This window comes from Candidatus Sulfotelmatobacter sp. (assembly GCA_035504415.1).
Lineage (GTDB): Bacteria > Vulcanimicrobiota > Vulcanimicrobiia > Vulcanimicrobiales > Vulcanimicrobiaceae > Vulcanimicrobium.
The window spans coordinates 114,014-575,386 of the sequence record DATJRY010000011.1 but is presented as its reverse complement, the minus strand read 5'-3'; the positions used below and the strand labels follow the sequence as shown (position 1 = coordinate 575,386).

Here is a 461,373-nt window from a genome sequence, read left to right as displayed (position 1 = left end):
CGCGGCGCCGGTGACGAAGATCGAGCCTTCGAGCGCGTACGTCGCCGCGCCCGGCTGCAAACCGAACGCGATGGTCGAGAGCAGCCCGTGCGTGCTGCGCACGACCTGATCGCCGGTGTTGAGCACGACGAACGAACCGGTGCCGTAGGTGTTCTTGGCCATCCCGCGCGCGAAACCGGCTTGGCCGACCAGCGCCGCCTGTTGGTCGCCGGCGACGCCGCCGATGCCGATCGGTCCGCCGAAGTGGCCGGCCGCGGCGGTTCCGAAATCCGCGCTGCACGGCAGCACCTCGGGCAGCACGCTCCTGGGGACGCCGAGCGCGCGCAGCAGCTCGTCGCTCCACTGCAGCGTGTGGATGTCGAACAACATCGTGCGCGAGGCGTTGGTGAGATCGGTGACGTGACGCTTGCCGCCGGTCAGGTTCCAGATCAGCCAGCTGTCGACGGTTCCGAACGCGATCTCGCCCGCTTCGGCACGTCCGCGCAAACCGGGAACGTTGTCGAGCAGCCACGCGATCTTGGTGCCCGAGAAATACGGGTCGATCAACAGACCCGTGCGCCCGGTGACCGTCTCGCCCAAGCCGCGGCGGATGAGCTCCTCGCAGAGCGGCGCCGTGCGCCGGTCCTGCCAGACGATCGCGCGCGCCACCGGCCGGCCGCTGGCGCGTTCCCACAGGATCGTCGTCTCGCGCTGGTTGGTGATCCCGATCGACGCCACGTCGGCCGCGCCGAGGCGCGCCTTGCGCAGCGCGCCGCGCGCCACCGCCAGCTGCGAGGACCAGATGTCGGCGGCGTCGTGCTCGACCCAGCCCGGCTGCGGGAAGTGCTGCGGAAACTCTTGCTGCTCGAAGGCGACGATCTTGCCGTGCGCGTCGAACACGATCGCCCGCGAGCTCGTCGTGCCCTGGTCGAGCGCGAGGATGACGGCCATCGCGCGTTACCGCACGCTGCGCGGCGTGCCGGTCGGCAGACGAAACGCGCTGATCCCGCCGGGCTCGGGGAAGATCTTGCCCGGGTTCATGATCCCCAGCGGATCGACCGCGTCTTTGATGCGATGCATCAGCGCCAGCACGTCGCTCCCCAAGTCGAGCTCCATGAACTGCTTCTTGAGCAGCCCGATGCCGTGCTCGCCCGAGAGCGTGCCGCCCAGCGCGACGGCGGCCTCGAAGATCTCGGTCGCGGCCGCTTCGACGCGCCGCATCTCCTCGGGATCGCGCTTGTCGCAGAGCAGGTTCGGGTGCAGGTTGCCGTCGCCGATGTGGCCGTAGACCGGCAGCTCGAGCCCGTACTTGGCGCGAATCTCCGCCAGCCGTTGCAGCATCGGCAGGATCGCGCGGCGCGGCACGCAGATGTCCTCGCCGAGCCGGTTCGGGCGCCGGCGCGCCAGCGACGGGTTGATCGAACGGCGCGCGGTCCACAAACGCTCCGCGTCGGCGTCGGTCTGCGCGACCTGCACGTCGCGCGCCCCCGCGGCGCGCGCGATGCGGTCGATCGCGGCCAAGTCGTCGTTCAGCGCGGACGCGTGGTTGCCGTCGACGCCGAAGATCAGAATCGCCGCCGCGTCGAGCGGCAGTCCGACCGGCTTGTTGTCCTCGATGCAGCGCATCGTGAACTGGTCGATCATCTCGATCGCGGTCGGCAGGATGCCGGCGCCGAGCACGTCGGTCACGGCGCCGGCCGCGTCTTCGATGCGGTCGAACACCGCCAGCGCCGTGCGCGAGAACGCCGGCTTCGCCAACAGACGCAGCGTGATCTCGGTGATCGTGCCCAGCGTCCCTTCGGCACCGGTGAACAGACGGCGCAGGTCGTAGCCGGTCACGTTCTTGACCGTGCGCCCGCCGGTGCGGATGACCGTCCCGTCGGGCAGCACCACTTCGAGCGCCAGGACGTAGTCGCCGGTGACGCCGTACTTGAGGCAGCGCGCGCCGCCGGCGTTCTCGGCGACGTTGCCGCCGATCGCGCTCTGCTTGAGGCTGGAGGGGTCGGGCGGATAGAACAGCCCGCGCCGCTCGACGGCGGCTTGCAGGTCGGCGTTGATGACGCCGGCCTGCACCACGGCGACGCGGTCGATCTCGTCGATCTCGAGGATGCGGTTCATCTTGGCGACGCCGAGCACGATGCTGTGGTCGAGCGCGATCGCGCCGCCGGAGAGGCCCGAGCCCATCGCGCGCGGCGTGATGGCGGCGCGGAAGCGCGTCGCGATGCGGTGAACGGCACTGACTTGCTCGGTCGAGGTCGGCAGCACGACCAGCGGCGGCGTGTGCTCGAAGAACGTCGCGTCGAAGCCGTACGCGATCACGTCGGCGGGGTCGGTCAAGACGCCGCCCGGCACCGCCGCGCGGAGGGCGGCCAGCAGGTCGGGCGCGAGCTCGGTCACCTGCGCGCCTTCGGGGAGCGGAACCCGCCCCTCCTACAGGGGCCTCCGAAGGCCGCCGGGTAGAGGCGAAGGTGATCACGTCCGAGTACCGCCTCGCCGATGCGCCCGGCCTGACCCGTTTCGCCGCCGCCGCCCTCGAACGCGTCGGCGTCGCGCCGGCCGATGCGGCCGTCACGGCCGAGGTTTTGGTCGCCGCCGATCTGCGCGGCGTCGAGTCGCACGGCGTCGCCCGCTTGGCGTCGTACTACGTCGACCGCGTCCGCAACGGGCAGCTGGCCGCGAGGCCTACCATCGCGACGCTGCGCGAGACGCCCAGCTCGCTGGTCGTCGACGGCGGCAACGGCCTGGGACACCCGGTCTCCAAGCGGACGATGGAGGCCGTGCTCGACAAGGCCGACGCGACCGGCGCCGCGTTCGGCACGGTCTGCAACTCGAACCACTACGGTATCGCGGGCTACTACGCGATGCTCGCGCTCGAACGCGACATGATCGGCATCGCGTCGACGAACACCGTGCGCGCCGGCGCGCCGACGTTCGGGCGCGACGTGCTGCTCGGGACCAATCCGCTCGCGTTCGCGATCCCGGCGCAGAACGAGCCCGCGTTCGTGCTCGACTTCGCGACCACGACGGTGCCGCGCGGCAAGCTCGAAGTCTACGCGCGCAAAGGGAAGCCGCTCGAGTCGGGCTGGGCGATCGACGCGAACGGCGAGGAGACCCTCGACCCGAGCGCGGGGCTCAACGGCGCGCTCTTGCCGCTGGGCGGCTACGGTACCGACAGCGGCGGCCACAAGGGCTACGGGTTGGGCTTGCTCGTCGAGATCCTGTGCGGTGTGTTGGCGGGCGGCGCGTTCGGCCTGGACTTGCCGGTGCAGACCGACCCGCCGCGACCCGGCGCCATCTCGCACTTCTTCGCCGCCTTCAAGGTCGACGGCTTTCGTGACGTCGCCGAGTTCAAGCGCGACATGGACGTCGAGCTGCGCTCGTTCAAGGACTCGCGCAAAGCGGCGGGACAGGATCGCATCTATGTCGCGGGCGAGATCGAACACGAGAAGACGCTCTACAACCGCGAGCACGGCGTGCCGGTGCACGCGAAGGTCTGGGACGGTCTGCAACGGCTCGGCGAGGAGCTGGGGCTGCCGTTCGCGGTCGCGCGCTAGGTCTGCAAATCGAACGTTCCCGTGCACCGCAAGCCGTTGCAGGTGGCCGGGATGTACGACGCCGCGAGTAAGCGGGTGCGCAGCTCCTCGCGCACGGCCGGGTCGGCCGGCCCGCGCACGAACGTGACGCCGGTCGCGTGCCCGTTCTCGTCGACCTGGATCTCGATCAGGAAGCCGCGCGCGACGCCGCTGACGACGCTCGCGCGCACGTCGGGCGCGAGCGCCGGCTGGTAGGTCTCGCCGAAGTTCCCCACGCCGGCGCCTTGCTGGTCGCCCCCATCGGTGGCCGTCGTCCGGGGCGCCGGCGTGGCCGCCGCCTGCGCGGCCACCGCGGCCGGCGTCGGCGCCGGCAGCGGGGTCGCGGCGACGGGCGGTGCCGCCGCGCTCTGCTCGGGCGCACCGTACCCCACCTCACCCGAGCGAGCGCTGCTCGCGACCGGGTTGTCGGCGGCGGGCTTGACCGGTGCGGCACGGTCCGGCCGCGCCGCCTGAGGCGCGGGCGCGAGCACGATGCGGTGGATGACGACGGCCGGGCGCCGCACCGGCGCGGCGTGCGGCGGTACCGGCCGCGGCACGTGCGCCGGCTGGACGGCCGGTCGCGCGATGTGCAGCAACGAGACGTAGCTGATCGGGGATTCCGGCGCCGCGCCGGTGACCAGCGAGCGCGTCAGGATGGCCAGCACGGTCAACAGGCTGGCATGGAGGGCGAGGGAGAGTGCGACCGCGGCCCGGTCGCGTGGCCCTGCGCGGGTCATCGCCGTCCTCGCCTGCTCCGACGCGCGCGGGCACGCAACCTTTCGGCGGCGCCGCGGTCCTGGTAAAAGATGGGTCGACCGACGGACATCGTGCTCTATCAAGCCGAGTGGTGCCCCTATTGCGCGCGGGTGCGCAAGAAGCTCACCGACTTGCTGCTCGATTACAAAACGATCAACGAGCCGCACTCGCACGCCGAGCGCCGGGACACGCTGGCGGCCTCCGGTCAGACCTCGATCCCGGTCCTGGTCGACGGCGACGTCGTGCTCGACGACGACGACGACATCATCCCGTACCTCGAGAAAAAGTACGGTCGCGCGTCCCGCTCCGCCTAGCGGCGGGTCATTCGGCGGGGATCTCGATCGGCGGCCCCATGCGGCCGCGTCGGCGCTTGGGTAGCACGAACACTAGCGGGAGCAGCACGAAGGCCAGCGCGCCGAGCGCCCACTGCGCATCCGCATAGGCCATCGTGTACGCTTGCGCGACGATGTCCTGATAGAGCGTCGCCACCGCGAGCGCCGTGCTGTGGCCGGCTTGCGCCAACTGCTGGAAGGCGATATTGTCCGGCGTCGCGTTGGCGGCCAGGGTCGTCTGATGGAAGGCTTCGCGACGCGCCAGCAGCGTGACGAGCGCGGCGGTGGAGAACGAGCCGCCCAACTGCAGCGAGAGCTGCTGGAAGGCGGTCGCCTTCGGCACGACCTGCGGGGGGACGGCGCTCAGGATCGCGATCGAGAGCGGCGTGAACAGCAGCGCGAGGCCCAGACCGGCGACGATCGCCGGGCCGCACAGCTGCGCGAAGCTGGTCTGCGTCGTGGTCAAGTAGCCGAGCCAGATCTGGCTGGTGCCGATCAGCGCGAAACCGCTGACGAGCAGGATGCGCGTGTCGACCTTGCCGCTGCCGGCCAAGCGCGCCATGAACGGCGTGAGGACGGCGATGACGAGCGCGCGTACGAAGATCAAGATCCCCGAGAGCGTGGCGGTGAAGCCCAGCAGCGTCTGCACGTACTGCGGTAAGATGACCGTCGCGCCGTAGAGCACGGAGCCGATCGCGAAGCCCATCGCGCTGCCGGCCGCGATCGCACGATATTTGTAGGCGCGCAGATCGACGATCGGGCGATCGGTGCCCCACAGCGACCAGCAGATGAACGCCGCCAACCCGAGCGCCGCGGTCGCGCCGAAGAACCGGATGACCGGGTCGCTGAACCAGTCGTTGCGCTGTCCTTCGCCCAGGATGTACTGGAGCGAGCCCAGGCCGACGGCGAGCAGCGCGAGGCCGATCGCGTCGACGGGGATCGGTTTGGGATCGCTGGGGTTGCGCATCATCGTCAGCACGATCAGCGCCGCGAAGATGCCCGGGACGATGTTGATGAAGAAGACGTAGTTCCAGGAGACGTTGTCGGTCAGCCAGCCGCCGACGGTCGGACCGACCGAGGGGCCGACGAGCGCGCCGATCGCGAACAGTGCCTGTGAGGTGCCCAGCAAGTGCCGCGGGAAGGTGTCACGCAGCGCCGCCTGCCCGGTCGCGACCAGGCCGCCGCCGAACAGCCCTTGGATGATGCGATAGACGATCAGCTGCGTGATCGAGCTGGCCAGGCCGCACAGCACCGAAGCGACCGTGAACCCGATGATCGCGATCGAGTAGTACTGCCGCCGGCCGAAGCGCGCTTGCAGCCAGGGCGTGAGCGGGATGACGATGACGGCCGAGATGATGTAGCCGGTGACGACCCAGGCGCCCTCGTCCTGCGTCGCGCCCAGATTGCCCTGAATGGTGGGCAGCGCGACGTTGACGATCGTCGTGTCGAGCGTCTGCATCAGCGTCGCGAGCATGATCCCGAGCGTGATCAGGATCAGCCGCGTTCCTTTTTCGCTGACGTCCCGGTCAGCCGTCATGTGTGTCGCCATCGTCGTGCGAGCGATGCTCGCACGGACGATGAGACTGTGCCACGACTCAGGTTGGTTTCGGCACTTGCATCAGGCCCAAACGAAAGCCAGCGCCGCGCCGGCCGCCGTCGCCAGGGCGTTGACGAGGTCGTTCGACATCCAGGCGAAGCCGCGGACGCGAATGGTCGGCGACCCGCAGACGTGTGGATCGGTCTCGCACGCCCGCTCGCAGACCGGACAGCGACGCAGGTCCTGCACCGTGGCACCCAGCACCGAATCGACCAGCGCGCCGACGAAACCGATGACCGCGAAGACGACCGCGAGCGGTGATATGACGCCCGGAAGCGCGAGGGTGGCCACCGCGCCGAGCCACCAAGCGCCGACGAAGGCGCCGAACGTCCCGATGAGGCTGACGCCGCCCGAGAGCCCCGGCTCCAGCGGCCGGAAGGTCAGGATCGAGCGCGGCCGGCCGCGTGCGAGCGTTCCGATCTCGGTCGCCCACGTGTCGGCGGTCGCGGCCGCGTATGCGCCGACGAAGCCGAACGCCCAATGCGGGTCGCCGCGCAGACCGTACAGGAGGGCGCACAGCGTCGCGACGCCGCCGTTCGCCAACACTTGCGCGGCGTCGCGCGGGCCCTGTTTGCCGACGTCGACCAGCGCGCGTTTGCGCGCGCGACCGACGCGCGAGAGCAGCACCGACGGGACGAAGAAGGCCAGCAGCACGGCGGTGAAGGCCCACGTGCCGGCCGCGTAGGTGATCGTGCCGACGGCGAACGCGGCCAGCGCGCCGCCGCGGGTGAGCGCGTGCGCGCGCAGCGCGATCAGCGCGATCGCTCCGGCGAGGACGGCGCCGATCAGGAGGTCGAGCGGTCTCACGACGAGGCGGCGGTACGCAGGGCCTGCATGAGGCCCTCGACGGTGAACTCGTCGGCGACCACGTCGACGCGAATCCCCGCCTCGCGCGCCGTCTGCGCGGTGATCGGGCCGATGCAGGCGACGGTCTTGGTCACCAGCATCCGCGCGCCGTGCGGCACGTTGTCGAGGAACCCTTTGACCGTGCTGGAGCTGGTGAACGTCACCACGTCGGCGCGCTCGGCTTTCTCGGCCAGCTGCGGATCGTCGACGGCGCGCGTCGCGTAGCCGGCGACGACGTCGACGGCACGGCCGGCCTGATACAGCGTCTCGGGCAGCACCTCGCGCGCCTGATGCGCGCGGAACACCAGCACGCGGTCACCCGGGCGCGTATGCTCGAGCAGCGCGCCCGCCACCGCTTCGTTGACGTACGTCTGCGGCACGAGGTCGACCCGAATGCCGCGTGCGGTCAGCGCCGCGGCGGTCTTCGGGCCGATCGCCGCGACCTTGGCGTCGCCGAAGGCGCGCGCGTCGCGGCCCAGCTCGCCGAGCAGGTCGAAGAACGCGTCGACGCCGTTGCGGCTGGTGAACACGACCCAGGCGTAGTCGCGCACGCGCGAGACGGCCTCGCGCGCGGCCGCGGCGTCCGGCGGCGGGCCGATCGCGATCGTCGGCGCGAGGATCGGCGTCGCGCCCGCCTCCCACAGCTGCTGCGCGAAGTCGTCGGCCTGGTGCGCGGGTCGCGTGACCAGCACGCGTTTGCCGAACAGCGGCTGCGCGTCGAACCAGCGAATGCGTTCGCGCTCCTTGACGACGTCGCCGATGACGACGATCGCGGGCGCGCTGATGCCGGTGCGGGCGACCTCGTCGACCACCGTCGCGAGCGTCGCCGTCACCACTTCCTGCGTCGGCTTCGTTCCCTCGTGCACGATTCCGACCGGCGTCGCGTCGGGCAAGCCGTGCGCGCGCAGCTGCGCGACGATGCCCGCCAAGTTGCCCATCGCCATCAAGAAGATCGTCGTCGCCTTGGGGTTGGCGAGCTTGGCGAAATCGAGCGAGCTGTAGCCCTTGGTCGGATCTTCGTGGCCGGTCGCGATGGTGAAGCTGGTGTTGTGGTCGCGGTGCGTGACCGGGATGCCGGCGTAGGCCGGCGCGGCGATCGCCGACGTGATGCCGGGGACGATCTCGAACGGAACGCCGGCCTCGGCCAGCGCGTGCGCCTCCTCGCCGCCGCGCGCGAACACGAACACGTCGCCGCCCTTGAGGCGCACGACCCGCTTGCCGTCGCGCCCGAGCCGCACGATCAGCGCGGTGATCTCGTCCTGCGTGAGCGTGTGCCGGCCGGCCCGCTTGCCGACGTAGATCTTCTCGCAGTCCGGCGGTGCCAGCGCGACGATCGCTTCCGACGCCAGATAGTCGTACACGAGCACGTCGCACTGCGCGAGCGCCCGCGCACCCTTGAGGGTGAGCAGTCCGGGATCGCCCGGCCCGGCGCCGACGAGCCAGACTTTGCCGATCGTACCGCGCTGCGCCCCCGGCTCCGCGCCCCCCGTCGTGCTAGGCACAACGGGGCCCCCCGTCCGAGCTCGCAAGGAACTCGATCGCAACGGCACGATACCGCTGCGCTCGCTCCATCACCGTCCTGCTATTCGCTTTCGTCGGCGGGGGCGGGGAAGGCGGCGACGAGGTGGGCGGGATCGATTCCGTCGAGTGCCTGCAGCTCGAACAGCTCGTCGAGCATGCGCGCGTGGATCAGCGCTTCGGCGTGGTTCTCGGCGGCCTTGTCGCGGATCTTGGTGACCACGCTGTGCAGCAGCTTCGAGACGATCGTCAGCGAGGCGCCGGTGATCAGGCTGCGTTCGCGTTCCGTCAGCTCGGGGCAGCGGGCGAACAAACGGGTGACCTCGGCTTCGCGGATCGCGTCGGCCTTCTGCACCAGCGAGGCCACGACCGGGACGGCCACCCGCGCCTGATACCACAGGTGGAAGCGCTCGACGTGCGCGGCGATGATCTCTTCGACCAGCGGGATCGCTTCGCGGCGCTTTTCGAGCGTGGCGTCGATCGCGTGCTCGAGGCCGTCGATGTCGACCAGGCCGACGCCCGGGATACGGGTGACCTCGGGATCGACGTCGCGCGGCACGGCGATGTCGACGACGAACAGCGGCCGGTTCGGCCGCGCCAGCATCGCCTCGGCGACGTTGCCGGGGGTGAGGATGAAGTGCGACGCGCCGGTCGAGGTGACGACGACGTCGGCGTCCTTGAGCGCGTCGATCAGTCCGGGCAGCTCGGCCGGCCGCACGCCGTTCCCGAGCATGCCGGCGACGTCGCGCGCGCGCTTGGCCGAACGGTTGAGGACGACGATCTCGCGCGCACCGGCCGCCTTGAGGCGGCGCGCCGCGTGCGCGCCCATCTTGCCGGCGCCGACCACGAGCACGTTGGCCCCGCTCAGATCGCCGACGTGCGCGAGCGCGCAGGCGACCGCGGCGGTGGCGATCGAGGTCGAGTCGTCGCCGATCCCGGTGTTGGCGCGCGCCGCTTTGCCGGCTTCGAGCGCTTCGCGCAAGAGCGTGTGCAGCGTCTTGCCGAGCGAGTGCGCGCGCTGCGCCTGCACGTAGGCGTCCTTGACCTGGCCGAGGATCTCGGCCTCGCCGATCAGCATCGAGTCCAGCCCGGTCGTGACGCGGAACAGGTGCTCGATCGCCTCGGTGCCCAGCAGCGTGTACATGTACGAGTCCATGTCGGACACGTCGCCGTGACGGAAGTTGCCCAGGAACGCCTTGAGCTGGTGGACGCCGGACTCGTAGTCTTCGAGCTCGGCGTAGATCTCGAGTCGCCCGCAGGTCTGCACCATCAGCGCTTCGCGCACGGCTTCGTAGTCGCGCAGCGCGACCAGCGCCTCGCCCATCTTGGCGGGCGGGAACGCGTGCCGTTCGCGCACGTCGACCGGCGCGGTGTGGTGCGAGAGGCCCAGGCAGACTAGCGGCACGCGAACACCTCGGCCAGCGCGTCGTCGGCGGCCGCGAGCGTCGCGTCGATCTCGGCCTCGGTGTGGGCCAGCGAGAGGAACGCCGCCTCGTACTGCGAGGGCGCGAAGGAGAACCCGCGGTCGAGCATGGCGTGGAAGAAACGCGCGTAGAGGCCGACGTCGCTGCGCTTGGCGCTGGTCAGATCGGTTACCGGGCCGTCGTTGAAGTAGAAGCCGAACATCGAACCCACTGCGCTCGTGACGTGAGGAACGTCCCACTTGCGGAAGACCGTCCCGAGCCCTTCACACAGACGCGTCCCGAGCCGCTCGAGATGCACGTAGGTCTGCGCATCGAGCAGGTCCAGGGTCGCGATCCCGGCCGCCATGGCCAGCGGGTTCCCCGATAGCGTCCCGGCCTGGAAGACGTCCCCGTCGGGCGTCAGCCGATCCATGATGTCGGCCCGGCCGCCGAAGGCGCCGACCGGCAGGCCGCCGCCGATGACCTTGCCGAGCGTGGTCAGGTCGGGCAGCACGCCCTCGCGCTGCTGCACCCCGCCCAGGCCGACCCGAAAGCCCGTCATCACCTCGTCGAAGATCAACAGGGCGCCGAACTCGCTGGTCAGCCGCCGCAAGGCCTCGAGAAAGCCCGGCTCGGGCAGCACGAACCCCATGTTGCCGACGTACGGCTCGACGATCACCGCCGCGACGCCCTCGGGGTTGTGCTCGAACACCGCGCGCACCGCGGCCGCGTCGTTGTACGGCACGTTGATCGTGTCGCGCGCGGTACCGGCGGTGACGCCCTTGGAGTCCGGCACGCCCATCGTCAACGCGCTCGAGCCGGCCGCGATCAGGAACGGATCGGCGCAGCCGTGATAGCAGCCGGCGAACTTGATGAACTTGTCGCGCCCGGTGAACCCGCGCGCGAGGCGAATCGCGTTCGCGGTCGCCTCCGTGCCCGACGAGCAAAAGCGGACCTTTTCGACCGACGGCACCGCGCGCACGATGCGGTTCGCCAGCTCGGTCTCGGCTTCGGTCGGCGCGCCGTACGAGGTTCCGCGCAGCGCGGCGTCGCGGATCGCGGCCACGACCGCAGGGTGCGCGTGACCGGCGATCATCGGTCCCCACGAGAGGACGTAGTCGAGGTAGCGGTTCCCGTCGACGTCGGTGACGTATGCGCCCTGCGCCTCGCGGATGAACACCGGCGTTCCCCCGACGGCCTTGAAAGCGCGCACGGTCGAGTTGACGCCGCCGGGGATGACGCGGCGCGCGGCCGCGAAGGCGGCCTCGGAGCGGCTGCGGTTCATACCGCCGCGCCGCGCAGTCCGGCGTAGTCGGCCGGCGTGTTGACGTTGGTGAAGACCGCCGCGTTGCGCGCCGGCACGAAGCGCGTGCGCAGCCGGTCGATGACCAGCCGCAACGCCCCCTCGCCGCCGAGCAGAATCGGCGTCCCCTCGCGCAAGAACGCTTCGCGGCGGTAGAGCGCCGCCAGCGGCTCGATGCGCTTGGCGTCCTGGGCGTGGGCCGGCACGATCGCGTCGAGCTCGGGCGAGATCGACGTCGCGAGCTCGTCGACGAACGCGGCGTCGACGAACGGCGCGTCACCGGCGCAGGCGAACACCCAGGTGCTGCGCATCTCGCTCATCGTCGAGAGCAGCCCGGAGAGCGGTCCGCGCTTGGGCCAGCGGTCGACCACCATCGGCGCGTCCAGCTGCGCGTCGATCTCCGGCGGCAGCGAACCCTTCGTCGAGATCCACACCTCGCGGTCACGCGCCAGATTGCGGAACACGCGCACCAGCATCGGCACCTCGCCGACCTCGAGCGCGAGCTTCCCCGGCAAGCGCGTCGCTTCGCCGCCGGCGAGAATGCAGATCGTTATGTCGTGCGGCTCGCTCATCGGGTGCGCGCGAGATAGTCTTTGGCGAAGTAGGTGATGATGACGTCGGCACCGGCGCGGGCCATGGCGGTCAGCGTCTCGTCGACGATGCGTTCTTCGTCGATCCAGCCGTTGGCGGCGGCGGCCTTGATCATCGCGTACTCGCCGCTGACGTGATAGACGGCCAGCGGAAGATCGGTGCTCTGGCGCACGCGGTAGAGCACGTCGAGATACGCCATCGCCGGCTTGACCATGACGATATCGGCGCCCTCCTCGACGTCGAGCCGCACCTCTTTGAGCGCCTCGCGCGCGTTGCCGGGATCCATCTGGTAGGTGCGGCGGTCGCCGAACGAGGGCGTCGACTCGGCCGCTTCGCGGAACGGGCCGTAGAACCCCGAGGCGTACTTCGCCGCGTACGACATGATCGCGGTCTTGGTGAAGCCCTCGTCGTCGAGCGCTCCGCGAATCGCGGCCACTCGGCCGTCCATCATGTCGGACGGTGCGACGACGTCGACGCCGGCCTGCGCGTACGAGACCGCGGTCTTCGCCAGCACCTCGAGCGTGCGGTCGTTGTCGACGTCACCGGTCGGATCGAGAATGCCGCAGTGGCCGTGGTCGGTGTACTCGCAGTTGCACAGGTCGGCGATGACCACCAGATGCGGCAACGCGTCCTTGATCGCGCGCGCGGCGCGCTGCACGACGCCGTTGGGATCGGCGTTGATCGTCGCGTAGGCGTCTTTGGCGGCGCTGTCCGGGATGCCGAAGAGCAGCACGGCCTTGACGCCGACCGCCTCGAGCTCGCGGCACTCGCGCACGACGGCGTCGACCGAGTACCGGCTCACGCCCGGCATCGAGCCGATCGGCTGCACGACGTTGGTGCCTTCCACCACGAACAGCGGCTGCACCAGGCCGTCGCGATTGATCCGCGTCTCGCGGACCATGCCGCGAAACGCCGCGCTCGCGCGCGTGCGGCGCGGACGGGCGACCAGGCGGGTGCGCTGGGCCAGGTTCATCGCTCGTTCTCCAGGACGTAGAGCATCACGGACTGCACGAACGCCCCTACTTCGGCAGAGGGTGCCACAACGTCTGGTGGCCACCCGCGTGCCCCGGCGCTGGCCGAGGAGGCCGGGCCCATGGCGGCGACGAGCGGTCGCTCGCGCCGGCCGCGCAGCTCGTCCAGATAGCCGCCGATCGCCTCCACCGACCCGGACGAGGGGAACAGGATCACGCTCGGGGTCCGCGCGCCCAGGGCCGTGCGCGCCGCCGCGCTGTCGGCCGCCTCGACGACCTCGGCGCCCGCCTCGCGAAAGGCCGGGGCGATACGGCTCGGCCGCGGCTGCGTGCGCGGCAACAGGAACAGCCGGCCGGCCAGTGGGGCCGGAGCGATCAGCTCGGCCGCCCCGTCGGCCAGCAGCTCGCCGGCGAGCGCGTCGGCGAGTGCCTCGGCGCCGGCCAGGTCGTCGATCGCGATCTGGGCCTCGCGTCGGGCGCGCAGGACGGCCGCCCCGGACGGTGCCGCGACCGCCGCGCCCAGGGCGAGCCGCCCGTCGGCCCAGGTCGCGTGGACGCCGACCGGCGCCTGGCAGCCACCACGCAGAGCGCGCAGCACCGCGCGCTCGGCGGTCACCGCGAGCGTCGTGGCCGGGTCGCCCAGGATCTCCCGCACGCGCACGGCGAGCGGGTCGCCACGCCGGGTCTCGACCGCCAGGGCGCCTTGCCCGACCGCCGGGGTCAGCTCGTCGACCGGGAACGGGACGGTGTGGGTGGCGGCGACGCCCAGCCGGCGCAGCCCGGCGGCGGCCAGCACGATCGCGTCGTAGTCGCCGTCGCGCAGCTTGCGCAGCCGCGTGTCGACATTGCCGCGCACGTCGTCGTACACCAGATCAGGGCGCAGCGCGCGCAGCTGCGCGCGCCGCCGCGGCGAGGAGGTGCCGATCCGCGCGCCGGCCGGCAGCGCGGCGAACGTCGGCCAGCGCTCGCTGCAAAAGACGTCGCGCGGATCCTCGCGCGCGCCGATCGCCGCCAGCGTCATGTCGGCGGCCAGCGTACTCGGCAAATCCTTGCACGAGTGGACCGCGTAGTCGGCGCGCTTCTCGCGCAGCGCCAGCTCCAGCTCGGTGACGAACACGTTGTCGGTCCCGATCGCGGCGATCGAGCGATCCTGGACGGCGTCGCCGCGGGTCGTGACGGTGAGGATCGTCGAGGGCAGTCCGGCCCGCGCCAGCGCCGCCATGACGCCGCGCGTCTGCGTCATCGCCAGCGCGCTCGCGCGGGTCGCGCAGACCAGCGGCGCCAGCGTCGCCGGGACGACCCCGGCCAGCGTCTCGGCGGCGCGCTCGACCTCGTGCTCGACGCTGCCGGGGAGCATCGCCGCCAGCTCCTCGAGGTCGCGTTCGGCGAAATGCCGCATGACGGCGGCCCGCCGATCGGCGGGGATGACCGCCAGCACGCGCTCGCGCAGGGCCCCCAGCGTCGCGGCGGCGCGCGCGTAGCGGGCGTCGAGCTGCACCGCCAGCTCGTCGCGGACCCGCTTGGTGAAGCTCGGCGAGAGGCCGCCGGTCTCGACCGTGACGGTCAGCGGGCCGGACCGGTGGACGGCCGGGGTGGCGAAGTCGCCGCGAGCGGCGTCACCGGCGTCGTTGACCAGGATCCCGGCGGCGCGCGCTTCGGCCACCACGGCCGCGTCGACGTCCGCATCGCCGGTGGCGGCAAAGGCCAAGAGAGCGCCCGTTAGATCACCGGCGGCGTACGGCCGCACCTGCCAGCTCAAGGCGCTCGTTTCGGCCAGCGCGGTCAACCCCGGCGTCAGGGCCGGGCTGACGACGACGACGCGCGCCCCGGCCTCCAGGAGCCCGCGCACCTTTCGTTCGGCCACGGTCCCGCCGCCGACGACGACGACGCGCCGGTCACGAACCGAGAGGGCGACGGGATACACAAGCCCTATCTTCCAGCAGATGCTTTCCGTCCCCGCGCGCGCGGCACTACTCGGCGCGCTCTTCGCCGCGCTCGTCACGCTACCAGCGCTCGGGATGGGAACGCTGTGGGACAATAGCGAGACGGCGTACGGCGAGGTCGCTCGCGAGATCGTGCTGACCCACGATTGGGTCGTCATGCACCTCAACAGCCAACCCTGGTTCGTCCAGCCGCCGCTCTACTTCTGGATCGCGGCGCTGTTCGCCAAGGTGTTCGGCGTGACGGCGCTGGCGCTGCGCCTGCCCAGCGCGCTGGCGACGATCGCGATGGGCGGCGCCGTCGGCTACGCGACCGCGCGCATCGCCGGCGGCCGCGCCGGCATGGTGGCCGCCATCGTCCTCTCGACCAGCTTGATGCAGGCCATCGTCGGACGCCTGGCGATCATGGACGCGTTGCTCGACTTCGCGATCGCGGCCGCGATCTTGTGGTGGTTCCGCGCGCTCGAGCCGTCGGGCTCGCCGCGGCGGCGCAGCGTCGCGTTCATCTGCGGCGCGCTGGCGCTCGCGCTCGGCACGCTGGCGAAGGGGCCGGTCGCGCCGGCGGTGACGCTGCTGGTGATCGGACCGTGGGCGGTCTGGGAGTGGCGCGCGGGCCGGCTCGCCGCGCCCGCGCCGCGCGTGCTCGTGCTTGGCGTGCTGGCGTACCTGATCGTGACGTTACCGTGGTTCGTGCTGCTCGGGCTGCGCGTCGGCCCGCACGCGATCGTCGAGCTGATCGGCCACTACACCATCGGCCGGTACACCGGCGTGATCGAGAACCAGCGCGGGCCGGTGTGGTACTACGTCCCGGTCCTGATCCTCGGTTTCTTCCCGTGGATCGCGTTCTTGCCGGCGGCCGTGCGTGCGGCGTGGTACGAAGCGCGCGGCGCCGACGGCGCGTTCGCCCGGCTGGCGCTGGTGTGGGCGGTGGTCCCGTTCGTCTTCTTCAGCTTCGCCAACACCAAGCTGCCCAACTACGTCGCGCTGCTGTTGCCGGCGCTGGCGATCTTGGTCGCGCTGTGGTTCGAGCGAGTCGCCGCCGGCGCCGAACGGCGCACCGCGATCGTCTCGGCAGCCAGCGTCCCGGTGTTCGTCGGCTGCATGGCGGTCGCGATCGCGATCTTCGCGCGCACCAACGAGCTCACGTTCGATCTGGCGGCGGTCGGTCCGCAGCTGATCTTCCTGGGCGTGGCGATGCTGCTCGGCTCGCTGTTGACCGTGGTGACGATCGCGCGTCGCGCCACCGTGGCCTGGTCGCCGTACGTGCTGGCGCTCACCAGCGGCGCGCTGGTGCTCTTCATCGCGTTCGTCGCGGAACCGGCGGCCGAACGGCTCAAGCCGATCCCGCCGGTGGCGCGGGCGATCGACGCCGGCGTGCGGCCGGGCGACCTGGTCGCCTCGCGCGGCGCGAGCGGCGGCAACGGGCTGATCTTCTACACCCGGCCGCCGGTACTCGACATCACCGACGGGATCCCGGCCTTCGACCGCGCGGTGTGCTCGGCGGACACCGCGTGGGTCGTCATCCTGCCGAAGGACGCGCCGCGTCTGCTCGACGCCGTTCACGCACTGCACCGCGACGCCGCGATCGTCGCGCGCGGCCCGCTCGGCGCGCCGCCGCGCGCCCTGCTCCTGCACGTCGACGGCCCACGCTGCTCTTGAGAGGCGAGAGAGATGTTCCACGCGCGGAACCCGAGATCAGACTGACGCAGATGCGCGCGGGGCGGTCGTTGATCGACCTGGTGACGCTCAACGGCGCGCTCGGCGCGCAGGGCGGGACCACCCGGGGTGCCGGACGGGCAACAAGGTCGAGCTGAAGGGGTAGGCTGGCTCGTCGAGTCACCCGTCGAAAACGACGTCGATAGACAGCGCGGCGGCCCGCCGAGCGCAGCGAGTGGAGACCTGGACTGGTATCTCCTGATCGGAGCGCACGCGCTCGCCGTGCACGCGGAGCCGCGTGCTACCGGCGACCTTGACGTCTGGGTTGCCAACGACGACGAGAATGCGCGGCGGGTCTATGCCGCGCTCACGCGCTTTGGTGCGCCGCCGGAGGGAATCGCGGTGGCAGATTGCATGCACCCGGAGGATCGCGACCAGAAATAAAGGGCCCGCCGATATTCGGCGAGCCCTTCGGGTCGTTCGCGTTCGCACTTACTTCTGCGCGGCGGTGACCTGGGCGGTGGTGACGGGGGAGGCCTTGTTGCCCCACGCGCTGCGGATGTAGGTGATGACGGCGGCGATCTGGTCGGGCTTGAGGTTGCCCTTCCAGGCCGGCATCTGACCGTTGAAGCTCGCGCCGTTGACGGAGATGCTGCCGGTCAGCCCGTTGGAGACGATCCCGATGACCTTGGTCGGATCGCCGACCACGACCGGGTTGTTGGCCAGCGGCGGGAACGCGCCCGGCGTACCCTGGCCGGTCGCGCCGTGGCAGCCACTGCAATTCGCCGAGTACACCGACGCGCCCGCGCCGGCGGTCGCCGACGTCGGCGAGCCGCCGCTGGTGCCGCTGGCACCGGCGGTGCCTTGCGGGCCGCCCTCGACCTGCAGCTGCGCCGGCCCGTTGGCGGCGACCGCCGCGTTGGGGCCGATGATGCCGTGCGCGAGCTGGCCGTTGACGACGTTCGACTGGCCGAAGTACGAGAAGCCGATCGCGCCGATCATCACCAGCGCGGTGATGGCCAGGACCCACGGCCGGCGAGTGAGCCGGCGCGAGGGGTTGCGGTCGATGAACGGCAGGACGATCAGGATGACGATCAGCAGCGTCGGGCCGACGATCGTCGCGATCAGCGAGGCGAACTGCACGATCGCCGGCGGCAAGTTGCCGACCGCGTCGAGCAGCGCGTAGAGCGCGAGGAAATACCAGGCCGGATACGGCACGAACTGCGCGTTGTTCGGATCGGCTTTGTCGTCGAGCCCGACCGGCGCGAACGCGGCCAGCGCGACGATGATCACGAACATCACGAACGAGAGGACCGTGTCCATGAACATCTGGTCCGGCCAGAAGCGGCCGGGCTTGAGCTTGGGCGCCTCGTCGATCGGCGGACCGGCCGGGCCGTTCCAGCGGAAGATCGCCAAGTGCAAGGCGACCAGCAGCACCAGCAGCGCCGGCATCAGCCAGACGTGGATGCCGAAGAAGCGGTTGATGGTCAGCGTGCCGATCGAGGTGCCGTCCTGCAAGAACTGCTGCACGGCCGGCCCGAGCACCGGCGCGTTGCCGGAGATGTCGATCGCGACCTTCGAGGCCAGCAGCGCGTTGAGGTCCCACGGCAGCAGGTAGCCGGTCAGGCCGAGCACCAGCGTGATGATGAACAGGATCACGCCGACGATCCACTGCAGCTCGCGCGGCTTCTTGTAGGCGCCCCACAGCAGCACTTGCAGCAGGTGCATCGCCATGAACGCGATCATGGCCGACGCGCCCCAGTAGTGCAGCGAGAGCACGAAGTGGCCGGCGGGGACTTTCTCGATCAGGTACTTCGTCGACTCCCACGCGGTCGCGGTCGACGGCGAGTAGTAGAAGCACAAGAAAATGCCGGTCGCGATCTGCAAGATCATCGCGAACACGGTCGCGGAGCCGAACGCGTACCAATACGAAGCGCCGCCCGGAACGTCCTCAGTGAGGAATTCCTTCGTCTGCGTGACGAGTCCGGTGCGCGAGTCGAGCCAGTTCAACATCGTGGTGCGGTCCCTATCCGATCTTTTGGATGATCATCTGGGGCGTGTTCGTCTGATACTCGATCCACGTCACCTGGACTTTGCCCTGGAAGTCGCGCAACGGGAGCGGATCGAGACCGCGCAGCGCCGGACCGGCGAGGTGCTTGCCGAGCTCGTCGTACTGCGAGCCGTGGCAGGGGCAGAGGAACTTGTTCTGCTGCGTGTTCCACAGGTACCGGCAGCCCAGGTGCGGGCAGATCGGGCTGAAGATCACGAACCCCATGTTCACGACCGGATACTTCGGCGCGTCGGGTCCGAACAGCTCGGGCCGCTCGGCCTTGAGCTGATCGTCGGTCGTGGCGACCGCCCAGACGAACTCCTCGGAGTCGGAGGCACCGAAGTAGCCGTTCGTCTCGTGCAGGTTGAACGTCACGCGCACCGGCGTCTTGGCGGTTGCCTTCTTGAGCTGGTCCGCCTCGTCGGGCGTCAGTGCGGACCACTGGTCGCCGGACGCTTCGGCCGACGGCAGCAGCGACCACACCAGCGGGACGGCGATGCTCAGGCCGATCACGCCGCCCAGGGCGACGACGGCGTTCGCCATGAACGTGCGCCGGGTTTGTTCCTCAGGCGTCCCCGGGTCTTTGTACGCCTCTGCGTGAGCCATTTCTCTCCTATCGAACCAGGACGGCGGGGCGTCCAAGCGGCTGGACTCCACCAAAGTGTAGTCGGGACCGCGCCAAAACTCGCGTACCTTCGTAGGAATCGCGACGCCTCCCCTGCGAGCGGGCAAGCGGAGAGGCCGCTCCTGCCGAGGTCCTGTGCCCCGCTGCGGGAACACTCCCGGCGTGAACGATCAGCAACTGCACGAGCACATCGAGAAGCTCGTCGCCGAGGAACACTCCCTGCTCGAGCAGGGCAGCGCGATCACCGCTGACGACCGGACGCGGCTGGGCGACATCAACGTCCAGCTCGACCGGCTCTGGGATCTGTTGCGCCAGCGGCGCGCGCGCGAGGAGTTCGGTCAGAATCCCGACCAGAGCCGCGAGCGCAGCGCCGAGACGGTCGAGAAATACTGGCAGTAGCGCTCAGCGGCCGCGGCCGCGCGGCTTCTTGGGCGGCCGGTCCGCGGCCAGCTCGAGGGTGATCGTCTTGTCCTGCAGCACGGTGTTGGTGAACGCGGCGATCGCCGCTTCGGCCAGCCGCGCGTTGGCGAACACGACGTACGCGATGCCCTTGCGGCGGCGGGTGCGCCGATCGCGCGGCAGGGCGATGCGGTTCGGATCGCCACCGTACGGCATGAACAATTCGGCCAGCTCGGTCACCGAGACGCCGCGAGCGATGCCGCGAACCAAAACGCGGACCTCGCCCGGTCGTAACTCGCCGGGCTGGGGCTGATCGGAGGGGGGACGATCCACGCCTCGCGCGTTTCCCGGCGCGGGCCCGCGCGTCCTCGCCCCTTCTCCACATAAGGAGCCCGTGCAGACCTTCGCCAGCCTCCGCCGCCACCGCAACTACCGGCTCTACTTCACCGGGCAGCTCGTCTCGCAGATCGGCACCTGGCTGCAGACGGCGGCGCAGTCGTGGCTGGTCCTCGATCTCACGCACTCCGCGATCGCGGTCGGCGTCGTCAGCTTCTGCTTCTACGGACCCTACGCGGTGCTCGGGCTGCTCGGCGGGGCGCTCGCCGACCGTGTCTCGCGCCATCGCCTGATGATGGCGACGCAGGGGGCGATGGCGCTCTGCGCCGCCGCGCTGGCGCTGATCGTGTTTCTGCACGTCGACCGCGTCTGGGTGATCGACCTGATCGCCGTGATCCGCGGCGTCGTCCTGGTCTTCAACAACCCCAGCCGCCAAGCACTGATGGTGCAGCTGGTCGGCCGCGGGGAGCTGGCCAACGCCATCGCGCTCAACTCGGGGCTCAACAACGCGACCCGCATCGTCGGCCCGGGCATCGCGGGCGTGCTGATCGCGACGGTCGGAACGGGCTGGTGCTTCGCGCTCAACGCCGTCAGCTATCTGGCCGTCATCGCCGCGCTGGGCGCGATGCGCGAGCACGAGTTCCACCCGACGCCGGGAATCCAGCGGCGCACGCCGCTGCTGCGCTCGATCGCCGACGGGTTGCGCTACGCGCGCAAGACCAAGACGATCACCGTCGTGCTGGCGATGCTGCTGGTGATCTCGCTGTTCGCGATCAACTTCAACGTGCTGCTCCCCGTTCTCGCGCGGCAGACACTGCACGGCGGCCCGCAGGTCTACGGCCTCATCGCCGCCAGCTTCGGCGCCGGCGCCTTCATCGGAGCGCTGATCGTGGCGTCGCGCGAGCGCGCCTCACCGCGCGTGCTGCTCGCGGCCGCATGCGGCTTCGGAGCGGCGCAGATCGGCCTCGCGTTCGAGCGCAGCACGCTGGGCGACGCACTCGTGCTGGTCGTGGTCGGCGTCTGTTACACCCTCTACACCGCCAGCACCAACGCGCTGGTCCAGCTCGCGACGCCGGGGTTCTTGCAGGGCCGCATCGGCGGTCTCTACAGCTACGTGTTTCTCGCGACCGGCCCGTTCGGTGCGCTGCTGGTGGGCTGGCTCTCCGAGCGCGGCGGCACCGACCTGGCCTTTCTGGTCGGCGGGATCGGCACGCTCGTCATGGTCGTGTTCGGCTTGGCGACGCGCCCGTGGCCGATGCCGACCGGGACGCTGCGCGCCCGCCGCCGGGCTACGACGAGCAGCTGACCTCGAGGCCCGCGTACTTGGCCGGCGCGGGCTGCGTCCAGTCCTCGTGTTCGGGATGGTCGTCGTACGGCGTGCGCAGCACGGCCAGCACCTCGGCGATGACGGCGTCGTCGCCGGCTTCGACCGCCTCGATGGCGAGCTGCGCGATCCAGTTGCGCAGCACGTACTTCGGGTTGACCGCGCGCATCGCCGTGCGGCGCTCCGCGTCGTCGCCGCCTTGAGCGGCAACGCGCTCGCCCAGACGCGCGAACCAGCCGCGGGAGGCCGCGTCCTCGCCGAGCAGCGCCAGCGCGGCGGCGTCGTCGTGCGAGAGCGCGCGCCAGAAGCGCGTCCAGTCGATTCGGCGCTGCTCGAGCATCTCGAACAGCGAAAGCGCGAGGTCGGCGTCGTCTTCGCGCGGCTCGCGCAAACCGAGCTTGGCGCGCACCAGCGCCAGGAAGTGGGTGCGGTAGACCTCGGCGTAGCGCTGCAGCGGGACCGCCCGATCGGCCTCGGCGATCAGCGACGAGAGCGACTCCGCCAGCGCGTAGCAGTTCCACAGCCCGATCGTCGGCTGCTTGTCGAACGCGTAGCGGCCGCTCTCGTCGGTGTGGTTGCAGATCAGGCTCGGCTCGTAGGTCTCCATGAAGCCGTACGGACCGTAGTCGAGCGTCAGCCCCAGGATCGAGAAGTTGTCGGTGTTCATGACGCCGTGCGCGAAGCCGATCGCCTGCCACTCGGCCATCAAGCGGGCCGTGCGTTCGACGACGGTCGCGAAGAAGCGCGCGTAACGGTCCTCGCCCGCGCCCGCTTCCGGAAAGAAGCGCGCGATGACGTAGTCGGCCAGCGTGCGCACCTCGGCCGGCAGTCCGCGGTAGTGGAAGATCTCGAACGAGCCGAAGCGCACGAAGCTGGGCGCGAGGCGGATCAGCGTCGCGGCGCGCTCGACGCGCTCGCGCAGCACCGGCTCGTCACCGGCGGCCATCGCCAGCGCGCGCGTCGTCGGCACGCCCAGGTGGTGCAGCGCCTCGCTGGCGAGGAACTCGCGCACCGTCGAGCGGATGACGGCGCGGCCGTCGCCCATGCGCGAGAACGCCGTCAGGCCGCCGCCCTTGAGCTGCAGCTCGCACGGGCGGCCGGACACGTCGGTGGTCTCGCCGAGCAAGATCGCGCGCCCGTCACCGAGCTGACCGGCCCACACGCCGAACTGGTGACCGCCGTAGCGCGCCGCCACCGGTTCCATCCCGCGCACGAGCGCGTCGCCGGCCACCAGCGCGAGGAACTCGGGCCGGCGCTCTTCGCCGGGGCGCAGGTCGAGCAGCGAACCGGCCTCTTGGCTGAAGGCGACGAGTCGCGCGCCGGGAATCCCGCTCGGCGTCCGGCGTTCGGAAAACGCGTCGCCGAGCGCCGCGAAACTGTTGTCGAAGCGGAGCTCCTCGAGCGTCTTCCCCTGCGGCGGTGCGATGGCCATCGTTCCTGAAACACGGGGAATACCCAGCGGTATGCGTGCATTTTTCGGCGGGTTCGTACTCGCCCTGATCCTGGTCGCGGTGGCGGGCGTGGCCGCGGTCCTCACCGGGGTCGTGCCGGCACGCCAGGACGTCAAGCCGGGCATGATGGAGCGCTGGGCTGCCAAGAAATCGCTGGCGGCGACGATGCGCCGCGAGGTGCCGCAGCCGCCGTATCCGATCGCGACGCCGGACGAGGCCGGCTTCGTCAAAGGCGCGACCCTGTACGTGCAAAATTGCGCCGTCTGCCATGGCACCGCGCACAGCACGCCGACCGCGATCGCACAAGGCTTCGCGATCCACGCGCCGCAGTTCGCCAAGCACGGGGTCGACGACGATCCGGTCGGCGAGACGTACTGGAAGATCGATCACGGCATCCGCTTCACCGCGATGCCGGCCTTCGATCAGACGATGGATCAGCAGTCGATCTGGCAGATCGCGTACTTCCTCAAGAACCTGCCGGCGTTGCCGCCGCGCGCGAAGGCGGTCTGGGAAAACCCGAGCACGGTCGCGCCGCCGACGCCCGCGCCCGTTCCCTCACGGTCGCCAGGCGAAGGGCCGCCCTCGGACCATGCCGACTAGTCGATGCAGACCGTCTTCGCGCTGATCTTCAGCTACCTGATCTTCATCACGCGTACGTGGGCGATCACGCGCGCGATCGCGATCCTCGACGTCGCGTTGGCGCTCGTCTACGACTTCACGCCGCTACGCTTGCACCTGGGGTACGTGGAGACAGCGGTATTGAGCGCGACCTTCGTGCTGTGGCTGGTGAATCTGCTGGTCGACCGCGGGCCGAAGACTCACACCTTGTAGGAGTGCAGCCCGCTGATCCAGATGTTCACGCCGAGATAGCAGAACATGATGGAGGCGAAGCCGAGCACGCTGATCCACGCGGTGCGTGTGCCCTTCCATTCCGGGCGCGTGTGCAAGTGCAAGTAGATCGCGTAGACGATCCACGACGCCAGCGCCGCCGTCTCTTTGGGATCCCACTGCCAATACGCGCCCCACGCCTCTTTGGCCCACATGGCGCCGGTGATGATGCCGATCGAGAGCAACGGCAAGCCGATGCCGATGATGCGGTACTGCATGACGTCCAGCCGCGCCAGCGAGGGGAGCCCGGCCAGCCACACCGCCCACGGATCGCCCGCGGCGGCCGCCTGCGCGATCGCCGGCGTGTCCTCACGCTTCACGCCGACGCCGCTCGCGTAGTCGCCGGTCTTGAGGTTGACGTCGATCGCGGGGCCGCCGGCCGCCGCGGCGAGGCCGCGCACCGCGGTGCTGCGACGGCGGAAGTGCTTCTCCGCGTAGTCCTTGAGCAGGTACAGCGCCGAGACGCAGAAGCCGAACAGGAACGTCGCGTACGACGCGACGACGATCGGGACGTGGATCTTGATCCAGTACGACTGCAGCGCCGGGACGGCCGGCATCGTGCCTTCGTTCCAGATCGTCGCGTAGCCCAGCGCGATCGCCGCGCACGGCAAGAGGAAGCCGCCCACGATCGCCAGGTCGTACTTGTAGGCGAAGACCAGGAAGATCAGCACCGCGAACGCGCTGAACAGCGAGAGCGAGCCGTACAGGTTGGTCAGCGGCCACACGCCGGTCATCCACCAGCGCGTGCCCAGCTCGGCGAACTGCGCGGCGCAGCCGACGATCGCCAGCGGCAGTCCCAGCGCGCGCAAGATCGGCCGCCGCAGCAAGAAGAACCCGAGCATCACGATCGCGCCGGTGACGTAGGCGGCGATGCCGATGACCAGCAAGGTCGTGTCGATCTGTACGCGGATGGGGTCCATGCGCTCTCCTAGGTAGCGGCTTCGCTGCGCCGCAGGTCCGCGACGATCTCGCGGAAACGATCTTCGAAGACCTCGTAGCCTTTGACGGTGGTGGCGGCGATTCCGACCTCGGCGCCGTCGGCGGCCGGCCGGACCTGCACGAACAGCCGGGCGGGCAACAGGTAGATCGCGATGCACAGGCCGAGCACGAGGATCAGCGCGCCCAGCCCGACGACCGGAATGCCCGGGTCGTAGCGGTACTGGAAGCCCGAGTAGAGCACGTAGCGGGTCGCTTCGAGCCGGTAGCCGGCGCCCAGGTCGATCGGTTGCCCGAGCGGGACCAGTGCGCTGCCGACGGACTGATCGCCGTCGAAGGCCTGGATGACCACGCCGGGGTCGTTCGGCCGCGGGTCGGGACCGGGCTGCCCGGTCGTGCGGTCGATCGTGCCGACGAAGCGCGTGTACTGGATCGCGCGCGAGGTCCCGTCGATCGGAAACCCTTCGCCCTCGAGCAGCGGGTGGTCGGGCCCGGGGACGGGCCGGCCGTCCTTGGTGAGCGCGAAGTCGATCCCGAAGCCGTAGGTCGCCTGATAGATCAGCGTCCCGTCGAGATCGTAAGGATGGTTGACCCGGATCACCGCGTGGTGCGCGACGCCGTCGCGGCCGGTGACGATCGCGTTCGAGACATAGTCGATCGGCTGGTACACGACGCCGGCTTTGGTGGTGATCGGATCGATGCGATAGGCGAAGCGCTCGAGCGAGACGGTCGCGCCGTTCTGCGGTATGGTCGCGGTCTGTCCGCTGAGCACGGTGAACTGGCCGCTGTAGCCTTTCGCCCAGTAAATCGTCGTGCCGATCGCGATGATCACGAAGCCGATGTGCGCGATCAGCACGCCGCGCCGCGCCCAATTGACCTTGTCGGCGAACGTCCACTCTTCGCCGGCGAAGGTGCGCGAGCGCACCTGCCAGCCGCGCGCGGCGAAGAACGCGGCGATGCGCTCGCGCACGCGCTCGGGATCACCGGCGACGCGCAGGGTCGCGTGCAGCGGGATCGCTTCGATGCGGACCGGGTGCAGGCGCGGGATGCGGCGCGGGATCACCTTGACGAACGTCGCCGCGGCCATCGAGCACAGGATCAGCCCGAGGATGCCGATGTAGGCCGGGCTGTGGTAGATGTTCTGGAGATCGAGCCGCAGGATCAGCCGCGAGAGCGGCGGCCCGTAGGCACCGGCGTAGTAGCTCGGATCTTTGCCCTGGTCGACGATCACGCCGATCGTCGTCAGCAGCGCCCACACCGCCAGCAGCGTGACGCCGAAGCCGACGTTCGCGAACAGCGTGACCAGATCGTCCCAGCTCGCCCGCAGCGCGCGCGCCGGCGCGGCGAAGCTCAGCCGGGCAGCTCGGCCTTCCACTTCCCCTCCATCGCGCGGATGATCCAGATCGACGACTCGAACAGCACGTAGGTCGGGACCGCGATCAGGAACATGGTGACCGGGCTGCCGTCGGGCGCCAAGACGGCGGCGCCGACCAGCATGCCGAAGCCGATGTACTTCCGGTAGCGGCGGAGCAAGCCGCTGTTGACCAAGCCGATGCGCGCCAAGAGCAGCATGACGACCGGCGTCTGGAAGACGATCGCGAAGGCCAAGAACAGCAGCAGGATCAGGTTGATCGTCGACTCGATGCCGTAGGTCTGCTCGGCGACGCTCCGGGTGATGAACTCCAAGCCGGTGACGACGCGCGGGATCACCACCAGGTGCGCGAACGCGATGCCGACCAGCGCCAACAGGAACGAAGGCACCACGTACGAGTAGACGGCGCGGCGCGTGCGCGGGTGGATCGCCGGCACCACGAACATCCAGATCTGATAGAGGATGATCGGCAGACCCAGCACGACCGCGCCGTAGAGCGCGAACTTGAAGATCGCCCAGACCGCGTCGGCCGGACCGAACGCGTGCAGCCGGATGCCGTGGAAGTAGAGGTTGGTCAGATATGGGATCGCCTGCTGCGCGGGATAGAGCAGCAGGACCGCCAGCGCGGCGATCGTGACGATGCAGACGAAGAGCCGGTTGCGGAGCTCCCGCAGGTGCTCCGTGAACGGCATCTCCTTCTGATCCCAGATGACCTCGCGGCGGCCCGCCTCGCCGTTGGCGGCCGGGGTACGCTCGGCGAGCACGGGCGACTAGTGCTGCGGCGGTGCGACGGCGCTGGGGCCGGGGGCGCCGGTGATCGGGTCGGGAACGATCGCGCCCTGGCCGACCCCGCTCGGCCCGGCCGACGCCTCGGCCTCGCGGACCTCGGCCTGCGCGCGTGCACGGGCTTCCTCACGAGCCCGCTCGGCGGCGACGTCCGCCTCGGCCTGACCGACCATGAACTCTTTCTTGGCTTGGCCGGCGCTGCGGGCGAGCTTGGGCAGGCGCTCGGCTCCGAAGATGAGGATGCCGAGGCCGACCACGGCGGCGATTTCCATCGGTGAGAACATAGAAGAGGTCTTTCTCTAGAGCAGCGCGTCGGCGAGGGCGGCGAGCTCGGCGCGCGCCGGTACGGTACCGAGCGGCGCCAACGACTGTTTCGCTCGTTCGACGTAGCCGGCCAGAACGGCTTCCGTCTTGGCCAGGCCACCCTGCGCGGCGATCCCGGCCACCACGGCCGCGACGTCGTCGCGTCCGTCGCCCTCACCGGCAAAGAAGCGTTCGACGAGGGCCCGGAATTCCTCGTTCCCCGTGGATAAGGCCAGCACGAGGGGTATGGTCATCTTCCGCTCGCGCAAGTCGTTGCCCACCGGCTTGCCGAGCGTTGCTTCGTCCGCCGTGAGGTCGAGCAGGTCGTCGCGCATCTGGAACGCGATCCCGTAGGCGGTCCCGAACTCGCGCAGCGCGCGCACGGCGAACGGCGAACCGCCGGCCGCCAGCGCGCCGCACTCGGCCGAGGCGGCGAACAGCGAGGCCGTCTTCTTGGTGGCGATCTCGACGTAGCCGGCCTGCGTCGTCTCGAGGTCGGCCAGCGCGCGCAGCTGCAGCACCTCGCCGTCGGTGATGTCGGCGAGCGTGGCGCTGAGCACGTGCGGGATCGGCACCGGGTACCCGGCGGTGACGTTCTTGAAGATCCACGCGAACAGATAGTCGCCGGCCAACACGCTGATGCGGTTGCCGAAGTCGACCGCGGTCGCGTTGACGCCGCGGCGCGTCTTCGCGCCGTCGACGACGTCGTCGTGGATGAGCGTCGCGACGTGGATCAGCTCCATGAACGCGGCCAACCGCAGGTGCTGCTCGGCATGGGCGCCGACCGCCTCGGCGGCCAGCAGCGTGAAGCGCGGTCGCAGCCGCTTCCCGCCGGCGTCGAGCATGCGCCGCACGGCTTCGGTGATCAGCTCGTTGTCGGTCTCGAACGAGGAGCGGAAATACTCTTCGACCAGCGCGTAGAGGTCGCGCCCGACCGGCTTGCGTTCCAGCACGGTCAGGCCGTCCCCACGTGCAGCGCGATCGCGCCGAAGCCCAGCCGCACGTAGCGCACGTCGCGGAAACCGGCGGTGCGAAAGCGCTCGGCCAGACCGTCGGCGTCGGGAAAGTTGGTCAGCGAGTTCGGCAAGTACCGATAGGCGGCGCGCGAACCGCCGACCAGGCCGCCGATCAGCGGCACCACGCCGTAGAAGTACAATCCGAACAGCCGGCGCACCAGCGGGTGGCGCGGCTTGGTGACGTCGAGGTTGACGAAGCGCGTCCCCGGCCGCAACACGCGGCGCGCCTCGCGCAGCGCGCCGACGATGTCGACGACGTTGCGCAGCGAGAGCCCCATCGTCGCGCCGTCGAAGCTGGCGTCGGCGAACGGCAGCGCGGTCACGTCGCCTTCGACGAAGCTCGCGCGGCCGTGTGGATCGGCGCTCCGCGCGCGCCGCCGCGCGCCGTCGAGCATCGCGCCGGTGAAGTCGATCCCGGTCACCCGCAGCGACGGGTCGGAACGCAGCAGATGGAAGACGAGGTCGCCCGTCCCACAGCACAAGTCGAGCACGCTGCCGCCGTGCGGGGCCGCCAGCTCGGCGACGGCGCGCTTGCGCCAGGCCTCGTCGACCCCCGCCGTGAGGACGCGGTTCGCGCGGTCGTAGCGGGGCGCGATGGTCGCGAACATGTCCCGCACGTAGGCGGCCTTGGGCTGCACCACAACACCTTAGACGCGCGGACCAAAGACCCCGCGCGCGTTGGCGTCGGTCCGCGCGCTCACCGTCGCGCCCGCGACGCCGAGCACTTCGGCCACCACGCGGGCCGTGTCGGCGACGTACGCCGGCTCGTTGCGCTGGCCGCGACGGGGGACGGGGGCCAGGTACGGGCAGTCGGTTTCGAGGACGAGGTGCTCGAGACCGACCGCGGCGACCGCTTCCCGCAGCCCGCCGGCCGTCTTGAAGGTGACCACGCCCCCGATCCCCAGCAGCAGCCCGAACTCGCCGGTGAACTGGCGCGCCTGCTCGGCGGTCCCGGTGAAGCAGTGGACGATGCCGCGCTGCGAGGCCGGATCGTAACCGGCGCGCAGGGCGTCGACGAAGTCGTCGTGCGCGTCGCGCTGATGGAAGACGAGCGGCAGCGCGCGCTCGCGCGCGTAGCGCAATTGGGCCGCCAGAACCGCCTGCTGCACCGGCCGCGGGCTGTGGTCGTAGTAGTAGTCCAAGCCCGTCTCGCCGACCGCGACGATCCGGTCGCCGTACTGCGCGCGCAGCGCGTCGAACGCGCCGTCCAGGTCGGCGGGGGCGTCCTTGGCCTCGTGCGGGTGGATGCCGATGGTGGAGAAAAGGTGAAAGGACTCAGCTATGACGCAGGCACGCCGGCTATCGTCGAGGTCGCATCCGACCGTTACGATCTGCTCGACGCCTGCGTCGCGAGCCCGCGCAAGCATTGCGTCGCGGTCTTCGTCGAAGGCGCGATCGTGCACGTGCGCATGCGTATCGATCATGTCGGAACGTTAGTACCTCCGTGCAGCTCTTCCCCGAGCGCGGCAAATCTGCCCGCCGCTTGCTTCTTTGGGCGATCGTCGTCTCGCTGCTCGTCCACGTGCTGGGCGGGACGGTCTGGACGACGTTCTGGAGCGCGCTCAAGCCGCGCGCCGAGCGCGACGTCGCCGCGGAGACGCAGCGCATCACGATCGAGCACCTCAAGCCGCTGCCCACGCCCAGCCCCAGCCCGACGCCGCGCCCGGTCGTCACGCCCACCCCCAAGCCGACGCCGACGCCGGTCAAGATCCCCAGCAAGGTCGCGCTGCCGTCGATCGCGCCGCACGCGGTGGCGCAGCGCCTGCCCTCGAAGGGCTTCGCGCACCATCCGGTGGTGAAGCGCCCGACCGGCATCACCAAGACGCGTCCCGTCCACGCCCCCAAGGCCCCCACCGTCGTCGCGAATCACGTCGAGCTCTCGCGCCCGCACGGCCCGCCGCAGCACGCCTCGAGCGCCCTCGATCCGCAACAGATCGCCGCGCTCGACGCGAAGTTCTCGCAGACCATCGCGCAAGCGCAGCACGACGTCGCGCAAGGGCCGCCGACGGCGACCCCGGGCGGCACGGAGACGATGAAGCAGTACAACCCCATTCTGGCCGGGACGCCGGGTGAAGTCAGCAGCGACGTCGCGCCGTGCTACGACATCATCGACTACAAGCGGGTCAACGGGATCGACTATCACTGGCTGCACTGCACGTGGCACTTCAGCGACGGCTATGTCGACACGGTCGACGTCCCGTGGCCGCAGCGCTTCCCCGCCGGCAACGATCCGCTCCTCACCCGCCGCACCGTGCAGTTCAACTTGCAGGAACCGCCGCCCGGCTACGTGCTGCCCGACCCGTTCCCGCTCTCGCGCGTCGTGTGCGCGTTCTATCGCGCGCGCTGCGAAGCGGTGCTGGCGCGCGAGCGCGCCAACGGCACGATCGACGAGTACGGCAAGCCGCCGTGACCGTTACACCGCGGCCGCTTCGAGGCGCGGGAAGAGCGGGTCGCCGGGGGTCGTCTGGGTACCGGGGGCGAGCAGTCCCCATTGCAGCGCGTCGGCCCAGGTGCGTTCGGGCGTGCCGTCCAGGCCGAGCTGTCGCCAGATCTCGCTCGTCTTGACCGGCATGAAGGGGAACAGCAGCAGCGCCAGCCAGCGCAGCCCCTCGCACAGCTCGTAGAGCAGCGCGTCGAGCTCGACGCCGCGTTCCTGCTTGTAGAGCTCCCACGGCTTGCGTTCGTCGATCGCGCGGTTGAGCGCGCCGACCAGGTTCCAGATCTCGTCGAGCGCTTCGCGAAAGCGCAGCGCCGCGACGTGATCGCGCACCAGCGCCGGCACGTCGGCGAAGCGTTCGGCCAGCTCGCTGGTGGCCGGCGGCTCGGGAACCAGGCCGTCGCGGTAGCGTGCCAGCATCGCCAGCGAACGGCGCAGCAGGTTGCCCAGATCGTTGCCCAGATCGCTGTTGTGGCGCTGGCGCAGCTTCTCGAGCGAGATCGAGAAGTCGCTGCCGAACGGCGCTTCGCGGAACAGGAAATAGCGCACCGCGTCGGCGCCGAACTCGCGCACCAGCGCGAACGGCTCGATGACGTTGCCGACCGACTTCGACATCTTCTCGCCTTCGACCAGGATCCAGCCGTGCGCGAAGACGCGTGCCGGCGCTTCGAGTCCCGCCGACCACAGCATGGCCGGCCAGATCAGCGTGTGGAAGCGCGCGATCTCCTTGCCGATCAAGTGCAGCCCGGGCCAGAACGCGGCGAACAGGCCGTCGGGATCCTCGGGCCAGCCCAGCGCGCTGATGTAGTTGATCAGCGCGTCGAACCAGACGTAGAGCACGCCGCCGCCGGGCAGCGGGATGCCCCAGTCGAACGACGAGCGCGAGATCGAGAGATCCTCGAGCCCTTCGTCGAGCAGCGCCATCATCTCGTTGTAGCGCGACTGCGGCCGCAAGAAGTTCGGATTGGCCAGGAAGTGCGCGCGCAAACGCTCGGTGTACGCCGAGAGCCGGAAGAACCAGTTCTTCTCCGAGAGCCACTGCACCGGACGGCGGCACTCGGGATTCGGACAGCGGCCGTCGATGAGCTTGGCTTCGGGCCAGAACGTCTCGTCGTTGGTGCAGTACCAGCCTTCGTAGACGCCCTCGTAGACGTCGCCGTTGGCGCGCATTCGCTCGAACAGCGCCAGACACGTGTGCGCGTGTCGCGGCTCGGTGGTGCGGATGAAGTCGTCGAAGCTGGTCTCGTAGGCGGCCAAGAGCTGGCGCCAGCGCGGGACGAGCGCGTCGACGTACTCGTGCGGCGTCTGCCCGGCCGCCTCGGCGGCGGCGGCGACCTTCTGGCCGTGCTCGTCGGTGCCGGTCAGCGCGCGCGCCGGGCCGTGCGCCCGCGCGGTGCGCACCAGGATGTCGGCCGCGATCGAGGTGTACGCGTGCCCGATGTGCGGCGTTCCGCTGATGTAATAGATGGGGGTGGTGACGTAGAAGCCGCGCTCGGACACCGGGTAGCCTTCGGCACCGCGGCTGCGCCCGGCCTCCGCCCTTGGCGAGCGAGCGGAGCGGCGTGATAGAATCGCGTGACACGCCGATGGCCGTCGTCTTCCGTCCGATCACCCCGCCGACCGACGAAGAGCTCATGCAGCTGCACGAGCTCAACGGCGGTTATTCCGTCGAGCGCTTGGCCGACGGGAGCCTGCTGGTGACCCCGAACGGCGCCGGGTCCGACCTGCGGAACAGCGAGCTGGTCCTTCAGCTCATGGTGTGGAGCAAAGCGTTCCGCCTCGGTCAGGTCTTCGGTCCGACCGCCGGCTATCGTCTGCCTGACTCATCGGTCTTCGCTCCGGACGGTTCGTTCGTGCGCGCGGAGCGGTGGAACGTCCTCGACGCTGCCCAGCGCGAGAACTATTTCGCCGGGACGCCCGACGCCGTCTTCGAGATTCGCTCGAAGAGCGATCGGCACGGCGCGCAGGTGCGCAAGTGCGCGAACTGGTCGCGCCACGGCGCACATCTGGTCGTCCTCGTCGACCCCTACGAACGGACCGTCGATCGCTGGGTCGACGGCGCCCACCAAGAGCTGGGGTCGATTTCGCAGCTCGACTGCGGACCCGTGATGCCGGGCTTCGTCCTCGACGTGGTGGCGCTACTCGACGTCTGACCCGGCGCGTTCCGCCTTGCGCGCACTGGCCTGCGCGTAGAGGTGACGCCGTTCGCCGTGGCCGGCGTCGGCCAGCCGCTTCGCGAGCGCCGAGATCGTCAGCCCTTCCGCCAGGCCCGCGTCGATCGCGGCGTCGAGCTCGTCCGGCGATACGGCGTCGCTCGCGTCCGACGCGGGATCGCCCTCGACGACGAACGCGATCTCACCGCGCACCGGCTCCGCCAGGGCCGCGTCGATCTCGGCGGCCGTGCCCAGCACTTGCTGCTCGTAGAGCTTGGTCAGCTCGCGGACCAGGAACACGCGCCGCTCGGGCGCGACTGCCGCCAAGTCGGCCAGCGCCGCGCGGATGCGGTGCGGCGCCTCGTACCAGACCGTCGTCTCGCCGAGCGCCGCGCGAAACGCCGTTCGGCGGGCGCCGCTCGCGCGCGGGGGGAACCCGGCAAAGCGAAAGCTGCGCAAGTCGAACCCCGAGAGCACGGCGGCGACGACGAAGGCCGCCGGACCCGGCAGCACCTCGACCGGGATGCCGGCCGCCCGGGCGGCGGCGACCAGCGCCGAGCCGGGATCGCTGATCCCGGGCGTTCCGGCGTCGGTGACGACCGCGACCGTCTCGGTCCGGGCCCGCTCGAGGATGCCGGGCGTGACCGCGCGCGCGTTGTGCTCCTGGTAGGTCCAAACGTCCTTGGCGCCCAGGCCGAGCGCGGTCAGCAGCCGCCGCGCGACCCGCGAGTCTTCGGCCACCACCAGCGGGGCGTCGCGCAGGACGTCGAGCGCGCGCAGCGTCACGTCGCGAAGGTTGCCGAGCGGCGTCGGTACGAACACGAGCCCCATGAGCTCCGCTTCGCCGTCTGGAACGGTCGTCCGCCGGATCGAGCTGCGCGGGCACATCATCGACTCCGGCATCTTCAACCGCGTCCTGGGCATCCTGACCGACGACGACCGGACCGCGTACGTCATCGAAGAGTTCGAGTCGGGACAGACCAAGACCGAGCCCTCGTACGCGCGGCTGCGGATCGAAGCCGAAGACCCGCAGCATCTCGACGAGATCCTCGAGAAGCTGCAGCGCGACGCCGGCGTCGAGGTGCTCGACGAGGGCGACGTGGCGCTGGAACCGGCCCCGGCCGACGGCGTCCTGCCCGACGACTTCTACGCGACGACGAACTACGCGACCCAGGTGCGGGTGCGCGGCGTGTGGCTCGAGGTCGCCAACCCGGAGATGGACTGCGCGATCGTGCTCGACGACGGCGGCGCGGTGACGGTGGCGCCGTCCGACGTGAAGCGCGGCGACGCGGTCGTGGTCGGACACGCCGGCGTGAAGATCGCGATCCCGCCTCGCGCGCGCAAGCGCGACGTGTTCGAGTTCATGGCCAGCGCCGTCTCCTCCGAGAAGCCGCGCCACGCGCTGCTCGGCGAGCTGGCGCGCGAGCTGCTGGCGGTGCTGCGCGCCGGGAAGCGGGTGCTGCTGGTCGGCGGCCCCGCGATCATCCACACCGGCGCCGGACCGTACCTGGCCGAGCTGATTCGCGACGGCTACGTCAACGCGCTCTACGCGGGCAACGCGCTGGCCGTGCACGACATCGAGTCGCAGTTCTTCGGCACCTCGCTGGGCGTCAAGCTCGAAGACGCCTTCCCCGCCGAAGAGGGCCACGTTCACCACTTGCGCACGGTCAACCGCATCCGCGCGCTGGGCGGCATTCGGGAAGCGATCGACGCGGGGCTGCTGACCGGCGGCGTGATGTACGAGGCCTACCGCAAGCACATTCCGGTCGTGCTGTGCGGTTCGATCCGCGACGACGGCCCGCTGCCGGACGTCATCACCGACGTCATCGAGTGTCAGCGCGCGATGCGCCGCCACGTCCCCGAGTTCGGGATGGCGCTGTTGGTCTGCACGCTGCTGCATTCGATCGCGGTCGGCAACCTGTTGCCGGCCTCGTGCAAGACGGTCTGCGTCGACATCAACCCCTCGTCGGTCACCAAGCTGACCGATCGCGGCTCGCACCAGACGCTGGGGATCGTCATGGACGCGTCCTCGTTCTTGCGCGAGCTGAGCCTGGCGCTGCGGGTGGCGGAAGCGGAAGCGATCGCGACCCGCTGAACGCGGCTCAGAGGTCGAGCACGCGCGGCGGGTTCACCGGCCGGTAGCGCAGATCGCAGATCGAGGCGTTGACGAACGTCGTGCCGTCGCGTTCGACGACGCCGGCGGCTTCGTGGATGTGCCCGAAGACGTGCGCGCGCGGGCGCACGGCGGCGACGCGCGCGAGCAAATCCGCGCAGCCGGCCGCGTCGCCGCCGGCGGTGCGATCGAGGATGCCCTGCGGCGGCCCGTGCGTGATCAGCACGTCGGTATCGCCGGGGACCAGCGCCCACTTCTCCGCCAGCGGCGCGCCGCGATCGAGGTTGAAGGCCCAGTCGAAGAACTGCGGCTGCCACGGCGAGCCCCAGAACCGAACGCCCGCGATCGTCACGCCCGCGTCGAGCAGGTAGGTGAAGCCCTCGCCGAACGCCGCCAGCGCCGCCGCCGGTTCGCGTTCGAAGGCGAAGTCGTGGTTGCCGGCGATGACGATCTTGTCGCGGTGCGGTAAGCTGCGCAGCCACGCGCCCGCGGCGGCGATCTGCTCGAGCGTCCCCATGCGCGTCAGATCGCCGGCGTGGATGAGGACGTCGCCGTCGGGGACCGCGTGCGCCGGCAGATGGCCGTGCGTGTCGGAGACCGCGACCAGCCTCACGTCGCCAGCCGTCCTTCGGCGCGCGGCGCGCGCATCAGCAGCCCGAGTCCGAGCGCCAGCGCGACCGCCGAGAAGAAGGCCGGCACGATGCCGGTCAAATGCGGCGCGGCCATCAAGACGCGCGTCGCGATGAGCGGTCCGACGATGAACGCGACGTTGTTGAGGCTGTCGTTGATGCTCAGGATCGTCCCGCGCTGATCGCCGGGCGCCGCGTCGGCGATCAGCGATCCCAGCGTCGGCCGAATCAGCGAGCCCGAGATCGACCACAGCACGATGAACGGGTAGAAGAACGCCGCCCGGTCGATGAAGGCGACCGTCGCGTAGGCGAGGATCGCGCACGCGAAACCGGCCAGCGCGACGCGGCCTTCACCCAGCCACGCGACGAGCCGGCCGATCAGCGCGACCTGCACGACGATGCCGACCACGGCGAAGAGGATGTAGACCTGCGAGGTGCGCTCGGGCCCGAACCCGAGCACGCGCTGCGCGAACAGGGCGAAGCCGCCGATCCACGACGTGAAGCCGATCGAGAACGCGAACTGCGTGAGCACGAGCCGGCCCAGCGGTGCGGTCGTGAGCGAGCGTTTGACCTCGCGCAGCGGCGGCAGCGTGGTGACCGCGCCGCGTGACTCGGGCAGCAGCGTGAGCGTGAGCATGACCGTGATCAGCTCGAGGCCGGCGGCGGCCGCGAACGGGACGTGGTAGCCGAAGCGGACCAGCAGCCCGGCCGTCGCCGGTCCGATCAGAAAGCCCAGCCCGAAGGTCGCGCCGACCAAGCCGAACGCCCGCGCGCGCTGCTCGGGCGCGGTGACGTCGGTGACGTAGGCCTGCGTGATCCCCAGGCCCCCGCCGCCGAGCCCTTCGATCGCGCGCGCGACGAAGATCATCCACAACGTGTTGCTGGAGGCCAGCAGCACGAAGCCGATCAGCGCGGCGACTTGGGCGGCCAGCAGCACGCCGCGCCGCCCGATGCGGTCGCTCAGCCGTCCCCACAGCGGCGAGGAGAGCAGCGAGCAGACGGCCACCGTCGCGTAGATCGCGCCGACCACCACCGGCGACGCGCCGAGCGTGGTCGCATAGAACGGCAGCAGCGGGATCAGCAGCGTGAAGCCGAGGATGTCGACGAAGGTGATCGCCAGGATCGGCAGCAGCGCGCGCGGCACGCCCTCAGGCCCGCATGGCCGCGACGATCTGGCGCAGCGACGGCGGCCGGCCGTAGAGCAGCATGCCGACCCGGTAGACGCGTCCCGCGATCAGCGCGAACAGGATCGCGGCCGCGACGTTGATCGCCAGCGAGAGCGCGATCTGCCAGGCCGGGACCGGCGTCACCGCGATGCGCGTGAACATCACGAACGGCGCGAGCAGCGGAACGAACGACGCGCTCGACATGAGCGGGCCGTTGGGGAACTGGATCCCCAGCTGCGCGAGCACGAACGCGCCGACCACCGGCAGCATGAGCGGACCGGTGATGCTGCCGACGTCTTCGGTGCGGCTCACCAGCGACGCGCCCCCGGCGAAGAGGACGCTGTACTGCGCGAAGCCGACCAGGAAGAACGCGACGAACAAGAGGATCTCGCTGCTGCTGATCGCCAGCGGGCCCGCGTTCGCGCCGACGTCGCCGTTCGTGAAGCCCTCGGTGAGCTTGCTGCCCGCGAGAAAGCCGATCGCCGTCCACACGCCGAGCTGCACGAAGCCGGTCGCCGTGGCGGCCAGGATCTTGGCCGTCAGCAGCTGCACCGGATCGACCGCGGCGACGAGCAGCTCGGCGATGCGATTCGTCTTCTCCTCGGTGACCGAGGTCGAGATCGCCTGCGCGTTGAGCAAGATCGCCAGATAGAGCAAGAGCACGAACAGGTACGCCACGGCTTTCGCGGCATCGGCCTCGCCGGCGTTCTCGAAGCGTCCGGCGACGTCGCGCACGTCGATCGGCACGGTCAAGCGAGAGCGAACGCTCTCGAGCGGCGCACCGGTCGCGAGCGCGATTTGCAGCGGACCGAGATCGCGCGCGAAGGACGAGGGGAAGAGCGAGGGGTCGCGGGCGTAGACGAGCGCGTGGAGGCGGCTACCGGTGCGCGAGAGCGTCGCCACCGCGCTGGCGTGGCGGTGCGCGTCGAGAAAGGCGAGGGTCGGCGTCGCGTCGAGCCGTGGGAGGACCGCGACGACGCTGAAGTCGGGACGCAGCGCCGCCCCGGCCGGCGTCGTGAGGGCCGGCGGACCGACCAGCACGAGGTTGCGCGTCGAGCTGCTGACGGCGTGGACCATGAACGAGGGGATCACCGCGATGAGGGCGACGCCGAGCGCGCCGATCGCGGTCCCGATCAGGTAGGGCCGCGAGCGGATGCGGCGCACGAACTCCGCGTTGAAGATCACCGCCAGCGTGCTCATGCCGCGGCTCCGATCGCGCGCAGGTAGACGTCCTGGAGCCGCGGCTCGAGGCGCGCGAACCGCGTGATGGCGCCGGCGCCGACCAAATCCCGCAGCAGCGCCGCGGTGTCGAGGTCGGCCGGAACCTCGTACGTCAGCGTCCCGGCGTTCGGTCCGGCGATCGCGCGCGCGCCGGGCGTCGCGTCGAGGATCGCGCGCAACGGGGTCGTCGCCGGTTCGACCTCCACGACGCGCGTCGGCCAGCCCGCGCGCAGCTCGGTCAGCGTCCCGGCGGCTCGTACCGTCCCCTCCGCGATGATGCAGAACTGCTCGCACAGGTCCTCGATCTGCCACATCTGGTGCGAGGAGAGGATCAGCGAGGTGCCTTCGCGCTGCAGCTCGCGCAGCGTCGCCAGCAGCATGTCGGCGTTGACGGGATCGAGCCCGGAGAAGGGCTCGTCCAGGACGAGCAAGGACGGCTGATGCAGCGCGGCGCAGGCGACTTGGACCTTCTGCTGGTTGCCTTTCGAGAGCTCGCCGCACGGCCGGTCCGCGTACGCTTGGAGTCCCAGCCGCTCGATCCACGCCTCGGCGCGCCGCGCGTCGTAGGGCGGCATCACGCCGTGCAGCCGCCCGAAGTACGCGATCTGGTCGCGCACCTTGAGCTTGGCGTACAGTCCGCGCTCCTCGGGGAGGTAGCCGAACTGCCGGCGCACGCGCAAGTCGACGGCCCGGCCGTCCCAGCTCACCGTGCCGCGGTCGGGGATGAGGATGCCGAGGATCATCCGCATCGTCGTCGTCTTGCCGGCGCCGTTGGGACCGAGCAGGCCGAACGTGATCCCGCTCGGGACGGTGAAGGAGACGTCGCGGACTGCGGCCACCGAACCGAAGGATCGCGCGACGCCGGAAAGGACCAGGCTACCCACGGGGCGATTCTCCTTGCTTCGGAGGACGAGGACCGTGCTTGGGATCGATCTACAGGACCGGGTTAGCTTTGTTACGGGTGCAGCACGCGGGATTGGGCGCGCTTGCGCGGAGGCCCTCGCGCAGGCGGGCGCGCGGGTCGCGCTCGTCGACCTCGACGCGGCGGCGGCGCAGGAAACCGCGCACGCGATCGCCGCGGCGACCGGCACGACGACGCGCGCGTACGCGTGCGACGTGCGCGACCCCGACGCGGTGCGCGCGACCGTCGACGCCGCGGCGGCCGATTTCGGCGGCCTCGATCATCTGGTGAACAACGCCGGGGTGCAGTTCATCTCGTCGATCGCGGACTTTCCGGTCGACCGCTGGCAGAACGTGCGGACCATCGATCTCGATAGCGTCTTTTACGCGACCAAGGCGGCGTGGCCGCACTTGGTCGCGCGCGGCGGCGGGCGAATCGTCAACCTCGCCAGCGTGCACGGCCTGATCGCCAGCCCGTTCAAGGCCGCGTACATCGCGGCCAAGCACGGCGTGGTCGGGTTCACCCGCGCGACGGCGGTCGAGGGCGCGCCGGTCAACATCACCGCCAACGCGATCTGCCCCGGCGCGGTGATGACCGATCTCGTACGCGGACAGGCGGCCGACCTCGTGCGCTCCTACGGCGGCGGGATCAGCGAGGACGAGGCGCTCGAGCGCGCGTTCCTCGAGGCGATGCCCTCGAAGCGCTTCATCGCCCCGGCCGAAGTCGGCGCGCTGTGCGCGTTCCTGTGCAGCGATTTCGCGATCTCGATCACGGGTGCGCCGATCGCGATCGACGGCGGCTGGTCGGCGCACTAAAAGCGGCCACGCGCGGTTGACGCCTGCGTCGCGCGCATGGTACAGTACGAGTCCGCCGGCGCGCGATGGTGCGCGCCGCGAACAGAAAGGAGGAGACGCAATGATCCGATTCCAGCTCGACGTTCCGCGATCGCTCGGCAGCGGCGTGCGTCGTTCCATTGTTTGCGTGGAGGTTCGCTCGGAATGATCTGAACGGTGTCCGTTCCGACGTTCCTTGGCAAACCTCCGTACCCGACGGAGGTTTTTTCGTGTTTACGGACCCTTTGGTCTTGTCCGCACTCGTCGACGAGCGGCAGCGCCGCGTCATGCGCGAGCTCAAGCAGGCGCGAAGCGTCTCGCTGCGGCGCGCGTTCGGAACGCTCGTGCTGCGCGTCGGCTGGACGCTGGCGGTGCTCGGTGCACGGCTCGACGACGACGAGACGGCGCCGCAGCACGCCTAGCCGCGGCGCGGTACGGGGGCGGCGTCGGCGCTCGCCGAACGGTGTCGCGTGGGGACCGTGGTGACCGCCGCTCACCCGCTCGTCGCGCCGCTCGCCGTCGCGTTCGTGTTCATCGTCGGCATGATCGTCGCGCTCGGATCGCTCAACGCGATCCTGGCGGTCGTGCTGCGCGACCGCGTGGCGGGCTGGTACGCCGCCGCGATGCTGGCGTTCGCGCTCTACGACCTGGTGCAGTCGCCCCTCGCCGTGCTCGCGCCCGGCGCCCGCGACGCGCTCGGGACGCTGACCTTCGTCGTCTACCTCGCGCTGGTGACCGTCTTCGCGCGCACGCTGCTCGAGCTGCCGCGCATCGCGCCGCGGCTGTGGTGGCTGCTGCGCGTCATGTACGGGGGCGTCGTGGTGGTGAAGCTCGCGTATCTGGTGACGCCGGACGGCCTGCGGCGGGCGGGCCTGTTCGACGCGCTCGATCCGCTCGCGACGACGGCGTTTTTGCTGGCCGTGTTCGTCGCCGGCGTCACGGCGTGGCAAAAGGGGAACCCGCTGGCACGCTGGTCGAGCATCGCGTTCGCCGGCGTCGTGGCCGGCTTCGCGGTCGCGCTCTCCGGCGCGTACGGTGCCATCCCGCGCACGCCGCTGACCGATCTGGCTGCCGGCGCGGGCGTGGCGTGGGAAGCGATCTTCTTGTCGGTCGCGCTGGCGTATCGCATCCGCGGTTTGGCCGACCGTGCCGCCAGCCTGCAAGGCGAACGGGACGCCTACGCCGCGGCGGCGCTGCACGACGGTCTGACCGGCATCGCGAACCGCCGTGCCTTCGAGCAGCGCTTCGAGCAAGAGTGGCGCCGCGCCGCGCGTGCGCGCACGCCGCTGGCGTTGGCGATCCTCGACGTCGACTGGTTCAAGGCCTACAACGACAGCTGCGGTCACCCGCAAGGCGACCGCGTGCTGGTCCGGGTCGCGCACACCATCGCGAAGTCGCTGCGGCGGCCGGAGGATTTCGTCGCGCGCTACGGCGGCGAAGAGTTCGTCGTGCTGCTCCCCGGCGCCAACCGCGAGGACGCGGCCCGCGTCGTCGACGGCATCCGCGCCGCTGTCCGCACCTTGGGGATGGGCCATCCCGCCAGCCCGCTGGGCGTGGTGACGATCAGCGGCGGCGTCGCGAGCCTGGTGCCGCGGCTGCAGGCGCGGCCGATGTCGCTGCTCGCGGCCGCCGACCGGGCCCTGTACGCGGCCAAGCGCGACGGCCGCGACCGTATCGCGCTCGCGCGTTTCGGCTCGCGCGCCTACCTCTCTTGAGCGGCGAAGCGCCGCAGCACCGCTTCACGCAGCGTCGCCGGCGGCAACAGTCCCTGGTCGAGGATGAAATCGTGGAACGCGCAGGCGTCGAAGCGCGCGCCGAGCAGCGCTTCGACCTCGGCGCGCAACGCGACGAAGGTCGTGTACCCGTAGAAGTACGACGTCGCCTGACCCGGTGCGCGGAAGGTGTACCGCTCGACCTCGCTGCGGGCGAAGGTCGGTGAGTAGACGATCTCGCGCTCGAGGAAGGCCTGCGCGTCGGCCGGCGTGATGGCGCCGCTCTGCAGCTCGGGGTCGAGGAACGCGCGCGCCGCGCGGTGGAGCCGCATCTGCAGCGAGCACAGCTGGCCGGCGGGCGGCATGTACGGCAGCACGATCTGCTCGGCGTAGAGCGCCCAGCCCTCGACGTTGACCGAGTTGAAGGCGAACGCCGCGCGCGCCAGCGAGAGCTGGCCGTCCAGCATGCGGTCGAACTGCACTTCGTGCCCGGGCCGCGCTTCGTGCGCGGTCAGCGTCCAGGTCACCGCGTCGTGGGTGAAGTCGTCGCTGCGTTCGGTGCCGTTGCTGCCGGGTGCCGGCGGGACGTCGAGCGGAAGCACGAACTCGCCGACCTGTCCGGTGTTGCCGATCAGCGGCGCGGGGTTCATGTGCGCGGCCGGCATCTCGGCGCTCTCGGCGAGGCTGGCGATGCGGATGCGCGCGGGCCGGTCGGGCAGCGTCACCAAGCGTTCGCGCCGTACCACGGCTTCGATCTCCTCGAGCCGGCGGCGATAGAAGTCCACGATCGCTTCGGCGTCGCCGTGGATCTGCTCGCGCTTGAGCGCCCGGATGACGTCGCGGTAGTCGGTGGCGGTGATGCCGTGCGCGGCGGCGACCGCCGGCGCGAGCGCTTGCATCTCCGCCTGCAGCGCGTCGAACGCGGCGTGCGCGCGCGTCGCCAGCTCGGCTGGCGCGATGTCGACGCCGACGCGGACGAGGGCGGTCGCGTAGACGTCGGGCGGGAGCCGGTGATCGTGGCGCGCACGCGGCAACAGCTCGGCGGCGACGAAGCGCAGGTACGCCTCGGCCTGCGTGCGCAACGCCGCGTACGGCTCCTCCCAACCGGTCAGCGCCGAGTCGCGCAGCATCTCGCCGATGCCGTCGAGCAGCACCGGGCCGAGCGCCAGCGTGGTCTGCACCTCGACGACGTACGGTCCGACCAGATCGGTGCGCGCCAGCCGGGTACGCGTCTCGCGTTCGGCCGCTTGCGCGAAGGCGGGGACGCCGGGCTCGAAGCCGGCGTAACGGCGCAGCCGCGCCAGCGCCAGCGCTTTGCGCTCGGGCGGGTTCTGCTCGTCGAGCAGGACGCGCAGGCCGCCGAACTCCGTGCGCACGACGTCGATCACTTCGAGCAGCTGGGCATCGGCGACGGCGACCGCGCTGCGCACCGTCTCGATCGCCCGCTCGAGGATGGTCACGTCCTCGAGGACGCGCGGGTCGGTTTCGCTGCTCCGCGCGGCCGCCATGACGGCGCTCGCGTGCGCGACGTCGGCGTCCAGACGCGCGCGCCAGCCCGTGTCGAGGTCGGCGGTGAAGGCGTCGGCCTGCGGCAGCCCCATCTGCGAGCTGGCCTCCGGCGACGCGCGCGTATAGAGGGCGACGACGGCTTGGGCGAGCTCGTCGCTGCGACGGATCCATGCGGGTTTCACAGTGTCCAGGTTCCTACGTTCCAGAAGTCGCTCAGGGCTGGGGCCGGACGTACGCCGCTCAGGTCGTCGTTCCATGCGTCGACGTTCGCACGCCAGACGAGCGTGTGGTACGGGAGCGCCGCGCCGAGGCGGCGTTCGACCTGCGCGTAGAGCGCGCGCCGCCGCGCGCGATCGTAGGTCGCGTCGGCGGCGCGCTGCAGCCGGCCGAGCTCCGCGTCGACGACGCCCGAATAGTTACCGCCGTGCGGCGGCAGCGAGTCGGGGCCGGCGGTCTGCGTGTCGTCGGGATCGGGAAACGGCGTCCAGGCGAAGATTCCCAAGTCGAACTTTCCGCCGGCGAACAGGCCGCCGGCGCCGATCGGCGCGAACAACAGGTTGGCCGGCGCGTTGCGCACCGTCAGCTCGATCCCGACCGCGCGCAGCTGCTGCTGGATGAGCACTTCGGCGTTCTCGCGCGGGATCACGCCCGCCACCGTCGTGATCTCGGCGGTCAAGCGCCGGCCGTCGCGCACGCGGACGCCATCGGGACCGGTCTTCCAGCCGGCGCGATCGAGCAGCGCGCGGGCGGCGGCCGGATCGTAGGCGTTGGGATCGGGCTGCGGCGTGTAGGCCCAAGAGCGCGGGAAGATGTCGCCCCAATCCGGGAGGTCGACGTCGAGGTACACGGTGCGTGCGATCGCCTTCCAATCGATGGCGCGTGCGACGGCGTGCCGCAGCACCGGATCGGAGAACGGTTGGCGGCGAGCGCCGAAGACCAGCATCTCGTACGAGTCGAACGCGTGCGCGACCACACGCACGTCGGGCGTCGCCCGCAGCTGCGCGAGCTGCTGCTCGGGCGCGCCCCAGTAGAAGTCCAGGTCGTGGGTGCGCAGCGCGATCAGCAGCGTATTCTCGCTGGTGATGATGCGGTAGGTGACGCGTTGCAGGCCCGTCTTGCCGCCGTACCAGTACGGGTTGGGGACCATCTCGAGCACGACGTTGGGCGTGTAGGCGGCGACCATGAAGGGACCGCTGCCGACGGGGTGCAGGCTGAACGGGTCCTGGTTGAGGTCGTGGCCCGCGAGCAGATGCTTCGGCAGGATCACGCCCTGCGTGCCGCAGCGGAAGAAGCCGGCGACGAACGGCGCCGAGGGTGCGAAGAGGTGGACGACGACGGTGTGCGCGTCGCGCGCGACGACGCTCTTCGCTTGATCGTAGGGAAAGTGGAACGGCACGTTGTTGCGCGGGTTCATGTCCTGCTGCCAAGTGAACACGACGTCGTCGGCCGTCACCGGGACGCCGTCGGAGAAGCGCAGGTTCGGCCGCAGGTGATAGGTGATCGTCTTCCCGTCGGGGCTGATGCCGCCGTTCGCGCGGGTCGGCACCACCGTCGCGCCGTCGGGGATCGCTTCGCCGCGGTCGTCGTAGCGGATCAGCCCGCTGAAGAGGAACTGCGCGACGTCGGTGACGCCGGCTTGGCCCGAGAGCAGCGGATCGAGGTTGTCGAGCGTGCGTTCGACGCCGATGCGCAGGTGGCCGGGTTCCGTCCACGGATGCCGCGTCGCCGCGGCGGACGGGTTCGCCGCGATCAGCACGATCGCGGCGATGGCGGCCAGCGCGCGGCGCACCGCGTTCAGCCGTTGCGCGAGCGGCTGCGTCGACCGCGCCGGCGGCGTCCGCCACCGGCGCCGTTGCCGTTCGTGGGCTTCTCGGCCGGCGCCGTGCCGGCGCGCGCGGGGACCGGCGCGGCGCCCTTGACCGGGATCGCGGTGTAGCCCGAGAGCATCTCGTCGACGCGCTGATACGCGCTGCCGAGCGCGCCGGGGAGCGAGGAGCTGACCTCGATCACCCGCTCGGGCAGATCTTCGGTCGAGAACAGCGTGACGTACTTCTCGCCGTCGCGCTTGACGTCGATGCGGCGCTTCTCCCAGCGCACGCTCTTGGGGTCGACGGTCAGCATCCGCGCGGCGAACCGCTCGGCGTCCTCGTGCGGCGCGATGCGCCGCGCTTCGGTCACCCACTGATCCCATTTGGTCGCGAAGTCGGGGATCGCGCGGCCGCGCCGGTCGAGCGCGATGCGGGTGGGCGGCAGCTCGAGGCGCCAGTGTTCGATCGGGTCGATGGCCTGCCAGGTCGGCTTGATCTCGCGCGGCGCGGCGAAGGCGTCGATCTCGACCAGCGCGGTCTCGATCTCTTCCGCCGAACGGACCTTGGCGGCGCGCTTGGGATCGCGGCGCAGCAGCTCCTCGAACTTGTCGGCCACCTGCGCGGTCATGCGGCCTTGCGCGTCGATGTGCGGCGGCAGGCCATACAAGGAAGGAACGGTGACCAGCTGGTGGCGCTGCGCCTGGTCGACCAGATCGATGACGACCGCGGCGGGCTTGACCGACTTCTCGATCAGCTCGCGGCGCTCGAGGGCCGAGCTGGTCTTCGAGAGACCGTGGGCGATCTCGTCGACCGGGCGCAGCGCGCGCCCGGTGATCTGCGTGTAGAGGGTGGTCGACTTGGTCGGTCGCGCGTTGAGGATCACCTGGACCGACGGGACGTCGAAGCCCTCGAGGTAGAGGCCGCAGTTGACCAGCACGTCGATGCCGTCGCCGCGGAACTCGCGCACGATCCGCTCTCGCTCGTCGCGCGGGGTCTCGCCCGAGGCCCACTCGGCGCGCACGCCGTACTCGACGAACTCCTCGGCGACGTCGCGCGCGTGCTCGACCGAGGCGGTGAAGACCAGCGCCTTGAGCCCCGGCGTGTGCTGTTTGTAGGACATCACGATCCGCTTGTTGCGGTCGACGGTGTTGACCGCCGCCGCCAGCTGACCGATCACGAAATCGCCGCCCCGTGAGGCGACGTCGTCGAGGTTGGTGGTGGTCGCGACCGCGTAGGATTTGACCGGGACCAGGTAGCCCGCGTCGATCGCCTTGCGGGCGTCCATCGTGTAGACGATCTTCTCGAAGACGTCGACCAGCCGGACCCCGTCGCCGCGGTTGGGGGTCGCGGTGAACCCCATGACCATCGCTTCGGGCCGCTGGCCGAGGACCGCGTCGACGATCGCGCGGTACGAGGGCGCCGCCGCGTGGTGGGCCTCGTCGATGACGAACAGCGCGATGCGGCGCTTGAAGCGCGCCACGAACTCGTCGAGCCGTTTCTCCGCCAGCGTCTGCACCGTTGCGACGACGATCGAGCACTCTTCGGATGCGCGCCGCTCGGCCTTCTCGACGCCGATCAGCGCGTCGGGGTTCTCGACGCGCATCTTGTCGACGATCTGCTCGATCAGCTCGTCGCGATGCGCGACGACCAGCGTCACGTCACCCGGTCGCAGCGAGAGCAGTTTGGGAAGCGTCGCGATGATGACCGTCTTGCCCAGGCCGGTGGCCAGCGAGACGAGTTGACTGCGAACGCCGCGCGCGCGGTGCTCGAGAATCGCTTGTTGCGCTTCGACTTGATACGGACGCAGATGTGGCGCCCGTGGTGCCGCGATCGGCTGGGCGTTTTCGTGCGCCGTGCGGCGCCGGGGCCGTGCAGAAACGGCCGGCGACGCGTCGTGTAGTTCCATTGCGCCTTATGGAGGGAAACGCTCCGTCGCTCCTCGACGGGGCGAGAGGTCCGGTTCGAGACGCCGCGCGTCTGCAAGAGCCGGATGTTGGTTCTCTTCTTCACAGACCGCAGCGCGGACTCCTGGAGTTGCGGCACCGCAGCTCTCCGGCCAGGCTAAGGAGCGTGGCGTTCCAGCCGACTACCCAAGGTAGGGTGACGCTGGCGTCAGCGCCCTCGGCGCATCGTTTCGACCCGCTCCGTTCCGGGGCGGCGGCCATTCTCGCGGCTGCCGGCCTCGCCATGCCGCTCGTCGGCTACCGTCCGGCGGGGCTGCGCAGCGTCGATTTCGCGGTCGCGGTGCTGCAACTGGGCTTGGTCGGGTTGTTGTGGACGTTGTACCGGCGCGCCCCGCTCCGCGCGCCGGCGGTGCTGGCCGCGGCCGCGCTGGGCGTCACGCTGCCGATCATCGTGACCGGCGTGCGGGCCGATCCGGGGACGGGCACCTGGCTGGATTTCGGTCAGCACGTCGGCTTCATCATCGCCGCGCTCCTCTATGCGCGCGTGCGCGCACGCGACGACGTGATGCCGGCGGTCACCGCGCGTCGCTACTTCGTGCGCGCGCTCGCGATCGGTTTGGCCGGCGGGGTGCTGGTGACGCTCGTGTTCGCGCCGCTGCACGGGCGCCCGGGCGTCGATCTGGGTCAATTCGGCCAACAGGGCTTCGCCTTCGTGCTGATCGGTGCCGCGATCGTAGCCGCGTTCGTCGTGCTGGCGCGCAGCCGGCTCGATCTGCTCGACGCCGCGCTGGCGCTGGCGCTGTTGGCGCTGGCGTTGCTGCTCGGGTTGCACGTAGCGGCGCGCCGCGGCGGCGCGATGCCGGTCGCCGAGCTGCTGGCCATCGGCGGCGGCTGCACGGTCGCGATGATCTTCATCCGGGACGTGCTGTACTGGCGCGGCCGGGCTCGCGAGCTCGAGCAGCGCTTGTCCGACGAGTCGCGGCGCGCCGAACGCCACGCCCGCCGGCTCGACGCCATCTGGCGCCTGGGCGCCTCGTCGCTGGACGACGACGCGTACTTGGCCGCCTTGCTCGACGAGGGGGCGCAGGCGTTCGGCGACGGGCTGCGCTTCGCCGGCCGCATCGTCCACCTCGAAGGCGCCGATCTGGTCATCGATCTGAACTGCGGCGTCCCCGGCTATCCGGCGCAGCGCGCCGGCACCCGCTATCCGCTCGACGGCAGTCTGGGCGGCGTGCTGGTGCGCGAGGGGCGCACCGCGTCGGCCAGCGATCTGCACACCGATCCGCGCTTCTCCGATCGGCGCTGCACGCTCGAGAGCCCGCTGCGCTGCTACATCGGCACCCCCTTTCGCGTCGGCGAGACGCTGTACTGCATCAGCTTTCAGGGCTTGGCGCCGCAGGCGCGCTTCGACGCGTTCGATCGCGCGTACGTCGAGACGCTGGCCTCGCTGTGCGCGGCCCGCCTGTTGCAGCGCGCGCAAGTCGACCGGCTCGCGTATCACGTCGAACACGACGCGCTGACCGGCGCGCTCAACCGCGCCGCGCTGCGCGCGTACGGCGTGCAGGCCTTGCGCGAGGCGCGCCGGGTCGCGCTGGCCGTGGTCGACCTCGATCACTTTCGCGCCCTCAACGACACCTACGGCCACCCGTTCGGCGACGCGGTGCTCACCCGGACCGCGGCGCTGCTGCGCGCGAACGCCGCCAATACCATCGTCGCGCGGCTGGGCAGCGACAGCTTCGGGGTGCTGCTGCTCGACGTGGGCGACCGCGACGAGGTCGAGACGCGGGTCGCGCGCTGCGCGGAGCTGTTTCTCACGCCGCTGGAGATCGCCGAGTACGACGAGCGCGTGCACGTGAGCGTCAGCATCGGGGTCGCGATCGCCCCCGACGACGCGACCACCTTCGAGCAGCTGTTGGCCCACGCCGACGCCGCCGTCTCCGATGCGAAAGTCGCCGGCCGCGGGCGCTGGCACTTCTTCGACCGCTCCGCCGGCGAGGAGCTGCTGGTCGCGCAGCGCATGCAGAACGAGCTGGCCGAAGCGCTCGTGCGCGACGAGTTCGTGCTGCACTTCCAGCCGCACCTCGATTTGGAGACCGGCAGGGTCGTGGGCGCCGAGTCGCTGATCCGCTGGCGCCATCCGGTGCACGGCCTGTTGCCGCCCGACGAGTTCTTGCCGTACGCGGAAGAGTACGGAATGCTGGGCGCGATCGGCGCGTGGGTGATGCGCGAAACCGTGCGCCTCTCGAGCCGCTGGCGCGCCGCCGATCCCGGTTTCCGGACCTGGTTCAACCTCTCGGCGATCGAGCTGGGCGATCCCGGACTGCTGCGGCGCCTGACCGAGTTGGCGGGCGACCTGCGCGGCGTCGGCGTCGAGATCACCGAGACCGTCGCGATGCGCGACGTCGACCTCACCTTGCGCACCATCACCGGGCTGCGCGCCGCCGGCTTGGCGATCGCGCTCGACGATTTCGGCACCGGCTACTCCTCGCTGGCGCAGCTCAAACGGCTGACGGTCGATCTCGTCAAGATCGATCGCGCGTTCGTCGACGGCTTGCCGGACGACGTCCACGACGCGGCGATCGTCGGCGCCGTGATCGAGATCGCCGAGCGCTTCGGTTTCGAAGTGCTGGCCGAAGGCGTCGAGACGGAAGCGCAGGTACGCTCGCTCCTCGCGGCCGGCTGCCGCTACGGACAAGGCTTCCGTTTGGCACGGCCGATGACGGCCGAGGCGTTCGACGCCTGGCTGCGCAGCACGCGCCGGCGCGAGGCGGCCAGCCCGGTACGGCGCAACGCGGGGTTGGCGACCGCCGCCGAGGGCTAGGCCCCGAGTGTGCCGCGCCGCGGCATAGAGGCGTAGCCTCGGTCACGATCGCGCGCGGCCGGGCGTTCGATGGGAGCATTCGGCGCGATTACGGGAACGCTACGAACGATATCGATGAGCGCTTTCTTCCGAACGACCCGCGCGCTGGCGTCGAGGTGGGACGTGCGCATCGGCGCCGGGCTCCTCGCGCTGTCCCTCGTCACGCTGCCGTTCGGACGCTTGCAATTCCCCGACGCGGCCGCGTTCGTTCCGGCGCTGATGTTCAGCGGTGCGCTCGTCGAAGGCGGGATCGCGGTGCTGCTCTTCGTTCAGCTCCGCGGTCGGCCGCGGCGCTCGGGCGCGTTCTTGGCCAGCTCGTTCGTCGGCTTGGCGCTGCTCTCGCTGGCGATAACGTTCGCGTTTCCGCTCGGGCCTCACGGCGAGGCCTTGATCCCGGGCGGGGTGCGCACGATCTCGCTGCTGTACCCGGCCTGGTCGGTCCTGGTCGCCGTGTCGGTCACGGTCTACCTCGCGCTCGGCCTACGCGACCGGGACGGCGGCCTGGCCGAAGCGTACGTGCTGGCCGCCGGCCTGACGGTGGCCTCGCTGCTGGTGCAGGCGGGCATGCTGACCGTGCAGGCACGCCTGGCCGGCGGCATGCCGCTCCCGGGTCCGCCCTTCGGACCGTCGTTCGTCGTCACGCTGGCATTGGCAGCGCTCTTCGCCGCGCTGGCCTTTCGCGGCCGGATGCACGGCTTCGCGGCCGCGCTGCGGCTGGCGGTGCTGGCCGTCTTGCTCGACGCGACCGTCAACGAGCTCTCGTGGCGCCCCTACCAGCTCACGTGGTACGTCGGCCACGCCTTCTACCTCATCGCCGCGCTGCTCGTCTTCGGGGGCGCCGTGCGCGATCTGCTGCGCTGGGAAGATCGCGCGGCACGGGCCGAACAGGCCGTCGAGCGCGCCACCAGCGCCGGCCGCCGCCACGCCCAGCGGCTCGAGACGCTGTGGCGGCTGGCGGCCAACACCGTGCTCGACGACGAGGGCTACTTGTGCGCGCTGCTCGGCGCCGCGGGCAGCGTGCTGCAGGCGGGCACACCGTTCGTCGGCTCGATCATGCACCTAGACGGGACCGACTTCGTCGTCGACGTCTCGTACGGCGCGCTGAGCGATCCGCTGGTGCTCGATCCGGGCTCGCGCTATCCGGCCCGGGAGATGCTGGTCGGACACCTGCTGCGCGGCGAGCCGACGCAAGCATGGAGCGACGTGCGTGACGATCCCGCCACGGCGGCGACGCGCGGCGCGCGGCTGCACGGCGTGCGCGCCTTCATCGGCACCGTCTTCTGGGTCGGACCGACCAGCTACGTCTTAGCGCTGGCATCGACCTCGCCGCTGCAGACGCCGCTGCGCGCGCTCGACCGCGCGTACGTCGAGACGCTGGCCTCGCTGTGTGCGACGCGCCTCCACCAACGCACGCAGTCAGACCGGTTGCGCCATCAGACCGAGCACGACGCGCTGACCGGACTGCTCAACCGGGTGGCGTTTCGCGCGCGCGGCACGGCGTTGCTCAAGGCCGGCGAGCCGTGCGCGCTGGCGCTCGTCGACGTCGACGGCTTTCGCGCGCTCAACGAGCAGCTCGGGCAGCAGACGGCGGACGCCCTGCTGGTCGAGGTCGGCGCGATGTTGGCCGCGTGCCGCCCGGACGACGTCGTGGCGCGCTTGTCGGCCGACGACTTCGCGATCCTCGTCCCGGGCATCGGCGACGCGGCGGAGGCCGAGCGGCGGCTGCGGCCATGTCTGCGCGGCTTCGATCGGCCGTTCACGACCGGGACGCTGCGCGGCGTGCGCGAGGTGCGCTTGCGCGGGCGCATGGGCGTCGCGCTGGCCCCCCAGCACGGCACGAGCGTCGACGACCTGCTGGCTTGCGCCTACGCCGCGCTCGACGACGCGCGTGTGCGAGCGGTACCGTGGGCCGTCTTCGACGCGGCCCGGCCGCACGCGTCGCGCGACGGCGGGCACCTGCGCGTCGAGCTGGCGGCGGCACTGCAGCGCGGCGAGTTCGTGCTGCACTACCAGCCCATCGTCGGTCTGCGCGAACCGCGCGTCGCGGGCGTCGAAGCGCTGCTGCGCTGGCAGCACCCGCAGCGCGGCTTGCTCGAGCCGGCCGCGTTCGTTCCGTTCGCCGACGCGCACGCGCTGATGGCGCCGATCGGAACGTGGATCGTCGACGAGGTCGTGCGCGCCACCAGCGGTTGGCGCGACGCGTTGCCCGGCTTTCGCGTCTGGTTCAACGTCTCGGCGTCCGAGCTGCGCGGCGCCGACGCGCTGGCCGCGAGGTTGGAACGGCAGCACGTCCGCGGTCTGGGCGTCGAGATCGCCGAAGCGGTCGCGATGCAGGACGTCGACGCCGCCGCGCACGGCGCGACGGTGCTGCGCGGGGCGGGGCTCGAGGTCGCGCTCGACGACTTCGGTGCCGCGCGGTCGTCGCTCGGGCATCTGCAACGGCTGCCGATCGACGTCGTGAAGCTCGATCGCTCGTTCGTCGCCGGCGTGCCCGGCGACGTGCGCGACGAAGCGATCGTCGAGGGCGTGCTGAGCATCGGCCGCCGCTTCGGGTTTCGCGCCGTCGCCGAAGGAGTCGAGACGGCGGACCAAGCGCGCTGGCTGGCGCAGGCGGGCTGCGGCTACGCGCAGGGCTATCACTTCGCGCGCGCCATGCCGTTCGCGGCGATGGACGCGTGGCTGGCGCAGCGGCACGAAACTCTGCGCTGGGCGAGCCGTATGTAGGGCATGAGAACCGCGACCAACGCCAACCCGAACGAAACCCGCCTGGTGCGGACCGTTCGCCCCACCCTCCCGGGCACCGCCGGCTTCAGCGGCTGGGGCCCGCGCGTCCCCGGCCTCTGAGCCGCACGCTACGAAGAAACCGTCCTCGCGTCGCCGAACGCCGCCGGGTGATCAAAGAAGGCTGGCGCGGACGCTACTACGAGGACTTCGAGGTCGGTGACGTCTACCGTCATCGCCTCGGCCGCACCGTGACGGAGACGGACAACACGCTCTTCACGATGCTGACGATGAACACGAACCCGATCCATTTCGACGAGAACCTCGCCTCGAAGACGCCGTTCGGCAAGATCCTCGTCAACTCGTGTTACACGCTTTCGCTCGCGGTCGGGCTTTCGGTGTCGGATCTGAGCGAGCACGTGATGGCGAACCTGGGCTGGAACGACATCAAGCTTCCGAGCCCGGTCTACATCGGCGACACGATCTACGCGCACAGCGAGATCCTCGCCAAACGCGAGTCGGAGTCGCGACCCGACGTCGGACTCGTCACCGCCCGTACCGTCGGTGCGAATCAGCGCGAGCAGATGGTGATCTCGTACGAGCGCACCTTCATGGTCTACAAGCGTGGGCGCGACCCGCGCGACCAGCTCGGCGTCTAGCCCGGCCGTCCCACGAAGAACGTCCGGTTTCGCTCGCTCCCCCGCGCGAGCGGGCCCCCATTTCGGCGCTGCGGTTTCATCGTTCGCGGCCGATAGGGAAGATGGAGGACGATATGACGACAGCGATGCGGGGGCGCGTGTCGACGGCGGCAGCTCTCGTGCGCGTCGCCGTCACACGCCCTGATCCCGCCGTACCGACGCGGGCTCGGCGATGAACGAACACCAGGACCGCTTGCTGGCCGTGACGGCGCTGACGGGCGCCGCCAGCTTGGCCGACGACGTGTACGTGCAGCGCATCCTCGCCGAGGGGACGCGCCGGATCACGCAGAGCGTTCCGTGCTCGGGCTTTCTCGTCCACCTCGAGGACGAGGAGATCGTCTTCGATTTGGCTTGCTGGGCCGAAGGCGTGCGCGGCGCGCCGGCGCCCGGTCTGCGCACGCGGCTCGAGGACTCGATCCTGGTCGGGCTGATGCGCGGGGAGCGGACCGGCGCGTGGGCCGACATCCATCGCGAAGGCTACGATCCGTTGCCCCGTTCCAAGCGCGACACGCCGGTTCGCGCGCTGATCGGGACCCGCTTTCGCATCGGCCGCGTCGACTACGCGCTCGTCTTCGCCGCCGAGCGCGTGCACCGGTTCGACGACGACGATCGCGCCTTCGTCGAGGTGCTGGCCTCGCTGTGCACGGGGCGCCTCCAATGGAGCCGCGCCGGCGCGCTGCCGCCGGCGGCCGGGCGCGACGCGCTGACCGGGATCGGCACGCGCGAGACGCTGCGCGCGTTGGCGGGTGCGGCGCTGGCGTCGGGGAATCCGCACGCGGTCGTCGTGCTCGACGTCGACGGCCTGCACCGCGTCAACGACACCCTCGGCTTCGCGGCCGGCGACACGATCTTGGTGGAGGTCGCCGCGGCGCTCTCGCGCGTCGGCGGTCCGGATCTGCTCGCGCGGCTGGGCGGCGACTCGTTCGGCATCGTCCTGCGCGACGTCGCCGACGCGGCCGACGCCGAGCAGCGCGTGCGCGCGTACCTCGACGTCTTCGCGACGCCGTTCGCGATCGACGGACACGACGACGGCCGGCAAGTGAAGCTCACGGCCAGCGCCGGGATCGCGCTGGCGCCGCGCGACGGTCGTTCGTTCGACGAGCTGTTCGCGCGCGCCGACGCGGCCTGCTACGAGGCGAAAGAAGAGGGCCGAGCGCGTTGGCGGTTCTTCGAGCGCAGCCTGCTCGACCGTTTCGCCGAGGCGCAGCGGATGCACGCCGATCTGCTCGACGCGCTCTTGCGCGACGAGCTGGTGCTCCATTTCCAGCCGCACGTCGACCTCGCCACCGGGACGATCGTCGGCGCCGAGGCGCTGGTGCGCTGGCACCATCCGCGCCGCGGCCTGCTGATGCCGGCTGACTTCCTGCCGGTCGCGCAAGATCTCGGCTTGATGCACCGCATCGGCCTATGGGTGATGGAGCAGACGGTCGAGGCGACCGGCGTCTGGCGCGCCGCGCAGCCCGGCTTCCGCGCCTGGTTCAACTTGTCGGCGTTCGAGCTGACCGACCCCAACTTTCTGGCCCAGGTGCTGGCGTTCGACGGCGCGCTCGAAGGGGTCGGCGTCGAGATCACCCAGACCGTGGCGCTGCGCGACGCCGCGGCCACCACGCGCGCGCTCGCGACGCTGCGCCAAGCGGGCCTCGCCATCGCGCTGCACGACTTCGGGATCGGCGCCTCCTCGCTGGCGCGGCTCAAGCGCGTGCGCGTCGACATGCTGAAGATCGACGCGGCCGTCGTCGCCGGCTTGCCCGAGGACGCGCACGACGTCGCGGTCGTCGACGCGATGGTCGGGATCGCCGACCGTTTCGGTTACGAGCTGCTCGCGCAGGGTGTCGAGTCGCGGGCGCAGCAGCGCGCGCTGCTGCGCGCCGGCTGCCGGTGGGGACAAGGCTTCTTGTTCGGCCGCCCGTGCTCGAACGAGGACTTCACGCGTCTGCTCGAGGGTCGGCCTCCGCAGGACGCGGTCACCGCCTGCTGAACGCGCGGCGCGTGCAACCGCTCGCAGACGTCCGCGTGATCGCGGTCGAACAATTCGGTGCCGGCCCGTTCGGGACGGTGCATCTGGCCGAGCTCGGCGCCGACGTCATCAAGATCGAGGACGTGCGCTCGGGCGGCGACGTCGGCCGCAGCGTGCCGCCGTATCAGGGCGGCCACGACAGCCTGTTCTTCGAGACCTTCAACCACGACAAGCGCAGCGTCGCGCTCGACCTCACGGACCCCGGCGGCCGCGCGGTCTTCCACGATCTGGTGCGGCACGCCGACGCGGTGTTCTCGAACCTGCGCGGCGACATGCCCGAGCAGCTCGGTCTGCGCTACGCCGATCTCGCGCCCCACAACCCGCGCATCGTCTGCGTCTCGCTGTCGGGATTCGGGATGACCGGACCGCGCCGCGCCGAGCCGGCCTACGACTACGTGCTGCAAGGGATGGCCGGTTGGCAGTCGCTGACCGGCGCGCCGGACGGCCCGCCGACCAAGTCGGGCCTCTCGGTCGTCGACTACAGCGGTGGCCTGGTGGCGGCGTTGGCGCTGCTGGCCGGCGTGCACGCGGCGCGGCGCGACGGCGTCGGCTGCGATTGCGACACCTCGCTGTTCGACACCGCGATGAGCATGCTGACCTACGTCGCGGCCTGGACGCTCGCGCCCGGCGGTGCCTACCGCCCCGAGCGACTGGCGAACTCGGCGCACCCCTCGATCGTTCCCTTCCAAAATTTCCGCACCGCCGACGGTTGGATCGTCGTCGTCTGCGCGAAGGAGAAGTTCTGGCGCCGCCTGGTCGACGCGCTCGCGCTCGACGCCGTGCGCGCGGATCCGCGCTTCGCCGACTTCGCCGCGCGTCGCGCGAACCGCGCCTTGGTGGAACGGACGCTCGCCGAGATCTTCGTCACCCGCTCGAGTGCGACGTGGCTCGAGCTGCTGACCGCCGCCGGCGTCCCGTGCGGACGCGTCAACGAGGTCGACGAGGCGCTGGCCGATCCGCAGACCGGCGCGCGCGGGCTGATCGCGACGACGGACCACCCGCGCTTCGGGAACGCGCGCTGGATCGCCAGCCCGGTACGCGTCGGCGAACCGCTCGCGGAGCATCGTCGCGCGCCGCAGCTGGGCGAGCATACCGACGCGATCGCGCGCGAGTTGCTCGGCTACGACGACGAGCGGATCGCCGCACTGCACGCGAGCGGCGCGCTGGGCGACCCCGCGGCGGTCTCGTGAGCGAGGCGGGCGAGGAGGGACGCCTAGCCGCCGAACGGATCTTGCAGTTCTTGCTCGACGCCGGCGACCTGCTCGCGTCTTCGCTCGACGTCGACCGCACCTTCGAAGCGATCGCACGCGCGGCCGTGCCCTACTTGGCGGAGTGGGCCGGCATCTTCTTGCCCCAGCCGGATGGTTCGCTCGGCGCGCGCGTGATCGTGCATCACGATCCGGCGCTCGTCGAACGTACCTGGGACGTCGTGCGCAGGTATCCGGCGACGCGCGCCAGCGACGGCATCGTGGCCGTCATGCGCACCGGTCAATCGCGGGTCGTCCCGCGGGTGACGGCCGAGATGCTGGCGGCGGTCGCGCAAAGCGAGGAGCAGCTGCAGCTGATGCTCGACGCGGGGATCCGCTCGGTGATCTCCGTGCCGCTGCACTCCGGCGGCCAGACGATCGGCGTGCTGCAGCTGGTCAACTCGCCGCAGGGCGAGGCGACCGACGCCGAGCGGCGCGCCGCCGAGTTGCTCGCCGCGCGCGCCTCGGTCGCGCTCGACAACGCGCGCCTGTTCGCGCGCGAACGGCAGATCGCGACCGCCTTCCAGCAGGCAGCGCTACCGGCGTCGTTGCCGGCGCTGGTCGGGCTCGCGCTCGACGCCGTCTACGTGCCGGGCTCCAACGAGAGCCTGGTCGGCGGCGACTGGTACGACGCGATCCCGCTGCGCGACGGCCGGCTCGTCGTGTCGGTCGGCGACGTCGCGGGCAGCGGCCTGGAGGCGGCGGTGCTGATGTCGGCCATGCGTCAGGCCGTCCGCACGATCGCGCTGGTGCACGCCGATCCGATGACCATCCTCGACGCGGCCGACCGCGCTCTCAAGAACGAGCATCCCGACCGCGTCGTGACCGCGGTCGTCGGCGTCTACGATCCCGTCGAGCAGGAGTTGTCGTACGCCTTGGCCGGTCATCCGCCGCCGCTGCTGCGCCGTGCCGGCGGCGAGATCGAGGCGCTGGAGGGTTCCGATCTCCCGCTCGGCTTGCGCGCCCGCGCGGCCGGCGCGGCCGCGAGCATTCGGCTCGGACCGGGCGACCTGGTCCTCTTCTACACCGACGGTGCGACCGAGGTGTCACGCGACGTCGTCGAGGGCGAACGGCAGCTGCGTGCTGCGCTCGCCGCGGTGCCGTTGCACGCGGCCGATCCCGCGCGCGCGATCCAGCGCGCGGTGCTGGCGGAGCGCACCAGCGACGACGTCGCGATCCTGGCCCTCACCGTCGTCCCGTTCCCGGCCGAGCGGCGCGCGGTGTGGTCGTTCGCGAGCGAGGACGCGCGCGCCGCACGCGCCGCGCGCCACGAGTTCGTCGCGCTGTTGGTCGCCCGCGGCTTCGACGCGTCGGCGGCGTACGCCGCCGAGCTCATCTTCGGCGAGCTGGTCTCCAACGTCACGCGCCACGCACCGGGGCCGGTCGAGGTCGTCTGCGATCTGGGCACCGAGCCGGTCTTGCACGTGCTCGACCGCGGGCCGGGCTTCGCGCTCATCACGCACCTCCCGACCGACGTGCTGGCCGAGCGCGGCCGCGGGCTGTACCTGGTCTGGAGCCTGAGCGAAGAACTGAACGTCAGCCGCCGGTACGGCGGCGGCGCGCACGCACGGGCGGTGCTCGCCGGCCGCTGAGCGGGGAAACCATCTGCGCGCGGCCAAGTGCCGCGTCGTTCCTCTTTTCCGAAAGGTGTGGTTCGGTTTATGAGACGAGCGTTCGCCGTGACGCTGATGTTCGCGTTCGCGCTTATCGTGTGCGGGAGGGCGTCGGCGTTCGACACCGGCCCGCACGCCAGCCTCACGGAAGACGTGATGCGCACCCTGGGCTTCAGCGGCGCCGCCGCCGACGCGACCCAGGTCGAGAACTGGTTGACCGATTACTATACGTCGACGCCGACGATCGGCTCCGGCCCGCAGTGCCAGCTCGAGAAGCTGCATTTCGACGACGTCTTCAGCAACGCCGCCATCGCGAGCTACTGGGCGAACTTGGCGGCCAACACCAAAGCGGCCGCGCAGAAGGCGGAGCAGGACAACGACGTCGTCGAGTTCCTCGCCGTCATGGGAATGTCGCTCCACGTCGTCCAGGACTTCTACAGCCACTCCGACTGGGTGGAGGCGCACGGCGTCGGCGGTTACTACAAGACCAAGACGTGGTTCGAGGACAAGACGCCGCCCACCAACCTGTACACGGGCTGGTACGCCAACTGCCTGAACATCCCGCAGGGCACGCACGTTCCGCACGGCGGCTACACCTGGGGTCTCAATCACGACTCGGTGGTGCGCCCCAACTATGCGAACGCGTACGTCTACGCCTGGGCCGGCTCGTACGAGTGGGCGCGCAACGTCATGAGCTGGGTGTCGAGCGGCTTCTTGAACAAAGTGAAGGCGTACGCACCGAGCTCGTCCGACGCCAAGGACCTCGCGTACGACCAAGAGGCGTCGATCTACGTCTCCGAGTGGATCCAGAATCCCGTCAACAAAGCCAACCTGGACGGTCATTGGAACGGCAACCGCAGCGGGTACGCGGCCGCGTTCGCGGCCTTCGTCGCCAAATGGACGGGCTCGCACGACTCGGTCTACGTCAAGACGTTCAAGACCCGCGCCGTCTACGCGACGCTCAGCCGGAACCTCTACACGACGACGACCGCGCCGATGCCGAGCATCGCCCAGTATCCCACCACCGGCACCGTCTTCGCGATGCGCACGCTGAGCGTCTACGCGAACTCGGCCTTCACCGGGACCGACTCGTACTTCGGGACGCTCAGCTCGAATAACGCCGGCCTCAAGCACTGGTACCGTGACGCTTCGCAGTACCACCTGCCGCGCACCAGCGTGCCGTGGCTGCAGCTCATGCTCGTCCCCACCAGCACGAGCCAGATTCCGTTCAGCTATACGCTCTGGAACGAGTTCGGGACGACCAACAACGATCAGGTTCCGATCCAGGGCGGCAAGAAGACGCTGAACTTCACCTGCCAGACGAAGAACGCGTCGTGCAGCGGCGACGTCAACGGCGGCCCGTGGACCGCCTCCAACCCGTACACGACGGCCGGGAGCGGCACCTCCGGGGTCAAGGTGCAGCTCTACTTCACGACGACGCCGGCGAAGGACTGACGCCGGCGCGGCGCAGCACGCGCTCGGCGGAGGTGATGATCGGCGCGTCGATCATCGTCCCGTCGAGCACGGCCGGCGAGCTGCGCGCGGCGGCGTCGACGATCCGCAGCGCGTACGCGATCTCGTCGTCGCTGGGCGCGAACGCGGCGCGCACCGGTCCTAGCTGCGCGGGGTGGATGAGCAGCTTGCCGTCGTAGCCCATGCGCCGCGCCGCGGCCGCGTCGCGGCGTGGAATCTCGGGATCGCCGTACTCGCGCGAGGGGCCGTCGATCGCCCAGCGCCCGGCGGCACGCGCCGCGACCAGCAGCCGGGCGCGATGCGGCAGCATGACGTCGAAGTCGGGCTCGCTGCCCAGCGCGGCGGAGAGATCGTAAGGACCGAAGGCCAACGCCAGGACGTTCGGCGCGGCCGCGATGCGCTCGCAGTGCACGATCCCTTCGGCGGTCTCGATCAGCGCGATCTGCGGCACCTCGCCGATCGCCGCCGTCACGTGCGCGAGATCGCCCGGATCGGCGACCTTCGGCACCACGACCGCGGCCGGGCGGCGCGCCGACGCGAGCATCGCGAGGTCGCCGCGCCCGTCGGCACCGTCGGGCGGATTGATGCGCACCGCGACGCGGCGTACGTCCTCGTGCGCGTCGAGGAACGCGTGGACCTGATCGCGCGCGAACGCCTTGCGGTCCGGCGCGACGGCATCCTCGAGGTCGAGGATCCCCCCGCTGGCGCCGACCGCGTCGAGCGCTTTGACGTACCGGTCCGGTCGGTCGCCGGGCACGAACAGCAGGAGCGAAGGATCGAGCGCCACGCCCCCGCCCTTCGCTGTGCGCGCGCCGATCACTCCGCTCGGTGCGGGCAGGCCGGCGGCGTCAGGCCAGTCGCACGTACTCGTAGTCGACGGGGCGGTCTTTGATGCCCTTCTCGGGTGGCGCGATCCAACCGGCCATCTTGCCGGGCTCGAAGACGCCGTGCATCAAGCTCGTGATGAAGGCGCGATCCGCGGCGCCGGGCAGCCAGCTCGCGAGCTGTGCGTCGTACGCCGACTGCGCGATCGGCGTGCCGTCGGGATCGGTCGGGACGTTGGCCCAGCTGCCGACGGTGCGCCGAAAGCGCACGCTGGGCAGCCGGAAGCGGAACCCGTGACCGGCGGCGTCGATCAAGCGGTTCCAGCGCGCGAGCCCCTTCTCGCAGTCCTCGACGTACGAGACGCGTACGAACTCGTTCATCGCGTTGCGCAGGGGGATGCGCTCGATCCGCGCGCCGCCCTTGCCGTCGGGGACCTCGAGGTCGTAGATCGTCTCGCGCTCGACGTGATCGACGTACCTCTTCTCGTCGGGACGGCCTTTGAGGCCGTTGGCGAAGTAGGCCGCCGCGTTCGAGCTGGTGTCGGCGCCGAACAGATCGAGCGACGAGGAGAACCAGAAGTTCAAGTAGCGCTGGATGGTCGGCAGATCGATCGCGCCGGCGTTGCGGATGGCGAGGGGATCGTCGGTGCCCAGCTCGTCCATCACTTCGAGCGTGCGGCGGGTGACACGCGAGATGCCGGTGTCGCCGACGAACATGTGGTGCGCTTCTTCGGTCAGCATGAAGCGGCAGGTGCGCGCCAGCGGGTCGAACGACGATTCGGCGAACGACTTGAGCTGGAACTTCCCGTCACGGTCGGTGAAGAAAGTGAACATGAAGAACGAGAGCCAGTCGCTGATCGGCTCGTTGAAGGTCGAGAGGATGCGCGGGTTGTCGGCCGCGCCGGAGTGGCGCTGCAGCAGCGCTTCCGCCTCCTCGCGGCCGTCGCGCCCGAAGTACGCGTGCAGCAGGTAGACCATCGCCCACAGGTGACGGCCTTCCTCGACGTTGACCTGGAACAGGTTGCGCAGGTCGTAGAGCGAGGGCGCGGAGTGCCCGAGCTGCCGCTGCTGCTCGACCGACGCCGGCTCCGTGTCGCCTTGGGTGACGATCAGGCGGCGCAGCGTCGAGCGGTGTTCGCCGGGGACCTGCTGCCAGACCGGCTTGCCCATGTCGTCGCCGAAGCCGATGGTGCGATTCGCGTCGGGCTCGGCCAAGAAGATGCCCCAGCGGTAGTCGGGCATGCGCACGTAGTCGTAGTGCGCCCAGCCCTTCGTGTCGACCGAGATCGCGGTGCGCAGGTAGACGTCGGAGGCCTGGAAGTCGGTCGGACCGAGCTCGTTCCACCACCGGAGGAAGGCCGGCTGCCACTGTTCGAGCGCGCGCTGCAGCGTGCGATTCGCGCCCAGGTCGACGTTGTTGGGGATGCGGTCTTGATAGTCGATGTTCGTCATCACACGCGGTTCCGGTCAAAGTGCGGTTTGGTGCCGGTGCCGAAGAGCGTGAGCGCGCCCTGCTCGCCGGTCGCGTTGGGCCGGATGAAGACCCAGTTCTGCCAGGCCGAGAGCCGGCCGAAGATCTTGGTGTCCAGCGTCTCCTCGCCGCCGAAGCGCAGCGAGGCTTCCATCCCCGTGAGCGCGTCGGGCGAGAGCGCCGCGCGCTCTTCGATCGCGAGGCGAATCTCGTCGGGCCAGTCCAGCTCGTCGGGCGCGAACGTCACCAGGCCGGCGTCGAGCGCGTCGCTCGCGGTGTAGACGAAGCCGCGCGCGCTCAGCAGCTCGTTGGGCTTCTCGGGCGCGCCCAGAAAGCGGGTCTGCAGGCGCGAGCGATCGTTGACCATCGGGAACATTCCCTCGTTGCACGCGTCGAGCACGATGACCGGCCCCTCGCCGTCGGCCGCGTCGAGCATGTACGCGCGGTCCGCCGCCAGCGCCAGCTCGAAGAAGAGGCCGCCGAAACACGAGCCCGCGTCGATCAGCGCGTACAGGCTGCGCGAGCTGACGTCCAAGCGCGCCAGGGTGCGCCGCAAGAGCCCGATCGTCTCGCGCACCAGCCAGTGCTCGCCGAACGCCTCGAGCTGGTGGCCGGCCGCGAGCACGGCGTCGAGGTCGCCCTCGGTGCGCAGCACCAGCAGACCCAGTTCCAGCTCGTTGGTGCGCAGCCACAGCAGCGCGTCGTCCAGCTCGCGTGCCAGCGCCAGCGGCCACCAGGTGTCGCCGGCCGCTTCGATCCCCGCGACGTCGACCGGCAGCGGGTCCTGCGGCGCGCGCAGCAGCAGCGTCGCCGTGCGTGCGGCGCGGTCGAACGCGACCTCGACGTGACGGTAGCGCAGGCCGTTCCCGTCGACCAGCTTGCGCAACGGGTGCAGCGTGATGCCGCGCGCGTCGCTCGGCCGCGGCGACGCCGCGGCGCGGGCGTGCGCGCGCTGCGCGACCAGCGCGGCGAAGTCCGACGGGCTCGCGATCGCGTCGACCAGGTTCCACTCCAGCGCGCGCTGCGCGCGCACGCCGTCGGCGTTGGTGCAGAACACGTCGGCCAGGTCGCGGCGCACCTTGCGTTTGTCGGTCAGGCGCGTCAAGCCGCCGGTGCCGGGCAGCACGCCCAGCAGCGGCACCTCCGGCAAGCTGACCGTCGTCGAGCGGTCGTCGATCATCAGGATCTCGTCGCACGCCAGCGCGATCTCGTAGCCACCGCCCGCGCACGCGCCGTTGACCGCCGCGACGAACGAGAGCCCGTCGTACCGGCTGGAGTCCTCCATGCCGTTGCGCGTCTCGTTGGTGAACTTGCAGAAGTTCACTTTCCAGGCGTGCGAGGACGTGCCCAGCATGTAGATGTTCGCGCCGGCGCAGAAGCTGCGGTCCTTGGCGCTGGTCAGCACGACGGTCGCGACCGCGGGGTGCTCGAAGCGAATCCGATCGAGCGCGTCGCGCAGCTCGACGTCCACGCCGAGGTCGTACGAGTTCAGCTTGAGCTTGTAGCCCGGCCGCAGCCCGGCGTCTTCGTCGACGTCGAGCGCCAGCGTCGCCACCCTGCCGTCGACGGAGAGCTTCCAGTGCCGATAGCTCTGCGGCGAGGTCTCGAAGTCGACGGGTCCGGCGTCGGCCGGCACTGCCAGGGTAACCATGGCGATCCTCTCGGTCGATCGGGTGTGTCCTGCAGTATACTGCATGGTAACCACCGACGCAAGTAGTATGCTGCAGGGTCGTCGATAGCTGCCGGGCGGCCACAGCCGGCGAACGGGCCAGCGTGCCCGTGTACCTTGCCGCCTACGGCACCCTGCGGACCGGCCAGTCCAACGGCGTCAGCCCCGCCGTGCTGGCCCGGCTGCAAAGCCGCGGCCCCTGTCTCATCCCCGGCCGGCTGTATCTCGTCCACGACGGGCCCGACGCCTACCCGGGCCTAGTGCCGTCGGCGAACAGCACGGATCGAGTAGTCGGTGAACTGTTCGAGATTTCCGAGAGCGGGGCAAAGGCGAAGGAAGTCTTGAGGCAACTCGACGTCTACGAGGACTGCCATCCGAGCGATGCGGCCCGCTCGATGTACGAACGTTGCCGTATTGTTGTCCACCCGGTGGCCGGGTCGCCAGTCCGCGCGTGGGTGTACCTGTACACACGAACGATCGAGGGCATGACGCTGATCGGGAGCGGCGACTGGGTCGACGCCAGCTCGATGGGCGCAAAAGCGCGACCCCTTGACGGCGAGTTTCAGCCGGGGGTTGGTCGATAGCCGCCTCGCATGCACATGTGCTTTGAGGGCCGTGTTCGCTAGGCAAGCAAGCGTGAGTTCCTTGTGTTCCTACCGGTAGATCATCGAGTAGCATTATGCAAAGCCGTCAGTGTGAAGATCTCCGTCAGCATAGCAGATCCACTCGCGCACCGGCTCGGGCAGCATGCTAGGCGGATTGACGGCGCGACCGTTTCATCGATTACGGAGCTGGCTCTCCAACGGCTTCTTGCACTTCCCGAACATGAGCAGCAGGTCTCATTCAGCGGCATCGCCTCGCGCGCAGGGCTGCATCTCGTGCTGGATGGATGGCGGCTTTTTGGTATCTCCTCGGAGAAGAGATGGGCCGAGAGGATTCGATTAGCAATCCTCACGCACCGCGGCAATACGGCGGCTTCATTCTCGTAATGCTACTGAACCGCACGAACGGTCACGAAGAAGAAAGCGATCCGTTCCCCGTGCGTCTCTGGCCAGCGCAGTCTTTGCCTGGAAGTCCGGCACCAGAAGAGTGGGTCTTCCTACGCTCAGACTTACCCGATGCGTCTGCGGCGGCCGTCGCGGCCAAGCTGTTCGAACTCGGCGTTGACCTATCGCCGGTCGCCCCGATCAGCTTCGATGATTTCGCCGACAGAGTGACTTCACGCGTGCGCGCCGCGATAGAAAATCTCTACGTCGAGCATCCTTTACGCGAGCCTCTGCTTCTTGCCGCGAATGGACGAACGGTCTCGATAGCCAATTCGGCTGGAGTTGTGCACTTCGCATATAGTGGAGCGCCAGATCCTCACGAGCCAAAGATCCTTGGGCACCTCTCGTCACGCGCCGTTCACGAATCGGTGCAATTCGTCATTCGGCGCTTGCGAGGTCGGTGATGGAGTCGTGAATCTTCTACGAGATACTAATGCGGAACTATCGATGGCTGTCCGATGAGTGAAAAGCTTCCGGCCCTGGACGGGCAGCGTTTCGTGCGCGCCTTGAAACGTGCGGGATTTCTCATTGTGCGCGTTCGCGGCAGCGCACATATCATGCGGCATCCCGAGGGCGGCCGCATGGTATCGGTTCATGTGCACAAGGGAGTTACGATAAAACGTGGTACGCTTGCCGCGCTGTTAGAGGATAGCGGCCTCACTGTTGAACAATTGCGCGAACTTTTATAAGAACAGTTCCCTTAGTCAGGCAGCAGATGAAGGTACGTTGACGGCAATTGTGGCTGCCACGTCGGACGGCGGAATCGGTTCGCCGCGTTCTGTAAGCACGTCGACATACGCTTCGATAACATCGCGAGCATTCGCGAGGCATTCGTCCACAGTCTCGCCCTGAGTATGCGCACCGCGAAACGCAGGAATGTGAACGGAATAGCCTCCTTCCGCCTCCGGTTCAAGCACGACCGCGTACGACCGCTCCATTAGAGCTCGTGGTTCCTCGTCAAACCGACTTCATCCCGCAGTTTTCACTGCGTCGTGCCTGTGGCGATCAAGTCCGATAGGCTCTCTTCGATCGGGCGGTGGCTGGTGTCGACGTCGGCGTCGGCGCGGCGGTAGAGCGCTTCGCGGCCGGCGAGGATGCGCTGCAGGTCGGCCATCGACTCGCGATTGCCGGCCATCGGGCGCATGTCGCCCTGCGCCACGACGCGCTCCATGTGCTCCGCCGGCGAGGCGTGCAGCCAGATCGTGCGGCACGTCGCCAACAGGTGCTCGAACGTCGCCGGCTCGGAGACCAGACTTCCGCCGGTCGCTAGGACGAACCGGGGGTGCTCCGCCAGCACGCGATCCAGGCACGTGCGCTCGAGGCGCCGGAACCCGGCCTGGCCGTAGAGGTCGAAGATCGTCGAGAGCGGCACGCCGGCGGTGCGCTCGATCTCACGGTCGAGCTCGATGAACGGCACGCCGAGCTGCGCTGCCAGCGCCGTGCCGAGCGTCGTCTTGCCGGCGCCGCGCAGGCCGATGAGCGCGATGCGGCCGTCGCGCGACGCCGGGTCGACCTTGGCGAAGGTGCGCTCGAGCAGCTCGCGCGCCTCGCCGCGGTGGTCCGGCCGCAGCCCGCGCAGCACGGCGATCGCGGCGCGCAGCTCGGGCGGGTCGCCGTCGTCGCCAAGCAGTGCCTCGACGGGGACGTCGAGCGCGCGCGCCACTTGGCGTACCGTAAGGAGCGAGGCGTTGCCCTGGCCGGTTTCGAGCTGGGCCAGGTAGCGTTCCGAGACCCCGGAATCTTTGGCCAGGATCTTCCGCGTCATCCCGCGCCGGGCACGCAGCTCCCGCACCCGCTCGCCGAGGCGGGCGAGGAACGCGCCCTCATCGTCGGAATGCACTATCACGCTTGCGATCGCTCTCGCATGCAGTATAATCGCTATTATATACTTGACGCAATAGATGTCGGGCGGTACGCTGGCGTGGTGACAGGGCGGCCTTCCGGTCTTTAGTATCCGCTGGAAAAAGCAACAGGCGCCTCCAATCGTGGAGGCGCCTGTTGCTTTCGGTCTACCGTGGTAGAGCGAGGGCCCAGTAATGGTTAGGATAGTCGCGCGAGCTGAGACTTGGTAGTGAGGTCGGCCATATATCGCTGCGCGATATCGGTACATCGCCGGCGAGGGGTGACGGAGGGGAATCGAACCCCCGGCCTCGGGCTTACTGGGCCCTCGCTCTACCACTGAGCTACCGCCACCAACTTCTCGCCGGATTTCACGGTTTGATAGCGGTCGCGCGCTTTCCTTCTTCGCTATGCCGCTGGGAAGGCGCGCAATCGGTCGAGCGCGTCGGCCGCCCCTTTGAACATAGGCCCGAAGACCTCCCATGCCGCCGCACCGGTCTTCGTGAAATGAAACGTGAACGCGATCCGGTTCGAGCCGGGATCGCGACGCGCTTTGACACCCGCGACGAGGGTGCTCTCGGCAAACAGCTCGATGATGGGTCGCACATCGACCCAATCGCGCTCGTCTATCGTATGCAGGACGGCGTCATTCTCAGCGACTGCTCGGCTCATCTCTTTGAAGAGTGTAACAGCGTTCGTTGGTACGCCGACGCTTGGCAGTTCACCAAAGACGACTGCCGAGTAAAGCATCGACGCGGTAATGAAGCCGTTCTGGCTAAGGCCGTGTTCCTTAGCCTTCTCGACGATCCGTCGGCGAAGACCCGCGGGGACGCGAAGCAGGACGCTGTCCACGTCCCGAGGGTCGGAGGGGGCGAGGAGAGCGGCGCCAGCAGACATGGCGGCGCTCTCAAAACCGGGTCCATAGCAGCTTCATGATAGCAGTATTCCGGTACTACCGGGAGGATTCCCGCTGCCATCGGCAGAACGGCGCCGCCGGGAATCCCGGCGGCGCCGTTGGCTCGCTTGGTCGCTACTTCAAGCCGGGCGCGATGTGAAACCAGACGCCCAGGCGCCCGGAAACATTTCGGCAACAACTTCGCGTACCGGCCGTGCTATTCTGGGGGACAACGATGAATAAGCCCTCGGAGAAACCGCCACGAAGCCTTTTTGAGCGGTTCGTCTCGGCGATCGCGGGAGTCACGAAGCCCGAGGTGGACATCCTGGAAGCCCGCCGCAAGGTAGAGCCTCGCGTCAGGCGCGGCCCCAAGCCGAAGAAGCCAGCCGTCTGAGACATCCAGGCGCCACAGGCCTTATTTGCGAACGATTCGCAACTTTAAGGGGGCTTGACAACGTTATACACACGTGTTCTTTAGCTAATTAGGAGGACTTAAAGAACCACGAGGCGACGTTCGCTGGCCTTAGAGATTAAGCAAGCGAAAGGAGGTGACTACTCAAAATGCCCACGCAACCGACGAAAGCGCACAAGTACGCGAAGCTGCGCGAGATGATGCTGCATATCGCGACGAAAGAGCGCGATAACCCGACGTTTGGCGCGACCAAGCTAAACAAGATTCTGTACTATGCGGACGCGCTGTGGTACCTCCGCACGGGAAAGTCCCTCACGGGGGCCGAGTACACGAAGCTAGATCATGGGCCCGCGCCCCGCACGCTGCTTCCGGCTCAGGTCTCCCTTGTTCGCGATGAGGCCGCGACCATTGATATTCGGCGGTTGCCCTTCCGCGCGCAGAAGCGCCTAGTACCGAAGCGCGAAGCGCAGCTTGACGGGCTTTATCGAGTTGAGGAAGTCGAATTCGTAGATCAGATCATCGACGCGCTTCGTGACATGTCGGCTGGCCAAACGCGCGATATGACACACAAGCTTCTCGGCTGGCGTCTGGCGGATTACGGTGAGGAAATCCCGTACTATACCGCGCTGTTTGACATCGACGGCGACGTCGCCAAGCCTAGCGATATCCGGCGTGGCATCGAACTAGCAAAAGAGCGCGGGTGGAGCAGCAACGCTTCCCCAGCCTAGTCTTCGAAGAAACATTCGAGGCAGACTGCGCTAAGCTGTGTCCTGACCAGCGGGTGATGGATGATCACCTGCACGCTATCGAATTGCTACTTGAGCGGGCCGAGCGCCAGCAGGTGAGAATCCCGGTTATACCGGACACGAACGTCCTCGTCGTTCGCCTTGAATCGCGGGTCATAGACGGGCACGTGATCCCGCCGACGCGCACATTCCTTCGATTCGAGGGCGACGGTAAAGGGCACTTGCTAGCCATCGAGGCTGTTCCACCCGACGAATACCTCGAACACGAAGCAGAACAGCTAGAAATGCCATTTACCGACGACGACCCCTAGCCTGCCGAACCCGGTCGGCACACAATCGCGCACGACGTCTCAGTCACGCATTTCTTGAAATCAGAACCTTCCATGTGAGGCGGCGCCTGTCCACACCTTTGAGCGCCTTGGTAAAACGCGGGCCGTCGGTATTCTCGCCTCATTTAAACCTGAAGACTTGCTCGTCAAAGGTACGCGTCGAGGTGGAACGGCCGAGGCGCGACGAAGTGCCGCCGAGCGTGCGCTTCAGCACGCTCCAGAAGTTTTCGATGTTGTTCGTGTGAACGCGACCTTCGACGTACGCCACGCTGTGGTCGATGACTTGGTGGACGTACGCTTCCCGCGCGTCGGCGTAGGACTTCAGCGCATCGGTGTAGAGCACCGCACCGCGTTCGAGGTGCGGAAACAGCATAGGCAGTAGCGTCGTCCTGCGGTTGTCTTTGACCGCCATCGCGCGGACGCGACCTCCGCGCTCGCGCCTTCCCATGACGACGGTCTTCGCGTCCTGCTTCGCCTTCTTACCGGCTTTGCCGATGCGAACGGCCTTCGGAACGCCGCGCCGCGTTTTGCCGCCGACGTACGTCTCGTCGGCCTCGACTTCGCCGGTCAGCCTCTCGAACGTCTCGGTCTGCATGGCGAGGCGAAGACGGTGCAACATGAACCACGCGGTCTTCTGCGTGACGCCGAGGGACCGAGCAACCTCGCAAGAAGAGACGCCGTTGCGATCCGCTGAGAGCAGCCACATGGCCGGGAGCCACTTGTCGAAGCCAATCGGAGAGTCTTCAAAGATCGTTCCGACCTTGGCGGTAAACTGTCGGTCGCACTCGCGGCACCGCCAGGCGTTGCGCCCCTTGATCGGAGCTACGTCGGCCGATCCGCAGCCCGGCCGCGGGCAGGCCATCCCATTGGGCCACCGGATCGCGACAAAAAAGTCGTGCGCGACCTGCGGATCGGCAAAGGCGCGAACGGCTTCTAGGAGGGTGGACGGAACCGGCAGTCCCATGTCCCCATTCTAACGGCTTTGGCTGTTTGCGTCAAGTATATAATAGCCGGTATAATGCTTCGTGCGGTGCGCCGTCCAGCGCATCGGACCGCCCTCGCACCGAAAGAAGGTTGCCCATGGTCGCCACCGAGCCCGTCGTTCTCGAGAGCTATCTCGCCGGTCGGTGGGTGCGCGGTTCGGACGCGGGAGCGGAGCTGGTCGACCCGGTCACCGGTGAGGTCGTCGCGCTCGCGTCGTCGAGCGGGCTCGACCTCGGTGCGGCGCTGCGCTACGCCCGGGACGTCGGACGGCCGGCGCTGGGCGCGCTGACCTACGCGCAGCGCGCCGCGCTGCTGGGCGCCGTCGCGGACGCGCTGCAGGCCCGTCGCGACGACTGGTACGCGATCGCGCGCCGCAACTCGGGCAACACCAAGGCCGACGCGGGCATCGACGTCGACGGCGGCATCGGCACGCTGAAGTACTACGCGAAGCTCGGCGCGTCGCTGGGCGAGGCGAAGGTGCTCAGCGACGGCGCGCCGGCGCGGCTGGCGCGCGACCCGAACTTCCAAGCGCTGCACCTAGGCGTGCCGATCGACGGCGCCGCCATCCACATCAACGCCTACAACTTCCCCTCGTGGGGCTTGTGGGAGAAGGCCGCCGTCGCGCTGCTCAGCGGCATTCCGGTGGTGGCGAAGCCGGCGACGGCGACGGCCTGGCTGTCGGTCGAGATGGTGCGCGCGGTGATCGACGCGGGCGTGCTGCCGAACGGCGCGCTCTCGCTGCTGGTCGGCAGCGTCGGCGATCTGCTCGATCACGTGCGGTTCGGCGACGCGATCGCGTTCACGGGTTCGGCCGAGACCGGCGAGCGCATTCGCTCGCACCCGCAGGTGCGCGGCGCGGGCGTGCGCGTCAACGTCGAAGCCGATAGCCTCAACGCGACGCTGCTCGGCCCCGACGCGCGCGAAGGGACGCCGGTGTTCGAGCTGTACGTGCGCGAGATCGTGCGCGAGATGAGCACCAAGGCCGGCCAGAAGTGCACCGCGATCCGCCGCGCGATCGTGCCGGCGGCGCGGCGCGACGCGGTGCTGCGCGCGTTGGCGCGCGCACTCGACGCGGTGGTCGTCGGCGATCCCGCGACCGACGGCGTCACGCTCGGCCCGCTCGTCTCCGCCGGCGAAGCGCGGCGCGCGCGCGAGGGGATCGCGCAGCTGGCCGCCGCACCGGGCGCGTCGATCGCGTACACGCACCCGAACGTCCCGGCCGGCGAAGCGTTCGTCGCGCCGACGCTGATCGTCGCCGGCGGCGACGCGGCGATCGTGCACGATCTCGAGGTCTTCGCGCCGGTCGCCAGCGTGCTCACCTACACGACGCCCGACGAGGCGTACGCGCTGGCGCGGCGCGGCGGTGGCTCGCTGGTCGTCTCGGTCTTCAGCGACGACGCCGCGTTCCTCGCGCAGTCGGCGCTCGCGATCGGGGCCTCGCACGGGCGCGTGCTGCTGGTCGACACCGCGATCGGCGACGCGCAGACCGGCCACGGCATCGTGATGCCCTCCTGTCAGCACGGCGGTCCCGGTCGTGCCGGCGGCGGCGAAGAGCTGGGCGGGTTGCGCGGGCTGTGGTTCTACCACCAGCGCACCGCGGTGCAAGGCCCGCTGCCGGTCCTCGAGCAGCTGGCGGCGCAGGCCGTCAACCCGTACACGCTCTGACCGCACCGCGCGGAGGTCCGTCATGATCGCACCGGAGTCGCCGGTTCCCGCTCCCGCGGCGCTCGCGCCGCCGACGTACAACGCCGCCGCCGACCTGCTCGGCCATCACGCCGGACGCCTTGACAAGGTGGCCTTCGTCGACGAGTACGCGTCGATCACGTACGGTGCGCTGGCGGCGCGCGTCGAGCGCTGCGCCGGCGCGCTGCTCGGGCTGGGCCTGGAGATCGAACAGCGCGTCGTGCTCTGCCTGCTCGACACGATCGACTTCCCCACCGCGTTCCTGGGCGCGATCCGGGCCGGCATCGTGCCGATCCCGGTCAACACGCTGTTCAAGGCCGACGACTACGCCTACATCCTGGCCGACAGCCGCGCCAAGGCGGCGATCGTGTCGGCCGAGCTGCTCGCGCCGTTCATGGACGCGGCGCACCAGGCGAACTGGCACGGCACGATCGTGCTCTCCGATCCCGCCGCGCACGCCGACGACGCGACGCTGCCGCGCTTGAGCGCGATCGTCGATCTCGCCGAACCGCTGAGCGCGGCGGCGCCGACGCGCGCCGACGACGCGTGCTTCTGGCTCTACTCGTCGGGCTCGACCGGCAAGCCGAAAGGCACCGTACACGTGCAGACGAGCTTGATGGGGACCGCGCAGCTGTTCGCGCAAGGCGTGCTCGGCATGCGCGAGGACGACGTCGTGTACTCCGCGGCCAAGCTGTTCTTCGCCTACGGTCTGGGCAACGCGCTGACGTTTCCGCTCTCGGTCGGCGCGACCGCGGTGCTGTTCTCGGGACGACCGACGCCCGACGCCGTCAGCGGCGTGTTGCGGCGCGGACAGCCGACGATCTTCTGCGGCGTGCCGACCCTGTTCGGCTCGCTGCTGGTCCACCCGGATCTGCCGCTGCGCGAGGAGCTGGCGCTGCGCGTCTGCACCTCGGCCGGCGAGCCGCTGCCCGAAGAGATCGGGCGCAGCTGGACGGCGCGCTTCGGCGTCGACATCGTCGACGGGATCGGTTCGACCGAGATGCTGCACATCTTCATCTCCAACCGCCCCGGCGCGGTGAAGTACGGCACGACCGGCATCACGGTTCCGGGTTATCGCGCGCGCATCGTCGACGAGAACGGACAGGACGTCGCGCCCGGCGAGCTCGGCGAGCTGGAGATCTGCGGTCCCACCGCGGCCGCGTACTATTGGAACAATCGCGAGAAGTCGCGCCGCACGTTCGCCGGCGAGTGGACGCGAACCGGCGACAAGTACCGACAGGACGAGGACGGCTGCTACGTCTACTGCGGGCGGGTCGACGACATGCTCAAGGTCGGCGGCATCTGGGTCTCGCCGGCGGAGGTCGAATCGGCGCTGATCGCGCACGAGCAGGTGCTCGAGGCGGCGGTGATCGGCGTCGCCGACGAACAGGACCTGGTCAAACCGAAGGCGTTCGTCGTGCTCAAGCCGGGCGCGGTCGGCGACGCCGCGCTGATCGAGGCGCTCAAGCTGCACGTCAAGGACCGGTTGGCGCCGTACAAGTATCCGCGCTGGATCGCGTTCGTCGACGAGCTGCCCAAGACGGCGACCGGAAAGATCCAGCGGCACGTGCTTCGCGCGCGCGAACAGGCGTGAGGGTCGTCGTCGGCGACGCGCGGCTCGAGACGCTGCGGCTGCCCGGCGATCCCGCGCGTCCGACGATCGTGCTGCTGCACGAAGGGCTCGGCTCGGTCGCGCTGTGGCGCGACTTCCCGCAGCAGCTGGCGGCGCGCACGCGCTGCGCCGTCGTCGCCTACTCGCGTCGCGGCTACGGCGCGTCCGATCCGCTGGCCGGTCCGCGCGAGCCGGACTACATGCAGCGCGAGGCCACCGAGGTGCTGCCGAGCCTGCTCGACGCGCTCGCGGTCGAGCGGCCGATCCTGTTCGGCCACAGCGACGGCGCCTCGATCGCGATCGTCTACGCGGGGGCGTTTCCCGACCGGGTCAGCGGCTTGGTGCTCGAAGCACCGCACGTCTTCGTCGAGGAGATCAGCCTGCGCAGCATCGCGGCGGCGCGCGCGGCGTGGGAGCGGGGTGACCTGCGCGCACGGCTGAGCCGTTACCACACGCACGTCGAGGACGCGTTCCGCGGCTGGAACGACGCGTGGCTCGACCCGCGCTTTCGCGGTTGGAACATCGAGGCCGACGCCGCGCGCATCACCTGCCCGGTGCTGATCGTGCAAGGCGAGGCCGACGAGTATGGGACGCTGGCCCAGGTCGAGAGCATCGCGGCCCGCGTTCCCCTCACGCAAGCGTTGGTGATTCCCGGCGCCGGGCACAGCCCCCATCGCGACGCGGCGGAGAAGGTCCTGACCCGCGTCGCCACGTTCGTCGACACGAGCGTCCTCGGCGCGGATGAAGAATCGATGAAACGCGAATGAGCGTGCCGCTGGGAATCCTCGACCAGTCGCCGATCGTCGGCGCGGCCGCCGCACGCGAGGCCGTCGACGCGACGATCGCGCTGGCGCGCGACGCCGAGTCGCTCGGCTACCATCGGTACTGGCTGGCTGAGCACCACGCGACGCGCGGGCTCGCCGACGCGGCGCCGGAAGTGCTGCTGGGCCGCCTGACGGCGGAGACGACGCGCATGCGCATCGGCAGCGGCGGGGTGCTGCTCCCGCACTACGCGGCGCTCAAAGTCGCCGAGCAGTTCCGCATGCTCGAAGCGCTCGCGCCGGGGCGGATCGATCTGGGCATCGGACGGGCGCCCGGCGGCTCGCGCCGCGTCAACGGCGCGCTGGCGACCCACGACGTGCGCATGTTCCCGCGTCAGGTGCTCGACGTGATGGGCTTCCTGGAGGGCAACTTGCCCGACGAGCACGACTTCGCCATGCTGCGCGCGCAGCCGACCGGCACGAGCTCGCCCGAGGTCTGGATGTTGGGCTCGTCGGATTACGGCGCGGCGCTGGCGGCCGAGCTGGGCATCCCGTACGCGTACGCGCACTTCATCGCCGGCGACGCGGAAGCGGTGACGCGCATGTATCGCCGGCACTTCAAACCGTCGGCACGTTGGCCCGAGCCGCGGCTGCTTATCGCGATCGCGGCGCTCGCCGCGCCGACCGCCGACGAAGCGGAAGCGGCGGCGCGCACGACCGATCTGTGGCGGCTGCGCATTCGGCGCGGGCTCGACTTGCCGGTCCCCACGCGCGAGGAAGCACAGGCCTATCCGTTCAGCGAGGACGAGCGCGAGGAGGTGCGATGGAATCGCCGCCGCCTCGCGCTCGGGTCGCCGCCGGGGGTCCGTGCGCGTATCGAGGAGATCGTCGCGGCGCACGGTGCCGACGAAGCGATGATCGTGACCATCGCCCCGTCGTACGCCGAGCGCGCGCGGTCCTACGCCTTGCTGGCGCAGGCGTTCACGCTGGTCGGCGCTTAGCGCTCACCGCCGTCGTCGTCACTGTCGTCGGCGTCCTGCGCGTACGACGGCCGGTCGGCTGCGTACGTGGGGCGGCGAGCGACGCCGTACGACGGCCGCTCCTCGCCGACCGCCGCCAGCGCGCGATGCGCCTCGGGCGAGCCGGGATAGTCGGCGGCGATCCAGTGGGCGGTGCGGCGCGCCATCGCGTACGACTCCTGCGAGCCCGCTCGCAAGTACACCGTTTCCAGCGCCATCAGATCGCGCGGAATCCAGTGATCGGACGGATACTTGTGCTCCCAATCCCGGATCGCGTCGACGGCGAAGTAGAGCGGGCCGCGCAGCATGTCGTTCGGCGAGCTGCCTTCTTCCAGGCGCTTGCCCGCGTCGCGGATCGTGTTGGCGATCCCGAGCACGCTCATCTTCATTCGACCGAAATACTCGTCGGCCGGAGCGAGTCGGCCGGCAGTCGGGCCGGAGAACTCGTCGGCGAGTGCAGGAAGTCCCGGCAACGCTAACGCGAGGCCGAGAACGGCGAGACGGAGCTTGACCATGGTGACCCCTCAGTGCGGCAAGCTGCTGTGCAACTACGAAAGGCCCGCGGGCAGTGCCCGTGGGTGGCGTTCGTAGAGGGACCATCGGCACGGCAACGACGCGGCAACATACTCCGCGATGAGGCCGCGATTAGAAGTAGCTGGGACGCCGCTAGGCATGGTGGACGAGCCGTTTGGGCACCATACCCGAAGGCGCTCTGCGCCGTCATCATATTTTCACGAGGCCGATATGGAAACGCCATCATACTGGAGACCGCTGGTGCCGCTGAGCGCGGCGCTCGCGCTCCTCCTCCCGCTGGGCACACCGCTCGCGGCGCAGGCGCAAGACGCCGGCCCGGGCGTGGCCCGTATCTCGTACGCGCAAGGCGGCGTCGCCGTGCAGCGCGCCGACAGCAGCTCGCCGACGAATGCGGTCGTCAACGCTCCCGTCGAGGCGGGCGACTACGTGACGACGGGCAACGCCGGGCGTGGTGAGATCGCCTTCGACCACGGTTCCGACATGCGGCTCGGCGGTGACGTGCAGATGCGCATGGTCAACGTCAGCCCGAACGATCACGAAGTGCAGCTGGCGCAAGGGACGGTCGACATGCGCGCGCTGCCGGGCAGCAACGCGGCGGATCAGATCGACACGCCGTCGGTTTCGATTCGCCCGCACGGCGCGAGCAGCGTGCGCGTCAACGTCGATTCGCACGGCGTGACGCACGTGACGCCGCGCGACGGCTCCGCCGACGTGGTCACGCCGGGCGGCACGCGCACGATCGCGGCCGGGCAGACCCTGCTCGCGCATGGTCCGGCCGGCGATCCGTCGGTGCAGACCGCGGGCGCGCCGGCGTACGACGCGTTCGACACCTTCGACAACGATCGCGATCGCTACGAAGAGTCGCCGGGCGTCGCCGCGTCGGATGCGTACGTCGATCAGGACATCGTCGGCGTCGACGATCTCGGGCCGTACGGTCACTGGTACGACGATCCGACCTACGGCGAAGTGTGGGTGCCGGCCGACGAGCCGTCGGACTGGGCGCCGTATCAGGACGGCCAGTGGGTGTGGGAAGACGGCTACGGCTGGACCTGGGTGTCGTCCGATCCGTGGGGTTGGGCGCCCTACCACTATGGTTCGTGGTATCGCAGCCCGTGGGGCTGGGCGTGGTATCCGCCGCGTCCGGGTCCGGACTATCCGACCTGGCAGCCCGCGCTGGTCGCGTTCGTCGGGTTCGGCGGCGGCGTCGGCGTCTCGCTCGACTTCGGCGACCCCAACTTCGACCTCGGCCTGGACATCGGCTGGGTGCCGCTGGCGCCGTACGAACCCTACTATCCGTGGTGGGGCCCGGGTGGCTACAGCAGCATCACCTACGTGAACTCGTACAACGCGTACCAGAACTACGCGTACGGTTCGTACGTGAGCGGCCGGAACTTCTACGGCGGACGGTTCGGCCGCGCGATGCGCGTGGGTCCGTCGATGTACGGGCGCGCGCACGTCTTCCAAGGCCGCACGCCGTTCGTCCCGACCGCCGCGAACCTGCGCTACTCGCGCGCTTCGGTCGCGCGCTCGCTCGATCCGCGTCCGGCGCTGATGCGCGGCACGTATGCGGGTGACCCGCGCGTCGCGACGGCGCGCACGCCGTTCGCGCAGCAGCGCGCCGCGGCGGCGCGCTTCAGCCGCGCACCGGCGCACGCCGTCGCCGCCAGCTCGTTCCGCACCCGCACGGTCGCGGCGCGCACCGCGGCGGCCCGCGCGGGGACGATCCACCTCGCCAACAACCGCGCCACCGGAGCCCGGCCGATGGCCGCTCGTCCGGCGGCGGGCGCGCGTCCGACGGCTGCGCGTGCCACGGCGAACCGCGGCGCCGCGAACCGCGGCACGGCGCATCGCGCACCGGTGACGGCGAATCGCGCCGCCCCCAACCGCGCGGCGAACCCCGCCTGGAGTCGTTTCAACACCAACCGCGGCACGCACGTCGCGGCCGGCCGGGCCGCTCGTCCGGCGACCGCCAACCGTGCGACCGCCAACCGCGCGATCGCCAACCATGCCCCGGCGAACCGGGCCACGGTGAACCGCGGTGCGACCCGTCCGGTCGCCGCGCATCGCGGGACCGGCGTGCGCACGGCGGCTCGTCCGGCAACCCGCACGGCGGCTCGTCCGGCAGCCCGTGCCGCCGCTCGTCCGGTGAGCGTGAGCCACGCGGCCACCGGTCGCACTGCCCCGGCCCGCACCTACGCGCGGACCTACGCCGCGCCCCGTGCGGCGGCTCCGGCCCGCGCGGCCGCCCCGCACTACGCGGCTCCGGCCCGTGCGGCCGCCCCGCACTACGCGGCTCCGGCGCGCGCCGCCGCCCCGCACTATGCGGCGCCGGCCCGCCCGGCGATGCCGGCGGCCCGCCCGGCGGCTCCGCGAGCCGCCCCCGCCCCGCAGCGCCAGCAGCACCCACCACGCTGAGCGCTTCGGGAGGCCTGGGACCCGTCCGGCATCCGCCGGGCGGGCCCTTCGGCCAACTCTTCACCGAAAAAACCCTTGCAATCGTGCGGGACCGCGCGGTATGCTCGCAGCGGCGGTTGGACAATCGGATAATCCGCCAGGAGATAGATGTGACATTCGATCAATGGATCGACTCGGTCGACGCCCAGGTGCGCGGTCGGCTCGGCTCCGCGGTGAAGACCGAGGAGATCTCGTGGGACTCGGCCATGTGGGTGAAGGGTCGTTCCACCGTCGTGGCCGCCCTGGCCGACGACGAGACGACGGCGACGCTGTCGTTCGACAACGGTGACAAGGTCGCGATCCCGTTCGCGGCCGTGGCGCCGGCCGACGCGAGCGAGACGATCGCTCGGCGGCTACTCGCCGACCGGTAAACGCTCGGGGCGGTACGTCGGCCGCGTGGCCGGTGCCGCCCGCGCCGGTCCCCGCTATGCTGCGGGAGATGGCTGCTCTTGAGGCCGCTGGCCTCTTCGCTGACGTTTTCGCCCCCCTGACGACCTTCGCGCACGGCTTGAGCCTGCGCCGCGAAGGCGACGTCGTCCAGTGGACGTATGCGGGGCAGTCCGCGATCATCGCCCAGCACGACGCCGGGTCGGTGAGCGCCACCTTCGTCGGCGAGCCGGCCCCCGAGGCCGTCTCCGGCACGCTCGCCGCGCCCGCCTACCTGGCGCGCGGGGCCGCGATCTATCCGATGACGCGGGACGGCTGCGCGCGGATGGTCGACGACATGGTCGCCTTTTTCGGCGGCGTCCGCGAACCGCGCTTCGCCTTCGTCGAGGCGCTGACGGCGGCCTGACCGCGTTTCGCGCTAGGGCAGCGTGAGCGGACGGTAGCGGATGCGGTGCGGCCGCGCCGCCTCGTCGCCGAGCCGCGCGCGCTTGTCGGCTTCGTACTCCTGGTAGTTGCCCTCGAAGAACACGATCTGCGAGTCGCCTTCGAAGGCCAGGATGTGGGTCGCGATGCGGTCGAGGAACCAGCGATCGTGGCTGACCACCAGCACGGTGCCGGCGAACTCTTGCAGTGCGTCTTCGAGCGCGCGCAGCGTCTCGACGTCGAGATCGTTGGACGGCTCGTCGAGCAGCAGCACGTTGGCACCCGACAGCAGCGTCTTCGCCAAGTGCAAGCGGCCGCGCTCGCCGCCCGAGAGCGTCCCGACTTTCTTCTGCTGGTCGCCGCCCTTGAAGTTGAAGCGCCCGAGATACGCGCGTGAGGGCATCTCGAAGCGGCCGATCTGCAGGAGGTCGCGGCCGCCGCTGACGTCGTCGAAGACGGTCTTCTCGTCGTCGAGCGACTCACGACTCTGATCGACGATCGCCAGCTTCACGGTCGGACCGATGCGGATCGTGCCGGCGTCGGGCTGTTCCTTGCCGGCGATCATGCGGAACAGCGTCGATTTGCCGGCGCCGTTGGGGCCGATGATGCCGACGATCGCGCCGGGCGGGACGCTCAAGCTGACGTCGTCCATCAACAGGCGATCGCCGTAGGCTTTGCGCACGCCGTCGAGCTCGATGACCGTGTCGCCCAACCGGTCGGCGACGGGGATGAAGATCTCTTGCGTCTCGTTGCGCTTCTGGTGTTCGTAGCTGGAGAGCTCCTCGAAGCGCGCCAGGCGGCTCTTGCTCTTCGACTGCCGGCCCTTGGCGTTCTGGCGCACCCACTCCAGCTCGCGCTTGAGCGCCTTCTGCCGCGCGGATTCCGCCGCTTCTTCCTGCGCCAGACGCTCTTGCTTCTGATCGAGCCACGAGCTGTAGTTGCCCTTCCACGGGATGCCGCGGCCGCGGTCGAGCTCGAGGATCCACTCGGCGGCGTTGTCGAGGAAGTAGCGATCGTGCGTCACCGCGACGACGGTGCCCGGGAAGCGTTGCAGGTACTGCTCGAGCCACTCGACGCTCTCGGCGTCGAGATGGTTGGTCGGCTCGTCGAGCAGCAGCATGTCGGGCTTGGAGAGCAACAGCCGGCACAGCGCGACGCGGCGCTTCTCGCCGCCCGAGAGCGGGCCGATCTTGGCGTCCCACGGCGGCAGCCGCAGCGCGTCGGCCGCGATCTCGAGCTGCTGGTCCAGATCGTCGCCGGCGGCGAAGATGATCGCTTCCAAACGCGCTTGTTCGCCCGCCAGCGCGTCGAAGTCGGCGTCGGCTTCGCCGTACGCGGCGTACACGGCGTCGAGCGCTTTGCGCGCCTCGAGCACCGGCCCTAGTCCCTCCTCGACCGTCTCGCGCACCGTCTTGTCGGGATCGAGCTTCGGCTCTTGCGGAAGGTAGCCGACCGTCAGGTTCGGCGCGGCCTTCGCTTCGCCGTCGAACTCCTGGTCGACGCCGGCCATGATGCGCAGCACCGTCGACTTGCCCGCGCCGTTGAGCCCCAGGATGCCGATTTTCGCCCCCGGCAAGAAACTGAGCGAGATGTCCTTGAGAATCGCGCGCTTCGGCGGCACCGTCTTGCCGACCCGAAACATCGAATACACGTACTGCACGGCTCGCTGATATTGAGGGCCGCACCCGCGAGCGCCTCTCGCGCGAGGCGATCGCCGGCAGGGCGCGAACGCGGCCGCTTGGCATGAGACGCGATCCCGCCGTCGCGGTGCTCCTATGGATGACGCTGGCGCAAGCCGGCGCGACCCTGGACCAGCAAGGACTCGGCGGCCTCGCGCCGTTCTTCACGCAAGGCCTCGGTCTCGATCACGCCGGGCTCGGCGTCGTCTACGGCGGCATCTATCTCGGCTCGGCCCTCTTCACCGCACCATCGGGCATCCTGGTCGATCGCTTCGGCGAACGCGCCGTCGTGTTGACCAGCGGGTTGCTGATGGGGCTCGCGGTCGCGCTCGGCGCGTTGGTGCGCAGCGAAGCGTGGCTGGTCGGGACGCTGTTCGTGTTCGGCGTCGGTTACGCGGCCTCGTCGCCGGCCGGCGGGCGCGCGGTGCTGAGCTGGTTCACGCGCAATCGCGCGCTCGCGATGGGGATTCGCCAAGCCGGCGCACCGATCGGCGGGACGCTGGGCGCGTTGTTACTGCCGGCCGTCGCGCTGCACGGCGGCTACCGTCCGGCGCTCGTGGTCGGCGGCGTGGCGTGCGCGGCGAGCGCGGTGCTGGCGACCTGGCGCTATCGCCCGCCGAACGTGGAGCGCGGCACCGTGCGCCGCTCGCGCGAGCTGCTGCGCGGCATGTGGCGCTTCGTCGTCGCGCCGCGCAGCGCGGCGCTCAACGCCGCGGGCTTCGCCCTCGGGGCCGCGCAGTACACCGCGGTCGCGTTCATCGTCGTCGCGCTGCTGCACGACGGCGCGCCGCGCGCGTTGGCCGCGCTCTCGCTGGCGATCATGCAAGGCGCCGGGATCGCCGCGCGGCCGCTGTGGGGCATCGCCAGCGACGCGCTCTTCCGCGGCAGCCGGATCGTGCCGCTGCTGCTGACGTGCGGTCTGGCGGCCCTCTCGCTGTGGTGGCTGGGGGCGGTCGACGGGCCGCCGAGCGTACTGACCGTCGTCGGCATCTCGACCGGTTTGGGCTGCTCGGTGATCGGGTTCACCGGCTTGTTCAACACCGTGCTGGCCGAGCTGGGCGGCATCGACGCGGCCGGCAGCGCGATGGGGGTGGGTTTGAGCTTCGTCTACTTGGCCGGCTTCGCCGCTCCGATCGCTTTCGGCGCGCTGGTCGACGCGCACGGCTTCGGTTTGGCATGGAAGGCGTGCGCGGTCTTCGTCGCGCTCGCGGCGCCGCTGCTGCTCGCGGCGCGCGAGCGAACGACGGCCTAAGAGGCGTGCGGGCCTTCGATGATGCGCACGAACGCCTTCGGATCGATCTGGGTCGCGAACGCGTGCTCGATCGCCGCGGCGTCGGTGTCGAGGTACGCGCGCGCGTCGCGCTGCGGCTGATCGAACGGTAACCCGGTCGATCCTTCGTCGAGCAGCTGGCCGCCGATCGCGCCGACCGAGGCCGCTTCGACGACGCCTTGCCGCACGATCGACGCCTTCGCCAGCGCGAGCTCGAAGTCGCCGACGGGCTGCGTCTGCATGCGGCCGATCTCGTCGTCGATCAGCGAGGAGATGCGCGGCTCGTTGTTCGGCAAGCTCGCGAACTCGATCGAGAACAGATAGCGGTCGCGGCGCGGCGAGAGCTGCGCGTCGACGGTGTAGACCAGACCGGCGTCTTGACGCAGGTCGCGGAAGAGCCGGCTCTGCGCCGGGCTGAGCGAGCCGCCCCCCAGGATCGCCGTGCCGAGCAGCAGCGGGTACGACTGCGCGTCGCCGCGGGCGACCGGGACGATCTCCTGATAGCGCGCGTCGGTCTGCCCGACCGGGATGTCGACGGCGACGCGGCCCGGGCCGTTGCGCGGCAGCGGCGGCAGGTCGACCGCCGGCGCCGGGCCGCTGGCGTGCCAGTCGGCGAAGGCGTGCTCGAGGGCGGCGCGCACGGCGTCCGGCGAGACGTTGCCGACCACGACGATCGTCGTCAGGTCGGGGCGGATCACGGTCGCGTAGTAGCGTTCGACTTGGTCGAGCGTGAGGCCGCCGAGCTCCTGCGGCGTCGCTTCGCGCAGCTCGGGGTCGCCCACCGGTAACAAGTACGGCGCCGCGCGCCGCAGCGCCAGCGTGTTGGCGCTGTTGAGCGAGGTTTCGAGCTCGTCGACGGCGCGTTGCCGCGCGTACGCGAAGGTGCTCGCGTCGAAGCGCGGCTGCAGCTCGTTCTCGGCCAGCAGGTCGACCGCGCGGTTGAAGGACGCGCGCGTCGTCTCGAAGCCGAAGCTGGTCCCCGCGCGCAGCTCCGTGTCGGCCGCGTCGAGCGCGCGTTGCTGCGCGATGCGATCCTGCGAGCGCGTCCCCTCGGAGAAGATCCCGTCGAGGATTCCGCTGATGCCCTCTTGTCCCCGCGGTTCCTCGAGATCCGGGTTGTTCTTGATCGAGCCGAACAGGAAGACCGAGTCGGAGATCGTCTCGGGCTGCACGATCAGCGTGATGCCGTTCGAGAGCTTCGCCGTGGTCGGCGCGAGCTGGCTGGCCGGCACCTGCACGTCGCGGATCAGCGCTTCGCCCCAGGGCGGCAGGCTGGTGACGGCGGATTGCACTTGCAACGGCTTTTCCGTCCCTTGCTGCGGCGGCGAGGCGGCGGCGCTCTGCGAGGCGCTGGCCGACGGCGTCAGCTCGCCGACGATCGCATGGCGCGGGTCGAGATAGCGCTTCGCGACGCGGTTCACCTCGTCGATGGTGACCGCGGCGATCAACTGCTGCTCGTGCGAGATCGACGGCTCGCCGTCGAGCGCGATGGTGGTCGCCCAGTCGGCGGCCAGCGCGGTCACCGAGTTGCGGCTCTCTTCCTGCTCGGCGATCAGTTGGTGCTTGGTCGACTCGAACAGCTCGCGCGGGACGCCGTGCTCGGCGTATGCGCGCGTCACCGCCTCGAGCTTGCCGGCGACGAAGGCCGGATCGGCGCCCGGCCGCAGCGCGGCGGTCGCGAACCCCAGCTGCGAGTCGGGGGTGTAGGCCTCGGAGTCCCACTCCGCCTCGAGCGCGGTGCCGTCGTCGGCGAGCGCGCGAATCGGTCCGCGCGGCGAACCGAGGATGCCCTGCAGCACGAAGGACGGCAGGAAGTCGGGGCTGCTGATCCCCGGGAAACGGTAGCCGACGGTGGCCAACGGATAGATGAGCGTCGTCGGGCGCACCAGCACGGTGCGCTTGATCGGCTCGTAGTGCGCGACCGCGTGCGCCGGCACCGGTTTGCGCGGCACGTCGTCGAAGCGCGCGCGGATCTGCGCCAGCGCGCGCTGCGGATCGACGTCGCCGGCGACCACCAGGACCGCGTTGTTCGGCGCGTACCAGCGGTCGTAGAACGCTTTGAGCTCGGGGCCGGTGAGCTTGTCGAACGCGGCTTTGGTGCCCACGCCGTGATGGCCGTACGGCGTCCCCGCGTTGGCGATCGCCTCGGCCTGGGTGAAGAAGTCGGCGCCCGGTTCGGTCTCGTCGCGCAGCACCTCTTGTTCGATCGCGCCGCGTTCGTTCTGCCACTCGGACTGCAGGTCGCGCACGTCGTGCATGCGATCGGACTCGATGCGCAGCACCGCGTCGAGGTCGGCTGCCGGCACCGTGAACTGATACTGCGTGATCGTGTCCGACGTCTCGGCGTTGAAGTCGCCGCCGAGCGCGGTCGCGATCGTGCCCAGCTGCGCGGTGTTCAGCTCGGTGGTCCCGCGGAACATCATGTGTTCCTGCGCGTGGGCCATGCCCGGCACGCCGTGCGGATCGTCGCGCGAGCCGACCAGATAGGTCAGGTCGGTCGAGACCACCGGCGCCAGCGGATTGCGCACGATGACGACGCGCAGACCATTGTCCAGCGTCGCCTTGAGGACGTCGCCGTCGGCGCCGGCGTGCGCCGGCGGCTGCGGGGCTTGCGCGGTGAGGACGAACGCGAGCCCCAGCAGCAGCGCGGAACGGAACAGGGTCATGGTGGGGCCTGCATGCGCGCACGCGTCCCCGACCCCCTCTCGCTTCGCTCGGCGGTGCCGGGAGGCGCGGCCGGCGCGAGACGGCAACTGCATCTTCCCGATGAAGCGCAGCTCGATCGCCGCAATGCTGGTAACGCTGCTGCTGACGACGACGGTGCGCTCGCTGCCGTCGTCGGCAGCCCTCGCGTTCCCGGTCGCCAGTGCCGGCCCGCAAGCAGGCGCCCGGATCGACGCGACCGTCACGCGCGTGATCGACGGACGACGCGTGCGCCTGCCCGCGGCCGAAGTGCCGGCACTCGAGCCCGGCGATCAGGTCGACATCCGCTTCGTCGACTTCGTCCGGCCGCCGGCGCAGGTCAACTATCACGTGAACGTCGCTTTCCTCACCGAGGCGGCGCCGCAGCACTGGCTCTTCCCCACCAGTGGTCCGTGGGACCGACTGTTCGTCGCGCCGCGCCAGCGCGGCCGGCACGCGGCGAGGCCGTCGCGTCCGGTCGCCGACCTGCGCTTCACCTACGGCGTGGGCGACCGGCGCGGGATCCCGGTCGTCTTCATCGTGCCCGAGGATGACAAGACGCGCGGCATGGACGGTGTGCGCGACTACGTCGACGCGCACCCGACCGAGTTCAAGGACATGGCCGTCTCCTCGAACGCGGCGATCGAACGGTATCAATGGTTCGCGGACTTCCTCGGCTCGCTCTCGCAGGGCGCGATCGACACGGTCGCATCGCAGCAGCGCGTCATCGACATCGCGACCTCGCTCGGCGCGAGCCCGGCGGTGGTGCAGGCCTGCTACGCCGCCGGCGGGACGCCGGCCGAGGTCACCGCGTGCGTGCAGTCGAGCGTGCAGAGCATCGGCTACCAGACGAACATCGAAGCGCCCACGGAAGCGCAGTTTCTCGGCGGCGTCGCCGGCGCCGCCGCACCGACGACGATCGCCGCGTTCCTGGTCCCGTTGCTGACCGTCTGGCACCTGTTCGCACAGAACGGTCATCACGACTACGAGTATCTGCCGACCACGCTGGCGATGGGCGCGCCGGGCGTCCCGGCCGCGCAGCATCCGCAGGAGCTGCTCGGCATGAAGGTGCCGACGCTGCGTCCGCCGGCTGCCGCTTCCGACGTCTTGTTCTTCACCATCGGCGACCCCGGTGCCGCGCAGCTGCCGCCGGCCGTCGTCGACGACGCGGCCTCGACCGGCGTGTGCGCGACAACGCCGCGGCTCGACGTACCGCTGCACGTCGATCGTACCTCGCCGTACGTGCACGACACGGCGTTGCTCGTGACGCCCGACGGCGGCGCACCGTATGCCGTTCCGCTCGATCCGCACCAGGTCGATGCGCCCGTCCTGGCGCGCGACGCGCTGCACGGCGCGAGTGACGGCGGGTACGACGTGCGGCTGACCGGCGGCTACGGCTTCGGATCGCTGCGGACCGGGACGAGCGACGAGGCGCGCATCGCGCTGCCGGTGCGCGCGGCGTGGACGGTGGCGCCGATGCCGCACCAGCCGCCGACCGCGGGCCGCGATCTCGATCTGCTCGCCAGCTCGGGCTCGGCGGCGTGCCTCACCGCGGCCGAGCTGCAGCAAGGCAGCGGCGCACCGGTGTCGCTGACGATCAAACGGCGCGACGACCGGCGCGTCGAGCTGCGCGGATCGCCGGCGGCGGTCGCCGGCGCGGCGACGCTGCGCCTGTACGAAGACGACCCCCTGCACCGCGTCGCGCTCGAAGACGACGCGACGATCGCGATCGCGCCGCCGCCCGCGCAGGTCGACGCGGCGAGCGAACCGATAGCCTATCTCGGCGACCGTTCGTTGTTCCTGACCGGAACGCGCTTGCAGACGATCGCCGGCGTGCGCTTCGACGGCGCGACGTACGTGCGCACGGACGGATCGACCGCGCAAGCCGCCTGCTTCAGCGGGCCCGTCATCGCGGGGTTGACGCCGGGTGCGAGCGTTTCGGCACAGTTGCTGCCCGGCGACGGCGCACCCGGCGAGATCTTCAGCACCATGGTCGCGACGCCACGGCCGGCGCTCGAGCCCGCCGCGGGCGGCGCCGGGCAGGTCTTTTCGACGCAGCCCTTGCCGCTGGTCCTGGCCGCGCGCGGCGCGCTGCCCGAGCGCGCCGCCGTGCGCGTGCGCCAAGCGCCGGCGAGCGGCGCTCCGTGCGACGCGCAGCGCGCCGACGGTCCGCAAGCGGCGACGCTGCCCGATGCCGACGTGCGCCGTCAGACGGACAGCGCGCTCAACGTCGTGCTCGACGCGGCCGACGCGCTGCACGACCGTGCCTTCGGCACCCTACAGGTGCAGCTCGTCGACACGGCGCGCAAGATCGGCAGCGACTGGATCACGCTGCCCGAGACCTTCGTACGCGCGCCGGCCGTGAGTCACATCGAGTGTCCGTCCGATCCGCAGGCGCCGTGCACGCTGGTTGGGACGGGGCTCGACGCGATCGTCGGCGTCGAAGACGCGCCCGGACCCGACCAGACGCCGGGGCTGACCTGCACCGCCGACGTGAAGGACGAGCAGTGCGTGAGCGTGCCGCACTTGGGCCACTACACGCTGCGCCTGGAGGACCGGCACGCCGAGATGCGCGTCCCCGACGCGCTGGTCGTGCAGGCCGGCGGGGCTGCGGGGAAGGCGTCGGGCTAGGCGGAACCGCGCGAGGTGCGTTCGACCGGTGTTTTCCTCGGGCTCGTGCTCCTGACCGCTGTCTCGCCGGCTCGCGCGGCATCGCCGCCGCCGCCGGCCTACGCGCGCTTCTGCAGCCTGATGAGCGGCCGCGACCAAGCATCGCGGTCGTATCAGGTCGCGGTCGCGCGGCGGCCGCCGGGGCGCAGCGACGCCGAGGTGCTGAGCATCGTGCGCACGGCGCTGCCCGCGCACCGCGGGCTCGTCGACGATCCGCAGACGCTGCGCGTCGTCGTGCGCTCGTTCCGCACCGCGCACGCGGCGCCCGACTTCGCGGGCGAGCACGTGCTGCTGGCGGGCGGAGCGCCGAACGCGCCGGTCTGGCTCGTCGCCGCGATCGCCGACGACGGAACGGTCTCCTCGCTCGATCGCGCCGACGAGCACGACGTGCACGCGGCGATCGGCGGGATGCGGTTCATGGCCGCGTACGCGCTGCTCAACGATCTGCTGGCCTCCGACGCGAGCGTCCCGCGCGCCGGCTGCGAAGCACTGACGCGGGCCTGGTTCTGGAACGGTGTCGCCGAGGTGCCGGTGCTCGAGCGCGACTTCGCGACGCCCCCCACGCCCGACCCCGCGCGGCTGCGCGTCGCCGACGAGGCCTGGCGCGCGTACGTGGGCGGCGTCGGCTCCCAATCAGAAGCGGAGCGCGCGATCACGCTGACCACGTTGGCGACGCTCGGTGCGCGGCCGCCGCTGACGTTCGTGTACCGCGACGCGGGCAGTCCCGAGAGCGGCCTGGGCGAGATCGACGTGGCGCGCATCGGCAACGCGCACCACGCCTACGCAATCGTCCTCACCGGCGGCGACGGCGCCACCAAGATCGTCACCGCCCCGCTGTGCGTGAGCGGCGACACGCGCTGCGCCCGCTACTACACCTGGCCCTGACGCGTTCGCCACGACGAATCGGCTCGACGATCTGGCCGTAATGAGCTTCTGTGTGCCGTAGAGCGAGTGAGCGGCGCTTCTCGACACGGTATGCGATGGTGCGAATCGTATAAAAATTGTGTTTCAAGGCACAGTTTGTTCGGTAAGAAGCAGCAGGAAGTCTGGTAGCCTGACCGGCGTTTGAACCAGCTCCTGTTTGCTTGTTGCAAAGAAGTTGCCATGATTGCCGACGCGCCGCGCGCACCGGATCGCCCGATCCTGCCGCACCGCTCCTACCGAACCCTGGTCCGCCCTCGCGGGTCGACCGTCACCGCGCTGATTTGCGCGGCCCTCGGCTCGGCCGTGGTGCTGGCCTTCGCCGGTGTCATCGCAAACGCGTCGACATCGCAGTTGGCGCGCGCGCTGACGGCCTTCGGCGTACCGGTGACACTGCAGCCCGACCGGTTTCTGCACTACGACTTGCAGACGCTGCACTTCTCGATGCCCTCGCACAGCTGGGTCGATCTGCTCCTGTGGATCGTCGCGTGCGCGCTCGTCGTCGTCGTGTGCGCGATCGCTCGTCCGGTCTATCCTCCGTTGCGTTACTTCCTGATCCTCAACGCGCTCGTCGTGGGCGGCGAAGCGACGTACCTCTACTTCACGGGGCATTTGGGCTACGACTCGGACGACTTCTCGCAGCTGATGCTGCACACGGCGATCGCGACGTGGGTCATCGTCCCGCCCTTAGTCGCGCTGTTCGCGGCGCTCTTCCCGTTCGGCCCCCTGGCCATCGTCGAGATCGTCGTCTGCTCGCTGGCGTTCGAGATCGTCCTCTCGATGGTGCGCTACGGAACCTTCGTCGCGCTGCTCTCGCATAGCGGGCCGATCCTGATGTCGGATCTCTACCTCCAGTTCGGACCGCTCTTCGACGTGATCCCCCTGATCGGGATCCTCACGCTGTTTCTCGTCCCGCTGGCTCGCCGGATGCAAGGGAAGATGCAAGGCTGGGTGTGGTTGTGAACACGTCGCTCTTCGCCCACGTGCTTCAAACGTACGTCGTGATCGTCATCGCGGTCATGTGCGTGTACGCGGTCCGTCACTTCTGGTTCAGCATCAGCCGGCTCTCGATGACGCAGCGCCCCTCGTTCCAGGATCTGTACGACGACGAGTTGCCCGCGATCACCGTCGTCGTCCCCATGCACAACGAAGCGACGGTCGCGCGCGATGCGCTCGAAGCACTGTTGAACGCGGACTATCCGCCGGACCGCCTCGAGATCATCCCCATCGACGATCAATCGCGGGACGCGACCACCTCGATCTTGGCCGAGTACGCGGACCGCCACCCGATCGTGCGGCCGCTCTACGTTCTGCGCGGCGCGCGCGGAAAGCAGAACAGCCTCAACGTCGTGCTGCGCATCGCCAAGCACCCGATCGTGCTGGTGTTCGACGCCGACTATACGCCGGGTCCGGGATTGCTGCGCGAGCTCGGTGCGGCGTTCACGGATCCCGAAGTCGGCGCGGTGATGGGTCGCGTCGTCCCGCGCAACACCGGCCGCAACCTGCTCACGCGCCTGCTCTCGCTGGAACGCTCCGGCGGCTACCAGGTCGATCAGCAGGCACGCTTCAACCTGGACCTGCTGCCGCAGTACGGCGGAACCGTGGGCGGGTTCCGGCGTGAGCTCGTCGAGCGCATCGGCGGCTTTCACGAAGAGACCCTGGCCGAGGACACCGACCTCACGGTGCGCTTGTACGCGCAAGGCTGGAAGGTCGTCTATGCCAACCGCGCCGAGTGCTACGAAGAGGTGCCGCACCAGTGGTCGGTGCGCTTCCGGCAGCTGCGCCGGTGGTCGCGCGGCCACAACCGGGCGATGCTCAGGAACTTGAGCGCCATCGTGCGGTCCGAGCATCTCTCGTTCATCCAGCGTCTCGACGGCGTGCTGCTGCTGCTGGTGTACGCGATTCCGCCGCTGCTGCTTGGCGGCCTCGCGGCGAACGTCGTGCTGTTCTACATGGGGGCGATGCCGGTCATCGCCTCGATCCTGATCGGCTTTTTCATCGTCGGCTACAATGCGGTCGGGAACTTCGCTCCGGTGTACGAGATCGGCGCCGCCGAGCTGCTGGACGGCGGCGTCGAGCGCATTTATCTCCTGCCGCTGCTGTTCACGCTCTTCTTGTTCAACTCGGCCGCGGTCAGCGCGGGCGTGTTCGATACCATCGGCGACGTGCTCAAGAGCCGTTCGGTGCGCTGGGACAAAACCGGCCGCGCTCGGCGGCCGGAAGCGCCGGGACGAGCATGATCTCCCTTACGGTGACCATCATCGCCTTCGCCGCGGTGTTCTTCGCCCCGCTCTTCATGGCGGGCGTGGAGCTGGTGCGAAAGCGCGATGCCGCGGCGCTCCCCCTCACGCCGGAGTACGTTCGCGAGCCGCGCTTCTTCGCGCGCTCGTTTCGCGAGAAGATCGGACGGCTCGCCGACGCGCCGGCCGGTACGCCGGCGGGGCACGTCCTCTCGCGCGTGGACGACGACGTGCACGTGGTCGACGAGCTGCCCTATCAGGCCCGGACCACGGACACGCGTGTCCTGGTCGTCCGCGGCAGCGCCGACTATCCCAAGGACGTCGTGATGCGGGATCATTACGTGGTGGGGAACGCCTCCGGCGGCGAGCGCTTGCGAGCGCGCACGATTCTCGTCGAAGGCGACGCGACGCTCGGCCCGGGGCTGCGCGTTCGCCGCTGGATCGATGCCGAGCGTTCGCTGACGGTGCGGCGCGGCTCGGGCCTGGGCCTCTCGGGGAGCGCCGGTGGGCCGGTGACGTTGGAAGGCGACGTGCGCTTCACGCGCGTGTTCGGGACACCGGTGCGCACGGCGGCGAACGGCGGTGCCATCCCCGCCGCGCCGCATCTGCCGGGCGCGGAGATCGTCGACGCCGAATCCGTTCACGCCGCGGACATCGTGGCACGCGGCGATCTGCACATCCGCCCGGGAGCGCGCGTGCACGGGAGCGTCAAGTGTCACGGCCGCCTGGTGGTCGGGGCGGGCGCCGTCGTCGACGGCAGCGTGACCGTGCGTGGAAACGTGCATCTCGGGGCCGGCGCTCAGGTGACGGGTCACGTCTTCAGCGAAGCGTCGATCGTCCTTTCCCACGAGGCGCGGGTTGCGCTCGAGGGCGCCCGCAAGAGCGTGTACGCGGCGCGCCGCATCGTGCTGGGTCCCGAGGTGACGGTCTGGGGTTGGGTGTTCGCCGAGCGCGGTGGACGCACGACCGGTGCTTAAGCGCGCGCTCAATCGCCATCTCGCGCTCGGGATCCTGGCGATCATCTTTCTCTTCTTCGTCGGCGAGCGCACCGTCACGCTGCGCTCGCTCGAGCATCCGGACGCCATCGGCGTGCTGCTGATCACCGACGACGCGGACGCGGACGCCGCCGTCCGGGCGGCTTGGGAGCGCGCACTGGTCGAGGCGGGCCTGCCGCACCGCTGGATGTCGGCCGACGACGCCGTGCTGCTCGAACGCCCGCAGTGGATCGGAACGTATCCGGTCATCATCTTGCCCGATCGGCTCGCTCGCACCATCCCCGAGGCGCTCGAACCGACGCTCGAGCGATACGTACGCGGCGGCGGGACGCTGGTCGTCGTCGACGATGCCGGTACCCGGCGCGCCAACGGCAGCTATCGCACCGCTGCGCTGTTCGCCCCGGTGCTGGGGGTGAGCTACTTGCGCTACCAGCGTTTGCGCGGGCGCGCCTTCGGCCGCGGCGCCATTCGCTTCACCTCGGACCGTGCTGCCCGCCGCTGGCACGTCCCGTTCGGCAAGCTCGACCGCGAGCGCCGGCTCGCAACCTATCACTACGGCGCGGTGCGCTACCCGCTCTCGGCGACTCGCACCGATGCCCGCATCCGCGTCGATGCGACCTCGTCGCTGGGCGCGGTGCTCACCGAGCGCCGCGTCGGCCGCGGGAGCGCCGTCTACGTCGATCCGCCGGTCGGGTACCTGCGTGCGCAGGGCGACGGCTTTCTGCAGCGCGCGCTGCTCGACGCGATCGCGCTCGACCAGGGTGCCGTGCCGCACGTCGTGGCCGCCCAGGACGGCATCGGGGGCTTGGTCATGAACTGGCACATCGACTCCAACAACGAATGGACGGGCATCCCCAACCTGGTGCGCTCGCATCTCGTGCGGCCCGACTTGCGTTTCAACTGGGACGTCACCGCCGGCCCCGACCTCGACAAACCCGGTGACGGCATGGGCTTCGACGCCTGCGGCGCGGGCAAGAAATATCTCCTCGAGATCGCCCGCTACGGCTCGGTCGGCTCGCACGGCGGCTGGCTCCACAACGGCTTCGCATACGGCATCGAGCATCACATCCTCTCGCCGGGACAGATTCGGGAGCTCGTCGTGCGCAACGACGACTGTCTGCGCTCGGTACTGCACCACCCGATCGTCGACTACGCCGCGCCCGACGGCGCGCACCCGCAGCCGATGATGACGGACATCCTCGCCGGCCTCGGGATTCGTGCCTACTACGGCACCGGCGACACCGGGATGCCGGCCGAGCTCCCGTTCTTCCACGGCTCGTCGGTGAGCTCGACCGTGTGGGCGTTTCCGATCGAACCGCTGGGCCGCTTTGCCTCGATCGCGGAGATGCGGCGCGGGCACGTCTCACCCGCCCAGGTGCGCCGCTGGCTCGAGGGCGTGGCGGACGAGGCCGAGCGCGATCGCGCCGATTACTTGGTCTACAGCCACAGCTACGACATGGAAGCGCGGCAGTACGTCCCGCCGATGAGCGCCGTGTTCGATCGCCTCGAGCGCGATCAGCGGGCCGGTCGGATTCGGGTCGTCACGATGGGCGACGCGTCGGCGTTCTTGGCGCGCATGGTGCGCGTCGGCATGCGCTTCGAGCGTCGCGGGCCCGACTTTCTGGTCCATCTGAACGACGACGAGGGGCTGCGCGACGTCGCGTTCGCGATTCCGCGGCTGCGTCCGCACGTCGTCGTCGCCGGCACGCGCACCGTCGGCAGCGACGGGATCTACTCATACCTCGTCGTCGACCGCGATCCGCACACGTTCGACGCCGTCATCCCGGAGCAGTCGTTCGTCCGATGAATCCACGCTTGTTTCTTTTCACCGCCGCGCTGGCGGCCGCCGTGCCGGGCATACCCGCGCGTGCCGACGAACCCCCGGGAGCGGTGCCGATCGTGGCACCCGCGCCCAGCGCGTCCGGCAGCCCCGCGCCGGGCTCGTCGGCGCCGCCGGCCTCCGACGAGCCGTCGACCGTGCTCGAGGTCGATGCGTCCTCAATCGGCTTCTCGCCGGGCAGCGTGTTCGGACCGTGGCAGTTCCTCACCGTCGCGGGCCGCACGATTGCCGGCCCGAACGACAAGCCGGGCTTCGCGACCGTCGTGCGGGCCGATCACGACAGCGGATTCCCCACCTCGGGAACGTGGTACAGCCTCGACGACTACCACACGTTCTCGAATGGCTTGTTCGTCTACGCGCAGCTGCAGGCGTCGAGCGGAACGATCTTTCCGCGCCGCGGCGCCTACGCCGAAGCGGACCCGACGGTGCTGCCGAATTTCGTGTTCGCGGTCGGCGGCGGTGAGCTGGTCTCGTACGCCGGCCTGGTGCAGCGCTACCTCAACGTCGGGCCGACGCTCTACTTTCCGCACGGCAACGCGACGCTGCGCTATCTGCCGCTGTGGACGCAGGGTCAGGTGTCCGCGTCCTCGCTGCTCGGCACGGTCGAGCTCGGCGACGAAGGCCGCTCGACGTGGACGCTCTCCGTGCAGGACGGCGTCGAGCCCGCGTTCGAGGTCAACGATCCGTTCGTCGCCGCGACGACACAAGAGCGAACGTTCGTGGCGGACCTGAGTTTTCGCCACTGGATCACGCCGCGCTTCGGCTACGTGATCTCGGGCGAGCTCGGCGACCAGCACGACCGCTTCACCGGAGTCCCCGTCTACGCGCGTCGCGGCGCGACCGTCGGCCTGTTCTGGGGCTTCGGGCATGCCGCGGCGGCGCCGTGAAGCGCCGCCGCGACCGACTCAGAAGTCGTATTCGAGCTGAGCGCGGTTGTACTTCGCAGGCGTGGGAGCCGTCTGCGCAAAAACGTTGCTCGCATTGGCTGCGAGTGCGAAGAAGAGCGCCGCGCTCGTCACCAAGACGCGCGGCCGAATGTAGGCAAGCACGTCGCGCAGCGTAGCGCGCTCGACTTATCGTTGGGTTAATCACGTGGCCTTAAGCAAACGCGCGGAGGTCGATCGATGACGCAAGTGCACCGCTGCGCGTGGGCGGGCAGCGATCCGCAGATGATCGCCTATCACGACGACGAATGGGGCGTGCCGGTGCACGACGATCGCGTGCTGTTCGAGTTCTTGGTGCTCGAAGGCGCGCAGGCCGGGCTGTCGTGGTCGACGATCCTGCGCAAACGGGAGGCATACCGCCGCGCCTACCGCGACTTCGATCCGGCCGCGGTCGCGCGCTTCGACGCGCGCAGCACGGCGCGGCTGCTGGCGGATCCGGGCATCGTCCGGCACGCGGGAAAGATCGAGTGGTCGGTGCGCAACGCGAAGGCGTTCCTCGCCGTGCAGCGCGAGCACGGCTCGTTCGCGACCTATCTGTGGGCCTATACCGGCGGCGTGCCGATCGTGCACCGCCCGCGCACCGGCGCCGACGTCCCCGCGCACGACGAGCTCTCGGATCGGCTCAGCGCCGATCTGCGCAAGCGCGGCTTCGGCTTCGTCGGGTCGACGATCTGCTACGCCTTTCTGCAAGCCGTGGGCGTCGTGAACGACCACGTCGCCGGTTGCTTCCGTGCGCCGCCGGAGGCGAGGGCCGCGGCGCGGCGGAAGGCTCGTTGATGCTGTTGCAAGGCGATGCGGTGGTCTTGGCGGGCGCGACCGGCCGGGTCGGGAGCGCGACGCTGGCGACGTTGGCGCGCGAGGGCGCGCGGGTGCTGGTGCTCTCGCGCTCGCGCGAGCGCGCGCAAGCGACGATCGACGAGGTGCTCGACGACGACGAGGCCGGCGCGGTCGTGCCGTTCGCGGCCGATCTGCACGAGCCCGACCAAGCGCAGGCGGTGATCGACGCCTGTGTCGAGCGCTTCGGCCGGATCGACGGGCTGGTGAGCCTGGCCGGTTCCGCGCGGGTCGTGCCGCTGATCGCGTCCACGCGCGAGGACCTGCGCGCCAACCTGGACGGCTTCGTCGAGACCGCGTACAACATCGCGCTGCCGGCGCTGCGCGCGATGCTGCGGCAACCGTACAAGCCCGAGACGCGCTCACGCGGGCGCATCGTCGTGGTCACCGCCGGCTCCTCGAAGGCGCCGGCGCCCGGCCGCGGCCTGTTCGGCGCCGCGAAGGCGGCCGTCAACGTGCTGATGCAAGCGATCGCGCGCGAGCACAAAGCCGACGGGATCGTCGCCAACGCGCTGGTGCTCGGGGGCGTGGCCACGCAAGCCGCGCGCGGCTACCTCGACGCCGAGGCGTTCGCCGCCGCGGCGACGCCGCAAGAGGTCGCCGACGCGCTGGCGTTCCTGGTCAGCGACCACGGCAGCGGCGTCAACGGCGCGCTGGTCGACCTGAACGCGCGCGAAGTCGACTAGCTCGTCGCGCCGACCAGGCGCGCGAGCGACTGCGAGGGCTCGCACTGCAGCTCGGCCATCAACACCTCGCGATATTGACGAAAGTGGCGCAGCGCCGCGGCGCGGTCGCCGCCGGCCAGGTAGGCACGAATGGCCAGCTCGCGTGCCGGCTCGTCGCACGGATCGTAGGCGATCATGTCGTGACAGAGCCGCAGTGCCTCTTGCACGTCGCCCGCGCGCAGCGCGTGCTGGGCCAGCGCCTGCGCGATCTCGCAGCGCAGCTCGCGCAGGCGGCGTTCGGTCGGTTCGAACCACTCCCACTCTTCGAGGCGGGCGGGCCGCGAGGCGCGCAGGCGTTCGTACAGCGCCTGCAGCGCGGTCGCGCGCGTCGCGTCGAGCGGCTCACCCGGACGTAGCGCGGTGACCGCGCGATCGATCTCCCACAGATCGACGGCGACGCCGTCGCCCAAGCGATAGCCCTCGTCGGTGCGCACGACGACGCGCTCCTCGCCGAGCCGCGTCTTGAGCCGGTGCAGGCAGACGTGGAAGGCGTTGCGCGCCGCGCTTTCGTCGAGATCGGGCCACAGCGCGTCGGTCAGCCGCCCGCGCGGAATCGGGTCGCGGCGCACGGCGAGCGCGGTCAGCAGCGCGTGCTCGCGTTCGGGGAGCGTGAGCGGGGTGCCGTCGCGCAGCACGCGGCCGCTGACCAGATCCACCGCCAGGCCGGCGGAGAGGCTCGCCGTCACCGGTTGCGCGCCGGCGTAGCGAGCGACGAACGGAGCGAGCGCGCCGCCGTGCACGCCGCGCGCTAGAGCCGCGACCGCTTCACGCACCGCCGGGGCGTCGATGCGTTGCGCGGCGGCGGCCGCCTCCGCGAGCGCGTCGGTGCGGCGCGCGGGCGCGAGCACGGCCAGTGCGAGCGCCGCCAACAGCTGCGGAAACGGCGCGGCGTCGAGCCGCGCGCTCGCGTGGGCGCGCTCGGCGCGCTCGAGCGCGTGCGCCGGCGTCGCCGCTCGCGCCGCCGCGACGAGCCAGCCGCGCGCGACCCAGCGCGGATCGTCGGACGGTCCGGGCTCCTCGTCGCGGCCGCACGCGACCGCCGCGAAGAACGCGAACGCGCGCGCTCCCTCGCGCTCGACGGCCGCGTCGAGCGCGCGTGCGTGCTCGGTCGCGAGCGCGTCCTCGCTCGCCAGCCACGCGCCGAACGCCGCTTCGGCGTCCGCAAGCGCGACGACGTTGCCCAGGCCGCTGGCGCGCAGGCGTTCGTGGGCGCGCGCCAGGCGTTCGCGTTCGCGCGCGCGCTCGCCGCGCATGCGAGCGACCTCGGCGCCTTCCGCTAACGCCACCGTGCCGGCGACGACGTCGTTCGCCTGCACGATCTCGCGCGTCGCGGCGAAGCCGGCCTCGGCGTCGGCGAGTCGCCCGAGTCGCGCGGCCACGGTCGCGTGCAGCGCCGTCAGCCACGCCGCGAGTGCCGGCGCGGCCGCGCCGGTCGTCGCGCGCAGCTCCTCGAGCTGCGCCAGCCCAGCCTCCGAGTCGCCGAGCCAGCCGACCAGCAGCGCGCGCAGCACGTGCAGCGAGACCGTGCCGGAACGCGAGCCGGCACGACTCGCGCGCGCGCACACACCGTCTGCCTCGCGCAAGAGTCCCGGCCCGTCGCTGGCGAACGCGCGCAGCAACGCGGTGACCGCCCACAGGCGCGGCGTGCGCTGCACGACGCTCGAGCCGAGCGCCGAGAGCACGCGCGCGTAAGCCAGCGGCGGCGCGCCGTCCTCGACGTCGTCGACCGCCGCCAGCGCGGACGCCGCCGCGGGCCGGTCGCCGGCGGCGAGAAACGCGTCGGCGGCGCGCAGCGGCTGACGGTCGCGCACGGCCGCGGCCAGCCGGGTCAACAGCGCCTCCAGCCGCGGCGCGTACGCGGCGCGCAGCGTCGCGGCGGCCAGCGGGTGGACGGCGATCGTGCCGTTCGCGCCGCGTGCGACGAACGGCGAGCTGCGCGCGAAGGCGGCGAACTCGGCGAGCGCTTCGCGATCGTCGAGCGCGGCGGCGATGTCCTCGTCGCGCGCGTCGGGGAGCGCGCCGGCGACCAGCAGCCCGTCGATCGCACCCGGCGGCGCGTCGACGAGCACCTGATCCGCGAGGTACTCGTGTAGCTCGTCGTAGGCGAGATCGTCGAGCCGCTCGAGCAACGGGCCGGCACGTCCTTCGCGCGCGAAGCGCGCCAGCAGCAGCACCGCGATCGGCCAGCCGGCACTGACGGCGCCGATGCGCTCGGCGAGTGCCGGGTCGGCGCCGTCGCCCGCGAGCGCGTGCGCGATCTCGTCGGGCGCGAAGGCGAGGTCGGGCGCGCGCAAGCTGACGATGCGATGCGGCGCGGCGAAACGTGAGAGGTGCAGGCGCAGCGGCACGCGGCTGCACAGGATCAGCGTGCGGTTCGCGGGCCGGTCGGCCAACAGGCGGGTCAGAAGCTCCGGCGAGACGCCGTCGAGCTCGTCGAGGGCGAACCAGCCCGGTGCGGTCGGAACGCGCCAGGCCGCCAGGGCGAGGGCGAGCCGGTCGGCGGGCGCGACCAGCTCGTCGCCCAGGGCGGCCGCGGCGCGGGCGAGGTCGGCGCCGCGCTCGGGCTGGGCCTGGGCCAGTGCCCCGAGCAGGGCGGCGGCGAAGGCGAGGTCACCGGGGCGCGTGGGCGCGGCCAGGACGCCATGCGGCTCGTCCGCCAGCAGCTGCCGCGCCAGGGTCGTCTTGCCGAACCCGGCCGGGGCCGCCAACGCGATCAGCTCCGGATGCGCCGCGCGCACGCGTTCCACCAAGGCCGTACGTGGCAGTTCGACGGGCTCGAGCGAGGCGGAGCGGTGCATGGACGACGACGCTTCCTTCGGCGCGCCGCGCGGCTTCCCGCGTGCTCGCCAAGATTAACGTCTGTTTACTTTGCACATCGGCCTGTGGACGGTGTGGACGCGGTCAGTTCGCGGGAAGACGCCGTCGTTCGTAGGCGTCGTTGATGGCGCCGTAGCACTCGCACGCCGCCTGCGCCAGACCGGTGCGATCGATGATCGCGAACCGGCCGCGCGAGTAGCGGATATGGCCGGCGGTCTGCAGCGCGGCGGCGGCGATGCTCACGCCGGCCCGGCGGACGCCCAGCATCGTCGCCAGCGACTCATGGGTGAGGTGGAACTCGTCCCGCCCGACCCGGTCGTGGGTCATCAGGAGCCAGCGTGCGCAGCGCTCGTTGACGTAGTGCAGCCGGTTGCAGGCGATCGACTGCGCCATGACGTCGATCTGGGCGGCGATGAAGCGCTGCGCGAGGTCGCGCAGCTCGGGGTGCCGTCCGCACAGCGTGGCGAAGGCCTCGAACGGGAGCCGGTAGCTCTCGCCGGCCACCTGGCACCAGGTCGAGAGCGTCGCCACCGCTTGGTCGCCGAGCAGCGCTTGCGCACCCGTCAGCCCCTCGCGGCCGATGGTCAGCGCCTCGATCTGGGCACCGTCACCCATGACGGTGACGACCGAGATCACCGCGTCGATGGGGAAATAGACCGTGTCGATCCGATCGCCCGGCTGATAGATCATCGTTCGGCTGGCCAGCCAAACGCGCTCGAGCCCAGCTTCGACCGCCGACCGGACGTCTGCCGGAAGGGCGCGGAGCAGGTGGTTGTCGGGGAGATGCTGCGTCGTGGAACCCTGTGCGGACGTGCGAGCTCGCCCGAGACGAATAGTCTCGGCGCTTGGTATGGGATGATACCGGAGCCGCTGCCGAGCCGTCGGTACGCTACCGGACGACAGACCGGGAAACCCGGCCTCCTAGCAGTGTGTTAGGATGAGTGCTAACACCCGAATGAAAGAGGGACCCTCGCGCGTGCGCGATTCCGACGACCTTCTCGAGTTCGAGCGCCTCGCCGTCCGCGGCGCCCTGGGCTGCTTCGAACCCAATGCCGACGTCTTGGTCGACGAGACCGACGGCGCGTTCATCGTGCACGTCGAGCTGGCCGGCGCCGACGCCGAATCGCTCCGTGTCACGGTCGACGACGCCTATCTGATCGTCACCGGAAAGCGAACGCCGCGCGGCGTTCCGCGCACCGCGTCCCTGCTTCGTAAGGAGATCGCGTCGGGCGAGTTCCACAAAGCGATCCACCTGCCGCTGCCGGTCGCGCCGGAAAACGCCTCGGCGCTCCACCGCGACGGCGTGCTCACCGTTCGCCTCCCGCTCGCCCCCGCCCAGAAACACCCGATCATCCGGACCACGATCCGCATGACGGTCAAGAGGACCCCTGTTTAATGGCCAAACCCGACAAGACTCCCGAGATTCTCGGCATCCTTCCGCTCCAGGACGCGGTGCTGTTCCCCAACACCGTGATTCCGCTGGCGGTCGTGAAGCGGCCGGGCATCCAATTGGTCGAGGAGGCCCTGCGCGAAGGCAAGCAGATCGGCCTGGTCGCGCTCAAGGACAAGGAAACGGAAGATCCGGGTCCGGACGACCTGCGCCGCGTCGGCACGCTCGGCACGATCCAGAAGATGCTCAAGGTCCCCGACGGCACGCTGCGCTGCATCGTGGCCGGCGGACCGGTGTTCCGCGTCGATCAGTTCGTCGCGACCGAACCGTATTTGGCCGCGACCTACACCGAGCTGCCCGACGTGACCGACGACAGCGATCGTCTGGTCGCGATGCAGCGCAATCTCGGTGCGCTGTTCCAGAAGCTGCTCGGCTATCTGCCGCAGGCCCCGCGCGAGATGGAGATGGAGGTCAACAACATCTCCGATCCCAACCTGCTCTCGTACTTCGTCGCGTCCACGATGCGGCTCGAGACGGCGGACCGGCAGGCGATCCTCGAGGAGCGCGACACCGCCAAGCGGTTGCGCAAGCTCACCATGCTCATCACCAAGGAGCTCGAGGTGGTGGAGTTGGGCCACAAGATCCAGTCCGACATCCAGCGCGAGATGGAGAAGAACCAGCGCGAGTTCTATCTGCGCCAGCAGATGCGCGCGATCCAGGACGAGCTGGGCGAGAGCGATCCGCAGCAAGCCGAGACCAACGAGCTGCGCAAGAAGGTCGAAGAGGCCAACATGCCCGAGGACGTCCGCAAGTCGGCCGACCGCGAGCTGGACCGTCTCTCGAAAGTCCCGACCGCCAGCCCCGAGTACAGCGTCATCCGCACCTACCTGGATTGGCTCACGCAGCTGCCGTGGAGCGTCTCGACGTCGGATCAGATCGACATCTCGAAGGCGCGGCAGATCCTCGACGAGGACCACTACGACCTCGAGAAGATCAAGGACCGCATCGTCGAGTACCTGGCCGTCGGCAAGCTCAAGAACAAGCTGACCGGACCGATCCTGTGCTTCGTCGGACCGCCGGGCGTCGGCAAGACCTCGCTCGGGCAGTCGATCGCGAAGGCGATGGGCCGCAAGTTCGTACGCCTGTCGGTCGGCGGCGTGCGCGACGAGGCCGAGATCCGCGGGCACCGGCGCACCTACATCGGTGCGATGCCGGGCACGATCGTCCGCGCGCTGCGCGACGCCGGGACCAACAACCCGGTCATGATGATCGACGAGATCGACAAGGTCGGCGGCGACTTCCGCGGCGACCCGCAGTCGGCGCTGCTCGAAGTGCTCGATCCGGAGCAGAACAACACGTTCCGCGATCACTACCTCGATCTGCCGTTCGACCTCTCGCGCGTGCTGTTCATCTGCACGGCGAACACGCTCGACTCGATCAGCGGTCCGCTGCGCGACCGCATGGAGATCATCAACCTCTCGGGCTACACCGAGCTGGAGAAGCTGCAGATCGCCAAGCGGTACCTGGTGCCCAAGCAGAAGAAGGCGAACGGACTGCGCGAGTCGCAGGCCCAGCTCCCCGACCCGACGCTGCGCCAGATCATCGTCGACTACACCCGCGAGGCCGGGGTGCGTAACCTCGAGCGCGAGATCGGCACGATCTTCCGCAAAGTCGCGCGTAAGGTCGCCGAGGATCCGAAGTACAAGGCGCGGGTCAAGCCGGAGAACCTGGTCGACTACCTCTCCAAGCCGCGCTTCTACAACGAGGTCAAGCGGCGGACGGCGTCGGTCGGCGTCGCGACGGGGATGGCGTACACGCCGGTCGGCGGCGACATCCTGTTCATCGAGACGACGGCGATGCCGGGCAGCGGCAAGTTCACGCTGACCGGTCAGCTGGGCGACGTGATGAAGGAGTCGGCGACGGCGGCGATCTCGTTCCTGCGCTCACGCTCGAGCGAGCTCGGGTTGCCGGACGACTGGTTCGCCAAGCACGACCTGCACATCCACATCCCGGCGGGCGCGATTCCCAAGGACGGCCCTTCGGCCGGCATCGCGATGGCGACGTCGATCGCCTCGATGCTGACCGGGATCAAGGTCGACCCCGAGATCTCGATGACCGGTGAGATCACCCTGACCGGTCAGGTGCTCCCGATCGGCGGGCTCAAGGAGAAGGTTCTCGGCGCGAAGCGGGCCGGCATCAAGAAGGTGCTGCTCCCGCGCCGCAACGAGATCGATCTCGACGACGTGCCCAAGGAAGTCCGCGACACGATGACCTTCGTGGCGGTCGACGAGCTGAGCGAGGTCTTCGCCCAGGCGCTCGGCAAGCGGGTCATCACGCCGGTGCTGCTCGGTGCGCTCGAGACGAAGAGCGCCAGCAACGTCGTCGCGCTGCGGCCGACCAAGCGCACCCGCCCCGCCGCGCGCCCGGCGCGCGCGGTGCGCGGCGCGGCGCCCAAACGCGGCCGCTAAAGCCGCAACGATCCGACACCCCCGCGGCGGCGGCGTGGACCAACAGTCCACGCCGCCGTGCTGTTTTCCGCGCCGGCGTCAGCGCGCGATCGGGGAGTCGACGCGGTACGACTCCCCGCTATGGTCGAAACGGATCGCTTCGTGCAGCGTGCGCGCGGCGTGCTGTTCGGAGCCGGTGACGACGCGCTTCTCCTCGAGATTGTCGTAGCGCCGGTCGGCGTGCTCGGCCAGGAACTCCTCGACGTCGGGATTTGCGACGGCGTGGTCGATCTCGTGTCCCAAGCCGAGCGCGGGTGACTGCCGGCCGCCGGTCGTGGTGAGCAGCGCGCTGTACGGGTCCCAGTGGATGGTGTGCGTGTTGGGGTCGTACGAGTCGTCGTTGTGGTGGTTGATGCTCAGGTGGTGGCGCCCGGGTGAGTGCTCGAGCCGGTCGATGAGGCCGCGCTCGACGCCGTCGCGCGCGAGGTAGCCGAAGGCCGCGTCGACGAGCGGCTTCGCGCCGGCGGCGAAGCTGAGCGAGCCGTAGCGCACGGGCGCGGCGCGCCGCTCGGGAGGAAGGAGCGTCAGCGGTGTCATGGCGCGCTTCGTTCACGCGTGCGGACCCGCGCGACAAGGGGGGGCGCAACCGCGCGCTCTCGCGCGGCGTCGGTGGATGCGTGCGAACGGAGGCGCGGGCAGTCGAAGCGGCGGCGTTGGGGATCGGCGTCGCGCCGGAGGACACCCGGCCGACCACGCAGCTCGACGCGCGTCTCGTGCTCGCGCTGGGCGTGGTGTGGATCCTCTGGGGCTCGACCGTGGCCGGGATGCGCGCGGCCGTCGCCTCGATCCCGCCCTTCGCGATGACCTCGCTGCGCTTCACCATCGCCGGGCTGCTGCTCTACGCCGTCTGCGTGCTGCGCGGCAAGGCGCAGGTAACGCGCGACGATCTCGTGCGGGCAACCGTCACCGGCGCGACGCTCCTCTTGTTCAGCAACGGGATCACCGCGTGGACGGTCCAGTTCATGCCGACCGGCGTGAACTCGCTGCTGCTCTCGCTCGCGCCGGCGTGGATGGTCGTGTTCGCGTACCTGTGGGGCCGCGAGCGCCCGACGGTGCTCACCGTGGTGGGGATGCTGATCGGCTTCGCGGGACTCGCGCTGCTGCTCGCACCGCACGGGCGCGGGGGCCTTTCGATCGCGCCGCTCCCGCTCGCGCTGGCGTGCTTCGCCGCGTGCTCGTGGGGTTTCGGGTCGGTCGCGCAGCGGCGCTTGGGCCGGCCCGACAGCCTCGTGCTCGCGACCGCGCTGCAGATGACGGTCGGCGGCGCGCTGATCGGGATCGAAGCCGCACTCTTCGGTCAGTGGCAACTGCTCGACGTGCGCGCGGTCAGCGCGATGTCGTGGCTGGGTCTGGCGTGGCTGATCGTGTTCGGCAGCATCGCCGGCTACAGCGCGTATCTCTACACGATGCAGCGCGCCAGCGCGGCGCTCGCCGCGACGTACGCGTACGTCAACCCGGTCGTCGCGGTCATCCTCGGCATCTGGCTCTTCCACGAGCGCTTCACGCCGCTCGAAGCGCTCGCCAGCGCGATCATCGTCGTCGGCGTCGCCCTCATGATGATTCCGCCGAGGAGCGCCGCACGAACGATTCCCTCGCAGGTTTCAGAGATCGTTCACCAAACCGCAACGCGACCGCACAGCTGATCAGCGCGACCACGCAGCTGGCGATGGCGAACGGTTCGGCGAGGTTCGGTCGGTGCATGCGAATCAGCTCCCAAGTGAAGAACGCCGTCTGCGAGAGCATCAAGATCGCCCCGGGTACGCTACCCGCTACGCCTCCGAGCTTGACGGTATTCATCGCGCCGCCGAGGACCAGGACGGTGCCGAAGAGCAATGCGGCGACCGGCGGCGCGACCCACGGGAGGATGCCGACGTGCTCGAGGTACCCGATGGCAAACGCGACGATCGACGTGACGATACATCCGACGATCATCGTGGTGACCCAGTCTTGGCGACGCGACGCTGCTAGCAAGCGCTGAAGCGGCGCGAAGATCGGCGGCGCCACGATCGCGAGCAGCGCGAGACACTCGAAGGCAACCCGCCAAAACTCGACGCGACTTTGGAGCAGCCAGTAGTAGTCGACGATGTCCGGTATCGCCACAGCGACGAGCAGGACGGCGACGAGAAGTGTGCCGACAACGAGGTGACGCATCCAAAGCGGTAACCGCGCCACGCCGGCGCTGAGCCGGGCGAAGCGGTGTCGCATGTTATTCGTTCACTGCCGGCCGCCTGCGGACGAAGGCGCGTTCGTGCTGCGCCGGCCTGACTTGGCCTCGGCGCAGGGACGCGGTGCCGATGACGACGCACGCGACCGTCAGGCCGACCATCCACATACCCGCATCCGGTTGCCGCAGCGAGAAGAGCAACGCCGCCGCGAACGCGGTCTGCGAGGCGGCGAGGAGAACGAAGAGCGCCCGCTGAACGCGGGCCGCGCGCCGTGCGAAGCCGGCGCAGCAGAGTACCGAGCCGACAGCCCACGAGATCGCCGCGCCCCGTGGCGACACGAGCGGAACGAGCCCGGCACGGTTGGCAAAACCGAATGCCGTGAAGGCTCCCAATCCGAGGACGCACGCGAGAACGACGTTTTCGACCGCTTTGCGGGTCACCAGAACCCTGAGCCGATGCACGTCGTGCGCCAGCCGCGGAGCGATGGAAATCAAGAGAAGATCGACCGGGATCGTGGCGTGCCATAGCTCCACCGGTTGGCGGAACTTGAACCACGCGTACGCATCGCTCGCGACGACAATCGCCGCCCACACGATCAGCTGCCACGGACGCGTGCGCCAAGACGATGCGTTCTTCATTGTCGCACGAACACCGTCCCCGCTGGTCCGTCGAGCACGTCACCGATGATCGCGGCGGTGCCGAGATACGCGAGCTCGGCGAGCACGGCCTCCGCGTCCGCGCGCGGGAGCGCCATCAACAAACCACCCGACGTCTGCGCGTCGGACAACGCGATGCGGAGCCACTCCGGGACGGCGTCGTCATAGCGGGTGAAGCGCGCGTGTTCCGCCAGGTTGTCGCGGGTCCCCCCGGGGACGCAGTCGTCGGCTATCAATTCTGATAGGCCGGGGTACAGCGGGACGCGCGCGGCGTCGATCGCGAGCGCGAGGCCGGCGGCGCGCGCCATCTCGCCGGCGTGGCCGACCAGGCCGTAGCCGGTGACGTCGGTCGCGCCGTGCACGCCGTGGGCCAGCATCGCGCGGGCCGCGGGTGCGTTCAAACGCGCCATCTGCTCCACCGCGGAAGCGAGAGCGTCGTCGTCGATGCGATCGCGCTTGCGCGCGGTCGTGAGGATACCCGTCCCGACGGTTTTGGTCAGTAGCAGCGTGTCGCCGGGACGGGCTCCGCCGTTTGTAACGACTCGGTTCGGACGAATGGTTCCAGTAACGGCCAGTCCGTATTTGGGCTCCGCGTCCTTGACGGTGTGGCCGCCCAGGATCGGTATGCCGGCCTCCGCGGCGACGGCGGCGCCCCCCTCGAGAATGCGGGTCAGGACGTCCGTACCGAGCTCCTCGATCGGAAACGCGGCGATGTTGAGCGCGCTCAGCGGCGTGCCGCCCATCGCGTACACGTCGCTGAGCGCGTTGGCCGCGGCGATGCGCCCGAAGTCGTACGGGTCGTCGACGACGGGCGTGAAGAAGTCGACGGTCTGGACCAAGGCCAGATCGTCGTTCAGGCGATACACGCCGGCGTCGTCGTTGGTCGCGATCCCGACCAGCACGTTCGGATCGGCGGGGGTGGGCAAGCGGCGCAGGACCTGCGCCAGGTCGGCAGCGCCGACTTTACTCGCTCAACCCGCGCAGGCCGAATACGCGGTCAGTCGGATCCGTCGTCCGGGGGACTCCATCTCCACGTCGAATACTCCGCGAGCGTCGCTCGCCCCCGGAGGCCCCGTGTCGAAGAACCTGCTCTTCATCCCCGGTCCCGTCACCGTCGCCGAAACGGTGCTCACCGCCACGGCGAAGCCGATGATCGATCATCGCGGCCCGGAGTTCAAAGAGCTGCTCGGTTCGATCTCGGCGCGGATGAAGCCGATCTTCGGGACGCGGCGCGCCGAGGTCGTCGTGCTGAGCTCGTCGGGCACGGGCGGGCTCGAGGCCGCCGTCGGCAGCCTGTTCGGCCCGGGCGACTACCTTCTCGCGTGCCCGATCGGCGTCTTCGGCAAGCGGCTCGTCGCGATCGCGCAGACCTTCGGCTGCGAGGTCGAGGTCCTCGAGACCGAGTGGGGCAGCGCGGTCGATCCCGACGCGCTCCGCGCGCGCCTCGCGGCCGACACCGACAAGCGCATCACCGGCATCCTGCTCACCCACAACGAGACCTCGACCGGGACGCAGAACGACATGGCCGCGCTGAGCGCCGCGATCGGCGATCACGGCGCGTACACCGTCGTCGACTCCGTCAGCGGACTGGCCGCCGGTCCGTTCGAGATGGACGCGTGGGGCTTCGACCTGGTCGTGACGGCCTCGCAGAAGGCGTTGGCCGCACCGCCCGGGCTGGCGATGGTCGCGGTCGCGCCGCGCGCCTGGCAGCGCATGGACGCCAACGTCGGCGCGCAGCGCTATTATTTCGATCTGCGCAAGGCGCGCGAGTTCGCCGCGCTCGGCCAGACGCCGTGGACGCCGCCGGTTTCGATCGCGTTCGGGCTCGCCGCCGCCCTCGACGACTTCGAGAAAATCGGCGCGCGCGCGACCTGGGAGCGCCACGCGCGCTACGCGCGCGCGATCCGGGATTGCGCGCGGGCGCTGGGGCTGCGGGTCTACTCGCGCGAGGGCGCGCACTCGGTGACCGTGGTGGCGATCAACGTTCCCGAGGGGATCGACGGCGACGCGATCCGCAAGGAGCTGCGCGAGCAGCGCGGCGTCGTCATCGGCGGCGGTCAGGGCCCGCTCAAGGGAAAGATCATTCGCATCGGCACGATGGGCGATCTCACCCAGACCGACGTGCTCGGCGCGCTGGGCGCGCTCGAGATCGCACTGTTGGAAGCGGGCTACTCGGTAAAGATGGGCAGCGGCGTGCAGGCGGCCCTGCGGGTGTTCCTTGAAGCGGAGCAAGCGACAGCAGTCGTCTGACCGAAAGGGGTCGCCCGATGCTCCGTCCGGTGTTCTCGACCGCGGTGCTTACCGTTGGGTGCCTTCTCGCATTGTCGCTCGTCGGCAATGTGCGCGGTGCCGATCCGCCGCACGTCGCCGCCTCGGATCCGCTGACGGCGGGGCGATTTCTGGTCGCGTACGGCGGCTGCAACGACTGCCACACCGCGCGCTGGGACCAGCTGCACGACGCGACGCCCACCGCCGAACTGTTGACCGGCAATCCGCGCGGGTTCGCGGGGCCCTGGGGCACCTCGTACGCGGCGAACCTGCGGCTGCTCTTCGCGAAGATGAGTCCGGACGACTGGCTGCACCTGGTGCGGCATCACGACGGTTTCGATCACCCGCCGATGCCGTGGTACAACATCCAGCAGCTCACGCCCGACGACCAGCGCGCGATCTACGTCTACATCCACGGCCTGGGCCCGGCCGGCGTCCCCGCCCCGCCCTACACGCCGCCGACCGCGCGCTGATGCGATGATCCACCTCCGGCCGCACCTCACCTTCCGAGGCGAGTGCCGGACCGCGTTCCGCTTCTACGAGCGCGTCTTCGGCGCGCGGCTCGAAACGTTGCTGACCTACGGCGAAGCGCCGGGCGGTCACGACGTCCCCGAAGAGATGTACGACAAGATCCTGCACGCGACGCTGTGCATCGGCGACTACGCGCTCTTCGGCGCCGACGTTCCGCTCGACGAGTACGCACCGCCCGGCGGCTTCGCCGTGACGGTCGACATCGACGACGCCGACGAAGCGCGCCGCATCTTCGATGCGCTCGCCGAGCGCGGCACGGTCCGCTTGCCGCTGCAAGAGATGTTCTGGTCGCCGGCGTTCGGCGTCGTCGTCGACCGGTTCAACGTCCCCTGGGAGATCAACGCGCTCGGCGCCGCTTCCGAGGGCTGACGAGGTCCGCCGCGCGATCAGCCGATCGCGGGGACGAACCGTTCGCGCAAGGTGCGCTTGGAGATCTTGCCGGTCGCGGTGTGCGGCATCTCCTCGATGAAGACCACTTCGTCGGGGAGCCACCAGGTCGCGACCTTGCCCTCGAGCCAGCCGATGACGTCGTCGCGTCCGATCGCGCTGCCGGGTTTGCGCACGACGACCAGCATCGGGCGCTCCGACCACTTCTCGTGCGGCATCGCGATCGCGGCCGCTTCCTCGATCTCGGGGTGACCGACGGCGGCGTTCTCCAGGTCGATCGAGCTGATCCACTCGCCGCCGGACTTGATGAGGTCCTTGCTGCGATCGCGGATCGTCAAGTAGCCGTCGCGATCGAGCGTCGCGATGTCGCCGGTGCGAAACCAGCCGTCGGGCGTGATCGCGGCTTCGCTGGCGGCCTCGTTGCGGAAGTAACCGGCGGCGACCCACGGGCCGCGTACCTGCAGCTCGCCTTCGGACTCGCCGTCGTCCGGCTGCACGACGCCCTCGTCGTCGACGATGCGCATCTCGACGCCGTACACGCAGCGGCCCGCGCGGCGCTGGTACTTCAAACGGTCGGGCGAGAGGCGGTGCTTGCGTTTGATCGACCCCGTCGTGCAGATCGGGCTGGTCTCGGTCATCCCCCAGCCGTGGATGACCTCGATGCCGCGCGATTCGTAAGCTTCGATCATCGACGCCGGCGCGGCCGAGCCGCCCACGCGCAGCGCGCGCAGCGTGCTCAGCGACTTGCCGCTCTCGACCAGATAGTCGAGCAGCCGCAGCCAGATGACGGGGACCGCCGCCGCCGTCTCAACGCCTTCGCTCTCCATCAGCTCGTACAGGCTCGGCGCGTCGTGGGCGGGCCCCACCAGCACCAGCTTGCCGCCGATCATCGGCGCCGAGTACGGATAGCCCCAGGCGTTGACGTGGAACATCGGCACGATCGGCATGTAGCAGCGGCTCGACACGTTGACGCGGCTGGCTTCCGCCATCCCGCCGGCCATCGCGTGCAGCACCGCCGAGCGGTGCGAGTAGAGCACGCCCTTCGGATCGCCGGTGGTGCCCGAGGTGTAGCACATCGCGGCGGCCGTGTTCTCGTCGAACGTCGGCCACCCGATCGTGGTCGGCTGATCGCGCAGCAACGTCTCGTAGCAGAGCACGTTGGGCAGCGTCGTGGCCGGCATCGTCGCCTCGGCCGTGAGGATCACGTAGCCGCGGACGCGCGGGAGCAGCGGGGCCAACTCTTCGAGGATCGGCACGAAGGTCAGGTCGACGAACAGGTACTGATCGTCGGCGTGGTTGACGATGTACTCGATCTGGCCGGCGAACAGCCGCGGGTTGATCGTGTGGCAGACCGCGCCGATCCCCGAGACGCCGTAGTAGAGCTCGAGGTGGCGATAGCCGTTCCACGCCAGCGTGCCGACGCGGTCACCTTGACGTACGCCCAGCGCGCGCAACGCGTGCGCCAGCTGCGCGACGCGGGCGCCGACCTGCGCGTACGTCGTGCGGTGGATCGGACCTTCGACGCTGCGCGAGACGACCTCGGTGTCGCCGTGGAAGCGGGCCGCGTAGCCGATGATCGAGCTGATCATCAGCGGCGTGTCCATCATCACGCCGCGCATCAGGGATGGTGCTCCGCGAACGCATCGTCGAGCGTGTCCATCTGCAAGGTGCGCACCCAGAACATCGTCAGCGTCTCGGCCATCTTCTCGACGCTCGGCTTGCGCGCCGCCAGCACCCACTCCGCCAAGATCGCGACGGCGGCGCTCGAGAGGCCGACGGCGACCAGCCGGCTGTCGACGTTGCGCAGCACGCCGGTCGGCTCGAGCCAGTCGGTGGCGCGCGTGAGCTGCTGCACGACGCGCTCGCGCACCACCCGGCGGTGCTGTTCGAGCTCCGGGCTCACGCCGAGCGATTCGAGCGCGTAGATGCGCGCGCGGCGCGGGTCGGCGGTCAGGTACTCGTAGTAGGCTTGGTTCGAGGCCAGCACCCGTTCGTAGTGCGGTTTGTCCGTCTCGCGCAGCGCGTCGCGGATGATCTGGTACGTCGTCTCCGAGACGTCGTCGTAGATGGCGCGCAGCAGCGCCTCGCGCGAAGGGAACTCTTCGTAGAAGTGCCGCGCCGTGACGCCCGAGGCGCTGCAGATCATCGGAATGGTGGTCTTCTGGAACCCGATGGTGCCGAACAGATCGAAGCCGGCGGCGAGCAGGCGCGCGCGGCGACCGGCCCGCCGTTCCGATGCCGAGAGGCCGCCGTAGAGCCGGCCGCTCTCGGCCGGCGCGTTCTCGTCCGCGGTGCGGCGCGGGCTCTTGGCGGCCCGGGAAGAAGCCATCAGCTGAACCTCGTCACGACGTCGAGACCGCGCGTCGCGTAGGTGTCGAAGGCGTGGAAGACGTCGGTGACCTCGTCCAAGCCGATGCGCCGCGTGATCAGCGCCCCCGGATCGAGCTTGCGCCGCGCGATCAAGTCGAAGATCTCGGCGTAGCCCGCGTGGGGACTCGAGCCGGAGCCGACGATCTCCAGCTCCGCGTTGACCAGCGCGTCGGCGGGGAACGGGATCTGGCCCTTGTCCTCTTGCGAGGTGAGGCCGACTTGCACGTGACGCCCGCCGCGCCGCAGCGCGCGGATCGCTTGCTGCGTCGTCTTCGCGGTCGCGATCGCGTCCATCGTGAACGGCGCGCCGCCGCCGGTGATCTCGCGGATGCGTTTGGTGGCGTCGACCTCGGCGCCGTCGATCGTCTCGACCGCGCCCACGCGCCGCGCGAACTCCAGCTTGGCCGGGTCGAGATCGATGGCGATCGGGCGCGCGCCCAGCGCCGCCGCGACCTGGATCGCCGAGAGCCCGACGCCGCCCGCGCCGAAGATCGCGATCCAGTCGCCCGGGGCGGGCCGGGCGCGGTGGGCGACGGCGTGGTAGCCCGTCGTGAAGCGGCAGCCCAGCGCCGCGGCGACCTCGTCGTCGACGCCGTCGGGCAGCGGGATGCAGTTGAGGTCCGCCATGCGCACGATCAGGTACTCGGCGAAGCCGCCGTCGCGCGAGAAGCCGGAGAACTCCGGCTGCAGGCACAGGTTGTCCCGACCCGCCGTGCAGTTGTCGCAGGCCCCGCACGACTGCAGGAACGGAACCGTCACCCGCTGGCCGGGGCAGACCCGCTTCACCGCGGGGCCGACCGCCTCGATGACGCCGCCGATCTCGTGGCCGGGCGTGATCGGCAGGCGTGCCCGCGCGCCGATCCAACCCCAGTCGTCATTCCATTGATGCCAGTCGCTCCGGCACACGCCGACGGCGGTGACGCGGACCAGCGCGTCGGCGCCGGTCGGAACGGGGACCGGGACGTCCTCGATCTCCAACGGCGCCCGGAACGCGACCAGTCGAGCGGCCTTCATCGGCGCAAACGTTATCCGGCCCACCCCCCTCGCCCTCGTCTCCGGAACATCCGATTGTCGCTTCCGGTGCGAGCCCGAAGGGTGCAACTGCCGGGCGACAAAGAAGATTGTTACATGCGCGTCCGGGGTCGCACCCGGGTTGCCCGTCCTGCCACAGGAGGTTCTCCGTGCCGTTTGCCCTCCACGACGGCGTCGCCGTCGTCACGATCGACTACCCGCCGGTCAACGCGCTCGGCGCGACGTCCATCGCCCCGCTCCTGGAGGCGTTGAACGCGGCGGCGGCCGACCCGAAGGTCGGCGCGATCGTGCTGACCGGGGCGCGCGGCACCTTCAGCGGCGGCGCCGACATGAAGGGCTTCGGGGTGATCCCGCGGCCGACGCCGACCACCCGCGACCTGATCGCTTGGATGGAAGGCTCGCCGAAACCGATCGTCGCCGCGATCGACGGCGTCGCGCTGGGCGGCGGGCTCGAGGCCGCGCTGGGCTGTGACTACCGGGTCGCCGCGCGCGGGGCCCAGCTGGGCTTCCCCGAGATCAAGCGCGGGCTGCTGCCGGGCGCGGGCGGGACGCAGCGCGCGCCGCGCCTGATGGGCGCCGCCCCCGCGCTCGCGCTGATCCTGGGCGGCGACCCGATCGACGGCGCGCGCGCCGCGCAGGTCGGCCTGGTCGACACGGTCGCGACCGGCGCCGTGCTCGACGACGCGATTGCGCTGGCGCGCACGCTGATCGGCGGGAGCCGCCGCCGCGCCAGCGACCTCGCCGTCAGCGGCGACGATGCGCGCGCCGCGATCGACGCCGCCCGTGCCAAAGCGGCGCCGGAAGAGCGCGGCGGCCTGGCCGAGCACCGCGCGATCGACTGCGTCCAGGACGCGCTCACGCTGCCGTTCGCGCAAGGCGACGCCAACGAGTTGCGGCGCTTCATCGAGCTGCTCGGTTCGGAGCAGGCCAAGGCGCGCATCTACCAGTTCTTCGCCGAACGCGAAGCCGGCAAGATGCCCGACGGCAGCACGCCGCCGCCGTTCGACGTCAAGACCGCGGTCGTCATCGGCAGCGGCACGATGGGCACCGGCATCGCGATGACCTGCGCCAACGTCGGCATCAGCGTCACGCTGGTCGACGTCGGCGAGGAACAGTTGACGCGCGCCAAGGGCATCATGGCGGGCAACTACGCCTCGACGGTCAAAAAGGGCCGGCTCTCGCAGGACGAGATGGACGCGCGCTTGGGCCGCATCGCGTACTCGACATCGCTCGACACCGCGGCGAAGGACGTCGACCTGGTCATCGAGGCGGTGTTCGAGGAGATGGACATCAAGCAGGACGTCTTCCGCCGCCTCGACACGATCTGCAAGCCCGGCACGATGCTGGCGACCAACACCTCGACCCTCGACGTCGACGCGATCGCCGGCGTGACGAAGCGCCCGCAGGACGTCATCGGCCTGCACTTCTTTAGCCCGGCCAACGTCATGCGGCTGCTCGAGATCGTGCGCGGCGCGAAGACGTCGACGCAGACGCTCGCCAACGCGCTGGGCCTGGCGAAGAAGTTGAAGAAGGTCGGCGTCGTCTCGGGCAACTGCGACGGCTTCATCGGAAACCGCATGCTCTACCCGTACCGCCGCGAGACCGAGTTCTTGTTGGAAGAGGGTGCGTCGCCGGCGCGCATCGACGGCGTGCTCAAGAAGTTCGGCTTGGCGATGGGCCCGTTTGCGATGTCCGATCTGGCCGGACTGGACGTCGGGTGGCGCATCCGCAAGCGCAAGTACGCCAACGGCCGGCCGCCGGGGCGCTACTCGAGCGTCGCCGACGAGCTGTGCGAGATGGGCCGCTTCGGTCAGAAGACCAACGCGGGGTACTTCCGCTACGAGCCCGGCGATCGCACCCCGATCCCGGACCCGATCGTCGACCAGGTCATCGCCAAGAGCGCGCAGGCCGCCGGCATCGCGCGGCGCGAGATCAGCGACGACGAGATCGTCAAGCGCGCGATGTACCCGCTGGTCAACGAAGCGGCGCTGATCCTCGCCGAGGGGATCGCCTCGCGGCCCGGCGACGTCGACGTCGTCTACGTCAACGGCTACGGCTTCCCGGTCTGGCGCGGCGGGCCGCTGCGCTGGGCCGACTCGCTGGGCTTGCGGCAGGTCGTCGACGACATGCTCGCGTTCCAACAGCAGTACGGCGACGTCTGGAAGCCGGCGCCGCTCTTGAAAGAGCTGGCGGATCGCGGCGAGTCGTTCGGCAGCTGGAAGGGCTTGGGAGCGGTCGCGCATGCGTGAGGCCGCGATCGTCTCGACCGCGCGCACGCCGATCGGCAAGGCGTTTCGCGGCGCGTTCAACGACACGCACGGCGCGGAACTGGGCGGTCACGTCATCCGGCACGCCGTCGAGCGCGCCGGACTCGATCCGGCCGAGATCGAGGACTGCATCATGGGTTGCGCCACGCCCGAAGGCGCGACCGGTCACAACATCGCGCGCATCGCCGCGGTGCGCGCCGGTTTGCCCGTCACCGTCGCCGGCACCACCATCAACCGTTTCTGCTCGAGCGGCCTGCAGGCGATCTCGCTGGCGGCGCAGCGCGTGGTGATGGACGGCGTGCCGGCGATCGTCGCCGGCGGTCTCGAGTCGATCAGCTTGACGCAGAACAACCGCAACACGTTCCACCTCAAGGACGAGTGGATCGACGAGCACAAGCCCGAGCTGTACTGGGGGATGATCGACACGGCCGAGGTCGTCGCCGAACGCTACGGGGTCTCGCGCGAACGCCAGGACGCGTACTCGCTGCTCAGCCAGCAGCGCACCGCCGCGGGACAGGCAGCGGGCCGCTTCGACGCCGAGATCGTCCCGCTCCCCAGCCGCAAGGCCGTCGCCGACAAAGAGACCGGCGCGATCTCGTATCAGGACGTCGTGCTGACCCGCGACGAAGGCAATCGTGCCGACACCAACTTGGCCGGGCTCTCAAAGCTCGAGCCGGTGCGCGGGCCCGGCAAGACGATCACCGCCGGCAACGCGAGCCAACTCTCCGACGGCGCCTCGGCCTGCGTCGTGATGGACGCGAAGCTCGCCGAGCGGCGCGGGATCGAGCCGCTGGGCTTCTACCGCGGCATGGTGGTGGTCGGGCTCGAGCCCGACGAGATGGGCATCGGCCCCGTCTTCGCGATCCCCAAGTTGCTGGAACGCCATCACCTGACCATCGACGACGTCGACCTGTGGGAGCTGAACGAGGCGTTCGCGGTGCAGGCGCTCTACTGCCAGGAGAAGCTCGGCATCCCGCTCGAGAAGTTCAACGTCGACGGCGGCGCGATCTCGATCGGTCATCCGTACGGGATGAGCGGCGCGCGCATGACCGGCCACGCGCTGATCGAAGGCAAGCGCCGCGGCGCCAAGCACGTCGTCGTGACGATGTGCGTCGGCGGCGGCCAAGGTGCCGCCGCCCTGTTCGAGGTCGCGTAGGTGGCTTCGGCTACGCCGAAGCCGTCGCGTTCGGCCTTCGGCCGATCCGCCTTAGCCTTCGCCGGCGATGGTCATGCCGCCGTCGATGGTGATGACCTGACCGGTCATGAACGCGCCGGCTCGCGAGGCCAGGAAGATCGCAGCGCCGGCGATCTCGTCGGGCTCGCCGATGCGGCGCAGCGGGTAGTGCTTGACGGCGTTGGCGTAGATCTGTGGATCTTCCCACAGCTTCCGCGCGAAGTCGGTGCGGATGATGGCCGGCGCGATGGCGTTGACGCGCACGTTGGCGGGACCGTATTCGACCGCGAGGTTGCGCACCAGCTGGAAGTCGGCGGCTTTCGAGATGCCGTAGGCACCCAGCACGGTGCTGCCCTTGAAGCCGGCGATGCTCGAGATGACGATCACGCTGCCGTCGCGGCGCTCGGCCATCTGCGGGATGACCATCTGGCACAGCCAGATGTTGCTGCGCACGTTGCTGGCCATGATCTTGTCGAACGCGTCGTCGGTGATGTTGAGCAGCGGGCCGAAGTACGGGTTGACGGCGGCGTTGCAGACCAGCACGTCGATGCGGCCCCACTCGTCGATGGTGCGGTCGACCAGCCCTTGCAGTGCCGCACGGTCGGAGATGCTGGCCGCGTGCGCGATCGCCGTGCCGCCCTTGGCGCGGATCGCAGCCGCGACTTCTTCGCACGCGTCGGCTTTGCGCGACGAGATCACGACCTTCGCTCCCATCTCCGCCATGCGCTCCGCGATCGCGCGGCCGATCCCTCGTGAGGACCCGGTGATGAGCGCGACCTTCCCCGACACGTCGAATAGCATCTCCATCTCCGTTTCTGACGAGGCAACCCCATGGATCTAGCGTTCAGCCCCGACGAGCGTGCGTTCCGCGATGAAGTCCGCGAGTTCATCGCGACGCACCTGCCGGACGACATCCGCCGCAAAGTGCAAGCCGGTGATCCGTTAGAGAAAGACGATTACTATCGCTGGCACAAGATCCTGTTCGATCGCGGCTGGGCCGCGCCCGGGTGGCCCGAAGAGTTCGGCGGTCCCGGTTGGGATTCGATTCGGCGCCACCTCTTCTACGAAGAGTTCGCCTACGGGTGGGCGCCGCGCATGCTGCCGTTCGGCTTGAACATGGTGGCGCCGGTGATCATGGAGTTCGGCAACGACGCGCAGAAGCAGCGCTATCTGCCGAAGATCCTCAGCGGCGAGGAGTTCTGGTGCCAGGGGTACTCGGAACCCGGCTCGGGCTCCGATCTCGCATCGCTCTCGACCAAAGCCGAGCGCAAGGGCGATGCCTACGTCATCAACGGCACCAAGACGTGGATCACCGCCGCGCAGTGGGCCGATTGGATCTTCGTGCTCGCGCGCACCGAACCGAACGCCAAGAAACAAGAGGGCATCTCGTTCATCCTGGTCGACATGCGCACGCCGGGCGTCACCGTCCGCCCGATCGTGACGATCGACGGCGGCAAGGAGATCAACGAGGTCCATCTCGAGAACGTGGTCGTCCCGGTCGAGAACCTGGTCGGCGTCGAAGGCGGCGGCTGGACCTACGCCAAGTTCTTGCTCGAGCACGAGCGCACCGGGACAGCCGGGATCGCCGGTTGCCGGCAGATGCTCAACCAGCTCGACGAGCTGCTCGAGCGCGAGAACATTCACGACCGCCGCTTGGCCGAACGCATCGCCGAGGTCGACATCGAGCTGACCGCGCTCGCGTTCACCGAGCTGCGCGTGCTGGCGGCGGAGTCGGCCGGCAAACGGCCGGGACCGGAGTCCTCGATCCTCAAGGTCAAAGGCACCGAGATCCAGCAGGCGATCACCGAGCTCGCGCTGGACGCGGGCGGCCCGTACTTCGAGGTGCCGCTGGCGCGGCGGTATTACAACTACCGCAAGACGTCGATCTACGCCGGCTCCAACGAGATCCAGAAGAACATCATCGCGAAGCGCATCCTGAAAGTTTGAGAGAGCAGAGAGTCATGGATTTCAGTCTGAGCCCCGAGCAGCTGCTCATCAAGGACAGCGTCGCGCGCTTCGCCGCCGAGCACGGCGAGGGCAAGCACGAGGACCACTGGCCGACCTTCGCCGAGCTGGGTTGGCTCGCGATCGGAGCGCCTGACGAGCTGGGCGGCTTCGGCGGCCCGATCGAGACGCTGCTGGTGATGGAGCAGTTCGGCCGCGGTTTGGTCGTCTCGCCGTACGTCGCGCAGGTCGTGCTGGCCGGCACGATCCTCAAGGACGCGGAGCGCAGCGACCTGCTCGAGCAGCTGGCGGAAGGCAAGCACCGTTTCGCGGTCGCTTACGAGGAGCCGCACGCGCGCTACGACGCGGCCTCCGTCGACACGGCGGCGACGAAGACTGCTGACGGGTGGACGCTGCGCGGCAAGAAGGTGCGCGTGCTCGACGCCACCAGCGCCGGGACGCTGATCGTCTCCGCGCGCACCGAGGACGGCGTCGGTCTGTTCGCCGTTCCGGCCGACGCGGCGAAGCTCTCGCTCGAGAAGTATCCCTCGGAGGACGGCTACGACGTCGCCGACGTCACGCTCGACGGCGTGAGCGTCGGTGCCGACGCGCTGCTCGGCGATGCGGGCGACGGTCTCGCGATCCTCGAGAAGGCGCTCGACCACGCGACCGCAGCGCTGTGCGCCGAAGCGCTTGGCTTGTGCTCGCTGATGCTCGAGGCGACGGTCGACTACACCAAGCAGCGCCAGCAGTTCGGCGTCGCGCTCAGCTCGTTCCAGGCGCTGCAGCACCGCATGGCCGAGATGTACATCGAGCTCGAGCTGGTGCGCTCGATGGCGTATCTCGCGGCGATGACGCTCGAGGACGGCGCCGACCCGGCGGCGCGCAAGCGCGGCATCTCGGCGGCGAAAGCGCAGATCGCGAAGTCGGCGCGCTTCATCGGGCAGCAGGCGATCCAGCTGCACGGCGGGATCGGGATGAGCGAAGAGTATAAGGTCGGCCACTACTTCAAGCGCTCGACGTTGGTGGAGCGGCTGTTGGGCGATCGCGACTACCACCTCGGCCGCTACGTCGCGCTGCGCGGCGCCGCGGTCGCGGAACCGGTTCCCGTCTAGCCGTCACGGCGGCGGCAGGGAATGCCGCCGCGCGGCGGAAGCCGCTGCGGTCGTGTCTCGAACGACCGCGTTACGCTGGTCGGTGCTCGGGGCGGCCGCGCTCATCGCGGCCGCTCTGGGTGACTTCGTGGTCGAGCGGATCGCCGACACGGGCGTCTTCGGGGCCGGCTACATCGACCGCGATCAGAGCGGCGTCGGAAGCGTGCTCGTGCTCGGGGTGGGCGTCGCGTTCGCGGCCGTCGTGTGGCGCTTCGGCGCCCTGCTCGGCAGCGCCGGCGCGGCGCGCCGCGCCGCGTGGCACCGCGCGACCGCGCGCGCTTTGGCGCCGCGCACCCTGGCCCGGGTACTGCCCGTTGCCTTCGTCATCCAACTGGCTGGCGTGTACGGCATCGAGAGCGTCGAGCGGCTCGCGCTGGGCGCTCCATTGCCGGACGGCGTGGGCTGGCTGGGCGCGCCGCTGGCTTTCTCGTTGACGTTCCACCTGCTGCTCGGGCTGGTCTGTGCGTTCGCTCTGACCGCCGCGCTGCGCGCGCTCCTGGCCGCGTGCGCGGCGCTCGTCGTGCGCGTGCTCGCCCTCGCCACGGCGCTCGCCGACGCGCCGCAGCCGTGCCTTTCGGCGCGCACCGACACCGTGCTCGCCGCCGTGCGCGAGCACTTCGCCCGGCGGCACGGCGAACGCGGACCACCGCTCCTCCCGACCATCGCTTAGCACGCAGCGTCGGGCGCGTCGTGCGCCCGCTCGGAGGAGCACATGTTTCGCAGCTGTCGCGCGCTGATGTGCGCGTTGACGTTATTCGCCATCATCGCCGCCGGCGGTACGCGCGCCGCCCGCGCGGCCGAAGTGACGACCGGAGCCCTCACGGGGACGGTCGTCAGCACCGATGGGCAGCCGATCTCGGACGCCGTCATCACCATCGCCGCGCCGGCCGGGCGCTACGAGACGCACACCGATCCGCACGGACGCTTCACCCTGGTCGGCATCGTTCCCGACACCTACGCGCTCTCGGTCGAAGTCGCCGGATACGAATCGTTCATCCAGCGCGGCGTGACGGTGACGGCCGCGCAGCCCGGACACGTCACCATCCGCCTCGCGCCGCTGCTGCGGACCATCGGGTCGGTGCGTGCGAGCGGCGCGGCGTTCGTGGTCGGTTCGACGACCGACACCTTCACGGTCAGCGGCGATGCCGCGCGCGCGACCGCGCCGAGCGAGAACGGGTCGGGCCTTGCGCAATACAATGCCGGCACCGTACAGGGGGCGATCGCCTCGGCGCCGGGCGTGGACGTCGACACGTTCGGCAACGCGATTCTGCGTGGCGGAAAGGTCTCCGACGCCGTATTCGACTACGACTCGGTGCCGGTGCCGCAGGGCTTGATCGCCGAGCCGGGCGGAAACATCGTCGGCGCGCAGCTCTCGACGGTCGGCGTCGCCGCGACGACGGTCACGCTGGGTGGGTTCGGCAGCGAGAGCCAGAACGCGCTGGCCGGCGTCATCGACGAGATTCCGCTCACCGGGACGTATCCGCAGCGTCAGACGTTGGAGTTGGGAACCGGGATCGGCACGCAATACGACGCGTTTCGCTGGCAGAATCAGTGGGCGACGCCCGATCTGCGCTGGCGCTTCGCGTTCTCGACCGACCTGAGCAGCGAATACTTCGCGTACGGCGACGGACGCACGTTCTATCCCTCCGAGGAAGGGACGTACGGCCTGGCGCTGCAGTCGCGCGGCGAGAGCGCGAGCGCGGGCAACGTCCACTTCGCGCTCACGCCGCACGACGACCTCAGCTTCGTCGGACTCTACGGTGAGGCGAGCTATCAGCAGTACGGTTTGCCGTATCCGGGGCTGACCGTCGGGAGTTTCGACTGCAACCCGAACTTGACCGATTGCAGCGCCACGAAGTACGCGACGTATCCCGGCGAGAGCAATCCGAATCTGCCGGTCGGCTACGCCTCGGGGTTGACCGGGACGTACGACATCCTCAAGCTCGGCTGGGCGCACACGAGCGCGCAAGCGGTTTCGCGGCTCCAGCTCTATCAGTCGCAGTTCGGCTCGCAGGCCGGCGGGCCGTTCTGGGACGATCTCTCGTTCCCCGACGGCATCATCTCGTTGTTTACACACCAGGGCGGACGCGAGAACGGGGTGCTCTACGACGTGCTGAACGTCGCGAGCGACCGCAACCGTGTCGACTACGGCGTCGCGTACCGCGAGAACAACAGCTTTCTGGACCAGATCGTGCCGACCGCCGATGAGTACATCCACTCGAACCCGACGCTGTTCACCGGCTTGGCCTACCTGGGCGACACGTGGACGGTCGCGCCACGGCTCGACGCGAGCGGAACGGCGCGGTTCGAGCGCACGCACATCGTACCCAGCGACGGCACGCCGTACGACGTCGCGGCGATCGACCCGCACCTCGGTTTCGCGTACCGGGTCGGCGGCGACTACGCTGTGCGGGCCACCTTCGATCACACCACGGTCGCGCCGGCACCGCTCGAGACCGACCGCTCCGACAGCACCAACCCGGCACCATTCGTGGCGCTCGCACCCGAGATCACGAACGACGAGGCGATCTCGTTCGAGGGCCGCGGCCGCACGCAGTTTCGGCTGACCTACTACGCCGAACACGAGAGCAATCGGATCGACGTCCTTCCGTCCAACTTCCGTTCGGTGGTCGCGGGAGATCAAAGCCCGAGCGGCATCGGGGTTCCCAGCAACGCGGGGGCGCTGCTGGGTCATGGCCTCGAGCTGTGGGGGAAGACCGGCAACTTCTCGCTGGACGCGAACTACCTGCGCGCATATTCCTCGAGCGCTTCCCAGTTCGCATACAACGACCTCAACCCGGCGGCGATCGCGGCCAATGCCCTGATACCGCTGAGCTACGTGCCGGACTTCAGCGCGCTGCTTTCGTACGAGGTACGGGTCACCTCGCGCTTCCGCGTCACGCCGGAGGTCTCGTTCGAGTCGGGGTATCCGTACGGCAACGGCACCATGATCTACGAGTTCGTGAACGGCAAAGCGGTCTTGGTGCCGAACGACAACTACCTCAACCCCGGCTACAACTACTACTTCCTCGAGAATCCCGGTGCGCCGTACAACGCGCAAACCAACCCCTACGTCGCATCGCTCGGCACGCCCGAAGGACCGCTGCCGAACTCGCTGCACGCGCCGCCGCAGACGCTGCTCTCGCTCCACGCCGAGTTCGACATCACGCCGCGGCTGACGGCGATCTTCGACGTCGCGAACCTGCTGGGCACGGCGAGTCCGACCGATTACCAGTCCAACCCGTATCTGATCGGACCGCCTGGCTACAAGGGAACGGCGAACCCCAATTCGCCCTACGCGATCTGGTACGGCCAGCAGCTCGCCGGTACGCCCTATCTGCTCGGCAACGGCGTCCCGACCAACGACGGCCAGACGCAAGCCGTGCCGTGGAACTACGGCACGGCGGGTTACGTTCCGCAGGGCTACCCCCTGGCGCGGACCTTCGAGCTGAAGTTGCGCTACCGCATGTGATGCGCGGCGCCGATCGGCGGGTACACCCAGGGAGATATGATGTCCCGCCCCTTGGAAGAGTACGCGCTGATCGGCGATCTTCGCTCGGCGGCGTTGATCAATCGGTACGGGACCATCGAGTGGCTCTGCCTGCCGCGGTTCGACTCGCCGGCGTGCTTCGCGTCGCTGCTGGGCAGCGGCCGGAACGGCTTTTGGCGCCTCGCGCCGACCTTCGGCGTGCAGGACGTCAAGCGCGAGTACCGGCCCGACAGCATGGTGCTGCAGACGACCTACGTGTGCGAGACCGGGAAGGTCCGCGTCATCGACGCGATGCTGCCGTGGAGCGAATCACCACGGGTCGTGCGCTACGTCATCTGCGACGAGGGCAGCGTCGATATGCGGATGCGCATGCGCATCCGCTTCGACTACGGCGAGACCATACCGTGGGTGCACCGTCGCGGCGGCGCGACGGTGGCGGTAGCCGGCCCCGACGCGGTCGTCCTGCACACCGACATCGAGGTGCACGGCGAGAACCACTCGACCGTCGCCGACTTCACCGTCGCCACGGGGCAGCGGGTCGGCTTCGACCTCGCGTACTTCCGCTCGTACGACGAGGCGCCGGGCCCGGCCAACGTGCGCGACCAGCTCGAGCGGACGGACGCGTTCTGGCGCCAGTGGGCTAGCGGCTGCACCTACGAGGGCCCGCACCGCGAGGCGGTGGTGCGCTCCTTGCTGACGCTCAAGGCGCTCTCGTACGACGGGATCGGCGCGGTGATCGCCGCGCCGACGACCTCGCTGCCGGAGCGGCTGGGCGGCGTGCGCAACTGGGACTACCGCTACTGCTGGCTGCGCGACGCGACCTTCGTGCTGGTCGCGTTCCTCAACGCCGGCTATGACGCCGAGGCCTACGCGTGGCGCGGTTGGCTCTTGCGCGCCGTCGCCGGGGCGCCGGCGCGCCTGCAGATCCTGTACGGCATCGGCGGCGAGCGGCGCGTCCCCGAATACGAGCTGCCGCACCTGGCCGGCTACGCCGACTCCAAACCGGTTCGCGTCGGCAACGCCGCGAGCGAACAGCTGCAGCTGGACGTGTACGGCGAGGTGGTCGACGTCATGTACCAGGCGCACCGCGCCGGACTCTTGCCCTCGGCGAACGAGTGGGCGCTCACGCGGGCGGTCGTCGACGCGGTGGCGGAGCGCTGGTGCGAGCCGGATCACGGCCTGTGGGAGGTGCGCGGCGAGTCCCGTCATTTCGTGCACTCGAAGGTGCTGGCATGGGTGGCGATCGACCGCGCGATCCGCTCGGTCGAGGAGACGACGACGCTCGACGGGCCGGTCGACGAGTGGCGCGCGCTGCGCGAGCGCATCCACGCCGACGTGTGCGAGCACGGCTTCGACGCCGCGCAGAACACTTTCGTCCAATACTACGGTGCGACGTGCCTCGATGCCAGCGCGCTGCTCATGCCACTGGTCGGGTTCTTGCCGCACGACGATCCGCGCGTGCAAGGCACGCTCAAGGCCATCGAGGAGCGGCTGCTGGTCGACGGGTTCGTGCACCGCTACGAACAGGTCGACGCCGGGGTGGACGGGCTGCCGGCCGGCGAGGGCGCGTTCATCGCGTGCAGCTTTTGGCTGATCGACAACTACGTGCTGGCCGGCCGCGACGAAGACGCGCGCGACATGTTCGCCCGTCTGCTCGCGATTCGCAACGACGTCGGCTTGCTCTCCGAAGAATACGACACGCACGAGCGCCGCCTACTCGGCAACTTCCCGCAAGCCTTCTCGCACGTCGGCTTGGTCAACAGCGCGTTCAACCTCGCCAAAGGCGCCGCCGCCCAACAGCGCGCCGACGGCGGCCCGATCGAGCCGCCGTAAGCGTCAGGACCGGTGGCGGGCGAAGAGCGGTTCGGCGAACGGCTTGACGAACCAGGGCAGCGCGTTCTTCACCATGCCGTCGACTTGGCCGTTGTGCTCGCTCAACGCCGCGATGACCGTCGAGTGGCGTAGATCGGTGCGCAGGTCGCGCGGGATCGGGAAGAACAGCACGACGTAGACGACGGCCCAGGTCACCAAGAGCACCTTGAGCACGCCGATCAGCGCGCCGCCGACGCTGTTGCCGATCCCGATGACCGGCAGCTTCGCGATCCGCGAGAGCACCGACGAGAGCACCATCAGCACGACGTAGACGAAGACGGCGAAGGCGGCCATCCCGACGACGTGCGCGGAGCCCGGGCCCAGGTGCAGCGTGCGTTCGACCAGGTCGTCGAGCGAACCGCGATACAGCAGCGCGGCCCACACCGCGCAGGCCAGCGCGACGAACCCGCCGATCTCGGCGACGAACCCGCGCTTCCATCCCTTGAGGACGAACAGCAGCGCAAACGCCGCGACGACCAGGTCGGGCCAGGTGATCACGTGCGCGGTTGGGCTCCGAACCGCTCGCGCAGGCGGCTGAGGATCGCGGCCATCGCGGTGTCGGCCTGCTCCTCGGTCAGCGTCGCTTCGCGGCTCTGCAGCACGATGTGCAACGCCAGCGACTTGCGGCCCTCGCCGACCTGCGGCCCGCGGTACTCGTCGAACGGGCGCGCGGCGGCGACCAGCGGTTCTTCACGCACCGCGGCCACGAGGTCGCCGGCCAGCACGTTCACCGGGACGACCACGGCCAGGTCGCGGTCGAGCGGCGGGAACTTCGAGGGCGGCGTGTAGTGCGGCACCGTGCGCGCGGGGAGCGCGTCGACGAAGACCGTCGCGAGCGTCGTCGACGCGCCGACGCCGTAGGCGTGCGCCAAACGCGGATCGACGACGCCGACGTAGCCGACGACCTGCTCGCCGACGCGCAGCGCGGCGGTCTTGCCGGGATGGAGCGAGGGGTATGTGCCGACTTCGACGGACGGCTGGACGCCGAGCGCGCGGCGCAGCAGCGCCAGCACGTCGGAGCTGAGCTGCCCGAAGGCGTGCTCGTCGCCGCTGTGCACGACCGTCAGCTCGACGCGCTCCAGCGGCTCGGGCTTTCCGTCGGCGAAGACGTGTCCGAGCTCGAAGACGCGATACGGCCGCACCGCGCGATCGCGCGCGGCGAACTCGAGCAAAGCCGGCGCGATCGAGAACCGCATCCAGCGCTGGTCTTCGCTGAGCGGGTTGCTGATCTCGACCACATCGGGGACGCTCACGCCGTTTTCGCGCCACGTGTCGGCGACGCTCGCCGGCTGGAGCGAGAGCGAGATCGCTTCGGTGTAGCCGAGGCCTTCGAGCGTCGCCGCCAACTGCATCTCGCGCTCGAAGTCGGCGCTGTCGATGTCTTGCGCCGCCACCGCCGGCACGCTGGCCTGCACGCGGTCGTAGCCGACGACTCGCGCCACCTCTTCGACCAGGTCGGCCGGGATGAGAATATCGGCGCGCCAGTACGGCGGCTGCACCCGCAGCCCGTCCTCGACGCGTTTGACCTCGAAGCCGAGCGAGGTCAAGGCGCGCTCGATCTCCTCGGGCGTGACGGTGAAGCCCAACAGCCGTTCGACCTCGCCCGCCGGCAGCACGACCGGCGCGGGATCGGGCGCGGGGCGGCCCGCCGCGCGCGGCATCCGCACGCTGCCGCCCTCTTGTTCGAGCAGCCGCGCCGCGCGCGCGGCGCCGACGTCGGCCAGCGCGACCGGCAGCGATTTCTCGAACCGCGAGGAGGCTTCGGTGCGCAGCTTGAGCGCGGACGACGAGCGGCGGATGCGCGGGCCGGTCCAGGCGGCCGACTCGATCAGCACCTCGGTCGTGCTCGCGACGACTTCGCTGCGCAGTCCGCCCATGACGCCGGCCAGCGAGGTCGGCCCCTCGTCGTCGCAGATGACGATGTTGCGCGGATCGAGCGTGCGCGTTTGGTCGTCGAGCGTGGTGAACGTCTCGCCGGCGATCGCGTCGCGCACCACCAGATGGTGTCCGACGATGCGGTCGTTGTCGAAGAAGTGCAGCGGCTGGCCCAGCTCGAGCATCGCGAAGTTCGAGATGTCGACGACGTTGTTGATCGGGCGCTGGCCGGCCAGCGCCAGGCGCAGCCGCATCCAGGTCTTGGCCGGACGCACGCGCAGGCCGCTCACGCGTTGGAACACGAACCGCTTGCAGTCGACGGTCTCGATGGTGACGCGCGCGTCCTCGGGGCCGTCGCTGTAGCCGACGCTCGACTGCGGCTCGCGCAAACGCTTGCCGAACGCGGCGGCCAGCTCGCGCGCCAGCCCGACGATCGAGAGCGCGTCGGGCCGGTTCGGCGTGACGTCCACGTCGAGCACCGGTTCGCACAGCCGGAAGTATGCGATCGCGTCGGTCCCGGGCGCCAGCCCCGCATCGAGCTGCAGGATGCCGTCCTCGAACCACTCGGCCGGCAGCGCCAGCTCCTCGGCGGAGCACAGCATCCCCTCGGAGTCGACGCCGCGCATCTTGCGCGGCGCGATCTCGAGGCCGCCGGCCAACTTCGCGCCGATGCGCGCCACCGGCACCGTCTGGCCCGCGGCGACGTTGGTCGCGGCGGTCGCGATCGTCAGCGGCCGCTCCGCGCCGACGTCGACCGTGCACAACTGCAGGCGATCGGCGTTGGGGTGCGGCGCGACCTTGGTCAGGGTGCCGACGACGACGTTGGTCAGCTCGGGCCGGGTCTCGATCTCGTCGACCGGAAAGCCGAGCGCGGCCAGCTTCGCCACGATCGCTTCGACGTCGGTGGGCAGCTCGACGTAGTCGCGCAGCCACGCCAGCGGAACGCGCATGCTAGGACAGTCCCTCCGCGAATCCCGGTGCGTTCTCGATGAACGCGCGGATGTCGTCGACGTCGTACCGCTTCATCGCGATCCGCTCGAGACCGCAGCCGAAGGCCCAACCCGAGACCTGGTCGGGGTCGTAGCCGACGGCGCGCAGCACGTTGGGATGCACCATCCCGCTGCCGCCGATCTCGATCCAGCCGCTGCCGCCGCAGGTGCGGCATGCGCCGCCCGCGCCGTGACAGGCCGGACAGTTGACGTCGACTTCGGCCGACGGTTCGGTGAACGGGAAGAACGAGGGGCGGAAGCGGACGTCGGCCTCGGGACCGAACAGCTCGCGGCACATGCCGACGAGCATCCCTTTGAGGTGCCCGAAGTGCACGCCGTGCCCGACCAGCAGTCCCTCGACCTGGTGGAACATGTAGAGGTGGCGCGCGTCGACCGCGTCGCGGCGATACGCTTTGCCCGGCACGATGACGGCGATCGGCGGCCCGTGCTTGCGCATCGAGCGCACCTGCATCGGCGAGGTGTGCGTGCGCAGCAGCAGGTCGGGGCGCAGGTAGAACGAGTCGAGTCCTTCGCGCGCGGGATGATCGGGCGGGATGTTGAGCGCGTCGAAGTTGTTGGCGTCGGTCTCGATCTCCGGACCGAGCACGATCGCGAAGCCGTGGCGGGTGAAGTAGCGGGCGATCTCGATCGCGACGCGGCGCACCGGGTGCAGCGCGCCGATCTGCGCCGGCGGCCCGGGGAAGGTGACGTCGATCGTCTCGCTCAGCGAGGCGTCGAGCGCCGCGCGCTCGACGCGCTGCTGCGCGAGCGCCAGCTTCGCTTCGAGCTGCTCGACGGCGGCGTTGATGATCTTGCCCGCACCGGGACGTTCGGCGACCGGCAGCGCACCGATGCCGCGGCGCACCGCGGTCACCTCGCCGCTGCGGCCGAGGAAGGCGACGCGCACCTCGTCGAGCGCGGCCGCGTCCGACGCCGCGGCGACGGCCGCGTCGAACCGCGCGGCCAATGCCGCGAGGGTCGTTTCGAGTTCACTCATGCCAGTCGTCGTCAATCCGTCCGTCCATGCGAAACGCCCGATCCGTGGTGGACCGGGCGTGCGTCGAGTTCGTTCTCGAGAGGGGCGCGTCCGCTTCGGGACGCGGCACCCGCCTCAGCCGGTGGCCGTGGGGTGCAAATGCCGGTACATCAAGTATGCGCGGACCGAGCCCGTCGTGGCGAACAGTTTCCAGAAGACTTCGGAAGTGCGCATGGCGTCGGCCGTCCCTCTCCCGTTCTGCGTTGAGTGCGCGTCGTTTTCGACGACTGTGGCCGGAGTATAGCACCGGCCGAAAACGCCGCCAAGTCTTGACAGAGAAGGCTTTTTCGGCGACTTGACAGACTACTTGACACGCGCGGACTCGTAGAGAACGATGCTGCCGGCGACCGCCGCGTTCAAGCTCTCGGTTGTGTCGCATTGCGGGATCCGCACCGCGCGGTCCCAGCGGGGCAGCCAGTCGCGAACGCCCCGCCGCTCGTTCCCGATTGCAACGACGGCGTTCGCCGGAATGCCCACGACGCGCAGGTCCTCGCCGTCGAGGTCGGTCGCCACGACTGGGCGCTCGGCTGCTGCCGCCAGCGCCAACAACTCGTCGGCGTCGACCGCCGCGACCGGCAGCCGGAAGATCGAGCCCATCGCCGCGCGCACCACCTTGGGCGCGAACGGATCGGCGCCGCCGCGCCCGAACAGCACGCCGGCGGCGCCGAACGCTTCGGCCGAGCGCACCAGCGTGCCCGCGTTGCCGGGGTCGCTCACCCCTGCCAGCAGCAGGACCGGCCCCGGCCGAGCCAGGATCGTGGCCGGCCCGGCGGCCGGCAGGTCGAACACCGCGACGATCCCGCTGGGCGTCTCGACGTCCGAGAGCCGGGCCGCGACCCGGTCGGGGAGGACGTGGACCGGGACGCCGTCGGCTTCGTAGACCCCGGCGTCGAAGCGACCGAGCGCCGTTTCGCTGAGGTAGATCTCGCACGGACGCGTCCCGCTGCGACGGGCCTCTTCCAAGAGGGTGGGGCCCTCGGCCGCGAACCGGCCGGCGGCGCGCCGGCCCTTGGGCGTGCGCAGGTCACGGACGGCCTCGATGCGCGGGTTGTGCGGGCTCAGCGGGGTCGGCACTCCGGGCCCTTCCCGGCCTCGCTGGGGACCCCCGCCCTCGCGGCCGAAGAGCGTCGGTCGTGAAGGACCGCCGGTTGCCCGAGATCGCGTTGCTGCTGCTGATCGCCGTTCTGATCGCGGCGGGCGCGCAACCCGTACTGCACCTGTTGGCCGCGAACCGGCTGTTCGGGACGCTGCTGCTCGCGGTCGCGCTGATCGCCACGGTGCTCGCGATCCGGCGCGCCTACGATCCGGCCTCGCCCACCGTGCGCGCCGACGTTACCAAGGGCGTCGCGTACTGCGTCGCCGTCGCGCTCGCGCTGGTGACGATCGACTGGGGTCCGCACTGGGCGATTCGCGCCTGCATCACCGCGGCGGAAGTCGCGGTCGTCTTCGACATCACCACCATCATCGCGCGGCCGCGCGCCGCGGGAGGCTGACATGCCGGTCTTGGTCACGGGGGCCACGGGTTTCATCGGTCGAAGCGTCGTGCGCGAGCTGCGCCGTCGCACGCACGTCGTGCGCGGCCTCGCGCGCAGCGACGAAGCGGAACGCACGGTGCGTTCGCTCGGCGCGGAGCCGGTACGCGGTTCGCTCGCGTCGCTCGACGTGCTGCGCGCCGAGGCCGCGCACGCCGACGCCGTCCTGCACTGCGGGTTCGACTACAGCGGCGAGGGCGTCGCGCTGGAACGCGCCGCGCTCGAAGTGCTGCTCGACGCGCTGCCGCCGGGTCGTCCCTTCGTCTACACCAGCGGCGTGTGGGTGTACGGCTCGCGCGGCGACGCGCACCTCGACGAGAGCTCGCCGCTCACGCCGCTGCCGATCGTGGCCTGGCGTCCGGCGCACGAGCAGCTGGTCCTCGAGCAAGCCAGCCGGCTGCGCGCGATCGTCGTGCGGCCGGGGATCGTGTACGGCGACGGCGGCGGGATTCCGGGCCAGATGGTCGAGCAGGCGCGCGCGGGGACGCTGCGCATCGTCGGCGACGGCGAAAACCGTTGGCCGACCGTGCGGCACGACGCGCTGGGCGAGCTGTACGGCTTGTTCGTCGACCATCGCGACGCGCGCGGCGTCTACAACGCGGTGCGCGGCGCGTCGGTGCCGTACGGCGAGATCGCGAACGCGGCCGCCCGCGCCGCCGGGGTCGACGCGGCGGTCGCTTCGATCTCGCTCGACGAGGGACGCGCGCTGCTCGGACCGTTCGCCGATGCGCTCGTCGCCGACCAGCTGATCGACGCCGGCAAAGCCGAACGAGATCTGGGGTGGTCGCCGCATCGTCCGACGCTGCTCGAAGAGCTGGCCAACTCCGTCGTCGTCTGACGGCATGGACGTCCGCAAGACCCGCCGCGTCTACGAGGGCCGCGTCGTCAACCTGCGTGTCGACACGCTGCCCAGCCCGAGCGGGGGCACGCACGACGTCGAGGTCGTCGAGCACGGCGGCGCGGTGGTGGTGATCGTGCAGCCCACCCCTGACACCATGCTGCTCGTCAAGCAGTATCGACACCCGGTGGGACGGGAGACGTGGGAGGCGGTGGCCGGCGGGATGGATCCGGGCGAGAGCCCGGTCGACGCCGCGCGCCGCGAGCTGCGCGAGGAGACCGGCTACGTGGCGCGCGACGTCCGGCATCTCTTCTCGGGCTACTCGGCGCCCGGCTTTTGCACCGAGCTGCTGCACTTCTGCCGGGCCGAGGGGTACGAGATCGGCGCGACCGATCCCGATCCCGACGAGCAGATCGAGGTCGGTATCTTTCCCGTCGACGAGCTGTGGAGCAAGATTCAACGTGGGGAGCTGCAAGATTGCAAGACGCAGGTAGCGGTGCTGTGGGCGCTGACCGCGCGCAACGCGTCGTAGCGCTGCAGGGCGCGCTGCTCACCGCGGCGCGCGATTTCGGCGACGTGCCGGCCTTCCGGGCGCAGGCCGATCGCATCATGGCGACCGCGGCGGCGCTCGACTACGTGCTGATGCTCGCCCGCGGCGCGGCCGGCACGCGGATCGCCGAGCGCGACGCCGAGCGCGCCATGCACGAAGGCATCGCCCGCGCGGTCGACGACTTGATCGTCGCCGCGAGCGCCATCGCGCGGACCGGCACGCCCGAGGCGACGGCGTACGCGCACGAGGCGGCCAAGGCGTTGCGCGACGCGCTGGCGGCGGAGAGCATGCGCACCGACGAGCGTGCCTTCGCGGTGATCGCGCTGGCGAACGTGTGACGACCGACGATCCGGCTGCGCTGCTGGCCGCGCTCGATGCCGGTGAGGAGCATCTGCTGGGCGAGGAGATGCGCTCGACGCTGCTCGCCCACGGCGGCCGCACGCGGCGCGTCGTCGTGCTGCTGCACGGCATGACGGCCAGTCCACGAACGTGGCGCGACTTCGCGCAGGCACGGTACGCGCGCGGCGAGACCGTGCTGATCCCGCGCCTGCCGCGCCACGGCCACGCGGACCGGATGACCGATGCGCTGGCGGGGTTGACCGTCGACGAGCTGCGCGCGCAGGCGCAGCGGATCGTGGCCACGGCGGCCGCGCTGGCCGACGAGATCGTGGTGGTCGGGTTCTCCATGGGCGGCGTCATGGCGCTGTACCTCGCGCAACAGGATGCGCGCGTGACGCGCACGATCGCGATCGCGCCGCTGCTCGGTATTCGCCCGTTCCCCTCGGCATGGCTCGGCGCGCTGCGCGGCCTGCTCGCGCGCGCGCCGCGGCTGTTCCTGTGGTGGAACCCGTTCGATCGCGGTCGCAGCGACCCGCCGCACGGCTATCCGCGCTACTCGACCGACGCGCTGGGCGCGGGACTCGCGCTGGCGCACGAGCTGTTCGCCGCCGCGCGCCGCGCGCCGCCGGCCGCCGGGGACGTCGAGATCGTTCGTAACGCCGGGGAGACCGGCGTCAACAACGGTGCCATCGACCGGCTCGTCGCACGGTGGCGGCGCGCCGGCGCCGCGCGCGTGCGCGTGCTGCACTTGCGCGGCGCCGGCATCTCGCACGACGTCATCGAGCCCGAGCTGCGCGGCGGTCCCGCGCCGCGCTTCCTCCCGCAGCTGCACGCGCTGCTCGACGCCGATCTCAGCGAAGCCGACGCTTCCCTCGATGCGTACTAGTGGATGATGGCATCTATCGCGGTTGGCTGGTTCTTCAACTACGCTGTACCACTCCTCAGTCTAGCGGCAGCTGCGATGGCGGCATATTTTGGGCAGCGCGCGTTAACCGCGATTCAGAAGCAAATCGGCCTCGCCAATCAGCAGATAGAAATAGCAAATGAGCAGATAGAACTCGCCAACCGACAAATAGCCGAAGCTCGAACCCAGACGAGCCTCGCTCAAAGCGCGCTTGACCTTGCAAATAAAGAATTTGACGCGACGATCGAGACGCTAAGAATAACGCGTCGCGAAGCGACTATTGCAGAAACTGAGCGTAGTAGGAAGCCAAATGTAGTCGTCACTTTCGGTCTAATCTCAGAGAAGCCGGTCCTCCGCCTGAGAAGCGGGGTGGGTATTCAATCAAATATTTCCCCCGTACAACTTCGGCTCGATATTGCTGTTCTTAACAACGGTAGACGCCCCGCCACTAATGCGGTTGTCGAAGTCATGACGTCTAAGAACCTTGAGATGCGCGAGAAATTCGCGCAGGGCCCTATCATAAGGCGACCCACTGCCTGGGGAGCTGAATTCGTCCTTGGCGAAGCTGAGATATTCAATGATGCTATGCCGCACCCAATAGGTTACGTTCTTGTGTATGGTGCTTGGGGAGAACACGCGCTCTATTGGCGAGTTCAAGCCGACGAAGGAGCCTGGCCGCCAGCCAACGAGGAGGACGCTCTCGAGAAGAAATGGCACAGGCTTCCGATTCGAATTGAAGGCGGGTTCGGAGCTGCTCCGGTCGTTGTTCCTGGACATCCTTTAGCGTCTGGATCAATCACATGTGCCGAGGACGAACACGACCCGGGCTCCGTACAGCCAGAGCCCGCCGTCTAGCGAATCCGTCCGCCGGCGGCCGCGCCCGGCGGGAGTGCCGCCTCGATGCGGGCCAGCGTCGCGGGGTCGAGCACGACGTCCGCCGCGCGCGCGTTCTCCTCGAGGTGCGTGACGCGTTCGGAGCCGGGCAGCGCGACGACGTCCTCGCCCTGCGTCAGCACCCACGCCAGCGCCAGCTGCGCGGGCGTGCAGCCGCGTTCGCGCGCCAGCGCGGCCAGCGCGTCGACCAAGGCCAAGTTGTGCGCGAGGTTGGCGTCGTCGAAGCGCGGGACGCGCCGGCGCAGGTCGTCGTCGGCCAGCGTTGCCGTCTCGCGAACGGCGCCGGTGAGCAGCCCGCGGCCCAGCGGCGCGTAGGCGACCAGCGTCACGCCGAGCGCGCGCGCCGCGGCCAGCACGCCGTTCTGTTCGACGTCGCGGGTGAACAACGAGTACTCGCTCTGCAGCGCCGCGATCGGCGCGACGGCGGCCGCGCGGCGCAGCTGATCGGCGGTCGTCTCGGAGAGGCCGAGCCGGCGCACTTTGCCGGCCCGCACCAGCTCGGCCATCGCGCCGACCGTCTCTTCGATCGGCACCTGCGGGTCGACGCGATGCAAATAGTACAGATCGACGTGGTCGACGCCCAGCCGCCGCAGCGACGCGTCGATCGCCGCGCGGACGTACGCGGGGCGACCGTCGCGACCGCGCCAGGACGGGTCGTCGGCGCGTCGCAGCATCCCCGTCTTCGTGGCCAGCACCGCGTGCTCGCGGCGGTTGCGCAGCGCGCGGCCGACCAGCTTCTCGTTCTCGCCGCGGCCGTACATGTCGGAGGTGTCGATCAGCGTGACGCCCAGCTCGAGCGCGCGATGGATGGTCGCGATCGCCTCGCGCTCGGGGACGGGCGTGTAGAACTCCGACATCCCCATGCAGCCCAGCGCGATCGGGCCGACCGCGGGTCCCTCGCGGCCGAGCCGGCGCGCGGTCACGGTGTTTCGGTGGGCGCGACGAGGAAGTCGAGCGCGTCGAGGTACGAGTCGATGCCGCGGCCGGTGAAGCGCGCGACGCAGACGTCGCGCACGACCGACAGGCGGCGAAACTCCTCGCGCTCGGCGCGCGCATCGAGATCGGAGAGGTGGACTTCCACCGTCGGGACCTGGATCGCGAGAATCGCGTCGCGCAGCGCCCACGAGTAGTGGGTGAACGCGGCGGGGTTGATCAGCACCGCGTCGGCCCAGGCGCGCCGCGCGTGCAGCTCGTCGATGATCGCGCCTTCGTGGTTGGACTGGAAGAACTTGACCTTCCAGCCGTACTTCTTGCAGCGCTTGCGGATCGCGCGCTCGAGGTCCGCGAGCGTGGCCGTCCCGTACACCGCCGGCTCACGTTCGCCCAGCAGGTTGAGGTTGGGGCCGTTGACGACGAGGATCTTCATCCCAGACCGATACCGGCCAGCGCGGCGCGCACGTCGTCGGGGGTGACCCCGTCGTCCAGCCGCGAGCTGCCGATGGCGTCGAGCAGGACGAACTGCGTGCCCTGCGCGTGGCGCTTCTTGTCGCCGGCGGTCGCGGCGACGACCGCGCTCGGATCGAGCGCGCGCCAATCGTCGGGGATCGGCAGCGTCGCCAAGTGGGCGTCGGGCTCGGTGCGTGCCGCGTCGTCGAGGTAGCCGCGCGCGACCGAGAGCGCCAGCGCGGCGCGCATCCCGACGATCACCGCCTCGCCGTGGCGCAGCGTGCCGTAGCCGGCGACCTTTTCGAGCGCGTGGCCGACGGTGTGGCCGAAGTTGAGGATCGCGCGCACGCCGGTGCGATCCTCCTCGTCGAGCGCGACGATCTCGGCTTTCAGCTCGACGCAGCGCGCGATGGCGTCGATCGCGCTGGCCGGATCGTCGAGCAGCGCGGCCTCGCCCTCGCGCAGCGCGCGGTAGAGGACGGCGTCGAGCGCCAGACCGTACTTGAGCATCTCGCCGTAGCCCGAGACGACGTCGCGCCGCGGCAACCGCCGCAAGACTTGCGGCACGATCGCGACCAGCGCCGGCTGGGTCACCGTGCCGACCAGGTTCTTGCCGGTGCTCAGGTTGATCGCGGTCTTGCCACCGATCGCGGCGTCGACCGCGCTGAGCAGCGTGGTCGGGACGGCGACGAACGGGACGCCGCGCTGGAACGTCGCGGCGGCGAAGCCGACCGCGTCGCCGATCGTCCCGCCGCCGATCCCGACCACGATGCCGCGGCGGTCGAGCCGGTGCGCGGCGAACGTGTCCCACAGGTGCGCGACCGCGTCGAGCGACTTGAGCGACTCGTCGGCGTCGACCTCGATGACGTCGGCGGCGACGCCGGCGTCGGCGTAGGCGGTGCGCACGCGCGCGGCGAGGTCGCGCACCTGGCGGTCGACGACGATCAGCACCCGGCCGCCCGGCTCGGGATGCGCGCGGCGCGGCAGCTTGTCGAGCAGATCGCGTGCGATCGCGACGTCGTACGGCTTCGCGGCGGCAACGCGCACGTCGCGCTCCTCGCGCAGCGCGCGGTCGATGGCGTCGGCCGCGCCGGCCGGCGAGATGCCGTCGACGCGCACGCGCAGGTCGGCTTCGAGATAGCGTGCGCGCCGGCCGGCGTGCAGGCGCGCCAGCGCGCCTTGCTCGCGCAGCAGCGGCCGCTGGCCGGCCTCGCGCGAGGTGCGCAAGCTGCACGTCTCCAGCGACGCGTCCAGGAAGACCAACAACCCGCTGGACGCGATCGCGAGCCGGTTCTCCTCGTCCTCGAGCGCGCCGCCGCCGAGCGCGACGACGGTGCCGCCGCGCATCGCGACGCGTGCGATGGCCGCGCGCTCGCGGGCGCGAAACGCGGGTTCGCCCTCCTGGTCGACGATCTCGACGATGCGCCGGCCGTCCTCGTTCTCGACCAGCCGGTCGATGTCGACCGCGTCGAGCCCGCGCAGCGCCGCCAGCAGCGGCGCGACGCTCGACTTGCCGGCGCCGGGGGGGCCGCACAGCCACACGTTAGCGGGCACGAACCGTCGTCTCCCAGCCGCGCACGCGCTCCACGACTTCCGCCAGCGAGTCGCCGCCGAACTTGGTCAGCACGGCGTCGGCCAGCACCAGCGCCAAGAGCGACTCGCCGATCACCGCCGCCGCCGGTACGGCGCACACGTCGCTGCGCTCGATGTACGCTTTGGTCGCCTCGCCGGTGCGCAGGTCGACCGAGTCGAGCGGATTCATCAACGTCGCGATCGGCTTCATCCCGACGCGCACGACGATCGGCTGCCCGGTCGTCATCCCGCCTTCGATCCCGCCGGCGCGATTGGTGCGATAGCGCGTGCGCGTATGCGGGTCGGGCTCGTAGGCGTCGTGCGCTTCCGAGCCGCGCCGCGCCGCCGCGCCGAAGCCCAGCCCGATCTCGACACCCTTGATCGCGTTGAGCGACATGAAGGCCTTGGCGACCTCGCCTTCGAGCCGGCGGTCCCACTGCGCGTAGGAGCCCAGCGCGATCGGCACGTCGCGCGCGACGACCTCGAACACGCCGCCGAGCGAGTCGCCGGCGGCCTTGGCGTGCTCGATCTCCTGGATCATCGCGGCGGCGGCGGCGTCGTCCAGCGCGCGCACCGGCGAGGCGTCGACCTCGTCGGGCGTGACCTCGCGCCACGGCGTCTCGTCGACGGCGCGGCCGATGCGCACGACGCGGCTGTGCAGCGAGACGCCCAGCGCGCCTAGGAACGTGCGCGCGAGCGTGCCGAGCGCGACGCGCATCGCGGTCTCGCGCGCGCTGGCGCGTTCGAGCACGTCGCGCATGTCGTCCAGCTCGTACTTGATGCCGCCGACGCGGTCGGCGTGACCGGGACGGGGGATGAAGACCGCGCGCGCGGCCGGCGCGTCGTCGTCGGGCTCGTCGACGCGCATGATCTCGGCCCAGCGCACGTGGTCGCGGTTCTCGAGCACCAGCGCGATCGGGGCCCCGAGCGTCTTGCCGCGCCGCACGCCGCCGACGATGCGGATCTCGTCGGTCTCGATGTTCTGGCGGTTGCCGCGTCCGTAGCCCAGCTTGCGGCGCTTGGCCTGCGCGTGCAGCGTCGCGGCGTCGATCCGCAGCCCGCTGGGCATCCCGTCGAGGATGCCGATCAGCATCGGACCGTGCGACTCGCCCGCCGTGAGGTAGCGCAAGCTCATGTCGTCAAAGCCTCCGGCGGGGCGAAGCCGAACCAGCGTTCGAACGTGGCGGCGGCTTGGGCGAGGAACATCGCCGTGCCCGGCACGGCGCGCAAGCCGCGGGCGCGCGCGTCCCGCAAGAACGGCGTGTCTTCGGGCGTGTAGACGAGATCGAACGCGGCCGCGCCGGCCGGCGCGTTGCGCGGCAAGAGCGAGCGCTGTTCCTGGCCGACCATCCCGACCGGCGTCGCGTTGACGTAGACGTCGGCCACCGGCACCGCGTCGAGCGTGCACGCGCTCGCGCCGAACGCGGCCGCGACGGCTTGCGCGCGGGCGCGGTCGCGGCCGGCGATCACGATCGAGGCCGCGCCGCTGCGGCGCGCCGCCTCGGCGACCGCCCGCGCCGCGCCGCCGCAGCCCAGAATCGCGACCCGGGCGCGGCGCAGCGCGACGCCGTGCGCGGCCAAGCCCGCCTCGACGCCGGCGACGTCGGTGTTGTCGGCGATCAGCTGGCCGTCGCTGCGGGTGAGCACGTTGGTCGCGCCGCACGCGTGCGCGGCCGGCTCGACGCGGTCGGCCAGCGTCAACGCGCGCTCCTTGTGCGGCAGGGTGACGTTGCAGCCGACGAAGTCGGGATCGACGCGCCAGGCGCGCAGCTGCGGCGCCAGCTGCTCGGGGGTGAGGTCGACGGCACGGTAGTCGAGCTCGACGCCGCCGGCGGCGGCGAAGCGCGCGAACAGCGCCGGCGAGCGGCTGTGCGCGACCGGATGGCCGATGACCGCCGCGCGCTTCACGCGACGGCCTCGAGCGCGCCGGCGAAGCCGGGGAACGAGACGGCCATGCAATCGGGATCGTCGAGCACGACGTGCACGCCGGCCGCGCGCGCGGCGACCGAGAACGCCATCGCGATGCGGTGATCGCCGGCTGTCACGATCGCGCCGCCGCGGATGCGCGCCGGCCCGCTCACCGCGAACCCGTCGGGCGCGGTTCTCACGTCGATGCCCAGCGCGCGCGCGGCGGCGGCGAACGTCTCGATGCGATCGGACTCCTTCACTCGCAGCTCGGCGGCGCCGCGCACGCTGGTCGTCCCGCGCGCGAACGCGCCCAGCACCCCGACCAGCGGCAGCTCGTCGATCAACCCCGGTACTTCCCAGGGTTCGATCGCGATCGCGCGCAGCGGCGCGCCGCGCACGACGACGCGGCCGCGCGGCTCCGCGCCGCCGTCGGTCTCGGTGACGGTTACCTGCGCGCCGAAGCGGCGCAGCACGTCGAGGAACGCGGTCCGCGTCGGGTTGAGGCCGACGTCGTCGACGGCGACGCGCGCGCCCGGCACCGCGGCCGCGGCGGCGAGCAGAAACGCGGCGCTCGAGATGTCGCCGGGTACCGTCAGCTCGATCGCGCGCAAACGCGCCGGTCCTTCGACGATCAGCTCGTTGCCGTCGAGGGCGCACACGGCGCCGAACGCGCGCAGCAGTCGTTCGGTGTGATCGCGCGTCGCGAGCTCGCCGCCGATGCGTGAGCGACCGTGCGCGTTGAGCGCGGCCAGCACCAGCGCCGACTTCACCTGCGCGCTGGGAACGGCGACCGTCAGGGTGGTCGCCCGCGCCTCGCCGTTGCCGGCGATGGTGACCGGGGCCGTCCCGCCGGGGCTGAGCGTCAGCCGCGCGCCGAACGCCGCCAGGGGATCGGCGACGCGGCGCATCGGTCGCCGCCGCAGCGAGGCGTCGCCGTCGAGGGTGACGACGATCGGCCGGGTCGCGAGCAGGCCGCTCATCAAGCGGATCGTCGTGCCGCTGTTGCCGCAGTCGATCGGCTCGCCGGGCGCGTCGAACACCCCGTCGCGTCCGTCGACGACCAGCGCCGCACCGTCGGCCGCGATGGTGACCCCGAGCGCGCGCAAGACCCGCTGGGTCGAGAGGACGTCGAGGCCGGCCGGGACGTTGTGCAGCCGCGAGCGCCCGTGGGCCAGCGCGGCCAGCATCAGCGACCGGTGTGCGATCGACTTGTCGCCGGGGACGCGCGCGCCGGGCGGGGCGCCGGGGAGATCAGGTGGGGTCATCGGCCTCTTCAGAAAACACGCAAGCCCCCCGCCGTGTCGGCGAGGGGCTCGCGGTGCAGTCGTTGGTCCCTGCGTTACGCGTTGCCGAGCTCGACCGACACGAGAGCCGTGCAGCCAAAATACCAGGCAAGAAGATACGGACGGGACATGTGGGCTGATTGAACCAGAGGCCGGTTCGCGGTGTCAACCCGCCGGGGTAGGGCCCCAGCTCACGAGGCCGCTGCGCAGGTCCTGGACGCCCCAGACGACCCCGAGCGTGCGCGCCTGCCGGGCGGCGCGCAGGACGGGATTCATGGACAGGGTGGTCGCCGTGAGCTGCGCATTGGACGCGATCAGCGCCCGGAGCTGCTGGTCGGGCGGGAGGCGCCGGTCGAGGTGGGCCGTCGCCGGCAAGATCGCCCGGACGACCGATCCCAGGCTCCCTCCGGGAAGGACGCCCGCGTTGAGGCTGTCCAGCGTCGCGTCGCAGGCGCCGCAGGCGCTGTGACCGACCACCGCGACCAGGGAGACGCCCAGGGCGGTCACGGCGTACTCGAGCGACCCGATCACGACGTCGTCGGCGGTGTTGCCGGCGACGCGGCAGACGAACAGCTTGTCCAGCCCTTCGTCGAAGACGCTCTCCGGGGCGACACGCGAGTCGGCGCAGGCGAGGACGGCCGCGTACGGGTGCTGCTTCTCCGCGTACGGCCCCTGATAGTCGGGGTAGCGGCGGGTCGCGCGGCCACCCTGGAACCGCACGTTGCCCGTCGTGAGCTTTTGCAGAGCGTCCGCCGGGGGGCCCGGCGGGACGTCGAGGGCGGCAGGCGGATCCGTTGCCATGCGCTGCCGCTTCCGCGCCGGGTGAGCGGTCTCCCGGACCGTACGGCGAAGGCCGCCCGATGGCCGCCTCGCTTCTCGCTCCCGACCTGCTCTCGGAGGCCGTCGCCGTCCGCCGGGACCTGCACGCGCACCCCGAACTGGGCTTCCGCGAGGTCCGCACGGCCGGCATCGTGGCCGAGACGCTGCGCGGCCTCGGCCTCGAGGTCCACACCGGGGTCGGCGAGACCGGCGTCGTCGGGCTGCTGCGCGGTGGGCACGACGGCCGGACCGTCATGCTGCGCGCCGACATGGACGCGCTGCCGATGCAGGAGGAGAGCGACGCACCGTACCGTTCGCAGAACGCCGGCGTCATGCACGCGTGCGGTCACGACGCGCACGTCGCGATGCTGCTCGGCGCGGCACGCGCGCTGGTCGCGAGCGCGGACGAGCTGCATGGACGGATCGCGTTCGTCTTCCAGCCGGCTGAAGAGGGCGGCGGCGGCGCGAAGGCGATGCTGCGCGACGGTCTGATCGGCCGCTTCGAGATCGCGCGCGCGTTCGGGCTGCACATCTCGTGCATTCTGCCCTCCGGCGTGATCGGCGTGCGGCCGGGCCCGATCATGGCGGCCGTCGACCAGTTCGATCTCGTCGTCGAAGGACGCGGCGGCCACGGCGCGATGCCGCACACCGCCGTCGATCCGATCGTCGTCGCCGCCGACCTGGTCGGCACGCTGCAGCGCGTCGTCAGCCGCGAGGTCGATCCGGTCGAACCGGCGGTAGTGACGATCGGCGCCATCAACGGGGGCACGACCTACAACGTCATCCCGCCGCGCGTCGCGCTCAAGGGAACGGTGCGTACGTTCAGCGAGACGACGCGGGCGACGATGGAAGGCCGCATCCGCCGGATCGCCGAGCACACCTGCGCGGCCGGCAGCGCGCACTGCACGCTCGACTGGCACGCGTCGTACCCGGTGACGACCAACGACCCCGCGCAGACCGCGTTCCTGCGCGAGACGCTGGTGGCCGAGCTGGGCGCGCCGCGCGTCGTCGAGATCCCGCCGATCATGGGCAGCGAGGACTTCTCGTACTTCGCCAACGAGGTCCCTGCGTGCTTCGCGTTCCTCGGCGCCGGTGACGCCTCGCACGCGAACCCCAACCACCATCCGGCCTTCGACATCGACGAGACCGCGATGGCGACGGGCATCGCCGCGCACGTCGCGCTAGCGCTTGCGGCAACCGCGCGCGAACGCTAGCGCCGAGCGCTCAGAGTCCCGGGACCGGGACCGGGACCGGTTTGTCCTGGATGTCGAGGCCCGCTGACTGTGCCAGCGATTTGATCGACGTGGTCGACGCGCCGAGGCTGGCAACGTCTTGCGGGCTGAATTGTCCGGCCTTGAACTTCTGACCGACGGCCTGGAAGTTCGCTTCGAGCCCGGAGAGGGCGCCGTCGAACTTTTGCAGCAGCGGGTCCTTGCTGTCGTGCGCGATCTTCTCTGCGACGCGCACTTCGTGGTAAGCGAACAGCAGCGCCACGCCGCCCTTCACGATCGTGGAAAGGCGATGCGGCGCCCCGCTCTGGAACGCGCCCAGCCGATACGGGAGCCACACCCAATGATGAAACGCGAAGTACGCGACGCCGAGGTGCGCGACGAAGCGCGTTTTGTCGAGGAACGCCGAGGACGGCGCGGCGGTGCCGACGAGCATCGCCAGCGCCAGCGCACCGACGGAGAGCGACGTCCTCCAGGAACGAACGAGCATCAAAGGCCTCCGAAACGCGAGGGAACGACTGCTGACGACCATACTATCGGCAGCTCGCTCAGGTTTCGGAATCCGACGAAAAACGAGAACAGGGACGCCGATTGGCGCCCCTGTTGCTTTTGGTGGAGCCGGTCGCCGGCTAGGCGGCGGTCGTCGTGCCGACGGCGTCCTTGGCCAGCGCGGTGAGGCGGCCGAAGGCGGCGGCGTCGTGGACGGCCAGGTCGGCCAGCGCCTTGCGGTTGACCGCGACGCCCGACTTCTTCAGACCGGCCATCAGCTTGGAGTACGAGATCCCCTCGCGGCGTGCGGCGGCGTTGATGCGCGCGATCCACAGCGAGCGGAAATCGCGCTTGCGGACGCGACGGTCGCGGAAGGCGTAGGCCAGCGAGTGCAGCAGCGCCTCGTTGGCGACGCGATAGTTGCGGCGGCGCGCGGCGCGGAAGCCCTTGACGAGCTTCATGACCTTGCGACGATGCTTGATCTTCGAAAGACCGCGTTTGATACGAGCCATTTCCTACAGTCCTCCGCTTACAGCAGGTACGGGATCTGCGGCGCGAAGCGCTTCAGATCGCCCTTGAAAGTCGGCTGGTCCTTGCGGAAGTTCCGCTTGCGCTTGCGCGACTTCTTGCTGAGGATGTGGCCGCAGCCGTCGAACTGGTGACGATGCGTCACCTTGCCGTTGGCGCTGACCTTGACCCGCTTCGCCGTTCCGCGGTGCGTCTTGATTTTAGGCACTGGCTCCCCCGATGGTCGCTTCCGCATGCTCGTCGCTCGGATGCTCGTCGTCGTGCGGATCGGAATCCGCATGAAGATCGCTGTCCTTGGGCGGCGGCTCGTCCTTGTGGTGAACGAACTTGGGCGGCCCGAGCGGCGTCGCGCGCGGCGCGAGGATGAGAAACATGTTCTTGCCTTCGAGTCTGGCTTCGCGCTCGAGAACGGCGGTGTTCTCGAGATCCTTCGCGATACGGTCCAGAAGACGTTTTCCGAATGCCGTGTACGTGATCTCACGGCCGCGGAACATGATCGTGACTTTGACCTTGCCGCCGTCGAGAAGAAGGCGCTCGGCCATCTTCGCTTTGACTTCGTAGTCGTGGACGTCGATCTTGGGGCGGAGCTTGACTTCGCGCAACTCGTAGTTGCGCTGTTTCTTGCGCGCCTCTTTGTCTTTCTTCGACTGCTCGTACTTCAGTCGACCGTAGTCGCCGATACGGCAAACCGGGGGAACCGCCGTCGGTGAGACCTCGATGAGGTCCAACCCTTTACCGCGCGCTCGCGAGAGGGCTTCCTCGGTCGGCATGACGCCGAGCTGAGTGCCGTCGTCGTCGATGACGCGGACTTGGCGGATTCTGATCTGCTCGTTGACGCGAAGCGGTCGTGCTATGACAAACTCTCCGGAAGGGACACAAAAAAGCGAAGACGCCGAAGCGGTCTCCGCTTGTCAGAGAAGAACCGGATCGCCCGCAGGCATCCGGTGAGGACCCGAGGGTCCTGCTTCGGCTCGGGGAGCGTATCACGCGCCCGGGTGGGGCGTCAAGGACGGTCCTCGTCATTGTGGGCCGCCGCGCGCGTCCCAGCAACGGCCCAGCCGACTTTTATCTCAGACCAAGCGAACCTTCATCCGCGACCAAGCACACGGTCTCCGCTTCAGCCTAGCATCAGGGCATGAAGCTCTCATTCCAGCCCTTCCTCGCCGCCGCCGTCGCGGCTACCGCGGTCCTCGGCTCGGCTCCCTCGAGCGCGCAGGCCGCCATTCCGGCCCCTTGGGTGGGCGCCTGGTACGCCAAACCCCTCACCGGCGGGATCGCCGACCTGGTCATCCGCCGCAGCGGCGGTGGCCCGCTGCTCTCGGTCGACGGCCAGTGCGAGCCGACCGCCTGCGCCTGGGGGACCGTCTCGCTGAGCTACTCGCCCGACGGGATGGAAGCCAACGCGATCTACCGGACCTCGTTCGCGATCCGCCAGCTCCAGCTGACCCTCTCGCCCAACGGCGAGGAGCTGACCGTCGTCGACCTGACCCACTTCACCGACGGCAGCGGCCGGCCGGACTACACCCACACCGACACGCTCTTCCCGATCCGCTGACGCCGCGGCGCGGTCAGGACGCGACGGCCGCCGTCCGGGCCCGCTTCTCGAAGGCCGCCAGCGCCGACGCCACCACTTGGTCCATGTTGTAGTAGCGATACTCGGCCAGCCGGCCGACGAAGGTGACGTGGCGCTGCGCGGCCGCCAGCGCCGCGTACTTGCGGTACAGCTCGCGCGTCTCGGGCATCGGGACCGGGTAGTACGGCTCGCCGCCGTCGTGCGCGTACTCGCGGCCGAGCACCGTGCGCGGGCCGTGCTCGCCGGTCAGGTGCCGGTAGTCGGTGGTGCGGGTGAACGGCGTCGCCTCGTCGGGCTCGTTGACCACCGCGACCGGCAGCCCGTCGCGTGCGGCGACCGTCTCGAAGGTGAAGCGCAGCGAGCGGTACGGCAGCGCGCCGAAACGGTGATGGAAGAACTCGTCGATCGGGCCGGTGTAGACGAGGTGATCGAAGGCGACGCGACCCTCGACGGCGGTGAAATCGCAGCCCAGCGCGAGGTCGATGCGCGGGTGGTCGAGCATGGCCTGCACCAGCGCGTCGAAGCCGTCGGCCGGCATGGCCTGGAAGCGGTCGCCGAAGTAACGGTCGTCGTCGCTGGTGCGGGTGGGGACGCGGCCGCAGACCGAGGCGTCGAGCTGCGCGGCGTCGATGCCCCACTGCTTGCGGGTGTAGCCGGCGAAGAACGCCTCGTAGAGCTCGCGCCCGACGCGCGCGACGATCGCGTCGCGCGAGTTGGCGATGCGAGCGAGGGGCTCCGCGCGCTGCGCCAGATACGCGGCGGCGGCGGCGTCGTCGAGCTCGCGGCCGGCAAAATGGCTGAGCGTCGTGCGGTTGATCGGGATCGGCAACAGATGCCCGCCGACCCGCGCGAGGACGCGGTGCTCGTACGGACGCCAGCGCGTGAAGGCGCCGAGGTAGTCGACGACGTGTTGCGCGTTGGTGTGGAAGATGTGCGGTCCGTAGGCGTGGTAGCGCAGCCCGTCGGCGCCGCGCGGATCGTGCGCGTTGCCGGCCAGGTGCGGGCGCTTGTCGACCACGAGCACGCGCGCGTCGAGCTGGCTGGCCAGCCGCTCGGCCATCGTCGCGCCGGCGAGCCCGGCGCCGACGACGACGTAGTCGTAGGTCACCGGCGGCCGGCGCGATTCGGGAACGGCGGAAAGACCGGTCGCGCCGGCGCGCTCGCGAGCGCGTCGTTGATCAGCGCGATCGCCGTCGCCAGCTGCGGGTCCTCGCCGCGCAGCGTGTCCTGCGGCGCGACGTCGACTTCGTTGGTCGGATCGGTACCGTAGTTCTCGACGCCCCAGCCGGCGTCGGTGAACCAGAACGAGAACTCCGGCTGCGTCGTCTCGGTGCCGTCGACCAGCCGGTGGCGCGGATGGATGCCGATGACGCCGCCCCAGGTGCGCATCCCGACCAGCGGTCCCAAGCCGTAGAGCTTGAAGCAGTGGCTGAAGATGTCGCCGTCGCTGCCCGCGAACTGGTTGGTGACCGCGACGATGGGGCCGGCGACGGACTCTTCCGGATACGGGAACGGCGGCGACCAGCGCGCGACGTCGTAGCCGACGCGCTTGCGGGCCAGCTTCTCGAGCAGCAGCGCCGAGACGTGGCCACCGCGATTGAAGCGCACGTCGACGACCAGCCCGTCCTGGTCGAACTCGCTCAAATAGCCGCGGTGGAACTCGGCGAAGCCCCACGGGCCCATGTCGGGGATGTGGACGTAGCCGACGCGCCCGTTGGTGCGCGCGTGGACCGTCGCCCGGTTCGCCTCGACCCAGGCCCGGTAACGCAGCATCCGTTCGTCGCGCAGCGTGCGCACCAGCACGCGGCGCGGGGTGCTTCCGAGTCCGCGCACGATGGTCAGAACCACGTCGCGGCCGGCTTGGTTGACGAGCAGCGCGCCCGGTCCCACGCTGGGCGAGAGCGGGCGGCCGCCGATCGCGATCAGCAGGTCGCCTTCGCGCACGTCGACGCCGGTCTCGGCCAACGGCGAGTCGGCCTCGCGATTCCACGGATCGCCGCGCAGGATGCGCGCGATGCGATAGGCCTGCACGGCGTCGTCCCACGCGATATCGGCGCCGAGGAAGCCGCGCCGGTACGGCGGGGGCTGCGGCCGGTCGCCGCCGGTCTCGTAGGCGTGCGAGGTGCCCAGCTCGCCCTGCATCTCCCAGATGACGTCGGAGAGCTCGCTGCGCGTGCGCACCTTGGGCAGCAGCGCTTCGTAGCGGGTGAGCACCGCCGGCCAATCGACGCCCGACATCTGCGGGTCCCAGAAGTTCTCGCGCTGCAAGCGCCACGCTTCGCGCAGCATCTGCCGCCACTCGGCCGGCGGCTCGACGCGCACGCTGATGCGCGAGAGATCGAGCCAGCCGCTGCGACGGCCGGGTTCGGCCGGCGGCTTGTCGTCGACGTCGCCGTCCTCGGGCAGCTCGCCGGCCGCGTCGATCGCGCGCAGTTTGCCTTCGGACTGATAGATCAGCGTGCGGCCGTCGGCGCCGAGCACGAACTCGTCGACCTCGAGCGCCAGCGTCGCGCTGCGCTGCTCCTCGAAATCGTAGGCCAGCAGCTCGCCGCCTTCGCCCTCGCGATCGCGCTCGCCCGGCCGGATGCCGTGGACGGGATAGCGGGTGAAGACCGCCCGTCCCTTGGCGCCGGCGATCTGCGCGTAGTCGCCCTCTTCGACCGGAAACGCGACCATGCGCAGCGGCAGTCCGTCGGCTTGCACGACGATCGGCTGCGGGCGCTTCTTGTCGTCGTCCTTGTCGTCGTCGTCGCCGTCGTCATCGGCCTTGTGCAGCGGTGCCGGCTTGGGCACGAACGGATTCGGCAGCGTCGACTGCAGCGTGAGCAGATACGGGCGCGACGCTTCGGGAAAGCTCAGCTCGAACTGCAGCGCGTCGTAGACCGGGTGAAAGTCGCGCGTCGAGAGGAAGTACAGATACTTGCCGGCCGGGTCCCAGGCCGGCGAACGGTCCTCGCGCAGGGGGATCGTCGCGTCGACGATGCGGCCGCTCTCGCACTCGACGAGCCGCACGATCGTGGTGTGCGCCTTCGGCGACCAGACGTAGGCGAGCCACTCGCCGTCGGGCGAGAACGCCAGCCCTTCGATGCGCTCGCCGATGCTGGTGTCGACCTTGCGCGGCGGCGCGCCGACGTCGGCGATCCACAGCTCGAGCCGATTGGTCGCGAACGCGATGCGGTTGCCGGCCGGCGAGGTCGCCAGCTCGTGCAGCACGCCGTGATCGTCGGTCGTCACGTACGCGGGCGGCGCGTCTTGCTCGCGGCCGACGATCGCGACGCGTTCGTAGCCGGCGACGTCGTCGACGTAGGCCAGCCGCGCGTCGTCGTGCAGCCAGCACGCCAGCCGCCGGCGCGCCCCGTCGTCGGGGCCGTGCTCGGTGACGGCTTCCTCCCACAACGGCATCGTGAAGGCGCGCCCGCGGCTGACCAGCGCGACCTGCGTGCCGTCGTGCGCGGGACACCAGCTCTCGAGCAGCTCGCCGGCGTCGACGAAGCGGCGCGCGGTCTGCGGCGCCGTCGACGGCATCTGCACCGGGACGCGGCGCACGCTGCGGTCGCGCGGATCGACCAGCACCAGCTCGCCGCCGCAGGCGTAGACGACGCGCGTGCCGTCCGTGGCGGGAAAACGGGCGTAGTGCTCGCGCTCGTCGGTCAGCCGCTGCACGTCGCTGCCGTCGGGCAGCGCGCTGTAGAGGTTGCCGATCCCCTCGTGGTCGGACAGGAACACGACCCGCTCGCCCAGCCATTGCGGCCAGACCAGGTTGCCGTCGAGCTCCTTGCAGATGCGGTGATACTCGCCGTCGCCGCGCGCGTCGACCCACAGATGGCCGGCGGTGCCGCCGCGATAGCGCTTCCAGCGCGCCGGGTCGACGGCGTTGCGGCCCAACAACGTCGCGCCCGACGGGGCGACGGCGACCGTCATCGCGTGGCCGATCCCCAGCTCGACCGGCTCGCCGCCCTCGACGTCGATTCGGAAGGCCAGCGTCTCGCGGGCGAACGCGGAGCCGCTGTCGGCCGTGAAGTAGACGAAGCGGCCGTCGGCCGACCAGCCCGAGGCGTGGACGACCTCGCTGCCCAGGAACGTCAGCCGGCGCGGGACGCCGCCCTCGGCGTCCATCAGGTACAGCTCGGGGTGGCCCTCGTCGCGGCCGACGAACGCCAGCTGCGTGCCCTGCGGCGAGAGCCGGGGAAGCGAGCACTCGCCTCGCATGGTGGTCAGCCGGCGAGCGATCCCTCCCTCGGTGCCGACGATCCACAGATCGTCCTCGCACGCGAAGACGATCCGGTCGTCGGTGATCGTCGGGGTGCGAACGTAGCCGGTGGAGGTCACGGAGCTTCGTACGCTGCGCGTCGTGCCCGTCACTCCTGGGGCGGAGGTGACCTTTGGGCGTTTGTCTGCTTGGGCTGCGCGGGTACCATCCTCTTCACAATGGATGAACGAAGAACGAAGGAGCTGCTCGAAGGCGTTCGTCGGCGCGTCGACCGTCGCACCTTCGTACAGGACGTCACCGAACCGCTGACCGGGCGGATCGACCAACGCAAGGTTGCCGCGAAGTTCAACAACCTCGAGCACGCGGTCGACGAGCTGGCCGCCGCGGTCGAAGCGGTCGTCGACGACTCGTCCACCGACGCCGCATAGGCGGCTTCGCCTCCGGCGAAGCCATCGCGGTCCTCGCTGCGCTGCGGTCCGCACGCCGAGCGAAGGATGGCGCCGCGCGTCCGTGAACGCGAAGGCGCGATGACGGATCTCCTGGAGGCCTTTCGCGCAGGTGAGCCGCGCGCGCTCGCGCGAGCGATCTCGCGCTGCGAGGCCGGCCGGGGAGCGGAGCTGATCCGGGCGCTCTACCCGCTCACCGGCAGAGCGCTGACGGTCGGACTCACCGGACCGCCCGGGGTCGGCAAGTCGACGATCAGCGGCGCGCTGGTCACCCACCTGCGCGCGCTCGGGAAGACCGTCGGCGTCATCTCGGTCGATCCCAGCTCGCCGTTCTCGCACGGCGCGTTGCTGGGTGACCGCATCCGGCTGGCCGAGCACTTCGTCGATCCCGGCGTGTTCATTCGCTCGATGGCCTCGCGCGGCCACCTGGGCGGCGTCGCCGGCGCGACCGCCGACGCGGCCTCGCTGATGGACGCGTTCGGCTTGGACGTCGTGCTCATCGAGACGGTGGGAGTCGGACAGTCGGAGATCGAGATCGCCGAGATCGCCGACACGACCGTCGTCGCGCTGCAGCCCGGCAGCGGCGATTCGGTCCAAGTCCTCAAGGCCGGCGTGCTCGAGATCGCCGACGTGTTCGTGGTCAACAAGAGCGATCACCCGATGGCGCTGCAGCTGCAGCGCGAGATCCGCTCGATGATGGAGATGCTCGACTATGCCGGGTGGGTGCCGGCCCTGGTGAGCACGCAGGCGCTGACCGGCAAGGGGATCGACGCGCTTTGGAACGCGATCCTCGCGCACGACGCGTGGCTGCGCGAGAGCGGCCAGCTGCGCGCCAAGCGGCGCGACGCGTTCGCCCATCGCGTGCGCCAGTTGGCGATGGGCACGCTCGAAGAACGCGTCGAGGGCGCGATCGTCGGGCTTGACGACGCGCTCGACCCCTACGCCGCCGCCGAGACCGTCGTCGCGAGCTTCGGCATCCACGACGGCGTCCACGCGACCGGGAACGTGCGCACCGCCAACGTCGTGCGCGCGACCGTCAAAGGGCTCTGAGCGTGCGCTTTCTGCGCGGGCCGCGCACGGCCGCCGAACGCGCGCGCCGCTTGCGCATCGCGCAGTACGTCGCGCTGGGTGCCGTGGTGGTCGTGGCGATCGCGTTCTTCTTCGTGTTCGCGGTGCCCGACCGCATCGAGCAGATCGTGTTCGTGCATTCCTTGCGCACCGGCGCGTCGCGCGCCGAGGTGGCCGCGCTGGCCGCGCGAGTCGGGCACCGGTTGGTCAACGCCACCGACGGCGTGGCCTCGGTCGAGTTCGCGCAAGCGCGCACCTCGTGCTCGGAGCGCGCCACGCGCATCGTGATCTTCTTCGATCGCAACGACCGGGTGCGGAACTGGAACACGCTGGGCGAGCAAGTCGTGTGCAATTGACGAACGAAAGCGGTACCGACCGTGTCCGCGGGCTCTGAAGAGCGGCGTCTGCGCGCGCTCCAAGCGTATCGTATCCTCGACACCGAGGCCGAGTTCGTCTACGACATGCTGGCCGAGCTGGCGGCGAGCCGTTGCGCCGCGCCGGTCGCCGTGCTGGCGTTCCTCGACGCCGACCGCGCCGACGTCAAAGCGACCTTCGGGATCGCACGCCCGCCGGCCGTCGCGCGCGCGGTGGCCTTCGCCGAGCGCGTGATCCGCAGCGAGGACGTGCTCGAGATCGCCGACCTGGACGCGGAGCCGGAGCTGGCGGCCAATCCGTTGGTGCGCGAGCACCGCTTTCGTTTCTATGCCGGCGTCGCGTTGGTGACGCCCGAACGCGAACGCATCGGCGTGCTCAGCGTGTTCGACGTGCGGCCGCGGTCGCTGACGGCCGAGCAGCGCGCGCAGCTGCCCCGCATCGCGCAGCTCGCGGTCGGCGAGCTGGAGCGGCGCAAGCAGCTGCTGCGGCGCGTCGACGAGGACGAGCAGGAACGGCATCGCGTCGAGGTCCTCGAGGCGCGTCACGCCGAGGCCGAGCTGGTGGCGCGGTTGGCGCGCGAGCTGCGCGGTCCCGTGACCAGCATCGTCGGCTTCGCCCGGCTGTTGGAGGAGGACGACCGCTTCCCGCTCGAGGCGCGCGAAGCGCTGGCGCTCATGCGCGCCAGCGGCCAGCACATCGGCGGCTTGGCCGACGACATCGAGCTGTTGGGGAAGATCGAGCGCCGCGCCGCCGAGCCCCAGTGGACGGCGCTGGACGTCGCGGCGCTGCTGCGGCGCATCGCGATCCCGGTCGAGAGCCGGGGCCCCGCGCGCGTCGTCGGCGACGCGCTGCTGCTCGAGCTGGCGCTCACGCGCCTGAACGAACGCGCCCGCGAGGCCGGGATGCGGCTCTATGCGCGCACCGAGCCGGGCACGACCGGCCTGGCCATCGTGTTCTCGGGCGATCCGCGCGCGTTGACGATCCCGATCCCGGCCGGGTCGCTGGCGGTCCACTTGGCGCGGCGCGTCGCGCAGCGGCACGCCGGCGGCCTGGGCGTGGCCGAGGCGGGCTGGCTGCGGATGACGTTGGCCGACGACCCGCGCGAAGCGCCGGGGCAGCGCACGGTGCTGGTCGTCGACGAGAACCCGGCCGAACTGGCCGGGCGGCTCGTCCGCTTGGGATTCACGGTCCTGACGGCCCGCTCGGCCGGCGACGCGGCGGCGCAGCTGGACGCCGCCGACGTCGCCGTGGTACCGCTCGGGCGCGCACCGCAGGGGATCGGGGCCACCTTGGCCGCCGCCGGCGATCGGATCGGTTTGGTCGCGCTGGTCGGGCCGGGCGAGGAGGCAGGAGACCGTTGGGACGTCTCGCTGCGCGCGCCGGCGCTGCCGGCCGAGCTGCGCTCCGCCGTGCACACGGCGGCGACCAAGGCACGGGTGCGCGGCGGCCTCTGAGGGAAGACCAAAGGGTGGCCAAGATGATTGACCGCGCGTCCGGCCTCGGGCCCGATCCGACGCCGGAGTACCGTGCACAAGTCGAGGGCTGGGAGGCCAAAGCGGCGCGCACGCCGCCCCGTACCGAGAAGGGCTCGGGCGCGGTCGACCGGACGATCTCGGACGTCCCGCTCAAGACGCTCTACGGTCCGCAAGACGTCGCCGACCTCGATCTGGCGCGCGACCTGGGCGTCCCCGGCGAGTTCCCGTACACGCGCGGCATCCATCCGACCATGTACCGTTCGCGGCTGTGGACGATGCGTCAGTTCGCCGGCTTCGGCAACGCCAAGCAGACCAACGAGCGCTACCACTTCCTGCTCGCGCAGGGGCAGATGGGGCTCTCGGTCGCGTTCGACATGCCGACCCTGATGGGTTACGACTCCGACAGCCCCAAGGCGCTGGGCGAGGTCGGCAAGTGCGGCGTCGCGATCGACTCGATCCGCGACATGGAGACGCTCTTCGACGGGATCGACCTGGGCGCGATCACGACCTCGATGACGATCAACGGTCCGGCCGCCATCGCCTTCGCGCAGTACATCGTCACCGCCGAGAACAAGGGTATCCCGCGCGCGGCGCTGGGCGGCACCCTGCAGGCCGACATCCTCAAAGAGTACATCGCGCAGAAGGAATGGATCTTTCCGCCGCGGCCGCACGTGCGCATCATCGTCGACATGATGGAGTTCTGCACGCGCGAGATGCCCAAGTGGAACACCATCTCGGTCAGCGGCTACCACATTCGCGAGGCGGGCTCGACGGCGGCCCAAGAGCTGGCCTTCACGCTGGCCGACGGGTTCGCGTACGTCGAGGCGGCGATGGCGCGCGGGATGGACGTCGACGCGTTCGCGCCGCGGCTCTCGTTCTTCTTCAACAGCCACATCGACTTCTTCGAAGAGATCGCGAAGTTCCGCGCGGCGCGGCGCATCTACGCGCGGCGCATGCGCGACGTCTACGGCGCGAAGGACCCGCGCTCGTGGCAGCTGCGCTTCCACACCCAGACCGCCGGCTGCAGCGCGACCGCGCAGCAGCCCGAGAATAACATCGTGCGCGTCGCCTTCGAGGCGATGGCGGCCGCGCTGGGCGGCACGCAGTCGCTGCACACCAACTCGATGGACGAAGTCCTCGCGCTGCCCACCGAGAAGTCGGTCGAGATCGCGCTGCGCACCCAGCAGGTGCTGGCGTACGAGACGAACGTCACCAACGTCGTCGACCCGCTGGGCGGTTCGTACTACGTCGAAGCGCTGACCGCCGAGATGGAGCGCCAGGTGCTCGAGTACTTCGAGCGGATCGCGGAGTTCGGCGGGATGGTCCCGGCGGTCGAGGCCGGCTACCCGCAGCGCGAGATCGCCGACGCCTCGTATCGCTACCAGCGCTCGATCGAGTCGGGCGACCGCGTCATCGTCGGCGTCAACGCCTTCGAGCGGCCGGCGGAAGCGCAGGACATGGACCTGCTCAAGATCGGCCGCGACATCGAGGAGGGACAGGCGCGCTCGGTGCAAGACGTGCGCGCCAACCGCGACGGCGCAGCGGCAGCCGCGTCACTGGCGGCGCTCAAGCGCGCGTGCCGCGGCGAGGCCAACGTGATGCCCTATCTGATCGACTGCGTGCGCGCAGTTTGTACCGAAGGCGAGATCGTCGACGCGATGGTCGAGGTCTTCGGCCGCTACACGGAGACGACCCAGTTCTAAGATGGCAACCAACGCCCCCGCCCGACCACTGCGCGTCATCGTCGCGAAGGCCGGACTCGACGGTCACGACCGCGGCGCGAAGGTGATCGCGCGCGCGCTCCGCGACGCCGGGATGGAAGTGATCTACACCGGGCTGTTCCAGACGCCCGAGCAGATCGTGCAGACCGCGATCCAAGAAGACGCCGACGGCATCGGGCTCTCGATCCTCTCGGGCGCGCACATGACGCTCTTCCCGCTGGTCGTCGAGCAGCTGCGCGCGCAGAACGCCGACGACATCGTCTTTTTCGGCGGCGGGACGATTCCGCCCGACGACGCGGCGGAGCTCAAACGCCTGGGCGTGCGCGAGATCTTCACCCCCGGCGCTCCGCTCTCGGAGATCATCGCCTTCGTCGAACGCGAGTGCGGCAAGCGGAGAGAGCTGGTCGGCTGAGGTGAGCGGGACCACTTTGGCGCGCCGCGTCCGCACGCGCGTCGCGCCTTCTCCTACGGGCGATCCGCACGTGGGAACGGCATACGTTGCTCTGGTGAACTATGCGTTCGCGCGGAAGAACGGCGGGCAGTTCATCCTGCGCATCGAGGACACCGATCAGGCTCGTTCGACGCCGGAGTCGGAGCGCGCGATCCTCGAAGCGCTGCGCTGGACCGGCCTGAGCTGGGACGAAGGTCCCGACGTCGGCGGCCCGTTCGGGCCGTACCGCCAGAGCGAACGGTCCGCGATCTACCGGAAATACGCCGACGAGCTGCTGGAGAACGGTCACGCGTTCCGCTGCTTCTGCACGCCGGCGCGGCTCGAGGAGCTGCGCGCGGCGCAGCGTGCGGCCGGGATTCCGCAGCACTACGACGGGCACTGCCAGTTCATCCCGGCCGAGGAGTCGCTGGCGCGCGCGAGCGCCGGCGAGCCGTTCGTGGTGCGGATGGTCGTGCCGCGCGACGGCGTGTGCGTCGTGCACGACCTGCTGCGCGGCGAGATCGAGATCCACTGGGCGACGGTCGACATGCAGGTGCTGCTCAAGAGCGACGGTCTGCCGACCTATCATCTCGCCAACGTCGTCGACGATCACCTCATGGAGATCACGCACGTCATCCGCGGCGAAGAGTGGATCTCGTCCGCGCCCAAGCACCTGCTGCTGTATCAGTACTTCGGCTGGGAAGCGCCGCAGCTGCTGCACGTCCCGCTGCTGCGCAACCCCGACCGCTCGAAGCTGAGCAAACGCAAGAACCCCACCGGTATCCTCTTCTACCGGCAGATGGGCTACTTGCCCGAGGCGCTGCTGAACTTTCTCGGACTGCTGATCTCCTCGTCGGTCGAAGGCCAGGAGATGTTCGATCTCGACACCCTCTGGCGCGAGCGCTTCGGCGTCGAGCACATCTCGCTGGGCGGTCCGGTCTTCGACGTCGCCAAGCTCGACTGGCTCAACGGGCGTTATCTGCGCGAGCTCACGCCCGCGCAGCTGGTGGAGCGCCTGCGCGAGTGGGGCTTCGGCGAGGACCGCGTGCTGACCATCGCGGCGCTGGCCGGCTCGCGCATGGAACGCCTGAGCGACATCGGTCTGCTGGCCGCGTTCTTGTTCGCCGGTCGGCTCCCGGTGACGAAGGAGTCGTTCGCCGGCGCCAAGGTCGAGGGCGACGACCTGCGACGCGCGCTGGCGCTGGCGATGTGGCGGCTCGACCTCGCGCGCACCTTCGACAAGACGTCGATCGAGGCGGTGCTCAAGGGTGTCTCGGACACGCTGGGGCGCAAGTTCCGCGACCTCGCGCGCGTCTACTACGTCGCGATGAGCGGCAGCCCGACCTCGTTGCCGCTGTTCGACTCGATGGAGCTGCTCGGGCGCGATCTGTGCCGCGAGCGGTTTCGCGTCGCGCTCGACGCGCTGGGCGGCGTGAGCGCCAAGGAACAGAAAGAGTGGCAGAAGACGCCCGAACCGAAACCGGAGATCGACGGATGAGCACGCGGGCGATCGTCCTGGCGGCCGGCAAGGGGACGCGCATGAAGTCCTCCCGGCCGAAGGTGCTGCACGAGGTGTGCGGCCGGCCGATGCTGTGGTGGGTGCTCGAAGCGCTGCGCGCGGCGCGCGTCGACGAGATCGTCGTCGTGGCGAATCCCGAGCTGGCGCCGCACCTGAGCGGCTTCGGCGTGCAGGTCGTCGAGCAGGCCGAGCAGCTTGGCACCGGGCACGCGGTGCGCACCGCGCTCGACGCACTCGAGCCGCGCGAGGGAGCGCTGGTGGTGGCCTACGGCGACATGCCGTCGATCGACGCCGCGATCGTCGAGGACGTGCAGACCGCGCTGGACGCCGACGCCGGGACCGCGCTGGCGCTGGTCACCGCGCGCATGCCGCTGCCCTCGAGCTTCGGGCGCATCGTGCGCGCGGGGAACGCGGTCGCGCGCATCGTCGAAGCCAAGGACTGCACCCCCGCGCAGTTGGCGCTCGACGAGATGAACGCCGGCCTGTACGCCTACGACGAGGGCGCGCTGCGCGAGACGATCGGACGGATCGGGGCGAGCAACGCGCAGGGCGAGTATTACCTGACCGACACCGTCGAGCTGCTGATCGCGGCCGGCAACCGCGTCGTGCCCGTGCCGGCGGCCGACTACCGCAGCGTGCTGGGCGTCAACGACCGGGTTGAGCTGGCCGCGGCGCGGGCCGTCATCAACCAGCGGCTGTGCGAGGCGCAGATGCGCGCGGGCGTGACGATCGTCGACCCGGCGACGACCTACCTCGCGCCCGAGGTGACGATCGGGCCCGACACCGTCGTCTACCCGAACACCGCCATCGGCGGGCGAACGCGCATCGGCGCGAACTGCGCGATCGGTCCGAACTGCCGGCTCGGCAACGCGATCCTGGCCGACGACGTGATCGTCACCGAGAGCATCATCCTCGACTCCGAGGTCGGCGCCGGGACCCGCATCGGACCGTTCGCCCACCTGCGCGGAGGCTCGCGGGTCGGCGCGAGCGTGCGCATCGGCGACTACGTCGAGCTGAAGAACGCCGTGCTGGGCGACGAGGTCAAGGCCAACCACCTGGCCTACATCGGCGATGCCAGCGTCGGCGATCGCACCAACTTCGCCGCCGGCGCGATCACCTGCAACTACGACGGCGTGCGCAAGCACCGCACCGAGATCGGCAAGGACGTCTTCATCGGCACCAACAACTCCCTGGTGGCGCCGATCACGATCGGCGACGGCGCGCTGACGGGGGCGGGCGCCGTCGTCATTCGCGACGTCCCCGCCGGCGACAAACAGGTCGGCAACCCGGCGCGATCCATACGAAAGAATCCCGCGGAGGCTTAGTTCGTGTACGAGATCCCCGCCATCGTGGTGCTCGCCGTTGCGATCGCGCTCGCGATCGGTATTGCCGGCGGGGGCCTGGTGATCGTTCACCGCCGCTTCAAAGCCGAGTCGTTCCTGCCCCACAACGAAGTCGCCGGCTTTCTGATCGCGGTCGCGGGCATGGTCTACGCCGTCGTGCTCGGCTTCGTGACCGTGGTGGTGTGGCAGCAGTACGACGAGACCCGCGAGCGGCTGGCGCTGGAAGCGTCGGCCGTCACCGACGTCTGGCATAGCGCCGTCGGCTATCCGCCCTCGGTGCGCACCCGGCTGCGGTCGGACATGATGCAGTACGCCATGCTCATGAAGAACGAGGAGTGGCCGCTGATGCGGACCGGCGGCTTCAGCCCGCGCGGCGACGAGCTGCTGATGGACGCCATCGACAGCGCCGGCACGTACATACCGGTGAACCCCGCGCAAACCAACGCGCAGCTGATCACGATCCGCACGCTGACCGACATCCACGACGCGCGCTTGCGGCGGCTGGCCGGCAATCGCTCCGGCGTGAGCTGGTTTGAGTGGGTGGTCCTGTTCGTCGGCGCGAGCGTCGTGATCATCTTCAGCTACCTGTTCGGGGTCGACAACCGGCGCGTGCACGTCACCATGACGTCGTGCATCGCGGTCATCATCGTGACGCTGTTCGCGATGATCTTCGAGCTGCAGTACCCGTTCCGTGGTCAGCTCGGGATCACGGCTGAGGATTGGACGGTGACGCTCGCGCACATCGAGTCGATGGACGCGAAAGACATCGGCAACCCGATGCACATGTGAGCGCGCTGGGCCGGCACACCTCGCAGACGAGGGGCGACTGGTGCGGACCGAGAATCGTGCGAGCCCCCGCTCGGCGGGATCGGAGGTGCTCACATGGCTCCGTTTTCCGAGACCTTGCACGCACGTGTCACGCGCCTGGAGCGCGGCAGCCGGCGCGATCGCGCGGTCGTACTGGGCGTCGTCGTGCTCGCGATGCTGACGGCGCAGGCGCCCTCGTCGTCTGGACCGCAAGTCTCCACGACACCGATCACGGTGACTAACGCCGGGGGACAATCGACGACGTTGTCCGCGACCGGAATCACCGTCAGCGACGCGCAGCATCGCCTTCGCATGGTGGTCGGCCTCGACGATCAGGGGCGGCCGTCGGTCGACCTGCGCGACGCCGGCGGGACGTTGCGCGAGTCGATGTACCTGTTCGCCGGCAGCAATCCGACGCTGCGCCAGTTCGACTCCAACAGCAAGCGCCGTTTGGAAGTGCGATTGACCGAGGCCAGTAACCCCGAGGTCCAGCTGCTCGACCCCAACGAGAAGCTGCGCGGCGCATTCTTCATCGGCGCCAGCGGCCGTCCGCAACTCGGACTCTACGGTTCCGACGAGAGGCTGCGCGCGTATCTCGCCACCGACGATCAGTTTCCGTTCCTGGTGATGAACGACGCCAACGGCCAGAGCCGCGTGAACATCGGCGGCTTCGCCAACGGCACAATCGGCATGGACGTCCGCACCGCGTCGAACACCGTGCTGTGGAAGGCGCCGTGAACGCGCCGCACGCCGAGCTCGACGACCCGGTGCTGCTCGCCCGGATCGAGCGGCTCGAGCGCCGTGCGCGGCGCGACCGTGTCCTCGCGCTGGGCGCGCTGGTGGTCGCGCTCGCGACCGCACAGGCGCCGCCGCCGCCCGCGTCGCTCGCGCCCAGCTCGCTCGGCGTCCGCGGCGCGGACGGGACGAGCGCGCTGCTCGACGGCGCCGGGCTGACCGTGCGGAGCGCGGCCGGCGTGGCGCAGCTCTACGCGGGACTCGACACGACCGGCAGCCCGTATGTGTCCGAGGCCGACGCGAACGGGCACCAGCGCGAGAGCTTGTTCTTGTACGACAACGGTGCGCCCGGATTGCGCCAGTTCGATGCGGCGCACGTCGTTCGCACCGACGTCTATCTGGCCAGCGGCGCCGACCCGACGATCCACCTCTCCAACGCGCAGGGCGTCGCGCAAGCCTCGCTCTTCATCGGCGACAAAGGCTTACCGGAGTTCGACGTGCGCAATACGCACGGCGACGCGGTCGGCTACCTCTCCGCCGACGATCAGGGCGCCTTCCTGAACATGCGCGATCCGAGCCTGAACGTGCGGACGTACGCCGGTCAGTACACCGACGGGACGTGGGGCGTCGACGTCCGCAACGCGACGAATACCAACCTGTTCAAAGCCCCGTAGGGGAGCGTCAGCGCTTGTAGGTGCCGACGATTTCGCCGCGGGCGATGACGTGCTCGGGCGTGCCGAACGAAAGCACCGCGCCGGTCGTGCCGGGCCCGCCGCCGGGAATCGTCGCGACGTCGAGCGCGGACACGGTGATGTGGTAGTGGTGCGGCGGATCGCCGTTGGGCGGACAGGGACCCTGGTAGCCGCTCAGACCGTAGTCGGTGTAGCCCGCCGTCGCCGGCGGCATCACGTGTGCACCATAGTTCTTCGGGAGCGACGTCACGCTCGCGGGGACGTCGAAGAGCGTCCAGTGCCAGAAGCCGACGCCGGTCGGCGCGTCGGGATCGAAAATCGTGACCACGTAGCTCTTGGTCTTGGCCGGCCCCTTCGTCCAGTGCAGCGCGGGCGAGACGTTCTGGCCGCCGCATGCCTTGAAACCGGTCCACAGCGGCAGCGGCGCACCGTTCGTGAAGTCGGCGCTGGTCACCGTCAGGGTGGCATTCCCGGCCGGGGGCCGGGCGGGGCGCAAGGTCATCGCGCTCGCGGCGGTACCGGTCACGAGCGCGGCGGCCAGCGTCAGGGCGGCGAAACGCAGGGTCATCGGGACACCTCCTGGGTGCCGCTAATGCGCCGCGACGGCCGCGGCTCCCGCTTTCGCGCGTCCCATCAGGAGCGCCAGCGGCGCCAAGAGCGCCGAGATGACGGCCGTGATCAGCGCGGCCTCGGCGTAGCCCATCACGGCGGCCTGCGTGACCAGCGTTCCGAACAGGCTGGCCAACGCATCGCTTCCGTGGGTCGCCACGTACTGCGCCACCACGGGACGGTTGACGGTGATCGTCTGCGCCAACGTCGCGTAGTCGCTGGTCGTGCCGCGCACCGCGACCGTCACCAGCATCGCCGTCGAGATGCTGCCGCCGAGCTGGCGCGCGAGGTTGGTGAAGGCGGCCGCCGGCGGCACCGCTTCGTCCGGCACCGCGCCGACCGACGCGACGGTGAGCGGGACGAAGATCTGCGACATCCCGATGCCGAGCAGCACCAACGGGAAGATCATGGCGTGGAAGTCGGTCTGCGGCGTCTCGATGCGGGAGAGCACGAAGTTGCCGATCGCCAAGAACAGCATGCCGACGGCGACCTGCACGCGCGCGGGGACCCGGCCGGTCGCCATGATCGCGACGGCCACGAACGTCAGCACGCCGCTGGTGCCGGCTTGCACCAGGAACAGCTCGCCGCTGAGCGTCGCGGTGAAGCCGAGTACCGATTGCACGTACTGCGGCACCAACAGCACGCCGCCGAACAGCGTGAATCCGAGCGCGACGCTCATCAGCGAGCCGATCGCGATCGGCCGGTAGCGCAGCACGCGCAGGTCGACCATCGGCGTGCGCGTCCCGAACAGCTCCCAGGCGGTGAACGCGATCAGGCCCAGGCCGCTCAGGCAGGCGAAGACCGTGATCGACGGATCGGCGAACCAATCGTTCTGCTGGCCTTGGTCGAGCACGTACTGCAGCGAGCCAAGGCCGACGATCAGCAGGGCGAGCCCGATCGTGTCGAGCGGCAGGCGACGCGGCTGTTCGGGGTCGCGCAGCATCGTCGCGGCCAGGATCCCGGCGAGCAAGCCGATCGGCAAGTTGACGAAGAAGGCCCAGCGCCACGAGAGCTGGTCGGTGAGGAAGCCGCCCAGCACCGGGCCGACGGCCGGCCCGACGATGACGCCCATGGCGAAGATCCCGGTCGCGATGCCTTGCTGCGAGCGCGGATAGGTGTCGGCGAGGATCGTCTGCGCGGTCGAGATCAGCCCGCCGCCGGCCAGGCCTTGCAGGATGCGGAACATGACCAGCTCCGGCAGCGAGCTGGAGATGCCGCACAGCAGCGATGCGATCGTGAACACGACGATCGAGGCGACGAAGTAGTTGCGCCGCCCGAAACGCGTCTGCAGCCACGGCGTGAGCGGAATGACGATGACGTTGGCGATGATGTAACCGGTGACGATCCACGCGCCTTGCGCGATGTCGGCGCCCAGGTTGCCTTGGATCGTCGGCAGCGCGACGTTGACGATCGTCGTGTCGATGATCTCGATCATCGCCGCCACGATCACGGCCAGGGTGACCAGGACTCGCCGGAGCCCGTACTCGGTGACGTCGACCCGCTGCGGGGCGGGCAGGCCTTCGCTCGCATCCATCATCGCATCCAGATACGTTAGTGTATCCGAATGGGTTTCACCGGGCGCTACGACGTTTGACGGAACAAAATTTCCTGGAGGAGCGCCCGGGGCGGCGCCCGCATGACTCCGGGGTGCCGGTCACCAAGCCCGTCCGCCGGACTCGGGTCGAGCAGCGCGAGGAGACCCGGCGTCGCCTCCTGGAGGCGTCCGGGCGCGTCTTCGCGCGCCGCGGCTACGAGGCGGCCTCGGTCGAGGAGATCGCCGAGGAGGCCGGGTTCACCCGCGGCGCCGTGTACTCCAACTTCCGCGACAAGGACGACCTGTTCGTCGCCTATCTGCAAGCGCGCATGCGCGAGGAAGGCGACGAGCTGCGGGCCGAGATCCAAGCGCAGCCGGACCTGGCCAGCCGGATGGCCGCGGCCCGCGCGCGCTACGTGCGCTCGCACTGCAAAGACACCGCCGTGCTCTACGCCGAGCTGCAGCTGGCCGCGGCGCGCCATCCCGCGCTGCGCCGCAAGCTGCGCCCGCTCTTCGAACAGCACGTCGAGACGTTCGCGCGCATCGCCTGGCACGTCTCGGGCGAGCTCTCGCCCGAGTTCCTGGCGCATTTCCTGGTGCTGTTCGCGACGCTCGAAGGGATCGTGCTGCAAAAGTCCAGCGGCCACGCCGACGACGCGATCGCCGAGCGCGCCTTGGGCGCGGTCTTCGACGCGATCGCGCCGCTGCTGCTCGCGAAGGCGGTCTCAGCTCACGGGTGACACTGGCCCGGCCCGCAGGTGATGAGCGGGCTGCGCACGATCGTGAGGCCGCCGCCGAAGCGGTCGTCGATGTAGACCAGGCCGCGATCGTCGACGTAGACGTCGTTGATCTGGGTCGTGCCGAAGTGGTCCTTGGACGGATCGTAAGCCGGGATGAAATGCGCGACGTCCTTGATGCTGCGCGGATCGCTGGTGTCGAAGACGCGCACGCCGCCGCGGAAGTACGTGTCGAGCATCAGCGTGTCGGAGTGCCAGGACGGCCCGTACGGTTTGCCTTCCCAGATGTTGTGCGAACCGTAGCGGCCGTTGTTGTTCTCGCTGTTGACCGGCGGACAAAAGCGCGTCGTGTCGTTGAAGGGCGCGACGCCCAGCAGCACCGGCAGCTTCTCGTCGGCGATCGACCAGACGGTGGCGCGCTTGGGGCCGTCGGCGCAGGGCGGGGGCCCGAACGCCTCTTCGCTGACCTCGAGCAGGTTGCGCGCGAAGACCGGATACGTCGTGTGGGTGAAGCCGGGACCGACGTAGCGGAAGATCGAGACCGTCGCCGGGTGGAGCGGATCGGTGGTGTCGAGGATGACGATGCCGCCGTCGAGGAAGCCCAGGTACGCGCGGTTCGGCCGCTGCGGGAAGACGTCGACGTTGTGCAGCCGGATGCCCTGATCGGCACCCGGGATCGCGTCGGGGAGCGGCCGCGCGTCGCCGCTCGCGACGCCGGGGTAGTACCAGCGCGTGCGCTCGCGCGGGTGCGCCGGATCGCGCACGTCGACGACCTGCGCGAACATGTAGTCCTTGTCGGGGCGCTTGGGTACGTAGGCCTGCCCGGCGTACGGATCGCTCGGGTCGGACGGCACGTGCGTCGTGCCGGCGCCGCCCGCGGCCCACAGGGTGGTCGGGTCGGCGAACCAGACGTGGTGCGTCCCGTGCGAGACGCCGCCCGCGGTGTCGAAGTACGAGAGCAGGCGCGGATTGCCCGGATCGGTGACGTCGTAGAACAGGATGCCTGCGCCGGGCTGGCCGCCCTTTTGCACTTCCTGCGCGACGGCCAGCACGTTGCCGGCGAGGTCGAGCGAGTTGCAGTGGACGTGCTTGCGTTCGTCCGCGCTGCCGCTGGGCGTCTCGCCGGCGTTCGCGCCCCCGATCGAGATCGGAATCTGTTCCTTCACCACCGGCTCGGCCGGGTTCTCGACGTCGACGACGCTGAAGCACGCCACCTCGTCGCCGAACTCTTCGCTCGCCGCATACAGATAGCGGTGGCCGGCGACCGAATAGCGCGTCGTGCGCGGCGCGACGCGCATGGCGAAGCCTTCGCCGCCGCTGGCGCCGCCCAGGTTGTTGTGGCCGACCAGGGTCATGTTCTGCGCGTCGGGCGCCGTTTGCGCCGAGGCGATGCCGCCCACAAGGGCGAGCGAGAAGAGCAGCGCCGAGACACGCACTACGAGCATGAAGGGACTCTCCCGGAAGAGCGAGGACTTCTAGCCGGATGGCCCGGTACGACCACCCGCGCGACTTCGTCGGCTACGGCGCGCAACCGCCCGATCCTCGTTGGCCGGGCGGCGCGCGGCTCGCGCTGCAGATCGTGATGAACTACGAGGAGGGCTCGGAGTACGCGATCGGCGAGGGCGACCCGGTCTCGGAGATGTACTTGACCGAGGTGCCCGGCGCGACGGTCGGCCCGGGCAAACGCGACCTGATCGTCGAGTCGGTCTACGAGTACGGCAGCCGGGCCGGCTTTTGGCGGCTGATGCGCATGTTCGGCCAGCGCGCGATCCCGATCACCGTGTTCGGCGCCGCGCTGGCGCTCGAGCGCAACCCCGACGCCGCGCGCGCGATCGCGGCCGCCGGCTACGAGGTGTGCTCGCACGGTTGGCGCTGGATCGGCTTCCAGGACATGAGCGAAGAGGAAGAGCGCGCGCAGATGCGGCGGGCCGTCGCCTCGCTGGAGCAGTCGATCGGCGAGCGACCCTATGGGTGGTATTGCCGCTACGCGCCCTCGATCAACACGCGCCGGCTGGTGGTCGAGGAAGGCGGCTTCCTCTACGACTCGGACGCGTACAACGACGACTTGCCGTACTGGGTGCGGGTCGAGGGGAAACCGCACTTGGTGATCCCCTACACCCTCGACGCCAACGACATGAAGTATTCGGTGCCGCCGGGATTCACCGCCGGCGACGGGTTCTTCAACTATCTCAAGGACGCGTTCGACGTGCTCTACCGCGAAGGTGCGAGCGAGCCGAAGATGATGTCGGTCGGGCTGCACACGCGGCTGGTCGGGCGCCCCGGCCGCGCGGCGGCGCTGGAACGGTTTCTCGACTACGTGCTGGGTTTCGGCGACGCGGTCTGGATCACGCGCCGCGTCGACATCGCGCGCCACTGGATCGCCACGCATCCCGCATGACGACCGACGCGCCGCTCGCGTTCCGCTTGCCGAAAGCGGAACTGCACCTGCACATCGAGGGCACCTTCGAGCCCGAGCTGATCTTCGCGCTGGCCGAGCGCAACGGCGTCCCGCTGCCGTATCCGTCGGTCGAGGCGCTGCGCCGCGCCTACGCGTTCACCGACCTGCAGTCGTTCCTCGACCTGTACTACGCGGCGATGGCCGTGCTGCGTACCGAACGCGACTTCGCGGAGCTGGCCGACGCGTATCTCGCGCGCGCGGCCGCGCAAGGCGTCGTCCACGCCGAGATCTTCTTCGACCCGCAGGCGCACACGGCGCGCGGCGTCCCGTTCGCGACCGTCATCGACGGTCTGTGGGCGGCGCTGCGCACGAGCGAGGCGCGCCACGGGATCACGACCAAGCTGATCATGTGCTTCCTGCGCGACCAGAGCGAGGAGTCGGCGCTGGCGACGCTCGACCAGGCGCTGCCGTACGGCGAGCGCATCGTCGCGGTCGGCTTGGACTCGGCCGAAGTCGGCAACCCGCCGCGGAAGTTCGCCCGCGTGTTCGCGCGCGCGCTGGCCGAGGGCTGGAAGACGGTCGCGCATGCCGGCGAGGAAGGTCCGCCGGCGTACGTCACCGAGGCGCTCGACGTGCTGCACGTCTCGCGCATCGACCACGGCGTGCGCAGTCTCGAAGACCCGCGCTTGGTCGCGCGCTTGCGCGACGAGCGCGTCCCGCTCACGGTCTGCCCGTTCTCGAACGTCAAGCTGCGGGTCGTCGACACGCTGCGCGATCACCCGTTGGCGCGCATGCTCGAGGCCGGCCTGTGCGCGACGGTCAACTCCGACGACCCGGCCTACTTCGGCGGCTATGTCGGCGAGAATCTCGCCGGCGTCGCCGACGCGCTGCGGTTGGGCACCTCGGAGTTGGTCACGCTGGCGCGCAACAGCTTCGAGGCCTCGTTCATCGACGGCGCGGTGCGCGACGGCTATCTGGCGCGGCTGGACGCCGTCACCGGGGCGCAACGATGATGCTGCTCGAGCGGCTCGCCGAGCTGGCGCGGCTGGGAGCGACGGCGGACGGCATCGACCGCGCGCTCTTCACCGCACCCGAGCGCGCAGCGCGCGAGCACTTCGCGGCGTGGGCGCGCGCGGCGGGACTACACGTCTCACAAGATCTGGTCGGGAACGTGTTCGCGCGGCTCGACGGCCGCGAAGACGGCCCTCCCATTCTGACCGGATCGCACTTGGACACCGTCAAGGACGGCGGCGCCTACGACGGCGCGTACGGCGTCGTCGCGGGGCTCGAAGTGCTGGCGCGCGTCGCGGCGCGCGGCGAACGCCCGAAACGCGCGCTCGAGGCGGTCGCGTGGGCCGGGGAAGAGGGGAGCCGCTTCCCGCTGGGATGCCTGGGCAGCTCCATCTTCGCCGGCGTCACGTCCGACGACGTGCTCGAGACGCTGGTCGACGACGAAGGCGTCTCGTTCACCGACGCGCTGCACGGCGAGACGGGGCGCCTGCCGGACGTGCCGATCCGCGACCTCTTTCCGCCGCCGCGCGCGTACGTCGAGCTGCACATCGAGCAAGGCCCCGTCCTCGAACGCGCGCGCGCGCGGCTCGGCGTGGTGACCGCCATCGCGGGTCAGCGCCGCTTCACGGTCACGGTCAACGGCGAAGCCGGCCATGCCGGAACGGTGCCGATGGCCGGCCGCGCGGACGCGCTGTGCGCCGCCGCCGAACTGATCCTCGCGATCGAGGCGACCGCATCACGCGTCGGCGATGCCGTCGCGACCGTCGGCTGGCTGAAGGTCGATCCCAACCAGACGAACATCGTGCCCGGCCGGGTGACCTTTCGCGTCGACGCACGATCGGTCGACGACACGCGCGTGCTGGCGATCGAAAACGCACTCCGCGCCGCGGCGACCCGGGTTGCGTTCGCGCGCGGCGTCCACGTCGACGTCGCGCTGACCGAGGCGCGCGCGGCCGTGCCGATGGACCCCGCGTTGCGCGAGCTCGTGCGCGACCGCTGTTTGGCATTCGACCCGCGCGCGATGGACATCGCCAGCGGTGCGGGGCACGACGCGATGTGCATCGCGCACGTCGCGCCGACCGCCATGATCTTCGTCCCCAGCGTCGGCGGCCGCAGCCACGTCGGCACCGAACGCACCGAACCCGCCGACCTCGAGCTCGGCGTCGAAGCGCTCGAAGCGACGCTGCTCGCCGCCGCGGATCGTTACTAACCCACCCCGAACGAAGGAACCCCGATGCAATTCTTCATCTGCGGCTCGGCCCTGCGCGGGCAGCCGGATCACGGCAACCTCGGCGACGCGACGTTCGTGCGCGAAGCCAAAACCGCGCCCAAATATCGCCTGCACTCGGTCGAAGACCAGCACCCCGGCATCTACGAGGTCGCCGAGGACGGCATCGCGATCGCGGGCGAAGTCTACGAGATGACCGAGGCCCAGCACGAGCACCTGATCGCCACCGAACCACCGAACCTCTACGAGTACCCGATCGAGCTCGAAGACGGCTCCAAGGTCAACGCGATGATCTACCCGCGCGACCTGATCGAACAGCGCGGCTATCCTGACATCTCGGAATATGGAGGATGGGCGGCTTACAAAGCAGCTACTGCATGACCAGGCGCATGGCGACGAAGTCGAACGTGAGGGCGTTCTTCCGGAAGAAGCCGTGTGAGACCGAGCCGCGGACGGCGAACGGGAAGATGCCGTACTGGTCGCCGTCGGGCGTGTAGAGACCCTGGACGCCGTCGACGCGCCGGTTGCCGACGGTGACAGACGCGGTGAACGGAACGATGCGCATCTCGCCGCCGCCGCCCATGCCGACCGTCGCGTGGCCCTCGTCCAGGGTGACGTGTGAGTCGGCGACGGCGGGCTTGCTGGGGCTGATGCCGCCACCGGCCAGGCCGGTGTCGACGTTGAGCCACCCCTCCGGGCCGTCGTTGATGCGACCGTGCACGAAGACGTAGTGATCGGGGACGAGCAGCATCGGAACACTGTTCGCGCCGGCGTCGCGCTCGAACGCCGCGGAGTCCGACCGCGGCCGCAGGATGAGGGCCCCGTTGACGTAGTCGAGCGTCGTGAGGAAGTGGGTGAAGAAGCGTGTTCCGATGACGCCGTCGGGGTGGCGGTCGCCGAAGAACGGGACGCGGCGGGTCGGGATGCCCATCACCGTCACGTCGTGCATCGTCACGCCGCCGACGCTCACGGTCGAGGCCGTGCCGCGTTGAATGGGCGCAGTCTGACCACCGGCGAAGATGCCCGTGCCGCCCGCCGCGAGCGTGACGCCCGCTTCGCTCGCGAACGCGGGATCGACCGCGGTCAGGCCACCGCCGGTGTCGATCATGAACAGGCCGGCATGACCGTTGACCTCGACGGTGATCAGCGGCAGCGGATCCTCGGCGACGAACGGGATGCGCGCCGGCAGCGTGCTCGGGTCGACGTCGGTCGTGTCGGCGCGCCGTTCCGCGATCTGCGCGGCGAGCCGCCGCGCGACCGCGTTCTGGGGATCCTTGTCGGCGACGCGCGTGACGTACCGTGTCGCGGCATCGAGGTCGTTGTGATACAGCGCGATGGTGGCAGCACGCAGGTTCGCGTCGACGTCGCTCGGATCGCGCGCCAGCGCGGACTGGGCCGCGGCCAGGGTTGCCGCAAAGTCCCCTTGAGCGAAGGTCGTGTCGATCGTGCTCGGCTCGGGCGTGGCGGCGAGGGTCGCCAAGGTTACGGCCATCGCGAGCAGCAGCGTTCGCGAGCGGTGCGTCATGCCCGCTCGTACCGTCCGGCATCCGGGGAGTTTCGCGCGCGAAGCTAGCGGTTCTGCTAGATCATGACCATGCGCATGGCTACGAAGTCGAACGTGAGGGCGCACTTGGCGAAGTAGAGGTGCGAGACGGCGCCGCGAACCGCGAACGGGAAGAGGCGCGACCAATCGTCGTCGGGCAAGTAGTAGCCCTGGACGTTGGTGATGCTGCGGATCCCGATCGTGACCGTCGCCGCGAGCCGGGCGAAGCGGAGCGGCTGGCCGTTCGCGCCCGGCTGCGTGTGCTCTTCGTCGAGGATGATGTGCGAGTCCGACACAGCGGTCTTGGTCGGGCTCAGGCCGGTGGGACCCAGGCCCGTGTCGACGTTGATCCAGCCGTCCGGCCCGTCGTCGAACTTGCCGCGGACGATGATGGAGTGATCGCCGGCCAACAGCATCGGGACGGCGTTCGCCTTGGCGTCGCGCTCAAAGGCGGCCGAGTCGGAGCGCGGGCGCAAGACGAGCACCTGATTGGGATAGTCGATCGTGGTCAGGAAGTGCGTGAAAAAGCGCGTCCCCAGCTCGCCGTCCGGATGGTGGTCGGGGAAAAAGGCGAGCTCGCGCGTGCCGCGCGCGACGACCTGGACGTCGTGCATCGTGACCGCGCCGACCTGCAGCGTCGACGCGATCCCGTGCGGCTCGAAGGCCACCTCACCGTTCGGGAAGGTTCCGGTGCCGGCCGCGGTGATCTTGACGCCGGCCTCGTTCGCGAACGCCGGGTCGAGCGTCGTCGCGTCGGCGTCGGTGTTGATGAGGAAGAACCCCTGGTGCCCGTTCACCTGGACGGGGATCAACGGGATCGGGTCCGCCGCCGCGAACGCGATGCGCGCGGGCAACGCGCTCGCGGCCACGTCCGTCGTGTCGGCGCGGCGCTCGGCGATCTCGTCGGCGAGCTTCTGGCCGCGCGTGTCCTCGGGTTTGAGGTCGGTGACGTGACCGTCGTAGCGCGCGGCGGCGTCGAGGTCGTTGCGGTAGAGCGCGATCAGCGCGGCGGTGAGGTTCGCATCGATGTCGTTCGGATCGTGCGCCAGCCGCGCGGTCGCCGCGGCGTACGACGCCGCGAAGTCGCCGCGCGCAAACGCGCTCTCCATGCCGTTCAGGCCCTGCGGCTCGGCGGCCGTCGTCGCGACGATTAGCGCGAGCGCCAAGAGCAGCGTTTGCGACGGGCGAATCACGGCGCTACCGATGAGACGCCAGGCTCATGTCGGGCCGTCCGTTCGAGCTTGGCGCTGTCGCTTCGCCACAGCGACCTTCTGCATCACGTCGGTGACGTACGCGTGCGCGTCGCCACGCGTCTTGACCGCCGCGTACCGGGCCTGGATTGCCGCAAGCTCGTTAGGATCCCCAGAGGACAGTTCGGCATCGGCTTTCCGCATGATCTGCAGCACTCCGGCCAGGTTGCCGGTGGGCGGGACCGGTTCCTCGTCACTCGCCGCCTGTCCCGTCGCCACGGCACCGGCGCTTCCGGCGGCTGCGGCGCTGAACGAGGTCGGGCAGTCCGACCGCGGCGTCGGAAGCGAGAGGAGCGAAAGAACGCTGTTGGCTTTAGCGTCCCGGTCGGTCAACGGCTCGAGGTGGAAGAGCTCCTCGAGCGTCTTTGGTACCGATGCGTGATCGTGAAGCTCATGGTCGACGGTGCCAGCCGGGATCAGGGGCGACACCACGACCGCGGGAATACGCACGCCATAGCGGTCGAACGTGAAGCCGCATGTGTTGTAGCCGTACTGCGGGTTGTCGCCGGGCGGGGGCGCAGAACCCGGCGCGACGGAGTCGTAGAAGCCGCCGTGTTCGTCGTAGACGATGATGAGGAGGCTCGTCTCCCAGTACGGCGAGTTGCGGATTGCTTGGTACACAGCGGCGAGCAGGTGCTCTCCGCCATACACGTCATCCATCGGATGCTGCGAGGATCCGCCCGCGTACGTGTTGTGCGTCACGTCGCCGTAGTGCGGCTCGATGAACGTGTACGTGTAGGGATAGAGCGTCTGGAGGTCGGCGGCAAACGTCTGCAACCCGTTCATGTCCGCCACGGTGACCCCCGAGAGCGACGACACCTGCGGTACGGCGCCGGCGATCGAGCCCTTCGTCGGGTCGTCGCTGTACATGCTCAGCCCGATCGGTTCGAGGCTGGAGTCGTGGTAGAACCGGTAGGCGATGCCTGCGGCGGACAACGCCTCGTATATCGAACCGTGTGGATATTGGAATCCCTGGAGCGGTAGCTCCCACTTTGCAATCTGACCGGTGGACGGGCTCACGTCGAGTCCCGACGATGACGCACCATGGACGAAGAAACGATTCGGCCAGGTCGGTCCAGGGATGGATGCGTACCACTGGTCGCAGATCGCGAATTGCGTCGCTAGGCCGTAGATCACCGGCAGTTGGCTCGGTGTCGCGAAACACGCCATGATATCGCCGATCGCGCTGGCAGGCGGTACCGGCCCCTCCGTGCTCGAGGTCGCATAGCTCGCCGCGAAGCCGGCGTTCGTGATGGTCGGATACGGTCCGCCACGGGGATACTTGACGCCTTCGCCGCAGAGCTGTTCGGTTACGTCTGGAAACTCGTGGCCCGGATCGCTCGGCATACTCGTCGGCGCCCCTGAGGTCACCTGGTACGTCGTACCATTGTAGGAGTTGGCGTTGGCCGTGGTTGCCGCACGGATACCGGAAATGCCGGACATCGCGAACACGTTGTCGAACGAGTGGTTCTCCAGCATTACGACGAATACGTTTGTGATCTGCGAGGAGCGGGTCGCCCGCCTCATCGTACACGAACATGCGCCGGAGTCGAGCGCGATGTCCAGTTCCGTTGCGCTGACGGAGAACGTCAATGATTTGCCGGCATCACCGGACTGCAACTGGCACTCCTTCCAGGGCTGCTCGACGGCACCGTTGCTCACATAGGTGCCGCTATTGGGGCCGTCCATGACCAGGACCATCGCCGCCCACCAGTCCAAGATGTGGTAGCTCCCCCAGCCGGTCAGAAACCGCACCTCCATCGAACCGACGGTTGCACCCGGAGCGGCGGTCCACACACCGCTCTGCGTGCCGTTGCTCGAATTGCTGTGAAACAAAAGTATTCGCGCGTTGCCCCCGGTATTGTTTTTGATCGACACCCGCGCAGTCTGTTGCGTAGACATGAATCCTCCACCCCGTTAGGACGTTGCGGCGATCGCATTGATCGCCATGGCGAGTGCAGCGATGTTCGGTGACTTGACGTCGTCGATGTACAGGATGTTTGGATAACACCTGCTCGTACACGACCCATAGAGATCCGAGTATATCCGGGGGTTGGCGCTATCGGCGAGGTCGATGATGGACACGCCGCCTCCCGAAGCGCAGGTCAAAGCGTCACTAGTGCCTTGCGTGAGCGTCCAAGACAAGAGAAACCAGGGGGACGTTGGCGACGTCCGCTGCGTCCGCATCTTCTGCAGCTGATCAGAGATCATCGTCTGCAGGTTCTCGGTGTTGCTATAGCTGTCGAAGATCGGGCACTGCGCGTCCGTGTAAAAACCCTGGTTCGCGTAGCTGCCCAGCGAGATGTCGTCGCCCGCCGGGCGGACGATGAGAACCACACCCGCTTTCCCGTTGCCCATGAGCTGGTTGATGGGAACTTGCGTGAGATCGGCAGTCGTCACCACGCTGCGATTGTTGAGTGCGAGCAGCTCCTGAAAGAGCCCATTCCACTCGGTTTGCGTAAACGGACGATAGTTTGCGTTTCCGACGTCCGTATTTAGGTCGTGCGAGAGGTTCAGAATCACCAGCTCCTTGTTCGTGCTGGTGAACGCATTGATATCGTTGACGATGTCTGCGATCGCTTGGCCATTTCCGCCGACCCAGAATTGGAGCTTTTTGTTGTCGATGGTTTTCTCGACGGACGAGTAGTGGCCGGTCTGGTAGGTCGCTCCCGCGATCACCGGCCGAATGTCGAAATACCGCGAACCTTGCAGCAGCTGGCCGCCGATTCCCGTGGTCTGCGTGAGCACGTTGCACGGCGCGACGCCGACGGTATGACTGCCCAGCGTGCTCATCCCCGCGTCGTGCGAACCCGGAATGCAGAGCGTGCGAAGAGTCCGCGCACCTAGGCTGCCGAAGTTCGCTTGCATCCACGCGACCGGCATGGAACTAGATGCGAAACTGCCGCTCTGCCCGGCCAGCACGAATGGGACGGTGCCGTCGTGAACCCACCCAATGTCTAAGATTTCGCCCGGCGGATTGTTCTCCGTCGGGAGACTGACGTACTGGACCTGAAGGTGACGGTAGGGCACGCCGCGAGCTTGAATCTGGAAGGAGTACGGTGTTCCGACCAACGTGTACGTTGCCTCGCCGCCGTCGTCTTTCGTCTTGTGGCCGACGTGGTCGTCCCACTCGACGTAGACGGTCTGCACCGTTTGTGCAGCTATCGTCGACGGAAACGTCCAGGCATTCATTTGATAGTGATGCTGGTAGGTAAGTTGCCACGCGTACGACGTGCCGTTGACGAGCGAAATCTCTCCACCTTGTCCCATTATCAGCCTCGAATCCGCGGCGCGCCGCGACCGAAGGGATGAGAGTGGATGACGTTTTCGGATAGCATTTGAGGTAACACCCTTTCCTCTTGTGCTCTAGTGAGCGCGGTTGTGAGTTGACGTACCGCGCGGTGGACATTGTAGCGAACCGCCGTCTCACGCGTAAACCGACTCGAGCCAGTCTTTGCTTTTATGTCCGGCGCGACGAGAGTATTCGCGCGCGAACCAATCATGCGCGGCGTGACGTGTAGCGAAAGACTGATCGAGCGATGCCGGCGAGTGCGCAGGCTTCGCGCTCGCTCACGCCGCCGAGCTTCAACTCACGAGCGATGCGCCGGCGGGCGGCGGCGCTCAGCGTTTTCGCGCGAGAACACCGCGAAAGGCGTCGATCGTCCGCTGTTGGCGAGCGATTGTCTCTCGGCACACGAGCAGCTCCGCTTCGAGGACGAGAACGCGCTCGAGCGCGGCGTTACGCTTTGCGCGCACGGTACGTTGCCAGCGGTACAGGGTTGCCGAACTGACGCCGTAGCGTGCGCCGACCGTGCGCGCCGACTCTCCCGCCTCGAGATCGGCGACCGCGCGCAGCAACGCCTCTACCGTTCGCTGCCGACGCTCGGCACGAAATCCACCCGCCATCTGATCACGATACCGCAGCATCGAGGCGCTGTACAGGGGACTGCCATGGAACGCTCTTCCGGTACGCTCAACTCCCGCGGTAGGTGCTGTAACTCCAGGGCGAGAGCAGGAGGGGAACGTGATACTTTCCGTCGCCGGCGATGACGAACCGCACGGGGATGCTGCCGAAGAACGACGGCGTGTCGGTGCGCGCGAAGTACGCGCCGGCCGCGAAGGTCAACTCGTACGTGCCCGCCGCGAGGTCGGTCGCGAGCGGCGCGTCCGTGCGCCCGTCGTGGTTCGTCGTGGCGCGGGCGACTTCCGTGCGACGATCGCCGTCGAGCGCGTAGAGGACGACCTCGATCCCGGCGCCCGGCACGCCGCGCGCCGTGTCGAGGACGTGCGTCGAGAGCGTTGCGCTCACGGTACGGGTGCTCCGGCGGCGATCCAGGCGCCGAGCGTCGCGCGTTCGGCGTCGGTGATGTGGGTGACGTTGCCGAGCGGCATCGCGTGCGTCGTCACCGCTTGCTCGCGTATGCGTGCGGCGTTGGCGTGCGCGTGCTCCGCCGAGTCGAGCAGCACGCCCTCGGGCGGAGCGGTGAAGCCCGGCTCCGTCGGATGCGCCGCGTGGCAGACGGCGCACCGCTGCGCGAGGATCGGCTGCACCGTCGTCCAGGTCGGCGCCGCCGCGCCGGCGACCGCCGCCGGCGGGTGCGGCACGAGGATGATGCCGGCCACCGCCAGGATGACCGCGGCCGTGACCGGCAGCGCCACGATCAACCGGTGCTTGTGGCTGAGCACGAAGAACCGCCGCACCAGCACGCCGGCGGCGGCGATGAGAGCGAGGATCAACCAGCCCCACGAGCTGCCGTAGGTCATCGGGTAGTGGTTGCTGATCATGATGAACAGCACCGGCAGCGTGAAGTAGGTGTTGTGTACGGAGCGCATCTTGCCGAGCTTGCCGGGCCGCGGATCGGGCGTCTCGCCGCGGCGCAGCTGCGCGACGACGCGGCGCTGGCCGGGGATGATGACGTGGCCGACGTTCGCGACCATGATCGTGCCGATGATCGCGCCGACGTGGATGTACGCCGCGCGCCCGCCGAAGACGTGGAAGAGTCCCCAGTCCGCGAACAGCAGTGCGGCACAGATCGAGGTCCACAGCGCAATCGGCTGGTTCTCGAAGACACGGCACAGCCCGTCGTACACCAGGTAGCCGGCGACCAGGACGCCGATGCTGATACTGATAGCCTGCCACGGCGTCAACACGAGCACGCTGGGGTCGATCAAGTAGGTCGACGCGCCGGCCCAGTAGATGATCGCGAGCATCGCCATCCCGGTGATCCACGTCGAGTAGGCTTCCCAGTAGAACCAGTGCAGATCGTCGCTGAGCGGTTCCCCGCGCGGGCCGGTCGGGAACTTGCGGTTGTGATAGAAGCCGCCGCCGTGGACGCTCCAGAGCGCACCGTAGACGCCGCGTTCGCGCTCGCCGTCGGGCACGTCGAGCCGCAAGCTGTCGTCGAGCCAGACGAAGTAGAACGACGCGCCGATCCACGAGATGCCGGCGATCAGATGCGCCCAGCGGAAGATCAGGTTCAGCCAGTCCAGGACGTAGCCGCCGATCATGCCGCCACCGCGTCCTCGAGGCGCAGCTGCGCGATCTTCGCGATCTCGGCCAGCGCGGTCGCGATCTCGGTCGCGCGATCGTTGGTCGCGCGGCGCTCCATCGCGCTCAGGATGCCGTCCGCGTCGTGCTCGCGCGCGCAGATGACGAACGGGAAGCCGAAGCGCGCGCGGTACGCCGCGTTGGCGGCATCGAAGCGCGCGACTTGCGCGGCGGTCAGGCGGTCGAGACCGGCGGCGCGCTGCTCGCCGGTCGAGGCGGCGGTCAGACGGCCTTCGCGCGCGACCCGGCCGGCGAGATCGGGGTGCGCCGCGATCAGCGCGACTTGGCGCTCCGGCGGCGCGGCGGCGACGGCGCCGACCAGCGCGGCGTGCAGGGCGGCGCGGTCGGCGAAGGGGCGGCGCTCCCAGGCGGCCGCGGCGATCCACGGCGAGTCCTCGAACGCGAAGCCGATCGCCGCGACGAACGCGTCGCGGTCGGCCGCGTTCAAGGCGGCGATGCTCGTCATCCCGGCGGGTTCCCAGCGCCGTCCGCGAACGCCTCCGTCGTGCGCACGCTGCTCCTTCGCCACGCCACGCTGGTCGCGACCTTCGACGACGCGGCGCGCGTCTATCCCGACGGCGCGGTCCTGCTGCGCGGCAACGCGATCGAGGCCGTCGGTCCGACCGAGGCGCTGAGCGCGCAGGCCGACGAGGTGGTCGACGCGCGCGGGCTGGTGCTCCTGCCGGGACTGGTCTGCACGCACCACCACTTCTTCCAGACCCTCACCCGCGCGCTGCCGGTCGCGCAAGATGCCGAGCTGTTCGAATGGCTGGTCGCGCACTATCCGATCTGGGCGCGGCTGACGCCCGAGGCGATTCGCGCGGCGACGGCCGTCGCCGCCGCGGAGCTGTTGCTCTCCGGCTGCACGACGGCCGCCGACCACGGATACCTGTGGCCGCGCGGTACGCGCGTCGACGACGAGATCGCGGTCGCCCGCGAGATGGGCTTGCGTTTCCACGCCTCGCGCGGCTCGATGTCGCGCGGCCGCTCGCAGGGCGGTCTGCCGCCCGACGAGGCCGTCGAGGACGAGGACGCGATCCTGGCCGACACCGAGCGCGTCATTCGCGAACACCACGATCCGGCGCGCTTCGCGATGACGCGCATCGTCGTCGCGCCGTGCTCGCCGTTCTCGGTCACGCCGGATCTGATGCGCGCGAGCGCGGAGCTGGCGCGGCGGCACGAGCACGTTCACCTGCACACGCACCTGTGCGAGACGGTCGACGAAGAGCGCTATTGTCTGGAGACCTACGGTTCACGCCCGGTGCCGTTCGCCGAGTCGCTCGGGTGGGTCGGCCCCGACGTGTGGTTCGCGCACGCGATCTTCATGGACCACAGCGAGTTCACCCGGCTCGGGTGGTCGAAGACCGGCGTCGCGCACTGCCCGACCTCGAACATGCGGCTGGGTTCGGGGATCGCGCCGGTGCTCGAACAGCGCGACGCCGGCATGCGCGTCGGGCTGGGGGTCGACGGCTCGGCGTCCAACGACGGCTCGCACATGCTCGACGAGGCGCGCCATGCGATGCTGCTGCAACGGGTCGCGCACGGCGCCGCCGCGATGTCGGCGCGCGAGGCGCTGCGGCTGGCGATCCGCGGCGGCGCCGAGGTGCTCGGTCGCGAGGACATCGGTCAGCTCGCCCCCGGGATGGCGGCCGACCTGATCGGCGTGCGCGCCGACGACCTGTGGACCGCCGGCGGCAGCGTCCACGATGCGCTGGCGTCCCTCGTGTTCTGCCGCATCCCGCAGGTCGACCTGAGCATCGTCGACGGCGTGGTTCGGGTGCGCGACGGTCGACTCGTCGGCGTCGACGTTCCGGCACTGGTCGCACGCCACGCCGCAGCCGCCAGACGTCTTTGTAGCTCGGACGGTCCGACTTGACATCGACTGCAGAGGGCCGAGCACCGAGCCGGTGGACTACTTGCATTAGGCCAATTATCTGACTAATATCAGAGAATGGATTCGGCGCGTGCCCGGGCGGCAGCCGTCGAGGTCGCCGACGCCCCGGCCGACGGCGGCGACGCCCAGTGGTGCCTGGCCCAGTATTATGCCGAGCTGCGGGAGCGGTTCGCGGCCGACGTCGAGGCCGCGGTGGGCGCCGCGCGCCCGGCCGACTTCATGCCGCCGCGTGGGTGGTTCTTCGTCGCCCGGCACGACGGCCGCATCGTCGGTTGCGGTGGCCTGCGTCGGGTCGATCCGCAGCTGGCCGAGGTGAAGCGCATGTGGGTCGACCGCGCGGCCCGTGGGCACGGCATCGGCGGCCGTCTGCTCGACGCGATCGAGGCGCGTGCGCGCGACGCCGGTATCCGGACGCTGCGCCTGGACACCAACGCATCGCTCACCGAAGCGATCGCGATGTATAGCCGGCGCGGATACCGGGACGTGCCTGCGTTCAACGAGGAGCCCTATGCGCACCGCTGGTTCGCGAAAGACCTCACCACCGGGTGAGGGCATACGGCCCGATCAGATCGCGGCCGTCCGCTCCTTCAACCGGGTCGTCACCCGGCGCATCGGCGCGCTGACCGACAGCTTTCACGGACGCGGGCGCCCACTCAGCGAAGCGCGGCTGCTCTTCGAGATCGGGAAGGCTGGGGCGGACGCGCGCGATCTGCGCGCCCGAATGTCGTTGGACTCCGGGTACCTGAGCCGGTTGTTGCGTTCGCTCGAGCGCCAAGGGCTGGTGAAGACGCAGCCCGCGCAGCACGACGCGCGCGTGACCACCGCATCGCTGACGCGCGCCGGCGCGCGCGAGCTGGATGCCCTCAACCGGCTTTCCGAACGGTTCGCGACCACGCTGCTTGCGAGGTTGGGCACATCGCAACGGGGGCGGCTCGTCGCCGCGATGGCCGACGTCGAGCGTCTGATGCAAGCCGCCGCGGTCGAGATCGCCATCGCTAACCCGAACGGCAGCTCCGCACGCTGGTGTCTGGACGCCTACTATCGCGAGTTGGCGGAACGTTTCCCGGTCGGCTACGATCCTGCGCGTGGCGGCGTCGTGCCGGAGTCGTTCGAATCACCGCACGGCGCGTTTGTGCTGGCGACGCTGGACGCGCGTCCGGTCGGGTGTGGCGCGCTCAAGCTCGCCGGCGTCGCGGTCGGCGAGATCAAACGCATGTGGGTCGATCGCTCGGCGCGCGGGCTGGGCGTCGGCCGCCGCATCCTCGACGCGCTCGAAGCACACGCACGCGCGGCCGGCCTGCACACGCTGCGCTTGGAGACCAACTCGGTGCTGACCGAGGCCGCGGCGCTCTACGAGCGGGCCGGTTATCGTCGCGTCGAGGCCTTCGACGCCGACCCGTATGCCGATCGCTGGTTCGCGAAAGACCTCGCGCAAGGCGCTGACCAAGCTTAGGGACCGAACGAGGGGTTTCTACCGGCACTGCGAAGGTCGTCGCCACCCTAGAGGGAGTGGGGGTCATATGCAGAGAGCAGCGCTTTCGTTACTCGTGGCGTTCGTCGCGTTTGCGGGCGTGGTCCGGCCGGAGCCGGGACGCGCGCAGGCGCCCTCGCCGTCACCATCCGCGGCGAGCACGGTGCCGCCGGTCCTTCCGACGCCGTACCCGTACGACGGTGATCCGTTGGTCCAAGATGCCGGCGCCGCCGTCGACGACTTCCCCGGGACCTATCGCGGCTCGGCCTACTGCCATCCGCTGCCCGCGCCCTCGGGCGCGTCGCTCGCAATCTCGACGATGACGCTCTCCCTGTTGAAAGACACGTCCAACGTCGGGCCGTCGTGGAATCCCGACATGAACGCGATCGGCGTCAAGGGCGTGGTGACGCTGTCCCCCACCGACGACAATCGGTCCCTCCTCGAACCGAACGAGAGCTTCGTGCTGGCGGATCGCTCGATCGCCGCCCACGAGTATCACACGTCGTACTTCCTCTTCAGGCAGTCGTATATGAGCGGCCGGATCAACCAGCTCATCGACACCAGCGGCGATCTCCAGCTCTACGCGGACAACCTCGTACCGGACCCCGGCTTCTCGTCGTGGGTCGGGACGGCGATCGCGACGTTTTATCAGGCGCCGCTGCACTACGAGGCGAACGTCGGCGTAGCGACGCTCACCGGCCGCATCTACGTGCAACACGTGAGCCCACTATCGCCGCGGGCGTCGATGTGCTACGTCCGTCTCATGCGAACCGCTCGCTACACGACGAGCATCGGAAACTAGGCTCGTCACGGCCGTCTGAGGTCCGTCAAGCTTTCGTTCCGAGGCTCCGCGCACATCGCGCCGACGACGACCGTTGCTCCGGTCGTTGCCGGCTCGCGTGACCAGGTGATGTGAATCGTCTGCGCACCGCGCAGCGCGAATAGCGCATGTCCTTCGGCCGACAACGTGCCGTGCAGCGGTACGCGGACAGAACCGGCCTGGGCCTCGACGCGGATGCCGGTGGCGGCGAGGTTCGCACCGGCCGGCATGACCCGCAACGTGCAGGTTCCGCGCGGATCACCTCCGGTCGTCCAGGACACCGTACGACCATCTTCGCGGAAGTCATAGGCGGGGTAGTCGCAGTACGCCAACAGCTCGCCGGACGCCACGCGCATGTAGTGACGGGTGGTGTACACGAAGGGTAGACCCGCGCCGTAGACCTCCTGCCCCACTTGGCCGCACGCGTCGAAGCCGTCGCGTAGGTCTTCCAGCGGCACGGACAGCTCGCGCTCGATGCGTCCGTTTCGCACCTCTTGGCCGATCACGTCGACGGGCAGCGCATCGGGGTAGAAGTACCAGCCGCGGTCCAGGCTGTACTTCTGGAACTCGGCGATGAGCAGACGCAACGAGGGTCGCAGGTCTTCGCCGCCGAGCGCCAGATAGACATGGAACTTCGCATGCGCCTCGAGCTCTTCGTACGGCGCGAGATAGGGCGCGTCGCGCAGCGGAAAGAGGCCGAAGTAGGTGCGATAGTGGCGCGCGTTGCCGTATCCGCAGCGCCAGATCCACATGTTGTCGAAGAGGTTGGCCATGCAGACCTCGCTCAGGCGCAGATACGACGGCACCCGGGTGATCTTCCAGAGCCGTAGCATCGCTTCGGCCGCGAAGCCTGTCGTATTGAGCTGGTACGCGAGATCGAAGCCCAGGCCTTCGAGGCGAGCCGCCGCGGCTTGCGCCTCCTCCAGATACCGCTTCTCGCCCAAGAGCTCATACGCACGCAGCATCACGAGCGCATAGAGGCCGGCCACGTCCGTCTCGCCGCCGGTGCCGGGCGCCGCCTCCGCCCGAATGATGTCCAACGACCCGAGATCGAAGAAGATCGGCCAGCGATAGTCGAAACGATGCGCCACCCGGATCGCGTACGGCAAGCTCCGCGCGAAGAGCGCTTTCGCGGTCGCGTCGCCGGACTCGGCTAGACGCGAGGCGTTGAACAGCGCATGGTGCAGATACCAGCTGTCCATCGCCGCGTGACTCATGTTGCCATCGGCTTGTGAGGCGGCGAACGGCTCGCCGGGCAGCCACCGAACCAGCGTCGTGAGGTCTTCGTCGAAGAACGAAGGGACGCCGCTGCGCAGCACCGTCCCGAGCACGCTCCGCTCGCCGCGCCACGCGTCGTACTCATCGACGTTGGCCGTGAGCGTGAGCTGCACCATGCTTTCGGGCGGTTTCGTATCGTCGCCGACGTACGGCTTGAGATAGCGCCGGCCGTGCCGCGCGTCGCTGCACAGCGGCGAGTTCGAGAGGTCGCGCAAGGCGCGTGCCGCGCGAGTCGGCCAATCGTGATAGGCGACGTCCGGTCGCGATAGCCTCAGGTAGATGTCCGCCAGCAAGTCGAGGTACAGCGGCGCGGCCGCGTCCTTGGTCGCCGGAACCGTCGGCTCGAGCAGGAGGTACGCGTCGGAGACGATGATCTCGCGCGCCTTCGGCAGCACGCAGTCCGTGCCGCTCGGCGGTGCGTAGCCGAGCTCGGGCCAGCGGCCGCCGACGGTATCCGCCGGGCCGCGCCGCGCGGCGTCGAAGTACTCGTTGAGCGACGAGAAATCCTGAAGGTAGAAGAACGAGAACGGGGTCGGCCCCTCGACGCTCGCGAACAGCGTTCCGGTCCGCAAGCCGCGCTGCGCCGTATGGATGCGAGCCTCGCCCACGCTCGGAAAACAAAGGTCGCGTGCCCACGAGTCGATCACCGCGTCTTCGTTTGCGGTCAATGAGACGGTCCAGTGGATCGCCGCGCGGTCCTCGTTGCGGTAGTCCACGGTCGCACGCATCGGACCGAGCGGCGTCACGAAAGCAAAGCCGATCGATCCGTCCGAGTTGACAGTGCGCTGGAGTGCGGTCAGCTCACCACGGTCGCGGCCGATCCGCACCGCCATGACGTCGCGCCCGTCGCTGCGGACGGCAAGCCAAAGGTTCGTGCGTCCTTGCAGCGCCGTGACGTGAAAGGCGCCCAGCGTCGTCCCCTCGTCGAGTGGCGTCGCGTCGCGAAGGTCGGCATCCACACGGGGCCCATCCGAGTGTACCGGTGCAGCGCTCACCCCTCGTAGGTACCCGCTCGGCCGGCCGGGGCTCGCTTGCGCACGAGCGCGCGAGCGCGGGTATGCTCGTGGAGCAATCATGATCACAGCGTTGTGGGCGGTGCTCGCCGTGCTCGAGATCGTGCTGGTGGGGAAGCTCGACCCGCAGGAGACGCCGGTCGGCGCCGCCATCGCGCTGCTCGGCACCGCCGTCACCCTTCGAGCCGCCGCGCTGGCCGACGTGCGGTACGGCATGCGCCTGCGATGGGTATGGTTCTCGCTGCTGGTACTGTGTAACGTCGTGCGCGACGCGTTCGTCGTCGGGGGCGTCGTGCTGCGGCGGCTGGGGGGAGGCGACGTGCACGACGCGTATCTCGACGTCGCTTTCGACACGGGCGGCGACGACCCCGAGTCGGCCGCTCGACGGGCGTTGGTGATCGCCGGCATGTCGACCGCGCCGAACGCGGTCGTCCTCTCGGTCGACCGCCTGCGCGGCGCGCTGCGCGTGCATGTCTTGGCGCCGGCCAGCGCCGCCCCGCACTCGCGCGAGTGGCCGTTATGAACGTCTGGTACGCGGCCGCGATCCCACTGCTGCTCGGCATCGTACCGTGCCTGATCGTCGCGGTGCGTGGACGGATCGTCGACGCGCTGGTCGCGCTCGAAGTCGCGACCGTGCTCGCCGTTCTCGTCCTGCTGCTGATCGAGCAGGGGATTCAGCGCCAGACCTTCTTCGACGTCTCGCTGGCGCTGGCCGTCCTCGCCTTTCCCTCGACGCTGCTGTTGGCGCGCGTCTATCGGCGGTGGCTCTGACGCTGACCGGAGTGTTCGTCGACGTGCTGCTCGCGCTGAGCGTGCTGGTCGAACTGCTCGCCGTGACCGGACTGGTGGTGCTGCGCACGACCATGCAGCGCCTGCACGTCGTCGCGCTGGCGACGGCGGTGGGGCCGGCGTTGGTCGGTGTAGCGGTCGCGATCGGCACCCACGCGACGGCGAACCAAGCGGCGAAGGGACTGCTCATCGCGCTCGTGCTCCTGGTGTTCGGCGGGGTACTCTCCCACGAGACCGGCCGCACGGTGCTCGCGCACGAGGTCGAGAACACCTGATGGCAACGCTGCAAGGGATCGCGCTCGTCCTCGTCGCCGGTGCGGCGACCGTCGTCGTGCTGGTGCGCGATCCCAAGCGTCAGATCTTCCTCTACATGATCTACGGGCTGATCATGACGATTGTGTTGGCACTGCTGCAAGCGCCGGACGTGGCACTCTCGGAGCTGGCCGTCGGCTCGGTCGCGATTCCGTTCACGGTGCTTGCGACGCTCGTGCGGATCGAGCGCGGGAGGCCGAGGTGACGCCGCGCGCTCGCGCCTGGGTAGCGGGGCTCAGCAGCGTGGCGTTGCTCGTCGTCGTCCTGATCGGCCTCGCGCGCCTGCCGAGCTTCGGCGTCTATCGCGGCCCCTACGGAACGGTGCTGGACAGCGTAGCGCCCGTGCAGCGCAAGATCCAGAACGTCGTGACGGCCGTCAACTTCGACTATCGCGGGCTCGACACGATGGGCGAGGAGTTCATTTTGTTCGCGGCCGTGGCGGGGCTGGCGCTGGTCCTGCGGCAGGACCGGCGCGAGACGACGGACGAGCCGTTGCCGCCCGCGCCCGGTCGCGGTGAGGTCGGCCGAACCGATGCGGTGCGGGCGTTCTCGTTGGTCGGAATCGCGCTGACGTCGGCATTCGGCTTGTACGTCGCCGTGCACCCGCACCTCACGCCGGGCGGCGGCTTTCAGGGCGGTGCGATCACCGCCGGCATCGCAGCGCTCGTGTTCTTGGGTTTGGGCTACCGTCCGTTTCGGCGCTTCGTCCCGCAAGAGCGCGCTCAGCCATTCGAGGCCGCCGGCGCGGCGGGCTACGTCGTCGTCGGCGTGGCGACGCTCGCGACCAGCGGTGCGTTCCTTGCCAACACGTTGCCGCTGGGCACCTTCGGCGCGTTCTTCTCGACCGGCACGATCCCGGTCATCAACTTCTGCGTCGCGGTCGAGGTGGTGGCGGGGTTCGTCATGCTGTTCGGCGAGTTCGCCGACGAGACACGGGTCGAGCGTGTCTCCCCGTCGCGTGAGGGCGATTCGTGAGCTGGCTTCCTTACGTCGTGCCGGCCTGGATCTTCGTCGTCGGGCTTTACGGCATGGCGACGAGCAGGCACCTCGTGCACCTGATCCTGTGCCTCTCGATCACGCAGTCTTCGACCTATGTGCTGATCTTGATGGTCGGCTACCGGCTGGGCGCGACCGCCCCGATCTTCAGCGACGTGCTCCCGGGGGTGCGGGCGACCGATCCGGTCGTGCAAGCGGTGACGCTGACCGACATCGTTGTTGGCGCGACGGTGACGGCGCTGCTGCTGGCGTTCGCACTGCGCATCTATAAGACGTGCGGTTCCGTCGACCCGCAAGCCCTACGACCGATGCAGGGATGAGTGCCCTCGCGCCGCTTGCGCTGGCGGTCCCGCTGATCGCCGCCGCGCTGACCGCGGGGATGGGCACACGCGTGCCGCGTGCGGTGTGGTCGATCATCAACATCGTGGCCTCGGCGTTCGCGACCGCGGCGTGCGCGGCACTGGCGGCTGACGCAGCCGTGCACGGCACCGTCGTGCACTGGTTCGGGGGCTGGCATCCCGCTCACGGCGTTTCGCTCGGAATCGCGTTCGTCGTCGACCCGGCCGGTGCCGCGTTGGCTGCGCTGGCGGCGTTCCTCACGCTGGCAGCCTTCGTTTACGCCTGGACGTATTACAATCAGGACGACGGTGCGTTCGTCGCACTGCTGCAGGTCTTCAGCGCGGCGCTGATCGGCTTTTTCCTGACCGGCGATATTTTCGATTTGTTCGTGTTTTTCGAGCTCATGAGCGTCGCCGCGTACGCGCTGACCGGATTTCGCTCGGAAGACTCGGCCGCCGTCGAAGGGGCGCTCTCGTTCGCAGTCGTCAACAGCACCGGTGCGTTCTTCGTGCTCGCGGGAATCACGCTGCTGTACGGGCGCACCGGCGCGCTGCTGCTGGCGCAGATCGCGCACGCGCTCGCCGCCAAGAGCGACCCGCTGGTGCTGGTCGCGTTCGCGCTGATCGTCGTCGGCTTCTTGGTGAAGGCCTCGATCGTGCCGTTTCACTTCTGGCTCGCCGAAGCGCACGCCGTCGCGCCGACGCCGCTGTGCGCGTTGTTCTCCGGGATCATGGTCGAGGCCGGACTCTACGCCGTCGCGCGAATATACTGGAGCGTCTTCTCGGGTGCGCTCGGCGCCCATGCCGAGGGGGTGCGCGACGTACTGCTTGCATTCGGCCTGGCGACCGCGGTCGTCGGCTCCGTCATGGCCTATGCGCAACGGCACTTCAAGCGGCTGCTCGCGTTCTCTACCGTTGCGCACAGCGGCCTCATGCTGTGCGGGATCGCGCTGTTCGGCTCGGTCGCGCTGGGCGGCTTCTTCGTGTACGTGCTCGGCCACGGGCTGGTGAAGGGAGCGCTATTCTTCGGCAGCGGGATCATGCTCAATCGCTGGTCGACCGTCGACGTCGAGGATCTACGCGGAAAGCTCCGCGAGCTTCCGTGGCTGGCGGCCGTCTTCGCGCTGGGGGCGCTCGCCCTCGCCGGCATGCCACCGTGCGGACTTTTCGTCGGCAGCGCGCTGATCGCGCGCGGCGCGGCGCACGCCCACCTGGGCTGGGTGATGATCCCGCTCGGGGTGAGCGCTGCTTTGACGGGGGCCGCCGTGCTCAACGCGGTTGGGCGCATGACGTTCGGCTGGGGGCCGCCGCCGGATCCCCGCGCCTTGACGCCCGGGACCGAGCAGCCCGAGACGGCACCGGCGCAGGGCGCGCGGCTCGCCAACATGGCGGTTCCGACCTTGGTGCTCCTCGTGCTCTCGTTCGTGGTGGGACTGCTGGCCGCGATTCCGCCGACGGCGATCGCGGCGGCGATGCGCTTCGTCGATCGGCCGATGCAGGAAGCGCTGCTGCTGCACGCCGCGGCCCCGGTCCCGCTCGGGCGAGGAGTCGCGCTCCCGTTGAGACCCGACCTCGTGCACGGTTTGGGCGGTGGTCTCCTCGCGATCGGCTTCGCCTCGATCGGACTGTTCGCGCACCGGCTGCGGCGCGTGTGGGCCCTGTTGGCGCGTCTTTACGAGTCGGCGATGCGCATTCCGCATGCGTGGCACAGCGGAATCGTCACCGATTACGTCACCTGGTTGATCGCCGGCGCCGCCGCCTTCGGTGCGGCGATCCTGTCCGTGGTGCGCTGAGCTGCCGCGCTCGCGCTACCGCTACGACGCGCTCCAGCGGTCAGCTGGGCACGGCGGCTGCGCTGGCCCGGCGCACCTTGGTGATCGCGGCCAGAATGCGTTCCGGCGTCATCGGCAGATCGTCGACCCAGGCGCCGGTCGCGTCGTAGATTGCCGCCGCGACGGCGGGCGCGAACGGAACCAGCGGCATCTCGGCCATGCCGCGCGAGCCGAAGGCACCGATCGGATCGCCCAGCTCGAGGATGAGCGGCACGACCTCGGTCGGCATGTCGAGCGCGGTCGGCAACAAGTAGCTGCTGAAGTGCGGCGTGAGCACCTTGCCCTCGCGCACCAGGAAGTTCTCCGTCAGCGCGTAGCCCAGCGCTTGCGCCAAGCAGCCTTCGATCTGCGCTTCGACCTGCTGCGTGTTGATCGCGCGGCCGACGTCGTGCGCGCTGATGATCTTGAGCACGCGGGTGACGCCGGTGGTCACGTCGACTTCGACCTCGACGGCTTGCGCCGCGTAGCCGTAGCTGTAGCACGGCCGGCCTTGGCCGGTCTCGAGATCGAGCGGCGTGGTCGGCGGCGGCCGGAACTGCACCGTCGCCGCGGGCGCCTCGCCGCGCTGCCAGGCGGCGCGCGCGGCCAGCGCGGCGTCGTGTACGGCGCGACCCGCCATGACGGTCAAGCGCGACGCCGACGCCGAGCCCGCGTTCGGGGCTTCGGCCGAGTCGTCGCTGATCAGCGCCACCGCGTCGAGCGGCAGGCCGAGCGTCTCGGCGGCGATCTGACGGACGATCAGGTGCACGCCTTGGCCGACGTCGGCGACGCCGCTGCGCACCAGCGCGCGCTCGATGCGGTCGGTGACGATCAGCTCGACGGTCGCCGTCGACTGTTCGGGGAAGCCGAACGAATAGCCGACGTTCTTGATCCCGCTGGCGATGCCGATGCCGCGCCGCAGCCGGCCGTGCTCGCCGCGCGCGACGCGCGGGACGAAGCGGCTCGCCGCTTCTTGCGCGCACGCGTCGAGCACCGGCACCGCGGTCACGCCTTCGGGCAGCACGCTGCCGGTCGGCTCGCGATCGCCTTCGCGGTAGAGGTTCTTGCGCCGGATCTCGACCGGGTCGAGCTCGAGCGCCTGCGCGACGCGCGCGATCATCGACTCGGCCGCCCAGTGCGCTTGCGGCGAGCCGAAGCCGCGGAACGCGCCGCTGGGCGGGTTGTTGGTGAAGACGACGATGCCGTCGGTCGCGACGTTGGGCGTGCGATAGGGGCCGTGCGCGAAGATCGCCGCGCCTTTGAGCACCTCGACGCTGGTCGACGCGTACGCGCCGCCGTCGGCCAGCAGCCGCGTCTGCACGGCCACGATGGTGCCGTCGCGCTTGGCGCCCCACTTCGCCTCGATGTGGAACGGATGGCGCTTGTGGTGACCGACGATCGACTCTTCGCGGCTCCACACGATCGCCGTTGGCCGCTTCGTCTTCCACGTCGCCAGCGCCACCAGCGCCTGCACCGAGAGGTCTTCGCGGCCACCGAACGCGCCGCCGATCTTGGCGTAGCGGATCGCGACCTGGTCTTCGTTCAGGCGCAGCATCGCCGCGACTTGCCGCAGGTCCTCGTGCAGCCACTGGCCGGCGGTTTCGACGACCAGCGTCACGCCTTCGTAGTACGCGATGCCGGCGTCGGGCTGCAGGTACGCGTGCTCCTGCCAGCTGGTCGTGAACGTCCCGGCGACCACGATGTCCGAGGCGGCGAAGCCGGCGGCGACGTCGCCGTGGCGGATCTTCTGGTGGAGCAGCACGTTCGTGCCGTGGCCGGGGTGCACGAGCGGGGCGCCGTCCGCGATCGCGGCGTGCGCGTCGACCACGATCGGCAGGTCGTGATAGGCGACCTCGACGAGCGCGGCGGCGCGGGTGGCGATCTCCGGCGTGACCGCGACCACCAGCGCGACGCGGTCGCCGACGTAGCGCACGACCTCGCTGCACAGCACTTCCTGATCGGCGTCGATCAAACCGTAGCGGTTGTACGGGACGTCGCCCGCGACAAAGACGTCGACGACGCCGTCCAGCGCGCGCGCCGCGGCGGTGTCGATCCGCTCGATGCGCGCGTGGGCGCGATGGGCGAACACCGCCTTGCAGTGCAGCATCTCCGGGCGCACCAAGTCGGCCGGATAGAGCGCGGCACCGGTCACCTTCGCGCGCGCGTCGGGGCGCGGCAGCGGTTCGCCGACGACCTTCACGCGGTGACGACCTCGGGCACCGGCTCTTCGGCGGCCAGCGACGACGCGGCGCGTTCCATGGCGTCGAGAATCTTGCGGTAGCCGGTGCAGCGGCAGATGTTGCCGCTGATGGCGGCCTGCTGGTCCTCGAGCGTCGCGAGGGGACGTTCGTCGAGCAGCTTGGCGCCGGCCATCAGCATGCCCGGGATGCAGAAGCCGCACTGCACCGCGCCGCAGTCGACGTACGCCCGTTGCAGCGGGTGCAGCTCGTCGCCCTGCGCCAGCCCTTCGATGGTCGTGACGGTCGCGCCGTGCGCTTGCGCGGCGGGGACCAGGCACGACATCACGGCCGCGCCGTCGAGCCACACGGTGCACGCACCGCACTCGCCCTCCGCGCAGCCTTCCTTCGCGCCGGTCAGACCGGCGTTCTCGCGCAGCGCGTTCAGCAGCGTCTTGCGCTGCGCGTCGTGGAGCACCGCCGGCGTGCCGTTGATGCTGACGGCGATCGCGCCGTCGAACGGCAGGGCGGTGCGCGCCGAGCGCGCGGTCTCGAGCAGCACCGGCACGGCCGGGAAACCGTCGGCTTCGCGGCCGTCGGCGAGCCGCTCGAGCCCTTGCGCGACGAGCGCCGCCAGCGCGGTCAGCCGGTAGTCGGCCGAGCCGCGGATGTCGGCGATCGGACTGGCGTCCTCGCAGGCCAGGCGCCCGGTCTGCGCGATCGTCGCCGCATCGAGACCGCGGCCGACCAGGTACGCTTCGGCCGTGCGCGCGCGCACGACGGTCGGCGCCAGGCAGCCCAGCGTCAAGCGCGCATCCGCGACGCTGCCGTCGGCGGCGAACGTCAGCACCATCGCGATGTCGATCACCGAGATCGCTTGCGCCCGGCGCAGGCCGAGCTTGAGGAACACGCCCCGCCGTTCGCGCGAGAGCGCACGGAAGCGGATCTCGCGGATCAGCTCGTCGGCCTGCAGCACCGTGCGGCGGAAGCCGGCGTAGAAGTCCTCGAGCGCGACGGTGCGCGTGCGCTCGCGCGACTCCAGCACCAGCGTGGCGTCGAGCGCCAGCAGCGGTGCGATCGTATCGTTGGCGGGGGAGGCGGTGGCGAGGTTGCCGGCGATCGTCGCCCGGCTGCGAATCTGCGGCGCGCCGACTTCGATGCACGCTTGCGCCAGCGGGAGGGCCGCGGCGCGCGTGAGCGGCGAGGCCAGCACGCCGTTGTGGGTCGTCAGGCCGCCCAGCACGATCGTCTCGCCCTCGGCCCGCACGTAGTCGAGCTCGCGCAGGCCGGAGACGTCGATCAACGTCGCGGTCGGCTTGACCCCGCGCTGCAGCTCGACCAGGACGTCGGTCCCGCCCGCGACGATGCGGGCGTCCGGCCCGTAGCGGGCCAGCGCATCCAAGGCCGCCGCGACCGTCGTCGGTCGTATCACCTCACGCCACATTGGAAACGTCTACTTCGGGGCCACGGGCGAGGGTTCATTCGGTGAAAGATTTCTTCAAAGATTCCGAACCCGTCCGGCGAACGGAGGTTCGATGGCCTTCTCCGCGCGCGTTCTGCTGGACAGCATCTCGCCGGCCGGCATCCGGCTCACCACGATGGAGGTTCGCTACCCGCGCTTCATCCACAGCGAGCTGATGACGCACCGCGTCTTCTCGCGCAACGCGGCCTCCTCGCGCGCGATCCCCATCCGCAAGATGATCGAGGCCGTCCGCGAGGACCCGGCCATGCCGCTGTGGTGGGGGCGCAACCAGGCCGGGATGCAGGCCCGCGAAGCGATCGACGGGGCAACCCAAGCGTTGGCGGAGGCCGAGTGGCGCAAGGCGTTGGCGGACGCGCTCACCCACGCCGAGCGGCTGGCGTCGGCCGACATCAACCTGCACAAGCAGCTGGTCAACCGGATCCTCGAACCGTACGCCTGGATCACGGTCATCATCACCGCGACCGAGTGGGCCAACTTCTTCACCCAGCGCACGCACGAGGACGCGCAGCCCGAGCTGCGCCACGTCGCGCAGATGATGCTCGACGCGTATCGCGGCTCGACGCCCCGGCCGCTGGGCGTGGGTGACTGGCACACGCCGCTGATCCTCGAGGACGAAGAAGCGATCTTGCCGCTCGACGAGCGCCTCAAGATCAGCGTCGCGCGCAGCGCGCGCGTCTCGTACCTCTCGCACGAGGGGACGCGCGATCACGTCAAGGATCTCGACCTGTACGAAAAGCTGATCGGCGGCGGCGCGAACGGACACTGGTCGCCGTTCGAGCACGTCGCGACGCCGCTGCGCGACGGCGACGCGTGGTCGGGAAACTTCCGCGGCTGGTCGCAGTACCGCAAGCGGTTCCCGCAAGAGCACGCGACGGAGTTCCCCGACGAGCACGTGGTCCACACCTAGCACCTCGATGCAGCGCCTCTTCTGCGCGCTGGTGCTGGCGTTGGCGTGCGTGGCGGCCGCACCGGTCGCGGCGCAAGCGCGCACGCGGCTCGACGCGCGCGTCGACGCGCTGACGCCACGCATGCTGCTGACCCGCACCGCGCCCGGTCTGGTCGATCCCGACCGGCAGCGGCGCGCGCGCTCGATCGCCGACCTGCGTCACCTCGCCGCGGCCGGGTGGGGCCTGGCGCAGGTGCTGGCGTTCTGGTGGTACTGGCGCTCGGGGACGGCGGCGCGCGTGCGCGACATGGTGCGCCGGCGCACCCGGAATCGCGTCGTCCATCGCGCCGTTTTCGGCGCCAGCCTGGGCTTCATCAGCGCGCTGGCCGCGCTGCCGTTCGCCTTCTCGAGCTACCGGATCAGCTTCGCCGTCGGGGTGACGCACCAGCTCGCCTCGCAGTGGCTGCTCGGGTACCTGGGCCGCTTCGTCGTCGACGCGTTCTTCGGCGCGTTGATCGTCGTGGTCGTGCTGGGCCTGGTCGGGCGCACGCACCTGTGGTACCTGATCGTCACCGGGCTGTTGCTGGTCGGCGCGGTCGGCGGCGCGATGGTGGCGCCGCTCCTGCCGTTCGGCGCGCCGCACAAGACGACGCCGCACGCGCTCAGCGCGCAGGCCGCGCGCGAAGCGGCGCGACTGGGGGTGCCGGGGACGCCGGTCATCATGGTCGCGACCGCGCGGCGATCGGGCTCGATGCGCATCGCCGCGACCGGCATCGGCCCCACCGGCGAGGTCAGCGTCGCCGACGCCGCGCTCGATCACCTCACGCCGCCCGAAGTCGCGGCCGCGCTCGACCACGCCGACGCCGACATCCAACGCGGCGACAACCTGCGCCAGACGCTGGCTGCGGCGATCCTGTTCATCGTCAGCTGCGCGCTGGCCGTGCTGCTCAGCGACCGGGTCGGCTTCCGCCGCGACGACGACGTGCTCTCACGCCTCGCGCTGGTGGCGACGCTGCTGGGCGTGGTGATGATCGTGATCTATCCGATCTACACCGCCTATCACCGCAGCTTGCAAACGGCGGCCGACGAACGCGCGCTGGCCGCCGGTGCCGATCGCGTCGCGACGGCGCGCCTGTTCGTGCGCGAAGCCGACGACGCCCTCGAGCCGCTGTGCGGGCGGCGCACCGTGCGCTGGTACTTCGAGGACACCGCGCCGCTGGGCGCTCGCATCGCGCGCGCCGCCGGCACCGCCGACCCGTGCCCGGGAACGTCGATCTAGGCTCGCGCTACTGCTGGTCCTCGATCTCGCGGCGAGCGTGTTCGGCGCGCGTGCCGCGCTTGGGCTTGGGCGTCATCGGGCCGGCGCCGCTACGTTGCCGCACGGCCAGCCACCGCTCCGCGCCCAGCGGCGCGTCGGGCTGATGCGGCGCCTCCGGCTGGGCGGGGGCGGGCTTCTTCATAGCCCCTAGACAACGAAGCCGAAGGGCAAATCGTCCCGCCGGCGCGGCGTCCCCCGGCCGGTGTCGGCCGCCTGCAACGCCTCCTCGGGCAGCGGCGCGAGGGCGTCGCGCACCAGTACCGAGGCGAGGACCATTCCGACCGGCAGCATCAACAGCGCTGCGAGCGCGCAGGCGGTTGCGACGAGCGAACGGGTGTCGGACATGGCTGGGCTCCTGGGCGTCCGGGCTACGCTGAGAACGATCGGCAAACCGGCCCGGATGGCGTCAGATTGCGTACCAACTCTTAACCCGGCGTGAGTTTGCTCGTCCTCGGCCGCCGCCGTTTCGCGGAGCTAGCCCGTGTAGACGGTCCCGGCTACTTGGGTGCCCATGTGGCGGGCCGTCAAGAACTCCACGATCGTCGCGTGCGCGACGCGGCCGTCGCAGATCTGCGCCGCGCCGACGCCGCCGCGCACGCCGAGCGCCGCCGCGCGGACGGCGGCGCGCAAGTCTTCCGCCAAGGTGCGATCGGCGGCGACCTCGAGCGCTTCGGCCGGCGTGAGCTGATCGACCAAGAGGCGCGTCTTGGCGTCGATGACGCCGCCCTGGTCGTTGAAGAAGATCGCGCGCGCGGCGCCGACCGCGCTGGCCAGCGACTGCGCGACGTCGTCGGCGGCGACCGCGACGTCGGTGCCGGTGAAGCCGAACGCGAGCGGCTCGATCACCGGGACGTAGCCGGCGTCGAGCAAGGTGCACAGGAGCTTGGTTTGCACGGCGCCGATCGCGCCGGCCGCGGCGGGGATCATCCCGGCGTCCGCGCCGGAGAGGCCGACGGCCGAGTCGCCGCTGCGGTTCATCGAACGGACCACCGCGCGCGCCGCGTCGGCCGTCGGGGCGACGATCACCGGCCGCATTCCGAGGTTGCCCAGAAACACCAGGTCGCTGAAGAACGTCGTCCCGTCAGCGCCCAAGGTCGCTTCGTCGACCCGGATCACCATCGTTCGTCCGCCCAGCTCCATCGTGGTCTCCTTTCCTTGTACAACGGCTGAACTGGGTCGAACGTTTACCCAGCGGACCGGTCAGCCGCCGAATTCCTCCACGAACAGCAGCTCCCCGCCCTCGCCGTAGACGGCGGCGACGCCCAGCGTGCGGGCGCGCGGGTCCATGATGTTGCGGTAGTGGCCGGGGCTGTGCAGCAGCGCGGTGTTGGCGCGCTGCTCGTCGACGTCCAGCGCGATGTTCTCGGCGGCGAAGTGATCGAGCAGTCCGGCCGCGCGGACGCGATCGGCGAAGGTCACGCCGTCGGGGTCGGTGTGGCCGAAGTAGTGCCGGCGCTCCATCGCCTCCGCCAGCGCCAAGCCGAAGCGCGACAGCCGCGCGTCGAGGGCGAGCGGCGGCAAGCCGTGTGCGACTCGCGCCGCGTTGACGTCGGCGGCCAGCTGGCGGGCGGCGGCGGGCGCGGTACTGCCCGGGTCGGGCCAGGCCTCCTGCGCTCGTGCGGCGAGCGGCAGCACGGTCACGGCGAGGGTGAGAAACGCGGCGAGACGGCGCATCGTACCGCCATTATCGGATGCCGCGCGCGGCGAATCGCGCGCCGTTGATCAGACTCTCACGTTGACGACGTTCATCGCCGCCGCCACGCCCTCGCGCAGCCACAGCTCGGCGCCGGTCACGCAGCGGTCGACCAGGGCCGGCAGCTCGGCCGCCTCTTGCGGCGTGAACTCGCCCAGCACCCGCTCGATCGCGTCGCCCTCGTGCGCGCGGCCGATCCCGATCCGCAACCGCGGAAAACCGGTGCCGAAGACCTCGATCAGCGACTTGAGCCCGTTGTGGCCGCCGCTCGAGCCCTCGGCGCGCATCCGCAGCGTCCCCCACGGCAAGTCGAGCTCGTCGACGATGGCCAGGATCCGCGGCGGCGGCACTTTGTAGAACGTCGCGATCCCCTGCGTCGGCGGACCGCTCAGGTTCATGTACGACTGCGGCTTGACCAGGATCGCGCGCCGGCCGCGGTCGAGCGCGTAGAGCGCCTGGCCTTTCTTCTGCCAGTCGCGCGCGCCGATGCCCCAACGCTCGGCCAGGGCGTCGACGACGATGAAACCCAGGTTGTGGCGCGTGCGCGCGTACTTCGCGCCCGGATTGCCGAGCCCGACGAGAAGGGAGAGCTCGTCGATCGCCGGTCAGCCTTGCGCGGGTGCGGCCGGCGCCTCCGCGCCCGGCGCCGCCGCGGCAGCCGGTGCTTCGGGTGCTTCGGCGGCCTCGGCGCGCGTGATCTCGACGCCGACGACCAGGGTGTCCGCCGGCGTCACCAGCGTGAAGCCCTTCGGCAACGCGATCTGGCCGGCGGTCAGGTGCTGGTGCACGTCGAGCTCGGTGACGTCGATCTCGAGCTTGTCGGGGATCGATGAGGCGGGTCCCTTGACCTCGAGCGCGCGCAGGCTGACGTCGAGCACGCCGCCGTGATCCTTCACGCCGGTCGAGGTGCCGACGGTGACGATCGGGACGGTGGCGTAGATCGCTTCGTCCTTGGTCACGCGCTGGAAGTCGACGCTGAGCGCCTTGCGGGTGATCGGATCGGTCTCGATGCGCCGCAGCAGCACCGACTCCGTCGTCTTGCCGATCTTGGCGGTGACGACGTGCGCGCGGTTGCCCGATAGCAGCAGCTCGCTCAAGTCCTTCGCCGTGATCGTGATCGGCGTCGCCTGGCCGTGCCCGTAGACGACACCGGGAACCTTGCCGGCGCGCCGCAGCGCGTGCGCCGTGGTGGTCCCCGCCTCGCTGCGTGGCTCGAGCGTGAGGGTGTTGAGGGTGTGCTGCTTGGACATGATGCTTTCCCGGCCTCAGACGGCCGCTGCGACGGAGGGAAGCTCGCTTTCGACGCCGGCCGGCGCGGTCGCCGTGGTGCCGTCGAGTGCTTCCTCGTTGTTGAACAGCTCCGAGACGGAACGGTTCGAAGTGATGCGCTTGATCGCGTCGGCCAGGATCTGGGCGATCGAGAGATGCTCGACCTTGGCCGACTCGATGGTGCGTGGGATGGTGTCGGTGACGATGACCTTGTTGATCTCGGAGGCCTCGAACTGCGCGATCGCGTCGCCGGCGAAGATGCCGTGCGTCGCGAGCGTGTAGACGTCGGTCGCGCCGCGCTTGCGCAGCGCCTCCGCGGCCTTGACCAGCGTGCCGCCGGTCGAGATCATGTCGTCCACCACAACGGCGATCTTCCCCTGAACGTCGCCGACGATGTGGGTGACCTCGGAGACGTCGGGCTCGGGGCGGCGCTTGATGATGACGGCCAGCGACGATTTCAGGCGCTTGGCGAACGTCTCGGCGCGCGGCACGCCGCCGGCGTCGGGCGAGACGACGACGACTCGGTCGCCTTCGAGCTTCTCGGCCTTGAGGTAGTTGCACAGGGTCGGCGCGGCCATCAGGTTGTCGACCGGGATGTCGAAGAAGCCCTGGATCTGGGCCGCGTGCAGGTCGAGCGTGACGATCCGGTCGGCGCCCGCGGTCTGCAGCATGTTGGCGACCAGCTTGGCGGAGATCGGCTCGCGGCCTTTGGTTTTCTTGTCCTGCTTGGCGTAGCCGTAGTACGGCACGACGGTCGTGACCCGGTTCGCCGAGGCGCGCTTGAGGGCGTCGACGATCAGCAGCAGCTCCATCAGCGAGTCGTTGACGGTGTAGCCCTGGGGCGACCGGCAGGTGGACTGCACGACGAACACCTCGGCGCCGCGCACGTTCTCGCGGATCTCGATGCGACATTCGTCGTTCTTGAAGCGATCGACCAGTGCGTTGCCGACGCGGGTCTGCATGCGGCGAGCGATCTCTTCGGCCAGCTTGCGATTGGACGATCCGCTGAAGACCAAGGGCGGCTGGATCACGAACGGCTCCTTCTGCCTCCGGAAGCGCCGCGGCGCACAGGGGAAGCCGGGTTGATTCCGGCACCCGGGGCGTCGTGTCCTGGTCTTTTTGCGGTCTCGGCCATTTGTCGGGATGACGCGGCGCGTAAAGGGGAAAGAGCGCGCAATGGTCTCGGAGGTCGGTGAGGGGACGCTGCGGATTGCCGTCGGCTGCGAGTTCGTCTGCGCGACGCAGGCGCCGGTGCCGGCCGTGTGCCTCGTGCGCCCGACGCGGCACGACGGTCTGCGCGTGCTCGGCGAGCGCTGGACGGTCGAGCCCGCCGCCGCCGCCTCCGACTACGTCGACCTCTACGGCAACGTCTGCCGCCGGCTGACCCTCGCGCCGGGAACGACGACGATCCGCTACGACGCGACCGTCGAGACGCCGGCCGCGGCGGACCCGCTGCGCCCGGACGCGGTCGAGCACCCGGTCGACGAGCTCCCCGACGACGTGCTCACCTACACGCTGCCCAGCCGCTATTGCCTCTCCGACGTGTTGGCGAACCGCGCGTGCGAGCTGTTCGGCGCGGTCGAACCCGGCTGGGGCCGCGTCCAGGCGATCTCCGACTTCGTGCACGGCCACCTGCGCTTCGCGTACGGCAGCAGCACCGCGACCACGACGGCGCTCGACGTGTACGAAGCGCGCACCGGGGTCTGCCGCGACTTCGCGCACCTGTTCATCAGCTTCTGCCGCGCGCTCAACATCCCGGCCCGCTACGTCTTCGGCTACCTGCCCGACATCGACGTGCCGCCGCCCGACCTGCCGATGGACTTCTGCGCGTGGGCGGAAGTCTATCTGGGCGGCGCGTGGGCGACGTTCGACCCGCGCAACAACGAGCGCCGCAAGGGCCGCGTCGTCATCGCGCGCGGCCGCGACGCGCTGGACGTCGCGATGCTGACGACCTTCGGTCAGACCGAGCTGGTCTCGATGACCGTTCGTGCCGATGAGGAATCCAATGGAAGCTGACGCGGGCGGCGTCCGCGAGCCCGGCGCGATCGACTGGTCGCGCGTGCGCGCGGCCACCTACCGGATCGAGCAGCGCTTCCGGTACGAGTACCCGGGGCCGATCCGCGACCTGCGCCAGCGGCTGGTGCTGGCGCCGCCCCGCGCGCACGGCGCGCAGCGCCGGCTCGGGCATCGCCTGAGCGTGAGCGTCGCCGGCCGCCGGCACGCCCAGACCGACGGCTTCGGCAACGTGGTCGCGCAGATCGAGCTGCCGCGGGTCGAGCGCGCCGTCGACTTCACCTTCCAGGCGCTGGTGCGCCGCGAGGCGGACGGGGCGCCGCACACCGTCGACGCGGCGCTGCTGCTCGACCCGCGGCTGACGGCACCGCGGCGGCTGACCCGGCCCGACGAGGCGCTGCTCGACGCCGCCGCCGACCTGCGGGCCATTCACCCGAACCCGGCCGACCTGGCCGACGCGATCAGCCGTTTCGTCCACCGCCGCATCGTCTATACGAAGGGCGTCAGCGACGTCTTCACCACCGCGGCGACGGCGTTCGCGATGGGGCGTGGCGTCTGCCAGGACTACGCCCACGTGATGCTGGCCCTGGCCCGCGCTTGCGGGCTGCCGGCCCGCTACGTCTCGGGGCACCTGCTGGGCGAAGGCGCCACCCACGCCTGGGTCGAGGTGCTGGTCCGTCGCCGCGACGGCAGCGTGGTCGTCTTGGCCTTCGACCCGACCCACGACACCCCGGCGACCGTCCGCCACGTGGTGGTCGCGGTGGGCCGCGACTACGAGGACGTGGCCCCCGTCTCGGGCACCTTCGACGCCCCGTATCCCGGCGTGCTCCGCGCCCGCCACCGCGTCGACGTCATCGGCCTGATCGAGGCCGCCTGACCGCCTGCCTGCCACGAGCGGGATCGAACGTGGGTTCTGGCAGGGGCATGCCTCGCTTCGAGCTCGTGACGCAGTACCCGTTGGCCGGCGACCAGCCCAAGGCGACCGAACAGATCGCCGAGGGCTTTTTGCGCGGCGAGCGTGCGCAGACGCTGCTCGGGGTGACCGGCTCGGGCAAGACCCTGGCCATGGCGCGGATCGTCGAGATGGTCCAGAAGCCGACCCTGGTCCTGTGCCACAACAAGACGCTGGCGGCCCAGCTGTGCGCCGAGTTCCGCGAGTTCTTACCGCACAACGCGGTCGAGTACTTCGTCTCGTACTTCGACTACTACCAGCCCGAAGCGTACATCGCGCACACCGACACCTACATCGCCAAGGACAGCTCGATCAACGACGAGATCGAACGGCTGCGGCACTCGGCGACGCAGTCGCTGCTGACGCGGCGCGACACGCTGATCGTCGCCTCGGTCTCGTGCATCTACGGGTTGGGCTCGCCGTCGGACTACCTGGAGATGTCGGCCGACATCAAAGTCGGCGACGTGATCGACCGCGACGAGTTTCTGCGCAAGCTGATCGGGATGCAGTACCGCCGCAACGACCTCAACCTGGTGCGCGGAACCTTCCGCGTGCGCGGCGACACGCTGGAGTTCGTCGCCGTCGACGAGGAGCTGGTCCACCGCATCGAGTTCTTCGGCGACGAGATCGAGGCGATCAACGTCGTCAACCAGCTGACCGGCGAGTACGTCGCCTCGAAGGACGAGCTGAAGATCTTCCCGGCGAAGCACTACATCACGCCGGAAGAGAAGCTGCAGCGCGCGATCATCGAGATCGAGGAGGAGCTGAACACGCGGCTGGCGCTGTTCCGCTCCGAAGGGAAGCTGCTCGAAGCGCAGCGGCTCGAGCAGCGCACGCGCTACGACCTGGACATGCTGCGCGAGGTCGGCTATTGCAACGGGGTCGAGAACTACTCGGCGCCGCTGGCGGGCCGCCAGCCCGGCTCGACGCCGTGGTGTCTGCTCGACTTCTTCCCGCAGGATTGGCTGCTGCTGATCGACGAGTCGCACGTCACGCTGCCGCAGGTGCACGCGATGTACGGCGGCGATCGCTCGCGCAAGCTCTCGCTGGTCGAGCACGGTTTCCGGCTCCCCTCGGCGCTCGACAACCGGCCGCTGACGTACGACGAGTTCGAGAACCACCTCAACCAGGTGCTCTACGTCTCCGCGACGCCCTCGACGTACGAGCTGAACCGATCAAGTCAGGTCGCCGAGATGATCATCCGGCCGACCGGCCTGGTCGATCCCGAGGTCGAGGTGCGCCCGACCCGCCACCAGGTCGACGACCTGATGGAAGAGATCCGGCGCCGGGCGGAGCGCGACGAGCGCGTCCTGGTCACCACGCTGACCAAGAAGATGGCCGAGGACCTGACCGAGTACCTGATCGAGAACGGAATCCGCGTGCGCTACCTGCACAGCGAGGTCGAGACGCTCGAACGCATCGCGATCCTGCGCGACCTGCGCAAGGGCTTGTTCGACGTGCTGGTCGGGATCAATCTGCTGCGCGAAGGCCTGGATCTGCCCGAGGTCTCGCTGGTCGGCATCCTCGACGCCGACAAGGAAGGCTATCTGCGCTCGGGGACCTCGCTGATCCAGACCATCGGCCGCGCCGCGCGCAACGTCGAGGGCAAGGTCATCATGTACGCCGACGTCGTCACCGAGTCGATGGCCAAGGCGCTCGGCGAGACGCGCCGGCGGCGCGAGATGCAGCTGGCCTTCAACGCCGAGCACGGGATCGAGCCGAAGACGGTGCGCAAGGAAGTGCGCGACATCCTCGAGCTGGTCGGCGGCACCGAAGGCGGCGGCGACGCGGCCGCGGCGGTGCGTGCCGAGAAGCTGCCGCGCGAAGTCGCCGAGGCGATGGCGAAGGAGATCGAGCGCAAGATGCGCGAGGCCTCGGCGAACCTCGAGTTCGAGAAGGCCGCCGCGCTGCGCGACGAGCTGATCGCCCTGCGCCGCCAAATCGGCGGCAACGAGAGCGTGCTGTTCCAGGGCAAAGCGCCGAAGGTCTTCCAGCACGCGCTCAAAGAGCTGATCGGGACGTAACCGGCGCCGCGCACCTCGCCAACGGGTGCGCACGGAGGAGCAGCCATGGCGGGTTCTGGCTACGATATCTACGTCACGTTCTCGGGCGAGTCGAAGACGCCCGTGAAGCACGTTCGCGCCTACGGATCGGACGGTAAGAAGATCGGACGCGTCACGCCCGACTACGACGAGCTGCGCGGCATGACGCTCGATCTGAGCGGCCGCTTCTACCTCGCGGTCGCGTACGAGTCGGTCTCGGAAGTGCTGCTCTTCTCGGCGACCGTGAACAAAGACGGCACCCGTGACCTGCTCGCCACGCTGGTCACGCCGGCGACCTCGTCCGGTATCGCCCACCCGTACGGCCTCGCGTTCGACGGGTCGCTGGTGCTGTTCGTCTCCAGTCAGGACACGAACTGCGTGACCGCGTTCGCGGTCGGCACCGGAACGACGGCGACGCCGGCACCGATCGCCGCATACCTCACCACCAACTTTCCGAGCACCGGGCCGACCAACGTGTTCTATCCGGGCCAATGGGTCGCGTCGGTCGTTCCGATCGCGGTCGGCGGCAACACGCCGCCGGCGGTCCCGGCGGCACAAGGCGGTCTCGCCGAAGTCGGCCTGGTCTCGCCGCTGCCGCCGCCGAGCGCGGCGCTGGCCGCGGCCGGCGCGAAGAAGCCGACCAAACACTCGGTGCGCGGCGTTCTCACCACGCCGAACGCGCTCTACGCCGTCGACGAGGCCGCCAACCGCGTCTGCATGTACGAGCTCGGGAGCGGTGCGTTCACCGGCGCGATCACCGGGACGGGCGGGACCGGCAAGCACGACGTGCTCGACGATCCGGTCGGCCTGGCGTACGAGCCCGCGGCCGGCGTGGTGTACATCGGAAGCGCGGGGAACGCGTGCATCTTCGCCTATACCGAGAGCTCGCAGGGCACGACCTGCGTCGCGCACGACGACACCAACCTCGCCAAGGTCTCGGGGCTCGCGTTCACACCGGACGGCACGCTGCTGGCCGGCAGCCGCGCGCAGAGTGCGATCTGCACCATCGACTTGTACTCGGGCAAGATCACGCCGTTCCTCACCGGCCTCGAGGACCAGCCGGAGTGTCTGCTGGTCGTGCCGACCTAAGATATTTTGGACCGCCCGTCCGAACTCGTGTTAGAATGCCGTACCGAGGTGTGCTCTATGGACGATTCGGCCATTCGGATGGCGATCGAGCAGCGTTGGGAGAAGCCGGTCTCCGGCGACCTCTACGCGGAAGACGTCATCTGCGACTTCCCCCAGACGGGCGAGCGCATCCGCGGCCGCGCGAACTTGGTCGCTCAGCGCTCCGCGGATCCGGATCATCCGCACGTATCGAAGGTGCGGCGGATCGTGGGCAGCGGCCCGGTCTGGGTGAGCGAGGTCGTCATCACCTACGACGGAAAGCCGTGGTATACGGTAAACATCCATGAGTTTCGCGGAGACAAGGTCTTCCACGAGACGCAGTACTTCGGGGAACCGTTCGCTCCCGCGGCGTGGCGCTCGCAATGGGTCGAGCGAATGGAGTCGGATTAATACTCGCGCTGCGACTGGAGAGATCGATGGACGAAGTACGGGTCGAGAATACGAACTATCAAATGCCGCCGGTCGAAGGGTTTACCATCGCGCATTTTCTTACGGTGGCCGACCTCGAGCGATCGATGAACTTCTACGCGACGGTTTTCGGCGGCGAGATCGTCAGCCGCGGCGACGGAAACGCTCCGCCGTACATCCGGATCGCCAACACCTGGCTCATCCTCAACGTCGGGGGCGGACCGACGCCGGACAAGCCGACCGTCACGCTCCACACGCCCGATCCCGATCTGATCAGCAGCTTCATGAACGTTCGCGTCGCCGATATTCAAGCGTGCTACGAGCTTTGGAAGAGCCGCGGAGCGACGTTTCTCACCGAGCCGCTCGACAAATACGGCGAGACGCGGTGCTACATCCGCGATCCTGACGGCTACATCATCGAAGTCGGGCAGAGCAAGCCCGGCTTCAAGTACGGCTGAGGATCGGGAACCGGCACCCGGGCCCGCGAAGAGCGGCGGGTGATCGTTCGACGGAGCCTTTGGACCTTCGCTCTGCTCGTCGCGTGCGCGACGGGCTGCACCCGCACGGGTGACGGGTCGGGCACGTCGTCCGGCCAGCATGCGTGGCTGGTGCCGGGGACGCTGCGCATTGCCACCAGCCTGACGCCGAACACGCTCAACCCGATCCTCTCCACGCAACAGATCGAGGTGCAGGCGGAGGCGCTCGCGTTCGACCCGCTGATCGGGACGGATCCCGACGGCCGCGACGTGCCGATCTTGGCCTCGGCGGTCCCGACGCTCGAGAACGGCGGCATCAGCCGCGACGGGTTGACGATCACCTATCACCTGCGCCGCAACGTGAAGTGGCAGGACGGCGCGCCGTTCAGCAGCCGCGACGTCGCCTTCACCTATCACGCGATCATGAACCCGGCGACGCTGGTCACCACCCGCCACGGCTACGACGACATCACCCGCGTCGACACGCCCGACGCCTATACGGTCGTCTTCCACTTGCGCCATCCGTTCGGACCCGCGATCCACACCTTCTTCGGGCCCAGCGACTCGCCGTACTTCATCTTGCCCGAACATCTGTTGGCGAAGTATCCCGACCTCAACCACATCCCGTTCAACCAAGAGCCTGTCGGCACGGGTCCGTTCAAGGTCGCGCGCTGGGTGCGCGGCGACCACATCGAGTACGTCGCCAACGACGACTACTTCTTGGGCAAGCCGAAGCTGCGGCGCATCGAGCTCCAGCTCGTCCCCGACGAGAACACGATCGCCAACGAGCTGCGGGCGCACGAGGTCGACTGGTTCATGCTGGCCTCGCCGCGCGTCTACCCGAACTTGATCGGGATTCCGGGGATCGACGTGCGGCTGGTGCCGATGAACGGCTTCGACGCGATCATGTTCAACACGACGCGCGCGCCGCTCGACGACGTGCGGGTGCGCCAGGCCATCAACCTGGCCATCGACAAGCCGCGGCTCTCGCGCGAGGCGACCTACGGGACGACGATCCCCGCCACCGAGGACATCCCGTCGCAGCTGTGGGCCTACGATCCGCACGTCGGCACGAACCGGCCGAACGTCCCCAAGGCGCGGGCGCTGCTCGATGCCGCGGGTTGGCGGGTCGGCTCGGGCGGGGTGCGCGTGCGCAACGGCCAGCGGCTGGTGATCGGACTGGCCTACCGTTCCGACAGCGCGACCGACAAGAGCCGCGGCGTTGAGATCGGGGCGATGCTGCACGACGTCGGCATCGGCATCGAGCTCAAGGGCTACACCTCGGGACTCTACTACGGACCCCCGGGCGTGGGGATTCTCGCCAGCGGCAAATACGACGGCGCGCTCTACACCTGGTACTCGGGCATCGATCCCGACGACTCCACCCAGCTGCTGTGCGACCAGCGGCCGCCCAACGGCTACAACTGGGCGCGCTACTGCACGCCGGAGATGGACGCCGCGCAGCGCGCCGCGCTCTCGCACTACGACCGCCCGACCCGCAAGCGCGCCTACGCGGTCATTCAAGCGCTGCTGGCGCGCGACGCGCCGTACGCGTACCTTTGGTGGCCGCGCCAGATCGAAGCGGTCGACAGCGACCTGCAGAACTTCCGCCCCAACGGCATCATCGAGACCTGGAACGCGTGGCAGTGGTCGTTCTGAGCCGCTGCTAGCGGAACAGCACTTTCGCCATCATGCCTTTGTCCTCGTGATTGAGGATGTGGCAATGGAAAACCGCCATCCCCCGGATGACGGGGTTGGTGAAGTCCATCACGGTGTCGACCGACGTGCGTTGGCGCACGTTGACGGTGTCGAGCCAGACCGGGTTTGCGACGACCGTACCGTGGTCCCGGTAGGTCAGGAAGTGCACCTGATGGATGTGAAACGGGTGCATCTCGTCCGAGTCGTTGACGATGTGCCAGTGCGCGTAGGTACCGACCCGCGCGATCGTCATCGGCCCGTCGGTCATCGAGAACTTGCGGCCGTTGATGTAAAAGCCGTGGTCGTGCTCGGAGAAGTGGACGACGAACTGCGCCGGCGCTCGCTCCGCCGCGATCGCCGGAGCCGCCGAGACATAGACCGGCGGCTCGGTGGAGACCGGCACGGTCTGTTTCGGCGTGTCCGAGGCGAGGGCCGGAACCACGTCCGCCAGCACTTGTCCCGCGTTGATGTCGCCGGCGGGACCGGTGTCGACGCAGGCGCTACGCAGCGTGGCGTGACTGCCGGCGGGCGGTCCGGTTACGATCGCCTCGACGCGGCCGGCCGGCGGGATCAGCAGGTGCGTGAACGTGCGCGTCGGGCGGGTGGGGTTGCGGTACGCGAGCGGCTCGCCGTCGAGCGCGACCACCTCGAGCGACTCGCCGTCGAGCGAGAGATCGAGATACGATTCGGGCTGCGCGTTGACGAGGCGCCAAAACTGACGCTCGCCGGGACGAATCGCGATCGACGGGCGCAGCATGCCGTTGACGGTCGCGAAACCGGCGACTTGCTCGCCGGAGGTGCCGCAGTCGTGCGCCGGCACGCCCAGCCGCGCGCGCAAGAGCGCGATGCGCGGCGTGCTGTAGCTGCGAGCGTCGCGGGTGCGCACGATCAAGACGCGTTCGCGAAGGCCGCGGACCGCCGGCACGTACCGGTCGATGCCCTCGACGACGATCGCGCCCGACATCCCGTCCAAATCCTGTTCCGCGCTTTCACTGTGCGGATGCGTGTGGAACCAGAATAGTCCCGGGATGTGGCCCGGTGGGACGCGGACGTCGTAGTGCAACGTCTGGCCGGGCGCGGCGAGCATGGTGAGCACGTCGTCTTGCGGTGCTTTCGGCGAGACCTCCATGCCGTGGAAGTGCAGGTTCGTCATGTCCATGCACGGTCCGAGCGCGCACGCTTCCGCGGAGTGCGGTGAGAGCTCGTTGACGTAGACGATCTTCAACTGATCGCCGGGCCACACGCGGATGGTCGGCATGACGGGGGCGCCCTCGTACAGCATGCCGGCGCGCCCCGCGCTCGTTTGGGCCGCCGTCAGCGTGAGCGAGGTGACGCCGTGGATCGGCCGCACGGCGGGCGGATCCGGCAGTCCGACAGGGGGTGGGTGCGGTGGGGCGTCGCCCGCGGCGCGCGCGATCGCGACGAGTGCGATACAGGCGCAGCCAAATGCGGCCGCGCTCCAGCGGAAGGATCGCATGGCCATGGCCTCAGTATACGCGCAAAGCGCGCCCGGCGAATCAAGCGAGCGCGGTATCCCGGGCCGATGGTAGCCGACTTGGACGCGGATGCCGCCAGCTCTGTCGCACGGTCGACCGGGATGGCGCGGGCGATCAGCCGCGGCGCAGCGCGGTGAGGTAGTCCAGCGTCTGACGGTCGATCGTGCCGTCGTCGCGCACGCGGTTCTCGAGATTCTCGACGTGCATGAGCGCGACGAGCGCGTCGCGGGCGCGCTGGTCGTACGCGCTCGCGCCGGCGGGAAGCTCGCCGAGGCGCACCAGCTCGCGCACGAGCGTGCGCCCCAGCGCGTCGTCGACCACGAGCACGTCTTCGGGCGCGGGCGGGAAGAAGTAGAGCTTGTGCAGCTCGAGGATGCGCGCCAGCTCGTCGATCGGCGCCGCGTGGTCGTCGACGCGCAGATCGACGTAGCGGTCGTTGAACCCGCCGTACCCGCCGCCCGGTTTGGCGACGACGAGCGCCGCGCTCTGTTGCCCGCGTTTGTCGCCGCCGGCGCGCTGGGCGGCCGCCAGCGCCGCGACGAGCCGGTCCGAGAGCGTGCCGCGCGCGCCGCGGAACGTCGCGGCCAGCGCGTCGACGACGGCGGCGCCGGCCAGACAGTTGCCTTGCGCCGCGAACCCGTCGCCGGCGACTCCGCCCGCCCAGCCGATGCAGCGTTCGCCGGTGAAGGTGACGGCGCGGCCCTGGGCGTCGACGATGCCCACCTGCCGGTCCTGGGCCTGTGGATCGTCGGCGAGCAACGCGCGCAGCACGTCGTCGGGCGCGGCACCGTCGCGCAGCGCGCGCAGGCCGCGCGGCCCGAAGGTCGTGTTCGCCCAGGCCTGGGTCGCGACGCCGCCGACCGCGCCTTCGACCCACGGGACGGCCGCGCCGACCGAGAGGAACTTCGACTGGACGGCGATCCCGATCTCGTTCGTGCGCGGATCGGCGGCGACGATCGAGAACGTCGTGGGCTGCGGCATGGGCGCCGCTTCCCGTCCGAGAACGGGCGACCATGCTGACCGCCGAACAGAACGCCCTGGTCACGCGCACCGGCGCCGGCACCGCCGCGGGCGCGCTGTTGCGCCGCTTCTGGCAGCCCGTCGCGCTCGCCGACGAGCTGCCGCCCGAGCGCCCGGTGCGCGCGGTGCGCGTCATGGGCGAAGAGCTGGTCGCGTTCCGCGACGAGCGCGGCAACCTGGGACTGCTCGAGCGCGCGTGCCCGCACCGCGGCGCCGACCTCGCCTTCGGGCGGCTCGAGGACGGCGGGTTGCGCTGCACCTTCCACGGCTGGCTGTTCGCGACCGACGGGCGGTGCCTGGAGATGCCGGCCGAGCCCGAGGACAGCACGTTCTGCGCGCGCATGCGCCAGCGCGCGTACCCGATCGTCGAGCGCGCCGGCATTCTGTGGGGCTATCTCGGCGAGGGTGAACCGCCGGCGTTTCCCGACTACGACTGCTTTCGCGCGCCGGACGCGTACACGTTCGCCTTCAAGGGACTCGTCGCGTGCAACTGGCTGCAGGCGGTCGAGGTTGGCATCGATCCCTCGCACGCCTCGTTCCTGCACCGCTTCTTCGAGGACGAGGCGCCGGGCGGCGAATACGGCAAGCAGTTTCGCGCCAACTCGTCGGCCTCCGATCTGCCGATGACCAAGATCATGCGCGAATACACCCGGCCGCGCATCGACGTGCGGCGCGACACCAACGGGCTCGAGCTGACGACGCTGCGCGCGCTCGACCCCACCAGCGTCCACGTGCGGGTCACGCATCTCGTCTTTCCGAACGCGTTCTTGATCCCGCTCAGCCCCCAGATGACGATCCTGCAGTGGCACGTGCCGGTCGACGACGTGACGAACTACTGGTACGCGGCGTTCACCGCCTACGACGCGCCGGTCGACAAGGCGCAGATGCGCGCGCAACGGCTGCGGCTCTACGAGCTGCCCGACTACGTCCCGCGCATCGGCCGCGCCAACGCGTACGGCTTCAACGCCGACGAGCAGCGGACCAGCACCTACACCGGAATGGGCGAGGACATCAACGTGCACGACCAGTGGGCGGTCGAGTCGCAAGGCGCGATCGCCGACCGCACCCGCGAGCACTTGGGTTCGGCCGACAAGGCGATCACGCAATATCGCCGGCTGCTGCTCGAAGCGCTCGAGCCGGGCGCGCCGGCGTTCGCACCGTCGCCGGGCGGCGGTCCGGACACGATCGACACGATCGCGCCGGCCGGCGACTGGGAAGCGCACTGGCACCGCTTGGTCGCCGAACGGCGCGCGGCCAGCCCCTGGGCGCAAGGCGTACAGGCCGGCAGCGCGCGGTGACGCTGGCCGAGCGCTGCGGCGTCGCGACCGGCGCGCGCGAGCGCGCGGCGAGCGAGGTGCTCGAACGCGTCGCGCGCGACGGGCTGAACGTCGTGCGGCTGGCGTGCGTCGACCAACACGGGCTCGTGCGCGGCAAGACGATCGTCGCCGGCGAGCTGCCCGGCGCGTTCGCCGACGGCTGGGGCCTGCCGGCGTCGATCCTGGGCAAGGACACCGCCAACCGGACCGTCTTCTCCCTGTTCGCGAACGACGCCGCCACCGGCGGCCTGGCCGCGCTGCGCGGTGCGCGCGACATGGTGATGCTGCCCGATCCGGCGACCTTTCGCGTTCTGCCGTGGGCGCGCGACGCGGGTTGGGTGCTGTGCGATCTCTATACGCGCGACGGCGCGGCGATGCCGTTCAGCACGCGCGGGATCGCGCGCGCGGCGCTCCAGAGGCTCGCGGCCCGCGGCTACGAGATGATCTGCGGCCTCGAAGTCGAGATGCACGTGTTCGCGCTCGAGGACGCCGCGCTGCGCCTGGAGGACGCGGGCGATGCCGGCGAGCCCGGCACGCCGCCCTCCGTGCGGCTGACGACCAAAGGCTACCAGCATCTCTCGGAGCTGCGCTACGATGCGCTCGAGCCGATCCTCGAGGTGCTGCGCGCCGGCGCGCTGGCGCTCGAGCTGCCGCTGCGCTCGCTCGAGCTCGAGTACGGGCCCAGCCAGTGCGAGGTCACCTTCGCCCCGCAGCGCGCACTCGACGCGGCCGACGCGATGGTGCTCTTTCGCAACGCCGCCAAACAGCTGTGCCGCCGTCACGGTTATCACGTCACCTTCATGTGCCGGCCGCAGATTCCGCACGTCATGTCGAGCGGCTGGCACTTGCACCAATCGCTGATCGCGAGCGAGAGCGGTGCCAACGCGTTCGTCGGCGACGCCGCATCGGGCGAGGTCGTCTCGGCGGTCGGGCGCGCATGGCTGGGCGGGTTGCTGGCGCACGCGGCCGGTGCGACGGCACTGAGCACGCCGACCATCAACGGTTACCGCCGCTTTCGCGCGAACTCGCTGGCACCCGATCGTGCCGCGTGGGCGGTCGACGACCGCGGCGCGATGCTGCGCGTCGTCGGCGAGCCCGGCGATCCGGCCACGCACGTCGAGAACCGCATCGGCGAGCCGGCCGCCAACCCGTACTTGTTCGTCGCCTCGCAGGTGATCGCGGGACTCGACGGGCTCGAGAGCGCGCGCGATCCCGGTCCGTCGGCGGACGCGCCGTATCACGCCGACGCGCCGGCGCTGCCGGGATCGCTGGGCGAAGCGCTGGCCGCGCTCGACGCCGACCGCGTGCTGCGCGCGGGCCTGGGCGAGGACTTCGTGGACTATTTCTTGACGATCAAACACGCGGAATTGACGCGCTTTCAACAGCACGTGACGAATTGGGAACAGCGGGAGTATTTCGAGGTCTTCTGACGCAATCGTCAGCATGGCCAAACCGGCGGTCATCCCGACCGCGCACGACGTCAGTTTGATCGACGTCGCGACCAGCGCGTTCTACGACGCGGAATACGAGCGGGCGCTCGCGGCTCTGGCACTGCTACCCGACGACGAAGCCGTGCGCGTGGAAACGTTGCTGCTGCGGGCGCGCACGCACTTGCGCTCCGGCGACCCGGTGGCGGGCGGCGACGCCGCGATGGCGGCCGCCGAGCGCGCCGATACGCCCGACGCGCGCGTCAGCGCGGCGGCGCTGCGCGGCGCGGCCCTGCGCGCGCGCCGCAAGCCGCGTGAAGCCGCCGCGGCGTTCGCCGCGGCGGCGGCGATGGTGAACGACGCGTCGGCGGACGCGCGCGCCGAGTACGCGTTCCATGCCGCGACGGCGGCGTGGGAGGACGGCGAGCTGCAGGCCGCCGAGCAGCTCGTCGAAGCGGCGCTGCCCGACGCGCGCGACGTGTGGCGCGCGCGGCTCACGCGGCTGCTCGGTGCGATCGAGATGCGGCGCGAGCGCTACGCCGCCGCCGCGGAGCATTTCCTCGAGGCGCTGCACGTGCTCGCCGGCGCGCCGCGCGAGGACCTGTTCGTGCGCGCGCGCCTCATCCACGGTTTGGCGACCATCGCCAGCGAGACCATCGACCTTCGGTTGGCCAAGCGTTACGCACCGTATCTCTCCGCGACGCGCTGGACGAGCGGCGTCGCGCGCCAACACACCGGCACGCTCGGCTGCGAACGCATACTCGCGCTGCTCCGCGGTGACGTCGGCGCGGCGTGGCAGCTCGCGCGGGACGCGGTCTACGCGGCGCCGACCGACGCGCGGCGCGCGATTGCCGAGACCAACGCCGCCGCGCTGAGCGCGCTGGTCGGTGACGAGTTCGCGGCCCGCGCGCAGTTCGACTCGGCGTGGTCGCTGATCGACGGCGTCTCGTGGGCGAAGGTCGACGACGGCGAACGGCTCGCGCTGACGAACTTCGCGATCGAGGCCGCCGAGGCGATGCCGGGTGAGGCGCGCACCGCGCTGGCGCTCTACCGGAACCTCTCCGGCGCGCCCGAAGGCGGCGGCACCGGCGACCGCCGGCTGCCGGCGTTCGAGGCGATGGCGCTGGGTCGCGTCAGCGAGGTCGCGGGCCGGCCCAAAGAGGCGATCGAGCACTACGAGCGCGCACGCGGGCTGTGGGTCGCGCTCGATTTTCGCGTGCGCGCCGCGCTCGTCGCGCGCGACCTGCAGCGTCTGACCGGCCAGGAGCGCTATCAGCACGACGTCGACGTCGCGCTCTCGCGCGCGCCCTACGCGTGGTTCGGTCAGGCACCGCCCGCGCCGCCGGCCTCGGCCGCCTTGGCCAAGCTGACCCCGGCGGAACGCACCGTCCTGCGTTATCTGCTGGGCGGCGAGAACATGAAAGGGATCGCCCGGGCCCTCGACCGCAGCCCGTACACGGTGCACAACCACACCCGGCGGATCTTCGGGGCGTTCGAGGTCCGGGCGCGCGCGGCACTGATCGCGCGCTGCGCGGAGCTGGGCATCACCGCCGACAAGCTGGCCTGAAGCCGCCCGCCGGGCGGAGTCAGCACCCGCCGCGTCGATACTTGACGTTGCAAACGACCCGACGATGGAGGCTTCATCATGCCCACTCGGCGCGATCTTCTCCGTGGTACCGCGGCCGCCGCGACCGCCGCGGCCTTCCCCTCGATCTCGCTCGCCGCGACCGGCAAGCCGACGGTGCGGATCGGCTTCCTCGACTCGTTCAGCGGCGTCTTTTCCGACGTCGCCGCGAAGCACAAGGTCGGCGCGGCGATCGCACTGGCCGACCTCAACCGTCGCGGCGGCGTCCGCTACGAGCTCGTCACCGGCGACGACACCTCCAAGCCGGCCGTCGCGGTCAGCGAGATGCGCCGCCTGGTCGGCCAAGAGAACGTCGACGTCATCTACGGCGGCACGTCGTCGGGCAGCGGGCTGGCGCTGGCGCCGCTGGCCGATGAGCTGGGCGTCTTCAACCTTTCGATCGGCCCGTTCGACTCGACGCTGACCGGTGCCAAGGCGCGCGCGCTGACCTACCGCTTCGGCCTCAACGCACGCATGGCGCTCAACCCGATGGCGAACCGCCTCTTGGCGCTGGGCAAGAAGTGGTACTTCGTGCAGGCCGACTACGCGCTCGGCAAAGACGCCTACAATCAGTTGGCGCCGCTGTTGGCGCGCGCCGGCGGGACCGAAGTCGGCCACGACATCCTGCCGCTGGGCACCAACGACTTCTCCGCACCGATGACGAAGGTGCAGACCAGCGGCGCGGACGTGCTGGTGCTGGCGAACAGCGGCGTCGACGCCGCCAACGCCGTGCACGCGTTCGTGCAATTCGGTCTGCAGAAGAAGATCCACTTGGCCGGGATCAACCTCGAGGACTACTACTACGACGCGATCCCGCTGGACGCAGTGCAAGGCGCGACGTTCTCGGTGCTGTGGGCGCCGGACGTCTCCGATTCCTCGCGCAAGCTGGTGCAGCGGCTGCGCCGCGACATCCACGGCCCGATCTCGGCGCGCCACTACTACGGGTACGCGGCGCTGATGCAGTTGGCCGATCGCATCGAAGGCGCCGGTACGACCGACGCCGGCAAGCTGGCCAAGGCGTTCGCCGATCACAGCTTCAACGGGTTCAAGGAGAACCCGTCGCGCTGGCACGGCTGCGACCACCAGAACGCGCAGGACTGCTACGCGGGCGCCGTCGTTTCGCGCAAGCAGTTCGAGAAAACGCAGTTCATGTTCGACGTCGTCGCGACGGTGCCGACCGCCGAGTCCGACGGCACGTGCGAGTCGCCGTGGGCGAAGGCGGCGAGCGCGTCGATCGCCGCCAGCTCCGTCGGCGGCCGTCCGGGCTACACGCCCAAGGTCACCTAAAGCCGCGTCCCGTTGATCGCGACCACCGCGCCCGTCTGATCCCGCGCGATCGGGATGTGGACGGGCGCGTGGCCGATCGTGATCCGTACCTTCTGCGGAAGAAACGGTCCGACCACGCCGAGCACCGGCTTGAGCGCCGGCATGGCTTGTTCGATCGTCGTCAGCGGGACGGACGCGTCGGCTTTGGCGGCGATCAGGAAGTGCACCGCCGTCGCGGTCGCCCACGCACCCGGCGTCGGCAAACAGTTCCAATCGTCGATCTCGCCTTGCACGGTGCCGAGCTGCGCGGCGTACTCGGCCAGCGTCGGCGTCGCGGTGAGCGCGCCGTTCGCCAGCGGGACGCGCGCGGTCGTGTAGAGCTCCGCGCTCGCGACGCGCACGTCGGCTTCGAAGGTGAACGCGTTCTGCAAGCTCGCGCCTTGCGCGAGCGCCGGATCCACGTAGGCGTACAGGTGCGTGTAGATCACGTTGCCCAGCAGCAGGTGGATGGTGTCTTCCCAGACTTGCGTCGTCGCCATGTCCGAGCGAGCGTGCGACTAGATGATCGCTCACACCTCCGCAATTACTTGGGAACCGAAATATTGACGTAGCCGCTTCTCGGCGGTATCGTTGCCTCCACGTCGCACTCCGGCCAGGAGGCAGCTCGTTTGGCAGCCACGCGGTCCGCGCCCTCGCTCCATCCGTCCGACTTTCGGGGCTTCGCCCTGGACGTCGCGGCGCGCGAGCTGGTGCGCGAGTACAACCGCCGGCTGCGCCCGCACGGCCTGAGCTACGTCCCGTACTTCGTTCTCTTGCTGTTGGCGGCGGCCGAGGGCGGCGCCCGGCCGTCCGACCTGGCGGCGGCGCTGCGGCTCGACGGCTCCTCGCTCAGCGGCCACCTCGACAAGCTCGAGGACGCCGGCCTTGCGCAGCGCCGCCCCGACCCGAGCGACAAGCGCGTCATCCGCGTCCACCCGACCGCGCGCACGCGGGCGCTGCTGGCCGAGCTCGAGCCGCTCGGCCGCGCGCTGGCGGCGCTCGAGCCGGACCTGGGGCCGGACGCGTTGGCGCGGGTCGAGCGCGCGGCCCGGCAGACGCCGGCGGCCACCGGCGGACCGCGTCCGCTCGCCCCGCGTCCGCGCGCCGGTTTGGTGACGACGCTGCGCGTGGCGACGCTGACGGTGCCGCGCTCGAACGTCGGCCGCGCGCTGACGCGCTTCGCCGAGCTGGTCGACGAGCGCAGCGGCGGCGCGATCCGCGTCGCGCTGGAATTGCCGTCGCGCGCGCCGGGCGGCGAGGTGCAGACGCTGGTCGATCTGCGCAGCGGCGACCTCGCGCTGGCCTCGGTGACCGCGCCGGTGGCCGGAACGCTGCTGCCCGAGGCGCAGCTGATCGAGCTGCCGTACCTGCTCGACGGCTTCGCGCACGCCGACGCGTTCCTCGACGGACCGTTCGGCGCGCGCGTGCTCGACGGGCTGGCCGACCTCGGGCTGACCGGGCTCGGCTTCGTCGTCAACGGCATGCGATCGCTCACGACGCGCGATCAGGTCGTGCGCGACCCCGACGCGCTGCGCGGCTTGCGGCTGCGCGTGCAGCAGTCGCCGATCAACGTGCACCTCGCCGAAGCGCTGGGCGCGATCGCCGTCCCGTTGCCGTTTCCGCGCCTGGCCGAAGCGCTCGCGGCCGGCGAGATCGACGCCCAAGAGAACGCGCTGGCGAACATCGCCGGGCTCGAGCTGTGGAGCGCGCAGCAGCGGCTGGTGCTGACGCGGCACGCCGTCTCGGCGCACGTGCTGGTGGCCAACGCGGAGCTGCTGGCCGCGCTGGGCTCGGGTGCGCTGCTGGTCGGCGAAGCGATGCGCGACGCGCTCACCGAGCAGCGCGCGGCCGCCGCGCGTCTCGAAGACGAGCTGCTGGCGCAGCTCGCGCAGCGCATGACCGTCGAGTTACTCGACGACGCGCAGCGCGCGCGGTTCGTCGCCGCGACCCGACTCGTGCACGACCGTCTCGCCCGCGCGCTCGGTGACGAACCGCTCGCGCGCGCCATCGCCGCCGCCCAGGCGGCGCGTCCCGTGCTCACTCCCGCCCCCGCCGCCTAAAGGAGGTTCGCTTGCAGGTCCGACGTCTCGCTTTCGTTCTCGCCGCCGCGCTCGTGTTCGCGGCCGTCCCCGGCGCGGGTCTGCGCGCCGCCGATCCGCCCGACATCGTGATCGGCTCGGTGCTCCCGCTGACCGGCGCATCGGCCCAGACCGGTGCGGGGCTGCGCGCAGCGCAGCAGCTGGCCGTCGACCTCGTCAACGGACACGTCACCTATCCGCTGCCGATGGTCGGCCACAGCGGGCTGCCGCGCCTGGGTCACGCGCGCATCCGCATCGTGTTCGCCGACTCGCAGGGCAAGCCCGATCAGGCGCGCGCCGCCGCCGAGCAGCTCATCACCCAGGACCATGCCGTCGCGCTGATCGGCGCCTACATCTCCTCGACGACCGCGACGGCCTCGCAAGTCGCCGAACGCTACGGCGTTCCGTTCCTCAACCCCGACTCGTCGGCGCCCGGTTTGACGACGCGCGGCCTGCACTGGTTCTTCCGCACCACGCCCAACGACGGCACCTTCGCCGAAAACTTCTACCAGTTCTTGGCCGACCTGCAGCGCACGCAGCACGCCGACGTCAAGAAGATCGCGATCGTCGGCGAAGACGGGCTGTTCGGCACCGGTGCGGGCGACGCGGAAGCCGACATCGGCAAGCACCGCGGCTTCGACGTCGTCACCCGCATCGCGTATCCGGCGACGACGACCGAGGTCAACGCCGAGGTGCAGAAGGTCAAGGCCGCCGCTCCCGACGTGATCATGATGGCCTCGTACCTGCCCGACGCGCTGTTGTTCATGCGCGGCTTCAAGGAGCAGGGCGTGCAGCCCAAGGCGATCCTCGCGCAAGACGCCGGTTTCGTTGACCCGGGCTTCATCAAGACGCTCGGCCCCGACGCCGAAGGCGTGTTCACCCGCGAGGTGTTCTCGCTCGACATCAAGCACCGCAACCACGCCGTCCCGCTGATCGACCAGCTGTTCCGCCAGCGCTTCGGCGGCAAGCCGCTCGACGGCAACACCGCGCGCGACTTCATGGGCGTCTTGGTGCTGGCCGACGCGATCGACCGCGCCGGTTCGACCCAGCCGGACGCGATCCGCGGCGCGCTCGCGGCGACCAACATCCCCGGCGACCTCACGCTGATGCCGTGGAAGAGCATCCAGTTCGACGCGACCGGGCAGAACACGGGTGGCCAGGGGATCATCGAACAGATCCAGGACGGCAAGTACGAGACCGTCTGGCCGTTCGACGTCGCGGTCAAGAAGGTCGTGTGGCCGATGCCGGCGTGGAAGCACTGAGCATCCTCGCCCAGCTGATCGTCGCCGGGGTGTTGACGGGACTCGTCTTCGCCCTGGTGTCGGTCGGCCTGACGCTGGTGTACGGCGTGATGGACGTGGTGAACTTCGCCCACGGCGAGTTCCTCATGCTCGCGATGTACGTCGCCGTCGGGCTGGCGCTGATCGGGATCGGCCCGATCGTGGGGCTGCCGCTGGTCGTCATCGCGCTGTTCTTGTTCGGCATCGTCGTCTATCGCGTGTTCGTGCGACGGCTCTTGGCCGGTCCGCCGGAGGCGACGGTGTTCGGTACCTTCGGTTTGCTGGTGCTCATGCAAGGCCTCGCGCAAGCGATCTTCACCAGCGACTACCGCTCGGCGCCCAACCCGCCGTTCCAGGGCACGCTGCACCTGGGCGCGTTCGCGATCCCGCAGGCGACGCTGGTCGAAGGGATCGGCGCGATCGTGCTCACGGCGCTGCTGTTCGCGTTCGTCGAGTTCACCGAGACCGGGCGCGCGATGCGCGCCGTCGCCGAGGACCGCGTCGCGGCGACGCTGATGGGGATCGACGTGCAGCGCATCAACGCGCTCGCGTTCGGGATCGGCGCCGCCTGCGTCGGCGCGGCCGGCTCGCTGCTGCTGCTCTCGAACCCCGCCTATCCGACCGTCGGCGTGCAGTACGCGCTGACCGCGTTCGTCGTCGTCGCGCTGGGTGGGTTCGGCAGCATTCAAGGAGCGCTGGTCGGCGCGGTGCTGATCGGGCTGCTCGAAGTGCTGGGAGGTTTCTACCTCTCGCCCGAGCTGAAGCTGGTCCCGGTCTACCTCGCGTACCTGATCGTCGTGCTGCTGCGGCCGCAAGGGTTGCTCGGGCGGCGATGAGGGGACATCTGTTGGCGCTCGGTTCGATCGTCGTCGTGTCCGTCGCGGCCGCCTTCGGCGTCCACGATCAAGTGACGCTCGAGCTGCTGTTCACCTTCCTGCTGTACGCCGTGCTCGGGCAGTCGTGGAACTGGATCAGCGGCTACGCCGGCAACGTCTCGTTCGGCCACGCCATCTTCTTCGCGTGCGGTGCGTACGCGGCGGCGCTGCTGGTGACGCACGGCTTCTCGCCGTGGCTGGCCTTCCCGGCCGGCGCGCTGACGGCCGTCGTGCTGGCGATCGTGAGCGGTTTCCCGACGCTGGCACTGCGCGGGCACTACTTCTCGATCGCGACGATCGCGGTGGCGGCGCTGGTCGAGACCTTCGTGCACACCTCGTCCTGGCTGAACGGCGCGAACGGGTTCGAGCTGCCGATCCGCAACGGCTGGGCCAACCTGCAGTTCGCTCAGAAGACGAACTACGTGCTGATCGCGCTGGCGCTGTTCGCGCTGGTGCAGCTCGGGACGCTGGCGCTGGAACGCTCGCGGCTGGGCTACTATCTGCGCGCGCTGCGCGCCAATCACGGCGCGGCCGCGTCGGTCGGCATCGACGAGCGGCGCTGGAAGCTGATCGCGTTCGCGTGGTCGGCGGCGATGGCGTCGGCGGCGGGCGTGCTGTACGCGCAGGACACGCTGTTCGTCGATCCGCCCTCGGTCATCGCCTTGTCGGTCTCGATCGACATCGCGCTGATCGGCGTCGTCGGCGGCCTGGGCACGGTGTGGGGACCGGCGGTCGGCGCGCTGATCTACGTCGCGCTGGCCAAGGGCGTCGCGCTGCAGCTCGGCGGCACCGGCAAAGGCTACGACCTGGTGATCTACGGCGCGCTGATCTGCGTCATCGCCGCCTGGCGCCCGCGCGGCATCGTCGGCTCGCTGGTCGACGCGCTGCGCCGCCGGCGCGGCGCGCAGGCGGTCGACGCGTCGCCGGCGATCGCGGAGCGTGCCGCATGAGCGCGCTCTTGGACGTGCGTGGCCTGGGCAAGCGGTTCGGCTCGGTGTGCGCGCTCGACGGCGTCGACCTGACCGTCGAAGAGGGCCGCCTGACCGGGCTGATCGGCCCCAACGGCGCCGGCAAGTCGACCGCCTTCGGCTGCATCGCCGGCGCGCTGAAGCCCAGCGCCGGCAGCGTGCGGTTCCGCGGCCGCGAGATCGCGGGACTGCCCTACTACCGGGTGGCGCGGTTGGGCATCGGGCGCACCTACCAGATCGTGCAGACGTTCGCCGACATGACCGTGCTGGAAGCGGTGACGACCGGCGCGCTACTGCGGCATCCGCGCGTCCCCGACGCGATCGCGCACGCCGCGGAGGTGCTCGACTTCGTCGGGCTGGCCGACAAGCGGTACCGGTTGGGCAGCGCGCTGACGATCGCCGACAAGAAGCGGCTGGAGGTCGCGCGCGCGCTGGCCACCGAGCCGGCGCTGCTGCTGCTCGACGAGGTGATGGCCGGGCTCACGCCGGCCGAGTGCCGCGACGCGGTCGCGCTACTGCGCAGCATCCTCGCGCGCGGGATCACGGTGCTGATGGTCGAGCACGTGATGGAAGTGCTGATGCCGATTGCCGAGCACGTCGTCGTCATCGCCGCCGGCAAGACGATCTTCGCCGGCGACGCGCGCGCCGCGGTGCGCGATCAAGCCGTCGTCGACGCCTACCTGGGTTCGCCGCTGGAGCACGGCGAGATCGCGGACGGCGCGCGGTGAGCCTGCTCGAGATCGACGAGCTGGCCGTGGCGTACGACGGGATGCGCGCGCTGCAGGACGTCTCGCTGCGGGCCGAGGCCGGCAGCGTCGTCGCGCTGGTCGGCGCCAACGGCGCCGGGAAGAGCTCGCTGCTGCGCGCGATCAGCGGTCTGGTGCGGCCGGTGCGCGGAACGATCCGGTTCGACGGCGAGGATCTGACCCGCGTCCCCGCGCATGCGATCGTCAAGCGCGGGATCGCGCACGTCCCCGAAGGACGTCGCGTGTTCTCGTCGGCGACCGTGCGCGACAATCTGTTGCTGGGCGCGTACGTCGACCGCGACCGCGCGCGGCGCGAGGAACGGTTGGCGGCGGCGTTCGCCGCGTTTCCACGCCTGCGCGAACGGCTCGACCAGCGTGCCTCGACGCTCTCGGGCGGCGAGCAGCAGATGCTGGCCATCGCGCGCGGCTCGATGAGCGGTCCGCGGCTGCTCATGCTCGACGAGCCGTCGCTGGGGATCGCGCCGATCCTCATCCCGCAGATCTACGCCGGCATCGCGGCGATCGCCGCCGGCGGCACCGCCGTGCTGCTGGTCGAGCAGAACGTGCGCGAGGCGCTGCGCGCCGCCGACACCGCCTACGTGTTGCAAACCGGCCGCGTCGTGCTGCACGGCCCGGCCCGCGAACTGATCGGAGATCCTCTGGTGCAAGAAGCCTTCCTCGGAATCGGTGCGGCGTGAGCTGGCGGGTCGGGATCGACATCGGCGGGACGTTCACCGATCTGGTCGCCTTGGCCGACGACGGGCGGCTGATCCGGCACAAGATCGCCTCGACGCCGCGCGCGCCGGAAGACGGGCTGCTCGGCGCGCTGGCGGCGCTGCTCGGCGAGGTCGCGCCGCACGAGATCGCGCTGGTGGCGCACGCCTCGACGATCGCCACCAACGCGCTGCTCGGGCAAGTGCACTTGGAGCTGCCGCGCGTCGCGTTCATCACCACCGAGGGCTTTCGCGACGTGCTGGAGATCGGGCGGCAGAACCGCAGCGCGATCTACGACCTCGCGGTAAAGCGACCGAAGCCGCTGGCGCGGCGTGAGGATCGGCTGGTCGTGCGCGAACGGCGCGCGCACGACGGCTCGGTGATCCTGCCGCTCGACCCTCAGAGCGTCGGCCGTGCGCTGGCGGCGGTGCGCGAGCGGGGCATTCGTTCGGTCGCGGTGGGGCTGCTGCACGCCGACGTCGACGGCGAGCACGAACGCGCGATCGGGGAGGCGTTCGCCGAGGTGTTGCCCGACGTCGAGCTGTCGCTCTCGTCGGACGTCGATCCGCAGTATCGCGAGTACGAGCGCTTCTCGACCACCGTCGTCAACGCGGCGCTGGGGCCGATCGTGCGCGCGTATCTCGAGCGGGTGGCGCGCGGCGTGCGCGAGGCGGGCGTGCGCGCGCCGATCTTCGTCATGCGTTCCGACGGCGGGATGGCGGCGCTGGCCGCCGCCGCGAAACGGCCGGCGACGCTGATCGAGAGCGGGCCGGCCAGCGGCGTCATCGGCGCGGCCTACGTCGGCCGCGCGCTCGGGATCGAGCACGTGCTCTCGTTCGACATGGGCGGCACGACGGCCAAGGCGGGGACGATTCGCGGCGGCGTGCCGGAGGTGAGCGCGTCGTTCGAGGCGGCCGGCACGACGCACAGCGGCCGGTCGGTCAAGGGCAGCGGCTATCCGGTGCGTTTCCCGTTCGTCGATCTGGCCGAGGTCAGCGCGGGCGGCGGGACGATCGCGTGGCTCGACGCGGCGGCCACGCTGCGGGTCGGCCCGATCTCCGCCGGTGCCGATCCGGGCCCGGCGTGCTACGGCCGCGGCGAGCAGCCGACGGTCACCGACGCCAACGTCGTGCTGCGCCGGCTCAACCCGAGCGCGCTGCTCGACGGCGCCTTCCCGATCGACGCGTCGCGGTCGCGCGCCGCCGTCGCGTCGGTCGCGGCGCCGCTCGACGGCGACGTCGAGCGGACGGCGGCGGGCATCGTCGCGCTGGTCGACGCCGAGATGGCGAAGGTGCTGCGCATCGTCTCGGTCGAGCGCGGCCACGATCCACGCGACTTCACCCTGCTCGCCTTCGGCGGCGGCGGTCCGCTGCACGCGTGCGCGGTCGCCGCCGACATCGGCGTCGCGCGCATCGTCGTCCCAATGTATCCGGGCGTGTTCTCGGCGTACGGCTTGCTGGCCGCCGACGTGCGCGCCGGCGCGGTCCGCTCGCTGGTCGCACCGGCCGACGCGGAGACGTGGAAGCGCGTGCGCGCGCTGTTCGACGCGCTGGCGAAGGAGACCGACGCCGCGCTCGGCGGGCAGGGCGTGCCCAAGGACGATCGCAGCTTCGTGCGGGAGCTCGACCTGCGCTACGTCGGGCAGTCGACCGAGCTGGCCGTCACCGCGCCGCGCACCATCGAGGAGGCGGTCGAGGCGTTCCACCGGCGGCACGAGCAGCGCTACGGTTTCGCCGCGCGCCGCGATCCGGTCGAGGTCGTCACCGTGCGGGTGACCGGGATCGGCGCGACGCCCAAGCCACGGCTGGTCGCGGCCGCCGCGCCCGCCGCGCGCGCACCCGAGCCGCGCGCGCTGCGCGAGCGGCGCGCGGTGTACGACGGCAGCGCGTTCGTCGACACGCCCGTCTACGCGCGCGCGCACCTGCGGCCCGGCGACGCGTTCGTCGGTCCGGCGGTCGTCGAGCAGTACGATGCGACGACGTACGTCGCGCCGGCCTGGCGCGCGCGCGTCGACGGTTACGGAAACCTGGTGCTGGAGCGCTGATGTCGACCACGACCCTCGATCCGATCACCGCCGAGCTCGTCGCCTCGGCGCTCGTCTACGCCTCGGAAGAGATGGGGATCGCCGTGCGCGACGCCGCCTACTCGCCGAACATCAAAGAGCGGCTCGACCACTCGTGCGCGCTGTTCGACGCGCGGGCGCGACTGGCCGCGCAAGCCGAGCACATCCCCGTCCACCTGGGCTCGCTGCCGTGGGGTCTGCGCCGCACGCTGGCATGGCTGGAAGAGCGTGGGCGCGCGCTGGCGGCCGGCCAGATGATCGTCGTCAACGACCCCTACCTGTCGGGGACGCACCTCAACGACGTGACCGTCATCCGCGCGATCTACGCCGGCGATCGGCTCGTCGGCTACGCCGCCAACAAGGCGCACCACACCGACGTCGGCGGCGCCGTCCCCGGCTCGATGCCGCCCGACGCACGCGACCTTTTCGCCGAGGGCTGCGTCGTCGCGCCGCTGCTGCTGATGGACGGCGACCAGGTGGTCGACTCGACGGTCGATCTGCTGCGCGCCAACTCGCGCACGCCGGAGGCGCGGGTCGGCGACCTGCGCGCGCAGATCGCCGGCAACGTCGTCGGCGAACGCCGCTTCCTCGAGCTGATCGAGCGCTACGGCGTCGAGGTCGTCGAAGCGGCGCTCGACAAGGCGCTGGCGGACGGCGAGCGCCGCACGCGCGCCGCGCTGCGCGCGCTGCCCGACGGCGTCGTCGAGCACAGCGACGTGATGGAAGACGAGCACGGTGAACCGTCGATCGTGCTGCGGGTTCGACTCGAGAAGCGCGGCGACGAGCTCGCGCTCGACTACACGGGCACCGCGCCGCAGGCGAACCTGCCGCTCAACGCCGTCTACGGCGTGACGCTCTCGGGCGCGTACTACGCCATCCGGGCCGTCACCGATCCGCGCATCCCGATGAACGACGGCTCGTTCCGGCCGGTCTCCATCAACGTTCCGGAAGGGACGCTGCTCAACCCGCGCCGCCCGGCGGCGGTCAGCGGCGGCAACGTCGAGACCTCGATGCGCAACGCCGATTTGGTGCTGGGCGCGCTGGCGAAGCTGGCGCCCGGGCGCGTCCCCGCGCAGAGCGGCGGCTCGATGAACAACGTCATGATCGGCGGCCTCGACGGCGCCGGCAACTCGTGGGCGTTCTACGAGACCAACGGCTGCGGGATGGGCGCGCGGCCGGATGCCGACGGAATCGACGGCATCCACGTCCACATGACCAACACGCTCAACACGCCGATCGAAGCGATCGAACGCGGGATGCCGATGCTGATCACCGCTTACGAGTTCGCCGAGACGAGCGCCGGCGACGGGACGTTCCGCGGCGGGTCGGGCCTGGTGCGCGCATTCGCGTTGCGCGAAGGGACCGCGACGGCCTCGTTGTTGGGCGAACGCCACGCGGTCCGACCGCGCGGTGAAGCCGGGGGCGGCGAGGGCGCGACCGGTGCGCACGTCTTCGTCGATCGCGAGGGCAACACGCGCGACCTGCCGGCGAAGACGACCGTCGCGATGGTGCCGGGCGACGCGATCATCGTGCGCACGGCCGGCGGCGGCGGCTTCGGCGATCCGGCGCGACGCGATCCGCACGCGCGCGAACGCGACGTCGCCGACGGGATCGCGGTGGCCGAATGACGGCCGCCGAGGTGCGCGCCGCGGTCCGCCGCGGCGAGATCACCGGCCCGACCGAGCGGCTCGCGCCCGAGCACGTGCAGGCGAACCTGGCCGTCGTGCCGCGCGCGTATGCCGACGAGCTGGCCGACCTATGCGCCCGCAACCCGGTGCCGTGCCCGCTCGTCGAGCCGCCGCTCGCGCCCGGCGCGTACACGTCCCGCTGCGCGCCCGGCGCCGACCTGCGCACCGATCTCGGCCGCTACCGCGTCTGGCGCGAGGGCGAGCTGGTCGCGCAGCCGCGCGACGTGCGCGACCTGTGGAACGACGACCTAGTCGCGTTCCTGATCGGCTGCTCGTTCACGTTCGACCACGCGCTCGACGCGGCCGGCCTGCCGCCGCGCCACTACGCGCTGCACCGCAACGTCCCGATGTACCGCACCCGCGTCCCGCTGGCCGCGGCGGGCCGGCTGCACGGCCCGATGGTCGTGAGCATGCGCCCGTACAAGGCCGACCAGGTCGAACGCGCGCGCGAGGTCACGCGCGCCTTTCGCGTGGGGCACGGCGAGCCGGTGGCCTGGGGCGATCCCGCGCAGCTCGGCATCGCCGACATCATGCGCCCCGAGTACGGCGACCCGCCGGTGCTCGAAGCGGGAGACGTGCCGGTGTTCTGGGGCTGCGGCGTGACGCCGCAGAGCGTCATCGTCGCCAGCAAGCTCCCCTTCGCGATCACCCACGAGCCCGGCCACATGTTCGTCACCGACCTCTTGCACGAGGCGCTGCTCGGGCGGACGTGACGGCGCGGATGCGCGCGCAACGGACGGGGCGCCGCGCGGGTTCGACGGTGCTATGGTAGGCGGCGTGCGAAACGAGAGGATGGGTCCGGTCGAGTGGGCGCTGCTGGCGGTGCTGGCGCTGGTGTGGGGCTCGGCGTTCTTTTTCTACAAGCTGCTCGACCAGGCGCAGCTGCCGCCGTTCACGATCGTCGCCGGCCGCGTCGGCGTCGCCGCTCTGGTGCTGGTGCCGGTCGTGCTCCTCAGCGGGCGACGCCTGCCGACGACGCCGCGCGCGCTGGGCGCTTTCGTCCTGCTGGGGCTGCTCAACAACGTCGTGCCGTTCTCGCTGATCATCGTGAGCGAGAAGCGTCTCGACAGCGGCCTCGCGGCGGTGTTCAACGCGACGACCCCGATCTTCACCGCGCTGATCGCGCAGGTGATGCTGCACGACGAGAAGCTCACCCCCGCGCGCATCGGCGGCATCCTGCTGGGCCTGCTCGGCGTCGTGCTGCTGATGGGCCCGAGCGCGCTGCGCGGCTTCGACCTCACCAGCCTCGCGCAGCTGGCCAGCATCGGCGCCGCGATCTCGTACGCGATCGCGATCGTCTACGCGCGCCGCATTCGCCCGCTCGGCATCGACCCGCTGGTGCTCACCTGCGGCCAGCTCATCGCCGCGACCGCGATCGCGCTGCCGCTCGCGCTCGGCTTGGAGCATCCGCGCGAGCAGCTGACGGCGCTCGCCGCACCGGAATGGTGGGCCTGGCTCGGTCTGGCCATTCCCGGCACCGCGATCGCCTACGTGATCTACTTCCGGATCATGACGACCGCCGGGGCGACCAACGCCGCCTCGGTAACCTTCCTCGCGCCGATCGTGGCGGTGCTGCTCGGCACGCTGGTGCTCGGCGAACACCCCGCGCCGACGACGCTCGCCGGCATGCTGGTGATCTTCGCCGGCCAAGCCGTGCTCGACGGCCGCACAGCGCGGTACCTTGGAGAGCCATGACACAGCAGCCGAGCGATTTGCCGCCCCATGCGGCGCGATGCCCGGAAGCGTGTAATCGGGATCTCGCGCCCTCCAAAGGGTGAGCTTTCCGCCACAGCAGTAACGACATTCGTACGGCGGTTAGCCCGCGCGTACAGGAGGATGACCCGCGGAGAGGGCCAGACGTCAATGTGGTACGCCAATATCCGCGCAAAAATATCTCGTCATCTACTTCTTAGATCGCTCGTGGCGAGCACTGTTGGACGCAGCCGTCTGATTGCTGCGAGACCCTTCGCGACAATGCCGTTGACAACTACATCCATTTGTTGAGTCCAAGCAGACGCGTCGTAGGGCGGTCTCGGAAAGAACTCTAACTTCCCACTATTGTCAACACGTCCAATTGGGTCTCGGCTATTCTTGTTCGGGGCATGGCTCGTCGCACTTACATGCCAATCAAACGCACCAGGGTCCTCATCAAGGAGTCGTCCCAAGGTCTTCGTAAGCTTGGTCAGCTCTTCTTCAGGATCGAGGCAGAAGGCGTCGTAATCGAAGACCGCTGTTCGATGTTCAGGCAGGACCGACGCCGATTCGTAAAAGCGAGCGTAAAGGCGTGCCCGCTCTTCCAGAGATCTTCCGGCCCAGTGGTATCCTGACGCATAGGACTGCGCGAGACTTTGGATGACTCCAGCGGGGTGCCTAGCGCACAATAAGAACACCGAGTCGGGCGGACTTACGCGAAGCGAGTTCGCCACCAACAAATTCCATGGCGAAGCGTCGCAAAATGTGCGCGCACCAGCTTCGCTAGCGCACTTTGTTGCAAAGTGGCGCGCGTGCTCAATCACCTCCTGTACGTATCTCACACGAAGGGGTGACGGGATTCGCCGCATTATAGCCGGTATCACGCTTCGCGTGATATAGAAAGCATGGTATTCTCCGGCGTTGTATATACTTGAAGCGCTCGCGGCGAGACTTCCGGCGAGCGTCGTGCCCGATCGCGGTGAGCCGACGACGAATAAGAAACGCACGCCCATTGAAGCTCCTACTTCGGTCGATCGAGGAATTGTTTTGCTGACACTCGGGCGAATATCTCGCTACTCGCGCTGAAGGCACTTCCCTGCATCGCTCGCAACCCCCGATGGGGTCGTTCGAAAGCTAATGCTTCGGAAAGCGATGAAGCCCAGAGGGCGTCTCAAATGGCGCAGGGCTGGGCCCCGACTTAGCTGGCTAGATGAGAGACCAAGCTCTTACCTGAGCTCCTGATCGGCTCTACAGGGAGGGAAGGGCCGGGCGTTCTCGAAGCGGTGCGGACTTGCTGAGCGTCTACGGGCGTCGTGCTTGGAGGGTGTTCTATGTAAAGATCGGTCATTGCATTTCGTGCATTGGAAGCACGTAACGCGATGGCTTTTTCTATTAACGGATTAGCTTCTGTGCGGAAATTACGGAGGATTTTTGCTCATGGCGGGTATTGGGCCCATCTCTCCTGGCCCTGGCGTTGAATATGTCGCTCAGGGCGTCACCGACTCGACGGGAGGCATCATAGGAACTGATGTCGTCGGGTACTGCGTGCAGGACTCTAATGATCAAGACGTCGTGGACGTATACGACGTCAAGGATACGCTTGTTGGCGAAATCGAGTTCGGTGGCACTAGCGGCCTCACGCTCTATAATTCGAGCGGCGCTGTGATCACGGAGCCGAACGGACCGGCCGCCACAAACGTACTTACGTATCGTGGCTTCACCGCGGCAGAGATTGACACAGCCGTTGAGAACGAGGCCGGAACTACCACTCGGACGTCGCTGAGCGATGCGACCGAAGAGGGTGTCGAAGTAGCACTGGGCCGATTTCTCATTCAATCGTATGAAGCGCAACAGCAGACCGTTGCACTGACCGATGTGTACTCAGCCATGGGGCAATACGCCGGGAGCTTCGGAGTTGATGATGTCAACGGCGTCATCGCTTCGTGGGGTGACGGCGAAGAAGAAGACCTCACTACAGTGGCTGATCAAAGAGGGCGTTTCCGCTTCGGTCCAGTCAACGATAATTCAACAACAGACGGAGTACTCGCAGAGCACATTTCTCGACACGAACTACTATGACAACCTCATCTCGAACGGGATGCTTACGAGCTACGGTGAGGGAAATGTCCTTATAGACGCCGGAGGACAAATAGTCGCGTCCTCCGCGAACCTCACAGCGGTGTTTGGGCGCGATGGTCAATATATGGGCGCGTTCGGTATCGATCCATCAACGGGCCAGTCTGCTTACTGGACTAGTACGGGCGCCGAGCAAACCGGCTTGACGGAAAGTCAGGTTAATGCGTGGGTCACGTGGGCGCAGCAGCAATCGACTAGCGGTCAGCTTAGTTTTATCTCGGGACCAATCGATCCTACCGTCGATGATACCGACGAGGAGGGTTTCAGTGTTCAGGACGCGGATGGCGCGCAGTTTTATGTCAGCAATGAAGTTACCGTCGCTTATGACGGTTATTCAAGCTACAACGCAGACGACATCGACCAGCTTATGGAGCAAGACGAAGCGCAGGAAGCGGTCGATGGCGATACCGGTGATGACGGCGATCCGTACGATGCCGCAATGGGGACCGTGCCGAGCCAAACCGAGGCTGACGGTGTCGGCCCAGACGACGAGACAAGTCTACGCGAGATTGTCGGAAACGATTTAAACAATTTAACCGACAACGGATTATATCCTGGAGAACCGAATGGCGACGACGCATTTGCGGACATTTACTCAGACGTCATCTCGAATGGCTATCGAGTGACGGGTACATACGACGTACCGAACGGAGAAGCGATGACTGTAGTGGATCCGGATAATCCCGCGTATACGTTTACGATCTCCGCTAGCAATAGCGCCGTCGACATCTCAGTCGACTGGTATGGCAACGAGGTTACCGATTTCGAGTTGCAAAATATTGAGACGGGCCCGGGATTTGCAATGGATGGACAAAACTGGTATGTAGCCTGGCGCGAAGCCGGAATGCCGCAAGGCGCGTGGATTCCATGGAAAACCGTTCCGGGCTCGGAGCTTGGACCTGAGCCGCAGTGAGGAAAGCAAGCGCGTGGTGGCTTGGTGCGTCGGCACTACTCATCGGAATCATGCTAACGGCCGCAGTCTTGAGACCAGCAGAATCGCGAAGGGTGGACGCTCGTGATGACTTGCATCTTGACTACACTTGGTGGAAGCGAACGCCGACAGACACCCGACTTGCCGTGATCGAGGCTGCTGAGGTCGCCGCGCGAGTCTCAGCGGAGCGTTACTATGAGCTCGGCCGGACCGACGCGGTTGCTACAGCAGAAAGTGCGATTACACCCGGCCATTTGTCGCCCAACAATGTAGCTATCGCGATAGCAAATATGCCCACGACCCGCAAGCTTCCCACCTTCTCTCGGTCGCTGAGGTACTACGCGACCGCGATATCGGCGTTTTATGAGCAACATCCGGCCGAGCGGCACTACGATTTTCTTCGTCCGCTTCTCTCGTGTCTGCCGGACGAGCCCTTGCGGCCATGCGCGCAGCTGTAATTATTCGTATGATCAGTAGGTCGCGAAGTGCCGGTACGGTACACAAGCAAAGCTCCAGGGCCCGGGCGATAGATAACGTTCGAGGAAGGTTCGACGCGGCGCGCAGGTTATCGAGCGTCGATCTTTCGAGCGTTCTCCGCTTCCGATACCTTATCGGCCAGTTCATTCAGCGCATTAATGGATCTAGGAACGTAGTTGCGACCCGTCGAGACTTAATGCGCCTTTGTACCGCGGCTGCTTACGCCGAACGGCTTGATACATCGATGCATATGAGCGACCTGTTGCCTAGGATTCATGGCATTGCCTTAGGTTCGCGGCGCCCGTCGTCACTTCGCAATGCTGAGGCGGCGTGTCGAGCACGGTATCGTGATGGAACCAGCCGTATCTGGAAGATTAAGGTCTCACCGAAGCAGATTGGGGCGAGCCTAGCAAGAATCGACAGTATCTTGCGACGTGACGAAGACCTAGATCCATTCGCTCGAGCCGTCCTGACATACTACGAGATTCTTCACACCCATCCGTTCCCTGATGGAAATGGGCGCGTGGCGCGGTTGCTCCTCGGGCGATATCTGGGCGACCTTTTCGTCCAGGGGATTCCCATGGACCTCACATTCGCAATGAGGGGGTCAATGAAGCGTTACAACGCTCTCTTAAATGCTGACAGATCCCCGGAGGTTTACCAAAACTTCGTGTGTTTGTTTTGGGGACTCCTTCTAGCGGAGCTCGGTGCGATTGAGCGTTTAGCAAACGCGACAAGCATGCTCCACAAAGCGGACCAGTTTTACCTTCAAAACTTTCTCCGTGTGGCTGTGGCCAGGGCGGCGCAGGACGGCGAGTTAGATCGTATATTTGAAGCCGGATACCTAGGCGCGAGCCAACAGGTGCAGTGGATACTGAAGGCCGCAGCGAGCTAGCGGTGGTAAATTTTCGAGATAACCACCAGGGCGAAGGAATTCGCTCCTGTCCCCCCTCGCGGCCATATCGCAGCCTTGCTTGGCTCTCATGTTTCCGCGAGCACTGGGCGTCCCTGGACGCGAGTTACGTCCGCGTGAAGCGGAACTCGTCGCGGATGTGCTTGTTGAAGTACGTGCCCCGTGACTCCGAGCGCATCAGGCCGTCGTAGCGTTCGGGCGGCACGTCGTGATAGACGTAGATTTCCCGTGACCTGAACTCGACTTCGAGCTCGTGCGTGGTCGGCTCGTAGCCGACCGACCGAATCGTCGAAGAAAGGACCGCCACCCGTCGCATCGACACCCTCCGATGGGCAGAGTATACCGCGATTGGCGCGCTATTCGTCGAAACCCGCGTCGAGCAGCTCGGCCAGCCGCTCGCAGATGTCTTCGCCGCCGAGCTCGAGCTTGCCGTTGCCCCGGGCGACCGGCACCAGTTCACCGAAGCGCATGACGGTGTAGAGCATGACGTTGGTGCCTTCCATGGGGAGGACGACCAGTGAACGGTCACCGGCGGCCCACCGACAAATCAGCCCCACCACGTCCGGACCCTCGATCTGATCCGCATGCGTCGACTTCGCGCGCAGCAGCGAATCGAGCGAGGTGAAGTACTCGTCATAGTCCATCGCGTCAGCCGTGTTCGCCGAGCAAGAGGATCACGCCCGTATCGTTGTCGACGACGGCATACAGGAACGGGAGGGCGGTGACGATCTTTTCCGGGCGCGGGGGAATGGTCCAGTCACGGATCATCAAGCCACCCGTGCGCGCTCCGTGCTCTTCGACGTGCACGGCAACGCGATCGCGCATGACGACGAGTCGGTTGACCTCATAGTCGTCGTACGTCGCGCGCAGGTGCGAGCTGGTGGCGACGCTGTCGATGCCGGCATCGCTCATTTCGATCAGCGTCGGCGTGAATCCCGAGTTGAGCGCCGCCCAGCGTTCCGGCCAGAGGCTACTGCGGAGCGCGTCGAGCGTTGCACGTTCTCCAAGGAAGACAAACACGGAGCGCCCTCCGTCCTTGGTATCGAACCGCATGGCACGCACGCCGTCGTGCGACCAAAACGGAACCTGGCCACCGCGCAAGGGCATTGCCTTGTCCACCGGATCGTCGGTCGCGATCGTGACGTCGAGTCCACGCGGAAGAACGAAAACGCTGGTGCTGCCCGGACGCGGCGTCGGCGGCGGCCCGACCGTCGTATAGGTGACGCCCAGTTGACGCAGGTGGTCGGCCTCTCCGAGAAACGCGTCGGGCTCGTTGGCGGTGATCGCCACGCCGTGTGCCTCTAGGCGGTACAGAAGGGCTCGCTCGGGAGGGGGCGTCTGGCTCGCGCGGATCTCTTGCTTGAGCCACAGTAACAGCGGACTGACGGCGAAATCACCGGCGGAGAACTCACCGTCGGCGCTGTTGAAGCTCGTCGGAACGGGTCCTGATGCGAAGCGGGCGAGGCCCTCGCGGTTCAACGCCTCGACGACGGCGGTCGGCGGTGCTCCGGCGCCCAGCAACGGACCGATCAATGCGATGCAAAGCGTCGCGCCGGCAATCGCACGGATCGACCTCATCAAGTGTGCTCGCCGAGCAAGATGATCGCTCCCGTGTCGTCGTCGACGACTGCGTACAGAAACGACGGCGCCATCGGCAGTTCGTCGTAGTGTGGCGCGTTGCCCGGATCGTAGGTTCCTGGGAACACGTGCCATGACTGCTCGCGGAGCTGAACGGCGACGCGATCACGCGACACGAGCAGCCGCGCCGAACGTTGCATGCCGATTTGAGCGACCGAGGCGATGGTGTCGATGCCGAGGTCACTGACCCCGACGACGTTCTTCACGAACCCGCTCGTGAGAGTCACCCAGCGTTCGGGGTTCAGATGCTTGCGCATGGCGGCGAGCTTTTCGTGCGTGCCCCAGAAGAGAAACAGCGATCGCCGTCCGCTCGTCGTATCGAACCGAGCCGCGCGTATGTCGTCGAAGAACCACGTCAGAACCGGGACGTCGCTCTGGAGCCGCGACGAGGGAAAGGGCGGCAAGGCGTCGTCGGTCGCGATCCTGACGTCGGCGTCGCGGGTGAAGTCCCCGATGAGGATGAGACCCGCGTGCCGCGGGATCGGGGGATCGTCGACCTGGACGAAGGTCACGCCAAGGCTGCGCAGGTCCCCGGCGAGCTTCGCAACGCTCGTGGTTTCCGCGGCGTCCGCGTTGGCCGGAACACCCCACCGTACGAGCGCGTCGATCGTGATGCCGGACCGCCGCAAGCGGGCGAGGACCGACCGCGTCGCGTCGTCGCCGGCGCGATCACGGATCACGCCGCGGGACCAATCGAGCAGCGGGCTGACCGTCTCGTCGCCGCTGACGAATTGGCTGTAGACGTGACCCGGGTCGTCCTGGGCGAAGTGCGCGAGGCCGTCGCGGTTCATCGCCGCGATAACCTGGCCCGCGTCCGGGGTTCCGGCTCCAAGCAATGGGCCGGCCAACGCGACGCAAAGCGCCGCGCGCAGGATCATCACGAACGGATTCATCGTGCGGTCAGCGTGTGCGCCACCGCGACCGACAAGTCACCCTCGCCGGCGTACAGGGCCGCGTAGTCGCCTTTGTAGCCGAGCGAGAACGGGCCGGTGACGGCGCCGGTGCGCACGTCGACGACGGTGACGTCCATCCCCCAGATCAGCGCCATGTAGCGCGTTACCGAGCCGTACACGACCGCCCGCACGTGCAGCGCGCGGCCGACGGCGCGCGCACAGGCGGCGCTCGCGCAGGCGCGGTAGGGCGTGTTCTGATCGTAGCCGGCGCGCTCGAGCGCTCGCGCCACGGTGGGGCCCGGAACGGCGACCACGCCGTCAGCCGCGCGCGCCTGGCGCTCGAACTGGGCGACCAGCGCGCCGCGCTCGGCTACCGACGGCGCGATCGCGTCGGGCAGTCCCGTCTCGCCGACGGTCAGCGGCAACACGGCGTAGGCGGCGGCAACGGCCAGGAGCAGGTGCATCACGAGAGGGCCTCCGTGCGGGCCTCTTCGGGGGCGAGCCGACCCGAGCCCCGGCCGCCGGCGGGGACCTTGACGGCATACTTAAAGAAATAGTAGACTCGCTTGGGATTAGTCTTAGAGAAATAAGACTCAGGACGGGAGGCTTTTTGGTGCGGTTGGTCCGCTCGCTGGTGGGGTCGTGCGTTCTCGTCACGGCCGCCGTTCTGTGCCCCCTCGGGGCCGGGGCGGCCACACACCAGATCGCCGTTCCGACGGTCGCCTCGCCGCCGCCGCTCGATCCCAAGGCCGACGAGACGGCGTGGGCCGACGCGAAGGCCGTCACGCTGACCTGGGACGTGCAGCATCAGAAGCCGTCCAGCGAGTCGAGCGTTGCGCACATCGCCACCGACGGCACCTTCCTCTACGTGCGGTTCGACAACGCGCAGCGCGAGGGGCTGCTGCAGCAACAGCACACCAACGACGTCGGCGACGGCACCGACGACGAAGTCTGGGTCGACCTGTGGCCCAACGGGCCCAACGGTTTTTACTACCAGTTCGCCGCGACGTCGAACGGGACGCACTTCCAGTACTCCTCGGAGAACACGGCCTACGATCCGAGCTGGGAGTCGTTCGGCGCCACCGTCCCCGGCGGCTGGGTGACGACGATGAAGATTCCGCTCAAGGTCATCCGCGGGTCGGGCGCGAGCGATTGGCGCTTGCAGTTCGTGCGCGTCGTACGTTCGACCGGCGAGCGGCAGATCTGGAGCTGGGGGCCGTTGCAGACCAACGGCGACGACGTCAACTACGCCGGGCCCGCGATCGGGATGCCGCCGGCGGCCGTCAGCCGCGCGAAACCGCGCGTCGCCCTCTACGCGCTGGGCGCGCAAGGACACGACCCGGGCCTCTCGACCTCGCGCATGGGCGCCGACTTCTCGCTGCCGGTCACCGCGACGTCGTCCGTCTATGGCACCATTCACCCCGACTTCTCGAACGTCGAGGTCGATCAGCAGACGATCGCGCCGACCGCGTACCAGCGCGTCTACACCGAGGTTCGGCCGTTCTTCACTCAAGGCGCGAACTATTACGACCCGTTCGACTGCGACGTCTGTCCGGGCACCTATCAGCTCTACACGCCGTCGATTCCGACGCCGCGCGACGGCTACGCGTTCGAAGGAAAGCAGGGACTGTTCTCGTTCGCCGGCTTCGACGCGATCGGCGACGGCCGTGACGACGGCGCGACGATGCTGCAGATGCACACGCCGAACAACTACTGGAGCTACGCGATCCAGCAGGTCGACGCCGATCTGCCGGGGCTGGTCGACCGGACGACGACCACGGGCATCCACTTCAACGATTCGCAACACATCGACGCCTTCTTCAACTTCGGCGAGGACCAGAACACGGCCGTCCCCGACGACGACGGGCGCAACAAGCGCATCGACGGCGGCGCATACTACTACACCAACACCTACGGCCTGGGCGCCTCGCTGCGCGACTACGGCCAGTACTACACGCCGGTCGACGGCTACATCCAGCATCCCGATATCAGCGGCTACGCCGTCTTCCAGAACAAGGAGTGGCTGTTCCCTGCCACCTCGTGGCTGGACAGCATTCAGTTCTGGCAGTTCGAAGACCGCTATCACGACCACACCGGCGCGCTCGATCAGACCGACAACAACGTCTCGCTCGACGTCCTCATGCACGACTTGATCGACATCCAGGGCGGCATCGGCTCGAGCTACCTCCGACTGCCGAGCGGAATCTTCACGCCGGTCTCGCAGGACGGCATTCAGTTCACGTGGCACAGCGGCACCGCGAACAATCCCGGCAACAACGGCAACCACGGCTCGTCGGCGACGCCGACCGTCGTTTCGTGGAACGGCGGCCGCTTCGGCCCGGGCCGACTCGACGCGTGGCTGCGCAGCTCGACGATGCGCGCCGGCAAGCGCGCGACGCTGACGCTCGAGGCCGACGACACCGATCAGACGCTCGACCGCGGCGGTCGCAACGTGCAGTGGCTGGAGCGGGCCAGCTACAACTACGCCATCGGCGCGAACGAGTCGGTCGCGTTCGGCATCCGCCGCATCGACGGCACCGCGCCGCTGATCGACCAGACCGCGCCGCCGTTGTTCATCAACGCTTGGAACGTCTCGTTCGACTATCACAAGCGGGTCGGTCCGAACGAACTCTACTTCGCCTATGGCGACGCCAGCCAGGTCTACACCGTGCATCAGTGGATCCTCAAGCTGATCCACTACTTCGGCGCCGAGAAGGGCACCTGAGCGGATCAGCCGCGCGCGTTGCGGCCCGACGCGATCGAGGCGCGCAGCGCGGCGACGGCCGCGCCCAGGTGGTCGCGCATCGCGGCCTCAGCGCGGTCGGGATCGCGTGCGGCGATCGCCTCGACCAGCGACTCGTGCTCGTGGATCGAGCGGTCCGCGCGGCCCGGCTGCAAGATCGAGCGGTACTGAAACGAGACGCTCTGTGACTTGAGCATCGTCAGCAGCGCGGCGGCGGTGTGGTGGCGCGACATGCGGATGATCGTCGCGTGGAGGTCACGGTTGCGGTCGGCGTAGGCCAGCAGATCGCCCTGCCGGCGCAGCTCCTCGAGATCGCGCATGATCGTGCGCAGCTGCGCGACGTCGGCGTCGCTCGCGTTGACCGCGGCGTGCCGCGCGACCAGCGCCTCGAGCGCGCAGCGCGCCTCGACGATCTCGACCGCGTCGTGCTCGGAGACCAGCCGCACACGCGCGCCGCGGTTGTGCTCGCGCACGACCAGCCCTTCTTGCTCGAGCCGCGCCAGCACCACGCGCACGCTGCCCCGGCTGGTGCCGAGCCATTCGACCAAGTCTTTTTCGATCAGCCGCTCGTTGGGCTGAAAGCGCCCGGCGGTGATGGCTTCGCGCAGCCGATGGGTCGCGTCGCGATCCGCGCGCGACGAAGCCGCCTCGGTCTTCATGATCCTGTATTGACCTGGCAACATTATTGTCCTACAATCCGGCCGACAGAAATGTCTTCGGGCGAATTCGACGTCGTGGTCTGCGGGGGCGGAAACGCGGCCCTGTGCGCGGCGATCACCGCCCGGCGCGCCGGCGCGCGCGTGCTGCTGCTCGAGCGTGCGCCGATGCGGCTGCGCGGCGGGAACACCCGGCATACGCGCGACGTGCGTTTCGCGCACGCCGCGCCGAACGCCGCGGCGACCGGCGCGTATCCCGAAGCCGAGCTGTTCGACGACCTGCTGCGCGTCACCGGCGGCGAGACGAACGAGACGCTGGCGCGGCTGACGATCGGCGAGTCGACCACGCTGGCCGCGTGGATGGCCGAGCAGGGCATCCGGTGGCAGCGGCCCCTCACCGGCGCGCTGCATCTCGACCGCACCAACGGTTTCTTTTTAGGAGGCGGCAAACAGCTCGTCAACACCTATTACGATACCGCGCTGCGACTGGGCGTGGAGGTCGCGTACGAGGCGACCGTGCGCGCGCTGACGGCGGACGATCTGCGCGTCACCGACGTCGTCTACGAGCGTGAGGGACGTGAAGCACGCGTCGCGGCGGCCGCGGTGGTCGTGGCGGCCGGCGGCTTCGAGGCCGACGTCGCATGGCTGGCCGAGTACTGGGGCGAGGCGGCGTCGCGCTTCACGATCCGCGGTACGCCGCACAACACCGGCGTCGCCCTGCGCGCGATGTACGCGATCGGTGCGCAACCGATCGGCGATCCGCGCGGTTTCCACGCCGTCGCGGTCGACGCGCGAGCGCCACGCTTCGACGGCGGGATCGTGACCCGCATCGACGCGATCCCGTTCGGCATCGCCGTCGACGCGCGGGCGCGGCGCTTTTACGACGAAGGCGAGGACCTGTGGCCCAAGCGCTACGCGATCTGGGGCAAGCTGATTGCCGAGCTGCCCGGCCAAACCGCGTTCGCGATCTTCGACGCCAAGACGGCGCGGGGGTTCATCCCCTCGGTCTACCGGCCCGAACGCGCCGATACGCTGCCCGCGCTGGCGACACGGCTGGGCCTGTCGCCAGACGCGCTCGAAGACACCGTGCGCGCATTCAACGCGGCGGTGCGGCCCGGCGGGACGGTGCGCCTGGGCGAGCTCGACGGTTGCACGACCGACGGCCTGGTGCCGCCGAAGTCGAACTGGGCGCAGCCGATCGACACGCCGCCGTTCTTCGGCTACCCGCTGCGCCCCGGCGTGACGTTCACCTATCTCGGCGTCGCCGTGAACGCGGCCGCCCAGGTGCTGCGCGAGGACGGCGCGCCGTTCGACAACCTGTTCGCGGCCGGAGAGTGCATGGCCGGCAACATCCTCACCCGCGGGTATCTGGCCGGTTTCGGATTGACGATCGGCTCGACGTTCGGGCGGCTGGCAGGGACGGGGGCGGCACGCCGTGCTCGAGCTTGACCTGACGACGGAGCTGGACCGCCAGCTGTTGGTCTGCAACGCCTGCCGCTATTGCGAAGGCTTCTGCGCGATGTTCGGCGCGGCGCAGCTGCGCACGGCGATCGGCGACGGCGACCTCGCCTATCTCTCGAGTCTGTGTCACGACTGCCGGATGTGCTTCGACGCCTGCATGTTCACGCCGCCGCACGACTACGCGGTCAACATCCCGGCGATCATGGCGCAGGCGCGCGTGCAGACCTACGCGCGCTACGCCAGGCCCGCCGTGCTCGGCGCGCTGCTGCGCAGTCCGGCCCGAACGGCCGTCCTCGCCGTCGCCGCCGGCATCGCAATCGTGCTGTGCGCGGTGCTGCTCGCGTCCGGCGCCACCGCGCTCTGGACGCCCGCGCTCGGCCCCGGCGCGTTCTACCGCGTGCTGCCCTATACGGTGATGGTCACCGGCGCAACCGCGCTCGTCCTCGCCGGCGCGTTCGCGCTGGTGGTCGCCGGCCGCGCGTACGCGCGCGACATCGGCGGCGGCGCGCCGTTCGTTCGTGGATCGACGCTGCGCACCGCCCTGCGCGAAGCGCTCGCGTTGACGTACTTGCGCGGCGGCGGCGTGGGCTGTTACGACGAAGGCCGCGGGTCGAGCCGCCGGCGGATCTTCCACGGCCTGGTGTTCTGGGGCGTCACGGCCAACTTCGCGGCGACGACGCTGGCGGCAATCGGTCAGGAGTTCCTGCACCGCGTGCCGCCGTATCCGCTGTGGAGTCCGCCGGTCGCGCTCGGTGCGCTCGGCGGGATCGCGCTCGCGATCGGCGCCGCCGGCCTGTTCGTCGTCAAGCGACGCAGCGATCCCGCCCCGACGGCGGCGCGGCAGCTCGCGCTCGACGACGCGTTCCTCGTCCTGCTGGAGCTGGCCGCGCTCAGCGGCCTGGCGCTGCTCGCGCTGCGCACGACGCCGGCGATGGGAACGCTCTTGATCGTGCACCTGGGCACGATCGTCGGGCTGTTCACGACCGCGCCGTACGGGAAGCTGGTGCACGCGATGTATCGTTCGATCGCGCTGGTCAAGCACGCCGCCGAACGGGAAGCGACCCCGCACGGCCCGAACACGGACACGTGAGCACCGCACAGCCGCACGCCGACGAGCGCGTCCTGCTGGTCTGGTCGGACGTCGTTTGACCGTTCTGCTATCTCGGTTCGGTCTGGATCGAGCAGGCGGCGAAGGAAATGGGCGTCCGCACGCGCTGGCTGCCGTTCGAGCTCCATCCCGAGGTGCCGCCGAGCGGCGCTGACAAGCCGTTCTCGGACGCCCAGTGGCCGGCGATTCGCGCCCGGCTGACCGAGCTCGCGCGGCACGTGGGCCTGCCGATCGATCCGCCGCGGCGCAACGCCAACTCGCGGCTCGCGCTCGAGACGATGGAGCTGGTCCGCTCGCGTGCCGGCGACGACGCGGCGGCGACCTTTCATCACGCTGTGTCGCGCGCGTTCTTCGCCGACGGGGCGAACATCGCCGATCCGGACATCATCGCGACGCAAGCGGCGCCGTTCGGCATCTCGCGGGCCGACGTCGAATCCGCCTGGCAGCGCCACGCCTTCGCGCCGGCGGTGAACGCGTCGATCGCGGCGTCGCATGCGGCCGGCGTGCAGGGTGTCCCGGCCTACGGCTGGCCGAACCGCCGCGCGATCAGCGGCATGATGGAGCCGGAGCAGATCGTGCGGGCCTTGTCCTGATCGCACGGCCCGCGCGGAGCGGGCGGCGATGAGGAGCGGGACGGTTCGTGTCGGAAGTCTCCGGCATGCGCCAGACGGTCGTCCCCGGGATCTGGTCGTGGTCGGCGTGGCAGCCCGACCGCAACCTGGACTTCAACGGTTTCTTCGTCGAGACGCGCGAGGGAAATCTGGTCGTCGATCCGATCGCGCCCGACGACGCGCTGCTGGCCGAGCTGCGCGAGCGCGGCGTCGCGGCGGTGATCGTGACCAACCGCGACCACGAGCGCGGCAGCGCGGCCGTCGCCGCGGCGACCGGTGCGCGCGTCCTCGCGCCCGCGCTCGACGCGGCCGAGCTGACGCGCGCGCCCGACGCGACGTTGCAACCGGAAGACCTCGTGCACGGCTGGCGCGTGCTGGGCTTCGAAGGACTCAAGACGCCCGGCGAGGTCGCGCTGTTCGACCGCGCGCGCAAGGCCGTGATCGTCGGTGACGCGATCTGGGGGACGCCGGCGGGTGCGCTGACGCTGATGCCCGACGCGAAGCTCGCCGATCCGGCGCGCGCGCTGCTCGCGCTGCGCCGACTGCGCGCGGTCAAGCCCGATCACTTGCTGGTCGGCGACGGCGCGTGCATCTTCGGCAACGCGTACGCCGCGCTCAACGCGATGTTCGCCGCGCGCGACGGGGTCGCCACCTTCCGCGTCAACCTCGACGAGCTGCGCTTCTTCCAGGGTCTCGACGCGCCGCCGGCGTTCCGCGGCGCGTGGACGGCCGAGGTCGGCTATCTGCTCGGCGGGATGGAGCTCGGCACGGCGGCGTACCGGCTGCCGCCCGGCGTCCACCTGTGCCCGACGCACTGGCACGCGCGCGAAGAGGAGCTGCTGCTGGTGCTGCGCGGAGCGCCGACGCTGCGCATGCCGCAGGGAACGTTCGCGCTGCGCGAAGGCGATCTGGTCGCGTTTCCGGTCGGTCCCGCCGGCGCGCACCGGCTCTGGAACGACACGCAGGACGAGGTCGAGGTCCTGATGATCGCGCGCTACGCCTACGACACCGACGTCTGCTTCTATCCCGACTCCGACAAGGTGCTGATCGAGGTCGGCGACACGATCGTGCGCGCGAGCCCGGCGCTCGACTACTGGGACCGCGAGAGCTGATCGCTCCGTGGCCGTCGCAGCGCGGGCGCTGCTCGCCGCGCTGGCCGACGAGCCGCACGTCGTCTGGTACGACGCCGAACCGTGGGAGGCCGACGCGTTCGTCGCGCCGTTGCTGGCGCGGCTGTGGCTGGTGCGCCCCGAGAGCGGGCGCAGCGCGCTCGCGTTGGCGCAAGCCGGCGCGCCGAGCGCGGCGCAGGCACGCCGGGGCGCACGCGCGTGGCAAGCGGTCCGTTTGCCGGCCTGCTGGCGCGCCGCTTCGGCGATGTTCCGTTCGCCGATCGCGTGCGCGACCACGGGCACGCGCCGAGCGTCGAGCTGCTCCTCGCCCGGCGCGCGACCGGCGCCTCGCCGGCCCTCGCGCCGTCGGCCAAGGCGCCGGTCGAGCCGCTGACCGCGCGCGAGCACGAGATCCTTACCCTCTTGGCGACCGGTCTGAGCAACGGCGAGATCGCGCAGCGTCTGATCATCTCGCCGCGCACGGTCGAAACGCACGTCGCGCGGGTGACCGGGAAGCTCGGCGTCAACTCGCGCGCCCGCGCGGTGGCCCGGGCGATCGCGCTCGGCATCATCGCCGTTCAGTAGCCGCCGCGCGCCGGGGTGGCGCGGTGGACGCGCGCCCCGCAGCGCTCGGCGATTCGTTCCAGCCCGCGCCAGAAGCCGATCCGGTCGAGCACCGGATTCAGGAACGTCGTCGTCGTGCAGTAGCGCACGCCGTACGGGCGCTTGTGATGCAGCGCGTGGTGCGCGGCCGGCTGCAACACGCCTAGCCGCTGCAGCAGCGCGATCGCGCGCGGGGGGGTGCCGCAGTGTCCCCAGTAATGGATCCCGCCGGGGCGCTGATGGTGCTCGAGGTTCGGCAGGACGACCCACTTGTCGAGCAGCGGAGAGATGCCGGGACGCAGCCAGGTGTCTTCCGCCCAGTGGACGACGCCGGCCAAGAAGTCCGCCGCCAGCAGGCAGATGCACGCGTGCAGGACGATCGTCGCGGCGATGAGTGCGTATGTCATGCGCCGACGATAGCTCGGGCGTGCGCTGCGCCACGTCCGTAGTTCTACGGAACTTGCACGCTAGGGGCGGGGCCGGGGCTGCCGAAGCCCGCGCGGGTGGGTGAAGCGGCTTTCGTCACGACGCGCGACGCACGGATCGCATATCTCGAGCACGGACCGCGCGAGGGCCGTCCGCTGCTGCTCGTGCACGGCTTCCCGGACGACGCGCGCACCTGGGACGCGCTCGTCCCGCCGCTCGTCGACGCCGGGTTTCGCACCATCGCGCCGTGGGTGCGCGGCTTCGGTCCGACGACGCTGGCCGAGGGTGCGGCGCGAACCGGCGAGATCGCGGCGCTGGCCGCCGACGTGCTCGCGCTGGCCGATGCGCTGGAGTTCGAGCAGTTCGACTACGTCGGCCACGACTGGGGTGCGCGCGCCGGCTACGCCGCCGCGGTGCTGGCGCCGGAGCGGTTTCGCAGCCTGACCGCGCTGGCCGTCGCCTACGGAACGAACGTCGCCGCGCAGCGGCTCTCGGTCGATCAGGGCCGCGCGTATTGGTACCAGTGGTACTTCGCGACCCCGCGCGGCGAGGAGGAGCTGCGCACGAACCGGCACGCGTTCTGCCGGTCGTTGTGGGGCCACTGGTCGCCCGGCTGGCATCCGACCAGCGAAGAGTACGACGTGACCGCGGTTTCGTTCGCCAACCCCGACTTCGTGCCGATCGTCCTCTCGTCGTATCGCCAGCGCTGGGGTTTCGTTCCCGGGGCGGAACGCTACGCGGCCGAGCGCGCCGCCCTGGAGGGCGCACCGCACGTCACCGTCCCGACCCTGGCGCTGTTGGGACGCGACGACGGCGCGACCTTGCCGGCCAGCGCCGACGGCAGCGCGGCCCTGTTCGACGCGCCGTACGAGGTGCGGATCGTGCCGGATTGCGGTCACTTCCTGCAGCGCGAGCGACCGGCCGTCGTCGCCGACGCGCTGTTGGCGCACTTGCGCGAACGCGACGCCGTGTAACCCGCAGGAACGTGGCGCTCGCGCGCCACAGGCAAGGAGACGATGCTCGATCTCGTTCTGGCCGCGGCGCTGGCCGCCGACGTCTCGCCCTGCGCCGATCTGCTCGTCGCCACGCCCAAGCTGCAGATCGTGAGCGCGCCCAACCGCGGCTTCGACAACGCGATCGTCACCGTCGACGTGCGCAATCGCGGTGTCGTCGCGCAGCCGAACGACACGCGCCAGCACCTGGAGATCGTCCAGAACGGCACCGTCCTGGGTGCGCAGCCGATTCCGCCGCTGGGCCCGCAGCGTCACTATCCCGCCGCGTTCCGCATCCAGCTGCCGGCGCGCAAGACGCACGACCCGCTGGCGGTGACGTTCCGCTACGTGCTCGACTCGCACAACGCCGCCCAAGCCAACTGTTCGACGCACAACGACCTGCTGCACGCGGTCCTGTCCTGATGCATGCGCGGCTCGCCGTCCGCGCGCGCGCCGACGCGACCGTCACGCTGGGCGCGGCCGTCACCTTCCCCGACGGCCCGCTGCACCTGACGTATCATACGCGCACCGGCGCGTTGTTGCGGATCGACGGCGTCGTGCGCGGCGCGTTCGACGTGCAGCACGCGACGATCGCGCTGCCGCCGCAGCCCGGCCGGCACGAGGTGACGCTCGAGGTCGAGCGCAGCTCGGTGCCGACCAGCGGCCTGCCGGCCGGCGACGGCGTGCGCTGGCGCTGGATGCTGGCGCACGCGGCGCAGCGTCCCGCCCAGGTGCTCACCGTCGAACCGGCGCCGGCCGACGGCGCGGGCGAGACGATCGACGTGCCGCTGGTCGGGCACGCCCACCTCGACGTGGCGTGGCTGTGGACGTACGACGCGACGCGCCGCAAGGCGCTGCGCACGTTCGCGACCGCGCTGCGCCAGGTCGAGACGACTCCCTATGTCTTCGCGCAGAGCCAGCCGCAGCTCTACGCCTGGGTCGCGGCCGCCGACCGCGCGTTGTTCGAGCGCATCCGCGCGCGGCTGGGCGGCGGCTGGGACGCGGGCGTCGCGACGATGTGGGTCGAGCCCGACTGTCACGCGCCCAGCGGCGAGTCGCTGCTGCGCCAGTTCGCGCACGGGATCCGTTGGATGCGCGACGAGCTGGGCGTCGAGCCGACCGTGGCGTGGCTGCCCGACAGCTTCGGTTTCCCCGGCTCGTTTCCGACGCTGGCCGCGCACGCCGGCGTGTTCCGTTTCGCGACCACCAAGCTGCAGTGGAACGAGGTGACGCGCTGGCCCTATCCGCAGTTCCGCTGGATCGGCGACGACGGCGCGACGCTGACCGCGGCGGTCGTCGACGCGTACGAGGGCGGCGTCGGCGAACAGCGGCTGGCGAAGGCGCGCACGCGCCACGAGCCGCTGGTCGTCGGGTACGGCGACGGCGGCGGCGGCGCGACCGACGAGCAGCTCGCGCAGGTCGGCCCGGGCTCGCACGGGTGGACGCGCCTGGAGGACTGGTTCGCCGGCGTGAGCGCGCGGCCGTTGCCCGACTACCGCGGCGAGCTGTACCTGGAGACGCACCGCGGGACGTACACGACCCATCACGACGTCAAGCAGCGCAACGCGGCGTGCGAGCGCGGCCTGGCGCGGGCGGAGGAGCTGGCGGCGTGGTGCGTCGCCGTCCGCGCGCCGGAGACGGTGCGCCGCGCGCTGGCCGACGATCTGCGCACCGCGTGGCGGATCGTGCTGCGCGGGCAGTTCCACGACGTCTTGCCGGGGACGTCGATCACGCCGGTCTACGCCGACGTCCACGCCGACTACGATCACGTCGAAGCGATCCTCGAGCGCGTCGCCGCCGCGGCGCGCAGCATCTTGCCGCGCAGCGACGTGCGCCCGTCGGTCTCGGCGCCGGTGCGCCCGCACGCCGACGGCGACGGTTGGATCGTCGAGAACGACTTCGTGCGCGCGCGCCTGCGCGCCGACGGCACGGTCGACGAGCTGAGCGCGCGCGACGGCGCGAACGTGGTCTCGGTGGCGAACGGGATCGTCGCGTTCGTCGACAAGCCCAAGCGCTGGGATGCCTGGAACGTCGACGCGGGCTACGAGCGCCGGCCCGTGCGGGTGCGGCCGAACGACGCGCGGCTCGAGGACGACGCGCTGCGCGTGCAGCTGGCGGTCGGCAAACGCTCGCGCGCGACGATGCGCGTCGCGCTGCACGAAGACGAGCCGTGGCTGCGCGTCGAGCTGGCCGTCGCCTGGCACGAGGACCACGTGCTGTTGCGCGCCGAGCACCGGGTCGCGCTCCCCGCGCAAACGGTGCGCTTCGGCGAACCGCACGGCACGCGCGTGCGCACCGCCTATCCGACCACCGACGCGGAGCGCGCGCGTTTCGAGGTCCCCGGTCAGCGCTGGGCGCACGTCGCCGCCGGCGAGCGCGGGCTGGCGGTGTTCACGTCCGACCTCTACGGTTGGAGCGCGCTCGGCCTCAAGAACGGCGGCGTGCGGCTGGGCACCTCGCTGTTGCGGTCGCCGCGCTGGCCCGATCCGAACGCGGACCGCGGCGAACGCCGTCTCTCGTACGCGCTCGTGCCGACCGCCGGCGCGACGATCTCGGCGCTCGAGCACGGCTGGCTGGCGTACGCCGAGGAGGAACGCGTGCGGCTGTTCACTTGCGAGGACGACGCGGTGCTGGTGGTGGCGACCTATCCGTCGGACGACGGCGGCGGCGTGGTCGTGCGGGTGCGCGAGCTCGACGGCGCGAACCGCGCGGTCGCGCTGCGCTGCGGCGGACGGATGCGCGAGGCGCAGCCGATCGACGCCGTCGAACGCCCGATCGCCGGCGACGCGTCGATCGTCGACGAGGAGCTGCGCTTCGCGCTCGGCGCGTTCGCGCTGCGCTCGTTCCTGGTGCGGTTCTGATGGCGCGCGCGATCGACTGCGTGTTGTTCGACCTCGACGACACGCTCCACGACGATACGACCGCGTACCGCGCGGCGGCCAAAGCGGCGGCCGAGATGGTGGCACGCGAGCGCGGCGTCGACGCGCAAGCGCTGGCCGACGCCTACGACGGCGAGGCGATGACGTTCTGGCACTCGCTGACCGCGGAGTCGCTCAACCGCGCGATCGGCGACGAGCGCCAGCGCATGTGGGATACCGCGCTGCGCGCCGTCGGCATCGACGACCCGGCGCTGGCCGCGCGTGCCGCGCAGGCGTACGTCGCGGCGCGCGCCGACGTGCTCGCGCTCTCGCCGGGGGCGCTCGACGTGCTGACGAACCTGCGCGCGCGCGGCTGCCGGCTGGGCCTGGTGACGAACGGCTTCGCCGCGACCCATCACGACAAGATCGATCGCCTCGGCCTGCGCGAGAAGATGGACGCGTTCTTCCTGGCCGACGAGGTCGGGATGGTGAAACCCGATCCCGAGCTGTTTCGCCACGCCTGCGCAGTGCTGGGCAGCACGCCGGAGCGCACCGCGATGGTCGGCGACCGTTACGAGCGCGACGTCGTCGGCGCGGCCGAGGCCGGCTTGTTCACCGTCCTGATCGACGTCCACGCGATCCCGTTGCCGGAGGGCGCGCGCCCACCCGACGCGACGATCGTCGCGATCGAGGACGTCCTCGGCGTCATTCCGCTCGCGGACGCGCTTCAACGCGACTCCGGTTCCTAGCAGTTCGAATAACGTGAACATATAGCACCTTCTCGCAATTTGCTTGACAGGTAGGGCTCCGATTCGTTAGCGATTAGGCACACGAGCGATCGCATGTTTCGTTTTCGGGGGTTGCCGACTTGCACAAAATCTTGCTGAGAACGCTGCCATTTGCACTGCTCGTGATCGCTGCCGCGTGCGCGGGCGCAGGGAACGTCGCGCCGTCACGTGGCGGCGCGCTCGTGCCGTCTTCCGGACAGTCCCTCGGCTATGAGCGCGTCGATGGCAAAAGCGACGGCGGTACGGTCGTTGGTCCGGCGTTACCGGTGCTCTATTTGCCGCCGCGGACATCCGTCAAAGCGACCGGCAGTATCCTGCGCGTTGCTCCCGCGCAGACCTGTCCGACCTGCTTGCCGACGATAAAACCGACGGTAGTACCGACCACGACGCCGGCGCCGGTATCGACCGCGGGCGTTGCTGAGAACGGCATGTCGCCGCTGTCTTCGTCCAACTATGCGCTCGTCATACCCCAAGGTGGCTCGGGATCGCTCTCGTTCTGGTGTTCGACCAACGTCGGAGGTGTGCTGGAAGGCTGTAATCCCGCCGACACGATCGACTGGTTCATCATAAGTCCATTTGGCGGCGGGATCTCGGAGAGTTGGTCGTCGCCAACGACGGCCGGGAACGCGCCGAACGTTTTGAACATCGCGGCTTCGTTGGCGACGAATCCGGGCCCGTTCATCTCGACGATCAACCTCGAAGACATGGATACCGGTTCCGTCGCTCCGCCGTACACCGTGACGATTCTCGTTACCGGAGCATCACCGCAGCCGACGCCGACGGTTCAACCGACGGCCCCGCCGCCGCCGCCGCCTGCGACGCCGCCGCCGGGCGGAACATCTCTCGGCCAAGCGATTGCGAACCAGGCGGCCTCAGCCTATGCGAGTCGGATGTCGAGCAAGAACGCGCCGGGGACGAACAACGGCGTCGAGGGGTGCGCCTGGGCGGTCAATCAGATATTGCAGGCGATCGGACTGGCGCCTTTGGGTGTGAATCCGTTGAACGTCGCATCTGTCGAAGCGGCACTTCAGGCGGGACGCGGAGTCCAAATCACGCAGGCGAACACGATGCCGGGCGACCTCGACATTCAGAACCAGGATGGACACATCGGGATCTGCATGAACGCGGGATGCACCACGGTCTACTCGAACTCCAGCAGTAACGCCGCGTTCGTCTGGGTTTCGGGACCGTCGTTCCCCCCGTCGTATCCCAATCTACCCTCACGATTCTACCGAGTCCTCAAGTAAGCCGAAGATCATGGTGAATGACATGAAGCACAGTGTGGCCTACGCGTTTCGCCTGCTCGCGCTTGCCGTCGCGGCAGGGATCGCGATCGCGTCGAGCGGATCGACCGCCTCGGCACAGGCCGCCCCCGGACCGGAGACCGTGGCGTTGCAGTACCTGACGAACCTCGGCTTCACGAGCGTGACCTTTCCATCCGGCGTCGTCGAGAGTAACTGCCCGACGGGCTACCGCTGCACGTTTGGGTTCCTGGCCTTGGTCCCGTATGAAGTCGGCGGCAACGGAGGCGGCGTCGCGCTGGTGGCGATGGGAACGTTGACGAATCCCAATGCGGGAAGCGTCATCGCGAACGTCGGCGGAGCGATGGACGTCGCCGACCTCGAATCCTACGGCGTCGTCGCCTCCCAGGCGGAGAGTTTGATTTCGCAATTCGATGCGCTTTAGCGGCTGGACGGTTCTTGCGGCGGTGATGGTCGGGCTCTCCCTGGGAGCCGTGGCATCGCCGCCGGTGTCGTTCGCTCGGGCGGCCGCGCTCGGGGGCACGTGCGATCCGCGTACGGTCGACGAGCTTCGAGCGGCGGACAGCGCGATAGAAGCGGGAACCTCACGCATGTCTGCTGCCGATCAAATGGCGCTCTACGAGAGACTGAGTCAGGCGCTCTACGCCTGCGCAATGCGTCGTTCATCGGCCGCTTGGGGCCCGCCCGGAGAGAATTCGCGGAATGGCGACCTCTTCGACTCGGCGGCCTACGCTGCGGCGGGCGCTGTCGCGGCCCATCAAGCTCACGATCGCGACCGCGAGTGCAGACTGTTGCGTACCGCGGCCGAGCGATACCGAGCCTTGAAGTCGCGCAAGCCCGAGCCGCAGGACAGCGGGAGGTATCCCCAGTTCGCCGCCGGCGCGGCCGCCGGAGAGGCGCGCGCGCGGCGTTTGATCGCCACGGATTGTCCGTAGAGCGCGCCACGGTCGCGATTCCGCTCGCGTCGCCCCGGGAACCGGGCGCTTGAAGGACGAACCTGCCTGACCATCATGGTCGAGCAACCGATCGAAAGCATTTTCGCCCGCTCCTGGGCGCTCCTCAACCGCAACTGGATCATCATCGTGCCGGGGATCGTCATCGGCCTCATCGTCGGCGTCGCCACCGGTCTCTTGGCGCCCCAGACGACGGTCATCGATGCCAACGGTCAATCGGTCACGACGTTCGGCGGCAACTTTTGGGGGAGTCTACTGCTGGGCCTGATCGGGCTGATCGGGTACATCGCCACGGTCGCCTATACGACCGGCATGGCCGGCGCGGCCTGGCTGCAGGGGACCACGACGCTCGCCGACGGGACGCGCATCTTCGAACGGGACGCGGGCCGCATCGTCCTGGTCGGGCTCGGGCTGCTCGTGCTGGCGGTGATCGCCGTCGTGCTCTTGATCCCGACCCTGGGCCTGGCGTTCCTCGCCTACGTGCTCTTCACGCTGTACGCGTTTCCCGCGGCCATCGTCGGCGACCGGCCGGCCGGTGCCGCCATCAGCGAGTCGCTCCGCCTCGCGGTAGCGCGCTTCTTCCCCACCCTGATCGTCGCGGTGGTCGTCTTCGGGCTGCGACTGCTCGGCGGGATCGTCGGGGCCGCGTTGGGCTTCGCGCCGCTGATCGGACCGATCGTCGGGGCGATCGTCACCCAGGTCGTCGTCGCCTACGCCACCCTGCTGGTGGTTGGCGAGTACCTCAACCTCGAGCGCGCCGGAACGGTCCCCCCGACCCCAACCCCGCCGCCGCCGCCGGCCCCGTACTGAGCGAGCCGAGCGACCGTCTGATCGCCTTTCCGGCGGCAACCTTCGCCGCGGAAATGCGGTCATATGTTCGATGCCGGACGGGACCACGCACGCCCTCGACGCGATCGTCATCAAGGGCGCACGGGAGCACAACCTCAAGAACGTCGACCTGACCCTCCCCCGCAACCGGCTGATCGTGATCACCGGCCTGTCCGGGTCGGGGAAGTCGTCCCTGGCCTTCGACACCATCTACGCCGAGGGGCAGCGCCGCTACGTCGAGTCGCTCTCGTCCTACGCCCGGCAGTTCCTGGGCCAGATGGAGAAGCCCGACGTCGATTACATCGAGGGGCTCTCGCCGGCGATCTCGATCGACCAGAAGTCGACCTCGCGCAACCCGCGCTCGACGGTCGGCACGGTCACCGAGATCTACGACTACCTGCGGCTGCTCTACGCGCGCATCGGCCAGCCCCACTGCTACCAGTGCGGGCGTGAGGTCTCGGCCCAGACCGCCGAGCAGATCGTCGAGCAGATCCTGCAGTTTCCCGAGGGGACGCGGATCCAGCTGCTGGCGCCGGTCGTGCGCGGGCGCAAGGGCGAGTACACCAAGCTGTTCGAGGAGATCGCCAAAGAGGGCTTCGCGCGCGTGCGGGTCGACGGCGAGATCCGCGAGCTGCGCGAGAAGATCGACCTCGACAAGAAGCGCAAGCACACGATCGAGGTCGTGGTCGACCGGCTGGTCGTCAAGCCCGACGTGCGCGGGCGGCTGACCGACTCGATCGAGACGACGCTCAAGCTCGCGACCGGCATCGTGACCGTGCTCTACCAGGGCAAGGTCAACGAAGGCACCACCAAGAGCAACAACGAGCAGTGGGTCGAAGCGACCTTCAGCGAGTCGTTCGCCTGCGCGTACTGCGGCATCTCGTTCCAGGAGCTCGAGCCGCGCCTGTTCTCGTTCAACTCGCCCTACGGCGCGTGTCCGGCGTGCAGCGGCCTGGGCGTGAAGATCGAGATCGATCCGTGGAAGGTCATCCCCGACCGCACCAAGTCGATCGCCGACGGCGCGATCGTGCCCTGGTCGAAGAACATGGGCTCGGGCCGCTACCCCTCGACCAACCCGTACTACATGCAGCAGGTCGAGCGGCTGTTGCGCTCGCGCCGTTGCAAGGCCTCGACGCCGGTCGAAGATTTGCCGGAGGACGTGCTCGATACGATCCTCTACGGCGCCGACCGCAAGCAGAAGTTCGTCTACGAGTCGCGCTCGGGCAAGCAGTGGGAGTACGAGTCGCAGTTCGAAGGCGTCATCAACAACCTGCAGCGCCGCCACAGCGAGACCTCTTCCGACTACGTGAAGGAAGAGATCGAGAAGTACATGAGCGCGTCGACCTGCAAGGTCTGCCAAGGCGCGCGGCTCAAGCCCGAGGCGCTGGGCGTGTTCGTCGCCGGCAAGAACATCCACGAGACGACGACGATGTCGGTCGAGGCCGCGGCGGCGTTCTTCGCCGACCTGACGACCACCGAACGCGAACAGAAGATCGCGCACCAGATCCTCAAGGAGATTCGCGCGCGACTGGGCTTCTTGCAGAACGTCGGGCTGGGCTACCTGAACCTCTCGCGCACGGCCACCACGCTCTCGGGCGGCGAGTCGCAGCGCATTCGGCTGGCCACCCAGATCGGCAGCTCGCTGGTCGGCGTGCTCTACATCCTGGACGAACCCTCGATCGGACTCCATCAGCGCGACAACGACCGGCTGTTGGCGACGCTCGAGACGCTGCGCGACATCGGCAACACGCTGATCGTCATCGAGCACGACGAGGACACGATGCGCGCCGCCGACGTCATCGTCGACATCGGCCCCGGGGCGGGCGCTGAGGGCGGCCACGTGCTCAGCGTCGGCGACATCGCGCAGATCGAGGCCAACCCGCGGTCGCTGACCGGCGCGTACCTCTCGGGCCGGCAGTTCATCGCGATTCCCAAGCACCGGCGCAAGCCGCGCAGCCTGCTGACCGTCGTCAACGCCAAGGCCAACAACCTGCGCGGGATCGACGTGGAGATTCCGCTCGGCGTCTTCACCTGCGTGACCGGCGTCTCGGGTTCGGGCAAGTCGACGCTGGTCAACGAGGTCGTCGTCAAGGCGCTCGACCAGCACCTGCACCACCAGCCGGCGGGCGGAACGTACGGCCGCGTCAAGGGCGCCGAGGCGCTCGACAAGATGGTCGTCATCGACCAGTCGCCGATCGGCCGCACTCCGCGCTCGAACCCGGCGACCTACACCGGCGCGTTCGACCTGATCCGCGAGCTGTACTCGCTGGTCCCCGAAGCGAAGATGCGCGGGTACACGCCGGGGCGTTTCTCGTTCAACGTCAAGGGCGGCCGCTGCGAGGGCTGTCAGGGCGACGGCATCGTGAAGATCGAGATGCACTTCCTGCCCGACGTCTACGTGCCGTGCGAGGTCTGTCACGGCAAGCGCTACAACGCCCAGACGCTGGAAGTGAAGTTCAAGGGCAAGTCGATCGCCGACGTGCTCGCGATGCGCGTCGACGAGGCGGCCGAGCTGTTCGCGACGATGCCGCGCATCGCCAACAAGCTCAAGACGATCTGCGAGGTCGGCTTGGGCTACATCCAGATGGGCCAACCGGCGACGCAGCTCTCGGGCGGCGAGGCGCAGCGCATCAAGCTGGCCACCGAGCTGTCACGCCGCGCGACCGGACGCACCTTCTACGTCCTCGACGAGCCGACGACGGGCTTGCACTTCGCGGACATCCACAAGCTGCTCGACGTGCTGCAGCGACTGGTCGGGATGGGCAACACCGTGCTGGTCATCGAGCACAACCTCGACGTCATCAAGACCGCCGACTATTTGATCGACCTCGGCCCCGAGGGCGGCGACCGCGGCGGCACGATCGTCGCCACCGGCACGCCCGAAGACGTCGCCGCGAACCCGGAGTCGCACACGGGGACGTATCTGCGCGGCGTGCTCAGCGACGAGCGCGCGCTGGGCCGCATCCACGCCGATCCGGCGCGGATCGCCGAGCTGGAGCGCGAGAACCGCGCGCAGCTCGACGATTTGGCCCAGAACGGACGCGTCCCGGTCGAAGCCTAAGCGGCGGAGTGCAGCGAACGCTCCGCGAGGGGCGCCAGCATCTGCATGTCGCTGCCGCCGCCCAGCGCGGCCGCCGCCTCGTCGATCTGGAAGCGCGCGACGAGCTCGTCGAGGCGTTCGGCCTGCTCGCGCAGCGCGCGGGCGGTGGCGTCGATCTCTTGCACGCCGGTGGCGAGCTCGCTGGTCGCGCGCGCCGCTTGCTGCGCGGCCGCCGACTGCTCTTCGGCTGCCGCGGCGACGGGCAGGATGGTCGAGGTGACCGACTCGGTGGTGGCGCGCATCTCCCCGGCGGCGGCCGCGTTCTGCTCGACGCCAGTGGCGGCCAGCGCGACGCTGCTGGTGACGCGGGTCGAGGCGTCGCGCATCGCGTGCGCGCGCTCGGCCAGCTCTTCGGCGACGCTGCGCGTCGTGTCGATCGCGCTGCGCACGCCGGCCAGCGCGGCGGCGGCGCGTTCGGCGACGTGCAGTCCGCCGTCCATCGAGGCGCCGGAGGCGCGCATCGCGTTGGCGGCCTTCACGGTCTCGGTGCGAATCGCGGAGAGGATGGCGCTGATCTCGCGGGTCGCGTGCGCCGACCGTTCGGCCAGCTTGCGGACCTCGTCGGCGACGACCGCGAAGCCGCGGCCGTGCTCGCCGGCGCGCGCCGCTTCGATCGCGGCGTTGAGCGCGAGCAGGTTGGTCTGGTCGGCGATCTCCTCGATCGTCGAGACGATCTCTTCGACTTGCAGCGAGCGCTCTTCGAGCGCGACCATCGCTTGGGCGGCGTTCTGCGAGACGTCGCGCAGCTCGCGCATCGCGCGCTGCGTCTCGTCGACGGCCTGATTGCCGCCGCTGGCTTGCGCCGTCGCCTCGCGCGCCGTGCGCGCCAGCTCGCCGCCGTGCGCGGAGAGCGACTCGATGCCGTCGTCGAGCTGCTGCAAGCCGGTCGTCGCGGCTTGAATGGCGTCGGCTTGATGCGCGGCGCCGCGGGCGATCGCTTCGGCCGAGCGGGCCAGCTCTTCGATCGCGGTGCCGGCCGAGACGATCTGCGCGGCCTGGTCGCTGGCGCCGCCGGCGACGCTGTCGACCGAACGCGCGATCTGTTCGACCGCGGTCGCGGCTTGGTTGGCGGCGCTCGAAGTCTGCTCGGACGCCAGCGCCAGGCTGCGCGAGGAGCCCATCACGCCGCCGATCAGCTGCCGCAGCGAGCCCAGCCCGGTGTTGACCTGATCGCCGATCGTCGAGAGGCCGTCGGCCAGCTCGTTGTAGCTCTCCATCAGATCGGTGACGTCGTCGCCGTCGCCGTCGACGAGATGCTCGCGGTGCGAGGAGAACGCGCCGCGCAGATCGCCGCCGGCCAGCCGCGTCAGCACGGCGGAGAGCGCGACCAAATCTTCGCGCACGATCGTGCGCAGCGCGGCCGAGACCGCGGTCAGGCGCTTCACCAGCCGGCGCGCCAGCAGTCCGCTGACGAAGAAGGTGACCACGAGGGCGAAGATGCCCAGGCCGACCATCAGCAGCTCCGTGCGGTGGATCTCGTCGTCGAATTGCTGCGACGCCGCGTTCGCCGCGGTGTTCGCCTTCGCGAGCGTGTCGGAGACGGCGTCCTTGAGCGCGGTCACGTCACCGCTGTAGCCGCGGGCCGCTTCGGCGCCGGCCGTGCCGGCGGCGATCGCCTTGACGGCGTCGGCCTCGCGCGTGTCGACCTCCGCCAGCGTCGAGGCCACCAAGTCGAGGTCGACGCTCGGCAAGAGCGCGTGGTGCTTGCGCAGGAAGTCGAGGTCGTCGTCGGACTCTTTCTGCGCCTCCTCGCGGGCCTCGAGCTCAGCGGGACTCTTGGTGAGCGCGTAGCCGCGGACCGAGGACTCTTGGGCGTTGAGCTGGAGCAGAATGTCTCGGGCATGGGCACGGAACGACGTCTTGGCCAGCATCCCATCCTTGAGGTGCTGCATGTGGTCGAATGCGAGCCAGACCCCACCGACCGTGATCCCGAGCGCCGCGATCGGAATCGCGAACGCACCGGCGATCGTCAAGCCGGTCCGAGCCTTCACGGCTGCGCCAGGGCCGCCGACGGGTCGGCCGACGCGGCGATCGCGGCGGGAAGTGCGGACAGATAGGCTGCCGAGTACGCTGCCGGAATGTGCATGGTAAAGTTTTCGGCCGGAAGCGGCGTCGCGGCCAGCGAGGCGCTGTAGAGGCTCAGCAGGCCGGCAACGGCCAGCGTCATCAATCTCGAGCGGTCCTGGGCCTGGTACATGGGAGCGGCCTTTCACGACTCCGGAGCGGCGGAGCGACGCCGGTCGCCCCTCCTCTATCTCCTCGACGAAGCGAGCCCCCGACGTAAGCCGGGATGTGCAGGGCTCGTTAAGGCCAGTGCAAGTCCTGGTTAATCTTTTCTTCACGGGTTTGCGCCGCGTCCGGACGCGGCCGAGTCGAGGCCCGCGGGGTGAACGGGGGGACGAAGGAAGGCCCGGCGCCCGTCGAACCTCGCGCCGGTGACCTCGTTCGCGCTCGCGATGCTCGTCTGCAGCGACCTGGATCGCTCGAAGCACTTCTACCGGACGATCCTCAACCTGAAGCTGCGAACGGACGCCGCGCCGCACTGGCTCGACTTCGATCTGGGGGCCGGCGCCGTGCTCGGGCTGCACCCGGCCGGCCCGAACCTGCCGGTCCGGCCCGGGTCGCTCCAGCTCGGCTTCACGGTCGACGACGTCGATCTGTTCATCACCGACGCCCGCACGCTCGGGGTGACGATCCTCCAGGAGCCGCACGACGAGGGCTTCGGGCGGCTGGCGGTGATCGCCGATCCGGACGGCTACCCGGTCCAGATCGCGGCCCCCAAGCCCGCCTAGGCCGTGGCTTCGAAAGCCGACACCGCGCGCGCCGCCGCGCTGCGCGCGCAGCTCGACGAGGCGAACTACCGCTACCACGTCCTCGACGATCCGCAGCTGGCCGACGCCGACTACGACGCGCTCTTGCGCGAGCTGCTCGACCTCGAGCTGGCCCACCCCGAGCTGCAGACGCCCGACTCGCCGACCCAGCGGGTCGGGGGCACGCCGGCCGGCGGCTTTCCACCCTACGAGCACTCCCGGCCGATGCTCTCGCTGGCCAACGCCTTCGACGAGGCCGAGCTGCTCGCGTTCGACGCGCGCGTGCGCAAGCTGGGCGCGATCGAGGGCGACGTCGCCTATACGTGCGAGCTGAAGATCGACGGGCTGGCGGTCTCGTTGCGCTACGACGAGGGCAGCTTGCGCGCCGGCGGCACCCGCGGCGACGGCAACGTCGGTGAGGACGTCACCGCCAACCTGCGCACCATCCGTTCGATCCCGCTCACGCTGCGCGGCGAGGCCAAGCGGCGTCCGCGCCACATCGACGTGCGCGGCGAGGCGTACATGCGCAAGAGCGACTTCGCGCGCCTCAACGCCGAGCGCGAGGAGCGCGGCCTGCAGCCGTTCGCGAACCCGCGCAACGCCGCGGCCGGCGGTATCCGCCAGCTCGACCCGAAGGCGACCGCGGAGCGGCTGCTCTCGTTCTACGCCTACGCGGTCGGCGAGATCGACGCCGACGATCCGCCGCGCACGCAGAGCGCGCTGCTCGCGTATCTGCGCGCGCTCGGCTTTCGGGTCAACGAGCACGCGACGCGCTGCGCGTCCATCGCCGAGGTCGTCGCCTTCACCCAGCGCTGGGAAGACGAGCGCGACACGCTCGACTACGAGATCGACGGCGTCGTCGTCAAGGTCGACGACCTGGCACTGCAAGCGCAGCTCGGCAGCGTCGGCAAAGATCCGCGCTGGGCCACGGCGTTCAAGTTCCGCGCGCGCGAGGCGCGCACGAAGCTGCTCGCGATCGAGGTCAACGTCGGGCGCACCGGCACGCTCAACCCGTACGCCGTGCTCGAGCCGGTGCGCCTGGGCGGCGTGACCGTCACCAACGCGACGCTGCACAACGAGGACGACATCCGGCGCAAGGACATCCGGGTCGGCGACGTCGTGGTGGTGCGGCGCGCCGGCGACGTCATCCCGCAGGTCGTGGGCCCGGTGCTCGAGCTGCGGCGCGGCAAGCCGCCCGCGTACACCTTGCCGACCCGCTGTCCCGTCTGCGGCGCCGACGTCGACCGGCCCGAGGGCGAGGCGATGGCGCGCTGCACCAACGCGACCTGTCCAGCGCAGCTGGTCGAACGCATCCGGCACTTCTGCTCGCGCGGCGCGATGGACATCGAAGGCGTCGGCGACCAGCTCTCGGCGGCGCTGGTCGACGCCGGGCTGGTCCGCGACGCGAGCGACTTGTACGCGCTGAGCGAAGAACAACTGCTCACCCTGCCGCGCCTGGCGGAGAAGTCGGCGGCCAACGTGCTGGCCGCGATCGCGGCGTCCAAGCGGCGCGGTTTGGCGCGCTTGCTGTTCGGCCTGGGGATCCGGTACGTCGGTGCGCAGAACGCCGCCATCTTAGCCGGCGACTTCGGCACGCTCGACGCGCTGGCGGCGGCGAGCGAAGAAGAGCTGCTGCGCAGCGAAGGCGTCGGCGAGCAGATCGCGCGCAGCGTCGCGCTGTTCTTCGCCCAAGAACCCAACCGCGCGATGATCCGCCGCATCAAGGAAGCCGGCGTCGACGTCACCGCGCCGCTGCGGCCGCGCGAACCGGTCGGCGTGCTGGCCGGCAAGACGCTGGTGCTGACCGGGACGCTCCCGACGCTCACCCGCGAGCAGGCGACGGATCTGATCGTCGCCGCCGGCGGCAAAGTCAGCTCGGCGGTCTCGAAGAAGACCAACTACGTCGTGGCCGGCGACGAAGCCGGCACCAAGCTGCAAAAAGCCGAACAGCTCGGCATCGAGATCCTCGACGAAGACGGCCTGCGCACCCTACTTGACTAGGGTGATGGGGAGGTGGCCGCCGTCGCTGGTCTCGAGCGTGCCGGTGAACGGCAGTGACGTGACCTTGACGTCGAACTCGAAGTAGCGTCCCGAGCGCGGATTCGGCAGTTTGGTCGCGGAACCGTCCTGCCAGACGATGGTGTCGCCGGCGTGCGCGTCGACCAGCAGGTGCGCGCGCACGTGGACGTACTGGCCCTTCTGCGGGTTGGGCGGCGAGAGCGCGAAGCTCGCGATCGGCAGCGCGGGATCGACGGTGATCTCGATCTCGCCGGTCCCGCCGACTTTGCCGGAGGCCTCGACGACGACGGTGGCTTTGCCGGCCCGCGCGGTCGCGGGCACGTGGATCGTCCCGGTCCAGGTGTGCGTGGCGCTGTGATACGTCAGCGGAACGCTGGCGCCGAACGGCTGCGCGACGACCTTGTCGGCCGGTTGCGTCGTCGTCACCGCGATCGACGTCGTGCCGCCGGGCGGCAGCCGTTTGACCAGCGCGCGCACGGTGACGACGCTGGTGTCGTTGCCCTTGAAGGTGAACACGACGCCCTTGTCGCCCTCGCCGACGGTGAAGACGATGCCGTCGAGATGCGCGCCGCCGGCCAGCGTCACCGGCACCTGCGCGTCGGAGACGACGCCGAGCCCCGCCGAGAGCGTCTCGGGATCGACGCTCAGCGTGTACGAGCCCGGCGGCAGGTTGTCGAGCAAGAAGCTGCCGTCGGCGTCGGTGATGCCGGCGTGCTCGCCGGGTTCGGCCACGACGTAGGCGTTCTCGACCCCGCCGTCGCCGTGCTCGTGATCGAAGACGACCTTGCCGCCCACCGATGCCAGCGGCGCGGCCGTGAACGCGACGTGGCTGATATCGCCGATGATGACGTTGACGCTCTGTTTGGGGTTGTCGACGCCGCCGTAGGTGGCGGGGAACGACTCCGGCACCACCGCCACGGTGTGCGCGCCCGCGCTCAGCGCACCGAACGCGAACTGGCCGTGCGCGTCCGACGTCGCGCGCGCCGAGCCGTCGAGCAGCACGACGACGCCGGGGATCGGCGTCGTACCGGCCGCGACCGTACCGATGATCGAGCCGTACGCGCCGATGCCGAGCACCAGCTGCGCCTGCTGTCCGCCGGCCAGCGAGATGGTCGTGATCGGGCTCGCGGCCTGTTCGCCGCGCGGTAAGCTGGCCGGATCGATGGTGATCTGATGGACGCCGGCGGTCACGAAGCGGAACGCGAAGCGCCCCTGCACGTCGGTGCGCACCGTTTGCTGGCCGTCGAGCACGACCGCGACGTTGGCGGCGCCGATCGTCGGCGCGCCGTTCTGCGGCGCGAACAGCGGCGAGGAGCTGACGGCGGTCTGCACGACGCCGACGATCGCGCCCGGCAGGTGCGGGTCGGCGCGGCCGGTGACGATCCCGTTGCCGAATGCGAACGGCGCGCCCAGCGAGAAGCCGAACTGCGTCGTGCGCCCGTTGGTCGCCGGCTGCAACGGATCGTGACGCTGTTGGAGGATCGCGTCGACCGACAGGCTGACCGACGGCGAGATGCGGCGCGTGACGGTAATGGTCGGACCGAAGATCGCGGCCGCCGATTCCGGCGTGAACTGGCGCTCGCCCTGGAAGGTCACGCTCAGCGCGGTCTTGCCGTGCGTGCGCGAGACGCCGAGGCTGGCCGTGGTCGCCAGGTCCGGGCCGGCCAGCGAGGTCTCGCGGTCGACCGAGGCCAGCGCTTGCAGCGCGAAGGCCGGGAACGCATGGGCGAAGCCGAGATCGTAGGAGACGGAGCCGACCGTTCCGCCGATCGTCGCGGTCGTGCGGCTGGCGGTGATGCCGCCGTTGAACGTCGAGCTGTGGACCGGCAGGGTGAGGTCGAGCGTCGCGTCGCCGCTCCACGTCTTCCCGCTGCCGGCGTCGAGCGAGCTCTGGTTCTGCAGCGAGAGCATCGCCGAGCCGCTCTTGGCGAACGGCTCCTGCAGCGAGACCGAGGTCTGCTGCGTGTCGTCGACGCCGCCGATGCCGCCCGTCCGGTCCCGTTCGACCGTCGCCGTCATCGAGCCGCCGGTGAACGAGGTGCGGTACGAGAGCGCCGCGTAGCGATCGTCCTGCGAGACGCCCCCCAGCGAGACGTAGTTCGGCGAGAGGTCGCGCAGGTCGAGGCTCCAGTAATTGTGCGAGCCGCCGTCGTCGACGCGGCCTTCCATCGCGAAGCCGGTCCCGTCGGGGATGCGGATGCCGTCGAGGCCGTCGCCCAGGCCCTGGTTCTTCTCGAAGCCCAACTCGAGCTGTGCGCTCACCCGTCCCGGACGGGTGGCGAAACCGGCCAGCACGCCGTCGACGCGTCCGCCGTCCGCGGTGGTCGCATCGTAGGCGGCCAGCGTCGCGTAGCCGGCGGTGCCGATCGAGCGCAGTCGTACGCCCTTGACCAGGTACGAGGGCGTGCCTTCGAGCGCGCCGGCGTAGAAGGTCACGTCGCCGTGGCGGCGCGGCAGCAGCAACGCCGGCCCGCGCGTCGTCGAACCGGCCGGCACGAGGCCGAGCCCGCCGACCTGTTGCGGTCCGTACAAGAGGCTCTCGCGCGGCGTGTCGTACTCGGCCGTCGCCTGCGAGATCCCGCTGCCCGCTCCGATGACGGCCGGGATCTGCACGTCGGTCGACGTCGTCGGCGTCGAGCGGCGCAGGTCGATCACCGCGCCGGCGTCGCCGGTCGAGCTCTCTTGCGCGCCGGCCAGTCCGCTGTTCACCTGTTGTCCCAGGTTGAGGTTTCCGGTGACGCCGATCGCGACCGGGCCGCCATGCGCGGCGGGCTTCGCACTCGCGGAGGGCGAGGGAGACGGTGTCGGAGTGGGAGGCGCGTCGGCCGACAGCGCGAGATCGGTGGCGAAGGAGATGGCGGCGGTGCCGATCAGGGTCAGCCCCAGCGCGCGGCAAGCCGCCCGCAGGTTCACGTCAATTCGCGATCCACGTGTACGTGATCGTCTGCTGGTGGCCGGTCGGCGGCACCGTCTCGGTGCCGATGCTGACCTGATAGTTCACGTAGATCTTGATCGGGTTGGTGTCGTCGCCGGTCCCGCCTTGGGTGGTGTACGCCAGGCGCGTTCCGCTGCCGGTGGAGGTCAGCAGCACCGGCGTGTAGGCGGCGGTGTTGTCGTATGCCATGCACGGCGGCGTGATGCTGGTCGGGCACGGCACCGTCGTCGCGCCGGTCGAGTTGGTGCTGTCGGTCTCCAGGTTCAGCTCGTTGGCCGAACCGGCGCCGGTGCGCGACGGGTTGGCGTCGACCGACGCGTAGAGCGTCCAGTTGGTCGGGTCCGAGGCGTCGGTGGTGACGGTGACGATCATCGCGTCGGCGCAGTTCCGGTTCGTGCTGGCCGGCACGGTGCCGAAGTTGACGGTCAGCGTCGCCGGCGTCAGCGTGACGCCGGCGCACGAGGCCGAGCCATTGACCGCGACCGCGACGTTGGCCGAGAGCGCGATGAGGATCTGCGTGTCGGCGTACCAGTTCGAGGTCGCCGCCGTCGTCGAGCCGTTGATCGTCGCCGGGAAGTTGTAGGTCGAGTTGATCTTGTCGGGCGCCAGCGCGGTGAACTGCACGCTCAGCGTGTTGCCCTGCGTGAACACGCCGGACGGGCACGTGATCGTGATGTTGCCGTTGGTCGCGGTGCCGCTGGTCGGGTTGGCGTACGTCTCGGTGCAGCCGTCGGCGGTGCCCGTCGAGGACATCGTCAGGGTGGGCGCGGCGGTGATCTTCCAGATCACACCGCTCGAGTCGGCGCCGTTGGAGCCGGTCGTGTCCTCGCCGGGGATCGCGATGACCGCGCTGGTGATGGCGACGTTGCCGGTGTTCTTGATCGTGTAGACGTACGTGTTGCCGGTGGTCGCGTTGTAGTTGCCGGCGATCGAGGGCTGCGTGCCGGGGGTGATCGGAACCAGCGTCCCCGACACGTTGCTGATCTCGGAGAAGCCGACGCCGGCCGCCGCGCTCGGCTGCACCGAGAGCGTCGAGTTGACCGGCGTCGTCCAGGCGTCGGTCGTCGCGCCGTGGCCCCAGCTGCTGATGGTGATCGGCGTTCCCGTCGACGCGCTCCCGGTGGTGACCGGGATGCTGACGTTCAAGATGCTGCCCGAGGTCAACGAGTACGGCTCGTTCTGCGTCGAGAACGGGCAGACGGTCAGGTTGTCGGAACCGAAGCTCGTCGAGCTGGCCGGCAGCGTCGGCAGCGGTGAGACCTGCTGCGAGCACTGGCCGAAGTAGTAGGTCGTCGGCTGGCCGGTGCCGCTGCTCACGGACAGGCACGACCAGCCCGTCGTCGAGACCGTCAGCGCGCCGCAGGCGGTCGGGAACGTGGCGTAGGTTTGATACGGTATCTGCAACGCGACGAAGTCGATCTCATCGGGGAACGGATCGGCACCGGCGGCGGTGTTGCGGAAGTTGAAGTCCAGCGTGTTGGTCGTGTTGGTGCCGACGCTGCCCGGCGTCACCTGGCCGACCATCAGCGCCCCGTTGAGCGAGTACGCGGCGAGCGCCGTCGAGTCGACCGACGTCGGGCTGCCGATGAAGGTCGTGTTGGTGCCGGACGGCGTGATCGTCACCGGGAAGACGGCGTATCCGTCGTAGCTGGTCTGGATCAGCGTTCCGACCAGGTCGGTGTACGAGAACGACGTCGACGGCGGCGTGATCGAGAAGTAGAACGTTTGCGAGGTGCCGGCCGCGATGGTGGTCGAGGGCGTCACGCAGATGGTGGCGCGCGGGATGCCGTCGCAGTATCCGTTGGTCGTGATGGTCGCGGCGTTGGGCGAGTGCGAGTCGACCGCGACCGTGCTCTCCGGCATCCCCGAAGGCAGCAGCAGGTCGAAGATCTGAATCGTCTCGGTCGACGTGTCGTTGACCTTGTAGGCGAAGACCAGCTTCGAGGCGGCGCTGGTGAACGGGTTGTTGAGCGCCATCGTGGCCTGATTGAAGCGCGGCGTGTAGCCGGCGTCCTGGTTGGCGTGCCAGGCACCCCCGGAGTCGTAATAGCCCGCCAGCCATGCCGACCCGGTCGCGGTGTCGCCGCCGGCTTGATTGGTGAGCACGAACGGGTTGGAGACGTCGGTGCCGCCCGAGAGCGTGCCGGCGACGATCGCGTCCTGCGGCACGACCGCGGACTCGAAGACGCAGCCGTAGTTGGTCGTGCACGAGGTGCCGTAGAACGTCAGTCCGCTCACGGTGACCGACGAGCCGGGCTTCATCACCGTCGAGGCCGAGACCGGCGTGACCGTGATCGTGTAGTCCGCGTTGGTGCCGCAGGTGCCGCACGCGACGCTGGCCGTCCACGCGTTGCCCGACGTGTCGGCGTAGGTGCCGCTGCAAGGCGCGCCCGACGCCGGCGTGCAGGTGGTACTCGACCCCGGCGCCAGCAAGGTGATCTTGGTCAGCTTGTTCGCGCTGGCCGCGGTCGTCGCGTAGAACTCGACCAGCGGGTCGCCGTTGTTGGTGCCGAACGTCTGATCGCTGGTGTTGGTGAACGCCAGCGAGGTCGTCACGTAGCCGGGCGAGGTCGGGATGACGGTCGAGGCGGCGGTCGGGTTCTGGAACAGCACGCTGCCCGAGTAGCCCAGCACCTGGAACGACTGCGCCGCGACCATCTGCTTGGACACCGAGTCGTAGATCGTCGCCTCCCAGGTGCTGCCGGGGAAGGCCTGCTCGAACGGCAGCGTCTCGGTCGGGAGCGCCCACTGGTTGTAGCTGGGCGTGATGATCGTCGTCCCGTAGTTCTCGGTCGTCGTCGTCTCTTTCATGACGTTGCCGGTCGGGTCGGTGATCGCCAGCACCAGGTTGTCGGTGTCGCCCGAAGGCAAGCCGCTGGCGCCGAACTCGAGGTTCATGTACGTCTGACTGGGGTCGTCGACCGAGGTCGCGGTACCGTTCCACGCGATGCGCTGATGCGAGGCGCCCGACGTCGTGCCGACGTTGTTGACGAACTGCAGGTTGATCCGTCCGGTGCTGCCCGTCGTGCGGCCGTCGATGACGGCGAACAGCCGCGTCGCGACGCGCTGGTTCGCGGTCTGATCGTAGACCGTGACCATGTAGGTGTCCTGGAAGGGCACCGTCGGATAGGTTTGGAGCGTGAGACCCCAGTTGGCCACCAGCGTGCCGTTGCCGTTGGGGTTGGTGCCGGTCACCGCGGTACTGCCGAGCTGACACAGCGTCGAGGGCGTGGTCGTCTGGGCCGACGCCGGCGCGGTGTAGACGCACTTGCCGGTGATCTGGTCCTCGATGCCGATCGCGTACGAGTCGGTCGCGTTGAGCCCGGTCGCCGCGATGTAGACGGTCGCGGCGCCGCTGGCGCTGGTGGTGAAGTTCTGCGATTTCGAGGAGAGCGAGCCGTCGGTGTAGGTCTCGATCGCGACCGGCGAGCCGACCAGCACGTAGGCGATGTCGTCCCAGTTGTTGGTCGACGTGTTGAGGACCGCGAAGACGTAGATGCCGTTGGTGACGCCGGTCTGCGTGTGGCTCGTGCCGGTCGGCCCGGCGTACGCGGTCGTCGAGATCGCCGTCGGCGCGCCGCCGTTGGTCGGCGTGAGCACGTAGTCCTTGTAGACCGCGGTCGTCGCCGGCAGCTTGATCGCCTGCCACGTGATGTTCGAGCCGGCGGTGAAGTTCTCGCTCGCGTTGCCGTTGTCGACGCAGGCGTTGCTCTCGAACGAGAACTCGATGCAGGCGCCGTTGGCCGAACGGATGCGGCGGATCTTCGAGGTGCCCTTGGGCATCGGCGGAAGCGGCGGCAGCGGACGCGCACCGTTCGTCCACCCCGTCTTGGCCGCGGGCGAGGCCGACGGCGAGGCGGTGGGCGTCGCGCGGACGGTCGTGGGCAGCGCGCGCATCGCGGGCTGCACCAGCTCGGAGAACGGCGCGGCGAACGCGGCGCTCGTCACCGCGGTCAGCGCCGCCAAGACGACGAGTGCGGATCTAACGCGCATCGAAACGGATCCTCCCACCGGTTCGCGTCGCGCCACCGTAGTCGAGAATTGCGACGACTTCGTACAAGGCGGGCGCGAGCCGCGCGCCGCTCAATTCGATCGTGCGCTCACCGCCGCGCTCGACGAGCATCGAGGCCGGGAGCGCGAGCGTCTGGACCAGCGCTTCACCGCGCCGGACCTCGATCCGCCCTTTGACGTAAAGATGCGTGTTGCCGGTGTCGCGGAACGCGAGGTGATAGCGCATCCCGTGCTCGTCCTGCGTCGCGCTCAGCCCGGTGACGGCGGCCTGCGGGTGCGCCGTGCCGTCGATCGTGGCGTAGACCTTGGTCGCGATGCGTGCCGAGAACGTCAGGCCGCCGCTGCGCCGCGCCTGGCGCGTCTGGACCAGCAGCGCGCCGGCGTATTCGCCGGTCAGCGGCGCGCGCGGAACGCTCAGCGTCAGCTGCACTTGTTGGAACGCGCCCGCCGCCACGTCGAACTCGCGCGGGTTCACCGCCAGCCAGCGGGCGTCGGAATCGGTCCGGCTGCCGGCCGGCACGTAGGCGTAGTTGCCGCCTTCGTCGAGCCGGAAGTCGTCCAGGCTGACGACGACGTGCGTGGGCGTGGGGGCGTTGTTGCGCACCGTCAGCGGGACGTTGTAGGTGCCGGCGGCCGCGACGGTGATGTCGACCTTGCCGGGCGTGACCGACAGGCCGGTGCTCCCGGGGCCTTGGGCCGCGGCCGGGGCCACGATCAGCGCCGTCAGAGCGAGCGTCGTCGCGAAGCGCGTGCGCAGCATCGGCCTAGTTCATCGTCAGCGTCACGGTCATCGTGTCGCTGTACGCGCCGGAGGCGTAGGTGGTGTTGGTCAGCAGCATCAGGACGTCTTGGCCCATGTAGAAGGTGCCGCTGCCGGTGTTGGTCGCGATGATCGTCTGCGCCGTCGGCGTCGCGCTGCCGGCGCCGATCGTCAGCTGACCGGTGCCCGCGCAGGTCGTCTCGTTGATCGAGGCGGAGGTCGTCGTCGCGCTGCTGCCGGTCATCGGCGACGCCGCGCTGGGCGTGCCCGTGTACATCGTGCCGTTGGGGATCCCGCACAGGTAGATCCCGGCGCCCGGACCGAGCTGCAGCAGCTCGGTGACGTTCCAGCCGTTGGTGTCGTTGGTCGTCACGCCGATCGAGAGCGCGTTCTTGTAGTCGCAGCCGGTCGTCTTGCCGGCCGCGGGCGCGTAAACGTCGGAGAAGTCGATGATGTTGGAGGTCTGCGCGGGCGAGGCCGTGCAGCCCGCGCCGCCGGTGAAGGCCGCGTTCGACGCGGCGACGATGCTGCCGATCCCCGAGACGTTGGTCTGGCCGGTCGTCGTGCTGTAGTTGGGGTAGAGGTTGAGCGTCCCGGTCGTCGCCTGGTTCCACTCGACGATCGGGTTGCCGCTGCCGTACACGGTGGTCGTCGTGGCTGCGGCAGGGCGCGCGCCCGCGGCGAACGCGAGCACGGCGAGCAGCCCCAACAGACGGCGCGGCGAGAACATCATCAGTGGACGACGAACGCCGTCCTTCCGGCGACGCGCGAGGCACCGCCGTAGTCGATCACCGCGGTGGCGGTGTAGGTGCCGGGCGGTAACGTCTTGCCGTCGGCCGAGACGATGCGCTTGCCGCCGCGCTCGACGAGCACGTCCTTGGGCAGCGTGACGCGGTCGACCACGGTGCCGCCTTGCGCGACGTCGACGTGGCCGTTGATGTAGACGTGCATGTCGCCTTCGTTCTTGAAGGCGACCGCGTAGCGGCGGCCCAGGGTCTGCGGCTGCGAGCTGACGTCGGTCACCGCGCCGTTGGGATTTCCCCCGTCGGGCGTGACGACGTACATGCGCGCCGCGACGCGCTCGGTCAAGCCGAAGCCGCCCGGCTTGCGGGGCGGACGCGTCGTGAAGAAGATCAGGGTCGCGTACTCACCGTGCGCGTTGGCCGGGACGCTGACCGTGTAGCGAATCTGTTCGAAGGCGCCCGGCTGCAGGTCGAACTCGCGCGGGTTGACCGACCCCCACTTGCCGGACGAGTACCGGTTCGTGCCGGAGGTCGGGAAGCTGGCTTTGCCGTCCTCGGAGAGGACGTAGTCGGCCATCGCCGCGACGACGTGGGTCGCGCCGGTGCCGACGTTGCGAATGGTGATGGGAACCGTCTTACTCGTGCCCGGCGCGGCTTCGATCTCGTAGCGAGCCGGCTGGATATCGAGGCTCAGGTCCGCGTACGCAGGCGCGACCGTGAGCGCGGCGGCCACCGCCGCGCTCAGGATCGCCACTCGTCGCGCGGGTACGCGCATCGTCGGGTTATCCGGGGACGAAGTAGACGATGATCGCGTGCGCGGCGTTGGTCACCGACGGCGCCGCCGTCGGAATGTCCAGCTGGACGTCTTCACCGTAGAAGTTCGTCCCGGTCGCCGGCGTGCCGGCGGCCACCGTCCACACCGCCGTCGTCGGCAGTCCCGTCGCGGTCGCGCTGCCGGCCGAGCCGACGTCGCCGCCGACGCCCGGGTTGGTGACCGTGCCGGAGGCCGGGCCGAGCAGCGTGCCCGAGCCGGCGCACGCCGTGGCGACGCCGCCGGCGTTGAAGGTCGCGGCGCCGGGCGCCGTGCCGTTGGTCGAGGCCGGCGTCGTCGCGGTCGCGGTCGCGCCGTCCGTGTAGACGCAGATGCCGTAGTTGGCCGGCGCGGCGGTCACGTCGAGCGACTCGTAGACCTGATAGCCGGCCGCGTCGTTCGTGTTGACCGAGATGCCGATCGCGTTCTGGTAGTTACAGCCCGTCGCACCCGTGCCCGGCGTGACCGTGCCGAAGGTGAGCGTGTAACTGTTGTACGCGTCCGTCGCCGGGGTCGTGCAGGTGCCCGAGCCGGCGCTGGTGCTGGTCTGGATGGTGCCCGTGCCCGTCGCGAAGGCGGACTGAGCGGTCTTGTAGTCGGACGCCAAATGGGCGGTGAACGCCGCCGGGATGGTCCAACCGAACTTCACCGCACCGGTCTGCGTGGCGGCCCCGGCGGGGACGGCACTCACGGTGGCGGCGATGGTGAGCGCGCCGAGTGCGGCCGCTACTTTCCTCACGTGCGATTCCTTTCGCGAAGCAATCCAAAGGAAGGGGAGGGGGAAGGCACACCCCGTGTTAGGAGGATCGGGCTGTGATTTGGCTCGCTTTAGCGCCCTCCGATAGGCCGAGCGTGAGGTTAACCTAGACTTAGCAGCCTGGTCGTGGGGATGCGAAAAAAGTCGCACCCCGGCGGGCGAGCGCCGGGGTGCGAAGGGACCGCTACCGCGCGTTTCGCGCCCTGGCGTCAGGCCCGCGCGGGCAGCGTCCCGTGTCCGTCGACGATGCCGTGCGGTACGACGTGGCGCCCGTCGCCGTCGTCGTCGGTCGACTCGATGTGGTGGCTGCCGTGGAAGTGCTCGGGCGCCAAGTACATGTACATGACCGGCACCAGCACCAGCGTGAGTACCAGCGAGCTGAGGATGCCGCCGATGACGACGACGCCCAGGCTGGATCGCACTTCCGAGCCCGGCTCGAGCGCCAGCGCCAGCGGGAAGTTGCCGGCCACGACCGAGATCGACGTCATGATGATCGGGCGGAACCGGGTGAACGCGCTCTCCTTGATCGCGTCGAGCTTCGAACGGCCGCGCTCGCGCAGCGTGTTCGCGTAGTCGACCAGCAGGATGCCGTTCTTGGTCACGATCCCGACCAGCAAGATCGTCCCGATCAGCGAGAACAAGTTGAGCGTCCCGCGCGTGATCGCCAGCGCGCCGAGCGCGCCGAACGCGGCCACCGGGACCGAGAACAAGATGATCAGCGGCGAGCGATAGCTGTTGTAGAGCGCGACCATCAGCAAGAACACCAGGACGACCGAGAGGATCAGCGAGCCGCCCAGGCCCTCGAGGGTCTGACCCATCAGATCTTGCTGACCCAGCGGACGCGGCCGCACGATGATGTTCTTGGGCAGGTTGAGCGCCTTGACGCGCGCCGTGAACGCCTTCTGGACGTTCGAGAGCGACTCGCCGGGCGCGACGTTCGAGCTGATGTCGACGACGCTGTTGCGATCCACGCGCGTGATCAGCGGCGGCGCCGGGGTCCAAACGAAGGTCGAGAAGTCGCCCAAGTGGACGACGCTCCCGTTGGTCGCGCGAACCGGGATCTCCGAGATCGCCGAGAGCTGTGACTGGTCCTCGAGCGGATAGATGACTTGGACCTGCTCGAGGCCGTCGGGCGTGTTGAACTGGGTGGCGATGGCGCCGCCGAACGCGGCTTCGGCCGCCGTGGCGGCGTTCCCGATGCTCACGTTGAGCGCGCGGGCGCGGGCGCGGTCGAAGCGCAGCTCCACCTGCGGGGTGAGCTGCGATGCGGCGCTGTAGACGTTCGTCGCTCCCGGCGTCTGAACCAGTGCTTGATAGACTTTTTCCGCGTACGGGGTGGGGTCGCCGCCCGAGACGTCGGTGACGAGCTCGTCGACGGGCTGCGCGTTGCCGCCGCCGGTGCCCGTCGCCGGGATGACCACGACGTTCGCGTCCGGCAAGACCTTGTGAGCGAGCTTCGTGTATTGGCTGACCCAGTAGTTCGTCGAATGGCGCCGGTCGTCGTCCAAGAACAGGTGGACCTGCCCGACGTTGCCTTGGACCAGGAAGCCCCCGAACGGCGAGGAGTAGCCGCCCGCCACCGCCGTGTCGGCGTCGATGTCGGGATACCGACGGATCGCGCGCTCGAGCGTGAACACCGCCTGCGAGGTCGTCGCCAGCGGCGTCCCGACGGGATAGGTGATTTGCATGAAGATCTCGCCGCGGTCGACCGGCGGGATGAACGTCGAGCCGACGATGCCCAGCGGGACCAACGACATCGCGAACACGAACGAGGCGGCACAGACCGCGACGACGATCACGCGATGAGAGAGCCCCCACGGCAACACCTTGTGCGCGTACCAGGAGCGCACGTTGCTGAAGCCGCGCTCGAAGGCGCGAATGAAGAACGGCGGCTTCCAGTGCGACTTGAGCGCCCAGTTGCCGGCGAGGCTCGGTGTGATCGTGAACGAGACGAACAGCGAGGTCAGCGTCGAGATGACGACCACGATGCCGAACTCGGCCAGGTTGCGGCCGACCTGTCCCTGCAGGAACGCGATCGGCAAGAACACGACCACGTCGACTAGGGTGATGACGACGGCCGCCGTCCCGATCTCGGTTCGGCCGCTGACCGCGGCTTCGGCCGGCGACTGTCCCAGCTCGAAGTGGCGCTCGATGTTCTCGAGCACGACCGTCGAGTCGTCGACCAGGATGCCGACGACCAAGGTCATGCCGAGCAGCGAGATCGTGTCGAGTGTCAGGTTCATCATCTTCATGACGAACAGCGCGACGCACAGCGAGGCCGGGATGGCGACCAGCACGACGATCGCGTTGCGCCACGAGCCGAGGAAGAACAGCATGACGATGCCCGTCAAGATGATCCCTTCGGTCAAGGTGCGGATCACGCTGTCGATCTGCTGCGCCGTGTACTTCGACTGGACGTGGACGACCGAGAAGTTGATGTCGGGGAATTGCGCTTCGATGCGCGGGAGGGCGGCGATCACGTGGTTCGAGGCGTCGACCTCGGACGACGTCGACGACTTTTGGATCTGCAGGAAGACGCCGTTGATGCCGTTGATCGCGGCGACCTGGCGCCGCGGCTCGTAGCCGTCGACGACGCTCGCCACGTCACCGACGCGAACGACCTGCGAAGCCGAGGTCCAGGGGTCGATGGTGCCGGCCGCCGTCGTCGCGGCCGCGTTCGCCGGAGCGTTGGGGGCCGAAACCGGCAGCCCGGCGATCGACTCGGGCGTCTCGATGTCGCCGCGGATGTCGATCTGCGTCTCGCGGTTCGGGCCGTAGGCGATGCCGCCCGGGGCGCGCAGGTTGTTGTCGGCGACCGTGCTGATGAGGTCGTTCAGCGTAAGGCCGTACGCGTTGAGCGCGGTCGGGTTCGCGACGACCTCGAAGGCCGGCGTGACCTGTCCGCCGACGCTCACGTTCGAGATGTCGGGGATCTGCTCGATGTCGGGCACGACGCGACCGGTCGCGATCAGGTTGAGCTCTCCGGCCGTCATCTTCGAGGACGAGAGCGAGATCACCACGACGACCGCCTGCGACGGGTCGCGAATGGCCAGCGTCGGCGGCTGGATCGACGTCGGAAGGTTGTGCTCGGCCTGGGTGATGGCGGTCTGCGTGTTCGTGAGGTCGGTGTTCTCGTCGGACGTGATATAGAACGTCGCGACGATCGAAGCCTGACCTTGCTGGATCGTCGAGCTCGTCGTCTGCAGGTTCGCGGCGCCCGCGAGAGCGTTCTCGATGGGCTCGACGACGGCGTCGCGCATCACCGTCGTCGATGCGCCCGGGTACTGCACGTTGATGCTGACGGTCGGTTGAGAGACGTTCGGAAACTGTTGCTGGACGAGCGTGCTCGCAGCGAGCGCGCCTGCCAGCAGCATGAGCGCGAGCAGCACGAACACCAGCGTCGGGCGCTTGACGAAAAGGCTGGTCAGCATGCGCGCTTACTTCTCCGCGACGGTCTGCTGCACGGTAACGGGCTCGCCGTCGGACAAGCCCAACTGACCGTTGGCGACCACGATCGTGCCGGGCTGGAGCCCGCGCACGACCGCGTTCTTGTCGTCCTGCGCGACGAGCAGGACGTTCGCGGTGTGCACGATGCCGTCGCGCACGACCTCGACCGTCGAGTTGGTCGTGTCCAGAAACGCCGTACTCGGTATGCGCACGCCGGTCGCCGACGGCAGTTGCGCGAGCCCCGTCACCACCATGCCGGGCTTGAGCAGATTGCGCGCGTTGTCGATGACGACGTTGACGACGAAGTTGGTCGCACCCGGCTGGACGGGGCTGAGCACGCCGACCGTCGTGCCGTAGATCTTCTTGCCCGGCAGGAGCGTGCTCTCGACCGCGACCGGGCTGCCGGCGCGGATACCGACGATCTGTCCGCCCGAGCCGTTGAGCACGGCGTAGACGCGATCGGTTTCCTGCAGCGTGAATATCTGGCGCGTGCCGGGATACTCACCCAGGTTGAGGTTGCGGTTGACGACGACGCCGTCGATCGGCGAGTAGATGACGGCCTTCGAGATCGAGACCTTCACCTGCTGTGCTTGCGCCAGCGCGGCTTCCGCGGCGGCGCGCGCCGACTGCACGGTCGCGCCCTGCAAGCCGGTCGAGGTCGAACCGTTCGCCTGCACCTGCTTGACGTCGTTGGCCAGCGTGACCTGATCTTGCGCGATCGTCTCCTGATCGTTCTTGACCGTCAGCGCTTGCTGGTCGTAGGTCTGCTGCGCGACGTAGCCGTTCTTGAGCAGCTCGGCGTCGCGCTTGAGGTTGAGCGCGTCGACCGCCAGCGTGTGCTGCGCGGCGCGGACCGCGGCGCGCGCTTGATCGACCGTGTTCGAGTTCTGAATGATGGTCAGGCCGGCTTGGTCGTAGGTCTGATCGGCCTTGGCGATGTCGCTGTTGTAGGTCGCCATGTCCGAGTTGTACTCGGCGACCAGATCGGCCGTGTCCAGCCGCGCCAACACCTGACCTTTGCGGACGAGATCGCCTTCTTGGACGGTGATCACGTCGGTGGGTTCCGAGAGCGACGAGGTGATGCCGACGTTTTGCAGCGGCGCGATCAGTCCCGAGAGCTCCGAGACCGGCGAGACGGTACCGTCCGCGGCGGTGATGACGGGGACGACCGCATTGGCCGTCGAGTGAGCGCGTTGCGCGTGACTGCACGCCGTCAGCGCGCACGCGGAGAGTGCGCACAGGGCGAGCGCTCGGCTCAGGGCGCCGGGTGAGACCTTGACCATACCGTCAAAGACTATCAAATACGGAGCGCGCTGACTCACATGTGGTTGCCAGGTTTTGCGACGGTTCCGGCACCGTCGGCACGCTCGAAGAGGCAAACGAGCGACGCGTCCGTGGGGCCGATGCATGCCGCCGCGCCGAGCGCATCGGCGACGTCGCGAGCGATCACGCCGCGCGGCCGCGCCGCCTGGGCGCGGGCGCCGGCCCGGCCGTGCCAGTAGGCGCCGAGCCGCGCCGCGTCGGCCGGACTGCAGCCCTGGGCGAGCAGCGTGGCGACGATCCCGGTCAGCACGTCGCCGGTCCCGGCCGTCGCCAGCGCGCTGGTCCCGGTCGGATTGAGGTAGGTCGCCGCCGGCGTTCCGATCACGGTCGTGCGGCCCTTGAGCAGGGTCGTGATGCCGTGCTCGCTGACGAACGCCCGCAGCCGCGCCAGCCGCTGCCCGGGCGCGATCATCCCCTGCCCGCTGAGCCGGGCGAACTCGCCGGCGTGGGGGGTGAGCACGAGCGGGCGAGTGCGATAGTCGCCCAGGCGCTTGGCGAGGTGGAAGAGCGCGCCGGCGTCGGCGACCGCCGGCAGGTCCGAGCCGGCCAGCACGCCGTTGACGATCGTGCCGAAGGCGTCCGAGAGCCCCAGGCCCGGCCCGATCCCGATCGAGCTGCAGCGGTTGGTCAAATCGAGGATGGTCCGCACGGCCGCGGCGGGGTCGTCTTCCTTGTAGGTGACGACGACTTGCTCGATCAGATGGGCCCGCAGCGCGGCCGCGGCCCCCTCCGGGGCCGCCACGGTGACGTAGCCCGCCCCGGCCCGCGCGGCGCCCATCGCCGCCAGCACCGCCGCCCCCGGGAATTGGGTCGAGCCGGCCACGATCAACGGCGCGCCGGCGCTGCGCTTCTCGGCGTCCTCCGAGCGGACCGGGAGCAGCGCGGCGAAGGCCGCGTCGTCGAGGACCTCGCTGGGCGGGTCGTCGATCCCGTCGGCGTCGGCGTCGCGCATCCCGATCGGCGCGCACCACAGCGCCCCGGTCGCGTCCCGCCCGCCCTCGAGGAAGCAGCCCAGCTTCGGGCGGCCCAGGGCGACGGTCGCCGCCGCGCGGATCGCCGGAGAACCGACCGCGCCGGTGCTCGGATCGATCCCCGTCGGCACGTCGAGCGCCAGCACCGGGGCGCCCGAGGCGGTGGCGGCCTCGACCAGCGCCGCCGTGCCGGGATCCAGCGGCAGCCGCGCGTTGACCCCCAGCAGGCCGTCGAGGATCAGGGCCGCGTCGCGCAAGACCGAGGGGTCGGGCGGGAACGGGCGTTCCTCGACGCCGGCGATGCGCGCGCGGAAGCGGGCATCGCGCCGCGCCGGACTGCCTTCGACCCCCAGGTCGGCGTAGACCAGCCGGCGCCGCGTCCCGCCGTAGGCCGCCAGGGCCGCGTACGCGTCGCCGCCGTTGTTGCCCGGACCGGCCAGCGCGACCACCGCGCCCTCGGCCCGCGCGGTCGCGTCGATCAGCCGCGCGATCGCGGCGCCGGCAGCGCGCATCAGCGCGACCTCGCCCTCGCGCGCGACGGCGGCGGCGTCGATCGCGCGCATCTGCGCCGCGGTCACCGCGCGCACGGCTCAGCCCTCCAGCACGACCACCGCGGCGGCCGTCGCGGCGGTGTGCGTGATAGTCAGGTGGACCGCTCGCACGCCCCGTGCGGCGAGCAGCTGCTCGTATTTGCCGAACAGCCGGATGACGGGCTTGCCGCTGCGCTCGTGGGTGACGCCGACGGCGCGCCACGGGATCGCGTGACCGAAGGCTTTGCGCGTCGCTTCCTTCGCCGCGAAGAAGCCGGCCAGCCGCTCGGGCCAGTTGCGTTTGCGCAGCGCGTACGCCATCTCTTCCTCGGTGTAGACTTTGCGGGCGAAGCGTTCGCGCTGCTCGCCTTCGAAACGATAGCGCGCGACCTCCGCCAGGTCGATCCCGATTCCGATGATCATCGCACGGGCCTTCGCCGCGCGGTGCCCAGGACCACCCACCTCGCAGCCCGAATCCAAACCGCGGCCGTGCGCGAGATCAGCATCGTCCCGATCAACGCGATCGACCCGGGTACTCTGACCCGGCTCGCGCTCTGTCTGGAGGAACGCTTTCTCGCCGGGGCGTTCGTGCGCACGCCGCTCGCGGTTCCCAAGAGCGCGCTCAACAGCACGCGCGGCCAGCTGTTCGTCGGTTCGCTCGTCAACCGGCTGACCGCGGCGTACGACGCGCGCGAAGCGCTGGTGCTGGGCGTGACGGACTTCGATCTCTACAAGACCTCGCACCAGTTCGTGTTCGGGTCGGCCAGCGAGACGCAGCGCTGCGCGGTCGTCTCGGTGCATCGCTTGCGCTCGGAGTTCTACGGCGACCCGAGCGACGACAACGCGCTCTTCCAGCGCCTGCTGAAGGAGAGCGTGCACGAGATCGGGCACGCGCTGGGTTTACGCCACTGCTACAACGCGCGCTGCGCGATGTACTACTCGAACTCGATCTTCGACACCGACAACAAGTTCTCGCATTTCTGCGAGAGCTGCGAGCGCCGCAGCCGGGCCAACCGTCCTGCCTGAGTCCGAAAACGGCGCTATCCACTTGTATAGTCGGGCCTGCTCGGCGGCAGGCACAAGGCGCTGAAGACGCGCTGACGAACGACCGATCCCTTAACCACGGTGTGCGCTGCGGCACATGCCGGTGCGCTTTTTTCTGCCCCTGAGGATCGTCGTTGGGCCTGACCTTGGAGCGATTGCTCACCGCTCGCCGCCGCTCGTCCGCCGGGCGGCGCCTCCTCGTGGGCATCGCGGCGGTGGTCGTCTCGGCGGCGATCCCGGCGTGTCCGCAGCTTCCCGCCTTGGCGCCGCTCGCGTTGCTGAGCGTGGCCGCCGGGGCGGCACTCGCCGGACCGCTGGCCGGGCTGTTGGCCAGCGTGGCGGCCGGCGCCGCCACCTATCTCGTGCACACGCCGCCGGGCTCGCCCGACGCGATCGCGGCGGCGCTGGCGATCTTCGTGGCCGGCGCGGCGTTCTCGTGGCTGTTGGCCGCGGCGCCGGCCGCGCCCGAGGACCTCGCCGACGAACCGGTCGCGGCGCTGGGCGGCGGCGAACGGCTGGCGCTGCCCGGCAACGCGCTGGGCGCGCACATCGCCGCGCTCAACGCGGGGATCCGCGAAGTCGCGGCCGGTGACTTCACCAAGAACCTGGCGATCGCCGACGGCCCGCTCGGCTCGCTCGCGATCGGGCTCAACAAGCTGATCTTCGGGATGCGCGACTTCTTGGGCGCGATGCACGGTGAAGCGCAGCGGCTGAGCATCTCCGGCGGCGAGCTCCAGTCGACCGCGGCCAGCTCGCTGGCGGTCATCGAGGGCGGCGCGATCGCGCAGAAGCAGCTCGAGGAAGGGATCCTCGAGCAATCGCGCATCGTCGAAGGCGCGCAGTCGAAGGTGCGCTCGATGACCGACGCGATCACCGACCTGGCGGGCTCGGCACAACAGCAGACGCGCTCGCTCGACGAGACCGCGCTCTCGGTCACCGCGATGTCGGCGTCGATCGAGCAGGTCGCCGCGCAGGTCGATTCGCTGCTGACGATCTCCTCGGAGACGACGCTGACCGCCGACCGCGGCGGCAACGCGATTCACACCATTGTCGACGCGATGTCGACGATCCGCTCGACCATCGCCGAGCTGGGCGGCGACATCAAGCGTCTGGGCACCAACTCCGATCAGATCGGCGACATCGTCAAGGTCATCGACCGCATCGCCGAGCAGACGAACTTACTCGCGCTCAACGCCGCGATCGAGGCGGCCCGCGCCGGCGAGCACGGCCGCGGCTTCGCCGTCGTCGCCAGCGAGATCCGCAAGCTCGCCGACGGCAGCGTTCAGGCGACCAAGGAGATCGCCTCGCACATCGGCTCGACGCAGGGCGTCATCGGGCAGGTGACCGAGGCGATGACGCGGCTCTCCGAGCGGCTCGAAGAGAGCGTGGTCTCGACCGACAACGCCTCCGACGCGTTGCGCGAGATCGTCAGCGCCGTGCTCGGTTCGAACCAGCAGATCGGCCAGATCAACGACGTGACGCGCTCGATGTCGGACAACGCCTTCCGCGTCATCCGCTCGATCGAGGACATCACCAAGTCGGTCGGCGCGAACCTGGCCGCCACCACGCAGATGGCCTCGCACTCCGGCGAGGTCTCGAGCGCCTTCGAGGCGATCACCTCGATCAGCGCGCAGAACGCCTCCTCGGTCGAGGTGCTGACCTACGTCAACGACGAGGTCACCTCGGCCGCCCAGCGCATCCTGTCCTCCGTCGAGGAGATGAACCAGCGCGCCGCCGCGATCGACGGCCACTTGGGACGCTACACTATCAAGGACCGAAAAGTGGAGGAGGCCCCGGCATGAAGCTCGGCCTGCGGACCAAGATCATCGGCACGCTCGTGATCGCGATGATCATCTCGACGGCGATCTCCGCGATCGCCGCGCGGCAGACGATGGCGACCGACCTCAATCGCCTGGCGGCGCAACAGGTCACCAGCGGATCGACCGGCTTCGCCGGGTACTGGGACGGCAAGCGCGACGCGGTCAAGCTGCTGGTCACCCAGGCGGCGATCGACGACGCGGTGCGGCGCGACACCGCCGCGCGCAACGGCGCCAAGCTGTCCGACACGCTCAGCGGCATCGCGCGCCAAGCCGGGCTCTCGTTCCTGACCGTCATCGACGCGAGCGGCAAGGTGCTGGCGCGCGCCAACGGCGGCAAGACGGGGACGACGAACGGCTCGCCGTTCGTCAAACGCGCGCTCGACGGTGAGACCGTCAGCACCGCCGCGGTGCTGCCGTACGCGGAGCTCGATGCCGAACAGCTGGTCCCGCAGATCGAGTCGACGACCAGCGGCAAAGCGGGCGTCGACAACGGCTTGGCCGTCATCTCGGCGACGCCGATCTCCGACCAGAACGAACGCACGATCGGCGTCGTCTACGGCGGCATCGTGATGAACCACTACTACGACGTCGTCGACGAAGCGGCGCACGCGCTGGGCGGCAAGGCCGCGGTGCTGTTCGACGGCCAGTTGATCTCGAGCTCGATCTCGCGGGCCGACGGAACGCGGTTGGTCGACGAGCCCGTCCCCGCCGCGCTGGGCTCGACCACCACCACCTGGACCGGCGTCGACACCGAGGGCGGCGAGCAGTACATCGCGCGCGTGCAGCCGGTGCTCGACGATCAGAACAACGTCATCGCCGAGCAGTGGTTCGGCGTGCCGCTCGGCACGTTCCAAGACATTCAGTCGCACACGATCTTCTCGCTGCTGCTGTGGGGCGTGGTCGGCATCCTGATCGGGCTGCTGATCGGGATCCCGGTCGTCGAACGCATCTCGCGCCAGCTCATCCGGCGCAGCGGCCAGGTCCGCGCGTCGGCCAAGGAGCTGTCCATGGTCATCGTCGGCAGCGAGGTCTCGGGCGATCACGTCGCACAGACGCGCGCTGCGATCGAGCGCGAAGGCGAGCTGCTCTCGCGTATCGCCGCCGAGGTCGCACCGGCCGGCGGCGGCGTCGCGACCCAGTCGGCGGTCGCCGAGACGGTCGGCGAGGCATCGGCCCTCAACGCAGAGATCCTCGGCGACGTGATCGTGATCGACACGCTGGCCAGCGAGATGGCGGCGCGCACCGCGCAGGCCGTCACGCGGGTCAACGAGCTCAACGAAGTCGCCGCTGGTCTCGATCAACTGGTCACCGGCTCCAAGTAGCCGATGGCCGACGTCATTCTGTTCTTCGCGTCGAACGCCGACACGATGATCGCCACCAAGGCGCTCAAGGACGGTGGCGTCGCCGCGAAGATGATTCCGAAGCCGGCGCACGTCAACGCGCCGGCGAACCTGGCGCTCAGCGTCGACGGCGCGGTCGAGTCGACCGCCGTCGCCGTCCTGGCCAGCGCCAACGTGCAGCTCGGCGGCGTCGTGAAGTAACGCACCCGCGCGGCGCGGCGTCGCGCGGGTACACTGAACGCGCCATGGGTGAGTTCAGCCGTCAGACCGTACCGGGTTCCGAGCGCACCGTTCCCAGCGGTGCGGGCGATCGTGGTCCCGCCGACCCGAACGACGTCGCCGAGATCAGCGTGCTGCTGCGCCCGCGCGAGACGCCGCCCGAGCCGCGGCCCGGTCGTGCGCCGTTCGACCGCTACGAGTACGCGCGCCGCTTCGGCGCGACGCGCGAAGACGTCGAGGCCGTCGAACGCTTCGCGCGCGACGCCGGCTTGCGCGTGGTCTCGCACGATCTGGCGCGGCGCACGGTCCGCCTGTCGGGCACCGTCGGCGCGCTCGGCGCGGCCTTCGGGACCGAGCTGCGCAGTTACGATCACGGCGGCGGCTCGTTCCGCGGCCGCAGCGGTGCGCTCAGCGTGCCCGCGGAGCTGGGCGACATCGTGGTCGGCGTGTTCGGCTTGGACGAGCGGCCGCAGGCGCGCGCGCAGTTCCGCCCGGCCGCCGCCGCAGCGACGGCCTACGATCCGATGCAGATCGCCGATCTGTACGGCTTTCCCGCCGGCACCACCGGCGCGGGCCAGACGATCGCGCTGGTCGAGCTGGGCGGCGGCTATCAGACGAGCGACTTGCAGACCTACTTCGGTGCTCTGGGCGTGAGCGTGCCGAGCGTGACGGCCGTCTCGGTCGACGGCGCGACGAACGCGCCGACCGGTCAAGTCGACGGGCCCGACGGCGAGGTGATGCTCGACATCGAGGTCGCCGGCTCGGTCGCGCCCGACGCGGCGATCGCGGTCTACTTCGCGCCCAACACGGATCAGGGGTTTCTCGACGCGATCACGACCGCCGTGCACGCGACTACGCCGGCGGTCGACGTGATCTCGATCAGCTGGGGCGGTGCCGAATCGACCTGGACCGCACAAGCGATGACGCAGTTCGATCAAGCGTTCACCGACGCCGGCAACCTCGGTATCACGGTGTGCGTCGCCGCCGGCGACGGCGGGTCGAGCGACGGCGTCACCGACGGCAAGGCGCACGTCGACTTCCCCGCGTCGAGTCCGCACGCGCTGGCCTGTGGCGGAACGACGCTGCAAGGCAGCGGCAGCGTGATCGCGAGCGAGGTCGTGTGGAACGACGGCGCGCAAGGCGGCGCGACCGGCGGCGGCGTGAGCGATCAGTTCTCGCTGCCGAGCTGGCAGACCACCGCCGGCGTGCCGCCGTCGGTCAACGACGGGCACGTCGGCCGCGGCGTTCCCGACGTCGCCGGCGACGCCGATCCGAACACGGGCTATTCCGTGCGCATCGACGGCACCGACACGGTGTTCGGCGGGACCAGCGCCGTCGCGCCACTGTGGGCCGCGCTGATCGCGCGGCTCAACCAAAGCGCGAAACAACCGCTGGGCTTCGTCAACCCGGCGTTGTACGCGCAAGGCGAGACGCCGTTCCACGACGTCACCAGCGGCAACAACGGCGCCTACAGCGCGGGTCCGGGCTGGGATGCCTGCACGGGCCTGGGCAGTCCGAACGGCACGAAGCTGTTGGCGGCGATCGGCTAACGTAGCAGCCGCCGGATCACGCAACGCGACACGGCGGCGCGCCGGGAAGAGCGAGCGTCGGCATCAGACGGTACCGTTCTATGTCGAGCCGGACGGCAGGGGGCGCCCGCCCTCCAGGGAACGCGCGAGATCGTTTGCCTTCCACCAAGGGATAATTCGACATGTCGGCCGATCGTTTTTCGCGTCTGGGATCGCTGGTCGCGATCGCCGTCCTGCTTGCGGGCTGTGGTGGCGGCGCTGCAGCCGTGGCGCCCGGAGGTCCGGCGGCAACGTCGCCGGTCGGCGCCGACCGTGGGACGGCGCGCTTTACGATCGCGGTTCCGAAGGCGAGCGCCTCCACCGCGAGCGCGCGCCGCTCGCCGCGCTACGTCTCGCCGGCGACCGCCAGCATGACGGTCTCGATCGTGACCAATCCCGGCGGCAGCAGCCAGGTCAACGAGACCGTCGGGCTGACGCCGACCTCGAACGGCTGCAGCTCGACGTTGGCGTCGACGTCGTGCACGCTGACGATATCGCTGCCGGCCGGATCGTACGACGCGGCGATCTCCACCTACGACGGCGCGAATGGAACCGGCAACGAGCTCTCGCAAGGCCAACTGGTCGATTTCACGATCGCCGAAGGTCAAGCCAACGCGATCGCGCTGACGCTCTCGGGCATTCCGGCCTCGCTGCACGTCATCGGCGCCGCGTACCCTGTGCAGGGCTCGCAGAGCGGCGGCTTCACGCTGTACGGCGCGGGGGCGCAGAATCTCATCGTCGAGGCACTCGATCCTGACGGCAACGTGATCGTCGGACCCGGCTCGCCGACCTTCACGCTCGCGCAGTCCGCCGGCAGCGGCTTCACAATCGCCAATCCCACCGCCACCTCCCCCAACACGGTGAAACTCACACCACCCGGCACGAACGGGACGAGCGAGACGTTCTCGCTGACCGCGGCCTACAGCGACTCCACCTGCTCGATCAGCGGCGCGGTCTGCAGCGCGACGTTCTCGGTGAAGAACGACGTCCAGACGCTGTTCGCCGTGAATCCGAGCGCCGGGGACGTGACGGCGTATGCGCCGCCGTACACCGGAACGCCCGCGACGATCACGAACTCGCTCTCCGAGCCCTTCTCGTTGGCCGTCGACGCATCGTCGAATCTCTTCGTCGCCGACGAGTCCCTCAACACCGTGACGGAATATGCCCCGCCGTATACCGGCGCCCCGATCACGAGCATCAGCAGCAGCGTGAACGGCCCCAAGCAGATGCGACTGGATGCGGTCAGCGACCTTTTCGTGATAGATTCCAGCGCGGTGACCGAATACGCTCCGCCGTACACCGGCACGCCGACGTCGATCACCAACACCATCAGCGAGCCGGGGGCCATCGCGCTCAACACGTCCGGCGAACTGTTCGTCGGCAATTTGTCGAGCAACAAAGTCACCGGCTACACCTCGCCGTACACCGGCGCGCCGGCCGTGACGATCAGCACCGGCATCAACTATCCCGGCTCGCTTGCGTTCGACGCCGCCGGCGATCTGTTCGTCGCGAATCAGACCGGCGAGACGGTGACGGAGTATGCGGCGCCGTACACGGGGTCGCCGAAAGTGACGATCAGCAGCGGCATCTCGGGTCCGGAGTCGCTGGTCTTCGACCCGCTGGGGAATCTGTTCGTGGCGAACCACGCCGGCAACACCGTCACGGAGTACGCCTCGCCGTACACCGGCGCGCCGGTCGTGACCCTCTCGGGCCTCTCACAGCCCAACGCGCTCGTCCTGGACGGCGCCGGAGACCTGTTCGTCGCGAACCAGGCAAACAGCACGATATCGATCTACGCACCGCCCTACACCGGGACGCCCACGACGATCTCGACCGGCTTGAGCCACCCCGACGCGATCCAACTGACCCCCTGATCCCTCGTCGCGCGATGCGAGTCCCACGGCCGGTTCCCGGACGGTCGATTAGACGACGCGCGCGTCGGCGAGGTGGACCAGGCGTTCGCGGCCGTCGACGTCGAGGACGAGGCCGCCGTCGCTGCCGAGTCGTTGCGCGATGCCGTCGACGAAGGTGCCGTCGGCGTCGAGCCGCAGCCGATAGGGGCGCCCGCGCAGCTCGGCGCGCGCCTCCCAGGCGCGCGCGATCGCCGGGGGATCGTCGAGCACGTCGAGCAACCCGTCGAACGCGCCGAGGATCGCGGCGAGCAGCGTCTCGCGTTCGAGCTGCGGCGTCGCGTCGGAGAGATACGCCGGCGCGGGCACGATCGCCGCGATCGCCGCGTCGGGCGGACGCCGCACGTTGAGACCGATCCCGGAGCCGACGTGGGCCACCTCTCCGGTGACGCGCGAGACGCACAAGATGCCGGCGGCTTTGCGCGCGTTCAGGTCGAGGTCGTTCGGCCAGCGCAGCTCCAGGCGCGGACCGCCCGCCGCTTCGATCCCGTCGGCGAGCGCGAGCGCGACCCAGAACGGTACCGCCCAGAGCGCATCGCTCGCGACCGTGCGCGGCAGGACGACGGTGAAGGTCAGCGCGGTGCCGGCCGGGGCGACCCAGCTGCGACCGGCCTTGCGGCCGCGACCGGCCGTCTGGTGTTCTGCGACCAACGTCGCACCGGCTGCCGCCGGATCGCCCAGCAGCGTCGTGGCATCGTCGTTGGTGCTGCCCGTCTCCGCGACGTAGCGCACGTCCGCGAAGCGCGTTCCGGCGAGGGCGGCGCGCACGCGCGCGACGTCGAGAGGTGCGTCGGGACCGGGCACGTATCACCGTTGCGCTATGGCAGTCGAACGAACCTTGATCCTCGCCAAAGCGGACGCCGTGGTCCGCGGCCTCGTCGGCGAGGTGCTCTCCCGCTTCGAGAAACGCGGGTACACGATTCTGGGCCTCAAGCTGATGCAGGTCACGCAAGACCAGGCGAAACGGCACTACGCCGAGCACGAGGGCAAGCCGTTCTTCGACGGCCTCGTCGCGTACATCACCGGCTCGCCGATCGTCGCGATGGTGATCGAAGGCGAAGACGCGATCGAAGGCTGCCGCGCGACGATCGGCGCCACCAACCCGATCAAGGCGACGCCGGGCACCATTCGCGGCGACTACGGTCAGACGATCGGACGCAATCTCGTGCACGGTTCGGACTCGCCGGCGTCGGCGGAGCGCGAAGTCGCCATCTTCTTCACCGGCGCGGAACTCTTCCCGCGCCGGAGCTTCTTCGGCGACTGGGTCGCCGCGAAGTAGGCGATCGATGGCGATCGAGTCGTTGCGGGGCGGCGGGCGGCCGCTGATCGAAAGCGTGCGCGCGCGAGAGATCCTCGACTCGCGCGGGAACCCGACCGTCGCGGTCGCGGTCGCGACTTCGTTCGGCGCGGTCGAAGAAGCGATGGTGCCCTCGGGCGCGTCGACCGGCGCGCACGAGGCGGTCGAGAAGCGCGACGGCGATCCCAAGCGCTACGGCGGCAAGGGCGTGCTCCAGGCCGTCGCCGCGGTCAACGAGATCATCGGGCCGGCGATCGAAGGGATGGACGCGACCTCGCAGCGCGAGCTCGACGCGACGATGCTCGAGCTCGACGGCACGCCGAACAAGAGCAACCTGGGCGCCAACGCGCTGCTCGGCGTCTCGCTGGCGGTCGCGCGCGCGGCGGCGGTCTCGCTGGGCGTACCGCTGTATCGCTATCTCGGCGGCCCGTCGGCGGCGACGCTGCCGGTGCCGATGATGAACGTCATCAACGGCGGCAAGCACGCCGAAGGCGCGCTGCAGTTCCAAGAGTGCATGATCGTCCCGCTCGGCGCGCCGACGATGGCCGACGCGGTGCGCTACGGCAGCGAGATCTTTCACACGCTGGGCAAGCTGCTCCACGAGGCGGGCCACTCGACGCTGGTCGGCGACGAGGGCGGCTACGCGCCGAAGCTCGACTCGATCGACGACGCGCTCACGCTGATCGTCAAAGCGATCGAGAAGGCCGGCTACACGGCGGGCAGCGACGTGGCGATCGCGCTCGACCCCGCCTCGACCGAGTTCTTCCGCGAGGGCAAGTACTGGCCGCACAAGCCCGACGATCATCCGCTCACGTCGGCCGAGATGGTCGGTTTGTACGAGGGCTTGTGCCGCACGTATCCGATCGTCTCGATCGAAGACGGCTTGGCCGAGGACGACTGGGACGGCTGGCAGCTGTTGAACAAGACGCTCGGCGCGCGCGTGCAGCTGGTCGGCGACGATCTGTTCGTGACCAACGTCGAGCGGCTCGAGCGCGGCATTCGCGAGGGCAGCGCCAACGCGATCCTGGTGAAGGTCAATCAGATCGGCACGCTGACCGAGACGCTCGACGCGGTCGAGACCGCGCACAAGGCCGGTTATCGCGCCGTGATCTCCCACCGTTCGGGTGAAACGGAGGATACGACGATCGCCGATCTGGCCGTCGCGACCGGCGCCGGGCAGATCAAGACCGGTTCGCTGGCGCGCAGCGATCGCACCGCGAAGTACAATCGCCTGATGGGCATCGCGGAGGAGTTGGGGCCGTCGGTCGCACGCTATCCGGGCCGAGCGGCCTTCGCCGCGTTAGCGCGGGATTAGGGTTCACCGACCGGCGCGGGCGTAGGGGTGGGGTCGTCGAACGCAGACGTCCCCACCTCCCGTAGTGCTCCAGGAGGGATGCACGTGCGCTCGACCCTCGCCATGATTTCCGCGCTCGGCGCGATGCTTACCATCGCGCTCGGTTCCCCGTTTGCCGCCTCGGCGCAGCCGTTCCCGAATGAGACCATCCAAGGGACCGTCAAGCAGTTCGACGGTGGCGAACATCTCTATGTCGACGACGTTCGCGGTTTCACCGACGACGTCGCGCTCGGCGAGCAGACGGCGGTTCGTCCCGCCGGCACGCAGCTCGCGCCGGGCATGTCGGTGACGATCCACGGCTACAACGCCGGCCACTGGTTCGACGCGACGACCATCGACGTCGGCGCGACCGCCTCCGAGCCGCCGCCGGCCCCGCCGCCGCAGGTGCCGGTCGCGCAAGATCAGCCGCCGGTCGACGACACCGCGCCGGTCGACACCGCGCCGGTTGTCCAGCCCGACCCGTACGCGGTCGCCCCGCCGCCGGCGTATCCGCCCTACGCCTATCCCTATCCGGTCTACTATCCGTACCCGGCGCCGGTCTACTACGGCTGGTACGGCGGAGCGCCGGTCGTGCTGAGCTTTGGCTTCGGCGGCGGCTACTACTATCACGGCCACCCGTACCACGGCCGCGTCTGGGCCGGCGGCGGCTATCGCGGCCCGGTCGGCGCCTATCGCGGCTACGCCGGCGGCGCATACCGTGGCTACGCCGGTGCGTACCGCGGCGCGGCGGGCTACCGGGGCGGCGCGGGTCGCGCGCCGGCCGCGCGCGGCGGTGGCGGTCGCCACTAGCGGTCGGCCGCTCTCCTCGTCCCGACCCTCTCCGCGGCGCGCCGGCCCTCCTGGCGCGCCGCGGGCGCATGCAACCGCCCCGGCGAAACAGCCGGTCGAGGGCGGATGGGCCCGTAGCTCAGCGGTAGAGCAGCCGGCTCATAACTGGTCGCGCGCTGGTTCGAATCCAGCCGGGCCCACGTCCTCGAGCTTTCGCCGCGGCAGGTTCCCCGCCGGTCGAAGCCCAAGCCCGCGCGGTTCGGCGCCATAGTCTATCGGTTAGGACGCCGCCCTTTCAAGGCGGAGAGACGGGTTCGACTCCCGTTGGCGCTACCAATTTGCTGCACACTCCCAGATTCGTCCAACCACCCGGTGAATTTGGGAGTAGGGCAGCCCGTGTCCAGCCGAATTTGGCATATAAGGGCGATGACTGGCGACTTCGGCAAAACGGAAGGGCGCATGCTCGTGCATCTGAACACGGCCGGCGCAGCAGTTGAACACAGTTGGGTCTCGCCGGACCGCGACATCTGGGTGGTGCGGTACGCCGCAAACGGGCACGAAGGCACCCTGGTCGTTTCGCACGTCGCCGCGAATGTGCTCGATCATTGGACGGCTGAGGACATCGACGAGTTCCTGCAAGGTCTTCGTGTCGTTGAAGCCGTCGAGGATCTGGGCGCGGGCCTCGCGTTCTTCATCCGTGGCGCCGACGGACCGACGGGGACGTTCAAGGAGCGGGGCATCGTCATGGTCGAGGTGCCGAAGGAAAACCTCGGTCTCGCCTAGGCATCCCCTAATGCTGGGTCCAGGCCTAATGTGTCATCCGCAGGCCTGACCCAAGCGGCTGTTGCTGCAACTTGCCGGCGGCGTGTTACGATCCTGATCGCGACGTATCACGCTGAACTTCCTCCGCGCTTCCGGGGCGAGGAAGCAGACATGGCGACGCGCGCTCGCCGAGGGCGCGGAGACCGGTGATCGTGCGCCGCATATTCCCCCCGCGGCGGAGTCCACCAGATCTGGTAACAGCTTGCGGCGATCCCAGCAGCAGGTCTATGACGTCGAGGACCTCGCCCGGACCTCGCGGCTGTGCATCCGGAGCCCCGCGACCGATTGGGTTTAGTCCGTTGGTCGCGGGGCGGTGTGTTTTTCCGGCCGTCGGGCGGGCGGATCGCGGATCATGCCCGTCTCGGCCCCCAAAATAGTCTTGCGCAGAACGAGTTTGTACGGTGCAGGACACGCAGACGGCCAAGGACGCAAGTGGTGGCCGGCGTATCGGCACTCGTGGCATCTTTTACCGTGACGGGTCCATTCGAGATTCCCACCCGCGTGGGGCGCACCGGTGCGAGACACGTCGACTCCAGGGCACTCGACGAGTTTTGGGAGGTTGCTGGCTGCGACGAGCGCATCGGGTGCTACGTGTTCGGTATCCGGAGCGGGCGCGGCACAATCCCGCACTACGTCGGCCGCACGACTGCCTCGTTCGAGGGCGAGTGCTTCCAGCAGCACAAGATCGGAAAGTACAACGACGTGCTGTTGGATACGCTCAAGGGTACGCCGGTAATGTACTTCGTGACGCTTGACCGCGGTCGCGGCCGGCCGAACGAGACTGCCATCTTCGCCCTCGAAGAACGTTTGATCGCGCTCGGGAAGCAGCGGAATCCCGAGTTGAAGAACATCTCTGGGACCAAAGAGACGGCGATCACCGTGCACCGCGTCATGGGCGCGGGTCGCGTTCAAGGCGCCCCCAGAATTCCCGAACGCCGCTTCAAAGCGATGATGGCTATCCGATGACCCGAGTCGGCTGACACGGCCTCGGTCGCAGCACCGAAGGACGCGGACAGCGCGAGATGAAGTGCGCGGGTGGGTCGCTTGACGCGCACCGATCCAAATTAATGATCCAGTCCGCTCGCGGCACCAAGAAGCCTCCGGTTCGCACAGGACGAACGAAAGGCGTTGATCAGGGTGCCACCCAGATAGCACAGTAGCGCGTAGGATGGAGGAGTGGTGAGGATCGTCGAGGCGTCCGCAGCGGTCTTCAACGACGTCGTCGACGTCGTTCGCGCCGCCATCGATCTCGGGGCGAAGTCCCGCTGCGGCGGCCGCCGCACAAGCGGCGAGAACCGTCTCGTGAGGTGGGCGATGCTGCGCCCCGCTCTGCCTCGAGCCATCGTCGAGGACCTGGCGTCCGCCATCCGCGCCGGCGAAGACCCGCTCGGCGAGGCGCTGCAGCGCCTGCACGACCGCTCGAAGCGCCGGTCGACCGGCATGTTCTACACCCCGACCGCGCTCGTCGAGCCGATGGTGACCTGGATGCTGGAGCAACATCCGGAACTGGTGATCGATCCCGGTTGCGGCAGCGGGCGCTTTGCAGCGGCCGTCGCGCGACGCTCGCCGGGGACAGCAGTTCTGGCAATCGACAAGAACCCGGCGGCAACGCTCGTCGCCCGGGCGGTCCTCGCGACCCTGGCTCCAGAGCGCTGGACGGTGCGGCACGCCGACTTCCTCACCATGAGCCGCGACATGATCCCGCGCACCGGTCAGATGCGGGTCGGTTGGCTGGGCAATCCGCCCTTCGTGCGCCACCACGAGGTCAGCCGCCGCGCGAAGGAGCGCGGCCTGGAAGTCGCGCTCGAAACCGAACATCACTCCAACCTGAACGCGGGCCTTCACCTCCTCTTCTTCGCGAAGACGAAGACGCTGGCGCTAGGCGGGGATGTCGGCTGCTACGTTACCAGCGCCGAATGGCTAGACAACCGCACCGGAGGGCTCGTGCGCGAGTTATTCCTGAACGGCCTGGGGGGCACCGGCGTGACGGTGATCGAACCGAAGACGTTCACGTTCACCGCGGTCAAGACGACGGCTGCACTCACGCAATTCGTGATCGGTCAGCACGACACGCCCAAACGCATCGCCCTGGGGGTGCCTGTGGCCGAGGTGCCGCGGCACCTGGCCGGCGAAGGCGGCGTCGTGATCGCCCGCGAGCGGCTGGAAGCGGCGCGGGGATGGACACACGCTGCACGCAATCCACACGCTGTGGACGACCACGGACCGACCATCGGCGACCTCTTCAGGGTGACCCGAGGAACGGCCACCGGCAGCAACGAGTTCTTCGCCCTGACGCCGGACCGCGCAAAGGTCCTCGGCGTCGCGAAGTACGGCGTCCCGACCGTCACCCGTGCTGAGGATATCATCGCTGCCAACGGCGTCCTGTGGCGCCGGCCGGACCTCAAGATCGTCCTGAACATCCCGAAGACGCTCCGTCGTCAAGACGATCCGGCGCTTGACGCGTATTTAAAGACCGGCGAACGTTCGGACGAGCAGGGCTTGGTCGTCTCCGCGGGCTCGAACGCGCAGAAGCGCAATCCGTGGTGGGTTCTGAACGTCGCGCGACCGCCCATCGTAGCGACCTACATGGCGCGTCGCCCACCGGCGTTCGCCCGGAATCCCGACCAGCTTGGGATCCTCAACATCGCCATCGGCCTGACGCCGAAGGTCCCGATGTCGGAGGAGCAGATGCGGACTGCGGTCGACGCGCTCAACGCGGCCGCCCCGACCTACGAGGGGCACGCCGTGACGTACTTCGGCGACCTCAAGAAGTTCGAGCCCAGAACCCTAGCATCGCTGCCGCTGCCGGCATCGCTATGTGCGTTCCTTCCCGCGACGACCACGAAGTAGTCGCGAGATCAAGCGCACGCGAGTTCGCGCAAGACCGGCAAGCCTGCCGGAAGGGGGCCGTGGAACTCAACCGTCCGTCCCGGCAGCAGCCGTCGATAGGTTTCGGCTTCCTCGGGATACAGGTTGAATACGTCGACTCGGGCGGTCGACGTGAGATGCCGCGCAAGCAGATCGCGCACCGCCCAGTCGTACTCCGGCGCGCTATAGCCGATGACGATCAGCCTGCGCGCTGCGGCGAGGACGGACGCTGCGCCTGACCATACGTGCTCGAGTCCGCGCGGCGCGACCGGCTTTTCGCGTACCGGCGGAACGATGAATGCCCGGCCTGTGATCGCCGGCCGGCAGTCTACATACCGCATGATGCGGCCACCGGGCGCGAGGCTCCAGGACAACGAACCGTGCAACTTGTAGAGCGGCACCCGGCCGGAGGTCGACGTATCCTGTCCGTGTCCACGAAAGAGCGCTCCCTCAAGCCGTTCGCCGACGATGCCGTAGTGGAATCCTGGTGAACGTCGCGTCGGCTTGAAGCGCAATCCGCGCTCGATGATGATGTCGTAGTTGGTCGTGACGACCGCCAGATGCGGAATCGCTCCGAGCGTCGTCCAAAGGTTCTCTTGGTCCGGAACCTGCGTGCTACCTGCGATCTTCGTGAGCGTCGTGAACTGGGTACGGTAGTTACGCGTGTGCGCCATGTCCTGCGCCAGGTTGTGCGCTATCAGGGCTGCGAGGTCGTGGAACAGGGCGAGGTCTCTTGGGTCATCGCTCGCCTGAAGTTCGGAGAACCACGCTTCGAGCGCTACGGGACCGATTGCTTGCCGCTCATTCCACGCCTCTATGACGTGCAGCTCGCGTGCGTGACGCCGACGGCCTCCATCGTACTCGGGCGCCAAACGCAGAAGATCGACAGCGAGGCGCGCCGCCCGCCCAACGGCGCTCGCACCGGCCCCGGCGAAGACTACCGTCATCCGGCCAGCTCCAAGGCGGACGTGTCCTTACTGCGTCTTCGCCACCGTGAGATGCCGTCCGACATGTCCGATGAGCAGTTCTCCCTCCGCATTATCGCCGAAGTAGATCCGCACCGACGCATCGGCACCACCGCTGCCGATCTTAACGTGTTTCTCAAGTTGCGCCTGCCCGCCGTCGAATGTCGCGATCCGCTCGCCACCGAACTTGTTTGTCGCCGTCAACGACTCGTGAAGCGCGCAGGGAAAGCGAACGACCTGACGGACGGTTTCCTCGATCGGACGGCGGGTGTTCCGAATATCCTTCCAAAGGAAACCGAGACGCAGCAGGGCCGCCAGCACGTCTGTGGGACGCTTGAACGGAGAGTCGAACGACGAGGTGAACGCGGTATCCGACACAACCACGCGCGCGCCGTACAGGCCGAAGAGGTTCTTCGCCGCCTCCACGGCGTCGACCACCGTTTGTGGAGCAGGATGCGAGTCAATGAGCCGCTCGACAAACTCGGCGTCGATCACGACGGAGGTCTGGCCGTTCTTCGTCGCGAGCAGATGGAGCAACGAGGCACGCTCGGTCTGCAAGGCCCAGTTGCGCCGCTCCTCGTTCCGAAGCGCTTCGCCGAGTGACTTGCTTTCGTTGAGGTAAGCCTCCGCGCGCAGCGTCAGCTCCTTGATGTCGGCGCTAAGCTTGTCATTGTCCTCTTCATAGAGCGCAATTATCTCGTTTGCCGCCTCGAGATCCGCTTGGACAGTCTGCGCGCTGGGTCGCTGCTCGCTCAACTGTACGCGGCGCTCGCCGACAGCGTTGGCCTTGATCTTCTCGACGGTACGATGCGCGGGGTCGTTGAGCATCCGCAGGACGACCGCTCGGGCGATTTCCTCATGCAGCCAGTGCGCGAACGCCGGCGGACCACTTTCGCCGTCACCGTGCCAGCCGATGATGGTCTCGAACTTCGCAGCCGGCGCCAATGGGCGTTTGCCGTGGGCCGGCGGATAGAACGTGCTGACCGCACCGTGCTGGAGTTCGTAGGCCTCGCCGCTGTTCTCGGCGAGCGTGACCATGAGCGCGAGGCGTACGTGACGCGAGAGACGGACGACGTGCGCGAGTCCAGCCGAGTCGGTCGCCACGCGCTCAGCATTGAGCGGACAACCGTCGGCGAGCACGACAACTGGGAAGTCGCGGTCCTCGTCGAGCAGCAGATCCGCGAGCGGGCCCGCCTCGGCTTCGATGTCGAGTACGCGCGGTCCGGGGACCATGATGTCCAGGTCTGAGAGCGCTTGCTTCTCCAGCAGCGTCCTAATGAAGCGCGGCGGCGAGCAGCGGCGCTTGTCGCTCGCGACGCCCGTGAAGAACTGGCGCGTCGCGATCCATACCTGGTCGCCATCGGCTTCACGGTCGAGAGTTACCTCGGTGCGCCAGTTGCGGATCGGATCCCATGTGCCGTCGCGGTCGCGTTCTTGGTGCTGCAGACGATAGACGATGGTGTTCCCGTCGGGGCTTGTCACACGTTGGGCGATAAGATGATCGCGCTCGAGATGACGTTCAATCTCGAAATCGCCTGGCGGCCGGTCTGCCACATACGGTCTTACCGTGTCGTGCGTGCGGAGCCAGATGTCGACGACGTCGCGAGCTTGGTCGAACCCACCCTGCGGGTCGAGATCGAACGCGCCCGCGTAGATCGGGCGGATGAGGCCGCGCATCGCAGGATCGGCCGCGAGGCGGCGAACATGCAGGCGATGAGGGACTGGATGGACCGGCATGAGATCGGCCATGCTAGATCTCCGGCAGTAAGATTGGTACCGGCTAGGTCGTCGGGAGCCGGTCGTTTCCCGGGTCGCTCGCGGCGACCTACCGGTAAACACCAGGATCATGAGGGGCCCCTCGGACAAGGCGCCCCTCATGATCACTTAGACGAACGAGGACTAGAAGTTCTCGTGGCTGTCGATGTGACGCGCGAGGCGCACTGCCTTGAAGCGCGGGCGGTTCCCACACTTGTTGCACGGCGGGAACTTCTTGTCGTAGATCACGGTCACGTCATGCTCCTGCGTGTGAGCCGGGTCGTGCGTGACCTTGTAGATCCCCGAAGCCTCGACCTTATCGCCCGGCTTGAAGACCTTGCCCATGACCTCCGTTGCGGTAGCCATGTCGTCTACACCGCCGCCAGCTCGGAGTCGGCGCCGACGTTGGTCTGATCGTCGGTACTCTCGCCGACCGTCTCATCGTCCTTGTCCTCGCGGACCACCAACGACGGCAGGTTCAAGCCGATGTGGGTAGCGACGTACTCGGCGCCCTTGATGACCGACCGGTGACCGGTCGAGACGCGGGTCGGAGTCGCGACGCCGAGCGCCGCCCAGTCCTTGTTCGTGGCGCGGTGCCAGTCGATGACAGCGGGGTCTCCCATGCGCGCGACCGCCTCTTCCCAGTTCACGACGCCGTCGCGACGGATGGCCCAGCCGATGCGCGCGATGATCGCCAAGCCCGTCGCCGTGAAGAACAGCCACCCGGCGTTGCGCAGTTCGGCGAACCGCGCCTGCACCTCGAGCGGAGTCAACTCGGCGTACTCCTTGAGTTTCGGAATCGCGTTGGTGACCTGATTGAGGTACTTGACCATGAACGCGCTTGCCTCGGCGTACGAGGTGCTCGCACTCGAGCCGAACATGTCCTTTGCCTTCGTCTCGAAGTCTTCTTCGGCGATGCCGTAACCGCCGGTCAGGAACGTCTTGACCGATTGACGAACCATGTTGGCGAGGAACAGACCCGGACTCTTCTTGCCGAGCTTGAGATTCGTCGAGTCGGTCTTCTCCTTGAAGATGCCGCACGACTCGACGAGATCCATCACCAGCCCGTTCGCGGGGTGACGACGATCATAGACGGCGAGCAGCGACTTAGGCATCTCGCGACCCTTGCTGCAGTCGGCGAAATCCTGGTGGATCTGCTTGATATCGCTCGTCAGCGTGATCATCACCGGGATCGACGAACGATTCAGGTGCTCGAGCGAACCCGTGTCGTTCTTGACCTCATCGAGCAACTGCTTGATCGCGGACTGACGATGCTGTCCGTCGGTGATGCGCAGCACCGACTGCAGCGGCAAGTACATGTACGCATACCGGCTCGGCGGCTGCTGATCGCCCTCGACCAGGAACGTGTGGATGCGCGTTTTCGCCATCACGTTCGCCGTCAAGCTCGGCAAGATGAACAGTCCCGTCGGGACCGTCTCCTTGAGGTAGGAGATGATGGCCTTCGTGTGATTGTCGTCCTTAGGACGGTTGCTCTTGTCCTGCACCTCCTCGGTCGTCGCCACGGCGCTCGCGGAGTCCGAGGTCAGGATGGTCGAGACGAAGTTAAAAGCGAGCGTCCCCATGAGCATCGGGCGCTCGCCCTGTTCAAAGAGAATGCCGCTAACAATCGCGCCACCACCGGCGTTGAACATCTCACGCTGGGCAGCCGCTTGAGCGACTTCCAGCCCGGTCTGCTGGCGACCAGTCGGGTCGACGGTCGGCGGGTGGTAGACGATAGTAGAGTGGCCGTAGACCTTCGTCTCGGCCGGGTATGGCATACTATAGCCGCTGGCGCTGCCGGCGGCCGATGTGCTAGGATGCACTTGGAGTTAGGCTCCCTGGGGCCCCCGTGTCTGTACACGGGGGCCCCGGCTTTTAGTAACCGGTCCCCAAAGGGGGCTCCGGGTCGGGCCCCATCCCTTCGGATGCTGTAGTGGGCGGCGACTTGCCCAGCATAACTCATTGGAAGAGCACCTGCAAGGGTTTCCGGGAGTTCCTCGCGCTCCAAATTGGTGTTTAATCGGCGGTGAAGGCAAAAATGCAATGAACTTGCCTCCATCTGGAGCAACACATCGCATTTCGATCATACAAAATGATCCAAGTCGGCGTCAGATCACGTGCTCTTGATGGCTGTCGACGAAACAGCCAAAATCCACGAGGGCCCGTTTTTAGACCCAATGCAAAGCCTGCTGCTACGGGGCAAGATTGAAGCCAGGAAAAGCAAGGAGGTTGCTTTTTTCGAAGCGTCGGCGAGAAGGCTGCGACTTAGGTCACTTGCCCCGTTCGGGTCGTCCTCCCAGGGTCCGACGGGCCACTTGGGCGCACGCCGTCGCATCGCACGATGAGCCGTGTCTGAAGAGCCTTGTCCGACGAACGGGAAGACGAGCATCCCGATTCGTCCGGCGCCGTCGACCTGACCCGTGACCGCTCGGCTCGTCGTTGGGGATTGGCAAGCACAAGTCCAAGCCTCGGTTAAGCCGCTCGCCGGGGACGCCCCGCTACCGAGGGCCGCGGCTCGCGGAGCCTCCCAGACTAGCTCGTCTAACGCGACACCAAGCGCCGGATCCCGAGCAGAGTAGTGTAAGGTAGGCCGAATTCAACTCGCCACGGTCTGTCTGGGAAAGGGGCCTGTCCTCCTTGACGGCGACGATCCGTAGAAGGCTGGCTCCGGCAGAAGGTCCGGTCCGCGATGATCGACCGAAACCCGCTCTGACCACGCCTCTGGAGCAGCTCTCCTGGAGTCCAATTGGGACAACAGCGAACAACGACGGACGAATCTGGGAGAACAGGGCCCCCGGGGGCGAATCTGCAGCGAGCGCCATGACCCCGTCTCACGACGGGGTTTTTCATGTCGATTCGACGAGGGTCCGTTCGACGCATCAGCAGAGAGTCAGGACCGCAACCGAAGAGGAGACCTCGCAATGCGATTCATGGTCATCGTCAAGGCAACCCCGGAGTCGGAACGAGGAGGCGCTCCTCCCGATCCGCAGATGTTGGCCGAGATGGGCAAATTCAACGAAGAGCTGATCGAGGCAGGCGTTCTGCTCGCCGCCGACGGCCTGCATCCCAGCTCGAAGGGCGCCCGGGTCAAATTCTCGGGCACGTCGCGTACCGTCATCGACGGTCCCTTCACCGAGACCAAGGAGCTCATCGCCGGCTTCTGGCTCTGGGAGGTCGGGTCGCTCGACGAGGCCATCGCGTGGGTCAAGCGTTGCCCCAACCCGGACGGCGGCGAATCCGAAATCGAGATCCGCCAGGTTTTCGAGATGGAAGAGTTCGCGCCGGTCCTCTCCGAAGCGGAAATCCAACGCAAAGTACGTGCCCGAGCGCAGCTCCCGAATCAGACCACGAGAACGTAGCTCCCTCGGAGACCCGCATGAAGTGCTTGTGGACGATCATCGGCGTGGCTGACGTGCCGCGCAGCTTCGCGTGGTACCAGACGTTGCTCGGCCTGCCGCCGTCGGCGCCGGCCCACGACGACTTCGGTCGGATCGTCGACGCGGACGAAACGGTTCTGCTGAACCTGCACGCGTGGGGCGTCGAGGAGCACCCACCGCTGACGAATCCGGATGATCCCAAGCCCGGCAACGGCCTCCTCCTGTTCTTTCGCGTCGACGATTTCGAGGACGCGTTGCGCAACGCGCGTGGGCTCGTCGACCGATTCGAAGAGGAGCCGCACGTGAACCCCAACACCGGAACGATGGAGTTCTCGGTTCGCGATCTCGACGGCTACTACGTGAGCATCAGCGCGCTCGACGCGACGGAACGGCGGTCCGGGGGCTCCTAGTCCCTCTTTGTCAGGCGGCGGTCGTGGTATCGTGCCGGGCGGAGGGAACTATGTCAGCAACGTCAGGTCCGACCCGGGGTCGCTTTTGCACCACGGCATCCGCAGCGCTCGCGGCGATTCCGTTCACCCTGGTTGCCGCGCGCGGCGCCGTCGCCGCGACGCAGGTCGCGCAGGCGACGTCGGGCGACGCGTCCGTTCGCCCGTTTCACGTAAACGTTCCGCAGGCCACGTTGACGGAGATGCGGCGGCGCATCGCCGCGACGCAGTGGCCCGACCGCGAGACGGTCAGCGACGACTCGCAAGGCGTCCCGCTCGCTCTGATGCAGGCACTCGCCGCGTATTGGGCGACCGACTACGATTGGCGCACGTGCGAAGCCAAGCTGAACGCGCTGCCGCAGTTCCTCACCGAGATCGACGGCCTCGACATCCACTTCATCCACGTGCGCTCCAAGCACGCGAACGCGCTGCCGCTGATCGTCACGCACGGCTGGCCCGGCTCGATCATCGAGCAGCTCAAGATCATCGCGCCGCTGACCGATCCGACCGCCTACGGCGGAACGCCGGCCGACGCGTTCGACGTCGTCGTGCCGTCGATCCCCGGGTACGGGTTCACGGCCCGGCCGACCGTCACCGGCTGGGACACGGCACACACCGCGCGTGCGTGGACCGTGCTGATGAAACGCCTGGGCTACACGCGCTTCGTCGCGCAGGGCGGCGACCTCGGTTCGGTCGTGACGACGCTGATGGGAGAGCAGGCGGCGCCCGAGCTCGCCGGCATCCACACGAGCTTGCCGGCGACCGTTCCGGTCGACGTCGCGAAGTCGCTCACGTGCGGCGATCCGCCCCCGCCCGGCCTGTCGGCGGATGAGCTGCACGCCTACCAGCAGCTGCAACTGCTCTACGGGAAGCAGTTCGCGTACGCGGGATTCATGCGCACGCGGCCGCAAACGCTCTACGGTCTGGCGGATTCGCCGGTCGGGCTGGCGGCGTGGCTGCTGGATCACGGTGACGGCAACGGCCAGCCGGCGGCGGCCGTCGTCTCGGCGGTGGCCGGCCACACCGTCGACGGACACAGCGCGGGCAGCCTCACGCGCGACGACGTGCTCGACAACGTCACGCTGTACTGGGTGACGGGCACGGGTGTGTCGGCGGCGCGTTCGTACTGGGAGAACAAAGTCAGTCCGATCAACGCCGCCAACGTCTCGATCCCCGCCGCCGCGACGGTGTTCCCCGCCGAGATCTACGAGGCGCCGCGCAGTTGGACCGAGCGCGCCTTTCACCATCTCATCTACTTCCACAAAGCGGCGGCGGGTGGTCACTTCGCCGCCTGGGAGCAGCCGCAGATCTTCGCGGAGGAGATGCGCGCCGCGTTCACGAGCCTGCGCAGGGGCTAGGGCCCATGGCTACGGGGAACGACGCGCAGCGGAAGGTCGTCATCGTCACGGGCGCGTCGCGGGGTATCGGTGCGGGGCTGGTGCAAGCGTTTCGCGATCTCGGCTACGCGGTCGTCGCGAACGCGCGCGCGATCGAGCCGTCCACGGATCCCGACGTCCTCACGATCGCCGGCGACATCTCGCTGCGCGCCACCGCGTCGGACATCGTCGAACGAGCCCTGCGCCGGTTCGGCCGCATCGACACGCTCATCAACAACGCCGGCGCGTTCATGTCCAAGCCCTTCACCGAGTACCAGGACGCCGACTTCGCAGACCTGGTCGCGACCAACCTGGGCGGTTTCTTTCACGTCACCCAGGCGGCGATCGTCCCGATGCTCGAGCAGCGGGCCGGTCACGTCGTCAACATGGCGGCCAGCGTCGCGGATCATCCCAGCTCCCGGGTCCCGGCGGTCCTCACCTCGCTCACGAAAGGCGGCCTCACCGCGGCGACGCGGGCGCTCGCGCTCGAGTACGCAGCGCGCGGCATTCGCGTCAACGCCGTCTCGCCGAGCGCGACCAACAGCGCGAAGCAGGCCGTCCCGGTGCAGACACCGGCGACGACGTTGCAGCCGCTGGGCAGAATGGCCGAGATCGCGGACGTCGTGGGTGCCGTGCTCTACCTGGAGTCCGCGCCGTTCGTGACCGGTGAGATCCTACACGTCGACGGCGGCGAGAGCGCCGGCCAATAGCGTCCAGCGCAGAGCCGTCGGCTAGGCGTTCGGGTCGGTCGCGAAGCCGAACGGGCGGTACGCTTGCGGCCAGTCGCGTGTGAAGATCGGCGGTGGGCCGGCCTCGACGCGGGCGAGATAGCTGACCCGCTCGCGCCGGTGGCCCAGCCGCTCGATGGTGAAGCCGGCCGAGCGGAACCACGCGCGCACGCCGGCGTCGTTGGGGCCGACCCAGTTGGTGTAGTCGCCGTTCAACTCGTCCCGCTCGTAGAAGACGGCGGCCGGGCGGCGCGTGAGCAGGCGCGCGGTGTGCGTCTCGACGTGCACCTCGCCGGTCGCGACGGCGCGCAGACGATCCAACCCCAGCAGCGGATAGCGCAGGTGGTAGAGCACGCCGGCGTAGATGACGAGATCGAACGTCCCCAGCCGCGCAGGATCGAGGTCGTACGTGTTTCCCTCCGCGAACCGCACGCGCGAGCGCAGGGCGGCGTGGGCGAGCGAGAACGTCGGGTGCTCGACGACGTCGAGCGCGACGACCTCGGCCGCGCCGCGCGCTTCGCACGCGAAGGCGAGGCCACCGTCGAACGTGCCGACGTCCAGGACGCGGCGACCGCGCAGGTCCGCCGGCAGGCGGAGGAAGTCGCACAGCTCGCCGACGTCGCGCTGCCCCGGCGTGCGCACGTCGCCAAGCTGCATCCCGTGGTACCAGCGCAGTTTCGCGACCTCGGCGCGCAGATCGTCGGGCGTCACGCCGTGCTTCTTGCACGGCGAGCACCGGCTACCCCGTCAGTAGACGTTCGGGGTGTCGGGGACGGCCGGCGCGACGACCTTGTGCTTGATACCCAACAGGCGCGCGAAGAACGAGTGTGAAGGCTCGTAGCGGACAACCGGTTCGGGTGTCGCTACGGCCAGCGTCGTGTCGTGCGTGATCGACGTCGCGGCGAGGTGGATCATCGAACGTGCCGGTGCCGCCAGCCGACTCGGGCGCAGGACGTGCTGCGCGAGCGTACGCGAGACGCGCTCGTCGGTCCGCGAGCGGGCGCGCGCGTACTGCCGAGACTCCGGCGCGGCCGGCGCCGGCGTCGTCGCGGCGCGGTTGACGAGCGTGGCGACGGCGCGTTCGGACGGCGCGTCGAGCAGCGTCGAGAAACGCTGCCACTGGGCGAGCACGCGACGGACGTAGTCCTGCGTCTGCCGGTACGGCGGTACGCCGTGATAGCGGTCGACCGCGTACGGGCCGGCGTTGTACGACGCGACGGCGAGGCGCACGCGCGCCTCCGGTTTGAGCGCGGCGTACCGCATCAGCAGGCGGCGCAAATAGCGCGCCGTTCCGTCGAGGTTCTCGTACGGCTCGAGCGACTGCACTTTGAGGTTGGCGGCGGTGGCCGGCATCAGCTGGCCGTAGCCCATCGCCCCGACCGGCGAGACCGCCGTCGAACGCCAGCTCGACTCGACCGAGACGATCGCCAGCAGCAGCCGCGGATCGACCTGGTAGTACGAGGAGAGCAGCAGCAGCCGTTCCGCGATGTTCGCCCGCGAGGCCGCCGACAGGTTGCCGTTGACCGACGCCAACACCGAGGAGTAGCGCGCGACGACCGGTACCAGCTCCGCCGAAGCGGGGCGCGGCGCGAAGAGCGCGGGCACGGCCAGGAGCAGCGCTGCGAACGCCCCGAGGGAGACGCGAAGACGCCGCATGGGGTAACCCATACGCCTCCCTCGTTCGGCTGGACGGGAGCTCCGTCCCCACCTCGCCTTGGCAAAGGTGTCACCGAGCACAAGCCACCCCCTTGGCGGAGCGGCCGGCTCCGTCTATACTACCGAAAAGAAAGTAACGATCCGGCGGAACGTGACGGAGGAGCGATGACCACGGCCGAGGAGCCGCTCGAGCGAAACCGGCTCGGCAACTGCAACAGCGCGAGCTGCGTCGCGCGCGACGTGCTCAGCAAGCTGGCGACCAAGTGGGCATCGCTGGTGCTGCGGCAGCTCGCGGGCGGCGAGCGGCGCTATTCGCAGATCCGCGACGCCATCGGCGGGATCTCCGAGAAGATGCTGGCCCAGACCCTGCGCGAGCTCGAGCGCGACGGCCTGGTGCGGCGCACCAGCTTCCCGGTCGTGCCGCCGCACGTGGTCTACGCGCTCACGCCGCTGGGCCGCGACTGCGCCGAGCAGGTGAGCGCGCTAGTCAACTGGATCGAAGTGCACCTGGGCGACCTGCAAGGCGCACGCCGCGCGTTCGACTCCGAACGCGCGGCCCGCCGCGCGCCGCGCGCGGGCTAGGCGTTCACCGCCGCGCGCTCGAGCGCCGCGACGTCGAACTTCACCATCTCGAGCATGGCCTCCATGACCCGCTTACGCTGGTCCGCGTCCTCGGTGTCCATCAGCTCGAAGAAGCGCTTGGGCACGACCTGCCAGGAGAGGCCGAACTTGTCGGTGAGCCACCCGCATTGCACCGGTTGCCCACCGTCGGTGAGCCGGTCCCACAGCCGGTCGACTTCGGCCTGCGTCTCGCACGCGATCGCGAACGAGATCGCCGGCGTGAACGTGTAGATCGGGCCGCCGTTGAGCGCGACGAACGGTCTGCCGTTGAGGTGGAACTCGATCGACATCACCGTGCCCGCTTCGCCCGGACCGCCTTCGCCGTAGTGGGCGACGTTGTCGACGCCGGAGTTGGGGAAGACCGAGGTGTAGAACGCGACCGCTTCTTCGGCTCGGTCGTCGAACCACAGGAACGGAGTGATCTCGTTCATAGCTGTCGCCTTTCACGGGAAGATCGGCGGTTGATGGTGCAGGCCGACGACGTTGCCGGCGGGTCCATGAAGAGGGCGTTCGTCGTCATGCCGTTCATGCCCGGCACGACGGCCGGGGGACGATGGGCCGTGGCTTGGCAAGCGCGCGCTACTCGATCGGTTCGTGGAGCTCTTCCGCATCGAGTAGCGCGCACGGCCGGTCAGAAGTGGTGGCTGATCGAGAGCGTGAAGGTCTGGAACGGCGGCTCGATGATCCCCAGCACTTGGCCTTCGCCGTAGCCGGAGACCGACGAGTAGCCGATCTGGACCTGTCCCTGGTACTCGATGGCGCGCACCAGATCGTTGCCGAAGTTCCGGTTGAAGATGTTCTGCCCGGAGAGCTGCAGCTGGAAGCCGGCCCCGACGTCGACGTGCGCGGTCATGTCGAAGATGTAGAACGCGGGCACGTTGTATTCGTTGTCGTTGCCTTCGTAGTCGACGCCCAGTCGCACCAGGCCGTTGTGGGGAAAGGCGAACTGTGCCGACGCGTACGCGGTCGCGTACGGAACGCCGTTGGCCTCCAGGCCGTCGATGTTCGTCTGCTTCGTCGCCGTGCCGAAGTACGAAGCCGGCAGGTTCTCGTAGTAGACGTGCTCGAGCGTCAGGTTGCCGTAGTAGCCCCAGCCCAACCGTGGCTGGTCGGTAATGGACAGCTGCGCGCCCTTCGAGATGCGCTGCGGGCCGTTGAGCGTGCTCGACTGGAAGCACTGTCCCGAGATGCGCTGACAGTAGGCGATCGGTTCGACCGTCGTTTCGGTCAGCCACGGGTTGTGCACGGTGTCGTACCACAGATCGCCGGAGAACACCGCGCCGTTGGACAGGCGGCGGTCGCTGCCCAGATCGTAGCCGACGACTTCTTCCGGCTCCAGGAACGGGTTCTTGACGGTGACGGTCGTCGACGAGGCGCCCTCGTTGATCGTGGTGTAGCCCGAGATCAGCGTCGAGTACGGCACCACCACCGACGAGCCGCCGTTGAGGCGCACTGCCGTGTCGCGGTCGGGGCGGAACACGAAGCCGAAGTGCGGATCGTAGTGCGACTTCGTGATCAGCTCGGAGACCGGGTCGACCGGCTGCTCGTTGATGTACGCGTTGTTGGCCGAGCCCGGATACGCGGCTTGGAAGGCCGCCACGATCGCCGGGTTCTCGAAGGTGACGTTGGTCTTGTAGGTCGTGAGGTAGTTGCCCCAGTCGAACTCGAGCTTGGGGGTGAGCTGGAACTGGCCGGTCAGCGAGATGTCGGTCTGGTAGATCTGCGTGTCCGGCGTGCCGATGTCGGTCGTCGGCAGGCTGGCCGTCGCGGCCGTGCCGTTGGTGGAGTTCAGCAGACAGTTCGGCTGATAGCCGATGGTGCCGACCGGCGGCTGCGCGCCGCCCTTGATGACCGGCGTACAGCCCGCCAGCGGTGTGCTGGTGTCGTTGAGGATCTGGATCGTGTCGTCGAGGAAGTGGTCGACGCTGAAGCTATACGTGTTGGCGCCGACCGGGTGGATGTAGCTGAACGTGTAGCCGTTGAGGTGGTCGTACTCGTTGGTGCTGTACGGCGTGCCGTAGCCGTACTGGCCGGCGTTGTCTTGCGCCGTCCCCGTCGTGTAGCACGGCGTCGCCGCGGTGCACGTGTACGGCGTGGTCGTCGTCCCGTAGGTGTGCGGGACGGTGGGATTGTTGACGTACGGCAGCGTGTTGATCCCGGCGCCGGCGGGGAAGCACGGTCCCTTGGCGCCGCCGGTCGCGGTCGGCGCGGAGAACTGGACGGTGCAGTTGGCGTCGCTGATCACCTGGAACCAGCCGTTGCCGTCCTCGCCGGGGACCTCGGATTCGCCGGTCCCGTCGATGTTGCGCGTGATGTCGGCCGTGTACGGCCGAAACAGCACGGTGTCGTTGCCGATGGTGGTGCGGAAGTCGGCGTTCAGGCTGGGCTGGCTGAAGCGCACCGCCGAGCCGGGATAGAACGTGTAGAAGCCCTGCGTCGTCCCGATCTGATTTTGAACCGAGGGCGCTTGATAAATCGAGGTTAGCGTGCAGCCGGCGCCGCTGGCGCCGACGAACGCGCCGCTGACCTTGTTGACGCACTCGGGGACGGTGTTCTGGCCGATGTACTGACCGTACGCGCCGCCTTGCGGATCGAATTGGCCGTAGAAGCCGACGTACTCGAGCGTCAGCTGCGTCGCGCCCGAGAACGAGAAACGCAGCTTGGCCAAGTTGTCGGTCAGCACGTACGTGTTGCTGGCGTCGTACAGCCCCTCCGCCGCGAGGTTGGTGAACGAGGGGACGGTGTAGTTGAAGGTCTGCGGGATGACCGTGGTCGCGGTGTTCATCCCGTTGGTGCCGTCGATGACGTCCACGTCGTGGTCGTACGAGGGACCGCGGTAGCCGTCGAACGAGCGCCCCAGGATCATCGAGATCTTGCCGCCGTCGAAGTTGCGGTCGAGCAAGATCGTGTAGAGGCTGCCGTTGTAGCTGTCCTTGCCGGCTTTGACGAAGCCGCTGTCCTGCGCCGTGAAGTCCGGCGTGCGGAAGTTGATCGTGCCGACGCCAGACTGCCCGGCCGTCGGCCCGTTGAGGCCCATGCCGTACAGGACGTCGACGCCGCCGATGATCCCCGAGCCGGTGTAGTCGGCGGTGTAGGTTCCGGAGACGCCCGAGGAAACGGGGTGACCGTCGAGGGTGACCTTCGTCTCGTTGAGGAGCCCGTGGATGAGGAAGCTGTTGTTGACGTTGGTCGCGCTCTCGGAGGCGTTGATGCCGGGCAGCGTCGCGATGAGGTTGGTGATCGCCGGCTGATCGAGGTTCTGGAACTGCTGCATGCTCAAGGTGGCCTGCGCGCTCGAGCCGATGTCGAAGCGGGCTTGATTGCCGCTGCCGCTGGTCGAGGTGCGGCCGATGGTGGTCAGCGTCGAGAGCGTCGTCTCTTGCAGCGTCACGTTGACCGCGGTCGGTGCGCCGGCCGTGATCGCGACCTGCGTCGATGCGGTCTGATAGCCGCCGTGGGTGACGGTGATGGTGTAGAAGCCGGGCGGTGCCGCGATCGCGAAGTGTCCGGCGGCGTCGGTCTGAGCGCTGACCGTGACCGGGCCGGTGGCGGTCACGTCGGCGCCGGCGAGACCGGTGCCGCGCGCGCTGGCGACGGTCCCGGTGATGGTTGGCGCGGAGCTCGTCTGTGCGGCCTGCGTCGCCGGTACCGCCGCACGAACGGGTCCGGTAAGCGAGCAGAGGGCGAATAGACAAGCCAGCGCTGCGCTGAGGGGATAGCGCACGCGTTCGTCCTTTCAAAATGACGAAGGGAAACGTCGAGTCACACCCCGACCCAGAGCTACCAGCCTCGCGTTAAGGTCGCTTTATGCGCCTCGCCGTCCGGCCAGCGATCCGCCGAGGGAACACTCGTCCGCTCGCGCTTGCCAGGTTCGTCCCAGAATTCCTTGTGAACCCTCCGCCGTGGTGGCGGTCTTCTCGCTTGCCAAATGTCGAATGACGAACGAGCGCGAGCTGGCTATCCTATGCTGAATCGCTCGCGCGTCGTTGAGGGATGATGCGGACACATCGTTTTGGGCCTGGGGCGCTTGCCGTTACCACCGCCTCTCTGCTGGCTTTCTTACCGACGCCTCCCGCCGGCGCGGCGGCGAGCGCGCCGGCCCTCGTCGCGCAGGCCGCGCAGACCGCTACCATCACCGGGACGGCGAAGGACGGTTCGGGGACGCCGGTGGCGGGCGCGGTGGTCACCGCCAGCGGACCGCAGACGGCGACCGCGACGACCGACCCGACCGGCGACTTCGTCCTGGTCGTCAAACCCGGCATCTACACGATCGCGGTGACGCGCGGCGGCTTCCAACCGGTGACGCTGAACGACGTCGCCGTGACGGCCGGCTCGTCGCAGCCGCTGAGCGTCACCCTTTCGCGCGTCGACCTCTCCTCGCTGCGCACGATCGGCCGCGTCTCGACCAGCGGACGCGGCGCGAGCACGATCAACGCCGGCGCGGCGGTCAGCGACTACGTTCCCGCGCAGACGTTCGAAGACATCGCCAGCCCGCAGATCAACACCGCCTTGCAGACCCAGGGCGACGTCACCATCGAGCACTTGGGCAGCCAGCAGGACACGGCCATCATCGTCGGCGGCTTGCAGCCGTACGAAACGCAGGTGCTGATCGACGGTCACCCGGTCGCGCTCGGGCAGTACGGCGTGTGGCTCAGCCACTTGTTCCCCAGCTACCTGGTCGGCGGCATCGAGACGCAGTCGGGTCCCGGAAACACGACGCCGTTCGCGAACCTCGCGGTCGGCGGCACGGCCAACATCCTCACGCCCGGCTTCACCCAGCGCACGACGGCCCAGGTCACGACCGGGCTGGACAACTACAACTCGCAGTACACGAACGTGATCGCGACCGGCGCGGCCGATCGGCTGCAGTACGTCGTCGCGGCGGGCGTCGCGGGCATCAACGGACCGTACTTCCACAAGTACGGCTGCGCGGTGTCCGAGGACTACGGCTCGGTGGCGAACTCCAGCGCCTCGGCCGGCATCGTGCAGTTCTGCGGTGACGAGAGCGGGTCGGAGTTCGACAAGGGCCAGCTGCTCAAGCTGCGGTACAACTTCAGCCCCGGCACCTCGTTCGACGTCGGTTTCCTGGGCTCGTACGGCGGCTACTCGCCGCAGGGAACCGCCTGGGGCAACGCGCTGGGCCCGACGCTGATCGAGTCGTGCATGTACAACTCCGACCCGATGATCTGCGGGAACCCGGCGTACGCGAACCTGACCGGCAAGACGATCAACGCCATCCAGTGGTATCCCGGCACCCAGATCACCAACACCCAGCAGCTCTACACCGCGCAGTTCCGGACCTCGATCGGCAACGACACGCTGCTGCTGCGCCCCTACGTCGGCAACATCCAGCCGGAGTCGTACGACGGCTACGACGAGGGTTTCTACCCGTCGTTCTATAGCCCGCCGAACGCCGATGCGGCCGCGTACACGGCAGTCGGCGGGACCTGTCCGCCGGGCACGGTGTTCAGCTACTCGCAGCCGACCAACTCGAAAGGCCAGACCTACACCACCCCCAACGGCCAAATCGAGTGCTTCCAGTATCCGTACACGTTCTACGAGCAGGACAAGCTGTACGGGAACACGTTCTCGTACATCCACCCGTTCGGCGACGACACGCTGCAGTTCACCTACGACTTCCACGGGCAGAGCACGTTCGCCTACGCCAACGCGATCGGCAACGTCACCGTCCCGTTGACCGGGACGCGCTTCTCCACGCTCGCGCTGACGGGCGATTTCCACGCCGTGCGCAACCTGACGTTCGACGCCGGGCTGTACGACACGACCTGGACGCTGGCCGGATCGCAAGGCGTCGTCGACGTGGCGACCGGTGCGGAGTCGCTGGTCAACTTGCAACGCGCGGAGACGCGGTTCGATCCGCACGTGGCGGCGATCTTCCGGCCCGGCGCCGACGACTCGTTCCGCCTGGCGTGGGGCACCTCGCACACCTTCCCGTTCGCCGGCGACGTCAGCGGATTGCCCGCGTACCAGCCCTTCGCCCAGTCGGCGCCGACCTACACCGCCGGCATCTACACCGAGAAGAACCCGCAGCTGCTGCCCGAGTTCAGCTCGGAGTTCACCGGCGGCGTCGACCATCGCTTCAAGAACGGCGCCGTGCTCAGCGCGGACCTCGAGTACGCGGTCGTGCACGACGTCTTTCAGCAGCTCGAGTACTCGGAGGTCGTGAGCGAGTTCCAAGGTAGCGCGACGAACCCGTCCAACGACGTGCTCGGCATCTTCCTGCCGATCAACGTCGCCGAGCTCACCGCGAAGATCGCGACGGTCAAGTACACCTATGCGCCCCCCGTCGGTTGGGGATACAGCGTCTCGGTAACGGCCGACAGCTCGGTGTTCAGCGGCATCCCGCTCAACGCGTACAACTTGAGCCCCGCCTTCCCGGTCAACAACGTCCAAGTCTGCGGTACCGGCCTGTTCACGCCGGGCCTGGCGACGTGCATCCCGTACCTCAAGAGCTTCGGCTCGCTGGGCTATACCTGGAGCGACGGCTCGGTGGCGCGCCTGGCGGTGGACTACGAAGGGAAGAACAACCCGTTCTACCAGCCGCCGTTCGCGGAGCTGTTCCTCACGCTGCGGCATCCGATCAACAAGTCGCTCGAGTTCCAAATCTCGGTCGAGAACCTGCTCAACACCAACAACTTCAGCAACCTGCCCGCGCCGAACATCGGTGAGCCGCTGGTCGCCGCGACGTCGGTCGGGCAGACGACGTACCTGCCCGACCTGCTGCCGATCCCGCCGCGCACCGTGCGCGCGCAACTGCGCCTGCACACGGGGCGCTAAGCGGAGCGCACCGCGCGCTAGTCGCTCGCGGTGCGCTGGTGCAGGCAGATGCCGAAACCCGCGGCGTCGGTGCCGAACGCCATCAGACAGACCGGACTCGCCTGCGGATCCATGACCTTCGCGCCGCGCGAGCGCGCGCGCGCGGCCGCGGCCCGCGCGTCGCGGACCGCCAGCATCCCGGCGCCGGCCGGCGGGAGCTCGACCGATCCGCCCGGGTTGTAGACGCCGAACGTCGAGCCGTCGGCCAGCGTGAACTCCGCGCCGTGGTCGTCGGCGTACACCTGCGTCGGGGTCAGACCGAGCACGTCGCGATAGAATGCGATCGACCGCGGCACGTCGCTCGCGACGAAACCGGTGAGGTCCGTCCCGATGACGTCGGCCGGGTCGGTGCCGGCCGCCGGCGCGGGCGCGTCGTCGGCGCGGTTCTTGCGCTGGTGGACGCAGAAGCCGTTGCCGTCCGGGTCGCTGCCCCAGCCCATCACGCAGACCGGGCTCTCGAACGGGTCGCCGATGGCACCGCCGCGGGCACGGATGGCGTCGATCGCCGCGCGGGCATCATTGACAGCGAAGAAGATGACCAGGCCGGGCTGCAGCTCGCCGTCCTCACCGGGGTTCCAGACGCCGAACGTGGTGCCGTCCGCCAACGTGAACTCGGCGCCGCGGCCTTCGTCGTCGACGGCGGTCGGCGCGATGCCCAGGACGTCGCGGTAGAAGGCGATCTCGGCCGGCACGTCCTTCACGATCAGCCCGGCCAGATCGATGCCGCAGATGGAAGCGCTTGCGCGCGTGCTCTCGTTCATGTGCTTTAGCGTACCGCTCGTATATGACAGGTGCTGTCATATACGCCGCCGGAGAATCACGGGGTGCGCTCGCAGCGGCTGCTCTCGCTGATGCTCCTGCTCCAGGGGACGCGCCGCCGAACGGCGCGCGAGCTGGCCGGCGCGCTCGAGGTGTCGATGCGCACCGTCTACCGCGACGTCGAAGCGCTCAGCGCCGCCGGCGTTCCCGTCTTCATGGAGCGCGGGCCGCACGGCGGCGTCGTGCTGGCCGACGACTACCGCCGCGCGTTGGCGCAGTTCACGACCGAAGAGCTGCAGTCGCTGTTCGCGGCCAGCGCCGGTCCGATGGCGGACCTCGGCATCGCGCCCGCGCACGGTGCGGCCTTGCAGAAGCTGGCCGGCGCGCTTCCGGCGCTGCAACGGCGCGCCGCCGAAGAGACGCGCGGCACGATCCTGGTCGACCACAACCGCTGGTACCGGACCGAGCAGCCGACCTCGCTGCTCGGGCGACTGCGCGCGGCCGCCGCTGAGAGCCGCCGGCTGCGGCTGCGCTACCGTGACCGCGCCGGGGCCGAGACCGACCGGCTCGTCGACCCGTTGGGTCTGGTGGCGAAGGCCGGGATCTGGTACCTCGTCGCTGACGAGCTGGGCAAGGGGATGCGCACGTTTCGCGCCGAGCGCATCGTCGCCGCCGACGCGACCGCGGAGCACTTCACCCGGCCGGCCGACTTTGACCTCGACGCGTATTGGCGCACCTCGACCGCCTCGCTGGAAGGACGCGCCGTCGGCCAGGAGACCTTCGACGTCGTCGCGCGCATGAGCCCGGAGACCGTCGAACGCTGGGCGCCGTTCCTCAACCTCGAGCTGCTGGCGAACGACGGCGCGCAGGCGCGCGTGCGGCTGCGCTTTCCGATGCGCGAGTTCGCGATCTCCTTGATCATCACGATGGGCGACGGCGTGCGCGTGCTCGAACCGGCCGACCTGGGTGCGGAGATCGTGCGCCGCGCGCGGGACGCCATCGCTCGCTTTGCCGTGCAGTAGGGGTCCGCGCGAAAAAAAGTTCGCAGGTCCCGTTTGGCCCCGGGTCCAAAGAACCGACCCTCGTCCTTGTTGGATTTGTCGGGAGGACCCACCGGCTTGCACGAACTGGCGCAACAAATCGTCAGCGGCCTCGCTTCGGGCTCGGTGTTCGCGAGTTTAGCGCTCGCATTGGTTCTCATCTACCGCTCGATGGGCGTCATCAACTTCGCCCAGGGCGAGATGGCGATGTTCACCACCTACATCGCCTGGCAGTTGGCGCAGAACGGCCTGCCGCTGTGGGCCGCCTTTGGGCTGACGATCGTGGCGGCGTTCGTCGGCGGCGTCGTGCTCGAGCGCGTCGTGATCCGGCCCGTCGAGCGCGCCGGACCGCTGACGATCGTCATCATCACCCTGGGCCTGCTGATCGCGTTCAACGGCCTGGCCGGCGCGATCTGGGGTTACGTCGTCAAGGACTTCCCCTCGCCGTTCCCGACCACGCCGGTCTCCATCGCGGGCGTCGGCTTCAGCTTGCAGGACATCGGCGTCATCGTCGTTTCGCTCGGCACGCTGGCGCTGATCTCGCTGTTCTTCCAAAAGACGAAGTTGGGCTTGGCGATGCGAGCGGCGGCGCTCTATCCGGAGCAGAGCCGCGTGCTCGGCATCCGCGTGAGCTGGATGCTCGCGCTCGGGTGGGGATTGGCGGCGGTGGTCGGCGCGATCTCCGGGATCATGATCGCGCCGGTCGTGTTCCTCGACCCGAACATGATGCAGTCGGTGCAGGTCTACGCGTTCGCGGCCGCCGTGCTGGGCGGGATCGAGAGCCCGATCGGGGCCGTCATCGGCGGCTTGCTGCTGGGCGTCGGCCTCAACCTGGTCGCGCTGGTCCCGGCGATCGGCAACGAGCTCAAGCTGACCGCCGCGCTGGTCGTCATCATCTTCGTGTTGGTGGTGCGGCCGTCCGGACTGTTCGGCCGCACGACGGTGCAGCGCGTCTAGTGCCCGTCTCGATGCGTGGCAACGCGCTCGTCGCGCTGGCGGTGATCGTCATCGCGATCGTGCCGTTCGTGTTGCCCTCGTTCCTCGTCTTCGACATGATCTTCGTCGCCGAGTTCGCGATCGCCGGCCTGGGCCTGGTCGTGCTGACCGGGATGAACGGTCAGATCTCGCTCGGTCACGGCGCGTTCCTCGCGCTGGGCGGCTACGTGCTCGCCGTGGTGGCGCACTTCTGGGGCGTCCCCTACGCGCTGGGCGTCCCGCTCGCCGCGGTGCTCAGCGGCGTCGTCGGGCTGCTGATCGGTCTGGTCGCGTTGCGGCTCGAAGGCGCGTACCTGGCGCTGGCGACGTTCGCGCTCGCGGTCGCGATGCCGACCTTGCTCAAGCACTTCAAGTCGATCACCGGCGGCTTCAACGGCCTCACGCTCGACCCGGTCGGCGCGCCGGCGTGGTTTCCGTCGACGGCGCAGAACTGGCTCTACTACGTGACCTGGTTCTCGGTCGGCGTCGTCTTCCTGCTCTCGGCGCTGTTGGTCCGCGGGCGCTTCGGCCGTGCGCTGCGCGCGCTGCGCGACAATCCGATCGCGGCGGTCTCGTTCGGGATCAATCCCTACGTCTACAAGACGCTGGCGTTCGGATGGAGCGCCGCGCTGGCGGGCGTCGCCGGCGCGTTCTTCGCCATGTCGAACGCGTACCTGAGTCCCGACTCGTTCCAGGCGACGCTCTCGATCCAGCTCTTGGTCGGCGCCGTCATCGGCGGCATCATGAGCTTCTGGGGCGCGATCTTCGGCGCGCTGATCGTGCAATTTCTGCCGCTCGTCGCGCAGAAGATCAACAACGGGGCCCCGTCCGTCGTGTACGGCGTGGTCCTGATCCTGGTGATGCTGTTCCTCCCGGACGGGATCGCCGGCGGCCTGCATCGCGCGTTCGCGCGCCTGCGCAACGCGAGCCCGCCGCTCGCCCTCGAATCCGAACCCGTGTCCTCATCCGTTCCCATCGCGACCCATCAGCCAACGCGCGAGTAGCGCACACCCAGCGCCATTCGGCGCAGCCGAGGAGGTCTTCGTGGTACGAAAAGTCACTCGAACGGCGATCGGTCTGATCGCAGCAGCGTTCGCGTTCACCGTGACCGGGGCGACGTTCGCTCCCGCGTTCGCGGCCGACCCAGGCGTCTCGGACAACGAGATCATCCTAGGCGGCGACCACCCGTTCAGCGGTCCGGCGTCGGCGTACGGCAACATCGGCAAAGGCATCGGTGCGTACTTCGACTACGTGAACGACCACGGCGGGGTCAACGGCCGTAAGATCAAATGGATCGACCTCGACGACGGCTACAGCCCGCCGCTGGCGGTCCAGGACGTGCACCAGCTCGTCGAGCAGGATCACGTCTTCGCCGTGTTCGACTCGCTGGGCACGGAAGTCAATACCGCCATCCGGCCGTACCTCAACCAGAACGGCGTGCCGCAGGTGTTCGTCGCGACGGGTGCCTCGAAGTTCGGCCGCGACTACAAGCAGTTCCCGTGGACGATCGGCTGGCAACCCGACTATCAAGCCGAAGCGATCATCTACGGTGAGGACATCGCCCGCGAGCATCCGCACGCGAAGATCGGCATCCTCTACCAGAACGACGACTACGGCGCCGACCTGATCACCGGCCTCAAGCGCGGTTTGGGCAAGCACACCAACCAGATCGTCAAGATGGCCTCGTACGAGACCAGCGATCCCGACGTCAACGCGCAGGTCGCCTCGCTCAAGGCGGCCGGCTGCGACACCTACATGATCTTCGCGACGCCGAAGTTCGCGATCCAAGGGATGATCTCGGCGGCCAAGCAGGGCTGGCATCCGCTGACCTACCTCAACAACGTCTCCAACGTGGTGACGTACATGCGTCTGGTGCAAAAGGTCGCCGGACCGTCGGCCGTCAACGGCATCATCACGACCATCTATTTGAAAGACCCGGGCAACGACGCGCGCTACGCCAACGATCCGGGCATCAAGTTCTACAAAGAGATCATGGCCAAGTACCTGCCCAGCGGCGACCCGACCGACGGCAACTACTTGTACGGCGTCGCGATCGCATATACGATGGTCGACTGCCTCAAGCGGGCCGGCCGCGACCTGACCCGGGCCAAGCTGATGGACGCGGTCACGCACCTGGACGAGACCAACAACCCGCTCGTGTATCCGGGCACCGTCGTCCGCACCACCCCGACCTTCCGCTTCCCGATCACGCAGCTGATCACGGCGCGCTGGCTGGGCACGGACTGGTCGCCGATGGGCGTCCTCACCGACACGCGTTCCTCGTCGATGAGCGACGCGAAGTAGCGGCGTGGAACCCTTGCTCTCCGTTCGCGACCTGACGATCCGGTTCGGCGGGATCAACGCGCTGACCGACGTCTCGTTCGACGCGGCCGAAGGCCACATCACCGGCCTCATCGGCCCGAACGGCGCGGGCAAGACCACCTGCTTCAACTGCATCACCCGGCTGTACCAGCCCAGCGCGGGGCGGGTGCTCTTCCGCGGCGAGGACCTCTTGCGGATCGCTCCGTTCGAGGTCGCTCGCCGCGGGATCGCGCGCACGTTCCAGAACGTCGCGCTGTTCGACCACATGAGCGTGCTCGACAACGTGCGGGTCGGCGCGCACGCGCGCTCGCGCGGGCGGTCCGAGGACGACGTCACCGCCGAGGCCCACGAGGTGCTCGAACGCTTGGGCCTCGACGGCTTGGCGACGCGCTGGGTGCGCGGTCTGCCCTACGGGACGCGCAAGGCGATCGAGCTGGCGCGCGCCCTGATGGCCCATCCGACGCTGCTGCTGCTCGACGAGCCCGCCGCCGGGCTCAACCACGAAGAAGTCGCCGCGCTGGGCGGCCGCATCCAGACGATCGCGCGCGAGTTCGAGACCTCGGTCCTGATGGTCGAGCATCACATGCAGCTGGTGATGCGCGTCTGCGATCACATCGTGGTGCTGGCGTCGGGGCGCAAGCTCGCCGACGGCTCGCCCGACGTCGTGCAGCGCGATCCGGCCGTCATCGAAGCCTATCTCGGAGCGGTCTAGCATGGCGCTGTTGGAGGTGCGCGGCCTGCGCGCGCGCTATGGCGAGATCGCAGCGCTGCACGGCGTCGACCTGACCATCGAGCGCGGCGCGTTCGTCGCGCTGTTGGGCGCCAACGGCGCCGGCAAGACCAGCACGCTGCGCGCCATCACCGGCGCGATCAAGCGCAGCGGCGAGGTGCGCTTCGACGGCGGCGCGCTCGACGGCGGGCCCGAGGACGCCGCCCGCAAGGGAATCGCGCACGTTCCGGAAGGCCGCGGCACGCTCAGCGGGCTGACCGTCGGCGAGAACCTCGCGCTGGGCGCCTACGTGCGCGGCGATCGCGCCCGCGTGCGCGCGCGCGAAGACAAGATGTGCAGCTACTTCCCGTGGATCGGCGACCGTCGCAAACAGGCGGCGGGGACGCTCAGTGGCGGGGAGCAGCAGATGTTGGCGATCGCGCGCGCGCTGATGCTCGACCCGCAGCTGCTGCTGCTCGACGAGCCCTCGCTGGGGCTGGCACCGATGATCGTGCGCGACATCTTCGCGCTGCTGCGCACGATCAACCGTGAGGACGGCGTGACGATCCTGGTCGCCGAACAGAACGCGACCATCGCGCTGGAGTCGGCCGACGAAGCCTACGTGCTGGAGACCGGCCGCGTCGCCACCCACGGCCCGAGCGCCGACCTGGTCCAGAACGACCGCGTCCGCCGCTCGTACTTAGGCTACTAAGTGGCTTCGCCTACGGCGAAGCCGTCGCGTTCGGCCTTCGGCCGATCCGCCGTTTAAGGGTTAATTCCAGCCGACGCGCCAGTGGACTTCGCCGTCGTCGTCGAGGTGGCGAATGCGCACGACCGTGAACGGCGCCCGCCGCCGCGGGTGCGGCGTCGTGACGGCGTCGGTCTCCGTGGCGAACCCCATCGTGCATCCCAAGATCAGGAAGCCGACTGCGCCGACGAGGACCACTGCCTCGATGCCCACGCAATCATTCTCCCCCACCGAACGCCGGAACGCAACACCGTTTGCGTAGGAGTGACCGTTCGTCGGCGCGTACACCGCGCCTCACAGAGCGCTTGCTCGGGAAGGGGTGTGTCGCATGCGGTGGACCGTGCTGCTCGCAATCGTCGTGCTGGTGCTGGCGGGCGTCCGCGCGCCGCTGACGGCCCAGCCCGTTCCACCGGTCGACGGTCCGCGCTTCACGCCTGACGGGAAGGTGATTCCGCCGGCCGATTATCGCGGCTGGGTGTTCGTGAGCACGGGCTTCTCGATGACCTACCCGCAGGGACTGCTCAGCGCCGGCGCGCGCGCGCACCTCCCGCTGGCGGTCGCGGCGGCCGGCGGCACGCCGGTCTTCCAGAACGTCTTCGTCACGCCCGCGGCGTACCGCGCCTTCCAACAGACCGGCACGTGGCCTGACCGCACGATGTTCGTCCTCGAGATCCGCTCGGCCAAGGACAAGAGCCAGATCGTCTCCGGCCCGGGACCCGGCTTGAGCACCGGCTCGGTGCAGGGCGACCTGCTCGACCTCGAAGCAGAGCTGCGCGACGACGCGCGCTATCCGGGGACCTCGTGGAAGTGGGTGACGTTCGACGCCGGCCGCGGCGGCTACGTGCCGACGCAGCCGTGGGCCGACGATCAGCCGACCGGACATGCCTGCTTCCAGTGCCACACCGCGCACGGCGCGGTGCAGAAGTCGATGGTCGAGTTCTATCCGCAGCTCTGTCCGCTGGCGGCGCGCAAGAACACGCTCAACCCCGGCTTCTCGATCAAGAACTGCTCGGCGCCGACCGACTAGGTCGCGACCGGCAGCTCCTTGCCGTCGAGGTCGTCGAGCAGCGTCGTCAGCCGCTGGCGCCGCCACACGCCGAAGTAGTAGGCCGACTGCAGCGCCAGGCCGACGCAGAACGCGACCGGGTAGGCGATCCACACGCCGGTCAAGCCCAGGTGCGGCGCCAACCCGTACGCGACCGGGACCTCGACGGCCCAGATCGAGACGATCGAGAGCAGCGTCGGCCACAGCACGCTGCCGCTCGAGCGCATCTGTCCGGACAGCACCGCCGAGGTGCCGAAGATCACGTAGCTCCACAGCGTGATCTCCAGCAGACCGTGCGCCAACTCGACCACGGTCGGATCGGTGACGAACAGGCGTAGGATGTCGCGGTCGAAGACGTAGACCAGCGTGATGAGGATCGCGCCGATCGCCCAGTTGAGCCCGACGGCCGCCTTCGCGATGTGGCCGAGCCGGTCGAAACGCTTCGCGCCGATCGCCTGGGAGCCGAAGATCGACGCGGAGATGCCGATCGAGATGGCCGGAAACTGCACGTACGAGACGATCTGGTTGACCGCGCCGTACGCCGCCGTCGCCGACGAGCCGAAGCGGTTGACCAGCGAGATGACCGCGATCTCGGCCAGCGAGATCATCACGAACTGGACGCCGGTCGGGATGCCCAAGCGCAGCAGCAAGACCACGACCTTCGGCATGATGCGCATGTGCCGCGCCAAGCCGGCGTCGAAGGCCAGCGGGTTCTTCTCCGCCGCCAGCGCGATCAGCATGAACGCCAGCGCCGCCGCGCTGCCGACGATGTTCGCGACCGCGGCCGACACGATGCCGAGCTTGGGCAGGCCAAGCCAGCCTTCGATCAGTGCCGGCGTGACGACCAAGCTGACGGCGGTGCTGACGATGAGCGCGACGAACGGCGTGCGCGTGTCGCCGGTGCCGCGCACGAACGTGGTGTAGGCGAGGTAGACGAACAGCAGCGGCAGCGAAAGAAACGTCACCCGCGCGTAGCGCACCGCCAGCGCGAAGACGTCGGCGGGCATCCCGATCAGGTGCAGCAGCGGCGTGATGAACAGCGCCCCCAGGACGCCGACGACCAGTCCGAGCCCGATCGCCAGCGTCAGCGTGGTGCCGGCCACCGACTCGATGCGGTCCTCGTCGCGCGCGCCGTAGGCCTGTCCGATCAGCACCGAGCTGGCGCTCGCGAGGCCGACGAAGAACGAGATCATGAAGAAGACGATCGGGAAGAAGCCCGACGCCGCCGCCAGCGCGCGCACGCCGATCAGCTGACCCAGGTAGATGCTGTTGAACGTCGACGAGGCCGACTGCAAGAAGTTGCTCGCCATCAGCGGCAACAAGAAGATCAGCATCGTGCGCCAGATCGGGCGCGTTTCGTCGAGGGCCAGCCGCCGTTGCTGCATTCTGCTCCTTGTGCCCCGTCCGGGGAGCGCGCTCCCGCCGCGGCGAAGGCCGCTCGACGGCGCGGGCGATTAGCTCAGCGGTAGAGCGTCCCCTTTACACGGGGAGGGTCGGCGGTTCGAATCCGTCATCGCCCACCAGGAAGCGCCATGCACCACGGCCGACTTCTCCGCATGGCGAACGCGTACTTCGAGCGGCTCGGCCCCGGCCGTTTTCACGCCGGCGCGGCGACCGCGAGCCCGTGGGGCGCGAACCTGCAGCACGGCAGCCCGCCGACGACGCTGCTCGTGCACGCGCTGAACGAGGCGTACCCGCGCGACGACGTGCGCGTGGCGCGCGTCAGCTCGGAGTTTCTCGGCGCGATCCCGCAAGGTGAGATCGAGGTCACCACGCGCGTCGTGCGGCCCGGCAAGCGGATCGAGTTTCTGGAGGCAACGCTCTCGGCGGGCGGCCGCGACGTGGTGCGCACCAGCATCTGGCGCATCGCGCGCGCGCCCGGACTGCACGTTCCGCCGGGCGTGACGCCCGCCGACGCACCGCCGCCGCGTCCCCCCGAAGCGACACCGGGCGCCGCGTTCGGACTGTCGGGCTGGGGCTACGCCAAGTCGATCGAGTGGCGCTTCGTGGAGGGCGGCTTCAACGCGCTCGGACCCGCGCACGTGTGGACGCGCGTCGACTTGCCGCTCTTTCCCGGCCTCGCGCCGACGCCGCTCGAGCGGCTGCTGCTGATCGTCGACTCGGCCAACGGCATCAGCGGCGAGCTGCCGTTCAAGGAGTGGCTGTTCGTGCCGCCCTCGCTCTCGATCGCGCTGGCGCGCGAGCCGCGCGGCGAGTGGATCTACATGGACGCGCGCACGGCGCTCGGCGACGACGGCGGCGGCGTCACGACGGCGCGGCTGGCCGACGACGACGGCTACCTGGGCGTCGCGACGCAAACGCTGTTCGTCGAACCGCGTACCGCCTGAGCCGGCGGTGCCCAAGCTCGCCGCGAACCTGAGCTGGCTGTTCACCGAGCTGCCGTTGCGCGAACGGTTCGCCGCCGCCGCGGACGCCGGATTCCGCGGCGTCGAAGTGCTCTTCCCGTACGAGCTCGCGGCGGAGACGGTGCGCGAGCGGCTCGAGGCGCACGGGCTGGAGCTGGTGCTGGTGAACCTGCCGCCGGGCGATTGGGCCGCGGGCGAACGCGGGCTCGCCGCGCTGCCGGGCCGCGAGGCGGACTTCGCGGCCGCGGTGCGCACGGGACTCGCGTACGCGCGGACGTGCGGCGTGCCGCTCGTGCACGCGATGGCCGGCATCGTGCCGCCCGGCGCGGACCGTGCCGCGTACGTCGAGACCTACGTCGCGAACCTGCGTCGCGCCGCGTGCGCGGCGGCACCGGTCGGCGTCACCGTGCTGATCGAGCCGCTCAACGCCCGCGACAACCCCGGCTACCTGCTGCGCACGACCGCCGAGGCGATCGCGATCATCGAGCGCGTCGACGAACCGAACCTGGCGCTGCAGCTCGACCTCTATCACGCGCAGATCAGCGAAGGCGATCTGGCGCACCGCATGCGCGCGTTGGCCGGCCGTTACGCGCACGTGCAGATCGCCGGCAACCCCGGCCGCGACGAGCCCGACCACGGCGAGGTGAACTACGCCTATCTGCTCGCCGTGCTCGACGAGCTCGGGTACGACGGCTGGATCGGCTGCGAGTACCGCCCGCGCGCCGACACGCGCGCGGGGCTGCGCTGGGCGCAACCGTATCTCACCCGCTGAGCGGCGCCGATCAAATCTGCCAGGTCCAGGCGTTCCACCACGGGCCGGCGATCGGTGCCGGTTCGTAGCCGTGCAGGTCGTCGTTGTAGATCGAGATGCGGCGGCGCAGGTAGAGCGGTAAGTACGGCACCGCGTCATGGACGATGCGGCCGATCCGGCGATAGATCGCGGCGCGCTCGGCCGGATCGTCGGTGGCCAGGCCGGCGCGTTCGAGCGCGTCGACGCGCGGATCGCAGAAGCGCGACTCGTTCTCGCCTTTGGGCACGAACTGGTTGCAGCCGAGCAGGCTGGTGCTGTCGGGGTCGTAGTTGAGCGTGTTGCCGTAGACCGAGAGATCGAACCTCCCGCGCACGATCGGACCGTCGAACGCGAAGATCCCCTTGTACGGGAACGTCTTGATGGTGACGCGCGCCCCGATTTGCGCCAGCATCGCTTGGATCTGCACGGCGAAGTTCTGCTCGTCGGCGCCGGCGGGAACGACGAAGAGCAGGTCGAGCGGCGCGCCGTTCTTGACCCGCACGCCGCCCGGACCGAGGTGCCACCCGTCGCGCTCGAGCAGCGCGCGCGCCAGCGCCGGATCGTACGGATAGGGCGGGAGCTGCGCGTACCCGAGCGAGGTCGGCGCGCCCAGCTCGCCGGTCGCCGCACCGGTGCCGAAGGTCAGCTTGGCGATCAGCGTGCGCACGTCGATCGCGACGCTGAGCGCCCGGCGGACCGCCGGCTCGCGCATCGCCGGCCGCGCGTCGTCGAACATGATCAGCCGCAGCGCGTTCCACGGCGTCACCCGGTCGACGATCCCGGGCACGTCGTGGAAGCGCTGGTACATGACCGGGTTGCCGTTGACGATCAGATCGATCGCGTGCGTCTGCAGGCTGGTGGCGACGGTGTTGGCGTCGGGCAAGACGTTGAGCACCACGCGATCCAGCTTCGGTCGGCCGCGGAAGTAGGCGTCGTTGCGCTCCAGCACGATGTCGCGGCCGCGGTCCCAGCGCACGAAGCGGAACGGCCCCGTCCCCACCGGCGCGGCGTTGAACGGGACGTCGTTGATCTCGGCGTAGCGCGCCAACAGGTGCGCCGGCACGACCGGCTTCGCGCCCTCTTGCAGCGTGGTGAAAAACTGGGTGACGAAGGGCGGATAACGCCGCCGCAGGCGGACGACGACCGTGTACGGGTCGGGCGTGTCGATCCGCACGACCTCTTGGTAGCCCTCGCGGTGCAGGACGTTGTTGCGCGGGCTCATGATCGCGCGCCACGAGAAGGCGACGTCGCGCGCGTCGAACGGGACGCCGTCGTGCCAGCGCACGCCGCGCCGCAGGTGATAGGTGACGCTGCGCCCGTCGGCCGAGATGCCGTGATTCGCCACCGTGGGTACGGCCGTCGCCAGATCGGGGATGAGCGCTCCCTGCGCGTTCGCCGTGACCAGATACGAGAACATCAGCGAGGACATGTCGTAGCTCAGGTCCATCGTCGAGAGCAGCGGGTTGAGGCTGTCGGGCTCGGCGATGTCGCCCAGGCGCAGCACGCCGGGCTGCGTCCACGGATGGCGCCCGCCGACGCCGGTGCCCGCGTCGCGCGTGCAGCCGCACAGCACCAGCAGCGCCACGCCCAGCGCCAGCGCGGCCTTACGCACGCACCAGCCCGCGCAGCACTTTGCCCTCGGTGTTCAGATAGTACTGCGCCGGATCGAAGCGCGGCGTGCTCGCGAACATCAGGTACAGGTACTTGAAGTTCTCGGAGAACGCGTAGGCGGGGAAGAGATCGCCGAGCACCATCGGGCGCGGCCGCACGTCCTGGACGATGGTGTAGCCGTTGGGCACGCGGCAGTAGGTGCGCATCGCGTCGAAGTACGCGTAGGCGGTGTCGCGGTACTTCTGCTTGCCGGTGAGGAACCACAAGTCGAAGGCGGCGTTGAGGTACTCGGGCCGCAGCTCGTTGCTCGGTGCCGTCACCACGCCGGTGGCGTAGTCGAAGACTTCGGGGATTATGCCGTAGCGCTGCGCCATCCACGTCCACGAGTCGTAGTACGCCTCGCCGACGGCCCGGTCGCCGCCCTTCGCGACCAGCTCGGCGTAGAACGCGGCCAGCTCGACTTGCTCGGTGCCCAGCGGCGCGCCGGTCGTCGCGTCGACTTGGCGAAACCACAGCCGCCCCGCGACGTGGTCGACTTGCCAGCGCAAGATCGCGTCGGTCAGCATCCGGTACCAGTCGCGGCACTCGGTGTCGCCGAGCATCTGCCAGCCGCCCCACAGGTACTCGTAGAACGAGTCGACCGGCGGATTCGGCGCGACGTCGCGGACGTCGGCGAACGTCCCCTGCTCGACGTCGAAGTACGTGCCGAGCAGATTCAACGGCGTGCGCTTCGCGATGACCGTCGCGTACGCGCGCTTCGACGCGGCCAGGTACTTCGGATCGCCGGTCAGACGGGTCAGCTCGCCGTACTCGAGGATGTTGCTGCCGATCTCGGCCAGGTTCATGTGCGGCTCGCGCACCGCGCCGGTGCGCAGGTTGGCGTACCGGTACGGTGCGCCGGTGGGCGATTTCGTGAAGCACGGCAACAGCCGGTCGGCGAGATCGCGGCCGCGCTCGAGCAGCACGCGTTCGCCGGTCGCGGCGTAGCCGGCGATCAAACCGCCGACCAGCCGGATCATCGCCTCGAACATCTGCGCGTCGCCGTCGACGTCGAAGTCGAGCCGGTCGACGATCCAGCGCACCGCGCGCTGCAGCTCGTCGTCCAAGCCCATGACGTACAGCGTGTCGAGCGCTTCGACGATCGATAGGCCGAGCGAGTGCCCGGGGATGAAGAAGTCGCTGGGCGTGCCGCTGACGGGCTTGACCTCGTCGGCGCCCCACGCGAAGCGGACGTAGCCGTCCCACGCGTGGCGGAACTCGGCGCGCACCTGGTCGGCCACGCGCGCGGGCGGCGGCGTCGCGGCGGACGCGGCCGTCACTCGGCCGGCGGCGAGCGCCGCGCCGAGCGTGCCCAAGAAACGGTTGCGAAGCATCAGCGTCCGGTCACTCCCACCGAGAAGACGCGCGTCGCGCCGCGGCGGTACGAGCCGACCGCCAGCGCGAAGCGCGAGGAGAAGGGGATGCGCGCCGCGCCTTCGAGCGCGCCGTTGCGCACCAGCAGATCCAGCCGCAACGGAACGTCCCAGGTCAACCAGAGCAGTTGCCGTTGCGTCGTTCGGTCCGCCGTGCCGTACCCGAGAGGGCCGCCGGCGTAGATCGGCAACAGCCGCTCGTAGACGTCGCCGTCGCTGGCCGCCCACGCGCGCAGCGAGAGCAGCGGCGCGAACTCCCAGCCCAGCGAGGCGGCGTAGCCGCGCACGACCGCGTCGGGATCGTCGGTGCCGTCGGCGTACGCGATCACGTCGCCGAGCAGCCGGCGGTGATCGGCGTACGAGAGTCCGGCTTGGCCGAGCGAGCTGCGCGCGATCGCCGTCCCGGGAATCCCGATCGTCGCATCGCCCAGGCCCGCGTGCGCCGTCCAATCCGCGCTCAACGGCGCGACCGCCGAGATCGACGGCAAGAGCGCGAGCCCGGTGCGAGTGTCGTCGTCATCGCGATCGGCACCGTACGCCAGCGCTAGCGCGATCGTCGTGCGCACGGCCGAGCCGCGCGTCGTCCCGATCACCAGCGCCGCGTCTTCGTGCGCACCGCTGCCCCCCTCGAAGAGATCCTGTTCGTCGAGCCAGCGCAGGCGGACCGCGAGCGCGTCCGGCCCGCGTGCCGACGCGTCGAGGTCGAGCTCGGCGACGCTGCCGACGTCGGGCAGACTCGGCGCGTCGTACGGTGACACGGCGGCGTCGCGGGTCAGCGCCAGGTGCGCGCCCAGATCGAGCGCGGTCGTCGCGGTACGCAGGTCGAGCCCGACGCCGCCGTAGGTGGCGTCGGGCGTGTCGCCGGCGAGCGCGACGAAGGCTGCCTGCACCGGCCCGAGCGATCCGGTCGCGCGCACGCCGGCCAGCTGCCGCACGCCGTCGGGGTCCCACGAGGTCGCCAGAATCGCGGTCGGGTCGCCGCCGCCGGCGACCAGCGCGTCGCGGTCGGTCGCCCGGACGGTGTCCTGGCGGTCGAACGGGTCGGCGTCGATCACGCCGCCGCCGGCGCGATCGCCGTACCACAGGGCATCGAGGGGATCGGTCACGCTCAGCGAGCCGGCCGCGTGGTCCGGCAAGAGCGAGGTCGCGTCGGCGCCGTCGCCGCGGCGGTAGAACGGAAGGCCGGCGATCGTGACGGCCCCGTACCCGCCGCCCAGCCCGCGATCGTCGATCCCGTTGTAGCCGGTGAACCGCTCGGGGACGACCGACGCCAGCGAGGCCAGGTCGCCGGCCGGCAGCGCGGCGAGATCGGCGACCGTCGGGATCAGGTCCGCGGCGCGATGCCGGGGCAGGATCGCGACCACCGGCCCGGCGGCCGGAACCCGCACCCGCTGGGGATCGGTGTCTGCGGCGCGGATGTCGAGGGTGACCGGCCGGACGGGGACGCTCAGCGCGAAGGTCCCGTCGGCCGCGCTCCGATCACGGCCGAGCACGCTCCCGCCGGCGTCGCGGGCGACGACCTGCGCCCCAGCGACCGGGCGGCCGTCCTGATCGCGCAGCGCGCCGACGACGAGCTCGTCGGCGGCCGCCGGGCGGACGAACGCGAGCAGCGTGGCGACCAGCAAGGCGAGTAGGCCGAGGGCCGGGCCGCTCCTCAGGAATCGTTCACGACCCCGCCGTACACTACCGCACGTGACGGGCCTGCGGCGCTGGCTGATAGCCCTCGCGCTCGCGGTGGCCGCGTGCGCCGGTGGCGCCATGGGCGCCGAGCTGGTCCTCGGCGACCCCGCGGCGCTGGTCCCGAGCGCACCGCCGGCCCTGCTGGGCCCGATCACCGAGAACGGCCGAACCGGCTGGGATTGCGCGCCCGAGCGAGCCGCCCGCGCGCACACGGCCGCCGCCGCCGGACTGCCCGGAGACTGACGTGCGGTCGCGCGCGCCCGTGTTCGCGCTGGCGTTGTTCGCCGCGGCGTCGGCCGGCGCGCTCGCACAGACGTACGCGACGCCGACCGCCGCGCCGCGCACGACCGACCCGCGCGCGCTGGCGGCGCTGGCGCTGCGCCGCGAGCTGCACGAACGCTTCGAGCGTGGACTCGCCGCGGAGAACCGCGGCGAGTGGGCCGGCGCCGAGGCCGAGTTCAAGCGTGCGGTCGCGCTCGACCCGCCCGAGCCGCAAGGATCCACGGCTCGCTACGACCTCGCGCTCGCGGAGGCGAACCTCGGCCGCGACGACGCGGCCGCGGAGCTCCTGCACCAAGCGCTGCATCTCGACCCCTCCTTCGCCGCCGCCGCCGCGAACCTGGTTGCGATCGAGCTGCGCCGCGGCGACCTGCCCGCGGCGCGCGCCGCCGGCGATCGTTTCGTCGCGCTCGATCCGCAGGCGGCGCTCGCGCGCTACGGGCGCGGCTTGGCCGCGTTGCAGAGCGGCGACCTCGCGACCGCGCGCGGCGACTTCGGCACGCTGTTGACCAACGACCCGGCCTACGCCGTCGCGCACTACGACCTCGCGCTGGTCGAGCTGCGCGCGGGACGCGACGACGCCGCGCGCGCCGAGCTCGAGCGCGCGCTGACGCTTTCGCCCGCGTACGCGCGCGCGCGCTTCGCGCTGGGCACCGTTCTGCTGCGCGACGGTCAGCGCGCCGACGCCCGGATCGCCTTCGATCGCTGTGCGCACGACGCGGCCGATCCGGTGCTGCGCGCGCTGGCGGCCGATCTGCGGGACAAGCTCTGACCGATGCGCATTCTCGTCATCGAAGACCAGCACGAGATCGCCGAGGCGCTGCGCACCATGCTCGAACGGCGCAAGTACGCCGTCGACGTCGCTCCCGACGGCGAGAGCGGCTACGAGCTGCTGCTGCGCGGGACGTACGACGCCGCCGTCGTCGACGTCGTGTTGCCGGGCCGCGACGGGTTCGCCCTCACGCGCGCCGCCCGCGCCGAGGGGATCGCGACGCCGGTGCTGTTCCTGACCGCGCGCGACGCGGTCGAGGACCGCGTGCGCGGCCTGGATGCCGGGGCCGACGACTACCTGGTCAAGCCGTTCGTCGAGGACGAGCTGGCGGCGCGCGTGCGCGCGCTGCTGCGCCGCAGCCCGCTGCCGATCCGCTCTTCGCTCTCCGTCGGCGATCTGGTCGTCGACCGCGGCGCGCGCGCCGTCCACGTCGGCGGCCGCGAGGTGCCGCTGGGCGCGACGGAGTTCCGGTTACTCGAATATCTGGCCGCCAACGCCGGGCTCGCGCTCAGCCGCGCGCAGATCCTCGAGCGGGTCTGGGGCGACGACTTCGACGGGTCGAGCAACGTCGTCGACGTCTACGTGAGCGCCGTGCGGCGCAAGCTCGCGGCGGTCGGCGCGCGCGATCGCATCACCACCGTGTGGGGAGTCGGCTACTCATTGCACGCGTAGTCGCGCGGCTCTGCCTCTCGTATCTGGCGATCCTGGTCGTCGTCCTGGTGGCGCTCGACGCGGGTGCGTACGTCTACTTGGCGCGCGCGCAGCACGACATGCTCGAGCCGGTGCTCGGCACGCCCGAGGGCCAAGCCGTCTACGCCGAGGCGATGCGGCGCATCGTGCTGGGCCTGGCGCTGCTCGACGTCCCGCTGCTGATCCTCGCCGGCGCCGCCGCGTACGTGTTGGCGCGCATCTCGGTGCGCCCGCTGGTCGCGGCGCGCGAGCGCGAAGCGCGTTTCGCCGCCGAGGCGGCGCACGAGCTGCGCACGCCGCTGGCGCGGATCGCGAGCTTGGCGTCCGCCGCGCGCGCGGGCGCACCGGACGAGCGCGAGGCCAGCCTCGAGCGCATCGCCGCGGTCGCCGTCGAGGCGGCGGCCGGCGTCGGCGACCTGCTGGCGCTGGTGCGGACCGAACGCGTCGCGCCGCAGTTGGCGGAACCGGTCGAGCTGGGGGCGCTGGCGCGCACCGCGCTGACGGTGCCGCTGCGCGAGGGCGTGCGCTGGGAGCTCGACGCGGAGTACGAGGTGTGGGTGGTCGGCGACGCGCATCGCTTGCGCCGGCTGGTCGAGAACCTGCTCGAGAACGCGGCGCGCCACGCGACGGCGACGATCTGCATCCGCGTGCGCGCGCAGGGCGAACGCGCCGCGCTCAGCGTCGAGGACGACGGTCCGGGCGTGCCGAGCGGCTTGCGCGAGCGGATCTTCGAGCGCTTCGTGCGCGCCGCCGAGGACGGCGGCGGCACCGGGCTGGGCCTGGCGATCTGCCGCGCGATCGCGCGCGCGCACGGCGGCGACGTCGTGCTCGAAGAGCGCAACCGGTTCGTCGCGCGGCTGCCCCGCCTCGATCTGAAAGAAGTCTGAGCCGCGGCCGAGCGCCGCCTCATCGCGGGCTCACGCCGGCGCGCGAGAGTGCGCGTGTGCGCATTCCGCTTTTGTCCGTGGTGCTCGCGGCCGCGCTGTGCGGCTGCACCGCCGGCGCCCCCGGATCGGGGAGCAGCGGCGGCTCGGCGACGACCTCGAACGCGACGACGACCTCGATCGCGATCTCGCTGACGGCCTCCGTCGTCACCTCGACGCCGTACGGGAGCAGCGGCGGCTTCATGCCGGCGGTGACGACCGTCAAGGCCGGCACGTACGTCGTGTTCGTCAACAAGGACTCGTTCGCGCACACCTCGACCTCGATGAGCGCGACGAGCTTTCCCGCCGCCTCGCCGTTCGGCTCGTCGGCGCTGACCGCGTCGGGGACGACGCTCTCGGGCGGCTGGAGCACCGGGGCGCTCGCGCCCAACAACGCCTCGCAGAAGCTGTTGGCCGACAAGCCCGGCACCTACCTCTACGGCTGCTTCTTCCACTACGGCGCGCCGATGCGCGGAGCGATCGTTGTTCGATAAGCTGCGAGTCGCGCTGCTCGCGGTAGCGTCCGTCGCGAGCGGCGCGCTCGCGCCACGTCCGGCGCAAGCGATTCCGATCTTCGCGCAACGCTACGGCTTCCAGTGCGGCGTCTGTCACTCGGTGCTGCCCGAGCTCAACGCGTTCGGCAACGCCTTCCGGAACAACGGATACCGGCTGCCGGGCCTGCCCAAGCACGGGACGACGATCCTCGCGCTGCGCGAGCAGATCGGCTACACCAATCCGCCCGAACCGGGCAGCGAACGCACGGTGCCGGCCGGCGCGATCCTGGGTGCCGCCGAGATCGGCGACGTCGAAGCGTTCTTCCACGAGAGCCTGGGCAGCGAAGGCGGTCCGTCCTCGCTGTTCTTGGGCTACCTCGCGTACAAGGACCAGCCCTCGAAGATCCTGTTTCGCTTGGGCCTGTTCGAGTTGCCGCTGGTGCACTCGCCCGCGCAGCGCAACGACACGCTGACGACCTACGGCTACGAAGGGACGCGTTTCGGGCTCGACGATCTCACGCTGGCGACGCCGCGCTGGGGACTGGAGATGGAGCGCCCCGTCGGCGTCGCGACGCTGGCGACGACGATCGCGTTCGGCAACGCGGCCGGTTCGGCGTACGGCGGCAAGCCGGTCGCGACCGGCACGTCACAGACGTTCGCCGCGCCCGAGTACGGACTGTACTTCCGCGTCCCGGTCGTCACCAACGACGTGCGGGTCGGGCTCGACCTGCTCGACGGCGACGCGGCGATCGCGCAGTTGGCGAAGCCGACCTTCGACGACGCGTACACGCGCGAGGGTATCTCGGTCGACGCGCGGCACGGGCGGCTCGAGCTGTTGGCCGAGCAGTGGTACGGCCACGACGTTAATGCCGACGGCGCGGGCGACCCGCTGGCCTCCACCGGCGGCTTCGCACGGCTGCGTTGGGCGCTCGGCGACCACGCCTACGTCGGCATCCGCGAAGACGCGTCCGCCGCGCCGGCGGCGACCCGCACCTTGCTGTGGTACGCCGAGGCCCAGGTCGGCCGCCACGCCCGCGTGCTCATCCAGCAGCAGCGCCCGATCCCCGGTGGTCCGACCAACCTGGGCGGCGCGCTCACCTTCGGGTTCCCCTGGCCGTGGGGCAAGTAGTCGCCCGAAAGGGCGCCGGGTACGGGCGACCCGAACCTTCCTTCATGCTCGCGACGACGTTGTATCAGCACCTCTTGCTCGATCTCGACGACGGGATCGCGACGCTGACGCTCAATCGTCCGGAGAAGCGGAACGCGCTTTCGCTCGAGGTGATGCTCGAGCTGACGGCCGCGTTCGAGGCGCTCGGCGCCGATCGCGGCGTGCGCGTCGTCGTGCTGCGCGGCGTCGGTCCGGCCTTCAGCTCCGGTCACGATCTGCGCGAGATGTTGGCGCGCAGCGTCGACGACTATCGCCGCACCTTCGACGTGTGCGTCAAGCTGATGCAGACGGTCCAGGCGATCCCGCAGCCGGTGATCGCCGAGATCGCCGGGATCGCGACCGCAGCCGGCTGTCAGCTGGTCGCGACCTGCGACCTCGCCGTCGCGTCGAGCGAAGCGCGCTTCGCGACGCCCGGGGTGAAGATCGGGCTCTTCTGCACCACGCCGATGGTCGCGCTGACGCGCGCGATCGGGCGCAAGCGCGCGATGGAGATGCTGCTGACCGGTGAGCCGATCGACGCCCAGACCGCCGCCGAGTGGGGATTGGTCAACCGCGTCGTGCCGCCCGAACAGCTGAGCGCCGCGACGCGCGCGCTCGCCGCGCGCATCGCCGACGCCGCCAGTTTCGTCGTCGGGCTGGGTAAAGCGGCGTTCTACGCGCAGATCGATCTCGACCAGCCCAAAGCGTACGCGTACGCGAAGGAAGTCATGTCGATGAACGCGCTGGCGGAGGACGCGCAAGAAGGCATGGGCGCGTTCGTCGGCAAGCGCGATCCGGTATGGCGCACCTGACGCGGCGCACACGGCTTTACCGTACCGCGACCTAGTAAAGCAGTTTTAACTCGGGACGACGCAGCGGCCGGAGGATTCCCGGTCGGCGTTTCCAATTCACTCCCCACCGTCGCGGGTGGGCGCGCCGCAAGGCGCTATCAACGTCGCCCACACCCGGTAGTAGGGCAACCTGCTACGCGACGGCAACAAGGCCCGCCCACGGCGGGTCTTGTTGTTTTCGGGCCGAAAACGCGGGCCCGTGACGTATCGCCGCCTGTTGCTGGGGCTGCTGGCCCTCGGTTTGCTCGCCTGCCTTTTTGTCGCGGTACGCCGCGAACGGCACGAACATCGCGCGAACCGCGTCGAGATCGCGATGGACGATCAGGACTTCCAGGCGCTGGCGCGGTCGTACGCCTACGACGAGCGGGCGTTCCTGATCGCGCTGCGGCGCGCCGGGCTGACCTCGCTCTCGGTCCAGGAGGAGCTGGGCGGCGCGGTCTCCACCTCGTCGACGGCCGCCGCCTACGCCGGGACGACGCTGCTCGACCAGGCCCGGCTGACGGGACTGACCGACCCGACCTTGAGCCGCCTGAACCGCGCTCACCAGCTGCGGGCCGACGAGATGTACCTGATCGCGTACGACGGTCCGACCGCGGCGCGCTACGCGTTCCAGCTCCCGCTCAAGTTCTCGGCGCACGCGGTGCGGCGGCTGACGGCGCCGCGCGCGCTGCCGGCCGTGTTCGCGATCCGCACGCAGAGCGATTACTTCCAGACGGTCGGCCTGGGGTTGCCGGCCGATCGCGTCGCGCTGGCGCACGAGCTCGGCCTCAAGCTGATCCCGCGGCTGCAGAACGACGAGCGCTTCGGTCCCCCGCAGATCGACGGGCTGCTGGCCGGGGCGGTGCGCGGCAACCGGGTCTCGACCGTCATCTTCTTCGGGCTGCGCAATCAGGTGCTCGGATATCCCGACCAGCTGCCGGCGACCGCGGCCGAGATGCAGCGGCTCAAGGTCAGCTTCGGCACCATCGAGACCTACGATCCCAAGCAAGACCAGGCCGGGAACGAAGGTCTGGCGCGGCTCTTGCCGAGCCAGACCGTTCGCGTCCAAGCGATCAGCAAGCTCGAGCAAGACAAGCTCCAGCCGCAAGAGATCGTGCAGCGCTATCTGCTCGGGGTGCGCGAGCGCAACGTGCGGGTCGTCTACCTGCGGCCGTTCGCGCACGAGTGGGACGGGCGCTCGATCGAGGCGACCAACGTCGAGCTGGTCCGCCAGATCGCGGCCGGCATCCGCGCCTCGGGGCTGCGGATCGGCGGCGCGACGCCGTTCGACCGCTTCGTGAGCGTGTGGTGGGAGATCGCGCTCTGCTCGCTGGCGGTCCCCGCGATCGTGTTGCTGCTGCTCGGCGAGTTCGGCATCGGCGGGATGCGTTGGCTGGTCGTCGCCGTGGTGCTCGACCTGGTGCTGGTGCTGGCCGGCTTCGCGCTCCACCACGACATGGCCGCCCGCAAGCTGTTGGCGCTGATCGGCGCGATCGTCTTCCCGCTGGCCGGCTTCGCCGCGATCGCGCCGGCGCTGCGGTCGCCGCGCGCGCCGACCACCGGCGCCGCGATCTTGGACGGCATCCGGGTCGTCGCGCTGGCGACCGCCGTCACGCTGGGCGGCGTGCTGGTGGTGATCGGCTTGCTGTCCACGCCGCTGACGATGCTCGAGATCGACCGCTTCAGCGGCGTGCGGCTGGTGCTGATCCTGCCCGCCCTGTTGGCGCTCGCGCTCTACCTGTTCACCCCGCGCTGGGGCGCGCGCGTCCCGCCCGACCGGTTCGCCAGCGCGCCGGTGACGGTGCTGCAGCTGCTGCTGGGCGTCGTGATCCTGGGCGTGGGCTATCTGGTGCTGGTGCGCAGCGGCAACCAGAGCGACATCGCGCCCTCGAACTTCGAGCTGGCGCTGCGCGCGCACTTGACCACCTGGCTGCAGGTCCGCCCGCGCTTCAAGGAGTTCGTGGTCGGCTTCCCGGCGCTGATGCTGGCGCCGGCGCTGATGCCGGTCGACCGCGCTCGTTGGGGCTGGCTGTTCGCGCTCGCGATCGGGCTAGGGCTGAGCGACGTGGTCGACACCTTCTCGCACCTCCACACCCACCTGGCGATCTCGGCGCTGCGGCTGGTCAACGGGGCGGTCATCGGCGTCATCGTCGGGGCGATCGCGATCGCGATCTACCGCCGGCTGCGTCCGTCCGCGGCGTGAGATGGTCCCGCGCTTCCTGCTCAGCGGATACTACGGCTTCGGCAACCTCGGTGACGAGGCACTGCTGGAGATCATCGTCGAGCAGCTGCGCGCGCGTTGGCCGGCCTGCGAGGTCGACGTGCTGAGCGGGGATCCGGCGCAAACGGCCCGGACCTACGGCGTCGAGGCGACGCCGCGCATGGACCGCACGCGGGTGAAGGCCGCCATCGACCGCGCCGACGTCGTGCTCTCGGGCGGCGGCGGGCTGTTGCAGAACGTGACCAGCCTGCGCAGCCTGCTCTACTACGGCGCCGTCATCCGCTCGGCGGTCCATGCCGGCCGCCCGACGATGATCTTCGCGCAATCGGTCGGTCCGCTCGACTTCTGGGGCCGCGCCGTGGTGCGCTCGTGCTGCAAGGGCGTCGTCGCGGCGACCGTCCGCGACGAGCAGTCGCGTTCGCTCTTGCACGGTCTGTTGCCCGAGGTTCCGATCGAGCGCACCGCCGATCCCGTCTTCCTCTTCCAACCCGGCAGCGAGCCGCTCGACCTGACGGCCGAAGGGCTGGCCGACGACGGGACGCCGCTGGTCGTCGTCTCGATGCGCAAGTGGCAAGGCGCCGAGGCGACGGCGCAAGCGCTGGCGTTCGTCGTCGACCGGCTGGCCGATCGCTACGGGGCCCGGGTCGCGTTCCTCCCGCTCGGGGGGGCGTCCGACGCCGAGGTCTCGACCACCGTCATCCGCCGCTGCGCGTCCGCGCCGGTGCTGCTGCCCGACTATCCATTGGGCCAAGCCGCGCAGGTCATCGAACGCGCTTCGCTGGTGATCGGGATGCGGCTGCACGCGCTCATCATCGCGGCGCGGCTGGCCGTCCCGTTCATCTCGCTGCCGTACGACCCGAAGGTCGCCGCGCTGACCGACGACCTGCACTATCCGCTCGAACCGTTGTTCGTGCCGGGCAGCGCGATGCCGTCGCGCGAGGAGCTGGCGCGGCGGCTCGACGACGCGTGGGAACGCCGCGCCGCGCTCAGCGCGCATCTGCGCTCCGTGCGCTCCGACGTCGAGCGGCTCGCCGAGCGCAACTTCGAGGTCTTGAACGAAATCGTGATGCGAACGACACGAAAGTCGGCAGGCACGTAACTCGCGTGCGCGAACGTCGCGCATCACGGTGCGAGGGACTGTAACGATCGGTCGTCTCTGCGGCATTCGCGTCGGCGTGCACGTTTCGTGGCTCGCCGTCTACGCGTTCGTCACCGTCGTGCTCGCCGGCGGCTTGCCGGCGTTGCCGCGCTGGGAAGCGCTGACCCTGGCCGCGATCTGCGCGCTGGCGCTGTTCGCCAGCGTCATCGCCCACGAGTACGCGCACGCGTTGGCCGCGCGCCGGTTCGGGGTGCGGACGGACGCCATCACGCTGTTCCTGTTCGGCGGGGTCGCGCTGCTCGACGAGGAACCGGCGACGCCGCGCGCGGACGCGCTGATCGCGCTCGCCGGACCGGCCATGAGCGCGGTGCTCGCGCTGGTCGCACTCGGTCTGCTTGCCCTGCTGGACCGCTTCGCCGGCGCCGCGTGGGGCGAGGCTCCCGCGCTGATGGCCGCGTATCTCGCGGTCGCGAACGGCGTGCTGGCGGTCTTCAACCTCATTCCAGCGTTCCCGATGGACGGCGGCCGCGTGCTGCGCGCGCTGGCCTGGCGCCGGTTCGGCGACCTGCGCCGTGCGACGCGGCTGGCGTCGCGGGTCGGGATCGGCTTCGCGCTGGCGTTCGTCGCGGCCGGCGTGTCGGCGGTCGCCGCGACCCACGATCCGATCTACGCGTGGTACGCCGTCCTGGGTGCCTTCCTGTTACGGCAGAGCTGGACGCAGGAGCGCGGCGCGCGGCCGCTGCCGGCCCCGGTCGAGCTGCGTTCCGACGTGGAGGTCGGCGCCGCCGCGTAGAACAGGTCCGGTCGCATGCCCGAGACCACCGCCCGCGATTACCGCTCGACCCTCAACCTCCCCTCGACCGCGTTCCCGATGCGCGCCGAGCTGCCCAAGCGTGAGCCCGACCGGGCCCGCTGGTGGCTCGAGCACGACGTCTACGGCAAGCGGGTCGCGCGCAACCGCGCCCAGGGCGGCGCGCCGTTCACGCTGCACGACGGTCCCCCGTACGCCAACGGCGACATGCACATGGGGACCTTCCTCAACCGCTTCCTCAAGGACGCGCTGGTCAAGATCCATCTGCTCGACGGCGAGGTGGCCGACTTCGTGCCGGGCTGGGACATGCACGGGCTGCCGATCGAGCGCGAGACCCTGCTCCACCTCCGGCAAGACTTCCGCACCGCCGACCCGATCGCGCTGCGCAGCGCCTGCCGCGAGCGCGCGCTGTACTGGCTCGACCGCCAGCGCGGGCAGATGCAGCGGATGGGGCAGTTCGCGCGCTGGAACGAGCCCTACATGACGATCGCACCGGCCTTCGAAGCCGCGATCGTCGAATCGCTGGCCGATCTGGCCGAGGCGGACTACCTCTACAAGGGGCTGCGCTCGACGCTCTGGTGCGTCGTCGACGAGACGGCGCTGGCCGAAGCGGAGATCGAGTACAAGGACCACGTCTCGCCGTCGATCTACGTGCGCTTCCGCGCCGACGACGCGCAGCGCCGCGCGCTGCTGGACCAGGCCGGACTCGACGACGACGGCACGCCGCTGTCGGTCGCGATCTGGACGACGACGCCGTGGACGCTGCCGGCCAACGTCGCGATCGCGCTCAAGCCCGACGCGCTGTACGGCATCTATCGCGCCGGCGCCGAGGACGTCGTCGTCGCCGAGGCGTTGGCGAGTCCGGTGCTCGAGCGGATCGGCGCCGGCGCCGGCACGCTGCGCGGCGAGCTGCGCGGCGACGCGCTCGCGGGACTCGCGGTACGCCACCCGTTCCTCGACCGCGACGCGCCCATCGTGCTGGCCGACTACGTCGAGCTCGAGACCGGGACGGGCGCGGTCCATACCGCGCCGGGCCACGGCGAGGACGACTTCGAGACCGGCGCGCGCTACGGCTTGCCGGTCATCAATCCGGTCGACGGCGCCGGGCGCTTCACCGGCGAGGCCGGACCGTACGCGGGCCTGTTCATCTTCGATGCGAACCAGCGCATCATCGAGGACTTGCGCGCCAACGGCGCGCTGATCGCGGCCGAGTCGTACGAGCACAGCTACCCGCACTGCTGGCGCTGCAAGAACCCGGTCATCTTCCGCGCCACCGCGCAGTGGTTCATCGGCCTGGACCGCAACGGGCTGCGCGAGCGCGCCGAAGCGGCCACGCACGGCGTGACGTGGTTGCCGGCCTGGGGCGAGACGCGCATGTCACAGATGGTCGAGAAGCATCCCGAGTGGTGCGTCTCGCGCCAGCGCGTGTGGGGCACGCCGATTCCGGCGCTGGTCTGCACCGCCTGCAACGAGACGTTTCTCTCGCCGGCGCTGGCGCGCAACTTCGCCGCCGCGATGCGTGCGCGGCCGCTCGCGGACGGCAACGCGTCGGATCTGTGGTGGACCGAGCCGATCGCGGCCTACGCGCCGCCGGGCTTGGCCTGCCCGCGCTGCGGCGGCACGGCGTTCGAGAAGGAACGCAACATCGTCGACATCTGGTTCGAGTCGGGCGTGACCTGGCGCGGCGTCTTGGTCGAGCGCGGCTTGCCGTTCCCGGCCGACGCCTACCTCGAAGGCGGCGACCAGTACCGCGGCTGGTTCCGCTCGAACCTGCTTACCTCGGTCGCGATCGCGGGCGTCGCGCCGTATCGCGAGGTGATCTCGCACGGCTGGGTCGTGGACGAGAAGGGCCACGCCATGCACAAGTCGGCCGGCAACTACATCGGCGCGCTCGAGGCGATCGACAAGTACGGCGCCGACATCCTGCGGCTGTGGGTCGCCTCGACCGAGTTCACCGGCGACTGCCGGCTGGGCGCGCACCTGCTCGACAACCTCGCCAACGTCTACCGCAACCTGCGCAACCGCCTGCGCTATTTCTTGGGCGCGCTCGACGGGCTCACGCCCGACCACGTCGTCCCGCGCGCCGAGATGGAGCCGCTCGACCGCACCGCGCTGGCGGCGCTGGACGCTTTCTCGGCCGAGGTGATCGCGGCGTACCGCGCCTTCGACCTGCACGCGGCCTACGTCGCGATCCAGCGCTTCGACAAGGAAGACCTCTCGGCGTTCTACGTCGACGTGCTCAAGGATCGGCTCTACTCCTCGGCGCCGCACGCGCGCAGACGGCACAGCGCACAGTCCGCGCTGCTCGAGATCTTCCGCACCGTCGCGGTGCTGCTCGCGCCGATCCTCTCGTTCACCGCGGAAGAGGCGTGGCAGCACCTCGATCCCGCGCTGCGCGCCGGCCACGACTCGATCTTCGACGTCGCGTTCCCGCGGGTCGGCGCGCTCGACGAGCCGGCGCTCGAGGCGTGGGCCGTGCTCAAGGGCTTGCGCGCGCAGGTCGCGGCCAGCGAAGGTTTGCGCGACTTCCAGCTCGACGCGGCGGTCACGGTTCCGGCGTCGCTCGAAACGCGCTTCACCGCGCTGGGCGACGGCCTGCGCGAAGCGCTGGTCGTCTCGTCGCTGCGCGGGCTGGCGGTGCGCGAGGGCGCGCCGGCCGTCGAGCTGTTCCCGGCCGCCGGCGAGAAGTGTCAGCGCTGCTGGAAGTACTTGCCGCTGGGCAGCGATCCCGACCACCCGACGCTGTGCGCGCCGTGCGCCGAGATCGTGCGCGACTTGAAGGCGGCCGCGGCCTGAACCGAGCTCAGTTACCGCCGGGGTTGGTGATGATCGAGCCGCCGGCGACGGGGATGCTGACCGCGGCGCCTTGGGCCAGCGCGCGGCCGCCGAACGTGGGCGCGTTGATGGTGACCGCGGTGACCGCCAGCACGTTGCCGTAGAAGGTTGCGCCGCCGAGCGTGGCCGAGCTGCCGACCTGCCAGTAGATGTTGCACGGGCTGGCGCCGTTCTCGAGGACGACGTTGCCGCTGGTCCCGCCGTTGAGCGTCGTCGTCAGCGTCGAGGCCATCTGGAAGACGAACACCGCCTGCGCGTTGCCGAGCGCGTCGAGGGTGAGGTTGCCGGCGGCGATCGAGAGCGTCGAGGTCGACTTGTAGACGCCCGGCGGCAGCGTGCCGGTCGGATAACCCGGGACGTTGGCCTGCGAGAGATCGCCGGCGACGGTCGCGGTGGCCGGCTTGGCGGCGACCGCGTTGTAGGCCGCGATCAGCGCGGTCTGCGCGTTCAGCGGGACGGCCGCGTCGGCGTTGTATCCGGCCCCGTAGATCGCGTTCGGTCCGTCGGTATCGGTGCCGGGCGGATAGAAGCCGGTGATCGCGGTCCCCGGCGAGACGCCGATGAGATCGTCGTTGACGCCGGCGGTGACGGCACCGGTCGCGTACGTTACGTTGGTGAGCCCAACGTTGGTAACCGTCGAGCCGGCCAGGATCGCGAACGGCGCGAGTGCCGGTCCGAGCGGAATGGAGCCGGCTCCTTGGCTGCACGAGAGCGCCGGGGGCGCGGGCGTGGGCGTCGGTGTGGGTGTGGGCGTCGGCGTCGGCGTCGGCGTGTGCGTCGGTGTCGCGCCGGGCAGCGGCGTCGGCGAAGGCGTCACGCCGGGAGGCAGCGGTGTCGCCCCCGGGCCGGGGGTCGGCGTGGCGTGGAACGGCGGCGCGGTGCAACAGTTCGAGCCGCCCCCGCTGCATCCGGCCACGACCGCGAGGAATCCGATCACGACGAGACTGATCGAGAGCGAGAGGCGTCGGTTCGTGCGCATGCGATTCGTCCTTCGGCCGTTAGAGCTTCACGCCGAGGCCGGCATACGGACCATCGTGCAGTTGGTTGATCGGAGCGTACGCCCGCGCGCGGTATTCGTCGCCGCTGAAACCGCCGTACAGGTACACGGGGAAGTGGTTGGCGACGAGCGCCAACCCGACGTCGTACTTGGTGATCGCGTACTGCTGACGGTACGAGATGCCCACGTTCGGACTGGCCGGGTTGCTGATCGTGTACGTCCCGGTGGCGCTGGGATAGTAGAACGCGGAACCGAAGAAGCTCACGCCGGTTCGCAGCTCGGGCAGTTTCTCAACGCCGAAGCCGACGCCGTTGAGCTGCGGGTAGCCGTAGTTGTTCGCGGTGTGGAGATACCCGATGCCGACGTAGATGCGCGGCGCGGCGACCTGGTATTCGATGCGGCCGTCGAGTGTGCTCTGTCGAGCGACGAACTCGGGGGTGAAGGCGTAGCCGCCGTCGATCGTCGCGAAGCCGGTGTAGTGGTTGCCGTACGCGTCGACGACGCTGCTGGTCGTGCCGTAGACGTCCTGGTGATAGTCGACCTTGACCGCGAACGGCGAGCGCGGCCCGAACGCGTACGCCGCGGCGACGTCGTAGGACTGCGGGCAGCGCAGTCCGTCGGAGAACTCGTTGAAGGTCTGCGTGTCCGAGACCGCGGCTTCGATGAAACCGCCGTACGGTGAGGGGGCCGTGATCGGGGTCGGCACCGGGCTGGGGATCGGGGTCGGCGGCGGCGAGGCCACCGGCACCGCGGTCGGCACCGGCGCGGGCGGCGGCGCGACCGGCGTCGGCAGATACCGCACGACGACGACGCGCTGACCCGGCACCCATTGGACGTACGCGCCCATCGCTTCGGAGATCACGCGCACGGGGACCAGCACGATGCCGTGGTACACGATCGGCGCGACGTCGAGCGGCCGCGACTCACCGTTGACGACGACCTCGTTTTTGCCGACGGTGACCGAGATCATCGCGCCGGGCTTTTGGGCGGTGACGGTCAGGCCGTCGGCTGAGGCGCTGACGGTGGCGCCCATCGCTTCGAACATGCTGCGCAGCGGCACGAACAGCCGATTGTCCTGGACCAGCGCTGCCAAGACGCGACCGCGTTTGAGCACGTCCGGCTTGGCGTACACCGTGTGGTCGTTGTAGAGAATCGGGATCTCGCCCGAGGGCGCGTGTCCGAAGTCACTCTCGGCCGGAGCCGTCGTTTGCGCAGACGCCGCGGAACCACAGAACAGGAGCGCGACGAGCGTGACGGTAAGCCGGCTGAGCCATGCATGCATAGGCTTGTCATCATAGACGACCCGCCCTCGCTCGTCTGGTCACAATTGCTCATCACGCCAAGCGCTCGGCGCGCCGCGCGTCGTCAGTCGTGCAGAATGACGTTCAACAGCGAGGTATGCACGTGCATGCCGCCGTTGTACTCAATGAACCCGAGCTTGCGAAACTTGTTCAGGAAAAAGCTCACCCGCGAGCGCGTCGTTCCGATCATCTCGGGCAGCGTTTCCTGGCTGATCTGCGGAATGACTTCCTCGGGGTGGCCGTCTTTCCCGAAGTTCGCGAGCAGCAGCAAGATCCGCGCGAGCCGCTTCTCGCTGGAATTGAAGAGCTGGTCGACGAGGTCTTCTTCGATGCGGATGTTGCGGGTGAGGAGATGGGCGATGAACGTCTCGGAGAACTCCGGCTCGTCGTGGAGGACGCGGACCATCGTGGCGCGCTGCACCTGCACCAGCGAACAGTCGGTCATCGCCATCGCGGTGGCCATGCGAAGCGGCTGGCCGGCCAGGCACCCCTCGCCGAAGAACGAGCCGCTGTTCAAGACCGCGATGATCGCCTCTTTGCCGCGCGGTGAGACGATCCCGAGCTTGACTTTGCCGCGCTGGACGTAGAAGACCGAGTCCGCCGTCTCGCCCTGCGCGAAGACGACGCGGCCCTTCTTGTACGAGCGTATCGCTCGTCCGTCGCCGACCGCGGCCAGAAATGCCTTCGAGTCGAACGGCTTGGTTTCGTCGATCATGAGCCCCCTGGCTCGATCATGCCGCTAATGAATGCCGAGTGCCTGCAGAGCGGCGTAGGCGAGCGTGCTCACGGCGATCGCCACGATCAGCCGGACCGCCATCAGCAACTCGCCGCCGACGCCGCCGTGTCCGCTCGGCCCCCACGGACGGCGAAGCACGCGGGTGGTGGCGTCGAGACGGCGGCGCGGTGATGGCACGCGGGACTCCTGTGCAGCGGCGGGGGAAAAAAGAAGACGCCGCCCGGGGTCGCGAGCGGCGCCGTTCTTCTGTTCATCGGCAACGCGTGCGCTGCGATGAAGCGGTCGGCTACATGCGGCCGGCGGCAATGCCCGCGTTGACTTCGCCGATCGCCTGGTTCACCAGGTTCATGGCGTTGACGCGATGGCCGGCCTTGTCGGGATCCGCGGCCTGCAGCTCGCCCAGGGCGGAGCGCAGGTCGGTGCGGGCGGCATACATGTGGGGCTGGCGCGCGAGCGCGACGCCGGTGACCGAGCCGCCCAGCAGCAAGCCGGCGGAGAAGAGGACGGAAGCCATTCCGAAGCGGGTCTTCATGGAGAGTCTCCTCAAGTAGGCGTTGACAAATGCGCCCGGAGTGTGCCGGACCGCTCGTTCTCTGACGATGCCCGGTCGCTCTCCTCTCTTCCTTGCGAGAACGGCCGATCTCTCATGCTCTCTTCACTCGACCGCGCGGTTCCCGGCACGATCACCGACGTGGCCGGGCTTGCCGTCGGGCACTGGACCGCGCCGGCTCGTTCGACCGGCTGTACGGTGGTTTGTTGCGGCCCCGACGGCGCCGTCGCGGCGTGCGACGTGCGCGGCGGCGCGCCGGGCACGCGTGAGACCGACGTGCTGGGGCCGTTCGGCGCGGTCGAGCGCGCGCACGCGATCCTGCTCAGCGGCGGCAGCGCGTTCGGCCTCGACGCCGCCGGCGGCGTCGTCCGGTGGCTCGAAGAGCACGGGATCGGCTACGCGACCCCGTATGCGCGCGTCCCGATCGTGCCGGCCGCCATCCTCTACGATCTGGGCGTGGGCGATCCGGCGATCCGCCCCGACGCGGCCGCCGGCTACGCGGCGTGTGCCGCGGCGTCGGGCGAACCGCCGGCCGAAGGCAACGTCGGCGCCGGCGCCGGGGCGACGGTCGGCAAGCTGTTCGGCCTGGAGCGCGCGATGAAAGGCGGCATCGGCACCGCGTCGGTCCGCGTCGGCGGGGTGACGGTCGGCGCGCTGGTCGCGGTCAACGCGATCGGCGACGTCTTCGACGGCCCGACGCCGCTCGCGGGGCTGCGCACGCCCGACGGGCGCGCGCTGGCCGGTTCGGTCGCGGCGCTGCTGGCCGGTCAGCGGCCGACGCGCGCGCGCCCGGCGACCGCGACGACGATCGGGGTCGTCGCCACCGACGTCGCGCTGGACAAGCTGCAAACGCACCTGTTGGCGCGCGTCGCGCACGACGGGTTGCCGCGCGCGATCGCTCCGGTGCACACCGGTCTCGACGGCGACGCGCTCTTCGCCCTGGCCACCGGAACGAATCCGGCGGCGGCCGACGCGACCGTGCTCGGCGCGATGGCGGCGGAAGCGGTGCGCGCCGCGATCGTACGCGCGATCCGCGCGGCGCGCGGCATTCCCGGCTTCCCGTCGGCCGCCGACCTTGCGCGCGCGGCGTCCACGGCGTGATCGCCGTCCCGCCGGGAGCGTCGGCCGACCGAGTCAGGCCTCGACGTGCGCTGGTGCGGTGCCCTTGCGCGGGCGCGGCATGAGGAACGCGACCGGAATCGCCACGATGGCCAGTGAGGCCAGCACGAGCGAGATGTCTTCGTAGGCGGCGATCAGCGCCTGACTGAAGACCAGGCCGTACAGTTCTTGCGGCATCCGTGCGAGCTGCGGGTGCAGCTGCAGCACCGGTGCGTTGAGCGTCACGTTGCCCGCGAACACCGAGAGATGGAAGGCGATGCGGCGGTCGAGGATCGTCGAGAGGAGGGCGATGGCGATCGAGCCGCCCAGCTGCGTGCCCAGGTTGACGTACGCGGCGGCCTTGGCGCTGTCTTGCTGCGGCGCGCCGCCGAGGACCGCGGTCGAGAGCGGCACGAACAGGCATGCCGCGCCCACGCCCGTCAGCGCCAGCGGGACGACGAAGCTGGAGAACACCGCGTTCGGCGCGGTCACGAACGCCTGCAGGGCGTTGCCCAACCCCATGAACACGAAGCCGACGCCGATGAACGCGCGCGCGTCGTACTTGCCGACGTTGCGCGCCACCCACGGCGTCGCGATGCCGATCGGGATCGCGCGCACGAAGATCAACAGGCCGCTGAGGGTGGCGGTGAAGTCGAGCGAGCCTTGCACGAACTGCGGGATCGTGTAGGTCGAGCCGAAGATGAGCCCGCCGATGACCAGCGCGCACACGAAACCGGCGCTGACCGCGCGATGGCGAAAGACGCGCAGGTCGACCAGCGGGTTGCGGGTGGTCAGCTCGCGCCAGACCAAGAGCGTGATGAAGATCGCCGCCAGCACGCCGTCGATCAGGTTGTTCTGATCGGAGAACCAGTCGTAGCGTTCGCCTTCGCTGAGCACGTACTGCAGACAGCCGATACCGATCACCAGGAAGATCAGCCCCGGCAGGTCGATCGGTTGGCGTTTCGCCGACGCCGGATCGCGCAAGACGGCGAGCAGGATCAGGAACGAGGCGACGCCGGGCACGACGTTGATGTCGAAGACCCAGTTCCAGTTGAGGTTGTCGACCAGCACGCCGCCCAGCGGCGGCCCGAGCGCCGGTCCCATGATCGCGCCCAGCGCGAAGATGCCTTGGCTCACCCCGAGCTGCTCGGGCGGAAACGTGTCGCGCAGGATCGTCTGCGCCGTCGCCAGCAGCCCCGCGCCGAACACGCCCTGCACGATGCGGAAGACGATCAGCTCGTCGATCGAGGTCGAGATGCCGCACGCGAACGACGCCGCGGTAAAGCCGGCGATGCAGGCCAGGAAGTAGCGCTTGCGTCCGAAGGTCGTCTGCAGCCACGGGATCATCGGGATGACGATGACGACCGCGATGATGTAGCCGTTGATGACCCACGTGCCTTCGTCGGTGCTGGCCCCCAGGTTGCCCTGGATGTTCGGCAGCGCGACGTTGGTGATCGTCGAGTCGAGCGTCTGCAGCAGCGCCGCCAGCATCACGCCGATGACGACCAGCATGCGCCGCGAGCCGGTCTCGACGACCGAGCTCCCGGCCGGCCCGGCGTTGCCCGTCCGCGCGGTCGCGGACCCGCCGGAACGCGGGAGCGCCGACGCCGATGACGCCATCAGGACGAGCCGCTCATGTGCAGGTTCACGTGGTACCCATCTTGCCACGCGGGACGCGAAGAGGCCACCTCCCGGTGGGGTGACGGTGTGGAGGTGGCCTCTCGCAGCGTTCGGGTCCGAGGAGGACTCAGGTCCCGAGCGCCGCGCTCATCGCGTCCACGTCGACGCTCCCCAGGCCGCTCGTGTAGTCGTAGCCCGGAGCCGCGGTGTAGGCGCCGTTCGCGCCGGTGAGGATGTCGTGGAAACCGCCGCGCGGGGTGGTCGGCGGCGGACCGACCAGCGAGACGCCGTTGGTCGCGACGGACCACGCCTCGTAGAGGACCGGTGCGGCGAAGCCCAGGCTGCGCTTCTGCTGCAGCATGCGGGCCCACGTGCCGGCGGCGAGCGGTGAAGCGAGGCTCGTCCCGCCGATGACCGTCCAGCCGCCCTCGTCGCTGAGGTAGAGCACCATTCCGGTCTGCAGGTCGGCGTCCATCGCGACGTCGGGCAGGCCGCGCATGCTCACCGCGCCGGCGGAGGCGACCGGCTGCGCCGATGCTTCCCAGTACGGCGAGTACTCGAACTGGCTGAGCCCGCCGCCGCCGGAGTACCACGCCGCCTCGCCTTGATAGTTGCCGGCGACCTGCGTGAGCAGCGTCGTGCCGCCGACCGCGACCGTGTACGGCGACGCGGCCGGGTACTCGACCAGCGGCGCACCGGCGGGGACGCCGTTGGGCGTGCCGACCGAGCAGAACGCGCCGGTGTCGCCGGTCGAGGCGAACATGGTCTGGCCTTGCGCCGCGCCTTCGAGCAGGATCTCGTCGTCGAGCAGCATCGAGCCGTCCAGGTACGGGCCGAACTCGCAGCCGCCGAAGGACGAGTTGCCGATCTTGGTGAGATCGTCGGTCACCCAGCGGTTGTACTCGAGCGCGATGTCCGAGTCGGTCAGCGAGGTCGTGTCGTAGAGGTAGACGCCTTTGACCGCGCGCGCCATCCCGGTCGACGCGGTCAGGTCGAGCGTCCACTCGTCGTCGCCGCTGGTGTCGGTGCTGGCCAGGCCGACCGGCTTCACCACCACCGGCACGTGCACGAGCCCGTCACCTTGTTCGTTGGTCTGGAAGTCCTCGACCGACTGCTGCACGTTGCCTTCGGCCATGATCGCGACCAAGACGTTGCTCGCGGCGGGCGTCACGTTCGCGTCGTACGCGCGCCAGAAGTCCGACGGCGTGTAGTTGCGCGCGCATCCGGCGTCGGCGGCGACCGGTGAGGGTTCCGGCTCGGGCGAGGGCAGGCCGACGATCTCGACGCTGCCGAGCGAACACGGCGATTCCGGCTGCGGCGTCGGCGTCGAGCTTGCCGCCGCGAGCGTGCCGGCCGGCGCCGCGTGCGCCGAACCGACGTGCTGCGGCGTCTTGAACATCTGCACGTCGTTCAGGCCGAGCACCGCGACGACGATCGAGCCCAGCGCCTGCGGCACGTAGGCCGGCGTCGTGTTCGCGAACACCGTGGCGCCGTCGACGGAGAAGCGGTGCAGCGTCGTGTCGAACGCCGCGCTGGCTTGCGCCGCGGTCGCGTTCGCGCTGACGATCAGGTTGTTCGGCTCGACCGAAACGTTGGTGAAGCCCTTGCTCTGCAAATACGCGGTGACTTGCGAGACCTGGCTGGCGGTCGGGCCGTCGGCGGCGACCTGGCTCGGCGAGAGGATCTGCCCGCTGCGCGCGGCGGCTTGCAGCGCGCTCGGATTCTGCAGCTGCAGGCCGACCCGGATCGTCAGGGTCTGCGTGCCGCTGAGCACGCCCAGATCACTGCCGCCGAGCAGGCTGAGGACTTGCGTCCCGGTGGTGGCCCAGCCGGCCGGTGCGGCTGCTTGGGCGAGCGCGCGCGTCGTGCGCGTGCCGCGAGTGGTGGCGGTGGTGGTTGGGCCGGTGCCCGACGCGGTTGCGGGCCCGGGCATGTACGTGCCGCCGGAATGGGCGCCGGAGCACGAGGCGAGAGTGAAGGCGACGATCAGCGCCGCCGGCGCGAGTCGATGCATGGATGGTCCTCCTCGCGACGAGCGTAGCCGTCGCCGGGGAGCACCCGATATACCGAAAACCGGGTAGGTGGCTTCGGCCTCGGCCGAAGCCTTCGCGGTCCTCGCTTCGCTGCGGTCCGCCGCTCAGAGACCGTGGATGCCGTTGGGGGAGCCGAGTCCGGTGACGAGGTCGATGCCCGTCGGGGGGACGTCGTGAAACGCGCTTGGGCGCTGGTAGGAATAGCCGGGGCCCGCCGGATGGCCGGAGAGCGCGTAGCCGGCCGCGACGAGCGGCGCGCCGACGCTGGTCCCGCCGGCCACCAGCCAGCCGCCGCTGGTGGTGCAGAAGAACGCGACGCCGGTCTGCGGATCGGCGACGGCGGCGACGTCGACCGCGGCGCGCGTCGCGCACGGTGAGCCGACCTGCCAGCGCGGCGCGGCGACGTACGCGCTGCAGCCTTGCCCGCCGTAACTCCAGGCGGTCTCGGTCCAACTCGTTCCGCTGCCCTGCAGGCTCGTGCCGCCGACGCCGGTCACGAACGGCGAGACGGCCGGATACGACGGTGTTCCCGCGTCGCCGGCGCTGGCCGTGATCGCGATGCCGGGGTGGTGGAAGTGGACGTCTTCGCTCTGTTCGCCGGACCACTCGGCGGCATAGTAGCTGTTGCTGATGGCGAGCGGCCGCAACGACGCGGCGGTGTCGACGGCGGCGCCGAGGTCGTCGAGCGAAGACGAGTTCGCCTCGACCAGCGCGATCGTGCAGTTCGGGCAGGCCGCTGAGATCATGTCGAGGTCGAGCGCGATCTCTTGCGCCCAGGTCGTGCTCGGCGCCGGCAGGCTGGCGGTACCGTTTTCACCGAGCTTGCGGAAGCAACCGTTCTGGCTCGTGCACGCCGGCAATCCGAAGGCGGTGCGGTAGACGGCGAGGTCGGACTCGGCGACGGGGTCGTCGTAGGCGTCGACGACGGCGACCAGTCCGCCCGCGCTCGGCGGGAGACCGTAAGCGGCTTGCAGGTCGGCCGGATGCAGGCCGGGGATGCCGGCCGGCGGGAGCGACGGGTCGGGGTTGGGCGCGATCGTCACGTTGATCGCGAGCGTGCAGCTGGCGCTGCCGGCGCTGGTCGGCGGCGCGCACACCAGCTGCGCGCCCGGAAGCGCGTTGGCACCGTTTCCCGGTAACGCGTTCGCCCCGTTGCCGGGCAGCGCGTTGGCGCCGTTTCCCGGCAGCGCGTTGGCGCCGTTGGCGGCGTGGCGCGCGACGTCGGCGGCGACGGGTGCGGTCTGCGTCGCCGGACCGGGAGCGGAACAGCCGGCGACCACGAGCAGGGCCGCGGCCAGCAGGGGACGAGTCACGCTTCGCTCCCTATACCCGTCGCGGGGGCAAGCATAGCCGCGGGGCGGCGTGCGCGCGAACACGAATCGCCGAGCAGCCCCTGACGAGGTCACCCGTATCGCCGCTGCCCGCTTGATGCGCGCGCGCATCAACGACCGTCTCGCCCGTGCCGCCCGCTTCCCGGTCGCGCTGCTCGTCGCGCCGGCCGGCTTCGGCAAGAGCGTCGCCTTGCGCGACTACCTCGAGACCAGCCGCGTCGACGCCGTCCGTTTCGACGTCGGTCGCGAGGTGACGACCTTGGAGGCGTTCGCGCGCGGCTTGAGCGACGCGCTGGCCGCCGTCGCGCCGGGCGCGCGCGCCTCGTTCCCGGCCTTGCAGGAACGGCTCGCGACCGAGCCGCAGCCGGCGCGCATCGCCGCCGCGTGGTTCGCCGAGCACCTCCAGCGGACGGTGTGCACGATCGTCGTCGACGACTTCCAGCACGCCGCCGGCCCCGCGGTGGTCGCGCTGCTCGTCGAGCTGGTGGAACGGACGATGGGGCGGATCAGCTGGATCATCGCGACCCGCAGCGACGCGGGGCTGCCGGTCGCGTCGTGGATGGGCTACGGGCGGATGGACGTCCCGGTCGGTGAGGACGACCTGCGCTTCACGCTCGAGGAAGCGATGGCGAGCGCCGAGGACGGTGCCGCGCCGGCGGCGCCCGACGTGCGCGCGCTGCACGCGCTGACCGACGGCTGGCCGATCGCGCTCGGCATCGCGCTGCGCATGCGGCTGCACGCCGCCGACCTGGCGGGCGCGACCAGCGGTACGCGCGAGATGATCTCGCGGTACCTAGCCGAGCAGGTCTTCGCCGGCCTCGATCGCACGCAGCAGCGTTTCTTGCTCGACACCTCGGTGTACGCGGCGCTCGACGACGAGGTGCTCGTTGCCTACGGCGCCGACGCGGCGTTCCTCGACGAGCTGCGTCGCACGGTGACCTTCTTGACGCCGGTGCGCGCTGGCGTCTACCGCTATCACGACCTGTTCCGCGACTTTCTCGAACGCGAGCTGCGCCGCGCCGGCGCGCACGCCTGGCACGACGCGCACCTGCGCGCCGCGCAGCTGCTCGAAGCGCGCGGCGACGCGGCGCAGGCGCTGACGCTGTTCGCGTCGATCGGCGAGGCCGCCGGCGTGCTGCGCGTGCTCGAGCGCAGCGGCTTGGCGCTGCTCGAGCACGGCGAGGCCGACCGGCTCGTGAGCGCGCTCGCCGCGGTTCCCGACGCGTCGCGTACCGAGCGGGCCGCGGTGCTCGGTCTCGAGGCGGCGCTGGAAGCACGGCGTGGCCGATTCGACGCCGCCGAGCCGTTGTTCGCGGCGGCGATCGCTCGCGCCGCGGAGCCGGAACGCCGGCTCGCGCTCGTCCATCGCTACGCGATCGAGCTGGTGCGCAACGGCCGCGACGCGATCGCGCTGCTCGAAGCCTACGCGAACGACTGCAGCGTCCCGGTCGCGGCGCGCGCGCTGCTGCTGGGGACCTTGGCGACGGCGTACGTCGGCGCGCGCCGGCTGGCGGACGCGCAGACGGCGATCGACGCCGCGCTGGTCGCCGGCGCGACGCTCGGCGGCGACGTGCGGGCGCGGCTCTGGCAGCAGGCCGCCTACGTCGCCTCGTTCGCCGGCGACGTCGCGCGCACGCGCGACTACGGCAACCGCGCGGTCGAGGCGGCGGTCGAGCACGGTCTGTACGAGGTCGCGGCGCGCGCGTGCAGCGCGCTCTACACGGTCGCGTTCGAGGACGACGATCCGATCGCGACGCTGGCCGTGCTCGACCGGCTCGGCGAGTACGCGCGCAAGAGCGCGAGCCGGTCCGTGCAGCTCTACGGCCTGGTCGCCGCGTACGAGGTCGAGATCGAACGCGGCGACGAGGCCGCGATCGCCGCGCTCGACGCGGCCCTGGCCGACGTCGACGCGGCGCCGAGCGGGACGCGCAACGAGGCGCTGCTGCCCGCGCAGGCGATGCGTGCCGCGTGGGAGGGGGACTTCGCGCGCGCGTACGCGCTGCTGGACGGCACCGTGGACGCGCAGACGAACGACGAGCGCCGCGCGCTGCGCGCGGCCGAGGTCGCGCTCTACGCGACGGCGGCCGGCGAGCGCGACGCCGGCGAAGCGGCGCTCGGCGTATGGTCGGACGCGCTCGAACGCGTCCGCGCGCCCGGGCGGCGCGCCGCGCGCTCGCGCGTCGTCGCGGCGCTGACGGAACTCTTGCGCGGGCGCACGCCCGCGGCACAGCGCCGCCTCGCGGAGGCCGAGGCGGCCCTCGCACCCCAGCAGCACCGGCTGCGCGCGTTGGTGCAGGCGGGCCGGGCCATCGCGCTCGTGCAGCTCGGGCAAGCCGAAGCGGCCGCCGTCGGCGTGGCGCTCGAACGCTTGCGTGCGGTCCACGGCGGCGGCTTCGCGCGGCTGCTCGCCGCGCTGCCGTTCCCCGAGGTCGCCGACCAGTCGGGCTACACGCGCCTCACGCCCGCCGAACGCGAGATCCTGCAGCTGTTGGCGCGCGGCGCGAGCACCAAGGACGTCGCGGCCTACACCGGCCGCAGCCCGCAGACGGTCGACACCCACATCCGCTCGATCTGCCGCAAGCTCCGGTGCAGCGGCCGCCGCGAAGCGGTCGCGGTGGCGACGACCGCCGGCTGGGTGCGGCCCTAGCGCGCACCCGTATCTTTGGGCCGGGCTGGCTCGTCTTCTCGACAGCTGATCATCGAAATGAGGAGACCCGGAATGAAGACACCACCGATCGTTTCCGCGCAGGCCTGGGAGGACGCACGTCAACTCCTACTCGTGAAGGAGAAAGAGCTGACGCGGGCCCGCGACGCCATGGCCGCGGCGCGCCGGCGGATGCCGTGGCTGGCCGTCGAGAAGCAGTATGCCTTCCTCGGCCCCGACGGCGCGGCCAGCCTGCTCGACCTGTTCGCCGGACGGCGCCAACTGATCGTCTATCGGGCGTTCTTCGAGCCGGGTGTCGTCGGCTGGCCCGACCATGCCTGCCGCGGATGCTCGCTGTGCGCGGATCAGGTCGCCCATCTCGCCCACCTCAACGCGCGCGACACGACGCTCGCGTTCGCCTCGCGCGCGTCGCAGGCGCAGATCGCGCAATTGAAGGAACGTATGGAGTGGCGCATGCCATGGTACACGATCACCGACGATTTCGATCGTGACATGGGCGTCGACGAGTGGCACGGCACCAACGTGTTCTTCCGCGACGGCGAGCGCGTGTTCCGCACCTACTTCATCCAGGATCGTGGCGACGAACAGATGGGTGGGACGTGGAACTATCTCGACGTCACGCCGCTCGGGCGCCAAGAGCTCTGGGAGGATTCTCCCGCGGGCTATCCGCAGAGCGAGCCGTACAAATGGTGGAACTGGCACGATGCCTACGGCGACGCGTCGCAGGATGCGCAGTGGACGGCCGCCGTGAACGCGGCGTCGGGGTTGCCCCGTGAGCCGGTCGAGTCATGACGCTGCTCGCGCACATCATGGGCATTCCCGTGGAAGAGAACCTCACGGTGATGGCTCCCGCGGCAATCTTGGGGATCGCGGCGCTGATCGCGCGCTTGCGGCTGCGCGCGCCACGGCGATGAGCCGCCGCCGGGATGCCGGGTGAGGGAGGGCGACGCGCGCGCGCTGCTGCCGGCGATGATGGAAGCGCGCGATCGTTTCATGGAGCTCGTCGACGAGCTGCGTCCCGAGCTCCATCGCTATTGCGCTCGCATGACGGGCTCCGTGTTCGACGGTGAGGACGTCGTCCAGGAAACGCTTGCGAAAGCCTACTACGCGCTGGGCCAAATGATGGAGCCGCCGAATCTGCGCCCATGGCTGTTTCGCATCGCGCACAACACCGCAATGGAGGTGCTCAAGCGGGCCGAGCGGAAGTACGTCGACCTGGTCGAGAACGTACCCGACCGCGCGCCGGACGACGAGCGCGCGGTCGACCCGGAGCTGGTCGAAGCCGCCCTGGCGGTCTTCGTCGAGCTTCCGCCGGTGCAGCGCAGCGCGATCATCCTCAAAGACGTCCTGGGTCATTCGCTCGACGAGATCGCGGCGACGATGGGCACCACGGTGGGCGCGGTCAAGGCCGCGCTCTCCCGCGCTCGCGCCAACGTCGCTCGCGCTGCGCGCCCGGTCAGCGCGCGGGTCGAGCGCATGATGACTCGTGAGGAAGAGACGGTGCTGCGCCGCTACGTGAACCTGTTCAACGAGCGCGACTGGGTGGGACTGCGCGCGCTGCTGGGCGAGGAGTCGCGGCTGGAGATCGTCTCGCGCATCCAGCGCCGGGCGCTCGACGCGGGGTACTACGATCGCTACGCCCAGATTACCACGACCGAAGACCTGCGCGCGGAGCTCGGCGTCGTCGACGGTATTCCGGCGATCGCCGTCTTCCGCTCCGCGGACGATGCCGCGCCGGCCTACTTCATGGTGCTGGACGTCGAGCGCGAGACGGTCGCGTTCATCCGCGACTTCCGCTACATCCCGTATATCGCGAACGAAGCGACCTTCTCACGCCGGTAGGTCGGCCATCGCTCCGAGTCGTGCCAGCACCGCGTCGGTGAAGGCCTCGGTGCTCACCCCGGCCGGGCCGTCGAGGTCGGGGGTGCGCGGGCCGGTGCGCAGCGCGTCGGCGACGGCGGCGTCGATCGCGTCGGCGACGGCCGTTTCGCCGAGCGAGAAGCGAGCCAGCAATGCGGCCGAGAGGATCGCGGCGGCGGGGTTGGCGATGCCCTTGCCGGCGATGTCGGGCGCGGTGCCGCTGATCGGCTCGTAGATGCCGAACGGCTTGGTGTCGGGCGGCGCGCCGATGCTGGCGCTGGGGGCGGTGCCGATGGTGCCGGTGATCATCGCCGCCTCGTCGGAGAGGATGTCGCCGAACATGTTCTCGGTGACGATGACGTCGAACGCGCGCGGGTCGCGGACCAGCTGCATCGCCGCGTTGTCGACCAGCATGTGCTCGAGCGTCACGTCGGGATAGTCGCCGGCGACGTCGTTGACGACGCGGCGCCACAGCTGCGAGCTGATGATGACGTTGGACTTGTCGATCGAGGTCAGGCGTTTGCGGCGCGTGCGCGCCAAGGCGAACGCGAAGCGCGCGATGCGCTCGATCTCGAAGTCGCGGTAGACGAGCGTGTCGCGCGCCGTCAGGACGCCGTCTTCCGGCTCGAGGCTGCGCGGGCCGAAGTACAACCCGCCGGTCAGCTCGCGAACGAGTACCAGGTCCATGCCGGTCGCCAGCTCGGCGCGCAGCGGCGAGCGCGACTCCAGGCCCGGGAAGACGCGCGCCGGCCGCACGTTGGCGTAGAGCCCGAACGCCTTGCGCAAGCCGAGGATCGCCGCTTCCGGCCGCTTGTCGGGGGTCAGGTGCTCGAAGCCGTTGCCGCCGACGGCGCCGAACAGCACCGCGTCGCTCGCACGCGCCAGTGCCAGCGTCTCCTCGGGCAGTGGCGTGCCGTGCGTGGCGATCGCCGACCCGCCGACCGCGCCTTCGGTGAAGGTCGCATCGGGGAGCACGGCGCGCAACACGCGCACCGCGGCAGCGGTCTCTTCCGGCCCGATCCCGTCGCCCGGCAGGACCGCGATGCGAGCGCTCATCCGCGCGCGGCTTCCCAGGCCCGGACCTGCGGGATCTTCGTCGCCAGATAGGCCAGGAAGCCGCCGCCGAGCACGAACTGCTTGCGCAGCGGATCGAGCTGGAACGGAATCGGCGTGCCGCCGTCGGCGCGCAGCCGTTCGTTCTGCACGTCGATCGCGATGCGCGTCGCGCCGAGCAGTCCTTCGACGGTCTCGGGCGGCAGGATGACCGGCACGACGCCGTTGTTGTAGGCGTTCTCGTGGAAGATGCGCGCGAAGCTGGGCGCGATCACGGCGCGGAAGCCGCGGTCCTTGAGCGCCCACGCAGCGTGCTCACGCGAGGAGCCGCAGCCGAAGTTCTCACCGGTGACCAGGATCGTCGCGGTCGGGTGCGTCGTCAGGTAGTGCGCGCCGTCGGGCAAGCCCTCGAAGAGATGCTCGCCCATCCCTGCCTCGTCGATGCGGGTCAGGTAGTGCGCCGGGATGATCTGGTCGGTGTCGATGTTCGCTCGCGGGATCGCGAGCACGGTGCCCTCGACGATCATGCCGGCACCGCCTCGAGCGCGTTCACGTCGGCCGGCGAGGCCAAACGTCCGAGCACCGCCGACGCGGCGACGACGGCCGGCGCGGCGAGATGGACGCGTCCGCCGTCGCCCATGCGGCCGGGGAAATTGCGGTTCGACGAGGAGACGCAGCGCGTCCCCGCCGCCAGCACGCCCATCGACATCCCCAGACACGGTCCGCACGAGGAGTGCGTCCACAGCGCGCCCGCGTCTTGGAAGACGTCGTGCAGACCCTCGCGTTCGGCTTGGCGGCGCACCAGCTGCGAGCCGGGCGTGACGATCGTCGGCACGCGCACCTTGCGGCCGCGCAGCACTTCGGCCGCCAGTCTCAGGTCACCGATGCGCGAGTTGGTGCACGAGCCGATGAAGGCCTGATCGATCGCGATGCTGGTCATCGGCTGCCCGGGCTCGAGCCCCATGTACGCCAGCGACTCGGCCGGCGCGTCGAGCGGGACGACGCCGTCGATCGGCGAGTTCTCGCCGGGGTTGATCCCCCACGAGATGACCGGACGGACCGCGCTCGCGTCGATGACGACGTGCGCGTCGTAGGTCGCGTCGGGATCGGCTTGCTCCGCCTTCCAGCCGGTCGGATTGCCCGGCGTGGCGGCGAGGAACGCGGCCGTCGTCGCGTCGGCCGCGACGATGCCGCTGGTCGCGCCGGCCTCGATCGCCATGTTGCACAGCGTCATGCGCTGTTCCATCGAGAGCGCGCGCACCGCGGAGCCGGTGAACTCGAGCACGTAGCCGGTCCCGCCCTTGAACCCGATCGTCTTGATGACGGTCAGCACCAGGTCTTTGGCGGTCGCGTCGAACGACAGCTCGCCGGTCAGCTCGACGTTCATCACCTTCGGGCGCTGCAGGATCAAGCAGCCCGCCAGCATCGCGCCGGCTTGCGCGGTCGTGCCGATCCCCAGCGCGAAGGCGCCGAACGCGCCCAGCGTGCAGGTGTGCGAGTCGCCGCAGGCGACCGTCATCCCCGGCGCGACGTAGCCGCGCTCGGGGACGAGCACGTGACAGATGCCGTTGTCGCCGATGTCGTGGAAGCGAATCCCCTGACGCTTGGCCCAGGTGCGCACGACGTGCGCCTGCAGCGCGGTCGCCGCGTCCTTGGCCGGCGCGACGTGGTCGATCATCGCCACGATGCGATCGGCCGCGTAGAGCCGGTCGTCGAACTGCTTCTCGATCGCGATCGCACCCGGCGGCGTCGTGATCTCGTGCGCCACCACCAGGTCGATGAAGATCAGCGCGTTGCCGCCGGGGAGCTCCTCGACGACGTGGGCGTCCCAGACCTTATCGAACAGCGTACGCGGCATGGTGCTCCTTCTTGGCGTCGACGGACGGGACGCTGCGGCCGACGGCGCTGACGATCGCCGCCAGCGACGCGGTCACGATGTTGGGATCGATCCCGACCCCCCAGACCGTCCGTCCGTCCAGCATGGTCTCGACGTACGAGACGGCGGTCGCGTCTTCCCCGGCGCGCAGCGCGTGCTCGTGGTAGTCGCGCACGTGCAGGTCGACCTCGAACGCGCGCTGCAGCGCGTCGACGAAGGCGTCGATCGGTCCGTTGCCGTCGCCGTAGATCGTGCGCTGGGTGAGGCCGTCGGTCAGCGTCGCGTCGATCGTGCACGGCGTTCCGGCGACGCCGTCGTTGGTGGTGACGTACTCGACCAACCGCAGCGACCCGCCGCTGACGTAGGTCGTCTCGAAGGCGCGCCGGATCTCTTCCGGCGTCACCTCGCCGCCGGTCGCTTCGGCGCGCGCCTGCACGACGCGGCTGAACTCGACCTGCAAGCCGCGCGGCAGATCCAAGCCGTGATCGGCGTGCAGCACGTAGGCGACGCCGCCCTTGCCCGACTGGCTGTTGACCCGCACGACCGCTTCGTACGTGCGCCCGATGTCCTTGGGGTCGATCGGCAGATACGGCACTTCCCAACGCGCGCCGTCGGTCTGCTCGAGCGCCGCGAAGCCTTTCTTGATCGCGTCCTGGTGCGAGCCCGAGAAGGCGGTGAAGACCAGCTCGCCGCCGTACGGGTGGCGCGGATGCACCGGCAACCGGTTGCACTCCTCGACGATGCGCACGATCTCGGGGACGTTGGCCAGGTCGAGCTGCGGATCGACGCCTTGCGAGGCCAAATTGAGCGCCAGCGTGACGACGTCGACGTTGCCGGTGCGCTCGCCGTTGCCGAACAGCGTTCCCTCGACGCGGTCGGCGCCCGCCATCAGGCCGAGTTCGGCCGCTGCGACGCCGGTGCCGCGGTCGTTGTGCGGGTGCAGGCTGATCACCACCGCCTCGCGGTCCGCGAGGTTGCGGCACATCCACTCGATCTGGTCGGCGTAGATGTTCGGCGTCGCGACCTCGACCGTCGCGGGCAGGTTGAGGATCATCTTCTCGTCCGCGGTCGGACCCCAGACGGCGACGACCGCGTCGCAGATCTCCTTGGTGAACTCGAGCTCGGTGGCCGAGAACGTCTCGGGCGAGTATTCCAGCACGACGTGCGTGCGGTCGGCGATCTCGGCCGCGCGGCGCTTGATGTGCCGCACCGCGCTGACCGCCACGTCGACGATGCCGGCGTTGTCCAGGCCGAACACGACGCGGCGGAAGATCGGCGAGGTCGCGTTGTAGACGTGGACGATCGCGCGCGGCGCGCCGTCGATCGCCGCGAAGGTGCGGTCGATCAGGTCTTCGCGCGCCTGGGTGAGGACTTGGATCGTCACGTGCGGCGGGATGAGCCGCTGTTCGACCAGCTCGCGCACGAAGTCGAAATCGGGCTGCGAGGCCGACGGGAAGCCGACCTCGATCTGCGTGAAGCCCATCCGTACGAGCAGATCGAACATCCGGCGCTTGCGATCCGGGCCCATCGGTTCGACCAGCGCTTGATTTCCGTCGCGAAGGTCGACGCTGCACCATTGCGGCGCCCGCTCGATCGTGCGCGCGGGCCAGGTGCGGTCCGACAGCGCGATCGCGGGGAAGGGGCGATAGCGTTGGTGCATCAGCGTACTCTCCGGGACGGGCGACATACTCGGGTCATCCGGCTACCTCGTCGATCTCGTAGGCCAGGATACGGTCGATCTGCGCGCGCAGGCGCGTCAGCGCCGCCGTCGGCCCGTCGAAATCGAAGCTGGCCTTGGTGGCCTGCGCGTCGGCGCTGGCGTCGATGCGGGTGCAGCGGCAGTTGAAACGATGGGCCAAGTTCACGATCCGCGCGATCGAACGGAAGTCGCGCAGGGTCACCTCGCAGGTCACGCCCGGGCCTCCATCAGGTCGTCGACCGTCATGCCGGCCGGGATCATCGGCCAGACGTTCTCGGTCGGATGGCACGCGCAGTGCAGCAGCGCCGGTCCCGGCGCGGCCACGAACTCGGCCAGCACGCGATGCGCGTCGGCCGGGTCGCTCAAGGAGAACGCCGCGATCCCGTACGCGCGCGCGATCGCGGTGAAGTCGGGGTTGTCGGCCAGGTTCGTCGCCGAGTACCGCTCGGAGAAGAACAGCTCTTGCCACTGGCGGACCATCCCCAGGTTGTGGTTGTCGATCAGGACGATCTTGACCGGGACGTCGTAGCGCCGCAGCGTCGCCAGCTCGGGCAGGCACATCTGGAAGCCGCCGTCGCCGACGACCGCGTAGACCGGCACGCTCGGGTTCGCGAACGCCGCGCCGATCGCGGCGGGGAAGCCGAAGCCCATCGCGCCCAGGCCCGCCGAGGTGGCGAACTTGCGCGGGGCCAGCGGCCGCGCGCGCTGCGCCGTCCACATCTGGTGCTGTCCGACGTCGGTCGTCACGATCGCGTCGGGCGGCAGCACCTCGAAGAGACGGTCGAGCGCGTCGGTCGCCGAGAGCACGCGCTCCGCGACCCGGTCGCTGGGCAGCGCTCCGCCGAGCAGCCGCGCTTCCATCGCCCAATCGTCGAAGCGTGGGACGTGGCCGCGCTTGAGCTCGTCGATCAGCGCCTCGAGCGTGTACGAGAGGTCGCCGTGCAGCGTGACGTCGGCCGGGATGATCTTGTTGAACTCGGTCGCGTCGATGTCGGCGTGGATGACGGTCGCTTCGCGCGCGAAGCGATCGGGTTTGCCGGTCACGCGGTCGTCGAACCGCATCCCCAGCGCCAGCAGCAGGTCGGCGCGCTGCACGGCTTTGTTGGCCGCCTTGAGCCCGTGCATCCCGAGCATCCCCAAGAACGCGGGGTCGCCGGGCGTCGCCGCGCCGAGCGCCATGATGGTCGCGGCGTGCGGGATACCGAGCATCGAGGCGAAGGTGCGGTACTGCTCGACGCCGCCGGCGCGGATGCCGCCGCCGATGATCGCGACCGGTCGCCGCGCCGCGCGCAGGCGCGCCACCGCCTCGCGCACCGAGTCGGCGCTCGGGCGCGGCTTGGCGCCGGAGAGTTGCGGCTCGACCGCGCGCGGACCGTCCGCGACCAGCGCCACGATCGGATCCTCGCCGAGCTTGGCCTTGAGCACGTCGTTGGGGATGTCGACCAGGACCGGACCCGGCCGGCCGCTGCGCGCGAGCGCGAACGCTTCGGCGATCGTGCTCGCGATCTCCGACGCGTCGGCGATCAAGAAGTTGCGCTTGGTGATCGGCTGGGTGATCGCGCAGACGTCGGCTTCCTGGAAGCCGTCGGTCCCCATCAGCTCGCTGCGCACCTGGCCGGTGATCGCGACCACGGGGACGCTGTCCATCATCGCGTCCAGCAGCGCGGTCACCAAGTTGGTCGCGCCCGGCCCCGAGGTCGCGCAGCAGACGCCGACGCGACCCGAGGTGCGCGCGTACCCGCTCGCCGCGAACGCCGCCGCCGCCTCGTGACGGCACAGCGCATGCCGTACGGGGTGTTGGAACAAGGCGTCGTAGAGCGGCATGATCGCTCCGCCGGGATAGCCGAAGACGATGTCGACGCCCTCGCGTTCGAGGGCCTCGAGGACGGCACGCGCGCCGTTCATGGTCGTACTCTCCTTCGCGACCGGGTCTACAGGACGCGGAAGCGGAGATCGTCGTCCGCTTCGGCGTTCGAGCTATGCTCGTTCATCCACGGCATCAGGCCGCGCAGCTCGCGCCCCACCGACTCGAGCTCGTGGCGCGCCGCGTCTTCGCGGAACTTGCGGAACGACGGCTTGCCGGCCGCGTGTTCGGCCACCCAGTCCTGCGCGAACTTGCCGCTGCGAATCTCGCCGAGGATCTCGCGCATGGTGGCGCGGGTCTGCTCGGTGATGATCCGCTCGCCGCGCGTGTAGTCGCCGTACTTGGCCGTGTTGCTGATCGCGTTGCGCATGCCTTCGATGCCGCGCTCGTACATCAGGTCGACGATCAGCTTCATCTCGTGCAGGCACTCGAAGTAGGCCATCTCGGGCGCGTAGCCGGCCTCGGTCAGCGTCTCGAACCCCGCCTTCACCAGCGCGCTCATCCCGCCGCACAGCACCGCCTGCTCGCCGAAGAGATCGGTCTCGGTCTCTTCCTTGAACGAGGTCTCGAGGATGCCGGCGCGCCCGCCGCCGATTCCCGACGCATAAGCCAGCGCGACCTCACGGGCTTTGCCGCTCGGGTTCTGATGGATCGCGATCAGGCACGGGACGCCGCGGCCGGCTTCGTACTCGCTGCGCACCAGGCGCCCCGGGCCCTTGGGCGCGATCATGATCACGTCGATGTCCTGCGGCGGCACGATGGTGCCGAAGTGGATGCCGAACCCGTGCGCGAACGCCAGCGTCATGCCGGGCCGCAGGTGCTCGACGATCTCGCGCATGTAGACGGCGGGCTGTTCCTCGTCGGGGATCAGCATCATGACGAGGTCCGCTTGCGCGACCGCTTCCGGGATCGATGCCACGGGGACGCCGTCCCGGCGCGCTTCGTCGCGCTTCGCCGAGCCGGGCCGCAAGCCGACCACGACGTCGTGACGGGAATCGTGCAGGTTCAGCGCGTGGGCACGGCCCTGACTGCCGTACCCGATGATGGCGATCGTCTTCCCGTCGAGTGCGCCGCGATCGATGTCGCGGTCGTAGTAGGCTTCCATGAAATCCTCCGGATAGAGAAAGCCCCCGCCGGCTGCTACCGGCGAGGGCTTTCGTCATGTTTAGAGCGACCTGGTTCGTCGTCTATGCGAAAGCGTCTCGCCGGTCGTCAATAAGGACGGCAAGAAGTACGCGGACGAGGACGAGGACCAGACGCACAAGCATCGTTTCCCGGTTGTATCCTGAATCGCGAAGCGTTGTCAACAAAAATTGAGGGCGCCCCGCGTGCGGAGCGCCCCTACCGGCTGGTCGGTCGTGGCTGTCAGTGCGGGGGACGCGCCTTGCTCGTGCCCTTGGCGTAGCCGCTGTACGGGGTCGCCGACGGCGTCGGGGTCGGGTCGGCGAGCGCGGTCGCCGTCGGTCGCGCCAGGCTGAAGCCGGCCACGCCGTCGCCCGTCGCGACGCCCGGCGAGGTGTCGCTGGCGAACGTGTAGAGCGGGCGCCCGTTGAAGGCCAGCTGGAGCTGGTTGGTGTCGGTCCGGGTGAACTCGCTCCACGGGGAGGGGAGCGCCCCCGACGGCGCCAGGACCGGCGGCCACGCCGCCAGGCAGCTGCCCGTGCAGGTCGAGACGTCGGCGGTCGTGTCGCCGTCGAAGAAGTAGGTCGCGAAGCCCGTCGCGGTGACGAAGGCCGGCGAGCCGTTGATCGTCGCGGTGCCCAGCGGCGTCGCGGCCGCGACCGGCGTCGAGCTGGGAGCCGGGCTGGGCGTCGGCGTCGCGGCGATGGGAGTCGGAGTCGGGGTCGGGGCGCTCGCCCCGCCACCCGCGGGAGGCGTCGGCGTGCTCGTTCCGCCGCCGCTGCAACCGGCCAAGAGCGCTGCCAGGAGCACACCGGCCGCGAAAGACACGTTCTTCATGCGGCGAGCATGCACGCGCCGTCTGATGCGCCCGTGAAGAGCGGACGCGCCGCGCTTCAGCGATTCTTCAAGGTTGTGAGCCGCGCGCCGTGACGGCGCCGAGTGACACGCAGATGGCACTTCGCACGCGTACGCTACGTCCATGGCGCCGGCGCTGCCGCACGGGGTCTCGGCGCTGCTCGACCCCGACGACGAACCCTATCTGCGCATCCTGCTCGGCTGCGCGCTGCTGCGCGGGCGGCTGGGTCTGCCGGCGTGGTCGTTCGACGAGCTGGTCGCGCTCCTCGACGGTGAATCGCCGCCGGTACCGCCGCGCACCAACGTCGTCCCGTTTCGGCGGCCCGTGCCGCGCGAACGGCGCTAGAAGCGCAGCCGGTACGCGATCGTCGGTGCGAAGCCGACGTTGCGGTCGGCGAGCGGATCGCCCGGCAGCGCGTAGTGCGCGGTGTAGTTGAGATAGCGCAGGCCGTAGAGCAGATCGCCGTGTTTGGAGAGGCGGTGACCGACGCGCAGCGAGAGGTCGGTCTGGGCGGCGATTTCGGGATCGGCGAAGGTCGGCTCGTAGAAGCGGCAGCCCACATGGTAGATGCACGATTCGCCCAGAATGCCGACTTGCGTGTACTGGACGCCGTGCATCGTCGGGTTCACCGCCGCGACCAGCTCGACGCTGTCTCGCCCGCGCGTCCAATGCTTCCCGAGCTCCAATCGCGGCCCCGTGACGCGCGAGTCTTGGATCTCGTCGCCGTCGATGAACGACGTGACGCCGGGACCGGCGTAGTAGCGTACGCCGATCTGATTGCCGTAGTCGGTGCGCTGGTTGTAGATCGTCTGGCCGAAGCCGGCGAAGAAACCGGCCCCGAGCTGTTGGCGGAACGTCGCGTTGATGATCGAGAGCCGCGTCGACTGCGCGCCGTCGGGGTTGCTGCCGTAGCCGAAGGTGACCGACGGTAGCCCTTCGACGTGCACACTCTCGCCGCGCCAGCGCACTTCGAGGTCGGCCAGCGGCAACGGTGCGAAGTCGACGCGGTCGACTTGGCCGTTGCCGACCTCGTGACCGCCGTCGAGCGGGTTGATGCTCAGCGTGAACGCCGCTTGCAGCGGGTCGGCGAGCGCACCCGAGCACGCGAGGGCGACGCACGCCGCGGCCGCGAGGACGGAGAGGAACGTGCGTCTCACGCGTCGTTCTTTTCGCCGGCGTCGCTGGGCGCCTTCAAGACGCGCTCGCGCAGCTCGCTCCAGCGCCCCGACTCGATCGCCGCGCGCGCGTCGCGCACCAGGCCCGTCAGCGCGGCGACGTTGTGATACGAGAGCAGGCGCGCGCCGAGCGTCTCTCCGGCGCGAAAGAGATGACAGATGTATGAACGCGTGTACGTCGCGCAGACGCGGCAGTCGCAGGCCGGGTCGAGCGGCACGAACTCGCGCACGTGTCCGGCGCGGCGCACGTTGAACTCTTCGCCCGAGCGCAGCAGGACGCGGCCGTGGCGACCGCTGCGCGTCGGGTACACGCAGTCGAACAGGTCGATGCCGCGATCGATCCCCGCGATGAGGTCGCGCACGGTGCCCACGCCCATCAGGTAGCGCGGCTTGTCGGCCGGCAAGAGCGCCGCCGTGAAGCGAGTCATGCGGTCCATCTCCTCGCGCGACTCGCCGACCGAGAGGCCGCCGATCGCGTAGCCGGGCAGGTCCAGCGCGACCAGCTCGGCGGCGCTGCGCGCGCGCAGCTGCTCGTCGAGGCCACCCTGCACGATGCCGAACAGCATGGTGCGATCGGCCTGCCGCTGCGCCGCGCGGCAGCGCTGCGCCCACGCCGTCGTCCGTTCGACCGCGCGCAGCAGCTCGTCGCGGGTGGCCGGCAAGGCGACGCACTGGTCGAACGCCATCGCGACGTCGACGCCCAGGTCTTCCTGGAACGCGACGACGTTCTCCGGCGTGAAGCGGTGCCGGCTGCCGTCCAGGTGCGAGCGAAAGGTGACGCCGTCTTCGTCGATCGCGCGGCGCGACTCGAGGCTGAAGACTTGGAAGCCGCCCGAATCGGTCAGGATCGGACCGTCCCAGGCCATGAAGCGGTGGATGCCGCCGGCCGCCACCAGCGTCTCCAGGCCCGGCCGCAGCCACAGGTGATACGTGTTGGCGAGCACGATGCGCGCGCCGAGCTCGCGCAGGTCCTGGGGTTCGAGCAGCTTGACGTCGGCCAGCGTGCCGACCGGCATGAAGCACGGCGTTTCGACCGGGCCGTGGGCGGTCGTCAGCGTGCCGCGCCGCGCCGCGCCGTCGCGCGCGCGCAACGTGAACGCGCCGATCACCGGCGCAGCATCGCCAGCGTGGCCAGATACTCGGGCGGCGGTTCGCTCTCGAACTCCATCATCTGCTTGGTGCGCGGATGCTTGAAGCCGAGGCGCCAGGCGTGCAGCGCTTGCCCCGGCAGCGGCAAGCGCGAGTCGCTGCGCCCGTAGACGGGATCGTTGAGGATGGCGTGACCGAGCGCCGCCATGTGGACGCGGATCTGATGCGTGCGGCCCGTTTCGAGGCGAAACGTCAGCTCGGCGTGACCGCGCAGCTGCTCGCGCAGCGCGTAGTGCGTCACCGCCGGCTTGCCTTCGGCCCGGATCGCGTACTTGAGCCGATTGCGCGGATCGCGGCCCAGCGCGCCGCGGATCGTCCCCTCGGCGTCCTCGGGCGTGCCGACGACGATGCCGCGGTACTCGCGCTCGATGTACCGCGCTTGCATCGCGCGGCCCAGCGTCCCCAGCGCCGCTTCCGTCTTGGCGACCAGCAGCAGGCCGGAGGTGTCGCGGTCGAGCCGGTGGACCAGGCCCGGGCGCAGCATCTCGCCCGGCAAACCGCCGACGTGCGCGAGCAGCGCGTTGACCAGCGTGCCGTCGACCGCGCCGTGCGCCGGGTGCGTCACCATCCCGGCCGGCTTGTCGACCACCAGGATGTCCTCGTCCTCATAGGCGATGTCGAGCGGGATCGCTTCCGGCTCGACGATCAGCTCGGCCGGCGGGGCGATGCTCCACGCGATCGCATCGCCCGGTTCGAGCAGCGTGCTGGGCTTGCCGGCGGCACCGTTCACGGTGGCGGCGCCGGCGCGCAGCGCGCTCGCGACGTGCGAGCGCGAGAACCCGCTCAGGCGGGTGAGCAGAACGTCGAGACGGATGCCGGCATCGGCGTCGTCGACGAGGTGCGTCAGCGGCGCGCCTCGCGCCGCAGCGACGCCAGAATCAGCAGCGCCACGCCGATCGTGATGCACGAGTCCGCGACGTTGAACACGTTCGGCCAGATCGTCTTGAAGTCGATGAAGTCGACCACCCACTGGTGCTGGAAGCGGTCGACGATGTTGCCGATCGCGCCACCGACGATCATCCCGAACGCGACCCGCACCAGGTTCGACCGCCGCACCGCGTCGCGGAAGGCGTAGGCGAACAGCGCGAGCACCAGGCACGCCAGCACGATCAGCAAGAGCGGCGAGTTGCCGAACAGTCCGAACGCACCGTGCGTGTTCTGCACGTAGGTGAACCACAAGAGGTGCGGGATCACCAGCCGGCTCTCGCCGGGCAAGAAGTGGGTGAGGACGACGGACTTCGTCCACCGGTCCAACAGAAAGACGACCAGCGCGACGACCCAGAGGAGAATCACCGGCCCGGGGTTCGACGGGTTCTTCGGCCGACCTACAGGCTCGGCGGCTTGACGTACTGGTAGAAGAAGCCGGCCACGCGGCCGAACGAGCCGGTGATCAGCACCAGGCCGGTGGCCACCAGGAAGGCGCCGGCGCCGATCTCGATGGCGCCCAGGTACCGCTTGACGCGGTTGAGCAGCCCGAGCGCCTGGCCGATCGCCGCCGCCGTCAACAGGAACGGGATCGCGAGGCCCATCGAGTAGACGAACAGCAGGAAGGTCGCCTGGCCGTACTTCTCTTGCGAGGCGATCAGGATGATGCCCGAGAGGATCGGGCCGATGCAGGGCGACCAGCCGGCGGCGAAGCCGATTCCGACCAGCGCCGAGGCGAAGACCGAGCGGTTCGCGCTGCGGACCTGGAGCCGCTTGTCCATCATCAGGGCCGGGATCTTGAACAGCCCGATCATGTTCAGGCCCAGGATGATGACCACGACCCCGCCGATCCGCGCGATCCAGTCCTTGTATTGGATGAAGACGGAGCCGAGCGCGCTGGCCGACAGCCCGATCGCCATGAACACCAGGGTGAAGCCGGCCACGAAGGCCACCGCGTGGAGCATGACCCGGGCCCGGCTGGCGGCGTCCGACTGGGCCTTGAGCTCTTCGAGGCTCGACCCGGTCAGGAACGAGAGGTAGGCCGGGATCAGCGGCAGGACGCAGGGTGAGATGAACGAGACGAGGCCCGCCAGGAAGGCGGTCAGGACGTTGACGTTGGCGGACACCGTGACCTAGAAGGCGCCCGGGCGCCGGCCGGATGCACCGGCGACGGGAGGCCGCCGGCCGCTGCCCGTACCTGTGGTCCCGTGACCCACTGGTTCGTCTATCCGAACATCGACCCGATCGCGTTCCGGCTCGGCCCGGTCTCGGTCCATTGGTACGGCCTCTCGTACTTGTTGGGCTTCATCTGCGTCTATCTGTGGATGAACCGCCCGGCGGGCCGACGGCGGCTCGGCCTGACGACCGAGCAGATCCAAGATTTCCTGGTCTACGCGCTGGTCGGCGTGCTGATCGGCGGACGGACGGGTTTCGTCATCGCCGACGTGCTCACCAAGCACAACTTGAGCGCGTACCTCGCGCACCCGATCGACTTCATCGCGATCTGGCAAGGCGGGATGGCGTTCCACGGCGCGCTGGTCGGCGTCTTGCTGGCGATCGTGCTGTTCCTGCGCAAGCACCCGGGATTGACCTTCGGCGTGCTCGGCGACGAGGTCGTGCCGCTGCTCTCGATCGGCATCGTGACGACGCGGCTGGTCAACTTCATCAACGACGAGCTGTTGGGCAAGGTCTGCAACCCCGACCGGCCGTGGTGCATCCAGTTTCCGGCCGATCAGCTCAACTACCGCTATCCCTCGCAGATCTTCGAGGCGATCCTCGACCTGATCACGCTGCCGATCGTGCTGTTCGTGTACTCGCGCCGGCCGCCGGACGGCGTCACCGGTTGGGCCTGGTTCACCACCTACGGTGTGATGCGCACGATCGCCGAGATCTGGCGCGATCCGGGTTTCACCGTGCTGGGCTTGGACGGCGGGCAGTTCGTCGCCGTGCTGCAGGTCGTCATCGGCGTGGTGATGATCGTCTACTCCTACCGGCGCGGCGTCCGCACCGAGGCGCGGGACCCGAACTGAGGCGCGGTGAAGGTGTCGGTCCATGGCCCTGGCTACCGAAACGGTCGCCGAGCGCGTGGCGGCGCTGCGCGAGCGCGTCGACGAGGTGAGCGTCGCCGCGAGGCGTGAACGCGGCTCGGTCGCGATCCTCGGGGTGACCAAAGGGCAGCCGCGCGAGGCGGTGCTGGCGGCGCTGTCCGCCGGGCTGCACGACGTCGGCGAGAACTACCTCCAAGAGGCGCGCGCCAAGTACGCCGACTTGCCGCCCTGCACGAAGCACTTCATCGGCCACGTCCAGACGAACAAAGCGAAGGCGATCGCACGTTCCTTCGACGTGGTGCAAAGCGTCGATCGGCTCGAGGCGGGGCTGGCGCTGGCCAAGGCGGCGGCGGATGCCGCGCGCCCGCTGCGGGTGCTGGTGCAGATCAACGTCTCGCCGGCCGAGCGCTTCGGCGCCGCGCCGGCCGAGGCGCCGGCGCTGGCCGAGCGGCTGCGCGCGGCGGGGCTGCAGGTCGACGGGGTGATGGCGATCGGCCCGCTGGAGGGCGATCCGGCCCGCGCGTTCGCCACCGCGCGCGAGACCTTCGAACGCGTCGGCGGGACGACGCTCTCCCTGGGGATGTCCGGCGACTGGGAAGCCGCCGTCCGGGCCGGCTCGACGATGGTGCGTCTGGGCACGGCGATCTTCGGCCCCCGTCCCGCCCGAGAAAGGATCCCGGTATGAGCGTGTTCGCGCGCATCGGATCGTGGTTCGCGATCCACGACGAAGAGGACGACGAGCTGTACGCCGACGAGGTCGGCGCGAAACGCAACGTCGTCCCGCTCAGCGACGCCTCGCGCCGGCCGGGCGGATCGGTGGCCGTGTTCGCGCCGCGTTCGTTCGGCGACGTCACCGAGATCGCCGACGCGCTGCGCGCGCGGCAGGTCGTCATCGTCAACGTGCAAGGCGCCGACCGCAACCTCTTGCAGCGGGTCGTCGACTTCACCTCGGGCGTCGCCTACACGATCGACGGCCGCATCCAGAAGCTGGCCGAGGCGATTTACTTGGTCGTGCCCAGCGGCGTGAGCGTCAACTCGGCCGGCGTGAAAGAACAGCTCGACAACGACGGCGTCTTGGGTATCAAGGATTTGCGTTGATGGCAAAGATCACGATCGTCGACATCCAGCACAAGGAATTCAAGCGGTCGCTGCAAGGCTACGACCGCAACGAGGTCAACGAGTATCTCGACGAGATCATCGAGACGCTCGAAGACGAGGCGCAGGCGCGCGCCGCGCTCGAGGCCGAGATCGGCGACTTGCGCGAGCGCATCTCGCACTTCAAGGCGATGGAAGAGTCGCTGCAGTCGACGCTGCTGCTGGCGCAGCGCACCGCCGACGAGGTCAAGGCCGCGGCGCACAAAGAGGCCGACCTGATCCGCCAAGAGGCGCGCTTGTCGGCCGAGCGCGAGATCGCGGCGCTGGGCGACCGCATCGACGAGTCGCGCCGCGAGGCGCAGCGCGCCCAGGACAGCGCCGAGAAGGCCAAGAGCGAGCTGCGCTCGCTGCTGATGTCGCATCTCTCGCTGCTCGAGCGCCCGACGCCCCGTTCGGTCGCGGCGGGTGGCGCCGCGGAACCGGCGCTCCAGGCACCCGCGGCCGATCAGCTGCCGCTCAACGGCAGCCCGGAACGCACCCTGATCGACTGAGGTGGCTTCGGCTAGGCCGAAGCCGTCGCGTTCGGGCTCACGCCCGCGACGGGCTTGGTGACCAGCCGTTTGATCTCGGCCAGCAGCAGCGCGGCGGTCGCGGCCGCGATCCGGTGGCCGACCATGGCGTCGAAGACCAGACCGATGGGCCCCAGCGGCGGCGCGTAGGTGCCGTCGAGGTCGACGCGGCTCCAGCCCGCGCCCTCGTCGGCGATGCTCAGCGTCCCGGCGAAGGACGGATACGGACCGCCTTCCTTGGGCTCCCAGTGGATGTCGAACAGCTCGTAGCCCGGGTAGCCGGGCTTGGGCGAGAGGTGGACGACGACGTCTTTCTCGACGTGAAGGTCGCCGACCGGGACGCGCAGTGCCATGTCGGGGTGGGCGCCGAGCGCCTTCGCCAGGCGCAGCGGGACGATGCCGTAATCGCAGTGGACGTTGGTGAAATCGCGCAGCGTAGCCATGACCGCACGATAGCGCGCGGCTGCGAACGCGCCGTGAAGCCGGTGCGAACGGCTACCGCCGTGCCAGCTGGTTCTTGAGCTCGGCGGCGGTCAGCGGCTGGTTGTAGATCGGCGAGCCGGGCTGCTGCGTGCGGCCGCCGTCGACCAGCCCGCCGTTGTCGACCGGGTCGAATCCGATCTCGTCGATGAGGTCCATGACGACCCGCTTGGCGGTCGGGTCGTCCGCGGCGACCGGCATCGCCAGGCGCCCTTTGGAGCCCTTCGACTTCCCCTCGCCGGCCAGCCGCTTGTAGAACATCGTGTTGAAGGCCTTGACGATGCGGGCGCCCGGGACGAGCGCGCGCGTGAACTCGGTCGAGGTCTTGGTCCCCAGGTCCTCGATCTCGAAGTCTTCGGTGTAGGCGTTCATCGCGTCGATGACGATCTTGCCGTCCCAGCCTTCGAGCTCGCCCAGGGTCTCCTCGCGCTTGGTCCAGGGGACCGCGATCAGGATGACGTCGGAGGCGTCGACGGCGTCCTGGGCCTCCGAGGGGGTCACGTTCGAGCCGATCTCGCTCGCCAAGCCCTGCAGCGAGGCCGCCCCACGGGAGTTGGCGATCCGGACGTGGTGGCCGGCGCGAGCGAACAGACGCGCGGCGTTTCCTCCGATGTTGCCGGAGCCCAAGATCCCGATATTCATGCCGTCCCTCTGCTGGGGGGAGACCGCTCCCGCCCGTCCTGTTCTTGCGAGTTACGCCACCGGGCCGGTGGATTCCGCGAGGCCGCGCGCTGCCTTTGCCCGCTGCTGGAGCAACCACGCCAGGCCCCCGAGGAACGCCGGCACCGGACTGAGCGGGAGGCCCAGCAACCCCGAGCTCCAGCCCTCCCACACGTGGCTGGTCAGCAGGCCGATCACGAAAACACCCGATGCGGCGAGCGTGCCGTTGAGGAGCGCGTCGTGGCCTGCCAGCCGCGCGGCCAGGTAGCCGCAAGCGAGCGACGCGAGCCAGACGGCGATACGGAGCACCGTCATCAACTCCCAGTCGCCGCCGGAGGGAACGCCGGCGATTGCGGTGAGCGCGCTGAGAGCGATGGTCGCAGCGAACATGAGCCCGTAGGTCAGCACGACGTCGAGCGCGCCGGCGATGAGGACTGCTCGTAACGCAAGCCGCCGCATGGAGCCCGCGCTTCGCTGCGCTCATCGAGCGGACATTTCTCGGCAACGAGCCGCACACGGCAACGGCCTAGCATGCCGGCATGGACGGAATGGAGTGGATGGGCTCGGCGATGCGGGCCGCGCGCGCCGAGCTGGACGTGGCGACCCACGATCTGGCCAACGCCGCCAGCGACGGGTTCCGCAAGACGATCGCCGACGTTCGGCTGACGCCGCACGGGCTCGCCGTCACCACGCGCGTCAGCCCCGAGCAAGGCGCGATGCGCGCGACGGGGCGGCAATTCGATCTCGCGCTGCTGGGGCCGGGCGTGTTTCGCGTCGGCGACCGAACGACGCGCGAAGGCGCGTTCAGTCGCGATCGTGACGGCTGGCTGGTCGACGACCGCGGGCAGCGGCTCCACGGCGCGTGCGGCGCCTTGCGCGTCTCGCCCGATGCGCGAGTCGACGCCGACGGGCTCGTCCACGATCGCGGGCGCGTCGTCGACCGGCTGCCGCTGCCGCCGGGAACGCACGTCCAGGCCGGCGCGCTCGAATCCAGCGCGGTCAACGCGGTCGACGAAACGCTGGCGATCCTGACCGCGCAGCGCGCGTTCGAGACGGCGCAGAAGACGCTGCTCGCGCTCGACGCGACGCGCGAGAAGGCGGCCAACGAGATCGGGCGCGTGCAATGAACCGCGCGATGTTCGCCGCCGCCAGCGGCATGGCGGCGCAGCAGCTCGAGCTCGAAGTCGTCGCCGACAACCTCGCCAACGCCGACGTCGCCGGCTTCAAGGGCGCGACCGAGACGTTCGCCGACGTGCGCGCCGGCGGGATCGGCCTGGGGACGGTGGCGGTCGGCCGCCATCCGGTGTTCGTGCAGGGCAAGCTCGAGCGCAGCGGCGGCCCGTTCGACCTGGCCATCGACGGACCGGGCTTTTTCGTCGTCGAGCGCGACGGGCAGCGCGCGTACACGCGCGCCGGCGCGTTCGCGCGGCAGGCTGACGGCCGCGTGCGCGACGCCGCCGGCTGGGCGCTGGCGGGCGTGCGGATTCCGGCCGACGCGATCGCGGTGCGCGTCGCGCGCGACGGTCGCGTCAGCGTCGACGTTCCCGGCCAAGCGGATCGCACGATCGCACACCTGCGGCTGGCGGAGTTTCCGGCACCGGAGGCGCTGCGGCCGCTCAGCGCGACGCTGTTCGCGCGCACCGAGGCCTCCGGCCGGCCGGGCCTGATCGTGCCGGGGATGCGCGGCGCACCGTCGCTGGCGTTCGGGATGCTCGAGAAGAGCACGGTTTCGATCGTCGAGTCGATGATGCAGATCCTCGGCGCGCAACGGGCGTACGAGGCCAACGCGAAGGGAGTGCAGGCGGCCGATGAGATGCTGCGGATCGCCAACAACCTCCATCGCGGCTGAACCGCTGCCGGCGCCGGCACCGCGCGTGCAGGACGTGCTGAGCGCGGTGCTCTTTCGCGAGATCCTCAAACCGCTGGCGGCAGGCTTGGGACCGGTCGGCGAAATCGTGATCGGCGAGGTCGCGGACACGCTGTTCGTGCGCGTGCGGCGATGAGCACCGACGATCGCGAAGCGCAGATCCGCGCGCTGCTGCCCGTCGTGCGCGCGGTCGCGAAGCGGCTGCACCGCATGGTGCCGGGCGCCGACATGGACGACTTGATCGGCGACGGCAGCGTGGGGCTGATCCGCGCCGTCGACGCTTACGACCCGGCGCGCAACATCCCGCTCGAGCAGTACGCGCGCAAGGTCGTGCTGGGCGCGATGCTCAACGGGATGCGGCGGCTCGATCCCGTCTCCGAGCGGGTGCGCCGGCGCGTGCGCAACGCCGAGAACGCGCGCTTCGCGCAGGCGCAGCGGCTGGGCTACGTGCCGAGCCTGCAGTCGCTGGCGGCACGCGATCCGGCCTTGGCACGCGCGCGCATCGACGCGCACCGCGCGGTGCCCCTCTCGCTCGACGTCGCGCTGCCGATCGGCGAACGACTCGTGCTCGACGCGGGCGGCGATCCGCAGCAAGTCGCCGCCGAGCGCGCGGAGCGCGCCCGCATCCGCGCCGCGATCGACGCCCTACCGCCGCGCCAGCGCCGCATCGTGCTGGCGCACTACTACGGCGAACGATCGCTGCGCTCGCTGGGCGGTCCGCTCGGCATCTCGCCGCAGCGCGTCTCGCAGCTGCACCTGCTGGCGGTGAAGCGCTTGCGCGTGGCGCTCGCGCCGGAGCGGATGTAGTCCCGTGCGCCGCGCGCAACAGCCGACGCTGCCGTTGTCGCCCGTGCCGCGGGCCGGCAACGACGCCGGCGAGGACGTTTCGGCGGCCGAGATCGGGCCGATCTTCCCGCCCGACCATCCCGCCTGGCAACGCGACGTCCTGGCCGTCTCGCAACGCGTCCGCACGCTGCTCGCGACGCTGACGCCGGTGGTCGTCACGGTGCTCACGTTCTGGGACCACGCGCTGCGCGGGCTGTCGATAGGCATGCGGCGCGTCGAGGTCGACGCCAGCGGATGTTATCGCGTTCGCGCCAGGGAGTGACCTCCGCGGGCGTGTAGTCCGAACTCGACATGGAACCGTTGGACTTCACCCTGGGGCCGCCGCGCTCGCCGCACGCCCGGCTCGCGGGCATCGTCTTCACGGCACGCGTCGTCGACAAGCTGCGCGCATCGCTGCCGGGCGGGAACCTCAACGGGTACGTCACGACGGTCGGGTTCTCGGAGCTGTGGGCCTACTACACGAAGATCGATCTCACCGAGCTGCGCGAGGTCGTCGCGGGTGCGGCCGACGAGGCCGAGGTCGAGCGCTGGATCGCCGAACGAACAGTCGGTCTGGACGCGCCGGCGATCAACGCCAAGATGGAAGGTTTCGCCTGCAGCCGTGTCACCGGCGAGATGCGCGCGCTGTTCGACCAGTTCTATCCGGCCGAGCTGCAAGCGCGCTTCGACCGAGTGCTGGACCTCATCGAGGCGGACGACGCGCGGATCTTCGGATTATCCCGGCATTAGGAATACCAAATCCGCGCGCGTGCGGACGTGCACGCGTCGTAGGGCATTACCATACCTGGCCGGCACCCCGGCCGTCAACCAGGTAATTTTCCATGTCGACAAGCCGAGGCCGCGCATGGTACTTCGGAGACGGAGGTTCCATGCTGGGTGAAGTGGTGACGAGACCTGAACCGGTCCCCTCGGCGTCGAGCGAGTCGAAGCAGCGGCTCACCGCGACCGAGTTGCGGATCATTCAGGGTCTCGCCGAGGGATTGCAGAGCAAGGAGATCGCGGTCGTGATCGGCCGGAGCACGGCGACGGTGGAGTTCCACATTCGCATGCTCTTCGCGAAGCTCTCCGCCCGCTCGCGGCCACAGTTGGTCGCGCGCGGCTACGAGTTCGGCTACTTGCGCTGATCGCGCGGGGTTCCGGCCCCGCGCGCCCTCGGTCTAGGCTCGGTTCGGGTTCCGGGCGATGGTCAGGGTGAGGCGTTCGCCGGGATGGGCGAACGTGGTCGCCTTCGCCTGCGGCGCCGCGCTCGCCAGCGCGCCGCGGAACAGGTCGGCGGCCTGCGGCCCCAGCACCAGCGGGTTGTGCGCGTAGTGCACCGGGATCGCTTGCGTGACGCCCATCAGCTTGCAGGTGTACGCCGCGTCGGCCGGGCCCATGGTGAACGCGCCGTTGCCGGCGCACACGACGGCCAGGTCCGGGTGATAGCGGCCGCCGACCGTCGCCATGTCGCCGTACATGTCGGTGTCGCCCGAGGCGTAGACGCGTGCCCCGCCGACGTCGATGATGAAGCCCGCGGCCGGGAAGCCCGACGCGCACGAGTGAACGGCGGGAACCAGGAACGTCTGCACGCCTTTGTACGCGGCGTGGCCGCCGAAGTTCATCCCGGCGCCGTTGTTGAGCACGAGCGCCGTGTTGTCCAGGCCGGCCGCCTTGAACTTGGGCACCAGGCCGACGCGCATGAGATCGCTCTGGCCGACCGTCTTCACGTCGACGCCGGCCGCGACCAGCGCCGCCAGCGTCTCGAAGTAGTCGCCGATGTGGTCGCCGTGGTCGTGCGAGAGCGTGACGATCACCACGTCCGGCTTGCGGCTCTTGATGTGCGCCGCGTAGGCGGCGGCGCTGGCGAACTCGGGCGGCTTCTCGAGGTTGAACGCCTTCCAGCCGGAGTTGTTCCAGATCCAACAGTCCACCAGCACGATCGTCTTGTCGTCGGGCGTCGCCAGCTCGAAGACGCCGCCGCCGTACCAACGCGTCGTCAGGGTGGCGTTGCCGCCGGGGGCCGCGACGACCGCGCCGCCCGGGTTGACCGCGCCGGCCACGCCGGTCGCCGCCGTGACACCGAAGAATTCGCCGCGCGAGAGCTCGCTCATGGACGCCTCCTGGAAGACGGAACGGCCCGACGTTATGCGAGGCGGATGCCGAGCCCTGGTATACCGGGTACCGAGCCGCCATCGACGAAGGGGGCGCCATGAAGCTGTACCGCCGCACCGCGCTCTCGTTGCTCCTGGCCGCGCTCGCGGCACTGGCACCGCCCGCCGCGCAGGCCGCCCCGACCGCGAAGGACGAGCTGGCACCGACCGGCACGCTGCGGGTCGCGGTCGCCATCAGCAACCTGGGCGGGCCGTTCTGGTCGGCGGTCGGACCCGATGGGAGCGTGACCGGCGTGCCGGTCGACCTCGGCCGCGCGCTGGCGCAGCGGCTCGGCGTTCCGGTGACGTTCGTCAAATACGAGAACTCGGGGCAGATCACCGACGCCGCGGCGAGCGGCGCGTGGGACGTCACCTTCGTCCCCGAAGACGCCGCGCGCGCGCAGAAGATGGCGTTCGGGCCGATCTACAATTCCGCCGACGCGACCTTTCTGGTGCGGCCGGGCTCGACGGCGCAGAGCTTCGCCGATCTCGACAATCCGGCCGTGAAGGTCGTGGCCGTCGCCAACACGACGACGCTGCGCGGCGCGCAGCGCGCGCTCGCGCACAACACCGTCGTCGGCGTGCAGAAGGTCGACGACATCGTCGCCGGGATGCGGGCCGGTACGATCGACGCGTTCGCCAACCTGCGCGACCAGCTGGTCCCGCTCTCGGCGCAGCTCCCCGGCTCGCGCGTTCTGCCCGGCGCGTTCCAGCAGACGAAGACCGCGGTCGCGGTGCCGCTCGATCATCCGGCCGCGCTCGCGTACGTGTCGGCGTTCCTCGCGCAAGCGAAGACCGACGGCACGCTGCGCCGGCTGTTCGACGCCCACGGTCTGCAGGCGATCGCGATCGCGCCCTAGCGGGTCAGCTGTGCACGGCCTCGACGTTGTTGCCGTCGGGGTCGAACAGGAAGCCGCCGTAGTAGGTCGGCCCGTAGTCGGGGATCAGCTCCGGCTTGCCGTTGTCGCGCCCGCCCGCGGCGAGTCCGGCCGCGTACGCGCGATCGACGGTCGCGTCGTCGGCGGCCGCGAAGGCGAGGTGCGCGTTGGCGCTCGGCGCCCCGCCGAGCGTGAGCCAGAACATGGGTTGGTCCGGCGGACCGAAGCCGGCGCTCTCGTCGTCTTGGTGGGCCACGCCGTAGCCGAGCGGCGCGAGAAAGGCTTGGTAGAAGCGCACGCTGGCGGGCAGGTCGCGAACGCGAAGGGAGATGTGACTGAACATGATCCTATCCTAGCGGCAGCGCCGCGAGGCGCTCTTGGATGATCTTGCGCTCGCCGCGCGCCGCCTGGCGAAACGCGCGCGGCGAGAGACCGGCCGCACGACGGAAGGTGCGCACGAAGTTCGAGAGGTCGCCGAAGCCGACGTCGTACGCGACGGCGGTGATCGGACGGGCCGGATCGGCCAGCAGCGCCGCCGCGCGGCGCAGCCGCGCCCGGACCAGGTACTGGTGCGGCGTCACGCCGAGCACGCGCGCGAACGAGCGCACGAAGTGGAACGGGCTCAGCTCGGCCTGCGCGGCGCTGCGCTCGAGATCGATCGTCTCGTGCGCGTGCGCGTCGATCCACAGCGCGGCCTCGACCGCGCGCCGCCGGTCGCGGGCGGTGGTGGATGCCGGCGCCGGCGCACGGCCGGCGAGCAGCGTCGCGAAGCGCGCCGCGTAGAGCAGCGCGGCTTCGTCCACGCCGAGATCGCTGCGCCCGTCGGCCGCCGCTTGGGCCAGCTCGCCCAGCACGCTCAGCTCCGCGACCGGCGGCAGCGCGCCGCTGCGCCACGCGCGCTCGTCGGCGATGGTCGTGGCCAGCGCGCCGGTCATCTGCACCGACAGGCACTCGTCGCCGTCGGCACCGTGCTCGTGCGTGCACACGTACTCGTCGCCCGGTGCGCCGATCAGCGTCGCTCCCGCGACCAGCTCGAACGCCTGGCCGCGCGCGCGATACCCGAAGCTGCCGGCGCGCACGTAGGAGATCGAGTAGCCGGCGTGCTGTTCGGTGAACGGCGCGTCACCGACGCGCGCCGTGCAGCGCATGTCGAAGACGGTCAGGGAAGCGCTGCGCACCAGGGCGGTCGCGCGCACGTCAGGCCGGCGGGTCGAACAGCGAGGGCGGTTCGGGCGGCAGCGCACCTTCGATGCGCAGCAGCGTGCGTTTGGTCGCGATGCCGCCGCGCGCCGAGAAGCCGCCGTCCTTGCCGCCGGCGGCCAGCACGCGGTGGCACGGCACGACCAGCGGGAACGGGTTGCGCCCGAGCGCCGCGCCGACGTCGCGCGAAAGGCTCAGCTCGCCGAGCCGCGTCGCGATCTGGCCGTAGGTGATGGTGGCCCCGGCCGGGACGGTGCGCGCGATCGCGTAGACGTCACGGTCGAACGGCGGGATCGCCTCGACGTCGAGCGGGACCGCGGTCAGGTCGGCCGGCTCGCCGCGCAGCAGCGCGGTGATCCCGTCGGCGGCTCGCCGTACGTGCGGCGGCGGGGGCGATTCCTGGGCGCCGGGGACGCGGTGCGCGAGCCGCGCGCGCGTCGCGCCGGCGGTCGGTTCCGGCAGCTGGACGGCCACGATCCCGCGCGCGTTCCACGCGAGACCGCAGCTGCCGATCGCCGTCTCGAAGATGGTGAAGCCCGGGCCGGTCATGACTACGAGCACCATAACACGGCCCGGGCTCGGAAACGTGGCGAATCTTGCGGTGGCTAGTAGATCATCGGCCCGCAGGTCGACGAGTTGGTCCAGGTCCCGCCGCAGTCGTACAGCGTGATCGAGCTGTCGTAGCCGTAGGCTTGTCCGAGCTCGAGGTACTCGGCCAGCGTGATGTAGCCGTCGTCGTACGCCAGCACCACCGTCGTCGTCACCTTTTGCGACCAGCCTGGGGTCGGCGTTGGTGTCGGCGTCGGGGTCGTCTTCGGGGTGGGCGTCGGGGTCGGCGTGGCCGTGCCTTTCGGTGTTGGCGTCGGGGTCGGCGTCGCGGTGCCGGCCGGCGTCGGTGTGGGCGTGGGCGTCGGCGTCGGCGTCGAGCCGGTCCCGCCTTCGAGATGCTTGACCATGTTGTAGATGGCCGCCATCTGCACGCCTTGCTTGAGCGCATAACTGCTGTTGGTGTAGCCCCACCAGTCCCAGCACCCGTTGGGGTTCGAGCCGCCCGTCGTCTGGTACGGATACAGCACGATGATGTCGTTGGTGTCGGCCCACTGATCCAGGCCGGACTGCGTGACGAACTCGTCGTTGATGACCGCCTGATACTGTTCGCAGCCGTCGAGCGCGACGACGATCGAGCAGGTCGCGCCTTGCGCGCAGGCGGCCGGGACGAACACCCAGCCGTTGGTGTCGAGGTCGTTCGAGCCGCCGCCGTACGGCGTCTGGTCGAAGTTGATGAGCGAGCCGGTCAGCGTGCCGGTGTTCTTGGCGTTGAGCGTGCCCAGGAATTTCGTCAGCCACGTCTTCTCGGAATCGTAGCCGCTGCAGTCGATCATGTACGGGCTGCCCAGCGTGCCGCACGCGTTGGCGCCGTAGGGCGATTCCCAACCGTGCTCGGCGGCGTAGGTGTTGTCGTAGGTGACCGACGCGCCGTACTTCTGATACTCGGTCTGCAGATCGTTCATCGTCTTCTGCGGCACGACGGTGTCGGCGGTGCCCGACCACAGATAGACGGGTTGACCGCTGATGTTGCTGACCGGATCCATCCCCGACGTGTTCTGATTGGCGTTGATGTAGTTCTCGGACGGCGTCAGCTCGCTGGTGTACTCGCCGGCGCCCCCGCAGTCGAGGTCGGCCGTCGTCTCGCTGTCCTGCCCGCAGTAGTCGGGGCCGCCGGCGTAGATCGCCGCGCCCTTGAACGTGCCCGAGTACGCGAAGTGCATCTGCACGGCCATGAAACCGCCGGACGAGATGCCCGAGACGTACACGTGCGCCGTGTTGACGTTGTAGCTGCCCAGCGTCGAGACGCTCTGCGCCGTGCGGCGCGCGCCGGATTGCGTGGAGGGGAGCGATGAGGACGGACCGCTGCCGCGGCCGCTACAGCCGCAGATGACGGCGACGGCCGCGATCGCGGCGATGTACGGTTTCAAGCGCATGCAAACACCCTTCGGGAAAGGAGCCGAGATACGCAGGATTCTTGCACGTCCGGCCAAGGCCGGCTACGCCCGAACGGCGGTACCCCGGTGGGCTAGCCGGTCGGGTGTTCAGACGGTCGGCGCGGCGGGCGTCGAGGCCAGGTTGGCGACGATCCCCTCGACCAGCCGCGCGACGTCCTCGGCGCTGCGCTGGGAGGCGGCGAGGACCTCTTCGTGCGAGGTCGGGACGCCGGCCCCGTGGACGTTGGTGATCAGCGAGAAGCCCACCACGTCGCGCCCCAGCGCGCGGGCGGCGATCGTTTCGAGCACGGTCGACATCCCGACCGCGTCGGCGCCGATGCCGCGCAGATACCCGACCTCGGCCGGCGTCTCGTACGCGGGGCCGGTCAGGCCGGCGTAGACGCCGTCGTGCAGCACGATCTCGTACTGGCCGGCGATGTGGCGCGCGAGCTCGCGCAAGTGCGGCGCGTAGGCGTCGATCATGTCGACGAAGCGCACCTCGGCACCGGGCAGCAGCTCCGGGCCGATCAAGGGACTGGTCCCGGTGAGATTGAGCTGGTCGACCAGCAGCATCAAGTCGCCCGGGCGGTAGGCGGTGTTGATGCCGCCGGCCGCGTTGGTCAGCACGATCGTGCGCGCGCCGGCGTGCGCGGCGACGACGATCGGGTAGACGACCTCGCTCGCGCTGTGCCCCTCGTAGAGATGAAAGCGCCCGCTGAACGCGATGACGCGTTTGTCGTGCAGCATCCCGATCAGCGCTTCGCCGGCGTGACCGGCGACGGTCGGCTCGGGCATCCCTTCGATGCGGCGGTACGGAATGGTCGCGCCTTCGATGCGTTCGCGCAGCACCGCACCGAAGCCCGACCCGAGCACGATCGCACAGTCGAGCTCGCCGCCGGCGCGCTCGCGCAGGAAGTCCGCCGCGGCTTCGACCCGTTTGCGCTTCATCGCGCCGCCGTCACCGGGGCGAGCAGGTTGCGGCCGGTCATCGCGGGCGGCACGTCCAAGCCGAGCAGCGGCAGCAGGGTCGGCGCCACGTCGCCGAGCTTCCCGCCGTCTTCGAGCCGGCCCACCGGCTCGTTGGCGATGATGACGAACGGCACCGGGTTGGTGGTGTGCGCCGTCAGCGGGTTGCCGTCGGGGTCGATCTTCTCTTCGGCGTTGCCGTGGTCGGCGGTGATCGCCAGGATGCCGCCGGCGGCCAGCACGGCGTTCGTCAACCGTCCCAGCGCGACGTCGAGCGTCTCGAGCGCGGAGACGGTCGCGTTCCACACGCCGGTGTGGCCCACCATGTCGGCGTTGGCGTAGTTCATCACGATGACGTCGTGGCGGTGCTTGGAGACGTCTTCGACCGCGGCGCTGGTGATGTCGGCGGCCGACATCTCGGGCGCGAGATCGTAGGTCGCCACGCTGCGGTTGGACGGGATCAGGATGCGGTCTTCGCCGGGGAACACGTCCTCGCGCCCGCCGTTGAAGAAGTAGGTCACGTGCGCGTACTTCTCGGTCTCGGCCAAGCGCAGCTGGGTGAGGCCCGCGCGGGCGACGATCTCGCCGAAGACGTCGAACTGCGGGCGCGGACCGAACAGCACCGGGTTGGGGAAGTTCTCCTCGTAGCGCGTCATCGTCGCCCACAGCAGCCGCTCGTAGTGGTGAACGGGGAAATGATCGAAGCTCGGATCGCTGAACGCGAGCGTCAGTTGGCGCGCGCGGTCGGGCCGGAAGTTGAAGAAGATGCAGGCGTCGCCGTCGGCGATCGGCCGCGGCGTGCCGACGATGGTCGGCGCGACGAACTCGTCGGTCTCGCCGCGCGCGTAGGCGGCGCGCAGTCCCTCGAGCGGGGTCGCCGCCGCGTGCTCGGCCTTCGCGTCGGCCAGCGCGTCGTAGGCTTTGCGGGTGCGGTCCCAGCGCTTGTCGCGGTCCATCGCCCAATAGCGGCCTTGCATCGTCGCGATCGCGCCGGCGTGTCCTTGATCGGCGCAAAACTGCTCGACCCGCGCGAGATATCGCTCGGCCGAGGACGGCGGCGTGTCGCGCCCGTCGAGAAAGGCGTCGACGACGAACGGGATGCCGGCGGCGACGGTGGCCGCGATCAGCGCCTCGAGGTGATCGAGCGAGCTGTGCACCTTGCCGTCGGAGACCAGGCCCAGGAAGTGCAGCCGGCCGCCGGTCTCGCGCACGTGCGCGAAACACTGCAGTAGCGTCGGATTCTGCGGCAGCTTGCCGTCGGCGATCGCCTCGTCGATGACGACCACGCCCTGCGGGACGACGCGGCCGCTGCCGATGTTGATGTGCCCGACCTCACTGTTGCCCATCACGCCCGCCGGCAGTCCCACCGCTTCGCCCGACGCCGCCAGCAGCGTGTGCGGGTGCGTCTCGAGCAGCCGTTTCCAGAACGGCAGCGCGGCCGCCGCGATGGCGTTGCCGTGCGTCTCGGGCGAGTAGCCCCAGCCGTCGAGGATCGCGAGGACGAAGGGACGGCGCTTCACGTGGCGCTGGCTCCTTTGCGCGCTGCGTCGAGCAGCGCGCTGAACGTGGCGGGGTCGAGGCTGGCACCGCCGACCAGTCCCCCGTCGATGTTCGGCTGTGCGACGAAGGCGGCGACGTTCTCGAGGTTCATGCTGCCGCCGTAGAGGATGCGTGCTTCGCGCAAACCCTCGACGGCTCCGCGAATCGCGGCCAGGATCGCGTCGGCCTGCGGCGGGGAGTCGGCTCTGCCGGTGCCGATCGCCCAGATCGGCTCGTAGGCGACCACGCAGCGCGCCACCTGCTGGGCCGGCACGTCGGCGAAGGCCGCCCGCACCTGTGCCTCGACCCGCGTGCGCGCGAGCCCGGCGGCGTGCTCGTCCTCGGTCTCGCCGACCGCGACGATCGGGGTGATGCCGTACGCCAGCGCGATCTGAACTTTCTCGTTGACGCGGAAGTCCAGCTCGCCGAACAGCGCGCGACGCTCCGAGTGACCGATGATGACCCAGCGGACGCCGAGCTCGACCAGCATCGGCGCCGAGATCTCGCCGGTGAAGGCGCCTTGGGGGGCCCAGTGCACGTTCTGCGCCCCCAGGCCGATCGGGGCGTCGCCGAGCGCGTCGCGCGCCGCGTCGAGCGCGGTGAAGGGCGGACAGATCACGACGTCGACCGCGTCCAGCGGCAGCGTGCGCCCCAGCAGGTCGGCGACGAACGCCCGCGTCTGCGCCTGCGTCTTGTGCATCTTCCAATTCGCGACGACCAGGCGTTTCACGGCGCTCACGAGCTCTCGAGCGCGGCCACGCCCGCGAGCGTTTTGCCTTCGAGAAACTCGAGCGTCGCGCCGCCGCCGGTCGAGACGTGCGTCATCGCGCCGGCGAAGCCGAGCGCGTGCGCGGCCGCCGCCGCGTCGCCGCCGCCGACGACGCTGGTCGCACCGTTGCGCGTCGCCTCGGCGATCGCTTCGCCGACCACCCGCGTGCCGTTCTGGTACGGCGCCTTCTCGTACACGCCCATCGGGCCGTTGAACACGATCGTCTTGGCCGCGCGTAGGACGGCGGCGTAGGCCTGCGCCGTCTGCGGCCCGATGTCGAGGATCATCCCCGTGCCGACCGCGTCGAGCGGGACGACGCGCGCGGTCTGGTCGGCGTCGAAGGCGTCGGCGACGACGGCGTCGGTCGGCAGGTGCAGCGCGACGTTCCTTTGCGTGGCCAGGGCGATGATGCGGGTGGCGGGTGCCAGGTCCGGATCGCGCAGCGAGCGTCCGACGTCGATCCCCTGTGCGGCCAGGAACGTGTTGGCCATGCCGCCGCCGATCACGAACGCGTCGACGTCGGCCAGCAGGTTCTCGAACACGCCGACCTTGTCGGCGACCTTCGCCCCGCCGATCGCGCAGACGTAGGGATGGACCGGGTCGCGCGTCAGCCGCGTGAGCGCATCGAGCTCGGCTTGCATCAGAAAGCCCGCGTAGGCCGGCAAATAGGCCGCGACGCCGGCCGTCGAGGCGTGCGCGCGGTGCGCGGTCCCGAAGGCGTCGTTGACGTACAGGTCGCCGCTGCGCGCCAGTTGCCGCGCGAAGGCCGGATCGTCGGCCTCTTCGCCGGGATGGAAGCGCACGTTCTCGAATAGCGCGAAGCCGCCGTCGGGGAGCGCGTGCGAGGCGGCCACGGCGGCGTCGCCGACGCAGTCGTCGACGAACCGCACCGGCGTACCGAGCAGCTCGGCCAGCCGCGCGGCGAGCGGCCGCAGCGAGTATTTCGGATTCACCTGCCCGTCCGGGCGGCCCAAATGCGAGAGGATGACCGTCTTCGCGCCGTGCTCGTGCAGCCAGCGCAGGGTCGGCAGCGCGGCGGTGATGCGCGTCTCGTCGGCGATCGCGCCGTCCTTCATCGGGACGTTGAGGTCTTCGCGCAGCAGCACGCGTTTGCCGCGCACCTCGGCGTCGGCCAGCGTCTTGAAGCTCATCGGAAGTGGGCCGCGACGAAGTCGAGCGTGCGGGTGAAGACGTCGACGGTGCGCACCGGATCGGACGGAAAGTGTCCGTCGACCGGATAGGCGACCAGGGTCGCGTCCTTGTGGTTGTCGCGCAGCGCGCGCCAGTACATCGACGAGGTCGCGAACGGATCGCGGTTGTCGCCGACGTCGGAGAGGATCAGCACGGGCGTGGTGACGTCGTGCGCATAGCTGATCGCGGAGGCGCGCTCCCACTCGGCGCGATTGCCGGGCACGTAGGGCGAGCCGTGGAAGAGCGCGGCGTCGGCGTCGGAGTCGTCGGCGACGCCGTAGTCGGTCGCCCAGTCGTTGACCGACGCGCCTGAGACGGCGGCGCGCCAGAGGTGGTACTTCGAGATCATCCAGGCGGTCATGATCCCGCCGTACGACCAGCCGTACACGCCGATGCGGTGCTCGTCGACGATCCCGCGCGCGCGCACGGCGTCGACGGCCGCCATGATGTCGCGGCCGGGCCCGGCTTCCGGATCGTAGAGCACGCCGTGCTGGTAGGCGTAGCCGAGGTTGTCGCTGCCGCGGTAGTTCGGCTGCAGCACCAGCCAGCCGCGCGCGGCGGCGAGCTGCGCGAAGCGGTCGAAGGTGCGCACGGACGCCGAGGTCGGGCCGCCGTGGATGTAGACCAGCAACGGGTACCGGTGACCGGCTGCGAAGTCCGGCGGCATCGTCAAGACGGCGTCGCCGCGCGGACCGAGCGAGGTCGGGAACGCGATCGTCTCGGCGGTGGCGAGGTGCAGCGCCGCGACGCCGGCGTTGTAATCGGTCACTCGCACCGGCGCGGCGCCCGGTGCGCGCAGATACAGCTCGGGCGGCTGCGTCGTCGAGCTGCCGACGAACACGAACGCGCCGTCGCGCGCGATCGCGCCGTCGAGCGGCGAGAGGATCGAGAGGTCGCCCAAGTCGACGCGGCTCGCGGCCGCGTCGTCGGCCGGTGCGCGCACCAGTGCGTCGCTGGTGCCGTCGTGCACGGTGAGCAGCAGCGCGTGCGAGTCCGGCTCCCACGCGCCGGCCAGCACGGCGCGGTCGTAGGCGTGCGCGACCGGCGCGTCCGCGGCCCCGCTGGGCGCGATCACGTACGCACCGGTCGGATTGACCTGGCTGTCGCCGTCGGAGTGCAGGTACGCCAGCCGCGCGCCGTCCGGCGAGAAGCGCGGGTCGCTCTCCCAGCCGGTGTGGGAGGTGGGCTTGCGCATCGCTTTGGTGGCGACGTCGATCAGCACGAGGCGTCCGTGGTCGGCGTCGTTGAGGATCGCGTTGGGCGTGACGACGAACGCGATCGTCCTGCCGTCCGGCGACCACGAGAGCGTCGACTGCGCCTCGCCGGTCGCGACGCTGGTGCTGCCCGTCGTCAGCTGGGTCGCGCGTCCGCCGTCCGCCGCGACGACGAACAGGTGCGCGGGCTTGGGCCGGCTGCGCGCGGTGATCGGTTCGGTGGTGAAGACGAACGCGTCTTGAAAGCGCGCCGCGCCGTGCTTGGTCGGATCGGCGTCGGTCGCGGCGTACGCGATCGCGCCGCCGTCGGGCCGCCAGGCGAACTGCTCGACGCCGTCGGGCGCGTGCGTGATCGCGCGCGCGTCGCCGCCGTCCATCGGCATCACCAGCACCTCGCGTTTGGCGTCCTCGCCCTCGCCGACGTTCGCCAGGAACGCCAGCTGTTTGCCGTCGGGCGACCACGTCGGATCGCCGAGCCCTTTGCGGTCCTGGGTCAGCGCGCGGTGCGTGTGCGCGCGCAGGTCGACCAGGTCGAGCTCACGCGCGAAGACGTCCGCGTTCCAATCGATGCGGCTGACGACGACGACGGCGCGCGTCCCGTCGGGCGAGATGGCCGGCGAGCTGACGCCGACCAGCGTGCGCAGGTCGGCGACGCCGAAGGTGCGCGGCGCGGCGGACCCGCTGACGAACGTCGCCGCCGCGAAGAGCGCGGCGGCGACGGGGACGGTGGCGCGGGACGGTCGTTTCACGCGACCGGTGAGGGGATCTTCGCGGCGATCATCTCGGTGAGATCGGCGAGGCGGCACGAGTAGCCCCACTCGTTGTCGTACCAGGCCGCGATCTGGATCAGGTCGCCGTTCGCGTTGGTCAGCTTGCCGTCGATGATCGAGCTGTACTGGTTCTTCTTGAAGTCGCTCGAGACCAGCTCTTCGTCGGTGTACTGCACGTACTTCTTGAGCGGACCGCTGGCGGCGGCGCGCAGCAGCGCGTTGAGCTCGTCCTTGGTGGTCGGCTTCTTCGTCTGCGCGACCAGGTAGATCATCGAGACGGTCGGCGTCGGCACGCGCAGCGCGAAGCCGTCGAACGTGCCCTCCACCTCGGGGATCGTCAGGTAGAGCGCCTTGGCGGCGCCGGTAGAGGTCGGGATGATGTTGGTGGCGGCGTTGCGGGCGCGGCGCAGATCGCGGTGCGGGCCGTCGAGGATGTTCTGATCGTTCGTGTACGAGTGGATCGTGGTCATGAAGCCGCGCTGCCAGCCCAGCCCGTCGACGATCGGCTTGACCGCCGTCGCCAGACAGTTGGTGGTGCACGACGCGTTCGAGATCACGTTGTGCTTGGCCGGATCGTAATCGCCCTCGTTGACGCCCAGCACGAGCGTCACGTCTTCGCCCTTGGCCGGCGCGGAGATGATGACTTTCTTCGCGCCGCCGCCGTCGATGTGGGCGCGCGCCTTGGCCGCGTCGGTGAATAGGCCGGTCGACTCGATGACGATCTCGACGCCCAGGTCCTTCCACGGCAGCTTGCCGGGGTCGCGCTCGGCCAGGATCTTGATCGTCTTCCCGTCGATCGTGATCGAGTCGGCACCGGCCGTCACCGTCCCGTCGAACGCGCCGTAGTTGGAGTCGTATTTGAAGAGGTGCGCGCTCTCGGCGGCGCTGGTCAGATCGTTGACGGCGACGATCTCCACGTCCGGATAGCGCTCGAGGAGCGCCTTGGTGAAGTTCCGTCCGATGCGGCCGAAGCCGTTGATTCCGATGCGCATGGCTCGGCCGCTTTAGACGGGAGAAACTTCCGGCTCCTCTCGTTCGCCCCGTAATCGCTTGACCAGCCGCATGAGCGAGGCGAGCCGACCGTTGATCGTCGCCTTCCCGACCGGCGGCACGCAGCGCCGGCCGAGCTCCGCCAGGGTTTCGTCGGGGTGTGCCAGGCGGAGCTGCGCCGCCTCGCGCAGGGCCGGCGAGAGGTTGCGCAGGCCGTACGCGTCGGCCAGGTAGCCGAACGCTTCGCGCTGCGCCGCGGCCGCCGCGGCCGCGCGCACGACGTTCGCGGCCTCGGTGTTGACCAGCCGGTGGATGCGGTTCTTGGTGTCCTTGACCGCCGCGACGTCCTCGAGATGGAGGATCGCGCCCGACGCGCCGACCGCGCCCAGCACGGTCACGATCGCGTCCAAACCCTTGAGGTAGACGACCCGGCGGCCCTTGCGGACCATCGTGCGCGCCTGCACGCCCTCGGCGGCGATCAGGGCGGCGATCCGCTCGGCGCGGGCCGCGTCGGGGACGACGAACTCGAGGTGGTAGCCGTGCTGCGGCGCCGCGACCGACCCGGTGGCCAGGAACGCCGCCCGCAACTCGGCCCGCCGCTCTTCGCGGCGGCGCGGCCGCGGCGGCGGCGGGGCGCTGGGACCCAAATCGATCTCGAAGGTCGTCGACTTGTAGAGCCGGGCGTCGTGGCCGCGGCGGACGGCCGCCGGCCGGCCGGGGACCTCGAACAGCGTGCGGGCCAACCGGGCGACGGTCGGCCGGCGGGTGCGAAAGACGCGCTCGCCGGCGGCGCCCGGCTGGCCGCCGTAGAGCGCCAGCCCCGCCCGCAGCGCGGCGCGCACGGCGGGATCGGCCGGCACGTCGCGCGCCAGCGCGTCCTTGGCGTCCGACGAGAGCCGCGAGCGGCGGGGCGGGCCGCTCACGTCAGCCAGTCGACGGGATCGTCCCGGCGCTCCTCGACGATCTCGTACAAGTCCGCCGGCTTGAGCGAGGGCAGCACGCGTTCGGGGACCTGCAGCACCCGCACGGTCACGAAGCGCGTGCGGTAGTGGATCACCAGCACGTCGCCGACCTTGACCTCGTAGCCCGGCTTGAGGACGCGTCCGTCCTTGGTGATCCGACCGGCCTCGATGCCGTCCTTCGCTTCCGCGCGCCGCTTGGCCAGCCGCGAGACCTTCATGTACTTGTCGAGCCGCAACGCACGAGGCTTCCGCGCGACGACGGAGCGGCCATGCCGCTGCGTGATAGCCGCGGCGGAACCGCCGACCGCATGCCGAAGCGCGGCCCATGGGTCTCTCGACGACGATCGCCGGCAGTCTGCCCAAACCGTCATGGCTGGCCGAGCCGGAGCGCATCTTCCCCAACTGGCGCCTCGAAGGCGCGGCGCTGGCGGAGGCCCAGCACGACGCCACCCGGATCGCGATTGCCGAACAGGTGCGCGCGGGGATCGACACCGTCACCGACGGCGAGCAGAATCGCAAGCACTTCGTGCACGGCTTCGCGGAACGGCTGGCGGGCGTCGACGCGACGAAGCGCCGCACGCGCGGCATCCGCGCCGACCGCTACGAGGCCGTCTGCCCGACCGTCGTCGGCGAGGTCCGGCGCACGGCGCCCATCCACGTCGAGGAGATGCGCTTCGCGCGCACGCTCACCGACGGGCCGCTCAAGATCACGATTCCGGGCCCGATGACGCTGGTCGACACGGTCTGCGACGACGCCTACGGCGGTGACCGCCGCGAGCTGGCCTTCGCGTTCGCGCGCGCGATCCGCGAAGAGATCGCGGCGCTGGTCGAGGTCGGCGTCGACGTCGTGCAGCTCGACGAGCCGGCGTTCAACGTCTACTTCGACGAGGTCGCGGACTGGGGCGTGCAGGCCGTCGACTACGCCTTCGGCGGCGCGGACTGCACGCGCGCCGTGCACGTCTGTTACGGCTACGGCATCCCGGCCAACAATCAGTGGAAATCCAACCTCGGCGACCGCTGGGACCAGTACGCGCACGTGCTGCCGCTGCTCGCGCAGAGCACGGTCGAGCAGATCTCGATCGAGCTGGCCGGCTCGCACGTTCCGCCCGCGGTGCTCGAGCTGGCCGGCGACAAGGTGCTGGCCGTCGGCTGCATCGACGTCGCCAGCGAGGTGGTCGAGACGCCCGAAGACGTCGCCCGCACGATCGAGCTGGCGCGCCGCTACGTCCCCGAAGACCGGCTGGTGTGCTCGACCAACTGCGGCATGGCCCCGATGAAGCGGGAGATCGCCTACGCGAAGCTGCGCTCGCTCGCCGACGGCGCGCTGCTGGTCAGCGTCGGCTTGTAATTACGTCTCCGCCGGCGTCGTGCGCTGCTGCGCGGCCGGCGTGACGCAGGTGCCGCGGGCGCGTACGACCAGGACCGGTTCGTCGAGCACGTCGGCGGCCGACGGGGCGACGTCGGGACGCGGCGCGATCACCTTGTGGGCTTCGAACTCCATCGTGCGCGAGGTCGTGCCGACGCGGGTGATGCGGCCGCGGGCTTCGATGTAGTCGCCGGCGTGCACGGGCGCCTTGAACTCGACCAAGTCGTAGGCGACGAACAGCCCTTCGTCGCCGTCCTGGCGGATCAGCAGCTCGGTCGCGACGTCGCCGAATAGGCCCAGGATGCGCGCGCCGTCGACCAAGTCGCCGCCGTAGTGCGCGTCGTGCGCGCTCATGCGCACGCGGATCAGCGACTCGCGCTCGTTCATGCCGCGGTCTTCGCCTGCTGCCACAGGTCCTCCAGCTCGTCCAGCGTCATGTCGCCCAGCTGCCGCCCGTCGGCCAGCGCGTACGCCTCCATGTAGCGGAAGCGCTTGTCGAACTTGGCGTTGGCGTCACGCATCGCGCCTTCGGCGTCGATGCCCAAGCGGCGCGCCAGGTTGACGACGGTGAACAGCACGTCGCCCAGCTCCTCGCGCACGTGCGGATCTTCCGGCCGCAGATCGCCGGCTTTGATGCGCGCGTCGGTCAGCTCCCGCAGCTCCTCGGAGAGCTTGTCGGTGATCTCGCGCGCGTCGGTCCAGTCGAAGCCGACGCGGGCCGCCTTCTCTTGCATCTTCTGGCCGCGCTGCAACGCGCCGAGGTGGACTGGGATGCCGTCGAGCTTGGACGTGCGCGCGAGGCCGGTCGCCTCTTGCGACTTGAGGACTTCCCAGTTGGCCCACACCTGATCGACGCTGGTGACCGCGGCGTCGCCGAAGACGTGCGGGTGTCGGCGAATCATCTTGTTCGAGAGGCCGTCGATGACGTCGGCAACCGAGAACTTGCCGCGCTCGGTCGCGAGCTGCGAGTGGAAGACGATCTGGAAGAGCAGATCGCCCAGCTCTTCGCACAGCTCCGCGTCGCTGCCGTGCTCGATCGCGTCGACGACTTCGTACGTCTCTTCGATCAGATAGCGCACCAGCGACGCGTGCGTCTGCTCGCGGTCCCACGGACACGAGCGGCGCAAGCGCGCCATGATCTCGACCAGGTCGTCCCAGCTGTGGTGCGTCGAGCCGGGCGGTAACGGGACCAGCGGCATCGTGATCGACGCCGAGAGCGTCGCGCGCGGCATGCCGGGGACGATCTCCGCTTCGACGCCCGCGCGCTCGAGCGCGCGCAGCAGCACCGGCAAGCCCAGGAAGTCGGAGAGCGGGTTGCCCAGCACGGCCAGGCCCAAGTCGCGCGCGTCGATGCGCGTGACGAAGGTGTCGATCACCTCGATCGAGCCGCGCAAGAACAAGCCTTGGTCGGTGATCAGCGACCGCTCGATGGTGATGCCGTCGCTCTCCAAGAACCGGACGAGCTCCGGCGGCGCGAGGACGGTGGCGGCGCGGCCGACGGCGCGCAACGACTCGCGACTGCCCAGCGTGAGGAGGCCGGGGTCGCCTGGGCCCAGGCCCACGATCCGAATCATGGCTGGTGCCCCAAGTTCGCGAGGCGGGGTCGTTCCGACTCCCGCCTCGCGCGTGGGGTTACTTGGTCGCTGCCGGAGCGGGCGCGGTGGTCGCCGCGGCCGGCGCTGCCGACGCGGGGGCGGCGGCCGGCGGTGCGGGCGAGGGCGGCACCGGCGGGAACAGATCCTTGTAGCGGTCGTCGTCGACCTGGATGTTCGCCTGCGCGCGCAGCGACTGCAAGAACGCCGGCACCTGCGTGGCTTCTTGCTGCTGCGTGAGCTGCTGCTTGATCTGATCCTTGGTCGCCGCGAAGGTCGCCTTGGTGGCGGGCTTCTTCTCTTCGACCTGGATGATGTGGTAGCCGAACGGCGACTTCACCGGCCCGACGATCTGTCCGACCTTGGCCGCGAACGCGGCGTTCTGGAACGCCGGGACCATCTGGCCCTTGCCGAAGAACCCGAGCTCGCCGCCCTTGTCCTTGCTGGACGGGTCGGTCGAATATTGCTTGGCCAGCGCGTCCCAGCTGCCGCCGGCCTTGAGCTTGGCCAGCACCGTCTGCGCGGTCTGCGGGTCGGCGACCAGGATGTGGCGCGCGCGCACCTGCTCGGGCTTGTCGAACTGCGCGTGGTTCTTGTCGAAGTACGCCTTCACGTCGGCGTCGCTGACGTGGATGTTCGGCGCGACGGCCTTCTCGAGGATGATCTGCTGGCGCAGGATGTTGTCGACGTCCTGCATCGTGAGGCCTTGCTGTTTGACGATCGTGTCGAACTGACCGGGCGGGTACTTCGACTTGATGTCGGCGAGCTTCTTATCGATGTCGGACTGGGGGACGTCGATGTGCTTGTCCTGCGCGTACGAATCGATGAGCTTCTGCTGCACCATCTGGTTGAGGACTTGCTTGGCGGCCGGACCGTTCTCGAGCCGGTTGTCGAAGTCGGCCTTCGAGATGTTCTGCCCGTTGACGGACACGATGGTACCGCCGCCGCCCCCGGAGGCACAGGCGGCAAGCGAGATGCAGAGCGCGGCCGTGCCGAATGCGGCGGCTGCGCGGGCAATACGGGACATCAGATCTCCGTCACATGGTCACGACGTGAAAAGGCGGAGGGGAATGCGTCCTCCGCGCGACTTGGGCGGGTTCGGGGCTCGCGGATCGCGTCCTCTTGGATCGGGCAGGATTTTGGCCGGCGGGAGGGAGGCGGCCGGACGCCGGAACGAGGGGCGTGAGCGAGCCGTTGCTGCTCGTCCTGGGCCTGGCCGCGACGGTGACGTTCGCGATCCTGGCCCGGCGACTGGCCCTGCCTCCACCGATCGTTTTCGTGCTCGGCGGGACCCTCTTGGCCTTCATCCCGGGCTTGCCGGCGATCCACATCTCGCCGGACTGGATCTTCCTGGCCGTGCTGCCGCCGTTGCTGTTCAGCGCCGGCTGGAACACCGACTGGAAGATGTTTCGCGCCAACCTGCGGCCGATTCTGCTGGCGGCGATCGGCTTGGTGATCGTGTCGACCGTCGCGGCGGCGGCCGTCACGATGCAGATCATGCCGTTCATGGGCTGGGCGGCGGCCTTCGTGCTGGGCGCGGTCGTCTCGCCGCCCGACGCGGTCGCGGCGGAGGCGATCTTCGAGCGCTTCGCGCTCCCGCGCCGCATCGTCACCATCCTCGAAGGCGAGGGGATGATCAACGACGCCACGGCGCTGGTGATCTACGCCTACGCCGTGACCGCGGTGACGACCGGCGCGTTCTCGCTGCCGCGCGCGCTCGTCTCGTTCGTCTTCGTGGCCATCGGCGGCATCGCCGTGGGGCTGCTGGTCGCGTGGATCGTCGTGCGGCTCAACGTGCTGCTCGAGCGCTACGAGCTCAACGATCCGACGCTCTCGAACATCATCGTCATCGCCGCGCCGTACGGCGCGTACTTGGGCGGCCAAGTCGTGCACGTTTCATCGGTCTTGGCGACGGTGGTGGCGGGGCTTGCGGTCGCTCGTCGGTCGTCGGTCGTCTTCTCGCCGCAAGGGCGGCTGGTGGGCAACAACGTCTGGGAGATCTGGACCTCGCTGCTCGACGCGTTCTTGTTCCTGGCGATCGGCTTGCAGCTGCGCACGATCGTGCACGACGACCCGCAGGCCCTGGGCTATCTGCCGGCCGCGTTCGCGATCGCCGCGACGCTGATCGTCGTGCGGCTGATCTGGATGTTCCCGGCGGCGTGGATTCCGCGACTGATCCCGGCCGTGCGCCGGCGCGATCCGTATCCGCCCAACTCGTGGCTGGTCGTGCTGGGCTGGAGCGGGATGCGCGGGATCGTCTCGTTGGCCGCGGCGCTGGCGGTGCCGCTGCGCGACGCGAACGGCATGCCGTTCCCGGGTCGCGACGCGATCATCGTCATCACCTTCGTGGTCATCCTGGTGACGCTGGTCGGGCAAGGACTCACGCTGATCCCGCTCTTGCGGATCCTGCGCTTGAAGGACGACGGTGCCGACGCGGCCGCGCGCGACCTCGCCGCGCGCATCGCGGCGCTCAAGGCCGGCGAGCGCGAGCTGCAAGAAATCATCGCGGGCACCAGCGACGAGCACCAGCGCGAGATCGTGCAGCGCCAGCTCGACGAGTACACGCACCGCATCGAGCACCTCGAAGGACACGAGGGCCAGCGCAAGCCCGCCGAAAGCTCGTCCAGCAAGTTCGACCACGACGTGCAGATGCGCGCGCTGCATGCCGAGCGCGCGAAGATCGCCGAGCTGCGCGACGCCGGCAAGATCCCCGACGAGGTCTATCGCCTGATCCAGTACGACCTGGACTTGGCGGAGTCGCGCCTCGTTTAAGCGGAGAGCAGCTCGGTCAGCGCCGGGAAGGCGCCCTGCGTGTCGCGTGCAACGACGTAGGTCGGGCGCTGTTCGACCCGCACCGGTTCGCGCCGGCGCGCGCCGCCGCCGGTGACGTGCACGAGAATGCGCTCGCGGGGACCGATCTCGCCGGCGCGCACCGCGCGCACCAGCGAGGCGAGGGTCACGCCGGCGGCCGGTTCGACGTCCATCCCTTCGAGGTCTTCGAACATCCGCATCGCCGCGCGCACTTCCGCGTTGGCGATGGCGTAGGTCGTGCCGCCGCTCTCGGCCAGCGCGTCGCGCACGCCGCCGATCGTCGCGTACGGCGGGGCGACGTTGGAGAGCACCGAGGCGGCGATGCGGCGCACTTGCTCGCGGGCGACCAGCGGGCTGCGCTCGTCGAGCGTCGCGCTGCGGCCGACCCAGGCGTCGTGAATCGGGGTGAAGGGTGCGTTCTGGCTGAGCATCAGGCGCGGCAGCCGGGTCCCGAAACGGCCGTCGGCGATCAGTCGGAGGGCGGCCTCGTGGGCGGCCAGCGCGCCCGCTCCGCTGCCGACGCCCTGGAAGTAGGCGTCCGGGAGCGTGCCCATCGCTTCGACGGCCTCGAGCATCGCGGTGCCCATTCCGTCGCGGCGGCCGACGTTGCGCACCCCGCCCTCGAGGACGTAGCCGTCCTCCTCGGCCAGGCCGCGCGCCAGCGCGATGGCGTCCTCGTACTGGCCGCCGTCGACCGCGACGACCCGCACGCTCGGTCCGATCCGGACCAGCGCCGCCAGCCGTTCCCAGGCGTCGCCGGGGATGACGATCAGGACCGGGGCGTCCAGCTCGGTCGCCGCCCGGGCGAAGGCGGCCGCGGTGTTGCCGGCAGAGGAGATGACCAGCGTGCGCTGCTCGTCGCGCGCCAGCCGGCCGAGGACCGCGTAGGCCTCGAGCTCCTTGAAGGTCGTCGTCTCGAGGGTCGCGCCGCGCTGCGGCCACCAGCCGCTGAAGGCGATCCACAGGTTCGCGAGCCCGAGGTGGGCGGCCAAGCCGGTGCTCTGATAGACCGTGCTGCGGGCGAACGTCGCCAGGGCGCGCCCGCGCGGCAGCCAGCGGCCGTAGCGCAGGAGCGAGGGGACGTCGTCGACCGCGAACGCGCGCTGGTAGACGGTCCGCAGGAGGGCGGGCCCGTGCGCGTGCGGGCAGTCGAGCACGACGCCGTCGTCCTCGATCGCGGCCGCGCAGGCGCAGCACCGGAGCTGATAGTCCCTCCCGGTCGTCACCTCTGTGGTATCGGCAGGACCGCGAATCGGCTCCAGGGCGGCCCGGGAACGGCGCGCGCGAACTGGCTGGCCGGGCAAAACGGCGGTTAGGGCGCCAGCGCCTCCAGCAGCGCGTGCAGCGTCGGGAGCTGCTCTTCGGCCGAGCGGACCGGCAGGTCGACGGTGATCTTCCCCTCGCCGAAGCGGAAGCGGTTCTTCGAGATCGACTGCAGCTTGGGGATGGCGGCCGGGTCGAGCGCGAAGCCGCTGCCGACGCCGAGCGTCAGCCGCTGCTCGTTGATGACGACGCGGGTGACGCCGACCGCCAGCGCGAGCACGCGCAGCCGCGTGATCTCGACCAGCGCGTCGAACTCCGGCGGCGGTGCGCCGAAGCGGTCGCGCACCGAGGCGACGGTCTCGTCGACCTGCGCCAGCGTGCGCGCCGCGGCGAGCTGCTGGTAGATCGCGATCTTCTGCGAGATCTGCGGAACGTAGTCGTCGGGGACGTAGGCGTCGAGCTTGACGTCGATGACCGCCTCGCGGGCGTCCTCGTGCGCCGCGGCGACGCCCTTGCGCTCGGCGATCGCTTCGGCCAAGAGCTGCGCGTAGGTCTCGAAGCCGACCGCGCCGATGAAGCCCGACTGCGCCGCGCCCAGCAGGTTGCCGGCGCCGCGGATCTCCAGGTCGCGCATCGCGATCTGCAAGCCGCTGCCCAAATGGGTGAACTCGCGGATCGCTTCGAGCCGCGCCTTGGCGTCCTCGCTGAGCGCCTTGTGCGCCTGATACAGCAGGAACGCGTAGGCCTGATGGTTCGAGCGGCCGACCCGGCCGCGCAGCTGGTAGAGCTGCGCCAAGCCGAACTTGTCGGCGTCGTTGACGATGATGGTGTTGACGTTGGGGATGTCGATCCCGTTCTCGATGATCGTCGTCGAGACGAGCACGTCGACCTCGCCGTCGATGAACGCGTTCATCACCGGCTCCAGCTCGTGCTCGCGCATCTGGCCGTGCCCGACCGCGACCCGCGCCTTGGGCACCAGCTGTTCGAGCGCGCGCGCCACGCCGTAGATCGACTCGATCCGGTTGTGGACGTAGTAGACTTGTCCGCCGCGGTCGAGCTCGGCGGCGATCGCGTGCTGGATGACGGCGTCGGACTGCGGCACGACGACCGTCTTGATCGACATGCGGTTCTTGGGCGCGGTCTGGATCAGCGAGAGATCGCGCACGCCCATCAGCGACATCTGCAGCGTGCGCGGGATCGGCGTGGCCGAGAGCGTCAGCACGTCGACGGTCGCGCGCAGCTGCTTGAGCCGCTCCTTGTGCATGACCCCGAAGCGCTGCTCCTCGTCGACCACGATCAGCCCCAGGTCCTGGAAGACGACGTCCTTCTGCAGGATGCGGTGCGTCCCGACGACGACGTCGACCTTGCCTTGCGCGAGATCGTCGAGCACGGCGCGCTGCTCTTTCTTGCTCTTGAAGCGCGAGAGCTCTTCGATCCGCACCGGGAACGAGGCGAAGCGGGTCAGCAGCGTGCGCGTGTGCTGCGCGGCCAGCAGCGTGGTCGGGCACAGGAACGCGACCTGCTTCTTGTCGGCGATCGCCTTGAAGATCGCGCGCACCGCGACTTCGGTCTTGCCGTAGCCGACGTCGCCGCAGACCAGCCGGTCCATCGGGCGCGGTGATTCCATGTCGTGCTTGGTCTCGTCGATCGCTTTGGCTTGGTCGGGCGTCGGCTCGTAGGGGAACGACTCTTCGAGCTCGGCCTGCCACGGCGTGTCGGGCGCGAAGGCGTGGCCGCGCGCGACCTCGCGCTCGGCGTACAGCGCGACCAGCCCTTCGGCGATCTCGGCCAGCTTCTCGGAGACGCGCGTCTTGGTGCGGGCCCAGTCGGCGCCGCCCATGCGCGAGAGGCGCGGCGCGGTGCCTTCGTTGGCGGTGTACTTGGTGACCTGATGCATCTGGTGCACCGGGACCAGCATGCGATCGGTGCCCGCGTAGCGGAGGTCGAGATAGTCGCTGGTCGCGCCGAGGATCGTCTCGGTGCGCAGGCCCAGGTATTGCCCGATGCCGTGCACGGCGTGCACCACGTAGTCGCCGACCCGCAGATCGGCCAGCGTGACCGGGACGCCTTCCTTCACCGCGCGCAGCTTGACGCGCTTGGCGGGTTGGCCGAAGATCTCGCGATCGCCCAGCACGCGCAAGTGCAGCCCCGGGATCGCGAAGCCGCTCTCGATCGAGCCTTGATCGACGTAGACCGTGCCGGCGCGCGGCACGCCGGACGCGCTCATCGCGACGCCGTCGGTGCCGACGCTCGCGCGCAAGTGCACCAGCGGCGCGCTGCGCTCGACGCCCACGCCGGCGGCGCGCACGATCTCGGCCAGGCGCGAGGCGCCCGAGGCGACCAGCCACAGCGTCTCGCCGGCGGCGACCCACTCGCGAACCGCTTGGGTGAACAGCTCGACGCGCCGGTTGAAGTGCTCGACCGGACGCGTCTCGAGCACGAAGCTCTCCTGCGCGTCGGGCAGCCACGACTGCTCGCCCACCTCGATGCCGCCGGTGACGATCAGCACGCGCCGCGCCGCCAAGCGCGCGGTCTGATCGCGCAGCGTCGGATACGGTGCGACGACCTCGGCCAGCAGCGCTTCGCCGACTTCGTCGTCGCGCACGTCGAGCTCGCCGGAGTCGACGCCGGCCATCAGCGCTTGCGCGCCGCGGCTGCGTTCCTCTTCGAGGCCGCGCTCGACGGTCTCGAGCAGACCGGGCTCTTCGAGCACGATCAGCGCGCGCGGGTCGAGATAGTCGAGCACGGTCGCGCGCTCGTCGTAGGCCAGTGCCAGCCACGGCTCGGGGACGTCGGCGCCGCCGCCCACGTACGCGCGCAGCGCCGAGATGACGCCGGCTTCGCCCTGCGCGCGCGCCAGTACGTTGGCGCGCAGCGTCTCGTCGCGCAGCACCTCGAGCCAGGGCGTGACGTGCACCGCGTCGAGCGCGCCGCTCGAGCGCTGCGACTGCACCGCGAACGGTCGCATCGACTCGATCTCGTCGCCGAAGAACTCGATCCGGACCGGGCACTCGGCGGTGGTGGGGAAGACGTCGAGGATGCCGCCGCGCACGGCGAACTCGCCGGCCGCGCTGACGACGTCGACGCGCGCGTAGCCGAGCCGGTAGAGCCAGGCCAGCGTCTCTTCCCAATCGGCGGTGGCACCGACGCGCAGCGTGCGCGCCGCGCCTTCGAACACGCCGCGCGGGATGACGTACTGGCGCAGCGCGCCGACCGGCGCGACGATGACCTGCGGCTTGCGGGCGCACAGGTCGGCCAGCAGCGTCATGCGCGCGCTGCGCTCGGACGGCGACTCGATGGCGCCCAGCGTCTCGTCGCGCGGACGCAGCAGCGCGACCCGCTCCGGCTCTTTCTCGCCGAAGTAGTACGTCAGGTCGGTGAACGTGCGCTCGGCGATGTCGGAGGTCGGCACGACGACCAGGATCTGGCCGCCCAACGCGCCGTGCAGCGCCGCCAGCAAGTACGGCCGCGCCGTCGGCGTCGTCTCGTGCAGCGAGAAAGCGTGCCCACGCTCGTCGATGGGTGCGCGCAAGCGCTCGATCAGCTCGGCGAGCGGGCGCGAGGAGGCGGGAAGGGCGCGGACCAGGGATGGGGCGAGGACGTCGGGCGGCACGGGTCCTCCATCATACCACCGCGGGCCCAATTCTGGCGGTGTTAGCAGTCTATTGACAGGATTGCCAGTCGCTCGTACAATAGGGGTGTCATAAATTTGGCCGTCCCTCGTCGGGGCGGCGGTAAACGTCGGAGGCAAGGCAGAGAAGATGGCTGGTCTGGCAACCCGTCCGAGCGGCAACAACCGCGGGCTGGTGAGTGAGTTGTTCGGGTTCGACCCGGTGCGTGCGTTCATCGGCGCGAACGGCGCCGGCTACGGTCTGGGCGTGGACGTGCAGAAGACCGAGAACGGCTGGACGGTCGAGATCCCGGTCCCGGGCTTCAAGCCCGATCAGATCGAGGTCACGGTCGAGGATCGCGTCCTCACGGTGACGGGCAAGAGCGAGCGGCGCTCGTTCCAGCGCTCCATCCTCCTTCCGGAGGAGGTCGATCCCGAGACGATCGACGCCAAGGTCGAGCACGGCCTGCTCGCGCTCGGACTGCACCTGCACCCCAAGGCGCAGCCTCGCAAGATCGACGTCAAGGTCGTTCAGTAACGTCCGAGCGGCTGCGGCCGCCGCGTGATTGCAACGGTAGACCGCGTGCCCGACGGCGCGCGGTCTCTTTGTTTGCTAGCGCTCGAGCCGGACGGGCAGCGAAGCCGTGGTGCTGCGGCCGTCGGCGGTCGTGCCGACGAAGTCGATCGCGTAGGTGCGGTTGAGGAAGAAGAACGGGATCTGGTCCGGCAGCTGCGTCTGACCGGCGAAGATGCCCGGCGAGATCAAGGGTATCCCGATTTGGTGGCCCATCGTGCGCGCAAAAAGCGTGGTGACGTCGGCGCTGGTGGTGACCTTGACCAGCAGCATCCCGCCGGCGTGCAGCACCTTGTCGTTGAGCGAGACCTCGACGATCTGCGGCGCGCCGGACGGCGCCGGCGAGGGGTCGACGACGTAGCCGAAGAGCACCGGGGTCGGGCTCGGCGCCGGGGTCGGCGTCGGCGTCGCGACCGGGCTGGGCGAGGGGACCGGGACCGGGCTCGGCGTCTGGACGCTCGGGACCGGCGCAGTCGGGACGGGCTGCGGCGTGGGCGCGGGCTGGGCCAGCGCGATCAGCAGCGGGAGCACGACGAGGGACAACATCTCCGAGGTCTTTCTGCCCGGGAGAGACGAATCCGAGCCGGATCATGGTGATCGATCGCGCGGAGGCGGCCATCCCGGCCGACGATTGGGTCCGGCTGGCCCTGGAAACGAAGCGCGACGGCGGAGCGTTGCAGGACGCCACCTGGCACCGGCTCATCGCCGGCTACGTCGAGGGCAGCGTCGACGAGGCCTCGATGGCCGCCCTGGCGATGGCCGTCAACTGGCACGGGATGACCGACGCCGAGATCGTCGCTCTGACCGACGCCATGGTCCGGTCGGGCGACGTGCTCGAGTTCCACGGGGCGGCGGTCGTCGACAAGCACTCCTCGGGCGGGGTCGGCGACACGGTCTCGCTGATCGCGGTCCCGTTGGTCGCGGCCTGCGGCGTGCCGGTCGCGAAGCTGTCCGGGCGCGCGCTCGGACACACCGGCGGCACCCTGGACAAGCTCGAAGCGATCCCCGGCGTGCACACCGATCTCTCGGCGGAGCGGTTCGTGACGCAAGTCGAGCGGATCGGTTGCGCGATCGCGGCCGCGACGGACCGGCTGGCGCCGGCCGACAAGAAACTCTACGCGCTGCGCGATCGCACCGCCACCGTGCGCTCGATCGGCTTGATCGCGGCCTCGATGGTCTCCAAGAAGATCGCCGGCGGCGCCGGGGCGATCGTGTTCGACGTCAAGACCGGGCGCGGCGCGTTCATGCGCGACACCGGCGAGGCGGCTGAGCTGGCCCGCACCTTGGTCGCGCTCGCGGCGCGCTTCGGGCGGCGCGCCAGCGCGCTGGTCGGCGACATGGACGAACCGCTGGGTGCCGCGGTGGGGACCGGGATCGAAGCCGTCGAGGCGCGCGACTTCCTGCGCGGCGACGAGCGCGACCCGCGGCTGGCCGACGGCGTGCTCTCGATCGCCCACGAGATGCTGCGGGTCGGCGGCGTCCCGGAACGCGAGCTGACGCCGCGCGCGCTGGACGCGCTGCACTCGGGCGCGGCCTACGCGAAGTTCGTCGAGCTGCTCGAAGCGCAGGGCGCGGTGCCCGGCGCGATCGAGACGATCGCCCCGCACCCGCACCGCGTCAGCGCGCTCGCGACCGAAGCCGGCTTCGTCGCCGCGATCGACGCCGTCGCGATCGGCCGGTTGGCGCGCGAATCGGTTCTGGCCGACGGGCCGTTCGCCGGACTGCGCATCGTCGGCCGGGTCGGCACGCCGGTCCGCCCGGGCGACGTCCTGGCCGAGGTGCTCGGCCCGTCGCTCGATCCGCGCCGCGTCGCGGCGGCGTTCACGATCGCGCCGGCACCGCCCGCCCCGCGTCCGCTGATCGCGGCCGTCATTCGGGATGCGGACCTCATCGGCTCGGCGAAGTGAGGCCGGCGTGAACCCAGGCGCGCGAGTCGTCGTCACGGGCGGAGCCGGCTTGATCGGCTCCGCGTTGGTCCGTCAGCTCAACCTCGACGGGCGCGAGAACCTCGTCGTCGTCGACCGGCTCGGGACGAGCGAGAAGTGGCGGCACCTGGTCCCGCTCCGCTTCGCCGAGTACCTCGACGCCGAGGAGTTCTACCCGCGCATCGTCGCCGATCCGGAAGCGTTCGGCACGATCGAAGCCGTCTTCCATCTGGGTGCGTGCTCGGCCACCACCGAGCGCGACGCGTCGTACCTGGTCGCCAACAACGTGCGCCGCTCGCAAGAGGTCGCGCGCTGGGCGTTCGCCCGCGGCGCGCGCTTCGTCTACGCCTCGTCGGCGGCCACCTACGGCGCGCGCGAGACGAACCTGCGCGAAGATCTCGATCCGCACGCGCTGCGGCCGCTCAACATGTACGGGTACTCCAAGCACCTCTTCGATCTGTGGCTGCGCCGCGAGGGGCTGCTCGAGCGCGCCGTCGGGTTGAAATATTTCAACGTCTTCGGCCCCAACGAGGACCACAAGGGCGAGATGCGCAGCGTGGTCGCCAAGGCGTACGAACAGATCCGCGCGCGCGGCACGATCGAGCTGTTCCAGAGCTACCGGCCCGGCATCGCCGACGGCGAGCAGACGCGCGACTTCCTCTACGTCAAGGACGCCGCCGCGATCACCGCCTACTTGGGCTTCACGCCCAGCGCGAGCGGCCTGTACAACGTCGGCGCCGGACGCGACCGTTCGTGGAACGCGCTCGCGCAGGCGGTCTTCGCGGCGCTCGAGCTGCCGCCGCGCATCAGCTACGTCGAGATGCCGGCGGTGCTGCGCGGGAAGTATCAGTACCGCACCGTCGCGACCATCGATCGGCTGCGCGAAGCGGGCTGGACGCGGCCGGCGACCTCGCTCGAGGACGCGGTCGCCGATTACGTGCGGCGCTACTTGGTGCCGGGGGTCTCGCTCGGCGACGAAGAGGAGCCGCCGGCGCTGGCGGCCGCGACGCCGGCCAGCACCCACCACAGCTGACCGACCTTGGTGTAGAAGGTCACGTCGTCGATGACGCCGTGCGCCGCGAGGGCCAACCCCGCGACGCCGGCGACGAACGCCAAGCGACGCGCGGTGCCCGCGCGCAGCAGCAGCACCGGCGGCAGCAGCGCGGCCAGCAGCGTCGGAATCAGCAGCACCAGGCCGCCGTCGGCCGCGGCTTCGAGGTAGAGCGAGTTGGCCTGCGTGCGGACTCCCGGCGGCGCACCGTAGTCGGGCAGCTCGAGCTCGAAGTTGCCCGCGCCCACGCCGAGCAGCGGGTGCGCGCGGGCCATCGCCACCGCGGCGCGCCAGAGGATCGCGCGCGTGCCGGTGCCGCCGTAGTCGACGCTGCCGCGCAGCGAGCCGACGTGCGTGATGGTGCCCTTGGTGTGGGTCGAGAAGGCCAGCGTGCCGAGCGCCAGCGCCACCGCCAGCGACGCGACGGCGACCGTCACGCGGCGGTTCGCGCCGCGGCTCCAGACCGCGCCGCCCAGCGCGATCGCCGTCTGCGCGATCCCGCCGCGCGAGAGCGTGAGCGCGCAGACCACGCCGCCGACGATCAGCACGGCCACCATCAGCGGCCACGCCGCGATCTCGGCGATCGCGGCCGGCAGCGCGAGGCCGAGCCAGGCCGCCAGCTGATTGGGACCCTCGAGATGACCGGCCAGCCGCACGATCGGAACGTTGCGCACGTACAGGCCCGATTGCGGGTGCAGGTAGTCGCGCAGGGCGTCGACGCCGACCAGCACGACGGCGGCACCGCACGCCAGGCCGAACAGCCGCGACGCGTCGGCGCTCCCGCGCGCCGCCGCCCAGGCGACGGCGAACACGACCAGGTACTCGAACGCCTTGAGCGTTTCGCGCACCGCCGGCGCGCGCAGCGCGGCGTGGGGAATGGTCGCCGCCGTCGCCGCCACGAGCACCAGCAGCACCAGCAGCGTCGCGCGTGCGGTCCGCTCGCGCGGCCAGCGCAGCGCGCCGTGCGCCAGCAGCCCCACCAGTCCGCCGACCAACGCCGCTTTGAACGACGTCAGCGTGGTGTGGCCGACATACCGCGTGAGCGCGAACGGGTCGACCAGGACCAGCACGCACGGCACGCCGGCCGGACGGCGCCAACCCAGCAGCGCCGTCGCGAGCGCCAGCAGCACGAACCATGCCGTCGCCACCGCGTCCAGCGGCGGCGCGCCGATCACGACGTCCGTACGATCTCCCCGCGGTCCTCGCCGCGAACCGGCGCCGTCTCGCCGCGCTCGACGCTGGCCAACAAGTAGAGCGGACGGCCTTTGATCTCGTCGTAGATGCGGCCGACGTACTCGCCCAAGATCCCCATGCCGATCAGCTGCACGCCGCCCAAGAACAGGATGGCGAAGATGGTCGAGGTGTAACCGGGCAAGTTGTAGCCGGTGAAGATGCGCACGCCGATCTCGACCAGCGCGACCAGGAACGCGATCGCCGAGACGATGAAGCCGAACCAGGTCACCAGGCGCAGCGGGATGTCGCTGAACGAGGTGATGCCGTCGATCGCGAAGCGCAGCATCTTCGAGAGCGGGTACTTGGTCGCGCCCGAGAAACGTTCGTCGCGGTCGTAGAAGACCGCGACTTGCTTGTAGCCGACCCAGGAGACCAGTCCGCGGATGAAGCGGTGCCGCTCGCGAATCGAGCTCAGGGCGGTCAGCACGCGGCGCGAGAAGAGCCGGAAGTCACCCGAGTCGACCGGGATGTCGACGTTGGTGAGCCGGCGGATGACGCGGTAGAACATCCGCGCGGTGAACAGCTTGAACGCGCTCTCGCCCTTGCGATTGCGGCGCACGGCGAAGACGACGTCGTAGCCGTCGCGCCAGCGGGCGACCATCTCGGGGATCAGCTCGGGCGGGTCTTGCAGGTCGGCGTCGATCAGCACGACCGCGTCGCCGCGCGCCGTGTCCAAGCCGGCGGTCGCCGCGAGCTGATGACCGAAGTTGCGCGAGAGGTCGACGATCACCAGGTGCGGGTCGCGTGCCGCGTGCTCCCGAAGAAGTGCGAGTGTCCGGTCCTTGCTGCCGTCGTTCACCAGCACGATCTCGTACCCGTCCACGTCGATGGACGCCGCGACCGCGCTCAGGCGGCGCACCAGTTCGGTGACGTTCCCTTCTTCGTTGTACAAGGGCGCGACAATGCTCAGGGTCCCGGCCATGGGCCGTGCCATTCGCCTCGGGTTGGCCCTTTCCGCCGCCCTGGCGGCGGCGACCGCCGGGGTGCGGGCCCAGCAGCCCGCGATGCTCGCGGCCGGTCCCGCCGCCCAGGAGCCGAGCCCGCTCGCGACCCCCGACGGGATGCCGCAGATCCTCGAGATTCGGCTCTCGCCGACCGTCGTCCATCGCGGCACGCTGGTGCACGCCGAGGTCCACACGACCACGCAGGTGGTCTCGGTCGTCGCGATCGCCGCCGGGCGGACGATCCGCGTGGCGCAGATCGGACCCGGCGAGTTCGCCTGTGACGCGCGGGTGCCGTTCTACATCCCGCCGTTCAGCGGCGCGTACGCGGTGACGTTTCGCGCGCACGACGCGCGCGGCCGCATGACGCAGGCCGCCGCCAACGTCGTCGTGCGCTAAGCCGCCGCCGCCAGCCGTTCGAGCGCGGCGAGCGTCTCGTTCGCGAACGTCGCCTGATAGGCGACGATGTCGGCGACGCCGCGAAAGCGCGGGTCGACGCGTACGTCCGCCAGCCGCCAGCGTGCGCCCTCGGCGATCAGCCAGCCGCGGCGGGCCATCGTCGCCAGCGCTTCGTCGACGACGCGCGCGGGATCGCGGCGCAGCTCCGGGTCGACGAACGCGCCGGGCGGCAGCGCGGCCAGCGCGCGCGCGACGCCCGCGCGCGCTTCTTCGGCCTCGAACGGCAGATCGACCGCGAGCAGCCAACGCGCCAGCAGACCGCTGGTCGTGAACGGGCGCGCGGCGGCGAGCGAGGTGTCGATCGCGTCGCGGCGGGCGGGCCGCACGATGCGGTACATGAACGAGAGCCGGCGGCCGCGGAACGGATCGAACGAGATCGCCAGCAGCCACGGATCGGCGACCGCCAACAGATGGTCGACGATGCCGCGCAGCGGCCGCATCCGGCCGTCGGTGCTGTAGTTGCCTTCCGGGGTGACGAAGAAGGTCGCTCCGCGCCGCGTCACGTCGACGATGCGCGCGACGTCCTCGTCGATCGAGGCGCGGATGCGTTCGAGCGTCTCGCGGCGATAGGGTTCGTGCAGGTAGGCGATCTTCACCGCGCGCTCGCCGGCGTTGAAGTTGCGCGGCGCGAGGACGTCGTCGAGGGTCGCCGCGCCGGGCGGCAGCAGCGCCAGCGCCGCGTCGCGGAAGACGGCGTTCACCGGCAGGTTGCCGTGGGCAGCGCGCACCGCGCGCGCGAGACTGCGCAGGGGCTGCGCGTTGAGCTGGTTCTCGATCGGCAGCATGCCGAGCGCGTAGAACATCCCGCCCGCGTTGAGCTCGCGCGCGAACGGCGCCAGCCACGGCATGCGCCAGGCGAAGAAGCCCGGCTCGTACATGCGCCGCGTCGAGGCGGTGAGGATGGGAGCGCGCCACGGCCCTTGCAGGAACGTGCGCTGCATGACCGTTTCGGATTCGTCTTCGTGCTGGTGGTTGGCGATCAAGACGGTCGGACCGCGGCGGAACGGCAGCCGCCCCCACGAGCGCACGCGCAGGCGGAACAGCCGCAGATACGGTTGCCGGAAGACGCACGTGAGCGCGACGAACAGCGCCGACCAGATCGACGCGACCGGGTTACGGCCGACCCGCAGCACGATCAGCGAGCCGACGAAGAAGCAGCCGCCGGCCAACGCGAACAGCGCGCGATAGCCGTCGCGGGGCGTCGCACCGTGCGCGATGATCCACGCGCCCAGCGCCGGCGCCGCGATCCCCGGCATGTTGGAGAGCGTTCCCCAAATGCCCAGGTCGCGCGCGGCGTCGCCCAGCTCGGGGATCGCGTCGAGCGCCAGCGCCCAGCCCACCGAGAACACGCCGCCGTAGCCTAGACCGAACAGCGCCGCGTACAAGAAGATCAGGTTCGCCTGCGGCGCCAGCGCGAAGCCGAGCGCGGCCAGCGTCATCGGGATGCCCGAGAGCGCGACCACGTAGCGCCGGTCGACGCGGTCGGAGAGCACGCCGGTCGTGATGCTCGAGCCGATCGCGCCGACCAGCGCGGCACCGGCGACCAGGCCCGTCCCCAGCGACGCGTCGCGGACGCGCAGCACGTCGCTGAAGAAGTACAAGATGTAGGTCTGCAGCAGCGTCATGCCCAGCACGATCCAGCCGCGCGCGACCAGCGTGATGCCCAGGTCGTGCCAGTCGCGCACGACCGCGTGCGAGCGGACCGGCTCGTCGCGCCGCTCGTGCCGGATCGCCAACAGCGAGGTCGCCGAAAGCACGATGAACAGCGCCATCACCAGCAGTGCGACGTGCGGCGTCAACCGCGCGGCCGCGGCCAGGCCGAGCACCGTGCCGAGCAGCGTCATCGCGCCGCGCATCCCGGCGGCCGCGCCCCATGCGCTCTTGGGGACGACGTCGGGCAGCAGCGCCTGATAGATCGTCGACGCGGCCGCGATCGCGATGCTGGCCGCGACGACCTCGAGCCCGAGCAAGCCGATGGTGTGCGAGATCGCCATCGCGCCCAGCGCCAACACGTCGACGGCCAGCGCGATCGCCGTCTCGCGACGGCGGTCGCCGCCGCGCCGGCGCGCACGGTCCGAGAGCGCGCCGGCGACCATCGGCACGAACGTCGCCGCGATCGCCGCCAGCGTCGCGTACAGCGCCAGCACGTCGGTGTGCACGTTGGTGCCGTGCTGCCGGTCGAGCTGCAGGAGGATCGCGGGGACGATGATGGCCAGGATCGCCGCGTCCTGGAACTGGATCCCCAGCCAGAGCGCGTTGACGGCGGCGTTGTCGCGCACCGCGAAGCGCGGTGCCGGCGCCGCCCGCAGGGAGTCGCCGCTCAATCGATGTCCGCCCAGGCCGCGACCGTGACCCGTACGTCGACGTTCGGCGCGCCGATCACCACGTGCGCCGGCGGCAGCGCGCGGGCCGCGTCGCGCTCGGTCGTCCCGAAGCTGCCGCGCGTGACGCGAAACGCGAGCCGCGCGCCGCGGCGCAGCGGGATGCCCAGCCGGTAGTGGCGCGGGTCGACGCGGTCCATGCGGATCTCGGCCGGATTCCAGTCGCTGCGATCGGTGCTCAGGTAGATGTCGTCGGTGGCCGGCGTGCGCGGCGGGACGAACACGTCGATCGTGACCACCACTTGGTCGGCGGTGTCGGCGTCCGCCGGCGCGACCGGCGCCAGCACGTACGCCGCCTTCGGCACGTCCGCGGCCGAGGCCGGATGTGCGGCCGGATCGAGCGCGCGCGGGGTGGCGCGGCCGTCGGCGTCGAGCTCGATCGCGATCGCCTTGCCGGGCACGATCCCCGCGCACGAGGCACCGGCCGCGAGCCGCACGACGCCGCCGCCGGCGATCGCGAGGCGATCGTCGCTGCACGCGAGCGGCACGACACGGAAGAGCGAGGCCGCCGCGGCGGCGATCAACAGCGGATGGGTCACGGGGTGATCGAGATGCTCCAACGGGGGACCCAACGCACGCCGCCCCAGTCGAAGGCGTAGCTGCGCGAGAGCTGGATCCCGAAGTTCGGGAAGGGACGCATGCGCAGCGTCCCGGTGACGGTCCACGGCGGCGGTCCGATCCCGTCGAATTGCAAGAAGTCGTCGCTACGCGTCACCGCCAGCTGCGCGGACGTGTTGACGTTCGGCGTCAGCTGCGCCGTCACCGTCGTGGAACGCGCGACCGCGACGCCGGCGAACGCGTCGTAGCCGTACCACGGCGTGCCGTCCGGTGCCAACAGCGGCGGGTTGGGGGGCGGATAGAACAGCGCCTGCGCGTACGGATAGACCTCGGCGCTCCAGGCGTTCTGGTACGTCCCCAGCATCGTGAACGCCCGGCTGAACTGCTTGGACGCGGTGACGGTGCCCGTCAGCTGGTCGTAGCGGTGCGGGAACGCGTACCAGGTGCGCGTTCCTTCCAGCGTGGCGCTCAGGCGGGTGCCCAGCGGCGCGCGCACGACCGGCGTGGCCAGGAACGCGTCCAGGCTGTGCCGCCACACGGTCGCGTAGTGGGCGGCATCGGGCAGGACCGTCAGCAGGCCGCCGCGCCGCGCGTCGTAGCCGACGTCGCCGGTCAGACGCAGCGTCGTGCCGCCCACGAGCGGCAGGTCCGGCGTCCGCAAGCTGGTGTCGAACGACGAGGTTCCGAACGAGCCGGCGACCAGCGTGACGCGTCCACCGGCCTGGCCGAAGGCCGCGCCCAAGCTGGTCTGCGCCGCCCAGATGCCCAGCGCATCGGTGCCCTGCGCGCTGATCGTGTAGATCGGGCTCATGCGCCGGTAGGCGTCGAAGCCGGTCGACATCTGGCCGCGCAACGGCTGATCGACCGCCGCGGTGGCGTACTCGACGTCGCCGTTCGCGAGCTGCTCCTGCAGGCCGATGTCGGGGCCGGCCGGCGGTCCGTCGATCCAGCGCCCGTGCACGGTCGTCAGCGCGTACGGCGTTCCCCACAGCCCGTAGGGCTGATCGAAGTCGGCCGCCGGCAGCGCGCTGGCGCCGAAGCCGGCCGAGGTCGCGAACGTGTAGAGGTACGAGGGGACCGGCACCGCCCCCACCGACGTGGGGAACGCCGCCGGGCGAAAGCGCACGTTGGCGTGCGGCGTGATCGCGGCGTGCTTGGCCCGGATGTACGCGTAGCGGTCGACGACGTCGGGGAAGGCGAAGCGCGCCGGATCGATCGGCGCTTGGACGGCCTCGCCGAGCGCGCGCGTCGTGCGGTGGTCGCCGCTGGCGAGGTCGAGCAGGTCGATCCGCTGGTCGTCCAGGTCGAGCGCGATCGCGTCCGCGTCCGCGCGCAGGCTGCCACGCTGGATGAAGGCATGACCGGCCAGCACGACGCGATCGGTCTTCAAATCGACCGCGATCGCGTCGGCACCGGCCCGGATGCCGCCGTCGAGCCGCAGCGTCGCGCCGTTACGCGCGACCAGCGCCAACGTGTCGGCGAAGAAGAGGATCGTACCACCGTCGAGGCCGGCGCTGGGCCGGGCCCACGCGGTCGCCGGAAGGCCGGCCAAACCGGCCACCGCGGCCAGCGCGGCCACCGCGCGCCGGCCGGTCACGGGGGATTCTGCGGTCCCGGCCGCGTCGGCGGGAGTCCGCCGGGCGGCGTCGCGCGCGAGCGCGGGAAGAGTCCGCTCCCGTTGTTGAACGGGTTCGGGTTGAAGGGCGTGGGCACCGCGCCGGGCTGCGCCTCCTGCGGCGCTCCGGTCCGGTCGTCGGACCACGCCGCCACGGTGACCTTGCGCGAGTACGCGTCGGTCTCGGGGACGAAGAACGTGATCGGATCTTCCTCGAGGCCGTCGGGGCCGACGGCGACGGAGTTCCACGAGCCGCGCGTGACGCGGAAGGTGAACTTCGTCCCCGACGCCAGATGCAGCACGGTGCGGTAGCGCTCGCCGTCGACGCGGTCGAGCCGGACCGCTTGCGGGTTCCAGTTGCTCACGTCGGTCGCGAGGTAGACGACGTCGGTGATCGCGGTCGTCGGCGGCACGGTGACCAGGAACTCCACCGGCACCTGCTTGCCGGTGATGCGCTTGCCGCCGATCAGCTCGGGTGCGACGACGGTGGCGGTGTTGGCGGCGGCCGCCGTCACGTCGGGCGCGAAGACGGTTTGGAACGGCACCTTCTTCGGCGTCAGATCCAGCTCGGTGACCTGTTTGGTCGCGGGGTCGAGCACGGCGCGCGCGTAGAGCTTGACGTGCGGCTGCAGCGTCGTCGGCTTGCCGGTGACGTAGTCGAGCAGCTTGACGTCGGGCGCGAGCTTGAACGCATCGCCGGTGCTGAAGTAGACGTAGCCGTCGCGCACATCGAGCAGCTGGCCGGTGAAGCGCACGAGGCCGCCTTGCGCGAGCGTGGGCAGCGCCAGCGCGCACAGCGCGAGGATCGCAAGCAGCGTGAAGATGCGTCGTGTCGTCATGGCAGGAGTGCGAACGTCCCTCCCGGGTTCCAGCGATTGCCGCCGAACCCGAACGAGTACGTGCGGCTCAGGTCGAGCAGGATGTTCGGCGCCAGCCGAATGCGGACATCTGCCGTGACGTCCTCGGGCGAGCGGCCGTAGCCGTACGGCGGACCCGGCACCGGTGCCGGGAAGTCGTAGCGCCGCTGCGCGATCACGTTGAGCGTGAAGGCGCTGCTGGGCGACCACACGCCCGAGATCGACCAGGTGCGCATCGTCGCCAGGCCGACGAACGCGTCTTGGCCGGAGTAGCAGCCGTAGCCCGGGTTGCAGATCGTGTTCCCGAAGGGCGCGGGGTAGGCTTCGTCCTGCAGCGCGCCCCACTTGTCGTCGAGCGTCTGGACGTCGTAGGAGAGGAACGCGTTGATGTGCTGCTTGTCGAACGGACGCCCCAGCGCGAAGCGCAGGTCGCCTTCGTCGAGCAAGTGCGGCGTATTGAACCACTCGAGCTGACGGTCGTAGCTGGTGCTGAACGAGTACCGGCCGACCTTGATCGGCGAGGTGTAGAACGTGCCGCCCAGATAGTGATAGAAGGCGTCCTCGGGCCCCGGCTGCTCGTTGGGGAAGCCGCCTTCGCCGTAGACGTCGTGCGCGTCGCCGACGCCGCTGCGCAGCCGGAAGAGCAGCGGCGCGTAGCGGCCGAAGGCGCGCGTCTCGGCCTCCGTCCAGCTCAGCGTGGTGGTCGTCGGGTGCTCGCGCCAGCGCGGGTCGTACGGCGGGTCCGGGTCGAACGCCGCGTCGTCGGGCGGGTGGTAGTACCCCAGCAGATAGCCGTAATAGTTGTCGCGCACGAACGAGAGACCGGAATGGCGCAGGCCGGCGTTGAGGTCGAGCTCGCCGAACGCCGCGGCGTTCGCGGGCTCACCGAACAGGCCTAGGTCGTGCGTGACCGACGGCTCTTGCGCGTCGATCGTCTCTTGCGCGAAGATGCGGCTCTCGAACTTGGGAGACCAGCGCTTGTAGCCGATCAGGTTGATCTGCTTCTGCGGCTGCGTGAGCGGGTCGATGGCGAAGACGACGTAGTCTTTGTCCCACACGAAGTGCTGGTCGAAGGCCAGATACGTGCCGTCGATCGGGTCGTTGCGCACGTGCAGCGCGCTCAGGCTGTGCTCGCCGCCGAGCAGCGGGATGCCGACGTCGAAGCGCCCGCCCGCGAACGCGTTCTCGAAATAGTGCGAGTTGGCTGAGAAGACGAACACGTAGCGCGGCAGCGGCACCGAGAGGCCCAGCGGCGCGATGCTCAAGTTGGTGAAGGTTGCGACGTCGCGCGGGACGATCAGCACCCGTTGCGCGCGGATGTAGGGGCGTAGTCCGGTCAGGTCGGGCAGGTAGAACGTGTCGCCCGGCTGTGCGCGACCGGGGTGCTCGTCGGTCCAATCGCTGCCGAAGAACGTCCAGCGTTGCGGCGCTCCGGTCGTCTCGGGCAAGAAGTAGGTCTTGTCCAGGTCCAGGTAGCCGGCCAGCGCGGCCCCCGTCAGGTGGACGGTCTTGCCGTCGACGTGGACGTTGCCGGCGACGATGTAGCGATTGAGCTTGAGGTCCATGGCGAAGGTGTCGCCGCGGATCACGGTCCCGTCGGAGAGCTGGACCCGCACGTCGCCGTCCGCCGTCATCTCGTAGCGGTCGTAGAAGAAGTCGACCTGCCGGCCGCGCACGTCGAGGCTCCTCGTCGGCGTGGCCGCCGCGAGCGATGGAAGACCGACCGCGAGCGCGCACGCGAGCATGCAGGCTACCGTAAGGCGCATGAGCAGATTCACGCGTTCAGCCACACGGGAGGCGCGATCCTGCGCTGGATGGAACGGCGCCGAACGCCATGCCGCGCATTCTCGCCTTCGTTCTCGACTCCGCCGGCGTCGGTGCCCTCCCAGATGCTCAGGCCTACCACGACGCTTCCAACGCGAACACGATCGGGAACGTCGCCGCCCGCCTGGGGGGGCTGCGCATGCCTAATTTCGAGCGTTTGGGACTCGGTCACATCACCCCCATCCGAGGTATATCCGGCGACGCCCCCCCGCTCGCCGCGGTCGGTAAGATGAGGGAACGCTCAAAAGGGAAGGACACCATTACCGGCCATTGGGAAATGGCCGGTGTCGTGACGGAAGTCCCCTTCCCCACCTATCCGAGCGGCTTCCCGGCAGAGGTCGTCGAGGCGTTCACCGCGATCGTCGGCAAGCCGCCGTTGGGGAACATCCCGGCCTCGGGCACCGAGATCATCGCCGAGCTGGGCGAGGAGCACCAGCGGACGGGCCGCCCCATCCTGTACACCTCGGCCGACTCCGTCTTCCAGGTCGCGGCCCACGAGGAGACGGTCCCGCTGGCGACCCTCTACGACTGGTGCGAGAAGGCGCGGGCCATGCTGGTTCCCCCGCACGAGGTCAACCGCGTCATCGCCCGGCCGTTCACCGGCAGCCCCGGCGCCTACGTGCGCACCCCCAACCGCCGCGACTATGCGATCCCGCCGCCCGAGACCGTTTTGGACCGATTGGAACGGGCGGGTGTAGCCGTGCACGCGGTCGGGAAGATTTGCGATATCTACAGCGGTCACGGGATCCGCTCGTCAGTCCGCGTCGCCGACAACACGGAGGCCGTGGACCGCGCGCTGGCCCTGGCCGATGCCACAGAGCACGGGCTGGTGTTCGTCAACCTGAACGACTTCGACACGAAGTTCGGCCATCGGCGCGACGTGCGTGGGTACGGCGACGCGTTGATGCGTTTGGATGCGCGGATTCCCGAGCTGCTGGAGCGGATTCGCCCCGGCGACCGCCTGATGTTCACAGCCGACCACGGGTGCGATCCTACCCAGCCCGGCACGGACCACACCCGCGAGTACGTCCCGTACGTCGAGTACGGCGGCGGGGGCGCGCTGCTCGAGGTCATCGACGGGCTGGGCCACGTCGGCGAACGGTTCGAAGCCGTGCTGGGTCCGTCGTGAGCGCCGTCCAGACGCTGCCCCCGCCGGCGCGCCGGCGCGATGCCGGCGCGCTGCCCTACCCGGTGCCGGCCGCGCCGCCGCGGCCGGCCTGGCAGTACGCGCTCAAGCGCGGCTTCGACGTCGTCGTGGCGGCCGGCGTCCTGGTGATCACGGCGCCGGTCATGCTGGTGGCCGCATTGGCGATCGTCGCCGCCACCGGCGGCTCGCCGTGGTACGTGCAGGAGCGGGTCGGTATGAACGGGCGCCGCTTCCGTCTGTTCAAGCTGCGCACGATGATTCGCGACGCGCACGCGCGGCGCGAAGAGGTCGCGCACCTCAACGAGGTCGATGGTCCGGTCTTCAAGATCCGTCGCGATCCGCGCGTGCACGCCGTCGGCGCGCTGCTGCGGCGCACCAGCATCGACGAGCTGCCCAACTTCGTCAACGTGCTGCTCGGCGACATGTCGGTCGTCGGGCCGCGGCCACCGCTGCCCGAGGAGGTCGCGCACTACGACGCGGTCGCGATGCGCCGCCTGTGCATGCGCCCGGGGGTAACCTGCCTGTGGCAGATCTCGGGCCGTTCGGCGCTCTCGTTCGACGAGTGGATGGAGCTGGACAACCGCTACATCGACAGCTGGACCATCGGCGGCGATCTGCGCATCGTCTTGCGCACGATCCCGGAGGTCTTGGGTGGAACCGGCGCGCACTGAGCGCCACCTCCACGCCGTCCCTCCGCCCACGCCGACGGCCGTCGCCCGCTCGACCGTCCTGGTCATGGTCGCCACCCTCGCCTCGACGCTGCTCGGGTTCGGCCGCGAGCTCGTCAGCGCGCGCTACTTCGGGACGCGCTGGGAGCTCGACACCTTTCTCGCCGCGGCGACGGTGCCGACCATCCTGTTCGGCTTGTTCAACGGCGCGCTGGTGAGCGCGCTCGTCCCCGTCTTCAGCCACTACCTGGCCACCGGGCGCGACGAGGAAGGCTGGCGGCTCGCGAACACGATCGTCAACGTGCTCGCGATCGTGCTGGTGATCAGCTGCGCGGTCGGCTGGGTGCTGGCGCCGTGGTACGTCCCGCTGATCGCGCACGGCTTCCCGCCGCCGCAGATGTGGCTGGCGGTCCGCATGACGCGCTGGATGATGCCGAGCATCATCGGGACCTCGTTGGCCGGCGTGGTCGCCGCCGCGCTCAACGCGCATCACCGCTTCGGCTGGACCGCGCTGCAGGGGATCGCGATCAACCTGGTCACGATCGCGACCGTGGTCACGCTGTTCTCGCGCATCGGGATCTACGCGCTGGTGCTCGGGACGACGCTCGGGCTGTGCGCGCAGCTGCTCGTGCAGCTGCCCTCGTTCTTGCGGCTGGGCCGCTATCGGCCGACCATCGACCTGCGCCACCCCGGCTTGCGCCACATGCTCGAGATGCTGGGCCCGATCGTGGTCGGCTCGGCGGCCGGCCAGATCGCGCTGTTCTTCGACCGCTTCTTCGCCTCGACACTGCCGCCGGGCTACATCTCGGGGATCAACTACGCGACCAAGCTGGTCGGCTTCCCGCAGCAGATCTTCGCCGCCGCGATCGCGACCGTGATCTTCCCGCTGCTGGCCTCGCAGTTCGCGCGCGAGAACCACGCCGAGGTGCGGCGCAGCATCGTCACCGGGCTGCGGCTGGTGACCTTCATCGCGATCCCGGCCTCGCTGGGGCTGGCGGTGCTGGCGACGCCGATCGTGCGCACCCTGTTCGAGCGCGGACAGTTCGGCAACGCCTCGACGATCCTGACCGCCTACCTGCTGCCGATCGCGGCGGCCGGCCTGGTGGCGACCGCCGCCAACGTCGTGCTCAGCCGGTGCTGCTTCGCGTGCGGGGAGGTGCGGCTGACCGTCGTCATCTCGGTGCTGACGGTCGTGGTCAACATCGTGCTCTCGATGCTGTGGCTGGGCCCGTTCGGCGCGCGCGGACTGCTGGGCGCCAACGCCGTCAGCCAGTCGCTGCAGGCCGTGCTGCTGGGCATGCTGGTGTGGCGTCTGCTGGGCGGGTTCGACGTGCGGCTGTTGGCGCGAACGGTGGGCGGCGCACTGCTGTGCTCGGCGGCGATGGTGGCCGCGCTGCAGTGGCTGGCGACGTTCTCGACCGACCCGGTGCACCCGTTCGCCGCGGAAGCGCTGTACCTGTTGGGTCAGCTCTGCATCGGGGCGCTGGCGTTCCTCGCCGTCGCGCGTCTGCTCAAGCTCGACGAGGTCTCGCTGGTGGTGGGGCTGATCGTGAAGAAGTTCGAACGCCGTATCCCCAGCGCTCCGGAAAGCCGCGACGCCCCCATTGCCTAGTTTCCGCGTACGCCGCGCGGGTGCGAGGTCGAGCACGGTGGGTGCGGTCGACGTCGCCGACGGAAGTTTCGTGCGCGGCTGGGCCTACGACGTCGATCAGCGCGTGAGCGCTCGCGTTCGCATCGCCGTTGACGGGCAACTCGTCGGCGAGGTCCGCGGTCGCGACTATCGGCCCGATCTCGCGGACGCCGGACTCGGTGACGGCCGCTGCGGTTTTGCGTTTCGGCTCCCGCGCCGGCTCCGTGAGCGGCCGTTCGTCGTGACCGCGCGATTCACGTCCACCGGCTCGCTGTTGATCGGCGGCGAACGGTTGGTGGGCGGCGTACAGCTCGCCAAGGCGGAACTGTTCCAGAGCGCGCTCGCGAACGGGGTCTGGCGCATCGACAGCCTGCGCAGCTCCGGCGACGTGACGGTGCTCAGCGGCTGGGGCGTGCCGCCCTACGGCGTCGCGATGCCGGTCTCGCTGCTGCGCGACGGCGTCCTGCCGCTCTCGTTCGCGTCGGTCGATCGCCCGGACGTCGCCGCGTTCTTCGGGTTGGAGACGCTGAACACGCGCTTCGGCTTCGAAGCGACCTTCGCCAGCGTCGACGATGAAGACGGCGACCATGCGTATCGCTTCGTGAGCCTGCACACGAGCGCGCCGTTCGGTGGCTATCAGGGCATCCACTATTGGCGCGAGCGACTCGTAATGCCGGATGAGGGGCGCCGCCGGCGCGTCGCCGGCACGCCGGACCGCGACATGTTCCGGCGGATCGGCGGGACGACGTACGCACGCCTGGACCGCGCGCTGCAACAGTACTTCGGCCGTTCGTTCGCCGATGCGACCGCGATCCTCGACTGGGGCTCGGGTTGCGGCCGCGTGCTGCGCTACGTTCCGGCGCTGCAGGCAGTCACCGGCATCGACATCGACGCCGACAACGTCGCGTGGTGCCGCGAGAACATTCCGGGGGCGCGTTTCGAGCTGGTTCCGTTGCGGCCGCCGACCGGACTGCCTTCCGACACCTTCGACGTCGCCTTCGGCATCTCGGTGATGACCCACCTGACCGAGGAGAACCACCACGAGTGGCTCGCCGAGCTGCAGCGGGTCACGGCGCCGGGCGCCGCCGTGCTGTTGACGATCCACGGCGAGATGGCGTGGCTCGAAGGCCAGCTTCCGCTCGAGCAATACGCGCGGTGGCGTATGCGCGGCTATTACGTCGCCGGAAAGAACAGCGATCTCGACGATTCCGGCGCCGACGCGAGCCTGTACTACAACACCTTCGTCAGCCGGCGCTACGTCTTCGAAGAGTGGTCGCGCTATTTCGAGGTACTCGACGTGATCCCGGGCGCCGTCTTCAATCAGGACCTCGCGGTGCTGCGCCGCCGCTGAGCCGTTAGAAGCGCTTGACCTTGGCCAGATCGCTGGCGCGGAAGATCTGCTCGACCTGATCGATGTTGGTGTCCTTGGCGAAGTAACCGACGACGCTGCGGCCGTCCTGCAGCGCCTCGACGTAGTTCTCGACCTCGTCGTCCGGAATCTCGAAGTCGTCGAGGCGGTCGCTGAGCGACTCGTTGCGGAAGTACTGCGTGCCGTAGCCGCCGATCGCGGTGCCCTGCCCGGTGGTGATGCCGGGGACGCCGGTACCCTGTCCGGTGTCGCCGGTGATGAGCCCGGGATTGACGACGCCGCGCGACGCGTTGCCCGCGCCTTGCGTCGAATCGTCGGGGCCGATCAGTTGGAGCGGATCGAGCGGCAGTCCAGCCGCCTTGAGCGCGCCCTCCAACTTCGTGATGTCGCCGTTCTGAGAGATGCCGGTCACGACCAGGCCCACAACGTACCTCTTGCTCGCGGGGAAGGGAGTCAGGAGCCCCCGGTTTCGCTTCCCCGGACGAGGTGCCTCTTCAGCGCCAGCCTTGCATCGGAGGACCACCGATCGGCGCCCGGTGGACCGCCGTCTCGATCTGCGTCGAGCGCACGCAGGTCAGGATCGCGGCGCCCAGGCCGACCAGCCAAACCAGCGCGGTGACGAGCAAACCGACGCCGGGCACCGTCTCGGCGGCCGAGACGACGACCAGGCCGAGGATCAGCGCCAACAGCGGCGAGGGCGTCGTGCTGGGCATCACCAGCTCGCACAGCCGGCGCCCGATCACCAGCGCGATCGCTCCGGTGCCCAGCCACAAGCCGGCCAGCACCGCCAAGATCTCGACCGGCAAGAGCGGGATGCCGATCACGCTGATGCACAGGACGATCGCGATCGGGATGACGGCCAAGAACGCGAACACGCCGGTCGCGGCGGCCAGCGCCGGATGCCGCTCGACGCGATCGAGCGCGAGCCGCATGCGTAGCGGGAAAAGCAAGAACATCAGCAGCACGACCGCGCTCGAGGCGAACCGCCACAGCAGCGCGCGATCTTGCTCGGCGAAGCCGTAGCCGGCGTGCTCGCCGTTGACCCAGGGAATCGGCACGAAACCGCCCGGCCCGATGGTCGAGAGGTGTCCGCCGATCTCGCCGCCGTCGACCACCATGCAGTTGCCGAACACCGCGCTGCAGTTGCCGGTCACGATGCCGGCGATCTGCGCGTTGCCGAACACGACGTCGACGTCGCCGTCGACGACCTCGCCCGGCGGGACGTAGACGTCGCGGAAGACGCGCGTGACGCTGCCGCTCTGGCCGCGGACGTCGTCGGTCTGCGCTTGCGCCAGGCCCGTCAGCGCGACGAACGCCACGAGCAGCGCGAACAGGACCGTCTTCACGAGCGCAAGCGCGCGGTCAGCCGCGGCCGTACGACGATGATCCCGACCGCCAGCGCGCTCGCCAGTGCCACGCAGACCATGAACGCGAAGGTGGCCAGCGTTCCGAGCGAGCCGAAGGTGTCGAGCACGCGCGAGAGGACCACGCCCGCCGATCCCAGCGAGCGCAGCAGCGCGCGGCTGAGCGCCAGCGCCGTCGTGCCGAGCACGCGCATCGCCGCCGTCTCGACCAGGAACGCGGCGCCGATCAGCAGCCAGGCCGCGACGAGATAGCAGACCAGGTACGCGGCCAGGGGCGGCGCGCACACGTGCGGACGCGGCAGCGAGCGCACCTCGGCCATCGTCGCGAAGGTGAAGTTCGCCGGCAGCTCCGGCTCGGCGGGACCGGCCAGCAGCGCGTCGACGACGCGCAGCTCCTCGAACAGGCCGGCGCAGCGGCCGCAGGAACGCAAATGCGCGCGCACGCCCACCCGCTTGCGCGGCGGCAGCGTGTCGTCGAGATAGGCTTCGAACAGAAGCTCAGACGAGCTGCAGTTCACCATAGCCTCCGAGGGTCGAGCGCAGCGCCTGCGTCGGCGAGAGCCCGCGCGCGGCGGCTTCGCGTTCGCGCAGCTTGTGCGCCAGCGCCAGCTTGCCGCGATGGATCAGCGTCTTGACGTTGCCCAGCGAGAGCCCCATCGTGGTCGCGATCGTCTGATAGTCCATGTTGTCGTAGAAGCGCAGCGCAAGGATCGTGCGCGTGCGCTCCGGCAGCTCGGCGAGGGCGGCGCGCACCTCGGCTTCGGCCTCCGCGCGCAGCACGCCGCCGGCCGGATCGGCCTCGTGGGAGACGTCGGCCAGCGTGTTCTCGATCGTCTGGTCCTCGCCCAGCTCGGCCAGCGCGGGGCGGCGCAGCGAGCGGCCCAGGAACGTGCGCACGACGTTGCGCGCGATGTGATAGAGCCAGGTCGAGAAGCGGCCCAGGTCGGGGTTGAACGTGCCCAGGTGCGCGTACGCGCGCAGGAACGTCTCTTGGGTCAAGTCGGCGACGTCCGAACTCGAGCGGACCGAGGCGCCGATGAACGACGCGATGCCACGCTTGTAGCGCTCGACGAGGACGCCGAACGCGTCGCGCTCACCATCCAAAACCGCCTGGACGAGACCTTCGTCCGCGAGCTCGGGGACTGACTGCACAGCCATCCTACTCTCGAATACTCGCCCGCCGGTCGGGAAGTTTCCCAGCCCGGCACCAGGCGCGGGCGGGGGACTCCGCCGCCGCGCGGCCGTAGTGGGTCGCTCGCATGCACGTCCTGGTCACCGGCGGCGGAGGCTACATCGGCCTCGAGCTGTGCCGCCAACTGCTCGAGCGCGGCGACTCGGTCCGGGTCGTCGACCGGTTCTTCTTCGGGTCGAGTGCCCTGGACGAGCTGGCCGAGCGCTCGGACGGCCGCCTGACGGCGATCGCCGGCGACCTGCGCGACTGGGACGACGGCTGGCTCGAGGGGATCGACGGCGTCTCGCATTTGGCCGGCCTCTCCAACGACCCGACCGCGGAGTACAACCCCGACGCCAACTGGCAGATGAACGCGATCGCGACCGAGCGGCTGGGCGAGGCGTGTCGCCGGCGCGGGATCCGGCGGCTGGTGTTCGGCTCCTCGGCGTCGCTGTACGACGGGATCGGGCCGGGGATGTTCGACGAGCGGACCCCGGTCGAGCCGCGCGGCGCGTACTCGATCTCGAAGAAGTACGGTGAGGACGCGCTGCTGGCGCTGGCCGACGAGCGCTTCGGGCCGACGATCCTGCGCCAGGGAACCGTCTACGGCTGGTCGCCGCGGATGCGCTTCGACCTGGTCGTCAACACCTTCCTCAAGGACGCCGTCACGGTCGGCAAGCTGTACCTGCACGGCGGCGGTTGGCAGTGGCGTCCGCTGGTCGACGTCAGCGACGTCGCGCGCGCCCACGTCGTCTGCCTCAACGCCCCGCTGGAGTTGGTGCGCGGCCAGATCTTCAACGTGATGCAGGAGAACTATCAGGTGCGCCAGCTGGCGATGCTGGTCGCCGGTTCGCTCTCGCTGCGCGGGCGCCACGTCACGCTCGAAGAGGCGCCGTTGCCGAAGCTGGTGCGCGACTACCGCATGGCCAACCTCAAGATGACGCAGGCGCTGGGCTTCACGCCGGCCGTCACCGTGCTCGAGTCGATCGACGACATGCTGGCGAGACTGCCCCTGGACAACGTCGGCTGGCTGACGAACCCGCGCTGGTACAACATCGCCTGGATGACGATCCTCGAAGAGGCGCACGCCTCGCAGCGGCCCTTCGCTTCGATCTACTGAGGGCGCGGCGGTAGCTGGGCGACGCCGACCGTGAGCACGCGTCCGTCGTCAAGCTTTGCGTCGACGGTGAGGTGGTTGCGGCTGCGGTCGAGGTTGTCCAGGCCGATCCGCAGCTCGAAGCCGGCGACGGCCGTCCCCGGCTCGTGCAGCACCGCGGGCAAGTCGGGACGCGCCAAGCCGATGCGCGCGTCGTACCGTAAGCCGTCGGCCCGCGCCGCCACGGCGAGGACGCGGCCCGGGGAGCGAAGCTCGTAGGCCCATCCCCGCACGATCAGCGCGTTCCGCTCGACCTGCACGCCGTCGATCGATCCCGTGACCTTGCCGGACGAGGCCGGCCAGTCGTCGATGCTGCCACGGCGCGCGGGCGGGATGCCCGCCTCCGCGACGGCTTGCGGCGGGCGGTTGAGCCAAAGGCCCGCCCCCGCGCGCAAGACGGAGGCGCCCATCCACTCACAATCGCCGCGCGAGTAGAAGTGTGAGACCAGGCTCTTGCGTGTGCCGACCGGATTGATGATCGGCGCGCCGCCGTGGACCAGGCGCGCGTGCCAGATGAACGCGTCGCCGCGGCGCGCGAGGAGCTGCTCGCGGCGCAGCCCGCGCTCGGCGATCCCCGCTTCGATCGCGTTGGTCCAGAGCGACATCTCTTCCGGCACGCAGTGCTGCGAGCCGGTGGAAAAGCGGTACGGCGGCAACGCGTGGCTGGCGGGAACGTAAAACAGCGGGCCATTTTCGGGCAGCACGTCCTCGACGGCGATCCAGGTCGCAATGAGCGCGTCGTCGGTCTGCGGCGTCATGAACAACGTGTCGACGTGCATCGGCTGCGCCGTTCCCGTCTCGAGGGTGCGCGTGTTGCACAGCACGGGGGAATCGCCGAGCAGCGAGCAGAGGATCGGCACCATGCGCGGATCCAGGGCAGTGCGCCGGACGGTGTCCGAGAGCAGGTACAGATCGTTGAGCCGGTACCGGGTGCGCTCCGGACCCTCACAGGCGCAGAGCTGGACGCGCCGAGCGGTTGCCGTATCGTCGACGGTGACGTCGCGCGGTTTCTCCCGCCACATCCAGTCGGTGACGGCGTCGAGGTCGTCGATCTGCGCCGGGCTGTAGAAGCCGGGCAGGTGCAGGAAGCCGCGCTCGTTCCAGAACGCGTGCTGTTCGGCCGTCAGCGTGTCCAGCGTCACCATTGCGCACCGATTCGTTGGATCGGACAGCGACCCTCGGCGACCGATCGACGAAGCGATCGGGGGCGGAAACCGGATGGGGGGCCCGGAACGTTGGGCAAAGCGCCATGGAGCTCCGTATTGATGCCGGTCAGGTCGCGGAAGCGCGCCGTCTGGCTCGCGCCATCGTCGACCCGATCGCCGCCTTCATCGCCACCCACTCGACGCTGAGCGTCGAGCGGGCGGTCGCTCGTCTGTGCGGAATCGACGGGGTCGACGCCGACGGCGTCCCGCTGGCGAACCGGCTCGTCGACGCCCTGGCGGCGCGCGAGCAGGGCGTCGCCCGCGCGCTCGGCGCGGCGCTCGCCGAAACGGGCCGCACGCCGCAGCAGATCGCCGAGGCGGTCGCCGCCGGCGAGCCGCTGCCCGACCCGGCCGCGACGCCCGAGGCGGCGCTGCGGGCCGCGCTCGCGCCGTACGTCGAGCGCGGCATGGCGCGGATCGACGCGACCCGCGTGGAGCGCGCCGCGCGGTTGGCGCGCCTCCCGCAAGCGCCGCCGCCGCTGCTCTACGTCATCGTCGCGAGCGGCAACATCTACGAAGATCGCACCGCCGCGGTGGCCGCCGCCGAGGCCGGCGCGCAGATCATCGCGGTCATCCGCTCGACCGCGCAGTCGCTGCTCGACTACGTCCCCTACGGCGCCACCACCGAAGGCTTCGGCGGCACCTACGCGACGCAGGAGAACTTCCGCATCATGCGCGTCGCGCTCGACGAGGTCTCCGAGCGCCTGGGCCGCTATGTGATGCTGACCAACTACGCCAGCGGTCTGTGCATGCCGGAGATCGCGGCGACCGCGGCGCTCGAGCGGCTCGACATGCTGCTCAACGACTCGATGTACGGCATCCTGTTCCGCGACATCAACATGCAGCGCACCTTCGTCGACCAGCACTTCTCGCGCCAGCTCAACGCGCGCAGCGGGATCATCATCAACACCGGCGAGGACAACTATCTGACGACCGCGGACGCGGTCGAACAGGCGCCCGCGGTGCTGGCCTCGCAGTTCGTCAACGAGGCGTTCGCGCATCGCGCCGGTCTGCCGGACGCGCAGATCGGGCTGGGCGACGCGTACGAGATCGACCCCGATCTCGAAGACGGTTTCTTGTTCCAAGTCGCGCAGGCGCAGTTGGCGCGTCAGATCTTCCCGCACGCGCCGCTCAAGTACATGCCGCCGACCAAGCACATGACGGGCGACATCTTCAAGGGCCACTTGATCGACGCGCTCTTCAACCTGACCTCGGTCATCACGAACCAGACGATCCACCTGTGCGGGATGCTGACCGAGGCGATCCATACGCCGTTCTTGGGCGATCGCGCGCTGGCGCTGGAGAACGCGCGCTACGTGATGGGCACCGCGCGCCACTTCGGCGAGGAGATCGAGTTCAAGTCCGGCGGGCGCATCGAACGGCGCGCGCAGGACGTCCTGACCGGCGCGCTGCGCCTGCTCGAACGCGTCGAAGAGCGCGGCCTGATGGCCGCCATCGAAGACGGCAGCTTCGCCGACGTGCGCCGCCCGCGCGAGGGCGGCCGCGGCTTCGAGGGCGTCTTCGCCAAGGCGCCCACGTACTGGAACCCGTTCGCCGACGCGCTGGCCGGCGAGCTGGCGGCCGCGCCGTGAGCCTGGTCAAGCCGTACGGCGACACGCTCGACGACGGCGCCGTCCAGCTCTCGTTCACGCTGCCGATCGCGTGGAGCGAAGCCGCCGACGAAGCGGCGCGGCAGCTCGTCGCCAAGATGGGCTTCACCGACGTCGCGGTCGTCGAAGGCCGCGCCATCGCCGCCGGTTTCTCGTTCTTCGTCGTGTACGCGCGCACGCCGGTCGCGATCGACGTCTCGACGGTCGCCGTCCCGGCGGCCGCGCGCGACGCGCTGGCGATGGACCAGGTCGACGCGCTGATCGCGCAGCGGGTCGGGCGCAAGCTCAAGGTCGTGGGCGCCTGCATCGGGACCGACGCGCACACGGTCGGGATCGACGCGATCCTCAACATGAAGGGCTACAAGGGCGATTACGGTCTGGAGCGGTACCACGGCTTCGACGTGTACAATCTCGGAAGCCAGATCGCCGTCGAGGATCTCGTCCGCTTCGCCAAGGAGCGCGAGGTCGACGCGATCCTCGCCTCGCAGGTCGTCACCCAGAAGGGCAGCGACATCGCGAACTTCACCGCGCTGGGCGAGCTGCTCGAGGCCGAGCACCTGCGCGAGCGCGTGGTGCTGATCGCCGGCGGCCCGCGGGTGACCAACCTGCTGGCGGCCGAGCTCGGCTACGACGCCGGCTTCGGACGCGGGACGCTCCCCAGCGAGGTCGCGACCTTCATCGCGCGTCGCGTCGCCGAGCGCGTCCCGGCGTGACGCGCGCCGCGCTCGCGCTGCTCGCGATCGGCGTGGCGCTGGCGGCGAGCGCGCCCGCGCTGGCCGTCGACCGCGCCCTGGGCGCCAACGTCCCCAAGCCCGTCGCCAGCGGCGAGCCGTGGACCGATCAGCAGATCGCCGCGCTGGCGGCCAACGTCGACGTCACGCTCAGCGGCGCGACGACGCTGCACGGCGCGCACGTCGGCTTGTACGCGGTCGACGCGCGCGACGGCCGCGTCCTCTACGAGCGCAACGCCGACGACGCGTTCCAGCCGGCCTCCTCGCTCAAGCTGCTGGTCGGGAGCGCGGCGCTCGAGCGGCTGGGTCCCGACTACCGGTTCCGCACCACGCTGGTGGCCAACGGGCCGGTCAAGGACGGCATACTGCAGGGGCAGCTGATCCTGCGCGCGGGCAACGATCCGTTCCTCGACCAGGCCGATTTCGAAGCGGCCGCGAGCGCGGTCGCCGCGGCGGGCATTCGCGGCGTCATGTCGGTGGTCATCGACGAAGGCCGCGACACGCCGCCCGGCTATCCGCCGGGATGGACGTGGGACGATTTCGCCTACTATTACGCGCCGGTCGTCGGTGCGCTGGCGTTCGAGGAGAACGTCGTGCACCTGACGGTGACGCCGGGCGCGAAAGGCGGCGATCCGCCCGCGGTCAGCGCCGCGCCGGTTGCCCCGTGTGCGATCGTCGACGCGGCCAGCACCGTCGCGGCGGGGACGAGCGACACGATCGACGTCGCGCGCACGCCGTCGGGCTGCATCGCGGTCACCGGCGTGATTCCGCTCGGCGGCGCGCCCGACCACGTCGACGCGGCCGTGTCGAGTCCGGCCGCCTACGCGCTGACCGCGCTCGACACCGCGCTCTCGCACCACGGCATTCCGGTCGCCACGACCTTCGCTCCCGCCACGCAGCCCGTCCCGCCGCAGCGACCCGACGCGAAGGTGGTGTGGTCGCACGACTCCGAGCCGCTGAGCGACGTGCTGGCCGACATGTGGTTCCCCAGCGACAACCTGGTCGCCGAGATGCTGCTGCGGGAGCTGGCGGTCGCGGTCGACGGGCCGCCCGGGAGCGCCGTCAACGGCATCGCGTTCGAGAAGACGTGGCTGGCGGGTATGGGTGTCGACGTGAACGCGATCACCCTGGTCGACGGCAGCGGCCTCTCGGTCTACGACCGCATCACCCCGCACGACGTCGTCGCGATCCTGCAGCACGATTGGAACGGCGCCGATCGCGACCTGGTGCTCGACGACTTGCCGATCGCCGCGGTGCGCGGCACGCTCAAGGACGACTTCCCGAGCGACAGCCCGACGGCCGGTCACCTGTTCGCCAAGAGCGGCTCGCTCTCGCACGTCCGCACCATGGCGGGCTACGCCGTCAACGCCAAGCACGGGACCGTCATCTTCGCGTTCGACGTCGACGACTGGGTCGGCGATCCGGCCGCGCTCGCCGACGTGCGCGCGCACGTCCTCGCGCACTTCGTCACCGACTGACCACCGTGCTCGGCGAGCGCTTCGAAGCCGAGATTCGTGAGCAGCCCGCGGCGTGGCGCCGGGTTGCGGCGTCCGACGCGGCGCGCCGGCTGGCCGACGCGGTCGCCGGCCGCGACGTGCTGTTCCTGGGCAGCGGCAGCTCGCTGTGCGTCGGCCTGCTGGGCGCGCTGGCGTTTCGCCGGCGCGGCGTGCGCGCGTGGGCGCTGGCCGCGACCGAAGCGCAGTTCGACCACACCGCGTATCGCGACGCCTGCGTGGTCGCGCTCTCGCAAAGCGGCCGTTCGACCGATCTGCTCGCCGCGCTCGACGTGCTGCCGGCCGACCGGGTCGTCGCGCTGACCAACGATCCCGGCTCGCCGCTGGGTGCGCGCGCGCAGCTCGCGATCGACGTCCTGGCCGGCCCCGAGCACGCCGTGCCGGCCAGCAAGAGCGTGACGACGACCGCGGCGATCGTGCTGTGGGCGGCGGCGCTGGCCGGCGGCGCCGCGCACCGCGACGCGGCCGCGCTGCGGCGCACCGCCGACGACGTCGAGGCGTGGCTCGCGAGCCCGGGCGTCGCGGACGTCGAACGCGCGGCCGACGATCTGGCCGGCCGCCGTTCGGTCGCGGTCGTGGGCGCCGGCTACGGCGTCCCGGTCGCCTTCGAGCTGGCGCTGAAGATCAAGGAGTCGAGCTACGTGCACGCCGAGGGTTTCCCGGCCGGCGAGTTTCGCCACGGCAGCTCCGCGATGCTCGACGCGTCCAGCGCCATCGTCGGGATCGTCGACGACGCCTCGCGAGCGGTCGTCGCGCGGCCGCTCGACGAAGCGGTCGCCAACGGCGCGGCGCGCTATGCGATCGGCGAACCGTGCGGCGAGGTCACCCTGCTCGGGGCGCGCACGCCCGAACCGTTCAACACGCTGGCGTGGCTGGTGACCGGCCAAGTGCTCGCGCTGCAGGTCGGGCGCGCCAACGGCGTCGATTCCGACGCGCCGCGCGGGTTGCGCAAGTTCGTTCTGTGAGGGGTGCGGCGCTCGCGCTCACGCCGCTGCTACTGGTCGGCTGCGTGCTGGCCGTGCGCGCGCAGCCGACGGCGTGGCCGACGCCGCTGGCGCGCAGCACGCCCGCACCGCTGCCGACGCAGGTCTGGTCCGGCGCACCGGCGTCCTCGTTCACCCTGACCGTCGAGCCGCTCGGCGTCTCGCCCGACGGCTCCGCGCGCGCGGTCGTGCGCGCCGATCTGCGCGACGCGAGCGACGCGCCGACGCGGCTGCGGCGCGGCGGCGACTTCGACTTCAGCGTCGACCGCGGCAGCGTCCAGTGGCAGACGCGCTTGCGCTATCGCGGACCGGCCGCGGTCGTCGCGGTGCGCGACGCCGTGGCGGTGACGATTCGCGCGCACGCCAACGAGCCGGCCGGCCTCGGCAGCGCGCACGCACGGTTCGACGCGCGCGCGATCGCGCCGACGGTCGTCGCGGGTGCGATCGGACCGCACCTGGTGCGCGTCGGCTGGTTTCCGCGCGTCCGCCGCGGCGTCGTGCGCGTCTACCGCGTCGACGAGCGCGGCATCCGCGCGAGCGTGCCGACCGCCGTGGTGCGCGCACCGGCCTCGTCGTGGGACGACGGCACGGTGCGGCCGGGCGCGGTCGCGCGCTACCTCGTCGCGCTGCCGGGCGGGACGCACGCGGCGCACGCGCTGGTTCCACCCGAGCTGCCGCGCACCGATGCGCAGGCCGTGCGCGGCACCGCGACCTGGCTCGCGTTCTCGGGCGACCCGCTCGACGACGAGCGCTACGCGGCGCTCGACGTCGCGCAGATCGTCGACGTGGCCGTCCGCGCGCACCTGCGCGCGGTCGAGCTGCGATTGGCCTACGGTGCCTTCGACGAGACGACGCCCGACGCGAAGCCGACGGTCGACGCGCTGATCGACGGGTTGGTGACGCACGGCGTGCGCGTGATCGGCTGGACGGTACCGCGCACGCTCGACGCCGACGATCTAACCGAGGCGTGCGCCGTCGCCGCGTACCGCACGCCGGCCGGCAACGGGATCAGCGGGCTGGCCGTCGACCTCGAGCGGGGTCCGGAGTTCCTGGGCACCGGGGCGAGCGGTTATGCCGCGTTGCGCGATTATCTGGCGGTGCTGCGGCGCGCGGTCGGACCGCACGTGCTGCTGCTCGCGACCGTCGAGGATCCCTACCTCGATCGCCTGACGGCCGCGACGTTCCCGTACCCGGCGATCGCGCGGGCCGCCGACGTTCTGCAGCCGATGGTGTACTGGCACGCGTTCGGCGGCGGTGATCCGGCCCGCGCGCGGCGGGCCGTGGCCGGCTCGTTGCGCGCGTTGCGCGCGTTGGCTCCCGGCGTGCCGGTCGACGTCGGTCTGCAGACCGCGCCGCTGGGCCCGCACGGTGCGCCGAGCCCGGCCGAGCTGGCGGCGGCGTTGAGCGCCGCGCACGCCGGCGGCGCGCTGGGCGTCGCGTTTTACGACTGGTCGGGGACGGCGCCGGCGCAATGGGAGGTGCTCGCGCGCGACGCCGCGCGCGGCTCGGGATCGGGGCCGGGAGTTCGTCCGGTCGAACGCCAACCGTAGTCCGGATGCCCCCCGCGCGTGCCCGGTGATCTTCCATCCGCTGACGGTCACGCTGCGCGTGGAGGAGCACCCGCTGGTCGATCCGGCCAGTGCGGTCGTCTACCTCTTCTGCGCGATCGCCGTCGGCTTGTTGACGCGGCGCCGGCCCGCCCTCGGCGTCGCGGCGCTGCTGGTGTTGGCGCCGTTCGACCTGGCCCGCTACGTCGGGCCGACGACGATCACGACGCTCAAGGCCGGCCTCGTCGGGCTGCTCGTCGTGCTGGCGTTCTCGCGTCCCGATCTGTCCGCGTTCCGCACCGTACCGGTGCGCGCGATGCTGTGGGCGTTCGCCGCCACGCTGGTGGCGATCGGCTTGTCCGCGCTGCACGCGCAGCATCTGGGCAACGTCGCGCGCGAAGCGTTCAAGGACGGCGAGTACCTGCTGCTGTTCGCCGGCGCGATCGCGGCCTTCGCCGCTGATCCCGACGACCGTCCGTTCTGGCGCACGCTGGAAGCCGCCGTGACGCTGGTCTGCCTCTCCGCGCTGGCCGAGTACGTGGTCGGCGCGCACAGCGGGATCTTCTTGCACGGCACGGTCTTCCCACGCATCGCCGGCGCGCTCGAAGGCCCCAACCAGCTGGCCGGCTATCTCGGCATCGCGCTGCCGGTGCTGGTGGCGCGCGCGCTCACGCACCGCGATCGCGTGCTGGCGGGCGTGATCGCCTTGGCGACGATCACCGATCTCTTGACGCTCTCGCGCGCCGGGATCGCGGGCGTCGCCGTGGGCGTCGCGGTGGTGCTGATCGTGCTGCGTCCGCCGCGCTCGGTCGTGCGCCGCTTCGCGCTGCTCGTCGTCGCCGTCGTCGTGCTGGGCGGCGCGTGGGCGCTGCGCGCGGGCGTGCCGCCGGGGTATTTCTCGCTCGACCAGCAGACGCAGACGCTCGATCATCTCGCCAACCGCGCGCAGCTGTGGCACGCGGCGATCGCGCTCTGGCGCACCTCGCCGATCGTCGGCGTCGGCGCGGGCAACTACGAGCTCGACCTGGCGCAAGTCGGGCTGGTCGGCGTACGCACGCACGCCAACAGCATCTACCTCCAGGCTTTGGCCGAGACCGGCATCGTCGGCCTGCTGGCGACGATCGGCCTGTTCGCGACGACGATCTGGACGCTGGCGCGCAGTGCCGTGCGGCGGCCGCTGATCGTCGGCGCGCTCGGCGCGACCGTCGCGCTGGCCGTGCACCAGGTCGGCGACGACGTGTTCTTCTTTCCGAAGGTCGCCACCGCGTACTGGCTGGTGACCGGCGTCGCGGTCGCGGAGATCGCCGCCCGGCGCCTGTTCGAACGCCGGCGCGTCGCCACGTATCCCGCGGCCGCCGCCGCGGCCCGGTGAGCGCCACGCGCCAGCGCGTCGCGCTGGTCGCGCCGTTCTTCGGCGGCGACTTGCGCGCGCGCAAAGAGCGTTTCGCGTACGCCTTCGCGACCCACCTCGCGCTCGAAGGGATGGATCTCGAGGTCCTCACGACGACGGCGCGCGAGGACGCACCGGACGCCAACTTCTTCACCGCCGGCGTCGACCGCACCGAGCCGTTCCCGGTGCTACGCTTTCGCGTCAACGCACCCGACCGGGTGGCGTACGAAGAGGCCGTCCTGGCGGCGCGCAACGGCGGCGAGCGTCGCGCCGCGCTGCTCGACGAGCGCTTGCGCAGCCCCGACCTGCGCGCGCACGTCCGCGCGGCCGCGGCTCGCTACGACGCGTTCCTCTTCGTCGACGTCAGCGTGCCGACGACCGTGCACGCGTTGCCCGACGTCGCGGAGCGCGCGATCCTGGTCCCGCTGCTCGACGACGCTCCGGCGGCGCGCTTGCCCGACGTCGTCGAGACCGTCGCCCGCAGCCGGATGATCCTGTGTACCACCGAGGCGGAGGCGGCGCTGATCGGCGAGCTGTTCGGCTCGCTGGCGCGCGCCCGCACGCGCGTGCTCGGCCTGGGCGTCGATCGGGTACCGCTCGAGGAGCTGCACGCGCAGCGCGTGCGGCGGGTGACCCGCGGCGAGCCGTACGTGTTGGTGACGGGTGACGACGTGGCGGCGCACGGCGAGATCGTGGCCGGCGGAGCGTTCGCGGTCGCGCTCGACGCCGTCGAGGAGCGCGATCGGCCGGCGTTCTTCGCCGCCGCGCGGGCCGTCGCGGTGACGGGGACGGGGCGCGGCTTCGTCCCCGAGGTGGCTGAGGCGTGGGCGTACGGGAAGGCGGTGCTGGCGGCGGAAGACGCGCCGGGCGCGGCCGCGCTCGTGCGTGAGACCGGCGGCGGGATCGTCGTTCCCCCCGGCGGTTGGACGGCCGCTGTCTCGGCGCTCCCGCTCGATGACGCGCTGGCGCTGTTGGCGCGCCGCGGCGCCGCATATCTCGAAGCCACCGGCGATTGGCGGCGGATCGCGGCACGGACGGCCGAGGCAGTTGATGCGCTCGCCGCACTCGAGGACGACCGTTCGCGCGCGGCACTGGTCGCGCAAGTCGCGTACCTCTACCCCCTGGTGCAGCGGCAGCGCCGCACGATCGAAGCGATGCGCGCGAGCCGCTTCTGGCGGCTGCGCGACGGCTGGTTCGCCACCAAGCGTCGCCTCGGCATCGGACCCACCGTCGATCCGGTTGCGCGGCCCCAAGGCGAAGACCGTGGGGCCGAGCTGGCCGCGCTCGGCGATCCGTATCAGCTCTTTCGTGAGAACCATCGCCTGCGACGCGAGGACGTCGAGCGGATGCGCCGGATGGTGCGCTTCCTGCCGCGCCAGACCCGTTTCGGGCTCGTGATCGACGCGCGCGACGGCGGCAGTGCGCTTCCGGTCGTGCGCTCGCTGCGCGAGCAAGTCTATCCGCATTGGATCGCGCGCGTTCAGGTCGCGGAGCAGCCCGACGTCGGCGAGCTCGAAGAGCTGCAGGCGCTCGCAGCCGAGGATCCACGCATCGTCCTGGTCGCGCCGGGCGGCGAGCGGTTCGGTGATGCCGACGTCTTGGGCGGCCTCCACGGCAAGGATCGCCTCGAACCGCACGCGCTGTTCGAGTTCGCCTTGGCGCTGCAGGACGAGGTCGACGTCGTCTACTGCGACGAGGATCGGCTCGACGAGCGCGGCGTCCCGCGCGACCCCTGGTTCAAGCCGGATTGGTCGCCCGAGACGCTGCTCACGCGCGACTACGTCGGCGCTCTCTGCGTCGTGCGGCACGAGCTGCTCGAGAAGGTCGGCGGCGTGCGCGACGTGTTCGAGACCGCGGCGTGGTACGACGCGCTGCTGCGCGCGACCGAGGCGAGTGATCGGGTCGTTCACGTCCCGCAGGTGCTCGTCCATCGCGGCCCGGGCAGCCTCGTCGCGCCGGCCGATCAGAAGATCGCGGTCGAAAGTGCGCTGCGCCGACGCGGTGAGACGGCCGCCCTCACGCCGGCCGAGGGGGGGCTCGAGGTGCGCTTCGCGACCGCCGGGGAGCGCGTCTGCGTCGTGATCCCCACGCGCGATCGCGCCGATCTGCTCGGACCGTGCATTGCCTCGGTGTTCGAGCGAACCGCGTACCCGAACTTCGAGGTCGTGGTAATCGACAACGGCAGCCGCGAGGAGGCGACGCTGGCGCTGCTCGCGCGCTGGGAACGCGAGCGTCCCGGGCGTTTCCGCGTGCTGCGCGACGCGGCGCCGTTCAACTACTCGCGGCTCAACAACGAGGCGATCGGCACGACGGCGGCGCCCTTCGTGCTGCTCCTCAACAACGACACCGAAGTGCTCTCGCCGGAATGGATGGAAGCGATGCTCGGCCAGGCGCGTCGCGCGGCGATCGGCGCGGTCGGCGCGTACCTGCTCTACGAAGACGAGACGGTGCAGCACGCCGGCGTCGTGCTCGGGATCCTGGGGCTCGCCGGACACGCGCACCGCTTCCTGCCGGCCGGCGCACCGGGCTATCATGGCGGCCTGCGCTTCGACACGAACTATCTCGCGGTGACGGGTGCCTGTCTGATGATCGAGCGGCGCAAGTATTGGGAGGTCGGCGGCCTCGACGAGGCGCTCGCGGTCTCGTACAACGACGTCGATCTCTGCCTCAAGCTGCGCCGGGCCGGGTACCGCAACGTCTTCGTGCCGGCCGCCCGCCTGCATCACTACGAGTCGAAGAGCCGTGGCACCGACGACACGCTGGCAAAGGTTGCTCGAGCGATGGAAGAAGTGGAGGCTATTCGCAGGCGCTGGCCGCAATGGGCGGCGCACGACCCCTACTATAACCCCAACCTCACCGTCGACGCCGAGGACTTCGGACTGCGCTTGTGATCGAATCCACTACTGCCGAAACCGTCGCCGAGGCGCGAGTGCCGAGCGTACGTCGCCAAGTCGCGGCGCACGCCGGGATCACCTTCGGCGGCTTGATGGTCGCCAACGTCCTGGGCTACGTCTTCTACACCCTGGTCAGCCGGACGCTCGGGGTCGAGGCGTACGGCACGTTCTCGGCGCTGCTGGCGGTCGTCCTGATCGTACAAGCGCCGGCGCTGATCGCGCAAATGGTGGTCGCGAAGCTGGCCAGCGATTTGACGCTCGATCCCGACCGGCTCGCCGGGCTTGCGCGAGCGGTCGACCGCGTCGCCTTCGTCGTCGCGGGCTTCGCCGGGTTGGTGCTGATCTGCGCTTCTGTTCCACTGGCCGCGTTCTTGCACGTCGGCGATCCGCTGCTGGTCGCGGCGGCGGGCTGCGCACTCGCGGCCGCGATCCCGCTGCCGTTCCTGCGCGGTTTGCTGCAAGGGCTCTCGGCGTTCCGCGCCTTCTCGCTCTCGAACGTCGCCGAGAACCTCGGCAAGGCGGTCGCGGCGCCGTTGCTCGGCGCGACGCTGGGGCTGCGCGGCGCGCTCTCGGGCGTCGTTATCGGCTACGGCCTCGCGACCGCGTACACGTTCGTCGCCGCGCTCCCGCATCGGCGCGGCGTCGCGGTGCGCTTCTCGCTGCGCACGGTCGCACGCACGTCCGGTGGCGTTGCGCTGGCGATGTTCTGCATTTACGTCCTGCTGCTCTACGACGTCGTGTTGGCGAAGCGGTACCTCGACGCGTACACCGCCGGACTGTACGGTGCGGCGGCGTTGGCGAGTCGCGCGCTGTTCGCGGTGACCGCGTTCATCCCGACCGTGCTCTTGCCGCAGGCGTCGGCCCGGTCGGCGCGCGGCGAGCGCACGCGCGACCTTTATCTGCAGGCGGTCGGTGCCGGCGGACTCATCGTCGTAGCCGCGATCGCCTTCTACGCGTTTTTGCCACGGTTCGTCATCACCACGATCGCCGGACGTTCCTTCGCCGCCGGCGCACCGTTTCTGACGACCTACGTGTATGCGATCGGCGCGATGTCGATGGCCAATATCGCAGCGACCTACGCGATCGCGCGCGGGCGGCTGGGCTTCGTGGTCCCGCTGTGCTGCGTGGTGCTCGGGGAGGTGACCGCGGTCGTGCTGCGCCATCGTTCGGCCGCCGATCTCCTCCAGACGATCGCCGTCGGACACACCTGCGCGCTGGTCGTGTGCGCACTTGCCTTCGCCGGCCGGCGCCGCGGCGCGCCCACCCGGCCGGCCGAGGAAAGCGCCGGCGCCCGAGGCGAAGTAAGCGGGCGATGAGATCGATAGCGATCGTCGGCGCCGGGTACGTGGGGCTAGTCACGGCGACGTGCCTCGCCGAGCTGGGCAACAGCGTCGTCGGCGTCGATAACGACGCAGCGAAGATCACCCAGCTCGAAGTGGGGAACATTCCGTTCTACGAGCCCTCGCTCGGGGAGATGGTCGCGCGCAACATCGAGGCGGGCCGACTCTCGTTCACCACCGACCTCGCCGCGGCGATCCGGTGCGCCGAGGTCATCTTCATCGCGGTCGGCACCCCGATGCGACCCGACGGCCACGCCGACTTGAGCGCGGTACGCGCGGTCGCGCGCGAGATCGGTCTGGCGCTCAATGGCCCCAAGATCGTCGTCTCGAAGTCCACCGTTCCGGTCGAGACGGGTGAAATGATCAGCTCGATCATTCGCGAGCACGCGCCGGTCGAGTACCCCGTCAGCGTCGTCAGCAACCCGGAGTTCCTGCGCGAAGGCTCGGCGGTCGCGGACTTCCTCAAGCCCGACCGCGTCGTGATCGGCGTCGCCGACGCCGAGACCGAACGCGTGATGCGTGATCTCTACGCGCCGCTCGAGGCGCCGGTGGTCGTCACGGACGTGCGCACCTCCGAGATGATCAAGTACGCCGCGAACGCCTTCCTGGCGACGAAGATCTCGTTCATCAACGAGATCGCGAACATCTGCGAGCTGCTCGACGTCGACGTGCGTGCCGTCTGCAACGGGATCGGCTACGACCAGCGGATCGGAACGAAGTTCCTCAATCCAGGCATTGGCTACGGCGGCTCGTGTTTTCCCAAGGACGTGCGCGCCCTCGAGCAGCTGGCGGTCGAGCGCGACTATCAGGCGCCGCTGCTGCACGCCGTTGAGCTGGTCAACCGTCGCCAGGTCGAGCGCACGGTCATGAAGTTCGAACGCGAGCTGGGCGGTCTGCACGGCCGTGTCGTCGCGGTGCTCGGCCTGGCGTTCAAGCCGAATACCGACGACATCCGTGAGGCGCCGGCGCTCGCCATCATTCAGCGGCTGCTCGACCGTGATGCCGTCGTGCGCGCTCACGATCCGATCGCCAACGACTTCGCGCGCCGCGCACTCGGTGAGCACGTGACGTTCTGCGAAGATGTGTACGCGACGCTGGAAGGTGCCGACGCCGTGCTGTTGGCGACCGAGTGGAACGAGTTCCGCAGTCTCGACCTCGCGCGCTGTGCGCGGACGATGCGCGGCGACCTGCTCGTCGACGGCCGCAACATCTACGAGCCGGAAAAGGTGCGCGCGGCGGGCCTGCGCTACCTGGGCGTGGGCCGGATCAAGCTGCAGCGCACGACGAGCGCGCCGGCGACGCACGGCAACCTCGTGCGCGCACGCGAAAGCGACTAGACGGGCGTCGCAGCGCGGAAGTACTCGAGCGTGCGCAGCAGGCCGTCCTCGAGCGGGACGGCCGGTTGCCAACCGAGCAGCGTGCGCGCGAGCGTGATGTCGGGACGGCGCCGGGTCGGGTCGTCGGGCGGCAGCGGGCGGTCCTCGACCTGCAGCGGAACGCCCGCGAGCCGCGCGATCGTCGCGGCCAGCTCGCGAATCGTGTACTCGTCGGGGTTGCCGAGGTTCACCACCCGGCCGGTCAGGCCGCGGCCCGTCGCCAGCCGGAGGATGCCTTCGACCAGATCGTCGACGTAGCAGAAACTGCGCGTCTGACTGCCGTTGCCGTAGACGGTCAGCGGCTCGCCGCGCAGAGCCGAGACGCAGAAGTTCGGGATGACGCGGCCGTCGCCGGACTGCATGCGCGGCCCGTAAGTGTTGAAGATTCTCACGACGCGCGCGTCGACCTCGCCCTTGCGTACCGCCGTCGTGACGTACGCCTCGCCGTACCGCTTGCCTTCATCGTAGCACGAGCGCTGCCCGATCGGGTTGACGTTCCCCCAGTACGTCTCGCTTTGCGGGTGCTGCAGCGGATCGCCGTAGGTCTCGCTGGTCGAGGCATACAAGAGCGTCGCCGACATTCGTGCGGCGAGTGCGACGGCATGCATCGTCCCCAGCGCGTTGACGGCCAGCGTCTCGAGCGCGAGTCGCTCGTAGTGAACCGGGCTCGCCGGCGAGGCGAAGTGCAAGACCAGCTTCGGCCGGCGCAGCGCGGGCGGCAGTGCCGCTACCCAAGCGTCCCACGGCGCGCTGACGTCGGCGCGCACGAACGTGAACCGCTCGTGGCCGCGCACGCCCTGCAAGTTGCGCTCGTCACCGGTCGCGAGGTTGTCGACGCCGACGACGTTCCAGCCCTCGCGAAGGAGACGTTCGACGAGGTGCGAGCCGATGAATCCGGCGGCACCGGTGAGGAGCGCGAGCACGCGACGCCGTTCGGGGCGCGGTTACAGGTGCCCTTCGCGCAGCCGATAGATGCGAACGCCGCCGATGTCGTTTGCGAGCACGTACCGCTCGCGCACGAACGCGCTGAGCGCGGGGAAACTGTCGATGCCTTGCGTGACGTTGTCGGTGAAGCCGAACTGGCCCGGCGCGACGGCGTCGACGACGACGGGCGGCGGCGCGGCCTCGAGCTCGCGCATCATCCGCGCGCGGAAGTAGTCTCGATAGGGAAGCAGCTCGATCTGAAAATAGGCGTTCGCGTCCCGCGTCGCCATCAGCGTCGCCGTGTCGACGTAGTACTGCGGCATCCAGCCCCAGACGAGCATCCGGCCTCCGCGCGGGATGAGCTTCTCGATCGCGATGTCGACGGGCCCGAGCGGAAACGTCGCCTCTGACGCAAGCGCCTGAACGAAGGGATCGTCCGTGGTGGGCATGTGCGGCGCCAGCGGGATGCCGAAGGCCAGCACGAAAGCGAACGCAGCCGCTTCGCGCAGAGCCGGCGTGCGCCAGGCGGAGAGTGCGAGCGCGAACGAGTTCGTGGTCAGCCAAGCGAGTGGGATGACGGTGAGCAGGAGGTAGTGAGGGAACGGATGGTGCGGCTCGTAAACGGCGAAGAGCGCGGCGAGCACCATCAACACGGCCGATGCGGGCGCGATCGCCGGCGGCAGCGTGATTCGTCGGCGCATGACGATCAGCACGGCCAGGGAAGCGCCGCAGACCGCGGCCGACACCGCCAAGAACTTCGCGTATACGGCGACCGAGTGGAAGAAAAAGTCGGGCCCGACGCTGATTGGGCTCTGGACGTAGACCGTGGCGCCCAGGATATAGGAAATCACGAAGTCGCGCCACACGCCGCTCACCACGACGGCGCCGAGAATGAGCGCGACCGGAAACCCGATTCCCTCGGCGAGCACGACGAGCTCGCGCGTTCGCGTGCGCACGGGCGCGGTGAGTATGGCGGCCATTGCACAGAGCGCGAGGACGGCCGCGATCGGCACGTCCTGGAGCTTCGCGAAGAGCGCGCAGCCGGCGCACAGTCCGGCGACCAGGGCGGCTGCGACGCGCTTGCGCGCCGAACCCTCGGCCAGACCCAAGTACATCGCTGCGGCCAGTGCGACCGCGTTGAGGAACAGCGGGAGATGTTCGCTCGAGTAATGCACGAAGTCAGCGTCGCGCACGAACGCGAACAGCAGCAGCGGCGGAACGACCGCGACGCGCGCGAGGGCGGCGCCGTAGGTCCACCGTACGGCGAAATAGAGCGCGATGAGCGCACCGGCCACCAGCAGCAGTCCGACCACGCGTGCCGAGAAGAAGTCGATGTGCGCACCCACCAGCGCCGGCAGCGTCAGCACGTCGGAGTTCAGCGGTCCGCTGCTGGCGGGGTCGAAGCCGTGCCACGGCACGATGTCGACCGTCGCCTTGAGCGCGTTGGCGAGCATCTGTGCCTCGTCGGGGTTCAAGGCGTACGTCGGAATGAAGACCGGCCAACGCCAGGCGAACAGCACCGCCGGGATGCCGAGCACGACGAGGCGCTCGCGCACGACCGGCGAGAGCGGGAGCGTGCGCTCCGGCCAGAGCGCGAAAATCAGAAAGACGACGAGCACCAGCGTTGCCGTGATGGTGTAGGCCGCACTATGTTGGCTGATCCACAGCAGCGGCGGCGTGAGCGTCATCGGGCGAAGCTACGACTTGGCGCGGGAGCGTACCTCGCGCGTGAACGTGACGTGGGAGAGGCTGTAGAAGGCGGCCGGCGCGACGACCGTCACGCTCTTCACCGGCGTTTGTGACCGCTCGGTGATGAACGCTTCAGCCTCGTCCTGGCTCCGCGGCGCGGGTGCGATCACGATGCCGTCCCGCAGGGTCGCGACCACCGCTCGAAAACGCGCGGTGGAGCCGTCGCCGTACGTGACGTCCAGAAAGACGAACGGCGCCCGCCACAGCGCGTTGGCGACGCGGCACAGCAGCGTCGGCCGCAGATCGATCGAGGCGACGATCATCTCGCGCGGCCCGTGCGGCGCCGGAACGGCGACCGGTGTCCCGATCGATGCGTCGACTGTTCCCGCGTCGGCCGACGCGCAGGTTGCGTTCGGGGCGCGGTGGAGAACCAGAAACGCGTTCGTTCCGACCCCGAGCGGGACCGGTTCGCCGCGGTACCGGCACAGCAGTGCGACCGTCGTCGCCGGCGCTTCACCGAACGGCAGCCGGCCGTCGATCGCGATGTATTGGTAGAGGATCGTGTCGGCGCCGTGCTCGTCGAGCGCGGTTCGGTTGAGTTCGTCCAGGTAAGGCGTATAGGCGCTGTAGGACTGAAACACCGGCAGTGGATCCCAGTGCAGGTCGTTGGCTGCCACGATGGCCGTTTCGACCGGCAGCACGTCGACCGTTCCGTTGCCGAGCCGCGCGCGGAACGCCGGCGGCAAATCGTCATCGGCCAGCATCGTCGGTTCCTGTGCCGCATTCTCGGCCGTCACCTGGCGGGGGGAGACCAGAAAGCGGGCGGCATCCCGCCAGCGCTCGACGACGAAGAAATGCGGCAGCTCGTTGGTCGCGCTTTGAAAGCTGACTACGTACGCGAACGTCGCGACGGCGAACGCAGCCAGCGCGATCACGACGGTGCCGCGCCGTCGAACGGCGACGACGAGAATCGCAGCCAGGGCGAACGCGGCGCCGAAGTAGATGACGAAGTGCCCGTCCTGACGGACGTAGCCGTGCTTCCACGCCAGGAAGAGCGTGACGGCCGACATCGCGAGCAGCGTGGGCTGGCGCTCGCGCGCGGCCCGGACGCCGACCAGGAGAAGCGCGAGCGCGACCGCGCCGGCCAACAGGACCTGCGTCCACGATCCGGGCAGGGCCATCGCCGCCGAGTAGCCGTCGGTGATCGCGAGCGCACCACGTGCATACTCGACGAGCGCGGCCGGGCTGCGCAGTGCGACCAAGGATCCGACCAGCACCGTCGCGAGGGCGATGGCGCCCGCGGTGAGCGCGGCACGACGCCGCTCCGCCGGCCCGGTGGCGAGATCGACGATCCACACCGCCGCCGCTGCCCCCAACACGTCCATCGCGACCGTGTACTTCGAGAGGAAGCCGAACAGCGACAACAAGCCGATGCCCGCACCGGTCGCGACCGCGCAGCGGGGGAAGCGTGAGGCGCGCACGAGCAGCGCGAGCGCGCCCGCCAACGAGACGTAGTCGAGCCCGGCATTGCTGCTGTAGACCAGCAGCGCCAACGCCGCGACCGTCTTCTGCAGGACGCTCGATCGTCCGCCGAGTGCGAACAACGCCGCGGCCGCTACGACGAACGCGACGACGGAGCTGACGATGAGCTGCGGGATCGCCAGCGTCGCGTCCGCCGGACCGGCGAGGACGAAACCCAGCGGCCCGTACGTGAAGACGATGTCGTGTCCGAAGCGCAAATGGTCGTGCAGGGCAAGCGTGAGCGCGTGTTGCCACGAGGCGTCCAGGCCCACACCGAGTGCCGGTCGCGGGCGAACCAGGTAAACGAACCAGGCGGCGGCGGCCAGCGCGCCGAGGATCGCCCCCAACATGTGAAGCGGACGAACCGCGGAACGCGATTCGTCTTCCACGGGGAGGGGAGAAGCCTGCATCTTCGGACCGGCTTCGCGCTGCGCGGGCACCGTTCCGCTGAAGGAATCGAGCCGCTTTCCCCCTTAGGACTATCGTTGACCCGCCTGCCCAGAGAGGACGCCGAACGGGATGCCGATGGCCGCACTGCTCAAGAAGTATCCGATCGAGTCTGCGATTACGATCACGTTCGTCGTGGTCTTGCTCGGGGCGCTCATCTACCCGCTCCTGAGTCACGGCCAGCAACCGGCCGGATCGGTCCAAGCGCAGCTGCGTGAGCCGCCGCCGTTCTCGCAGCTGCAGAGGTATCCGGGACAGACGCGGTTCTCGCTCGACTCGATCGCGCAGGGCTCCACTTCGGCGCTCTTCGGGACCGCGAAGAACGGCCGGCTAGCGGTTACGTTCTCGCGCGCGCAGCCCATGCAGGTCAACGGCTGGGCGGTGGACGGCTCGAAGGAAGCCGGCGGCGTCTACGTGCTGATCGACGGCACCACGCGAATCCCGGCCTACTACGGCGTCGATCGGCCCGACGTCGCGCGCGTTCTTGGCGCTCCGGATGCGCGGTACGTCGGCTTCACTGCCACGCTGCCCTCGAACACCTTCCGCACCGCGGGATCGCACACGATCGGCGTCCTCGTCGTCAGCAGCGGCGGTTCCGGTTACTACCGTGAAGGCGCGCACGGGACGGTGACGTTCGCGCAGTAGTCGCGACGCTGCGCTTTCGCCTGCGCTACGACGTATCCCCGGCGAGGCGATAGGCGTAGAAGAGCGCGGGCCCCAGCTCGCTCGTCGATGTCTCGTCGAACGGAAACCCCGGCGTCCAGCTCGCCGGGACCGGTTCGATCGCGAAGATTTGATTCCCGGCCGGGAACAGCAGTGAGCCCAGCACCTGACCGCCGGCGAGGTCGACCGCGTGGACGCCGCAGACGCTGCGATCGACGTCGAGTCCGGGCGCGTACTGACGGAAGCGCGGAATGACGCGCGACGTCCCGACGAACGCGATGCCGCCCGCGAAGCCGAGTCCGCGGGTCCACCCCGGCAGCCGCGTGACCACGTCGAAGTGGCCGTCCCGGGCGACGCCGACCTCGCCGTAGCCGCTGTTGTCGACCCAGACGCTGCCTTGGTGCAACCGCGCCGAGTGCGGGCGCGTCAGGCCGCGTACCACCGGCTCGCGCGTCGCACCGCTGTAGATCACGCCGCGTCCGTCCACCGGATACCGCTCGTGGCCCGGCCGCAACTCGCCCGGCCGTTCACCGGAGGCCGAGAAGTACGAGCCGGCCAGATCGGCGCCGGCGGCGATCGAGTTGAGTTGGATGTAGTTGCACTCGGTCCGCGGGCGTCCGTCGCGCTCGAGCGCGGCCGGCCACCAGACGGGACGCGCCCGCCCGTCGGCGATCGCGAGCACGACGTTCTGGCCGACCGCGTTGGCGTGCAAGGTGCCGCCGATCACGGCCAGATCGTGGATGTACGAGCAGCCCGGCAGGTACCACGTCCGCTCGGGTAACAGCGCGCGGATCGGCGCGGCGTGTTCCGCCACGTCCGCACGTTCGAGCATCCCGGCCAGCGGCGAAAAGGCATAGAGCTGGTTGGGGTTGCGCGTCGAGGCGACGTACAGGCGGTCTTCGTCCGGTGCGAAGGCGACGCCGGAGGGATGGGGCAAGCGCAGGTACGATACACGCGGTCGACGCGTCGCGTTCAGCGCCAGCAGCAGATGCTCGTACTCGCGCGAGACGATCAGCGTCGTTCCGGTCGCCGCCAGCACGTCCCACCAAGCGCCGGTCGCCTCGGCCTGCAAATCGCCGGCGTCCGCCGCCGCTACGTCCGACCACTGCGAGACGATCTGCAGCGGATCGCGCCACTCCCGGCCCTGCGACTCGAAGCGGTCGGCGAGAGCGTCGCTCACGTCGGACGGCCGAGCTTGCGATAAAGCCTATACGCGCCAACGTACATCGCAAGCGCCGATCCGTAGTTGGTCGTCGACGTCCCGCCGTGCCGGCGGCTCGAGAAGATCGGGACCTCGATCATCGGGTAGTCCCGGCGCCGGCAGATCGCGTTGAACTCCGCGTCGATCAGATCGTCATCGGACTGCAGCGCCAGCAGCGCGTCACACGCGCGTGGGAAGATCTTCGGCGTACCGTTGATGTCCCAGCACGAGAGATCGAACAGCGTGCGGCACTCGATGTTGTAGAGCAACGAGCCGATTCGCCGCTGCGCGCCCTCGCGGATCTTGCGGTTCGCCTTGACGACGACCGCCGGAAAAGCCCGCGCGTAGAGCAGCAACAGCGTGAGGTCCTGATCGGTGGTGCGGGCCGAGTTCGTGTAGCAGATCGACGTACCGCGAGCCTCGCGGATACCGCGCTTGACGGCGCGGCCCCACCCGCCGTGCGGCTCGTGCACGGCGCGAACCGCCGGGTAGCGCTCCTCGAGCGCCCCGCAGACCTCGAGCGAGGCGTCGCGCTGCGTCCCGTTGACGATCAGCAGCAACTCGTGGTCGATGCCCGCTCCGGCCAGCGCGCGCTCGTAGCCGGCGACGATTGCCTCGATGTGATCCGCTTGATTGTAGACCGGCAGGATGATCGAGAACGCGGGATCGGTCAAACGGGCTCTCCCGCCGTCACGGCGAGAACGCGCCGGACGATCGCCTCGCGATCGAGGCCGTGCAGCCGATGATAGTAGCCCTGGCTTCCGCTGCGGCCCTGCGCGGGCCGTTCGACGCCGATACGCAGCAACCGTGCGCCGCTGCCGGCTTCGGCGATCGTCTCGGCGACGAACGACCCCAAGCCGCCGTTCACGTACTGCGCCTCGACGCTCACCAGCAAGCGGTGTTCCTCGGCGAGTCGGGCGACGTCCGCGACCGGCGCGGGGTTGAAGGTCGAGACGACCGCGACGCTCGCCGACAGGCCGTGCGCCGCCAACGCGTCCGCGGCGGCGCAGACGTCGGCCGCGAGCGCGCCCATCACGACGAAGGCGAGATCGTTACCTTCGCGCACGGTCTCGGCGCGACCGACGCGAAAGCGGCCGTCGAGGCCGGGCACGAACGTCTTCTCGTCCTTGCCGATGCGATAGTAGATCGGACCGTCGTAGTCCCACGTCGCCAGCAGCGCGGTGCGCATCTGCTGCGCGTCCGCCGGCGAGACGATCAACAAGCCCGCCTGCGGGCGCAGCGCGGCGGCATCGTCGATCCCGTGGTGCGTCGGGCCGGCCGTGCCGTACTCGAAGCCGGCGCCGACACCGACGATGCGTACGGGCAGATGATGGAGCACCGGCCCGTTGCGAATGAACTCGTACGGACGCAGGGAGGCAAACGGCGCGATCGAGTAGGCAAACGGGAGGTAGCCGCCGTCGGACAAGCCCGTCGCGATCCCGAGCATGTTCTGCTCGGCGACACCGACGTTGATGAACTGATCGGGATTCGCCTCGGCGAACGGCTCGAGCGCCATGTAGCCCAGGTCAGCCGTAAGCAGCAGCACGCGCCGGTCGGCGCGCGCGATCTCGGTCAGCGTGTTGGCAAAGGTCGTTCTCACGTGCGCGCGACCTCGGTCATCGCCTGCTCGAACTCCTCCGCGGACATCGGCCAGTAATGCCACTTGATCTGGCTCTGCATGTAGGAGACGCCGCGCCCGAAGACGGTGCGCGCGACGAAGACGTGCGGGCGGTCCGCGGAGGCACCGTCGACAGCCGCCCGCATCGCGCCGACGTCATGACCGTCGACCTCACGGGCGTCCCAGCCGAACGCCGCGAACCGCTCGGTCGGGTTTTCGATCGCGATGACGTCCTTCGTATAGCCCAGCGCTTGCTGTCCGTTCACGTCGACGAACGCGTACAGGTTGCTCAGGCGGTGCTGTGCCGCGAACATGACGGCTTCCCAGGTCGAGCCTTCGTTCAGCTCCGCATCGCTCAGGAGCACGAACGTGCGGCGCGCCGACCCGGACTTGCGCGCCGCGAGCGCGCTGCCGGCGGCCATCGCGAGCCCCTGTCCGAGCGAGCCGGTGCAGAAGTCGACCCCGCGCAGCTCGGCTTCCGGATGCACGCCCAGGAGGCTCTCCTCGCCGCAGTACGTCGCGAGCTCCTCTTCGCTCAGCCACCCGCGCAGCTGCAGCGCCGCGTAGAGTGCGAGCGCCGCGTGGCCCTTCGAGAGGACGAAACGGTCGCGGTCGGGATCGCTCGGTGCGGGGATGCGCAGGATGCTGCCGTAGAGTGCGGCGAGGATGTCGGCGATCGAAAGCGCGGAGCCGATGTGGCCAACGTTCGCGCGCCGCGACTGCCGCAAGACGTGTTCGCGGATGCGGCGACCGGTGACCATGCGCTCACTCTCGACGGTGCTGCTCATCGGCTCTCACTCGGGCGGCCGGCGGTGTGACTCGTAAAACGCGCGACGAGCAGGCTCGGACATCCAGGCCGCCGTGCGCCCGAACCCGGCCTCAAAGGGAGTCGATGCTCTCCAACCCACTTCACTCGCAATACGGCCGGTATTGGCGATCCACGTGCGGGTATCCCACTTCCGCTGCGCCATGGTGCCCCAGCCGGGTTCGGCGCCGATGCCGAAGTAAGCACGGCTTGCCGCGACGACGTCACGCAGCGTCGTTTGCGTCCCGGTCCCGACGTTGTAGACCGCTCCGGGCGGCACGTCGGCGTGCAGCACCGCGTCGTACGCGGCGACGACGTCGTCGACGTAGACGAAGTCGCGTGCCGTGTCCGGGGACACCAGCGGCGGATACGCGCCCCCGAGCCCGCGCAGCACGACGGTCGGGATCAGCCGCGTCGGCTCCTCGTACGGCCCGTAGACCGAGTAGAGGCGCAGCGTCGTCGCCGACAGCTTTCCGGACCGGCCCAAATGCTGTGCGTACGCCGTCGCCGCCGCCTTGGTCACCGCGTACAAGCTGTTCGGCTCGAGCTGCTCACTCTCGTCGGGCGGATGGTCCTTGAAGCCGTATTCGGACGAGCTGCCTGTATTGACGAAGCGCTCGACGCCGCGTTCGGCCGCGGCGTCGAGCATGTTCACCGACGCTTCGACGTTCGTGCGCACGCAGCGCGTCACGTCCGCCTGCGTCTCGTAGGCGCCGTACGCGGCCAGGTGCAACACCCAGTGCGGTCGGACGCTGTCGAACAGCGCACCGATACCGGCCCGGTCGAGCATGTCGGCGACGTGCAGGCGCACGTCGCCGGCGATCTCCTCGAGCCGCCACGGTCGGTAGTCGGCGCGGACCAGGCAGTGCACCTCGTGTCCGCGCCGCAGCATCCCTCGCGCGACGTTCGCGCCGACGAAACCGCTCGTGCCCGTGATGAGGACGCGCCGCGCCGACATCGCTCGCGATCGGCTAGAGGAAGTCCGTGTATCCGAAGTGGTCGAGGTACTGGGCGGTGCGCAGCCGGATCTCCTCGACCTCGGCCTTGCCGAGTTCGGCGGCCGTGGCGCGATTCGCGTCGGGTGTCGCCTTGCGTATCGTCCCCCACGGATACACTTCCTCGAGCACTTTGCCGTTCCACGATGGGTGCAGAAGCGAGTCCGCAGCCTCGAGCCCGAGCTTCTCGCACAGCGCCCCGAGCGTCTTCTTGGGATCCGCCAGGACGTCTTCGATGCGGATCACGTGCATGCGGTCCGGGAACTTCTTTTGGAACAGCAGCGCGTAGTATTGGTTCAGCGTCCACCCGAGCATGTAATGCTCGAGCGAGAGCGGAACGGGACGCTTCTTCGTATCCGCGTAGGCCGACCACGGGTTACGCACGATGTGCAGGAAGTGCGCGTCCGGCATGTCGGTCAAGATCTTGTCCGCGTCGACGCCGATGATCGGATTGTAGCCGACGTAGACCTGCTCGCGACCGGTCCGGCGATAGTCCTTCCACGCCTCGAAGGTCGCGCGGAAGAACGCTTCGACGTTGTTCGGCCGCGAGCGGCCGATCTCACCGATGATCCGCTCGTAGATCGCGCAGCGCTCGTCGTCGTTCATGTCGAACGGCTCGTGCCGGAACTTGCTCACGTTCGGCGTGCGCGAGCGGACCTTGCCTTCCTCGTCGATGATCGCTTTATAGTCCTGGTGCGGGGTGGCGTGCAGCGAGAACGCCGGCCAGCGGTACTTCAGCGGGAACATCGAGTTCAGGTAGTCGTGCACCAGCGCCGTGCCGATCTGGGATTCGAACGGGTACACGAACATCTGCGGGTGCCCGTCGAGAAAACGATGTGTCGTGTTTCCGCCGTTCTCGTACATCGCACCAATCATCAGCAGGCGGAATCTCGGGTTCACGTAGTATGCTCCTCGCGGCATCGAACGCGCGCTGACGAGTGATGAGTGCGCACGCGGCTGTAATGGCAGGCCCTCTCATTGTCGCGCTGAACGCGAAACCCTTGCGAGCTTGCTCGCGAGGAGGGGAATCCTCTTTTTACCTGGACCGGGAGCGGGCATAGAGGTGGGATCATATAGCAGCATCCTCGTCGCCGGCGGCGCGGGTTTCGTCGGATCGAACCTCGCGCTGCGACTGCGCTCGCGCTATCCCGACGCCCGTGTGGTCGTCGTCGACAACCTCAAGCGACGCGGGTCGGAGTGGAACCTGCCGCGGCTGGCGGCGGCGAACGTCGAGTTCGCCCACGGTGACGTCCGGCGTCCCGACGATCTGACGTTTCCGAAGACGCGGTTTGAGCTGGTTGTCGACTGCTCGGCGGAGCCCGCCGTTCTCGCGGCGTACGAGCAGGGGCCGTCGTACGTGATCGACACCAATCTCGTCGGCACCGTCAACTTGCTCGAAGTCGCGCGGCGCGACGGGGCCGACGTCGTCTTTCTCTCGACCAGCCGCGTCTATCCGGTCGCGGCCATCGAGATGATCGCGTACGAAGAGGAAGCGACGCGTTTCAGGATCGCCCAACGGCAGACGCTGCCGGGCGTCAGCGCGGCGGGAATCTCGGAGGCTTTCACGCTGGAGGGGGCGCGTTCGCTCTACGGAACCACCAAGCTCGCGTGCGAGCTGATCCTCGCCGAATATGGCGACATGTACGGCTTGCGCTACGTGATCGACCGCTGCGGCGTCATCACCGGTCCGTGGCAAATGGGCAAAGTCGACCAGGGCGTCTTTGCGCTCTGGATGGGCAAGCATTACTTCAAGCGCCCGCTCAGTTTCATCGGATACGGCGGCACCGGCAAGCAGGTGCGCGACTTCCTCGCCGTCGACGAGCTGGGCGATCTCATCCTCTCGCAGATCGACCGGATGGACGACCTGCCCCGGCGCACGTACAACGTCGGGGGCGGCCTCGCCTCGAGCCTCTCGCTGCTCGAACTGACCCAGTTGTGTGAGCAGATCACCGGAAACCAGGTGGAAATGCGCCGGATCGCGGAGAATCGCGCTGCGGACGTCCGTCTGTACGTGACGGACAACGCGCGCGTTCACGCCGATCTCGGCTGGGCGCCGCGCAAGTCGCCGCGAGAGACCCTTCAGCAGATCTACGATTGGATCCGCGAGCACGAGCGCATGGTCGCTCCGCTGTGGTCCTGATCGCCCAGCGAGGAGAACCCGAGGACCGCATGTCCGTCGTCATCGTCACCGGCTCTGCCGGTCTCATCGGCTCGGAAGCCGTCGCGTACTTCGCGGAGCGCGGCTACGAGATCGTCGGCATCGACAACAACTTCCGCCAGCGGTTCTTCGGTCCGGACGCGTCCACCGAATGGAACCGGCTCTCGCTCGAGTCGCGCTTTCCCAAGCAGTACACGCACGTCGCCGCCGACATCCGCGACGCCGCCGCGATCGACGAGATCTTCGGGCGGCACGGTGCACGGATCGCGCTGGTGATCCATACCGCCGCGCAGCCCTCGCACGACTGGGCCGCCGGCGATCCACCGACCGACTTCACGGTCAACGCGAACGGGACGCTGACCATGCTCGAAGCGACCCGCAAGCACGCGCCGAAGGCCGCCTTCATCTTCACCTCGACCAACAAGGTCTACGGCGACGCGCCGAACGAGCTACCGCTCGAAGAGCTCGAGACGCGTTGGGAGATCGCGCGCAATCACCCGTACTGGGAAGGCATCGACGAAAACCTGCGCATCGATCAATCGACGCATTCCGTGTTCGGCGCCTCGAAAGTCGCCGCCGACGTGCTGGTTCAAGAATATGGGCGCTACTTCTCGATGCCGACCGCCGTCTTCCGCGGCGGCTGTCTGACCGGCCCGAACCACTCGGGGACGAAGCTTCACGGCTTCTTGGCGTATCTGCTCAAGTGTACCGTCGTCGGCGCTCCGTATCAGGTTTTCGGCTACAAAGGTAAGCAGGTTCGCGACAACATCCATTCGCACGATCTCGTGTCTGCCTTCGATCACGTCTTTCGCAGCCCGCGCTGCGGCGAGGTCTATAACGCGGGCGGCACGCGCTTCAGCAACTGCTCGATGCTCGAGGCGATCGGGCTGTGCGAGGAGATTTCCGGCCGCAAGCTCGACTGGGCGTACACCGAAACGAATCGGATCGGCGACCACATCTGGTACATCAGCGACATGGCGAAGTTCCGGGCGCACTATCCCGACTGGCGGCAGGAGTACGACCTGCGCTCGCTCGTCAGGGAGATGTACGACAAGAACGTCGACCGCTGGCTGAGCGACGCCGAGAAGGAGCGCACCGGCGTCTGATGCTCTCCGTCGTCATCCCCGCCCGCAACGAGGAGGCGACCGTCGAGCCGACCCTGACGGAGCTGGCTGAACGACTCGACGCGGAGCGGATTCCGTTCGAGATCATCGTCGTCAACGATCACTCCACCGATGCGACGGCTGCGGTCGTCTCGCGGGTGGGCAAGCGCTGGCCGCAGGTGCGTTGCATCGACAACCCGCGCGCCAACGGCTTCGGAAACGCGATCCACAGCGGGTTGGACGCGTTCGCCGGCGAGGCCGTCTGCATCGTGATGGCCGACGCTTCGGACGATCCGGGCGACGTCGTCGCATACTGGCGGGCGATCGAGGCGGGCTTCGACTGCGCGTTCGGGTCGCGCTTCATGCGCGGCGCGAACGTCGTCGAATATCCTTGGCTCAAGCTCGCGCTCAACCGGATCGCCAATCTGTTCGTCGCCGCGCTGATGGGGATCTCGTACAACGACGTCACCAATGCGTTCAAGTGCTATCGGCGCGAGGTCATCGACGGCGTGCGGCCGATCCTCGCGCATCATTTCAACATCACCGTCGAGCTGCCGCTCAAGGCGATCGTGCGCGGCTACTCCTGGACGGTCGTTCCGACCAGTTGGTATAACCGCAAAGGCGGCGTTTCGAAGTTCAAGATCAAGGAGATGGGGAGCCGGTACCTCTTCATCGTCCTTTACGCGCTGCTCGAGAAATGGCTCTCGCGCGGCGACTATCGCCGCCGGCTTCCGCTCGACGTGCCGGCGGCCCCGGCGGCTCCGCCGGCCGCCGTGCGCGCGACTCCGCCCAAGAAGGGACCCATGACCTTAGCCACGTTCCTGCGCAAGTACCCGATCGAGACCGCGATCGCCGCCGTCTTCGTCGTGCTGCTGTGCGGTGCCGTCGTGTATCCGCAGCTCCGAGGGTCGGTGCCCGCAGCACCCGCGGCTGCCCCGCCGGCGGCCGGTCCGCAAGCGGCGGCGGTCGCGCTGCACGGGCCGCCGTCGCTCGCCGGCCTGCACGAGCACTGGGGGAAGGCCCCGTTCTCGCTCGACTCCGCGGTGCAAGGCTCGTCGAGCGTCGTCGTCATCGGCAAGCACCAGCCGGTCAACCTCGGTTTCTCCGCGTCGCAGCCGCTCTCGTTCACCGGTTGGGCGTTCGATGACGGTCAGCCCTCGGCGGGCGTGTACCTCCTGATCGACGGGTCGCGTCGCATCGCCGCGCTCTACGGTGTCGATCGGCCCGACGTCGCCCGCGTGCTGAACGCCCCCAAGGCTCGCTACGTCGGCTACATCGGTACGATTCCGGCCAAGACGCTCAGCCCCGGCGTCCACTCCGTCGCCATCCTCGTCGTCGCGCACGACGACAAAGGCTACTTCACGGAGGGTTCACCGGTGCGCTTCACCGTGACCGAGTAGCGCCTAGCGCTTCTTGCCGATCAGCACGTTGAGCGCCGCGAGCTCGACGTTCGCGTGCTCGGGCAGCTGGGTGACGAACGGCTCGTCGATGAGCGTGAGCGGATCGACGGCCAAGTCGGAGACACGCAAGGTGTCGAAGGTCTGCAGTGTTTCCGGCGGCAGCGCGTTCCGCCACGACTGCAAGAGCCAGGTGAGCACGAAGATCGGGCTGCCCGAGCGCGGCACGAACAGCGACTCGACCTCGCAGTTGCGGAATAAGTTCCGCAAACCACCCGAGGTCATGTTGTAATAGTGGTCGGGATAGCCGTGATACGGCTGCAGGAACGGGACGGCGGCGAAGATGCGACCGCCCGGGCGCACGACCCGTTCGAGCTCGCGAGCCGCCGCGAACGGGTCGCGAACGTGCTCGAGCACCGCGACGCTGATGACGAGATCGAACGAGTCGTCGGCGAACGGCAGCAGCTCGACGGCGGCGACGACGTCGGTGGTCGGGTAGGCGACGATCTCGAGGTTGACGACTTCCTCGCGATAATCGGGACGCAAGCCGGCGCCGGCGTCGAGGATCGGTCCGCTCGTTTCGGAGATCAGCTTGCGCAGCACCTCGTCGTATCCGTGCGCGGAGACATTCGAGGTCGGAACCGCGCCGACGCGTTCGCGCGTCGCGTCGTCCAGGAAGTCGTACGCGTTCGTGCCGACGCCGAAGCGATGTCCGTTCGCGCACTCGATGGCCTGCTCGTCGTCGGTCAGCTTTCCGCCGCACTTCGGACAGCGTAAGAGCGGACGAATGCGTGCGAGCTTACGCGCTTTCGCGTCGCTGAACTCGCTGGTGATCGTCGTGTCGACGCGCAACGGCACCGGCGCCGCCGCGTCTTCGCCCGCGCGCCGAAAGCCGACGGACCACGGGCCGTTCGCCATCGTCCGGGCGTCGATCCAGGCCGAGAAGCCGGTCGAGGTGCGGTCCGGCAACGCTTGCCGCACGTCCGGCCGGTCGACGAACGCGAGCGGGACGACCCGCCCGGCGGGGTTCGCCAACCAGAGCCGCTCGATCGGTCGATCGCCCTCCAGCGAAATCCAGCCGCGTATCAGCGACGACGGCGACTTGATCAGCCCGCCGAAAGGCACGTCCACGTGGACGATCGCGGGTTGCGCATGCGGTTCTACCATAGCCCTGGCGACGACTTCTTAGTGCGAATGCACGGCACCCGCTCCCCGTTCGAGGAATGAGACGTGGAACACGAGCGCGGACGGCGTCCCTCAGGCGCCCGCACGCGTGCCGGACGAAGACGGCTGCGTCATCCGAAGCGTTCCGAGCGGAATCGTGCGGTAGGAGCAGCGGTCTCGAGCAACGAGGGCCAAGCGCATCGCGTACGAGCCGGGCACGAGATTGGCGGTGTCGAGTCGGTACGCGAACCAGCCGTTCGCGTGCGGCGGCGTGCGCAACTCTTTTCGCGGCCGCTTGACGGTGTAGCCGTACCGCGGCTGGTAGCGCATCGGCGGCATGACGAGGTCCTCGGGCTGCAGCTCGAGGTACAATTGCTCGCCGCGCCAGCCGACCGTCGGGTTGCCGAACGCCCAGCCTTCGATCGGGACGAAGTCCCCGACGGCGCGCGTCAGCGCGCGGGTGCCGTCCAGCTCCTCGACGCGCGAGCCACGCTCGGCCACGACGCTCGCGGTGACGGTGCCGTCCACCAGTGGGGCGAAGCCCGGAAATGCCTCCATCGGCGCGCTGACGTCGAGCTCGACCTCCAGCGCGCTTCCGTAGCGGCGTCCGTTCGCGTCGAACGCGTGCAGGCTGAGAACTTGCGACCCAAGGCGCATCTGCTCGGTGAGGACGAGGAGCTCGAAGCCGAGGTATTCGGCGGCGGCGCCGGCGGAGGCGCGCACGTCGGGGCGCGCGAGGTCACACGACGCGCTCCACGCGTTCCCGTCCCCGTCCATGGCGCACACGCCGACGGGCGCTGTCTTCGTCTCGAGGTTCAGTGCCCAGCCCGCGAGAAGTGCGAGGTGACCGCGCGCGACGATCCCGTCGGACGGCCCGCGCCCCTTGCCGTCGAGCGACACGTCGCTGACGGAGTCCACCACGATGCGAGAGCGTCCGCTCGCGACGTCCAGCGCGGGCTGCACGCTCGCGTACACGGAGAACGGCGTGTACGCGGCTTCGTACCACGTGCCGTCGGCGCCCAGGACGTACGCGCGCAGCTCGTGGTTGCCCGGCAGGAGGTCGTCGATGCGCACCGTCGCGCGGAAACCGATGTCTCGCGCGGTCTCAGGTCCGAGCAAAGCGCGCACGTCGGTACGGTCGAGCCCGGCTTCGGCGTGGTGCACGCGCGCACGGTCGACGACGATCGCCACCGCCTGGGGCGGATCGGCGGAGGACGGGTCGACCGCCCATCCGGACACCACGAGCGGCGCACCCTGCGGCACGCGCGCGAATCCGATGTGCGGCATCAGGTCGCACACGCCGTCGATCCAGCTGAAGCGGTCGAATGCCCCCTCCGTCGGCAGGACGAGGACATGTGGATCGAGCTCTGCGATAGTGACGGGAATTCCTCTGCGGTTGCGAGAAGGCCGGTGCGCTTGTTTCACCCTACGCAATGGCTGGCCTCCCGGTGCGGTGTTCATGGATATTGATGAAACGTCGAGCGCAGAGGAGGGTTCCCCCGCCGCGCCCGCGGCCGGGGAACGAACCAAGCACTGGCGGCTGCTGAGCGAACAGCTCGGGTCGCAAATCGACGACGTGCGCGCCGAAGCCGCCCGTGCGGAGCGCGCGCGAGAAGACGCGGAGCAGCGTCTGCGCGAGTTGTCCGTTCGGCATACCGAAGCGCTGATCTCCGCGTGGGCTGCCGAGCGCGAACGCCAAGGGATCCGTGCCGAGCTGGCCCGCATGCAAGGGCACATCGCGCGCACGCAGCCGATGCTCCGGCGCGCCCGCATGCTGCTGGCGTCGATACAGACGAGCAAATTCTGGAAGGCCCGTAACGCCTGGTTCGCGCTCAAGCAGAGGATGCGCGGCGGCACGGGCCCGCTGCCGTACTGGCTGCCCGACGTCGACGACGACGAGGGGGTGTTCGAGCGGAACGCCGACTATGAACGGTGGCTGAACGAGCACCGCGTTCGGCCGTCCGACATCGAGCGGATGCGGGAGTTCCTCCCGCCGCTCCCGGTGCGGCCGGTCTTCAGTGTCATCATGCCGGTCTACGAGACGCCGGAGAAGTATCTGCGCGCGGCCATCGACTCCGTGCAGCAGCAGGTCTACCCGCACTGGGAGTTGTGCATCGCTGACGACGCTTCGCGACAGCCGCACGTCCGTGCAGTTCTCGACGAGTACGCGGCCGATCCACGCGTGAAGATCGTCTATCGCCAGCAGAACGGGCACATCGCGGCCGCGAGCAACAGCGCGTTGGAGCTCGCGACCGGCGACTTCGTCGCCCTACTCGATCACGACGACCTCCTTTCACCCGACGCGCTGTTCGAGAACGCGCTCGTCGTCACGCGCTTTCCGGACGTCGACGTGATCTACTCCGACGAGGACAAGATCGACGATGCCGGGCGGCGCAGCGACCCGTACTTCAAGCCCGATTGGTCGCCCGATTCGCTGCTCTCGCGTAACTACGTTTCGCATTTGGGCATCTATCGGCGCTCGATCGTCGAGCAGATCGGCGGATTCCGGACGGGCTTCGAAGGGAGCCAGGACTACGATCTGCTGCTGCGTGCAACGGAGCTCGCGCGTCGCGTCGAGCACATCCCGCGCCTGCTCTACCACTGGCGCGTTCACAGTGGCTCGGTGGCGTCCTCGCGCTCGCAGAAAGATTACGCCTACGACGCCGCGCAAGCTGCGATCCTCGAGGCGCTCGAGCGTCGTGGCGAGCCGGGCCGGATCGTGCACAGCGACGCGGTCCCCGGCACCTATACCGTCCGCTACGAGCTGCGGACGAAGGACCGGGTCAGTATCATCATCCCCACCCGCGACCACGGCGACGACGTCGACCGCTGCCTGCGCTCGATCTTCGAGCGCTCCACGTATCCCGACATCGAAGTCGTTCTGCTCGACAACGGATCGACGGACGAAGAGTCCTTGCGCGTGTTCGGCGCGTGGCTCGAACGTGAGCCGGAGCGCGTCAAGCTCGTCCGTCACGACGTTCCGTTCAATTTCTCCGAGATCAACAACTACGCCGCGACGCAGGCCTCGGGCACGTATCTGCTGTTCTTGAACAACGACACCGAGGTGATCACGCGCGACTGGCTCGAGGCGATGGTCGAGCAGGCACAGCGTCCCTCGATCGGTGCCGTTGGCGCGAAGCTGCTGTACGAGGACGGGACCGTGCAGCACGGCGGGGTCATCATCGGGCTCGGCGGCGTGGCCGGTCACTCGCACAAGTACTTCCCGGGCGACGCGCCCGGGTATTTCGCGACGCTGCAGACGGTCAACAACTTCTCGGCGGTCACCGCCGCTTGTTTGATGATACGCCGCGCGGTGTTCGAGGAGGTCGGTGGCTTCGACGAGGAGCTGGCGATCGCTTTCAACGATGTCGACTTTTGCTTGCGCGTTCGAGCGGCAGGCTACTTCAACGTCTACCTCCCGCACGTCGAACTCTTCCACTACGAGTCTAAGAGCCGCGGGCATGAAGACACGCCGGAGAAGATGGCGCGCTTCCTGCGAGAGCAGCTGGTCATGCACGAGCGTTGGCGCACGGCCGAGGTCATCGATCCGCACTACAACCGGAACCTCACGCGACTCACCGAGGATTACGCGCTCGGGCCGTAAACCACAGGGTCAGAACTCGATGCACTCGACCCTTAGCAAACAAGCCGAGCGCGTGTCTCCGCAGACCTCAGCCGCCCCGGCGATCGCCCTGGACGGGGTCACCCTGATCCGGCGCACGCAAGAGGAGCTCCACTACGACCTCAAGCGGAGCTTCCTGCGGCTGGTTTCCGGGCGCTCTCGCCGCGTCCGCCGCCGGACGGTGCTGGAACGCGTCACGCTGCAGATCAAGCGCGGTGAGAAGGTGGGCCTGATCGGGCCCAACGGCAGCGGTAAGTCCACGCTGCTCAAGCTGATCGCCGGCATCCTCGAGCCCACCCGCGGCTCCGTCGCCGTTTCCGCGAGCGTCGCACCCCTGATCGAGCTCGGCGTCGGTTTCGACGCGGAGCTCTCGCTGGTCGACAACATCGTCTATTACGCCGTCCTGCTCGGGCACTCCGAGCGGGACGTGCGTGAGCGGATCGAGGACATCCTCGACTTCGCGGAGTTGCGCGAGCACCGGGACGAGCCGACCAAGACGCTCTCCTCCGGGATGGCTGCGCGTCTGAGCTTCGCGATCGCGACCGAGTTTCGACCCGAGATCCTGCTCGTCGACGAAGTGCTCTCCGTCGGAGACGAGCGGTTTCGTCGCAAGTGCGCGGCCCGCATCGAGCACTACTGGGACGAGCACAGCACGATCCTGCTGGTCAGCCACGACATGGCGACCGTCGCGCGCACGTGCGACCGCGTCATCTGGATGGACCACGGCAAGGTGCGGTTCGACGGTGCGGCTTCGGAGGCCGCCGACGCGTACCTGGCGACGATTCCCACCATGGCGAGCTTCCGGCGCGGTCAGGACCTCGTCGACCTCGCGCACCACGATCCGCGCGGCCAGATCGTCGTCAAGGGGCGTTCGGGTGACGAGACGCTGTACCTGATCCAAGACGGGCGGCGGCACGCGATCACGATCAACTGGATCTTGCGGAGCCACTACGGCCCGCAGGACGTCCTCATCGTCGACGACGCGGTGATCATGGAAATCGTCGAAGGAGAAGCGCTGCTGTGATCGGTGCACTGGCGCGCGGCTCGATGCCGGCCGTGCCGGCCGGCTGGCGCCGGCATCTCGAGCTAGTGAGAATGTCGGCGCTGCGCTTGCTCAAGACGCGCTACCGCGGCACGTCGCTCGGCGTCCTGTGGTCGTTCGCGAACCCAATCCTGATGACGGCGCTCTACACGACGATCTTCGGGACCGCGTTCGCGTCATACTACGGCGGGTCGATCCTGCGGTATGTGTTTTCCGCTTTCGTCGGCGTCACCGTCGTCGTGTTCTTCTCGCAGGCGACCACGGAAGCGCTCTCGTCCGTGGTCGCCAACGGCGGACTGCTGAACAAGATCGCGCTGGACCCGGAGATATTTCCCATCGCGGCACTCAGTGCCAACGCCTTCCAGCAGCTGACGACGACCTTTCCCGTCGTCCTCGTGCTGGCGGCGGTCCTCACCCACGATCCGCTGCGCGCGGTGCTGGTGCCGATCGTCTTCGCGGGGGTGCTGCTCCTGTGCGCCGGATTCGGTCTGGCGCTTGCTGCCTTCTACGTGTTCTTCCGTGACCTGCTCTATCTGTGGGGCGTGTTCAGCTTCGTGATTTGGATGACGTGCCCGGTCTTCTACCCGGCCGCGCTCGTACCGGCCGGGATCCGCCCGTACCTGACGATGAATCCGGTCGGCATGGCGATCGGAGCGCTGCGCGAGGTCACCCTGGGCCACGGTCCCATCGATTTTTCGCTGGTGGGCGGCTTCCTGGCCGTCGCAATCGTCTGTGCATGCGTCGGGCACGCGTTATTCCGCGCGCTGCGGCGTGACTTCATGGATCTGCTCTGAGGGCCGCGGCATGATGGAGTTTACCGGCGAACGATACGTTCCGTCCATCGGCGGACAGATTCACTACGAGCATCTCCACCGCTACGCGCTCGCCGCGCGCTTTTGCGCGGGCCGGCGGGTGTTGGACATCGCTTCGGGCGAGGGATACGGCTCCGCGCTCCTCGCCCGGGTAGCATCCGAGGTAACCGGCGTCGACGTCGATCCGCGCTCGGTCGACCATGCGCGGCGCAGCTACTACGCCGCGAACGTGCGGTTTCTCTACGGCTCGTGTACGCAGATTCCGCTCGGCGAGGACAGCGTCGACGTCGCCGTGTCGTTTGAGACGATCGAGCACCTCACCGAGCACGAGCGCATGCTCGACGAGCTGCGGCGCGTGCTCGTCCCCGGCGGCGTGCTGATCATCTCCTCGCCCAATAAGCTGACCTACTCGGACCTCCCGCAATATTCAAATCCGTATCACGAGAAAGAGCTCTACTTCGACGAGTTCCGTGACTTGCTCGTGCGGCGCTTCCGTCACGTGGCGTTCTACGGACAGCGGCTGGCTGCGCTCTCGCTCGTGCATCCGCTGGGAGGTGCCGTCAGCGAGTCGCCGACCTGGCACAGCGGCGCTCGGGACGGCATCGCGAACGTTCTGCCGACGCTGACCAACCCGCTCTATTTCGTCGCCATCTGCTCGGACGAACGGCTGAGCGTCGACGTCAGCTCGGCGTATCTGGACCCCGCCGACGACTTGCTCGACGCTATCTGGACGGAACTCAATACGTTGCGCCACGAGCGGCTCAACGGGGCTACCGCGAATGCGTTGCCGCTCTCGTCGGACGCGGCCGAATTGCCGGCGCTCCCGGCCGATCAGGACGCGGCGCCGGGGGACCTCGCCGCGCGCTGTGCGGCACTCGAGGGGGAGATCGCGGCGCGGGCCGCAGCCTGGGCGGAGCTCGAAGCGGTCGCCGAGGGTGTGAAGGCGGAGCTCGCGGAAACGCAAGGCACGCTTGCCGGACGCGAAGCGGAGGTGGATGAGGTCCGCGCGGTGCTCGCTACGGCCGAGAGCGACCGCGGCTTAGCCGAAGAGGAAGCCGTCGCGCTTCGTGCCGCGCTCATGGCAGCGCAGGTCGACATCGCGGCGCATGAAGACGAATCGACGCGGATGCGCGACGCGCTGGCCGCCGCGCAGGCGGGTTTGCGTGCGCGTGAAGAGGAGTCGGCGGCGCTCAGCGATGCGCTCGTGGCGGCGCAGGCGGGGTTGCGTGCTCGCGAAGACGAGTCGACGGCACTCCGCGACGCGTTCGTGGCCGCCCAGGCCGGCCTGGCCGCGCGTGAAGACGAATCGGCGGCGCTCCGCGCGACGCTCGCGGAGTCGCGCGGCCGCCTCGCCGTACGCGAGGACGAGTTGGCGGCGTTGCGTGAGTCGCTCGCGCAGGCGCAGAGTCGGCTTACCGCCCGCGAGGGCGAGGTGATCGCGCTGGGCGAAGGGCTCGCGCAAGCACAGGCCGAGGGCGTGGCGGCGCGGGCACAGATCGCCGCGCTGAACGAGGAGCTCGACCAGGCGCGCCGCGACGGCGTGTTCTTGCGCGAAGTCCTCGCGTCCCACTCCTGGAAGGTGACCGCGCCGCTGCGCCAGATCGTCGGGAAGATTCGCCGCTGAAGCGCGCACGCTTGCCTGAAACGGGAGATGGCGCACCGGGCTCAGAACGGCTAATCCCGTGACGTACCGTAGATGGCTGGTGACCGGAGGCTTGGGGTTCATCGGTTCCGCGTTCGTGCGAGGGTGCCTACAGGAGCGCTCGGACGTCGCGATTACGGTCCTGGATGCGATGACGTATGCCGCGAATCCCGCCAATGTCGCGGTGGTCGCCGATGATCCGCGGTACCGGTTCGTCCGCGGTGACATCGCAGATCCGCATGCAGTCGACGAAGCGATCGGTGAGGGCGTCGACGCGATCGTCAACTTCGCCGCCGAGACGCACGTCGACCGCTCGATCCTCGATCCGGAGGCGTTCATCCGCACCGACGTGATGGGGACGCACGTGCTGCTCGAGGCCGTCAGGCGTCACCGGATTCAGCGTTTCCTGCAGGTCTCGACGGACGAAGTCTACGGGCACGTGCCCAGCGGCGCCTCGACCGAGGACGATCCGATCCGGCCGCGCAGCCCGTACGCCGCGTCGAAAGCCGGCGGCGACCTGCAAGTGCTGGCGTATCACACCACCTACGACCTGCCCGTGCTGATCACGCGTGGCTCGAACACCTACGGGCCGCATCAGTACCCCGAGAAGCTGATCCCACTGTTCGTCACCAACCTGATCGACGATCAGACGGTCCCGGTGTACGGCGACGGCCTGCAGGTGCGCGATTGGCTCCACGTCGACGACCACGCGCGCGGCATCGCGCACGTGCTCGAGCACGGGCGCCCCGGCCACGCTTACAATTTGGGCGGCGGAAACAGCCGCACGAACCTCGCCATCACGCAGCGGCTGCTCGAGCTGACGGGTCGCTCGTTCGAAACCAGCGTGCGTCATGTCGTCGACCGTGCCGGGCACGATCGCCGCTACGCGCTCGACAGCGCCAAGGCGCGTCGGCTCGGCTGGAGCGCGCGCGTGCCGTTCGAAGAAGGTTTGGCCCAGACGGTCGCGTGGTACCGCGACAACGAGGCGTGGTGGCGACCGATCAAGTCGGGTGAATTTCGGGCGTACTACGAGCGTCAGTACGCGCACCGCTAGGAGATTGACGTGAAGGGAATCGTTCTCGCCGGTGGCCTCGGCACGCGACTTCGCCCGCTGACGAAGGTGACCAACAAGCATCTGCTTCCGATCTACGACAAGCCGATGATCTACTATCCGCTCGAGACCTTATGCAAGGCCGGGCTCAGCGAGATCATGATCGTCACCGGCGGCAGTAACGCAGGCGACTTCCTGCGGCTGCTCGGCAACGGCCGTGATTTCGGCCTGCCGCACATCGCCTACACCTACCAGGAAGGCGAGGGCGGAATCGCCGCCGCGCTCAAGCTCTGCGAGCACTTCGCGGCCGGCGAGAGCATCATCGTGATCTTAGGCGACAACATCATCCAAGACGACATCACGCCGCACGTGCAGCGCTTCGTGCGGCAGTCCAGCGGATGCCGCCTGCTGCTCAAGGAGGTCGAGGACCCGGAGCGCTTCGGCGTCGCCGAGTTCGCCGGCGACCGCATCGTCGGGATCGAGGAGAAGCCCGCGGTACCCAAGAGCCGCCACGCGGTGACTGGCATCTACATGTACGATAACCGCGTCTTCGATTACGCGCGCAACCTGCAGCCGTCCAAGCGCGGTGAGCTCGAGATCACCGACGTCAACAACGCCTACATCGCCGCCGGTGACTGCTACTTCGACGAGCTGGAGGGCTGGTGGACCGACGCCGGCCAATTCGAATCGCTGTTCCGTGCCGCGCAGCTGGTGGCGGAGGAGCGCCAGCGGAAGCTGGCGCCGACGTGAGCGCACGCCGAATCGCGATCGTCGGCGCGTCCGGACAGCTGGGGTCGGCGCTCGTCGAGACCTTTGCGGGGCGCGAGCTGGTGACGCCCGCGCACGCCGAGCTTGCATTCGAGGACCAGACCGCGATCGCGCGATTTCTGGACGAGCAGCGCCCCGACGTGCTCGTCAACTGCTCGGCATTCCACCACGTCGACATCTGTGAACGCGAGCCCGAGCGGGCGTTCGCGATCAACGCGCTCGCAGTCGACGCCGCGGCCCGAGCGTGCGCGGAGCGGGGCATCGCGTTCGCGACGGTCAGCACCGACTACGTCTTCGACGGAACGCTCGGGCGCGCATACCGGGAGGACGACGCAGCCAAGCCGCGCACGGCCTACGGCGCCTCGAAGCTCGCCGGCGAGCTGCTGGCGCGCCGGCTCGGGCCGCGGCATTACATCGTGCGAACGAGCGGCGTCTTCGGCGCGGCGGGCACCTCGAACAAGGGCTACACGCTGATCGAGAAAGTCTTGCAGCAGGCTGAGCGCGGTGAGCCGACGCGCATGGTCGCCGACATGATCTTCTCGCCCTCGTACGCGCCTCACGTCGCACGCGCGATGCGCGACCTCATCGACGCGAACGCGTACGGAACGCACCACGTCACCAACGCCGGCGCCTGCTCGTGGTTCGAGTTCGTGCAATGCGCATTTCGCAAGGCTGGTTTCGCGAACGCGCGGCTCGAGCCGATCACGTACGCCTCGTTCGGCAACCCGACGCAGCGGCCGATGTACTCGCCGCTCGAGAACACGACCTTCGCCGCAGCCGGAATTGCACCGCTCCCGGCGTGGGAAGACGCGCTCGACGATTTCCTCGCTGCTCGCGCGACGCGCGCTATCGCCGCCGGGTAGGTTGAGCGCCGCAGCCTCGCCCGCGCTGGGCGCGCTCTCGTCTCGATGATCGTCTCACACCGGTACCGGTTCGTGCTCTTGGTACCGTGGAAGTGCGCGAGCAGTACAGTTTGGACGCGTCTGGTCGCATACGACGAGAGCGAGCACGAGCGGTTCTATGACTTCAATGCGGCGCTCCAGCGGGTCGTTCACCGCCATCTTACCCTCGCGGATTATCGCGCGTTGCCCGAGGCGAGCCTTGGCTACTTCACCGCGGCCTTCGTGCGCAACCCGTACGACCGTGCATACTCCGGCTTTCGTCAGCTGCTGCGCGATCGCGACCAGCAGCCGCTCGTCCCGTTCCGCACACCGTGGGTTCGATCGCTGGTCGTGCGGCAGCTGAGCGAGAACGCCGCTCAGCTGATCGCCGCCGGCTACGACTTCGACGCCTGGATGGCGAGCCTCGAGGAACACCAAGTCTACGAGATCGGGCGCAACAGCAGTCTTCCGCTCCACCCGGCTCACTATTGGACGCACTATGCGGGCGCACAGGCCGTCGACTTCGTCGGCCGGGTCGAGGAGTTCGAGGCTGATTTCGAGCTCCTCTGCCGCCGGCTCGGCATCCCGATTCCCGAACGGACGAGCGCCAACGTCGACGTCGCGCCCTTTCCGCTTCGACCGGGCGACTACAAGTACACCTCACGAATGAACAGCGCGTCGATCCGCCGGATCAATGAGCTGTTCCGCGACGACTTCGAACTGCTCGGCTATCCCGTCGTCAGCCCGTAGCCCCGTCTCACGTCACCGCCGGCTGCGCAGGCGCTCGTAGAAACGGATGTCGTCCACGAGCAGATCTTGCAGCGCACGCAGCCGGGCTGGGTCGGAGCGCAGGGCCTCTCGCTCGGACGCGCCGTGCACGGTCACGTTGACCTTCACCGCCGGGACGAGCGGAAGGCCCAGCATCCTGCCCAGCTGCTCCACATCGCCGGCCCGCGAGTCATGAAAGCCGATGAAGTCGAACCGGCTCACGTCGTAGCCGCCGAAGTACGTCTCGGAGAGCAAGCGCCGCATGGGCTCGTAAGCGGCGAACGCCTCGATGCTCGGGCGTTCGCGAAGAAAGCGCGAGAGGACGGGACGGTTGGGCTGCTCCGGCCGGGTTTGCCAGAAGAAGTAAATCGAGATCAGGTTGTCGACGGGCTCGCGAAGGAACGTGAAGCGCAGCACGTCGGGAACCTGCGCGTAACGCTCGGGCCGGAAGTGGCCGTAGACGCCGGTCCGGCCGGGCGGCAACCGGCCGGCCGTCTCAAAGGCGGCCGGACCGAGCGGGTCGTGCCCGTAATCGTACTCGACTCGATCGGCGAGATGCTCGCTGAGCTGGACCGAGAGAGAGCTGCCCCCAGCTTTCGGGAAGTGGACGCCGACGAAGGGTTGTGCCATGCGGTGCTTTTCGGGATCCCGTCGACCGGCAGAGTCGGGGCGGACGGTCACGTTTCGGTCACGGTTCGTACGTGGCCAGGGACTTCCCGCGGCCGAGCGCCAACCCTAGCAGGGAATGCTCCCCGAGCTGCTTGCTTGGTTTACCGGTAAGGAAGTAAACCGGCGCAAGTTCCCGCGCAAGAAGAAGCCCTATCGAGCTGCCTATAGCCTCGATGGGAAGTCGACGCGCGCCGCTATCGGGCTCGACATCAGCGGCGGCGGCTTGTGCATTCTGACCCAGGAGCAGGTTCCGCGCGAAGAGTTCGAGGTCCGAGCGCAGATCGACGACCGCCAGGTGCGGCTGCGTGCGAAGACGGTCTGGCAGGACAACGTCCAGCACCAGGGGCGGACGGTCTGGCGCTACGGGATGCGATTCACCGGCATCCCCGCCGACGACTGGGACGCGATCATCCGCTACACGACCGACAAGCCGGTGGCCGAGTCCAACAAGGCGCAGGAAGAGCTGACGACGGTGCGCATGACGCCCGACGACACGGCCCGCCTGCTTCCGAAGGAACTCCAGGTGCGACTCCTGCAGATGTTGGTCGACCGGCGGCGGCTGGCTCCGCTCGACGAGCGCGTCACGCCGCTCGTGCAGTATTTCTACTCGGGGATCGTGCGCCACAACGACAAGCTGATGCACCGCTTGGTGATCCAGTCGAAGGTCGTCGGACCCGAGAGCGACGAGCTGTACGAGACCCGCTTCGTCTTCGACGAGAACGGCCAGCACGTCCAGATCCTGAACTGAAAGGCCCCGCGTGCCCCCAAAGACCGCGCTGATCACCGGTATCACCGGCCAGGACGGCTCGTACCTCGCCGAGCTGCTGCTGGAGCAGGGCTATCGCGTCATCGGCATGACGCGCCGCACGTCGACCGAAGTGCACGAGCGGATCGAGCACCTGGTCGACCGCGTCGAGATCGTCTCCGGCGACCTGCTCGACCAGAGCTCGATCGGGACGATCGTCGCCGAGTTCCGGCCGTGCGAGATCTACAATCTGGCCGCGCAGTCGTTCGTGCCCGCTTCGTTCACCCAGCCGGTGCTGACCGGCGAGTTCACGGCGCTGGGCGTCACCCGGGTGCTCGAAGCGGTGCGCGTCATCGATCCGACGATCCGCTTCTACCAAGCCTCGAGCTCGGAGATGTTCGGCAAGGTGCAGGCGGTGCCCCAGAACGAGACGACGTCGTTCTATCCGCGCTCGCCGTACGGCGTCGCCAAGCTCTACGGCCATTGGATCACGGTCAACTACCGCGAGTCGTACGACCTGTTCGCGTGCAGCGGAATCCTGTTCAACCACGAGTCTCCGCGGCGCGGCAAGGAGTTCGTCACCCGCAAGATCTCCGACGGCGTCGCGCGGATCAAGCTCGGACTGGCCGACCAGTTGCGCTTGGGCAACCTCGACGCGCAGCGCGACTGGGGTTTCGCCGGCGACTACGTGCGCGCGATGTGGCTGATGCTGCAGCAGGACCGTCCCGACGACTACGTCATCGCGACCGGACGCACGCACGCCGTGCGCGACTTCGTGCGCTTGGCCTTCGCCGCGGTCGACCTGGATTGGGAACGCTACGTCGTCGTCGATCCGCGCTACTACCGGCCGGCCGAAGTCGATCTGCTGGTCGGCGATCCGGCCAAGGCGCGCACGATGCTGGGCTGGGTGCCGGCGGTCTCGTTCGAGCAGCTCGTCGACCAGATGGTCCGGGCGGATCTCGACCGCCTGCGCCCGCTCGTTCGGGCGTGAGCTGATGCGCGTGCTCGTGACGGGCGCGCAGGGGTTCGTCGGACGCCACCTCGTCGCGACCTTGCGCGGCCGCGGCCACGAGGTGATTCCGGCCGACCGCCGCGCCGGCGACGACGGCATCCTCGTCGACGTCACCGATCCGCTGACGGTCCGCGGCGCGCTCGAGCTCACGCAGCCGCACGCGGTCGCGCACCTGGCCGGCCAGGCCTTCGTGCCCGACGCGCAGCGCGACCCCGACGCGACCTTCGCGGTCAACGCGCTCGGCACGCTGCACGTGCTCGACGCCGTGCGCGCGCTGCGCGACGAAGGCCGCTCGCCGCGCGTCCTGGTCGTCAGCAGCGCCGACGTCTACGGCGCGCAGCCGCCGGGCGCGTACCCGCTGCGCGAGACCGTCGCGTGCGCGCCGCGCAACCCCTACGCCGCCAGCAAGGTCGCCGCCGAAGCGCTCGCGATGAGCTACGTGCACTCGTACGGCGTCGACGCCGTCATCACGCGCGCGTTCAACCACATCGGACCCGGGCAGGACGAGCGCTTCGCGGTCACCGCCTTCGCGACGCAGCTGGCCCGCATCGCCGCCGGCGGCGCGCCGCAGCTGCTGGTCGGCAACCTCGAGGCCAGTCGCGACTTTCTCGACGTGCGCGACGTTTGCGAGGCCTACGCCGACCTGCTCGAAGGCACCGGCGAGGCAGGCGAGGTCTACAACGTGTGCAGCGGCACGGCGACGACGATCCGCGAGGTCCTGCGCGCGCTGATCACGATCGCCGGCGTCCCGGTCGAGGTGCGCGAAGACCCGGAGCGAATGCGCCCGGCTGACGTCCCGCTCAGCGTCGGCGACGCCGCGAAGCTGCGCGGCGCGACGGGCTGGGCTCCTCGAATTCCCTTGCAGGCCGCGCTGCGCGCGGTCTACGACGACGCGCGTACGCGCTTGGTGCACTCGTGAACGACGATACTTTCCGCTCCTTCGTCTTCGGCCGTCGCGGCGAGCTGCTGGCGTTGCCCGCCGTCGTGCTGGCCGCGCTGGGCAAGCCGAGCGCGCTCTCGATCGCGACCGGCTTGCCGCTGGCCTTCCTGGGCGAGGCGGTGCGGATGTGGGCGGTCGGCTACAGCGGGGTGACGACCCGCGGCGACAAGGTCACCGCGCCGCGCTTGATCACGGCGGGGCCGTACGCCTACGTGCGCAACCCGCTCTACGTCGGCAACCTGCTGACCGCGGCCGGCTTCGCCTGGGCCTTCACCGGACGCAACCGCGCCGGCACCCGCGCGCTGCTGGTCGGCGGCTCGTTGGCGGCCATGCTGGCCGTGTACGCCACCATCGTCCCGCACGAGGAAGACTACCTGCGGCAGACCTTCGGTCAGGCGTTCGACGACTACGTGGCGCGCGTGCCGCGCATCGTCCCGCTGGTGGAACCGGCCGAGCCCCAGCAGGGGTCGTACGACCCGGACGTGATCGCCAAAGCCGAGTCCCGAACGTTTGCCACCTTCGCCGCGATGCTGGGCGTGCTCGCGCTCAAGGCCGCGCGCGTGTGAACGATCCGTGAGCGGACACGCCGGCCACGAGCACGGTCCGAGCACGGGCTCGCCGGGCCGGCTGAAGGTCGCGCTGCTGGCGACGGCCGCCGTGTTCGTGGTCGAGCTGCTGGGCGGCATCCGCTCGGGCTCGCTGGCGCTGCTCTCGGACTCCGCGCACGTCGCGATGGACGTCGTCGCGCTGGGCATCGCGCTGGCGGCCGCGGTGCAGGCGCGCCGGCCGGCGACCCAGCGCCAGACCTACGGGTTCGCGCGCTACGAGATCCTCGCCGCGCTGGCCAACGGCGCGCTGCTGACCGCGGTCACCGTGCTGATCGCGATCGAAGCGGTGAAGCGCTTCATGCACCCCGAGCTGCCCGCGGCCGCGCTGATGGCGGGGGTGGCCGCGATCGGCCTGGTGGTCAATGCCGCGGTCGGCATCACGCTGGCACGCGGCGCGCGCGGCAACCTCAACGTGCGCGCGGCGCTGATGCACGTCTTCGGCGACGTGCTCGGCGGGTTCGCGGTGATCGTCGGCGGCATCGCGATCGCCGTGACCGGCGCGGCCTGGATCGACCCGCTGCTCTCGCTGCTGGTCGCGGCGATCATCGTCGTCGGCGTGCTGCGCATCGCGCGCGAAGCGACCGACGTGCTGCTCGAGAGCGTCCCCGGCCACGTCGAGGTCCCGGCGGTGCGGACGCGCATCGCCGTCGTCGACGGCGTCGTCGACGTGCACGACCTGCACGTCTGGACGATCGGCTCGGGCGCCCACGCCCTCTCGGCCCACGTCGTGCTCGACGACCGCAAGCTCAGCGAGGCCAGCGCGATCATGCGGGCGATCGACGCCGCCATGCACGACGACTTCGCCATCAGCCACGTGACCGTGCAGTTCGAGTGCGAGAGCTGCGACCCCGATACGACGATCGTCTGCACGCAAGTCGGTTCGGGTTAGCCGAATTCATCCGCCGGGCCGAAAGGGTCCGTCGTGCGTCTGCTGCAGCTCCCACACGTAGCGGAAGAGCAACGTCATGTTCGGGAAGGTGTCGGTCGCGGCAGCGACGTCGCCGCGGCGGATCTCGTCGAGGTCGGCCTGGCGCTGAATCGCGAAGCCCTGCCAAAACGCGAGACCGCCTTCATTCGTCGGGATGAGCAGCAGCATCATCACTCCGACCGCGGCGATCGCCGTCGTGCGCGCGAGAACGTGACGGTGCGTCACCGCGTATTGCACCAGGAGAACCACCAGCGCCATCGTCAGCAATGAGGAGATCGAGACGTAGCGGGAGGCGAGCGCTTCGGCCAGTCCGCCGCTGCCGAACCGGGCAAAGCCGGTGATCGGAGCCGCTGCGATCGCATACGCCGCCAGGCCGTACCACGGTAGCCGGCGGTCGAATGTGTTGCGGTCGCGCCGGATCACGTCGTCGACGGCGAACGCGACGATCGCAAGCACGCACAGCAGACCGGCTTCCATTGAGGACATGATGCCGGCCCAACCTGCCAGCGGATTGCCGACATACGCCAAGCTGTACTCGAGCAGCATGCCGGCACCGACCGGGGGGTAGGCGCCGGTCGCGTGCCGCCCGAGCCGATCGAGCACGACGACCATAACGCCGCAGGCGATCCAGACGGCAAGCAGCCTTGCGGAGCGCCGCCGTGCAAACAAGAGCAACAGCACGCCGACCGGCCAGGTGAGAAATCCCTGGCCGGAACTGTAGCTGCCCACCACGCCGGCGAGCGCGGCCAGAGCGACGTCGGCGGCCGAGACGTCCGGCTTCGTGAGCAGCAGTGCGGCGCTGAGCACCGCAAATGTGCAGATCGGCCAGCCCAGCTGATCGCCGAAGGCGAAGTTCATCGACTGACCGAGCGAATAGAGCAGCGCCGACACGCAGAAGAACGTGAGCGGAACGACGACAACGGGCACGGTCCGTCGGATCAGACGCCAGAGCAGGAACTGGCACGCGACGAAACCGGCCAGGCCGACCATCTGTTGGCGTACGATGTACCAGCCGCCGAGCCGTGCCAGCACGACGATGATCAGGTTGGGAACGAAGATGCGATGCTCGTTGTGCGGCGCCCACAACTCGGCGAACGTAAGCGTCCCACGATGCAAGTCGTAGACGAAATCCGTCCATTGCCATTCGTCCATGTATGGGACGTTCACTCGATACGCGATGATCAGCGCCAGAATCGCATAGGGCATCGCGAGCGCGCCGACGAGTAAAGCTGTGCGACCAAGGGGTGCAGGACGGTCGAGGGTCACGTGGCGGCTCGACGTTCGCAACCTGGTGCGACGATCCTGCGTTTGCACACTGACGGTTCGGCGTTGGTCATGGATGGAAGGGCCCATCGCCGATCTCGCGCAGTCGGCGAACGTATTTCTCGAGCATCGTCATGGAAGGGTATATGTCCGTCACGGCGGCCGTGTTGCCGCTGCGGATTTCGGCAAGATCCGTCTCGAGCTGAGCCGCGTTCGCCTGCCAGTACGCGAGACCGCTTTGGCTCTCCGGAACGACCAGGAGCGTCAGCACCGCGATAGACGCGACGGCGAGAGCGCGGACGATCGCACGCCGGCTCGCAGAGACGTCTTGGACGAGCAGAACGAGGAGCGCTATCGTCAACAACGACGAAATCGAAATGTAACGGCTCGAAAGCGCCTGCACGCCGCCGCCGCTGTCCAATCGTGCGATTCCGGTTATCGGGGCCGCGAGGATCGCGTAGGCGGCCAGAGCATACCACGGCGCGCGACGATCAAGCGTGACGCGATCGCGCCGCACGACGTCTCCAACGGCGTGACCGCAGATCGCCGCCACGCAGACGAATCCGGCCGTCGCGGCGGGCAGAATGCCGGCCCAACCCGCAAGCGGACTTCCGAGATACGTCAGGCTGTACCCGAGCAGCGCGCCGACGTCGAACGGCGTCTGCGCGGAGGGGGCGCCGCGCCCGAGGTGATCGATCGCGATGACGACGAGGCCGGCTGCAAGCCACACCGTGATGGCCGTCACCGAACGGCGCCGAGCGAGGAGGAGCAGCCCGATGCCGAGCGGCCAAACGAGTAAGGCTTGCGCGGAACTGTAGCTGCCGACGCCCCCCGCGATCGCTGCGAACCCGACGTGACGGAGCGGGATCGTCGAAGTGCTCAGCAACGTCACGACGATCAGCAGGCTGAGCGTACACAACGGCCAGCCCAGCTGAAAGCCGTAGCCGAAGTTCATGTGCTGCCCGAGCGAAAAGAGCAGCGCCGAGACGCAGAAGAACGTCACGGGCGCGGACCGTTCGACCACGGTGCGGCTGATCAAGCGCCACAGCAAGAGTTGACAGGCGATGAAAAAAGCTAAGCCGACGAGCTCCTCGCGCACGATGAACCAGCCGCCCAGGCGTGCTAGTGCGATCATCACGAGGTTGGGGACGAGGATGCGATGCTCGTTGTGCGGCGCCCAGAGCTCGCCGAGCGTGAGCGTTCCGCGATGCAGATGATAGTCGAAGTCCGCCCACATCCACTCGTCCATGAGCGGAAGGTTCACCTGATACTTGACGATCAACGCCAGGACGCCATACGGCATCGCGACCGCGCAAACCAATGGAGCAATGCGGCCGAGGCGCGCGGCACGATCGACAGTCACCTGGCGCCTCGCGTTCGCAGGCCGGCGTGATGATCCTTGGGCCGGAAGAAGGCCATGGAACTCGCGTCTATGGAAGTCTCGCGGGCTATGAAGCCTGGTACCGTCGTTCTCGCCACCGCACGCACGCCGTTTGGGCGGCTGGGCGGTGCGCTCAGCTCGCTCTCCGCCACCACCCTGGGCGGTGACGCCATCCGCAACGCCCTGCTGCGGGCCGGGATCGATCCGGCCGACGTCGAGCACGTCATCATGGGGGAGGTGCTGCAAGCGGGCGTCGGGCAGGCGCCGGCGCGCCAGGCCGCCTTCAAAGCCGGGCTGGCCAAGACGACCACGGCCGAGACCGTCAACAAGGTCTGCGCCTCGGGGCTGCTGGCCGTCGCCTACGGCGCCCGCGTCATCGCCGACGGCGACCACCGCGTCGTGGTCGCCGGCGGGATGGAGTCGATGTCGAACGCGCCCTACCTGCTGCCCAACGCGCGCAGCGGCTATCGGTACGGCGACGGCGTGCTGGTCGACGCGATGGTGCACGACGGGCTGTGGGATCCGTACTTCGACGAAGCGATGGCCTCGCAAGGGGCGCGGGTCGCGGCCGAGCTGGGCGTCACCCGCGCGGTGCAAGACGAGTTCGCCCTGCGCAGCCATCAGCGCGCGCACGCGGCGCACGAAGGCGGCAAGCTGAACGCCGAGATCGCCCCGATCCGCGTGGCCGCCAAGGCCAAGGGAAAGATCGTCGTCGACGCCGTCCCGGCGACGGCCACGGCGCGCGTGCCGGCGATGGCGGGCGGCGCCCCGTCGGTCTGGGACCACGTCGCCCCGCAAGCGATGGTCGCCGATCCGGCCGTCTACTCGCCGTACGTCAGCGGCGAGGTCCCGGCCACCCTGGTCGACCGCGACGAGCCGGTCCGTGCCGACGCCTCGCTCGACGCGATGACGAAGCTCAAGGCACTCGACGCCGGCGGGACGATCACCGCGGGCAACGCGCCCGGCGTCAACGACGGCGCGGCGGCGGTCGTGCTCTCGTCGGCCGAATACGCCCGCGCGACCGGCGTCGAACCGCTGGCCGAGATCATCGATCACGCCGGCGTCGCGTGGGATCCGCCGTACCTGGCGCTCACGCCGGCGATGGCGTCGCAGAAGCTGCTCGACCGTCACGGGCTGAGCGTGCGCGACATCGCCGTGTGGGAGATCAACGAGGCGTTCGCGGCCGTCGCGCTCACCGCGGCGACGAAGCTGGGCCTGGACCCGGAGGTCGTCAACCTGCAGGGCGGCGCGGTCGCGCTCGGCCACCCGATCGGCGCTTCGGGCGCGCGCATCGTCGGCGCGGTCATCCACCAGCTGCGCGCGCGCGGCGGCGGCTACGGGATCGCCGCGATCTGCTCGGGCGGCGGCCAAGGCGACGCGCTGCTGGTCAAGGTCGGCTGATCAGTGCGGGTCGTGGTCGTCGGCGCGGGCCAGATGGGCGGCGGCATCGCACAGGTGCTGGCCGCCAAGGGGCACGAGGTGCTCTTGCACGACGTCGACGAGGCGCGCATTCGGCGCGGCATCGACGGCATCGCCAAGCGGCTCGACCGTGAGGTCGAGAAGGGGCGCATGAGCCCGGTGCAGCGCGGCGAGGTGCTCACCCACATCGACGCGCGCGATCACCTGCGCGACCTCGAGGTCGAGCTGGCGATCGAAGCCGCCTCGGAAGACCTCGAGACGAAGCTCGCCCTCTTCCGCGAGCTGGACCGCAACACGCCGCCCGAAGCGATCTTGGCCTCGAATACCTCGTCGATCTCGATCACGACCTTGGCCGCCGCCACCTCGAAGCCCGATCGCGTGATCGGCATGCACTTCATGAACCCCGTCCCGGTGATGAAGCTGGTCGAGATCATTCGCGGCCTGCAGAGCAGCGAGCGAACGTATCGGTTCATCCACGACCTCGCGCTGAGCCTCGACAAGACGCCGGTCGAGGTGCGCGACTTCCCGGGCTTCATCTCCAACCGCGTCCTGATGCCGATGATCAACGAGGCGATCCAGGCGCTCTACGAGGGCGTCGCCTCGGCCGAAGACATCGACACCGTGATGCGCTTGGGGATGAACCACCCGATGGGACCGTTGACGCTGGCCGACTTCATCGGTCTGGACACGTGTCTGGCCATCATGGAGGTGTTGCACGAAGGCTTCGGCGACACCAAGTACCGCCCGTCGCCGCTGCTGCGCCAGTACGTCGCCGCCGGGTGGCTCGGCAAGAAGACGGGCCGCGGCTTCTACGACTACCGTGCGGCGGCGAACGGCGCGCCCGTTCCCGCCGCGACCGCCGGAGCGTCGTGATCGAAGAACGCGCGATCGCGTTCGAACCGACGGCCGAGCAGCGCGCGATCGGAGCGCTGGCGCGCGAGATCGCCGAGCGCGAGATCGCCCCGCACATCGCGGCGTGGGATCGCGGGCACGTCTTTCCGCGCGCGCTGTACGGCAAGCTCAACGCCGCCGGTCTGATGGGGATGCGCGTCGAGGAACAGTACGGCGGGGTCGACGCCGACTACGTCGCCTACGTGCTGGCCATCGAGGAGCTGGCGAAAGTCGACGCG

The 461,373-nt window shown here is 69.7% G+C and carries 421 protein-coding genes, 4 tRNA genes and 2 pseudogenes (2 of these 427 only partly in view); 231 read left to right on the top strand and 196 right to left on the bottom strand.

Features of this window, described 5'->3' with window-relative positions:
* Both glpK and VMD91_09085 read right to left on the bottom strand, forming a co-directional pair.
* Positions 1–930, bottom strand: the 5' portion of a protein-coding gene (gene glpK / locus VMD91_09090) for a glycerol kinase GlpK (protein ID HTW84207.1). The gene continues 564 nt to the left of window position 1, outside the view; 930 of the gene's 1,494 nt are visible here — the first part of the coding sequence; the start codon lies at positions 928–930; its stop codon lies off the left edge, out of view.
* A 6-nt stretch (positions 931–936) separates the two neighbouring features.
* The gene (locus VMD91_09085; GenBank protein ID HTW84206.1) at positions 937–2,376 is read right to left on the bottom strand and encodes an FAD-linked oxidase C-terminal domain-containing protein; all 1,440 of its coding nucleotides are present in this window, start codon (positions 2,374–2,376) and stop codon (positions 937–939) included.
* Between the two features lie 71 nt (positions 2,377–2,447).
* On the opposite strand from VMD91_09085, the gene VMD91_09080 reads away from it, so the two are divergent.
* Complete coding sequence (locus VMD91_09080; GenBank protein HTW84205.1) at positions 2,448–3,533, top strand: Ldh family oxidoreductase; 1,086 nt, start codon at positions 2,448–2,450, stop codon at positions 3,531–3,533.
* Here the strand turns inward: VMD91_09080 and VMD91_09075 are convergent.
* The gene (locus VMD91_09075; GenBank protein HTW84204.1) at positions 3,530–4,288 is read right to left on the bottom strand and encodes a hypothetical protein; all 759 of its coding nucleotides are present in this window, start codon (positions 4,286–4,288) and stop codon (positions 3,530–3,532) included. The two genes, VMD91_09080 and VMD91_09075, sit on opposite strands and share 4 nt — an antisense overlap.
* 69 nt (positions 4,289–4,357) lie before the next feature.
* On the opposite strand from VMD91_09075, the gene VMD91_09070 reads away from it, so the two are divergent.
* On the top strand, positions 4,358–4,621 hold the full coding sequence (locus VMD91_09070; GenBank protein ID HTW84203.1) for a glutaredoxin: 264 nt from the start codon (positions 4,358–4,360) through the stop codon (positions 4,619–4,621).
* A gap of 7 nt (positions 4,622–4,628) precedes the next feature.
* Here VMD91_09070 and VMD91_09065 read toward each other — a convergent pair whose 3' ends face one another.
* From VMD91_09065 to hemC, 8 genes are all read right to left on the bottom strand, one after another.
* On the bottom strand, positions 4,629–6,176 hold the full coding sequence (locus tag VMD91_09065; GenBank protein HTW84202.1) for a DHA2 family efflux MFS transporter permease subunit: 1,548 nt from the start codon (positions 6,174–6,176) through the stop codon (positions 4,629–4,631).
* 81 nt (positions 6,177–6,257) lie between these two features.
* Positions 6,258–7,043, bottom strand: a complete 786-nt coding sequence (locus tag VMD91_09060) for a DUF92 domain-containing protein (GenBank protein HTW84201.1) — start codon at positions 7,041–7,043, stop codon at positions 6,258–6,260.
* Entirely contained in the window at positions 7,040–8,584 is a 1,545-nt protein-coding gene (gene cobA / locus VMD91_09055) for a uroporphyrinogen-III C-methyltransferase (GenBank protein HTW84200.1), read from the bottom strand. The genes VMD91_09060 and cobA overlap by 4 nt, the downstream gene beginning before the upstream one ends.
* Positions 8,585–8,664: 80 nt before the next feature.
* A complete protein-coding gene (gene hemA / locus VMD91_09050; GenBank protein ID HTW84199.1) occupies positions 8,665–10,005 on the bottom strand; it encodes a glutamyl-tRNA reductase in 1,341 nt (446 codons plus the stop codon).
* Positions 9,996–11,288 (bottom strand): glutamate-1-semialdehyde 2,1-aminomutase, encoded by a 1,293-nt coding sequence (gene hemL, locus VMD91_09045; protein ID HTW84198.1) that lies wholly within the window; start codon positions 11,286–11,288, stop codon positions 9,996–9,998. The genes hemA and hemL overlap by 10 nt, the downstream gene beginning before the upstream one ends.
* A complete protein-coding gene (locus VMD91_09040) occupies positions 11,285–11,878 on the bottom strand; it encodes a molybdenum cofactor guanylyltransferase (GenBank protein HTW84197.1) in 594 nt (197 codons plus the stop codon). Before VMD91_09040 ends, hemL begins: the two co-directional genes overlap by 4 nt.
* Positions 11,875–12,870 carry a porphobilinogen synthase gene (hemB, locus tag VMD91_09035; protein HTW84196.1) on the bottom strand — a complete coding sequence of 332 codons (996 nt, stop codon included), beginning with the start codon at positions 12,868–12,870 and terminating at the stop codon, positions 11,875–11,877. The genes VMD91_09040 and hemB overlap by 4 nt, the downstream gene beginning before the upstream one ends.
* Positions 12,867–14,792 carry a hydroxymethylbilane synthase gene (gene hemC / locus VMD91_09030; GenBank protein ID HTW84195.1) on the bottom strand — a complete coding sequence of 642 codons (1,926 nt, stop codon included), beginning with the start codon at positions 14,790–14,792 and terminating at the stop codon, positions 12,867–12,869. Before hemC ends, hemB begins: the two co-directional genes overlap by 4 nt.
* A gap of 19 nt (positions 14,793–14,811) precedes the next feature.
* Here hemC and VMD91_09025 point away from each other — a divergent pair, with 19 nt between their 5' ends.
* Complete coding sequence (locus VMD91_09025; GenBank protein ID HTW84194.1) at positions 14,812–16,467, top strand: glycosyltransferase family 39 protein; 1,656 nt, start codon at positions 14,812–14,814, stop codon at positions 16,465–16,467.
* 126 nt (positions 16,468–16,593) lie between these two features.
* Positions 16,594–16,908 (top strand): hypothetical protein, encoded by a 315-nt coding sequence (locus VMD91_09020; protein HTW84193.1) that lies wholly within the window; start codon positions 16,594–16,596, stop codon positions 16,906–16,908.
* A gap of 48 nt (positions 16,909–16,956) precedes the next feature.
* Here the strand turns inward: VMD91_09020 and VMD91_09015 are convergent, their stop codons facing one another.
* Both VMD91_09015 and VMD91_09010 read right to left on the bottom strand, forming a co-directional pair.
* Positions 16,957–18,477 carry a cytochrome b N-terminal domain-containing protein gene (locus VMD91_09015; protein ID HTW84192.1) on the bottom strand — a complete coding sequence of 507 codons (1,521 nt, stop codon included), beginning with the start codon at positions 18,475–18,477 and terminating at the stop codon, positions 16,957–16,959.
* A 13-nt stretch (positions 18,478–18,490) separates the two neighbouring features.
* Complete coding sequence (locus VMD91_09010; protein HTW84191.1) at positions 18,491–19,057, bottom strand: ubiquinol-cytochrome c reductase iron-sulfur subunit; 567 nt, start codon at positions 19,055–19,057, stop codon at positions 18,491–18,493.
* Between the two features lie 244 nt (positions 19,058–19,301).
* Between VMD91_09010 and VMD91_09005 the strand changes: the two genes are divergently transcribed.
* Entirely contained in the window at positions 19,302–19,538 is a 237-nt protein-coding gene (locus VMD91_09005; protein HTW84190.1) for a DUF2630 family protein, read from the top strand.
* A 3-nt stretch (positions 19,539–19,541) separates the two neighbouring features.
* Here VMD91_09005 and VMD91_09000 read toward each other — a convergent pair whose 3' ends face one another.
* The gene (locus tag VMD91_09000; GenBank protein HTW84189.1) at positions 19,542–19,871 is read right to left on the bottom strand and encodes an RNA-binding protein; all 330 of its coding nucleotides are present in this window, start codon (positions 19,869–19,871) and stop codon (positions 19,542–19,544) included.
* Positions 19,872–19,932: 61 nt separating this feature from the next.
* Here VMD91_09000 and VMD91_08995 point away from each other — a divergent pair, with 61 nt between their 5' ends.
* Positions 19,933–21,180 (top strand): MFS transporter, encoded by a 1,248-nt coding sequence (locus VMD91_08995; protein ID HTW84188.1) that lies wholly within the window; start codon positions 19,933–19,935, stop codon positions 21,178–21,180.
* Here VMD91_08995 and VMD91_08990 read toward each other — a convergent pair.
* The gene (locus VMD91_08990) at positions 21,164–22,630 is read right to left on the bottom strand and encodes a YdiU family protein (GenBank protein HTW84187.1); all 1,467 of its coding nucleotides are present in this window, start codon (positions 22,628–22,630) and stop codon (positions 21,164–21,166) included. The two genes, VMD91_08995 and VMD91_08990, sit on opposite strands and share 17 nt — an antisense overlap.
* A 31-nt stretch (positions 22,631–22,661) precedes the next feature.
* Between VMD91_08990 and VMD91_08985 the strand changes: the two genes are divergently transcribed.
* Together VMD91_08985 and VMD91_08980 are read left to right on the top strand one after the other, a co-directional pair.
* Positions 22,662–23,249, top strand: coding sequence for a cytochrome c (locus VMD91_08985; protein HTW84186.1), 588 nt, complete (start codon positions 22,662–22,664; stop codon positions 23,247–23,249).
* 3 nt (positions 23,250–23,252) lie between these two features.
* Positions 23,253–23,480 carry a hypothetical protein gene (locus tag VMD91_08980; protein HTW84185.1) on the top strand — a complete coding sequence of 76 codons (228 nt, stop codon included), beginning with the start codon at positions 23,253–23,255 and terminating at the stop codon, positions 23,478–23,480.
* Here VMD91_08980 and ccsB read toward each other — a convergent pair.
* The 7 genes from ccsB to VMD91_08945 are packed head-to-tail and all read right to left on the bottom strand — an operon-like array spanning position 23,468 to position 29,374.
* A complete protein-coding gene (gene ccsB / locus VMD91_08975; GenBank protein ID HTW84184.1) occupies positions 23,468–24,457 on the bottom strand; it encodes a c-type cytochrome biogenesis protein CcsB in 990 nt (329 codons plus the stop codon). The genes VMD91_08980 and ccsB overlap by 13 nt on opposite strands.
* Positions 24,458–24,465: 8 nt before the next feature.
* Positions 24,466–25,848 (bottom strand): cytochrome c biogenesis protein ResB, encoded by a 1,383-nt coding sequence (locus tag VMD91_08970; protein ID HTW84183.1) that lies wholly within the window; start codon positions 25,846–25,848, stop codon positions 24,466–24,468.
* The gene (gene tatC, locus VMD91_08965; GenBank protein ID HTW84182.1) at positions 25,824–26,609 is read right to left on the bottom strand and encodes a twin-arginine translocase subunit TatC; all 786 of its coding nucleotides are present in this window, start codon (positions 26,607–26,609) and stop codon (positions 25,824–25,826) included. Before tatC ends, VMD91_08970 begins: the two co-directional genes overlap by 25 nt.
* Before the next feature lie 6 nt (positions 26,610–26,615).
* Positions 26,616–26,903: a twin-arginine translocase TatA/TatE family subunit gene (locus tag VMD91_08960; GenBank protein HTW84181.1), complete on the bottom strand. Its 288-nt coding sequence runs from the start codon at positions 26,901–26,903 to the stop codon at positions 26,616–26,618.
* Between the two features lie 27 nt (positions 26,904–26,930).
* Positions 26,931–27,887 (bottom strand): polyprenyl synthetase family protein, encoded by a 957-nt coding sequence (locus VMD91_08955; GenBank protein HTW84180.1) that lies wholly within the window; start codon positions 27,885–27,887, stop codon positions 26,931–26,933.
* Between the two features lie 2 nt (positions 27,888–27,889).
* Positions 27,890–28,588 (bottom strand): bifunctional demethylmenaquinone methyltransferase/2-methoxy-6-polyprenyl-1,4-benzoquinol methylase UbiE, encoded by a 699-nt coding sequence (gene ubiE / locus VMD91_08950; GenBank protein ID HTW84179.1) that lies wholly within the window; start codon positions 28,586–28,588, stop codon positions 27,890–27,892.
* A gap of 9 nt (positions 28,589–28,597) precedes the next feature.
* Entirely contained in the window at positions 28,598–29,374 is a 777-nt protein-coding gene (locus tag VMD91_08945) for a TatD family hydrolase (protein HTW84178.1), read from the bottom strand.
* Positions 29,375–29,394: 20 nt separating this feature from the next.
* Between VMD91_08945 and VMD91_08940 the strand changes: the two genes are divergently transcribed.
* Positions 29,395–30,360: a hypothetical protein gene (locus VMD91_08940; protein ID HTW84177.1), complete on the top strand. Its 966-nt coding sequence runs from the start codon at positions 29,395–29,397 to the stop codon at positions 30,358–30,360.
* A gap of 3 nt (positions 30,361–30,363) precedes the next feature.
* Here VMD91_08940 and metG read toward each other — a convergent pair whose 3' ends face one another.
* Complete coding sequence (metG, locus tag VMD91_08935) at positions 30,364–31,887, bottom strand: methionine--tRNA ligase (GenBank protein HTW84176.1); 1,524 nt, start codon at positions 31,885–31,887, stop codon at positions 30,364–30,366.
* Positions 31,888–31,949: 62 nt separating this feature from the next.
* Here metG and VMD91_08930 point away from each other — a divergent pair, with 62 nt between their 5' ends.
* Positions 31,950–32,540, top strand: coding sequence for a Uma2 family endonuclease (locus VMD91_08930; protein ID HTW84175.1), 591 nt, complete (start codon positions 31,950–31,952; stop codon positions 32,538–32,540).
* Here VMD91_08930 and rsmI read toward each other — a convergent pair.
* A complete protein-coding gene (rsmI, locus tag VMD91_08925) occupies positions 32,526–33,371 on the bottom strand; it encodes a 16S rRNA (cytidine(1402)-2'-O)-methyltransferase (protein HTW84174.1) in 846 nt (281 codons plus the stop codon). The genes VMD91_08930 and rsmI overlap by 15 nt on opposite strands.
* On the opposite strand from rsmI, the gene VMD91_08920 reads away from it, so the two are divergent.
* Positions 33,370–34,635, top strand: a complete 1,266-nt coding sequence (locus tag VMD91_08920) for a TIGR00300 family protein (GenBank protein HTW84173.1) — start codon at positions 33,370–33,372, stop codon at positions 34,633–34,635. The two genes, rsmI and VMD91_08920, sit on opposite strands and share 2 nt — an antisense overlap.
* Before the next feature lie 7 nt (positions 34,636–34,642).
* Here the strand turns inward: VMD91_08920 and VMD91_08915 are convergent, their stop codons facing one another.
* Genes VMD91_08915 through VMD91_08900 form a run of 4 tightly spaced genes read right to left on the bottom strand, consistent with a single transcriptional unit; the run spans position 34,643 to position 38,553 of the window.
* Positions 34,643–35,266 (bottom strand): metallophosphatase domain-containing protein, encoded by a 624-nt coding sequence (locus VMD91_08915; GenBank protein HTW84172.1) that lies wholly within the window; start codon positions 35,264–35,266, stop codon positions 34,643–34,645.
* Positions 35,263–36,426, bottom strand: coding sequence for an MFS transporter (locus VMD91_08910; protein ID HTW84171.1), 1,164 nt, complete (start codon positions 36,424–36,426; stop codon positions 35,263–35,265). The genes VMD91_08915 and VMD91_08910 overlap by 4 nt, the downstream gene beginning before the upstream one ends.
* A gap of 4 nt (positions 36,427–36,430) precedes the next feature.
* Positions 36,431–37,648 carry an ABC transporter permease gene (locus VMD91_08905; protein ID HTW84170.1) on the bottom strand — a complete coding sequence of 406 codons (1,218 nt, stop codon included), beginning with the start codon at positions 37,646–37,648 and terminating at the stop codon, positions 36,431–36,433.
* Positions 37,645–38,553 carry an ATP-binding cassette domain-containing protein gene (locus tag VMD91_08900; protein ID HTW84169.1) on the bottom strand — a complete coding sequence of 303 codons (909 nt, stop codon included), beginning with the start codon at positions 38,551–38,553 and terminating at the stop codon, positions 37,645–37,647. Before VMD91_08900 ends, VMD91_08905 begins: the two co-directional genes overlap by 4 nt.
* Positions 38,554–38,587: 34 nt before the next feature.
* Between VMD91_08900 and VMD91_08895 the strand changes: the two genes are divergently transcribed.
* From VMD91_08895 to VMD91_08885, 3 genes are all read left to right on the top strand, one after another.
* Complete coding sequence (locus VMD91_08895; GenBank protein HTW84168.1) at positions 38,588–39,385, top strand: 3-hydroxybutyrate dehydrogenase; 798 nt, start codon at positions 38,588–38,590, stop codon at positions 39,383–39,385.
* A gap of 269 nt (positions 39,386–39,654) precedes the next feature.
* A complete protein-coding gene (locus VMD91_08890; GenBank protein HTW84167.1) occupies positions 39,655–39,825 on the top strand; it encodes a hypothetical protein in 171 nt (56 codons plus the stop codon).
* A 48-nt stretch (positions 39,826–39,873) separates the two neighbouring features.
* A complete protein-coding gene (locus VMD91_08885) occupies positions 39,874–41,118 on the top strand; it encodes a diguanylate cyclase (GenBank protein HTW84166.1) in 1,245 nt (414 codons plus the stop codon).
* On the opposite strand, the gene VMD91_08880 is transcribed toward VMD91_08885, so the two are convergent.
* The 3 genes from VMD91_08880 to VMD91_08870 are packed head-to-tail and all read right to left on the bottom strand — an operon-like array spanning position 41,106 to position 46,338.
* Positions 41,106–42,806, bottom strand: coding sequence for a DUF885 domain-containing protein (locus VMD91_08880; GenBank protein ID HTW84165.1), 1,701 nt, complete (start codon positions 42,804–42,806; stop codon positions 41,106–41,108). The two genes, VMD91_08885 and VMD91_08880, sit on opposite strands and share 13 nt — an antisense overlap.
* Positions 42,803–44,413, bottom strand: a complete 1,611-nt coding sequence (locus VMD91_08875) for a peptide ABC transporter substrate-binding protein (GenBank protein ID HTW84164.1) — start codon at positions 44,411–44,413, stop codon at positions 42,803–42,805. The genes VMD91_08880 and VMD91_08875 overlap by 4 nt, the downstream gene beginning before the upstream one ends.
* Before the next feature lie 5 nt (positions 44,414–44,418).
* On the bottom strand, positions 44,419–46,338 hold the full coding sequence (locus VMD91_08870; GenBank protein HTW84163.1) for a DEAD/DEAH box helicase: 1,920 nt from the start codon (positions 46,336–46,338) through the stop codon (positions 44,419–44,421).
* A 194-nt stretch (positions 46,339–46,532) separates the two neighbouring features.
* Between VMD91_08870 and VMD91_08865 the strand changes: the two genes are divergently transcribed.
* The 7 genes from VMD91_08865 to VMD91_08835 all read left to right on the top strand — a co-directional run bounded on the left by VMD91_08865 (position 46,533) and on the right by VMD91_08835 (position 58,947).
* Positions 46,533–49,157, top strand: a complete 2,625-nt coding sequence (locus VMD91_08865; GenBank protein HTW84162.1) for a bifunctional diguanylate cyclase/phosphodiesterase — start codon at positions 46,533–46,535, stop codon at positions 49,155–49,157.
* A gap of 114 nt (positions 49,158–49,271) precedes the next feature.
* The gene (locus tag VMD91_08860; protein ID HTW84161.1) at positions 49,272–51,920 is read left to right on the top strand and encodes a bifunctional diguanylate cyclase/phosphodiesterase; all 2,649 of its coding nucleotides are present in this window, start codon (positions 49,272–49,274) and stop codon (positions 51,918–51,920) included.
* Between the two features lie 167 nt (positions 51,921–52,087).
* The gene (locus VMD91_08855; GenBank protein HTW84160.1) at positions 52,088–52,576 is read left to right on the top strand and encodes a MaoC family dehydratase; all 489 of its coding nucleotides are present in this window, start codon (positions 52,088–52,090) and stop codon (positions 52,574–52,576) included.
* Between the two features lie 211 nt (positions 52,577–52,787).
* Positions 52,788–54,593, top strand: a complete 1,806-nt coding sequence (locus VMD91_08850) for a bifunctional diguanylate cyclase/phosphodiesterase (GenBank protein HTW84159.1) — start codon at positions 52,788–52,790, stop codon at positions 54,591–54,593.
* A gap of 11 nt (positions 54,594–54,604) precedes the next feature.
* On the top strand, positions 54,605–55,822 hold the full coding sequence (locus tag VMD91_08845) for a CoA transferase (GenBank protein ID HTW84158.1): 1,218 nt from the start codon (positions 54,605–54,607) through the stop codon (positions 55,820–55,822).
* Positions 55,819–57,471 (top strand): SpoIIE family protein phosphatase, encoded by a 1,653-nt coding sequence (locus VMD91_08840; protein ID HTW84157.1) that lies wholly within the window; start codon positions 55,819–55,821, stop codon positions 57,469–57,471. The genes VMD91_08845 and VMD91_08840 overlap by 4 nt, the downstream gene beginning before the upstream one ends.
* 69 nt (positions 57,472–57,540) lie before the next feature.
* A complete protein-coding gene (locus VMD91_08835) occupies positions 57,541–58,947 on the top strand; it encodes a hypothetical protein (protein ID HTW84156.1) in 1,407 nt (468 codons plus the stop codon).
* Here the strand turns inward: VMD91_08835 and VMD91_08830 are convergent.
* The 3 genes from VMD91_08830 to boxC form a co-directional block, all read right to left on the bottom strand.
* Positions 58,922–59,752 carry a CoA ester lyase gene (locus tag VMD91_08830; GenBank protein HTW84155.1) on the bottom strand — a complete coding sequence of 277 codons (831 nt, stop codon included), beginning with the start codon at positions 59,750–59,752 and terminating at the stop codon, positions 58,922–58,924. The two genes, VMD91_08835 and VMD91_08830, sit on opposite strands and share 26 nt — an antisense overlap.
* 61 nt (positions 59,753–59,813) lie before the next feature.
* On the bottom strand, positions 59,814–61,241 hold the full coding sequence (gene boxB, locus VMD91_08825) for a benzoyl-CoA 2,3-epoxidase subunit BoxB (GenBank protein HTW84154.1): 1,428 nt from the start codon (positions 61,239–61,241) through the stop codon (positions 59,814–59,816).
* On the bottom strand, positions 61,241–62,911 hold the full coding sequence (gene boxC / locus VMD91_08820) for a 2,3-epoxybenzoyl-CoA dihydrolase (GenBank protein ID HTW84153.1): 1,671 nt from the start codon (positions 62,909–62,911) through the stop codon (positions 61,241–61,243). Before boxC ends, boxB begins: the two co-directional genes overlap by 1 nt.
* Positions 62,912–63,033: 122 nt before the next feature.
* Between boxC and VMD91_08815 the strand changes: the two genes are divergently transcribed.
* The 3 genes from VMD91_08815 (at position 63,034) to VMD91_08805 (ending at position 64,664) form a co-directional block, all read left to right on the top strand.
* A complete protein-coding gene (locus tag VMD91_08815) occupies positions 63,034–63,513 on the top strand; it encodes a gamma-glutamylcyclotransferase family protein (GenBank protein ID HTW84152.1) in 480 nt (159 codons plus the stop codon).
* 111 nt (positions 63,514–63,624) lie between these two features.
* Positions 63,625–63,918, top strand: coding sequence for a hypothetical protein (locus VMD91_08810; protein ID HTW84151.1), 294 nt, complete (start codon positions 63,625–63,627; stop codon positions 63,916–63,918).
* A gap of 515 nt (positions 63,919–64,433) precedes the next feature.
* Positions 64,434–64,664, top strand: coding sequence for a type II toxin-antitoxin system HicA family toxin (locus tag VMD91_08805; protein HTW84150.1), 231 nt, complete (start codon positions 64,434–64,436; stop codon positions 64,662–64,664).
* Positions 64,665–64,679: 15 nt separating this feature from the next.
* Here VMD91_08805 and VMD91_08800 read toward each other — a convergent pair whose 3' ends face one another.
* The 4 genes from VMD91_08800 to VMD91_08785 all read right to left on the bottom strand — a co-directional run bounded on the left by VMD91_08800 (position 64,680) and on the right by VMD91_08785 (position 66,666).
* Positions 64,680–64,913 (bottom strand): type II toxin-antitoxin system HicB family antitoxin, encoded by a 234-nt coding sequence (locus VMD91_08800; protein HTW84149.1) that lies wholly within the window; start codon positions 64,911–64,913, stop codon positions 64,680–64,682.
* Positions 64,914–64,957: 44 nt separating this feature from the next.
* On the bottom strand, positions 64,958–65,815 hold the full coding sequence (locus VMD91_08795) for a helix-turn-helix transcriptional regulator (GenBank protein ID HTW84148.1): 858 nt from the start codon (positions 65,813–65,815) through the stop codon (positions 64,958–64,960).
* A 281-nt stretch (positions 65,816–66,096) separates the two neighbouring features.
* Positions 66,097–66,168: transfer RNA gene (locus VMD91_08790), tRNA-Thr, on the bottom strand.
* Positions 66,169–66,222: 54 nt separating this feature from the next.
* On the bottom strand, positions 66,223–66,666 hold the full coding sequence (locus VMD91_08785; protein ID HTW84147.1) for a hypothetical protein: 444 nt from the start codon (positions 66,664–66,666) through the stop codon (positions 66,223–66,225).
* A 604-nt stretch (positions 66,667–67,270) separates the two neighbouring features.
* Between VMD91_08785 and VMD91_08780 the strand changes: the two genes are divergently transcribed.
* A complete protein-coding gene (locus VMD91_08780) occupies positions 67,271–67,849 on the top strand; it encodes a Panacea domain-containing protein (GenBank protein HTW84146.1) in 579 nt (192 codons plus the stop codon).
* Positions 67,822–68,178 (top strand): hypothetical protein, encoded by a 357-nt coding sequence (locus tag VMD91_08775; protein ID HTW84145.1) that lies wholly within the window; start codon positions 67,822–67,824, stop codon positions 68,176–68,178. Before VMD91_08780 ends, VMD91_08775 begins: the two co-directional genes overlap by 28 nt.
* A gap of 139 nt (positions 68,179–68,317) precedes the next feature.
* On the opposite strand, the gene VMD91_08770 is transcribed toward VMD91_08775, so the two are convergent.
* The gene (locus VMD91_08770; protein HTW84144.1) at positions 68,318–69,160 is read right to left on the bottom strand and encodes an IS1595 family transposase; all 843 of its coding nucleotides are present in this window, start codon (positions 69,158–69,160) and stop codon (positions 68,318–68,320) included.
* Between the two features lie 116 nt (positions 69,161–69,276).
* Between VMD91_08770 and VMD91_08765 the strand changes: the two genes are divergently transcribed.
* Genes VMD91_08765 through VMD91_08750 form a run of 4 tightly spaced genes read left to right on the top strand, consistent with a single transcriptional unit; the run spans position 69,277 to position 74,237 of the window.
* On the top strand, positions 69,277–70,845 hold the full coding sequence (locus VMD91_08765; GenBank protein ID HTW84143.1) for a 3,4-dehydroadipyl-CoA semialdehyde dehydrogenase: 1,569 nt from the start codon (positions 69,277–69,279) through the stop codon (positions 70,843–70,845).
* A 22-nt stretch (positions 70,846–70,867) separates the two neighbouring features.
* Entirely contained in the window at positions 70,868–72,457 is a 1,590-nt protein-coding gene (locus tag VMD91_08760) for a benzoate-CoA ligase family protein (GenBank protein HTW84142.1), read from the top strand.
* Positions 72,454–73,242: an alpha/beta hydrolase gene (locus tag VMD91_08755; protein ID HTW84141.1), complete on the top strand. Its 789-nt coding sequence runs from the start codon at positions 72,454–72,456 to the stop codon at positions 73,240–73,242. The genes VMD91_08760 and VMD91_08755 overlap by 4 nt, the downstream gene beginning before the upstream one ends.
* Positions 73,239–74,237 (top strand): LLM class flavin-dependent oxidoreductase, encoded by a 999-nt coding sequence (locus VMD91_08750; protein ID HTW84140.1) that lies wholly within the window; start codon positions 73,239–73,241, stop codon positions 74,235–74,237. The genes VMD91_08755 and VMD91_08750 overlap by 4 nt, the downstream gene beginning before the upstream one ends.
* On the opposite strand, the gene VMD91_08745 is transcribed toward VMD91_08750, so the two are convergent.
* Positions 74,234–74,770 (bottom strand): hypothetical protein, encoded by a 537-nt coding sequence (locus VMD91_08745; protein ID HTW84139.1) that lies wholly within the window; start codon positions 74,768–74,770, stop codon positions 74,234–74,236. The two genes, VMD91_08750 and VMD91_08745, sit on opposite strands and share 4 nt — an antisense overlap.
* 259 nt (positions 74,771–75,029) lie before the next feature.
* On the opposite strand from VMD91_08745, the gene VMD91_08740 reads away from it, so the two are divergent.
* From VMD91_08740 to VMD91_08730, 3 genes are all read left to right on the top strand, one after another.
* A complete protein-coding gene (locus VMD91_08740) occupies positions 75,030–77,204 on the top strand; it encodes a DUF6600 domain-containing protein (GenBank protein ID HTW84138.1) in 2,175 nt (724 codons plus the stop codon).
* A 149-nt stretch (positions 77,205–77,353) separates the two neighbouring features.
* Positions 77,354–77,614, top strand: a complete 261-nt coding sequence (locus VMD91_08735; protein HTW84137.1) for a hypothetical protein — start codon at positions 77,354–77,356, stop codon at positions 77,612–77,614.
* A 56-nt stretch (positions 77,615–77,670) separates the two neighbouring features.
* Positions 77,671–78,036, top strand: a complete 366-nt coding sequence (locus VMD91_08730; protein ID HTW84136.1) for a hypothetical protein — start codon at positions 77,671–77,673, stop codon at positions 78,034–78,036.
* A gap of 12 nt (positions 78,037–78,048) precedes the next feature.
* Here VMD91_08730 and ettA read toward each other — a convergent pair whose 3' ends face one another.
* Positions 78,049–79,713: an energy-dependent translational throttle protein EttA gene (gene ettA, locus VMD91_08725; GenBank protein ID HTW84135.1), complete on the bottom strand. Its 1,665-nt coding sequence runs from the start codon at positions 79,711–79,713 to the stop codon at positions 78,049–78,051.
* An 83-nt stretch (positions 79,714–79,796) separates the two neighbouring features.
* Between ettA and VMD91_08720 the strand changes: the two genes are divergently transcribed.
* Positions 79,797–80,984, top strand: a complete 1,188-nt coding sequence (locus VMD91_08720) for an MFS transporter (GenBank protein ID HTW84134.1) — start codon at positions 79,797–79,799, stop codon at positions 80,982–80,984.
* Here the strand turns inward: VMD91_08720 and VMD91_08715 are convergent.
* The gene (locus VMD91_08715) at positions 80,981–83,668 is read right to left on the bottom strand and encodes a pitrilysin family protein (protein ID HTW84133.1); all 2,688 of its coding nucleotides are present in this window, start codon (positions 83,666–83,668) and stop codon (positions 80,981–80,983) included. The genes VMD91_08720 and VMD91_08715 overlap by 4 nt on opposite strands.
* A 100-nt stretch (positions 83,669–83,768) precedes the next feature.
* On the opposite strand from VMD91_08715, the gene VMD91_08710 reads away from it, so the two are divergent.
* The 9 genes from VMD91_08710 (at position 83,769) to VMD91_08670 (ending at position 94,814) form a co-directional block, all read left to right on the top strand.
* Positions 83,769–86,315: a hypothetical protein gene (locus tag VMD91_08710; GenBank protein ID HTW84132.1), complete on the top strand. Its 2,547-nt coding sequence runs from the start codon at positions 83,769–83,771 to the stop codon at positions 86,313–86,315.
* A 45-nt stretch (positions 86,316–86,360) separates the two neighbouring features.
* A complete protein-coding gene (locus tag VMD91_08705; GenBank protein ID HTW84131.1) occupies positions 86,361–87,239 on the top strand; it encodes a hypothetical protein in 879 nt (292 codons plus the stop codon).
* A gap of 219 nt (positions 87,240–87,458) precedes the next feature.
* Positions 87,459–88,238 (top strand): hypothetical protein, encoded by a 780-nt coding sequence (locus VMD91_08700; GenBank protein HTW84130.1) that lies wholly within the window; start codon positions 87,459–87,461, stop codon positions 88,236–88,238.
* Positions 88,235–89,515, top strand: a complete 1,281-nt coding sequence (locus VMD91_08695) for a glycosyltransferase family 2 protein (protein ID HTW84129.1) — start codon at positions 88,235–88,237, stop codon at positions 89,513–89,515. Before VMD91_08700 ends, VMD91_08695 begins: the two co-directional genes overlap by 4 nt.
* Positions 89,512–90,492 (top strand): polymer-forming cytoskeletal protein, encoded by a 981-nt coding sequence (locus VMD91_08690; protein HTW84128.1) that lies wholly within the window; start codon positions 89,512–89,514, stop codon positions 90,490–90,492. Before VMD91_08695 ends, VMD91_08690 begins: the two co-directional genes overlap by 4 nt.
* Positions 90,485–92,317 carry a hypothetical protein gene (locus VMD91_08685; GenBank protein ID HTW84127.1) on the top strand — a complete coding sequence of 611 codons (1,833 nt, stop codon included), beginning with the start codon at positions 90,485–90,487 and terminating at the stop codon, positions 92,315–92,317. Before VMD91_08690 ends, VMD91_08685 begins: the two co-directional genes overlap by 8 nt.
* The gene (locus VMD91_08680) at positions 92,314–93,237 is read left to right on the top strand and encodes a YaiO family outer membrane beta-barrel protein (GenBank protein HTW84126.1); all 924 of its coding nucleotides are present in this window, start codon (positions 92,314–92,316) and stop codon (positions 93,235–93,237) included. The genes VMD91_08685 and VMD91_08680 overlap by 4 nt, the downstream gene beginning before the upstream one ends.
* A gap of 237 nt (positions 93,238–93,474) precedes the next feature.
* The gene (locus VMD91_08675) at positions 93,475–94,071 is read left to right on the top strand and encodes a DNA-3-methyladenine glycosylase I (GenBank protein ID HTW84125.1); all 597 of its coding nucleotides are present in this window, start codon (positions 93,475–93,477) and stop codon (positions 94,069–94,071) included.
* Positions 94,071–94,814, top strand: coding sequence for an SDR family NAD(P)-dependent oxidoreductase (locus tag VMD91_08670; protein HTW84124.1), 744 nt, complete (start codon positions 94,071–94,073; stop codon positions 94,812–94,814). Before VMD91_08675 ends, VMD91_08670 begins: the two co-directional genes overlap by 1 nt.
* On the opposite strand, the gene VMD91_08665 is transcribed toward VMD91_08670, so the two are convergent.
* Complete coding sequence (locus VMD91_08665) at positions 94,811–97,651, bottom strand: BTAD domain-containing putative transcriptional regulator (protein ID HTW84123.1); 2,841 nt, start codon at positions 97,649–97,651, stop codon at positions 94,811–94,813. The two genes, VMD91_08670 and VMD91_08665, sit on opposite strands and share 4 nt — an antisense overlap.
* A gap of 103 nt (positions 97,652–97,754) precedes the next feature.
* Positions 97,755–98,375: a Crp/Fnr family transcriptional regulator gene (locus VMD91_08660; protein HTW84122.1), complete on the bottom strand. Its 621-nt coding sequence runs from the start codon at positions 98,373–98,375 to the stop codon at positions 97,755–97,757.
* Positions 98,376–98,625: 250 nt separating this feature from the next.
* Between VMD91_08660 and VMD91_08655 the strand changes: the two genes are divergently transcribed.
* Positions 98,626–99,066, top strand: coding sequence for an Hsp20/alpha crystallin family protein (locus VMD91_08655; protein ID HTW84121.1), 441 nt, complete (start codon positions 98,626–98,628; stop codon positions 99,064–99,066).
* Entirely contained in the window at positions 99,066–101,528 is a 2,463-nt protein-coding gene (gene lon / locus VMD91_08650) for an endopeptidase La (GenBank protein ID HTW84120.1), read from the top strand. The genes VMD91_08655 and lon overlap by 1 nt, the downstream gene beginning before the upstream one ends.
* 78 nt (positions 101,529–101,606) lie before the next feature.
* Here the strand turns inward: lon and VMD91_08645 are convergent, their stop codons facing one another.
* On the bottom strand, positions 101,607–102,104 hold the full coding sequence (locus VMD91_08645; protein HTW84119.1) for a hypothetical protein: 498 nt from the start codon (positions 102,102–102,104) through the stop codon (positions 101,607–101,609).
* Between VMD91_08645 and VMD91_08640 the strand changes: the two genes are divergently transcribed.
* Positions 102,098–103,210: an EamA family transporter gene (locus VMD91_08640; protein HTW84118.1), complete on the top strand. Its 1,113-nt coding sequence runs from the start codon at positions 102,098–102,100 to the stop codon at positions 103,208–103,210. The genes VMD91_08645 and VMD91_08640 overlap by 7 nt on opposite strands.
* On the opposite strand, the gene VMD91_08635 is transcribed toward VMD91_08640, so the two are convergent.
* Genes VMD91_08635 through selD form a run of 3 tightly spaced genes read right to left on the bottom strand, consistent with a single transcriptional unit; the run spans position 103,119 to position 105,416 of the window.
* Positions 103,119–103,772 carry a hypothetical protein gene (locus tag VMD91_08635; GenBank protein ID HTW84117.1) on the bottom strand — a complete coding sequence of 218 codons (654 nt, stop codon included), beginning with the start codon at positions 103,770–103,772 and terminating at the stop codon, positions 103,119–103,121. The genes VMD91_08640 and VMD91_08635 overlap by 92 nt on opposite strands.
* A gap of 1 nt (position 103,773) precedes the next feature.
* Positions 103,774–104,370 (bottom strand): hypothetical protein, encoded by a 597-nt coding sequence (locus tag VMD91_08630; protein ID HTW84116.1) that lies wholly within the window; start codon positions 104,368–104,370, stop codon positions 103,774–103,776.
* Positions 104,367–105,416 carry a selenide, water dikinase SelD gene (gene selD, locus VMD91_08625; protein HTW84115.1) on the bottom strand — a complete coding sequence of 350 codons (1,050 nt, stop codon included), beginning with the start codon at positions 105,414–105,416 and terminating at the stop codon, positions 104,367–104,369. Before selD ends, VMD91_08630 begins: the two co-directional genes overlap by 4 nt.
* A 46-nt stretch (positions 105,417–105,462) precedes the next feature.
* Between selD and VMD91_08620 the strand changes: the two genes are divergently transcribed.
* Genes VMD91_08620 through VMD91_08610 form a run of 3 tightly spaced genes read left to right on the top strand, consistent with a single transcriptional unit; the run spans position 105,463 to position 107,556 of the window.
* Positions 105,463–106,638 (top strand): alanine--glyoxylate aminotransferase family protein, encoded by a 1,176-nt coding sequence (locus VMD91_08620; GenBank protein ID HTW84114.1) that lies wholly within the window; start codon positions 105,463–105,465, stop codon positions 106,636–106,638.
* Positions 106,639–106,655: 17 nt separating this feature from the next.
* Positions 106,656–107,129: a hypothetical protein gene (locus VMD91_08615; GenBank protein HTW84113.1), complete on the top strand. Its 474-nt coding sequence runs from the start codon at positions 106,656–106,658 to the stop codon at positions 107,127–107,129.
* 4 nt (positions 107,130–107,133) lie between these two features.
* Entirely contained in the window at positions 107,134–107,556 is a 423-nt protein-coding gene (locus tag VMD91_08610; GenBank protein ID HTW84112.1) for a VOC family protein, read from the top strand.
* 17 nt (positions 107,557–107,573) lie between these two features.
* On the opposite strand, the gene VMD91_08605 is transcribed toward VMD91_08610, so the two are convergent.
* Genes VMD91_08605 through VMD91_08595 form a run of 3 tightly spaced genes read right to left on the bottom strand, consistent with a single transcriptional unit; the run spans position 107,574 to position 110,958 of the window.
* Complete coding sequence (locus VMD91_08605; protein ID HTW84111.1) at positions 107,574–109,193, bottom strand: long-chain fatty acid--CoA ligase; 1,620 nt, start codon at positions 109,191–109,193, stop codon at positions 107,574–107,576.
* Positions 109,193–109,903, bottom strand: a complete 711-nt coding sequence (locus tag VMD91_08600) for a TetR/AcrR family transcriptional regulator (protein HTW84110.1) — start codon at positions 109,901–109,903, stop codon at positions 109,193–109,195. Before VMD91_08600 ends, VMD91_08605 begins: the two co-directional genes overlap by 1 nt.
* Positions 109,903–110,958 (bottom strand): alcohol dehydrogenase catalytic domain-containing protein, encoded by a 1,056-nt coding sequence (locus VMD91_08595; protein ID HTW84109.1) that lies wholly within the window; start codon positions 110,956–110,958, stop codon positions 109,903–109,905. Before VMD91_08595 ends, VMD91_08600 begins: the two co-directional genes overlap by 1 nt.
* A 167-nt stretch (positions 110,959–111,125) precedes the next feature.
* Here VMD91_08595 and VMD91_08590 point away from each other — a divergent pair, with 167 nt between their 5' ends.
* Both VMD91_08590 and VMD91_08585 read left to right on the top strand, forming a co-directional pair.
* Positions 111,126–113,225, top strand: coding sequence for a 3-hydroxyacyl-CoA dehydrogenase NAD-binding domain-containing protein (locus tag VMD91_08590; GenBank protein ID HTW84108.1), 2,100 nt, complete (start codon positions 111,126–111,128; stop codon positions 113,223–113,225).
* Positions 113,218–114,399: an acetyl-CoA C-acyltransferase gene (locus VMD91_08585; GenBank protein ID HTW84107.1), complete on the top strand. Its 1,182-nt coding sequence runs from the start codon at positions 113,218–113,220 to the stop codon at positions 114,397–114,399. The genes VMD91_08590 and VMD91_08585 overlap by 8 nt, the downstream gene beginning before the upstream one ends.
* Positions 114,400–114,450: 51 nt before the next feature.
* Here the strand turns inward: VMD91_08585 and VMD91_08580 are convergent, their stop codons facing one another.
* Positions 114,451–115,218, bottom strand: coding sequence for an SDR family oxidoreductase (locus tag VMD91_08580; protein ID HTW84106.1), 768 nt, complete (start codon positions 115,216–115,218; stop codon positions 114,451–114,453).
* A gap of 30 nt (positions 115,219–115,248) precedes the next feature.
* Between VMD91_08580 and VMD91_08575 the strand changes: the two genes are divergently transcribed.
* Genes VMD91_08575 through VMD91_08555 form a run of 5 tightly spaced genes read left to right on the top strand, consistent with a single transcriptional unit; the run spans position 115,249 to position 122,838 of the window.
* A complete protein-coding gene (locus VMD91_08575; GenBank protein HTW84105.1) occupies positions 115,249–116,364 on the top strand; it encodes an acyl-CoA dehydrogenase family protein in 1,116 nt (371 codons plus the stop codon).
* Positions 116,365–116,378: 14 nt separating this feature from the next.
* Complete coding sequence (locus VMD91_08570) at positions 116,379–117,476, top strand: acyl-CoA dehydrogenase family protein (GenBank protein HTW84104.1); 1,098 nt, start codon at positions 116,379–116,381, stop codon at positions 117,474–117,476.
* 52 nt (positions 117,477–117,528) lie between these two features.
* Complete coding sequence (locus tag VMD91_08565; protein ID HTW84103.1) at positions 117,529–118,185, top strand: hypothetical protein; 657 nt, start codon at positions 117,529–117,531, stop codon at positions 118,183–118,185.
* A gap of 42 nt (positions 118,186–118,227) precedes the next feature.
* Positions 118,228–120,987: a TonB-dependent receptor gene (locus VMD91_08560; GenBank protein HTW84102.1), complete on the top strand. Its 2,760-nt coding sequence runs from the start codon at positions 118,228–118,230 to the stop codon at positions 120,985–120,987.
* A 39-nt stretch (positions 120,988–121,026) separates the two neighbouring features.
* Complete coding sequence (locus VMD91_08555) at positions 121,027–122,838, top strand: glycoside hydrolase family 15 protein (GenBank protein ID HTW84101.1); 1,812 nt, start codon at positions 121,027–121,029, stop codon at positions 122,836–122,838.
* A 3-nt stretch (positions 122,839–122,841) separates the two neighbouring features.
* Here the strand turns inward: VMD91_08555 and VMD91_08550 are convergent, their stop codons facing one another.
* From VMD91_08550 to VMD91_08535, 4 genes are all read right to left on the bottom strand, one after another.
* Positions 122,842–123,375 carry a CvpA family protein gene (locus VMD91_08550; protein ID HTW84100.1) on the bottom strand — a complete coding sequence of 178 codons (534 nt, stop codon included), beginning with the start codon at positions 123,373–123,375 and terminating at the stop codon, positions 122,842–122,844.
* Positions 123,372–125,702, bottom strand: coding sequence for a phenylalanine--tRNA ligase subunit beta (gene pheT / locus VMD91_08545; protein HTW84099.1), 2,331 nt, complete (start codon positions 125,700–125,702; stop codon positions 123,372–123,374). Before pheT ends, VMD91_08550 begins: the two co-directional genes overlap by 4 nt.
* A 1-nt stretch (position 125,703) precedes the next feature.
* A complete protein-coding gene (gene pheS, locus VMD91_08540) occupies positions 125,704–126,738 on the bottom strand; it encodes a phenylalanine--tRNA ligase subunit alpha (GenBank protein HTW84098.1) in 1,035 nt (344 codons plus the stop codon).
* Between the two features lie 342 nt (positions 126,739–127,080).
* The gene (locus tag VMD91_08535; GenBank protein HTW84097.1) at positions 127,081–127,851 is read right to left on the bottom strand and encodes an RNA methyltransferase; all 771 of its coding nucleotides are present in this window, start codon (positions 127,849–127,851) and stop codon (positions 127,081–127,083) included.
* 59 nt (positions 127,852–127,910) lie between these two features.
* On the opposite strand from VMD91_08535, the gene VMD91_08530 reads away from it, so the two are divergent.
* Genes VMD91_08530 through VMD91_08505 form a run of 6 tightly spaced genes read left to right on the top strand, consistent with a single transcriptional unit; the run spans position 127,911 to position 131,795 of the window.
* Positions 127,911–128,270 carry a hypothetical protein gene (locus VMD91_08530; protein ID HTW84096.1) on the top strand — a complete coding sequence of 120 codons (360 nt, stop codon included), beginning with the start codon at positions 127,911–127,913 and terminating at the stop codon, positions 128,268–128,270.
* A gap of 1 nt (position 128,271) precedes the next feature.
* On the top strand, positions 128,272–129,147 hold the full coding sequence (locus VMD91_08525; protein HTW84095.1) for an NAD-dependent epimerase/dehydratase family protein: 876 nt from the start codon (positions 128,272–128,274) through the stop codon (positions 129,145–129,147).
* 4 nt (positions 129,148–129,151) lie between these two features.
* Positions 129,152–129,679 (top strand): NUDIX hydrolase, encoded by a 528-nt coding sequence (locus VMD91_08520; GenBank protein ID HTW84094.1) that lies wholly within the window; start codon positions 129,152–129,154, stop codon positions 129,677–129,679.
* Positions 129,649–130,035, top strand: a complete 387-nt coding sequence (locus tag VMD91_08515; protein ID HTW84093.1) for a hypothetical protein — start codon at positions 129,649–129,651, stop codon at positions 130,033–130,035. Before VMD91_08520 ends, VMD91_08515 begins: the two co-directional genes overlap by 31 nt.
* The gene (locus VMD91_08510; GenBank protein ID HTW84092.1) at positions 130,032–130,922 is read left to right on the top strand and encodes an alpha/beta fold hydrolase; all 891 of its coding nucleotides are present in this window, start codon (positions 130,032–130,034) and stop codon (positions 130,920–130,922) included. Before VMD91_08515 ends, VMD91_08510 begins: the two co-directional genes overlap by 4 nt.
* A gap of 6 nt (positions 130,923–130,928) precedes the next feature.
* Positions 130,929–131,795 (top strand): hypothetical protein, encoded by an 867-nt coding sequence (locus VMD91_08505; GenBank protein ID HTW84091.1) that lies wholly within the window; start codon positions 130,929–130,931, stop codon positions 131,793–131,795.
* Here the strand turns inward: VMD91_08505 and VMD91_08500 are convergent.
* The 7 genes from VMD91_08500 to VMD91_08470 form a co-directional block, all read right to left on the bottom strand.
* The gene (locus tag VMD91_08500) at positions 131,792–132,757 is read right to left on the bottom strand and encodes an aldo/keto reductase (protein HTW84090.1); all 966 of its coding nucleotides are present in this window, start codon (positions 132,755–132,757) and stop codon (positions 131,792–131,794) included. The two genes, VMD91_08505 and VMD91_08500, sit on opposite strands and share 4 nt — an antisense overlap.
* The gene (locus VMD91_08495) at positions 132,754–133,200 is read right to left on the bottom strand and encodes a type II 3-dehydroquinate dehydratase (protein HTW84089.1); all 447 of its coding nucleotides are present in this window, start codon (positions 133,198–133,200) and stop codon (positions 132,754–132,756) included. The genes VMD91_08500 and VMD91_08495 overlap by 4 nt, the downstream gene beginning before the upstream one ends.
* A complete protein-coding gene (gene aroB / locus VMD91_08490; protein ID HTW84088.1) occupies positions 133,197–134,774 on the bottom strand; it encodes a 3-dehydroquinate synthase in 1,578 nt (525 codons plus the stop codon). The genes VMD91_08495 and aroB overlap by 4 nt, the downstream gene beginning before the upstream one ends.
* Positions 134,764–135,927 (bottom strand): chorismate synthase, encoded by a 1,164-nt coding sequence (aroC, locus tag VMD91_08485; protein ID HTW84087.1) that lies wholly within the window; start codon positions 135,925–135,927, stop codon positions 134,764–134,766. The genes aroB and aroC overlap by 11 nt, the downstream gene beginning before the upstream one ends.
* Entirely contained in the window at positions 135,924–136,700 is a 777-nt protein-coding gene (locus VMD91_08480) for a shikimate dehydrogenase (GenBank protein ID HTW84086.1), read from the bottom strand. Before VMD91_08480 ends, aroC begins: the two co-directional genes overlap by 4 nt.
* A complete protein-coding gene (gene aroA / locus VMD91_08475; protein ID HTW84085.1) occupies positions 136,697–137,965 on the bottom strand; it encodes a 3-phosphoshikimate 1-carboxyvinyltransferase in 1,269 nt (422 codons plus the stop codon). The genes VMD91_08480 and aroA overlap by 4 nt, the downstream gene beginning before the upstream one ends.
* Before the next feature lie 183 nt (positions 137,966–138,148).
* Positions 138,149–138,784, bottom strand: coding sequence for a carbonic anhydrase (locus VMD91_08470; protein HTW84084.1), 636 nt, complete (start codon positions 138,782–138,784; stop codon positions 138,149–138,151).
* A 59-nt stretch (positions 138,785–138,843) separates the two neighbouring features.
* Here VMD91_08470 and VMD91_08465 point away from each other — a divergent pair, with 59 nt between their 5' ends.
* On the top strand, positions 138,844–140,016 hold the full coding sequence (locus VMD91_08465; GenBank protein HTW84083.1) for an amidohydrolase: 1,173 nt from the start codon (positions 138,844–138,846) through the stop codon (positions 140,014–140,016).
* Between the two features lie 10 nt (positions 140,017–140,026).
* On the opposite strand, the gene VMD91_08460 is transcribed toward VMD91_08465, so the two are convergent.
* The 4 genes from VMD91_08460 to infC form a co-directional block, all read right to left on the bottom strand.
* Positions 140,027–140,521: a hypothetical protein gene (locus VMD91_08460; protein HTW84082.1), complete on the bottom strand. Its 495-nt coding sequence runs from the start codon at positions 140,519–140,521 to the stop codon at positions 140,027–140,029.
* Between the two features lie 139 nt (positions 140,522–140,660).
* Entirely contained in the window at positions 140,661–141,032 is a 372-nt protein-coding gene (rplT, locus tag VMD91_08455; protein ID HTW84081.1) for a 50S ribosomal protein L20, read from the bottom strand.
* 17 nt (positions 141,033–141,049) lie between these two features.
* On the bottom strand, positions 141,050–141,256 hold the full coding sequence (rpmI, locus tag VMD91_08450; protein HTW84080.1) for a 50S ribosomal protein L35: 207 nt from the start codon (positions 141,254–141,256) through the stop codon (positions 141,050–141,052).
* Positions 141,249–141,902 (bottom strand): translation initiation factor IF-3, encoded by a 654-nt coding sequence (gene infC / locus VMD91_08445; GenBank protein ID HTW84079.1) that lies wholly within the window; start codon positions 141,900–141,902, stop codon positions 141,249–141,251. Before infC ends, rpmI begins: the two co-directional genes overlap by 8 nt.
* A 281-nt stretch (positions 141,903–142,183) precedes the next feature.
* Here infC and VMD91_08440 point away from each other — a divergent pair, with 281 nt between their 5' ends.
* Positions 142,184–142,603 (top strand): hypothetical protein, encoded by a 420-nt coding sequence (locus VMD91_08440; protein ID HTW84078.1) that lies wholly within the window; start codon positions 142,184–142,186, stop codon positions 142,601–142,603.
* A gap of 13 nt (positions 142,604–142,616) precedes the next feature.
* On the opposite strand, the gene glf is transcribed toward VMD91_08440, so the two are convergent.
* The gene (gene glf, locus VMD91_08435; GenBank protein HTW84077.1) at positions 142,617–143,729 is read right to left on the bottom strand and encodes a UDP-galactopyranose mutase; all 1,113 of its coding nucleotides are present in this window, start codon (positions 143,727–143,729) and stop codon (positions 142,617–142,619) included.
* Complete coding sequence (locus VMD91_08430; protein ID HTW84076.1) at positions 143,726–146,950, bottom strand: PDZ domain-containing protein; 3,225 nt, start codon at positions 146,948–146,950, stop codon at positions 143,726–143,728. Before VMD91_08430 ends, glf begins: the two co-directional genes overlap by 4 nt.
* Positions 146,951–147,049: 99 nt before the next feature.
* Between VMD91_08430 and VMD91_08425 the strand changes: the two genes are divergently transcribed.
* From VMD91_08425 to VMD91_08375, 11 genes are all read left to right on the top strand, one after another.
* Entirely contained in the window at positions 147,050–147,259 is a 210-nt protein-coding gene (locus VMD91_08425; protein ID HTW84075.1) for a hypothetical protein, read from the top strand.
* Positions 147,260–147,358: 99 nt separating this feature from the next.
* On the top strand, positions 147,359–148,327 hold the full coding sequence (meaB, locus tag VMD91_08420) for a methylmalonyl Co-A mutase-associated GTPase MeaB (GenBank protein HTW84074.1): 969 nt from the start codon (positions 147,359–147,361) through the stop codon (positions 148,325–148,327).
* Between the two features lie 2 nt (positions 148,328–148,329).
* Positions 148,330–148,701 (top strand): hypothetical protein, encoded by a 372-nt coding sequence (locus VMD91_08415; GenBank protein ID HTW84073.1) that lies wholly within the window; start codon positions 148,330–148,332, stop codon positions 148,699–148,701.
* Between the two features lie 21 nt (positions 148,702–148,722).
* Entirely contained in the window at positions 148,723–150,174 is a 1,452-nt protein-coding gene (locus tag VMD91_08410) for a histidine kinase dimerization/phospho-acceptor domain-containing protein (protein HTW84072.1), read from the top strand.
* 23 nt (positions 150,175–150,197) lie between these two features.
* Positions 150,198–151,898: a methylmalonyl-CoA mutase family protein gene (locus tag VMD91_08405; GenBank protein HTW84071.1), complete on the top strand. Its 1,701-nt coding sequence runs from the start codon at positions 150,198–150,200 to the stop codon at positions 151,896–151,898.
* 1 nt (position 151,899) lies between these two features.
* Positions 151,900–152,328, top strand: coding sequence for a cobalamin B12-binding domain-containing protein (locus VMD91_08400; GenBank protein HTW84070.1), 429 nt, complete (start codon positions 151,900–151,902; stop codon positions 152,326–152,328).
* A gap of 1 nt (position 152,329) precedes the next feature.
* On the top strand, positions 152,330–153,844 hold the full coding sequence (gltX, locus tag VMD91_08395) for a glutamate--tRNA ligase (GenBank protein HTW84069.1): 1,515 nt from the start codon (positions 152,330–152,332) through the stop codon (positions 153,842–153,844).
* Positions 153,841–155,190 carry a bifunctional UDP-N-acetylglucosamine diphosphorylase/glucosamine-1-phosphate N-acetyltransferase GlmU gene (glmU, locus tag VMD91_08390; protein HTW84068.1) on the top strand — a complete coding sequence of 450 codons (1,350 nt, stop codon included), beginning with the start codon at positions 153,841–153,843 and terminating at the stop codon, positions 155,188–155,190. The genes gltX and glmU overlap by 4 nt, the downstream gene beginning before the upstream one ends.
* Before the next feature lie 3 nt (positions 155,191–155,193).
* Positions 155,194–155,997, top strand: coding sequence for a hypothetical protein (locus tag VMD91_08385; protein ID HTW84067.1), 804 nt, complete (start codon positions 155,194–155,196; stop codon positions 155,995–155,997).
* 93 nt (positions 155,998–156,090) lie between these two features.
* Positions 156,091–156,753: a hypothetical protein gene (locus tag VMD91_08380; protein ID HTW84066.1), complete on the top strand. Its 663-nt coding sequence runs from the start codon at positions 156,091–156,093 to the stop codon at positions 156,751–156,753.
* Positions 156,738–157,424 (top strand): hypothetical protein, encoded by a 687-nt coding sequence (locus tag VMD91_08375; GenBank protein HTW84065.1) that lies wholly within the window; start codon positions 156,738–156,740, stop codon positions 157,422–157,424. Before VMD91_08380 ends, VMD91_08375 begins: the two co-directional genes overlap by 16 nt.
* 7 nt (positions 157,425–157,431) lie before the next feature.
* Here the strand turns inward: VMD91_08375 and VMD91_08370 are convergent, their stop codons facing one another.
* Both VMD91_08370 and VMD91_08365 read right to left on the bottom strand, forming a co-directional pair.
* Positions 157,432–158,010: a YbhB/YbcL family Raf kinase inhibitor-like protein gene (locus tag VMD91_08370; protein HTW84064.1), complete on the bottom strand. Its 579-nt coding sequence runs from the start codon at positions 158,008–158,010 to the stop codon at positions 157,432–157,434.
* A gap of 21 nt (positions 158,011–158,031) precedes the next feature.
* Positions 158,032–159,588 (bottom strand): DHA2 family efflux MFS transporter permease subunit, encoded by a 1,557-nt coding sequence (locus VMD91_08365; protein ID HTW84063.1) that lies wholly within the window; start codon positions 159,586–159,588, stop codon positions 158,032–158,034.
* A 110-nt stretch (positions 159,589–159,698) separates the two neighbouring features.
* Here VMD91_08365 and VMD91_08360 point away from each other — a divergent pair, with 110 nt between their 5' ends.
* Entirely contained in the window at positions 159,699–160,325 is a 627-nt protein-coding gene (locus VMD91_08360; GenBank protein ID HTW84062.1) for a TetR/AcrR family transcriptional regulator, read from the top strand.
* On the opposite strand, the gene VMD91_08355 is transcribed toward VMD91_08360, so the two are convergent.
* Positions 160,316–161,767: a hypothetical protein gene (locus tag VMD91_08355; protein HTW84061.1), complete on the bottom strand. Its 1,452-nt coding sequence runs from the start codon at positions 161,765–161,767 to the stop codon at positions 160,316–160,318. The two genes, VMD91_08360 and VMD91_08355, sit on opposite strands and share 10 nt — an antisense overlap.
* A gap of 38 nt (positions 161,768–161,805) precedes the next feature.
* Here VMD91_08355 and puuE point away from each other — a divergent pair, with 38 nt between their 5' ends.
* Genes puuE through VMD91_08335 form a run of 4 tightly spaced genes read left to right on the top strand, consistent with a single transcriptional unit; the run spans position 161,806 to position 165,340 of the window.
* On the top strand, positions 161,806–162,720 hold the full coding sequence (gene puuE / locus VMD91_08350; protein ID HTW84060.1) for an allantoinase PuuE: 915 nt from the start codon (positions 161,806–161,808) through the stop codon (positions 162,718–162,720).
* Positions 162,717–163,733, top strand: a complete 1,017-nt coding sequence (locus VMD91_08345) for an adenosine deaminase (GenBank protein HTW84059.1) — start codon at positions 162,717–162,719, stop codon at positions 163,731–163,733. Before puuE ends, VMD91_08345 begins: the two co-directional genes overlap by 4 nt.
* On the top strand, positions 163,733–164,941 hold the full coding sequence (locus VMD91_08340) for a M20 family metallo-hydrolase (GenBank protein ID HTW84058.1): 1,209 nt from the start codon (positions 163,733–163,735) through the stop codon (positions 164,939–164,941). The genes VMD91_08345 and VMD91_08340 overlap by 1 nt, the downstream gene beginning before the upstream one ends.
* A 24-nt stretch (positions 164,942–164,965) precedes the next feature.
* The gene (locus VMD91_08335) at positions 164,966–165,340 is read left to right on the top strand and encodes a gamma-glutamylcyclotransferase (protein HTW84057.1); all 375 of its coding nucleotides are present in this window, start codon (positions 164,966–164,968) and stop codon (positions 165,338–165,340) included.
* Here the strand turns inward: VMD91_08335 and VMD91_08330 are convergent.
* The 8 genes from VMD91_08330 to uraD form a co-directional block, all read right to left on the bottom strand.
* Positions 165,330–166,484 carry an aspartyl protease family protein gene (locus VMD91_08330; protein ID HTW84056.1) on the bottom strand — a complete coding sequence of 385 codons (1,155 nt, stop codon included), beginning with the start codon at positions 166,482–166,484 and terminating at the stop codon, positions 165,330–165,332. The genes VMD91_08335 and VMD91_08330 overlap by 11 nt on opposite strands.
* Positions 166,485–166,540: 56 nt before the next feature.
* On the bottom strand, positions 166,541–167,695 hold the full coding sequence (locus VMD91_08325) for an aspartyl protease family protein (GenBank protein ID HTW84055.1): 1,155 nt from the start codon (positions 167,693–167,695) through the stop codon (positions 166,541–166,543).
* 24 nt (positions 167,696–167,719) lie between these two features.
* Positions 167,720–169,654, bottom strand: a complete 1,935-nt coding sequence (locus VMD91_08320) for an alkaline phosphatase family protein (protein HTW84054.1) — start codon at positions 169,652–169,654, stop codon at positions 167,720–167,722.
* Between the two features lie 15 nt (positions 169,655–169,669).
* Positions 169,670–171,022 carry a hypothetical protein gene (locus VMD91_08315; protein ID HTW84053.1) on the bottom strand — a complete coding sequence of 451 codons (1,353 nt, stop codon included), beginning with the start codon at positions 171,020–171,022 and terminating at the stop codon, positions 169,670–169,672.
* 351 nt (positions 171,023–171,373) lie between these two features.
* Positions 171,374–171,610, bottom strand: a complete 237-nt coding sequence (locus VMD91_08310; protein ID HTW84052.1) for a transposase — start codon at positions 171,608–171,610, stop codon at positions 171,374–171,376.
* Between the two features lie 115 nt (positions 171,611–171,725).
* Positions 171,726–172,061 carry a hydroxyisourate hydrolase gene (uraH, locus tag VMD91_08305; protein HTW84051.1) on the bottom strand — a complete coding sequence of 112 codons (336 nt, stop codon included), beginning with the start codon at positions 172,059–172,061 and terminating at the stop codon, positions 171,726–171,728.
* On the bottom strand, positions 172,058–173,260 hold the full coding sequence (locus tag VMD91_08300) for a urate hydroxylase PuuD (protein HTW84050.1): 1,203 nt from the start codon (positions 173,258–173,260) through the stop codon (positions 172,058–172,060). Before VMD91_08300 ends, uraH begins: the two co-directional genes overlap by 4 nt.
* Entirely contained in the window at positions 173,257–173,766 is a 510-nt protein-coding gene (uraD, locus tag VMD91_08295) for a 2-oxo-4-hydroxy-4-carboxy-5-ureidoimidazoline decarboxylase (protein HTW84049.1), read from the bottom strand. Before uraD ends, VMD91_08300 begins: the two co-directional genes overlap by 4 nt.
* Before the next feature lie 39 nt (positions 173,767–173,805).
* Here uraD and VMD91_08290 point away from each other — a divergent pair, with 39 nt between their 5' ends.
* The 4 genes from VMD91_08290 to VMD91_08275 all read left to right on the top strand — a co-directional run bounded on the left by VMD91_08290 (position 173,806) and on the right by VMD91_08275 (position 177,467).
* Positions 173,806–175,176, top strand: coding sequence for an 8-oxoguanine deaminase (locus VMD91_08290; GenBank protein ID HTW84048.1), 1,371 nt, complete (start codon positions 173,806–173,808; stop codon positions 175,174–175,176).
* Between the two features lie 75 nt (positions 175,177–175,251).
* Positions 175,252–175,743, top strand: coding sequence for a GNAT family N-acetyltransferase (locus VMD91_08285; protein ID HTW84047.1), 492 nt, complete (start codon positions 175,252–175,254; stop codon positions 175,741–175,743).
* The gene (locus VMD91_08280; GenBank protein HTW84046.1) at positions 175,703–176,647 is read left to right on the top strand and encodes a helix-turn-helix domain-containing GNAT family N-acetyltransferase; all 945 of its coding nucleotides are present in this window, start codon (positions 175,703–175,705) and stop codon (positions 176,645–176,647) included. Before VMD91_08285 ends, VMD91_08280 begins: the two co-directional genes overlap by 41 nt.
* A 94-nt stretch (positions 176,648–176,741) precedes the next feature.
* Positions 176,742–177,467: a hypothetical protein gene (locus VMD91_08275; GenBank protein HTW84045.1), complete on the top strand. Its 726-nt coding sequence runs from the start codon at positions 176,742–176,744 to the stop codon at positions 177,465–177,467.
* 5 nt (positions 177,468–177,472) lie between these two features.
* Here VMD91_08275 and VMD91_08270 read toward each other — a convergent pair whose 3' ends face one another.
* A complete protein-coding gene (locus VMD91_08270; protein ID HTW84044.1) occupies positions 177,473–179,722 on the bottom strand; it encodes a hypothetical protein in 2,250 nt (749 codons plus the stop codon).
* Between the two features lie 115 nt (positions 179,723–179,837).
* Between VMD91_08270 and VMD91_08265 the strand changes: the two genes are divergently transcribed.
* From VMD91_08265 to VMD91_08235, 7 genes are read left to right on the top strand one after another with little or no spacing between them, the layout of a single operon-like run.
* Positions 179,838–180,299 (top strand): hypothetical protein, encoded by a 462-nt coding sequence (locus tag VMD91_08265; protein HTW84043.1) that lies wholly within the window; start codon positions 179,838–179,840, stop codon positions 180,297–180,299.
* A complete protein-coding gene (locus VMD91_08260) occupies positions 180,296–180,547 on the top strand; it encodes a monovalent cation/H+ antiporter complex subunit F (protein HTW84042.1) in 252 nt (83 codons plus the stop codon). Before VMD91_08265 ends, VMD91_08260 begins: the two co-directional genes overlap by 4 nt.
* Positions 180,538–180,840 carry a monovalent cation/H(+) antiporter subunit G gene (locus VMD91_08255; protein HTW84041.1) on the top strand — a complete coding sequence of 101 codons (303 nt, stop codon included), beginning with the start codon at positions 180,538–180,540 and terminating at the stop codon, positions 180,838–180,840. The genes VMD91_08260 and VMD91_08255 overlap by 10 nt, the downstream gene beginning before the upstream one ends.
* Entirely contained in the window at positions 180,840–181,082 is a 243-nt protein-coding gene (locus VMD91_08250) for a DUF4040 domain-containing protein (protein HTW84040.1), read from the top strand. The genes VMD91_08255 and VMD91_08250 overlap by 1 nt, the downstream gene beginning before the upstream one ends.
* Entirely contained in the window at positions 181,079–181,852 is a 774-nt protein-coding gene (locus VMD91_08245) for an MnhB domain-containing protein (GenBank protein HTW84039.1), read from the top strand. The genes VMD91_08250 and VMD91_08245 overlap by 4 nt, the downstream gene beginning before the upstream one ends.
* Positions 181,849–182,193, top strand: coding sequence for a sodium:proton antiporter (locus tag VMD91_08240; protein ID HTW84038.1), 345 nt, complete (start codon positions 181,849–181,851; stop codon positions 182,191–182,193). Before VMD91_08245 ends, VMD91_08240 begins: the two co-directional genes overlap by 4 nt.
* Positions 182,190–184,004, top strand: coding sequence for a proton-conducting transporter membrane subunit (locus VMD91_08235; protein ID HTW84037.1), 1,815 nt, complete (start codon positions 182,190–182,192; stop codon positions 184,002–184,004). The genes VMD91_08240 and VMD91_08235 overlap by 4 nt, the downstream gene beginning before the upstream one ends.
* Before the next feature lie 40 nt (positions 184,005–184,044).
* Here the strand turns inward: VMD91_08235 and VMD91_08230 are convergent, their stop codons facing one another.
* Together VMD91_08230 and VMD91_08225 are read right to left on the bottom strand one after the other, a co-directional pair.
* Entirely contained in the window at positions 184,045–186,222 is a 2,178-nt protein-coding gene (locus VMD91_08230; protein ID HTW84036.1) for a xanthine dehydrogenase family protein molybdopterin-binding subunit, read from the bottom strand.
* On the bottom strand, positions 186,219–187,631 hold the full coding sequence (locus VMD91_08225) for an FAD binding domain-containing protein (protein ID HTW84035.1): 1,413 nt from the start codon (positions 187,629–187,631) through the stop codon (positions 186,219–186,221). The genes VMD91_08230 and VMD91_08225 overlap by 4 nt, the downstream gene beginning before the upstream one ends.
* Before the next feature lie 103 nt (positions 187,632–187,734).
* Between VMD91_08225 and VMD91_08220 the strand changes: the two genes are divergently transcribed.
* Both VMD91_08220 and VMD91_08215 read left to right on the top strand, forming a co-directional pair.
* Positions 187,735–188,589: an FAD-dependent thymidylate synthase gene (locus VMD91_08220; GenBank protein ID HTW84034.1), complete on the top strand. Its 855-nt coding sequence runs from the start codon at positions 187,735–187,737 to the stop codon at positions 188,587–188,589.
* A 7-nt stretch (positions 188,590–188,596) separates the two neighbouring features.
* Complete coding sequence (locus tag VMD91_08215) at positions 188,597–189,847, top strand: M48 family metalloprotease (GenBank protein ID HTW84033.1); 1,251 nt, start codon at positions 188,597–188,599, stop codon at positions 189,845–189,847.
* Positions 189,848–189,854: 7 nt separating this feature from the next.
* Here the strand turns inward: VMD91_08215 and VMD91_08210 are convergent, their stop codons facing one another.
* The 7 genes from VMD91_08210 to VMD91_08180 all read right to left on the bottom strand — a co-directional run bounded on the left by VMD91_08210 (position 189,855) and on the right by VMD91_08180 (position 193,879).
* On the bottom strand, positions 189,855–190,028 hold the full coding sequence (locus tag VMD91_08210) for a hypothetical protein (GenBank protein HTW84032.1): 174 nt from the start codon (positions 190,026–190,028) through the stop codon (positions 189,855–189,857).
* Positions 190,029–190,033: 5 nt separating this feature from the next.
* Positions 190,034–190,231 carry a hypothetical protein gene (locus VMD91_08205; GenBank protein HTW84031.1) on the bottom strand — a complete coding sequence of 66 codons (198 nt, stop codon included), beginning with the start codon at positions 190,229–190,231 and terminating at the stop codon, positions 190,034–190,036.
* Between the two features lie 129 nt (positions 190,232–190,360).
* Positions 190,361–191,026: a hypothetical protein gene (locus tag VMD91_08200; GenBank protein ID HTW84030.1), complete on the bottom strand. Its 666-nt coding sequence runs from the start codon at positions 191,024–191,026 to the stop codon at positions 190,361–190,363.
* A gap of 60 nt (positions 191,027–191,086) precedes the next feature.
* On the bottom strand, positions 191,087–191,560 hold the full coding sequence (locus VMD91_08195; protein HTW84029.1) for a CAP domain-containing protein: 474 nt from the start codon (positions 191,558–191,560) through the stop codon (positions 191,087–191,089).
* A gap of 48 nt (positions 191,561–191,608) precedes the next feature.
* The gene (gene pth, locus VMD91_08190) at positions 191,609–192,178 is read right to left on the bottom strand and encodes an aminoacyl-tRNA hydrolase (GenBank protein ID HTW84028.1); all 570 of its coding nucleotides are present in this window, start codon (positions 192,176–192,178) and stop codon (positions 191,609–191,611) included.
* 6 nt (positions 192,179–192,184) lie between these two features.
* Complete coding sequence (locus VMD91_08185; protein ID HTW84027.1) at positions 192,185–192,829, bottom strand: 50S ribosomal protein L25; 645 nt, start codon at positions 192,827–192,829, stop codon at positions 192,185–192,187.
* Positions 192,830–192,844: 15 nt separating this feature from the next.
* The gene (locus tag VMD91_08180; protein ID HTW84026.1) at positions 192,845–193,879 is read right to left on the bottom strand and encodes a ribose-phosphate pyrophosphokinase; all 1,035 of its coding nucleotides are present in this window, start codon (positions 193,877–193,879) and stop codon (positions 192,845–192,847) included.
* A gap of 145 nt (positions 193,880–194,024) precedes the next feature.
* Here VMD91_08180 and VMD91_08175 point away from each other — a divergent pair, with 145 nt between their 5' ends.
* Genes VMD91_08175 through VMD91_08145 form a run of 7 tightly spaced genes read left to right on the top strand, consistent with a single transcriptional unit; the run spans position 194,025 to position 201,526 of the window.
* The gene (locus tag VMD91_08175; protein ID HTW84025.1) at positions 194,025–194,864 is read left to right on the top strand and encodes a transglutaminase family protein; all 840 of its coding nucleotides are present in this window, start codon (positions 194,025–194,027) and stop codon (positions 194,862–194,864) included.
* Positions 194,854–195,738 carry a transglutaminase family protein gene (locus VMD91_08170; GenBank protein ID HTW84024.1) on the top strand — a complete coding sequence of 295 codons (885 nt, stop codon included), beginning with the start codon at positions 194,854–194,856 and terminating at the stop codon, positions 195,736–195,738. The genes VMD91_08175 and VMD91_08170 overlap by 11 nt, the downstream gene beginning before the upstream one ends.
* A 47-nt stretch (positions 195,739–195,785) precedes the next feature.
* Positions 195,786–197,837, top strand: a complete 2,052-nt coding sequence (gene uvrB, locus VMD91_08165; GenBank protein ID HTW84023.1) for an excinuclease ABC subunit UvrB — start codon at positions 195,786–195,788, stop codon at positions 197,835–197,837.
* A gap of 45 nt (positions 197,838–197,882) precedes the next feature.
* Positions 197,883–198,944: a hypothetical protein gene (locus tag VMD91_08160; GenBank protein ID HTW84022.1), complete on the top strand. Its 1,062-nt coding sequence runs from the start codon at positions 197,883–197,885 to the stop codon at positions 198,942–198,944.
* A 57-nt stretch (positions 198,945–199,001) separates the two neighbouring features.
* Entirely contained in the window at positions 199,002–199,373 is a 372-nt protein-coding gene (locus tag VMD91_08155) for a hypothetical protein (GenBank protein HTW84021.1), read from the top strand.
* 26 nt (positions 199,374–199,399) lie between these two features.
* Positions 199,400–199,849 (top strand): VOC family protein, encoded by a 450-nt coding sequence (locus tag VMD91_08150; GenBank protein HTW84020.1) that lies wholly within the window; start codon positions 199,400–199,402, stop codon positions 199,847–199,849.
* Positions 199,850–199,888: 39 nt separating this feature from the next.
* On the top strand, positions 199,889–201,526 hold the full coding sequence (locus VMD91_08145; GenBank protein ID HTW84019.1) for a peptide ABC transporter substrate-binding protein: 1,638 nt from the start codon (positions 199,889–199,891) through the stop codon (positions 201,524–201,526).
* 7 nt (positions 201,527–201,533) lie between these two features.
* Here VMD91_08145 and VMD91_08140 read toward each other — a convergent pair whose 3' ends face one another.
* Both VMD91_08140 and VMD91_08135 read right to left on the bottom strand, forming a co-directional pair.
* Positions 201,534–203,048 (bottom strand): multicopper oxidase family protein, encoded by a 1,515-nt coding sequence (locus VMD91_08140; GenBank protein HTW84018.1) that lies wholly within the window; start codon positions 203,046–203,048, stop codon positions 201,534–201,536.
* Positions 203,049–203,175: 127 nt separating this feature from the next.
* Positions 203,176–204,042 carry a DUF1028 domain-containing protein gene (locus VMD91_08135; protein HTW84017.1) on the bottom strand — a complete coding sequence of 289 codons (867 nt, stop codon included), beginning with the start codon at positions 204,040–204,042 and terminating at the stop codon, positions 203,176–203,178.
* Positions 204,043–204,074: 32 nt separating this feature from the next.
* Between VMD91_08135 and VMD91_08130 the strand changes: the two genes are divergently transcribed.
* The 4 genes from VMD91_08130 to VMD91_08115 all read left to right on the top strand — a co-directional run bounded on the left by VMD91_08130 (position 204,075) and on the right by VMD91_08115 (position 209,735).
* Positions 204,075–205,379, top strand: a complete 1,305-nt coding sequence (locus VMD91_08130) for an aromatic ring-hydroxylating dioxygenase subunit alpha (protein ID HTW84016.1) — start codon at positions 204,075–204,077, stop codon at positions 205,377–205,379.
* On the top strand, positions 205,376–206,827 hold the full coding sequence (locus VMD91_08125; GenBank protein HTW84015.1) for a glutamine synthetase family protein: 1,452 nt from the start codon (positions 205,376–205,378) through the stop codon (positions 206,825–206,827). The genes VMD91_08130 and VMD91_08125 overlap by 4 nt, the downstream gene beginning before the upstream one ends.
* Positions 206,828–206,840: 13 nt before the next feature.
* Entirely contained in the window at positions 206,841–208,391 is a 1,551-nt protein-coding gene (locus VMD91_08120; GenBank protein HTW84014.1) for a LuxR C-terminal-related transcriptional regulator, read from the top strand.
* Between the two features lie 78 nt (positions 208,392–208,469).
* Positions 208,470–209,735, top strand: coding sequence for an ABC transporter substrate-binding protein (locus VMD91_08115; GenBank protein ID HTW84013.1), 1,266 nt, complete (start codon positions 208,470–208,472; stop codon positions 209,733–209,735).
* Here the strand turns inward: VMD91_08115 and VMD91_08110 are convergent.
* Entirely contained in the window at positions 209,732–210,253 is a 522-nt protein-coding gene (locus VMD91_08110; protein HTW84012.1) for a hypothetical protein, read from the bottom strand. The two genes, VMD91_08115 and VMD91_08110, sit on opposite strands and share 4 nt — an antisense overlap.
* Before the next feature lie 129 nt (positions 210,254–210,382).
* On the opposite strand from VMD91_08110, the gene dctP reads away from it, so the two are divergent.
* From dctP to VMD91_08050, 12 genes are all read left to right on the top strand, one after another.
* On the top strand, positions 210,383–211,813 hold the full coding sequence (gene dctP / locus VMD91_08105; protein ID HTW84011.1) for a TRAP transporter substrate-binding protein DctP: 1,431 nt from the start codon (positions 210,383–210,385) through the stop codon (positions 211,811–211,813).
* An 11-nt stretch (positions 211,814–211,824) separates the two neighbouring features.
* Positions 211,825–213,093 (top strand): ABC transporter substrate-binding protein, encoded by a 1,269-nt coding sequence (locus tag VMD91_08100; GenBank protein ID HTW84010.1) that lies wholly within the window; start codon positions 211,825–211,827, stop codon positions 213,091–213,093.
* Positions 213,081–213,947: a branched-chain amino acid ABC transporter permease gene (locus tag VMD91_08095; protein ID HTW84009.1), complete on the top strand. Its 867-nt coding sequence runs from the start codon at positions 213,081–213,083 to the stop codon at positions 213,945–213,947. The genes VMD91_08100 and VMD91_08095 overlap by 13 nt, the downstream gene beginning before the upstream one ends.
* Positions 213,944–214,936 (top strand): branched-chain amino acid ABC transporter permease, encoded by a 993-nt coding sequence (locus VMD91_08090; GenBank protein HTW84008.1) that lies wholly within the window; start codon positions 213,944–213,946, stop codon positions 214,934–214,936. The genes VMD91_08095 and VMD91_08090 overlap by 4 nt, the downstream gene beginning before the upstream one ends.
* Positions 214,933–215,682, top strand: a complete 750-nt coding sequence (locus tag VMD91_08085) for an ABC transporter ATP-binding protein (GenBank protein HTW84007.1) — start codon at positions 214,933–214,935, stop codon at positions 215,680–215,682. Before VMD91_08090 ends, VMD91_08085 begins: the two co-directional genes overlap by 4 nt.
* Complete coding sequence (locus VMD91_08080; GenBank protein HTW84006.1) at positions 215,679–216,398, top strand: ABC transporter ATP-binding protein; 720 nt, start codon at positions 215,679–215,681, stop codon at positions 216,396–216,398. Before VMD91_08085 ends, VMD91_08080 begins: the two co-directional genes overlap by 4 nt.
* A complete protein-coding gene (locus tag VMD91_08075; GenBank protein HTW84005.1) occupies positions 216,395–218,458 on the top strand; it encodes a hydantoinase/oxoprolinase family protein in 2,064 nt (687 codons plus the stop codon). Before VMD91_08080 ends, VMD91_08075 begins: the two co-directional genes overlap by 4 nt.
* Complete coding sequence (locus VMD91_08070) at positions 218,458–220,104, top strand: hydantoinase B/oxoprolinase family protein (GenBank protein ID HTW84004.1); 1,647 nt, start codon at positions 218,458–218,460, stop codon at positions 220,102–220,104. Before VMD91_08075 ends, VMD91_08070 begins: the two co-directional genes overlap by 1 nt.
* Positions 220,101–220,877, top strand: a complete 777-nt coding sequence (locus tag VMD91_08065; protein ID HTW84003.1) for a putative hydro-lyase — start codon at positions 220,101–220,103, stop codon at positions 220,875–220,877. The genes VMD91_08070 and VMD91_08065 overlap by 4 nt, the downstream gene beginning before the upstream one ends.
* A 64-nt stretch (positions 220,878–220,941) precedes the next feature.
* Positions 220,942–221,859 carry an EamA family transporter gene (locus tag VMD91_08060; protein ID HTW84002.1) on the top strand — a complete coding sequence of 306 codons (918 nt, stop codon included), beginning with the start codon at positions 220,942–220,944 and terminating at the stop codon, positions 221,857–221,859.
* A gap of 1,569 nt (positions 221,860–223,428) precedes the next feature.
* A complete protein-coding gene (locus tag VMD91_08055; protein ID HTW84001.1) occupies positions 223,429–223,935 on the top strand; it encodes a hypothetical protein in 507 nt (168 codons plus the stop codon).
* Positions 223,936–224,035: 100 nt separating this feature from the next.
* Positions 224,036–224,905 carry a hypothetical protein gene (locus VMD91_08050; GenBank protein ID HTW84000.1) on the top strand — a complete coding sequence of 290 codons (870 nt, stop codon included), beginning with the start codon at positions 224,036–224,038 and terminating at the stop codon, positions 224,903–224,905.
* Between the two features lie 1,514 nt (positions 224,906–226,419).
* Here VMD91_08050 and VMD91_08045 read toward each other — a convergent pair.
* Genes VMD91_08045 through VMD91_08025 form a run of 5 tightly spaced genes read right to left on the bottom strand, consistent with a single transcriptional unit; the run spans position 226,420 to position 229,308 of the window.
* Complete coding sequence (locus tag VMD91_08045; protein HTW83999.1) at positions 226,420–226,629, bottom strand: KTSC domain-containing protein; 210 nt, start codon at positions 226,627–226,629, stop codon at positions 226,420–226,422.
* Positions 226,630–226,669: 40 nt separating this feature from the next.
* Positions 226,670–226,957 carry a hypothetical protein gene (locus VMD91_08040; GenBank protein HTW83998.1) on the bottom strand — a complete coding sequence of 96 codons (288 nt, stop codon included), beginning with the start codon at positions 226,955–226,957 and terminating at the stop codon, positions 226,670–226,672.
* Between the two features lie 4 nt (positions 226,958–226,961).
* A complete protein-coding gene (locus VMD91_08035; GenBank protein HTW83997.1) occupies positions 226,962–227,891 on the bottom strand; it encodes a hypothetical protein in 930 nt (309 codons plus the stop codon).
* Positions 227,891–228,844 (bottom strand): hypothetical protein, encoded by a 954-nt coding sequence (locus tag VMD91_08030; protein HTW83996.1) that lies wholly within the window; start codon positions 228,842–228,844, stop codon positions 227,891–227,893. Before VMD91_08030 ends, VMD91_08035 begins: the two co-directional genes overlap by 1 nt.
* Positions 228,841–229,308 (bottom strand): DUF2380 domain-containing protein, encoded by a 468-nt coding sequence (locus VMD91_08025; protein ID HTW83995.1) that lies wholly within the window; start codon positions 229,306–229,308, stop codon positions 228,841–228,843. Before VMD91_08025 ends, VMD91_08030 begins: the two co-directional genes overlap by 4 nt.
* A 149-nt stretch (positions 229,309–229,457) precedes the next feature.
* On the opposite strand from VMD91_08025, the gene VMD91_08020 reads away from it, so the two are divergent.
* Positions 229,458–231,569 (top strand): hypothetical protein, encoded by a 2,112-nt coding sequence (locus tag VMD91_08020; GenBank protein ID HTW83994.1) that lies wholly within the window; start codon positions 229,458–229,460, stop codon positions 231,567–231,569.
* A 5-nt stretch (positions 231,570–231,574) separates the two neighbouring features.
* On the opposite strand, the gene VMD91_08015 is transcribed toward VMD91_08020, so the two are convergent.
* Complete coding sequence (locus tag VMD91_08015) at positions 231,575–232,246, bottom strand: GntR family transcriptional regulator (GenBank protein ID HTW83993.1); 672 nt, start codon at positions 232,244–232,246, stop codon at positions 231,575–231,577.
* A 51-nt stretch (positions 232,247–232,297) separates the two neighbouring features.
* On the opposite strand from VMD91_08015, the gene tcuA reads away from it, so the two are divergent.
* The 5 genes and pseudogenes from tcuA (at position 232,298) to VMD91_07990 (ending at position 237,117) form a co-directional block, all read left to right on the top strand.
* Positions 232,298–233,692 (top strand): FAD-dependent tricarballylate dehydrogenase TcuA, encoded by a 1,395-nt coding sequence (gene tcuA / locus VMD91_08010; protein HTW83992.1) that lies wholly within the window; start codon positions 232,298–232,300, stop codon positions 233,690–233,692.
* Positions 233,679–234,794: a tricarballylate utilization 4Fe-4S protein TcuB gene (gene tcuB, locus VMD91_08005; GenBank protein ID HTW83991.1), complete on the top strand. Its 1,116-nt coding sequence runs from the start codon at positions 233,679–233,681 to the stop codon at positions 234,792–234,794. The genes tcuA and tcuB overlap by 14 nt, the downstream gene beginning before the upstream one ends.
* Before the next feature lie 71 nt (positions 234,795–234,865).
* Positions 234,866–235,405 (top strand): annotated as a pseudogene (locus VMD91_08000) (DsbA family protein).
* Positions 235,406–235,470: 65 nt separating this feature from the next.
* The gene (locus tag VMD91_07995) at positions 235,471–236,535 is read left to right on the top strand and encodes a cupin domain-containing protein (protein ID HTW83990.1); all 1,065 of its coding nucleotides are present in this window, start codon (positions 235,471–235,473) and stop codon (positions 236,533–236,535) included.
* A gap of 216 nt (positions 236,536–236,751) precedes the next feature.
* The gene (locus VMD91_07990) at positions 236,752–237,117 is read left to right on the top strand and encodes a LuxR C-terminal-related transcriptional regulator (GenBank protein ID HTW83989.1); all 366 of its coding nucleotides are present in this window, start codon (positions 236,752–236,754) and stop codon (positions 237,115–237,117) included.
* Here the strand turns inward: VMD91_07990 and VMD91_07985 are convergent.
* Positions 237,111–237,542, bottom strand: a complete 432-nt coding sequence (locus VMD91_07985) for a fatty acid desaturase CarF family protein (GenBank protein ID HTW83988.1) — start codon at positions 237,540–237,542, stop codon at positions 237,111–237,113. The genes VMD91_07990 and VMD91_07985 overlap by 7 nt on opposite strands.
* 96 nt (positions 237,543–237,638) lie before the next feature.
* On the opposite strand from VMD91_07985, the gene VMD91_07980 reads away from it, so the two are divergent.
* The 8 genes from VMD91_07980 to uvrA all read left to right on the top strand — a co-directional run bounded on the left by VMD91_07980 (position 237,639) and on the right by uvrA (position 248,303).
* Positions 237,639–238,535: an alpha/beta hydrolase gene (locus tag VMD91_07980; GenBank protein HTW83987.1), complete on the top strand. Its 897-nt coding sequence runs from the start codon at positions 237,639–237,641 to the stop codon at positions 238,533–238,535.
* A gap of 42 nt (positions 238,536–238,577) precedes the next feature.
* On the top strand, positions 238,578–238,976 hold the full coding sequence (locus VMD91_07975) for a hypothetical protein (GenBank protein HTW83986.1): 399 nt from the start codon (positions 238,578–238,580) through the stop codon (positions 238,974–238,976).
* Positions 238,976–241,414: a glycoside hydrolase family 38 C-terminal domain-containing protein gene (locus tag VMD91_07970; protein HTW83985.1), complete on the top strand. Its 2,439-nt coding sequence runs from the start codon at positions 238,976–238,978 to the stop codon at positions 241,412–241,414. Before VMD91_07975 ends, VMD91_07970 begins: the two co-directional genes overlap by 1 nt.
* Positions 241,414–242,160 (top strand): HAD family hydrolase, encoded by a 747-nt coding sequence (locus tag VMD91_07965; GenBank protein HTW83984.1) that lies wholly within the window; start codon positions 241,414–241,416, stop codon positions 242,158–242,160. Before VMD91_07970 ends, VMD91_07965 begins: the two co-directional genes overlap by 1 nt.
* 161 nt (positions 242,161–242,321) lie before the next feature.
* Complete coding sequence (locus VMD91_07960) at positions 242,322–243,446, top strand: hypothetical protein (GenBank protein ID HTW83983.1); 1,125 nt, start codon at positions 242,322–242,324, stop codon at positions 243,444–243,446.
* 22 nt (positions 243,447–243,468) lie between these two features.
* The gene (locus VMD91_07955; protein ID HTW83982.1) at positions 243,469–243,885 is read left to right on the top strand and encodes a hypothetical protein; all 417 of its coding nucleotides are present in this window, start codon (positions 243,469–243,471) and stop codon (positions 243,883–243,885) included.
* A 586-nt stretch (positions 243,886–244,471) separates the two neighbouring features.
* Positions 244,472–245,224, top strand: a complete 753-nt coding sequence (locus VMD91_07950; protein HTW83981.1) for a hypothetical protein — start codon at positions 244,472–244,474, stop codon at positions 245,222–245,224.
* A gap of 70 nt (positions 245,225–245,294) precedes the next feature.
* A complete protein-coding gene (gene uvrA / locus VMD91_07945) occupies positions 245,295–248,303 on the top strand; it encodes an excinuclease ABC subunit UvrA (GenBank protein HTW83980.1) in 3,009 nt (1,002 codons plus the stop codon).
* Here uvrA and VMD91_07940 read toward each other — a convergent pair.
* Together VMD91_07940 and VMD91_07935 are read right to left on the bottom strand one after the other, a co-directional pair.
* Entirely contained in the window at positions 248,300–250,333 is a 2,034-nt protein-coding gene (locus VMD91_07940) for a methyl-accepting chemotaxis protein (GenBank protein HTW83979.1), read from the bottom strand. The two genes, uvrA and VMD91_07940, sit on opposite strands and share 4 nt — an antisense overlap.
* Positions 250,330–250,539 (bottom strand): hypothetical protein, encoded by a 210-nt coding sequence (locus VMD91_07935; GenBank protein HTW83978.1) that lies wholly within the window; start codon positions 250,537–250,539, stop codon positions 250,330–250,332. The genes VMD91_07940 and VMD91_07935 overlap by 4 nt, the downstream gene beginning before the upstream one ends.
* Positions 250,540–250,777: 238 nt before the next feature.
* Between VMD91_07935 and VMD91_07930 the strand changes: the two genes are divergently transcribed.
* Together VMD91_07930 and ligA are read left to right on the top strand one after the other, a co-directional pair.
* Positions 250,778–251,134: a VOC family protein gene (locus VMD91_07930; protein HTW83977.1), complete on the top strand. Its 357-nt coding sequence runs from the start codon at positions 250,778–250,780 to the stop codon at positions 251,132–251,134.
* 3 nt (positions 251,135–251,137) lie between these two features.
* On the top strand, positions 251,138–253,153 hold the full coding sequence (gene ligA, locus VMD91_07925) for an NAD-dependent DNA ligase LigA (GenBank protein HTW83976.1): 2,016 nt from the start codon (positions 251,138–251,140) through the stop codon (positions 253,151–253,153).
* Here the strand turns inward: ligA and VMD91_07920 are convergent.
* The 10 genes from VMD91_07920 to acpS form a co-directional block, all read right to left on the bottom strand.
* Positions 253,142–256,084 (bottom strand): hypothetical protein, encoded by a 2,943-nt coding sequence (locus VMD91_07920; protein ID HTW83975.1) that lies wholly within the window; start codon positions 256,082–256,084, stop codon positions 253,142–253,144. The two genes, ligA and VMD91_07920, sit on opposite strands and share 12 nt — an antisense overlap.
* A 1-nt stretch (position 256,085) precedes the next feature.
* Positions 256,086–260,099 (bottom strand): hypothetical protein, encoded by a 4,014-nt coding sequence (locus tag VMD91_07915; protein ID HTW83974.1) that lies wholly within the window; start codon positions 260,097–260,099, stop codon positions 256,086–256,088.
* Positions 260,089–260,877 (bottom strand): hypothetical protein, encoded by a 789-nt coding sequence (locus VMD91_07910; protein ID HTW83973.1) that lies wholly within the window; start codon positions 260,875–260,877, stop codon positions 260,089–260,091. Before VMD91_07910 ends, VMD91_07915 begins: the two co-directional genes overlap by 11 nt.
* Before the next feature lie 4 nt (positions 260,878–260,881).
* Entirely contained in the window at positions 260,882–261,610 is a 729-nt protein-coding gene (locus tag VMD91_07905) for a hypothetical protein (GenBank protein HTW83972.1), read from the bottom strand.
* Positions 261,610–262,395 (bottom strand): hypothetical protein, encoded by a 786-nt coding sequence (locus VMD91_07900; GenBank protein ID HTW83971.1) that lies wholly within the window; start codon positions 262,393–262,395, stop codon positions 261,610–261,612. Before VMD91_07900 ends, VMD91_07905 begins: the two co-directional genes overlap by 1 nt.
* Before the next feature lie 7 nt (positions 262,396–262,402).
* On the bottom strand, positions 262,403–263,170 hold the full coding sequence (locus VMD91_07895) for a hypothetical protein (protein HTW83970.1): 768 nt from the start codon (positions 263,168–263,170) through the stop codon (positions 262,403–262,405).
* A gap of 227 nt (positions 263,171–263,397) precedes the next feature.
* Positions 263,398–266,619 carry an efflux RND transporter permease subunit gene (locus tag VMD91_07890; GenBank protein HTW83969.1) on the bottom strand — a complete coding sequence of 1,074 codons (3,222 nt, stop codon included), beginning with the start codon at positions 266,617–266,619 and terminating at the stop codon, positions 263,398–263,400.
* A gap of 6 nt (positions 266,620–266,625) precedes the next feature.
* The gene (locus VMD91_07885) at positions 266,626–267,918 is read right to left on the bottom strand and encodes an efflux RND transporter periplasmic adaptor subunit (protein HTW83968.1); all 1,293 of its coding nucleotides are present in this window, start codon (positions 267,916–267,918) and stop codon (positions 266,626–266,628) included.
* Positions 267,919–267,953: 35 nt separating this feature from the next.
* Positions 267,954–269,516, bottom strand: coding sequence for an NAD(P)H-hydrate dehydratase (locus VMD91_07880; protein HTW83967.1), 1,563 nt, complete (start codon positions 269,514–269,516; stop codon positions 267,954–267,956).
* A 3-nt stretch (positions 269,517–269,519) separates the two neighbouring features.
* A complete protein-coding gene (gene acpS, locus VMD91_07875; protein ID HTW83966.1) occupies positions 269,520–269,882 on the bottom strand; it encodes a holo-ACP synthase in 363 nt (120 codons plus the stop codon).
* A gap of 21 nt (positions 269,883–269,903) precedes the next feature.
* On the opposite strand from acpS, the gene VMD91_07870 reads away from it, so the two are divergent.
* From VMD91_07870 to VMD91_07845, 6 genes are all read left to right on the top strand, one after another.
* On the top strand, positions 269,904–270,485 hold the full coding sequence (locus tag VMD91_07870; protein HTW83965.1) for an archaemetzincin family Zn-dependent metalloprotease: 582 nt from the start codon (positions 269,904–269,906) through the stop codon (positions 270,483–270,485).
* 218 nt (positions 270,486–270,703) lie between these two features.
* Positions 270,704–272,305: a methyl-accepting chemotaxis protein gene (locus VMD91_07865; protein ID HTW83964.1), complete on the top strand. Its 1,602-nt coding sequence runs from the start codon at positions 270,704–270,706 to the stop codon at positions 272,303–272,305.
* Positions 272,302–273,645: a cache domain-containing protein gene (locus VMD91_07860; GenBank protein ID HTW83963.1), complete on the top strand. Its 1,344-nt coding sequence runs from the start codon at positions 272,302–272,304 to the stop codon at positions 273,643–273,645. Before VMD91_07865 ends, VMD91_07860 begins: the two co-directional genes overlap by 4 nt.
* A 3-nt stretch (positions 273,646–273,648) precedes the next feature.
* Positions 273,649–273,864: a putative Se/S carrier-like protein gene (locus VMD91_07855; GenBank protein ID HTW83962.1), complete on the top strand. Its 216-nt coding sequence runs from the start codon at positions 273,649–273,651 to the stop codon at positions 273,862–273,864.
* A gap of 44 nt (positions 273,865–273,908) precedes the next feature.
* Positions 273,909–275,432 carry a S53 family peptidase gene (locus VMD91_07850; protein HTW83961.1) on the top strand — a complete coding sequence of 508 codons (1,524 nt, stop codon included), beginning with the start codon at positions 273,909–273,911 and terminating at the stop codon, positions 275,430–275,432.
* 161 nt (positions 275,433–275,593) lie between these two features.
* The gene (locus VMD91_07845; GenBank protein ID HTW83960.1) at positions 275,594–277,324 is read left to right on the top strand and encodes a hypothetical protein; all 1,731 of its coding nucleotides are present in this window, start codon (positions 275,594–275,596) and stop codon (positions 277,322–277,324) included.
* Positions 277,325–277,372: 48 nt separating this feature from the next.
* On the opposite strand, the gene VMD91_07840 is transcribed toward VMD91_07845, so the two are convergent.
* Positions 277,373–278,164: a biotin--[acetyl-CoA-carboxylase] ligase gene (locus VMD91_07840; GenBank protein HTW83959.1), complete on the bottom strand. Its 792-nt coding sequence runs from the start codon at positions 278,162–278,164 to the stop codon at positions 277,373–277,375.
* 16 nt (positions 278,165–278,180) lie between these two features.
* Here VMD91_07840 and ndk point away from each other — a divergent pair, with 16 nt between their 5' ends.
* The 8 genes from ndk to VMD91_07800 all read left to right on the top strand — a co-directional run bounded on the left by ndk (position 278,181) and on the right by VMD91_07800 (position 284,451).
* A complete protein-coding gene (gene ndk / locus VMD91_07835; protein HTW83958.1) occupies positions 278,181–278,639 on the top strand; it encodes a nucleoside-diphosphate kinase in 459 nt (152 codons plus the stop codon).
* A 7-nt stretch (positions 278,640–278,646) separates the two neighbouring features.
* The gene (gene eno / locus VMD91_07830) at positions 278,647–279,972 is read left to right on the top strand and encodes a phosphopyruvate hydratase (protein ID HTW83957.1); all 1,326 of its coding nucleotides are present in this window, start codon (positions 278,647–278,649) and stop codon (positions 279,970–279,972) included.
* A gap of 84 nt (positions 279,973–280,056) precedes the next feature.
* Positions 280,057–280,800, top strand: a complete 744-nt coding sequence (locus VMD91_07825; protein ID HTW83956.1) for a hypothetical protein — start codon at positions 280,057–280,059, stop codon at positions 280,798–280,800.
* Positions 280,801–280,907: 107 nt separating this feature from the next.
* Positions 280,908–280,979: transfer RNA gene (locus VMD91_07820), tRNA-Ile, on the top strand.
* A gap of 61 nt (positions 280,980–281,040) precedes the next feature.
* Positions 281,041–281,115, top strand: a tRNA-Glu gene (locus VMD91_07815).
* Positions 281,116–281,238: 123 nt separating this feature from the next.
* Complete coding sequence (locus VMD91_07810; GenBank protein HTW83955.1) at positions 281,239–281,562, top strand: hypothetical protein; 324 nt, start codon at positions 281,239–281,241, stop codon at positions 281,560–281,562.
* A 474-nt stretch (positions 281,563–282,036) separates the two neighbouring features.
* Positions 282,037–282,567, top strand: coding sequence for a hypothetical protein (locus VMD91_07805; protein HTW83954.1), 531 nt, complete (start codon positions 282,037–282,039; stop codon positions 282,565–282,567).
* A 213-nt stretch (positions 282,568–282,780) separates the two neighbouring features.
* A complete protein-coding gene (locus VMD91_07800) occupies positions 282,781–284,451 on the top strand; it encodes a methyltransferase (GenBank protein HTW83953.1) in 1,671 nt (556 codons plus the stop codon).
* An 8-nt stretch (positions 284,452–284,459) separates the two neighbouring features.
* Here VMD91_07800 and VMD91_07795 read toward each other — a convergent pair whose 3' ends face one another.
* From VMD91_07795 to VMD91_07780, 4 genes are all read right to left on the bottom strand, one after another.
* Positions 284,460–285,416, bottom strand: coding sequence for an SIR2 family protein (locus tag VMD91_07795; protein ID HTW83952.1), 957 nt, complete (start codon positions 285,414–285,416; stop codon positions 284,460–284,462).
* A gap of 27 nt (positions 285,417–285,443) precedes the next feature.
* Complete coding sequence (locus tag VMD91_07790) at positions 285,444–287,183, bottom strand: hypothetical protein (GenBank protein HTW83951.1); 1,740 nt, start codon at positions 287,181–287,183, stop codon at positions 285,444–285,446.
* Between the two features lie 150 nt (positions 287,184–287,333).
* Positions 287,334–287,555: a hypothetical protein gene (locus tag VMD91_07785; protein ID HTW83950.1), complete on the bottom strand. Its 222-nt coding sequence runs from the start codon at positions 287,553–287,555 to the stop codon at positions 287,334–287,336.
* Positions 287,556–287,560: 5 nt separating this feature from the next.
* Positions 287,561–289,012, bottom strand: coding sequence for a DNA sulfur modification protein DndB (locus VMD91_07780; protein HTW83949.1), 1,452 nt, complete (start codon positions 289,010–289,012; stop codon positions 287,561–287,563).
* Positions 289,013–290,110: 1,098 nt separating this feature from the next.
* On the opposite strand from VMD91_07780, the gene VMD91_07775 reads away from it, so the two are divergent.
* The 4 genes from VMD91_07775 to VMD91_07760 are packed head-to-tail and all read left to right on the top strand — an operon-like array spanning position 290,111 to position 293,098.
* Positions 290,111–290,548, top strand: coding sequence for a YciI family protein (locus VMD91_07775; GenBank protein ID HTW83948.1), 438 nt, complete (start codon positions 290,111–290,113; stop codon positions 290,546–290,548).
* A gap of 17 nt (positions 290,549–290,565) precedes the next feature.
* Positions 290,566–290,976, top strand: a complete 411-nt coding sequence (locus tag VMD91_07770; protein HTW83947.1) for a VOC family protein — start codon at positions 290,566–290,568, stop codon at positions 290,974–290,976.
* Between the two features lie 50 nt (positions 290,977–291,026).
* Positions 291,027–292,370, top strand: a complete 1,344-nt coding sequence (locus VMD91_07765) for an epoxide hydrolase (GenBank protein ID HTW83946.1) — start codon at positions 291,027–291,029, stop codon at positions 292,368–292,370.
* A 5-nt stretch (positions 292,371–292,375) separates the two neighbouring features.
* Positions 292,376–293,098 carry an SDR family oxidoreductase gene (locus VMD91_07760; protein ID HTW83945.1) on the top strand — a complete coding sequence of 241 codons (723 nt, stop codon included), beginning with the start codon at positions 292,376–292,378 and terminating at the stop codon, positions 293,096–293,098.
* A gap of 21 nt (positions 293,099–293,119) precedes the next feature.
* On the opposite strand, the gene VMD91_07755 is transcribed toward VMD91_07760, so the two are convergent.
* Both VMD91_07755 and VMD91_07750 read right to left on the bottom strand, forming a co-directional pair.
* Complete coding sequence (locus VMD91_07755) at positions 293,120–293,827, bottom strand: class I SAM-dependent methyltransferase (protein ID HTW83944.1); 708 nt, start codon at positions 293,825–293,827, stop codon at positions 293,120–293,122.
* Between the two features lie 36 nt (positions 293,828–293,863).
* Positions 293,864–294,772 carry a lytic transglycosylase domain-containing protein gene (locus VMD91_07750; protein ID HTW83943.1) on the bottom strand — a complete coding sequence of 303 codons (909 nt, stop codon included), beginning with the start codon at positions 294,770–294,772 and terminating at the stop codon, positions 293,864–293,866.
* Between the two features lie 165 nt (positions 294,773–294,937).
* Here VMD91_07750 and VMD91_07745 point away from each other — a divergent pair, with 165 nt between their 5' ends.
* Entirely contained in the window at positions 294,938–295,354 is a 417-nt protein-coding gene (locus tag VMD91_07745) for a helix-turn-helix domain-containing protein (GenBank protein HTW83942.1), read from the top strand.
* On the opposite strand, the gene VMD91_07740 is transcribed toward VMD91_07745, so the two are convergent.
* The gene (locus VMD91_07740) at positions 295,351–295,824 is read right to left on the bottom strand and encodes a VOC family protein (protein HTW83941.1); all 474 of its coding nucleotides are present in this window, start codon (positions 295,822–295,824) and stop codon (positions 295,351–295,353) included. The genes VMD91_07745 and VMD91_07740 overlap by 4 nt on opposite strands.
* 200 nt (positions 295,825–296,024) lie before the next feature.
* The gene (locus tag VMD91_07735; protein HTW83940.1) at positions 296,025–299,117 is read right to left on the bottom strand and encodes a carboxypeptidase regulatory-like domain-containing protein; all 3,093 of its coding nucleotides are present in this window, start codon (positions 299,115–299,117) and stop codon (positions 296,025–296,027) included.
* A 272-nt stretch (positions 299,118–299,389) separates the two neighbouring features.
* Here VMD91_07735 and VMD91_07730 point away from each other — a divergent pair, with 272 nt between their 5' ends.
* Positions 299,390–302,191: a carboxypeptidase regulatory-like domain-containing protein gene (locus VMD91_07730; protein ID HTW83939.1), complete on the top strand. Its 2,802-nt coding sequence runs from the start codon at positions 299,390–299,392 to the stop codon at positions 302,189–302,191.
* Positions 302,192–302,208: 17 nt separating this feature from the next.
* Here VMD91_07730 and VMD91_07725 read toward each other — a convergent pair whose 3' ends face one another.
* On the bottom strand, positions 302,209–302,991 hold the full coding sequence (locus VMD91_07725; GenBank protein ID HTW83938.1) for a VOC family protein: 783 nt from the start codon (positions 302,989–302,991) through the stop codon (positions 302,209–302,211).
* A gap of 63 nt (positions 302,992–303,054) precedes the next feature.
* Here VMD91_07725 and VMD91_07720 point away from each other — a divergent pair, with 63 nt between their 5' ends.
* The 6 genes from VMD91_07720 (at position 303,055) to VMD91_07695 (ending at position 308,747) form a co-directional block, all read left to right on the top strand.
* Positions 303,055–304,011, top strand: a complete 957-nt coding sequence (locus tag VMD91_07720) for a WYL domain-containing protein (protein ID HTW83937.1) — start codon at positions 303,055–303,057, stop codon at positions 304,009–304,011.
* Between the two features lie 96 nt (positions 304,012–304,107).
* A complete protein-coding gene (locus tag VMD91_07715; GenBank protein ID HTW83936.1) occupies positions 304,108–304,986 on the top strand; it encodes a branched-chain amino acid ABC transporter permease in 879 nt (292 codons plus the stop codon).
* 11 nt (positions 304,987–304,997) lie between these two features.
* Positions 304,998–306,008 carry a branched-chain amino acid ABC transporter permease gene (locus tag VMD91_07710; GenBank protein HTW83935.1) on the top strand — a complete coding sequence of 337 codons (1,011 nt, stop codon included), beginning with the start codon at positions 304,998–305,000 and terminating at the stop codon, positions 306,006–306,008.
* Between the two features lie 40 nt (positions 306,009–306,048).
* Positions 306,049–307,308 carry an ABC transporter substrate-binding protein gene (locus VMD91_07705; protein ID HTW83934.1) on the top strand — a complete coding sequence of 420 codons (1,260 nt, stop codon included), beginning with the start codon at positions 306,049–306,051 and terminating at the stop codon, positions 307,306–307,308.
* A gap of 4 nt (positions 307,309–307,312) precedes the next feature.
* Positions 307,313–308,038, top strand: a complete 726-nt coding sequence (locus tag VMD91_07700; protein ID HTW83933.1) for an ABC transporter ATP-binding protein — start codon at positions 307,313–307,315, stop codon at positions 308,036–308,038.
* Position 308,039: 1 nt separating this feature from the next.
* Positions 308,040–308,747 (top strand): ABC transporter ATP-binding protein, encoded by a 708-nt coding sequence (locus tag VMD91_07695; protein HTW83932.1) that lies wholly within the window; start codon positions 308,040–308,042, stop codon positions 308,745–308,747.
* Between the two features lie 60 nt (positions 308,748–308,807).
* Here VMD91_07695 and VMD91_07690 read toward each other — a convergent pair whose 3' ends face one another.
* The gene (locus VMD91_07690; GenBank protein ID HTW83931.1) at positions 308,808–308,996 is read right to left on the bottom strand and encodes a hypothetical protein; all 189 of its coding nucleotides are present in this window, start codon (positions 308,994–308,996) and stop codon (positions 308,808–308,810) included.
* 115 nt (positions 308,997–309,111) lie between these two features.
* On the opposite strand from VMD91_07690, the gene VMD91_07685 reads away from it, so the two are divergent.
* Entirely contained in the window at positions 309,112–309,810 is a 699-nt protein-coding gene (locus VMD91_07685; GenBank protein HTW83930.1) for a cytochrome P460 family protein, read from the top strand.
* On the opposite strand, the gene VMD91_07680 is transcribed toward VMD91_07685, so the two are convergent.
* Positions 309,807–311,213 carry an MATE family efflux transporter gene (locus VMD91_07680; protein HTW83929.1) on the bottom strand — a complete coding sequence of 469 codons (1,407 nt, stop codon included), beginning with the start codon at positions 311,211–311,213 and terminating at the stop codon, positions 309,807–309,809. The genes VMD91_07685 and VMD91_07680 overlap by 4 nt on opposite strands.
* A 63-nt stretch (positions 311,214–311,276) precedes the next feature.
* On the opposite strand from VMD91_07680, the gene VMD91_07675 reads away from it, so the two are divergent.
* The 3 genes from VMD91_07675 (at position 311,277) to otnI (ending at position 312,966) form a co-directional block, all read left to right on the top strand.
* Positions 311,277–311,351, top strand: a tRNA-Val gene (locus VMD91_07675).
* A gap of 33 nt (positions 311,352–311,384) precedes the next feature.
* Entirely contained in the window at positions 311,385–312,176 is a 792-nt protein-coding gene (locus VMD91_07670) for a thioesterase family protein (protein ID HTW83928.1), read from the top strand.
* 7 nt (positions 312,177–312,183) lie between these two features.
* Positions 312,184–312,966 carry a 2-oxo-tetronate isomerase gene (gene otnI / locus VMD91_07665; protein HTW83927.1) on the top strand — a complete coding sequence of 261 codons (783 nt, stop codon included), beginning with the start codon at positions 312,184–312,186 and terminating at the stop codon, positions 312,964–312,966.
* A 10-nt stretch (positions 312,967–312,976) separates the two neighbouring features.
* On the opposite strand, the gene VMD91_07660 is transcribed toward otnI, so the two are convergent.
* From VMD91_07660 to VMD91_07650, 3 genes are read right to left on the bottom strand one after another with little or no spacing between them, the layout of a single operon-like run.
* Positions 312,977–314,596, bottom strand: coding sequence for a peptide ABC transporter substrate-binding protein (locus VMD91_07660; protein HTW83926.1), 1,620 nt, complete (start codon positions 314,594–314,596; stop codon positions 312,977–312,979).
* Entirely contained in the window at positions 314,589–315,968 is a 1,380-nt protein-coding gene (locus VMD91_07655) for a glycoside hydrolase family 47 protein (GenBank protein ID HTW83925.1), read from the bottom strand. Before VMD91_07655 ends, VMD91_07660 begins: the two co-directional genes overlap by 8 nt.
* A complete protein-coding gene (locus VMD91_07650) occupies positions 315,968–317,632 on the bottom strand; it encodes a carboxypeptidase-like regulatory domain-containing protein (GenBank protein HTW83924.1) in 1,665 nt (554 codons plus the stop codon). Before VMD91_07650 ends, VMD91_07655 begins: the two co-directional genes overlap by 1 nt.
* 133 nt (positions 317,633–317,765) lie before the next feature.
* Between VMD91_07650 and VMD91_07645 the strand changes: the two genes are divergently transcribed.
* The 11 genes from VMD91_07645 (at position 317,766) to ileS (ending at position 329,749) form a co-directional block, all read left to right on the top strand.
* Positions 317,766–317,930, top strand: a complete 165-nt coding sequence (locus VMD91_07645) for a hypothetical protein (protein ID HTW83923.1) — start codon at positions 317,766–317,768, stop codon at positions 317,928–317,930.
* Position 317,931: 1 nt separating this feature from the next.
* Entirely contained in the window at positions 317,932–318,738 is an 807-nt protein-coding gene (locus VMD91_07640) for a tetratricopeptide repeat protein (GenBank protein ID HTW83922.1), read from the top strand.
* Between the two features lie 3 nt (positions 318,739–318,741).
* Positions 318,742–319,410, top strand: a complete 669-nt coding sequence (locus VMD91_07635) for a response regulator transcription factor (GenBank protein HTW83921.1) — start codon at positions 318,742–318,744, stop codon at positions 319,408–319,410.
* Positions 319,380–320,315, top strand: a complete 936-nt coding sequence (locus VMD91_07630) for a HAMP domain-containing sensor histidine kinase (GenBank protein ID HTW83920.1) — start codon at positions 319,380–319,382, stop codon at positions 320,313–320,315. Before VMD91_07635 ends, VMD91_07630 begins: the two co-directional genes overlap by 31 nt.
* A 56-nt stretch (positions 320,316–320,371) precedes the next feature.
* On the top strand, positions 320,372–320,845 hold the full coding sequence (locus tag VMD91_07625; protein ID HTW83919.1) for a plastocyanin/azurin family copper-binding protein: 474 nt from the start codon (positions 320,372–320,374) through the stop codon (positions 320,843–320,845).
* The gene (locus VMD91_07620) at positions 320,835–321,974 is read left to right on the top strand and encodes a hypothetical protein (protein HTW83918.1); all 1,140 of its coding nucleotides are present in this window, start codon (positions 320,835–320,837) and stop codon (positions 321,972–321,974) included. Before VMD91_07625 ends, VMD91_07620 begins: the two co-directional genes overlap by 11 nt.
* Before the next feature lie 44 nt (positions 321,975–322,018).
* Complete coding sequence (locus VMD91_07615) at positions 322,019–322,804, top strand: enoyl-CoA hydratase (protein HTW83917.1); 786 nt, start codon at positions 322,019–322,021, stop codon at positions 322,802–322,804.
* A gap of 238 nt (positions 322,805–323,042) precedes the next feature.
* A complete protein-coding gene (locus VMD91_07610; protein ID HTW83916.1) occupies positions 323,043–325,025 on the top strand; it encodes a DUF5693 family protein in 1,983 nt (660 codons plus the stop codon).
* Between the two features lies 1 nt (position 325,026).
* Complete coding sequence (csaB, locus tag VMD91_07605) at positions 325,027–326,142, top strand: polysaccharide pyruvyl transferase CsaB (GenBank protein ID HTW83915.1); 1,116 nt, start codon at positions 325,027–325,029, stop codon at positions 326,140–326,142.
* Positions 326,143–326,218: 76 nt separating this feature from the next.
* Positions 326,219–326,935: a site-2 protease family protein gene (locus VMD91_07600; GenBank protein ID HTW83914.1), complete on the top strand. Its 717-nt coding sequence runs from the start codon at positions 326,219–326,221 to the stop codon at positions 326,933–326,935.
* Positions 326,936–326,950: 15 nt separating this feature from the next.
* Positions 326,951–329,749, top strand: coding sequence for an isoleucine--tRNA ligase (gene ileS, locus VMD91_07595; protein ID HTW83913.1), 2,799 nt, complete (start codon positions 326,951–326,953; stop codon positions 329,747–329,749).
* Between the two features lie 7 nt (positions 329,750–329,756).
* Here the strand turns inward: ileS and VMD91_07590 are convergent, their stop codons facing one another.
* The 5 genes from VMD91_07590 to VMD91_07570 form a co-directional block, all read right to left on the bottom strand.
* Entirely contained in the window at positions 329,757–330,767 is a 1,011-nt protein-coding gene (locus VMD91_07590) for an ice-binding family protein (GenBank protein ID HTW83912.1), read from the bottom strand.
* Between the two features lie 19 nt (positions 330,768–330,786).
* Positions 330,787–332,067 (bottom strand): copper amine oxidase N-terminal domain-containing protein, encoded by a 1,281-nt coding sequence (locus VMD91_07585; protein ID HTW83911.1) that lies wholly within the window; start codon positions 332,065–332,067, stop codon positions 330,787–330,789.
* Positions 332,068–332,150: 83 nt separating this feature from the next.
* Entirely contained in the window at positions 332,151–332,801 is a 651-nt protein-coding gene (locus VMD91_07580) for a Crp/Fnr family transcriptional regulator (protein HTW83910.1), read from the bottom strand.
* A gap of 24 nt (positions 332,802–332,825) precedes the next feature.
* Positions 332,826–332,960, bottom strand: coding sequence for a hypothetical protein (locus VMD91_07575; GenBank protein ID HTW83909.1), 135 nt, complete (start codon positions 332,958–332,960; stop codon positions 332,826–332,828).
* Between the two features lie 148 nt (positions 332,961–333,108).
* Positions 333,109–333,354: a hypothetical protein gene (locus VMD91_07570; protein HTW83908.1), complete on the bottom strand. Its 246-nt coding sequence runs from the start codon at positions 333,352–333,354 to the stop codon at positions 333,109–333,111.
* A gap of 114 nt (positions 333,355–333,468) precedes the next feature.
* Here VMD91_07570 and VMD91_07565 point away from each other — a divergent pair, with 114 nt between their 5' ends.
* Positions 333,469–334,473, top strand: coding sequence for a P1 family peptidase (locus tag VMD91_07565; GenBank protein ID HTW83907.1), 1,005 nt, complete (start codon positions 333,469–333,471; stop codon positions 334,471–334,473).
* 33 nt (positions 334,474–334,506) lie between these two features.
* Here the strand turns inward: VMD91_07565 and VMD91_07560 are convergent, their stop codons facing one another.
* From VMD91_07560 to VMD91_07550, 3 genes are all read right to left on the bottom strand, one after another.
* Entirely contained in the window at positions 334,507–336,090 is a 1,584-nt protein-coding gene (locus VMD91_07560; protein ID HTW83906.1) for a DHA2 family efflux MFS transporter permease subunit, read from the bottom strand.
* A gap of 127 nt (positions 336,091–336,217) precedes the next feature.
* Positions 336,218–338,104, bottom strand: a complete 1,887-nt coding sequence (locus tag VMD91_07555) for a S53 family peptidase (protein ID HTW83905.1) — start codon at positions 338,102–338,104, stop codon at positions 336,218–336,220.
* 123 nt (positions 338,105–338,227) lie between these two features.
* On the bottom strand, positions 338,228–339,436 hold the full coding sequence (locus VMD91_07550) for a hypothetical protein (GenBank protein ID HTW83904.1): 1,209 nt from the start codon (positions 339,434–339,436) through the stop codon (positions 338,228–338,230).
* Between the two features lie 115 nt (positions 339,437–339,551).
* Here VMD91_07550 and VMD91_07545 point away from each other — a divergent pair, with 115 nt between their 5' ends.
* The 4 genes from VMD91_07545 (at position 339,552) to VMD91_07530 (ending at position 343,961) form a co-directional block, all read left to right on the top strand.
* The gene (locus VMD91_07545) at positions 339,552–342,101 is read left to right on the top strand and encodes a LuxR C-terminal-related transcriptional regulator (protein ID HTW83903.1); all 2,550 of its coding nucleotides are present in this window, start codon (positions 339,552–339,554) and stop codon (positions 342,099–342,101) included.
* 72 nt (positions 342,102–342,173) lie between these two features.
* On the top strand, positions 342,174–342,911 hold the full coding sequence (locus VMD91_07540) for a DUF899 domain-containing protein (GenBank protein ID HTW83902.1): 738 nt from the start codon (positions 342,174–342,176) through the stop codon (positions 342,909–342,911).
* Positions 342,908–343,033 (top strand): hypothetical protein, encoded by a 126-nt coding sequence (locus VMD91_07535; GenBank protein ID HTW83901.1) that lies wholly within the window; start codon positions 342,908–342,910, stop codon positions 343,031–343,033. Before VMD91_07540 ends, VMD91_07535 begins: the two co-directional genes overlap by 4 nt.
* A 19-nt stretch (positions 343,034–343,052) precedes the next feature.
* The gene (locus VMD91_07530; GenBank protein HTW83900.1) at positions 343,053–343,961 is read left to right on the top strand and encodes a sigma-70 family RNA polymerase sigma factor; all 909 of its coding nucleotides are present in this window, start codon (positions 343,053–343,055) and stop codon (positions 343,959–343,961) included.
* Here VMD91_07530 and leuB read toward each other — a convergent pair.
* The 8 genes from leuB to VMD91_07490 all read right to left on the bottom strand — a co-directional run bounded on the left by leuB (position 343,950) and on the right by VMD91_07490 (position 352,430).
* Positions 343,950–345,035: a 3-isopropylmalate dehydrogenase gene (gene leuB, locus VMD91_07525; protein HTW83899.1), complete on the bottom strand. Its 1,086-nt coding sequence runs from the start codon at positions 345,033–345,035 to the stop codon at positions 343,950–343,952. The genes VMD91_07530 and leuB overlap by 12 nt on opposite strands.
* Positions 345,032–345,559, bottom strand: coding sequence for a 3-isopropylmalate dehydratase small subunit (gene leuD, locus VMD91_07520; GenBank protein ID HTW83898.1), 528 nt, complete (start codon positions 345,557–345,559; stop codon positions 345,032–345,034). Before leuD ends, leuB begins: the two co-directional genes overlap by 4 nt.
* Positions 345,556–346,890: an aconitase family protein gene (locus VMD91_07515; GenBank protein ID HTW83897.1), complete on the bottom strand. Its 1,335-nt coding sequence runs from the start codon at positions 346,888–346,890 to the stop codon at positions 345,556–345,558. The genes leuD and VMD91_07515 overlap by 4 nt, the downstream gene beginning before the upstream one ends.
* Positions 346,868–348,568, bottom strand: a complete 1,701-nt coding sequence (gene leuA / locus VMD91_07510) for a 2-isopropylmalate synthase (protein ID HTW83896.1) — start codon at positions 348,566–348,568, stop codon at positions 346,868–346,870. The genes VMD91_07515 and leuA overlap by 23 nt, the downstream gene beginning before the upstream one ends.
* A gap of 34 nt (positions 348,569–348,602) precedes the next feature.
* Positions 348,603–348,821, bottom strand: a complete 219-nt coding sequence (locus tag VMD91_07505) for a hypothetical protein (protein ID HTW83895.1) — start codon at positions 348,819–348,821, stop codon at positions 348,603–348,605.
* Positions 348,818–350,512: a biosynthetic-type acetolactate synthase large subunit gene (gene ilvB, locus VMD91_07500; protein HTW83894.1), complete on the bottom strand. Its 1,695-nt coding sequence runs from the start codon at positions 350,510–350,512 to the stop codon at positions 348,818–348,820. Before ilvB ends, VMD91_07505 begins: the two co-directional genes overlap by 4 nt.
* A 26-nt stretch (positions 350,513–350,538) precedes the next feature.
* Positions 350,539–351,576 (bottom strand): ketol-acid reductoisomerase, encoded by a 1,038-nt coding sequence (ilvC, locus tag VMD91_07495; protein ID HTW83893.1) that lies wholly within the window; start codon positions 351,574–351,576, stop codon positions 350,539–350,541.
* Between the two features lie 260 nt (positions 351,577–351,836).
* Complete coding sequence (locus VMD91_07490; GenBank protein ID HTW83892.1) at positions 351,837–352,430, bottom strand: hypothetical protein; 594 nt, start codon at positions 352,428–352,430, stop codon at positions 351,837–351,839.
* A 142-nt stretch (positions 352,431–352,572) separates the two neighbouring features.
* Between VMD91_07490 and VMD91_07485 the strand changes: the two genes are divergently transcribed.
* Entirely contained in the window at positions 352,573–352,794 is a 222-nt protein-coding gene (locus VMD91_07485) for a hypothetical protein (protein HTW83891.1), read from the top strand.
* Here VMD91_07485 and VMD91_07480 read toward each other — a convergent pair.
* The 5 genes from VMD91_07480 to VMD91_07460 are packed head-to-tail and all read right to left on the bottom strand — an operon-like array spanning position 352,791 to position 356,824.
* Positions 352,791–353,606, bottom strand: a complete 816-nt coding sequence (locus tag VMD91_07480) for a hypothetical protein (protein HTW83890.1) — start codon at positions 353,604–353,606, stop codon at positions 352,791–352,793. The two genes, VMD91_07485 and VMD91_07480, sit on opposite strands and share 4 nt — an antisense overlap.
* The gene (gene tgt, locus VMD91_07475; protein HTW83889.1) at positions 353,603–354,733 is read right to left on the bottom strand and encodes a tRNA guanosine(34) transglycosylase Tgt; all 1,131 of its coding nucleotides are present in this window, start codon (positions 354,731–354,733) and stop codon (positions 353,603–353,605) included. The genes VMD91_07480 and tgt overlap by 4 nt, the downstream gene beginning before the upstream one ends.
* Positions 354,730–355,680: an RluA family pseudouridine synthase gene (locus tag VMD91_07470; GenBank protein HTW83888.1), complete on the bottom strand. Its 951-nt coding sequence runs from the start codon at positions 355,678–355,680 to the stop codon at positions 354,730–354,732. Before VMD91_07470 ends, tgt begins: the two co-directional genes overlap by 4 nt.
* The gene (gene lspA / locus VMD91_07465; GenBank protein ID HTW83887.1) at positions 355,617–356,066 is read right to left on the bottom strand and encodes a signal peptidase II; all 450 of its coding nucleotides are present in this window, start codon (positions 356,064–356,066) and stop codon (positions 355,617–355,619) included. The genes VMD91_07470 and lspA overlap by 64 nt, the downstream gene beginning before the upstream one ends.
* 32 nt (positions 356,067–356,098) lie before the next feature.
* Positions 356,099–356,824 carry a cytochrome c biogenesis protein CcdA gene (locus VMD91_07460; protein HTW83886.1) on the bottom strand — a complete coding sequence of 242 codons (726 nt, stop codon included), beginning with the start codon at positions 356,822–356,824 and terminating at the stop codon, positions 356,099–356,101.
* 81 nt (positions 356,825–356,905) lie between these two features.
* Between VMD91_07460 and lgt the strand changes: the two genes are divergently transcribed.
* The 4 genes from lgt to VMD91_07440 are packed head-to-tail and all read left to right on the top strand — an operon-like array spanning position 356,906 to position 359,391.
* Positions 356,906–357,727 (top strand): prolipoprotein diacylglyceryl transferase, encoded by an 822-nt coding sequence (gene lgt / locus VMD91_07455; GenBank protein ID HTW83885.1) that lies wholly within the window; start codon positions 356,906–356,908, stop codon positions 357,725–357,727.
* Between the two features lie 22 nt (positions 357,728–357,749).
* Positions 357,750–358,430 carry a YggS family pyridoxal phosphate-dependent enzyme gene (locus VMD91_07450; protein HTW83884.1) on the top strand — a complete coding sequence of 227 codons (681 nt, stop codon included), beginning with the start codon at positions 357,750–357,752 and terminating at the stop codon, positions 358,428–358,430.
* Positions 358,427–358,843: a cell division protein SepF gene (sepF, locus tag VMD91_07445; GenBank protein HTW83883.1), complete on the top strand. Its 417-nt coding sequence runs from the start codon at positions 358,427–358,429 to the stop codon at positions 358,841–358,843. The genes VMD91_07450 and sepF overlap by 4 nt, the downstream gene beginning before the upstream one ends.
* Positions 358,843–359,391 (top strand): DivIVA domain-containing protein, encoded by a 549-nt coding sequence (locus tag VMD91_07440; GenBank protein HTW83882.1) that lies wholly within the window; start codon positions 358,843–358,845, stop codon positions 359,389–359,391. Before sepF ends, VMD91_07440 begins: the two co-directional genes overlap by 1 nt.
* An 11-nt stretch (positions 359,392–359,402) precedes the next feature.
* On the opposite strand, the gene VMD91_07435 is transcribed toward VMD91_07440, so the two are convergent.
* The 3 genes and pseudogenes from VMD91_07435 to VMD91_07425 all read right to left on the bottom strand — a co-directional run bounded on the left by VMD91_07435 (position 359,403) and on the right by VMD91_07425 (position 361,008).
* Positions 359,403–359,852: a hypothetical protein gene (locus tag VMD91_07435; GenBank protein HTW83881.1), complete on the bottom strand. Its 450-nt coding sequence runs from the start codon at positions 359,850–359,852 to the stop codon at positions 359,403–359,405.
* A 52-nt stretch (positions 359,853–359,904) separates the two neighbouring features.
* Positions 359,905–360,543 (bottom strand): annotated as a pseudogene (locus VMD91_07430) (NADPH-dependent F420 reductase).
* 39 nt (positions 360,544–360,582) lie between these two features.
* Positions 360,583–361,008 (bottom strand): hypothetical protein, encoded by a 426-nt coding sequence (locus VMD91_07425; protein ID HTW83880.1) that lies wholly within the window; start codon positions 361,006–361,008, stop codon positions 360,583–360,585.
* Positions 361,009–361,088: 80 nt separating this feature from the next.
* On the opposite strand from VMD91_07425, the gene VMD91_07420 reads away from it, so the two are divergent.
* The 7 genes from VMD91_07420 to VMD91_07390 all read left to right on the top strand — a co-directional run bounded on the left by VMD91_07420 (position 361,089) and on the right by VMD91_07390 (position 364,386).
* Positions 361,089–361,676 carry a flagellar basal body rod C-terminal domain-containing protein gene (locus VMD91_07420; GenBank protein HTW83879.1) on the top strand — a complete coding sequence of 196 codons (588 nt, stop codon included), beginning with the start codon at positions 361,089–361,091 and terminating at the stop codon, positions 361,674–361,676.
* Positions 361,673–362,398 carry a flagellar hook-basal body complex protein gene (locus VMD91_07415; GenBank protein HTW83878.1) on the top strand — a complete coding sequence of 242 codons (726 nt, stop codon included), beginning with the start codon at positions 361,673–361,675 and terminating at the stop codon, positions 362,396–362,398. The genes VMD91_07420 and VMD91_07415 overlap by 4 nt, the downstream gene beginning before the upstream one ends.
* 25 nt (positions 362,399–362,423) lie before the next feature.
* The gene (locus VMD91_07410; protein HTW83877.1) at positions 362,424–362,552 is read left to right on the top strand and encodes a hypothetical protein; all 129 of its coding nucleotides are present in this window, start codon (positions 362,424–362,426) and stop codon (positions 362,550–362,552) included.
* Entirely contained in the window at positions 362,549–363,223 is a 675-nt protein-coding gene (locus VMD91_07405) for a sigma-70 family RNA polymerase sigma factor (protein HTW83876.1), read from the top strand. The genes VMD91_07410 and VMD91_07405 overlap by 4 nt, the downstream gene beginning before the upstream one ends.
* 4 nt (positions 363,224–363,227) lie before the next feature.
* Positions 363,228–363,524, top strand: coding sequence for a hypothetical protein (locus VMD91_07400; protein ID HTW83875.1), 297 nt, complete (start codon positions 363,228–363,230; stop codon positions 363,522–363,524).
* 29 nt (positions 363,525–363,553) lie between these two features.
* The gene (locus tag VMD91_07395; protein ID HTW83874.1) at positions 363,554–363,991 is read left to right on the top strand and encodes a DUF5069 domain-containing protein; all 438 of its coding nucleotides are present in this window, start codon (positions 363,554–363,556) and stop codon (positions 363,989–363,991) included.
* Positions 363,992–364,146: 155 nt separating this feature from the next.
* Positions 364,147–364,386, top strand: coding sequence for a helix-turn-helix transcriptional regulator (locus VMD91_07390; protein ID HTW83873.1), 240 nt, complete (start codon positions 364,147–364,149; stop codon positions 364,384–364,386).
* A 33-nt stretch (positions 364,387–364,419) separates the two neighbouring features.
* Here the strand turns inward: VMD91_07390 and VMD91_07385 are convergent, their stop codons facing one another.
* A complete protein-coding gene (locus VMD91_07385) occupies positions 364,420–365,352 on the bottom strand; it encodes an MBL fold metallo-hydrolase (protein ID HTW83872.1) in 933 nt (310 codons plus the stop codon).
* A 98-nt stretch (positions 365,353–365,450) separates the two neighbouring features.
* Here VMD91_07385 and VMD91_07380 point away from each other — a divergent pair, with 98 nt between their 5' ends.
* Positions 365,451–366,251 (top strand): transporter substrate-binding domain-containing protein, encoded by an 801-nt coding sequence (locus VMD91_07380; GenBank protein HTW83871.1) that lies wholly within the window; start codon positions 365,451–365,453, stop codon positions 366,249–366,251.
* Positions 366,252–366,255: 4 nt separating this feature from the next.
* Here VMD91_07380 and VMD91_07375 read toward each other — a convergent pair whose 3' ends face one another.
* From VMD91_07375 to VMD91_07320, 12 genes are all read right to left on the bottom strand, one after another.
* The gene (locus VMD91_07375) at positions 366,256–366,612 is read right to left on the bottom strand and encodes a VOC family protein (GenBank protein ID HTW83870.1); all 357 of its coding nucleotides are present in this window, start codon (positions 366,610–366,612) and stop codon (positions 366,256–366,258) included.
* A 4-nt stretch (positions 366,613–366,616) separates the two neighbouring features.
* Complete coding sequence (locus VMD91_07370) at positions 366,617–367,465, bottom strand: AraC family transcriptional regulator (GenBank protein HTW83869.1); 849 nt, start codon at positions 367,463–367,465, stop codon at positions 366,617–366,619.
* 1 nt (position 367,466) lies between these two features.
* Complete coding sequence (locus tag VMD91_07365) at positions 367,467–368,030, bottom strand: methylated-DNA--[protein]-cysteine S-methyltransferase (GenBank protein HTW83868.1); 564 nt, start codon at positions 368,028–368,030, stop codon at positions 367,467–367,469.
* A 44-nt stretch (positions 368,031–368,074) separates the two neighbouring features.
* Complete coding sequence (locus VMD91_07360) at positions 368,075–369,451, bottom strand: PHB depolymerase family esterase (GenBank protein ID HTW83867.1); 1,377 nt, start codon at positions 369,449–369,451, stop codon at positions 368,075–368,077.
* Positions 369,452–369,559: 108 nt separating this feature from the next.
* Positions 369,560–370,399, bottom strand: a complete 840-nt coding sequence (locus VMD91_07355; GenBank protein ID HTW83866.1) for a purine-nucleoside phosphorylase — start codon at positions 370,397–370,399, stop codon at positions 369,560–369,562.
* Positions 370,396–371,937: a 2,3-bisphosphoglycerate-independent phosphoglycerate mutase gene (gene gpmI, locus VMD91_07350; protein HTW83865.1), complete on the bottom strand. Its 1,542-nt coding sequence runs from the start codon at positions 371,935–371,937 to the stop codon at positions 370,396–370,398. The genes VMD91_07355 and gpmI overlap by 4 nt, the downstream gene beginning before the upstream one ends.
* Positions 371,934–372,695 (bottom strand): triose-phosphate isomerase, encoded by a 762-nt coding sequence (gene tpiA / locus VMD91_07345; GenBank protein HTW83864.1) that lies wholly within the window; start codon positions 372,693–372,695, stop codon positions 371,934–371,936. Before tpiA ends, gpmI begins: the two co-directional genes overlap by 4 nt.
* Complete coding sequence (locus VMD91_07340) at positions 372,692–373,876, bottom strand: phosphoglycerate kinase (protein HTW83863.1); 1,185 nt, start codon at positions 373,874–373,876, stop codon at positions 372,692–372,694. The genes tpiA and VMD91_07340 overlap by 4 nt, the downstream gene beginning before the upstream one ends.
* Positions 373,873–375,879: a S9 family peptidase gene (locus tag VMD91_07335; GenBank protein HTW83862.1), complete on the bottom strand. Its 2,007-nt coding sequence runs from the start codon at positions 375,877–375,879 to the stop codon at positions 373,873–373,875. The genes VMD91_07340 and VMD91_07335 overlap by 4 nt, the downstream gene beginning before the upstream one ends.
* Positions 375,876–376,892, bottom strand: a complete 1,017-nt coding sequence (gene gap / locus VMD91_07330) for a type I glyceraldehyde-3-phosphate dehydrogenase (protein ID HTW83861.1) — start codon at positions 376,890–376,892, stop codon at positions 375,876–375,878. Before gap ends, VMD91_07335 begins: the two co-directional genes overlap by 4 nt.
* Positions 376,893–376,904: 12 nt before the next feature.
* Entirely contained in the window at positions 376,905–377,813 is a 909-nt protein-coding gene (gene whiA, locus VMD91_07325) for a DNA-binding protein WhiA (protein ID HTW83860.1), read from the bottom strand.
* On the bottom strand, positions 377,810–378,088 hold the full coding sequence (locus tag VMD91_07320) for an RNA-binding S4 domain-containing protein (protein ID HTW83859.1): 279 nt from the start codon (positions 378,086–378,088) through the stop codon (positions 377,810–377,812). Before VMD91_07320 ends, whiA begins: the two co-directional genes overlap by 4 nt.
* An 89-nt stretch (positions 378,089–378,177) precedes the next feature.
* Between VMD91_07320 and VMD91_07315 the strand changes: the two genes are divergently transcribed.
* Positions 378,178–379,200, top strand: coding sequence for a methionine synthase (locus tag VMD91_07315; GenBank protein HTW83858.1), 1,023 nt, complete (start codon positions 378,178–378,180; stop codon positions 379,198–379,200).
* Here VMD91_07315 and VMD91_07310 read toward each other — a convergent pair whose 3' ends face one another.
* The 3 genes from VMD91_07310 to VMD91_07300 are packed head-to-tail and all read right to left on the bottom strand — an operon-like array spanning position 379,201 to position 381,837.
* Positions 379,201–379,605 carry a hotdog domain-containing protein gene (locus VMD91_07310; protein HTW83857.1) on the bottom strand — a complete coding sequence of 135 codons (405 nt, stop codon included), beginning with the start codon at positions 379,603–379,605 and terminating at the stop codon, positions 379,201–379,203.
* The gene (gene mazG / locus VMD91_07305; GenBank protein ID HTW83856.1) at positions 379,602–380,792 is read right to left on the bottom strand and encodes a nucleoside triphosphate pyrophosphohydrolase; all 1,191 of its coding nucleotides are present in this window, start codon (positions 380,790–380,792) and stop codon (positions 379,602–379,604) included. Before mazG ends, VMD91_07310 begins: the two co-directional genes overlap by 4 nt.
* A 58-nt stretch (positions 380,793–380,850) precedes the next feature.
* On the bottom strand, positions 380,851–381,837 hold the full coding sequence (locus VMD91_07300) for a peptidylprolyl isomerase (protein ID HTW83855.1): 987 nt from the start codon (positions 381,835–381,837) through the stop codon (positions 380,851–380,853).
* 155 nt (positions 381,838–381,992) lie between these two features.
* On the opposite strand from VMD91_07300, the gene VMD91_07295 reads away from it, so the two are divergent.
* Positions 381,993–383,582: a Na+/H+ antiporter gene (locus VMD91_07295; protein ID HTW83854.1), complete on the top strand. Its 1,590-nt coding sequence runs from the start codon at positions 381,993–381,995 to the stop codon at positions 383,580–383,582.
* Here VMD91_07295 and VMD91_07290 read toward each other — a convergent pair.
* On the bottom strand, positions 383,579–384,847 hold the full coding sequence (locus tag VMD91_07290) for a cysteate synthase (GenBank protein ID HTW83853.1): 1,269 nt from the start codon (positions 384,845–384,847) through the stop codon (positions 383,579–383,581). The two genes, VMD91_07295 and VMD91_07290, sit on opposite strands and share 4 nt — an antisense overlap.
* Positions 384,848–384,933: 86 nt before the next feature.
* The gene (mfd, locus tag VMD91_07285; protein HTW83852.1) at positions 384,934–388,497 is read right to left on the bottom strand and encodes a transcription-repair coupling factor; all 3,564 of its coding nucleotides are present in this window, start codon (positions 388,495–388,497) and stop codon (positions 384,934–384,936) included.
* A gap of 148 nt (positions 388,498–388,645) precedes the next feature.
* Here mfd and VMD91_07280 point away from each other — a divergent pair, with 148 nt between their 5' ends.
* The gene (locus tag VMD91_07280; protein ID HTW83851.1) at positions 388,646–389,032 is read left to right on the top strand and encodes an Hsp20/alpha crystallin family protein; all 387 of its coding nucleotides are present in this window, start codon (positions 388,646–388,648) and stop codon (positions 389,030–389,032) included.
* A 75-nt stretch (positions 389,033–389,107) separates the two neighbouring features.
* Here VMD91_07280 and VMD91_07275 read toward each other — a convergent pair whose 3' ends face one another.
* Positions 389,108–389,614 carry a hypothetical protein gene (locus VMD91_07275; GenBank protein ID HTW83850.1) on the bottom strand — a complete coding sequence of 169 codons (507 nt, stop codon included), beginning with the start codon at positions 389,612–389,614 and terminating at the stop codon, positions 389,108–389,110.
* Between the two features lie 47 nt (positions 389,615–389,661).
* On the opposite strand from VMD91_07275, the gene VMD91_07270 reads away from it, so the two are divergent.
* Positions 389,662–390,975: a thymidine phosphorylase gene (locus VMD91_07270; GenBank protein ID HTW83849.1), complete on the top strand. Its 1,314-nt coding sequence runs from the start codon at positions 389,662–389,664 to the stop codon at positions 390,973–390,975.
* 7 nt (positions 390,976–390,982) lie between these two features.
* Positions 390,983–392,026 (top strand): ADP-glyceromanno-heptose 6-epimerase, encoded by a 1,044-nt coding sequence (gene rfaD / locus VMD91_07265; protein HTW83848.1) that lies wholly within the window; start codon positions 390,983–390,985, stop codon positions 392,024–392,026.
* On the opposite strand, the gene VMD91_07260 is transcribed toward rfaD, so the two are convergent.
* Both VMD91_07260 and VMD91_07255 read right to left on the bottom strand, forming a co-directional pair.
* Entirely contained in the window at positions 391,939–393,219 is a 1,281-nt protein-coding gene (locus tag VMD91_07260; protein ID HTW83847.1) for an O-antigen ligase family protein, read from the bottom strand. The genes rfaD and VMD91_07260 overlap by 88 nt on opposite strands.
* The gene (locus VMD91_07255) at positions 393,216–394,199 is read right to left on the bottom strand and encodes a glycosyltransferase family 2 protein (GenBank protein ID HTW83846.1); all 984 of its coding nucleotides are present in this window, start codon (positions 394,197–394,199) and stop codon (positions 393,216–393,218) included. The genes VMD91_07260 and VMD91_07255 overlap by 4 nt, the downstream gene beginning before the upstream one ends.
* Between VMD91_07255 and VMD91_07250 the strand changes: the two genes are divergently transcribed.
* Positions 394,180–394,617 (top strand): hypothetical protein, encoded by a 438-nt coding sequence (locus VMD91_07250; GenBank protein ID HTW83845.1) that lies wholly within the window; start codon positions 394,180–394,182, stop codon positions 394,615–394,617. The genes VMD91_07255 and VMD91_07250 overlap by 20 nt on opposite strands.
* On the opposite strand, the gene VMD91_07245 is transcribed toward VMD91_07250, so the two are convergent.
* Genes VMD91_07245 through VMD91_07225 form a run of 5 tightly spaced genes read right to left on the bottom strand, consistent with a single transcriptional unit; the run spans position 394,614 to position 401,878 of the window.
* Positions 394,614–397,001 (bottom strand): MFS transporter, encoded by a 2,388-nt coding sequence (locus tag VMD91_07245; protein HTW83844.1) that lies wholly within the window; start codon positions 396,999–397,001, stop codon positions 394,614–394,616. The two genes, VMD91_07250 and VMD91_07245, sit on opposite strands and share 4 nt — an antisense overlap.
* A complete protein-coding gene (locus VMD91_07240) occupies positions 396,998–397,597 on the bottom strand; it encodes a hypothetical protein (protein ID HTW83843.1) in 600 nt (199 codons plus the stop codon). Before VMD91_07240 ends, VMD91_07245 begins: the two co-directional genes overlap by 4 nt.
* On the bottom strand, positions 397,594–399,213 hold the full coding sequence (locus VMD91_07235) for a hypothetical protein (GenBank protein HTW83842.1): 1,620 nt from the start codon (positions 399,211–399,213) through the stop codon (positions 397,594–397,596). Before VMD91_07235 ends, VMD91_07240 begins: the two co-directional genes overlap by 4 nt.
* Complete coding sequence (locus VMD91_07230) at positions 399,210–400,070, bottom strand: hypothetical protein (GenBank protein HTW83841.1); 861 nt, start codon at positions 400,068–400,070, stop codon at positions 399,210–399,212. The genes VMD91_07235 and VMD91_07230 overlap by 4 nt, the downstream gene beginning before the upstream one ends.
* The gene (locus VMD91_07225) at positions 400,067–401,878 is read right to left on the bottom strand and encodes a hypothetical protein (GenBank protein ID HTW83840.1); all 1,812 of its coding nucleotides are present in this window, start codon (positions 401,876–401,878) and stop codon (positions 400,067–400,069) included. Before VMD91_07225 ends, VMD91_07230 begins: the two co-directional genes overlap by 4 nt.
* A 44-nt stretch (positions 401,879–401,922) precedes the next feature.
* Here VMD91_07225 and VMD91_07220 point away from each other — a divergent pair, with 44 nt between their 5' ends.
* Genes VMD91_07220 through VMD91_07205 form a run of 4 tightly spaced genes read left to right on the top strand, consistent with a single transcriptional unit; the run spans position 401,923 to position 406,708 of the window.
* On the top strand, positions 401,923–403,041 hold the full coding sequence (locus VMD91_07220; GenBank protein ID HTW83839.1) for a phosphopentomutase: 1,119 nt from the start codon (positions 401,923–401,925) through the stop codon (positions 403,039–403,041).
* Positions 403,038–403,730 (top strand): sugar transferase, encoded by a 693-nt coding sequence (locus VMD91_07215; GenBank protein HTW83838.1) that lies wholly within the window; start codon positions 403,038–403,040, stop codon positions 403,728–403,730. The genes VMD91_07220 and VMD91_07215 overlap by 4 nt, the downstream gene beginning before the upstream one ends.
* On the top strand, positions 403,711–405,339 hold the full coding sequence (murJ, locus tag VMD91_07210) for a murein biosynthesis integral membrane protein MurJ (GenBank protein HTW83837.1): 1,629 nt from the start codon (positions 403,711–403,713) through the stop codon (positions 405,337–405,339). The genes VMD91_07215 and murJ overlap by 20 nt, the downstream gene beginning before the upstream one ends.
* Positions 405,340–405,376: 37 nt before the next feature.
* Positions 405,377–406,708: a class I SAM-dependent methyltransferase gene (locus tag VMD91_07205; protein ID HTW83836.1), complete on the top strand. Its 1,332-nt coding sequence runs from the start codon at positions 405,377–405,379 to the stop codon at positions 406,706–406,708.
* Between the two features lie 4 nt (positions 406,709–406,712).
* Here the strand turns inward: VMD91_07205 and VMD91_07200 are convergent, their stop codons facing one another.
* From VMD91_07200 to VMD91_07185, 4 genes are all read right to left on the bottom strand, one after another.
* The gene (locus tag VMD91_07200; GenBank protein HTW83835.1) at positions 406,713–407,138 is read right to left on the bottom strand and encodes a hypothetical protein; all 426 of its coding nucleotides are present in this window, start codon (positions 407,136–407,138) and stop codon (positions 406,713–406,715) included.
* Between the two features lie 82 nt (positions 407,139–407,220).
* Positions 407,221–408,072: a hypothetical protein gene (locus tag VMD91_07195; GenBank protein HTW83834.1), complete on the bottom strand. Its 852-nt coding sequence runs from the start codon at positions 408,070–408,072 to the stop codon at positions 407,221–407,223.
* Entirely contained in the window at positions 408,069–408,608 is a 540-nt protein-coding gene (locus VMD91_07190) for a zf-HC2 domain-containing protein (protein ID HTW83833.1), read from the bottom strand. Before VMD91_07190 ends, VMD91_07195 begins: the two co-directional genes overlap by 4 nt.
* On the bottom strand, positions 408,589–409,242 hold the full coding sequence (locus VMD91_07185) for a sigma-70 family RNA polymerase sigma factor (protein ID HTW83832.1): 654 nt from the start codon (positions 409,240–409,242) through the stop codon (positions 408,589–408,591). Before VMD91_07185 ends, VMD91_07190 begins: the two co-directional genes overlap by 20 nt.
* 107 nt (positions 409,243–409,349) lie before the next feature.
* Here VMD91_07185 and VMD91_07180 point away from each other — a divergent pair, with 107 nt between their 5' ends.
* A complete protein-coding gene (locus VMD91_07180) occupies positions 409,350–410,381 on the top strand; it encodes an NAD-dependent epimerase/dehydratase (GenBank protein HTW83831.1) in 1,032 nt (343 codons plus the stop codon).
* On the opposite strand, the gene VMD91_07175 is transcribed toward VMD91_07180, so the two are convergent.
* Positions 410,375–411,562, bottom strand: coding sequence for a phytanoyl-CoA dioxygenase family protein (locus tag VMD91_07175; GenBank protein ID HTW83830.1), 1,188 nt, complete (start codon positions 411,560–411,562; stop codon positions 410,375–410,377). The two genes, VMD91_07180 and VMD91_07175, sit on opposite strands and share 7 nt — an antisense overlap.
* Before the next feature lie 104 nt (positions 411,563–411,666).
* On the opposite strand from VMD91_07175, the gene VMD91_07170 reads away from it, so the two are divergent.
* From VMD91_07170 to VMD91_07130, 9 genes are read left to right on the top strand one after another with little or no spacing between them, the layout of a single operon-like run.
* The gene (locus VMD91_07170) at positions 411,667–413,214 is read left to right on the top strand and encodes a lysine 5,6-aminomutase subunit alpha (protein ID HTW83829.1); all 1,548 of its coding nucleotides are present in this window, start codon (positions 411,667–411,669) and stop codon (positions 413,212–413,214) included.
* A complete protein-coding gene (locus VMD91_07165) occupies positions 413,211–413,945 on the top strand; it encodes an OAM dimerization domain-containing protein (GenBank protein ID HTW83828.1) in 735 nt (244 codons plus the stop codon). The genes VMD91_07170 and VMD91_07165 overlap by 4 nt, the downstream gene beginning before the upstream one ends.
* Positions 413,942–415,441 carry a D-alanyl-D-alanine carboxypeptidase/D-alanyl-D-alanine-endopeptidase gene (dacB, locus tag VMD91_07160; protein ID HTW83827.1) on the top strand — a complete coding sequence of 500 codons (1,500 nt, stop codon included), beginning with the start codon at positions 413,942–413,944 and terminating at the stop codon, positions 415,439–415,441. Before VMD91_07165 ends, dacB begins: the two co-directional genes overlap by 4 nt.
* Positions 415,442–415,446: 5 nt before the next feature.
* A complete protein-coding gene (locus VMD91_07155; protein ID HTW83826.1) occupies positions 415,447–416,442 on the top strand; it encodes an SIS domain-containing protein in 996 nt (331 codons plus the stop codon).
* On the top strand, positions 416,439–418,010 hold the full coding sequence (locus VMD91_07150; protein ID HTW83825.1) for a hypothetical protein: 1,572 nt from the start codon (positions 416,439–416,441) through the stop codon (positions 418,008–418,010). The genes VMD91_07155 and VMD91_07150 overlap by 4 nt, the downstream gene beginning before the upstream one ends.
* Before the next feature lie 25 nt (positions 418,011–418,035).
* On the top strand, positions 418,036–419,379 hold the full coding sequence (locus VMD91_07145) for an O-antigen ligase family protein (GenBank protein ID HTW83824.1): 1,344 nt from the start codon (positions 418,036–418,038) through the stop codon (positions 419,377–419,379).
* Positions 419,376–422,288: a glycosyltransferase family 2 protein gene (locus tag VMD91_07140; protein HTW83823.1), complete on the top strand. Its 2,913-nt coding sequence runs from the start codon at positions 419,376–419,378 to the stop codon at positions 422,286–422,288. The genes VMD91_07145 and VMD91_07140 overlap by 4 nt, the downstream gene beginning before the upstream one ends.
* A gap of 38 nt (positions 422,289–422,326) precedes the next feature.
* Positions 422,327–423,607 (top strand): hypothetical protein, encoded by a 1,281-nt coding sequence (locus tag VMD91_07135; GenBank protein HTW83822.1) that lies wholly within the window; start codon positions 422,327–422,329, stop codon positions 423,605–423,607.
* Positions 423,604–424,968 carry a UDP-glucose/GDP-mannose dehydrogenase family protein gene (locus VMD91_07130; protein HTW83821.1) on the top strand — a complete coding sequence of 455 codons (1,365 nt, stop codon included), beginning with the start codon at positions 423,604–423,606 and terminating at the stop codon, positions 424,966–424,968. The genes VMD91_07135 and VMD91_07130 overlap by 4 nt, the downstream gene beginning before the upstream one ends.
* On the opposite strand, the gene VMD91_07125 is transcribed toward VMD91_07130, so the two are convergent.
* The 3 genes from VMD91_07125 to VMD91_07115 are packed head-to-tail and all read right to left on the bottom strand — an operon-like array spanning position 424,965 to position 429,491.
* Positions 424,965–425,930 carry a UDP-glucuronic acid decarboxylase family protein gene (locus VMD91_07125; GenBank protein ID HTW83820.1) on the bottom strand — a complete coding sequence of 322 codons (966 nt, stop codon included), beginning with the start codon at positions 425,928–425,930 and terminating at the stop codon, positions 424,965–424,967. The two genes, VMD91_07130 and VMD91_07125, sit on opposite strands and share 4 nt — an antisense overlap.
* Before the next feature lie 21 nt (positions 425,931–425,951).
* A complete protein-coding gene (locus VMD91_07120) occupies positions 425,952–427,619 on the bottom strand; it encodes a hypothetical protein (protein ID HTW83819.1) in 1,668 nt (555 codons plus the stop codon).
* Positions 427,620–427,628: 9 nt separating this feature from the next.
* Positions 427,629–429,491: a hypothetical protein gene (locus VMD91_07115; protein HTW83818.1), complete on the bottom strand. Its 1,863-nt coding sequence runs from the start codon at positions 429,489–429,491 to the stop codon at positions 427,629–427,631.
* Between the two features lie 175 nt (positions 429,492–429,666).
* Here VMD91_07115 and VMD91_07110 point away from each other — a divergent pair, with 175 nt between their 5' ends.
* A complete protein-coding gene (locus VMD91_07110; GenBank protein ID HTW83817.1) occupies positions 429,667–430,233 on the top strand; it encodes a hypothetical protein in 567 nt (188 codons plus the stop codon).
* Between the two features lie 25 nt (positions 430,234–430,258).
* Here the strand turns inward: VMD91_07110 and VMD91_07105 are convergent, their stop codons facing one another.
* Genes VMD91_07105 through VMD91_07080 form a run of 6 tightly spaced genes read right to left on the bottom strand, consistent with a single transcriptional unit; the run spans position 430,259 to position 435,770 of the window.
* Complete coding sequence (locus tag VMD91_07105) at positions 430,259–431,431, bottom strand: DUF4915 domain-containing protein (GenBank protein ID HTW83816.1); 1,173 nt, start codon at positions 431,429–431,431, stop codon at positions 430,259–430,261.
* A complete protein-coding gene (locus tag VMD91_07100) occupies positions 431,428–432,126 on the bottom strand; it encodes a glycosyltransferase (GenBank protein ID HTW83815.1) in 699 nt (232 codons plus the stop codon). The genes VMD91_07105 and VMD91_07100 overlap by 4 nt, the downstream gene beginning before the upstream one ends.
* Positions 432,123–433,052: a transketolase C-terminal domain-containing protein gene (locus VMD91_07095; GenBank protein ID HTW83814.1), complete on the bottom strand. Its 930-nt coding sequence runs from the start codon at positions 433,050–433,052 to the stop codon at positions 432,123–432,125. Before VMD91_07095 ends, VMD91_07100 begins: the two co-directional genes overlap by 4 nt.
* The gene (locus tag VMD91_07090; GenBank protein ID HTW83813.1) at positions 433,049–433,858 is read right to left on the bottom strand and encodes a transketolase; all 810 of its coding nucleotides are present in this window, start codon (positions 433,856–433,858) and stop codon (positions 433,049–433,051) included. Before VMD91_07090 ends, VMD91_07095 begins: the two co-directional genes overlap by 4 nt.
* A 6-nt stretch (positions 433,859–433,864) precedes the next feature.
* On the bottom strand, positions 433,865–434,833 hold the full coding sequence (locus VMD91_07085) for an NAD-dependent epimerase/dehydratase family protein (GenBank protein ID HTW83812.1): 969 nt from the start codon (positions 434,831–434,833) through the stop codon (positions 433,865–433,867).
* 13 nt (positions 434,834–434,846) lie between these two features.
* On the bottom strand, positions 434,847–435,770 hold the full coding sequence (locus VMD91_07080) for a sulfotransferase (protein ID HTW83811.1): 924 nt from the start codon (positions 435,768–435,770) through the stop codon (positions 434,847–434,849).
* 163 nt (positions 435,771–435,933) lie between these two features.
* On the opposite strand from VMD91_07080, the gene VMD91_07075 reads away from it, so the two are divergent.
* Genes VMD91_07075 through VMD91_07065 form a run of 3 tightly spaced genes read left to right on the top strand, consistent with a single transcriptional unit; the run spans position 435,934 to position 439,531 of the window.
* Positions 435,934–437,010, top strand: a complete 1,077-nt coding sequence (locus VMD91_07075) for an NAD-dependent epimerase/dehydratase family protein (protein ID HTW83810.1) — start codon at positions 435,934–435,936, stop codon at positions 437,008–437,010.
* A gap of 29 nt (positions 437,011–437,039) precedes the next feature.
* The gene (locus VMD91_07070; protein ID HTW83809.1) at positions 437,040–438,134 is read left to right on the top strand and encodes an NAD-dependent epimerase/dehydratase family protein; all 1,095 of its coding nucleotides are present in this window, start codon (positions 437,040–437,042) and stop codon (positions 438,132–438,134) included.
* The gene (locus tag VMD91_07065) at positions 438,134–439,531 is read left to right on the top strand and encodes a glycosyltransferase family 2 protein (GenBank protein ID HTW83808.1); all 1,398 of its coding nucleotides are present in this window, start codon (positions 438,134–438,136) and stop codon (positions 439,529–439,531) included. The genes VMD91_07070 and VMD91_07065 overlap by 1 nt, the downstream gene beginning before the upstream one ends.
* 3 nt (positions 439,532–439,534) lie before the next feature.
* Here VMD91_07065 and VMD91_07060 read toward each other — a convergent pair whose 3' ends face one another.
* Positions 439,535–440,659: a methyltransferase domain-containing protein gene (locus VMD91_07060; GenBank protein ID HTW83807.1), complete on the bottom strand. Its 1,125-nt coding sequence runs from the start codon at positions 440,657–440,659 to the stop codon at positions 439,535–439,537.
* 126 nt (positions 440,660–440,785) lie between these two features.
* A complete protein-coding gene (locus VMD91_07055) occupies positions 440,786–442,549 on the bottom strand; it encodes a hypothetical protein (GenBank protein ID HTW83806.1) in 1,764 nt (587 codons plus the stop codon).
* Here VMD91_07055 and VMD91_07050 point away from each other — a divergent pair.
* Genes VMD91_07050 through VMD91_07015 form a run of 8 tightly spaced genes read left to right on the top strand, consistent with a single transcriptional unit; the run spans position 442,536 to position 451,260 of the window.
* Entirely contained in the window at positions 442,536–444,296 is a 1,761-nt protein-coding gene (locus VMD91_07050) for a glycosyltransferase family 2 protein (GenBank protein HTW83805.1), read from the top strand. The two genes, VMD91_07055 and VMD91_07050, sit on opposite strands and share 14 nt — an antisense overlap.
* A 52-nt stretch (positions 444,297–444,348) precedes the next feature.
* Positions 444,349–445,338, top strand: a complete 990-nt coding sequence (locus tag VMD91_07045) for an ABC transporter ATP-binding protein (GenBank protein ID HTW83804.1) — start codon at positions 444,349–444,351, stop codon at positions 445,336–445,338.
* Complete coding sequence (locus VMD91_07040) at positions 445,335–446,150, top strand: ABC transporter permease (GenBank protein ID HTW83803.1); 816 nt, start codon at positions 445,335–445,337, stop codon at positions 446,148–446,150. The genes VMD91_07045 and VMD91_07040 overlap by 4 nt, the downstream gene beginning before the upstream one ends.
* A gap of 10 nt (positions 446,151–446,160) precedes the next feature.
* Entirely contained in the window at positions 446,161–447,792 is a 1,632-nt protein-coding gene (locus VMD91_07035; protein ID HTW83802.1) for a methyltransferase domain-containing protein, read from the top strand.
* A 58-nt stretch (positions 447,793–447,850) separates the two neighbouring features.
* Positions 447,851–448,864 (top strand): dTDP-glucose 4,6-dehydratase, encoded by a 1,014-nt coding sequence (gene rfbB / locus VMD91_07030; GenBank protein ID HTW83801.1) that lies wholly within the window; start codon positions 447,851–447,853, stop codon positions 448,862–448,864.
* A 9-nt stretch (positions 448,865–448,873) separates the two neighbouring features.
* A complete protein-coding gene (locus tag VMD91_07025; protein ID HTW83800.1) occupies positions 448,874–449,611 on the top strand; it encodes a sugar phosphate nucleotidyltransferase in 738 nt (245 codons plus the stop codon).
* The gene (gene rfbD / locus VMD91_07020; protein HTW83799.1) at positions 449,608–450,492 is read left to right on the top strand and encodes a dTDP-4-dehydrorhamnose reductase; all 885 of its coding nucleotides are present in this window, start codon (positions 449,608–449,610) and stop codon (positions 450,490–450,492) included. The genes VMD91_07025 and rfbD overlap by 4 nt, the downstream gene beginning before the upstream one ends.
* Positions 450,493–450,537: 45 nt before the next feature.
* Entirely contained in the window at positions 450,538–451,260 is a 723-nt protein-coding gene (locus VMD91_07015; GenBank protein ID HTW83798.1) for a sulfotransferase family 2 domain-containing protein, read from the top strand.
* A gap of 12 nt (positions 451,261–451,272) precedes the next feature.
* Here the strand turns inward: VMD91_07015 and VMD91_07010 are convergent, their stop codons facing one another.
* A complete protein-coding gene (locus VMD91_07010) occupies positions 451,273–451,959 on the bottom strand; it encodes a hypothetical protein (GenBank protein ID HTW83797.1) in 687 nt (228 codons plus the stop codon).
* Positions 451,960–452,023: 64 nt separating this feature from the next.
* Between VMD91_07010 and VMD91_07005 the strand changes: the two genes are divergently transcribed.
* Genes VMD91_07005 through VMD91_06985 form a run of 5 tightly spaced genes read left to right on the top strand, consistent with a single transcriptional unit; the run spans position 452,024 to position 456,141 of the window.
* A complete protein-coding gene (locus tag VMD91_07005; GenBank protein ID HTW83796.1) occupies positions 452,024–452,695 on the top strand; it encodes a PilZ domain-containing protein in 672 nt (223 codons plus the stop codon).
* A 10-nt stretch (positions 452,696–452,705) separates the two neighbouring features.
* Positions 452,706–453,683 carry a GDP-mannose 4,6-dehydratase gene (gene gmd / locus VMD91_07000; GenBank protein ID HTW83795.1) on the top strand — a complete coding sequence of 326 codons (978 nt, stop codon included), beginning with the start codon at positions 452,706–452,708 and terminating at the stop codon, positions 453,681–453,683.
* Positions 453,684–453,687: 4 nt separating this feature from the next.
* The gene (locus VMD91_06995; GenBank protein HTW83794.1) at positions 453,688–454,623 is read left to right on the top strand and encodes a GDP-mannose 4,6-dehydratase; all 936 of its coding nucleotides are present in this window, start codon (positions 453,688–453,690) and stop codon (positions 454,621–454,623) included.
* The gene (locus tag VMD91_06990; GenBank protein HTW83793.1) at positions 454,620–455,210 is read left to right on the top strand and encodes an isoprenylcysteine carboxylmethyltransferase family protein; all 591 of its coding nucleotides are present in this window, start codon (positions 454,620–454,622) and stop codon (positions 455,208–455,210) included. Before VMD91_06995 ends, VMD91_06990 begins: the two co-directional genes overlap by 4 nt.
* Before the next feature lie 7 nt (positions 455,211–455,217).
* On the top strand, positions 455,218–456,141 hold the full coding sequence (locus VMD91_06985) for a cation diffusion facilitator family transporter (protein ID HTW83792.1): 924 nt from the start codon (positions 455,218–455,220) through the stop codon (positions 456,139–456,141).
* A gap of 6 nt (positions 456,142–456,147) precedes the next feature.
* Here the strand turns inward: VMD91_06985 and VMD91_06980 are convergent, their stop codons facing one another.
* The gene (locus VMD91_06980; GenBank protein ID HTW83791.1) at positions 456,148–457,533 is read right to left on the bottom strand and encodes a hypothetical protein; all 1,386 of its coding nucleotides are present in this window, start codon (positions 457,531–457,533) and stop codon (positions 456,148–456,150) included.
* Entirely contained in the window at positions 457,514–459,046 is a 1,533-nt protein-coding gene (locus tag VMD91_06975; protein HTW83790.1) for a hypothetical protein, read from the bottom strand. The genes VMD91_06980 and VMD91_06975 overlap by 20 nt, the downstream gene beginning before the upstream one ends.
* Between VMD91_06975 and VMD91_06970 the strand changes: the two genes are divergently transcribed.
* The 3 genes in view from VMD91_06970 to VMD91_06960 are tightly spaced (at most 3 nt apart) and all read left to right on the top strand, a layout consistent with a single transcriptional unit that may run on beyond the window.
* Positions 458,945–460,225, top strand: a complete 1,281-nt coding sequence (locus VMD91_06970) for a hypothetical protein (GenBank protein HTW83789.1) — start codon at positions 458,945–458,947, stop codon at positions 460,223–460,225. The two genes, VMD91_06975 and VMD91_06970, sit on opposite strands and share 102 nt — an antisense overlap.
* 3 nt (positions 460,226–460,228) lie before the next feature.
* A complete protein-coding gene (locus VMD91_06965; protein HTW83788.1) occupies positions 460,229–461,116 on the top strand; it encodes a 3-hydroxybutyryl-CoA dehydrogenase in 888 nt (295 codons plus the stop codon).
* On the top strand, positions 461,113–461,373 hold the start of the coding sequence (locus tag VMD91_06960; protein ID HTW83787.1) for an acyl-CoA dehydrogenase family protein. The gene runs 900 nt beyond the window's last position; 261 of the gene's 1,161 nt are visible here — the first part of the coding sequence; the start codon lies at positions 461,113–461,115; the stop codon falls past the right edge of the window. The genes VMD91_06965 and VMD91_06960 overlap by 4 nt, the downstream gene beginning before the upstream one ends.

What these genes read in the sequence shown, in the direction of transcription:
- VMD91_09075 (HTW84204.1), bottom strand. Translation starts at nt 4,288, where the DNA reads ATGACCCGCGCAGGGCCACGCGACCGGGCCGCGGTCGCACTCTCCCTC.
- VMD91_09070 (HTW84203.1), top strand. Translation starts at nt 4,358, where the DNA reads ATGGGTCGACCGACGGACATCGTGCTCTATCAAGCCGAGTGGTGCCCC.
- VMD91_09065 (HTW84202.1), bottom strand. Translation starts at nt 6,176, where the DNA reads ATGACGGCTGACCGGGACGTCAGCGAAAAAGGAACGCGGCTGATCCTG.
- hemL (HTW84198.1), bottom strand. Translation starts at nt 11,288, where the DNA reads ATGAACCGCAGCCGCTCCGAGGCCGCCTTCGCGGCCGCGCGCCGCGTC.
- VMD91_09040 (HTW84197.1), bottom strand. Translation starts at nt 11,878, where the DNA reads ATGAGCGAGCCGCACGACATAACGATCTGCATTCTCGCCGGCGGCGAA.
- hemB (HTW84196.1), bottom strand. Translation starts at nt 12,870, where the DNA reads ATGAACCTGGCCCAGCGCACCCGCCTGGTCGCCCGTCCGCGCCGCACG.
- VMD91_09025 (HTW84194.1), top strand. Translation starts at nt 14,812, where the DNA reads ATGCTTTCCGTCCCCGCGCGCGCGGCACTACTCGGCGCGCTCTTCGCC.
- VMD91_09015 (HTW84192.1), bottom strand. Translation starts at nt 18,477, where the DNA reads ATGTTGAACTGGCTCGACTCGCGCACCGGACTCGTCACGCAGACGAAG.
- VMD91_09010 (HTW84191.1), bottom strand. Translation starts at nt 19,057, where the DNA reads ATGGCGAACGCCGTCGTCGCCCTGGGCGGCGTGATCGGCCTGAGCATC.
- VMD91_08990 (HTW84187.1), bottom strand. Translation starts at nt 22,630, where the DNA reads ATGGCCATCGCACCGCCGCAGGGGAAGACGCTCGAGGAGCTCCGCTTC.
- VMD91_08985 (HTW84186.1), top strand. Translation starts at nt 22,662, where the DNA reads ATGCGTGCATTTTTCGGCGGGTTCGTACTCGCCCTGATCCTGGTCGCG.
- VMD91_08980 (HTW84185.1), top strand. Translation starts at nt 23,253, where the DNA reads ATGCAGACCGTCTTCGCGCTGATCTTCAGCTACCTGATCTTCATCACG.
- ccsB (HTW84184.1), bottom strand. Translation starts at nt 24,457, where the DNA reads ATGGACCCCATCCGCGTACAGATCGACACGACCTTGCTGGTCATCGGC.
- VMD91_08960 (HTW84181.1), bottom strand. Translation starts at nt 26,903, where the DNA reads ATGGAAATCGCCGCCGTGGTCGGCCTCGGCATCCTCATCTTCGGAGCC.
- VMD91_08945 (HTW84178.1), bottom strand. Translation starts at nt 29,374, where the DNA reads ATGATCGATACGCATGCGCACGTGCACGATCGCGCCTTCGACGAAGAC.
- VMD91_08920 (HTW84173.1), top strand. Translation starts at nt 33,370, where the DNA reads ATGAGCTCCGCTTCGCCGTCTGGAACGGTCGTCCGCCGGATCGAGCTG.
- rsmI (HTW84174.1), bottom strand. Translation starts at nt 33,371, where the DNA reads ATGGGGCTCGTGTTCGTACCGACGCCGCTCGGCAACCTTCGCGACGTG.
- VMD91_08905 (HTW84170.1), bottom strand. Translation starts at nt 37,648, where the DNA reads ATGAGCACGCTGGCGGTGATCTTCAACGCGGAGTTCGTGCGCCGCATC.
- VMD91_08870 (HTW84163.1), bottom strand. Translation starts at nt 46,338, where the DNA reads ATGGAACTACACGACGCGTCGCCGGCCGTTTCTGCACGGCCCCGGCGC.
- VMD91_08860 (HTW84161.1), top strand. Translation starts at nt 49,272, where the DNA reads ATGAGCGCTTTCTTCCGAACGACCCGCGCGCTGGCGTCGAGGTGGGAC.
- VMD91_08850 (HTW84159.1), top strand. Translation starts at nt 52,788, where the DNA reads ATGAACGAACACCAGGACCGCTTGCTGGCCGTGACGGCGCTGACGGGC.
- VMD91_08835 (HTW84156.1), top strand. Translation starts at nt 57,541, where the DNA reads ATGAGACGAGCGTTCGCCGTGACGCTGATGTTCGCGTTCGCGCTTATC.
- boxB (HTW84154.1), bottom strand. Translation starts at nt 61,241, where the DNA reads ATGACGAACATCGACTATCAAGACCGCATCCCCAACAACGTCGACCTG.
- boxC (HTW84153.1), bottom strand. Translation starts at nt 62,911, where the DNA reads ATGGTTACCCTGGCAGTGCCGGCCGACGCCGGACCCGTCGACTTCGAG.
- VMD91_08805 (HTW84150.1), top strand. Translation starts at nt 64,434, where the DNA reads ATGAGTGAAAAGCTTCCGGCCCTGGACGGGCAGCGTTTCGTGCGCGCC.
- VMD91_08800 (HTW84149.1), bottom strand. Translation starts at nt 64,913, where the DNA reads ATGGAGCGGTCGTACGCGGTCGTGCTTGAACCGGAGGCGGAAGGAGGC.
- VMD91_08780 (HTW84146.1), top strand. Translation starts at nt 67,271, where the DNA reads ATGCCCACGCAACCGACGAAAGCGCACAAGTACGCGAAGCTGCGCGAG.
- VMD91_08770 (HTW84144.1), bottom strand. Translation starts at nt 69,160, where the DNA reads ATGGGACTGCCGGTTCCGTCCACCCTCCTAGAAGCCGTTCGCGCCTTT.
- VMD91_08765 (HTW84143.1), top strand. Translation starts at nt 69,277, where the DNA reads ATGGTCGCCACCGAGCCCGTCGTTCTCGAGAGCTATCTCGCCGGTCGG.
- VMD91_08760 (HTW84142.1), top strand. Translation starts at nt 70,868, where the DNA reads ATGATCGCACCGGAGTCGCCGGTTCCCGCTCCCGCGGCGCTCGCGCCG.
- VMD91_08750 (HTW84140.1), top strand. Translation starts at nt 73,239, where the DNA reads ATGAGCGTGCCGCTGGGAATCCTCGACCAGTCGCCGATCGTCGGCGCG.
- VMD91_08745 (HTW84139.1), bottom strand. Translation starts at nt 74,770, where the DNA reads ATGGTCAAGCTCCGTCTCGCCGTTCTCGGCCTCGCGTTAGCGTTGCCG.
- VMD91_08730 (HTW84136.1), top strand. Translation starts at nt 77,671, where the DNA reads ATGCTGCGGGAGATGGCTGCTCTTGAGGCCGCTGGCCTCTTCGCTGAC.
- VMD91_08720 (HTW84134.1), top strand. Translation starts at nt 79,797, where the DNA reads ATGAGACGCGATCCCGCCGTCGCGGTGCTCCTATGGATGACGCTGGCG.
- VMD91_08715 (HTW84133.1), bottom strand. Translation starts at nt 83,668, where the DNA reads ATGACCCTGTTCCGTTCCGCGCTGCTGCTGGGGCTCGCGTTCGTCCTC.
- VMD91_08710 (HTW84132.1), top strand. Translation starts at nt 83,769, where the DNA reads ATGAAGCGCAGCTCGATCGCCGCAATGCTGGTAACGCTGCTGCTGACG.
- VMD91_08700 (HTW84130.1), top strand. Translation starts at nt 87,459, where the DNA reads ATGATTGCCGACGCGCCGCGCGCACCGGATCGCCCGATCCTGCCGCAC.
- VMD91_08690 (HTW84128.1), top strand. Translation starts at nt 89,512, where the DNA reads ATGATCTCCCTTACGGTGACCATCATCGCCTTCGCCGCGGTGTTCTTC.
- VMD91_08680 (HTW84126.1), top strand. Translation starts at nt 92,314, where the DNA reads ATGAATCCACGCTTGTTTCTTTTCACCGCCGCGCTGGCGGCCGCCGTG.
- VMD91_08675 (HTW84125.1), top strand. Translation starts at nt 93,475, where the DNA reads ATGACGCAAGTGCACCGCTGCGCGTGGGCGGGCAGCGATCCGCAGATG.
- VMD91_08670 (HTW84124.1), top strand. Translation starts at nt 94,071, where the DNA reads ATGCTGTTGCAAGGCGATGCGGTGGTCTTGGCGGGCGCGACCGGCCGG.
- VMD91_08665 (HTW84123.1), bottom strand. Translation starts at nt 97,651, where the DNA reads ATGCACCGCTCCGCCTCGCTCGAGCCCGTCGAACTGCCACGTACGGCC.
- VMD91_08655 (HTW84121.1), top strand. Translation starts at nt 98,626, where the DNA reads ATGAAAGAGGGACCCTCGCGCGTGCGCGATTCCGACGACCTTCTCGAG.
- lon (HTW84120.1), top strand. Translation starts at nt 99,066, where the DNA reads ATGGCCAAACCCGACAAGACTCCCGAGATTCTCGGCATCCTTCCGCTC.
- VMD91_08645 (HTW84119.1), bottom strand. Translation starts at nt 102,104, where the DNA reads ATGACACCGCTGACGCTCCTTCCTCCCGAGCGGCGCGCCGCGCCCGTG.
- VMD91_08635 (HTW84117.1), bottom strand. Translation starts at nt 103,772, where the DNA reads ATGCGACACCGCTTCGCCCGGCTCAGCGCCGGCGTGGCGCGGTTACCG.
- VMD91_08630 (HTW84116.1), bottom strand. Translation starts at nt 104,370, where the DNA reads ATGAAGAACGCATCGTCTTGGCGCACGCGTCCGTGGCAGCTGATCGTG.
- VMD91_08615 (HTW84113.1), top strand. Translation starts at nt 106,656, where the DNA reads ATGCTCCGTCCGGTGTTCTCGACCGCGGTGCTTACCGTTGGGTGCCTT.
- VMD91_08610 (HTW84112.1), top strand. Translation starts at nt 107,134, where the DNA reads ATGATCCACCTCCGGCCGCACCTCACCTTCCGAGGCGAGTGCCGGACC.
- VMD91_08605 (HTW84111.1), bottom strand. Translation starts at nt 109,193, where the DNA reads ATGCGCGGCGTGATGATGGACACGCCGCTGATGATCAGCTCGATCATC.
- VMD91_08600 (HTW84110.1), bottom strand. Translation starts at nt 109,903, where the DNA reads ATGGCTTCTTCCCGGGCCGCCAAGAGCCCGCGCCGCACCGCGGACGAG.
- VMD91_08595 (HTW84109.1), bottom strand. Translation starts at nt 110,958, where the DNA reads ATGAAGGCCGCTCGACTGGTCGCGTTCCGGGCGCCGTTGGAGATCGAG.
- VMD91_08585 (HTW84107.1), top strand. Translation starts at nt 113,218, where the DNA reads ATGCGTGAGGCCGCGATCGTCTCGACCGCGCGCACGCCGATCGGCAAG.
- VMD91_08580 (HTW84106.1), bottom strand. Translation starts at nt 115,218, where the DNA reads ATGCTATTCGACGTGTCGGGGAAGGTCGCGCTCATCACCGGGTCCTCA.
- VMD91_08575 (HTW84105.1), top strand. Translation starts at nt 115,249, where the DNA reads ATGGATCTAGCGTTCAGCCCCGACGAGCGTGCGTTCCGCGATGAAGTC.
- VMD91_08570 (HTW84104.1), top strand. Translation starts at nt 116,379, where the DNA reads ATGGATTTCAGTCTGAGCCCCGAGCAGCTGCTCATCAAGGACAGCGTC.
- VMD91_08560 (HTW84102.1), top strand. Translation starts at nt 118,228, where the DNA reads ATGTTTCGCAGCTGTCGCGCGCTGATGTGCGCGTTGACGTTATTCGCC.
- VMD91_08555 (HTW84101.1), top strand. Translation starts at nt 121,027, where the DNA reads ATGTCCCGCCCCTTGGAAGAGTACGCGCTGATCGGCGATCTTCGCTCG.
- pheT (HTW84099.1), bottom strand. Translation starts at nt 125,702, where the DNA reads ATGCGCGTTCCGCTGGCGTGGCTGCGCGACTACGTCGAGCTGCCCACC.
- pheS (HTW84098.1), bottom strand. Translation starts at nt 126,738, where the DNA reads ATGAGTGAACTCGAAACGACCCTCGCGGCATTGGCCGCGCGGTTCGAC.
- VMD91_08525 (HTW84095.1), top strand. Translation starts at nt 128,272, where the DNA reads ATGCCGGTCTTGGTCACGGGGGCCACGGGTTTCATCGGTCGAAGCGTC.
- VMD91_08520 (HTW84094.1), top strand. Translation starts at nt 129,152, where the DNA reads ATGGACGTCCGCAAGACCCGCCGCGTCTACGAGGGCCGCGTCGTCAAC.
- VMD91_08505 (HTW84091.1), top strand. Translation starts at nt 130,929, where the DNA reads ATGGCATCTATCGCGGTTGGCTGGTTCTTCAACTACGCTGTACCACTC.
- VMD91_08495 (HTW84089.1), bottom strand. Translation starts at nt 133,200, where the DNA reads ATGAAGATCCTCGTCGTCAACGGCCCCAACCTCAACCTGCTGGGCGAA.
- aroC (HTW84087.1), bottom strand. Translation starts at nt 135,927, where the DNA reads ATGAGCTTGCGCTACCTCACGGCGGGCGAGTCGCACGGTCCGATGCTG.
- aroA (HTW84085.1), bottom strand. Translation starts at nt 137,965, where the DNA reads ATGACCCCACCTGATCTCCCCGGCGCCCCGCCCGGCGCGCGCGTCCCC.
- VMD91_08470 (HTW84084.1), bottom strand. Translation starts at nt 138,784, where the DNA reads ATGGCAACGGATCCGCCTGCCGCCCTCGACGTCCCGCCGGGCCCCCCG.
- VMD91_08465 (HTW84083.1), top strand. Translation starts at nt 138,844, where the DNA reads ATGGCCGCCTCGCTTCTCGCTCCCGACCTGCTCTCGGAGGCCGTCGCC.
- VMD91_08460 (HTW84082.1), bottom strand. Translation starts at nt 140,521, where the DNA reads ATGCTCGTTCGTTCCTGGAGGACGTCGCTCTCCGTCGGTGCGCTGGCG.
- rplT (HTW84081.1), bottom strand. Translation starts at nt 141,032, where the DNA reads ATGGCTCGTATCAAACGCGGTCTTTCGAAGATCAAGCATCGTCGCAAG.
- VMD91_08440 (HTW84078.1), top strand. Translation starts at nt 142,184, where the DNA reads ATGAAGCTCTCATTCCAGCCCTTCCTCGCCGCCGCCGTCGCGGCTACC.
- VMD91_08425 (HTW84075.1), top strand. Translation starts at nt 147,050, where the DNA reads ATGGATGAACGAAGAACGAAGGAGCTGCTCGAAGGCGTTCGTCGGCGC.
- meaB (HTW84074.1), top strand. Translation starts at nt 147,359, where the DNA reads ATGACGGATCTCCTGGAGGCCTTTCGCGCAGGTGAGCCGCGCGCGCTC.
- VMD91_08405 (HTW84071.1), top strand. Translation starts at nt 150,198, where the DNA reads ATGATTGACCGCGCGTCCGGCCTCGGGCCCGATCCGACGCCGGAGTAC.
- VMD91_08400 (HTW84070.1), top strand. Translation starts at nt 151,900, where the DNA reads ATGGCAACCAACGCCCCCGCCCGACCACTGCGCGTCATCGTCGCGAAG.
- glmU (HTW84068.1), top strand. Translation starts at nt 153,841, where the DNA reads ATGAGCACGCGGGCGATCGTCCTGGCGGCCGGCAAGGGGACGCGCATG.
- VMD91_08380 (HTW84066.1), top strand. Translation starts at nt 156,091, where the DNA reads ATGGCTCCGTTTTCCGAGACCTTGCACGCACGTGTCACGCGCCTGGAG.
- VMD91_08370 (HTW84064.1), bottom strand. Translation starts at nt 158,010, where the DNA reads ATGACCCTGCGTTTCGCCGCCCTGACGCTGGCCGCCGCGCTCGTGACC.
- VMD91_08365 (HTW84063.1), bottom strand. Translation starts at nt 159,588, where the DNA reads ATGATGGATGCGAGCGAAGGCCTGCCCGCCCCGCAGCGGGTCGACGTC.
- VMD91_08355 (HTW84061.1), bottom strand. Translation starts at nt 161,767, where the DNA reads ATGCTCGTAGTGCGTGTCTCGGCGCTGCTCTTCTCGCTCGCCCTTGTG.
- puuE (HTW84060.1), top strand. Translation starts at nt 161,806, where the DNA reads ATGGCCCGGTACGACCACCCGCGCGACTTCGTCGGCTACGGCGCGCAA.
- VMD91_08345 (HTW84059.1), top strand. Translation starts at nt 162,717, where the DNA reads ATGACGACCGACGCGCCGCTCGCGTTCCGCTTGCCGAAAGCGGAACTG.
- VMD91_08340 (HTW84058.1), top strand. Translation starts at nt 163,733, where the DNA reads ATGCTGCTCGAGCGGCTCGCCGAGCTGGCGCGGCTGGGAGCGACGGCG.
- VMD91_08335 (HTW84057.1), top strand. Translation starts at nt 164,966, where the DNA reads ATGCAATTCTTCATCTGCGGCTCGGCCCTGCGCGGGCAGCCGGATCAC.
- VMD91_08330 (HTW84056.1), bottom strand. Translation starts at nt 166,484, where the DNA reads ATGACGCACCGCTCGCGAACGCTGCTGCTCGCGATGGCCGTAACCTTG.
- VMD91_08320 (HTW84054.1), bottom strand. Translation starts at nt 169,654, where the DNA reads ATGTCTACGCAACAGACTGCGCGGGTGTCGATCAAAAACAATACCGGG.
- VMD91_08315 (HTW84053.1), bottom strand. Translation starts at nt 171,022, where the DNA reads ATGGGACAAGGTGGAGAGATTTCGCTCGTCAACGGCACGTCGTACGCG.
- VMD91_08300 (HTW84050.1), bottom strand. Translation starts at nt 173,260, where the DNA reads ATGATCGGCGGCTACGTCCTGGACTGGCTGAACCTGATCTTCCGCTGG.
- uraD (HTW84049.1), bottom strand. Translation starts at nt 173,766, where the DNA reads ATGACGAGCATCGCCGCCTTGAACGCGGCCGACCGCGACGCGTTCGTC.
- VMD91_08285 (HTW84047.1), top strand. Translation starts at nt 175,252, where the DNA reads ATGGATTCGGCGCGTGCCCGGGCGGCAGCCGTCGAGGTCGCCGACGCC.
- VMD91_08280 (HTW84046.1), top strand. Translation starts at nt 175,703, where the DNA reads ATGCGCACCGCTGGTTCGCGAAAGACCTCACCACCGGGTGAGGGCATA.
- VMD91_08265 (HTW84043.1), top strand. Translation starts at nt 179,838, where the DNA reads ATGATCACAGCGTTGTGGGCGGTGCTCGCCGTGCTCGAGATCGTGCTG.
- VMD91_08260 (HTW84042.1), top strand. Translation starts at nt 180,296, where the DNA reads ATGAACGTCTGGTACGCGGCCGCGATCCCACTGCTGCTCGGCATCGTA.
- VMD91_08250 (HTW84040.1), top strand. Translation starts at nt 180,840, where the DNA reads ATGGCAACGCTGCAAGGGATCGCGCTCGTCCTCGTCGCCGGTGCGGCG.
- VMD91_08235 (HTW84037.1), top strand. Translation starts at nt 182,190, where the DNA reads ATGAGTGCCCTCGCGCCGCTTGCGCTGGCGGTCCCGCTGATCGCCGCC.
- VMD91_08220 (HTW84034.1), top strand. Translation starts at nt 187,735, where the DNA reads ATGGCCTTCTCCGCGCGCGTTCTGCTGGACAGCATCTCGCCGGCCGGC.
- VMD91_08215 (HTW84033.1), top strand. Translation starts at nt 188,597, where the DNA reads ATGCAGCGCCTCTTCTGCGCGCTGGTGCTGGCGTTGGCGTGCGTGGCG.
- VMD91_08210 (HTW84032.1), bottom strand. Translation starts at nt 190,028, where the DNA reads ATGAAGAAGCCCGCCCCCGCCCAGCCGGAGGCGCCGCATCAGCCCGAC.
- VMD91_08205 (HTW84031.1), bottom strand. Translation starts at nt 190,231, where the DNA reads ATGTCCGACACCCGTTCGCTCGTCGCAACCGCCTGCGCGCTCGCAGCG.
- VMD91_08200 (HTW84030.1), bottom strand. Translation starts at nt 191,026, where the DNA reads ATGGAGCTGGGCGGACGAACGATGGTGATCCGGGTCGACGAAGCGACC.
- VMD91_08195 (HTW84029.1), bottom strand. Translation starts at nt 191,560, where the DNA reads ATGCGCCGTCTCGCCGCGTTTCTCACCCTCGCCGTGACCGTGCTGCCG.
- VMD91_08185 (HTW84027.1), bottom strand. Translation starts at nt 192,829, where the DNA reads ATGTCCAAGCAGCACACCCTCAACACCCTCACGCTCGAGCCACGCAGC.
- VMD91_08175 (HTW84025.1), top strand. Translation starts at nt 194,025, where the DNA reads ATGGTCTCGGAGGTCGGTGAGGGGACGCTGCGGATTGCCGTCGGCTGC.
- VMD91_08170 (HTW84024.1), top strand. Translation starts at nt 194,854, where the DNA reads ATGGAAGCTGACGCGGGCGGCGTCCGCGAGCCCGGCGCGATCGACTGG.
- uvrB (HTW84023.1), top strand. Translation starts at nt 195,786, where the DNA reads ATGCCTCGCTTCGAGCTCGTGACGCAGTACCCGTTGGCCGGCGACCAG.
- VMD91_08160 (HTW84022.1), top strand. Translation starts at nt 197,883, where the DNA reads ATGGCGGGTTCTGGCTACGATATCTACGTCACGTTCTCGGGCGAGTCG.
- VMD91_08155 (HTW84021.1), top strand. Translation starts at nt 199,002, where the DNA reads ATGGACGATTCGGCCATTCGGATGGCGATCGAGCAGCGTTGGGAGAAG.
- VMD91_08150 (HTW84020.1), top strand. Translation starts at nt 199,400, where the DNA reads ATGGACGAAGTACGGGTCGAGAATACGAACTATCAAATGCCGCCGGTC.
- VMD91_08140 (HTW84018.1), bottom strand. Translation starts at nt 203,048, where the DNA reads ATGGCCATGCGATCCTTCCGCTGGAGCGCGGCCGCATTTGGCTGCGCC.
- VMD91_08135 (HTW84017.1), bottom strand. Translation starts at nt 204,042, where the DNA reads ATGCCGCAGCCCACGACGTTCTCGATCGTCGCCGCCGATCCGCGCACG.
- VMD91_08130 (HTW84016.1), top strand. Translation starts at nt 204,075, where the DNA reads ATGCTGACCGCCGAACAGAACGCCCTGGTCACGCGCACCGGCGCCGGC.
- VMD91_08120 (HTW84014.1), top strand. Translation starts at nt 206,841, where the DNA reads ATGGCCAAACCGGCGGTCATCCCGACCGCGCACGACGTCAGTTTGATC.
- VMD91_08115 (HTW84013.1), top strand. Translation starts at nt 208,470, where the DNA reads ATGCCCACTCGGCGCGATCTTCTCCGTGGTACCGCGGCCGCCGCGACC.
- VMD91_08110 (HTW84012.1), bottom strand. Translation starts at nt 210,253, where the DNA reads ATGGCGACGACGCAAGTCTGGGAAGACACCATCCACCTGCTGCTGGGC.
- VMD91_08090 (HTW84008.1), top strand. Translation starts at nt 213,944, where the DNA reads ATGAGGGGACATCTGTTGGCGCTCGGTTCGATCGTCGTCGTGTCCGTC.
- VMD91_08085 (HTW84007.1), top strand. Translation starts at nt 214,933, where the DNA reads ATGAGCGCGCTCTTGGACGTGCGTGGCCTGGGCAAGCGGTTCGGCTCG.
- VMD91_08070 (HTW84004.1), top strand. Translation starts at nt 218,458, where the DNA reads ATGTCGACCACGACCCTCGATCCGATCACCGCCGAGCTCGTCGCCTCG.
- VMD91_08065 (HTW84003.1), top strand. Translation starts at nt 220,101, where the DNA reads ATGACGGCCGCCGAGGTGCGCGCCGCGGTCCGCCGCGGCGAGATCACC.
- VMD91_08045 (HTW83999.1), bottom strand. Translation starts at nt 226,629, where the DNA reads ATGCGACGGGTGGCGGTCCTTTCTTCGACGATTCGGTCGGTCGGCTAC.
- VMD91_08040 (HTW83998.1), bottom strand. Translation starts at nt 226,957, where the DNA reads ATGGACTATGACGAGTACTTCACCTCGCTCGATTCGCTGCTGCGCGCG.
- VMD91_08035 (HTW83997.1), bottom strand. Translation starts at nt 227,891, where the DNA reads ATGAGGTCGATCCGTGCGATTGCCGGCGCGACGCTTTGCATCGCATTG.
- VMD91_08030 (HTW83996.1), bottom strand. Translation starts at nt 228,844, where the DNA reads ATGAATCCGTTCGTGATGATCCTGCGCGCGGCGCTTTGCGTCGCGTTG.
- VMD91_08025 (HTW83995.1), bottom strand. Translation starts at nt 229,308, where the DNA reads ATGCACCTGCTCCTGGCCGTTGCCGCCGCCTACGCCGTGTTGCCGCTG.
- VMD91_08015 (HTW83993.1), bottom strand. Translation starts at nt 232,246, where the DNA reads ATGAAGACCGAGGCGGCTTCGTCGCGCGCGGATCGCGACGCGACCCAT.
- tcuA (HTW83992.1), top strand. Translation starts at nt 232,298, where the DNA reads ATGTCTTCGGGCGAATTCGACGTCGTGGTCTGCGGGGGCGGAAACGCG.
- VMD91_07995 (HTW83990.1), top strand. Translation starts at nt 235,471, where the DNA reads ATGCGCCAGACGGTCGTCCCCGGGATCTGGTCGTGGTCGGCGTGGCAG.
- VMD91_07985 (HTW83988.1), bottom strand. Translation starts at nt 237,542, where the DNA reads ATGACATACGCACTCATCGCCGCGACGATCGTCCTGCACGCGTGCATC.
- VMD91_07975 (HTW83986.1), top strand. Translation starts at nt 238,578, where the DNA reads ATGCTCGATCTCGTTCTGGCCGCGGCGCTGGCCGCCGACGTCTCGCCC.
- VMD91_07970 (HTW83985.1), top strand. Translation starts at nt 238,976, where the DNA reads ATGCATGCGCGGCTCGCCGTCCGCGCGCGCGCCGACGCGACCGTCACG.
- VMD91_07965 (HTW83984.1), top strand. Translation starts at nt 241,414, where the DNA reads ATGGCGCGCGCGATCGACTGCGTGTTGTTCGACCTCGACGACACGCTC.
- VMD91_07955 (HTW83982.1), top strand. Translation starts at nt 243,469, where the DNA reads ATGAAGCACAGTGTGGCCTACGCGTTTCGCCTGCTCGCGCTTGCCGTC.
- VMD91_07950 (HTW83981.1), top strand. Translation starts at nt 244,472, where the DNA reads ATGGTCGAGCAACCGATCGAAAGCATTTTCGCCCGCTCCTGGGCGCTC.
- uvrA (HTW83980.1), top strand. Translation starts at nt 245,295, where the DNA reads ATGCCGGACGGGACCACGCACGCCCTCGACGCGATCGTCATCAAGGGC.
- VMD91_07935 (HTW83978.1), bottom strand. Translation starts at nt 250,539, where the DNA reads ATGTACCAGGCCCAGGACCGCTCGAGATTGATGACGCTGGCCGTTGCC.
- VMD91_07915 (HTW83974.1), bottom strand. Translation starts at nt 260,099, where the DNA reads ATGCGCGTTAGATCCGCACTCGTCGTCTTGGCGGCGCTGACCGCGGTG.
- VMD91_07910 (HTW83973.1), bottom strand. Translation starts at nt 260,877, where the DNA reads ATGCTGCGCACGCGCTTCGCGACGACGCTCGCTCTGACGGCGCTGATC.
- VMD91_07905 (HTW83972.1), bottom strand. Translation starts at nt 261,610, where the DNA reads ATGATGTTCTCGCCGCGCCGTCTGTTGGGGCTGCTCGCCGTGCTCGCG.
- VMD91_07900 (HTW83971.1), bottom strand. Translation starts at nt 262,395, where the DNA reads ATGCGCGTACCCGCGCGACGAGTGGCGATCCTGAGCGCGGCGGTGGCC.
- VMD91_07890 (HTW83969.1), bottom strand. Translation starts at nt 266,619, where the DNA reads ATGCTGACCAGCCTTTTCGTCAAGCGCCCGACGCTGGTGTTCGTGCTG.
- VMD91_07885 (HTW83968.1), bottom strand. Translation starts at nt 267,918, where the DNA reads ATGGTCAAGGTCTCACCCGGCGCCCTGAGCCGAGCGCTCGCCCTGTGC.
- acpS (HTW83966.1), bottom strand. Translation starts at nt 269,882, where the DNA reads ATGATCATCGGAATCGGGATCGACCTGGCGGAGGTCGCGCGCTATCGT.
- VMD91_07860 (HTW83963.1), top strand. Translation starts at nt 272,302, where the DNA reads ATGAAGCTCGGCCTGCGGACCAAGATCATCGGCACGCTCGTGATCGCG.
- VMD91_07855 (HTW83962.1), top strand. Translation starts at nt 273,649, where the DNA reads ATGGCCGACGTCATTCTGTTCTTCGCGTCGAACGCCGACACGATGATC.
- VMD91_07850 (HTW83961.1), top strand. Translation starts at nt 273,909, where the DNA reads ATGGGTGAGTTCAGCCGTCAGACCGTACCGGGTTCCGAGCGCACCGTT.
- VMD91_07845 (HTW83960.1), top strand. Translation starts at nt 275,594, where the DNA reads ATGTCGGCCGATCGTTTTTCGCGTCTGGGATCGCTGGTCGCGATCGCC.
- ndk (HTW83958.1), top strand. Translation starts at nt 278,181, where the DNA reads ATGGCAGTCGAACGAACCTTGATCCTCGCCAAAGCGGACGCCGTGGTC.
- eno (HTW83957.1), top strand. Translation starts at nt 278,647, where the DNA reads ATGGCGATCGAGTCGTTGCGGGGCGGCGGGCGGCCGCTGATCGAAAGC.
- VMD91_07810 (HTW83955.1), top strand. Translation starts at nt 281,239, where the DNA reads ATGCTCGTGCATCTGAACACGGCCGGCGCAGCAGTTGAACACAGTTGG.
- VMD91_07795 (HTW83952.1), bottom strand. Translation starts at nt 285,416, where the DNA reads ATGACGGTAGTCTTCGCCGGGGCCGGTGCGAGCGCCGTTGGGCGGGCG.
- VMD91_07790 (HTW83951.1), bottom strand. Translation starts at nt 287,183, where the DNA reads ATGGCCGATCTCATGCCGGTCCATCCAGTCCCTCATCGCCTGCATGTT.
- VMD91_07785 (HTW83950.1), bottom strand. Translation starts at nt 287,555, where the DNA reads ATGGCTACCGCAACGGAGGTCATGGGCAAGGTCTTCAAGCCGGGCGAT.
- VMD91_07775 (HTW83948.1), top strand. Translation starts at nt 290,111, where the DNA reads ATGCGATTCATGGTCATCGTCAAGGCAACCCCGGAGTCGGAACGAGGA.
- VMD91_07770 (HTW83947.1), top strand. Translation starts at nt 290,566, where the DNA reads ATGAAGTGCTTGTGGACGATCATCGGCGTGGCTGACGTGCCGCGCAGC.
- VMD91_07765 (HTW83946.1), top strand. Translation starts at nt 291,027, where the DNA reads ATGTCAGCAACGTCAGGTCCGACCCGGGGTCGCTTTTGCACCACGGCA.
- VMD91_07760 (HTW83945.1), top strand. Translation starts at nt 292,376, where the DNA reads ATGGCTACGGGGAACGACGCGCAGCGGAAGGTCGTCATCGTCACGGGC.
- VMD91_07750 (HTW83943.1), bottom strand. Translation starts at nt 294,772, where the DNA reads ATGCGGCGTCTTCGCGTCTCCCTCGGGGCGTTCGCAGCGCTGCTCCTG.
- VMD91_07745 (HTW83942.1), top strand. Translation starts at nt 294,938, where the DNA reads ATGACCACGGCCGAGGAGCCGCTCGAGCGAAACCGGCTCGGCAACTGC.
- VMD91_07740 (HTW83941.1), bottom strand. Translation starts at nt 295,824, where the DNA reads ATGAACGAGATCACTCCGTTCCTGTGGTTCGACGACCGAGCCGAAGAA.
- VMD91_07730 (HTW83939.1), top strand. Translation starts at nt 299,390, where the DNA reads ATGCGGACACATCGTTTTGGGCCTGGGGCGCTTGCCGTTACCACCGCC.
- VMD91_07725 (HTW83938.1), bottom strand. Translation starts at nt 302,991, where the DNA reads ATGAACGAGAGCACGCGCGCAAGCGCTTCCATCTGCGGCATCGATCTG.
- VMD91_07710 (HTW83935.1), top strand. Translation starts at nt 304,998, where the DNA reads ATGCGTGGCAACGCGCTCGTCGCGCTGGCGGTGATCGTCATCGCGATC.
- VMD91_07695 (HTW83932.1), top strand. Translation starts at nt 308,040, where the DNA reads ATGGCGCTGTTGGAGGTGCGCGGCCTGCGCGCGCGCTATGGCGAGATC.
- VMD91_07685 (HTW83930.1), top strand. Translation starts at nt 309,112, where the DNA reads ATGCGGTGGACCGTGCTGCTCGCAATCGTCGTGCTGGTGCTGGCGGGC.
- VMD91_07680 (HTW83929.1), bottom strand. Translation starts at nt 311,213, where the DNA reads ATGCAGCAACGGCGGCTGGCCCTCGACGAAACGCGCCCGATCTGGCGC.
- VMD91_07670 (HTW83928.1), top strand. Translation starts at nt 311,385, where the DNA reads ATGGCGAACGCGTACTTCGAGCGGCTCGGCCCCGGCCGTTTTCACGCC.
- VMD91_07655 (HTW83925.1), bottom strand. Translation starts at nt 315,968, where the DNA reads ATGCTTCGCAACCGTTTCTTGGGCACGCTCGGCGCGGCGCTCGCCGCC.
- VMD91_07645 (HTW83923.1), top strand. Translation starts at nt 317,766, where the DNA reads ATGGGCGCCGAGCTGGTCCTCGGCGACCCCGCGGCGCTGGTCCCGAGC.
- VMD91_07635 (HTW83921.1), top strand. Translation starts at nt 318,742, where the DNA reads ATGCGCATTCTCGTCATCGAAGACCAGCACGAGATCGCCGAGGCGCTG.
- VMD91_07615 (HTW83917.1), top strand. Translation starts at nt 322,019, where the DNA reads ATGCTCGCGACGACGTTGTATCAGCACCTCTTGCTCGATCTCGACGAC.
- csaB (HTW83915.1), top strand. Translation starts at nt 325,027, where the DNA reads ATGGTCCCGCGCTTCCTGCTCAGCGGATACTACGGCTTCGGCAACCTC.
- ileS (HTW83913.1), top strand. Translation starts at nt 326,951, where the DNA reads ATGCCCGAGACCACCGCCCGCGATTACCGCTCGACCCTCAACCTCCCC.
- VMD91_07590 (HTW83912.1), bottom strand. Translation starts at nt 330,767, where the DNA reads ATGCGCACGAACCGACGCCTCTCGCTCTCGATCAGTCTCGTCGTGATC.
- VMD91_07585 (HTW83911.1), bottom strand. Translation starts at nt 332,067, where the DNA reads ATGCATGCATGGCTCAGCCGGCTTACCGTCACGCTCGTCGCGCTCCTG.
- VMD91_07580 (HTW83910.1), bottom strand. Translation starts at nt 332,801, where the DNA reads ATGATCGACGAAACCAAGCCGTTCGACTCGAAGGCATTTCTGGCCGCG.
- VMD91_07570 (HTW83908.1), bottom strand. Translation starts at nt 333,354, where the DNA reads ATGAAGACCCGCTTCGGAATGGCTTCCGTCCTCTTCTCCGCCGGCTTG.
- VMD91_07565 (HTW83907.1), top strand. Translation starts at nt 333,469, where the DNA reads ATGCTCTCTTCACTCGACCGCGCGGTTCCCGGCACGATCACCGACGTG.
- VMD91_07560 (HTW83906.1), bottom strand. Translation starts at nt 336,090, where the DNA reads ATGGCGTCATCGGCGTCGGCGCTCCCGCGTTCCGGCGGGTCCGCGACC.
- VMD91_07555 (HTW83905.1), bottom strand. Translation starts at nt 338,104, where the DNA reads ATGCATCGACTCGCGCCGGCGGCGCTGATCGTCGCCTTCACTCTCGCC.
- VMD91_07545 (HTW83903.1), top strand. Translation starts at nt 339,552, where the DNA reads ATGCGCGCGCGCATCAACGACCGTCTCGCCCGTGCCGCCCGCTTCCCG.
- VMD91_07540 (HTW83902.1), top strand. Translation starts at nt 342,174, where the DNA reads ATGAAGACACCACCGATCGTTTCCGCGCAGGCCTGGGAGGACGCACGT.
- VMD91_07535 (HTW83901.1), top strand. Translation starts at nt 342,908, where the DNA reads ATGACGCTGCTCGCGCACATCATGGGCATTCCCGTGGAAGAGAACCTC.
- leuB (HTW83899.1), bottom strand. Translation starts at nt 345,035, where the DNA reads ATGAGCGCTCGCATCGCGGTCCTGCCGGGCGACGGGATCGGGCCGGAA.
- leuD (HTW83898.1), bottom strand. Translation starts at nt 345,559, where the DNA reads ATGATCGTCGAGGGCACCGTGCTCGCGATCCCGCGAGCGAACATCGAC.
- VMD91_07515 (HTW83897.1), bottom strand. Translation starts at nt 346,890, where the DNA reads ATGCCGCGTACGCTGTTCGATAAGGTCTGGGACGCCCACGTCGTCGAG.
- leuA (HTW83896.1), bottom strand. Translation starts at nt 348,568, where the DNA reads ATGCACCAACGCTATCGCCCCTTCCCCGCGATCGCGCTGTCGGACCGC.
- ilvB (HTW83894.1), bottom strand. Translation starts at nt 350,512, where the DNA reads ATGAACGGCGCGCGTGCCGTCCTCGAGGCCCTCGAACGCGAGGGCGTC.
- ilvC (HTW83893.1), bottom strand. Translation starts at nt 351,576, where the DNA reads ATGGAAGCCTACTACGACCGCGACATCGATCGCGGCGCACTCGACGGG.
- VMD91_07490 (HTW83892.1), bottom strand. Translation starts at nt 352,430, where the DNA reads ATGAAGAACGTGTCTTTCGCGGCCGGTGTGCTCCTGGCAGCGCTCTTG.
- VMD91_07485 (HTW83891.1), top strand. Translation starts at nt 352,573, where the DNA reads ATGGCGCCGGCGCTGCCGCACGGGGTCTCGGCGCTGCTCGACCCCGAC.
- VMD91_07450 (HTW83884.1), top strand. Translation starts at nt 357,750, where the DNA reads ATGGCCCTGGCTACCGAAACGGTCGCCGAGCGCGTGGCGGCGCTGCGC.
- sepF (HTW83883.1), top strand. Translation starts at nt 358,427, where the DNA reads ATGAGCGTGTTCGCGCGCATCGGATCGTGGTTCGCGATCCACGACGAA.
- VMD91_07440 (HTW83882.1), top strand. Translation starts at nt 358,843, where the DNA reads ATGGCAAAGATCACGATCGTCGACATCCAGCACAAGGAATTCAAGCGG.
- VMD91_07435 (HTW83881.1), bottom strand. Translation starts at nt 359,852, where the DNA reads ATGGCTACGCTGCGCGATTTCACCAACGTCCACTGCGATTACGGCATC.
- VMD91_07425 (HTW83880.1), bottom strand. Translation starts at nt 361,008, where the DNA reads ATGCGGCGGCTTGCGTTACGAGCAGTCCTCATCGCCGGCGCGCTCGAC.
- VMD91_07420 (HTW83879.1), top strand. Translation starts at nt 361,089, where the DNA reads ATGGACGGAATGGAGTGGATGGGCTCGGCGATGCGGGCCGCGCGCGCC.
- VMD91_07415 (HTW83878.1), top strand. Translation starts at nt 361,673, where the DNA reads ATGAACCGCGCGATGTTCGCCGCCGCCAGCGGCATGGCGGCGCAGCAG.
- VMD91_07405 (HTW83876.1), top strand. Translation starts at nt 362,549, where the DNA reads ATGAGCACCGACGATCGCGAAGCGCAGATCCGCGCGCTGCTGCCCGTC.
- VMD91_07395 (HTW83874.1), top strand. Translation starts at nt 363,554, where the DNA reads ATGGAACCGTTGGACTTCACCCTGGGGCCGCCGCGCTCGCCGCACGCC.
- VMD91_07385 (HTW83872.1), bottom strand. Translation starts at nt 365,352, where the DNA reads ATGAGCGAGCTCTCGCGCGGCGAATTCTTCGGTGTCACGGCGGCGACC.
- VMD91_07380 (HTW83871.1), top strand. Translation starts at nt 365,451, where the DNA reads ATGAAGCTGTACCGCCGCACCGCGCTCTCGTTGCTCCTGGCCGCGCTC.
- VMD91_07375 (HTW83870.1), bottom strand. Translation starts at nt 366,612, where the DNA reads ATGTTCAGTCACATCTCCCTTCGCGTTCGCGACCTGCCCGCCAGCGTG.
- VMD91_07360 (HTW83867.1), bottom strand. Translation starts at nt 369,451, where the DNA reads ATGCGCTTGAAACCGTACATCGCCGCGATCGCGGCCGTCGCCGTCATC.
- VMD91_07355 (HTW83866.1), bottom strand. Translation starts at nt 370,399, where the DNA reads ATGAAGCGCAAACGGGTCGAAGCCGCGGCGGACTTCCTGCGCGAGCGC.
- VMD91_07340 (HTW83863.1), bottom strand. Translation starts at nt 373,876, where the DNA reads ATGAGCTTCAAGACGCTGGCCGACGCCGAGGTGCGCGGCAAACGCGTG.
- gap (HTW83861.1), bottom strand. Translation starts at nt 376,892, where the DNA reads ATGCGCATCGGAATCAACGGCTTCGGCCGCATCGGACGGAACTTCACC.
- VMD91_07315 (HTW83858.1), top strand. Translation starts at nt 378,178, where the DNA reads ATGGGTCTCTCGACGACGATCGCCGGCAGTCTGCCCAAACCGTCATGG.
- VMD91_07310 (HTW83857.1), bottom strand. Translation starts at nt 379,605, where the DNA reads ATGAACGAGCGCGAGTCGCTGATCCGCGTGCGCATGAGCGCGCACGAC.
- mazG (HTW83856.1), bottom strand. Translation starts at nt 380,792, where the DNA reads ATGATTCGGATCGTGGGCCTGGGCCCAGGCGACCCCGGCCTCCTCACG.
- VMD91_07300 (HTW83855.1), bottom strand. Translation starts at nt 381,837, where the DNA reads ATGTCCCGTATTGCCCGCGCAGCCGCCGCATTCGGCACGGCCGCGCTC.
- VMD91_07280 (HTW83851.1), top strand. Translation starts at nt 388,646, where the DNA reads ATGGCTGGTCTGGCAACCCGTCCGAGCGGCAACAACCGCGGGCTGGTG.
- VMD91_07275 (HTW83850.1), bottom strand. Translation starts at nt 389,614, where the DNA reads ATGTTGTCCCTCGTCGTGCTCCCGCTGCTGATCGCGCTGGCCCAGCCC.
- VMD91_07250 (HTW83845.1), top strand. Translation starts at nt 394,180, where the DNA reads ATGCTCAGGGTCCCGGCCATGGGCCGTGCCATTCGCCTCGGGTTGGCC.
- VMD91_07255 (HTW83846.1), bottom strand. Translation starts at nt 394,199, where the DNA reads ATGGCCGGGACCCTGAGCATTGTCGCGCCCTTGTACAACGAAGAAGGG.
- VMD91_07230 (HTW83841.1), bottom strand. Translation starts at nt 400,070, where the DNA reads ATGACGACACGACGCATCTTCACGCTGCTTGCGATCCTCGCGCTGTGC.
- VMD91_07220 (HTW83839.1), top strand. Translation starts at nt 401,923, where the DNA reads ATGCCGCGCATTCTCGCCTTCGTTCTCGACTCCGCCGGCGTCGGTGCC.
- VMD91_07180 (HTW83831.1), top strand. Translation starts at nt 409,350, where the DNA reads ATGCACGTCCTGGTCACCGGCGGCGGAGGCTACATCGGCCTCGAGCTG.
- VMD91_07175 (HTW83830.1), bottom strand. Translation starts at nt 411,562, where the DNA reads ATGGTGACGCTGGACACGCTGACGGCCGAACAGCACGCGTTCTGGAAC.
- VMD91_07170 (HTW83829.1), top strand. Translation starts at nt 411,667, where the DNA reads ATGGAGCTCCGTATTGATGCCGGTCAGGTCGCGGAAGCGCGCCGTCTG.
- VMD91_07130 (HTW83821.1), top strand. Translation starts at nt 423,604, where the DNA reads ATGAGATCGATAGCGATCGTCGGCGCCGGGTACGTGGGGCTAGTCACG.
- VMD91_07120 (HTW83819.1), bottom strand. Translation starts at nt 427,619, where the DNA reads ATGACGCTCACGCCGCCGCTGCTGTGGATCAGCCAACATAGTGCGGCC.
- VMD91_07115 (HTW83818.1), bottom strand. Translation starts at nt 429,491, where the DNA reads ATGTTGGGGGCGATCCTCGGCGCGCTGGCCGCCGCCGCCTGGTTCGTT.
- VMD91_07110 (HTW83817.1), top strand. Translation starts at nt 429,667, where the DNA reads ATGGCCGCACTGCTCAAGAAGTATCCGATCGAGTCTGCGATTACGATC.
- VMD91_07090 (HTW83813.1), bottom strand. Translation starts at nt 433,858, where the DNA reads ATGAGCAGCACCGTCGAGAGTGAGCGCATGGTCACCGGTCGCCGCATC.
- VMD91_07085 (HTW83812.1), bottom strand. Translation starts at nt 434,833, where the DNA reads ATGTCGGCGCGGCGCGTCCTCATCACGGGCACGAGCGGTTTCGTCGGC.
- VMD91_07070 (HTW83809.1), top strand. Translation starts at nt 437,040, where the DNA reads ATGTCCGTCGTCATCGTCACCGGCTCTGCCGGTCTCATCGGCTCGGAA.
- VMD91_07065 (HTW83808.1), top strand. Translation starts at nt 438,134, where the DNA reads ATGCTCTCCGTCGTCATCCCCGCCCGCAACGAGGAGGCGACCGTCGAG.
- VMD91_07050 (HTW83805.1), top strand. Translation starts at nt 442,536, where the DNA reads ATGCGCGGCGGCACGGGCCCGCTGCCGTACTGGCTGCCCGACGTCGAC.
- VMD91_07035 (HTW83802.1), top strand. Translation starts at nt 446,161, where the DNA reads ATGATGGAGTTTACCGGCGAACGATACGTTCCGTCCATCGGCGGACAG.
- VMD91_07015 (HTW83798.1), top strand. Translation starts at nt 450,538, where the DNA reads ATGATCGTCTCACACCGGTACCGGTTCGTGCTCTTGGTACCGTGGAAG.
- VMD91_07005 (HTW83796.1), top strand. Translation starts at nt 452,024, where the DNA reads ATGCTCCCCGAGCTGCTTGCTTGGTTTACCGGTAAGGAAGTAAACCGG.
- VMD91_06995 (HTW83794.1), top strand. Translation starts at nt 453,688, where the DNA reads ATGCGCGTGCTCGTGACGGGCGCGCAGGGGTTCGTCGGACGCCACCTC.
- VMD91_06980 (HTW83791.1), bottom strand. Translation starts at nt 457,533, where the DNA reads ATGGGCCCTTCCATCCATGACCAACGCCGAACCGTCAGTGTGCAAACG.